Origin of the sequence: Halopseudomonas sabulinigri (assembly GCF_900105255.1) — a bacterium.
Classification (GTDB): domain Bacteria; phylum Pseudomonadota; class Gammaproteobacteria; order Pseudomonadales; family Pseudomonadaceae; genus Halopseudomonas; species Halopseudomonas sabulinigri.
On record NZ_LT629763.1, the window covers coordinates 1,836,187 to 2,297,559 of the forward strand.

At 60.9% G+C, this 461,373-nt stretch carries 409 protein-coding genes, 7 tRNA genes, 1 other RNA gene and 2 riboswitches (2 of these 419 cut by a window edge); of the genes, 188 read left to right on the forward strand and 229 right to left on the reverse strand.

Features of this window, described 5'->3' with window-relative positions; all coding sequences use genetic code 11:
- On the reverse strand, positions 1-163 hold the 5' end (the start) of the coding sequence (locus BLU26_RS08225; protein ID WP_092285601.1) for an AAA family ATPase. 2,585 nt of this gene lie to the left of the window's left edge; 163 of the gene's 2,748 nt are visible here — the first part of the coding sequence; it begins with the start codon at positions 161-163; its stop codon lies beyond the left edge, outside the window.
- Positions 164-410: 247 nt separating this feature from the next.
- Positions 411-836 (reverse strand): putative quinol monooxygenase, encoded by a 426-nt coding sequence (locus BLU26_RS08230; RefSeq protein ID WP_197674544.1) that lies wholly within the window; start codon positions 834-836, stop codon positions 411-413.
- A 138-nt stretch (positions 837-974) separates the two neighbouring features.
- On the opposite strand from BLU26_RS08230, the gene BLU26_RS08235 reads away from it, so the two are divergent.
- A complete protein-coding gene (locus tag BLU26_RS08235) occupies positions 975-1,850 on the forward strand; it encodes an AraC family transcriptional regulator (protein WP_092285603.1) in 876 nt (291 codons plus the stop codon).
- A gap of 58 nt (positions 1,851-1,908) precedes the next feature.
- Here the strand turns inward: BLU26_RS08235 and BLU26_RS08240 are convergent, their stop codons facing one another.
- Positions 1,909-3,942 carry a TonB-dependent siderophore receptor gene (locus BLU26_RS08240; RefSeq protein WP_231702056.1) on the reverse strand — a complete coding sequence of 678 codons (2,034 nt, stop codon included), beginning with the start codon at positions 3,940-3,942 and terminating at the stop codon, positions 1,909-1,911.
- A 519-nt stretch (positions 3,943-4,461) separates the two neighbouring features.
- On the opposite strand from BLU26_RS08240, the gene BLU26_RS08245 reads away from it, so the two are divergent.
- Positions 4,462-6,027, forward strand: a complete 1,566-nt coding sequence (locus tag BLU26_RS08245; RefSeq protein WP_197674558.1) for a glucan biosynthesis protein — start codon at positions 4,462-4,464, stop codon at positions 6,025-6,027.
- A 63-nt stretch (positions 6,028-6,090) separates the two neighbouring features.
- Here the strand turns inward: BLU26_RS08245 and guaA are convergent, their stop codons facing one another.
- Positions 6,091-7,671, reverse strand: coding sequence for a glutamine-hydrolyzing GMP synthase (gene guaA / locus BLU26_RS08250; protein WP_092285607.1), 1,581 nt, complete (start codon positions 7,669-7,671; stop codon positions 6,091-6,093).
- A 126-nt stretch (positions 7,672-7,797) separates the two neighbouring features.
- Complete coding sequence (gene guaB / locus BLU26_RS08255; protein WP_092285609.1) at positions 7,798-9,267, reverse strand: IMP dehydrogenase; 1,470 nt, start codon at positions 9,265-9,267, stop codon at positions 7,798-7,800.
- Positions 9,268-9,404: 137 nt separating this feature from the next.
- On the opposite strand from guaB, the gene xseA reads away from it, so the two are divergent.
- The 3 genes from xseA (at position 9,405) to leuA (ending at position 13,495) form a co-directional block, all read left to right on the forward strand.
- On the forward strand, positions 9,405-10,781 hold the full coding sequence (xseA, locus tag BLU26_RS08260; RefSeq protein WP_092285611.1) for an exodeoxyribonuclease VII large subunit: 1,377 nt from the start codon (positions 9,405-9,407) through the stop codon (positions 10,779-10,781).
- 2 nt (positions 10,782-10,783) lie between these two features.
- On the forward strand, positions 10,784-11,614 hold the full coding sequence (locus BLU26_RS08265) for a M23 family metallopeptidase (protein ID WP_092285613.1): 831 nt from the start codon (positions 10,784-10,786) through the stop codon (positions 11,612-11,614).
- Between the two features lie 210 nt (positions 11,615-11,824).
- The gene (gene leuA / locus BLU26_RS08270; protein ID WP_092285615.1) at positions 11,825-13,495 is read left to right on the forward strand and encodes a 2-isopropylmalate synthase; all 1,671 of its coding nucleotides are present in this window, start codon (positions 11,825-11,827) and stop codon (positions 13,493-13,495) included.
- Between the two features lie 9 nt (positions 13,496-13,504).
- Here leuA and BLU26_RS08275 read toward each other — a convergent pair whose 3' ends face one another.
- Positions 13,505-13,885 (reverse strand): winged helix-turn-helix transcriptional regulator, encoded by a 381-nt coding sequence (locus BLU26_RS08275; RefSeq protein ID WP_092285617.1) that lies wholly within the window; start codon positions 13,883-13,885, stop codon positions 13,505-13,507.
- A 139-nt stretch (positions 13,886-14,024) separates the two neighbouring features.
- On the opposite strand from BLU26_RS08275, the gene BLU26_RS08280 reads away from it, so the two are divergent.
- Complete coding sequence (locus BLU26_RS08280) at positions 14,025-15,131, forward strand: alkene reductase (RefSeq protein WP_092285619.1); 1,107 nt, start codon at positions 14,025-14,027, stop codon at positions 15,129-15,131.
- Between the two features lie 70 nt (positions 15,132-15,201).
- Here the strand turns inward: BLU26_RS08280 and der are convergent, their stop codons facing one another.
- The 12 genes from der to BLU26_RS08340 form a co-directional block, all read right to left on the reverse strand.
- Positions 15,202-16,635 (reverse strand): ribosome biogenesis GTPase Der, encoded by a 1,434-nt coding sequence (der, locus tag BLU26_RS08285; protein WP_092288416.1) that lies wholly within the window; start codon positions 16,633-16,635, stop codon positions 15,202-15,204.
- A 91-nt stretch (positions 16,636-16,726) separates the two neighbouring features.
- The gene (gene bamB / locus BLU26_RS08290; RefSeq protein ID WP_092285621.1) at positions 16,727-17,872 is read right to left on the reverse strand and encodes an outer membrane protein assembly factor BamB; all 1,146 of its coding nucleotides are present in this window, start codon (positions 17,870-17,872) and stop codon (positions 16,727-16,729) included.
- Complete coding sequence (locus BLU26_RS08295; protein WP_092285623.1) at positions 17,872-18,516, reverse strand: YfgM family protein; 645 nt, start codon at positions 18,514-18,516, stop codon at positions 17,872-17,874. Before BLU26_RS08295 ends, bamB begins: the two co-directional genes overlap by 1 nt.
- Positions 18,517-18,556: 40 nt before the next feature.
- Entirely contained in the window at positions 18,557-19,807 is a 1,251-nt protein-coding gene (gene hisS, locus BLU26_RS08300) for a histidine--tRNA ligase (RefSeq protein WP_092288417.1), read from the reverse strand.
- A gap of 44 nt (positions 19,808-19,851) precedes the next feature.
- Complete coding sequence (ispG, locus tag BLU26_RS08305; protein WP_092285625.1) at positions 19,852-20,964, reverse strand: flavodoxin-dependent (E)-4-hydroxy-3-methylbut-2-enyl-diphosphate synthase; 1,113 nt, start codon at positions 20,962-20,964, stop codon at positions 19,852-19,854.
- 14 nt (positions 20,965-20,978) lie between these two features.
- Positions 20,979-21,935 (reverse strand): RodZ domain-containing protein, encoded by a 957-nt coding sequence (locus tag BLU26_RS08310; RefSeq protein ID WP_172830651.1) that lies wholly within the window; start codon positions 21,933-21,935, stop codon positions 20,979-20,981.
- Positions 21,936-21,970: 35 nt separating this feature from the next.
- Entirely contained in the window at positions 21,971-22,720 is a 750-nt protein-coding gene (pilW, locus tag BLU26_RS08315) for a type IV pilus biogenesis/stability protein PilW (RefSeq protein WP_092285629.1), read from the reverse strand.
- A 27-nt stretch (positions 22,721-22,747) separates the two neighbouring features.
- Entirely contained in the window at positions 22,748-23,899 is a 1,152-nt protein-coding gene (rlmN, locus tag BLU26_RS08320; protein WP_092285631.1) for a 23S rRNA (adenine(2503)-C(2))-methyltransferase RlmN, read from the reverse strand.
- Positions 23,900-23,937: 38 nt separating this feature from the next.
- Positions 23,938-24,369 (reverse strand): nucleoside-diphosphate kinase, encoded by a 432-nt coding sequence (ndk, locus tag BLU26_RS08325; RefSeq protein WP_092285633.1) that lies wholly within the window; start codon positions 24,367-24,369, stop codon positions 23,938-23,940.
- 116 nt (positions 24,370-24,485) lie between these two features.
- A complete protein-coding gene (locus BLU26_RS08330; protein ID WP_092285635.1) occupies positions 24,486-25,640 on the reverse strand; it encodes an IscS subfamily cysteine desulfurase in 1,155 nt (384 codons plus the stop codon).
- A 9-nt stretch (positions 25,641-25,649) separates the two neighbouring features.
- Positions 25,650-26,468, reverse strand: coding sequence for a serine O-acetyltransferase (cysE, locus tag BLU26_RS08335; RefSeq protein WP_092285637.1), 819 nt, complete (start codon positions 26,466-26,468; stop codon positions 25,650-25,652).
- A gap of 2 nt (positions 26,469-26,470) precedes the next feature.
- Entirely contained in the window at positions 26,471-27,250 is a 780-nt protein-coding gene (locus BLU26_RS08340) for an RNA methyltransferase (RefSeq protein ID WP_092285639.1), read from the reverse strand.
- A gap of 135 nt (positions 27,251-27,385) precedes the next feature.
- On the opposite strand from BLU26_RS08340, the gene suhB reads away from it, so the two are divergent.
- Positions 27,386-28,201: a type III secretion system regulator SuhB gene (suhB, locus tag BLU26_RS08345; protein ID WP_092285640.1), complete on the forward strand. Its 816-nt coding sequence runs from the start codon at positions 27,386-27,388 to the stop codon at positions 28,199-28,201.
- 257 nt (positions 28,202-28,458) lie between these two features.
- Here the strand turns inward: suhB and secF are convergent, their stop codons facing one another.
- From secF to queA, 5 genes are all read right to left on the reverse strand, one after another.
- Complete coding sequence (gene secF, locus BLU26_RS08350) at positions 28,459-29,373, reverse strand: protein translocase subunit SecF (protein ID WP_092285642.1); 915 nt, start codon at positions 29,371-29,373, stop codon at positions 28,459-28,461.
- A 10-nt stretch (positions 29,374-29,383) separates the two neighbouring features.
- The gene (secD, locus tag BLU26_RS08355; protein ID WP_092285644.1) at positions 29,384-31,255 is read right to left on the reverse strand and encodes a protein translocase subunit SecD; all 1,872 of its coding nucleotides are present in this window, start codon (positions 31,253-31,255) and stop codon (positions 29,384-29,386) included.
- 63 nt (positions 31,256-31,318) lie between these two features.
- Positions 31,319-31,654 (reverse strand): preprotein translocase subunit YajC, encoded by a 336-nt coding sequence (gene yajC / locus BLU26_RS08360; protein WP_092285646.1) that lies wholly within the window; start codon positions 31,652-31,654, stop codon positions 31,319-31,321.
- Between the two features lie 59 nt (positions 31,655-31,713).
- A complete protein-coding gene (gene tgt, locus BLU26_RS08365) occupies positions 31,714-32,832 on the reverse strand; it encodes a tRNA guanosine(34) transglycosylase Tgt (RefSeq protein WP_092285648.1) in 1,119 nt (372 codons plus the stop codon).
- Positions 32,833-32,837: 5 nt separating this feature from the next.
- Entirely contained in the window at positions 32,838-33,887 is a 1,050-nt protein-coding gene (gene queA, locus BLU26_RS08370) for a tRNA preQ1(34) S-adenosylmethionine ribosyltransferase-isomerase QueA (protein WP_092285650.1), read from the reverse strand.
- A gap of 153 nt (positions 33,888-34,040) precedes the next feature.
- Here queA and BLU26_RS08375 point away from each other — a divergent pair.
- Positions 34,041-34,127: transfer RNA gene (locus BLU26_RS08375), tRNA-Leu, on the forward strand.
- A 70-nt stretch (positions 34,128-34,197) separates the two neighbouring features.
- Here the strand turns inward: BLU26_RS08375 and BLU26_RS08380 are convergent.
- From BLU26_RS08380 to BLU26_RS08400, 5 genes are all read right to left on the reverse strand, one after another.
- Positions 34,198-36,129, reverse strand: coding sequence for a DUF7844 domain-containing protein (locus tag BLU26_RS08380; protein WP_092288418.1), 1,932 nt, complete (start codon positions 36,127-36,129; stop codon positions 34,198-34,200).
- A 29-nt stretch (positions 36,130-36,158) separates the two neighbouring features.
- Complete coding sequence (locus tag BLU26_RS08385; protein ID WP_092285652.1) at positions 36,159-36,473, reverse strand: DUF2388 domain-containing protein; 315 nt, start codon at positions 36,471-36,473, stop codon at positions 36,159-36,161.
- Between the two features lie 143 nt (positions 36,474-36,616).
- A complete protein-coding gene (locus BLU26_RS08390) occupies positions 36,617-37,333 on the reverse strand; it encodes a ZIP family metal transporter (protein ID WP_092285654.1) in 717 nt (238 codons plus the stop codon).
- Between the two features lie 99 nt (positions 37,334-37,432).
- Entirely contained in the window at positions 37,433-38,380 is a 948-nt protein-coding gene (gene trxB / locus BLU26_RS08395) for a thioredoxin-disulfide reductase (RefSeq protein ID WP_092285656.1), read from the reverse strand.
- A gap of 105 nt (positions 38,381-38,485) precedes the next feature.
- Positions 38,486-39,085, reverse strand: coding sequence for a peroxiredoxin (locus BLU26_RS08400; protein ID WP_092285658.1), 600 nt, complete (start codon positions 39,083-39,085; stop codon positions 38,486-38,488).
- 136 nt (positions 39,086-39,221) lie between these two features.
- Here BLU26_RS08400 and cysZ point away from each other — a divergent pair, with 136 nt between their 5' ends.
- Both cysZ and BLU26_RS08410 read left to right on the forward strand, forming a co-directional pair.
- Entirely contained in the window at positions 39,222-39,965 is a 744-nt protein-coding gene (gene cysZ, locus BLU26_RS08405) for a sulfate transporter CysZ (protein ID WP_092285660.1), read from the forward strand.
- A gap of 29 nt (positions 39,966-39,994) precedes the next feature.
- Positions 39,995-41,221, forward strand: coding sequence for a glycosyltransferase family 4 protein (locus BLU26_RS08410; RefSeq protein ID WP_172830652.1), 1,227 nt, complete (start codon positions 39,995-39,997; stop codon positions 41,219-41,221).
- Between the two features lie 19 nt (positions 41,222-41,240).
- Here the strand turns inward: BLU26_RS08410 and BLU26_RS08415 are convergent, their stop codons facing one another.
- The 3 genes from BLU26_RS08415 to BLU26_RS08425 form a co-directional block, all read right to left on the reverse strand.
- Positions 41,241-42,350: an NADH:flavin oxidoreductase gene (locus BLU26_RS08415; protein WP_092285664.1), complete on the reverse strand. Its 1,110-nt coding sequence runs from the start codon at positions 42,348-42,350 to the stop codon at positions 41,241-41,243.
- 81 nt (positions 42,351-42,431) lie between these two features.
- Positions 42,432-43,019 (reverse strand): TetR/AcrR family transcriptional regulator, encoded by a 588-nt coding sequence (locus BLU26_RS08420; protein ID WP_092285666.1) that lies wholly within the window; start codon positions 43,017-43,019, stop codon positions 42,432-42,434.
- Positions 43,020-43,178: 159 nt separating this feature from the next.
- Entirely contained in the window at positions 43,179-43,664 is a 486-nt protein-coding gene (locus BLU26_RS08425) for an FKBP-type peptidyl-prolyl cis-trans isomerase (protein ID WP_092285668.1), read from the reverse strand.
- A 272-nt stretch (positions 43,665-43,936) separates the two neighbouring features.
- On the opposite strand from BLU26_RS08425, the gene BLU26_RS08430 reads away from it, so the two are divergent.
- From BLU26_RS08430 to BLU26_RS08440, 3 genes are read left to right on the forward strand one after another with little or no spacing between them, the layout of a single operon-like run.
- Positions 43,937-45,142 carry an acetate/propionate family kinase gene (locus tag BLU26_RS08430; protein WP_092285670.1) on the forward strand — a complete coding sequence of 402 codons (1,206 nt, stop codon included), beginning with the start codon at positions 43,937-43,939 and terminating at the stop codon, positions 45,140-45,142.
- Positions 45,139-47,280 carry a phosphate acetyltransferase gene (pta, locus tag BLU26_RS08435; RefSeq protein ID WP_092285672.1) on the forward strand — a complete coding sequence of 714 codons (2,142 nt, stop codon included), beginning with the start codon at positions 45,139-45,141 and terminating at the stop codon, positions 47,278-47,280. Before BLU26_RS08430 ends, pta begins: the two co-directional genes overlap by 4 nt.
- Positions 47,281-47,329: 49 nt before the next feature.
- Positions 47,330-48,259 (forward strand): acyltransferase, encoded by a 930-nt coding sequence (locus tag BLU26_RS08440; protein ID WP_092285674.1) that lies wholly within the window; start codon positions 47,330-47,332, stop codon positions 48,257-48,259.
- 67 nt (positions 48,260-48,326) lie between these two features.
- Here BLU26_RS08440 and BLU26_RS08445 read toward each other — a convergent pair whose 3' ends face one another.
- On the reverse strand, positions 48,327-48,980 hold the full coding sequence (locus tag BLU26_RS08445; protein WP_092285676.1) for an OmpA family protein: 654 nt from the start codon (positions 48,978-48,980) through the stop codon (positions 48,327-48,329).
- A 113-nt stretch (positions 48,981-49,093) separates the two neighbouring features.
- Positions 49,094-49,738, reverse strand: coding sequence for an MBL fold metallo-hydrolase (locus BLU26_RS08450; RefSeq protein WP_092285678.1), 645 nt, complete (start codon positions 49,736-49,738; stop codon positions 49,094-49,096).
- Positions 49,739-49,925: 187 nt separating this feature from the next.
- On the opposite strand from BLU26_RS08450, the gene BLU26_RS08455 reads away from it, so the two are divergent.
- The gene (locus tag BLU26_RS08455; RefSeq protein ID WP_092285680.1) at positions 49,926-51,227 is read left to right on the forward strand and encodes an OmpP1/FadL family transporter; all 1,302 of its coding nucleotides are present in this window, start codon (positions 49,926-49,928) and stop codon (positions 51,225-51,227) included.
- Between the two features lie 100 nt (positions 51,228-51,327).
- Complete coding sequence (locus BLU26_RS08460) at positions 51,328-52,263, forward strand: outer membrane beta-barrel protein (RefSeq protein ID WP_092285682.1); 936 nt, start codon at positions 51,328-51,330, stop codon at positions 52,261-52,263.
- A gap of 98 nt (positions 52,264-52,361) precedes the next feature.
- Here BLU26_RS08460 and BLU26_RS08465 read toward each other — a convergent pair whose 3' ends face one another.
- Both BLU26_RS08465 and BLU26_RS08470 read right to left on the reverse strand, forming a co-directional pair.
- Positions 52,362-53,723, reverse strand: a complete 1,362-nt coding sequence (locus BLU26_RS08465) for a DUF1329 domain-containing protein (protein WP_092285684.1) — start codon at positions 53,721-53,723, stop codon at positions 52,362-52,364.
- Positions 53,724-54,169: 446 nt separating this feature from the next.
- Positions 54,170-55,855 (reverse strand): fatty acid--CoA ligase, encoded by a 1,686-nt coding sequence (locus tag BLU26_RS08470; RefSeq protein WP_092285686.1) that lies wholly within the window; start codon positions 55,853-55,855, stop codon positions 54,170-54,172.
- A 219-nt stretch (positions 55,856-56,074) separates the two neighbouring features.
- Between BLU26_RS08470 and BLU26_RS08475 the strand changes: the two genes are divergently transcribed.
- Complete coding sequence (locus BLU26_RS08475; protein WP_092285688.1) at positions 56,075-57,256, forward strand: acetyl-CoA C-acyltransferase; 1,182 nt, start codon at positions 56,075-56,077, stop codon at positions 57,254-57,256.
- A gap of 138 nt (positions 57,257-57,394) precedes the next feature.
- Here the strand turns inward: BLU26_RS08475 and BLU26_RS08480 are convergent, their stop codons facing one another.
- From BLU26_RS08480 to BLU26_RS08505, 6 genes are all read right to left on the reverse strand, one after another.
- A complete protein-coding gene (locus tag BLU26_RS08480) occupies positions 57,395-58,168 on the reverse strand; it encodes an ABC transporter ATP-binding protein (protein WP_092285690.1) in 774 nt (257 codons plus the stop codon).
- Positions 58,165-59,220, reverse strand: coding sequence for a FecCD family ABC transporter permease (locus BLU26_RS08485; protein ID WP_092285692.1), 1,056 nt, complete (start codon positions 59,218-59,220; stop codon positions 58,165-58,167). The genes BLU26_RS08480 and BLU26_RS08485 overlap by 4 nt, the downstream gene beginning before the upstream one ends.
- A complete protein-coding gene (locus BLU26_RS08490) occupies positions 59,220-60,341 on the reverse strand; it encodes an ABC transporter substrate-binding protein (protein WP_092285694.1) in 1,122 nt (373 codons plus the stop codon). Before BLU26_RS08490 ends, BLU26_RS08485 begins: the two co-directional genes overlap by 1 nt.
- Positions 60,341-62,308 (reverse strand): TonB-dependent receptor domain-containing protein, encoded by a 1,968-nt coding sequence (locus BLU26_RS08495; protein ID WP_092285696.1) that lies wholly within the window; start codon positions 62,306-62,308, stop codon positions 60,341-60,343. Before BLU26_RS08495 ends, BLU26_RS08490 begins: the two co-directional genes overlap by 1 nt.
- Positions 62,309-62,401: 93 nt before the next feature.
- The gene (locus BLU26_RS08500) at positions 62,402-63,754 is read right to left on the reverse strand and encodes a sensor histidine kinase (protein WP_092285698.1); all 1,353 of its coding nucleotides are present in this window, start codon (positions 63,752-63,754) and stop codon (positions 62,402-62,404) included.
- Positions 63,751-64,446, reverse strand: coding sequence for a response regulator transcription factor (locus BLU26_RS08505; RefSeq protein WP_092285699.1), 696 nt, complete (start codon positions 64,444-64,446; stop codon positions 63,751-63,753). The genes BLU26_RS08500 and BLU26_RS08505 overlap by 4 nt, the downstream gene beginning before the upstream one ends.
- A gap of 544 nt (positions 64,447-64,990) precedes the next feature.
- Between BLU26_RS08505 and urtA the strand changes: the two genes are divergently transcribed.
- The 7 genes from urtA (at position 64,991) to BLU26_RS08540 (ending at position 72,243) form a co-directional block, all read left to right on the forward strand.
- Entirely contained in the window at positions 64,991-66,292 is a 1,302-nt protein-coding gene (gene urtA / locus BLU26_RS08510; protein ID WP_092285701.1) for an urea ABC transporter substrate-binding protein, read from the forward strand.
- Between the two features lie 105 nt (positions 66,293-66,397).
- The gene (gene urtB, locus BLU26_RS08515; protein WP_197674545.1) at positions 66,398-68,071 is read left to right on the forward strand and encodes an urea ABC transporter permease subunit UrtB; all 1,674 of its coding nucleotides are present in this window, start codon (positions 66,398-66,400) and stop codon (positions 68,069-68,071) included.
- An 89-nt stretch (positions 68,072-68,160) separates the two neighbouring features.
- Positions 68,161-69,219, forward strand: a complete 1,059-nt coding sequence (gene urtC, locus BLU26_RS08520) for an urea ABC transporter permease subunit UrtC (protein ID WP_231702057.1) — start codon at positions 68,161-68,163, stop codon at positions 69,217-69,219.
- Entirely contained in the window at positions 69,216-70,052 is an 837-nt protein-coding gene (gene urtD, locus BLU26_RS08525) for an urea ABC transporter ATP-binding protein UrtD (RefSeq protein ID WP_092285705.1), read from the forward strand. The genes urtC and urtD overlap by 4 nt, the downstream gene beginning before the upstream one ends.
- A 3-nt stretch (positions 70,053-70,055) precedes the next feature.
- A complete protein-coding gene (urtE, locus tag BLU26_RS08530) occupies positions 70,056-70,751 on the forward strand; it encodes an urea ABC transporter ATP-binding subunit UrtE (protein WP_092285707.1) in 696 nt (231 codons plus the stop codon).
- 147 nt (positions 70,752-70,898) lie between these two features.
- Positions 70,899-71,201, forward strand: coding sequence for a hypothetical protein (locus BLU26_RS08535; protein WP_092285709.1), 303 nt, complete (start codon positions 70,899-70,901; stop codon positions 71,199-71,201).
- A gap of 136 nt (positions 71,202-71,337) precedes the next feature.
- Positions 71,338-72,243 (forward strand): SDR family oxidoreductase, encoded by a 906-nt coding sequence (locus BLU26_RS08540; protein WP_092285711.1) that lies wholly within the window; start codon positions 71,338-71,340, stop codon positions 72,241-72,243.
- A gap of 283 nt (positions 72,244-72,526) precedes the next feature.
- Here BLU26_RS08540 and BLU26_RS08545 read toward each other — a convergent pair whose 3' ends face one another.
- Complete coding sequence (locus BLU26_RS08545) at positions 72,527-73,276, reverse strand: hypothetical protein (protein WP_092285713.1); 750 nt, start codon at positions 73,274-73,276, stop codon at positions 72,527-72,529.
- Positions 73,277-73,482: 206 nt separating this feature from the next.
- On the reverse strand, positions 73,483-74,646 hold the full coding sequence (locus BLU26_RS08550) for a type III PLP-dependent enzyme (RefSeq protein ID WP_092285715.1): 1,164 nt from the start codon (positions 74,644-74,646) through the stop codon (positions 73,483-73,485).
- Between the two features lie 473 nt (positions 74,647-75,119).
- Between BLU26_RS08550 and BLU26_RS08555 the strand changes: the two genes are divergently transcribed.
- The 7 genes from BLU26_RS08555 to BLU26_RS08585 all read left to right on the forward strand — a co-directional run bounded on the left by BLU26_RS08555 (position 75,120) and on the right by BLU26_RS08585 (position 81,777).
- Positions 75,120-75,947, forward strand: coding sequence for a MotA/TolQ/ExbB proton channel family protein (locus tag BLU26_RS08555; RefSeq protein ID WP_197674546.1), 828 nt, complete (start codon positions 75,120-75,122; stop codon positions 75,945-75,947).
- Complete coding sequence (locus BLU26_RS08560; RefSeq protein WP_157719335.1) at positions 75,937-76,332, forward strand: ExbD/TolR family protein; 396 nt, start codon at positions 75,937-75,939, stop codon at positions 76,330-76,332. Before BLU26_RS08555 ends, BLU26_RS08560 begins: the two co-directional genes overlap by 11 nt.
- A complete protein-coding gene (locus BLU26_RS08565; RefSeq protein ID WP_092285719.1) occupies positions 76,329-76,757 on the forward strand; it encodes an ExbD/TolR family protein in 429 nt (142 codons plus the stop codon). Before BLU26_RS08560 ends, BLU26_RS08565 begins: the two co-directional genes overlap by 4 nt.
- On the forward strand, positions 76,754-77,500 hold the full coding sequence (locus BLU26_RS08570) for an energy transducer TonB (protein WP_092285721.1): 747 nt from the start codon (positions 76,754-76,756) through the stop codon (positions 77,498-77,500). Before BLU26_RS08565 ends, BLU26_RS08570 begins: the two co-directional genes overlap by 4 nt.
- 152 nt (positions 77,501-77,652) lie before the next feature.
- On the forward strand, positions 77,653-79,905 hold the full coding sequence (locus BLU26_RS08575; RefSeq protein ID WP_092285723.1) for a TonB-dependent receptor: 2,253 nt from the start codon (positions 77,653-77,655) through the stop codon (positions 79,903-79,905).
- A gap of 70 nt (positions 79,906-79,975) precedes the next feature.
- Positions 79,976-80,662, forward strand: coding sequence for a Fe2+-dependent dioxygenase (locus tag BLU26_RS08580; protein WP_092288421.1), 687 nt, complete (start codon positions 79,976-79,978; stop codon positions 80,660-80,662).
- Positions 80,662-81,777 (forward strand): alpha-hydroxy acid oxidase, encoded by a 1,116-nt coding sequence (locus BLU26_RS08585; protein WP_092285725.1) that lies wholly within the window; start codon positions 80,662-80,664, stop codon positions 81,775-81,777. The genes BLU26_RS08580 and BLU26_RS08585 overlap by 1 nt, the downstream gene beginning before the upstream one ends.
- Before the next feature lie 10 nt (positions 81,778-81,787).
- Here the strand turns inward: BLU26_RS08585 and BLU26_RS08590 are convergent, their stop codons facing one another.
- From BLU26_RS08590 to BLU26_RS08610, 5 genes are all read right to left on the reverse strand, one after another.
- Complete coding sequence (locus BLU26_RS08590; RefSeq protein ID WP_092288422.1) at positions 81,788-82,618, reverse strand: ABC transporter ATP-binding protein; 831 nt, start codon at positions 82,616-82,618, stop codon at positions 81,788-81,790.
- Between the two features lie 127 nt (positions 82,619-82,745).
- A complete protein-coding gene (locus BLU26_RS08595) occupies positions 82,746-83,765 on the reverse strand; it encodes an ABC transporter permease (RefSeq protein WP_092285727.1) in 1,020 nt (339 codons plus the stop codon).
- A gap of 62 nt (positions 83,766-83,827) precedes the next feature.
- The gene (locus BLU26_RS08600; RefSeq protein WP_092285729.1) at positions 83,828-85,213 is read right to left on the reverse strand and encodes a CmpA/NrtA family ABC transporter substrate-binding protein; all 1,386 of its coding nucleotides are present in this window, start codon (positions 85,211-85,213) and stop codon (positions 83,828-83,830) included.
- 37 nt (positions 85,214-85,250) lie between these two features.
- Positions 85,251-86,486 (reverse strand): alginate export family protein, encoded by a 1,236-nt coding sequence (locus BLU26_RS08605; RefSeq protein ID WP_092285731.1) that lies wholly within the window; start codon positions 86,484-86,486, stop codon positions 85,251-85,253.
- Positions 86,487-86,822: 336 nt separating this feature from the next.
- A complete protein-coding gene (locus BLU26_RS08610) occupies positions 86,823-87,422 on the reverse strand; it encodes a hypothetical protein (protein WP_092285733.1) in 600 nt (199 codons plus the stop codon).
- 198 nt (positions 87,423-87,620) lie between these two features.
- Here BLU26_RS08610 and BLU26_RS08615 point away from each other — a divergent pair, with 198 nt between their 5' ends.
- The 12 genes from BLU26_RS08615 to BLU26_RS08670 all read left to right on the forward strand — a co-directional run bounded on the left by BLU26_RS08615 (position 87,621) and on the right by BLU26_RS08670 (position 106,021).
- On the forward strand, positions 87,621-88,034 hold the full coding sequence (locus BLU26_RS08615) for a winged helix-turn-helix transcriptional regulator (RefSeq protein ID WP_157719336.1): 414 nt from the start codon (positions 87,621-87,623) through the stop codon (positions 88,032-88,034).
- A 226-nt stretch (positions 88,035-88,260) separates the two neighbouring features.
- A riboswitch (guanidine-I (ykkC/yxkD leader) is annotated at positions 88,261-88,362 on the forward strand.
- Between the two features lie 53 nt (positions 88,363-88,415).
- Entirely contained in the window at positions 88,416-89,444 is a 1,029-nt protein-coding gene (locus BLU26_RS08620; RefSeq protein WP_092285737.1) for a putative urea ABC transporter substrate-binding protein, read from the forward strand.
- A gap of 52 nt (positions 89,445-89,496) precedes the next feature.
- Entirely contained in the window at positions 89,497-90,315 is an 819-nt protein-coding gene (locus tag BLU26_RS08625) for an ABC transporter permease (protein ID WP_092285739.1), read from the forward strand.
- Complete coding sequence (locus BLU26_RS08630; RefSeq protein ID WP_092285741.1) at positions 90,315-91,097, forward strand: ABC transporter ATP-binding protein; 783 nt, start codon at positions 90,315-90,317, stop codon at positions 91,095-91,097. Before BLU26_RS08625 ends, BLU26_RS08630 begins: the two co-directional genes overlap by 1 nt.
- A 28-nt stretch (positions 91,098-91,125) precedes the next feature.
- Positions 91,126-91,842: an urea amidolyase associated protein UAAP1 gene (locus BLU26_RS08635; protein WP_092285743.1), complete on the forward strand. Its 717-nt coding sequence runs from the start codon at positions 91,126-91,128 to the stop codon at positions 91,840-91,842.
- An 11-nt stretch (positions 91,843-91,853) separates the two neighbouring features.
- On the forward strand, positions 91,854-92,495 hold the full coding sequence (locus tag BLU26_RS08640) for an urea amidolyase associated protein UAAP2 (protein WP_092285745.1): 642 nt from the start codon (positions 91,854-91,856) through the stop codon (positions 92,493-92,495).
- Positions 92,496-92,580: 85 nt separating this feature from the next.
- Entirely contained in the window at positions 92,581-96,195 is a 3,615-nt protein-coding gene (gene uca, locus BLU26_RS08645) for an urea carboxylase (protein WP_092285747.1), read from the forward strand.
- Positions 96,192-97,994 carry an allophanate hydrolase gene (gene atzF / locus BLU26_RS08650; protein WP_092285749.1) on the forward strand — a complete coding sequence of 601 codons (1,803 nt, stop codon included), beginning with the start codon at positions 96,192-96,194 and terminating at the stop codon, positions 97,992-97,994. Before uca ends, atzF begins: the two co-directional genes overlap by 4 nt.
- A 99-nt stretch (positions 97,995-98,093) precedes the next feature.
- On the forward strand, positions 98,094-101,930 hold the full coding sequence (locus tag BLU26_RS08655; RefSeq protein ID WP_092285751.1) for a DUF1631 family protein: 3,837 nt from the start codon (positions 98,094-98,096) through the stop codon (positions 101,928-101,930).
- Between the two features lie 174 nt (positions 101,931-102,104).
- A complete protein-coding gene (locus tag BLU26_RS08660) occupies positions 102,105-103,538 on the forward strand; it encodes an alanine/glycine:cation symporter family protein (RefSeq protein ID WP_092285753.1) in 1,434 nt (477 codons plus the stop codon).
- A 54-nt stretch (positions 103,539-103,592) separates the two neighbouring features.
- Complete coding sequence (locus tag BLU26_RS08665; RefSeq protein WP_092285755.1) at positions 103,593-104,996, forward strand: aspartate ammonia-lyase; 1,404 nt, start codon at positions 103,593-103,595, stop codon at positions 104,994-104,996.
- The gene (locus BLU26_RS08670) at positions 104,993-106,021 is read left to right on the forward strand and encodes an asparaginase (RefSeq protein ID WP_092285757.1); all 1,029 of its coding nucleotides are present in this window, start codon (positions 104,993-104,995) and stop codon (positions 106,019-106,021) included. Before BLU26_RS08665 ends, BLU26_RS08670 begins: the two co-directional genes overlap by 4 nt.
- A gap of 4 nt (positions 106,022-106,025) precedes the next feature.
- Here the strand turns inward: BLU26_RS08670 and BLU26_RS08675 are convergent, their stop codons facing one another.
- The gene (locus BLU26_RS08675; RefSeq protein ID WP_092285759.1) at positions 106,026-106,838 is read right to left on the reverse strand and encodes a helix-turn-helix transcriptional regulator; all 813 of its coding nucleotides are present in this window, start codon (positions 106,836-106,838) and stop codon (positions 106,026-106,028) included.
- A 214-nt stretch (positions 106,839-107,052) separates the two neighbouring features.
- Here BLU26_RS08675 and BLU26_RS08680 point away from each other — a divergent pair, with 214 nt between their 5' ends.
- The 4 genes from BLU26_RS08680 (at position 107,053) to BLU26_RS08695 (ending at position 110,933) form a co-directional block, all read left to right on the forward strand.
- Positions 107,053-108,642, forward strand: a complete 1,590-nt coding sequence (locus BLU26_RS08680; RefSeq protein WP_092285761.1) for a peptide chain release factor 3 — start codon at positions 107,053-107,055, stop codon at positions 108,640-108,642.
- Between the two features lie 137 nt (positions 108,643-108,779).
- On the forward strand, positions 108,780-109,574 hold the full coding sequence (locus tag BLU26_RS08685; RefSeq protein WP_092285763.1) for a TatD family hydrolase: 795 nt from the start codon (positions 108,780-108,782) through the stop codon (positions 109,572-109,574).
- A 57-nt stretch (positions 109,575-109,631) separates the two neighbouring features.
- Complete coding sequence (locus BLU26_RS08690) at positions 109,632-110,096, forward strand: hypothetical protein (protein WP_092285765.1); 465 nt, start codon at positions 109,632-109,634, stop codon at positions 110,094-110,096.
- Between the two features lie 18 nt (positions 110,097-110,114).
- Complete coding sequence (locus tag BLU26_RS08695; protein WP_092285767.1) at positions 110,115-110,933, forward strand: SDR family oxidoreductase; 819 nt, start codon at positions 110,115-110,117, stop codon at positions 110,931-110,933.
- A 7-nt stretch (positions 110,934-110,940) separates the two neighbouring features.
- Here the strand turns inward: BLU26_RS08695 and BLU26_RS08700 are convergent, their stop codons facing one another.
- Positions 110,941-111,972: a Glu/Leu/Phe/Val dehydrogenase family protein gene (locus BLU26_RS08700; protein ID WP_092285769.1), complete on the reverse strand. Its 1,032-nt coding sequence runs from the start codon at positions 111,970-111,972 to the stop codon at positions 110,941-110,943.
- Positions 111,973-112,084: 112 nt separating this feature from the next.
- Here BLU26_RS08700 and BLU26_RS08705 point away from each other — a divergent pair, with 112 nt between their 5' ends.
- Positions 112,085-112,927 (forward strand): Tim44 domain-containing protein, encoded by an 843-nt coding sequence (locus BLU26_RS08705; protein WP_092285771.1) that lies wholly within the window; start codon positions 112,085-112,087, stop codon positions 112,925-112,927.
- An 81-nt stretch (positions 112,928-113,008) separates the two neighbouring features.
- On the opposite strand, the gene BLU26_RS08710 is transcribed toward BLU26_RS08705, so the two are convergent.
- Together BLU26_RS08710 and BLU26_RS08715 are read right to left on the reverse strand one after the other, a co-directional pair.
- Positions 113,009-113,563 (reverse strand): response regulator transcription factor, encoded by a 555-nt coding sequence (locus tag BLU26_RS08710; RefSeq protein ID WP_092285773.1) that lies wholly within the window; start codon positions 113,561-113,563, stop codon positions 113,009-113,011.
- Complete coding sequence (locus BLU26_RS08715) at positions 113,553-114,830, reverse strand: ATP-binding protein (RefSeq protein ID WP_231702028.1); 1,278 nt, start codon at positions 114,828-114,830, stop codon at positions 113,553-113,555. Before BLU26_RS08715 ends, BLU26_RS08710 begins: the two co-directional genes overlap by 11 nt.
- 151 nt (positions 114,831-114,981) lie before the next feature.
- Between BLU26_RS08715 and BLU26_RS08720 the strand changes: the two genes are divergently transcribed.
- A complete protein-coding gene (locus BLU26_RS08720) occupies positions 114,982-115,689 on the forward strand; it encodes an SIMPL domain-containing protein (RefSeq protein ID WP_092285777.1) in 708 nt (235 codons plus the stop codon).
- 23 nt (positions 115,690-115,712) lie between these two features.
- Here BLU26_RS08720 and BLU26_RS08725 read toward each other — a convergent pair whose 3' ends face one another.
- Entirely contained in the window at positions 115,713-115,928 is a 216-nt protein-coding gene (locus tag BLU26_RS08725; RefSeq protein ID WP_092285779.1) for a hypothetical protein, read from the reverse strand.
- Between the two features lie 63 nt (positions 115,929-115,991).
- Entirely contained in the window at positions 115,992-116,678 is a 687-nt protein-coding gene (locus tag BLU26_RS08730; protein WP_092285782.1) for an energy-coupling factor ABC transporter permease, read from the reverse strand.
- A gap of 165 nt (positions 116,679-116,843) precedes the next feature.
- Between BLU26_RS08730 and BLU26_RS08735 the strand changes: the two genes are divergently transcribed.
- A complete protein-coding gene (locus tag BLU26_RS08735) occupies positions 116,844-117,020 on the forward strand; it encodes a DUF3094 family protein (protein ID WP_092285784.1) in 177 nt (58 codons plus the stop codon).
- A 94-nt stretch (positions 117,021-117,114) separates the two neighbouring features.
- Positions 117,115-118,437 (forward strand): NAD(P)/FAD-dependent oxidoreductase, encoded by a 1,323-nt coding sequence (locus BLU26_RS08740; protein ID WP_092285786.1) that lies wholly within the window; start codon positions 117,115-117,117, stop codon positions 118,435-118,437.
- Positions 118,438-118,631: 194 nt separating this feature from the next.
- On the opposite strand, the gene BLU26_RS08745 is transcribed toward BLU26_RS08740, so the two are convergent.
- From BLU26_RS08745 to BLU26_RS08770, 6 genes are all read right to left on the reverse strand, one after another.
- Positions 118,632-118,707, reverse strand: a tRNA-Lys gene (locus BLU26_RS08745).
- A 16-nt stretch (positions 118,708-118,723) separates the two neighbouring features.
- Positions 118,724-118,800, reverse strand: a tRNA-Pro gene (locus BLU26_RS08750).
- A 13-nt stretch (positions 118,801-118,813) separates the two neighbouring features.
- Positions 118,814-118,889: transfer RNA gene (locus BLU26_RS08755), tRNA-Asn, on the reverse strand.
- A 199-nt stretch (positions 118,890-119,088) separates the two neighbouring features.
- A complete protein-coding gene (locus tag BLU26_RS08760) occupies positions 119,089-120,636 on the reverse strand; it encodes a phosphoenolpyruvate carboxykinase (protein ID WP_092285788.1) in 1,548 nt (515 codons plus the stop codon).
- Positions 120,637-120,812: 176 nt separating this feature from the next.
- A complete protein-coding gene (gene hslO, locus BLU26_RS08765; protein WP_092285790.1) occupies positions 120,813-121,694 on the reverse strand; it encodes an Hsp33 family molecular chaperone HslO in 882 nt (293 codons plus the stop codon).
- 35 nt (positions 121,695-121,729) lie between these two features.
- On the reverse strand, positions 121,730-122,137 hold the full coding sequence (locus tag BLU26_RS08770) for an RNA-binding S4 domain-containing protein (RefSeq protein WP_092285792.1): 408 nt from the start codon (positions 122,135-122,137) through the stop codon (positions 121,730-121,732).
- A gap of 101 nt (positions 122,138-122,238) precedes the next feature.
- On the opposite strand from BLU26_RS08770, the gene rimB reads away from it, so the two are divergent.
- Together rimB and rimK are read left to right on the forward strand one after the other, a co-directional pair.
- The gene (rimB, locus tag BLU26_RS08775; RefSeq protein WP_092285794.1) at positions 122,239-122,700 is read left to right on the forward strand and encodes a retropepsin-like aspartic endopeptidase RimB; all 462 of its coding nucleotides are present in this window, start codon (positions 122,239-122,241) and stop codon (positions 122,698-122,700) included.
- A gap of 45 nt (positions 122,701-122,745) precedes the next feature.
- On the forward strand, positions 122,746-123,651 hold the full coding sequence (gene rimK / locus BLU26_RS08780; protein WP_092285796.1) for a 30S ribosomal protein S6--L-glutamate ligase: 906 nt from the start codon (positions 122,746-122,748) through the stop codon (positions 123,649-123,651).
- Positions 123,652-123,740: 89 nt separating this feature from the next.
- Here the strand turns inward: rimK and yrfG are convergent, their stop codons facing one another.
- On the reverse strand, positions 123,741-124,397 hold the full coding sequence (yrfG, locus tag BLU26_RS08785) for a GMP/IMP nucleotidase (RefSeq protein WP_092285798.1): 657 nt from the start codon (positions 124,395-124,397) through the stop codon (positions 123,741-123,743).
- Positions 124,398-124,478: 81 nt separating this feature from the next.
- On the opposite strand from yrfG, the gene nudE reads away from it, so the two are divergent.
- Positions 124,479-125,045, forward strand: coding sequence for an ADP compounds hydrolase NudE (nudE, locus tag BLU26_RS08790; RefSeq protein ID WP_092285800.1), 567 nt, complete (start codon positions 124,479-124,481; stop codon positions 125,043-125,045).
- 84 nt (positions 125,046-125,129) lie between these two features.
- Positions 125,130-125,774: a peptide-methionine (S)-S-oxide reductase MsrA gene (gene msrA / locus BLU26_RS08795; RefSeq protein ID WP_092285802.1), complete on the forward strand. Its 645-nt coding sequence runs from the start codon at positions 125,130-125,132 to the stop codon at positions 125,772-125,774.
- Positions 125,775-125,789: 15 nt separating this feature from the next.
- Here the strand turns inward: msrA and BLU26_RS08800 are convergent, their stop codons facing one another.
- The gene (locus BLU26_RS08800) at positions 125,790-127,286 is read right to left on the reverse strand and encodes an HDOD domain-containing protein (protein WP_172830653.1); all 1,497 of its coding nucleotides are present in this window, start codon (positions 127,284-127,286) and stop codon (positions 125,790-125,792) included.
- A gap of 133 nt (positions 127,287-127,419) precedes the next feature.
- On the opposite strand from BLU26_RS08800, the gene BLU26_RS08805 reads away from it, so the two are divergent.
- Both BLU26_RS08805 and BLU26_RS08810 read left to right on the forward strand, forming a co-directional pair.
- Positions 127,420-128,178 (forward strand): AraC family transcriptional regulator, encoded by a 759-nt coding sequence (locus BLU26_RS08805; RefSeq protein WP_092285806.1) that lies wholly within the window; start codon positions 127,420-127,422, stop codon positions 128,176-128,178.
- Between the two features lie 85 nt (positions 128,179-128,263).
- The gene (locus BLU26_RS08810; RefSeq protein WP_092285808.1) at positions 128,264-129,130 is read left to right on the forward strand and encodes a DMT family transporter; all 867 of its coding nucleotides are present in this window, start codon (positions 128,264-128,266) and stop codon (positions 129,128-129,130) included.
- Between the two features lie 4 nt (positions 129,131-129,134).
- Here the strand turns inward: BLU26_RS08810 and BLU26_RS08815 are convergent, their stop codons facing one another.
- Genes BLU26_RS08815 through BLU26_RS08830 form a run of 4 tightly spaced genes read right to left on the reverse strand, consistent with a single transcriptional unit; the run spans position 129,135 to position 131,398 of the window.
- Positions 129,135-130,373 (reverse strand): AI-2E family transporter, encoded by a 1,239-nt coding sequence (locus BLU26_RS08815; protein ID WP_197674547.1) that lies wholly within the window; start codon positions 130,371-130,373, stop codon positions 129,135-129,137.
- Positions 130,370-130,642 carry a hypothetical protein gene (locus BLU26_RS08820; RefSeq protein WP_092285810.1) on the reverse strand — a complete coding sequence of 91 codons (273 nt, stop codon included), beginning with the start codon at positions 130,640-130,642 and terminating at the stop codon, positions 130,370-130,372. Before BLU26_RS08820 ends, BLU26_RS08815 begins: the two co-directional genes overlap by 4 nt.
- On the reverse strand, positions 130,620-131,081 hold the full coding sequence (locus tag BLU26_RS08825; RefSeq protein WP_092285812.1) for a hypothetical protein: 462 nt from the start codon (positions 131,079-131,081) through the stop codon (positions 130,620-130,622). The genes BLU26_RS08820 and BLU26_RS08825 overlap by 23 nt, the downstream gene beginning before the upstream one ends.
- A complete protein-coding gene (locus tag BLU26_RS08830) occupies positions 131,078-131,398 on the reverse strand; it encodes a hypothetical protein (RefSeq protein ID WP_092285814.1) in 321 nt (106 codons plus the stop codon). The genes BLU26_RS08825 and BLU26_RS08830 overlap by 4 nt, the downstream gene beginning before the upstream one ends.
- 353 nt (positions 131,399-131,751) lie before the next feature.
- On the opposite strand from BLU26_RS08830, the gene BLU26_RS08835 reads away from it, so the two are divergent.
- Positions 131,752-132,930, forward strand: coding sequence for a saccharopine dehydrogenase family protein (locus BLU26_RS08835; RefSeq protein WP_092285816.1), 1,179 nt, complete (start codon positions 131,752-131,754; stop codon positions 132,928-132,930).
- A gap of 42 nt (positions 132,931-132,972) precedes the next feature.
- Here BLU26_RS08835 and BLU26_RS08840 read toward each other — a convergent pair whose 3' ends face one another.
- From BLU26_RS08840 to BLU26_RS08860, 4 genes are all read right to left on the reverse strand, one after another.
- Positions 132,973-133,815, reverse strand: coding sequence for a 23S rRNA (adenine(2030)-N(6))-methyltransferase RlmJ (locus BLU26_RS08840; protein ID WP_092285818.1), 843 nt, complete (start codon positions 133,813-133,815; stop codon positions 132,973-132,975).
- Between the two features lie 225 nt (positions 133,816-134,040).
- Positions 134,041-135,123, reverse strand: coding sequence for a trypsin-like peptidase domain-containing protein (locus BLU26_RS08845; protein ID WP_092285820.1), 1,083 nt, complete (start codon positions 135,121-135,123; stop codon positions 134,041-134,043).
- 478 nt (positions 135,124-135,601) lie between these two features.
- The gene (locus BLU26_RS08855; protein ID WP_092285824.1) at positions 135,602-137,401 is read right to left on the reverse strand and encodes a GspE/PulE family protein; all 1,800 of its coding nucleotides are present in this window, start codon (positions 137,399-137,401) and stop codon (positions 135,602-135,604) included.
- A gap of 71 nt (positions 137,402-137,472) precedes the next feature.
- Positions 137,473-138,876 (reverse strand): CYTH domain-containing protein, encoded by a 1,404-nt coding sequence (locus BLU26_RS08860; protein ID WP_092285826.1) that lies wholly within the window; start codon positions 138,874-138,876, stop codon positions 137,473-137,475.
- Positions 138,877-139,002: 126 nt separating this feature from the next.
- Here BLU26_RS08860 and BLU26_RS08865 point away from each other — a divergent pair, with 126 nt between their 5' ends.
- The 4 genes from BLU26_RS08865 (at position 139,003) to argA (ending at position 143,546) form a co-directional block, all read left to right on the forward strand.
- On the forward strand, positions 139,003-139,680 hold the full coding sequence (locus tag BLU26_RS08865; RefSeq protein ID WP_092285828.1) for a TIGR00153 family protein: 678 nt from the start codon (positions 139,003-139,005) through the stop codon (positions 139,678-139,680).
- Between the two features lie 37 nt (positions 139,681-139,717).
- Complete coding sequence (locus BLU26_RS08870; RefSeq protein ID WP_092285830.1) at positions 139,718-140,977, forward strand: inorganic phosphate transporter; 1,260 nt, start codon at positions 139,718-139,720, stop codon at positions 140,975-140,977.
- Positions 140,978-141,038: 61 nt separating this feature from the next.
- Complete coding sequence (gene argE, locus BLU26_RS08875) at positions 141,039-142,187, forward strand: acetylornithine deacetylase (RefSeq protein ID WP_092285832.1); 1,149 nt, start codon at positions 141,039-141,041, stop codon at positions 142,185-142,187.
- A 75-nt stretch (positions 142,188-142,262) separates the two neighbouring features.
- Positions 142,263-143,546 (forward strand): amino-acid N-acetyltransferase, encoded by a 1,284-nt coding sequence (gene argA / locus BLU26_RS08880; protein ID WP_092285834.1) that lies wholly within the window; start codon positions 142,263-142,265, stop codon positions 143,544-143,546.
- A gap of 29 nt (positions 143,547-143,575) precedes the next feature.
- Here argA and BLU26_RS08885 read toward each other — a convergent pair whose 3' ends face one another.
- Both BLU26_RS08885 and BLU26_RS08890 read right to left on the reverse strand, forming a co-directional pair.
- Positions 143,576-144,667, reverse strand: a complete 1,092-nt coding sequence (locus tag BLU26_RS08885) for an AraC family transcriptional regulator ligand-binding domain-containing protein (protein ID WP_092285836.1) — start codon at positions 144,665-144,667, stop codon at positions 143,576-143,578.
- A 77-nt stretch (positions 144,668-144,744) separates the two neighbouring features.
- Positions 144,745-146,319, reverse strand: a complete 1,575-nt coding sequence (locus tag BLU26_RS08890; protein ID WP_092285838.1) for a carboxylesterase/lipase family protein — start codon at positions 146,317-146,319, stop codon at positions 144,745-144,747.
- 260 nt (positions 146,320-146,579) lie between these two features.
- Here BLU26_RS08890 and ilvD point away from each other — a divergent pair, with 260 nt between their 5' ends.
- Both ilvD and BLU26_RS08900 read left to right on the forward strand, forming a co-directional pair.
- Positions 146,580-148,418: a dihydroxy-acid dehydratase gene (gene ilvD / locus BLU26_RS08895; RefSeq protein WP_092288424.1), complete on the forward strand. Its 1,839-nt coding sequence runs from the start codon at positions 146,580-146,582 to the stop codon at positions 148,416-148,418.
- Positions 148,419-148,650: 232 nt separating this feature from the next.
- Entirely contained in the window at positions 148,651-150,315 is a 1,665-nt protein-coding gene (locus tag BLU26_RS08900) for a putative bifunctional diguanylate cyclase/phosphodiesterase (RefSeq protein WP_172830654.1), read from the forward strand.
- Here BLU26_RS08900 and BLU26_RS08905 read toward each other — a convergent pair.
- The 4 genes from BLU26_RS08905 to BLU26_RS08920 are packed head-to-tail and all read right to left on the reverse strand — an operon-like array spanning position 150,312 to position 153,216.
- Positions 150,312-150,842 carry a dihydrofolate reductase gene (locus tag BLU26_RS08905; protein WP_092285842.1) on the reverse strand — a complete coding sequence of 177 codons (531 nt, stop codon included), beginning with the start codon at positions 150,840-150,842 and terminating at the stop codon, positions 150,312-150,314. The two genes, BLU26_RS08900 and BLU26_RS08905, sit on opposite strands and share 4 nt — an antisense overlap.
- Positions 150,839-151,633 (reverse strand): thymidylate synthase, encoded by a 795-nt coding sequence (locus BLU26_RS08910; RefSeq protein ID WP_092285844.1) that lies wholly within the window; start codon positions 151,631-151,633, stop codon positions 150,839-150,841. The genes BLU26_RS08905 and BLU26_RS08910 overlap by 4 nt, the downstream gene beginning before the upstream one ends.
- On the reverse strand, positions 151,630-152,424 hold the full coding sequence (gene lgt, locus BLU26_RS08915) for a prolipoprotein diacylglyceryl transferase (protein WP_092285845.1): 795 nt from the start codon (positions 152,422-152,424) through the stop codon (positions 151,630-151,632). Before lgt ends, BLU26_RS08910 begins: the two co-directional genes overlap by 4 nt.
- Before the next feature lie 9 nt (positions 152,425-152,433).
- Positions 152,434-153,216: a sulfite exporter TauE/SafE family protein gene (locus BLU26_RS08920; RefSeq protein ID WP_092288425.1), complete on the reverse strand. Its 783-nt coding sequence runs from the start codon at positions 153,214-153,216 to the stop codon at positions 152,434-152,436.
- A 210-nt stretch (positions 153,217-153,426) separates the two neighbouring features.
- Here BLU26_RS08920 and BLU26_RS08925 point away from each other — a divergent pair, with 210 nt between their 5' ends.
- Positions 153,427-154,188, forward strand: a complete 762-nt coding sequence (locus tag BLU26_RS08925) for an NRDE family protein (RefSeq protein ID WP_092285847.1) — start codon at positions 153,427-153,429, stop codon at positions 154,186-154,188.
- Between the two features lie 21 nt (positions 154,189-154,209).
- Here the strand turns inward: BLU26_RS08925 and ptsP are convergent, their stop codons facing one another.
- Both ptsP and rppH read right to left on the reverse strand, forming a co-directional pair.
- A complete protein-coding gene (gene ptsP, locus BLU26_RS08930; protein ID WP_092285849.1) occupies positions 154,210-156,477 on the reverse strand; it encodes a phosphoenolpyruvate--protein phosphotransferase in 2,268 nt (755 codons plus the stop codon).
- Positions 156,478-156,479: 2 nt separating this feature from the next.
- The gene (gene rppH / locus BLU26_RS08935) at positions 156,480-156,968 is read right to left on the reverse strand and encodes an RNA pyrophosphohydrolase (protein ID WP_092285851.1); all 489 of its coding nucleotides are present in this window, start codon (positions 156,966-156,968) and stop codon (positions 156,480-156,482) included.
- A gap of 169 nt (positions 156,969-157,137) precedes the next feature.
- Here rppH and BLU26_RS08940 point away from each other — a divergent pair, with 169 nt between their 5' ends.
- The gene (locus tag BLU26_RS08940; protein WP_092285853.1) at positions 157,138-157,791 is read left to right on the forward strand and encodes a histidinol-phosphatase; all 654 of its coding nucleotides are present in this window, start codon (positions 157,138-157,140) and stop codon (positions 157,789-157,791) included.
- A 141-nt stretch (positions 157,792-157,932) separates the two neighbouring features.
- Here the strand turns inward: BLU26_RS08940 and BLU26_RS08945 are convergent, their stop codons facing one another.
- Positions 157,933-159,126, reverse strand: coding sequence for a class I SAM-dependent rRNA methyltransferase (locus BLU26_RS08945; RefSeq protein ID WP_092285855.1), 1,194 nt, complete (start codon positions 159,124-159,126; stop codon positions 157,933-157,935).
- A gap of 136 nt (positions 159,127-159,262) precedes the next feature.
- Here BLU26_RS08945 and BLU26_RS08950 point away from each other — a divergent pair, with 136 nt between their 5' ends.
- Positions 159,263-160,147, forward strand: coding sequence for an HDOD domain-containing protein (locus BLU26_RS08950; protein WP_092285857.1), 885 nt, complete (start codon positions 159,263-159,265; stop codon positions 160,145-160,147).
- A 65-nt stretch (positions 160,148-160,212) separates the two neighbouring features.
- Positions 160,213-160,737 carry a glycine cleavage system protein R gene (locus BLU26_RS08955; RefSeq protein ID WP_092285859.1) on the forward strand — a complete coding sequence of 175 codons (525 nt, stop codon included), beginning with the start codon at positions 160,213-160,215 and terminating at the stop codon, positions 160,735-160,737.
- Between the two features lie 45 nt (positions 160,738-160,782).
- Here BLU26_RS08955 and BLU26_RS08960 read toward each other — a convergent pair whose 3' ends face one another.
- From BLU26_RS08960 to BLU26_RS09000, 9 genes are all read right to left on the reverse strand, one after another.
- A complete protein-coding gene (locus BLU26_RS08960) occupies positions 160,783-161,070 on the reverse strand; it encodes an encapsulin-associated ferritin-like protein (protein ID WP_092285861.1) in 288 nt (95 codons plus the stop codon).
- Positions 161,071-161,208: 138 nt separating this feature from the next.
- The gene (trkA, locus tag BLU26_RS08965) at positions 161,209-162,588 is read right to left on the reverse strand and encodes a Trk system potassium transporter TrkA (protein ID WP_092285863.1); all 1,380 of its coding nucleotides are present in this window, start codon (positions 162,586-162,588) and stop codon (positions 161,209-161,211) included.
- A 39-nt stretch (positions 162,589-162,627) separates the two neighbouring features.
- Entirely contained in the window at positions 162,628-164,076 is a 1,449-nt protein-coding gene (locus BLU26_RS08970) for a TrkH family potassium uptake protein (protein WP_092285865.1), read from the reverse strand.
- Between the two features lie 166 nt (positions 164,077-164,242).
- A complete protein-coding gene (locus BLU26_RS08975) occupies positions 164,243-166,195 on the reverse strand; it encodes a response regulator (RefSeq protein ID WP_092285867.1) in 1,953 nt (650 codons plus the stop codon).
- Complete coding sequence (locus tag BLU26_RS08980; RefSeq protein ID WP_092285869.1) at positions 166,185-167,030, reverse strand: sensor histidine kinase; 846 nt, start codon at positions 167,028-167,030, stop codon at positions 166,185-166,187. Before BLU26_RS08980 ends, BLU26_RS08975 begins: the two co-directional genes overlap by 11 nt.
- Positions 167,023-168,027, reverse strand: a complete 1,005-nt coding sequence (locus BLU26_RS08985; protein ID WP_092288426.1) for a SpoIIE family protein phosphatase — start codon at positions 168,025-168,027, stop codon at positions 167,023-167,025. Before BLU26_RS08985 ends, BLU26_RS08980 begins: the two co-directional genes overlap by 8 nt.
- Complete coding sequence (locus BLU26_RS08990) at positions 168,024-168,428, reverse strand: anti-sigma regulatory factor (protein WP_092285871.1); 405 nt, start codon at positions 168,426-168,428, stop codon at positions 168,024-168,026. Before BLU26_RS08990 ends, BLU26_RS08985 begins: the two co-directional genes overlap by 4 nt.
- On the reverse strand, positions 168,425-168,787 hold the full coding sequence (locus BLU26_RS08995; protein ID WP_092285874.1) for an STAS domain-containing protein: 363 nt from the start codon (positions 168,785-168,787) through the stop codon (positions 168,425-168,427). The genes BLU26_RS08990 and BLU26_RS08995 overlap by 4 nt, the downstream gene beginning before the upstream one ends.
- A 2-nt stretch (positions 168,788-168,789) precedes the next feature.
- Complete coding sequence (locus tag BLU26_RS09000; RefSeq protein WP_092285876.1) at positions 168,790-169,638, reverse strand: STAS domain-containing protein; 849 nt, start codon at positions 169,636-169,638, stop codon at positions 168,790-168,792.
- Between the two features lie 353 nt (positions 169,639-169,991).
- Here BLU26_RS09000 and BLU26_RS09005 point away from each other — a divergent pair, with 353 nt between their 5' ends.
- The gene (locus BLU26_RS09005; protein ID WP_092285878.1) at positions 169,992-171,314 is read left to right on the forward strand and encodes a substrate-binding domain-containing protein; all 1,323 of its coding nucleotides are present in this window, start codon (positions 169,992-169,994) and stop codon (positions 171,312-171,314) included.
- Positions 171,315-171,321: 7 nt separating this feature from the next.
- Here the strand turns inward: BLU26_RS09005 and BLU26_RS09010 are convergent, their stop codons facing one another.
- From BLU26_RS09010 to BLU26_RS09045, 8 genes are all read right to left on the reverse strand, one after another.
- Positions 171,322-172,371 (reverse strand): DNA topoisomerase IB, encoded by a 1,050-nt coding sequence (locus tag BLU26_RS09010; protein WP_092285880.1) that lies wholly within the window; start codon positions 172,369-172,371, stop codon positions 171,322-171,324.
- A gap of 272 nt (positions 172,372-172,643) precedes the next feature.
- Positions 172,644-174,518: a S41 family peptidase gene (locus BLU26_RS09015; RefSeq protein WP_092285882.1), complete on the reverse strand. Its 1,875-nt coding sequence runs from the start codon at positions 174,516-174,518 to the stop codon at positions 172,644-172,646.
- A 385-nt stretch (positions 174,519-174,903) separates the two neighbouring features.
- Positions 174,904-175,296 (reverse strand): GFA family protein, encoded by a 393-nt coding sequence (locus tag BLU26_RS09020; protein WP_092285884.1) that lies wholly within the window; start codon positions 175,294-175,296, stop codon positions 174,904-174,906.
- On the reverse strand, positions 175,290-175,607 hold the full coding sequence (locus BLU26_RS09025; protein ID WP_092285886.1) for a DUF6482 family protein: 318 nt from the start codon (positions 175,605-175,607) through the stop codon (positions 175,290-175,292). The genes BLU26_RS09020 and BLU26_RS09025 overlap by 7 nt, the downstream gene beginning before the upstream one ends.
- A 27-nt stretch (positions 175,608-175,634) precedes the next feature.
- Positions 175,635-176,336 carry an SDR family oxidoreductase gene (locus tag BLU26_RS09030; RefSeq protein WP_092285888.1) on the reverse strand — a complete coding sequence of 234 codons (702 nt, stop codon included), beginning with the start codon at positions 176,334-176,336 and terminating at the stop codon, positions 175,635-175,637.
- A 203-nt stretch (positions 176,337-176,539) separates the two neighbouring features.
- A complete protein-coding gene (locus BLU26_RS09035) occupies positions 176,540-177,586 on the reverse strand; it encodes a DUF2955 domain-containing protein (protein ID WP_092285890.1) in 1,047 nt (348 codons plus the stop codon).
- Between the two features lie 9 nt (positions 177,587-177,595).
- Entirely contained in the window at positions 177,596-178,657 is a 1,062-nt protein-coding gene (locus tag BLU26_RS09040; RefSeq protein WP_092285892.1) for an HlyD family secretion protein, read from the reverse strand.
- Complete coding sequence (locus BLU26_RS09045; protein ID WP_092285894.1) at positions 178,654-179,142, reverse strand: MarR family winged helix-turn-helix transcriptional regulator; 489 nt, start codon at positions 179,140-179,142, stop codon at positions 178,654-178,656. The genes BLU26_RS09040 and BLU26_RS09045 overlap by 4 nt, the downstream gene beginning before the upstream one ends.
- Positions 179,143-179,375: 233 nt before the next feature.
- On the opposite strand from BLU26_RS09045, the gene BLU26_RS09050 reads away from it, so the two are divergent.
- Entirely contained in the window at positions 179,376-179,786 is a 411-nt protein-coding gene (locus BLU26_RS09050) for a PH domain-containing protein (RefSeq protein ID WP_157719337.1), read from the forward strand.
- A 12-nt stretch (positions 179,787-179,798) separates the two neighbouring features.
- Here the strand turns inward: BLU26_RS09050 and mgtE are convergent, their stop codons facing one another.
- Positions 179,799-181,427 (reverse strand): magnesium transporter, encoded by a 1,629-nt coding sequence (mgtE, locus tag BLU26_RS09055; RefSeq protein ID WP_092285898.1) that lies wholly within the window; start codon positions 181,425-181,427, stop codon positions 179,799-179,801.
- Positions 181,428-181,753: 326 nt separating this feature from the next.
- Here mgtE and BLU26_RS09060 point away from each other — a divergent pair, with 326 nt between their 5' ends.
- From BLU26_RS09060 to creC, 4 genes are read left to right on the forward strand one after another with little or no spacing between them, the layout of a single operon-like run.
- Positions 181,754-183,754, forward strand: a complete 2,001-nt coding sequence (locus BLU26_RS09060) for a marine proteobacterial sortase target protein (protein WP_092285900.1) — start codon at positions 181,754-181,756, stop codon at positions 183,752-183,754.
- On the forward strand, positions 183,747-184,310 hold the full coding sequence (locus BLU26_RS09065) for a class GN sortase (RefSeq protein ID WP_092285902.1): 564 nt from the start codon (positions 183,747-183,749) through the stop codon (positions 184,308-184,310). The genes BLU26_RS09060 and BLU26_RS09065 overlap by 8 nt, the downstream gene beginning before the upstream one ends.
- A gap of 59 nt (positions 184,311-184,369) precedes the next feature.
- Positions 184,370-185,083 carry a two-component system response regulator CreB gene (gene creB, locus BLU26_RS09070; protein ID WP_092288427.1) on the forward strand — a complete coding sequence of 238 codons (714 nt, stop codon included), beginning with the start codon at positions 184,370-184,372 and terminating at the stop codon, positions 185,081-185,083.
- Complete coding sequence (gene creC, locus BLU26_RS09075) at positions 185,080-186,567, forward strand: two-component system sensor histidine kinase CreC (RefSeq protein ID WP_157719338.1); 1,488 nt, start codon at positions 185,080-185,082, stop codon at positions 186,565-186,567. Before creB ends, creC begins: the two co-directional genes overlap by 4 nt.
- Here the strand turns inward: creC and gcvP are convergent.
- The 9 genes from gcvP to BLU26_RS09120 all read right to left on the reverse strand — a co-directional run bounded on the left by gcvP (position 186,555) and on the right by BLU26_RS09120 (position 198,349).
- Positions 186,555-189,440, reverse strand: coding sequence for an aminomethyl-transferring glycine dehydrogenase (gene gcvP / locus BLU26_RS09080; protein ID WP_092285906.1), 2,886 nt, complete (start codon positions 189,438-189,440; stop codon positions 186,555-186,557). The two genes, creC and gcvP, sit on opposite strands and share 13 nt — an antisense overlap.
- A 96-nt stretch (positions 189,441-189,536) precedes the next feature.
- On the reverse strand, positions 189,537-189,917 hold the full coding sequence (gene gcvH, locus BLU26_RS09085; RefSeq protein ID WP_092285908.1) for a glycine cleavage system protein GcvH: 381 nt from the start codon (positions 189,915-189,917) through the stop codon (positions 189,537-189,539).
- Between the two features lie 47 nt (positions 189,918-189,964).
- A complete protein-coding gene (gcvT, locus tag BLU26_RS09090) occupies positions 189,965-191,050 on the reverse strand; it encodes a glycine cleavage system aminomethyltransferase GcvT (RefSeq protein WP_092285910.1) in 1,086 nt (361 codons plus the stop codon).
- A gap of 109 nt (positions 191,051-191,159) precedes the next feature.
- A complete protein-coding gene (locus tag BLU26_RS09095; RefSeq protein ID WP_231701920.1) occupies positions 191,160-192,791 on the reverse strand; it encodes an ABC transporter permease in 1,632 nt (543 codons plus the stop codon).
- Between the two features lie 92 nt (positions 192,792-192,883).
- Positions 192,884-193,885 carry an extracellular solute-binding protein gene (locus tag BLU26_RS09100; RefSeq protein ID WP_092285912.1) on the reverse strand — a complete coding sequence of 334 codons (1,002 nt, stop codon included), beginning with the start codon at positions 193,883-193,885 and terminating at the stop codon, positions 192,884-192,886.
- Between the two features lie 102 nt (positions 193,886-193,987).
- Positions 193,988-195,241, reverse strand: a complete 1,254-nt coding sequence (locus tag BLU26_RS09105) for an FAD-dependent monooxygenase (protein WP_092285914.1) — start codon at positions 195,239-195,241, stop codon at positions 193,988-193,990.
- Positions 195,238-196,395 (reverse strand): 2-octaprenyl-6-methoxyphenyl hydroxylase, encoded by a 1,158-nt coding sequence (gene ubiH / locus BLU26_RS09110; RefSeq protein ID WP_407920349.1) that lies wholly within the window; start codon positions 196,393-196,395, stop codon positions 195,238-195,240. Before ubiH ends, BLU26_RS09105 begins: the two co-directional genes overlap by 4 nt.
- Before the next feature lie 29 nt (positions 196,396-196,424).
- Positions 196,425-197,765 (reverse strand): Xaa-Pro aminopeptidase, encoded by a 1,341-nt coding sequence (gene pepP / locus BLU26_RS09115; RefSeq protein ID WP_092288429.1) that lies wholly within the window; start codon positions 197,763-197,765, stop codon positions 196,425-196,427.
- A gap of 11 nt (positions 197,766-197,776) precedes the next feature.
- Positions 197,777-198,349: a UPF0149 family protein gene (locus BLU26_RS09120; protein WP_197674473.1), complete on the reverse strand. Its 573-nt coding sequence runs from the start codon at positions 198,347-198,349 to the stop codon at positions 197,777-197,779.
- A gap of 259 nt (positions 198,350-198,608) precedes the next feature.
- Here BLU26_RS09120 and BLU26_RS09125 point away from each other — a divergent pair, with 259 nt between their 5' ends.
- The 6 genes from BLU26_RS09125 (at position 198,609) to BLU26_RS09150 (ending at position 202,737) form a co-directional block, all read left to right on the forward strand.
- The gene (locus tag BLU26_RS09125) at positions 198,609-198,818 is read left to right on the forward strand and encodes a TIGR02449 family protein (protein ID WP_092288431.1); all 210 of its coding nucleotides are present in this window, start codon (positions 198,609-198,611) and stop codon (positions 198,816-198,818) included.
- The gene (locus BLU26_RS09130) at positions 198,815-199,117 is read left to right on the forward strand and encodes a cell division protein ZapA (RefSeq protein WP_092285918.1); all 303 of its coding nucleotides are present in this window, start codon (positions 198,815-198,817) and stop codon (positions 199,115-199,117) included. Before BLU26_RS09125 ends, BLU26_RS09130 begins: the two co-directional genes overlap by 4 nt.
- Before the next feature lie 118 nt (positions 199,118-199,235).
- Positions 199,236-199,414: non-coding RNA, 6S RNA (gene ssrS / locus BLU26_RS09135), on the forward strand.
- Between the two features lie 4 nt (positions 199,415-199,418).
- Complete coding sequence (locus BLU26_RS09140; protein ID WP_092285920.1) at positions 199,419-200,033, forward strand: 5-formyltetrahydrofolate cyclo-ligase; 615 nt, start codon at positions 199,419-199,421, stop codon at positions 200,031-200,033.
- Between the two features lie 295 nt (positions 200,034-200,328).
- On the forward strand, positions 200,329-200,784 hold the full coding sequence (locus BLU26_RS09145; RefSeq protein WP_092288432.1) for an EVE domain-containing protein: 456 nt from the start codon (positions 200,329-200,331) through the stop codon (positions 200,782-200,784).
- An 87-nt stretch (positions 200,785-200,871) separates the two neighbouring features.
- The gene (locus tag BLU26_RS09150) at positions 200,872-202,737 is read left to right on the forward strand and encodes a diguanylate cyclase domain-containing protein (protein ID WP_092285922.1); all 1,866 of its coding nucleotides are present in this window, start codon (positions 200,872-200,874) and stop codon (positions 202,735-202,737) included.
- On the opposite strand, the gene ilvA is transcribed toward BLU26_RS09150, so the two are convergent.
- A complete protein-coding gene (ilvA, locus tag BLU26_RS09155) occupies positions 202,734-204,263 on the reverse strand; it encodes a threonine ammonia-lyase, biosynthetic (RefSeq protein WP_092285924.1) in 1,530 nt (509 codons plus the stop codon). The genes BLU26_RS09150 and ilvA overlap by 4 nt on opposite strands.
- 135 nt (positions 204,264-204,398) lie before the next feature.
- Between ilvA and rpiA the strand changes: the two genes are divergently transcribed.
- A complete protein-coding gene (gene rpiA, locus BLU26_RS09160) occupies positions 204,399-205,073 on the forward strand; it encodes a ribose-5-phosphate isomerase RpiA (protein ID WP_092285926.1) in 675 nt (224 codons plus the stop codon).
- A gap of 6 nt (positions 205,074-205,079) precedes the next feature.
- Here rpiA and BLU26_RS09165 read toward each other — a convergent pair whose 3' ends face one another.
- From BLU26_RS09165 to BLU26_RS09175, 3 genes are read right to left on the reverse strand one after another with little or no spacing between them, the layout of a single operon-like run.
- The gene (locus tag BLU26_RS09165) at positions 205,080-205,973 is read right to left on the reverse strand and encodes an SdiA-regulated domain-containing protein (protein WP_092285928.1); all 894 of its coding nucleotides are present in this window, start codon (positions 205,971-205,973) and stop codon (positions 205,080-205,082) included.
- A 22-nt stretch (positions 205,974-205,995) separates the two neighbouring features.
- Positions 205,996-206,664 (reverse strand): fumarylacetoacetate hydrolase family protein, encoded by a 669-nt coding sequence (locus tag BLU26_RS09170; RefSeq protein ID WP_092285930.1) that lies wholly within the window; start codon positions 206,662-206,664, stop codon positions 205,996-205,998.
- Between the two features lie 54 nt (positions 206,665-206,718).
- A complete protein-coding gene (locus BLU26_RS09175) occupies positions 206,719-208,110 on the reverse strand; it encodes an FAD-binding oxidoreductase (RefSeq protein ID WP_092285932.1) in 1,392 nt (463 codons plus the stop codon).
- Positions 208,111-208,286: 176 nt separating this feature from the next.
- Here BLU26_RS09175 and serA point away from each other — a divergent pair, with 176 nt between their 5' ends.
- The 3 genes from serA (at position 208,287) to BLU26_RS09190 (ending at position 211,993) form a co-directional block, all read left to right on the forward strand.
- A complete protein-coding gene (gene serA / locus BLU26_RS09180) occupies positions 208,287-209,516 on the forward strand; it encodes a phosphoglycerate dehydrogenase (protein ID WP_092285934.1) in 1,230 nt (409 codons plus the stop codon).
- Positions 209,517-209,793: 277 nt separating this feature from the next.
- Positions 209,794-211,056: a sensor histidine kinase gene (locus tag BLU26_RS09185; RefSeq protein ID WP_231702058.1), complete on the forward strand. Its 1,263-nt coding sequence runs from the start codon at positions 209,794-209,796 to the stop codon at positions 211,054-211,056.
- A gap of 1 nt (position 211,057) precedes the next feature.
- The gene (locus BLU26_RS09190; RefSeq protein ID WP_092285939.1) at positions 211,058-211,993 is read left to right on the forward strand and encodes a response regulator; all 936 of its coding nucleotides are present in this window, start codon (positions 211,058-211,060) and stop codon (positions 211,991-211,993) included.
- 9 nt (positions 211,994-212,002) lie between these two features.
- Here the strand turns inward: BLU26_RS09190 and BLU26_RS09195 are convergent, their stop codons facing one another.
- Together BLU26_RS09195 and BLU26_RS09200 are read right to left on the reverse strand one after the other, a co-directional pair.
- Positions 212,003-212,482, reverse strand: a complete 480-nt coding sequence (locus BLU26_RS09195) for a DUF523 domain-containing protein (protein WP_092285941.1) — start codon at positions 212,480-212,482, stop codon at positions 212,003-212,005.
- A 52-nt stretch (positions 212,483-212,534) separates the two neighbouring features.
- Positions 212,535-213,170 carry a 2OG-Fe(II) oxygenase gene (locus tag BLU26_RS09200; RefSeq protein WP_092285943.1) on the reverse strand — a complete coding sequence of 212 codons (636 nt, stop codon included), beginning with the start codon at positions 213,168-213,170 and terminating at the stop codon, positions 212,535-212,537.
- Between the two features lie 229 nt (positions 213,171-213,399).
- Between BLU26_RS09200 and BLU26_RS09205 the strand changes: the two genes are divergently transcribed.
- A complete protein-coding gene (locus BLU26_RS09205) occupies positions 213,400-214,146 on the forward strand; it encodes a DUF2059 domain-containing protein (RefSeq protein ID WP_157719339.1) in 747 nt (248 codons plus the stop codon).
- A 51-nt stretch (positions 214,147-214,197) separates the two neighbouring features.
- On the opposite strand, the gene BLU26_RS09210 is transcribed toward BLU26_RS09205, so the two are convergent.
- Positions 214,198-215,130 carry a phospholipase BipL gene (locus BLU26_RS09210; RefSeq protein ID WP_092285947.1) on the reverse strand — a complete coding sequence of 311 codons (933 nt, stop codon included), beginning with the start codon at positions 215,128-215,130 and terminating at the stop codon, positions 214,198-214,200.
- A 183-nt stretch (positions 215,131-215,313) separates the two neighbouring features.
- Here BLU26_RS09210 and BLU26_RS09215 point away from each other — a divergent pair, with 183 nt between their 5' ends.
- Positions 215,314-217,491 (forward strand): malate synthase G, encoded by a 2,178-nt coding sequence (locus BLU26_RS09215; RefSeq protein ID WP_092285949.1) that lies wholly within the window; start codon positions 215,314-215,316, stop codon positions 217,489-217,491.
- Positions 217,492-217,687: 196 nt separating this feature from the next.
- Positions 217,688-218,002 (forward strand): antibiotic biosynthesis monooxygenase family protein, encoded by a 315-nt coding sequence (locus tag BLU26_RS09220; RefSeq protein WP_092285951.1) that lies wholly within the window; start codon positions 217,688-217,690, stop codon positions 218,000-218,002.
- A gap of 32 nt (positions 218,003-218,034) precedes the next feature.
- On the opposite strand, the gene BLU26_RS09225 is transcribed toward BLU26_RS09220, so the two are convergent.
- Positions 218,035-218,283, reverse strand: a complete 249-nt coding sequence (locus BLU26_RS09225) for a hypothetical protein (RefSeq protein ID WP_092288433.1) — start codon at positions 218,281-218,283, stop codon at positions 218,035-218,037.
- Between the two features lie 128 nt (positions 218,284-218,411).
- On the opposite strand from BLU26_RS09225, the gene BLU26_RS09230 reads away from it, so the two are divergent.
- On the forward strand, positions 218,412-219,368 hold the full coding sequence (locus BLU26_RS09230) for a quinone oxidoreductase family protein (protein WP_092285953.1): 957 nt from the start codon (positions 218,412-218,414) through the stop codon (positions 219,366-219,368).
- Here BLU26_RS09230 and BLU26_RS09235 read toward each other — a convergent pair.
- Positions 219,365-219,901, reverse strand: a complete 537-nt coding sequence (locus BLU26_RS09235; protein ID WP_092285955.1) for a DUF3087 family protein — start codon at positions 219,899-219,901, stop codon at positions 219,365-219,367. The two genes, BLU26_RS09230 and BLU26_RS09235, sit on opposite strands and share 4 nt — an antisense overlap.
- 169 nt (positions 219,902-220,070) lie before the next feature.
- Here BLU26_RS09235 and BLU26_RS09240 point away from each other — a divergent pair, with 169 nt between their 5' ends.
- The 6 genes from BLU26_RS09240 (at position 220,071) to BLU26_RS09265 (ending at position 227,211) form a co-directional block, all read left to right on the forward strand.
- Positions 220,071-220,754, forward strand: coding sequence for a hypothetical protein (locus BLU26_RS09240; protein ID WP_157719340.1), 684 nt, complete (start codon positions 220,071-220,073; stop codon positions 220,752-220,754).
- A 76-nt stretch (positions 220,755-220,830) separates the two neighbouring features.
- Positions 220,831-222,651 carry a DUF3592 domain-containing protein gene (locus tag BLU26_RS09245; protein ID WP_092285959.1) on the forward strand — a complete coding sequence of 607 codons (1,821 nt, stop codon included), beginning with the start codon at positions 220,831-220,833 and terminating at the stop codon, positions 222,649-222,651.
- Positions 222,652-222,830: 179 nt separating this feature from the next.
- Positions 222,831-223,658, forward strand: a complete 828-nt coding sequence (locus BLU26_RS09250) for a hypothetical protein (protein ID WP_197674474.1) — start codon at positions 222,831-222,833, stop codon at positions 223,656-223,658.
- A gap of 127 nt (positions 223,659-223,785) precedes the next feature.
- Positions 223,786-225,642: a diguanylate cyclase gene (locus BLU26_RS09255; RefSeq protein ID WP_092285961.1), complete on the forward strand. Its 1,857-nt coding sequence runs from the start codon at positions 223,786-223,788 to the stop codon at positions 225,640-225,642.
- Between the two features lie 94 nt (positions 225,643-225,736).
- Positions 225,737-226,402: an alpha/beta fold hydrolase gene (locus BLU26_RS09260; protein ID WP_197674475.1), complete on the forward strand. Its 666-nt coding sequence runs from the start codon at positions 225,737-225,739 to the stop codon at positions 226,400-226,402.
- Between the two features lie 62 nt (positions 226,403-226,464).
- Entirely contained in the window at positions 226,465-227,211 is a 747-nt protein-coding gene (locus tag BLU26_RS09265) for a phosphatase PAP2 family protein (protein WP_092285963.1), read from the forward strand.
- A gap of 68 nt (positions 227,212-227,279) precedes the next feature.
- On the opposite strand, the gene BLU26_RS09270 is transcribed toward BLU26_RS09265, so the two are convergent.
- A complete protein-coding gene (locus BLU26_RS09270) occupies positions 227,280-228,728 on the reverse strand; it encodes a GGDEF domain-containing protein (protein ID WP_092285965.1) in 1,449 nt (482 codons plus the stop codon).
- Positions 228,729-228,915: 187 nt separating this feature from the next.
- Here BLU26_RS09270 and BLU26_RS09275 point away from each other — a divergent pair, with 187 nt between their 5' ends.
- The 6 genes from BLU26_RS09275 to BLU26_RS09300 all read left to right on the forward strand — a co-directional run bounded on the left by BLU26_RS09275 (position 228,916) and on the right by BLU26_RS09300 (position 234,495).
- A complete protein-coding gene (locus BLU26_RS09275; protein ID WP_092285967.1) occupies positions 228,916-230,289 on the forward strand; it encodes a diguanylate cyclase domain-containing protein in 1,374 nt (457 codons plus the stop codon).
- A 141-nt stretch (positions 230,290-230,430) separates the two neighbouring features.
- On the forward strand, positions 230,431-231,417 hold the full coding sequence (locus tag BLU26_RS09280) for a diacylglycerol/lipid kinase family protein (RefSeq protein WP_092285969.1): 987 nt from the start codon (positions 230,431-230,433) through the stop codon (positions 231,415-231,417).
- Positions 231,414-232,223: a metallophosphoesterase family protein gene (locus tag BLU26_RS09285; protein WP_092285971.1), complete on the forward strand. Its 810-nt coding sequence runs from the start codon at positions 231,414-231,416 to the stop codon at positions 232,221-232,223. The genes BLU26_RS09280 and BLU26_RS09285 overlap by 4 nt, the downstream gene beginning before the upstream one ends.
- A 3-nt stretch (positions 232,224-232,226) precedes the next feature.
- Positions 232,227-232,946 (forward strand): extensin-like domain-containing protein, encoded by a 720-nt coding sequence (locus BLU26_RS09290; RefSeq protein WP_231701921.1) that lies wholly within the window; start codon positions 232,227-232,229, stop codon positions 232,944-232,946.
- 100 nt (positions 232,947-233,046) lie between these two features.
- Entirely contained in the window at positions 233,047-233,829 is a 783-nt protein-coding gene (locus BLU26_RS09295) for a sulfite exporter TauE/SafE family protein (RefSeq protein WP_092285973.1), read from the forward strand.
- 60 nt (positions 233,830-233,889) lie between these two features.
- Positions 233,890-234,495, forward strand: a complete 606-nt coding sequence (locus BLU26_RS09300) for a glutathione S-transferase family protein (RefSeq protein ID WP_092285975.1) — start codon at positions 233,890-233,892, stop codon at positions 234,493-234,495.
- Positions 234,496-234,509: 14 nt separating this feature from the next.
- Here BLU26_RS09300 and gtfA read toward each other — a convergent pair whose 3' ends face one another.
- Complete coding sequence (gtfA, locus tag BLU26_RS09305; RefSeq protein ID WP_092285977.1) at positions 234,510-235,952, reverse strand: sucrose phosphorylase; 1,443 nt, start codon at positions 235,950-235,952, stop codon at positions 234,510-234,512.
- A gap of 96 nt (positions 235,953-236,048) precedes the next feature.
- Positions 236,049-237,275, reverse strand: coding sequence for an MFS transporter (locus tag BLU26_RS09310; RefSeq protein ID WP_092285979.1), 1,227 nt, complete (start codon positions 237,273-237,275; stop codon positions 236,049-236,051).
- A 218-nt stretch (positions 237,276-237,493) separates the two neighbouring features.
- Here BLU26_RS09310 and BLU26_RS09315 point away from each other — a divergent pair, with 218 nt between their 5' ends.
- On the forward strand, positions 237,494-237,949 hold the full coding sequence (locus tag BLU26_RS09315) for a YqaA family protein (RefSeq protein WP_092285981.1): 456 nt from the start codon (positions 237,494-237,496) through the stop codon (positions 237,947-237,949).
- On the opposite strand, the gene BLU26_RS09320 is transcribed toward BLU26_RS09315, so the two are convergent.
- A complete protein-coding gene (locus BLU26_RS09320) occupies positions 237,946-238,185 on the reverse strand; it encodes a VF530 family protein (protein WP_092285983.1) in 240 nt (79 codons plus the stop codon). The genes BLU26_RS09315 and BLU26_RS09320 overlap by 4 nt on opposite strands.
- Positions 238,186-238,318: 133 nt before the next feature.
- Between BLU26_RS09320 and BLU26_RS09325 the strand changes: the two genes are divergently transcribed.
- The 3 genes from BLU26_RS09325 to BLU26_RS09335 all read left to right on the forward strand — a co-directional run bounded on the left by BLU26_RS09325 (position 238,319) and on the right by BLU26_RS09335 (position 242,006).
- Positions 238,319-238,846: an RNA methyltransferase gene (locus tag BLU26_RS09325; protein WP_092285985.1), complete on the forward strand. Its 528-nt coding sequence runs from the start codon at positions 238,319-238,321 to the stop codon at positions 238,844-238,846.
- A gap of 9 nt (positions 238,847-238,855) precedes the next feature.
- Complete coding sequence (locus BLU26_RS09330) at positions 238,856-240,079, forward strand: BaiN/RdsA family NAD(P)/FAD-dependent oxidoreductase (RefSeq protein WP_197674476.1); 1,224 nt, start codon at positions 238,856-238,858, stop codon at positions 240,077-240,079.
- Between the two features lie 181 nt (positions 240,080-240,260).
- Positions 240,261-242,006 carry an amidohydrolase gene (locus tag BLU26_RS09335; RefSeq protein ID WP_092285987.1) on the forward strand — a complete coding sequence of 582 codons (1,746 nt, stop codon included), beginning with the start codon at positions 240,261-240,263 and terminating at the stop codon, positions 242,004-242,006.
- An 82-nt stretch (positions 242,007-242,088) separates the two neighbouring features.
- Here the strand turns inward: BLU26_RS09335 and lnt are convergent, their stop codons facing one another.
- Positions 242,089-243,726, reverse strand: a complete 1,638-nt coding sequence (gene lnt, locus BLU26_RS09340) for an apolipoprotein N-acyltransferase (protein ID WP_092285989.1) — start codon at positions 243,724-243,726, stop codon at positions 242,089-242,091.
- 214 nt (positions 243,727-243,940) lie between these two features.
- On the opposite strand from lnt, the gene BLU26_RS09345 reads away from it, so the two are divergent.
- Positions 243,941-244,870, forward strand: a complete 930-nt coding sequence (locus BLU26_RS09345) for an acyltransferase (protein WP_092285991.1) — start codon at positions 243,941-243,943, stop codon at positions 244,868-244,870.
- Here the strand turns inward: BLU26_RS09345 and ald are convergent.
- Both ald and BLU26_RS09355 read right to left on the reverse strand, forming a co-directional pair.
- Complete coding sequence (ald, locus tag BLU26_RS09350) at positions 244,831-245,955, reverse strand: alanine dehydrogenase (RefSeq protein WP_092285993.1); 1,125 nt, start codon at positions 245,953-245,955, stop codon at positions 244,831-244,833. The two genes, BLU26_RS09345 and ald, sit on opposite strands and share 40 nt — an antisense overlap.
- Before the next feature lie 83 nt (positions 245,956-246,038).
- A complete protein-coding gene (locus BLU26_RS09355; protein ID WP_092285995.1) occupies positions 246,039-247,091 on the reverse strand; it encodes a GGDEF domain-containing protein in 1,053 nt (350 codons plus the stop codon).
- 255 nt (positions 247,092-247,346) lie between these two features.
- Here BLU26_RS09355 and BLU26_RS09360 point away from each other — a divergent pair, with 255 nt between their 5' ends.
- The 5 genes from BLU26_RS09360 (at position 247,347) to BLU26_RS09375 (ending at position 253,121) form a co-directional block, all read left to right on the forward strand.
- On the forward strand, positions 247,347-248,351 hold the full coding sequence (locus tag BLU26_RS09360) for a response regulator (protein ID WP_092288437.1): 1,005 nt from the start codon (positions 247,347-247,349) through the stop codon (positions 248,349-248,351).
- A gap of 31 nt (positions 248,352-248,382) precedes the next feature.
- Complete coding sequence (locus BLU26_RS09365) at positions 248,383-249,336, forward strand: sensor domain-containing diguanylate cyclase (RefSeq protein WP_092285997.1); 954 nt, start codon at positions 248,383-248,385, stop codon at positions 249,334-249,336.
- A gap of 178 nt (positions 249,337-249,514) precedes the next feature.
- Entirely contained in the window at positions 249,515-249,679 is a 165-nt protein-coding gene (locus tag BLU26_RS18665; RefSeq protein WP_172830656.1) for a hypothetical protein, read from the forward strand.
- A 66-nt stretch (positions 249,680-249,745) separates the two neighbouring features.
- Positions 249,746-251,128: an ATP-dependent RNA helicase DbpA gene (dbpA, locus tag BLU26_RS09370; RefSeq protein ID WP_092288438.1), complete on the forward strand. Its 1,383-nt coding sequence runs from the start codon at positions 249,746-249,748 to the stop codon at positions 251,126-251,128.
- A gap of 58 nt (positions 251,129-251,186) precedes the next feature.
- A complete protein-coding gene (locus BLU26_RS09375) occupies positions 251,187-253,121 on the forward strand; it encodes an SLC13 family permease (RefSeq protein WP_092285999.1) in 1,935 nt (644 codons plus the stop codon).
- Here BLU26_RS09375 and BLU26_RS09380 read toward each other — a convergent pair.
- On the reverse strand, positions 253,116-253,286 hold the full coding sequence (locus BLU26_RS09380) for a rubredoxin (RefSeq protein WP_092286001.1): 171 nt from the start codon (positions 253,284-253,286) through the stop codon (positions 253,116-253,118). The genes BLU26_RS09375 and BLU26_RS09380 overlap by 6 nt on opposite strands.
- Positions 253,283-254,482, reverse strand: a complete 1,200-nt coding sequence (locus tag BLU26_RS09385; RefSeq protein ID WP_092286003.1) for an alkane 1-monooxygenase — start codon at positions 254,480-254,482, stop codon at positions 253,283-253,285. Before BLU26_RS09385 ends, BLU26_RS09380 begins: the two co-directional genes overlap by 4 nt.
- A gap of 142 nt (positions 254,483-254,624) precedes the next feature.
- Between BLU26_RS09385 and BLU26_RS09390 the strand changes: the two genes are divergently transcribed.
- On the forward strand, positions 254,625-255,668 hold the full coding sequence (locus BLU26_RS09390; RefSeq protein ID WP_092286005.1) for a helix-turn-helix transcriptional regulator: 1,044 nt from the start codon (positions 254,625-254,627) through the stop codon (positions 255,666-255,668).
- A gap of 2 nt (positions 255,669-255,670) precedes the next feature.
- Here the strand turns inward: BLU26_RS09390 and BLU26_RS09395 are convergent, their stop codons facing one another.
- The 7 genes from BLU26_RS09395 to tkt form a co-directional block, all read right to left on the reverse strand.
- On the reverse strand, positions 255,671-256,768 hold the full coding sequence (locus tag BLU26_RS09395) for a PQQ-dependent sugar dehydrogenase (RefSeq protein WP_092286007.1): 1,098 nt from the start codon (positions 256,766-256,768) through the stop codon (positions 255,671-255,673).
- Positions 256,769-256,791: 23 nt separating this feature from the next.
- A complete protein-coding gene (locus tag BLU26_RS09400) occupies positions 256,792-257,265 on the reverse strand; it encodes a hypothetical protein (protein WP_092286009.1) in 474 nt (157 codons plus the stop codon).
- Positions 257,266-257,300: 35 nt separating this feature from the next.
- Entirely contained in the window at positions 257,301-257,585 is a 285-nt protein-coding gene (locus BLU26_RS09405; RefSeq protein WP_092286011.1) for a hypothetical protein, read from the reverse strand.
- A gap of 57 nt (positions 257,586-257,642) precedes the next feature.
- On the reverse strand, positions 257,643-258,707 hold the full coding sequence (fba, locus tag BLU26_RS09410) for a class II fructose-bisphosphate aldolase (RefSeq protein ID WP_092286013.1): 1,065 nt from the start codon (positions 258,705-258,707) through the stop codon (positions 257,643-257,645).
- A 181-nt stretch (positions 258,708-258,888) separates the two neighbouring features.
- Positions 258,889-260,049, reverse strand: a complete 1,161-nt coding sequence (locus tag BLU26_RS09415) for a phosphoglycerate kinase (RefSeq protein ID WP_092286015.1) — start codon at positions 260,047-260,049, stop codon at positions 258,889-258,891.
- A gap of 80 nt (positions 260,050-260,129) precedes the next feature.
- Positions 260,130-261,164: an erythrose-4-phosphate dehydrogenase gene (epd, locus tag BLU26_RS09420; protein WP_092286017.1), complete on the reverse strand. Its 1,035-nt coding sequence runs from the start codon at positions 261,162-261,164 to the stop codon at positions 260,130-260,132.
- A 96-nt stretch (positions 261,165-261,260) separates the two neighbouring features.
- Positions 261,261-263,261, reverse strand: a complete 2,001-nt coding sequence (tkt, locus tag BLU26_RS09425) for a transketolase (protein WP_092286019.1) — start codon at positions 263,259-263,261, stop codon at positions 261,261-261,263.
- A gap of 224 nt (positions 263,262-263,485) precedes the next feature.
- On the opposite strand from tkt, the gene BLU26_RS09430 reads away from it, so the two are divergent.
- Together BLU26_RS09430 and metK are read left to right on the forward strand one after the other, a co-directional pair.
- Positions 263,486-264,502, forward strand: coding sequence for an ArsR/SmtB family transcription factor (locus BLU26_RS09430; protein WP_092286021.1), 1,017 nt, complete (start codon positions 263,486-263,488; stop codon positions 264,500-264,502).
- Positions 264,499-265,683, forward strand: a complete 1,185-nt coding sequence (metK, locus tag BLU26_RS09435; protein WP_092286023.1) for a methionine adenosyltransferase — start codon at positions 264,499-264,501, stop codon at positions 265,681-265,683. Before BLU26_RS09430 ends, metK begins: the two co-directional genes overlap by 4 nt.
- Positions 265,684-265,767: 84 nt before the next feature.
- Here metK and BLU26_RS09440 read toward each other — a convergent pair whose 3' ends face one another.
- Positions 265,768-266,229 (reverse strand): c-type cytochrome, encoded by a 462-nt coding sequence (locus tag BLU26_RS09440; RefSeq protein WP_092286025.1) that lies wholly within the window; start codon positions 266,227-266,229, stop codon positions 265,768-265,770.
- Between the two features lie 101 nt (positions 266,230-266,330).
- Positions 266,331-266,413: riboswitch (S-adenosyl-L-homocysteine riboswitch) on the forward strand.
- Between the two features lie 20 nt (positions 266,414-266,433).
- On the opposite strand from BLU26_RS09440, the gene ahcY reads away from it, so the two are divergent.
- The 11 genes from ahcY to BLU26_RS09495 all read left to right on the forward strand — a co-directional run bounded on the left by ahcY (position 266,434) and on the right by BLU26_RS09495 (position 276,586).
- A complete protein-coding gene (gene ahcY / locus BLU26_RS09445) occupies positions 266,434-267,843 on the forward strand; it encodes an adenosylhomocysteinase (RefSeq protein WP_092286027.1) in 1,410 nt (469 codons plus the stop codon).
- 155 nt (positions 267,844-267,998) lie between these two features.
- Positions 267,999-268,847, forward strand: a complete 849-nt coding sequence (metF, locus tag BLU26_RS09450; RefSeq protein WP_092286029.1) for a methylenetetrahydrofolate reductase [NAD(P)H] — start codon at positions 267,999-268,001, stop codon at positions 268,845-268,847.
- Between the two features lie 20 nt (positions 268,848-268,867).
- Positions 268,868-269,611 carry a substrate-binding periplasmic protein gene (locus tag BLU26_RS09455; RefSeq protein ID WP_092286031.1) on the forward strand — a complete coding sequence of 248 codons (744 nt, stop codon included), beginning with the start codon at positions 268,868-268,870 and terminating at the stop codon, positions 269,609-269,611.
- A 58-nt stretch (positions 269,612-269,669) separates the two neighbouring features.
- Positions 269,670-270,410 carry a substrate-binding periplasmic protein gene (locus BLU26_RS09460; protein ID WP_092286033.1) on the forward strand — a complete coding sequence of 247 codons (741 nt, stop codon included), beginning with the start codon at positions 269,670-269,672 and terminating at the stop codon, positions 270,408-270,410.
- 210 nt (positions 270,411-270,620) lie between these two features.
- Entirely contained in the window at positions 270,621-272,132 is a 1,512-nt protein-coding gene (locus BLU26_RS09465; RefSeq protein WP_092286035.1) for a DEAD/DEAH box helicase, read from the forward strand.
- Positions 272,133-272,296: 164 nt separating this feature from the next.
- Positions 272,297-272,899: a DUF3617 domain-containing protein gene (locus tag BLU26_RS09470; protein WP_157719341.1), complete on the forward strand. Its 603-nt coding sequence runs from the start codon at positions 272,297-272,299 to the stop codon at positions 272,897-272,899.
- 131 nt (positions 272,900-273,030) lie between these two features.
- Positions 273,031-273,900 (forward strand): alpha/beta hydrolase, encoded by an 870-nt coding sequence (locus tag BLU26_RS09475; RefSeq protein ID WP_092286039.1) that lies wholly within the window; start codon positions 273,031-273,033, stop codon positions 273,898-273,900.
- Positions 273,897-274,292 carry a hypothetical protein gene (locus tag BLU26_RS09480; protein WP_092286041.1) on the forward strand — a complete coding sequence of 132 codons (396 nt, stop codon included), beginning with the start codon at positions 273,897-273,899 and terminating at the stop codon, positions 274,290-274,292. Before BLU26_RS09475 ends, BLU26_RS09480 begins: the two co-directional genes overlap by 4 nt.
- 3 nt (positions 274,293-274,295) lie before the next feature.
- Entirely contained in the window at positions 274,296-274,958 is a 663-nt protein-coding gene (locus BLU26_RS09485; RefSeq protein ID WP_092286043.1) for a CDP-alcohol phosphatidyltransferase family protein, read from the forward strand.
- Between the two features lies 1 nt (position 274,959).
- Entirely contained in the window at positions 274,960-275,916 is a 957-nt protein-coding gene (locus tag BLU26_RS09490) for a phosphatidate cytidylyltransferase (RefSeq protein ID WP_197674477.1), read from the forward strand.
- 7 nt (positions 275,917-275,923) lie between these two features.
- Complete coding sequence (locus BLU26_RS09495; protein ID WP_092286044.1) at positions 275,924-276,586, forward strand: lysophospholipid acyltransferase family protein; 663 nt, start codon at positions 275,924-275,926, stop codon at positions 276,584-276,586.
- A gap of 278 nt (positions 276,587-276,864) precedes the next feature.
- Here the strand turns inward: BLU26_RS09495 and BLU26_RS09500 are convergent, their stop codons facing one another.
- The 7 genes from BLU26_RS09500 to BLU26_RS09530 all read right to left on the reverse strand — a co-directional run bounded on the left by BLU26_RS09500 (position 276,865) and on the right by BLU26_RS09530 (position 285,259).
- A complete protein-coding gene (locus BLU26_RS09500) occupies positions 276,865-277,785 on the reverse strand; it encodes a restriction endonuclease (RefSeq protein ID WP_092286046.1) in 921 nt (306 codons plus the stop codon).
- A 36-nt stretch (positions 277,786-277,821) separates the two neighbouring features.
- On the reverse strand, positions 277,822-278,592 hold the full coding sequence (locus BLU26_RS09505; RefSeq protein WP_092286048.1) for a nuclease-related domain-containing protein: 771 nt from the start codon (positions 278,590-278,592) through the stop codon (positions 277,822-277,824).
- A gap of 250 nt (positions 278,593-278,842) precedes the next feature.
- Positions 278,843-280,177 (reverse strand): type II toxin-antitoxin system HipA family toxin, encoded by a 1,335-nt coding sequence (locus BLU26_RS09510; RefSeq protein ID WP_092286050.1) that lies wholly within the window; start codon positions 280,175-280,177, stop codon positions 278,843-278,845.
- A complete protein-coding gene (locus tag BLU26_RS09515) occupies positions 280,174-280,440 on the reverse strand; it encodes a helix-turn-helix domain-containing protein (protein WP_092288440.1) in 267 nt (88 codons plus the stop codon). Before BLU26_RS09515 ends, BLU26_RS09510 begins: the two co-directional genes overlap by 4 nt.
- Before the next feature lie 186 nt (positions 280,441-280,626).
- Entirely contained in the window at positions 280,627-282,360 is a 1,734-nt protein-coding gene (gene dld, locus BLU26_RS09520) for a D-lactate dehydrogenase (protein ID WP_092286052.1), read from the reverse strand.
- On the reverse strand, positions 282,357-283,496 hold the full coding sequence (lldD, locus tag BLU26_RS09525) for an FMN-dependent L-lactate dehydrogenase LldD (RefSeq protein WP_092286054.1): 1,140 nt from the start codon (positions 283,494-283,496) through the stop codon (positions 282,357-282,359). Before lldD ends, dld begins: the two co-directional genes overlap by 4 nt.
- A gap of 68 nt (positions 283,497-283,564) precedes the next feature.
- Complete coding sequence (locus BLU26_RS09530) at positions 283,565-285,259, reverse strand: L-lactate permease (protein ID WP_092286056.1); 1,695 nt, start codon at positions 285,257-285,259, stop codon at positions 283,565-283,567.
- Between the two features lie 210 nt (positions 285,260-285,469).
- Between BLU26_RS09530 and BLU26_RS09535 the strand changes: the two genes are divergently transcribed.
- Entirely contained in the window at positions 285,470-286,246 is a 777-nt protein-coding gene (locus BLU26_RS09535; protein WP_092286058.1) for a GntR family transcriptional regulator, read from the forward strand.
- A gap of 9 nt (positions 286,247-286,255) precedes the next feature.
- Here BLU26_RS09535 and BLU26_RS09540 read toward each other — a convergent pair whose 3' ends face one another.
- Both BLU26_RS09540 and BLU26_RS09545 read right to left on the reverse strand, forming a co-directional pair.
- On the reverse strand, positions 286,256-287,446 hold the full coding sequence (locus BLU26_RS09540; RefSeq protein WP_092286060.1) for a CaiB/BaiF CoA transferase family protein: 1,191 nt from the start codon (positions 287,444-287,446) through the stop codon (positions 286,256-286,258).
- A 186-nt stretch (positions 287,447-287,632) separates the two neighbouring features.
- A complete protein-coding gene (locus tag BLU26_RS09545; RefSeq protein WP_092286062.1) occupies positions 287,633-288,817 on the reverse strand; it encodes an acyl-CoA dehydrogenase in 1,185 nt (394 codons plus the stop codon).
- A gap of 239 nt (positions 288,818-289,056) precedes the next feature.
- Between BLU26_RS09545 and BLU26_RS09550 the strand changes: the two genes are divergently transcribed.
- Entirely contained in the window at positions 289,057-289,959 is a 903-nt protein-coding gene (locus BLU26_RS09550) for a LysR family transcriptional regulator (RefSeq protein ID WP_092286064.1), read from the forward strand.
- Positions 289,960-290,041: 82 nt separating this feature from the next.
- Here the strand turns inward: BLU26_RS09550 and BLU26_RS09555 are convergent, their stop codons facing one another.
- The 8 genes from BLU26_RS09555 to rpe all read right to left on the reverse strand — a co-directional run bounded on the left by BLU26_RS09555 (position 290,042) and on the right by rpe (position 296,826).
- Positions 290,042-290,617 carry a YceI family protein gene (locus BLU26_RS09555; RefSeq protein ID WP_092286066.1) on the reverse strand — a complete coding sequence of 192 codons (576 nt, stop codon included), beginning with the start codon at positions 290,615-290,617 and terminating at the stop codon, positions 290,042-290,044.
- A 1-nt stretch (position 290,618) separates the two neighbouring features.
- Complete coding sequence (locus BLU26_RS09560) at positions 290,619-291,188, reverse strand: cytochrome b (RefSeq protein ID WP_092286068.1); 570 nt, start codon at positions 291,186-291,188, stop codon at positions 290,619-290,621.
- 154 nt (positions 291,189-291,342) lie between these two features.
- Positions 291,343-292,137, reverse strand: a complete 795-nt coding sequence (gene trpC, locus BLU26_RS09565; RefSeq protein WP_092286070.1) for an indole-3-glycerol phosphate synthase TrpC — start codon at positions 292,135-292,137, stop codon at positions 291,343-291,345.
- Positions 292,134-293,180 (reverse strand): anthranilate phosphoribosyltransferase, encoded by a 1,047-nt coding sequence (gene trpD / locus BLU26_RS09570; RefSeq protein WP_092286072.1) that lies wholly within the window; start codon positions 293,178-293,180, stop codon positions 292,134-292,136. The genes trpC and trpD overlap by 4 nt, the downstream gene beginning before the upstream one ends.
- Positions 293,181-293,200: 20 nt before the next feature.
- Positions 293,201-293,797, reverse strand: a complete 597-nt coding sequence (locus BLU26_RS09575; protein ID WP_092286074.1) for an aminodeoxychorismate/anthranilate synthase component II — start codon at positions 293,795-293,797, stop codon at positions 293,201-293,203.
- Positions 293,798-293,809: 12 nt separating this feature from the next.
- A complete protein-coding gene (gene trpE, locus BLU26_RS09580) occupies positions 293,810-295,288 on the reverse strand; it encodes an anthranilate synthase component I (RefSeq protein ID WP_092286076.1) in 1,479 nt (492 codons plus the stop codon).
- 180 nt (positions 295,289-295,468) lie between these two features.
- The gene (locus BLU26_RS09585; RefSeq protein ID WP_092286078.1) at positions 295,469-296,149 is read right to left on the reverse strand and encodes a phosphoglycolate phosphatase; all 681 of its coding nucleotides are present in this window, start codon (positions 296,147-296,149) and stop codon (positions 295,469-295,471) included.
- Positions 296,150-296,151: 2 nt separating this feature from the next.
- Positions 296,152-296,826, reverse strand: coding sequence for a ribulose-phosphate 3-epimerase (rpe, locus tag BLU26_RS09590; protein WP_092286080.1), 675 nt, complete (start codon positions 296,824-296,826; stop codon positions 296,152-296,154).
- A gap of 107 nt (positions 296,827-296,933) precedes the next feature.
- On the opposite strand from rpe, the gene BLU26_RS09595 reads away from it, so the two are divergent.
- Complete coding sequence (locus tag BLU26_RS09595) at positions 296,934-297,938, forward strand: DUF3530 family protein (protein WP_092286082.1); 1,005 nt, start codon at positions 296,934-296,936, stop codon at positions 297,936-297,938.
- On the opposite strand, the gene BLU26_RS09600 is transcribed toward BLU26_RS09595, so the two are convergent.
- The 3 genes from BLU26_RS09600 to BLU26_RS09610 are packed head-to-tail and all read right to left on the reverse strand — an operon-like array spanning position 297,912 to position 300,385.
- Entirely contained in the window at positions 297,912-298,700 is a 789-nt protein-coding gene (locus BLU26_RS09600; protein ID WP_092286084.1) for a DnaJ domain-containing protein, read from the reverse strand. The two genes, BLU26_RS09595 and BLU26_RS09600, sit on opposite strands and share 27 nt — an antisense overlap.
- 3 nt (positions 298,701-298,703) lie before the next feature.
- Positions 298,704-299,369, reverse strand: a complete 666-nt coding sequence (gene murU, locus BLU26_RS09605) for an N-acetylmuramate alpha-1-phosphate uridylyltransferase MurU (RefSeq protein WP_092286086.1) — start codon at positions 299,367-299,369, stop codon at positions 298,704-298,706.
- A complete protein-coding gene (locus tag BLU26_RS09610) occupies positions 299,366-300,385 on the reverse strand; it encodes an aminoglycoside phosphotransferase family protein (protein WP_092286088.1) in 1,020 nt (339 codons plus the stop codon). Before BLU26_RS09610 ends, murU begins: the two co-directional genes overlap by 4 nt.
- A 253-nt stretch (positions 300,386-300,638) precedes the next feature.
- On the opposite strand from BLU26_RS09610, the gene BLU26_RS09615 reads away from it, so the two are divergent.
- The 11 genes from BLU26_RS09615 to BLU26_RS09665 all read left to right on the forward strand — a co-directional run bounded on the left by BLU26_RS09615 (position 300,639) and on the right by BLU26_RS09665 (position 314,513).
- On the forward strand, positions 300,639-303,317 hold the full coding sequence (locus BLU26_RS09615) for an LPS-assembly protein LptD (RefSeq protein WP_092286090.1): 2,679 nt from the start codon (positions 300,639-300,641) through the stop codon (positions 303,315-303,317).
- A complete protein-coding gene (locus tag BLU26_RS09620) occupies positions 303,307-304,596 on the forward strand; it encodes a peptidylprolyl isomerase (protein WP_092286092.1) in 1,290 nt (429 codons plus the stop codon). The genes BLU26_RS09615 and BLU26_RS09620 overlap by 11 nt, the downstream gene beginning before the upstream one ends.
- Positions 304,596-305,588, forward strand: a complete 993-nt coding sequence (pdxA, locus tag BLU26_RS09625; protein WP_092286094.1) for a 4-hydroxythreonine-4-phosphate dehydrogenase PdxA — start codon at positions 304,596-304,598, stop codon at positions 305,586-305,588. The genes BLU26_RS09620 and pdxA overlap by 1 nt, the downstream gene beginning before the upstream one ends.
- Positions 305,585-306,394 carry a 16S rRNA (adenine(1518)-N(6)/adenine(1519)-N(6))-dimethyltransferase RsmA gene (gene rsmA, locus BLU26_RS09630; RefSeq protein WP_092286096.1) on the forward strand — a complete coding sequence of 270 codons (810 nt, stop codon included), beginning with the start codon at positions 305,585-305,587 and terminating at the stop codon, positions 306,392-306,394. The genes pdxA and rsmA overlap by 4 nt, the downstream gene beginning before the upstream one ends.
- Positions 306,391-306,774, forward strand: a complete 384-nt coding sequence (gene apaG, locus BLU26_RS09635) for a Co2+/Mg2+ efflux protein ApaG (protein WP_092286098.1) — start codon at positions 306,391-306,393, stop codon at positions 306,772-306,774. The genes rsmA and apaG overlap by 4 nt, the downstream gene beginning before the upstream one ends.
- 12 nt (positions 306,775-306,786) lie before the next feature.
- Positions 306,787-307,599: a symmetrical bis(5'-nucleosyl)-tetraphosphatase gene (locus BLU26_RS09640; protein WP_092286100.1), complete on the forward strand. Its 813-nt coding sequence runs from the start codon at positions 306,787-306,789 to the stop codon at positions 307,597-307,599.
- 22 nt (positions 307,600-307,621) lie between these two features.
- A complete protein-coding gene (glpE, locus tag BLU26_RS09645) occupies positions 307,622-307,942 on the forward strand; it encodes a thiosulfate sulfurtransferase GlpE (protein WP_092286102.1) in 321 nt (106 codons plus the stop codon).
- Between the two features lie 305 nt (positions 307,943-308,247).
- Positions 308,248-310,170 (forward strand): PrkA family serine protein kinase, encoded by a 1,923-nt coding sequence (locus BLU26_RS09650; protein WP_092286104.1) that lies wholly within the window; start codon positions 308,248-308,250, stop codon positions 310,168-310,170.
- 137 nt (positions 310,171-310,307) lie between these two features.
- Entirely contained in the window at positions 310,308-311,579 is a 1,272-nt protein-coding gene (locus BLU26_RS09655) for a YeaH/YhbH family protein (protein WP_092286106.1), read from the forward strand.
- Positions 311,576-313,129, forward strand: a complete 1,554-nt coding sequence (locus BLU26_RS09660) for a SpoVR family protein (protein WP_092286108.1) — start codon at positions 311,576-311,578, stop codon at positions 313,127-313,129. The genes BLU26_RS09655 and BLU26_RS09660 overlap by 4 nt, the downstream gene beginning before the upstream one ends.
- Positions 313,130-313,274: 145 nt before the next feature.
- Complete coding sequence (locus BLU26_RS09665) at positions 313,275-314,513, forward strand: multifunctional CCA addition/repair protein (protein ID WP_092286110.1); 1,239 nt, start codon at positions 313,275-313,277, stop codon at positions 314,511-314,513.
- Here BLU26_RS09665 and folK read toward each other — a convergent pair.
- Both folK and folB read right to left on the reverse strand, forming a co-directional pair.
- Entirely contained in the window at positions 314,492-315,034 is a 543-nt protein-coding gene (gene folK / locus BLU26_RS09670) for a 2-amino-4-hydroxy-6-hydroxymethyldihydropteridine diphosphokinase (protein WP_092286112.1), read from the reverse strand. The two genes, BLU26_RS09665 and folK, sit on opposite strands and share 22 nt — an antisense overlap.
- The gene (gene folB / locus BLU26_RS09675; protein ID WP_092286114.1) at positions 315,031-315,393 is read right to left on the reverse strand and encodes a dihydroneopterin aldolase; all 363 of its coding nucleotides are present in this window, start codon (positions 315,391-315,393) and stop codon (positions 315,031-315,033) included. Before folB ends, folK begins: the two co-directional genes overlap by 4 nt.
- 50 nt (positions 315,394-315,443) lie before the next feature.
- Between folB and plsY the strand changes: the two genes are divergently transcribed.
- Complete coding sequence (gene plsY / locus BLU26_RS09680; protein WP_092286116.1) at positions 315,444-316,028, forward strand: glycerol-3-phosphate 1-O-acyltransferase PlsY; 585 nt, start codon at positions 315,444-315,446, stop codon at positions 316,026-316,028.
- Here plsY and tsaD read toward each other — a convergent pair.
- Positions 316,018-317,055 carry a tRNA (adenosine(37)-N6)-threonylcarbamoyltransferase complex transferase subunit TsaD gene (gene tsaD / locus BLU26_RS09685; RefSeq protein ID WP_092286118.1) on the reverse strand — a complete coding sequence of 346 codons (1,038 nt, stop codon included), beginning with the start codon at positions 317,053-317,055 and terminating at the stop codon, positions 316,018-316,020. The two genes, plsY and tsaD, sit on opposite strands and share 11 nt — an antisense overlap.
- 220 nt (positions 317,056-317,275) lie before the next feature.
- On the opposite strand from tsaD, the gene rpsU reads away from it, so the two are divergent.
- The 5 genes from rpsU to BLU26_RS09710 all read left to right on the forward strand — a co-directional run bounded on the left by rpsU (position 317,276) and on the right by BLU26_RS09710 (position 324,840).
- Positions 317,276-317,491, forward strand: a complete 216-nt coding sequence (gene rpsU, locus BLU26_RS09690) for a 30S ribosomal protein S21 (protein ID WP_092286121.1) — start codon at positions 317,276-317,278, stop codon at positions 317,489-317,491.
- A 234-nt stretch (positions 317,492-317,725) separates the two neighbouring features.
- Positions 317,726-319,648: a DNA primase gene (dnaG, locus tag BLU26_RS09695; RefSeq protein WP_092286123.1), complete on the forward strand. Its 1,923-nt coding sequence runs from the start codon at positions 317,726-317,728 to the stop codon at positions 319,646-319,648.
- An 87-nt stretch (positions 319,649-319,735) separates the two neighbouring features.
- Positions 319,736-321,595, forward strand: a complete 1,860-nt coding sequence (rpoD, locus tag BLU26_RS09700; RefSeq protein WP_092286125.1) for an RNA polymerase sigma factor RpoD — start codon at positions 319,736-319,738, stop codon at positions 321,593-321,595.
- 113 nt (positions 321,596-321,708) lie between these two features.
- The gene (locus tag BLU26_RS09705; RefSeq protein ID WP_092286127.1) at positions 321,709-324,741 is read left to right on the forward strand and encodes an EAL domain-containing protein; all 3,033 of its coding nucleotides are present in this window, start codon (positions 321,709-321,711) and stop codon (positions 324,739-324,741) included.
- A 22-nt stretch (positions 324,742-324,763) separates the two neighbouring features.
- Positions 324,764-324,840: transfer RNA gene (locus BLU26_RS09710), tRNA-Ile, on the forward strand.
- Here the strand turns inward: BLU26_RS09710 and BLU26_RS09715 are convergent.
- The 10 genes from BLU26_RS09715 to BLU26_RS09760 all read right to left on the reverse strand — a co-directional run bounded on the left by BLU26_RS09715 (position 324,819) and on the right by BLU26_RS09760 (position 335,518).
- Complete coding sequence (locus BLU26_RS09715; RefSeq protein WP_092286129.1) at positions 324,819-325,367, reverse strand: nucleoside 2-deoxyribosyltransferase; 549 nt, start codon at positions 325,365-325,367, stop codon at positions 324,819-324,821. The two genes, BLU26_RS09710 and BLU26_RS09715, sit on opposite strands and share 22 nt — an antisense overlap.
- 36 nt (positions 325,368-325,403) lie before the next feature.
- Entirely contained in the window at positions 325,404-326,000 is a 597-nt protein-coding gene (locus BLU26_RS09720) for a nucleotidyltransferase family protein (protein WP_231701922.1), read from the reverse strand.
- Positions 326,001-326,294 carry a putative quinol monooxygenase gene (locus BLU26_RS09725; protein WP_092286131.1) on the reverse strand — a complete coding sequence of 98 codons (294 nt, stop codon included), beginning with the start codon at positions 326,292-326,294 and terminating at the stop codon, positions 326,001-326,003. It abuts the gene before it with no gap.
- Positions 326,295-327,473: an XdhC family protein gene (locus BLU26_RS09730; protein ID WP_092286133.1), complete on the reverse strand. Its 1,179-nt coding sequence runs from the start codon at positions 327,471-327,473 to the stop codon at positions 326,295-326,297.
- Positions 327,474-327,513: 40 nt separating this feature from the next.
- Complete coding sequence (locus BLU26_RS09735; RefSeq protein WP_092286135.1) at positions 327,514-328,734, reverse strand: cytochrome c; 1,221 nt, start codon at positions 328,732-328,734, stop codon at positions 327,514-327,516.
- Positions 328,735-328,745: 11 nt separating this feature from the next.
- The gene (locus BLU26_RS09740; RefSeq protein WP_092286137.1) at positions 328,746-330,929 is read right to left on the reverse strand and encodes a xanthine dehydrogenase family protein molybdopterin-binding subunit; all 2,184 of its coding nucleotides are present in this window, start codon (positions 330,927-330,929) and stop codon (positions 328,746-328,748) included.
- Between the two features lie 12 nt (positions 330,930-330,941).
- Positions 330,942-331,394 carry a (2Fe-2S)-binding protein gene (locus BLU26_RS09745; RefSeq protein ID WP_092286139.1) on the reverse strand — a complete coding sequence of 151 codons (453 nt, stop codon included), beginning with the start codon at positions 331,392-331,394 and terminating at the stop codon, positions 330,942-330,944.
- A 313-nt stretch (positions 331,395-331,707) separates the two neighbouring features.
- Entirely contained in the window at positions 331,708-332,712 is a 1,005-nt protein-coding gene (locus tag BLU26_RS09750) for an HAD family hydrolase (RefSeq protein ID WP_092286141.1), read from the reverse strand.
- 218 nt (positions 332,713-332,930) lie between these two features.
- Complete coding sequence (gene amn / locus BLU26_RS09755; protein ID WP_092286143.1) at positions 332,931-334,403, reverse strand: AMP nucleosidase; 1,473 nt, start codon at positions 334,401-334,403, stop codon at positions 332,931-332,933.
- A 146-nt stretch (positions 334,404-334,549) separates the two neighbouring features.
- A complete protein-coding gene (locus tag BLU26_RS09760) occupies positions 334,550-335,518 on the reverse strand; it encodes a helix-turn-helix transcriptional regulator (protein WP_092286145.1) in 969 nt (322 codons plus the stop codon).
- A gap of 163 nt (positions 335,519-335,681) precedes the next feature.
- Here BLU26_RS09760 and BLU26_RS09765 point away from each other — a divergent pair, with 163 nt between their 5' ends.
- The 3 genes from BLU26_RS09765 to BLU26_RS09775 are packed head-to-tail and all read left to right on the forward strand — an operon-like array spanning position 335,682 to position 339,179.
- Positions 335,682-337,898 (forward strand): TonB-dependent siderophore receptor, encoded by a 2,217-nt coding sequence (locus BLU26_RS09765; RefSeq protein ID WP_092286147.1) that lies wholly within the window; start codon positions 335,682-335,684, stop codon positions 337,896-337,898.
- A gap of 25 nt (positions 337,899-337,923) precedes the next feature.
- Positions 337,924-338,256, forward strand: coding sequence for a DUF2218 domain-containing protein (locus tag BLU26_RS09770; RefSeq protein ID WP_092286149.1), 333 nt, complete (start codon positions 337,924-337,926; stop codon positions 338,254-338,256).
- Positions 338,253-339,179 carry an alpha/beta hydrolase gene (locus tag BLU26_RS09775; protein ID WP_092286151.1) on the forward strand — a complete coding sequence of 309 codons (927 nt, stop codon included), beginning with the start codon at positions 338,253-338,255 and terminating at the stop codon, positions 339,177-339,179. Before BLU26_RS09770 ends, BLU26_RS09775 begins: the two co-directional genes overlap by 4 nt.
- A 6-nt stretch (positions 339,180-339,185) precedes the next feature.
- On the opposite strand, the gene BLU26_RS09780 is transcribed toward BLU26_RS09775, so the two are convergent.
- Together BLU26_RS09780 and BLU26_RS09785 are read right to left on the reverse strand one after the other, a co-directional pair.
- Positions 339,186-339,524 (reverse strand): YegP family protein, encoded by a 339-nt coding sequence (locus BLU26_RS09780; RefSeq protein ID WP_092286153.1) that lies wholly within the window; start codon positions 339,522-339,524, stop codon positions 339,186-339,188.
- A 93-nt stretch (positions 339,525-339,617) separates the two neighbouring features.
- The gene (locus BLU26_RS09785) at positions 339,618-340,661 is read right to left on the reverse strand and encodes an AraC family transcriptional regulator (protein WP_092286155.1); all 1,044 of its coding nucleotides are present in this window, start codon (positions 340,659-340,661) and stop codon (positions 339,618-339,620) included.
- Positions 340,662-340,784: 123 nt separating this feature from the next.
- On the opposite strand from BLU26_RS09785, the gene BLU26_RS09790 reads away from it, so the two are divergent.
- Positions 340,785-341,693 carry a TauD/TfdA dioxygenase family protein gene (locus tag BLU26_RS09790; protein WP_092286157.1) on the forward strand — a complete coding sequence of 303 codons (909 nt, stop codon included), beginning with the start codon at positions 340,785-340,787 and terminating at the stop codon, positions 341,691-341,693.
- Positions 341,690-342,478, forward strand: coding sequence for a 2-keto-4-pentenoate hydratase (locus BLU26_RS09795; protein WP_092286159.1), 789 nt, complete (start codon positions 341,690-341,692; stop codon positions 342,476-342,478). The genes BLU26_RS09790 and BLU26_RS09795 overlap by 4 nt, the downstream gene beginning before the upstream one ends.
- Before the next feature lie 252 nt (positions 342,479-342,730).
- On the opposite strand, the gene BLU26_RS09800 is transcribed toward BLU26_RS09795, so the two are convergent.
- Positions 342,731-344,518: an acyl-CoA dehydrogenase C-terminal domain-containing protein gene (locus BLU26_RS09800; protein WP_092286161.1), complete on the reverse strand. Its 1,788-nt coding sequence runs from the start codon at positions 344,516-344,518 to the stop codon at positions 342,731-342,733.
- 250 nt (positions 344,519-344,768) lie between these two features.
- Positions 344,769-346,559: an acyl-CoA dehydrogenase C-terminal domain-containing protein gene (locus BLU26_RS09805; protein WP_092286163.1), complete on the reverse strand. Its 1,791-nt coding sequence runs from the start codon at positions 346,557-346,559 to the stop codon at positions 344,769-344,771.
- Positions 346,560-346,772: 213 nt separating this feature from the next.
- On the opposite strand from BLU26_RS09805, the gene selO reads away from it, so the two are divergent.
- Positions 346,773-348,203 carry a protein adenylyltransferase SelO gene (gene selO / locus BLU26_RS09810; RefSeq protein ID WP_092286166.1) on the forward strand — a complete coding sequence of 477 codons (1,431 nt, stop codon included), beginning with the start codon at positions 346,773-346,775 and terminating at the stop codon, positions 348,201-348,203.
- Positions 348,204-348,353: 150 nt separating this feature from the next.
- Entirely contained in the window at positions 348,354-350,147 is a 1,794-nt protein-coding gene (locus tag BLU26_RS09815; RefSeq protein WP_092286168.1) for an SLC13 family permease, read from the forward strand.
- Between the two features lie 72 nt (positions 350,148-350,219).
- On the opposite strand, the gene BLU26_RS09820 is transcribed toward BLU26_RS09815, so the two are convergent.
- The 12 genes from BLU26_RS09820 to BLU26_RS09875 all read right to left on the reverse strand — a co-directional run bounded on the left by BLU26_RS09820 (position 350,220) and on the right by BLU26_RS09875 (position 366,705).
- Positions 350,220-350,987: a ParA family protein gene (locus tag BLU26_RS09820; RefSeq protein ID WP_092286170.1), complete on the reverse strand. Its 768-nt coding sequence runs from the start codon at positions 350,985-350,987 to the stop codon at positions 350,220-350,222.
- 78 nt (positions 350,988-351,065) lie between these two features.
- On the reverse strand, positions 351,066-352,148 hold the full coding sequence (gene hemE / locus BLU26_RS09825) for a uroporphyrinogen decarboxylase (protein ID WP_092286172.1): 1,083 nt from the start codon (positions 352,146-352,148) through the stop codon (positions 351,066-351,068).
- 120 nt (positions 352,149-352,268) lie between these two features.
- On the reverse strand, positions 352,269-353,687 hold the full coding sequence (locus BLU26_RS09830) for an FAD-dependent oxidoreductase (RefSeq protein WP_092286174.1): 1,419 nt from the start codon (positions 353,685-353,687) through the stop codon (positions 352,269-352,271).
- A gap of 102 nt (positions 353,688-353,789) precedes the next feature.
- Positions 353,790-358,238 (reverse strand): glutamate synthase large subunit, encoded by a 4,449-nt coding sequence (gltB, locus tag BLU26_RS09835; RefSeq protein WP_092286176.1) that lies wholly within the window; start codon positions 358,236-358,238, stop codon positions 353,790-353,792.
- 267 nt (positions 358,239-358,505) lie between these two features.
- Positions 358,506-360,047 carry an AAA family ATPase gene (locus BLU26_RS09840; RefSeq protein ID WP_092286178.1) on the reverse strand — a complete coding sequence of 514 codons (1,542 nt, stop codon included), beginning with the start codon at positions 360,045-360,047 and terminating at the stop codon, positions 358,506-358,508.
- Positions 360,044-361,123 (reverse strand): 3-dehydroquinate synthase, encoded by a 1,080-nt coding sequence (gene aroB, locus BLU26_RS09845; protein WP_092286180.1) that lies wholly within the window; start codon positions 361,121-361,123, stop codon positions 360,044-360,046. The genes BLU26_RS09840 and aroB overlap by 4 nt, the downstream gene beginning before the upstream one ends.
- A gap of 156 nt (positions 361,124-361,279) precedes the next feature.
- Positions 361,280-361,762: a shikimate kinase AroK gene (aroK, locus tag BLU26_RS09850; RefSeq protein ID WP_231702061.1), complete on the reverse strand. Its 483-nt coding sequence runs from the start codon at positions 361,760-361,762 to the stop codon at positions 361,280-361,282.
- Positions 361,763-361,794: 32 nt separating this feature from the next.
- Positions 361,795-363,858, reverse strand: a complete 2,064-nt coding sequence (gene pilQ, locus BLU26_RS09855; RefSeq protein WP_092288442.1) for a type IV pilus secretin PilQ — start codon at positions 363,856-363,858, stop codon at positions 361,795-361,797.
- A gap of 57 nt (positions 363,859-363,915) precedes the next feature.
- Positions 363,916-364,443: a type 4a pilus biogenesis lipoprotein PilP gene (pilP, locus tag BLU26_RS09860; RefSeq protein WP_092288443.1), complete on the reverse strand. Its 528-nt coding sequence runs from the start codon at positions 364,441-364,443 to the stop codon at positions 363,916-363,918.
- A complete protein-coding gene (locus tag BLU26_RS09865; protein WP_092286184.1) occupies positions 364,443-365,066 on the reverse strand; it encodes a type IV pilus inner membrane component PilO in 624 nt (207 codons plus the stop codon). The genes pilP and BLU26_RS09865 overlap by 1 nt, the downstream gene beginning before the upstream one ends.
- Complete coding sequence (locus tag BLU26_RS09870; RefSeq protein WP_092286186.1) at positions 365,063-365,641, reverse strand: PilN domain-containing protein; 579 nt, start codon at positions 365,639-365,641, stop codon at positions 365,063-365,065. Before BLU26_RS09870 ends, BLU26_RS09865 begins: the two co-directional genes overlap by 4 nt.
- Positions 365,641-366,705 (reverse strand): pilus assembly protein PilM, encoded by a 1,065-nt coding sequence (locus BLU26_RS09875; protein ID WP_092286188.1) that lies wholly within the window; start codon positions 366,703-366,705, stop codon positions 365,641-365,643. The genes BLU26_RS09870 and BLU26_RS09875 overlap by 1 nt, the downstream gene beginning before the upstream one ends.
- A 184-nt stretch (positions 366,706-366,889) precedes the next feature.
- Here BLU26_RS09875 and BLU26_RS09880 point away from each other — a divergent pair, with 184 nt between their 5' ends.
- Positions 366,890-369,289 carry a penicillin-binding protein 1A gene (locus BLU26_RS09880; protein WP_092286190.1) on the forward strand — a complete coding sequence of 800 codons (2,400 nt, stop codon included), beginning with the start codon at positions 366,890-366,892 and terminating at the stop codon, positions 369,287-369,289.
- On the opposite strand, the gene BLU26_RS09885 is transcribed toward BLU26_RS09880, so the two are convergent.
- The gene (locus tag BLU26_RS09885; protein ID WP_092286192.1) at positions 369,247-370,194 is read right to left on the reverse strand and encodes a LysR family transcriptional regulator; all 948 of its coding nucleotides are present in this window, start codon (positions 370,192-370,194) and stop codon (positions 369,247-369,249) included. The two genes, BLU26_RS09880 and BLU26_RS09885, sit on opposite strands and share 43 nt — an antisense overlap.
- A 157-nt stretch (positions 370,195-370,351) precedes the next feature.
- Between BLU26_RS09885 and BLU26_RS09890 the strand changes: the two genes are divergently transcribed.
- Both BLU26_RS09890 and BLU26_RS09895 read left to right on the forward strand, forming a co-directional pair.
- Entirely contained in the window at positions 370,352-372,046 is a 1,695-nt protein-coding gene (locus BLU26_RS09890; protein ID WP_092286194.1) for an AMP-binding protein, read from the forward strand.
- 2 nt (positions 372,047-372,048) lie between these two features.
- Complete coding sequence (locus BLU26_RS09895) at positions 372,049-375,333, forward strand: carboxyl transferase domain-containing protein (RefSeq protein WP_092286196.1); 3,285 nt, start codon at positions 372,049-372,051, stop codon at positions 375,331-375,333.
- Between the two features lie 45 nt (positions 375,334-375,378).
- Here BLU26_RS09895 and cydC read toward each other — a convergent pair whose 3' ends face one another.
- The 9 genes from cydC to BLU26_RS09940 all read right to left on the reverse strand — a co-directional run bounded on the left by cydC (position 375,379) and on the right by BLU26_RS09940 (position 386,153).
- Positions 375,379-377,043: a thiol reductant ABC exporter subunit CydC gene (cydC, locus tag BLU26_RS09900; RefSeq protein WP_092286198.1), complete on the reverse strand. Its 1,665-nt coding sequence runs from the start codon at positions 377,041-377,043 to the stop codon at positions 375,379-375,381.
- Positions 377,036-378,721, reverse strand: coding sequence for a thiol reductant ABC exporter subunit CydD (gene cydD, locus BLU26_RS09905; protein WP_157719343.1), 1,686 nt, complete (start codon positions 378,719-378,721; stop codon positions 377,036-377,038). Before cydD ends, cydC begins: the two co-directional genes overlap by 8 nt.
- Complete coding sequence (cydB, locus tag BLU26_RS09910; protein WP_092286202.1) at positions 378,705-379,712, reverse strand: cytochrome d ubiquinol oxidase subunit II; 1,008 nt, start codon at positions 379,710-379,712, stop codon at positions 378,705-378,707. The genes cydD and cydB overlap by 17 nt, the downstream gene beginning before the upstream one ends.
- A gap of 2 nt (positions 379,713-379,714) precedes the next feature.
- The gene (locus BLU26_RS09915; RefSeq protein ID WP_092286204.1) at positions 379,715-381,118 is read right to left on the reverse strand and encodes a cytochrome ubiquinol oxidase subunit I; all 1,404 of its coding nucleotides are present in this window, start codon (positions 381,116-381,118) and stop codon (positions 379,715-379,717) included.
- 224 nt (positions 381,119-381,342) lie between these two features.
- The gene (locus tag BLU26_RS09920; RefSeq protein WP_092286206.1) at positions 381,343-382,062 is read right to left on the reverse strand and encodes an LrgB family protein; all 720 of its coding nucleotides are present in this window, start codon (positions 382,060-382,062) and stop codon (positions 381,343-381,345) included.
- The gene (locus tag BLU26_RS09925; protein WP_092286208.1) at positions 382,062-382,421 is read right to left on the reverse strand and encodes a CidA/LrgA family protein; all 360 of its coding nucleotides are present in this window, start codon (positions 382,419-382,421) and stop codon (positions 382,062-382,064) included. The genes BLU26_RS09920 and BLU26_RS09925 overlap by 1 nt, the downstream gene beginning before the upstream one ends.
- Positions 382,422-382,644: 223 nt before the next feature.
- On the reverse strand, positions 382,645-383,787 hold the full coding sequence (locus BLU26_RS09930) for an acyl-CoA dehydrogenase family protein (protein WP_092286210.1): 1,143 nt from the start codon (positions 383,785-383,787) through the stop codon (positions 382,645-382,647).
- Positions 383,788-383,806: 19 nt separating this feature from the next.
- Positions 383,807-384,985 carry an acyl-CoA dehydrogenase family protein gene (locus BLU26_RS09935; protein ID WP_092286212.1) on the reverse strand — a complete coding sequence of 393 codons (1,179 nt, stop codon included), beginning with the start codon at positions 384,983-384,985 and terminating at the stop codon, positions 383,807-383,809.
- 136 nt (positions 384,986-385,121) lie between these two features.
- A complete protein-coding gene (locus BLU26_RS09940) occupies positions 385,122-386,153 on the reverse strand; it encodes an AraC family transcriptional regulator (RefSeq protein WP_231701923.1) in 1,032 nt (343 codons plus the stop codon).
- A 100-nt stretch (positions 386,154-386,253) separates the two neighbouring features.
- Between BLU26_RS09940 and BLU26_RS09945 the strand changes: the two genes are divergently transcribed.
- Complete coding sequence (locus BLU26_RS09945) at positions 386,254-387,741, forward strand: flavin-containing monooxygenase (protein WP_092286214.1); 1,488 nt, start codon at positions 386,254-386,256, stop codon at positions 387,739-387,741.
- The gene (locus tag BLU26_RS09950) at positions 387,725-388,654 is read left to right on the forward strand and encodes an alpha/beta hydrolase (RefSeq protein ID WP_092286216.1); all 930 of its coding nucleotides are present in this window, start codon (positions 387,725-387,727) and stop codon (positions 388,652-388,654) included. Before BLU26_RS09945 ends, BLU26_RS09950 begins: the two co-directional genes overlap by 17 nt.
- Positions 388,655-388,723: 69 nt before the next feature.
- Here the strand turns inward: BLU26_RS09950 and BLU26_RS09955 are convergent, their stop codons facing one another.
- The 15 genes from BLU26_RS09955 to BLU26_RS10025 all read right to left on the reverse strand — a co-directional run bounded on the left by BLU26_RS09955 (position 388,724) and on the right by BLU26_RS10025 (position 403,525).
- Entirely contained in the window at positions 388,724-390,178 is a 1,455-nt protein-coding gene (locus BLU26_RS09955) for an esterase-like activity of phytase family protein (protein WP_092286218.1), read from the reverse strand.
- 194 nt (positions 390,179-390,372) lie between these two features.
- Entirely contained in the window at positions 390,373-390,909 is a 537-nt protein-coding gene (locus BLU26_RS09960) for a DUF2931 family protein (RefSeq protein ID WP_231702062.1), read from the reverse strand.
- A 152-nt stretch (positions 390,910-391,061) separates the two neighbouring features.
- Entirely contained in the window at positions 391,062-391,649 is a 588-nt protein-coding gene (locus BLU26_RS09965; protein WP_231701924.1) for a DUF2931 family protein, read from the reverse strand.
- Between the two features lie 104 nt (positions 391,650-391,753).
- On the reverse strand, positions 391,754-393,640 hold the full coding sequence (locus tag BLU26_RS09970) for a PAAR domain-containing protein (RefSeq protein ID WP_092286224.1): 1,887 nt from the start codon (positions 393,638-393,640) through the stop codon (positions 391,754-391,756).
- A 194-nt stretch (positions 393,641-393,834) separates the two neighbouring features.
- Positions 393,835-393,910: transfer RNA gene (locus BLU26_RS09975), tRNA-Thr, on the reverse strand.
- Positions 393,911-394,244: 334 nt separating this feature from the next.
- The gene (locus BLU26_RS09980) at positions 394,245-395,450 is read right to left on the reverse strand and encodes a methyltransferase (protein ID WP_231701925.1); all 1,206 of its coding nucleotides are present in this window, start codon (positions 395,448-395,450) and stop codon (positions 394,245-394,247) included.
- Between the two features lie 11 nt (positions 395,451-395,461).
- Positions 395,462-396,166 (reverse strand): ABC transporter permease, encoded by a 705-nt coding sequence (locus BLU26_RS09985; RefSeq protein WP_092286229.1) that lies wholly within the window; start codon positions 396,164-396,166, stop codon positions 395,462-395,464.
- Positions 396,163-396,855, reverse strand: coding sequence for an ABC transporter permease (locus BLU26_RS09990; RefSeq protein WP_092286231.1), 693 nt, complete (start codon positions 396,853-396,855; stop codon positions 396,163-396,165). The genes BLU26_RS09985 and BLU26_RS09990 overlap by 4 nt, the downstream gene beginning before the upstream one ends.
- Before the next feature lie 41 nt (positions 396,856-396,896).
- Positions 396,897-397,646: an ABC transporter substrate-binding protein gene (locus tag BLU26_RS09995; RefSeq protein WP_092286234.1), complete on the reverse strand. Its 750-nt coding sequence runs from the start codon at positions 397,644-397,646 to the stop codon at positions 396,897-396,899.
- Between the two features lie 14 nt (positions 397,647-397,660).
- Positions 397,661-398,428 carry an ABC transporter ATP-binding protein gene (locus BLU26_RS10000; RefSeq protein ID WP_092286236.1) on the reverse strand — a complete coding sequence of 256 codons (768 nt, stop codon included), beginning with the start codon at positions 398,426-398,428 and terminating at the stop codon, positions 397,661-397,663.
- Positions 398,429-398,691: 263 nt separating this feature from the next.
- Positions 398,692-398,767: transfer RNA gene (locus BLU26_RS10005), tRNA-Phe, on the reverse strand.
- A gap of 89 nt (positions 398,768-398,856) precedes the next feature.
- The gene (locus BLU26_RS10010) at positions 398,857-399,129 is read right to left on the reverse strand and encodes an oxidative damage protection protein (RefSeq protein ID WP_092286238.1); all 273 of its coding nucleotides are present in this window, start codon (positions 399,127-399,129) and stop codon (positions 398,857-398,859) included.
- Between the two features lie 12 nt (positions 399,130-399,141).
- The gene (mutY, locus tag BLU26_RS10015) at positions 399,142-400,200 is read right to left on the reverse strand and encodes an A/G-specific adenine glycosylase (protein WP_092286240.1); all 1,059 of its coding nucleotides are present in this window, start codon (positions 400,198-400,200) and stop codon (positions 399,142-399,144) included.
- Positions 400,197-402,359: an AsmA family protein gene (locus BLU26_RS10020; protein ID WP_157719344.1), complete on the reverse strand. Its 2,163-nt coding sequence runs from the start codon at positions 402,357-402,359 to the stop codon at positions 400,197-400,199. Before BLU26_RS10020 ends, mutY begins: the two co-directional genes overlap by 4 nt.
- A 50-nt stretch (positions 402,360-402,409) precedes the next feature.
- The gene (locus BLU26_RS10025; RefSeq protein WP_092286244.1) at positions 402,410-403,525 is read right to left on the reverse strand and encodes an NAD(P)/FAD-dependent oxidoreductase; all 1,116 of its coding nucleotides are present in this window, start codon (positions 403,523-403,525) and stop codon (positions 402,410-402,412) included.
- A gap of 179 nt (positions 403,526-403,704) precedes the next feature.
- Between BLU26_RS10025 and hisB the strand changes: the two genes are divergently transcribed.
- The 4 genes from hisB to hisF all read left to right on the forward strand — a co-directional run bounded on the left by hisB (position 403,705) and on the right by hisF (position 406,629).
- On the forward strand, positions 403,705-404,298 hold the full coding sequence (hisB, locus tag BLU26_RS10030; protein WP_092286246.1) for an imidazoleglycerol-phosphate dehydratase HisB: 594 nt from the start codon (positions 403,705-403,707) through the stop codon (positions 404,296-404,298).
- A 2-nt stretch (positions 404,299-404,300) separates the two neighbouring features.
- The gene (hisH, locus tag BLU26_RS10035) at positions 404,301-404,942 is read left to right on the forward strand and encodes an imidazole glycerol phosphate synthase subunit HisH (RefSeq protein ID WP_092286248.1); all 642 of its coding nucleotides are present in this window, start codon (positions 404,301-404,303) and stop codon (positions 404,940-404,942) included.
- Between the two features lie 96 nt (positions 404,943-405,038).
- Complete coding sequence (gene hisA, locus BLU26_RS10040) at positions 405,039-405,788, forward strand: 1-(5-phosphoribosyl)-5-[(5-phosphoribosylamino)methylideneamino]imidazole-4-carboxamide isomerase (protein WP_092286250.1); 750 nt, start codon at positions 405,039-405,041, stop codon at positions 405,786-405,788.
- 67 nt (positions 405,789-405,855) lie between these two features.
- Positions 405,856-406,629 carry an imidazole glycerol phosphate synthase subunit HisF gene (hisF, locus tag BLU26_RS10045; protein ID WP_092286252.1) on the forward strand — a complete coding sequence of 258 codons (774 nt, stop codon included), beginning with the start codon at positions 405,856-405,858 and terminating at the stop codon, positions 406,627-406,629.
- Positions 406,630-406,641: 12 nt separating this feature from the next.
- On the opposite strand, the gene BLU26_RS10050 is transcribed toward hisF, so the two are convergent.
- From BLU26_RS10050 to gpmI, 4 genes are all read right to left on the reverse strand, one after another.
- Positions 406,642-407,595, reverse strand: a complete 954-nt coding sequence (locus BLU26_RS10050) for a divergent polysaccharide deacetylase family protein (protein WP_092286255.1) — start codon at positions 407,593-407,595, stop codon at positions 406,642-406,644.
- Between the two features lie 54 nt (positions 407,596-407,649).
- Entirely contained in the window at positions 407,650-408,930 is a 1,281-nt protein-coding gene (locus BLU26_RS10055; protein WP_092286257.1) for a S41 family peptidase, read from the reverse strand.
- Positions 408,931-408,997: 67 nt separating this feature from the next.
- Positions 408,998-410,260, reverse strand: a complete 1,263-nt coding sequence (locus BLU26_RS10060) for a murein hydrolase activator EnvC family protein (RefSeq protein WP_092286259.1) — start codon at positions 410,258-410,260, stop codon at positions 408,998-409,000.
- Between the two features lie 32 nt (positions 410,261-410,292).
- Positions 410,293-411,828 (reverse strand): 2,3-bisphosphoglycerate-independent phosphoglycerate mutase, encoded by a 1,536-nt coding sequence (gpmI, locus tag BLU26_RS10065; protein WP_092286261.1) that lies wholly within the window; start codon positions 411,826-411,828, stop codon positions 410,293-410,295.
- 232 nt (positions 411,829-412,060) lie between these two features.
- On the opposite strand from gpmI, the gene BLU26_RS10070 reads away from it, so the two are divergent.
- The 7 genes from BLU26_RS10070 to BLU26_RS10100 all read left to right on the forward strand — a co-directional run bounded on the left by BLU26_RS10070 (position 412,061) and on the right by BLU26_RS10100 (position 415,626).
- Positions 412,061-412,483, forward strand: a complete 423-nt coding sequence (locus BLU26_RS10070; RefSeq protein ID WP_092286263.1) for a rhodanese-like domain-containing protein — start codon at positions 412,061-412,063, stop codon at positions 412,481-412,483.
- A 1-nt stretch (position 412,484) separates the two neighbouring features.
- On the forward strand, positions 412,485-412,742 hold the full coding sequence (grxC, locus tag BLU26_RS10075; protein WP_092286265.1) for a glutaredoxin 3: 258 nt from the start codon (positions 412,485-412,487) through the stop codon (positions 412,740-412,742).
- A 61-nt stretch (positions 412,743-412,803) separates the two neighbouring features.
- Positions 412,804-413,292, forward strand: a complete 489-nt coding sequence (gene secB / locus BLU26_RS10080) for a protein-export chaperone SecB (protein WP_092286267.1) — start codon at positions 412,804-412,806, stop codon at positions 413,290-413,292.
- A 165-nt stretch (positions 413,293-413,457) separates the two neighbouring features.
- Positions 413,458-413,967: a disulfide bond formation protein B gene (locus BLU26_RS10085; RefSeq protein ID WP_092286269.1), complete on the forward strand. Its 510-nt coding sequence runs from the start codon at positions 413,458-413,460 to the stop codon at positions 413,965-413,967.
- 18 nt (positions 413,968-413,985) lie between these two features.
- The gene (locus tag BLU26_RS10090) at positions 413,986-414,507 is read left to right on the forward strand and encodes a DUF3833 domain-containing protein (RefSeq protein ID WP_092286271.1); all 522 of its coding nucleotides are present in this window, start codon (positions 413,986-413,988) and stop codon (positions 414,505-414,507) included.
- A gap of 92 nt (positions 414,508-414,599) precedes the next feature.
- Positions 414,600-415,073, forward strand: coding sequence for a sigma D regulator (gene rsd / locus BLU26_RS10095; RefSeq protein ID WP_092286273.1), 474 nt, complete (start codon positions 414,600-414,602; stop codon positions 415,071-415,073).
- 16 nt (positions 415,074-415,089) lie between these two features.
- The gene (locus tag BLU26_RS10100) at positions 415,090-415,626 is read left to right on the forward strand and encodes a hypothetical protein (protein ID WP_092286275.1); all 537 of its coding nucleotides are present in this window, start codon (positions 415,090-415,092) and stop codon (positions 415,624-415,626) included.
- Positions 415,627-415,633: 7 nt separating this feature from the next.
- Here the strand turns inward: BLU26_RS10100 and BLU26_RS10105 are convergent, their stop codons facing one another.
- Entirely contained in the window at positions 415,634-416,113 is a 480-nt protein-coding gene (locus BLU26_RS10105; RefSeq protein ID WP_092286277.1) for a TIGR02444 family protein, read from the reverse strand.
- 51 nt (positions 416,114-416,164) lie between these two features.
- On the opposite strand from BLU26_RS10105, the gene BLU26_RS10110 reads away from it, so the two are divergent.
- Positions 416,165-418,075 (forward strand): ATP-binding cassette domain-containing protein, encoded by a 1,911-nt coding sequence (locus tag BLU26_RS10110; RefSeq protein WP_092286279.1) that lies wholly within the window; start codon positions 416,165-416,167, stop codon positions 418,073-418,075.
- Positions 418,072-418,521 carry a YaiI/YqxD family protein gene (locus BLU26_RS10115; RefSeq protein ID WP_092286281.1) on the forward strand — a complete coding sequence of 150 codons (450 nt, stop codon included), beginning with the start codon at positions 418,072-418,074 and terminating at the stop codon, positions 418,519-418,521. Before BLU26_RS10110 ends, BLU26_RS10115 begins: the two co-directional genes overlap by 4 nt.
- Before the next feature lie 3 nt (positions 418,522-418,524).
- On the opposite strand, the gene BLU26_RS10120 is transcribed toward BLU26_RS10115, so the two are convergent.
- Both BLU26_RS10120 and BLU26_RS10125 read right to left on the reverse strand, forming a co-directional pair.
- Positions 418,525-420,039 carry a methyl-accepting chemotaxis protein gene (locus BLU26_RS10120; RefSeq protein ID WP_092286283.1) on the reverse strand — a complete coding sequence of 505 codons (1,515 nt, stop codon included), beginning with the start codon at positions 420,037-420,039 and terminating at the stop codon, positions 418,525-418,527.
- Positions 420,005-420,604 (reverse strand): DUF6436 domain-containing protein, encoded by a 600-nt coding sequence (locus tag BLU26_RS10125; protein WP_092286285.1) that lies wholly within the window; start codon positions 420,602-420,604, stop codon positions 420,005-420,007. Before BLU26_RS10125 ends, BLU26_RS10120 begins: the two co-directional genes overlap by 35 nt.
- Before the next feature lie 370 nt (positions 420,605-420,974).
- Here BLU26_RS10125 and BLU26_RS10135 point away from each other — a divergent pair, with 370 nt between their 5' ends.
- The 3 genes from BLU26_RS10135 to ppk1 all read left to right on the forward strand — a co-directional run bounded on the left by BLU26_RS10135 (position 420,975) and on the right by ppk1 (position 425,514).
- Positions 420,975-422,207: a GGDEF domain-containing protein gene (locus BLU26_RS10135; RefSeq protein ID WP_092286289.1), complete on the forward strand. Its 1,233-nt coding sequence runs from the start codon at positions 420,975-420,977 to the stop codon at positions 422,205-422,207.
- A 107-nt stretch (positions 422,208-422,314) separates the two neighbouring features.
- Positions 422,315-423,283 carry a porphobilinogen synthase gene (gene hemB, locus BLU26_RS10140; RefSeq protein ID WP_231702063.1) on the forward strand — a complete coding sequence of 323 codons (969 nt, stop codon included), beginning with the start codon at positions 422,315-422,317 and terminating at the stop codon, positions 423,281-423,283.
- An 11-nt stretch (positions 423,284-423,294) separates the two neighbouring features.
- A complete protein-coding gene (gene ppk1 / locus BLU26_RS10145) occupies positions 423,295-425,514 on the forward strand; it encodes a polyphosphate kinase 1 (protein WP_092286293.1) in 2,220 nt (739 codons plus the stop codon).
- Here ppk1 and ppx read toward each other — a convergent pair.
- Positions 425,493-426,998 (reverse strand): exopolyphosphatase, encoded by a 1,506-nt coding sequence (ppx, locus tag BLU26_RS10150; RefSeq protein ID WP_092286295.1) that lies wholly within the window; start codon positions 426,996-426,998, stop codon positions 425,493-425,495. The two genes, ppk1 and ppx, sit on opposite strands and share 22 nt — an antisense overlap.
- 165 nt (positions 426,999-427,163) lie before the next feature.
- Between ppx and trxA the strand changes: the two genes are divergently transcribed.
- The 4 genes from trxA (at position 427,164) to BLU26_RS10170 (ending at position 431,590) form a co-directional block, all read left to right on the forward strand.
- On the forward strand, positions 427,164-427,490 hold the full coding sequence (trxA, locus tag BLU26_RS10155; protein ID WP_092286297.1) for a thioredoxin TrxA: 327 nt from the start codon (positions 427,164-427,166) through the stop codon (positions 427,488-427,490).
- 212 nt (positions 427,491-427,702) lie between these two features.
- Positions 427,703-428,968 (forward strand): transcription termination factor Rho, encoded by a 1,266-nt coding sequence (gene rho, locus BLU26_RS10160; RefSeq protein ID WP_092286299.1) that lies wholly within the window; start codon positions 427,703-427,705, stop codon positions 428,966-428,968.
- A gap of 172 nt (positions 428,969-429,140) precedes the next feature.
- Positions 429,141-430,607, forward strand: a complete 1,467-nt coding sequence (ubiD, locus tag BLU26_RS10165) for a 4-hydroxy-3-polyprenylbenzoate decarboxylase (protein ID WP_092286301.1) — start codon at positions 429,141-429,143, stop codon at positions 430,605-430,607.
- Positions 430,607-431,590, forward strand: coding sequence for a CDP-6-deoxy-delta-3,4-glucoseen reductase (locus BLU26_RS10170; RefSeq protein ID WP_092286303.1), 984 nt, complete (start codon positions 430,607-430,609; stop codon positions 431,588-431,590). Before ubiD ends, BLU26_RS10170 begins: the two co-directional genes overlap by 1 nt.
- Here BLU26_RS10170 and BLU26_RS10175 read toward each other — a convergent pair whose 3' ends face one another.
- The 6 genes from BLU26_RS10175 to BLU26_RS10200 form a co-directional block, all read right to left on the reverse strand.
- Positions 431,591-432,823, reverse strand: coding sequence for a heme biosynthesis protein HemY (locus tag BLU26_RS10175; protein ID WP_092286305.1), 1,233 nt, complete (start codon positions 432,821-432,823; stop codon positions 431,591-431,593).
- Positions 432,816-434,072 (reverse strand): uroporphyrinogen-III C-methyltransferase, encoded by a 1,257-nt coding sequence (locus tag BLU26_RS10180; RefSeq protein ID WP_157719345.1) that lies wholly within the window; start codon positions 434,070-434,072, stop codon positions 432,816-432,818. The genes BLU26_RS10175 and BLU26_RS10180 overlap by 8 nt, the downstream gene beginning before the upstream one ends.
- Before the next feature lie 11 nt (positions 434,073-434,083).
- Positions 434,084-434,842, reverse strand: coding sequence for a uroporphyrinogen-III synthase (locus tag BLU26_RS10185; protein ID WP_092286309.1), 759 nt, complete (start codon positions 434,840-434,842; stop codon positions 434,084-434,086).
- The gene (gene hemC, locus BLU26_RS10190; protein ID WP_092286311.1) at positions 434,839-435,777 is read right to left on the reverse strand and encodes a hydroxymethylbilane synthase; all 939 of its coding nucleotides are present in this window, start codon (positions 435,775-435,777) and stop codon (positions 434,839-434,841) included. The genes BLU26_RS10185 and hemC overlap by 4 nt, the downstream gene beginning before the upstream one ends.
- 78 nt (positions 435,778-435,855) lie before the next feature.
- Positions 435,856-436,605, reverse strand: a complete 750-nt coding sequence (locus tag BLU26_RS10195) for a LytR/AlgR family response regulator transcription factor (RefSeq protein WP_092286313.1) — start codon at positions 436,603-436,605, stop codon at positions 435,856-435,858.
- 3 nt (positions 436,606-436,608) lie between these two features.
- Complete coding sequence (locus tag BLU26_RS10200) at positions 436,609-437,691, reverse strand: sensor histidine kinase (protein ID WP_092286315.1); 1,083 nt, start codon at positions 437,689-437,691, stop codon at positions 436,609-436,611.
- 87 nt (positions 437,692-437,778) lie between these two features.
- Here BLU26_RS10200 and argH point away from each other — a divergent pair, with 87 nt between their 5' ends.
- A complete protein-coding gene (gene argH, locus BLU26_RS10205; protein WP_092286318.1) occupies positions 437,779-439,173 on the forward strand; it encodes an argininosuccinate lyase in 1,395 nt (464 codons plus the stop codon).
- 91 nt (positions 439,174-439,264) lie between these two features.
- On the opposite strand, the gene BLU26_RS10210 is transcribed toward argH, so the two are convergent.
- The 7 genes from BLU26_RS10210 to BLU26_RS10240 form a co-directional block, all read right to left on the reverse strand.
- Positions 439,265-440,626 (reverse strand): hypothetical protein, encoded by a 1,362-nt coding sequence (locus BLU26_RS10210; RefSeq protein WP_092286320.1) that lies wholly within the window; start codon positions 440,624-440,626, stop codon positions 439,265-439,267.
- A 137-nt stretch (positions 440,627-440,763) separates the two neighbouring features.
- A complete protein-coding gene (gene aguA, locus BLU26_RS10215; protein ID WP_092286322.1) occupies positions 440,764-441,864 on the reverse strand; it encodes an agmatine deiminase in 1,101 nt (366 codons plus the stop codon).
- Between the two features lie 5 nt (positions 441,865-441,869).
- The gene (gene aguB / locus BLU26_RS10220) at positions 441,870-442,748 is read right to left on the reverse strand and encodes an N-carbamoylputrescine amidase (RefSeq protein WP_092286324.1); all 879 of its coding nucleotides are present in this window, start codon (positions 442,746-442,748) and stop codon (positions 441,870-441,872) included.
- A 148-nt stretch (positions 442,749-442,896) separates the two neighbouring features.
- A complete protein-coding gene (locus BLU26_RS10225) occupies positions 442,897-443,670 on the reverse strand; it encodes a M90 family metallopeptidase (RefSeq protein ID WP_092286326.1) in 774 nt (257 codons plus the stop codon).
- Positions 443,667-444,299 carry a TetR/AcrR family transcriptional regulator gene (locus BLU26_RS10230; protein ID WP_092286328.1) on the reverse strand — a complete coding sequence of 211 codons (633 nt, stop codon included), beginning with the start codon at positions 444,297-444,299 and terminating at the stop codon, positions 443,667-443,669. The genes BLU26_RS10225 and BLU26_RS10230 overlap by 4 nt, the downstream gene beginning before the upstream one ends.
- Positions 444,300-444,311: 12 nt before the next feature.
- Positions 444,312-445,571 carry an NAD(P)/FAD-dependent oxidoreductase gene (locus BLU26_RS10235; RefSeq protein WP_157719346.1) on the reverse strand — a complete coding sequence of 420 codons (1,260 nt, stop codon included), beginning with the start codon at positions 445,569-445,571 and terminating at the stop codon, positions 444,312-444,314.
- 71 nt (positions 445,572-445,642) lie between these two features.
- On the reverse strand, positions 445,643-447,049 hold the full coding sequence (locus BLU26_RS10240) for a glutamine synthetase family protein (protein WP_092286332.1): 1,407 nt from the start codon (positions 447,047-447,049) through the stop codon (positions 445,643-445,645).
- Positions 447,050-447,330: 281 nt separating this feature from the next.
- On the opposite strand from BLU26_RS10240, the gene BLU26_RS10245 reads away from it, so the two are divergent.
- From BLU26_RS10245 to BLU26_RS10295, 11 genes are all read left to right on the forward strand, one after another.
- Positions 447,331-448,092 carry a gamma-glutamyl-gamma-aminobutyrate hydrolase family protein gene (locus BLU26_RS10245; protein WP_092286334.1) on the forward strand — a complete coding sequence of 254 codons (762 nt, stop codon included), beginning with the start codon at positions 447,331-447,333 and terminating at the stop codon, positions 448,090-448,092.
- Between the two features lie 7 nt (positions 448,093-448,099).
- Positions 448,100-449,446, forward strand: coding sequence for a glutamine synthetase family protein (locus BLU26_RS10250; RefSeq protein ID WP_092286336.1), 1,347 nt, complete (start codon positions 448,100-448,102; stop codon positions 449,444-449,446).
- Between the two features lie 66 nt (positions 449,447-449,512).
- Positions 449,513-450,886: an aspartate aminotransferase family protein gene (locus BLU26_RS10255; protein ID WP_092286338.1), complete on the forward strand. Its 1,374-nt coding sequence runs from the start codon at positions 449,513-449,515 to the stop codon at positions 450,884-450,886.
- A gap of 109 nt (positions 450,887-450,995) precedes the next feature.
- On the forward strand, positions 450,996-452,090 hold the full coding sequence (locus BLU26_RS10260) for an extracellular solute-binding protein (protein WP_092288444.1): 1,095 nt from the start codon (positions 450,996-450,998) through the stop codon (positions 452,088-452,090).
- A 95-nt stretch (positions 452,091-452,185) separates the two neighbouring features.
- Positions 452,186-453,289 (forward strand): polyamine ABC transporter substrate-binding protein, encoded by a 1,104-nt coding sequence (locus tag BLU26_RS10265; protein WP_092286340.1) that lies wholly within the window; start codon positions 452,186-452,188, stop codon positions 453,287-453,289.
- A 155-nt stretch (positions 453,290-453,444) separates the two neighbouring features.
- Complete coding sequence (locus BLU26_RS10270; RefSeq protein WP_092286342.1) at positions 453,445-454,581, forward strand: ABC transporter ATP-binding protein; 1,137 nt, start codon at positions 453,445-453,447, stop codon at positions 454,579-454,581.
- Positions 454,578-455,486, forward strand: a complete 909-nt coding sequence (locus BLU26_RS10275) for an ABC transporter permease subunit (RefSeq protein WP_092286344.1) — start codon at positions 454,578-454,580, stop codon at positions 455,484-455,486. The genes BLU26_RS10270 and BLU26_RS10275 overlap by 4 nt, the downstream gene beginning before the upstream one ends.
- Positions 455,483-456,349, forward strand: a complete 867-nt coding sequence (locus BLU26_RS10280) for an ABC transporter permease subunit (protein ID WP_092286346.1) — start codon at positions 455,483-455,485, stop codon at positions 456,347-456,349. The genes BLU26_RS10275 and BLU26_RS10280 overlap by 4 nt, the downstream gene beginning before the upstream one ends.
- A 252-nt stretch (positions 456,350-456,601) precedes the next feature.
- Positions 456,602-457,207 carry a TetR/AcrR family transcriptional regulator gene (locus BLU26_RS10285; protein WP_092286348.1) on the forward strand — a complete coding sequence of 202 codons (606 nt, stop codon included), beginning with the start codon at positions 456,602-456,604 and terminating at the stop codon, positions 457,205-457,207.
- Positions 457,208-457,246: 39 nt separating this feature from the next.
- On the forward strand, positions 457,247-457,750 hold the full coding sequence (locus tag BLU26_RS10290) for a DUF4334 domain-containing protein (RefSeq protein ID WP_197674479.1): 504 nt from the start codon (positions 457,247-457,249) through the stop codon (positions 457,748-457,750).
- Positions 457,751-457,863: 113 nt separating this feature from the next.
- Entirely contained in the window at positions 457,864-458,988 is a 1,125-nt protein-coding gene (locus BLU26_RS10295) for an aminotransferase class V-fold PLP-dependent enzyme (protein ID WP_092288446.1), read from the forward strand.
- 188 nt (positions 458,989-459,176) lie between these two features.
- Here BLU26_RS10295 and BLU26_RS10300 read toward each other — a convergent pair whose 3' ends face one another.
- Both BLU26_RS10300 and BLU26_RS10305 read right to left on the reverse strand, forming a co-directional pair.
- A complete protein-coding gene (locus BLU26_RS10300; protein ID WP_092288447.1) occupies positions 459,177-459,893 on the reverse strand; it encodes a VC0807 family protein in 717 nt (238 codons plus the stop codon).
- Between the two features lie 93 nt (positions 459,894-459,986).
- The gene (locus BLU26_RS10305; RefSeq protein ID WP_092286350.1) at positions 459,987-460,958 is read right to left on the reverse strand and encodes a calcium/sodium antiporter; all 972 of its coding nucleotides are present in this window, start codon (positions 460,956-460,958) and stop codon (positions 459,987-459,989) included.
- 228 nt (positions 460,959-461,186) lie between these two features.
- Between BLU26_RS10305 and BLU26_RS10310 the strand changes: the two genes are divergently transcribed.
- Positions 461,187-461,373: the start of a methyl-accepting chemotaxis protein gene (locus BLU26_RS10310; protein WP_092286352.1), read on the forward strand. Its footprint extends 1,436 nt past the window's final position; 187 of the gene's 1,623 nt are visible here — the first part of the coding sequence; its start codon is at positions 461,187-461,189; its stop codon lies beyond the right edge, outside the window.

The following is a 461,373-nucleotide window of genomic DNA, read 5'->3' on the forward strand; positions in this document are numbered from 1 at the left end:
TGGTCAGGTCAGCCGCAAACTGATCGGAATAAATGGAATCAAATACCCGCCGCTGCGCGTTGACCGCGGCCCGTTCACGCTCCAGCGAACGCAACAAGGCTGTCTCGTCCCGGCAGTCGGTGAACTCCGCAGTCGCTGCACGCGCCTCGACCAGTCCCAGCATAAGACAGGCCGTAAGCAGCCAGATGACTCGTTTCAAGACCCTATCGCCCCTGATATGTAGCAACCGCGCAGCTCCTTTAGCTGACCGTAACGGCCTGGTTGTCCATCCCTGATGCGCTATCCGGCCCGCCTTGAAGCGCTACCGGTCGCACGCTGGACACCTGCGCAATTATAGCTACCTTGGCGGCGTTTGCTGCGGTTTGTCATCGCCCTCCAGCGATAGCAGCTGACCGGTAGTCACGTACGTGCTACTGCGGCAAATGGGCGAAACTGTCCTTGCTCATCAGCACATCCGCCCTATGCACCTGCGCCGGAAAGGCCAGAATCGCATTCATGCGGGTCAGATCGCGGAAGATGTCCCCACCGCCGCCCTCGACATGCGCCTGGCGTCCAGCCAGGTCAGGGAAGGCTTCAAAAATAGCAAAGGTGGTAGGCGCCAATCGCACGGCGAACCAGGGCCCGGTGGCCGGTTCGTGCTCCACGCAATCACGGATATCGCGCAGCATCTGCATGACTTGCTGCTCTTTGCCCGGCAGCGCCTCAATATGAATGTAGAACGCCTTGCGCCCTTCGCTGCCCTGTTCACCGAGCACCTGCACCCCAGCATGGGGAGCGGCAGACGAAGCAGCTGTGGCTGCCTTTGCGGCCATACTCGACTTGGTTTTATCTTGCATAATAATCTCCGGATGGACGTTGATCACCATGCCACTTTAGGCCTTAATGCAGAATCCAGGCTGCCATAACGTCTCGCATATTTGCCCGATTGTCCAGATCGACTTTACTCTACGCGCGCTGCGAGATCACAATGCCGCATGTCAAATGACCTGTTACAGGCAGTAGAGCTTCATACCCGCAGCCAAGCCCACGCCGACGGGCTGACTCACACCGCGTTGCCTGGCCTTACCCTGGTGCGCAGCTCTGCACCGACCGAACTGGAGCATGCACTAGCCAGGCCATTGCTGTGCCTGGTGCTGCAGGGCTGTAAACAGGTGAGCATTGGCACAACCCAACACCGCTTTGGCGCTGGCGATAGCATGCTGGTGAGCAGCAATCTGCCAACCCTCAGCCGCATTGTGAGCGCCAGTACTGCAACGCCCTACCTGGCTGTAGCGCTGGATCTGGATGTACCCCTGATGAGCGAACTGACACTGCTCAACCAGGCGACACCCGCTACGCAGGCAGAGCGCTCGCAAGCCGAGCATGAGCTGAAGGATGCAGTGCGCCGGTTGGTGCAAGCACTGCATCGCCCGCAAACCTTTGCTGCACTGAAAGGCGCCCTGCTGCGCGAGATACACCACTGGTTGCTGATGGGGCCACACGGCGACAGCGTGCGACAGCTCGGCTTGCCGGATAGCCATGTACGACGCATCGCGCGCGCCGTTACGCTGATCAGATCGGACTACACCCAGACATTGTCGGTAACCCGACTCGCCGCTGCTGCCGGTATGAGCCGCTCGGCTTTTCATCAGCATTTTCGCACCGCAACCACACTGTCGCCGTTGCAGTTCCAGAAACAGCTGCGCCTGATCGAGGCGCGACGCCTGCTGCACGCCGGCGGCTTGACGGCGAGCCGAGCGGCGTTCGAGGTCGGTTACGAGAGCATTTCGCAATTCAGCCGCGAGTACGCGCGGCTGTTTGGCTTGCCGCCGGGTAAAGACCGTCGTAGTGCCGCTCAGCGGCTGTCGTAACAACCATAGAAAAGGCCGCACGGTTTCCCGCGCGGCCTTTGCGTCAACACCAATCGGCTTACCAGCTGTAACTGAGCTTCGCTGTCATCTCACGGCCCGGATTGTAGTAATCCGCGGTACCGGAGCCGACCACGTGCTGCTCATCCAGCAGGTTGCTGACGTTGAGGGCAAGGTCAACACCCTGGACGATCTGGTAGTTTACAGCCGCGTCAAACAGCGTAGTTGCGTCGCTTTCGGCGGTATTGGCGGCGTCAAAATAATAGGCATCGGTGTAACGCGCGCCCAGCCCGAAGCTCAAGTGCTCACCCGGCAGAGTGTAATAGCCCCACAGAGAGGCCGAGTTTTCCGGTGCCACGGTGAACGCATTGCCCTCAAGCGAAGTGCCGTTGCGCAGCGTGCCGCGAATGACCTCTGATTCCATATAGGAGTAACCGCCAACCAGGCTAAGGCGATCGGTCAGCTCTGCCTTGGCTTCAAGATCGAGCCCCCTTACCTGTGTTTCACCGACAGTTTCGCGCTCGATGGTGCCGTTATCCTGCACCACCGCGATGGTGACATCATCCTGTGTCAGTTCGTAGACCGCTGCCGAGTAAATCGCATTCATGCCGGATGGTGCGTACTTCAGACCAACCTCATACTGCTTGCCACGCTCAGGCGTCACGCCAATGGAGGGCGGCTTAACCGATTCAACCATACTGACATAGGTGGAGATCTCATCGTTGATCATATAGGTCAGCGAGCCACGGAAAGAGGTCTCCGAGAAGTCGTCCGACGCCTTGACCCCGGCGATGTCGGTGCTGGCCAGATCCATTGAATCGTTGCGCACGCCAGCGGTGACGATGAAGTGGCTGAACGACAGGTTTTGCTGCAGGAATATCGACTTGGTGGTGTAGTCCTGCTTGTTGCCACTGTATACGTTCAGCGTGGCGGGAGCACCGCTGTAGACCGGGTTGGCAAGGTCAATTGGATCGGCAGCGCCATAGAAGGAGCTGTCTTCGGTTGAGGCATCGCGGTACTCAACCCCCAATAAAGTGCTGCTATCAATGTATTCAAAGCGCGCATCGTACTGCAGCATCAGGTTGCCGATCAGCTCCTCGGCTTCGCTATCAGTACCGAAGTAGGCGCGATCAGTCTCTGGCGTGGCCGCGTTGTCAGCCAGATAGATGTAGCCAAAATCATCCGTCAGCTCGCTGTAACGCAGGTTACTGCGCAGCACAAAGCCATTGTCGAAATCGTGGGTGAGGTTACCGGTCATGCTGGTGCGCTCAACATCGTGATAGTTGAAGTCCGGCTCGCCGAAAAAGTCGCTGCGATCATATTCCTGGCCCAGCGGATAGCCACCACTGTTGGGCGTACTGTCCTGACTCAGATAATCCAGAATCACCGTGGCGGAGGTAAAGGCGGTTGGCTCCCAGGTCAGGCCGCCCATCACGAATTCGTTATCGTCACGCGAGTAGTCGTACTCACGCTCGCTGTCCTGGACCTTGCCGGTAAAGCGATAGGCCAAGGTTTCGCTCTCGTTCAGAGCGTCTCCCACGTCCACGCCCGCTTCCTTGTGATCAAAGGATCCGTAGGTGAGATAGCCCTGGCCAAAACGCTCGAAGCGCGGCCGCTTGCTGACGAAATTCACCGAACCACCCGGGTCGGCCGGGCCAAACAGCGTGGAGTTGGCGCCACGCAGTACTTCAATGCGCTCGTAGGCAAAGGGCTCTTCGCGCACACCGCGCATCGAACCCAGCGTCAGGCCATCGCGATAGGTCGTGGCCTGGAAACCGCGAATCTTGAAATAGTCGTTGCGGTCATCGGTTCCGTAGTAGTCGGTGATGATACCGGGCGTATATTGCAGCGCCTCTTCGGTCGTGTTTACGCTCCGTTGCTCCATCTCTTTTTCAGTAATGACGGAGACCGAAGCCGGTGTATCGAGAATGCTGGTCGCCACCTTACCGCCGACCCACAGCTCTTGGGCCACGACCGAGTTGGCGTCGTCGTCAGCAGCGACCTGCGCATTGACGATAACCGGCGCCAGACGGTACACCTCCGCCTCACTGTTCTCGTCGGCCGCCTGCGCGCTGGCGCCGAGCGGCAACGCCATCAAGGGAGCGCAGCACAGCAGGGCGGCTGCGGAGTGTTGCCAAGGGGCTCGCGGCGAACTAGCCGGCGCTTTAGTGTCAGTCATACCAAGGGTCCTTAGATGATGAGATGAGGTTGGCCATTCGCCTGCTGGCGTTATTGTGGGAGTGCGGCCACGTGTTGAGCGTCGCATTATAATGATAAATCTCTTGCTAATGATAACAATTATCACCAGTACGCATACTTCTCCTTACTCTGCGCCCACCCAATGCAGCCAACAGCAGGGTTATGCACCTGCATGGAAAGACGCAGCCGCTCGTTGCCTGAGCATCAACATGGAAACCAAACGCGTTAAGCGCGCACTAAAGGCTTAGCTGTGAGCACTTGAGGTACACCAGAGCGCCCGGTCACGCCGGACTGATGCAAGCATCCGCCCCATTCAGGACGTGATGACCAACGCCACCAACGCCCGATGGAATATGAGCTGCACACCATGAATCGACGACACCGTTTGAGCCGCGCCGCCGCCCTCGCCGGCGCCATGCTACTGCCAGCCTTCGCACTCGCCGCAACCGAGCCACAGTCGTTCAGTTACGATGCTCTGGTGGAGCGCGCGCGCAGCATGGCCGGCACGGCTTACCAGCCCCCCGCGCTGCCTGCACCCGAGGTCGTCCAGCAGATCGACTACGCGCGGCACGGCGAACTGGTGTTTGATACTCAGCGCGCGCCCTTCTCCGGACAGCCCGGCACCAGCGACAGCGCCGGCTACCCGCTGGTGTTCTTCCCACTGGGCAAATACGCGCCCAAGGGCGTACACCTGTTTATGGTTGATCAGGGCGCAGCCGTCGAGATTCCCTATTCAGCCGATTTCTTTGATATGCCAGCGGACAACCCGGCGCGCAAGCTGCCAGCCGACGCCGGCTTCGCCGGTTTTCGCCTGCAGGAATGGCACACGGCAGAAGACTGGGCGCGGCAGGATTGGGTGGCCTTTCAGGGCGCCTCCTACTTTCGCTCGATTGGCGCCGATGGCCAGTATGGCCAGTCCGCACGCGGCATCGCGATTGACGCCGCGGTCGCCGACAAGCCCGAGGAGTTTCCCGACTTCACCGAGTTTTATATCGAGCAGACCAGCGGCGCTTCGCCAGAGACCCCCGTCACTGTATACGCCTTGCTCGATGGCCCCAGCGTCACTGGCGCCTACCGCTTCCGCATGACCCGCGGCCTGGACCGCACCGCGCCCGTTAGCATGGAGGTTGAAGCGCGCGTGTTCCTGCGCGAGGACGTCGAGCGCCTGGGACTGATGCCCCTGACCTCCATGTTCTGGTTTGGCGAATACGGTGCCGAGCGCCTCAAGGACTGGCGGCCCGAGGTGCACGATTCTGACGGACTTGCACTCTGGACCGGCTCGGGCGAACGCATCTGGCGCCCGTTGAACAACCCTGAGGCCACGCGCGTCTCGGCTTTTGGCGATGAAAACCCCAAGGGCTTTGGTCTGCTGCAGCGCGACCGCAATTTCGATCACTATCAGGACGGCGTTTTCTATGACCGCCGCCCCAGTGTCTGGGTCGAACCGCTAAAGCCGCTGGGCAAAGGTAGTGTGCAGCTGCTGGAGATCCCTACCGACGACGAGATCCACGACAATATTGGCGCCTTCTGGGTACCCGAAGGCAAAGCCAGCAAAGGCAGCAGCTATGACCTGCATTACCGCCTGCACTGGCAGAACCTGAGCCCTGTTCCGGCCACCACCATTGCTCAGGCCATCGCCACCCGCATCGGCCGCGGCGGCCAGCCCGGCCATGAGCGCCCGGACAACGTCTACAACTTCACCGTGGAGTTTGATCGGCCCGAGGTCTTGCGGCAGATACCCTACGGCGTCTTTCCCGAGGTAAAGGTGAGCACCAGCGTCGGTGAAATCAGCCGCACCTTTGCCCGCCCGGTGCCCAACGGCAACGTCTGGCGCGCCAGCTTTGATCTGGAACTCGCGCCCGATCAGGTCGCCGATCTACGCATGTACATGGAGCTGGACGGCAAGCCGCTGACCGAAACCTGGCTTTACCAGTTCAAACCCGAGTGGGCGCTTGATGTCGCGCCGCAGAGTAATAACTAGCCGCCAAAACCAAAACGGCCCGCACAATGCGGGCCGTTTTGCCGAACTAGACGAACGTGAGGATCACTCCCACTCAATGGTCGCCGGCGGCTTGCTGGAAATGTCGTAGGTCACCCGCGACACACCGCTGATTTCATTGATGATGCGGTTGGAAACCAGCTCCAGAAACTCATAGGGCAGATGTGCCCAGCGCGCGGTCATGAAGTCGATGGTTTCTACCGCGCGCAGTGCGATGACCCACTCGTAGCGACGACCATCACCCACCACACCCACCGATTTGACCGGCAGGAAGACGGCGAAGGCCTGGCTGGTCTTCTGGTACAGGTCGGCACGGCGCAGCTCTTCGATAAAGATATGGTCGGCGCGGCGCAGGATCTCGGCGTACTCCTTGCGCACTTCGGCGAGAATACGCACACCCAGACCAGGGCCCGGGAAGGGATGACGGTAGACCATGTCGTAGGGCAGGCCCAACTCCAGTCCGATCTTGCGCACTTCATCCTTGAACAGTTCACGCAGCGGCTCAACCAGCTCGAACTGCATGTCGTCCGGCAGGCCACCCACGTTGTGGTGCGATTTGATCACATGCGCCTTGCCGGTCTTGGCGCCAGCGGATTCGATCACATCGGGGTAAATGGTGCCCTGCGCCAGAAACTTGATGCCCTGCAGCTTGGTGGCTTCTTCATCGAAAACTTCGATAAAGGTGCGGCCAATAATCTTGCGCTTCTCTTCCGGGTCAGTCACGCCCAACAGGCGCGACAGAAACTTGTCTTCAGCATCGGCGCGCACTACTTTCACGCCCATGTTCTCGGCGAACATGGCCATCACCTGCTCGCCTTCGTGCAGGCGCAACAGGCCGTTGTCGACGAACACGCAGGTCAGTTGATCGCCGATAGCCTCGTGCAACAGTGCCGCCACCACGGAGGAGTCAACCCCGCCGGACAGCCCCAGCAACACCTTGGCGTCCCCCACCTGCTCGCGCACGGTGGCAATGGCATCTTCCACGATGTTAGACGGCGTCCACAGCGCTTCACAGCCGCAGAGCTCAAGGATAAAGCGCGACAGGATGCGCAGGCCCTGCTTGGTATGAGTAACTTCCGGGTGGAATTGCACGCCGTAGAAGTGGCGGCTTTCGTCGCCCATGGCAGCGATCGGGCAGCTAGGCGTGCTGGCCAGAATATGGAAGCCATCGGGCAGGCTGATGACCTTGTCGCCATGGCTCATCCACACATCAAGACCGAATACGCCGGTGTCGCTGACCGCATCTTCAATGCCCTTGAGGAATTCACCCTGTGACACCAGGTCAACGCGGGCGTAGCCAAACTCATGCTTCTCGGAACCCTGCACCTTGCCGCCCAGCTGATCCGCCATGGTCTGCATGCCGTAGCAGATGCCCAGTACCGGCAAACCCAGCTCAAACACCACCTGCGGTGCGCGGGGCGAGCCGGCTTGTGGAACGGATTCCGGGCCACCAGCCAGGATGATGCCCTTGGGCGCAAACTCGCGGATTTCTGCCTCGGTCATATCCCAGGCGCGGATTTCGCAATACACGCCGATCTCGCGCACGCGGCGGGCGATCAGTTGAGTGTACTGTGAACCGAAATCAAGAATCAGAATGCGGTGCGCGTGAATGTCGTGCAGAGACATGGGCTTTCCTCAGGAAAATGACATAGGGCTGAAACTGCAAAGCTGAAGGTGAGATAGCCGGCCTGGTATCTACGATACCCTGCCCCACTACCCCACCTTCAGCTTCACCCGTTCAGCGGAAATAACTCAGCCAATACGGTAGTTCGGTGCTTCCTTGGTGATCTGCACATCATGCACGTGCGACTCACTCATGCCTGCGCCGGTAATACGCACAAACTCAGGCTTGGTGCGCATCTCTTCAACGTTGCTGGCACCGGTGTAACCCATGGAGGCACGCAGACCGCCCATCAACTGATGGATGATGGCCGACAGCGAGCCCTTGTAAGGTACGCGCCCTTCAATGCCCTCAGGCACCAGCTTCTCGGCACCGGCGCTGGAATCCTGGAAATAGCGATCCGAAGAACCCTGGCTCTGCGCCATGGCACCCATCGAGCCCATGCCACGATAAGCCTTGTAAGAGCGCCCCTGGAACAGCTCAACTTCGCCCGGCGCTTCTTCGGTACCGGCAAACATGGAGCCCATCATCACTACAGAGGCGCCAGCGGCAATCGCCTTGGACAGATCACCGGAGAAGCGGATACCACCGTCGGCGATCAGCGGTACGCCGGTATCTTTCAGCGCCGCAGCCACATCGGCAATCGCGGAAATCTGCGGCACACCCACGCCAGCGACGATCCGCGTGGTGCAGATAGAGCCGGGACCAATGCCTACCTTCACGGCATCGGCGCCCGCCTCGACCAGCGCAGTCGCCGCCGCGGCTGTGGCGATATTGCCGCCCACAACCTGAATGTCGGGGAAGTTCTGTTTGACCCAGGTGACGCGATCCAGCACGCCCTTGGAGTGGCCGTGGGCGGTGTCGACGATGATCACGTCAACGCCAGCGGCAGCCAGCGCCTCAACCCGCGCCGGCGTTTCCGGGCCGGTACCCACCGCAGCACCCACCAACAGACGACCCTGGTCATCCTTGGCAGCATAGGGATAGGCCTTGGCCTTTTCGATGTCCTTGACGGTCATCATGCCCGTGAGGCGGAAGGCATCATCCACAATCAGCACTTTCTCGATGCGGTGGCGATGCAACAGCTCGCGTACTTCCGCGGCGCTGACGCCCTCCTTGACGGTAACCAGCTTGTCCTTGGGGGTCATGACATCGCTGATCAGCGCATTCATGCGCGTTTCAAAGCGAATGTCGCGGGCGGTAACGATACCGACCAGATCACCGCCGGAGAGCACAGGCACACCGGAGATATTGTTCTGACGCGTCAGTTCGACCAGGTCGCCGACGGTGGCGCTGGCGTCTATGGTGATCGGATCCTTGACCACACCGGATTCGAACTTCTTGACCTTGCGTACTTCGAGAGCCTGCTGCTCGATGGTCATGTTCTTGTGAATGATCCCCATGCCACCTTCCTGCGCCATGGCGATTGCCAGACGGGCTTCGGTGACGGTGTCCATGGCGGCGGACAGCAGAGGGATATTCAATTCAATACGCCGGGTAAGCCGGGTCTTGAGGCTGACGTCTTTCGGCAGCACCTCGGAATATCCGGGCACCAGCAGAACATCGTCAAAGGTAAGGGCTTCTTGGCTAATACGCAGCATAGCAGGGCTCCCGAGCGGGAAAATGGAAGCGCGCCATTATACCTATCGAGCGCCTTGCACTCAATTACAATGATGCGTCAAAACGAATTTACTTTGCGCCTCCCCCTCAGCCGCAACGAATGCACTAGAATGCCCGCATGAACGATGACGCCCTATTCAAACAGCTCGGCGCCGAGCGCGACGTACTCAGTGTCAGCCAGCTCAATGCCCGCGCACGGCAATTGCTGGAGGATGTATTCCCGCGCATCTGGGTAGAAGGCGAGCTATCCAATCTGGCCCGCCCCTCCTCTGGCCACCTGTACTTTTCTCTGAAGGACGACCGCGCGCAGATCCGCTGTGCCTGCTTCCGCCAACATGCCGCTCGCCTGAAGCTGGCCTTGAAAGACGGCCTGCAGGTGCGTGCCCGCGGGCGCGTAAGCCTCTATGAGGGCCGCGGCGACTATCAGTTGATCGTCGATAGCATTGAGCCGGCCGGAGATGGCGCGCTGCGCCAGGCCTTTGATGCCCTGAAAGCCAAGCTGATGGCCGAGGGGTTGTTCGAGCAGACACTGAAGCGTCCGCTGCCCGCACACCCAACGCGCATCGGCGTGATCACCTCCGCCAGTGGCGCCGCGGTGCGCGACATCATCAGTGTGTTCCAGCGCCGCGCGCCTTTCATCGAGCTGGTGATAGTGCCTTCCGCCGTACAGGGTCGAGAGGCGGCACCGCAACTGGTGCGCGCGCTTGAGTTGGCCGACCGGGGCGGCTTTGATGCGCTGATCATCAGCCGCGGCGGCGGCTCGCTGGAGGACCTCTGGCCGTTCAACGAAGAAATAGTGGCGCGTGCCGTAGCCGGCTGCCAAACCCCCATTATCAGCGCCGTGGGACATGAAACCGACGTCTCCATCTGCGATTTCGTCGCCGATGTGCGGGCGCCTACCCCGTCGGCTGCCGCTGAGCTACTCAGCCCGGACACCCAGGCCCTGTTACGCCAGGTAGAGCAACTGGAGCGCCGCCTGGTACAACGCCTGCGCGAGCGCCTGGCCCGCGCACGGCTGCAACTGGATAGCCTGCGCCAGCGTCTGCGCCATCCAGGCGAGCGCCTGAGTCAGCAGGCGCAGCGGCTCGATGAGCTGGAACTGCGCCTGCAGCGTGCGCTGGCCCAGCAACTGACGCAACAGCAGCAGCGCCTGGGGCACCTGCGTACGCGGCTACAGACCCAACACCCCGGCCGTCGCCTCGGCCAGCTACGCGAACAGCTGCAGCAGCTCGACCTGCGTCTGCCACGCGCTATGCAGCAGCAGCTCAAGCAACAGCGCAAACAACTTGAGCAAGCGGCGCAGACGCTGCATCTGGTCAGCCCGCTGGCAACCCTGGGCCGCGGCTACAGCATCCTGCTCGATGACCAGGGCACGCCGGTACGCAGCGCAGCCACAACTCAACCCGGCCAACGCTTGAAGGCCCGCCTGCACGACGGCGAGCTGAATGTGCGCGTCGAGAACGACGCCCCTTACACCCTGTCACTGCTGGACTGATCATGCTGCGCAAATTGACGTTTACCCTGCTGCTCATCCTCTGCAGCCTGCCTGTCCAGGCTGAAGGTTTTATTACGCGGCTGCTCAATCACCCGGTGCCGGGCGGCGTGGCAGTGGTCGGCCTGCCGGAGCAGAGTGAGGCGCCACGGGCCAGCTACCAGGGCAAACCGGTGCTGACGATTCGCGAAGACGGTGAGCGCTGGATTGCGATTGTCGGCATCGATCTGAAAACCAAACCGGGCCAGCAACAGCTGGTACTGGCCAATGGCGGCCAGATCGGGTTTGAGGTGCGCAGCAAGCGCTATGAAGAGCAGCACATTACCCTGCGCAACAAGAGCCAGGTCAATCCTGCGCCCGCCCAACTGGCCCGCATCCAGCGCGAACTGGACGCCCAGCTCGCCGCCTACGCGGAATTCAGCCCGCGCCAACCCAGCAACCTGCTGCTGGACCGGCCGGTGCCAGGAGCGCTCTCAAGCGCGTTCGGCCTGCGGCGCTTCTTCAATGGCGAGGAGCGCAACCCGCATTCCGGGCTGGACTTTGCAGCAGCCACAGGCACCCCGATCAAGGCTCCCGCTGCCGGCAAGGTGATTCTGACCGGCAACTACTTCTTCAATGGCAATACGGTGTTCATCGATCACGGCCAGGGCCTGATCAGCATGTTCTGCCACCTCTCCCATATCGACGTCAGTCTAGGCGATGAGGTTGAGCGCGGCGGTCTTATCGGCAAGGTAGGCGCTACTGGTCGCGCCACCGGGCCACACCTGCATTGGAATATCAGCCTTAACGGCAACCGTGTAGATCCGGCGATCTTCATTGGCGCGTTCAAGCCATAAAAGCCACTGCGCGAATTTGCGCAAACCAAGCGCAGAAAAGCCGCGCAAAGCAAAATAAAATGCGCAAAAATCAGTTCAACTGATTAATTCTGCCAAATATTTATTCCCTGTTGAAATCAACGCGCACACTCATTACCTTTTACTGCAACAAACACCCACGTTCAGACGTTCGGCCTTCACGAGAGGCCCGTGCAGCAAGGAAACCCGATCATGAGTATGCTCAGCGACCCCTCCAGTAAATATCGCGCTTTTGCGCCGATTGATATTCCCGACCGCCAGTGGCCGTCCAGAACCATCACCGAGGTACCGCTGTGGTGCAGCTCGGATCTGCGTGACGGCAACCAGTCGCTGATCGAACCCATGGACCCGGTGCGTAAACTGCGCTTCTTCAAAACGCTGGTCGCCATCGGTCTCAAACAGATAGAAGTGGCCTTCCCGTCTGCCTCGCAAACCGATTTCGACTTCGTCCGCAGCCTGATCGACGATGGCCACATTCCTGATGACGTGACCATTCAGGTGCTCACCCAGGCGCGCGCCGACCTCATCGAGCGCACCTTTGAATCGGTGCGCGGCGCCAAGAAAGCGATCGTACACGTCTACAACGCCACGGCCCCGAGCTTTCGCCGCATCGTCTTTAAACAGGACAAGCAGGGTGTCACCGACATTGCCGTGAACGCTGCCAAGCTGATCAAGGAACTGGCCGCCAAGCAGCCCGACACGCAATGGACATTCCAGTACTCGCCGGAGATCTTCACCTCCACCGAGTTGCCCTTTGCGATTGAAGTCTGCGACGCCGTGCTCGATGTCTGGCAACCGACGCCCGACAACAAGGTAATTCTCAACCTGCCCGCTACGGTCGAGGTGTCGACGCCCAACATCTACGCCGATCAGATCGAGTGGTTCTGCCGCCACATCAGCCGCCGCGACAGCGTACTGGTTAGTCTGCATACCCATAACGACCGTGGCACCGGCGTGGCCGCCACCGAACTGGGTCTGCTGGCCGGTGCTGACCGCGTTGAGGGCTGCCTGTTCGGCAACGGCGAGCGCACTGGCAACGTTGATCTGGTGAACCTGGCGCTGAACCTCTACACCCAGGGCATCCATCCCGGCCTCGACTTCTCCGATATCGACTCGGTACGCAAGGTCGTTGAAGAGTGCAACCAGCTGCCTGTGCATCCGCGCCACCCGTATGTGGGCGATCTGGTGCACACCGCGTTTTCTGGCTCGCACCAGGATGCCATTCGCAAAGGCTTTGCGGTGCAGCAGGCCGACGGCATATGGGAAGTACCCTACCTGCCGATTGACCCGGCTGACATCGGGCGCAGTTACGAGGCCGTGATTCGCGTCAACAGCCAGTCCGGCAAGGGCGGCATCGCCTACCTGCTGGAGCAGGAGTACGGCATCAGCCTGCCGCGCCGCATGCAGATCGAGTTCAGCCAGGTAGTGCAGGGCGAAACCGACCGCCTGGGTCTGGAACTGACCGCAGCGCAGATCCACGACCTGCTGGAGCGCGAGTACGTGCAAGCCACCAGCCCTTACGCGCTGATTCGCCATCGCCTGCAGGAAGAGAACGGTACCAGCGCCGTCGACGTTGAGGTGCTTGACCAGGGTGAGACGCTGCACTGGCGTGGCCTCGGCAAGGGGCCGCTGGAAGCACTGGTCGCCGGTCTGCCGGTCGCGGTAGAAATCATGGACTACCACGAGCATGCGATCGGATCCGGCAGCAATGCCAAGGCAGCGGCCTATATCGAGATTCGCCTGGATAACGGCCGCCCGCTGCACGGCATCGGCATTGACGAGAACCTGACTACAGCTAGCTTCCGCGCCCTGTTCAGCGCACTGAACCGCGCGCTGCGCCAGGCTGACTCGAAAGCGGCTTAATCTTTACGGCTAGGGCTTGGCAGCCAACTGCTGCCAATGCCCCCTGCCCCACAAACACATGGCCTCAAGCACCGGCTGCAGGCTCGCGCCGTGCTCGGTAATGCGGTACTCCACACGCGGTGGCACCTCGGCAAACACCGTGCGCGTCACTACCCCGTTGCGCTCAAGCTCGCGCAGTTGCTGCGTCAGCATTTTTTCAGTGATACCCGGAATCAGTCGCCTCAGCTCAGAGAAGCGCTGCGGCCCCTGAATGATGTGATAAGCAATAACCGACTTCCACTTGCCACCAATCACCTCCAGCGTGACCTCGATGGGTGTGCTGTACACCTTATCGCCTTGCACCAGCCGCTTACTTTCGGCCAATGCGGCCTGCTGTTCATTGATCGCCATACGCTTGCCCTTGCCTTCTAAACTTACCCAATGGTAAGTGACTGCCAAAATCGTACGTACTTGTTAAAAGGAATGCCACCCCCATAATGGGCTGCACTCAGGTATCACAACGATGCCACGACCAGGAGTTGCCGCCACCATGACTACCCCCTTATTACTGCAACCTGCCCGCATTGGCAGTCTTGATGTTCCCAACCGCACAGTAATGGCGCCGCTGACTCGTCAGCGCAGCCAGCAGCCGGGCAATGTGCCTTATGCGCTCAACGCCGAGTACTACCGCCAGCGTGCCGGTGCCGGCCTGATCATCAGCGAGGGCACTCAAATCACCCCTGAAGGTCAGGGGTACGCGTGGACACCCGGCATTCATAGTGCACAGCAGATTGCCGGCTGGCAGCAGGTCACCGATGCAGTGCACGGCGCCGGCGGTCGCATATTCGCCCAGCTCTGGCACGTTGGCCGGATATCGCACACGCTGGTGCAACCCGAAGGCAAGGCACCACAGGCACCCTCCGCGCTGCAGGCCAAGGCCGATGTGTATGTGCAGGAGCCAGACGGCAGCCACCACAAGGCCGCTGCCTCGATGCCAAAAGCGCTAGAGACCGAGGAGATTGCCGACCTGGTGCAGGCTTATGCCCAGGCCACCCGCAATGCAATCAAGGCCGGGTTTGATGGTGTTGAGGTCCACTCGGCCAATGGCTACCTGCTGGATCAGTTTCTCTGCTCAGACAGCAATCAGCGCAGCGACGCCTATGGCGGCAGCCTGGAAAATCGCGCGCGACTGGTACTCGAAGTGGTGGATGCAACCATCGCCGCGATGGGTGACGCTGGCCGCGTTGGCGTACGTTTCTCGCCACTGGGTACCTTCAACGACGTGCACGACGCCAATCCGCTGGAAACCTTCAGCTACCTGCTGAACGAGCTGAATAGCCGCAAGCTCGCCTATGTGCATATCAACAAGCCAGACTGGGCCGGCGGCAGCTATGAGGGCTTTGATGAACTGCTGCAGGCGTTGCGCGAGGTGTACCAAGGCGACTTCATTCTCGCTGGCGGCCTGGACGCCGAGAGCGCCGAGCAGGCAATCCAGTCAGGGTTAGCCCAATTCGCCGCCTTCGGCCGCCCCTTTATCGCCAACCCGGACCTGGTTGAGCGCATTCGCCAAGGAGCGCAGTGGAACCAGATTAACCCCAGCACCCTGTATGGCGGCGCCGAAGTCGGCTACACCGATTACCCGGCTTTGGGCGACTGAGTAAAGAGAGCGCTGCACAGGCACAAAAAAGCCAGCTCGGATGCTGGCTTTTTTGTGCCTCTGGTTCGGGTTAACGCCGATCCTTGCTCTTCTTCTTAGACTTCTTGTTGTGACTCATCAGGCGGCGCTTCTTGTTGACCTGACGCTCGGTCAACTTGTTCTTCACCTCCGAGTAGGGGTTGTCACCACCCTTGTATTCCACTCGAATAGGCGTACCGGCCAACTTGAGCACCTTGCGATAGGTGTTTTCCAGGTAGCGGGTATAGGAGCGCGGCACCGAATCCACCTGATTACCATGCACGATGATGATCGGCGGATTGGAGCCACCAAGGTGCGCATAACGCAGCTTGATTCGGCGACCGTTGACCATGGGCGGCTGGTGCTCGGTGACCGCGTCTTCCAGAATCTCGGTCATGCGCCGCGTCGGGATCTTGGTCATGGCGCTTTCAAACGCCTTGTCTACCGACTTGTACAGCAAGCCCACACCACTGCCGTGCAGCGCGGAAATGAAGTGCAGATCGGCAAACTGGGCGAAGATCAACCGGCGTTGCAGCTCGGTCTTGACGAACTCCTTCTCCTCATTCTCCATGCCGTCCCATTTGTTCACCGCAATGACCAGAGCCCGACCGGCCTCCAGCACAAAGCCCAGCAGATGCAAATCCTGCTCGACGATACCTTCGCGTGCGTCGACCACAAAGATCACCACGTTGGCGTCCTGTATGGCCTGCAGGGTCTTGATCACCGAGAACTTCTCGATCGCCTCGAATACCTTGCCGCGGCGCCGCACACCGGCGGTATCAATCAGAGTATACGGCTTGTCGTGGCGCTCATAGGGAATATAAATGCTGTCGCGGGTCGTGCCGGCCTGGTCGAATACCACCACGCGGTCTTCACCGAGCATACGGTTGACCAGCGTTGACTTGCCCACGTTGGGGCGGCCGATCACCGCGATCTTGGTGCCGATGGCCTCAACCACCAGCGGCACGCCGTCTTCATCGGTGGCGACCTGGTCCCAGGCTTCGTCGTTCAGCACGGCATCCAGCATCGGATTGATGTTGCGACCGTGTGAAGCGGAGATACCGATAGGCGCGCCCAGGCCAAGCTTGGAAAACTCGCCCAGAATCGCATCCGGATCGGCGCCATCAATCTTGTTGGCGATCAGGTAGGTGTGCTTGTTGCGCTTGCGCAGATGCTCGGCAATCAGCTCGTCGCCAGCGGTACGACCGGCGCGCGAATCGACCAGAAAGAGCACCGCATCAGCCTCTTCAATGGCCTGCAGAGACTGCCCGGCCATGATCATATCCAGGCCTGCCTCTTCGCCGGTGATACCGCCGGTATCCACCACAATATAAGGCTTGCCCTGCCATGAGGCTTCGCCGTATTGGCGATCACGGGTCAGACCCGATACGTCGGCCACGATGGCATCGCGACTTTTGGTCAAGCGGTTGAATAACGTGGATTTGCCGACATTCGGCCGCCCCACGAGGGCGATAACAGGAACCATGATCACTCCGCGCACGCCTGGCGTGCCAAGAAAACAAAACGGCCGCTGCGCAAGCGAGCGCAGCGGCCGGGAAAGTATAACCTGTTTCGGTTTACTGCAGCTTGTAGGCCGCCAGATCGCCGCTGTTGCCGAACACGTACAGGGTGTCACCCAGAGCAATCGGCTGGGCACGCAGGCCATCGCCATCGACCTTGACACGACCCACCATGCGACCATCGGTTTGTGCCAGCAGGTGCAGATAGCCTTCAAAATCGCCTACCGCCACATAGCTGCTGATCGCCACAGGAGCGGTCAACTGGCGGCGCGCCAGGCTGTCGTTGCTCCACAGCTCGGAAGCACTGCCGTCGTCAAAAGCGTCGACGGTGCCATTTGCTTCGCTCACATATACGCTGCCAAAACCGACACCCGGTGCAACATAGGTCGACGCTGGGTGTTGCCACAGCGGTCGACCGGACTGGGTATCCAGCACGGCAAGATTGCCCTGGAAGGAGCCGACATAGAGCTTGTCGTCGACCAGCAGCAGTTGACCGTCGATATCGACCATGCGCTCAAGTTCGGAGCGTCCCTGGGGCTGCGCAATACGCTGCTCCCACATGGGTACGCCGCTATCAGCGGCCAGAGCGACGACCTTGCCACTGGCCAGACCGGCGAAGACCTGACGCAGGTTTACCACTGGTGTGCTGTGCCCACGCACAGTCAGTACCGGCAGACTGGCTTCGTAGATCCAGCGCTGCTCGCCGCTACTGATATCCAGGGCTACCAGCTTGTCGTCCTGGGTTTGCACCACAACTACGTCGCCGTTGGTCTGCGGCGGTGCCAGAACTTCACTGGTCACGCTCTTGCGCCACTCTTCACTGCCGTCGGCGTCGCTCAAAACGATGACTTGGCCATCCAGCGTGCCGACCATGACCCGACCACCGCCAGCACCCACCGCACCCGACAGCGGCTCATCCAGTTTGACCTGCCACTTCACCGAGCCGTCTTCACGGTCCAGCGCCATGACACGACCTTTGGCGTCGGCAGCATACAGCGTGAGGCCATCCATCGCGGGGGTCAGGTTGTTGAACAGGTCGCCCTGACCGTTACCGATATTGCGCTTCCACACGCGGTCGAGCTTCACTTCGGCATCAAACTTCTGCAGCTCTGCCGGCGGCAATTCTTTCTTGCTGTTGCTGCCACAACCCGCTGCAACCAGCGCGGCCAAGGCAACCACCAGATAACGAGACTTCAACTTCACTAGACTTCCTCCGCCAGATCATCCAGCTTCAATTGCAGCTGCGGTCGCGCTGAAGCGTCCGGCAGGGCTTCCTGTGCCGCCTTGTAGGCATCACGTGCCTCATCGCCACGACCCAGGCTCAGTAACAGATCACCACGAATTTCTTCGCGCGTGGCACGCAGCTCGGTACCTTCAACCGGTGCCGAAAAAAGCTCCAGCGCTTCCTCCGCACGCTGCTCCTGGCCCAGCACGCGAGCCAGGCGCTGGCGCGCAACTTCCTGCAGAGTGCTGTTCTTGCTGCTGTCGATGACATCACGCAGACTTTTTTCCGCTACCGGGAAGTCCTTGGCCTCGACGGCCAGGCGGGCCTGCATGAGCGCAGCGTAATCGGCGTAGCGGGTGCTGGCGTACTCCTCGCGCAATTGGGCGGCCAGCTCTGCGGCCCGCGCCCGCGAAGCTTCGGAGTCGCTTGAGAGCACTGACTCCAGCATCGACTGGTAGAGTGTTGATGCATTGCGCGCCTGTGCGTCCTGATGATTGTTCCAGGCCTGCCAGCCAAACACACCGGCCAACGCAATGGCAACGCCAGTCAGCAGAGGAGCACCGTGGCGACGCCACATATCCTTGAGTTTTTCTACCTGTTCTTCTTCTGTCTCGTAAGCCACCCTTAACTCCTTAGCCTTCAGCAAGCGATGCGATTGTCGCTCAGATAATCTGTGCAAGCCGAGCCGGCAAATCCTGCCAGCTCAGATTTTCCTGTTCTTCTTCAGTACGCAGTGGCTTCAGCCCGATCTGTTGCTCGGCCACTTCGTTTTCTCCCAGCACCAGAGCGTAAAGCGCGCCCGACTTGTCCGCTTTCTTGAACTGACTCTTGAAGCTGCCGCCCCCCGCGTGCACCACCAGGCGCAACCCTGGCAAGCGATCGCGCAGCTGCTCTGCCAGACGCAAGCCAGCCGTTACCGCAGCCTCGCCCAGCGTGACGAGATAGACATCAACCTGCCGGGCCAGTTCAGCGGGCACCTTGCCGAGGGTTTCGATCAACAGCAACAGCCGCTCGATGCCCATGGCAAAGCCAACCGCCGGTGCCGCCTTGCCTCCCAGCTGCTCGACCAGACCATCGTAACGACCACCGGCACAGACAGTGCCTTGCGCGCCCAATTGGTCAGTCACCCATTCGAACACCGTGAGGCCGTAGTAGTCCAGCCCGCGCACCAGACGCGGGTTGATTTGGTAAGGAATGCCAATAGCATCCAGCAGCACGCGCAACTCGGTAAAGTGCGCTCGGGCCTCGTCGTTCAGATAATCCGCCAGCTTGGGGGCAGCTACCAACAACGCCTGGGTAGTTTCATTCTTGCTATCGAGAATGCGCAGCGGGTTGCTCGCCAGCCGGCGCTGACTGTCTTCATCCAGTTGCTCAAAGCGCGCCTTGAGGTAGGTCACCAGGTCGTCGCGGTAGCGCGCGCGGTCAGCAGAGGTGCCCAGGCTATTGAGCTCCAGCTTGACCGCATCACTAATACCCAGGCGTTGCCACAGCCGCCACGACAGGGCGATGAGCTCGGCGTCGATGTCCGGACCGGTGAGATTGAAGGTTTCCACACCCACCTGATGAAACTGGCGGTAACGTCCTTTCTGCGGGCGTTCATGGCGGAACATCGGTCCGGTGTACCAGACCTTCTGACCGACACCACTACCCAACAGCCCGTGCTGCAGCATGGCGCGTACACAACCGGCCGTGCCTTCAGGGCGCAGGGTAAGCGAGTCGCCATTGCGATCATCGAAGGTGTACATCTCCTTCTCGACGATATCGGTGACTTCGCCGATGGAGCGCTTGAACAGCTCGGTAGGCTCAACAATCGGCAGGCGAATCTGCTGGTAGCCGTAGCCCGTCAGCAGGTCGGCTACGGTGCGCTCAAAGTACTGCCAGAGAGCGCTATCGGCGGGCAAAATGTCGTTCATGCCGCGCACGGCTTGCAGGGTTTTCAAAGCATCTTTCCTTTCGTTCAGCCGCGCACTATGGTGTTGGCGTCCAGCGCCTGCTTGGCAGCAATCTTGTCGCGAATCATTTTTTCCAGGCGATCGACCAGTTCGGCGTTGTCCACCTTCTGATCCGGCTTGCCATCCTGGTAAATAAGGTTGTTCGGCGTGCCGCCGGTGAGCCCGATATCAGCCTCTTTCGCCTCACCCGGGCCATTCACCACACAGCCGATGACCGCCACATCCAGCGGCGTGAGCACATCATCCAGGCGGCTTTCCAACTCATTCATGGTCTTGATCACATCAAAGTTCTGCCGCGAGCAGCTGGGGCAGGCAATGAAGTTAATGCCGCGCGAGCGCAGGTGCAGCGACTTGAGGATATCGAAACCGACCTTGATCTCTTCGACCGGGTCTGCCGCCAGGGAGATGCGGATGGTATCACCGATTCCCTCGGCCAGAAGCATGCCGAGACCAACCGCCGACTTCACTGTGCCGGAGCGCAAGCCACCGGCCTCGGTGATGCCCAGGTGCAGCGGTTGCTCAATCTGTTGCGCCAGCAGGCGGTAGGCGCCCACCGCCATGAACACATCAGAGGCCTTGACGCTGACCTTGTAATCCTGGAAATCAAGCCGATCCAGATGGTCAACGTGGCGCATGGCCGACTCCACCAGTGCCGCCGGGGTGGGTTCGCCGTATTTTTTTTGCAGGTCCTTTTCCAGCGAACCGGCGTTTACGCCGATGCGGATCGGAATACCATTGTGGCGCGCCGCATCTACCACGGCCTTCACGCGGTCCTCACGACCGATGTTGCCCGGATTGATACGCAGGCAATCAACGCCAAGATCCGCCACCCGCAGGGCGATCTTGTAATCGAAATGAATATCGGCAACCAGCGCCATGCGCGTTTGCTTGCGAATCTCTCCGAAAGCCTCGGCAGCTTCCATACTCGGAATGGAGATACGCACGATGTCTGCACCGGCGGCTTCAAGGCGCTGAATCTGCCCAAGCGTCGCGGCGACATCACAGGTTTCGGTGTTGGTCATGCTCTGCACTGAAATGGGCGCATCGCCCCCTACCAGTACCGAACCGACCTTGATCTGCCGGGAAACACGGCGCTTGATCGGCGATTGATGTTGCATAACGGAGTAACCTCTTACTGACCCAGGCGCAGACGAGCAACGCCCGACTGGCTCTGTTGCGGCAAGGTAACGGCCTCGCCACGATAGCGAATGGACTCAACAGCGCTGCGATCACCGATCACCAGATCCATTGCGCCCTCGTGGTCAAGATTGATCGACTGCCCCGCCTGCATCAACGCGCTGTGCAGCACCGCACCGTTGACCGCCTTGATCTGCACCCAGCAGTTGGCGGTAAAACTGATATTCAGTGTGGCGTTACCCGCTACGGCCTCGGTCGGCGCTGCAGCGGGCTCCGCGGTATTGTCGGCCGCAGGTGTCGGCTCAACAGTGCCACCCGAGGCTGCACTGGCAGCGGCGTCGGAAACCTCTTGCGTCTGCTCTGTCGCGGCTGTAGTGGGACCCTCAGTCGACCCAGCCTCGTCGGGCGCGGCGGCGGTACTCAGACCAAGTTGCTCATCGGTGAGGCTCTCGGCCTGTTCGGCAATCGAGGGTGGCAAGGTCAGCGCGTCCACTTCCACTTCATCCAGCAGCGCGTCATCGTCAAGCGCGTCTTCATCCAGCGCATCGACCACCTGACTGGAACGGTTGTCGTACCACCAAACCACAGAGGCAACCAGCGCCAGCACAATCAGCAGGCTGACCCAACGCATCGCACCGCCGCCACTGCGGCGCGGCTCCGCCACACGACTGATACCGCTGACCGGGCGCTCACGCGCCTCGATACCGCGGAAACGATCGAATTCTACCGCCAGCCGATTGGGATCAAGCCCCACCAGGCGCGCATAGCTGCGGATATAGCCACGCGCAAAGGTATCACCGGGAAGACGATCGTAAAGCCCGTTTTCGATGCCCTCTACCGCTGCCACCGAAATTTTCAGGTTCTGTGCAATCTCGACCTGCGTCATGCGACGCTCGGTCCGCGCGGCCCGCAGGGTATCGCCCGGGTTACTCAGACGCTGTTGTTCAGCCATGCCTGCACCTGCATCATGACGTTCGGAACTCATAATTATTCAGACTCCATAAGCGCTTTCGCTTCAGGGCTAGCGGGGTAGAGTCGCTTGAGCTGCAGGGCATAGCTGGCGGCCCGACTGTGATCTTCAAAGCGTTTTGCCAGCTGGATACCCAGCCCCAGACTGGCTGCATTCTGACCGGACATTTCGGCAAAGGCGCGATAATGCTGCCACGCAGGTACGTAGTCCTGCGCCTGGAATTCCAGCTGCGCCAACTCCAGCAGGGCCCGTGGCTGACGGCTATTCAAGCGCAGTGACCGCTCGAAGCTTTCGCGCGCCTCGCTGGTGGCGCCCATACGCTGATAGGTCAGGCCGAGGTTTTCGAACACGCGCGAGCGCTCACTGTAGAGCGTATCTTCCGAAGCCTTCTGGAAATAGCCCAGCGCTTCCGGGTAGCGCTCCCGATCCAGCAGGAAAGCGCCGTAGTTATTCAGAATACGGGCGTTTTGCGGGTCACTGCTCAAGGCCGCGCGAAAGTGCTTTTCGGCGGTTTCGTACTCCCCTTCATACTGGAACACCAGCGCCAGCGCGGTGTTGGCGGACGCCGACTTGGGATCCAGCGCCAAGGCTTCACTCAGCGGCTTTTTCGCCCGCTCGGTCTCACCCTTTTGCAAGTAACCGAGGCCCAGTTGTATGTAGGCATCGCGCGCCTGCTCCGGGTCGACCTTGCGGCTGGTGTCGCCGGTGGTCACGCAGCCGGTCAGCAGCAGGCTCAGCGTTAACATCAGGGCTGCAGACTTACTCATGCGATCATCCTTCCTGGCTGAAGAGTATTAGTGGTTGCTGCCGCGCGCCGGTTCCGCGCTCTCTGCTTCGGCGGCCAACTGGCGCACAGCGATATAGCGCTCGCTGCGGCGCGTGCGATCCATCACTTGACCGACCAACTGGCCACAGGCTGCGTCGATATCCTCCCCGCGCGTAGTCCGCACGGTGACGTTATAACCAGCCTGATGCAACATATCCTGGAAGCGGCGAATGGCATTATTGCTTGGCCGTTCGTAACCCGAATGCGGGAAGGGGTTGAAAGGTATCAGGTTGATCTTGCAAGGAATATCGCGCAGCAGCTCGATCATTTCCGCGGCGTGCTCCGGACGGTCGTTGACGTCCTTGAGCAGGGTGTACTCAATCGTCAACGAGCGCTTCTCGCCGAGACCGGCAATGTACTTCTTGCACGCCGGCAGCAACACCTCAAGCGGGTATTTCTTGTTCAGTGGCACCAACTGGCTGCGCAACTCGTTGTTCGGCGCGTGCAGCGACAGTGCCAGGGCAACATCGGTGATCTCGCCCAGTTTCTCGATCATCGGTACCACGCCCGAGGTAGACAACGTCACCTTGCGCTTGGAGATGCCGTAACCCATGTCGTCCATCATCAACTGCATGGCATCGACGACATTGTCAAAATTCAATAGCGGCTCGCCCATGCCCATCATCACTACGTTGGTCACCGAGCGATCCACGGTAGCGGGTACAGAGCCGAAGGACTTGTTGGCGATCCACACCTGGCCAATGATTTCAGCCACGGTCAGATCACTGTTGAAGCCCTGCTTGCCGGTCGAGCAGAAGCTGCAGTCCAGCGCACAACCCGCCTGGGACGAGACACACAGCGTGCCACGCCCATTTTGCGGGATATACACCGTCTCCACGCAACTGCCCGAGGCAACCCGCACGACCCACTTGCGTGTGCCGTCGCGGGAAATATCCTCACTGACCACCTCGGGACCCCGAATCTCGGCGCAGGCCTTGAGCTTTTCGCGCAGGGCCTTACCGACATTGGTCATGTCATCGAAGTTGTCGACACCATAGTGATGAATCCATTTCATAACCTGGCCGGCACGAAAACGCTTCTCTCCCAGTTCCTCGAAGAAAGCTTCCAGTTTCTGCTGTGTCAGACCCAGCAGATTGGTCTTGCTGGTTGCATTGGTCATGGTGATCACATCACTTGGTTGAACAGGTAAGGATAAGCTTAGCGGGTACGCGGGCAGAGCTCGGTTTCGGCGAAGAAATAACCGATTTCACGTGCAGCGGAAGTTGCAGAGTCGGAACCGTGTACCGCGTTGGCGTCGATAGACTCGGCGAAGTCGGCGCGAATGGTGCCGGCAGCGGCTTCTTTCGGGTTGGTTGCGCCCATCAGGTCACGGTTCTTGAGTACCGCGCCTTCGCCTTCCAGCACTTGAACGACAACCGGACCGGAAGTCATGAAGGCAACCAGATCCTTGAAGAAAGGACGCTCTTTGTGCTCGGCGTAGAAGCCTTCGGCGTCAGACTGAGACAGCTGAACCATTTTGGCAGCAACAACGCTCAGGTTAGCCTGCTCGAAACGGCTGATGATCTGACCAACAACGTTCTTGGCGACGGCATCGGGCTTGATGATGGACAGGGTGCGTTCAACGGCCATGTAACTCTCCAGACAGTTTTTTCGGATTGAAATGATAAAAGATGGTTAACCTGCGGATTATACGCAGGTTAAAGACAAATAGATAACAGCAGCGCGGTTCCCGACTGGCGGCGAATTCAGGCTGCCTGGCGCAGGCGCTGCACTACCTGACAGATGATCTCGGCAGCGCGCAGGACGTCCTCTTCGCGGGTATAACGACCGAGCGACAGCCGGATAGAGCTGTGCGCCAACTCGTCATCCAGACCGATGGCACGCAGCACGTAGGAGGGCTCAACCGCCGCCGAGGTACAGGCCGAACCACTCGACAGCGCCAGGTCTTTCAGCGCCAACAGCAGCAGCTCACCATCCACCCCGGCAAACGCGAGATTCAAATTGTGCGGCACCCGCGCCTGCGCGCTGCCGTTGAGGGTAACGTCCGGCAACGCCGCCAGGCCGGACAGCAAGCTGTCGCGCAGGCCGGCAATGCGCGCCGACTCGCTCGCCAGCAGCTTGCCGGCCAGCTCAAAGGCCGTGCCCATACCCACGATCTGGTGGGTGGCCAAGGTGCCAGAGCGCATGCCACGCTCGTGCCCACCGCCGTGAATCTGCGCTGGTAGCCGCAGCGCCAGGCCGCGGCGCACGAACAAGGCACCAATCCCTTTGGGGCCGTAGGTTTTGTGCGCGCTGAACGACATGAAGTCGACCGGCAGCGTGCGCAGGTCAATCGCCAGCTTGCCGGTCGACTGCGCGGCGTCCACGTGCATCAGCACGCCGCGGGCATGCGCCAGCGCACCCAATGCCGCAATGTCATTGATGGTGCCGATTTCGTTGTTGACGTGCATCAACGTCACCAGCACGGTGTCGTCACGCAGCGCCGCCTGCAATTGCTCCGGGGTAATCACACCCTCAGCGCCAGGCTGCAGATAGGTCACCTCAAAGCCTTCGCGCTCCAGCTGTTGGCAACTGTCGAGCACCGCCTTGTGTTCGATTTTAGAGGTGATGATATGGCGACCGCGCTCAGCCTGCGCATGCGCCACGCCCTTGATCGCCAGGTTATCCGACTCAGTGGCGCCCGAGGTCCAGACGATTTCGCGCGGATCAGCGCCCACCAGATCAGCCACCTGACGACGCGCCAGCTCGACTGCCTCCTCGGCTTTCCAGCCGTAGAGGTGCGAGCGCGACGCCGGGTTGGCAAAGTTGCCGTCCAGCGTCAGGCAGGCCATCATTTTTTCCGCCACCAGCGGGTCGACCGGTGTGGTGGCTGCGTAATCCAGGTAAATGGGTTGCTTCATGCGATTGCCTCAGCGTGCAGTGGTGTCGTTGCGTTCAGCGTCCACTGCAGCATCGGTATCGTCCTTCAACAGCTCGAAGTCCTCGCCGCCCAGTGCTGGCAGCTCTTTGGCGCAGTAATCACTGCCCAGCTCGCTGAGCGCCTTGCACATACCCTCCAGCCGGCTATCAACTGCCTGCATGTGATCCAGCATCTGCCCAATAGCGCGCGCGACCGGGTCCGGCATGTCACGGCTTACACCGTAGGCATCAAACCCGAGCTTCTCGGCCATCGCCTGACGCTTGGCTTCCTGCTGCTCGTCGGCCGATTGATCCGCCTCCTTGACGATAATCCGGCCGGGAATCCCGACTGCGGTGGCACCGGCCGGCACTGCCTTGGTGACCACGGCATTGGAGCCGATCTTGGCCCCCTTACCGACAGTGAAGGGCCCCAATACCTTGGCGCCAGCGCCCACCACCACGCCGTCTTCCAGCGTCGGATGGCGCTTGCCCTGATCCCAGCTGGTGCCGCCCAGCGTGACACCCTGATACAGGGTCACATCATCACCAATCTCGGCAGTTTCACCAATCACTACACCAAAGCCATGGTCAATGAAAAAACGACGCCCCAGCTTGGCGCCGGGGTGAATCTCGATACCGGTCAACCAGCGCGCCAGGTGCGATACCATGCGCGCCAGCAAAAAGGCGTTGCGCACCCAAAGTCCATGCGACAGCCGGTGCATCCAGACCGCATGCAGACCCGGATAGCAAGTCAGCACTTCCAACGTGTTGCGCGCAGCAGGGTCACGGTGGAAAACACTGGCTATGTCTTCTTTCATGCGTTCAAACATGCTTAACGTCTCCGCGCACCGGATGCTTTGACTCCGATGGCCTTCTGGGTTTCGGTCAGGATGCCGCGCAGGATGTTCATTTCCATCCGATTGACCTGAATGCGGCCGTACAGGCGACGCAAACGCGGCATCAACTGTCTCGGTTTTTGAGGGTCGTGGAAGCCGATTTCAACCAGCACCTGCTCAAGATGCTGAAAATACTGCTCCAGCTCGCCCGCCGTAGCAGGAATCTCATTCGGCAGAGCAGTGGTTTCAACCTTGTGCATCTTGGTCGGCGCGCCGGCGCGCTGCAGAGACTGCATGCGCAATTCGTAGGCCAGCACTTGTACGGCCGCGCCCAGATTGAGCGAGCTGAAATCCGGCATCGACGGAATATGCACGTGGTACTGACAGCGCTGCAGCTCTTCGCTGGTAAGACCGGAGTCCTCGCGCCCGAATACAATGGCGATGGGGCCTGTTTCGGCCGCCTCAAGTCGGTCCAGCACCTCATCTGCAGCCTCGCGCGGGTCCAGCACGGGCCAGGGAATGCGCCGATCGCGGGCACTGGTACCGAGCACCAGTACACAGTCCTCGATCGCTTCTTCCAGCGTGCCGACGATGCGTGCCTGCTGCAGCACATCATCGGCGCCCGATGCGCGTGAATTGGCCTCCGGGTCAGGGAAGCGTACCGGATCCACCAGCACCAGCTCGTGCAACCCCATGTTTTTCATCGCCCGCGCAGCCCCACCGATGTTGCCGGGATGACTGGTGTTGACCAACACCACACGCACATTATTCAACACAGCAGCACCTATACGAGCCAGAATGGACCCTGCATCTTACAAAAGCTGCACCCTGATAGCCATGATGCATTCATGTTGCCAGGGTTATCTGCTACAATTTCCGGCTTTTCATCTTCCTGACAGAGATACATCCCTATGCAGCCCATGCTGAACATCGCCCTGCGCGCCGCGCGCAGCGCCGGAGAACTGATTTACCGTTCCATGGAACGTCTTGATGTTCTCACCGTCGACGAGAAGGATGCTCGCGACTACGTCACGGAGATCGACCGCGCCGCCGAACAAACCATCATCACCCAGCTGCGCAAAGCCTACCCGGATCACAGCATCCAGGCCGAAGAATCCGGTTTCCAGCCCGGCCAGGGTGAAGGTGCCGATACCGTCTGGATTATCGACCCTCTGGACGGTACCACCAACTTCATTCGCGGCGTGCCGCACTTTGCCGTCAGCATCGCCTGTCGGGTAAAGGGCCGCATCGAGCACGCGGTCGTTTTCGATCCGATCCGTCAGGAAGAATTTACTGCCAGCCGTGGCCGTGGCGCCGCACTCAACGGTCGCCGCCTGCGGGTGAGTAATCGCAAGTCGCTTGACGGCGCGCTGCTGGGTACCGGCTTCCCCTTCCGCGACAACCAGATCGACGCGCTGGACAACTACCTGGGCATGTTCCGCAGCCTGGTTGGTCAGACCGCCGGCATTCGCCGTGCCGGTGCTGCCAGCCTCGATCTGGCTTATGTTGCCGCTGGCCGCTTTGATGCCTTCTGGGAGTTTGGTCTGGCGGAATGGGACATGGCCGCTGGCGCACTGCTGATCCAGGAAGCAGGCGGCCTGGTCAGCGATTTCACCGGTGGTCATCAGTTCCTCGACAAGGGCCACATCGTTGCCGGCAATCCCAAGTGCTTCAAGGCGGTACTCACCGCCATCCAGCCGCACCTGACCTCAGGCATGAAGCTCTAACCCGGCTGCAAGCTTCGCGCGGCGAGCTACAAGCTGGCCGTGCATTAGCTGATTAAGAGGCCCACACCCTGATTGGTGTGGGCCTTTTTTGTGGGCAGCGTTTGGGCTGGAAGCTGGAAGCGAAGTGTCGACTGAAAAAACATAGCATCAAGCCACGCCCATTAAAAAACCCACACCAAGTTGATGTGGGTTTTGCTTTTTTCTTCGAGCTTTTAGCTTAAAGCTTGCTGCTTGAAGCTGCGCCGGCAATCCGGAACTCAGGGCCGGTCGTCGATCGCCTCTTCGATCTGCGGCGGTATCAGATCATCACGGGTGAGCTTCATGGTCACCAGCAAACCGCCGGCAATGTAAATCGAGGAGTAGGTACCCACGCCCACACCGATCAACAACGCTGTGGCAAAGCCGTGAATATTCTCGCCGCCGAAATAGAACAGCGCCAGCAGCACCAGAATGGTCGAGAACGACGTCGCCAAGGTTCGACCCAGCGTCTGCGTGGTCGAAATGTTGATAATGTCGGTCAGTTCGGTCTTGCGCATTACCCGCATATTTTCACGCACGCGGTCAAACACCACGATGGTATCGTTGAGCGAGTAGCCGATAACTGCCAGCAGTGCTGCCAGTACCGTCAGATCGAAAGATAAGCCAAACAGCGAAAACACACCCAGGGTAAAGATCACGTCGTGGAACAGCGCGACAATGGCCGCCACGGCGAACTTCATCTGAAAGCGCAGCGAGACGTACAGCAGGATGCCGCCCAGCGCCAGCAGCATGCCGATACCGCCTTTGTCGCGCAGCTCCTCACCCACCTGCGGGCCGATGAACTCCACCCGTTTGACCGAGACATCGTTGCCATCCTGGCGCTTGACCAGTTCGGCGATCTCCGCACCCAGGTCCGGGTTGTCACTGGGCAAACGGATCAGTACATCGGTTGAAGCACCGAAGTTCTGCACCACCGCGTCGTTCCAGCCGTTACCTCGCAGCACTGTACGAATATCTTCCAGCTCAGGGGGCTGAGTGTAATTCAGCTCCACCAACGCACCGCCGGTGAAATCCAGGCCCAGATTCAACTGTTTGACCACCAGGCTGCCGATAGACGCAATCATGAGCACAATGGCAACAACGAAGAAAACTTTGCGCAGGCCGAGGAAATTAATGGTTTTGATATTTGTCATGGATTGATCCTCACAGCCACAGCTTCTTGATGTCGCGTCCACCGACGGACAGGTTGACCATGGCACGGGTGACCATGATGGCACTGAACATCGAGGTCAGAATCCCCAGCGACAGTGTTACGGCGAATCCCTTGACCGGACCGGAGCCCATGGCAAAGAGGATGACCCCCACCAGCAGCGTAGTCAGGTTACCGTCGATAATGGCGGAAAACGCCTTATCGAAGCCTTCGTGCACCGCACGCTGTGGTGACATGCCGTTGGCCACCTCCTCCTTGATGCGCGAGAAGATCAGCACGTTGGCATCAACCGCCATACCCAGGGTCAACACGATACCGGCAATACCCGGCAGGGTCAGGGTCGCACCCAGCATCGACATCAGCGCCAGCAACAGCACCAGGTTGAAGGTCAATGCAATGCCGGCAAACACGCCGAAAGCGCGGTAAACCAGCAACATGAAAACCAATACCAGAGCAAAGCCGACCTGTGTAGCCGTCACACCCTTGGCGATGTTTTCCGCACCCAGGCTTGGCCCGATGGTGCGTTCTTCAACAAAGTGCATGGGCGCCGCCAGACCGCCGGCACGCAGCAGCAGTGCCAGTTCCGAGGCTTCAGCCGGGGAATCCAGACCGGTAATGCGGAACTGGTTGCCCAGCGCGCTCTGAATTGTGGCCAGACTGATGATCGACTTTTCTTCAACGAAGGCCGGAATCTCGACTTGCTGCGCAACGCCATCGACTTCCTGCGTCACCGTACGGCTGATCTGGCGCTGCTCGATAAACAGCACCGCCATGCCGCGACCAATATTGTTGCGGGTGGCACGGTTCATCAGCTCGCCGCCGTGGCTGTCGAGCTTGATATTCACCTGCGGACGGCCGTTCTCGTCGTAGTTGGACTGCGCATCGGTCACCTGATCACCGGTGATGATGATGCTGCGCTCAACCTGCGCCGGTGGGCGGCCGTTATTGCCGTGGTATTCAAAGGTTTCGGTCGTGGCGGCGGCAGCATCGGGCTCCGCAGCCAGACGGAACTCCAGGTTGGCGGTCTTGCCCAGTACGCGCTTGGCCTCGGCGGTGTCCTGCACACCTGGCAATTCAACCACGATGCGGTTGGCGCCCTGACGCTGTACCAGAGGCTCAGCCACACCCAACTCGTTCACCCGGTTGCGCACGGTGGTCAGGTTCTGCTTGACCGCGTACTCGCGAATCGCAGCGACTTCGGTATCGGTCAACGCCAACTGCAGCACCTGCTGACCATCCTTCTCAACCGAGGTCAGGGCAAACTGGCTGTACTGCTTGCCAATCAGCCGGCGCGCGTCAGCCAGTTGCTCTTCGTCGGCAAAGCCAAACTGCAGCGTGGTGCCTTGTGTCGGCAGACTGCGATAGCGTAGCCCTTCGGTGCGCATCAGGCCACGCACTTCACTCTGGTAGACGTTAACCCGCGACTCCAGCGCCTTGTCCATGTCGACCTGCAACAGAAAGTGCACGCCGCCTGACAAATCCAGGCCCAGTGTCATCGGGCCAGCGCCGATATTGCTCAACCATTCGGGCGTGGTGGGTGCAAGGTTCTGCGCCACCACGTAATCGCGGCCCAGCGCGTCGCGCACCACATCCTGCGCCTGCAGCTGGTCGGAGCGATTGACCAGACGCACCAGACCGGAACGGTTGTTGCTGCCCAACTCGCTGCCCTTGGTCTGCAACCCGGCGGCGGCCAGCGCCTGCTCGATTCGGTTCAGATCGGACTGTTCGATGGATTGCGTAGAGCTGGCACCGGAAATCTGGATGGCAGGATCATCCGGGTACAGATTGGGCATGGCGTAGATCAGGCCAAGCGCGAGCACGGCCACAATCAGCAAATACTTCCAGAGGGGGTAACGGTTGAGCATATCAGGGCCTGATAGCAGTCCGGGCGCCTTATCGGCGCCCGGAACAGAGTTCTACATGAAGGATTAGATGGCTTTCAGTGTGCCCTTGGGCAGTACGGCGACGATGGCGCCTTTCTGAAACTTCAGCTCCTGGCTTTCGGTTACTTCCAGCACAACGAACTCATCGGTGACCTTCTTCACCTTGCCAAGAATACCGCCGCCGGTTACCACTTCATCACCATTGGACAGGTTGGCCAGCAGATTCTTGTGCTCTTTCGCACGCTTGGCCTGGGGACGCCAGATCATCAGATAGAAGATGACGACAAAACCGACCAGAAAAATCCATTCGAAACCGGCACCCACGGGTGCGGCTGCGCCGCCAGCTGATTGCGCCATAGCGGCGGGAATGAAAAAGCTCATGTGACACTCCTGTTATTGAACTGCAAGAAAATCGGTTATGGGGGCGATCCGGGCGCTAATCAAGCCTGCAGCGGAGGAACCGGCAGACCCAGCTTGGCGTAGAAGTCATCCACAAAGTCGGTCAATGTACCCTGTTGAATGGCACTGCGCAAACCTGCCATAAGCCGCTGATAATGCCGCAGGTTATGGATGGTATTGAGCATACTGCCGAGCATTTCGCCGCACTTGTCCAGGTGATGCAGATAGGCGCGCGAGAAGTTTTGGCAGGTGTAGCAGTCGCAGGCCGGATCAAGCGGACTTTGGTCGTGCCGGTGCACCGCGTTGCGGATCTTGATCACCCCCGCCTCGGTAAACAGATGGCCGTTACGCGCATTGCGCGTGGGCATCACGCAGTCGAACATGTCGACCCCGCGGCGCACACCTTCCACCAGATCCTCAGGTTTGCCAACGCCCATCAGGTAACGGGGTTTTTCCGGCGGCATATGGCCAGGCAGAAAATCCAGTACACGCATCATTTCGTCTTTCGGCTCACCGACCGACAAGCCACCAATGGCCAGACCATCGAAGCCGATCTCGCACAGGCCCTCGAGCGAACGCAACCGCAGATTTTCATGCATGCCGCCCTGTACGATCCCAAACAGCGCCGACGGATTGCCCTCATGCGCCGCCTTGGAACGCTTGGCCCAGCGCAGCGACAGCTCCATGGAGCGGCGCGCCGTGTCTTCATCCGCCGGATAGGGCGTGCACTCGTCAAAGATCATCACGATGTCGGAGCCCAGCTCGCGCTGCACCTGCATCGACTCCTCCGGCCCCATGAATACCTTGGCGCCGTCCACCGGCGAGGAGAAGTAGACGCCCTCCTCCTTGATCTTGCGCATGGCGCCCAGGCTGAACACCTGAAAGCCACCGGAATCGGTCAGGATCGGCCCCTTCCACTGCATGAAGTCGTGCAAATCGCCGTGCTGCTGAATCACCTTGGTGCCGGGGCGCAACCAGAGATGGAAGGTATTGCCGAGAATGATCTGCGCGCCGATGGCCTCGACATCGCGCGGCAACATGCCCTTGACCGTACCGTAGGTGCCCACCGGCATGAACGCGGGGGTTTCCACCACGCCACGCGGAAAGCTCAGCCGGCCGCGACGGGCCTTGCCGTCGGTGGCCAGCAGTTCAAAGGACATATGACTCATTGCGATACCTCTGGCCCACGCGGGGCAGGATTGCGGGTAATGAACATGGCATCACCGTAACTGAAAAATCGATACCGCTCGGCCACCGCAGCCGCGTAGGCCGCCATGGTTTCGGGGTAACCAGCGAAGGCCGAGACCAGCATCAGCAGGGTTGACTCCGGCAAGTGGAAGTTGGTCACCAGCGCATCAACCACATGAAAGGGTCTGCCCGGGTAGAGAAAAATATCGGTATCACCACTGAAGGGTTTGAGCACGCCATCGCGCGCGGCGGACTCCAGTGAGCGCACGCTGGTGGTGCCCACCGCTATCACCCGGCCGCCGCGCGCCTTGCACTGCTCCACCGCAGCCACAACCTCGGGGCCGACTTCCAGCCACTCCTGATGCATCACGTGCTCTTCGATGCGCTCGACGCGCACCGGCTGGAAGGTGCCGGCACCCACGTGCAGGGTCACCTCGGCAGTCTCTACGCCCTTATCGCGAATTGCCTGCAGCATGCCCGCATCAAAGTGCAGGCCGGCGGTGGGCGCGGCAACGGCGCCCTGGCGCTTGGCATACACGGTTTGATAGCGCTCACGATCGGCGCTGTCATCCGCACGGTCGATATAGGGCGGCAGCGGCATGTGACCGACGCGGTCGAGCAGTGGTAGTACCGGCTCGGCAAAGCGCAGCTCGAACAGCGCCGCGTGGCGCGCAACCATCTCGGCGCTGGCGTCCCCTTCCAGCAGAATTTTGCTACCCGGCTTGGGCGATTTGCTGGAGCGAATATGGGCCAGCACGCGGTGCTCATCCAGCACACGCTCAACCAGCACCTCCAGCTGGCCGCCGGTCTCCTTGCGACCAAACAGCCGCGCCGGAATAACCCGCGTGTTGTTGAACACCATCAGATCGCCCGGCTGCAGATACTCGAGCAGGTCAACAAACCGCCGGTGGCTCAGCTCACCGCTGGGGCCGTCCAGACACAGGAGGCGACTGCCGCGCCGCTCGGCCAAGGGGTGACGCGCGATAAGTTCATCGGGCAGATCGAAGGCAAAATCACTGAGACGCATGCGGGGAGCGGTTCCGGAGGCAATTCAAAGGGGGCTTATGGTAGCCGAAAACGCGCTTCGCCGCGATCCGCGCGCACAACGATTGCGACAGGAGGATTGACCTTGCCGGCTACAGCTTCGTATACTCCGCGCCGGCTTGTGAAAAGCATGCGAGCCTCGATGGCGGAATTGGTAGACGCGGCGGATTCAAAATCCGTTTCTGGTGACAGAGTGGGAGTTCGATTCTCCCTCGAGGCACCATCTGAACAATCCAGATGGTGACAGCAAGCCCCGAAACAACCAGCCCTGAGCTGGTTTTTTTGTGCCCGCATTATGGCAACTGCAGCCCACCCGCAGCCTGGTGCAGCGCTTTCAAGCGCTCAGCCAGCAGCCGTATATTGCGCGTACCGCCGTTCAACTCGGCCTGCCGTCCGGCATCCAACAGTGCCAACAACTGATCTTCCAGACGTGCCGTCATGGCCTGCAAGCTGGCCCGGCGCCCTTCGCTCTGCTGCTGCAACTGCTGCCACTCATCCGGCTGAGGCAGACCGTAACCCGCAGGAAGCAGCTCTGCCGGGCGACTGAGAAACCCACTTTGCGCCAGCAGCCCCTGCAGCAAACCTTCAGCCTCACCCAACTGCGTATCACCGCCGCCGCGCCCTGCCATATAGCGCTCCTTCAACTCCTGCCGCACCAGTAGCAGCTGGCGCCGCTGCGCGGCCTGCTCGAGCAGGAGTAGCGCCGCCGTGGTGCGCACATCGCCTTGCTCCAACCACTGAGCACGTGCCTCAGCACCCAGGGCAAACCACGCCTCAACATCCGGCGCCGGGAGATCCAGACCAGCTTGCACCTGGGTGAACATCAGTTGATAACGCTCTCGGAACGAGTCGAAAAAGTAGCCCAGGCGCAGCGCTTGCTGTCGATCCTGCAAAGGCTGCTGATCGGCTATCCCTCGCGCCGTCAACAAGCTCAGCAGGCCAGTCGGGGTAATACTCTGCAGGTCGCGCAGCGCAGGGTTTTGCGTGCCTACGCGCAACAACCTGCGGGTTTCTACCGCGCAGTTGTTGTTGATGAAATAGTAGTCGCCGTCATAACTCCAATGCAGCTGCACCGCTTGCTGCAGCAGGTCATGTAGCTCAGACCGACTGAACCGCAGCGGTACCGAACTGAGGCTGCGCAACTCCAGCTTGGTGTACTCATCCACCACCTGCGTCAGCGGCAGAATAAACAGGCGCGATGGGTAGTTGCCGACCAGCCCATCCCAACTGGAGAGCTGCACATCCTCAACAAAGGCGCGAAAAGACAGCACCAGATGCTCACTGACGTCGAGTAGGCAGTCCGGTCCGCGCGGTCGGCCCGGCGCGCAGACCACCAACCGCAGCATGCTGTGCCCCCACCGGCTGGCCCACGCTTCATTGGGCTCTGCCAATAGATAATGCACGGCATACACCCGCTCGGGGTCCAGCCGACCCAGCGCCTGCTGGTGCTCATCCAGACTGGCGTTTACGTAGGGTAGCGTCGAGGCGCAGTCATCTGCGCCCGGCGGTGCCCAACCAAAGTGCTGATGGAAGTAGTGCTGCAGCGCCGGGCGGCGGCAGGCGTAGTGCGGGTCGAGCAGGAAATATTCGAGATTGACCGCGACAAACTCGCTCGGACTGCTCAGCTCATAGCGGTCGGGGCTGCGGTCCCGCTGCGGATTGGTATCTGCGCGCACGCCGCGCTGTTCTGGCTGCTCTGGCCAGCCAGCCAAATCCAACAGGCGCGGATCATCACTCAGGCTGAAATGGCGCTCACCCTGCCCGCGGCAACGGGGCGGCAACCCCACCCGCCCCAGACTCTCTTGCTGCTGACGACAGGCCAGCAGCAAGGCGCGCTGATCCTCAGGCCAGTAAGCGACGCGATCATAGAAATGCGCCACCTCATGCAAGAGTGTGGCGAGCAATTCGGAATGCGCCTGCGGGCCGCTCTCTACCGCCAGCAAGCGCGGCAGCCAGCGGCGGTTAAGCAGCAATGCCCCGCTGCTACTGGCGCGCCCAATCACATTGGCATTGAGGCGCTCACTCCAACGCACTGCAATGCGCTTATCCAGGCGTTGGCGCAGACTGGGCGGCAGACTCGTCTGCGCCTCCGCCAGCACGGCTTCGGTGGCTTGACGCTGCTCAGGGCTCAACCCGCGCGGCTGCAGCACCAGCTGCAGCTCGGCTTGCACCTGCAGAGAAACCAGCAAGCCACAGCCCAACAGCCAGCGTAATACGACGGGCAGGCGTGAGAGACGGCCGGGCGACAACCCGATCAACGCGCGAGAATGGCCTCGGCAAGCTGCATGTCAGTGGCGCTCAGCGCAGGCTGCTGCTGACGAATATGCGCCAGCGCGGCCTCCAGGCGCACCCCGCGAATGGCGCCACCGCTGGCAACAAAACTGGCTGCATCGTCCTGCGCCTGCAATAGCACCTTGTCGTTACCGCCGGAGCTGACATCGCTGGTACCTTCAACGCTGTTGGCCAAGGAGGCACCAATGGTATCGGTGGTCGCAATAAAGCTACTGGCCGAGGCCAGACCTGAGAGTGCAAACACGCCAACAGCAGCCAGCAGGGAAAGTCGTTTCATGGGGCATTCCTCAACAAAGACAGCACACCAAAAGAGGGCAGCAGCCGAGGCTGGCAGTCATCAACCAACCGCAACACGCCGTTACCTGAAACATGATAGCCGCTTTAGCCCGGCGCTTCTCGCCTGGCCTGCAGGAAATCGACTCAGCCTAGCGTGAGCTGATGACCGACCATGCCCAGCACAAAGCCAAGCACCGCACCCATGGGCGGCGCCCAATGCTTTTCCAGACGGGCCTGGGGCGCGATGTCCTGAAACACCGAGTAGCAAATTCCGCCGGCAGCGAACAGCATGACCATCGCCACCACACCCGGATAAGCCGATAGCCAGGCGTACCCCAGCACGCCAAAGAGTGGCCCTAGCAGCGCTATCACGGCAAATATCAGCGCAACTCGAGGCGCGCGATAGTGCGTGGCTGCACTTAGCTCGCGGCAGGCATTGAATCCCTCCGGCAGGTTTTGCAGCGTCATCAGGCAGGCCAGCAGCAGGCCGCTGCTTTCACCCACGGCAAAGGCGGCGCCGAGCGCCAGCGACTCGGGCAAATAATCCGACAGCATAGCGGCCATTTGGCCGGCGGGGGTGTGAATCCGGTCCAGCAAGATATCCAGCGCCATGAATGCAGCGCCGCCACCAACGAAGCACAACGCCGCCAGCCAGGGTGACAGTGGCGCAATACCTTCGGGCACCAGCACCAGGGCAACCGCCGACAGCAGCGCACCACCACCAAAGGCGATGATGCCGTGACGGTATTCATCCTTCAGCCAATCCGGGCGCAGTTGCTCTATGCCCGCCAGCAGAGCGCCCAGCGGCATCGCCATGCCTGCCATCAGGGTCAGAATGATGACCAGATACAACTCCTGCATGCCGCCTCCTCAACCCGGGTGTGCGGCGCATGATTTCACAGCCACCGGAAACAGAAAAGCCCCGCGCAGGCGAGGCTTTTCCAAGGCACAACTTACTGCTTACAGCTCGTCGAGGAAGCGCTCGGCATCCAGTGCGGCCATGCAACCCGCGCCGGCTGAGGTGATCGCCTGACGGTATACATGGTCAGCTACATCGCCCGCGGCGAATACACCGGGGATGTTGGTCTGGGTAGCATTACCCTCAGTGCCGCTCTTGATCTTCAGATAGCCGTCATGCATATCCAGCTGATCTTCAAACAGACTGGTGTTCGGTGTATGGCCAATGGCGATAAACACACCCGCCAGGGCGATATCTTCGGTGCCGCCGCTGTTCAGCGCGATACGCATGCCGGTCACACCACTCTGATCGCCCAGCACCTCGTCCAGCTGTGCGTTCAGCTTGAGCTCGATCTTGCCTTCGGCAACCCGTGCCAGCAGCTTGTCGACCAGAATCTTCTCGGCGCGGAACACCTCACGACGGTGCACCACAGTCACCTTCTTGGCAATATTGGCCAGGTACAGCGCCTCTTCAACGGCGGTGTTGCCGCCCCCTACAACCGCCACATCCTGGTTGCGGTAGAAGAAGCCATCACAGGTGGCGCAGGCAGAAACGCCCTTGCCCATAAACGCCTCTTCAGACGGCAGGCCGAGGTAACGTGCCGAGGCACCGGTGGCAATGATCAGCGCGTCGCACTGATACTCGCCACTGTCGCCCCAGAGGGTGAACGGGCGCTTGCTGAGATCGACCTTGTTGATGTGGTCGAACTGGATTTCCGTCTCGAAGCGCTCGGCGTGCTTGCGCATACGCTCCATCAGTTCCGGCCCCTGCAGCCCCTCAACATCACCCGGCCAGTTGTCGACCTCGGTCGTGGTGGTGAGCTGACCGCCCATCTGCATGCCGGTGATCAGCAGCGGTTTCAGGTTGGCGCGCGCAGCATAAACTGCGGCGCTGTAGCCGGCCGGGCCGGAGCCCAGAATGATCAGACGGGAATGACGCACTTCAGACATAAAATCCTCCGATTCACCACCGCAGTGGCGCGATAAAAAAAGCAGAGCGATCCTGGGGTAAGGGGACCCCGCCACAGGGCTGATCACTCTGGGAAATCAATTCGTTCAAAGCTCCGAGGCGTGCTTGGCCAGGTAACTGGCTACACCTTCAGGACTTTCCTGCATGCCGGGCTGCCCCTTGCGCCAGCCGGCGGGGCACACGTCACCGTGCTCCTCGGTAAACTGCAGCGCGTCTATCAGGCGAATCATCTCGTCGACTTCACGTCCCAGCGACAGGTTATTCACCACCTGATGCTGCACGATGCCTGCGCGATCAATCAGAAACGAGGCGCGCAAGGCCACACCGTCCTCGTGCTCTACACCGTAGGCGCGGGTAATCTCGTGTTTGACATCAGCCACCATGGTGAAGCCGACCGGGCCAATACCGCCCTTTTCGACCGGCGTACTGCGCCAGGCGTAGTGGGTGTACTGCGAATCGACCGAAATGCCGACCACTTCAACGCCCAGCGCGCGAAACTTGTCCATGCGATTGTTGTGCGCGATGATTTCCGACGGGCAAACGAAGGTAAAGTCCAGCGGCCAGAAAAATACCACAACATATTTGCCGCGCAGCGAGGCGAAGTCAAAATCCTCTACAATGCTGCCATCGGCCAAGACCGCTGGCGCAACGAAACTGGGTGCCGTGCGGTTCACCAAAACACTCATCGCGACCCTCCCGAGTCATCTAGGGACGCAGCTTACGGCGTCCATCGGATTATGAAAATTGTAAAGACTGTATCAGCCAAATAGTTTACCCCTATAGGCTTTGCCAAGCCCGTTTTTCATTGAGGAACCCAGCACCATGAAGGATACGTTCGACGTTCTGCGCGGCCCCGATTACCTCAAGGAGGGGTGGCAGCGGATCAGGCAACCAGGCCTGCGCCGCTTCGTGCTGATTCCGCTGGCGCTCAACCTGGTAGTGTTTGCCGCATTGATCGGCTGGGGTATTCAGCAGTTCGACCTGCTGATGGCGCAACTCATGCCGCAGCTACCGGACTGGGCCGCGTTCATCGAGTGGCTGCTGTGGCCCTTGTTTGCCTTGGTGGTGTTGCTGGTGCTGTTTTTTGGCTTCAGCGTGGTGGCCAACATCATCGCATCACCTTTCTATGGCTTTCTGGCGGAAAAAATCGCCGAACAGGAGCGCAACGAAGTCAGCCCGCCCACCAGTTACCGCGACATACTGCTGGTGGTGCCGCAAAGCGTTGGCCGCGAATTGCGCAAACTGGTTTATTACCTGCCGCGCATGGGCGTTCTGTTGTTACTGACATTGGTGCCGGTGGTCAATCTGGTTGCCTCACCCTTGTTGCTGGCGTTCGGGGTGTGGATGATGGCGGTGCAGTACATTGATTATCAGGCCGACAACGAGAAGGTCAGCTTCATCGACATGCTGCGCTGGATGCGCGGGCGACGCGGCATCTCCCTTGGCTTTGGCCTGCCGGTTTACGTCGGCATGCTGATTCCGCTGGTGAACCTGCTGGTGATGCCCGCGGCCGTGGCTGGCTCCACCCTGCTGTGGGTACGCGAACGCCGCAGCCGGACATCATAAAAACGTAATAAATATGTCACGCCGGCATCATGACCCGACGCCATACTCGGATCATGAACATAGCCCAACCCTCCGGCCAGTGCTTCGCATTGGTGACAGAAACCTATCCGCCGCAAATCAATGGCGTTAGTAATACGCTGGGCAAGCTCTGCGAGGGACTGCTGGGCCGCAATCATCGCGTACAACTGATCCGCCCTGCCCAACCCGGTGAAAAGCCGGGCTCCACCCAGTCCGGCAACCTGCTGGAGCGCTGCGTGCGTGGCTTGCCGATCCCCGGTTATCCCGGGCTGCAGTGGGGTCTGCCAGCCGCTCGCAAGCTGAAAAGCCTGTGGAGCCGGCAGCGCCCGGATGCGGTCTATCTGGCCACTGAAGGTCCCTTGGGTTGGTCGGCGCTGCGCCTGGCGCGGCGCATGAAAATCCCGGTGATCAGCGGTTTTCATACCAATTTCCAGCAATACAGTAACCACTTTCACCTGGGGCTGTTTCACGAACCCGCCCTGCGCTATCTGCGTTGGTTCCATAACCAGACACGCCAGACACTGGTCGCCAGCTCGACCCAGCAGCGCGAACTGAATCGCCTGGGCGTGCAGAATCTGTCACTGCTCGGCCGCGGCGTGGATTGCACACACTTTCACCCCACCCATCGCAGCTCTAGCCTGCGCGAACAATGGGGCGCCAACAGCGACGACATAGTGCTGCTGCACGTAGGGCGATTGTCGCCGGAGAAAAACCCGGAGTTGTTGATAGACAGCTGGAACAAGCTGCGCGCAGCCCAGCAAGCAAAGGGTACGCGTCTGCACATGGTAATCGTGGGGGATGGCCCGTCTGCGCGCGAGCTGCGCAAACGTATGCCGGACGCGGTATTTACCGGCGCGCTGACCGGCAATGCGCTGGCCTGCGCCTACGCCAGCGCCGACATCTTCGTTTTTCCGAGCCTGACTGAAACCTTTGGCAATGTGGTGACCGAGGCCATGGCGTCGGGCCTGGCCGTCTGCGCATTCGACACCGCCGCTGCCCATCAACATATTCAGGATCGCTACAGTGGCTGCTTGGCACCGCCCAGCCATGATCAGTTGTTCACCGATAATCTCAGCTGGCTGGTACAGGATGCAGAAGGGCGTCGCAGCATCCGCCTGCACGCCAGACACCGCGCCTGCCAGCTGGACTGGCAGGCGATAGTGCAACGTTTCGAGCGCTGTCTGTTGCAGGCAGCGCTGGGTCAGAGCATTCCGGTACAGGCAGTCCCGAGCAAGTAGGCGCCGGTACCGGACCGCATCAGACCAGGGTTTTCAGCGCTTCGCGGCTGAAGGGTTCGATGTCGGCGAAACGACCTTCGCGCACCTTGGCGGCCCACTGCGGATCAACCAGCAAGGCACGACCCACACCCACCAGATCAAACTCGTTGGCCGCCAGACGGGTCAGCAGGTCATCAATGTTGGCGGTCTGGGCCACCTTGTCGGTATTCACCATGAACTCCAGGAACTCGCCGTCCAGGCCCACGCTGCCAACGGTGATCGCAGCCTTGCCGGTGATCTTGCGTGTCCAGCCTGCCAGATTGAGATCGGAACTCTCGAATTCCGGCTCCCAGAAACGACGCTGCGAGCAATGGAAAATATCTACGCCAGCGTCCGACAGGGGCGCCAGGAACTGTTCCAGCAACTCAGGGGTAGGCGCCAGACGTGCGGTGTAATCCTGCTGCTTCCACTGCGAAAAGCGGAAGATGATCGGGTAGTCAGGGCCAACCGCTGCACGGACCGCACGAATCACCTCAACAGCAAAGCGGCCACGGTTTTCCATGCTGCCGCCGTAGCCGTCGGTGCGTTGGTTGGTACCTTCCCAGAAGAACTGGTCGATCAGATAGCCGTGCGCGCCGTGCAGCTCAATGGCGTCAAAGCCAATTTCCTTGGCGTCCTTCGCGGCCTGGGCAAAGGCAGCAACCACGTCATCGATGTCAGCCTGAGTCATACCCTTGACCAGCACCTTGCCTTCTTTCTGCTTTTCCATCGGGCCATAACCTGGCACCTCTGGATCAGGCTCGGTACCCAGGCGGCGTACGTTACCCACGTGCCACAGCTGTGGGGCAATCTTGCCGCCAGCCGCGTGCACGGCCTCGACCACCTGCTTCCAGCCAGCCAGCGCCTCTTCACCATAAAAGTGCGGCACGTTGTGGTAGCCGTTGGCGCCCGCGTGGTTGACCACGGTGCCTTCGGTGACGATCAGGCCAACGCCGGATTCGGCACGGCGACGGTAGTAATCCACCACCCCCTGATTAGGCACGCCCTTGGGCGAGAAATTGCGGGTCATCGGCGCCATCACAATACGGTTGCTCAGGGTCAGCGGACCAAGGGTGATAGGCGCAAACAGGGGGGCTACATCGGCAGACATGATTTATTCCTCTTGGGTCGTGGTCAGCTACGCTGTAAGGCCGAAAGCTGACCGGTCGTCTTGGTTGATTGAAAGAGCTATTCAAGCGCTCAGCAGGCGCTCCAATTGATCGATAAATACCCGCAGCGGCGCTATCTGGCGATCGGTCTTCATGCGCAGCAAGGCGCCCTCCCAGGCCGCGCCAATGAAGCTCGCCAGCGCCGCAGGATCCTGATCCGGGGAAATCTCGCCAACCGTACGCGCCTGCTCCAGGCACTCAGCCAACACCTGGCTGGAGCGCTGCAGGATAGCCGCAGCGGCATAACCAATCGGCTGACTCTCATCCGCTTTCTCATGACAGAGACTGCCAATGAAGCATTGATGGGAGGGCTGCTCCTGATTGGCGAAGTAGCCGATCAGGTCGCGGTAACAACGCAGAATACGCTCGCGCGGTGACAGCTCGGGGGCGCTCAGCGCTGCGGCAAAACGCTCTATGCGCGGCGTGTAATAGTAGTGCAGGGCCTGAATGGCGAAATCTTCCTTGCTCTCGAAATAATGATAGAAGGAGCCCTTGGGCACACCGGCGCCCTGGGTGATTTCCTGCACGCCGGTGCCGTTGTAGCCTTTACGCAGCATGACGCTGGTACCGGCCGCCAAAATGCGCGCGCGTTTGTCCTGGATCGTATTCATGCCAGCACTATACGACCGGTCAACTTTATTTAATAGCGGCAAAGATAAATATTGATCTCAGTGATAGTGATAGATTGAGCGCCTGCGCCGCGGGTTTTCTCCAGGCGAAAAAAAACCAGCCGTAGAAGGCTGGTTTTTTAGTAGGCTAAAGCGCTGTTATCAGTGCTCTACACCACCTTCGCCATGAATGTGGCCGTGGGCCATTTCATCGTCGGTCGCTTCGCGTACTTCAACTACCTTGACGTCGAAGGTCAGCTGCTCGCCGGCCAGCGGGTGGTTACCGTCAACGGTAACCTCATCGCCTTCCAGTGCCTTGATGGTAACGATCTGCATGCTGCCATCCGGACCGGAAGCGTGGAACTGCATGCCGACTTCCAACTCATCAACGCCTTCAAACATGTTGCGACCCAGTACCGCGATCAGCTCGGCATTGAACTCGCCGTAGGCTTCTGCCGGCTCAACGGTTACGTTCACGGCATCGCCAGCCTGCTTGCCTTCCAGTGCCTTTTCCAGACCCGGAATGATATTGCCAGCACCATGCAGGTAGACGAGCGGCGCGCCACCATTGGAGGAATCCAGCACCTCACCATCTGCATTGGTCAGGGTGTAATCGATGGAAACAGCCTTGTTGGCAGCAATCTGCATAATCTCGTTCCTATCATTTGCTTAAAAATCGTGAGTGTACGCGGATTAACCCGCAAACGCACGGCTTGACCCGACTAGCGGGCCGACTGAAGATGAGGCCGGCGGCCAACACAAGACAAGGGTTCACAGTTCAGTTGCAAGCGGCCGGGCTGGCCAACGCCACAGTGAACCTTAAAGACCCGCTGGCATCAAACTGCTGGCACGCTGCGCAACACGCGCCAACATTACTGGCAGCCTGAAGCTGCCCTACGAAACGGGAACACTGACATACCATGAGAGATCGCCTGGTATTGGTCATCAACGGTGGCAGCTCATCGATCAAGCTGGCACTGCGCCAACAGGGAAGTTCCGAGCCCGTCTTTGAAGCACAGGCCGAACGTCTGAACACGCCCCAGGCCAGCTACAGTTACGCCGGCGGCGACAGCCACAGCCTGCCCGACGCTGACACCAAGGCGGCCCTGAACGCACTGCTGCCACTGGTAGAACAACATAGCAACGGGCCGATCAGCGTAGTGGGTCACCGCGTTGTGCATGGCGGTGAGCAGTTCACCGGAGCCCGCCTGATTGACGACGAGGTGCTGGCCGGCATCGAGGCCAACGCGCCGCTGGCGCCCCTGCACAACCCCGCCAATCTGAGCGGCATTCGCGCTGCCATGGCCCTGCTGCCAGACATCCCCCAGGTTGCCGTATTCGACACCGCCTTTCACCAGAGCATGCCGCCGCACGCGTTTCGTTATGCCCTGCCAGACGAGCTGTACGCGGTGCACGGCGTGCGTCGCTACGGCTTCCACGGTACCAGTCATCAGTACGTGGCCAACCAGGCCAGTCTGCTGACGGGGCGCAAGGACGGCAAGGGCGCCTGGCTGAGCGCACATCTGGGCAATGGCTGCTCCAGCTGCGCCATTCTGGATAGCAAGAGCATGGATACCAGCATGGGGCTCACCCCGCTGGAAGGTTTGGTCATGGGCACCCGCAGTGGCGACGTCGATCCCAACCTGCACGCCCATCTCGCGCGCACCCTGGGCTGGGATCTGCCGCGCATCGAGCAGCTGCTGAACCGGGAGAGCGGCCTGTTGGGGCTTTCGGGGCTGTCAAACGACATGCGCGAGCTGGAGCAGGCGCGGGCCAACGGCCACGGCGGAGCACAGCTGGCCATCGAGGTATTCTGCTACCGCCTGGCGCGCTCGCTGGCCGGACTGGCCATCGCGCTACCGCACATCGACGGGCTGATTTTCACCGGCGGCATCGGCGAGAATTCGGCGCTGACCCGCGCCCTGACGCTCAGCCACCTGGGCGTGATGGGCTTACGGGTTGACCCCGACCGTAACAGCGCCCTCGCCCGCGGCGAAGCCGGGCGCATTGAAGCTACGGGCTCACCCGCTATTCTGGTCATACCAACCGATGAAGAGCGGCAGATCGCAGAAGAGAGCCTGACGCTGCTGGACCGCGAACCCACCCGAACGGAATCGCCGGCATGAGCCAACACACCTTCTTTGTCGCACCCACAGGTTTTGGCGTGGGCCTCACCTCTACCAGTCTGGGCCTGATCCGCGCCTTGGAACGCACCGGCCTGCGCGTGCATTTTCTCAAGCCTATCGCCCAACCCCATCCAGGCGACGAGGGGCCCGAGCGCTCAACGGAGCTGATCAGCCGTACCCTGGGTCTGACACCGCCTGCCGCCATGCCGCTCGCTGAGGTCGAACACATGCTGGCCATCGGTGAGCTGGACGACCTGATGGAAGAAATGGTCAGCCGCTATCAACAGGCCGCGCAGGACGCCGACGTGGTGGTCGTGGAGGGCATGGTGCCGACGCGGCAGAGCAGCTACGCCGCGCAAATCAACCAGTCGCTGGCCAAAAGCCTGGATGCCGATGTCATTCTGGTCACCACGCCCGATGGCGATGACATGGCCAGCCTGGCCGATCGCATCGAGATTCACGCCCAGGCCTTCGGTGGCCCGTCGCACCCCAAGGTACTAGGCGTCATCGTCAACAAGGTGCATGACCTTGAGGACGAAGCGCTGGCCGATGTGCCCGATGGCCGCGCGCTGAAAAACACCCTGAAGAGTTTTGCCCAGGCGCTCAAGCAGGCATCGGTGCGGCTGGATACCGAGGATTTCCGCCTGATTGGCTGCGTACCCTGGCAGGATGAACTCAACGCGCCGCGCACCGCCGACATCGCCACCCTGCTGAAAACCACCATCTATCATCCGGGCGACATGCAACAGCGCCGGGTGATGGAAATTGCGTTGTGCGCACGCACCGTGCCGAACATCATTGATCGCCTGAAACCTGGCACCTTGATTGTTACCCCCGGCGACCGCGACGACATCATCATTGCCAGCAGCCTGGCCTCACTGGCCGGCACGCCACTGGCCGGTCTGCTTTTGACCGGCGACATGGCGCCAGACCCACGAGTGGTTCAGCTATGCCAACCCGCGCTGGATCAGGGCCTGACCATTCTGGGCGTCAGCACCAACAGTTTCGATACAGCCACTCAGCTGGATCGCATGAACCGCGAAATCCCGATCGACGACCGCGACCGCGCCGAACGCGTGACCAACTTCGTCGCCTCGCACATCGACCACGCCTGGCTGGCCAAGCGCTGCGATACGCCGCGCGAGAAGCGCATGTCACCGCCGGCCTTTCGTTATGAGCTGGTGCGCCAGGCGCAGCATGCCGCCAAGACCATTGTGTTGCCCGAAGGCGACGAACCACGCACTGTGCAGGCCGCCGCCATTTGCCAACGTCGCGGCATTGCCAACTGCATTCTACTGGCCAAGCGCGATTCGGTAGAAGCGGTTGCGCGTGCGCAGCACATCACCCTGCCCGACGGCCTGCAAATCATAGATCCGGACGCGGTACGCGAGCGTTACGTTGCGCCCATGGTCAAGCTGCGCGAGGGCAAGGGCCTGAACGAGCCTATGGCCCTGCAGCAGCTGGAAGACAACGTGGTACTGGGCACCATGATGCTGGCCCTGGACGAAGTCGACGGCCTGGTTTCCGGCGCCATCCATACCACAGCCAACACCATTCGCCCGGCCTTTCAGTTGATCAAGACCGCCCCCGGTTACAACCTGGTCTCTTCGATCTTCTTCATGCTGCTACCCGAGCAGGTACTGGTGTACGGCGACTGCGCAGTCAACCCCGACCCCACTGCGGTGGATCTCGCTGAAATCGCCATTCAAAGCGCGCGCTCGGCCGAAGCCTTCGGCATTCCGGCCAAGGTCGCGATGATCAGCTACTCGACCGGCAGCTCAGGCAGCGGTAGCGAGGTCGAGAAGGTACGCGAGGCCACGCGCCTGGCCAGAGAGCGCGAACCCGGACTGTTGCTCGACGGCCCGCTCCAGTATGATGCCGCCGCGATTGCCAGTGTCGGCCGCCAGAAGGCGCCAGACAGCCCGGTGGCCGGCCAGGCCACTGTGTTTGTGTTCCCCGACCTGAATACCGGCAACACCACTTACAAGGCGGTGCAACGCAGCGCCAACGTGGTCAGCGTCGGTCCGATGCTGCAAGGCTTGCGCAAACCGGTCAACGACCTGTCGCGCGGCGCGCTGGTAGACGATATTGTCTATACCATCGCGTTGACGGCCATACAGGCCTATAACAACCAATGACATAACGAGAACGATCGCCCTAGCGATCCTGCTGAAGAGCCCACCACCCATGCTGTCTTTTCTACCTGCCTTCGTGCGCGGGACCATCGCTACCCTGCTGCTGGCGCTGAATACGCTGTGCTGCGCCTCGCTGCTGTTCTGCGTGGCACTGTTCAAGCTGATCCCCATCTCCAGCTTGAAGAAACTCTGCACTCTGATCATGATCGAGATTGCCGAGTTCTGGATGTACTGCAACAGTGGCTGGATGAAGCTGGTCGGCAGCACCCACTGGGAAGTTGAAGGCCTCAACCAGCTGGATTACCGCGGCTGGTATCTGGTCACCAGCAACCATCAAAGCTGGGTCGACATTCTGGCGTTGCAACACGTACTCAACCGCCGCATGCCGATGCTCAAGTTCTTCTTGAAGCAGGAACTGATCTGGGTACCGGTAATTGGCCTGTGCTGGTGGGCGCTGGACTTCCCCTTCATGAAGCGCTACACCAAGGCCTACTTGGAGAAGTATCCCGAGAAGGCTGGCCAGGACCTGGAAACCACCCGCAAGGCCTGCGAAAAGTTCAAGACCACGCCGGTCGCGGTGTTCAACTTCCTGGAGGGCACCCGCCTGACACCCGCCAAGCATGCCCAACAGCAGTCGCCGTTCAAGTATCTGCTCAAGCCCAAGTCCGGCGGCATTGCCTTTGTACTGGATGCCATGGGCACGCAGCTGCGCTCGCTGCTCGACATCACCATTCACTACCCCAACGGCAATCCCAGTTTCTGGGATTTGCTAAGCGGTCAGGTGCCACACGTAGTCATGCACTGCGAGCTGAAACCCATCCCCAGCGAATTTCTTGGCAAGAACTACCAGCAGGATGCTGAATTCAGAGCAGAATTCCAGGCATGGGTAAGTCAGCTGTGGCTCGACAAGGATGCGCATCTGGCCAGGCTGCACGCGCAGTACCCAACGCCCACAGATCGCGCCCGCCAAAACAACGGCTAGGCACGACTGCCAGGCACAAAAAAACCGCGCTGGAGCAAGGCTCTCAGCGCGGTTTTTTTCGCGCGTATTACAGCTGGCTGAGGTTGATCTCAACCCGGCGGTTCTGCGCTCGACCCGCTTCGGTATCATTACTGGCAATTGGCTGGCTCGGCCCAACACCGGCGCTACTGATGCGTGCACCGGGCACACCCTGACCTGACAGGTAAGAGGCGACCGCACTGGCACGTTCCCGCGAGAGGCGCATGTTCAACTCGTTAGACCCGGTGCTATCGGTATGACCCACAATGTTGATGGCGTTCTTGTCGTATTCCTTGAACACCTTCACCAGCGAGTTCAATGTCGGATAGAAGCTGCTGGAGATATCGGAGGAGCCGGACGCGAAGGTGATATTACCCGGCATGACCAGTTGAATGCTGTCTCCATTGCGCACAACCTGTACCCCAGTACCGGTCAGCTCCTGACGCAGGCGCTGCTCCTGCTTGTCGACGTAGTAACCGTAACCACCACCGGCGGCGCCGCCGACAGCAGCGCCGATCAATGCACCCTTGCCACGGTCCTTGCTGCTGGAGGTGGCAGCGCCGATAGCGGCACCTGTCACGGCGCCAATACCGCCGTAAACAGCAGACTTACCAGCCTGCTCTTCGCCGGTGTAGGGGTTATTGGTACAACCGGTGAGTACCAGCGCGCACACGCCGGCAGCAATCAAACCTTGGCTTTTCATAATTTTTCCCTTTCAACTGTTATCAGTGTCATCTTTATCACACGGCGGGCTCTAGGCGGATTAGCATCCGGAGCCGCGCAATCGATGCCGTAACACACCGCACATAGTGCGGTTCAACCACGAATAAACGGGTTTTCGCGTTTCTCGTCGCCGATGCGGGTCTCCGGGCCATGGCCAGTTACCACTACGGCATCGTCATCCAAGCTATAGAGCCGCTGACGGATGGATCGTTCAATTTTCTGATAATCGCCGCCCCATAAGTCGGTACGTCCAATCCCCCGCCGAAACAGGGTATCGCCCGCGATCAGCAGCTTGTCATGCGGGAACCAGAAGCTCATCGAGCCCGGTGTATGTCCCGGCGTGTGAAGCGCCACACCGCAGCCGCAAGCCAAGGCCTCGTCATCTTGCAACCATTGGTCCGGCGCTGGCACGGGTGTGTAGGGCACACCAAATCGCTTGCATTGCATCTCCAGATTGTCCCACAGGAACTGATCATCCTGATGCAGGTGCAAGGAGGCGCCAGTGGCCTTCTTCATTTCACCCGAGGCCAGAAAGTGATCCAGGTGAGCATGGGTATGAATAATGCTGACGACCTGCAGACCCAGCACCTCAAGGCGATCGAGAATCAGTTGATGGTCTCCGCCCGGGTCAATTACCAGCGCCTTTTTCGTCAGCGGATCACCCACGATGGTGCAGTTGCAGCCCAGTGGGCCGACGGGAAAGGTTTCACGGATCAGGGCGGCAGGTGCAAGGCTCATGGTAATCCTCTTGGCGGTCAGGGAGGTCGACGCGCATCACGCGACCAGCCGCATGATAGCAGCCGGCAAGCCGGGCTTTCTCCTCAGGTGTGTTCAAGCGCCCTCGGCTGGCCAAGATGCCCAGCTTGGCTAAGCTGGTGTTTAGCCCAGCAGAGGCCGCCGCCGTACCATTTGAGGGAGTTTGCCCATGGATAGAAAACAACACTCGCGCCGCCTGTTCAAGAGCGGCGCTGCCGCGTTGCTGAGCCTGACCTGCTCGCACCAGGCCAGCGCTGGCGGCATCATGTTGTATGAGGTTGGCCAGGAGGGCGCCGGTCTGGCCAATGCCGGCGCGGCTGTGCTGGCGAGCGACCCCAGCGTGTTGATGAACAACCCGGCGGGCATTTCGCGACTGGAAGGGACTCAGGTAAATGCCAGCGGTCAACTGGTCATTGGGCACATCAAGTTTGCCGCGGACGCTTCCAGCGACTTCGACGGCAACAACGGCGGCAATGCGCTGAAATACCTGCCCGGCGCCAGTTTTTTCATCAGTCACCAGATTGACGACAGATCCAGTATCGGCTTCGGCATGTACGGTAACTTCGGGCTGGCGGTGAAGTACGACGATGACTGGGCCGGGCGCTACTTCACCCAGCAGGCTGCGGTGATTGGCCTGAGCTTTGAACCGGTCTATTCCTACAAGGTGGACGACAAGCTGTCACTGGGCATCGGGCCCCGCATCATGTACGGCTACTACCGCACCCAGGCAGCCGTCGACAACAACGTACTGGGCCTGGGTGGCGGGCGCAGCGACGGCCAGCTGGAATACCAGGACACCGACATCGGCATCGGCCTGAACATGGGCCTGCTCTACCAGTTGAATGAGCGCGTGGACCTGGGCCTTGCTTACACCAGCAAGGTCGAGCTTGAGTTTGAGGATCGCCCGAGCTTCGACAACATCAACAATCCGCTGCTGGATGCCGCGCTGCAGACCGCCAACATCCGCAGCCTGGAATTGGGCATGCAGGTGCCGCAAACGCTGCTGCTCAGCTCCAGCTACCGGCTCGACCCGCAGTGGACCCTGCTCGGCACCCTGGGCTGGCAGGACTGGAGTGAGTTTGGCGACATAGGAGTAGAGGTAGAAGCTGCCGGGGGCAGCGTGACCACCGGCGTAGACCGCCGCTACAAGGATACCTGGCACGCCTCCCTGGGCGCGCAGTATCAGGCCACCCGCCAGCTGCGCTGGAACATGGGCATTGCCTACGACAGCACCATGGTCGACGACGCTGATCGCACCGTCGACAACCCGGCCGCCGCCGCGTGGCGATTTGCCGGCGGCCTGAACTACGCACTGGACGATAATACCGACCTGCACCTGGCCTACACCCTGGTCTGGCTCGGCGATATGGACGTGTCGCAGAGCAAAAGCCGCTCCGGCGACAGCCTGAACGGCAGCTATGACCGCAGCGCGCTGCACATCCTGGGCGGCGGCGCCGTATGGCGCTTCTAGCCGCGCGCCGCCATCAGGGCCGAGCGCCATGGTGGCGGCAGGTATCTCTGACTATTCGTTGTATATTAGCGCCATTCAATAACGGAACCGCGCCCGAATCATGTCCCGAACGCCCTGCAACATCGCCCTGCTGGCCTTGCTAAGCGTCCCGCCCCTGGCCGCCGAGCCACTGCGGCTGACCACTGCCAATGTGGAAGACAAGGTCAATGGCATCCTCACCCTGATGTCTTATTCAATGACCCTGGACCTGGCTTCCAGCGCCCTGCAGATCAGCGACAACGACACCGGGGACCCGGCACTCACCATGACGCAGCTCGGCGGCGGCGCGACCATGAGCGATGAGGTCCCGCTGTACCTCGAGGGCTCTATTGCCTACAGTCGTTACGACCCCAAATTTGTCGCCTCCAATGGCGTGCAAACCCGCACCATTCCAGTGAAATGGACCTCGCTCACTGCCGCCGGTGGCATCGGTTGGGATTTTGCGCTGAATGATGAATGGGTGTTGCGCCCGATCGGCAATGTCGCGCTGGGCTACATCAGCAGCGATATCAACAGTGCGCGGCTCTACCTGAACTACGAACTGGACCGCGAGATCGAGTTTCTCGACGACGGACAAATGGGCGCGCTCGGTCTGGGCGGCGCCATGATGCTCGATTGGGAGCGTGTGCGCGAGGAGTACGAGGCCGATCTGGAGCTACGCTATAGCTACCTCGACCTGCAGAACATTGGCGGTGACAAGGCCATCGACGGCAACGTGACGGCACAGACCGCCAACCTGTGGACCCGGTACCGCGCGCCCACCGGCTGGACCGTCATGCATAACCCGCTGCGCTACGTGCTGGAATACTCCCACTCCGAGTATTTGGGTGAGCAACGCGGTGCGCTGGGGTTTGACCGGCTATCGACCATTGGCGCCGGCATCGAGTTCGACTCCAGCGCCTACCCGGTCTTTATTACCCGCACCCGGATACTGATTCGCCAGATGTTCGGTGATGGCGTCTCCGGCACCGCACTGAGCTTTGCAGTCAGCTTCTGAACAGCTGATCGGCGCGCACAAAAAAAGGCGTAGGGGCAACAACCCCTACGCCTTTTTCCTGTGCCGCCCTGCCGTCAGCGAGGCGACACGCTCAACGCTTAGCGAACACCTGCCTGACGCAGCGCCGTGGGCGTGAAGTCATTGCTTGACGCCTTGTAGCTGTAGTCGTAGTTGTTACGCTCTTCGTTGTTCATGCCCATGGCCAGATAACGACCAGCCATCAGGTCATATAGGGTTTCCATGGCATAGCTAGGCACCTTGTCGGGGAAGCGCTGCAGGCCTTCCGCCTCGGCCACACGCCACAGCTCACCGCGACCGTCGTAATGGTCGATGTGCGCAGCCTGCCAGGAGTCCTCATCAAGGAAGAAGTGACGCTTGGCGTAGATGTGACGCTCGCCCTGTTTCACATTGGCTTCAACATCCCAGACGCGGTGCAGCTCATAGCGCACCAGATCCTGGTTAATGTGGCCGGCCTGGAAGATCTGATCGTACTTGACGCTCGGTGAAGCCAACTCGTAGTTGTTGTACGAGATGAACATTTCACGCTTGCCGTTCAGCTTCCAGTCGTAACGATCTGGCGCGCCGTTGTACAAGTCCAGGTTGTCGGAAGTACGCATGCCGTCGGCAGCAGTACCCGGACCGTCGTAGGAAACCTGCGGAGCACGGCGAACGCGGCGCTGACCAGCGTTGTAGATCCACGCCATACGCGGGTTGGCGACCTGGTTGATGGTCTCGTGCACCAGCAATACGTTACCGGCCAGACGGCTCGGGTCGGTGACCTGCTGCTTGAAGTAGTAGAGCATCTCGTTGGGCGCGCTGGCGTCATAGTCGGTCAACGCACTGGGCAACACGTATTCTTCAACGAAACGCACCAGGTTGTAGTTGCCGTTCACCTGTGGGGTCGCCTGGGTCACGGTACGCTGCAGCGAAGCACCGCGATAACGGGTGATCTGGTTCCAGATCACTTCCAGGCCATCCTTGGGAATCGGGAAAGCATAGGCCATCTGGTAATTGGTCAAGCCGTTACCACCGGCAACCAGCTCGGTATTGGCGGCGTTGTGCTTGGCGGCGTCGTTGATTTCCTGTGGCAGCGCTACGCTACGGCGGCTATCAAACACGCGCATCTTGAAGGTGTCAGGGTAGCGCTTGAACATCGCGATCTGACCGGGGGCCAACTGATCGGCATATTCTTCGTAGTTCGCTGCGGTGATGACGAACAGCGGCTGATCGTCCGCGTAGGGGTTGGCAAAAAAGCCATTGGCATCCACAGCAGCTGCATCGGTAGCCAGACCGCCGGTCCAGGCCGGGATGCTGCCCGCCGCATTGCCGGCAACTTCGGCGCCAACGGGGGTCAGGCTGTTGCCCAGCTCGGCAACCTTGTCTGCATCGGCAGCGGCAAAGCTGATCTGCGCGGCCAGCGTAGAGGCCAGGAAAGTAGAAGCAAGAATTATGGGTTTCATCGATTCGCCCTGTTTTGCTTGATTATTGGCGGCTCAACGCTGCTGAAATACGACGCAGCAGCAAGGCCGGACGGGTGACATCAAGGAAGCGCGCCATCGCGCCTGCATAAAGTGTAGACGCACGAAAACGCCCGTGCCGTACAGTCCGATAGACCGACACAACACAGCGTTCAGGATTATTAGGCTTTTTATATTCCTTGAGGAGTTGCGCACTTTATAGACTGGCGTGATGGCAATCAAGCCCAACTGTCCCATTACAGCGGCTTTCCGGCTGCCATAGGCCTCGCGCCAGCCCCTGTTTCTCGTGACCTGTAGCGCTGATACCGAGCCTACGGCCACCTTCGCAATGAGACATTCAGTGACAATTGATCAACGGGCCAGTGAGTACGCAATAAAAAGCCCGCCAACCAGCTAACTGGCGGGCGGGCTCTGCCTGCGTCAAGGTGTTACTTCAGGGAAGAAATACAGCTATCGCCAGACTCCAGCCACTGCGCGATCTCACCGCGAATACGCTTCTTGTCGAGTTTGCCAACGCTGGTCTTGGGGATTTCCTTGACCACGGCAATCTGCGTGGGGATCGCCCACTTGTTGATCCGGCCTTCCTCGACAAACGGTTTGAGGTGTTCGCACAGCGAGGCAGCGGTAACCTCCTGCCCTGCTGCGGCAACTACCAGAGCAAAGGGCCGCTCGTCCCAGCGCGGGTCGGGAATCCCGACCACGGCGACTTCCTTGATGCTGGCATCGCGGCTGATCAGGTCTTCCAGCTCCAGCGAAGACAACCACTCGCCGCCGGTCTTGATCACATCCTTGATGCGGTCACGAATATCGATGAAGCCCATGGCGTCGATGGTCGCCACATCGCCGGTGTGCATCCAGCCACCTTCCCACAGCTCCTGGCTTTTCTCCGGCTCGCGGAAATAGGCTTGGGTCAGCCAGGGTGCGCGCAATACCAGCTCGCCTTGGGTCTTGCCGTCCTTGGGCAGTTTATTGCCGTCGGTATCGACAATCTGCGCCTCAACCAATGGTCCGGGCACGCCGGCCTTGATGCGGTGGGCGGCGCGTTGGTCTTCACTGCCGGCCTCGAGCTCCAGGTTGATATAACCGGCAGAAATCATCGGGCAGGTTTCCGACATGCCATAAGCCGCGCTGAGCTGCATGCCCTTGGCAAGCGCCGTTTCATACAGGGTACGGTTCAAGGCGCTGCCGCCGATGATCACGCGCATGCCGGCAAAGTCGTAATCCTTGGCGCCCTCAGCATTGAGCACCATTTGCAGAATGGTCGGCACACAATGCGAGAAGGTAACCCCGTGATCCTTGATCAGCTTGACCAGCAGTTCAGGCTCGTAACGACCTGGATACACCTGCTTGATACCCAGCAGCGTCGCGGTATAGGGAATGCCCCAGGCATGCACGTGGAACATCGGCGTAATCGGCATGTAAACATCGCGGTTGCCGAGCATGCGCACGGTGTCCAGCGCACCCAGCGAGGTGGCTTGCGCCAGCGTGTGCAAAACCAGTTGGCGATGGGTGAAATAAACGCCCTTGGGGTTGCCCGTAGTACCGGTGGTATAGAAAGTGGTAGCAACCGAGTTCTCGTCGAAGTCGGCAAACTCGTAGCTTGGCTCGGCAGCGGCCAGCAATTGCTCGTATTCGCCGGCGAAGCCCGGAAGATCGGCTTCCTTGTTGTCTTCGTCGGTCAGCAGGATAGTCGTGGTGACGGTAGTCAGGTCATTCTCTATCGCCTTGTAGATAGGCAGAAATTCGCTGTTGATCAGCACCACGTTGTCTTCGGCGTGATTCATCGTATAGAGAATCTGGTCTGGCGACAGGCGAACGTTGATGGTGTGCATGATGGCGCCGAGCATAGGTACGGCAAACATGCATTCCAGATAACGGTGGCTATCCCAGTCCATCATGGCGACTGTGTCGCCGGCCTTGACGCCCGCTTTGCTCAGCGCATTGGCCAGGCGGCAGATACGCTCATTGAAGGTGGTGTAATCGTACCGGCTGATATCCCGGTAGATGATTTCCTGGGTACGCTCGTAACGCTGTCCGGAGAGCAACAGGTTCTTGATCAACAACGGCGTGGAATGTGCCTCGTCGGTGGGCTTGAGGATACGAGTATTAAGCATGAAATGACCTAGTGTTTTTGGGATTGTCAGGGCATGGGAGCAGTGCGCGAGCCCAATCAGCCTATGGAAAACAGCCTAAAGAATAGCTCAGCCGGCACGACCACAAAACATCATACGGATTTTAATCAGGGCCATTAAGCGTATAATTGTAAATAAAAGTCGCTTTATGACTGAATACTGATTCATAGTTTCAAAATCACAACAATGGAGCCAAATAGCATGTCCGACAACAGCATTGTTATCGTCAGCGGTGCGCGCACGCCCATGGGCGGCTTTCAAGGCAGCCTGTCCAGCGTCAGCGCGGTTGATCTGGGCGCCCTGAGTATTCGCGAAGCCATCAGTCGTGCCGGCATCGAAGCCGACGCGGTCGAAGAGGTCATCATGGGGTGCGTGCTACCCGCTGGGCTCAAGCAGGGCCCCGCGCGCCAGGCCAGCCTGAACGCCGGTCTACCCGCCGCTACCGGCTGTACCACCATCAACAAGCTGTGCGGCTCGGGCATGAAAGCCGTGATGCTGGCCCATGATCTGATCAAGGCCGGTAGCAACAACATCATGGTCGCCGGCGGCATGGAGAGCATGTCCAACGCCCCCTACCTGATCGAAAAAGCCCGCACCGGCCTGCGCATGGGCCACGGCGAGATCAAGGACCACATGTTCTTCGACGGTCTGGAAGACGCCCGCACCGGCCGCCTGATGGGCTCCTTTGCGCAGGATACCGCTGATCAGAATGGCATTACCCGCGCCGAGATGGATGCCTACGCCATCGAATCACTGAAACGCGCCCAAGCGGCTATCGAGAACGGTTCACTCGACAAGGAAATCGTCCCGGTGACGGTGACAACCCGCAACGGCGAGGTCGTGGTGAAGGATGATGAGCAGCCGCACAACGCCAATCTAGACAAGATTCCAACCCTTAAACCCGCTTTCAAGAAAGACGGCTCAGTAACGGCGGCCAACGCCAGCTCCATCTCCGACGGTGCCAGCGCCTTGGTGATCATGAGCGGCGCCGAAGCCGTACGCCGCGACCTGAAGCCGCTGGCCCGCATCGTCGGCCATGCGACCCAAAGCCAGGACCCGAGCGAGTTCACCCTCGCCCCCATCGGCGCTATGAGCAACCTGTTCAACAAGACCGGCTGGAGCAAGGACGACGTGGATCTGTTCGAGATCAACGAAGCCTTCGCCATGGTAACCATGCTGGCCATGCGCGAACACGGTCTGGATCATGCCAAGGTCAACATCTACGGCGGCGCCTGCGCCCAGGGCCACCCGGTAGGCTCCACCGGCTCGCGCATCATCATCACCCTGATCAACGCCCTGCAGAACACCGGCGGCAAGCGCGGTGTTGCGTCGCTGTGTATTGGGGGTGGTGAGGCGACGGCGATTGCGATTGAGTTGGTGTAAGGCGAACTAGGCTGGTCTGCGGAACAAGCACATTTACGTACGGAGCACGGACCAAAACTCCCATCTGAGCGGGCGAGTAGCGCAGATGGGAATGGGGTCCGTGCACTGTTCGACGGCTTGCAAGTAACTGGGCCGCTTTTATAGATCCGCCACCCCATCCACCAGCACCACCGGATACCCCAACGAACAGGTCTCTACCCTACCCTGCACGCCGTAGCAGGTCTGCAGAGAGTCCGACGTCACCACCTGCAACGGCTCGCCCATGCGACAGTCGCCACCCGGCGCCAACATGATCACCTGATCAGCAAAGCGCAGCGCCAGATTCAGGTCGTGACTGGCTACCAGCGCGATGGCCTGCCGCTCGCGCACATAGCGGCGCACCACTTCAAGGACATTCAGCTGCCAGCGCAAATCCAGCGCGCTGGTGGGTTCATCCAGTAGCAACAACGGCGCCTGGCGCACCAGCACCTGAGCCAGGCCGACCATCTGCCGTTGTCCGCCCGACAACTCGGAAAGGCGCCGCAACATCAACTCGGTGATCCCCAGCGAATCCGCCACCCGGGCGATGGCAGCGGTGATCTGTGCTTGCATAGTCTCGCCACTCAGGTAGGCGGCCCCGAGCAGCATTTCGTAAACAACCAGCGAAGTCGCCTGCGGCAGGGTTTGCGGCAGGTAGGCCACGCGGCGCTGCCGCTCGCGGGGCGACAGCGTAGCCAGCGGTCCGTCCTGTAGCGTTACCTGTCCGCTGGCCGGCTGCAAGCCAGCCAGCGCGCGGACCAACGTCGACTTGCCTACGCCATTAGGCCCGATCAATGCCACCAGCGAACCCGCCGGTATGCTTGGCAGCGTGATCTGCTGCAATACGCTACGCGCCCGATAGCCACTGCTCAGATTGGATATGCTCAGCGTCATAGCCCGGCCCTCTTTCCCCGAGCCAGAATCAAGCCGACAAACAGCGGCACGCCCACCAGCGCCGTCACCAACCCGACCGGCAGCACCACACCGGGCAGGATGCCACGGCTGGCGATGGACGCCAGCGACAGCAGCAAAGCACCGGCCAACGCGCTGCCCGGTAAAAAGAAGCGGTGGTCCTCACCCAGCAGCAGGCGAGCGATATGCGGGCCAACCAGGCCGATAAAACCTACCTCGCCCACAAACGCAGTCGCCACGCCGGTCAACAGGCTGACCCGCAATAACACCGCTGCACGCAATCGACCAACCGGCACCCCAAGGCTGCGCGCCTGATCTTCGCCTGTGCGCAGCATGGTCATGGCCCACGCCTGACGCAACGCAAACAGCAGGCACACCGCTAGTACCACGGCCAGCAAGGCAGCGCGATCCAGACTCGCGCGGGCCAGACTGCCAAGCGTCCAGAACACGATTTGCTGCACCGCTTCGGCCTCGGCCATGAACTGCACCAACCCCACCAATGCGTTCAAACCAAACAGCAGGGCAATACCGAATAGCACCAGCGTATGCACCTCGGTGCCCAGCGTGCGGCCAACCACCAGGAGCAAGGCGCAGGAGGCCGCGGCAAATACAAACGCCGCCAGTGGCAGCATGATCAGTTGACTCAAACCAGCCAGATTCGGGGCAAACACGATCACCAGCGAGGCGCCCAGGGTAGCCGCTGCGCCAATCCCAAGCGTGAACGGACTCGCCAGCGGATTATTCAGCGCGGTTTGCATCTCGGCGCCAGCCAGCCCCAGACTCGCTCCCACCAGTACCGCCATCAGCGCGTAGGGCAAGCGCAATTCCAGCACGATGACCCGTTGCGCGGCGTCACCTTCAACCCAGCCAAAGGCCAGCTGCACGACATCCCACCAGCCCAGCCCCATCGGGCCAACCGAAAGGTCAAAGACAAAGGCGAACAACAGTGCAGCGCTCAGCACCAACAAAAGCGCAGCGCGGCGCCACCACAACCTCCGGTAACCCTCTGCCAGGGTGTCAGGCGGCAGCGGCATCACAGCGTAATCCAGTAGGTGCCAGGCAGGGCGACCGGCTGATAACGCGAATGCAGCCGCTGCAGCGTGTGCTCCGGCTGCAAGTCAGCGAACTGCTCAGGGTAGAGCCATTTGGCCATGACTTGGACCGCCACTACGTTGAACGGACTGTTGTAGAAGTCGTGCCAGAGCGCGTGTACCTGGCCATTGGCGATGGCATCTATGTGCTGCATTCCAGGTTCGCTTACCAGCCGCTGCAAAGAAGCGCGTGCATCCTGCGGCTCAACACCCGGCCCCAACGCCACGTAACGTGCGCCCTCACGCACTGTCGCCCTTGAGCCAACGGCACTGGCGATATAGTGCTGACTGGGCTCGGTGACCAGCAGTTCGATACTCAGCATGCCGGCCGCGCCCGGCAAGCGGTCACGGGCAAGATTGCGACCTCCGGCTGCCTCGAGCAGATTGGCCAGCATGCCGCGCGCCATAGTTTCACAACAGCTGTCAGCCAGCCCGGCACGACTGTGCAAAAAAACGCTGGGCTGGGTATCTGGAGTCGGCAGGCGCGTGGTAACCGCCTGCAGCGCCTCGCGATAATCTGCCGCAAAGGCCTGTGCACGTTCCTGCCGACCAAGCAGCTCGCCCAGCAGTTCAACACTACGCGGTGTATTGCGCAGCGGCTGTTCACGAAAATCGACAAACACCACGGTAACGCCGGCGCGCTCCAGCTGCTCGACCAGCCGCGGGTTGTCGGACCCCGGCCCGTGGCCATGCAGACTGAAAACCGCCAGGTCCGGTTGCAGCGCCAGCACTTGTTCCAGGCTGAAGGTATCTGCGGCGCCCTGACCGATGGGCGGAATATCCGCCAGCGCCGGGTAGCGCTCCTCGTAGGCCGCATAGGTGCCGGGGGCTACCAGCGGCAGATCGCGCGGCATACCCACCAGCCGGTCCAAGACACCGGGGCCTTCCAGCAGCGCCAGCACTGGCAGCAAGCGCCCCTCACCCAGCACAATGCGTTCGACCTTGGCCGGTGGCGTCAGCTCACGCCCGGCCAGGTCTTCCAACGCCAGCACGGGTAGTGCCAGCCCCCATAACGCAATCAACCCGGCCAGGTACTGGCCGGGTTGCAGGAGTCGCCTGAACATCAGAAACGCATGGCCACGCCGAGACGGATCTCGCGGCCCGGTTCGTAGGAGCCAATGATGCCGTCATAACCCGGAATGGACTGGAAGTCTTCGTTGCTGGCGTGATCCAGGTACTGCTTGTCGAGCAGATTCTTGACCGTCAGTGACAAGGTAAGGTCGTCGTTCTGCAGCGGCAGCCAGCTGGCGTAAACATCGTGCACGCCGTACCCGGCCTTGTCGATCTCTCCCACACCGGTATCGATGGAGTCCAAACGCTCAACAAAACGTGCCTGCCAGCCCAGCTCCATCGATTCGCTGAAGCGATAATCCGCATTCGCTACCCAGGTATCGCCAATGCTGGTACCCAGACCGTTGTGCTCGTAAACGTTGAGGTCTTCACCGTCGATAGTCGCGTCGTTGTGGTGATAGCTCAGACCAACACTGACTGCATCCCAGTGGTAAGCGGTCTGCACCAGGTAACCCTTGGACTCCAGATCGCCCGCGTTGACGAACATGGTCGGACGCGGCACCGGATCAGCAATAGCATCCTTGATATCGGTGCGGTAGAGCTTGCCCGATAGCAGCCAGCCGCCGTTGCTGTAATCGAAGCCAATCTCGTTGGTGCGCGCTTTTTCCGGCTTGAGGCCAGGGTCTATTGTCGCGACATCGGCCTTGAAGCCATCGCGTACCTGCGGACCACGGAAAGCCTGGGTGTGGGCAAACCGAAGATTCAGATTGCGCGTAGCCTGAAAGCCCAGGCTGGCATTTGGGCTAAAGCCGGTTTCGTCAAAACGCTGGCCATCGGCGCTGTTGAACTTGTAAGTGTCGTAGCGGCCACCGAAGCCGAGCAACCAACGATCGGCCAGTTGCCAGTAATCCTGTGCATAAACCCCGTACACCTTGCCATCCTGTTCCTTGTCAGTGGGGTTCGTGCCAGGCCCTGCGGTGATTTCATCGCGGCGATAATCCACCCCGTAAGTCAGCTCATGACCGCCCAACAGGCTGGTGTTACGCACATCGGCGCCCCAGGTCTGTGCCTCGGCTTCATACTCGCCCCAACGGCCAATGACGTTCTGCTCCAGCTGGTTGCTGGTTTGGTAGGTGGTTACTGACAGATCCAGCAATGGACTTTCCACAGGGTTGAACTCATAACCCAGGTTCCAGGTTTCGCGTTGACTGCTCAGCGGATAAGCCGGATTGAAACTGCTGGTAACCCATTGCGGTCGCTGGTTCCGTTCGCCATCATCTTCACGGCGTTCGTAGCTCAGGCGCAGCGTTTGCGCTTCAGTCAAATGGCCAACCAGCTTGGCGAAGCCCAGTTGCTGACGTGAGCCAGTACCCGTGACGGTATCGCCATTGCCATCTTCGTAATCGTTTTGATCCTGATAGGTGCCCATCAGCATGGCAGACCAGTCATCGGAGAAGCGGCCGAACAGGGTGCCGTTGGCCTTGTAGCCCTCGGCATTGCTGAAGTAACCACCTTTGACGAGCGCACCTACCTGCTCACCGGGCCGTAGCAGATCTTCCGGGTCCTTGGTGACAAACTTGATGGCGCCGCCCAGCGCGCCGGGGCCCGAAAGCGCGTCGGTGGTACCGGCGCGCACGTCCACTTCCTTGAGCAGCTCGGGCTCAACGTTAATTCGCCCAGTATGGTGAAAAGTCTGGCCGGCTTGTTGCGCGCCGTCGATGCTGATATTCAGCAGGGTGTCTTCCAGGCCTCGCATGTAGAGCTTCTGCGCGACGCTGTGGCCACCGCCCACGCTGACTTCCGGTTGTGAAGCGAATACGTCTTCCAGGTCGGCCGCCTGAAAATGCTCCAGTTCCTCAGCACTGACGCTGCTGCTTTGCTGCAGACGTTCGCCCTTGATTTCCATCGCCGGCAACTCAGCCGGCTCGGCGGCATGGGCATTGTGAATGGCAAGGGCCAGGGCAACGCTGGCCGTCAGACGAAAAGCCACCGCGGTGCGCGGCAAAGTGAACTCAGACATACTGCTTCCTTGAATGCGTCTTTATGTGATTGATTCTCAATTGGACGGCATTCTCATTTGTCTGGAGCGTAACGCAAACCACTTTTACATTTGTTACGTTTGCAACCCGCCGCGCGGCAGGCGCATCTCGATCACCAGCCCGCCCTGCGCGCCGTTGCTTGCCGAGAGGCTACCACCGGTCGCCTGCACCTGCCGCCGCGCCAGTGCCAAACCCAGGCCAAAGCCGCTGCGTCCCTCATTGCTGCCACCGGACAAGCGAAAAAACGGCTGAAAAATACGCTCCAGCATGTCACCCGGCACGCCCGCACCGCAGTCGGCGACGCTCAATAGCCAGACGCCTGAGCGCTCCACCAGGCTGACCTGTACACTGCCGCCGCGCGGTGTATGGTCCAGGGCGTTGCGCACCACGTTCTCGATCGCCTGACCCAACGCGCGATGACTGCTGTTGCTTAGCCGGGCGCTGGCCGGCAGCTGCACGTTCAGCTTGTGCTCTGGATATTCAAAACGCGCGTCATCCACAATACTGTCGACCAGCTCGGTCAGGTCCAGACTTTCGTCGCGCAGTACCGGGCTCTCGTTCTCCAGCCAACTGAGGGTCAGGGCATCTTCCACCAGTTGCCGCATGCCGTTGCATTCGCCGCGAATACGTTCAAGCAACAGCTGATCGCCCTGTTGCTGCTCCGCCAGGCTGACCGCCATTTCGATGCGTGTGAGCGGAGTGCGCAATTCGTGAGACATGTCCGAGAGACGCTGACGCTGGTTTTCGATCAGTTGCTGGGTGCGCTCGGCCATGCCATCAAAGGCGCGTGCCAGCCCCGCTAGTTCATCCTTGCGCGCGCCCAGATCGGCCCCTACGCGCGCACTGTAGTCGCCCTCACTAAACCGCCGGGTGGCCAGTTCCAGCCGGCGCAGCGGGTGCATCAGATGACGGTAAAGCAGCAGACACACCAGCAGCAGCACTGCGAACGGCAGCACCACCTGTAACAACAGGCGCGAGGGTGACCAGTAGTTGCCAGGGCGCATGCGTTCTGGCAGCTGGATGACGAAATGGGTACGGCCATCACTGAACGGCAGGTCCATGGTCGGGTTTTCCGCAAAGTACAGATGTATCTTCCACGACACGTCGCGACCCAGCCCAAAGCCCTCGGTGAAACGTTGCGAAAAAGTACTGCCGGCGATGGGCGTAAGGTCAGATTGAATTACCGCCGCCCAAGTGTTTTCCTGCTCCTGCACGCTGCGCAGCCACTCGCTCAGCGCTTGCTCGTTGCCCGCGTTGTATAGCGCTTCGGCTTGCGCGCCATAGCTGCGCAGGGTGCGTTGATGCGACTCGGCGATAAAACTCATTGCCTCTTCGGTTTCCCAGGTCAGATGCGAGATGAGCCAGAACAGCGCCAGCATCCCCAGCACCAGAGTGGCGCACAGCTTCCACCACAGGCGGCGATTCATGCGAACAGGTATCCACGGCCGTGCAGGGTTTGCACCGGATCGGCCAGACCGGCGTCGGTCAGCCTGCGCCGGATGCGGCTGATGTGCATATCCAGGCTGCGGTCATAGCGGCTGAATTCGCGATCCAGCACGGTGCGATACAGATAGGGTTTGGACAGCACCTCGCCGCGCTGGGCCACCAGCTGCCATAGCAGGCGGAACTGAATGGCAGTCAGGTCAATCAACGTCTCGTTCACCCGCGCCTGTTGACTATCGCGATCCAACCGCAGAACACCCGCACTCAGTTGATCCAGCTCGCCCTGCCGCGCACCCAGTGGCGGGCGGCTGCGGCGCAGCACTGCATCGATACGCAGCTGTAGCTCCTCCAGACTGAAGGGCTTGGCCAGGTAGTCATCCGCGCCGTGACGCAAACCACGGATACGCTCCTCTTCCGCACCGCAGGCGGTAAGCATGATCACCGGTGTCTGCTTTTGGGCACGCAACCGCTTGAGCAGACTAAAACCGTTGAGGCCCGGCAGCTTCACATCCAGCAACACCAGGTCGGGCTCACTAGCCAAAGCCCGCTCCAAGCCGGCTGGGCCGTCGTACTGACAGTCAATGGCATAACCACCATGGTGCAATAGCTGACTGAGCTGCCCGCTCAGGGTGAGGTCATCTTCGATAATCAAGATATTGGCCAGTTGCGCGCCCATGCGTAGCCTCCCTTAACTGAGAATGCTTATCATATACGCATATAGCTTTTTGTCATCCTCGCGGGCGAGATCGGCGACGCACCAAATCAGGGCAAAGCACCAAACTGGTGCTAAAGCAGAGTTCGTATCGCCACCAAAACCGTCTCCGACAACCTTAGCAACTCCAAAAAACTGAAGATAACAAGCTGATTTTTAAGTATAAAATTTGACAATGCGTGACATTGTCAAACTCTGGCACGGTCCCTGCTCTGCCCTTGGTGCCTACAAGGCAGCTACCCGCGACGGACAGGAAACCGATGACTCGCTCATATCAGGGGCACTACCCAGAATCACCGCAGCCACAGCGCCACGCTGTAGCGCTGCCGCGTCAAACTCGCCCCCGGTTCCCTCTTAGCGACCCATCCCGCAGCCGCCAACTCACCCGGTTGGCAGCCTGCGCGGGTGCTGTGCGTATGTTCTGCAGCGGCCAGCCGCACGGCGGCGACCGCCTGATGCTGTCTCAACACCAATCACTGGACACAATCACAACAATGGAGATGTACCCATGAAACTGAAGAATCTGGTCAAGAAAGCCGGCGCGCTGGGCGTTGCCTGCAGCATGGCGCTGGGCGCGCTGAGCGTGCAGGCCGAGGAAACCATCAAGGTCGGTGTATTGCACTCGCTGTCCGGCACCATGGCCATTTCGGAAACCACGCTGAAAGACACCATGCTGATGCTGATTGAAGAGCAGAACAAGAAAGGAGGCCTGCTCGGCAAGAAGCTTGAGCCCGTCGTGGTTGACCCCGCCTCCAACTGGCCGCTGTTTGCCGAGCGCACCCGCGAGCTGCTGGAACAGCACCATGTGGATGCCATCTTCGGCTGCTGGACCTCGGTCTCGCGCAAATCCGTACTGCCGGTCATTGAAGAGCTGAACGGCATGCTGTTCTATCCCGTGCAATACGAGGGTGAAGAATCCTCACGCAATGTGTTCTATACCGGCGCCGCGCCAAACCAGCAGGCGATCCCGGCCGTTGACTACCTGAAAGATGAACTTGGCGTTGAGCGCTGGGTACTAGCCGGTACCGACTACGTCTACCCGCGCACCACCAACCGCATTCTGGAGGCCTACCTCAAGGCCGCTGGCGTGGCGGAAGACGACATCATGATCAACTACACGCCCTTCGGTCACTCCGACTGGCAGAACATCGTGGCAGAAATCAAACGCTTCGGTAGCGCCGGCAAGAAGACCGCCGTGGTCTCCACCATCAACGGCGACGCCAACGTGCCTTTCTACCGCGAACTGGGTAACCAGGGCGTTTCTGCTGAAGACATCCCCGTAGTGGCCTTCTCGGTCGGCGAAGAAGAACTCTCCGGCATCGACACCACGCCGCTGGTTGGTCACATGGCAGCCTGGAACTACTTCATGAGCGAAGACACCCCCGAGAACGAAGCCTTCATCAAGACCTGGCACCAGTTCACTGGCGATGAAAAGCGCGTCACCAACGATCCGATGGAAGCGCATTACATCGGTTTCAACATGTGGGTGAAAGCGGTTGAGAAAGCCGGCACCACCGATACCGACAAGGTGATCGATGCCATGGTGGGCGTAGAAGTACCCAACCTGACCGGTGGCACCAGCAAGATGCTGCCAAACCACCACATCACCAAGCCGGTGCTGATCGGTGAGATCCAGGATGACGGCCAGTTCCTGACCGTGTCCAGCACCGACGAGCTGGTGCCTGGCGACGCTTGGTCCGACTTCCTCGAAGGCAGCAAGGACCTGAAGTCCGACTGGACTGCGCCTATCAGCTGCGGCAACTACAACACCAAGACCAAAACCTGCCTCGGCGCGCAAGCCGAACAATAAGCAGGACGCTCTCTGCTGGCGGCAGCACGCGCCAGCGGAACCAGAGGGAGTGGCGTGCCGCTCCCTCTTTGCTTGCTCCAGAATAAAACCTTCAGGACTGCAGTTATGAACCCACTTTGCCGCTTTACACCCCGGCATAACCTGCACGCCGCGCTGCTTTGGCTGATCTGCCTGATGCCTTTGCACGCCAGCGCGCAAACGCCCGATGCCACACCCGATACTCCGCCCGAAGCCCAGACCGACGCCGTGCCTGCGACGCCACCGAGCTTTGAGCAACTGGTACAACAACTGGCCGGCGGCAGCCTGCGCGACCGCGCTGCTACCGTGCAGCAGCTCTCCAGCCAGAGCGATGAGCGTCTGGCGGATATTTTCAACGCTCTGGTCAGCGGTGACCTGCTGGCCAACAAGGACAAACCACCGGTCGTTGCCATTCGCAATGGCGATCAACTGACCGATGCCCTGAGCGGTGCAGAGCTGGCCGACAGCAAGGGCTTGCGCCGCATTCCGGTGAACAACAGCCTGCGCACGCAACTGCGCGGCCAAGTGGCCCAACTCAATTTGAACCACCCCAACACGGATAAGCGCTACGCCGCCGTGCAGCGCTTTATTCGTGATGGCGTGGATGCCGAAACCGCAGCCCTGTTACAGGCGCATCAGCAGGTGGAAGAGTCCGGCCGCGTGCAGGATGCGATCAGCACCGCGCTGGCGGTCTATCAACTGCAATCGCCTGAGCGCGATGTGCGCCTGGCCGCCATCGATGAACTCAGCGGTTCGCTGGAACAGGAAGCGCGCAACGCCCTGCGCGGCATTGCCGAGAACGACGCCGACGCCGAGCTACGCAGCGCCGCCGCCGAGGCGATCGAGTCAATCCAGGGCCGCATCAGCTTCTACCGATTTGTCGAGAACCTGTTCTTCGGCCTGAGCCTGGGCTCGGTGCTGCTGCTGGCGGCTATCGGTCTGGCTATTACCTTTGGCGTGATGGGCGTGATCAACATGGCCCACGGCGAGCTGATCATGATTGGCGCCTACACCACTTGGGGCGTACAGGTGCTCTTCCCTGACCTGATCGAATGGAGCCTGCTGATCGCCATCCCGGCGGCCTTTCTGATTACCGCGCTGGTGGGTATTGCCATCGAACGCGGCGTCATTCGCTTCCTCTATGGCCGCCCGCTGGAAACCCTGCTGGCGACCTTCGGTCTGAGCCTGGTGTTGCAGCAAGCCGTGCGTACCCTGTTCAGCCCGCTTAACCGCTCGGTCAGCTCGCCGGAGTGGATCAGTGGCACCTTGAGCATCAATCCGGTGCTGTCGATCACCTACACCCGCCTGTACATCCTGATCTTCGGCCTGATGGTGTTCTTCGCACTGATGCTGGTGATGAAGCGCACCACGCTCGGCCTGAAGGTTCGCGCCGTGTCGCAGAACCGCGCTATGGCGCGCGCCGTGGGTGTGCGCTCCAGCTGGGTTGATGCCCTCACCTTTGGCCTCGGCTCCGGCGTGGCCGGGGTAGCTGGCGTGGCGCTGTCACAGCTGACCAACGTGGGCCCCAACCTGGGCCAGGCCTACATCATTGATTCCTTCATGGTGGTGGTGTTTGGCGGCGTGGGTAACCTCTGGGGCACCCTCGTCAGTGCCATGAGCCTGGGCCTGATCAACAACTTCCTGGAACCCTACGCGGGCGCCATGCTGGCCAAGGTACTGGTGCTGATCATGCTGATTCTGTTCATCCAGAAAAAGCCCAAGGGACTCTTCCCGCAGAAAGGACGGGCGGCGGCCGACTGATCGGCCTGCCAACCCATCCATAGCCAGACGAATTCAACGAGGGAAGAAGTATGCTTACCCAACGACTGTTACTCAGTGATCGGGGCGGAATGCTGGTGCTGGGCCTGGTGGTCCTCATGGCGATCGTCGTGCCGATTCTCAATCTGGCGGTGCCGAGTGATTCACCGCTGTACGTTTCCAACTTTACTGTCGCCCTGCTCGGCAAGTTTCTCTGCTTTGCCCTGCTGGCCCTGTCGGTCGATCTGATCTGGGGCTACGCCGGCATCCTGTCGCTCGGCCACGGCGCGTTCTTCACGCTCGGCGGCTACGGCATGGGCATGTACCTGATGCGCCAGATCGGTGACCGCGGAGTCTACGGCCACCCCGAGCTGATGGACTTCATGGTGGTGCTCAACTGGCAGGAGCTGCCCTGGTACTGGCAGGGCTTCGACATGTTCTGGTTCGCCATGCTGATGGTACTGCTGGTGCCTGGCCTGCTGGCGCTGGTGTTTGGCTGGCTGGCGTTCCGCTCGCGGGTGACCGGCGTGTACTTTGCGATCATCACCCAGGCGCTGACCTACGCGCTGATGCTGGCCTTCTTCCGCAACGAGATGGGCTTTGGCGGCAACAACGGGCTGAACGATTTCAAGGAGATCCTCGGCTTCGATCTGGCTGCCAAGGCGACCCGCGTGGGTCTGCTTATTGCTTCGGCCATCGCATTGGTGATCGGTTATCTGGCCTGCCGCTACATAGTGACCTCACGCGCCGGCCGGGTGATCGTGTCGATCCGCGACGCCGAGAGCCGCACGCGCTTTTGCGGCTATCAGGTCGAATCCTACAAGCTCTGGCTATTCGTGTTTTCGGCCATGCTGGCCGCGGTGGCCGGTGCGCTCTATGTGCCGCAGGTGGGCATCATCAACCCCGGCGAGTTCTCACCGCTCAACTCCATCGAAATGGTGGTGTGGGTGGCCACTGGCGGGCGCGGCACCCTGTTTGGCGCCATCGTCGGCGCCTTCAGCGTCAACTACGCAAAAACCTTCTTTACCACCTTCTCGCCGGAAACCTGGCTGTTCATTCTCGGAGGCCTGTTCGTCCTGGTCACGCTGCTGCTGCCCAAGGGTATTGTCGGCCTGTTTGATCGCCTGCGCCGCAAGGGAGACAAAGCATGAACCCGCTCAACAGTTTGCGCGAAACCTGGCGCAAGGATCAGGTATTCGACCTCGTTCAGCCCACGCCGACCTTCGACAAGTCGCTGGACACCAAGCACGGCCCCATCCTGTATGTCGAGGACGTCAGCGTCAGCTTTGACGGCTTCAAGGCGCTGAACAACCTCAACCTGTACATCGACGACGGTGAGCTGCGCTGCATCATCGGCCCCAACGGCGCCGGCAAGACCACCATGATGGATGTGATCACCGGCAAGACCAAACCCGGTAGCGGTAGCGTCTACTTTGGTCAGCGCATCAATTTGCTCAAGCTCTCCGAGCACGAAATCGCCCGCGGCGGCATCGGCCGCAAGTTCCAGAAGCCAACTATCTTCGAGGCACTCTCGGTGTTCGAGAATCTGGAGCTGGCGACCGCCTCGAACAAGCACGTGTGGTACACGCTGAACAAGCACCTCAGTGGCGAGCAGCGCGACCGCATTGATGAGGTACTCACCCAGATCGGCCTTACACAGCATTACCAACAAGAAGCTGGCGCCCTCTCCCACGGCCAGAAGCAGTGGCTGGAGATCGGCATGCTGCTGGTGCAAAACCCGCGCGTACTGCTGGTGGATGAACCGGTCGCTGGTATGACCGGTGAAGAGGTGGAACACACCGCTGCCCTGCTCACCTCGCTCAAGGGTCGTCATTCGGTGATCGTGGTCGAGCACGACATGGCCTTTGTGCGCTCCATCGCCAACAAGGTCACGGTGCTGCATCAGGGCTCGGTGCTGGCCGAGGGCAGCATGGATCAGGTGCAGAGCGATCCGCGTGTGGTCGAAGTTTATCTGGGGGAATAAGGCGTGCTGAACATTCAAGGCATCAACCAGTACTACAACCAGAGCCACATCCTTTGGGATCTGGATCTGGAACTGAAAGAAGGCAGCTGCAGTTGCCTGTTGGGGCGCAACGGCGTGGGTAAAACCACGCTACTCAAATGCATCACCGGGCTGCTACCGGTGCGCGACGGGCAGATGAGCCTCAAGGGCCAGGACATCACCCGCATGAGCACTGAAAACCGCGCCCGCGCCGGCATCGGCTACGTACCCCAGGGGCGGGAGATCTTTCCGCTACTGACAGTGGAGGAGAACCTGAAGATCTCACTGGGCGCGCGCCCCGACAAGGCGCGCCAGATACCGCCGCAAATCTACGAATTGTTCCCGGTACTGAAAGAGATGAAGCACCGCCGCGGCGGCGACCTGTCCGGTGGCCAGCAACAGCAACTGGCCATCGGCCGCGCGCTGGTACTGGACCCCAAGCTGCTTATTCTGGATGAACCCACCGAGGGTATTCAGCCCAACATCGTGCGCGACATCGGCGAGGTGATCCGCAAGCTGAACAGCGAGCTGGGCCTGACCGTGTTGCTGGTCGAGCAGAAACTGCCCTTCGCCCGCCGCGCCGCCGAGCACTTCTTCATCATGGAACGCGGCCGGGTGGTCGCCAACGGCGAGATGACCGCACTGGATGACGAACTGATTCAGCGTTATCTGACCGTCTGAGCAGCACTTTTTGGGGGCCCTGTGTGGCCCTCAAAAAGCCTTTCACGCATCAAGCGCTACCTGCATCACAAAGCCCCAACACTCAACTTGCCCCGCCGTGCTGGGCAGCCGACCATGCCGCCTCATCTACCCACCAAGGACCACCGCATGTCAGGCTACCCAGCACTGCTCGGCACATTGCCCTATACCGTGTTACCCACGCAGCGCACCACCACTTGCCAACGCCCTCGGACCTTTGCCTACCCTTATGCCAACACCGCCAAGGTGGTATGCGACGCAGAGGACCGAATCTTGCGCAGCCTGGTATTTTCGCCATTGACCTTTCCGTTCAGCGCGCCGGCCCTGTTACTCAAGGCCAGCCTGGAGATTTGCACCGCCGCCCTGCTGGATACCGCCCTGCTCCCCGCCGAGCTGCAAAATAGTCGACCCTCCGCGCGACTCAGACCCTGAGCAACATTTATAACGGGTTATTCACCCGCCGGCCGGCACTTGCCTTAATCAAACGACTGTTCGACACTGGCTGCCGCTTTTAATCTGTGCACATGCATCAGTAACCATTCACTCGTAAACCATCAGGGGACAACCCATGAGCGATATTCGTTTTGACGACAAAGTCGTCATCGTCACCGGCGCCGGCGGCGGCATCGGCCGCGCCCACGCCAAACTGTTCGCCAAGCACGGCGCCAAAGTCATCGTCAACGATCTGGGTGGCAGCGCCAACGGCGAAGGCGCCAACAGCGATGCCGCGCTCCAGGTGGTTGAAGAAATCAAAGCAGCCGGCGGCACCGCCGTTGCCAACCCCGACAACGTGATCGACGGCGACAAGATCGTCCAGTGCGCGATGGATAACTTCGGCCGCGTCGACGTTGTCGTCAACAACGCCGGCATCCTGCGCGACAAGAGCTTCGTCAAAATGAGCGACGCCGACTGGGATCTGGTCTACAAGGTCCACGTTGAAGGCGCCTACAAGGTGACCCACGCTGCCTGGCCGCACATGAAGGACAGCAACTTCGGTCGCGTCATCTTCACTGCCTCTACCTCCGGCATCTACGGCAACTTCGGTCAGGCCAACTACGGCATGGCCAAGCTGGGCCTGTACGGCCTGACCCGCACCCTGGCCATCGAAGGTCGCAAGAACAACATCTTCGTCAACGCCATCGCTCCCACCGGCGGCACGCGCATGACCGAAGGCCTGTTCCCCGAAGGTGCCTTTGAAAAGCTCAAGCCCGAACTGGTTAGCCCGCTGGTTGCCTTCCTCTGCTCTGAAGACTGCAAAGAAACCGGCAGCCTGTTCGAAGTCGGCGGTGGTTGGATGGGTAAAGTCCGTTGGGAGCGCTCACTGGGCATTGGCTTCAACCCCGATGAAGGCTTCACCCCGGAAGACGTCGCAGCCAACTTCGAGCAGCTGTGCAACTTCGAAGGCGCCGTGCATCCGAAGGACAACATCGAAGCACTGCGTGAGTTGATGGCAAATATCCAGAAATTTGCCTGACGGCGAACGACCAGCGCCCAGCCACGTGCTGCGCGCTAGCCAAATAAAGCCCGCCTCTGATTCAGAAGCGGGCTTTTTGTTTATATTGCGGTAAGGTGACGGAGGCTGAGAGAAACAGGAAAGTAGTATGGCAAAAGCGCCGACCTCAGGACGAGCTACTCACTATCTTGGTTCTGACTGTAAGTTACCATTCGATCAGTTTCATCGACGCCATCTGCTGATTACTTACCAGCAGAGGCGGTGCAGCGAACGTTAGATTCTGCTGCAATAGAGACTCAGCAACCTAGCCGCGCGCTAACCACCGTTTAGCCGCTCGCTTCTTGGCTGCCGCAACAATAAGTCTACCCGGCGAAACCGAGCGCCAAGTCATCACAAACGCCCCGAATAGGCTGAGTGACCGCTTGCCGTCCGCATCGATTTTGGGTTTGACCAGCCCCTTATTCAGCAGTGCATCAGACTCTTCGCACAGGAACGCGGCGATTTCGGCAAAGCCCTGCTCCGCTCGGTAATCGACTGGCTGCAAATCACCCTTCAGACGTTTCCGCAACTGGGCATGTAACGACAGCAGTTGGTCAACGACCAGCACCTCCGGAAACTGGAAACTCTGCTTGATGGGCAGCGAAGGATAGGCTTCAGGGCGGTTGCTGTTCGAGACGTTCAGCCACCGGCCGTCGGCGAATTTCTGCGAGAACTCGCAGTAGGTGAGATCCGGCTGATTGGTCGCGCTGATGCCAACGACCGTTCCTGCCAGCTTCAGGTGCTCGTGCCAGTAGACACGGAAGTAGGTGTCGGCGTGACTATCGTGCAATGACGAATTGCCCACGACCACAAACCCGGCATCCGTAATCTGCTCATCGAAATACGGAACATCCTCGGTACAGCGCTCAAAAAAGTCGTCGTCGGGGATAGGATCGAACTGGACGATGGTTGAGATCTTCTGCGTCCGCCAAATAATGAAGGGGCCGACCAAGTTCATAAACAGTGGCCCGAGCAGCACCAACCCAAGCAGCCCCCCAAAAGCGATTTCCAGCATACGAATCCCTATACGCAGTGTGTTTTTCCTGCCCGGACTGTAGCAAACCCAAGCGCTGCCAGTTACTCGCTAGCGGACAATCGTGTAACTCGCACATTGAAACTGCGACCCGTGCCCTATAAACAAAAAACCCCGCGCTGTTTCCAGTGCGGGGCTCGCTTCAACACACTGCGCTCAACTTACCGCAGTTCGCAGGCTGAATCGTTCTAGACGTAAAACGCCTCCAACGGCGGAAAGCCGTTGAATTCAATCGCGCTGTAACTGGTGGTGTAGGCACCGGTCGAGAGCCAGTACATGCGGTCGCCGATGGCGAGGTTCAGCGGTAGGCCGTATTTGTAGTTCTCGTACATGATGTCGGCACTGTCGCAGGTCGGGCCGGCGATCACGGCTTCTTCCAGTTCGCCCTGTTTTTCGGTCCAGATCGGGAACTTGATGGATTCGTCCATGGTTTCGATGAGGCCGGAAAACTTGCCCACGTCGGTGTACACCCAGCGCTCCAGCGCGGTATGCGACTTGCGCGACACCAGCACCACTTCACTGACCAGAATACCGGCGTTGGCGATCAGTGAACGGCCAGGTTCCAAGATGATTTCCGGCAGTTCATCGCCAAAGTCTTCCTGCAGGAAGCGGGTGATTTCTTCCGCGTAGGTCTGCAGGGTGTTGGTTTTGGTCAGGTAGTTGGCCGGGAAGCCGCCGCCCATGTTGATCATCTTCAGGGTGATGTTGTCCTCATCTTTCAGACGCTCGAAGATCACCTTGACCTTGGCAATCGCGGCATCCCAGGCGCCGATATCGCGCTGCTGCGAGCCCACGTGGAAGGAAATGCCATAGGGCTCCAGGCCCAGCTCCTTGGCCAATACCAGCAGGTCCATGGCCATGTCGGTCTGACAGCCGAACTTGCGTGACAGCGGCCAATCGGCGGTGGTGGAGCCTTCGGTCAGAATGCGCACGTAGATCTTCGAGCCGGGTGCGGCCTTGGCGATATTGCGCAGGTCGGCCTCGGAATCGGTGGCATAGAGGCGCACACCTTTCTCATAAAAGGCGCGGATATGGCGTGCTTTCTTGATGGTGTTGCCAAAGCTGATCTGCTCGGGCTTGACGCCCAGCGCCATGACCTTTTCCAGCTCATAGATAGAGGCGATATCGAAGTTGGAACCCTTGTTCTTCAACAGCTCAAGCACTTCATTGGAGGGGTTGGCTTTCACCGCGTAGTAAACCTTGCCGAACGGGAAGCCCTGGACCAGTTCGTCGTAGGCACGATCGATGGTTTTCAGGTCTACCACCAGGAAGGGGGTTTCGTGCTGTTCGGCGCAGGCCTTGATGCGGCTGAAGGTCTCGCGGTCAAAATAATCATCAAGCTTGATAGACATGGCGTCGGCTCCAAAGCGTAAGTTCTGGTTGCGGACCGCGTGGGGGCAGGAAGATCAGATGCAGGGCAGACACACGTACCAATGCCCCTGCGAAGTGCAGAAACCATACGGCACGCTTTCCGACGGAAGCGACTCTGAACGCTGTTAGCCAACACACAACCCGGGGGTGCGAACGTCTGATCAGTATCCCCACTTTGGTTCGCCTACTTCCCAAGGCGTGCGCCGAAAGCAATAAGCCCGCCTGAAAACCGCGGTCTTGCTGTCTCGTCGTCAGTACTTGAGCCGTATGGATCGTGCCAGCCTCAACGTTCGGTGCGAACCATAAAACCAAGTGACCTTAGGGTCAATAGTAGGCAAAAAAATAGGACCTGTTAGTACAGACCAGTGGCGGGCGGCGCTGGTTCAATATAGGCATTGCCAATACAAATACGAACATCTATCATTCGCGCCTCAAATTTTATTCGGAGCACACCGTGAGCACTGAAGCCAACAGCACCGCCTCAGACGAAGCCGTCACCGCCGCCTCCAACGCTGATCCAGCCGCAACCACCGATGCGCTTAGCTCAGCGGCTCCCGTTACCGATCCGACGCAGCTGCCCGCGGAGCCGATGGTAAACGCCTTGCATGACAGTGCCGTGGCACCAACCTCCATGCTTGATACGGTCACCGGTTGGTTGGTGGTAGGCGGCCCGGTGGTATGGATTCTGTTGGCCATGTCGGTCGTCGCGTTGAGCATTCTGTTGATCAAGCTGTGGCAGTTCAACCTGCCGCGTCCCGAGGGCGGCCGTGCGGTAAACCGCAGCCTGTCGTTGTGGCATAAGGGCGATGCCGAGGGTGCCATCGCGCAACTGAACACCCGCCAGACCGTACCGGCCGTGCTGCTGCTGGCCATGCGCGGCATGCGCAATGGCACCGACCAGACACTGCTGCGCGAAGAGCTGCAGCGCGTGGGCAGCTACCGCCTGAATCAGCTCAAGTTGCTGTTGCGGCCACTGGAGGTGATCGCCAATCTGGCGCCGCTGCTGGGCTTGCTGGGTACCGTACTGGGCATGATCGAGGCCTTCCAGCAGATGGAGTCGGCCGGCAGCCGGGTTGACCCCTCGATTCTGTCCGGGGGTATCTGGCAGGCACTGCTGACCACCGCCGTGGGTCTGGCCGTGGCCATTCCGGTGGTGGCAATTCACAGCTGGCTGGAGCGCCGTGTTGAGCGCATCGCCGCCAGCCTGAATGATGCCGTCACCCAGGTGTTTACCCATCAGCCCAAGCCGCAGCACAGCGCGAAGGTGGCCAATGCAGCTTGAGGCCTTTCCGGGCAAAAAGCGCCGCGGCATCAGCCTGACACCGCTGATCGATGTGGTGTTCATTCTGTTGCTGTTTTTCATGTTGTCCTCCGACTTCATGCACTGGCGGCAGATCAGCCTGTCGTCGGCCAACGAAACCGAGAGCAAACCCGACACCGTCATGCTGATTCGCATCGAGAGCGACGCCGGCGAGCTGAGCCATGACGGCAAGCGCTACGCCCTGCAGGATCTACCGGCACTGCGCGCACTGGTCGCCGAAGACCCTGCGGCCGTCTACGCGGTCGAGGCGGTCGCTGGCGTGCGTACGCAGACGTTGGTCACTGTGCTGGACCGGCTGCACCAGGCAGGTGCCGACAAGGTGTCGATGACCGGAGTGCTGCCATGAACTTCAGCGGCCAGGAAGCACCGCGCAAGGACAATAGCGACGATCAACTGATCCCGCTGATCAACATCGTGTTTTTGATGCTGATCTTTTTCATGGTCGCCGGCCAGATCAGCGAGCAGGACAAGCAGTTCATCGCACCGCCCGAGTCGATCAGCGAAACACCGACCGACGCCGAAGCACCCCGCGTGCTGATAGATGCAGATGAGGTGCTCTGGCTGAACGATCAGGAAATTACCCTGGAAGCGCTCGAGGCGCCGCTGGTAGCTGCCTTCGAGCAAGCGGCCGACCCGGAAAGCTTCAGCATTGCCGTCAAGGCCGACGGCCAGGTGCCGGTGGAAACCCTGCAAGCGGTGATGCGCAGCATCAAGGCAGCCGGCTTTCGGCGCATTACCCTGCTGACGCAGCCCAGCGGTGAGGCATCATGATTCGTCCGCATCATTGGTTGATCGCGCTATTGGTTGCCCTTGCCGCGCACCTCCTCACCTTTGCCGTACTGGCGTACACCAAACCGGTCGGCGATGCCGCCGATCAAGGCGCCCAAGGCATCGAGATTGATCTGGGGATGCTGGGTGACCTGGGCGCAGCCCAGGAAACTGAGCAGCCGAAGGAAATCGCTCCACCCAAGCCCCAAGTCGCGCCGCCACCGCCACCGGAGCCGCCGCCTGCGCCCCCGCGCCAGCAAGCGGTGGCACAGGTGAAAACACCACCCAAGCCCAAACCCGAGCCGGTACGCGAGGCCGTACCAGAAGAGGTCAAGCAGGATGTCAGCGCGCCGACAGCGGTCGAAACCGGGCAAAGTAACACCGACACCAACGAGCTGAAACAATCGACCGGTACCGGTAACGCCACGACAGCGGGGGGTACCAGCAGCGCGACCAAGTCGTACTACTCGATGCTGGCGGCCAAACTCGCCCGCTACAAGCGCTACCCATCGGCATCACGCCGGCGCAACGAGCAAGGCACACCGGTTCTGTACTTCGTGGTGGGCCGCGACGGCTCGGTGAGCCAGGCCAGCATTCGCACCAGCTCAGGGTTTGAGCGCCTGGATCAGGCGGTGCTCGACATGCTCAAGCGTGCCACGCCCCTGCCCGAGTTCACTGACGATATGACCGAGCAACAGTTACCGATCACTATTCCGGTGGAGTTCAAGCTGACCGACCGCCGTTGAGGCGGTCCTGCAAATAACAAAGCCTGATAAGAAGAAACCGTCAATCGCGGTCCCGCCCACAGGCAAACCCGGCCCCTGACAGCTCCACCAGAGAGCGTGCAGCGGGAGCAGTCTGGGTAAGCCAGGGAACACAACCAGCTAGGAAAGAGAGCATGATCCAGACAAAACGTACTGCAGCCGCTGGCACCGTCAGCGCGGACCTTACCCTACGCAAGCACAGTGGCCATCGCGTCATGGCGACGTCACTGGCACTGGCCATCTCCGGTGCCATGGTCAGCCACCTGCACGCGGCTGAAGAAGAAGTTAACCTCGACACCCTGGTGATCGAAGACACCGGCATTCAGGCCGAAGCCAACCCCTATGCTGAGGAAGCCGCGCCCTACAAGGCCCGCGTGTTGTCTGACAGCCGCCACACCCGCGAGATTGCCGATACGCCGCAGACCATGACGGTGATCACCAAGAGCGCCATCGAAGACTCCGGCAAGACCGAACTGAAAGACATTCTGGCAGCACAGCCAGGTATTACCCTGGGCACCGGTGAAGGCGGCAACTCCTTCGGCGACCGCTACATCATCCGTGGCTACGAAGCACGTAGTGACATCTACACCGATGGCCTGCGCGACCCCGGCCTGATCACCCGCGAAACCTTTGCACTGGAACAGATCGAAATCGCCAAGGGCCCCAGCTCCACCTTTGCCGGCCGCGGCTCCACTGGCGGCGCGGTCAACAGCGTGACCAAGAAAGCCAATATCTGGGACGACTTCACCACGGTAGAAGGCGGCTTGGGCACAGATGCTTTCCAGCGTTACACCCTGGACACCAACAACGTGCTCTCCGATGAGCTGGCGATTCGCTTCAACGGTCTGTACACCGAAGCCGAAGTGCCCGACCGCGCGCCTGCCGAGAAGCGCCGCGAAGGCGCCCTGCTGTCCGGTGTGTACCAGCCGCTGGATGAGTTCAAGGTGCTGGCGGATTACTACTACGCTCGCAGCGACGATCGTACCGATCCTGGCACCTTCATGAACAATGGCAAGCCGGATGACGACGCCAAGTACGTTGGTCAGAGTGGGCTGGACTTTCAGGAGACTGGTGCTGACATCTTCACCCTGGGCTTTGAGTGGGAACTGGGCGACGGCGTCAAGCTGGAAAACAAAAGCCGTGTGGGCTCAACTGATAACAGCTACATCGTCACCGCGTACAGCTCGCGCAGCGGCGGAACCCGCAGCTTTGGCGGCTGGCAGGAAAACGATTACATCGGCAATCAAACCAACCTGACCATCGACAAGATGTGGGGCGATGTACGCCATACGGTCATCGTTGGCGGCGAGTATGCCAACGAGCAAACCGATGCCGGTGGCTATTCTGCCACACCAAGCAGTGTTGTAGTCGATCCCTACAACCCGGACAACAACGCCTGGAACGGCACCAAAACCCGCAGCGACAAACAGAGCGCGCTGGAGCTGGAAACCGTCTCGGCCTACGTAATGGATACCATCACGCTCAACGAAGACTGGGAAGTTTTTGGTGGCGCCCGCTATGATCGCTTCGATTACGCTTTGAACACCGAAGAGCGTACTGGCCGCGGCGGCGTGATCATTCCGGCAGCCACGTACGAATACGACGACGGTTTCTGGAACGGCCATCTGGGTGTCGTCTATTCGCCCTGGGAACACGGCAACGTTTATGTTAGCTGGAGTACCTCGTCCAATATCAACGGCGGCGAAGCCGACGCGGTCACCAACTGCGGCTACGGCGGCCTCTGTGTCGACGACGCGGGCAACTACGCCCAGGCGGAGCCGGAGCAGTCGACCAACTGGGAGCTGGGTACCAAGTGGAACCTGCTGGATCATCGCCTGCTGCTGACCGCTGCTGTGTTTCAGACTACCAAGGATGACGTCATCGAAGGCGGCAACGACTCTTACCAGACCGGCGGCAGCCTGAACACTGGCAAGAACCGCGTACACGGCGTCGAGCTGGGTCTCTCCGGCAACATTACCGACAAGCTGAGCGGCCAGGTAGGCGCAGCCTTGATGGACTCCGAAACACTGGAGTCCTACAACGAGGAAAACGAAGGCCGGCCTAAAGCCAACTTCGCCGAGAAAAGTGCCAATGCCCAACTGCGCTACCAGCTGACTCCCGCCTTTGCGTTTGGCGGCACCATGACCTACTCCAGCGAAATGTTTGGCGGCCAGCCCGACGAAGGCGCCAGCGGTAACATCAAACTGGACGGTTACACCGTGTACGACCTGTTCGCCAGCTATCGCTTCAACGAGCAGTTCGATCTCCGTGCGAATGTGCAGAACATCTTCGATGAGGATTACTACACCGCGGTTTACCGTGGCGGCAGTATCGTCTACAAGGGTGATGCCCGTAACGCTCAGCTGACGGCACGCTACAAGTTCTAAGCGCACATCAGGCTGAAACCAGCGGCGGCGAGGACAACTTCGCCGCCGCTCTATTGTCAGGGGAATGAATGTGATTATTCCGATTGCAGGCGTATTCAGCGCCGAGGATGTCGGCAAGATCCGCAGCCATCTGGACAACTGCGCCGACTGGCAGGACGGCAACGCCACGGCCGGAGGCCAGGCCCGTCAGGTCAAGCAGAACCAGCAACTGCCGCTGGACAGCAAACTGGCGCAGCAGTTGGGCGACATCATTCTCAACACCCTCTCGCAACACCCCACTTTCATCTCGGCGGGCCTGCCGCTGAGACTCTTTCCGCCGATGTTCAATCGTTACCGCAGCGGCGAAACCTACGGGCTGCACGTGGACAACGCGATTCGCTATGTGCCCGGCAACCCCAACCCGATTCGCACTGACCTGTCGGCCACCCTGTTTCTCTGCGACCCGCAGGAGTACGAGGGCGGCGAACTGGTCATTGAAGACAACTACGGCGCCCAGCGCGTGAAGCTCAACGCCGGTGACCTGGTGCTCTACCCGTCTACCAGCCTGCACAGCGTCACCCCGGTGACCACTGGGGCAAGAACCTGTGCGGTGTTCTGGTTGCAGAGCATGGTGCGCAACAATCAGCAGCGCGAGACCCTGTTCGAGCTGGATCAAAGCGTACAGGCGCTGACCAGCGAACTGGGCGCCCACCACGACGAGGTGGTGCGGCTGTCCGGCATCTATCACAACCTGATTCGTCAATGGGCGGATACCTGATGTCTGCACCCGAGACCCCGCGTGCGCCGCTGAGCGCCATCCCCGCCGATCTGGTCAGCGTGGCCGATTATGCGCGCTACGCCCCGGCATTTATCCCACACCCGGTAATGGAATACATCGCCGGCGGCGGCGCTGATGAACTCAGCCTGAAGCGCAATCGGAACGCGCTGGATGCATTGCAGATACTGCCGCGCGCCCTGGTCGACTGCACCGCCGGCGGCACCCACACTCAGGTACTGGGTGAGCGGCTGCGCCACCCGGTGCTGCTGGCTCCGGTGGCTTTTCAGACTCTGGTCCATCCCGAAGGTGAGCTGGCCACGGCCGAGGCGGCCAGCGTGCTGGAAACCGGCATGGTCGCCAGCACCCTGTCGAGTGTCAGCCTGGAGGCCATCGCCGCGCGCTGTAGCGCGCCAAAGTGGTTCCAGCTGTACATGCAGCAAAGCCGCGACTTTACCCTGCAATTGGTACGCCGCGCCGAGGCGGCCGGTTATACCCAGCTGATGGTGACGGTAGACGCCCCCTTGCACGGCATCCGCAACCGCGCGCAGCGCGCGGGTTACGTGTTGCCGCCCGGCGTGGAAGCGGTCAATCTGAAGGACCGTCCGCCGCTGCCCAGCGCCAGCTTCGAGCCCAGTCAAAGCATCGTATTTCAGGGCATGATGAGTGAAGTACCCGCCTGGGATGACATCGCCTGGCTACTGCAGCAAACCCGCTTGCCGATTACCCTCAAGGGCCTGCTGCATCCGGCCGACGTGCAGCGCGCACAGGACATGGGGCTGGCCGGCGCGGTGATCTCCAACCACGGCGGCCGCACGCTCGACTGCGTGCCCAGTCCGATCGAGATGCTGCCGCAAATCCGCCAGCGTGTCGGTCAGGACTTTTGCCTGCTGCTGGACGGTGCCATCGAACGCGGCACCGATGTGTTCAAGGCCCTGGCCCTGGGGGCAGACGCCGTGCTGCTCGGCCGGCCCCAGCTTTATGCGCTGGCGGTGGCCGGCAAGCTGGGTGTGGCACACATGCTGCGTATCCTGCGCGAAGAGCTGGAAGTCACCATGGCGTTGGCCGGTACCCCGACCATCGCCGATATCACCCCAGAGGCACTGCTGCCTCGCTAGGTGGCTTGCCTCATACCCCTTCCGGACGACGCTGCCGCTCATAAAGAAAGGTCAACACCTCGGAGCGCAACTGGTTGTAGCGCGCGTCACTGGCCAGCGCCAGACGGTCACGCGGGCGCGGCAGATCCACTTCCAGCACTTCACCGACGGTAGCCGAGGGGCCGTTGGTCATCATCACGATCTTGTCGGACAGCAATACGGCTTCGTCCACATCGTGGGTCACCATGATCACGGTGTTGTTCAGATCACTCTGAATCTCCATGACCGAGTCCTGCAAGTGCGCGCGGGTCAAGGCGTCCAGGGCGCCGAAGGGCTCATCCATGAGCAGTACAGAGGGCTCCATTGCCAACGCCCGCGCGATCCCTACCCGTTGCTTCATCCCGCCGGAAATCTCGGCCGGATACTTGTGAATGGCGTGATCCATGTGCACCAGTTTGAGGTTGTGCTCAATCCATTCACGCATCTCTTGCTTGCTTTTCTTGCCCTTGAACACGGTTTTCACCGCCAGTTCAACGTTCTGATAGCAGGTCAGCCAAGGCAGCAAGGCGTGGTTCTGAAACACCACGGCGCGCTCAGGCCCCGGTTCGTTGACCTCGCGGCCATTGAGAATCGCGCCGCCTTCGGTGGCCTGCGCCAGCCCGGCTACGATGTTCATCACCGTGGATTTGCCGCACCCGGAGTGACCGATTATCGACACGAACTCGCCCTTGGCGATTTTCAGGTTGACGTTGTTGAGCGCCCGGAATGGCCCCTTGCGCGTGGGGAAGTCGATGGACACCCCGGACAACTCCAGAAAACAGCGGCCCTTGTTAACACCGGTGCTGTCCTGCTGCTCGCCCATTTCGGTCATGTTGTCTGCCACTTTCGGTTCACGTTTCAGCATCTGTACGACGGACATGGTTGTCACCTCGTTCTGGTTGGCGCAGCGGGTCGCTGCGCGCTGACTGAGAAATATGTGCAGGGCTGCTTCAGCTGCCTGCCGGTTTCTGGTGCGACAGCAACGCCTGCAGCGTGGTCATCAGCCAGTCGAGCAAAAAACCGATGATGCCGATGGTGATTACCGCGACCATGATGCGGCCCAGGGAGTCGGAGCTGCCGTTCTGGAACTCATCCCAGACAAACTTGCCCAGCCCCGGATTCTGCGCCAGCATCTCGGCGGCAATCAGCACCATCCAGCCCACCCCGAGCGACAGACGCAGGCCGGTGAAGATCATCGGCAGCGCTGCTGGAATGGCGATCTTGAACACTTGGGTGGCCCAGTTCAGGCGGATGACCCGGCCGACGTTGATCCAGTCCTTGTCGATGGACGCGACGGCCACGGCGGTATTGATCAAAGTCGGCCACAGCGAGCACAGGGTTACGGTCACGGCCGAGGTAATAAAGGATTTCTGAAACAACGGGTCGTCGCTGATGTAGACGGCACTGACCACCATGGTCACGATCGGCAGCCAGGCCAGCGGTGAGACCGGTTTGAATATCTGTACCAGCGGGCTGATGGCGCCGTACAGCTTGGGGCTCAGGCCGCAAGCTACGCCCAAGGGAATGGCGATAAAGCTCGCCAACAGAAACCCGGTAAACACGGTGACCAGGCTGGTGCCAATCTGATCAATGAAGGTCGGCTTGCCGGTATAGTCGCGCCACTTGATCTCGGCGTCCGCGTTAGCGGCCAGTTTTTTGGCGTTGCGCTCTTCCTGCCGCGCATAAAACGCATCGGCCTTCTCGCGTTGCTGCAGATGTTCGTCATACAGGTTGGTCGCCTGATGCCAGACGGCGACCGGGCCAGGCAGTACGCCCAGGCTGGTTTTCACCTGCGCCGCGCCGGCTGACCATAGGGCCAGAAACACCAGCAGCGCGATCAGCGGCAACCCTACCTTGTTGAACAGATCGGCAGCCTGCTCGCGCACATCTTCGCCTTTGCACAGTTTGACCATGGGCACCATCCAGGACAGCCCGGCCGTCTCCATGTAACCAATCAGTTTGTTGCTCATGCGGTCACCTCCATAGGTTGGGCGCGTGGGATGGCGGCGCTGTGCGCCGCCGGCTTCCCGGTTCAGATCTTGTCGTCACCTTTGAGGCCAATCTCGAACTGCTGCAGATAGGCGTTGGGTTTGCTGCCGTCGTAGGTCACCTTGTCGATGAACTCGGACTGCGGCGGCTTGAAGCCGGTCTCGTTGGCAAAGTCCGGGAAGGCCGAGGCCGGAATCTTGCCTTCGCTGATCAGCTCCTTGGCGGCCACTGCGTAGATATCCGGGCGATAAACCTTTTTCGCGATGTCCATGTACCAGCTGTCTGGCTGGGCTTCGCCAATCTGACCCCAGCGGCGCATCTGCGTCAGGTACCAGATGGCATCGGAGTAGTAGGGGTAGGTGGCGTTGTAACGGAAGAACACGTTGAAGTCGGGCACTGAACGCTTGTCGCCCTTTTCATACTCGAAGGTGCCGGTCATGGAGTTGGCAATCACCTCGGCATCAGCACCGACGTAAGCTGATTGCGAGAGGATTTTCACCGCTTCGCCGCGATTGGCGTTGTTGTCGGCATCCAGCCACTCCGCGGCACGAATCAGCGCCTTGACCACTGCAATGTGGGTATTGGGATTTTCGTCCGCCCACTGCTGGCTGACGCCGAAGACTTTCTCCGGGTTGTTCTTCCAGATTTCATAATCGGTGATGACCGGCACGCCAATGCCCTTGAATACCGCCTGCTGGTTCCAAGGCTCGCCCACGCAATAACCGGAAATGGTGCCGGCTTCCAGGGTCGCTGGCATCTGCGGCGGTGGCGTGACCGAGAGCAGTGCATCGGCATTGATCTGGCCCGAGGTATCACCCTTGGCCGGCGCGTAGTAACCGGGGTTGATGCCGCCCGCCGCCAACCAGTAACGCAACTCGTAGTTGTGCGTGGAGACCGGGAATACCATGCCCATGTTGAACGGCTTGCCGGCCGCCTTGTACTGCTCGATTACCGGCTTGAGCGCAGCGGCGCTGATCGGGTGTTGCGGCTTGCCGTCGGCGTCCAGCGGGATGTGCTTTTTCATTTCTTCCCAGACCGCATTGGACACGGTAATGCCGTTACCGTTGAGGTCCATCGAGAAGGCAGTGATCACGTCCGCCTGGGTACCAAAGCCGATGGTGGCACCCAGCGGCTGACCGGCCAGCATGTGCGCGCCATCCAGCTCACCGTCAATCACGCGGTCGAGCAGCACTTTCCAGTTGGCCTGAGCCTCGAGGGTCACATAGAGACCTTCGTCTTCAAAGAAGCCCTTTTCGTAGGCGATGGCCAGCGGCGCCATATCGGTCAGCTTGATAAAACCGAACTTGAGTTCTTCCTTCTCCAGATCCTCGACAGCCTGGGCACTGTGCAGTGGCAGCAGGCTACCAACCACGAGCGCGACCGCCAACGACAGGCCAGCACCAAAGGTCTTGCGGGTAAATTGCTTCATGGGACATCTCCGTTCGCAGTGTGAAAAGTCAGTCGGCTTAGAAGGCAACCTGTGCCATCAGCCAGAGTTTGTCGGTCTCGGCGAAGAGTTCGTCCTCTTCGTAGCGCGCATACTTGGCCAGTAGCGTCACGTCACCGAATTTTTTCGCCGCCAGCAGATCCAGCTCCTGCCCGTAATGGGCGCTGCCCTCGTCGGCGGAAAAGTCGTGGTAAACCGCCTGCAGCTTGACGCCGAACAGGCTGCCCGAGAGCTGCACATAAAGGTCTTCAAGGCCGTCAGCCGGGGTGGCGAGGAACTTGTCAGCCCAGCCATTGAAAGCGTGGCCGGTGGCGTAGGGCGTCTGAAACGCTGAGTCGTCAGCACCGAGCAATTCATAGCCGCCCAGCAACTGCACGCCGCTGACGTTGATGCCCAGCTCGGCCAATTGGTAATCGGCGCCGATATTTTCACCGTCGGCGTAATCACTCTGGCGGGCGTACTCCAGCGCGTAAACCAGGTTGCTGCTTTCGCCCAGCGCCGGCTCACCGGTCAGGCGCAGTCCCAGGGTTTTGTTGGAGCCGGCCGGGGTGTCGTTGAAATCGAGAAAGTAACCGTAGCCGGTAATCTTGACCCAATCGAAACCGGCGTAGGACAGGTTGACCAGATGGGTGTCGGTGTCGATATCGCCCTTGGGCGAGTCTTCACCAAAGATGCGGTTGACGTTGTAGATGTAGGCATAGTTGAGCGTGGTATCGCTCAGGCTGGTGTTGTTGACGGTAAAACCGTCAAAGGTCTGCTCGTTCTGGCGCCAGCCGACGTTGCCGATAAAACGCGCGTTGTCGTAGATGATGCGCTGGCGACCAAACTTGAGGCCGGTATCCGGGACGCCGGCATAGCTCAGGTAGGCCTGATTGACCTCGGTCCCCTCCGGGTCTGCCACTACGGCGTAGTCGGTATGAGCGCTGGGCAGCCCGGTGGCGTCGTTATACTTGCCGCCGCCGATCTCGGTCACATCATCAAATTCGACAAAGGCGCCAAAGCCTTTGTAAGGCGCGGTGGCAAAGTTGAGACGGGTGCGCAGCGTTGAAGCGTTGGCCTCCTTGCTCACATCATTCTGATCGACGTACTCGTAGCGGTAACGCAGATCCAGTCCGACCTTCCCCTCGGTCACGGCTTCTTTCAGCGATTGCGCTTGCGTTACGTCCTGCGCCAGCACAGCGGGACTGAAGGCCACCAAAGAGGCGGCCAATACGCTGGCGGTGTTGATAGTCCTGAATCCGTTTTGCTTGATCATGAGCACCCTTTCCTGAAAAACGCGCACAAAAAAAGGCGTCCACGAACATAGCTGTTGAGAACAGGTATGTTGGTGGACGCCTTTGCCCGAAAATTCTGTAGTTGATTCTGTCGTGTCTGGCGCCGCGCCCAGTCATTGAGCGCTGCGTCACAGAGGATTTAGCAAGGCGCGTGCCATAGATTTCAAACTATTGTTTTCAAAAGAAATAGGCATGGATCACGAATCCCGTGACCGAGGTTCACTGCAATAGTCCAGTGCAGACCGTGCGGTCATCGCACTGCAGCTGTGCAGTGGCAAGCCAAATCAACCAGCTGCTTGCCGAGTATCGGCAAGGCCTTATCGGGATGCCTTGCTACGCCAGGCGGCAATCGCCCAGGTGAAGATCAGGACACTGGCCAGGATCGCGAAGATCAGTAGCAGCGGACGCGGAAACTCGTTTCCGCTACTCACCACCCGCACATTCAGCTGCGTCGCAGCCTGGCGATCAGGCAGCGCTTGGCTATATGCCTGATCCAGCACCACCTCCATGAAATCCCGTCGGCTGCGATACCGCACAACACTGATGAACTCCCAGGGCTGCACTGCGCTGGGAGACGCAACCGGCATGGAAAATACCGGATAGCCGCCCTTTTTCAGCCAGAGAGGCAACATTGCCCTACTGAAGCGAGCCAGCGCCTGCTCGCCGCTGTCGGGGTTCAGCTGAAACAGATTAACCACGTGAACCGGCTTGCCGTCGTCAGCTCTCATAAATGTGGCCACATCCAGCCCCTGCAGAAAGTCGCGTGTTGTAGGGGGCAGCTCATCAACACGCTGCATATAACTATTGACCTCCGCTTCGGTTAACGGCGAACCGCCACTTCTATACCAGAGCGCTGTAATCAACATGAGCAATGCGGCTATCACGGCAACGATGAACACCGGGCGAGTGAACGGCATGGGTGCAGACTCCTGAGGGGGAAAACGCCAACTTGCGCTCACTAACTTGCATTTTGCAAGTACTTTTTATCGAGCTAATCTGCGGGCAGATGTAGGCGCTGCTGGCTCGCAAGCCAGCCAGCCAGCCAGCCAGCAATTTTGGTAGTGAATAGGCCGATGCTAGTATCTCTATTGCTGATAAATCGAGGTAACCTGCAGATGCCGGAAGAGTTTCCCTGTCGCACCCACTGCCCCATCAATTTCGCCCTGGAATCTTTCGGCGACAAATGGACGCTGCTGATTATTCGCGATCTGATGTTCAAGGCAAAGCAGTCGTTTGGGGACTTCCTCTCCTCCGATGAGAAAATCTCGACCAATATTCTTGCTGACCGCTTGCGGCGCCTTGAACAGCTGGGCATCGTCAGCAAGGCGACAAGTGAGAAGAATCGCTCTAAATCGATATATTCGTTGACCCAGAAAGGCCGCGACCTCCTGCCAATCATGCTGGAAATCACGCGCTGGAGCGGTAAGCACGACCCACAGACCCATGCGCCGGACGCACTGTTACAGCGTCTTGAAGCAGATACCCCTAGCGTGATCACACAGATTACGGCGGGCTGGGACGCAAGCTGATTTCAGTAGCTGCCAACGGCTCGCGAGCCACGCAACGAGATTGCACCAAAAACACCCAGCAAGCGCATGACGCACCAAAACATGGCATAACGTCATCTCGCCCCCGCCCCCATATTGCTGCACAGCCCCGTTAAAGCGGGCACCAGCGCCTAGCAGATTTTCTGGTCTGCTATTTGCTTTAGTAAATGCGTTCGCACTCCTCAAAGCAGTTGCAACACACAATTTGCAAATAGAGCGCTAGGGTTCCGGCTGATCTGCTCAGTGACTGGTCCGAGAGCACTCGACCTTTCAGTCAAAGGTTACACGGCGGGACAAAAGCCCGGGAGACGATTGGCATCACAGCCAGGAGTGCTCCGCGTGTCACTGAATGAGAGGTTCAAGATGAAAAAGATTTCCGCACTGGTTTTATCCCTTCTGCTTTCCTCCACCGCCCAGGCGCAAGACAGCTTCAAGGTCTGCTGGTCGATATATGTGGGCTGGATGCCCTGGGCCTACGGCGCCGAAAGCGGCATCGTGAAGAAGTGGGCCGACAAGTACGACATCGATATTGAGGTCGTGCAGATCAACGACTACATCGAATCCATCAATCAGTACACCGCCGGCCAGTTCGACGCCTGCACCATGACCAACATGGACGCCCTGACCATCCCCGCCGCCGGTGGCGTCGACAGCACCGCGCTGATCGTCGGCGACTTCTCCAACGGCAACGACGGCATCGTGCTCAAGGGCAAACAGCAGCTGGCTGACATCAAGGGGCAGAACGTCAATTTGGTGGAACTCAGCGTCTCCCACTATCTGCTGGCCCGCGCCCTGGAATCGGTCGATATGAAAGAAGCCGATGTGCAGGTGGTGAACACTTCCGATGCTGACCTGGTGGCCGCTTACGGCACCGCAGATGTGACAGCGGTAACCACCTGGAACCCGCTGCTGAACGAAATCGCCAGCCAGCCCGACAGCCACAAGGTGTTCGACTCCTCCCGGATTCCCGGTGAAATCATCGACCTGCTGGTGATCAATACCGATACCCTCAACGCCCATCCTGAGCTGGGTAAGGCGCTGACTGGAGCCTGGTACGAAATCATGGCGAAGATGCAGGCTGACGAAGCGGTGCGCACTTATCTGGCCGAAGCCTCAGGTACCGATCTGGTCGGATATCAGGCGCAGCTCGACAGCACCGAGATGTTCTATACCCCGCAACAGGCACTGGCGCTGACCCAGGACGCTGCACTGAAAACCACCATGCAATACGTCGCTGATTTCTCCTTCGATCACGGCCTGCTCGGTGAGGGCGCGCCGGACGCCGGGTTTGTCGGCATCAGCACGCCGGCCGGTGTGCTCGGCGACCCCAACAACATCAAGCTGCGCTTTGACCCCAGCTACATGCAGTTAGCAGCTGACGGTCAGTTGTAACCCGGACTCTTGAATCCACCGGGGGTCTTGGCCCCCGCCGCAAGGAAACACCATGAAGCGACTGATCAACCTGTCTCCCACGCCAGCCACCCGGCTGTTTATCGGGCTGCTGCCGTTCGTGCTGTTGCTGCTGGTGTATATAGTGGCGTCCGATGCGCGGTTGGAGGCCAACCCCAACGACAAGCTGCTGCCGGCCTTCAGCCAGATGGGCGATGCGATCGACCGTATGGCGCTGGAGCCCAGCAAGCGCACCGGCGAATACCTGTTCTGGGTAGACACCGCCAACAGCCTCAAGCGCCTGGCCATGGGTGTGGCCATCGCCGCCTCCATCGGCCTGGCGGTGGGCCTGCTGACCGGCGCGCTGCCGCTGATCAACGCCAGCATGAGCCCCTTGCTGACGGTGGTCTCGCTGATTCCGCCGCTGGCCATTCTGCCGGTGCTGTTTATCGTCTTCGGGCTGGGTGAGCTGTCCAAGGTGATGCTGATCGCGCTGGGTATCACGCCCTTTATTGCCCGCGACCTGCAACGCCGCACCCAGGAAATTCCCAGCGAACAACTGGTCAAGGCGCAGACTCTCGGCGCCAACACCAGCCAGATCATCGTCCGCGTACTGTTGCCGCAACTGATGCCCAAGCTGATCGACGCGGTGCGTCTTTCGCTCGGCGCTGGCTGGCTGTTTCTGATTGCCGCCGAGGCCATCGCCTCTACCGACGGCCTGGGTTACCGCATTTTTCTGGTGCGCCGCTATATGTCGATGGACGTGATTCTGCCTTACGTGGCCTGGATTACCTTGCTGGCGTTTCTGTTCGACTGGCTGCTGGCCACTCTGAGTCGTCGCCTGTTCCCCTGGAACGTGCAAGGAGGCCACTGATGATTGAAGTCAAGAACGTCGGCAAGCGCTACGACGACAACGTGGTGCTGGAACGCCTGAACATCAACGTAAAGGAAGGCGAGTTCGTCACCCTGGTGGGCGCCTCCGGTTGCGGCAAGAGTACCTTTCTGAAAATGCTGCTGGGCACCGAATCACCCAGCAGCGGCGAGCTGCTGCTCGACGGCAAGCCGATTGCCGACGAGCCCGGCCCGGATCGCGGCATCGTCTTTCAGCAGTATTCGGTCTTCCCGCACATGACTGTGCTGGAGAACGTGATGGCGGCGGTCGGCTTTGCCCAGCGCGGCTTGAGCGGCTACCTGTTCGGTAGCAAGCGCAAGCAGGCTCGCACGGAGGCCGAAGGCATCCTGCAGGAAGTCGGCCTTGGTCAGGCGCTGAAAAAGTACCCACACGAGCTGTCCGGCGGCATGAAGCAGCGGTTGGCGATTGCCCAGGCACTGCTCGGCAAGCCGCGCATTCTGCTACTCGACGAGCCCTTTGGTGCGCTCGACCCGGGCATTCGTGCCGACATGCACGAACTGGTACTGCGCCTGTGGCAAGAGCACAAGCTGACCATCTTCATGGTCACTCACGACATCAAGGAAGGCTTTCATCTGGGTACCCGCCTGTGGGTGTTCGACAAGCTGCGCCACGACCCGCACGCGCCGCAAGCCTTTGGCGCCACCATTACCTACGACCTGCCGATCGACAGCAGCGCCCGACAACCGGCGGCGCGCACCACCGCTGAAACCATTGAGCCACTGCTGGCCGACAACGCCAGCTGACCGCTACCCAGTTACGGAGATACCGGCAATGAGCATCACGCACTACAGCACTGAAATCCCCGGCGCCAGCCACTGGTCCCTGCGCGTACGCGCCGGCACCCTGATGCGCCTCACCGACCTCGGCGGCGGCGCCAACGTCGGCATGCTGTTCTACAACCCCGACAATCTGCTGGAACGCTACAACGCACCCGACACCCTGAAAGGCCAGCACACCTTCAAGCTGACCCAGGGCAACTGCCTGTACTCCGACATGGGCCGCGTGTTCGCCTCGATCGTCGAAGACCAGCTTGGCTGGCACGAAACCGTGTGCGGCAACAGCAACGCCGCGCAAGTGGCTGAGCGCTGGGGTGCACGCGACTACCAGGAGGCGCGCAACGACTGGCATCAGAACGGTTACGACGCCTTTCTGGTCGAGCTGGCCAAATACGGGCTGGGCCGCGCCGACATGGCCGCCAACTTGAACCTGTTCAGCAAGGTCGCTACCGACAAGGCCGGCAATCTGCAGCTGGTGGAGGGCCACAGCGCCGCCGGCAGCCAGGTCGCCCTGCGCTTCGAGATGGACACCCTGGTACTGCTGCACACCTGCCCGCATCCGCTCAATCAGGCCAAGGCCTACCCTTACACACCCGTGCAGATTGAACTGAGCCAGGCCGCAGCGGTGGACGATGACGATTATTGCCGCAACTTCCGCCCGGAAAACCAGCGCGGCTTCATGAACAACGCCCTGTACCACCTGGGCAAGTAAGCGAGGACACCATGATCAAGACCAGCTCACGCCAACCCGAGACGGCCTCGCAACGCACCACCATCGGCGCCGGCGATTACTACATCGGCATCGTCAAGGCAGGGCAGACCCTGCGCCTGCTGGACCTGGAAGGCAATCAGGCCGCCGACACCCTGTTCTTCAGCGCCGCCAACCCGGTCGAGCGCTACAGCGTGACCGACACCATCCGCGAGCAGGGCAATGTTTACCTGACCGCCGGTTCGGTGATTCGCTCGAATGAAAACAACCCCATGCTGGAGATCGTCGCCGATACCTGCGGCCGCCACGACACCCTCGGCGGTGCCTGCGCCAGCGAAAGCAATACCATCCGCTACGATCTGGAGAAGCGCTGCATGCATTCGTGCCGCGACAGCTGGATGCTCGCCGTGGCGGAAAACCCGGAGTACGGCATCAGCAAGCGCGACATTACCCACAACATCAATTTCTTCATGAACGTGCCGGTCACCGCAGACGGTGGCCTGACCTTTGAAGACGGCATCTCCGGCGCCGGCAAGTACGTTGAGCTGACCGCGCTGATGGACGTCGTGGTATTGATTTCCAACTGTCCGCAGCTGAACAACCCCTGCAACGGCTACAACCCGACACCAGTCGAGTTGCTGGTCTGGGACAACTGATCCGCTGAGCGCCACCCATTCACCCGCTTCAGTGGACGACCACTGTCGTATCCAGGCTTGGGACGACCCGGCAAAGGCTAGAGTGATGTTCAACAAAGTATTGATCGCCAACCGTGGCGCCATTGCCACCCGCATCATCCGCACCCTGCGCAAGCTCGGCGTCGGCTCCGTCGCCGTCTATGCCGAGTGCGACGCCGAAAGTCTGCACGTCAGACTGGCCGATGAGGCCTATAGCCTCGGCGAAGGCGCCGCTGCCGATACCTACCTGCAGGTCGACAAGCTGCTGGCCATTGCCGCCGAAACCGGCGCCCAGGCCATCCACCCCGGTTACGGCTTCCTCAGCGAGAACGCCAATTTTGTGCGCCGCTGCGAGGCCGCCGGGATCGCCTTTGTCGGCCCGACGCCCGAGCAGATGCTGGAATTTGGCCTCAAACACCGCGCCCGCGAACTGGCCGAACAGGCCGGCGTGCCGCTGCTGCCCGGCACCGATCTGCTGACCGACCTGGCCGCCGCACAAAGCGCGGCCGAGCGCATTGGTTATCCGGTGATGCTCAAGAGCACCGCCGGCGGTGGCGGTATCGGCATGCAGCTGTGCCACAGTCTGGAAGAACTCAACGGCGCCTTCGACAGCGTCAAGCGTCTGGGCGCCAGCAACTTTGCCGACGACGGCGTGTTTCTGGAAAAATTCATCGCCCGCGCCCGCCACATTGAGGTACAGATGTTCGGCGATGGCGCCGGCAAGGCACTTGCCCTGGGCGAACGGGACTGCTCCAGCCAGCGCCGCAACCAGAAGGTGGTCGAGGAATGCCCGGCGCCCAACCTGACCGATGCCGTGCGTGCCGAGCTGCACAGCACCGCCGAGAAGCTGCTGTGCTGCATCGGCTACCGCAACGCCGGCACGGTAGAGTTCATCTACGACGCCGACAGCCATGAGTTCTACTTTCTGGAGGTCAATACCCGCCTGCAGGTCGAACACGGCGTTACCGAAGAGGTCTACGGCGTGGACCTGGTCGAGTGGATGCTGCGCCTGGCCGCCGGCGATGCCCTGGACCTGGATGCACAGCGCACATCGCTCAAGCCCCAGGGCCACGCCATTCAGGTACGCCTGTACGCCGAAGACCCGTTCCGCGACTTTCAGCCCTGCGCAGGCCTGCTGAGCGAAGTGGCCTTCCCCTCCGGTGACGGCATCCGCATCGACCACTGGATCGAATCCGGGCTGGAAGTACCGCCCTATTTCGACCCCATGCTGGCCAAGGTCATCGTGCATGCGGCAGACCGCGACGCGGCGCTGAGCAAACTGCAGAACACCCTCGACGCCACCCGCCTGTACGGCAGCGAAACCAACCTCGACTACCTGTGCGCGTTGACCCGCGACCCGGCGCTGCTGGCTGGTGAAGTCACCACCCGCTACCTCAACAGCTTCCGCTTCCAGCCGGCGCGCATCGACGTACTGGCTGGCGGCACCCAGACCACCATTCAGGACTTTCCGGGCCGCACCGGCAGCTGGGATGTCGGCGTGCCGCCGTCCGGGCCGTTCGACAGCTACGCCTTCCGCCTTGGCAACCGCCTGCTGAACAACCCGGCGGATGCAGCGGGATTGGAAATCACCCTGCAAGGCCCGACCCTGCGTTTTGCCAGCGCCAGCCAGATCGTGCTGAGTGGCGCCGCGATTGACGCCAAACTGGATGAGCAACCGATTGCCGCTTGGCAGGTCATCGACGTCGCCGCTGGCCAAACCCTGACCCTTGGCCGCATCAAGGAAGCCGGTGCTCGTGCCTATCTGGCGGTGCTCGGCGGCCTGCAATGCCCGGACTATCTGGGCTCCAAATCGACCTTCACCCTCGGTCAGTTCGGCGGCCACAACGGCCGCGCGCTGCGCACCGGTGACGTGTTGCACCTGAGCGCCGCGGTCAGCATGGTCGCGGCGGCAGAGGTACCGAGCGAGCTGCGCCCGGCGATCAGCAACCAGTGGGAGCTGCGGGTAATCTACGGCCCGCACGGCGCGCCGGACTTCTTTACCGGCAAGGACATCGACAGCTTCTTCGCCACCGACTGGGAAATCCACTACAACTCCAGCCGTACCGGCGTGCGTCTCATAGGTCCGAAACCGGAATGGGCGCGTGAAGACGGCGGCGAAGCCGGTCTGCACCCGTCCAACATTCACGACAACGCCTACGCCTTCGGCACCGTCGACTTCACCGGAGACATGCCGGTGATCCTCGGCCCGGACGGCCCGTCGCTCGGTGGCTTCGTCTGCCCGGCCACCGTGATCACCGCCGACCTGTGGAAGCTCGGCCAGCTGCGTGCCGGCGACAAAGTGCGCTTTGTACCGGTCAGCATCGAGCAGGCGGTCGCGCTTGAGGCGGCGCAGATTCAGCAGATCGACGCACTGGCCGCCACTCCGGTCGAATGGCAGCCGGTGGCGGTCGACAGCCCGATCCTCAAGCGCCTGCCAGCCGAGCAGTTCGGTGACGAGATCGTCTACCGCGCCGCTGGCGACCACTTCCTGCTGGTCGAGTACGGCGAGCAGATGCTCGATATCCGCCTGCGCTTCCGCGCCCACGCGCTGATGCAGTGGCTGCAGCAAAACCCGGTGGCCGGTCTGCGTGAACTGACCCCGGGCATCCGCTCACTGCAGGTGCATTTCGACAGCCAGCAGCTGTCGCACAGCGCGCTGCTCGAGCATCTGCTCAAGGCCGAGCAGGCACTGTCTGAACGCCTCAATGAACTGGCGGTACCGTCGCGCATCGTGCACATCCCGCTGTCGTGGGACGACGAAGCCTGCCAGCTGGCGATCGAAAAATACACGCAGTCGGTGCGCAAGAATGCGCCCTGGTGCCCGAGCAACCTGGAGTTCATCCGCCGCATTAACGGGCTGGACAGCATCGATGACGTCAAGAAGGTGCTGTTCGAGGCATCCTATCTGGTCATGGGCCTCGGCGACGTCTACCTCGGCGCGCCGGTGGCCACGCCGACCGACCCGCGCCACCGCCTGGTGACCACCAAGTACAACCCGGCGCGCACCTGGACCGCCGAAAACTCCGTCGGTATCGGCGGCTCCTACCTGTGTGTGTACGGCATGGAAGGGCCCGGCGGTTATCAGTTCGTTGGCCGTACCCTGCAGATGTGGAACCGCTACCGCCAGACCCGCGAGTTCAGCAAGCCGTGGCTGCTGCGCTTCTTCGACCAGATCCGCTTTTATGAGGTCAGCCACGAGGAGCTGCAGCAGATTCGCCGCGACTTCCCGCAGGGCCGCTATCCGCTGCGCATCGAGGAAAGCCAGTTCAGCCTGGCCGAGCACGAAGCCTTCATCAGCGACAACGCCGACGACATCGACGCCTTCAAGCAACAGCGCAACGCCGCCTTCGCCGAAGAGCTGCGCCAGTGGCACGCCAACGGCCAGTTCAACTTCGAGAGCGAGGAGCTGGAAAGCGCCGCCGACGACATCAGCTGGCCAGAGGACAGCGTGGGCGTAGACAGTCCCGTGTCTGGCAGCCTGTGGCAGGCCGAGGTCAAGGTCGGCGATCAGGTCAAGGCGGGGCAAACCCTGTTAATCCTCGAATCCATGAAGATGGAAATCCCCTTACAGGCGCCATGCGATGGCGTCGTTACCCACGTATTGCAGCAGGCCGGTGGCCGCGTACAGGCCGGCCAACCGCTGGTGGTATTGCGAGACGCCGCGCAGGAGAACAACGCATGACCATCGATATGAGCATCAGCGGCCTGAAACAGGCCTACGCCAATGGCAGTCTGACCCCCGCCCAGCTGCTGACCAGTATCCGCGAACAGGCCGCCGCCCTGGCTGACCACTACATCTGGATTCATCTGCTCAGTGAAGCCGAGCAGCAGCCCTACCTCACCGCACTGGCAGGAAAAGACCCGGCCACCACGCCGCTGTGGGGCGTGCCCTTTGCCATCAAGGACAATATCGATCTGGCCGGCATCCCCACCACCAACGGCTGTGCGGCGTTTGCCTATACGCCGAGCGAGTCATCGCAGGTGGTGCAGCAGTTGATCGACGCCGGCGCCCTGCCGGTCGGCAAGACCAATCTCGATCAGTTTGCCACCGGGCTGAACGGCACCCGCTCGCCGCACGGCGCCTGCCACAACGCCTTCGACTTCGATTACATCAGCGGCGGCTCCAGTGCCGGTTCGGCGGTCTCGGTGGCCAAGGGGCTGGCCAGCTTCAGCCTGGGCACCGATACCGCCGGCTCCGGCCGGGTACCGGCGTGCTTCAACAACCTGGTTGGCTTGAAGCCCACGCGCGGTCTGCTGTCGGCCAGCGGCCTGGTGCCGGCCTGCCGCAGTCTGGACTGCATCAGCATCTTTGCCCTGAACAGCGACGATGCCAACAGCGTGCTGGCCTGTGCCGAGGGCTTTGATCCGCGCGACGGCTACAGCCGCGCCAATCCGTTCGACAACCAGCCCCGTCACTACGGCCTGCGCAGCGGTCCGCTGAAAATCGGCGTGTTGCCGGCCGAGCAGTTGCAGTTCTTTGGTGATGAGCAATACGCCGCCGCTTACGCCACCACCCTTGAACAGCTGCGCGGTGACGACATTGAGCTGATCAGCATAGATTACACCCCATTCAACGAAGCCGCGCTGCTGCTCTATGAAGGCCCCTGGGTAACCGAGCGCTATCTGGCTGCGCAGCCGCTGATCGACGACAATCCCGAGGCTATCTTCCCGGTGGTACGCGAGATCATCGCCCCCGGTGGCAAGCCACCGGCCACCGCGCTATTCAAGGCGCAGTACCGGCTGGAAGAGCTGAAACAGGCCTGTCACGAGCAACTGGCCGGACTCGATTGCCTGCTGACGCCCACCGCGGGGCGCCTGTTCACCATCGCCGAGATGCTCGACGAACCCGTGCTGCGCAACAGCCAGCTGGGCTATTACACCAACTATATGAACCTGGTCGACATGACCTCAATCGCGGTGCCTACCGCCTTCACCCAGGCCGGGCTGCCCTTTGGCGTCACCCTGGTTGGCCCGGCGTTCAGTGACCGCGCGCTGCTGTCGATTGCCAACCGTGTACAGCAGCGCCTGCCATTGCCAGCAGGCAGCAGCCAGCTGCCGCAACCGGCGCTGAACAACCAGGCAGTCGGCGCGCGCGACTGTATTGATGTGCTGGTCTGCGGCGCGCACTTGGATGGCCTGCCGCTGAATTGGCAGTTGCGCGAGCGCGGTGCGGTACTTAAACGCCACACGCAGACCGCACCGCACTACTTGATGTACGCGCTGGCCGGTGGCCCGCCGTTCCGCCCAGGGCTAATTCGCGACGAAGACGCCGGCGTCGCCATTGAGGTGGAGATCTGGTCCATCCCCAGCAGCGAGTTCGGTAGCTTTGTCGCCGGCATACCCGCACCGCTGGGTATCGGCAAGGTCCAGATCGCCGATGGCAGCTGGGTCTGCGGCTTCATCTGTGAGCCCTACGGACTCGCAGGCAGCAGCGATATTTCCGCGCTGGGCGGCTGGCGGGCCTATATGGCACAGCGCTGACCAAAAGCGCCGCAAGGCGGCGAAAAACGCAGGGCGAGACTTTTCCGCATACAGCACATAAGATAGCCAGTGACCATGTAGTCAATCTGGGTGCAGTTCATGGAAAAACGGAAATTCCCTCGCCAGATGTGTGCAGTCGATGCGGTGCTGTCGCTGGCCGAAGGAGATAGCCATCACTGCCTCATCAGCGAATACAGCCAGGGCGGTTTGCAGATCACCTTTGATGCCGCCATTGCCGGCGGCATTATCAACAATCTCCATCAGCTCGTAGCCCAGCAGGGCAAGGCCAGCGTCAGCTTTCGCCAGGCCAATCAGCACCTGCGTCTGCCGGTTTCCATAGTGCACATCACGCCGCAGGGCGTCGGTTTGCGGCTGCACAATCCCGACCCGTCCATCTACCGCGTACTGCAACACCTCTCAGCCGCGCAGGCCGACAGCAACAGTGGCAGTAGCTCGCTGACGCACCAGCAACCACTGCTCAGCAACCGACACCGCAAGACCCTGATGCAAGCCGCCTGCACCGTGCTGCACAATTACCTGCGTAGCCAGTATTCCGGCTTCTGCCAGCAGCTCGAACAAGCTCTTTTCACCGGCGCAGATCAGCAATCCAGTACCGCCGCACAGCAACAGTTCCTGATTGCCATCCGTCAGTTTCGCAAGGAGCGTCAGAGTATCTTTGCCGCCCTGAGCCGCAGCATGATTGCCGAGGCAATGGTGGTCAGCAAAGGCAACGCCAATGCCCAGCAACACAGCGCAGGTATAGAGCGCAAACGCGCCTCACCGCTGGAGCTGGTAACCAAAAATGATTTTGAAGACTGGCTGCTGGTGCGGGTCGCCATTTCCAAGGTCGAGTTGAAACTGCGCGAGGCGCTGATAGAGCTGCAGATCCGCGTCGATGCCGCCTTTGGGCAGCGTGACGGTAAGCGGACCTACAACCCCTTTTCCCCCGCGGCGCTGTGCAACAGTTTTTTTGATCAGATACGCCACCTGCAGCTGCCCTATGCCCAGCTCGAAGTGGTGTACTCGGTACTGCAGAAAACCCTGCTCACCGATCTGGACGGCTTTTATCAGCAACTGAACCAGGTGTTCATAGATGCCGACATTCTGCCCTCGATAGACGTTAATCAGTACCTTGCCGAGCAGGCGCTGCAGAAACGCCCGCCGGCGCCGCCGGCTCAGGTTGATCCGGCGCCGGGCGCTAGCGCCGCAGCCCCATCAGCGGCCGAGAAAGCGCCGTCAGAGGCTGGCAGCAGTAGCCAGCCCCTGCCACGTTCCAGCGCATCGAACACCGCCAACCCGAGCGCATCGGCCTACGGTACGGTCACCCAGCTGATGGGCCTGCGCCGCCAGGCACGGGGTGAGTCAAACCGCAGTGGCAGCGCTGTGTCCGGAGAACCCCAGGCTACCGCTCAGCAACTGGGTCATCTGCAGCAGAGCCTGCTGGACGGTAGCGTGCAGCTGCTGAAACCCGGCGCCCTGAAGGAGCTGATGCAGCAGGCCAAGGGCGCTACCACGGGTTTGTCCGACCAGGAGCACGACGCGGCCGATACCATCGAAGGCCTGTTCGACAGCATCCTGCAAAGCGACCGTATTTCCAACGAGCTGCGCGAGGAGTTCAGCAAGTTGCAGGTGCCGCTGCTGCGCGCCATGTTGCAGGACCCGGAGATATTTTCCGCAGAAGGCCATCCCGCTCGCCAGGCACTCAATTACATCGCCCTGCTATCGGATCGCAGCAGCACCAACCTGGCCGCCAATACCCCGGTGATCCTCGACGCCATTCGCAGCATTCTGGGTGACAAGTCGGAGGGCGGCGGCTTCAGCCAGAGCATCGACAAGCTGGATCAACTGGTCAGCCGCGAGAAGCGCCTGATTGAACGCAACCTGCAGCGGATTCGCCAAGGCTGTGAAGGCCAGCAGCGCCTGCGCCACGCCAACCGTCAGATTCAACATGAGCTGGGACGCATGCTGGCCGAGCCTGCTCCGCAGCCGGTGATAGCGCTGATCGAACATGGCTGGCGTGACCTGATGCGCCTCAGTTACCTGCGCGAAGGGGTCGCCAGCCGCTCCTGGGAAATCACCCTGCAGGTCGTTGAACAACTGGTGGCGCAGCACGATCCGGCCCGGCTGTCAGGCCTCGAGCGGACACTGAGCAATAGTGATCTGCTGCGGCTACTGGAAAAGGGGCTGTCCAAGGTCCCCGAGGGCCAGCACAGTCACCGTCTGTTATTGCAGCAGCTCGAAGGTATGCTGCAAGCCGCGCCTGAAGACCTCAGCCTGGTCAGCTACCGGCCGGGCGACACGGCAGAGTCTAACCTGCAGGAAAAACTCGACGCTCTGGCCGATCAGGATCAGACCCTGATGCGCTGGGTAAAGCGCGCGCGTGACCTGCGCACCGCGCAATGGTTTGAGCTCAGCCACGGCAAGCTGCAGGAAAAGCTCGTACAACTGGCCTGGATCGCGGATGACGACAGCCTTTATGTGTTCGCCAACCATCAGGGCACGCAAAAGCTGGAACTGCCGCTGGAACGGGTCGCAACCCTGCTGCGCGACGGCAATCTGGTATTGCTCAGCGATGCGGCGCTACCGGCGGTGGAGCAGGGGCTGGATGCACTGGTACAGAAGGTCTACGACAAACTGGCCTTCGACTCCTGCCACGACCCGCTCACCGGCTTTCTGACGCGCAAGGAGTTCTGCCGCTTATTGGCACAGAAAGTGGCTGCGACCGATGCTGCCGAGGCCCACTACAGCCTGATCTTCATCGACATCATGCAGTTCAAGATCATCAACAATACCTGCGGCTACGAGGCCGGTGACACCTTCCTGCGGGAGTTGGCCCAGCGCCTGAAGAACTTTGCCCCGGCAGACACGCTGGTGGGCCGCATGGGTGCGGACCAGTTTGCCATCGTGCTCAACGAAGAGGCCGAAACCCTGGGCTACAACAGCGCGCGCGAACTAAAGGCGATGATCGAGAGCAAGCGCTTCGCCTATGAAGAGCACAGCTTTGTGATCAATACCGCTCTTGCCCTGGCGGGGTTCAGCCACGGCAACCAGAAAATCATGGAGCTGCTGCGCTCGGTCGAGGCAGCTACCAGCCTGTCAAAAAACACCGGTTACAAGGATGTGCAGGTCGTGCGGCCCGGCGACCAACGTCTGGAAAAGCTGGATGAAATCATGGGCTGGGTGAACCGTATCAACAAGGCACTGGACAACGACAATCTCAGATTGCGCTGCCAGCAAATCACCCCGATCAACGGCAGCGCACGCACCCTGCCGCACTACGAGGTACTGCTCAGCGTGCTCGACGAGCACGGCGAGGCTTCGCCGCCGGCAGAGTTCATCCGCGTGGCCGAGGAATACAACCGCATGGCCGCGGTCGATCGCTGGGTGGTCGAGCATGTGCTGCAGTGGATGCATGAGAACCTGGACGACTTGCACCTGTTTGGCGGTTTTTCGGTCAACCTGTCGGGCCACAGCATGAATGATGAAACCTTTCTCGATTTCATCTTCGATGCCCTGGTGCGCTACCCGGTCCCGCGCGACAAACTGGTATTCGAGATTACCGAAACCGTGGCGGTGACCAACCTCGACGATGCCGCCGACTTCATCAAGGAGATGCGCAGTATCGGCTGTCGCTTCTCGCTGGACGACTTCGGTGTGGGGCAGTCGTCCTACTCCTACCTCAAGCGCCTGCCCGTCGACTTCATCAAGATCGACGGTAACTTCGTGCGCGACATCAACAACAACGACGTCGACTACGCGCTGGTCAAGTCCATCACCGAGATGGGCCACTACCTGAAGAAGAAGGTGATTGCCGAATACGTTGGCAGTGAAGATATTCTCAACACCGTGACCCACCTGGGCGTGGACTATGCGCAGGGCTACCACTTTGGCGCACCGCTGATGCTGGACCAGTTTGATCTGAGCAGGCAACCCTAACGCCTCGGCAGGCCACTGGCCTCGCACCAAAAACAACGCAGATTGGCGCTCAAGCAGCACCAACCAGCGCCAATACGTATCAAGTTACAAACTACTCAAGCGTGTTTCTCTCCGTTTCAATGAGCCTCCGCGTTAACCAATAAAAATCGGCTCAACCGAATTAAGGAGTACGTCATGCTGTCCCTTCTAAGTGATCTGTTGTGGAGCAAGGTTCTGATTGCGCTACTGATCGGCCTTGGCGTGTGGTTCACCATCGCCTCGCGCTTTGTGCAGTTTCGCTATTTCGGCAAGATGTTCGGCATCCTCACCGCCAATCACCATGAAGCAGACAAGCGTCACCTCAGCTCCTTTCAAGCCCTGATTCTCTCGGTCGCTGGCCGGGTCGGTGGCGGCAACATTGCCGGCGTGGCGGTGGCCATCACCCTGGGTGGGCCGGGCGCGATTTTCTGGATGTGGGTGGTGGGCCTGATGGGCATGGCCACCAGCTTCTTCGAATGTACCCTGGCCCAGGTATACAAGACCGCCGAGCCCGACGGCGCCTTCCGCGGCGGCCCGGCGCACTATATCGAGCGCGGCCTGGGCAAGAACTGGAAATGGCTGGCGGTGATCTATTCGATCCTACTGCTGGTGACCTTCGGTATCGGCTTTATCGCGCTGCAATCCTACGCCGTCGCCACCTCGCTGCAGGACGCATTCGACATTCCCCTGTACTACAGCGGCATTGGTCTGGCACTGGTGGTGGGGCTGATCATCTTTGGCGGCGTCAAACGCATCGCCCAGGTCGCGGAAGTGCTGGTACCCATCATGGCCGGCGGTTACCTGCTGATTGCCATCGTCGTACTGGGTCTCAACTTCAACAGTATTCCCGATACCCTGATGCTGATCGTCAACAGCGCCTTTGGTCTGGGACCGGTGGTCGGTGGCGGCATTGGTGCGGCCATCATGATGGGCGTCAAGCGCGGGCTGTTTTCCAACGAAGCCGGTCTGGGCAGCGCGCCGAACGTAGCGGCGGTGGCCTTTGTGCCACACCCCGCCAACCAGGGCGTGGTGCAGTCCTTCTCGGTGTTTATCGACACCATCCTGCTGTGTACCTGCACCGCGCTGATCATCCTCATGGGCACCGCCTATGACCCCAGCCTTGCCGACTCCAGCCAGGGCGTGGCCCTGACGCAGGCTTCGCTGGCTACCCATATTGGCGAATGGGGCCGGGTGTTCGTGAGCATCGCCATGTTGCTCTTCGGCTTCAGCACCGTGCTCTACAACTATTACCTGGGTGAGAACAGCGTCAGCTACCTGACCGGCGGCCGTGGTAACGAGTTCCTGATGAACGGCTTCCGCGTGGTAGTGATCTGCCTTTGCTGCCTGGGCGCGATCATGGACCTGGGTACCGTGTTCGGCTTTGCCGACCTGACCATGGGCTTGCTTGCCCTGGCCAACCTCATCGCTCTGGCCATGCTGTGGAAGAAAGGCCTGCGCGTGATGCAGGACTACGACCGCCAGCTCAAGGCCGGCAACCCGGCGCCAGTGTTCCGCGCCGAGGACTTCGCCGACCTGGATGTGGATCCCGAAGCTTGGCCGCGTCATCCGCAAACCAACCAGCAAGCCTGACCACCCGGCGCCCCAACCACGGGGCGCCCCTTCCCCATTCGGTAGAAAACCACCATGAACACCCGCTCAGAATACGATCTGCTCGGTTATCAGGATGTGCCCAGCGATGCCTGGTACGGCATCCAGACCCAGCGCGCCGCCGCCAACTTTGCCATCACCGGCGTGCCGATTTCACACTTTCCGGAACTGATTCGCGCCCTGGCGCTGGTCAAACAGGCCGCCGCGCTGACCAATCACGACTACCGCCTGCTCAGTACAGAAAAGACCGACGCCATTGTCTCTGCCTGCCAGGACATCACCCAGGATCAGTATCACGACCAGTTCATCGTCGATGTGATTCAGGGTGGCGCCGGCACCTCGACCAACATGAACGCCAATGAGGTGATCGCCAACGTAGCGCTGGTCAAGTTGGGCCATGCGCGCGGTGATTATCAGTTCCTGCACCCCAACGATGACGTCAACCGCTCGCAATCAACCAACGACGCCTACCCCACTGCCGCCTGCCTGGGCATCCAGTTTGCCGCCGATGCCTTCGTGCCGGCGCTGGCGTCGTTGAAAGCCGCGCTGGAAGACAAGGGCCGCGAATTTGCGCACATCCTGAAGATGGGCCGCACCCAATTGCAGGACGCGGTACCCATGACCCTGGGTCAGGAGTTCGACGCTTTTGCAGTAACCCTGGGTGAGGACATCGACCGCATCAGCGAGGCCTGTGCCTTACTCTGCGAGGTCAACCTGGGCGGTACCGCCATCGGTACCGGCATCAATACGCCCGATGGCTACTCGGCCAAGGTGGTGGCCTGCCTGGCCAACATCTCCGGCAAACCGCTGGTGCCAGCGACCAACCTGGTCGAGGCCACCTCGGACATGGGCGCCTTTGTGTTCTTCTCCGGCATTCTCAAGCGTCTGGCGATCAAGCTGAGCAAGATGAGCAATGACCTGCGCTTGCTGTCGAGCGGCCCGCGAACCGGCCTGGGTGAAATTCAGCTGCCCCCCATGCAGCCCGGCTCCTCGATCATGCCCGGCAAGGTCAACCCGGTAATTCCCGAGGCGATGAACCAGACCGCCTATCAAGTGATTGCCGCCGACCTGGCGGTGACCCTGGCCGCCGAGGCCGGCCAGCTGCAGCTCAACGCCATGGAACCCATGATCATCTACAATCTGCTGAATTCGCTGAAGATGCTCAAGGAAGCCTGCCAGATGCTCGAGCACCGCTGCATTCGCGGCATCATTGCCAACGAGCAGGCATGTGCGGCGCACGTGGATAACAGCATCGGTATTATCACCGCGCTGGTGCCGCACATTGGCTACAGCAACGCCTCGCGTATTGCGCACACCGCGTTGATGACCGGCGGTACGGTCAAGGCGCTGATTATTGCGGAGAACCTGATGTCGGAAGCACAGCTGAATTTGCTGCTCAGCCCACAGTCCATGCTGGCCCCGCACAAGGAGGCTTCATGAGCGCGGCGGTGCTGATCCTGTACACGGGCGGCACCATCGGCATGACCGCCACCGAGCAGGGCCTGACGCCCACGCCAGGGTTACGCGCAAGGATTGAACAGCAATTCGGCGCCAGCCTGGCGCAGCTGCCGAGCTTCGACCTGCTGGAACTGGAACCGCTGATCGACAGCGCCAACATCACTCCGGCGCACTGGCAACGGCTGGCCGCATTGCTGGCCGAGCACTGGGAGCATTATCAGGGCTTTGTGATTCTGCACGGTACCGACACCATGGCCTACAGCGCAGGTGCCCTGGCGTTCATGCTGGGCGCCTGCGCAAAGAATGTGCTGTTCACCGGCGCGCAGGTGCCCTTGGGGCTGCCGGGTAGCGACGCCGCCGACAACCTGCGCAACGCCCTGCTGCTGGCGGCCGGCCCGCGTATTGCCGATGTCAGCCTGGTGTTCAACGAGTGTCTGCTGCGCGGTAGCCGTATCCGCAAGGTCAGCAGCAAGCGCTTTGCCGCCTTCGACAGTCCCAACGAAGCGCCGCTGGGCACGCTGAGCAAAACGCCAACGCTACATCACCAGCGCATGCTGAGCGCGCAGACTGCATCACGCCCGCCGCACCTCGCCGCGCAGCTGAACTTTCAGCCCGGCGCCGTGGCGCTGCTCACGCTGCATCCCTGCATGCCCAGCGCGCTGTACGACGCCTTGCTGGCCGACCCGCAGTGCCGCGCGGTGGTGCTACAGAGCTACGGCGCGGGTAACATTCCCAGCCGCGATCAGGCGTTCAACGCCTTTCTCTGCCGTGCCAGGGCGCGGAACAAGATAGTCGTGAACATCAGTCAATGTCTGGACGGCGGCGTCAGCCCCGGCACCTACGCCGCCAGCGCAGCCCTGCAGGAGCAGGGCGTACTCAATGGCGCCGACATGACGCCCGAGGCCGCGTTCTGCAAGCTGCACTGGCTGATCGCCGGTGGCCGCGATCAACAGGCGGTGCGCGATGATTGGGAACACATCTACTGCGCCGAGCGCTCGGCCGGCTGAGCGCTCAGAAGCGCGCCCGAAAATGCCAGTCGCCGGCACCAATATCGTTGCGTACCGAGGCGCGAATATCCTCATCCAGCTCAGGATCATCCGCCGCATACAGACCGCACAGCGATAACACGCGCTGGCGGTCCACCTGGGTACCCAGATACTCGTAAAGCACGCGAGTGCAGCAGGGCACCCGCTCGCCGCTGCCGGAAACCCCCAGGCGCAGGCCGGTAATGCGATCCACCCGATTCTGGAACGACGGATAGAGAATCGTCTGAGTCATTTCAAAGTTGGTCAGGGTTTCATAATCGAGCAGAAAGATGCGGTCAGACAGAAACTGCACCAGCCCCTTGTAGACGCCATGGAACGGCTTGCCGCCGCGCTTGGATTTGATGCGTTCGGTTCGCTGATAACAGACATTGCCATCGCGCCGCTCAAGGCACACCAGGGTGCGTAAGATACTGCCGGGATAAGCCATGGAGAGGTAATACTCGAAGTAGTAACCCAGGTACTTCTCCAGCCCCGACTGCCCCACGCTGTTCAAATGTGCCAGATGCTCGATTTCTGCCGCCGGGGCTACCGGACGCGCCTGCTGCTGCGGCCGCACCTGCACCAGGCGCTGAAACTGCCCATGCGGCAACAGCATTTCGTGGACTTCCACACCGAAGAAATCGCAGAGCCGGCGCATGGTGCTATCCGACGGCTTGTTGCTGCCATTGAGGTAACGATTGAACTGCGGGCGATTGATGCCCAGGCGACGGCAGACTTCGGCGGTGGATTTGTAGTAGCTGCACAGCAGCCGCAGGTTGTCACCAAAGTCGTCGGGCATGGGGGCTCTCCATTTTTGCGCCATACTAGACAATGGCCACGCGCTTGGAAACACGAAGATAGCCGGCTGGCGCCAGCGCTGGCCCGGTCATTTGTCCGCTGTCGATTGTGTCTGTGTGCCGGATCAGGGAAAATGGCCGCCACTTTTCGTTCAAGCCAGGCGCCACGTCGTATCCCGGTCGCGCCGGCCGTCACATTCTGGAACACCTCAGCCGATGTCGAACTCCCCGATCGCCAAGGAAGTCGGTAAGCGCCGCACTTTCGCCATTATCTCCCACCCTGATGCCGGTAAGACGACCATCACCGAGCGTCTGCTGCTCATGGGCCAGGCAATCAGCGTGGCCGGCACGGTCAAATCGCGTAAATCCGACCGCCATGCCACCTCCGACTGGATGGCCATGGAGAAGGAGCGCGGCATCTCGGTGACCACCTCGGTGATGCAGTTCCCCTACCGCGACGGCATGATCAACCTGCTCGACACCCCCGGTCACGAAGACTTCTCGGAAGATACCTATCGCACCCTGACCGCAGTCGACTCGGCGCTCATGGTGCTGGACGGCGGTAAGGGCGTCGAGCCGCGCACCATCGCCCTGATGGACGTGTGCCGTCTGCGCGACACGCCCATTGTCAGCTTCGTCAACAAGCTCGACCGCGACATCCGCGACCCGATCGAGCTGCTGGATGAAATCGAGGAAGTGCTCAACATCAAGGCCGCGCCCATCACCTGGCCGATCGGCTGCTACCGCGATTTCAAGGGTGTATATCACCTGAGCCGCGACTGCATCATCGTCTATGAACCAGGCCACGGTCACGAGCGCACCGAGAGCAAGATCATCGAACGACTGGACTCGGCTGAAGCCCGCGCGCACCTGGGTGACCTGTACGACGATTTTGTCGACCAGCTGGAGCTGGTACAGGGTGCCTGCCACGAGTTTGATCAGGCCGCGTTTCTCAAGGGCGAAATGACCCCGGTGTTCTTTGGTACCGCCCTGGGTAACTTTGGCGTGGACCAGGTGCTCGACGCCGTGGTCGACTGGGCACCACCGCCGCAGTCCCGCGACAGCCATGAGCGCACCGTCGAGCCCGTCGAGGCGCCCTTTACCGGTTTTGTGTTCAAGATCCAGGCGAACATGGACCCCAAGCATCGTGACCGCATCGCCTTTGTGCGCATCTGTTCCGGCCGCTACGAAAAGGGCATGAAACTGCATCACGTGCGTACCGGCAAGGATGTGCGCATCGCCGACGCCCTGACTTTCTTTGCCGCGGAGCGTGAGCACTTGGAAGAAGCCTGGGCCGGCGACATCATTGGCTTGCACAACCACGGCACCATTCAGATCGGCGATACCTTCACCGAGGGCGAGAAAATCGGCTTTACCGGTATTCCGCACTTCGCCCCGGAGTTGTTCCGCCGTGTACGCCTCAAGGACCCGCTGAAATCCAAGCAGCTGCGTCAGGGCCTGCAGGAGCTGGCTGAAGAAGGTGCGACTCAGGTGTTCTTCCCCGAGCGCAACAACGACATCATCCTCGGCGCCGTCGGTGTGCTGCAGTTCGACGTGGTCGCCGCGCGGCTGAAGCAGGAGTACAAGGTGGAATGCCTGTACGAGCCGATCAACGTCTGGTCCGCGCGCTGGGTCGAATCCGGCGATCGCAAGAAGCTGGAGGAGTTCAGCAACAAGGCCACCGACAACCTGGCCGTGGACGGCGGCGGTCACCTGACCTATCTGGCCCCCACCCGGGTCAACCTCAGCCTGATGGAAGAGCGCTGGCCGGACATCAAGTTCCGCGCCACCCGCGAGCATCACTGAGCCGCCACGCGGCTCAGCTTCAAGCCGCAAGCCATAAGCTGCAAGCAACCCCAACCGCGCCCCCAGTGGGCGCATAGCCTGTGCTGGCTTGTAGCTAGAGGCTTGCAGCTCGCGACGCCCAGGCGTAGCGTTCCCCCATGCGCTACATAGACACCCACACCCACCTCGACTTTGCCGCCTTCGACCACGACCGCACGGCCGTACTGGACGATTGCGTGCGCCTGGGCGTTCAGCGCCTGGTGGTGCTGGGGGTGACCGCCAGCAACTGGGCAAGGGTTTGGCAGCTATGCCAGCAGCAGCCGATGCTGCACGCAGCCTTTGGTCTGCACCCGATGTTCTGCCAAGAGCATAAGCCGCAGCATCTGGACCAGTTGCGCCAGCAACTGCAGGATTGCGTGGGCAACCAACAGCTGTGTGCGGTAGGTGAATTCGGACTCGACTTCTATATCGACGGCGCCGACCGCGAGGCCCAGCAGGGGCTGTTTGAGCAACAATTGGCGCTGGCGGCAGACTTTGCCCTGCCCGCGCTGTTGCACGTGCGCCGTGCCCACGCGCAATGCATCGCCACGTTGAAACGCTTCAAGCTCAAGCGCGGCGGCATCATCCATGCCTTTACCGGCAGTCGCGAAGAGGCCGCTGAATACTGCAAGCTGGGCTTCAAGCTGGGCTTGGGCGGCGCGGCTACCTGGCCGCAAGCCCGGCGCCTGCAGCTCACCGTCGCCGAGCTGCCGGCAGCGAGTATAGTGCTGGAAACCGACTCACCCGACATGCCGCCGGGTTTTGCCGCTGGGCAGCGTAACAGCCCGCAGCACATCCCGCAGATTGCCGCCCACCTGGCCGCGCTGCGGGACGAACCCTTGCCGCAGTTTGCCGAACAGTGCTGGCATAACAGTTGTGAATTATTCGACTGGGCCGACACGCCGGTGTCTTGACCCGGCCCCTCTGTTACAGTCAAACCCTCGCACCCCACGCCGATAGAGGAGACGTCCGTGCCATTTCTTGGCGTTGCCATTTTTTTCATCTGGCTGATTCTGCTGTTGCGCTTCCCGCGCGTGATGCTGCCCGTCAGCGGCGTGCTGGCCGGGCTGGGGCTGCTGCTTGGGCTCGGGGTCGGCGTCATGCAGTGGCAGCAGATCAAGCGTATCGAGCAACTGGACTTCACGCTGGCCTATCAGCCGCAACAATGCGAGTTTGGCAAACCCTTGGCCGTGCGTATTCGCAACCAGAGCGAATACCCCGTACAGCAGATTCGCTGGCAGCTGGAAGCCAGCCAACCGGGTTATGACACCAACTTGCTGGATGCCGGCGTGGCACTGGATTTCTCCACCGCTGCGCGCTTGGCACCCGGCGAAGAGCGCCTGCTCTGCTATAGCGTGCCGCGCCTGCGCCGCGGGTACCGCGAGGCAGAACTGGAATACCGCGTCGAGGCGGTACACGCAGACTTCATCCGCTAACCAATAAGGACAATAACAATGAACCAAGAAGTGGCGTTGATTACAGGCTGTTCCACCGGCATTGGTCAGGCACTGGCCCATTGCTGTCTGGATGCCGGCTACCAGGTCTGGGCCACCGCGCGCGATCCGCAGACCCTGGCGCCGCTGGTGGAGCGCGGCGCGATAGCCGTGACCCTTGATGTGAACAACGCCGAGCAGCGCTTGGCCTGTGCCCAACGCCTGCGCAGCGAGGCAGGCCGCCTGGATCTGTTGATCAACAATGCCGGTTACGGCGCCATGGGCCCGATCATGGATGCCGACCGCGACACCCTGCTCAAGCAGTTCGACACCAACGTGTTCGCGCCCTTGCAACTGGTGCGCGATACCGCTGACCTGCTGCGCGACAGCAAGGGCTTGATCGTCAACATCGGCAGTGTATCCGGCGTGACCACCACCCCCTTCTCTGGCGTTTACTGCGCCTCAAAGGCCGCGCTGCACGCCATCTCTGATGCCCTGCGCATGGAACTGCATCCCTTTGGCGTTGGCGTGCTCACGGTGCTGCCCGGCGCCATCGCCTCAGACTTCGGCAATAACGCCAGCGCGGCCATCACGCTGTCCGAGACATCCTGGTTCAAACCCTGGGAGAAAGCGGTGCAGGCGCGCGCCAAGGCCTCGCAGAATGCCCAGTCCACCAGTGCCGCAGACTTTGCCAAGGAGCTGCTGGGTTACGTGAAAAACCCGGTGCGCCCAGAGCAGGCGTTGATTGGCCATAGTGCGCGCAGCATGGTCCGCCTGAAGCGCTGGCTGCCGCTGTCGCTCCTCGACAAGCGCATGCGCAAGCGCTTCAAGCTGGAATAAGCGGGTTTCAGAACGCCGAGTCGGGGTAGAGAATCCGCTCGGCCTGGCGGTCCGCCACTTCGGCGGGCGAGCGCCCTTCGGCCTTGCTCTGCGCGAACACGCTGTCGAGCCGTTCGCCAATCTGTTTCACCCGCGCGGCGATCTCGCCGTGCGCTACCCCGCGGTGCGTCAAGGCCACATGCAGCAAGCCGCCGGCGTTGATCACGTAATCCGGCGCATAGAGGATTCCGCGCGCATCCAACTGGTCGGCCATGTCGATGTCTACCAGCTGGTTGTTTGCCGCCCCGGCCACCGCCGCGCAGCGCAACAGGCCGATACTGCGCTGATTGATAGCACCGCCCAGCCCGCAGGGAGAGAAAATATCGCAGGGCGCCTCGTACACTGCCTCCAGTGCCAGCGGTTGCGCACCCAGTTCCTCTTCGGCCAGGCGCACCTTGCCGTGATCCAGGTCGCTGACCATCAGCTCGGCGCCTTCGGCGTGCAGCAGCTGCGCCAACGCATAACCCACATTGCCCAGCCCCTGCACGGTGATACGCACACCATTAAGGCTGTCCTGCCCAAGCCGCGCGCGCACGGCGGCCCGAATGCCGGCCAGCACACCCAGTGCGGTGTGCGGCGAGGGATCGCCGGCTTCCGTGGTACTGGTAACGTGGCCGGTCTGCTGGGCGATGCAGTCCATATCTGCGCTGCTGGTGCCGCTGTCCATGGCGGTGATGTAGCCACCGCGCAGAGATTCAATGCAGCGGCCGAAGGCCTCAAACAGCGCGGCGCGGTTGGCGACGTGCGGCGGGCGCAGAATCACCGCCTTGCCGCCACCCTGCTCCAGACCGGCCAGCGCGGCCTTGTAGCTCATGCCGCGCGCCAACCGAATGGCATCGGCAATGGCGTCCTCCACGCTGTTGTAGGCCAGGTAGCGACAGCCGCCCAACGCCGGACCCAGGCCGGTATGGTGAATGGCAACAACCGCTTCCAGACCGGTTTGCTGGTCGCTGAACAGATGCAGAGCTTCTAGCCGCTCTGACCGCATGGCTGCAAACATATACGCCCTCCTGCTTTTACACGGTGTCTGAAATAACCATACACACTAATTATGTCCATTGCCCGTGACGCTTTGGCAAACTTGCCGCCTGACTGAATCCGGAGACTGCACAATGCGTTGGATGTTGCCCTTTTTTACTGTGATGCTGATGGTGGTGGTCAGCGTTCCCGATGCCGAAGCCCGTCGCATGGGCGGTGGCAAGAGCTTTGGCAGTGCCCCTGCCCACCAGAGCCAGCCGGCGCAGCGCCAGCAAGCACCCCGTGATCAAGCCGCAGGACGCCAACAGCAACCGGGCGCGGCAGCAAGCTCCGGCGCCAGCCGCTGGCTTGGCCCCCTCGCCGGCATCGCCGCCGGCGGACTGCTGGCGGCCATGCTGTTCGGCGATGGTTTTGAGGGCATTCAACTGTTCGACATTCTGCTGCTGGGCCTGATCGCCTTTGTGCTGTTCAAGCTGTTCGCCCGCCGCCCGCAGGCCAATTTGCAACCGGCGGGTGGCGCGACCATGGAACGCCCGCAAGCGCCCATTTTCGGTCGCACCGCCGCACCCGGCGCGGCTACCGCCAGCGCCGATCTGTTGCAGGACGCACCAGCCTGGTTCGACGCACCGTTGTTTCTGCGCGGCGCCGAGGAGCACTTCCATACCCTGCAACGCCACTGGCGGGACGGTGATCGCGCGGCCATGGCCGAGTATCTCGATCCATCGTTGCTCCAGGTACTGATGCAACAGCGCGAAGAGCAACCGCCAGCCGTCAACGGTTTTGTCGAGCAGCTGAGCGCACGCCTGGACGGCATCAGCCAGAAGGACGGCCGCACCCTGGTGACGGTGAGCTTCAGTGGCCTGGATCGTGACCATCCGGAACACGAGGGTCAGTGGTTTGATGAAAGTTGGGCACTGGAGCGTGCCGACGGAGACAACCAGCCCTGGGTAATTGTCGGCATTCGCCAGAACGCTTAACGCGAACCGCGAAAAGCAAAAAGCAAAAAGCCCGTTCCGGTTACGGTTCGGGCTTTTCCTTTGCCTGCATGGCGGTGCCGTTCACCGACGCACCGGTCGCTTCTGCAGTTTGCGTTGCAAGGTGCGGCGGTGCATGCCGAGGGCGCGGGCGGTAGCCGAGATATTGCCGTCGTGTTCCGCCAGCACGCGCTGAATATGCTCCCACTGCAGCCGGTCGACCGACATCGGGTGCTCCGGCACCAGGGTGTCGGGGTCAGCCTGCTCGGATAGCAACGCGGTCAGTACGTCATCGGCGTCCGCCGGTTTGCACAGGTAGTTGCAGGCACCGCGTTTGATCGCCTCCACCGCAGTAGCAATGCTGGAATAGCCAGTCAGAATAACGATCTTCAGTTCAGGGTACAGCTCCAGCAGGCGGGGCATCAGCACCAGCCCCGAATCCCCCTCCATCTTCAAATCGAGTACGGCGTAGTCTGGCTGGCGCTCACGGGCGATCTGCATCGCCTCCTCGGCGCCACCGGCGGTGTCTACACGCAAACCTCGGCGGCTCAATGCGCGCGCCAGCACCCGGGTAAAGGTCGGATCGTCATCTACCAGCAACAGCAGGGGCTGCTCTTCCGGGCTCAATTCATCGCTCATGCCTGATCTCCTGTGCAATCGGCAATGTTACTTCGGTCAAGGTACCACCCTCACTCTGATTGAACAGCCTTACCGTGCCGCCAATGCGCTCGACCGCTGCCTGACTGAGAAACAGCCCCAGGCCGAAGCCCTTCTTGCCCTTGGTGGTCAGAAAGGCTGTGCCCAACTGTTCGGCAATGTGCAGCGGCACGCCTGGCCCGCGGTCGCGGATGTGCAGGGTAATACAGCGCTGATCCCAGGTCAGGCTGATGCGCAGCTGCTCGGGGCAGGCATCGGCGGCGTTGTTCAACAGGTTGAGCATGGCCTGGCCCAGCTCCGGGCTGGCCCGCAGGCTGGGAGCCGCGCCCTGCGGCAGGGCCGCCCACTGCCAGGACACCTCCGGCCGCATCAATTGCCAACGTGCCAGCAGCGCCCGCAGCCAGTCGTCCGCCGGCTCGACCCGCTCCGGCTGACGGCGGTTGTCTTCAGCGCTGCGCACCATATGCTGCAGACTTTCCTTGCACAACCGGACCTGCTCCTGCAGCACCGCCAGATCCTCCTGCAACTCGGGCTCGGAATAGTCCTTGCGGATGTCCTTGAGCAGCACGCTCATGGTCGACAGCGGTGTCGACAGCTCGTGGGCAGCACCGGCCGCCACGCTGGCGATTCCCAGCAACTGGGCGTCGCGAATGCTCTGCTCGCGGCGTTCAGCCAAGTGTTCTGCGTGCTGGCGCAGGGCATCGGCCATGCGCACCACGAACAGGCTGATCAGGCCGGCGCTCATGGCAAAGTTCAGCCACATGCCAATCACGTGCAGGCTGACCAGACCGCCACCCAGCGGCACGTCAAAGGCCGTCAGCGGCACATACCAGACCAGCAGCGCACTGTAGGAGGTCACTGCCACCACCGCCAGCACGGCAGTAAAGAACCAGGGCAGCGTGGCTGCCGCGATGGTTAAGGGCACCAGGTAATAGGACACGAAGGGGTTGGTCGGGCCGCCCGAGTAATACAACAGTACACTGTGGATAAACATATCGAACAACAGTTGCAGGCCATACTCCAGGCTGGTTACCGGCCAGTCGCGGCGTAGCCGCAGCAGGGTCAGAATGCTGACCAGCGCCGAACCACCCAATGCCAGCAGCAGCGGCGTCCAGGGCAGCGGAAACCAGCCACTGAGATAGGCCGCCAAGACCGAAACGCTTTGTGCCAGCAGCACCAGCAGGCGGATAAGAATCAACCGCCAGAGGTTTTGTCGGGATGGCGAAAGGGCCAGGGTATTGGGGCTCATGATTGATCGCATGGGTATGCCAGACTCCAGTATAGGCGCGCACTGCGGCTGCTTCGCGCGACACAGGGTCGCACAAAGCGGCGATTCAGGGGAGCGGGGAACCGTTGCAACGCCCATCTGTCTGATTCAGCAACATCAAGGAGACCCAATAATGCGTGCACTTCATCTTCCCTTGTCCGGCCTGTTTCTGGGCATGAGTCTGCTGGCCGCCACCGCGCAGGCCGAACCACTGCGTTACAACCAGGTATCCCTGCATGCGCAGGTGGAGACCTCGGTCAATCACGACAACATGAGCGTGACACTCTTCACCGAAGCGCAGAACGAAGACCCGGCGAAGCTGGCCGAACAGATCACCCGGACCCTCAATGACGCCCTGAGCACCGCGCGCAAACAGGAGAAGGTCAAGGTCAGCAGCGGTAACCGCAGCAGCCAGCCGGTGTACGACGAGAAGCGCGAAAACATCATTGCCTGGCGTGAACGCGGGGAAATCGTGCTGGAAGGCAGCGACTTTGCCGCCATCTCGAGCCTGACTGGCGAGCTGCTCGGCGACCTGAGTCTGGCCGACATGCAATTCAGTCTGTCACCGGCGAGCCGCAGCGACACCGAAGATACGCTGATTGCCGACGCCATTGAGGCATTCAAGTCACGCGCCAACATCGCTACCCGCAGCCTGGGCGGCGCCGGCTACAAGATCGTCAACCTGAACCTGAATACCCAGTTCATGCAACCCATGCGCTACCGTGGCCAGCAAAAAATGGCCATGGCCGCCGACATGGAAATGAGCGCCCCCGCTGTTGAGGGTGGCCAGTCTGACGTCACCGTCAGCGCCGACGGCACCATCGAGATTCAGGGGCTCTAACCTCCCCCTGCCTGCGTCCCGCCTTAGGGGCGCATGAAGGCGTACTCTTCATCCTCATCGAGGTTGTCAGCGAGAAATTTCAACTCGCTGGCAATATCATCCATGCTGCGCGCGCGGCGGTATACCGCAATCACCTCGGTCATCATCGCTCGGGCAAACGCCTGCTCGTCATAACCCTCGGCGCCGGCCTGCTCGATACCCTGTGCCATTACCGCTTTTGCCATCTTGTATGCCGACATGCCTGATCTCCTGGTAAAGACTGTATTGCACCACATCCTGAGCACTGTTGACGTTGATCTGGCTCAGGATTTGTCGTTGGAATCGAACGGTTCCTGCAGGTAACGGTCGGTGTTGAAGGTATCGACCCAATCCGGACAAAACACGATCAACGCCGCCACTGCGGTGCCATTGATGAAACCTTCGGGGAACATCACCAGCAACAGGTAACCCATTAGCTCAACCAGGCTGCTCGGCGCCTGTAGCGCACCCGACCAACTGAGCAAGCCCATGCCCACCAGCACGGTCGCCACCGCGGCCAAACCGGCGGCAAAAAAGCCACTGATGAAAATATAAAGGAACAGATTACGTGGCTGAAAGGACTCCAGCGTTCGACTGAGCAGCAGCGTGACGGCCACGGGCACCAGCACCCGCAATAGCCCGTTTACCCCCAGCGCCGCCAGATCATCCAGCCCCAGCAGGCATAAACCGATCTGCGCCAAGGTGCCGGCCACAATCGCCAACGGCCAGTCAAGCAACAGCATCACCGCGGTCATGCCGATAAAGTGCACGGTCAGGCCGTTATCAAATTCGCGGCGCACCAGCCACAACGCAAACAAGGCGAAAACACTACCGAAGAACAGGTGATGACGCCGTGTATCGGCAATCAGCTCCACCCAGCGCACCTGCGTCAATGCGCCCAGGAGCACGAATACATACAGCAGCGTACCCAGCAATAGCTGGCCGGGCGTCAACAAGGCGGCAGAGAGCATGCAGCACCTCCGAATCATCTGGCCCAGCATGATAGCAGCCGCGCGATGGAAACTCAGCCGTGCCCAGCGCGGATGCAATAAGTGCGGCGGCGTACTAGAATGACCCCATAGTCAGTCAAGCCTCCGCGCAGCACAGTACTGCGCCGTCCATAAAAAGGTCATGTCATGTCCAGCCGCCTGAATCCGCAGGACCAGCAACGGGTAGACAGCTATCTGGAGTCACCGATTCATCAAGTACCGCGCCGCCCGTTCAAGGTGTGGATTCTGCTTGCCCTGGTCGCCGGCTCGGTGCTGGTACTCGGCCTGCTCTCGCGCATGCTTGGCCAGCTGGTGGTCGCCTAGCGGACAACCTCTCGTCCCCACTGCCACCGATGACCCCTGCCCTGCCTTACAGCCTGACTGACGCCCGGCTCTTATACTTGCGTGAGTAAAACCTATGTCAGACGCAACATCCGTTAGTCAGCCCGCCCGCATCCTGATCGTCGGCGGCGGTGCTGGCGGTCTTGAACTTGCTACCAGCCTGGGTCGCAAACTGGGCAAAAAAGGCAAGGCCAAGGTCACCCTGGTCGATATCAACATGACCCATATCTGGAAACCGCTGCTGCACGAAGTTGCTGCCGGCTCGTTGAATTCCACCGACGACGAACTCAACTACGTTGCCCAGGCCAAGTGGAACCACTTCAACTTCCAGCTGGGCGCCATGATCGGCCTGGACCGCGAGCAGCGCAACATTACCCTGGCGCCGCTACTCGATGAAAAGGGCAATGAACTGGTCGCTAGCCGCACCCTGGACTACGACTATCTGGTCATTTCGGTCGGCAGCACGACCAACGACTTCAACACCCCGGGCGCCGCGGAGCACTGCCTGTTCTTGGATACCCGCGCCCAGGCCGAGCGCTTCCACCGCGCCCTGCTCAATCAGTACATGAAGACCCAGGCGACTGACCTGCAGGCCCCCGGGCAGCAGATCAACGTGGCTATCATCGGCGCCGGCGCGACTGGCGTCGAGTTGTCGGCAGAGCTGCACCACGCCGCGCAAATGCTGCAGGCCTATGGCTTTGATCGCATCAAACCGGAAGACCTCAACATCAACATCATCGAAGCCAGCGAACGACTCCTGCCGGCATTGCCCGAGCGTATCAGCGGCCCGGTTACCCAGGTGCTGAACGGCCTGGGGGTCAAGCTGCACACCGGCTCAGCGGTGAAGGAAGTGGCGGCTGATCGCCTGATCCTGGCCAACGGCGAAGAGGTTCCCGCCACGCTCAAGGTGTGGGCGGCGGGCATTCGCGCGCCGGTATTTCTTACCGGGCTGGGCTTGCCGACCAACCGCATCAATCAACTGGAAGTTGAACGTACGCTACAGGTGAAGGGTGAGGATCGCATCTTCGCCTTCGGCGACTGCGCTGCCTGCCCGATGGGCGACGAGGGCCGCTTCGTCCCCCCACGCGCGCAGGCAGCCCACCAGCAAGCCAGCCTGCTGGCCAAGAACCTGCGCAAGATTCTCGAGGGCAAACCGCAGGAAGAGTACCGCTATCGGGATTACGGCTCGCTGATCTCGCTGTCGAGCTTCAGCGCCGTGGGTAACCTGATGGGCAACCTGACCGGCAACGTCATGCTTGAGGGCCGTCTGGCACGGATGTTCTACGTGTCGCTGTATCGGCTCCACCAGATGGCGCTGTACGGCCTGCCAAGGACCATGATGTTGATGTTGAGCGACCAGTTCGGCCGCTCAACAGAACCCCGCCTGAAACTGCACTGAGGCGCTCAGGGCGCGCGGCCGCGCGCCCTTCCCTGGCATGCCTGACGAGTTGACCGAAAACCAAACCTGCCGCGATCCAGACAAAACGCAGACGCGCGAAAGCGACGCAGCAAAGGATGCTGAAGCGGCTTGAAATCAAATAAGTTTGGACTGTTGCAAGAATGTGTCGCGAGAGGACTGCAGAGAGGTTTGAGTGGTGGGTCGTGTAGGATTCGAACCTACGACCAATTGGTTAAAAGCCAACTGCTCTACCAACTGAGCTAACGACCCATCATGCTCAAAAAAGTGGTCGGGGTAGAGGGATTCGAACTCTCGACATCCTGCTCCCAAAGCAGGCGCGCTACCAGGCTGCGCTATACCCCGATCCTGCTTGAAGTGGCTCCGCGACCAGGACTCGAACCTGGGACCCAATGATTAACAGTCATTTGCTCTACCAACTGAGCTATCGCGGAATTACCTTCAAACTCTCAACCTGGGCCGTGGTTGGTAACACATAACCCCTGCTGAGGCGCGCCATTTTACCGACCAGCGCAAAGCTGTCAACCTTTTTTAAGCCTTTTATTTCAATACGCTATGCCCATCCCTGCACAGCAGCCCAGAAACACAAAACCCGCCGGATGGCGGGTTTTGTCAAGCACTGCAGAATGCCGCTCAGCCGAGCTGAGGACCTGCTGCCACTATGCTGTCAGCCACCTCGAACTTCTTGAAGTTCTCGACAAACAGCTTCGCCAGATCGGCCGCAGCCTTGTCATAGGCCGCCGGATCAGCCCAGGTGTTGCGTGGGTTCAGCAGCTTGGTCTCAACGCCCGGTACCGCCTTGGGCACGTCGAGATTGATGCCAGGCAGGTGCTCGGTCTCGGTACCGATCAACGCGCCGGACTGAATCGCGGAAATGATGCCGCGGGTAGTCGGAATGCTGAAGCGCGTACCTTCACCGTAAGAGCCGCCAGTCCAGCCGGTATTGACCAGATAAACCTTGCTGCCGAAGGCGTTGATGCGCTTGATCAGCAGTTCGGCGTACTCACCCGCCGGGCGCGGGAAGAAGGGTGCGCCGAAGCAGGTTGAGAAGGTCGACTTGATACCGCCGCCAGAGCCCATTTCAGTCGAGCCCACCAACGCGGTGTAACCAGACAGGAAATGATAAGCCGCCTGCTCGTTATTCAGGATCGACACCGGTGGCAACACGCCGGTCAGGTCGCAGGTCAGGAAGATGATCGCGTTGGGCTCACCGGCACGGTTGGCTACAACGCGCTTCTCGACGTGCTCCAGCGGGTAGGCTGCGCGGGTATTCTGGGTCAGGCTGACGTCGGCGTAGTCGGCGGTACGGGTAGCGGGATCGATCACCACGTTCTCGACAATGGAACCGAACTTGATGGCGTTCCAGATGACCGGCTCGTTTTTCTGCGACAGGTCAATGCACTTGGCGTAGCAACCGCCCTCAATGTTGAACACGCTGCCTTCGGCCCAGCCGTGCTCGTCATCACCAATTAGGTTGCGCGACTCGTCGGCAGACAATGTGGTCTTGCCGGTACCAGACAAACCAAAGAACAGGGTGGTGTCACCTTCGTCGCCGACGTTGGCGGCACAATGCATCGGCAGTACATCCTTGGCCGGCAGCAGGAAGTTCTGTACCGAGAACATCGCTTTCTTCATTTCACCGGCGTACTGCATACCGGCGATCAGAACCTTGCGCTGGGCAAAGTTGAGGATCACGCAGCCGTCGCTGTTGGTACCGTCGCGCTCGGGCTCGCAAGTAAAGTGCGGCGCGTTGAGAATCTGCCAATGGTCTTTCCCGGCCGGGTTGTACTGCTCGGGATTGATGAACAGCGTGCGGCCAAACACGTTGTGCCAGGCCGTCTCGGTTTCCATGACGACGGGTAGGTAATGCTCGGGGTCTGCACCCACGTGCACGTGTGACACAAAACTTTCACTGGCGCCGAGGTAGGCTGCAACACGGTCCCACAGGGCGTCGAACTTGTCGGCCGGGAACTTGCGGTTGATCGGGCCCCAGGCAACAGCATCCTGAGTGGAGGGCTCTTCGACGATGAAACGGTCCATCGGAGAGCGGCCGGTGCGTTCGCCAGTCTTGACTACCAGTGCGCCGTTATCAGCCAGCTGGCCTTCCTTGCGCTGAATAGCCAGCTCAATCAGCTGAGCAATGCTCAGATCGGTGTACACAGTGTTGGTAGCTTGCGTCATCAAACATAGTCCTCTTCGACTTAGACCGAATATTCCATAAAGACCGACAATCCGGCCTCAGCACGTGGGGGGTGTAAGGTTTAGTTATCATCCATTGATACAGCGCCGACACAGCGCGCAGGCGCGCCATTATGCCAAAAAAAATCACAACACGCTAAACGTCGTCTGCCCGGCGGTCAGTGCAATTGGCGGGCATGCTCATCAGCGGCATTGAACAGGGCCTCAACCGCCGGCTCATCATAGCGATAACGCGCGTTGCAGAACTGGCAGTCCACCTCTATCTCACCGCCCTGTTCGCGCAGCAATTCGAGCACATCCGGCTTGCCGAGACTCACCAGTGCATTGCCGGAGCGCTCGGCAGAACAGCTGCACTCAAAGCGCACCGGGCGTGCGTCAAAGAGCCGCAGCGGATCCTGATGAAACAGCCGATGCAGCAGGGTTTCGTTATCCAGTCCGATCAGTTCCTCTGCGCTCAGGGTGTCGGCCAGCACATTCAGGTGCTCCCAGGTGGCGGCGCGCTCCTCGCGGTCGGGTTGGCGGTCGACCGGCAGCGCCTGCAGCAGAAAACCCCGCGCCATGCGGCCGTCGGCCTGCAAGCGGAAGCGGGTGGGCAATTGTTCGGAGTTGGCAAAATAGCCATCCAGCGCGGCCGCCAGTGAGCCCCCTTCCAGTGACACTATGCCCTGGTAGCGTTGCCCGTTATCAGGGTCGATGGTGATGGCCAGCACGCCGCCGGGCATCAGCTCGTTGAGGCCGCAACCTTGCAGATCGTCGGCGTAACGGGCAATACCGCGCACCGCCTGATCACTGGAGCATTCGACCATGAGCGTGGAAACAGGGCCTTCAGACTTGGCTTGCAACACCAGCAGGCCGTCAAACTTGATTGTGGTAGACAGCAATACCGCTGCCGCCAGCATCTCGCCCAGCAGTGCCTTGACTGGTTCGGGATAGGCGTGTTTGGCAAGAATCTCGCGATAGCTCTGATCTGCCGAGACCATTTCGCCGCGTACATCGGCGTTCTCGAACAGAAAACGTTGGGTAATATCCTGCGACGCCATGCTGGACTCCTCGCAAAAGGCGGAATTATAACCAATCAGTCGTCGGCAGGTGCATTACGTTCATCGCGAAAACGATGGATCTGCCGCCGCTGCTTTTTGGTCGGCCGGTGTTCGCTGATCAGACCGCCTGCGCCCAGCGCCTTACGCTGCAGTGCTGCGGCCTCGCGGCGATTGCGACTGTCCGCGCTTTCGGCATACAGCGTCTGCGCCTCGGGGGCGCCGCGGCGCTGCTCGCTCAACACCAGCACCGCCACCTCGCGCACATCAAAACCCTGGCGTATCTGCAACTGATCGCCCACGCGGATTTCCTTGCTGGGCTTGCAGCGCTCGCCCTGACACTGCACTTTGCCACCCTCGATTGCGGCCTTGGCCAATGAGCGGGTTTTGAAGAATCGTGCGGCCCACAGCCATTTATCCAGGCGCAACTTGCCATCTTGCTGCATAAGGTCTGTACTCCCCTTTCGGCCTGCAGTTTAACAGGCTTGTCGAAACCCGTGCGTTACCGCATGATGCGCGCCATTGGCTGCGGGCTGGAGAATTCACCATGAAAACCTTTGACCACTTGACCGTCATTGGCCTGCGCGAGTGGGTCGGGTTGCCGGCGCTTGGCATCGATCAAATTCTCGCCAAAATCGACAGTGGCGCCAAGACGTCTTCGCTGCACGCCAGCAATATTGAAACATTTGAACGCGACGGTGAGACCTGGGTGCGCTTTGACGCCCACGTCGGTAGCCGCAGCAAGCAGCGTACCCGTCAGTGCGAAGCGCAACTGATAGAACTCAAAAGAGTCAAAAGCTCCAACGGCCACCTGCAGGAGCGCCACACCATTCGCACGCAAATGGTGCTGGGCGACAAATGCTGGCCAGTGGAGTTCACCCTGACCTGCCGCAAGGCCATGCGTTACCGCATGCTGATGGGCTGTACCGCCATGCTCGACGGCAACCTGGTCATCAACCCCGGGTTACGCTTCGTGCAGGACAAGCCGCAAACCCAAGAATTTGCCTGATTCCCAGGCACCCCAACACCGCACCAAGGCTTTAAAGGAAACACCATGAAAATCGCGGTCCTGTCACGCAACCCCAATCTGTACTCTACCCGCCGCCTGGTGCAGGCGGCGACCGAACGCGGCCATGAAATTCGCGTGATCGACACCCTGCGTGCCTATATGAACATCGCCAGCCACAAGCCGTCGATTCACTACAAGGGGCAGGAGCTCGAAGGCTTTGACGCCATCATTCCGCGCATCGGCGCCTCCATTACCTTTTATGGTTCCGCAGTGCTGCGCCAATTTGAAATGATGGGCGTCTACCCCCTCAACGAATCGGTAGCGATCAGCCGCTCGCGTGACAAACTGCGCTCCCTGCAATTGCTCGCGCGCAAGGGCGTCGGCCTGCCGGTGACCGGTTTTGCCCACTCACCGGACGATATTCCCGATCTGATCAACATGGTGGGCGGCGCCCCGCTGGTGATCAAGCTGCTCGAAGGCACCCAGGGCATCGGTGTGGTCATGTGCGAAACGGAAAAGGCCGCTGAATCGGTACTTGAGGCCTTCATGGGGCTCAAAGCCAACATCATGGTGCAGGAATACATCAAGGAAGCCGGCGGTGCCGACATTCGTTGCCTGGTGGTCGGCGACAAGGTAATTGCGGCGATGAAGCGCCAGGCCAAGCCGGGGGAGTTTCGCTCCAACCTGCACCGTGGCGGCAGTGCCAGCCTGATCAAGATCACCCCGGAAGAACGCATGACCGCCGTGCGCGCAGCCAAGGTCATGGGCCTCAACGTAGCTGGCGTCGACATCCTGCGCTCCAATCACGGCCCGGTGGTGATGGAGGTCAACTCCTCCCCCGGCCTGGAAGGCATCGAATCCACTACCGGCAAGGACGTCGCCGGTCTGATCATCCAGCACATCGAAAAGAACTGGCGGCCAAACAAGACCAGCACCAAGGGCACCGGCTAACGGCCGGAGCCCAGCGGCAAGCTTTAGGCTGTTGCAGCAAGCAGGGACGGAGTGGCTGGCGGTGTGTGGCTGGCGGCTGCTTGTCGGACTTAAAGGCCAACGAGCAAGTCGGCGTAGTCTCCAACCGCGTCGAACTCTTCCGTATCTCGCGCAGCGCCGCGGCTGTCGGGTTCGCGTACGGCCAGCAGGTGGCCGATGCCGTACTCCCTCGCCGAGCGCAATACGCCCAGGCTGTCGTCGATAAACAGCGCACGTTCCGGATCAAACGACATATCAACCTGCAGCGCTTGCCAGAAGCTCTGGGTTTCCTTGGGATAGCCGTAATCGTGTGAGCTGATCAGGCGCTGGAAGTAGGTTCGCAGTTCGATGCGCTCCATTTTCAGCGAAAGCGAATCACGGTGCGCATTGGTGATCAGCACCACCTGCTTACCACTGCGCTGCAGCGCCTGCAAAAACGCCTCGGCGCCCGGCCGCAGGCTGATCAGGTGGGCTATCTCGCGCTTCAGGTCGATGATTGGCATGCCCAGTTCGCGGGTCCAGTAATCCAGGCAATACCAATCAAGCTGGCCCTGGATGTTGCGCATCATCGGGTAGACTTCGGCCTTGGCCCACTCCAGCGACTGACCGTGGTGGCGAGCGTAACTGGCGGGCATGTGCTCCAGCCAGAAATGGTTATCAAAGTGCAGGTCCAGCAGCGTACCGTCCATATCCAGCAGCACGGTATCAATCTCGTTCCAATTCAGCATATAGGGTTGATCGGCAGTTGGGCTTGGGCTTCAGGTGCGGCTATGATACCCAAGCACCAGGCCAATCACCACGGAGTCCGCATGCCGCAAAAGCCAGAAACCCTCGAAGCTCGCATTGTTGCCAAGAGCCGCCTGTTCACCGTCGAGCAGGTGCAACTGCGCTTCAGCAATGGTGTAGAACGCACCTACGAGCGGCTGGTCAACAAGGGCCAGGGCTACGGCGCTGTAATGGTGGTGGCCCTGCAGGATGCACGTACCGCGTTGTTGATCGAAGAGTACTGCGGCGGCATGGACAGCTATCAGTTGTCATTGCCCAAGGGCTTGGTCGAACCCGGTGAAGACGTGCTTGAGGCCGCCAACCGTGAGCTGATGGAAGAGGCCGGCTTTGGTGCCGAACAGTTGGAGCTGCTGACCAAGCTGTCGCTATCGCCCGGCTACATGAGCCAGGAAATCAGCGTGGTGCTGGCGCGCAACCTCTATGTGAAGCGCCTGCCGGGCGATGAGCCCGAGCCCATCCGCGTCGACAGCATCGACCTCTACCAGCTCAGCGAACTGACCCAGCGCGAGAATTTTACCGAGGGCCGCGCCCTGGCCGCACTCTATCTGGTGCGCGACCTACTGGAGCAGCGCGGCGAACTGACGCGCTGAAACTGTAACAAACCGGTCCACCGCCGGTCAGATGGTTATCCGGCAGGTCTGTCCTGCCCCGTTTCTCTGTTGCGGGAGCCGCTGATGTTTTTTCAACGCACACCTGAGTACAAGCTGCGCATGCCGACCGCCGAAGAGGCGCTACCCGGCCGCGAGCAACCTATCGCGACCAGCACCACCCACACCGTGCTCGGCACGCCGATCCAGCCGCCATTCCCCGAGGGCTTGCAGCAAGTAATTGTTGGCATGGGCTGCTTCTGGGGCGCCGAGCGCCTCTTCTGGCAGGTACCGGGCGTTTACACTACCGCTGTCGGCTATACCGGCGGACTCACCGCCAACCCGACTTACGAAGAAGTCTGCTCCGGCCGCACCGGTCATAACGAGGTGGTGCTGGTGGTGTTTGACCCGGATCAGGTCAGTCTGGAACAGCTGTTGAAGGTATTCTGGGAATCCCACGACCCCACGCAGGGCATGCGCCAGGGGAACGACACCGGCACCCAATACCGCTCAGGGCTCTACCTGACGGACATGGCGCAGCGCGCCAAGGCGGAAGTCAGCAAGGCCCTGTTCTCCAACGCGCTGGAGGATGCCGGCAAAGGCAGCATTACTACCGAGATCATGCTGGCCCCCACCTTCTATTACGCCGAGGCCTACCACCAGCAATACCTCGACAAGAACCCCGGCGGCTACTGTGGGCTGGGCGGCACTGGCGTCTGCCTGCCAGGTTAAGCCACCTGCGGCGTGTCAGCCCTGACTGAGACGCCGCAACGCCAGACCAGCCAACTCGGCCACCTTGCCCAATACCGATAGCTGCGTATCGGACGCTTGCCGGCCAGACAGCTGCATGTCGACATAGAGCACGCCGACCGGATGCTCACCCGCCAGCACCGGCGCCACGGCGAAGGCACCCTCACCCAGCTGCGCCCGATGCGCATCGCTGAGCGGCTCCTCGGCCAGCTCGGCGGGGCCGATATAGCGCATCCTGCGTTGCTTGAGCGCCCGAGAAAACGCCGCCATCGAAGCCGGATCATGCGGCAGGCTAAAGCCCTCCAGCCAACCCTGACTGCCCTTGCCAGCCACTTTTCGCGCCTTGAAACAGCTTTGCCGATCCGCCAGCACCGCCAGCATTACCCGCTCAAATCCCGCCCCCCGGTGCAGCGCCTGCATCACGCTGGTCAGCGCCGAATCCACATCGACCGGCGTACGCGCCATCAGCCGCAGATTTTGTAACGACAGCTTGAGCAGTTCCAGGTCGGGCTGCAGCAGCGGTGCGCGATCAATCTGCTCGACTGGCACGACTGGCTCGGTCACCGCGGCCGGCGCTGCGTGCTCCATTTGCAGCAGGTCCGAGAGGTCCAGCGGCAAGTCGTCGGTACGCGGTATCCAGGCCTTGAGATCACTGTTGGCGCAGGTGCCGGCAATGCGCACGGCCTCCTCGCCGCTGCTGAGCATCTGCCGCCAGGCTTCCTCCGGCGGCAACCCGGTCAAGCTGCCCACCGGTTCGATCAACGCCTGCACGGCCGGGCTGGCCCAGCCATCCGCAGCCACCGCGTCTGCCAGCTCGGCGCCCAGGGCCACTGCCATGGCGGCCGGGCCGCGGGCGATCTGGCTAGCCTGCACCAACTGGCCTATTTCGCCCATGTTCCAGCTTTTCAACAGGCCCAGGGTCAACTGATCAAAACCGGTTCCCAGCATGCGCTTGACCAGCTTCTCGCGGTCAACCTGTGCATCAACCAGAGCGCCAGCCAACTCGTCGGCCGGCTTGCCGCCGTGGCTCCAGAAGGCGAGTTCGCCCAGATTCAGCAACAGCGTGGCGATAAATACCTCTTCCTTTTGCTGCTGACTGATGTGCTGCGCCAGATTGCGCGCCTGCACGGCGCCATGAAAGGAGCGTGCGAGCAATGATTGCAGCTGTTCACGCGGTGAGTCCTTGAGTAGCCCATCAAGCAGGCTGACCGACAGGCCGATCATGCGCACCTGATCAAACCCCACCACCACCACGGCGCGCGAGATGGTACGCACGACTTCACGGCCTGGATTGCAATACACGCTGTTGCTGACGCGCAACACCTTGGAAGTAAGCGAAGCGTCGCGCAATAAAACCTCGGCCAGTTGTCGCACTGACGCGGTCGTGGATTGCGACAACCGCAGCAGGTCGTGCACCACCACCGCCATGGCTGGCAACTCGGCTTCATTCAATTCGTCTATCCACGGTCTAAGGCCGTGGGTTTTATTATTCACGCTCGCCACCTGCATCTTTGCACTGCCTTGAATGATAGCAATATAACATCGAACAACCCCCAACTGCGCCAAGGTCCGGGCGACGATGCGCGCCACGGTTTCTCTGGCCCGCCGCTCCTTATAGAATAGCCGCATGTCCAGCCTTCGATTGAACATCCATCACTACGCCAGCGCCGCCGCCACGCATGCGCACGCCGACCACAGCCAGTTGGTGTTCGGCCTGCACGGCAGCCTTGATCTGGAGTTCGCCGGACGCGGAGCCTGCGTCGACAGCGGTGCGGTCGCGATCATTGCCCCCGGCGACGATCATACCTTTCTCAGCCGCGATAATGGTCGCTGCCTGGTGCTGGACATTGCACCACAACAATCCCTGGAGGGGCTGACCCTGGGCAGGGATCAACAGCAACGACTGCTCGAGCGCACCGCGTTGCGCGCGCTCAACCCGCAGCAAAGTAGCCTGGTGCAGAGCCTCGCCGCGGTCGTCAGCAGCCAGCCCGGACTGAGCGCTGCCGGGGCCAGCCTGCTCCTGGCGAGCTTACTGCACCAACCCGCGTACAATGCTCGCCTGCCCAGGGCCGCGCTGGATGCCTATATCGACGCCCATCTGGCTGAAGGCCTGGCAGTGAGCGAGCTGGCGCGAGTGGCTCATTGCTCCCCTTCGCGCCTGCGCCATTGGTTTGCCGTGGAGTTCGGTTGCAGCCCTACCGACTATGTGCGCCAGCGCCGTCTGCGTCTGGCTTACCAGTTACTCGAGCACAGCCGCGAGCCTATCGCCCTGATCGGCGAGCGTTGCGGGTATCTCAACCCCAGCGCCTTCGCCCAGGCGTTCAAACAGCATTGGGGTTTGTCGCCACGAGCAGCGCGGCAACGAGCAGCGGTAACAGGCGACTGACGACAATTTTCGCGCAGCGGACAACAGTGCAACGTGGCGCTCACCGTTACACTGGGCGCCCATCCATTGCCATTGGCAGAGTCAGATGCCCGAACTCACGCACCAGCGCGCCCTGATCTACATGCACATAGCCGCCCTGCTGTTTGGCCTGACCGGCATCTTCGGCAAGCTCGCCAGCGTCGCGCCCGACGTCATCGTGCTGGGGCGCGCGCTGTTTGCCGTTCTGGCGCTGCTGGTGTTTGCCCGCCTCTATAGGCATTCCATGCTGGCAGGGCTCAGCCCCGTCAGACTGGTGCAGCTGGCCGTTTGCGGGCTGCTGCTGGGCGTGCACTGGCTGACCTTTTTCCACGCCATCGACCTCTCCGGCGTTGGCATCGCCACCCTCGGCTTCGCCAGTTTCCCGGCCTTTGTGGTGCTGCTGGAATGGCTCATCTGGCGCGAGCAACCAAGCCGCATGGATCTGCTGAAAGTCGCTCTGGTGTGCGTGGGTCTGGTGCTGGTGCCACCGAGCTTCGACCTGCAGCAGAGCGGTGCAGCCGGTCTGTTATGGGCGCTACTGTCAGGCTTTTGTTTCGCGGCGGTATCGGTGGGCAACCGGCTGACCAGCGGCAAGCTGCATCCGGTGCAGATCGCCTGCTGGCAAAATGGGGTGATTGCGCTATGCCTGCTGCCAATCAGCAGCAAGGCGATGCTGCAGATGCCGGCATTGGACTGGCTATGGATAGCGCTGTTGGGGGTGCTCTGTACCGGGGTGGCGCACGGCCTGTTCGTTACCAGCCTGACTGTACTGAAGGCCCGGGTAGCATCACTGTTCTTTGCCCTGGAGCCCGTGTACGGCATCCTGCTGGCCTGGTACCTGTTCGGCGAGCAGCCCAGCCTGCGGATGTTGCTGGGCGGTGTGCTCATCATCAGCGCATTGCTGTTGGTTCAGCGCGCGCCAAAACCAGCCTGAGCCGCTAGCGCAGCGACTCAGGGATATCTTCGCTACCCGGCGTCTCGATCAGTTGAACCCAGTGTGGCAGGACCTTCAGGCGCGCCGCAGCCAGCTTCAGGCAAACCAGCAATGGAACCGCGATCAACACGCCAACCACGCCCCAGACCCAGCCCCAGGCGATCAGCCACAGGATCAGAATCAATGGATTCAGACGCATGTTTCGACCCAGCACCATAGGGGTGAGGAACTGCGCTTCCAGCAGATTGATACTGAAATAGATAAGCACTGGCAACAGCGCGGTCAGCACTGGCCCGTACTGCACGACCCCCGCCAGACAGAGGATCGCCATACCGATGATGGGCCCCACGTAGGGCGCAAAATTCAGCAACGCCACCATGACTCCCCACAGCAGCGCATCCTCGACCCCAAAGGCCCAAAGCGCGAAACCCGTCACCGCTCCCAGCGCGGTGTTGATCATGCTCACAGTGAGTATGTAACGAGACAGCTCGTGTTGCACTTCGGCAAGCAGATCATTGGCCGCCTGCTTGTCGCGAACCTGGGGAAACACATGGATAAAGTTGCTGTACAACAACGGGCCAAAAACCAGCATAAACAGCACCAGAATCACAAAGGTGGTGAACTGCGCCAATACCAGCGGCGTCGCGCCGAGCAACTGCACCATCAGTTCGACCCCGCCCTGCATCACGCGATCCGACACGGCGCTGTCGGACGATGGCGCAGGTGCCGGCGCAGGGTTTGGTGGTTTCTCCTCTTCTTCCGGTTCGTCATCACGAAACCAGCCAAAAAACCTGAAGCCTTCCTTTTCCTCGATTTCCAGTGGCTGGGGCGGCTGCACTGTCACTGGCTCTTTGGAAGGAGACAGCTTCTCGCTGAACTCATCCAGCTCTTCGGTCAGCTGCGCCGACAGCTCGGGAATACGCTTGACCCATTTCTGTGCGGGCTCAGCCAGCTGCATGCCCAGCAAAGAAAAAGGCACGCCGATCAGCGCCAGCAATAACAGGGCGGACAACACGCGTGGGATGTGAAAACGCTTGAACAGCCCTACCAATGGGCTCAACAGCAGTGCAAATAGTGCTGCAACCACCACCGGCAAGAACAGCGTCTTGGCAAAATACAGGGTATAAGCGATGGCCAGCGCAAGCAGCCAGTACAGCGCCATCTGCACTGGCGGAACCTTCTTGCGCGGCCCGGTGATTTCCTCGATTTCGTTGCTCGGAGCCTCCTGCTCCGGCAGGTTCATCCCTGCGCTCCGAAGTGGCGTCCAAGATTGAACGCGTTGCTAACCATCGGAAACAGCCTAATACCGGTGAAACCCAAGGTGTAGGCTCGATTGATACCAATTCGATTGACCAGCACGCCCGCCAACATCCCAGAGCCCACCAACCACCCAGGATGCACCTGACGAAATGCGAAGTGCGCATGCTGGGAGACGACACTGATAACCTCAGAACGCAAGGCCAGCTTGCGCTCCTGTGCCTCAATTTTTTTAATCAGAAGATGGCGTTTCACCTTTTGCTCCTTGCATAAGCTGATGTGCATGCGCCTTGGTACGACGGAATCCCATCTGCCGCTTGAACTTGACGGCTTGGCTAATCAGAAAACCCACTACGACCGTCTGCAGCAGGAAAAACACCGTCAGTGCCAATGTCACCGAGGCAGTAAAGCTGTAAGCCAGCCAGCTCACCAGCACGCCTAACGCAATCCAGCACAGGATCAACATTGGCAACAGTACAATACCGACCATCACCAGCCGTCGTGCATCTCCGAGCGTGAGCTGCAACTCCAGTCGAAACAGATTTGCCAGCTCACTTCCCGCTACTGTGACTTGCCTTAGCCATGCTCCCAACTGCTCAATCAGTTCCAGCGGCAGCGCATCCTCAATGCCGGGTTTCTCAGCAGCAGAGCCGGCAGGCTCCTGCTGCTGATCTTTGGCAGCTCCATCGCTCATTTGCGAGAGAACACCTGAGAAAGCACGAAGCCCGCAGCGAAGGCGATACCCAAGGTAGCCAAAGGCTTCTCTCTCATGTACGAGCTAGCTTGCATACCCAGGATTTCGGCTTTTTCACGGCCTTTAGCCATTTGTTCGGCAGCGTCGTGCTTCAAATCCACACCAGCCGCTTCAGCCGCCAGCTTGAAGTGACTTTTGGCCTCCATCAATTTCTCATAAGCATCAGATACGGCCGCCTTGCTGGCCGCCAGTTCCTTTTCCTTGCTGGTGGTGGTTGTGGTGGTGCTTGCGGTGTTTGCTGAACTTGCAGTCGCCATGGTGGTTCTCCTTGTCCTTTCAAACAGTATGGGGGCTCCGGGGAGCCCCGTGCTTATCAGACCCAGCCTAATACACGGACTACAGAGGCGCCATGCAACACGCCATAACGCGGCATGCGCAAGCTTTATCACCCGCCATTCGCGGTAACGAAACCCCGCCTTGGCGCCTTTACCTGCAGTCGATAAGAAATCAACCTGCGTCTGTCCAACGGTGCATCGGCGTCAGGCTGTGCCAGACTATCTGACGAACAACCCTGACGCCGTACTGTAGTTACGACCGGGTAGAGCGCGGCGAGTTCAGCACAACATCGCACAGCGTGATCCGGCACACCCCCCATCAGCAGGAAGAGCAGATGAAGACCACTACCGAATTCGACATCATCGTCTATGGCGCCACCGGTTATACCGGACGTCTGGTCGCCGAGTACCTGAGCCAGGAATACGCCAACGACAAGGCTCTGCGCTGGGCCATGGCTGGCCGCAGCCAGGCCAAGCTGGAAGCCGTGCGCGACGAGATAGGCGCCCCCGCCGATATACCGCTGGTGGTTGCCGATACCGAAGACGCCGCCAGCCTGAAGGCCATGGTTGAGCGCACCAAAGTCGTACTGACCACCGTCGGCCCGTATCAGCTGTACGGCTCCGAACTGGTTGCCGCGTGCGCCGCTGCCGGCACCGATTATGTAGATCTGTGCGGCGAGCCGGCCTGGATGCGCCAGATGATCGATGCCCACGGCGACGCTGCCAAACAGAGCGGCGCGCGCATCGTGTTCTCCTGCGGCTTCGACTCCATCCCCTTCGACCTGGGCGTGTACTTTCTGCAGCAGGCCGCACGCGAGCAACTGGGCAAAACCCTGCCCCGGGTCAAAGGCCGCGTGCGCAAGATGAAGGGCACTTTCTCCGGCGGCACCGCCGCCAGTCTCAAGGCCACGCTGATTGCCGCCAAGCAGAACCCGGAGATCTATCAACTGCTGGGCAACCCTTTCGCGCTGACCCCCGGTTTCACCGGCCCGGCGCAACCACCGGCAGCCAAGCCCGAGTTTGACGAGTCGCTCGGCAGCTGGGCCGCGCCCTTTATCATGGCCGCCATCAACACGCGCAACGTGCACCGCTCCAACGCGCTGCTGGGTCACGCCTATGGTGAGGACTTTGTCTATGACGAGATGCTGCTGACCGGTCCCGGCGAACAAGGCGAGAAGATCGCCAACGCGGTAGCGGGTGACAAGTCGCTGTCAGGCGATTCAGCGCCCAAGCCCGGCGAAGGCCCGAGCAAGGAGGAGCGCGAAACCGGCTTCTATGACGTGCTCTTTATCGGTGAAGATGAAGACGGCAAGAAGCTCATGGCCAGCGTCTCCGGCAAGCGTGATCCGGGCTACGGCTCAACCTCGCGGATGATTGCCGAAAGCGCCATTTGCCTGGTGCGCGATGCCACCGACACGGCAGGGGGCATCTGGACCACCGCGCCGGCCATGGGCGACAAGCTGATCAAGCGTCTGCAGGAACATGCCGGCCTGACCTTCAAACTGGAGGCCTGAGCCGGCGGACCAGGTGGGCACTGCGCGTGCCCGCCTGATACCTCAGGGTTCGCCCGCCAACCAGTCCAACCGGTAACTACCCTCCCCCGACTGCGCCAGGACGCTCGCCAACCACGGCAGCAGCTGCTCCAACTCCTCCCAGATCGGCCACGGCGGATTGATCAGAATCAGCCCGGAGCCATTGAGACCCAGCTGGTTGTCTACCGGCCGAATATTCAGTTCCACCCGTAATGCCTTGGGAACACCGGCATCGGCAATCTGCTGATAGAACTCACGCAACAGGCGCAGATCCTTGATCGGATACCAGAGTGCAATCACCGTCTGGCGCATACGCTGGATGGCGATCTGTACGGCACTAACGCAGCGCTGCAAGTCATCGGTTTTTTCGAAAGGCGGGTCAAGCAGCCAGAGGGCGCGCTTCTCCGCCACCGGCAGGAACGCCTTGGGTAACTGATAGCCATCACGCTGATGCACTGCCACCTGATCGCTATAAGCAAAGTGCTGCTTCAGCGTATCGGCATCCTCGGGATGCAGCTCGCTGAGAATCATGCGGTCCTGCGGACGCAGCAGGTCGGCGATAAATTGCGGCGAGCCGGGATAGAAGCGCAGGCTGTCACCCTGGTTATGCGCCGCTACCGCCGCGCGAAAGTCTCCGAGCCAGAGCGGCAGATCATCGCGCTGCCACAGTCGGCCGATGCCATCCTGAAACTCACCGGTCTTGCCCGCGCTTTCGCCCTGCAGGTCATAGAACGCGGTGCCGGCATGGCTATCGAGGTAACACAGCGGCGCTTCCTTGCGCTGCATCAGCTCGAACAGACGGCGGAGCAAGGCATGCTTGAGAACATCGGCGTGGTTGCCGGCGTGATAACTGTGGCGGTAATTCATTGGGGATCTGCGCTATGGCTGTGCGTGTGGCGGCATTCTAGCAGGCTGAGCAAGGGCCGCCGACTGTTGGCGACCCGCAGAGCCTAGCCCTGCTGACTCTGCGGCGTGACCCGCAGCACTTCTTCGATAGTCGTCAGGCCGGAACCCACCTTTTGCGCGCCGGATAGCCAGCTACTTGCAGGTAGCCACGAGCAGACTGGGGAACCAACCCCGTTAGCCAGCCATTCATGGCTCGCAGCTCACTGGAACAGTCCAACCGCGAGCACTCTGACTGATCTCGGTTACTGTCATATCCTCGCCGTCGAGTGGCGCGACATTGAAAGCGATGCCATTTTGCGCCATAAAATTTGTCAGGGTATCCAAGCTAAGTGCAAAGTTGACGTTCTGAGCAATATCACCCGTTCGTTGCGCCATACCCATGGCGTTCAACTTGGAGGTCACCACACCAATTACCAAACCTTTCTGGTCGATCAGTGGGCCACCACTATTACCAAGCTGCACGGGCGCGGTTATCTGAACAAAGCGTTTATCACCGCCCATACCGGCAACGGCACTGACGATTCCGGTGGTGATATTCAAATCATCGGCCACGATCCCACTTAGTGGAAATCCTGCAGCTACCACACTTTCTCCGTGCTGTATGCCCACATCGCGCCGAATGAGTGCCCGATTTCCGGAAACGCCGCTGACTCGCAACGCAGCAAGATCATTGGTCGCGTCCTTAAAAAGCAAATCTGCTTGCAAGTCATCGGCCACGGAGATACGACTGCACTTCTCCACCACGTGCGAATTGGTTATCACAACAGAAGAGTTGACCCAAAAACCGCTACCACTGCTTCCCTGCGTACCTGCCGAGCTCGTCGCCCCAGTCCTACACGCGAGAAAAACGCCATTAGAGCACGCTTTATAAGCTTCGCTACCCACCCGGACGGGGGACATATCGAGCCTGACACGGTCGGAAGCAAAGTTAGCGAGCTCAGTAAGTTCAGCTTGGCCTACGCCCTCGACATTAACCAAGGAATGGATCTCGATCAGCGGAAGACCGCGCGTCAAGTAGCCCGCCATGTCCTGCGCAACCAGCCTGGCTTCCTGGCAGCATTCCAGGTCAACCTCTCTTCGCTTTTCAAGCTGCTGACTCTCGAATTCGATTTCACTCGTTGCTGGCGGCGGTGTCTGGCTAAAGTGCGAAACACCCTTTTCGTCAACCCAGCGGTATAGTTTTTGCGCTGTCGCTGCGCCAGCCAACAGCGTGCAAGCGACCACCACGGCCGCTGTATTTTTTGTAATTCTAAAGAGGGTTTGTTCCACTCATTTATTCTCCGTTATTGCTTCAGAGGCAACCGACCAAAAGCCCTACCAACCAACAGGTAGAGGTGTGGCAAATGCTGCCCGGTCTGGTAGCTGTTCTGAAGTTGTAGACAGCTGCTTGAGCTTACTGCGCGCAAGGAGGGCACAGAGGGCACACATCAAGCAGACAAAGAAGGCTATGATCAAACTGGCCCACCGGGGCAATTTGACAAGAGTGGCGATTAACTCATCAACAAGGGGATTACTTCTATACGCCATCCTTGGGCTCCTGAAAGCGGCTTCAAGCCATAAACAGGAGATTAACCGTTCCGCATACAAAAAACACGGTTGTATCATGAATATCCATAGGCAAGGCATTCACAATGGGGCCGGGTCCATGCTCTTAACGCTAGCGTTTCGTACTGGTCGCATCACCCAGTTGAGCCGGCGCGCACACTCCTGACACGTTACAAGTCAAGCGGCCTAACGAGGCGCCATTTCAGCCCTGCTGACTCTGCGGCGTGACCCGCAGCACTTCTTCGATGGTGGTCAGGCCGGAGCCCACCTTTTGCGCGCCGGACAGCCGCAGGCTGTGCATGCCTTCCTTGTAGGCCTGGCGGCGCAGGGCATCCAGATCGGTATCGGCGTGAATCAGCGATTTGATGCCGTCGCTCAGCGGCATCAACTCGTACACCCCGGCGCGGCCACGGTAACCGGTCTCGCGGCACTCGATGCAGCCCACCGGCTGCATCGCCTTGCTTGGCAACGGCGCGTTCCACGGCCTGGTCAGATCGCTCCAGCCATCTTCGTCGATTTGCACCGGCGCCTTGCAGTGCGGGCACAGGGTGCGCACCAGGCGCTGCGCCATGACGCCCAGCACGGTGGCCTTGATCAGATAAGCCGGCACGCCCAGCTCGATCAGGCGGCTGACGGCGCTGGGCGCGTCGTTGGTGTGCAGGGTGGAGAGCACCAGGTGGCCAGTCAGCGCGGCTTGAATCGCCATTTCGGCGGTTTCCAGATCGCGTATTTCACCGATCATGATGATGTCGGGGTCCTGGCGCATCAACGCGCGAACGGCACTGGCAAAATTCAGCTCAATGTTGTGCTGCACCTGCATCTGATTGAAGCTGTCCTCGACCATCTCGATCGGGTCTTCGACGGTACAGACGTTGACCTCGGGCGTGGCCAGTTGCTTGAGCGTGGTATAGAGGGTGGTGGTCTTGCCGGAACCGGTTGGGCCGGTTACCAGCACAATGCCGTTGGGCTGCGCGACCATGTTTTGCCAGCGGCGTTGGTCTTCACTGGAAAAGCCCAGTTGGTCAAAGCTGCGCAGCAGCACGTCAGGATCAAAAATCCGCATGACCATTTTTTCGCCGAAGGCGGTCGGCAACGTCGACAGACGCAGCTCTACCTCATTGCCCTTGGGCGACTTGGTCTTCACGCGGCCGTCCTGCGGCTTGCGCTTCTCTGCCACGTTCATGCGCCCGAGGGTCTTCAGTCGGCTGACTACCGCCACCGTGACCTGCAGCGGGAACTGATAAACGGTGTGCAGCACGCCGTCGATGCGCAAGCGCACGCTGCCGGTCTCGCGGCGCGGCTCCACGTGAATATCGCTGGCACGTTGTTCAAAGGCGTATTGAAACAGCCAGTCGACAATATTCACCACGTGCGCATCGTTGGCGTCGGGCTCCTGGCTCATGCTGCCCAGGTTCAGCAGTTGTTCAAAATTGCCGACGCCGCTTTGTTTCTGATCTGTCGCGTTGGCGCCAGTGACCGAGCGGGCCAGGCGATAGAACTCTACTGTGTAGCGTTGCAGATCGGCGGGATTGGTCACCACACGCTTGATATCGCGGCGCAGCACGTGGCGCAGATTGTCCTCCCAACCGCTGACCAGCGGCTGGGCGCTGGCGATAGTGGCCTCCCGCTCATTGACATCAACCGCCAGAATTTTGTGCCGCTGGGCAAAGGCGAAGGACATCAGCGGGGTGACCGCGGTGACGTTGATCTTGAGTGGATCAACCCGAAAGTAAGGCTGCCCGGTCTCGGCTGCGAGCCAACGGCTCAGGGTATCCAGATCCAGCTTCTTGCCGGGGCGCGCCAGATCTTCGACATCCTGCGCAGCGATGAACTCCAGCGGGTGCAACTTGGCTGTGTCACCGACGCCTGAACGCCGCAGCGTGACCAGATGATCGAGCGTCTCGCTAGCTATACGGCCCTGCGCCAGCAGCACATTGAGAAAATCGCCCAGATCCAATGGCCGATCGCTGCCGGGAATCGCCAGGTCCGCCAGACTCTTCATACCGCCTCTCCCCTTGATTATTCAGCTATCCCTGCTCAGTCTGGCAGCCCAGCCGCCGCCAGGCCAGCCCACTACTGGTTCAGTTCGCGCCAGGCGTTGAGCTTGCGTACCCGCTGGCCCTGCTTGCGCAGCGCCGCCAACAGCAACTCGCGCTGTTCTTCGGCCACCTGGGGGTACTGTTCCAGCAGCGCTTGCAGCTTGTTCAACTCGCCGAACAAACGGTCGGGCTCGGGCACTTCCAGAAAGGAACGGAAGTTGCCGAGCAGCAGTTGCAAACGGCCAAGGCGCGGCAATTGATCCATCCATTCGCTAACGTGATGATCAGGGTCGTTATTGTGCGGCACCCGCAACTCCTGAATTTCCTTGGCGACTGCCGCCAGCAACCAGCGCTGCAGGGTCAACGCCGCCACGCGGTCGCCGCGCGGAGGACGATTGGCTTGCCAGCGCTTGTCCAGCAGCCAGAGCCCAAGCTCGACAAAGAGCGCGCCCCACGCCGGGACCGCCACTTGCTGATCGAACACGTCGCTGGCCTGCTGGCGCGCCGCCTCGCCATCACTGTCATCCGCCCAGCCGGCCAGCACCAGCGGCTGAAACACGGCCAGCAGTTGGTCAAATGGCACAATGAACGGCTGCGCGGCAGAGCGCGGCAACGCCAGATCGAACACGCCAAAACAGGCCCGCAGCGCTGCCAGGTTGCCGGTCAGCTCGCGGAACAACTTCCATTGACGGGCAAACCGATATTGCTCTGCCAAACGTTGCACGCGGCCCAGCAACTGCGTGATCAACCCCTCGATCACCCCATCAACGCTGGTATCCGCCTGCCAGCCGGGGTTGTCCAGACGCAGCGCATAGCTGCCGGCATCAAACAATCGATAACCGCGCTCGGCCTTACTGATGTCACAGGGCATCAGTACCTGATCACGGCACAGCTCCAGCGCCAATTCCAACAGCGCCACGGCAGGCCCCTTGCGCACCTCGAGTTCCAGCTCGCTGATGGCCTCGCGCGCGTCAGCGGCGGACACTTCGCCCAGATCTAGGGCGGCCTCAATCTCAACTTCTTCGCCTTCGCGCTCCCAGCGCAGCAGTGCGCGGGTGCGCTGAAAGTCGGTGGTAAATACCGGCTGCAGGGTGCTCTTGTCGAGTTCCGCCAGCGCCGCCGGCCAGCAGCTGTCGCCCAGCAAGCTGAAATCCAGCGTCTGCTGCTTGAGGTACCAATCCCACTCGTTGCGTTCAGACAGCCCGGCCACACTCTGGCCGCGGCTTTTCAAGGTCTGGATGATGGCGTCACCGTCGCGGCGCAGACGCAATGCCACCTTGGCATTGGCCAGATCCCGTGCCGCGGTGTCGTAATACTGGTTGTAGAGCGTAGTGGTCTGCCAGTCATCGACCAGGCGAGCAGTCAGCAGCGGATGAGTACGCAGCGCCGCAAGCACCTCGGCACTGGCACGCAGTTTGATTTCGGTTTCTTTGCCCATTGGAATTCTCTGCCATACCGCCAGCACAGGAGCAAGCGGTAAAAATATGTTCTTTTGATGTCAGGCGGATGACGATCAGGCATGCAACACCTATACTTTGCGGCCTCAACTCCCGCTGGAGGCGCTATGCCTAACAATCCTTTTCTCAGCCTGTTCGGCCGCTCTCCCATTGGCCCGATGCAGCAACACATCGCCAAGGCACATGAGTGCGCTGCGCAGTTGATGCCCTTCATCGAAGCGGTCATCGCCAACGACTGGACGGAGGCCGAGCGCGTACAAAAACAGATCGCTCAGCTCGAACGCGACGCCGACAAATTGAAGAAAGACGTCCGCGTCCATCTGCCCAAGAGTCTATTCCTGCCGGTACCGCGCTCGGACCTGCTGGAGCTGCTCAGTGTACAGGACAAAGTTGCCAACCGCGCCAAGGATATTGCCGGCCTGATGCTGGGTCGTCAGATGATGATTCCGGCGCCGCTGAGCGACGCCTTCAGAGCATTCGTACAACGCTCAATCGACGCTGCAGCACAGGCGTTGAAGGCCATGAACGAGCTCGACGAGCTGCTGGAAACCGGCTTCTCTGGCCGAGAAGTCACCCTGGTCGAGCGCATGATCGAAGAGCTCGACGCCATCGAACACGATACCGACAACATGCAGATCAAGTTGCGCTCCGATCTGTACAAACTGGAGAAGGACCTGCCGCCGGTAGACGTGATGTTCCTGTATCAGATCATCGAATGGATTGGTGATGTCGCAGACCGCGCCCAGCGCGTCGGCAACCGCCTGGAATTGCTGATGGCCCGCTAAGGGCCGGCTGAACCATGCACCCAATAGAGTACTGAATATGACGCTGATTGCAGAGTACGGCACCGTCCTGCTCATTCTGGCCTGCCTCTTTGGCTTTTTCATGGCTTGGGGGGTAGGCGCCAACGATGTTGCCAACGCCATGGGCACCTCGGTCGGCTCCCGCGCGCTGACCATCAAGCAGGCGATCCTGATCGCCATGGTTTTCGAATTCCTTGGTGCTTACCTGGCCGGCGGCTCGGTAACCCAGACCATCCGCAGTGGCATTATCGATTCCGACATGATCCCGCCGGACAAGATGGTTTTCGGCATGCTGGCAGCGCTGTTGGCCGCCGGCACCTGGCTGTTGATCGCTTCGATCAAGGGCTGGCCGGTCTCTACCACGCACTCCATCATTGGTGCAGTGATCGGCTTTGGTGCGGTGGGTGTGTCCTTCGATGCCGTGCACTGGAGTGGCGTAGTGCCCATCGTGTCCAGTTGGGTCATTTCCCCGGTACTGTCCGGCCTGGTCGCCTTCATGATTTTCATGAGCGTGCACAAGCTGATTCTCAATACCGAAGACCCCTTCGCCAACGCCAAGCGCTACGTGCCCTACTACATGTTCGCCGTCGGCTTCATCGTCACCATTGTCACCCTGACCAAGGGGCTCAAGCACGTTGGTCTGCACCTGAGCGGCTGGCAGAGCCTGGGCCTGGCGGTGCTGTTTGGCGCGGTCATCTGCGCAGTGGGTGTGCTGCTGCTCAGCCGCATCAAGGCTGACCCGGTGGCAGACAAGAGCTTTCACTTCGCCAGCGTGGAAAAGGTATTTGCCGTGCTGATGATCTTCACCGCCTGCGCCATGGCCTTTGCCCACGGCTCGAACGACGTGGCCAATGCGGTCGGCCCACTGGCGGCGATTGTCGGCGTGCTCAGCTCCGGCGGTGAAGTCGCCAGCCAGTCGACCGTACCGGGCTGGGTGTTGCTATTGGGCGGTGTGGGTATCGTAGTTGGCCTGGCCACCTACGGTTACCGAGTGATTGCCACCATCGGCCAACATATCACCGAGCTGACCCCAAGCCGCGGCTTTGCTGCCGAGCTGGCTACCGCCACGACCGTGGTCGGCGCCTCGGCCATAGGTCTGCCGATTTCCACCACGCACACCCTGGTGGGCGCCGTCCTGGGCGTAGGCATGGCGCGCGGTATTGGCGCACTGAACCTGCGCGTGATTGGCACCATCTTCAGTTCCTGGGTCGTCACCCTGCCCGCCGGCGCCATTCTGGCGATCGTCTACTTCTTTATCCTTTCCGGGATTTTCGGCTGACGAACGGCACTCGGCGGCGTAAGCTGAACTTCACTGTTCGCTTACGCCGCCGGGAGTTTTCATGGCTTTGCCCTCGCTTAAGGCGCAATTCGATGCGCTGCTCAAACTGCCGTCCATCAGCTGCACCCAGGACGACATGGACCAGTCCAATCTGCCGGTCGTGCACCTGCTCGCCAGTTGGCTTGGTGATCTGGGCTTTGCCTGCGAGATCCAGCCGATTCCGGGCGAGGCCGGCAAGGCCAATCTGATTGCAACCCTGGGCAGCGGCCCCGGTGGACTGGTGATGGCCGGGCATACCGATACCGTGCCCTGCAATCCCGAGCGCTGGCAGCATGACCCGTTCAAACTGACCGAGGCCGATGGCCGCTGGTACGGCCTGGGCAGCTGCGACATGAAGGGCTTTTTCCCGCTGATCATTGAAGCGGTGCGCGACTATGTCGATCAGCCGTTCAAACAACCCTTGATCGTGCTCGCCACCGCCGATGAAGAAAGCTCCATGAGCGGCGCCCGTGCCCTGGTCGCCAGCGGATTGCCAAAAGCGCGGCATGCGGTGATCGGCGAGCCCACCGGTCTCAAGCCGATCCGCGTGCACAAGGGCATCATGATGGAGCGTATCGACATCACCGGGCAGGCGGGTCACTCCTCCGATCCGGCGCTGGGCAACAACGCCATGGAAGCCATGCACGCCGTCATTAGCGACCTTATGACCCTGCGCAGCAGTTGGCAGAAACGCTGGAACAACCCGCTGTTCGGCGTTCCGACGCCCACGCTCAACCTTGGCTGCATCCATGGTGGCGACAACCCCAACCGTATCTGCGCCAAATGCGCGCTGGAATTCGATATTCGCCCCCTGCCCGGCATGGACCCTGACGCGCTGCGTGCCGACATTCAGGCCCGGCTGGATCTGATTGCCGCCGAACGCCAGGTCGAGATTGTCTACGCACCGCTGTTTCCGGGTGTGCCGCCGCTGGATACCGGCGCCGACGCGCCCTTGGTCAAGGCGTGCGAAGCACTGACCGGCCACTGCGCCGGTAGCGTCGCGTTTGCCACCGAGGGGCCTTACCTGAACCAGATTGGTATGCAGACGCTGATCCTTGGGCCCGGCGACATAGACCAGGCACATCAGCCCGACGAGTTTCTGGCGATGGATCGGCTAGATCCAACCGTCGATATCCTGCGCAACCTGATCAAGCAGTTTTGTCTGCAGTAGACATTTGCACCGCGGATGGCTTGAAGCCGGCCGCGCCACACTCTTTAATAGCTCTTTTGCATGGAAACGCCGCGAATGCTCGATTACGTCAATTGGTTCCGCCACTCGACGCCCTACATCAACCAGCACCGGGACTGTACCTTTGTACTGATGCTTCCCGGTGAGGGTTTGGCTCACCCCAACTTCAGCAACATCGTCCACGACATCATGCTGCTCAACAGCCTGGATGTACGCCTGGTACTGGTGCACGGTTCACGCCCACAGATTGAAGAACGGCTGAGCGCACGCGGCATCAACTCGCGCTACCACAACGACCTGCGCATCACCGACATGGATACCCTGGCCTGCGTGACCGACGCGGTCGGCGCGTTGCGCATCGCCATCGAGGCGCAACTCTGCACCCAACAACAGGGGGCGCGGCTGCGTGTAACCAGTGGCAACCTGGTCACCGCCAAGCCCATCGGCGTGGTCGACGGTGTCGATTTTCATCACACCGGCGAGGTGCGCCGCGTTGATCGCAAGGCTATCAGCCGGCATCTGGATGAACACGACATCGTGCTGCTTTCCAGCCTGGGCTACTCGCCCACCGGCGAGGTATTCAACCTGGCCAGTGAGGATGTAGCCACCAGTGTGGCCGCCGCTCTGGGCGCCGACAAACTGATTCTGTTCGGCGAAGACACCGGCATCCGCGACGAGCAGGGCGAACTGCTGCGCGAGCTCAAACCCACCCGCGCCGCGCCACTGCTCGGCAAGCTGGGCAACTCGCTGCCGGGCAACCTGCTGCGCGCGGCGTGCAAGGCCTGCAACGCCGGCGTGCGGCGCTCGCACATCGTCAGCTTTGCCGATGACGGCGCCATGCTCAACGAGCTGTTCACCCGGGACGGCAGCGGTACCCTGGTCGCCCAGGAGGCCTTTGAGCAGATTCGGAGCGCCACCATCGATGACGTCGGCGGTCTGCTGGACTTACTGCGCCCGCTGGAAGAGGCCGGCATTCTGGTACGCCGCTCACGTGAGGTACTGGAAACCGAAATCAGCCAGTTCACCCTGGTCGAACGCGACGGCACCATCATCGGCTGCGCCGCACTCTACCCGCTCGAGGGCTCTACCAGCGCCGAGCTCGCCTGCGTCGCCATCGACCCCAATTACCGTCAAGGTGGTCGCGGCGACCAGTTGCTGCAGCACATCGAGAGTCAAGCCCGCAGCCTGAAGATCGACACCCTGTTCGTGCTTACCACGCGCACTGCGCACTGGTTCCGCGAACGCGGCTTTGTGCCCAGCAGCGTAGAGCGCCTGCCCGCCAAGCGTGCCGAGCTGTATAACTACCAACGTAATTCCAAGGTGTTCGAGAAGGCGCTATAAGCAACGCAGGTTGCCTGTCAAACGGCAGGTCACCTGGTCACGTTCTGGGTCTTGAGGCCAGGCACTTTACCATTCGACTGCCGCACCGCCCTGCGCATGCTTGAAGCCGAGGAGAATCCCGACAACTCGGCAATGTCATCGACTCTCAGACTGGATGCCTGCAGATGATGCAGCGCAAAGGCTACACGTACTTCCTGCAGAATCTGTCGAAAGCTGGAATGCTCCTGTCCCAGCCTGCGTGCCAGGGCTCGCGGAGTCAGCCGCAGGGCCTGGGCACACGCCGCCAAAGTGAGGGGTTGTTCCTGATAGTCGCGCGAGCCCATCAACTGCAAACGCCGATTGAATCGCTGAGTCAGCTGGCTGCGCACGGCAGCCGTGGTGGTGGGCTCCAGACCAGCTGCCTGCAGGTCCAGCTCGCAGCGCGCAATCAGTTCGCGAAAGGCCGCCTGCCGAGTCAAGCGGAAGGGCTCGATGCGAAATCGCCGGTTGACCACCACGGCGTTGCGCTTGGCGGCAAAACGCACGCTGGCGCAGGGCAACTCGTTATACAGCTGCGCGTGCGGCGGTGACACACAGGTCAGCTCCACATGCACCTGGGTATCCGGCACCTGATGATTGCCGCACGCGACGCACAGACGCAGCGTGGTCGCCAGGCGAAAGTCCAGTTCAAACTGTTCAACGCTCCTTTCGTCCGCTTCGGGGGGCGGGAAGCAACGCAACGGAAAGACAAAGCGATCATCACGATCAATGAAACCGACGGGTCTGCCGGCTGTAACGGTATAGAAAGGTTGCGCAATCATCTGATAGCGCATGAAGGCTTCTGCCGCCTCACTCAGGCTTGGGCTGCAATGCACCACATAGCCGATCAGACCAAAATGACTCCAATCGACCTGCATACCTATGCTCAACCCGGGGGCGGGGTGATCAGTCAGACGTAAACCATTGCGCAGCAGACGGTATTGCTGCCCATAGGAAATACGCACCGCGGGATCGGCAAACATACCGGGGTCAATCCCGGTGCCGGCCAACAGCGCCGGCATGGACACACCCAGCTGCACGAATCCCTCGATAAAACCCAGGGGATTCAAATGCAACGGGATGACCTTACTGTTGAACTCCACCAAACAACCTCGAAGCAAAGCGGGTGGGGACTGCGCCGACACCCGCTGTCAGCCGGGCGCCGGCACCCGGACCGTTGCTAGGGAGCCCAGAATCCACACTTGTGGTTGGTGCGAAAGGTAGCACGAGCAAGAGGCTCTATCGCAGGCGTTTGAAAGGACAGCATACCGCCAGTGCTATCACCGTAGTCTACCCAGGTCAGACCGTTGCCGCTCGGATTACCCGTGGCAGCAAAGCTGGCCCAGGCACCGGTCATGGTATTGGCCAGGGCCACTTGCTCGGCCGAGGCGCCGCGCTCGGTAAAGCCCTCATCAGAACCAAAAATATACTGGATCTCCGAGGCATGTGTCGCGCCCAGGGTCAGCCAACTGGGCGCGACCGGGCCAGGTGACAATGCATCGCGGTCGGCAAACTCGTAGACATAAAGCGGTTGCGTGCCCTGAGCCGCAATACTGTCAACCTGCACATTGGCATTACAGGCAAACACCCCGTCCGTTCCCACCGCCGTGACCAACGCAGCGTAGTCATCGGCAAAGGACGTAGGCGGATACTGCGCCACAATAAAGGGGGTCAAGCCACCAAAGGTGCCGGCAATGACTGCCTGATAGTTGGCTGCAGTGATGGGATTCGCCTCACCACGGCTGGCCAGAAAGTAGCTCCACTCTTCGGTATTACTGCCCATCAGGACCGGAACATCGTTGAACTCACCGGTCGCCAGACTGGCGCCCACCGAGGTCGGCAGTATGTCGGGCCGCAGGGTCGGGGTAATACTGCCGGCCGGCACCGCCATGATTTCAGCGACGGAACGGCTGCGCATGCAGGCCACCTCCTCTGCCGACGTCGCGGCGGAGCACCCCAGGGCAGCGGCAAAACCCACACCTGTGGTTTCAGCGGTTGCCATGGCGGTTTGGGTTTGGCTGTAGGCACCACTTTGCACTATGGCTTTCTGGAACAGACCGGCAGAGGCCGGCGACACCAGGTGGCTGAGTACACTGAGACCGCCAGCAGATTCACCGAAAATAGTCACGTTTTCGGGGTTGCCACCGAACTCCTCAATATTGTCAGCGACCCAGCGCAGTGCCTGTTGCTGATCCATGATGCCGTAGCTGCCGGAAGCGCTCTGTTCTGCGGTCAGCCCCGGGTGGGCGGTAAAGCCAAGCTTGCCCAGACGGTAGTTGACCGTCACCACCACCACATCTTCGCCCACCAGGCGCGCCGGTACATAAGAGCCGGCACCGGAGCCGAAAATGAAGGCACCACCATGGAACCAGACCATCACCGGATGCGGCCCTGCAGTAGTGGGAGTAAAGACGTTCAGGTACAAACACTCCTCGGCCGCATCCGTGGTTACACCCGCTTGCGGGCAGTCACTGCCATAATTGTCGGCATCACGCACACCACTCCACCTTCCAGGCTCCTGCGGCGCGGCAAAACGCAGTTCGCCCACCGGGGCGGCCGCGTAGGGAATGCCGAGATACTGGCGATAACCATTCTGCTCGACCCCCCGCAACTCACCGGAAGCGGTGCTGCGCAGGAGCGGGTCAACGTCAGCGTCGGAAGAACTGCCGGAACCGGACAAACAACCGGTCAAGGTGGTCGTTAAACATAGTGCCGCGGTCAGCACGGAGGCTGAGCGCACAGTGGCAATAGACATGGGCACAGTGCGAGTCCTTTTATTGAACGTGTTATCGGGCGCCCCTGATGCTTGATGGGGCGGCACTCTCTTTTTGCAGCGTGGATCATGCTAGCCGCCCGGCTGGAATGGGCCCAAAACACGAGACACCTATTTACCGCCATTAAGGTATCTGGCGCTCTACATCACCCATATGGGTGACCAGAGGAATGCGCCACGGCTGCATGCAACCCGGCGAATTGGTATGCTTGCGTATTGCAATACACCACGAGAGTACCCTCATGCCTGATTACCGCTCAAAAACCTCCACCTTCGGCCGCAACATGGCCGGCGCTCGCGCGCTGTGGCGCGCCACCGGCATGAAGGACGAAGACTTCAAGAAGCCGATTATTGCGGTCGCCAACTCCTTTACCCAGTTCGTGCCCGGTCACGTGCACCTGAAAGACATGGGCCAATTGGTCGCCCGTGAAATCGAACGTGCCGGCGGCGTAGCCAAGGAATTCAATACCATCGCGGTCGATGATGGCATCGCCATGGGTCACGACGGCATGCTGTACTCGCTGCCCAGCCGCGAAATCATCGCCGACTCGGTCGAGTACATGGTCAACGCGCATTGCGCCGATGCCATCGTCTGCATTTCCAACTGCGACAAGATCACCCCCGGCATGCTGATGGCGGCACTGCGCCTGAACGTACCCGTGGTGTTCGTCTCCGGCGGCCCGATGGAAGCCGGCAAGACCAAGCTGGCCAGCCACGGCCTGGACCTGGTTGACGCCATGGTCATCGCCGCCGATGAAAGCAGCTCGGATGAGAAAGTTGCCGAGTACGAGCGCTCCGCCTGCCCGACGTGCGGCTCCTGCTCCGGCATGTTCACCGCCAACTCGATGAACTGCCTGACCGAAGCACTGGGCCTGGCGCTGCCGGGCAACGGCTCGACGCTGGCTACTCACAGCGACCGCGAGCAGCTGTTCCTGCGCGCCGGCCGCACCATTGTTGACCTGTGCAAGCGCTACTACGGCGACGGTGACGACAGCGTGCTGCCGCGCAGCATCGCCAACTTCAAGGCGTTCGAAAACGCCATGACGCTCGATATCGCCATGGGCGGCTCCACCAATACCATCCTGCATCTGCTCGCCGCGGCGCAGGAAGGCGAAGTCGAATTCGACCTGCGCGACATCGACCGCCTGTCACGCAAGGTGCCGCAGCTGTGCAAGGTGGCGCCGAACATCCAGAAGTACCACATGGAAGACGTGCACCGCGCTGGCGGCATCTTCAGCATTCTCGGCTCCCTGGCGCGCGGCGGCCTGCTGCACACCGACCTGCCGACCGTGCACAGCGCCAGCATGGAAGAGGCCATCGCTACCTGGGACATTACCCAGACTGACGACGAAGCAGTGCACACCTTCTTCAAAGCCGGTCCGGCAGGCATTCCCACGCAGACGGCGTTCAGCCAGTCGACCCGCTGGGACACCCTGGATGACGACCGTGAGCACGGCTGTATCCGCAGCGTTGAGCATGCCTATTCGCAAGAAGGCGGTCTGGCCGTGCTGTACGGCAACATTGCGCAGGATGGCTGCGTGGTAAAAACCGCCGGTGTAGACGAGTCGATTCACGTATTCGAAGGCCGCGCCAAAATCTTTGAAAGCCAGGACACTGCGGTAAAGGGCATTCTGGCCGACGAAGTCAAAGCGGGCGACATCGTCATCATTCGCTACGAAGGCCCCAAGGGTGGCCCCGGTATGCAGGAGATGCTCTACCCCACCAGCTACCTGAAATCCAAAGGCCTGGGCAAGGACTGCGCGCTGCTGACTGACGGTCGCTTCTCCGGCGGTACCTCTGGCCTGTCCATTGGTCACGCCTCGCCGGAGGCCGCTGCCGGCGGCGCCATTGGCCTGGTGCGCGACGGTGACAAAGTGCTCATCGACATTCCTAACCGCAGCATCAACCTGCTGGTCAGTGATGAAGAGCTGTCGCATCGCCGTATCGAACAGGACAAGCTGGGCTGGAAACCGGCAGAGCAGCGCCCACGCAAGGTAACCACAGCGCTGAAAGCCTACGCCCTGCTTGCTACCAGCGCCGACAAGGGCGCAGTACGCGACAAAAGCATGCTGGAAGACTGAAAAGCCCCCCCGGCGCGGACGCTCTGTCCGCGCCATTATTTTGCCATTGAACTAGTTGCCGAAAAGTTTAGTCAACTGCTTGGCAGGTGAGGCCATGTGCCATACCGCTGGTCGGAGATTCCGCCCTCTGACTACATCAAACAGCTGTAAGCATTCTGTGATGACGTTAACATTATGGCGTCATTGAATTGTGCATGGACGAACAAAACCAAAGATGCCTGGCACGGATCAGATGGAACATACGACCACCAAATTACTGCTGGTCGAACCCAATACCGAAAAGCGCGAGCAACTGCTCGAGCTGTGCCACGCCCAGCATTCCCCCCTGGAAGTCGAAGTTTGCACCCGCCCGCGCGAAGCTATTTCCCGCCTGGCCAAGGGCAATTTCACTTCCTGCCTGCTGCCAAATGATGTCGCCCTGCTGCAGGAAGCCCGCCGCGCCGCCAGCAGCACCCTGTATGTGCTGATCAGCGACGGCACCACACCCGAGCAGGACAGCGCCGCAATCGAGGATGGCGCCGACGATGTTCTCGCCTTTGCCACGCTGGATGCCGAGCAACTGCAACGCGCGTTGATCCATGCCGCGTTGCGCCGCAGCAGCGGTGAAAAGCTCGCTCAACTGGCCCGCCAGGACCCGCTCACTGGCCTGGGCAATCGCGCCCTGCTGGAAGACGAACTCGAGCGCATGATCCTCCGTGGCCAGCGCAGCCCTACCGGTTTCGCGCTGCTGTATATCGACCTCGACTACTTCAAGCAGATCAACGACAGCTTTGGCCATGGCCTCGGCGATCTGCTGCTGGCGGTCATTGCCAACCGCTTGCGTCGTACCATGCGCCAGGACGACCTGATCGCGCGCATCGGCGGTGACGAATTTGTCGCCCTGCTGAACGACCTGCATGATCCGAATGACGCGGCGCTGATTGCCAGCAAGATCATTCACACCCTGAGCGAACCCATCACGCTCAGCGGTCACCACCTGCTGATTTCAGCGAGCGTTGGCATCGCCACCTTCCCGAACCACGGCAGCACCGCCGCTGAGTTGCTGCAGCATGCTGACCAGGCGCTATATAGAGCCAAGGCCAATGGCCGCAACGCCTATGCGTTCTATAGCCCACAGGAAGAGACACAGACCCGGCACAACCTCGACGTCGAGCAAGGACTGCGCCACGGGCTGCTGGAAGGCCAGTTCCGTCTGCACTACCAGCCGATAGTCGACACTCGCCACGGCGACACCGTTGCCTGGGAAGCCCTGCTGCGCTGGCAACATCCAACGCTCGGGCTGCTCTCGCCCGACGCCTTTCTCAAACTGGCCGAACACAGCGGTTTGATCCTGCCCATGGGCCATTGGGTGATTGGCCAGGCACTGGACGCCGTGCGCCAGTGGCAGGATGCCGGCGTGGATTGCCGGCTATCGATCAATCTCAGCGACCGCGAGCTGAAGCAGCCGCGCTTTGCCGATCAGTTGAAGCAGTTGCTGGTGAAGAAACGCGTGCCGGCGCACCTGCTGCAACTGGAGCTGCGTGAGGACGCCCTACTCAAGCACGCCAGCCAGGCCACTCAGCTGTGCGAAACGCTGGCCGCGCTGGGCGTCGACATCTGGCTGGACCACTTTGGTTCGGAATACGGCGCCTTTGGTTATCTCAACCGCTTGCCAATCAAGGGCGTGAAGATCAATGCCCGTGACCTGGCACGTGACGGCGATCCCGACAAGGCGGCCTATGTGCAGAATTTGATTACCCTGACCCGCAGCATGAACAAGCAGGTTACGGCCAACTACGTGGAAAGTGCCCACAGCGCCGATCAGCTATCGAACTGGGGCGGCGACTTTCTGCAGGGCTACTGGATCGGCAAGCCACGCCCGCTGGACGCCATTATCGAAGGCGTTCCCAGCCTCTAAACAACCGCTTGCGCGCGCTCAAGTACCTGGTAGGTGTGGGCTGGATAGCCCTCGCCGGCGGCCACCGCACGTTCCTCACTGACGACCCAGTGCGCCTCGCTGAATGCCGGGAACCAGGCGTCGCCTGCAGGCTCAAGCTCCACGCGGGTCAGGTACAGACGGTCAGCCAGCGGCAGGCACTGCTCGTACAGATTGCCGCCACCGATGACCATGATCTCGTCTACGCCATCGAGTTCGGCTTGATGCCGCGCGCGCTCCAGGCCCTGTTCGATGCTGCTCACCACCTGGACGCCTGGAATCTCCAGCCCGCTCTGCCGGCTGACCACAATGTTACTGCGGCCCGGCAGCGGGCGCCCCAGCGAATCAAAGGTCTTGCGGCCCATGACAATCGGCTTGCCCCAGGTGGTCGCGCGGAAATACTTGAGATCTTCCGGCAGATGCCAGGGCATCTTGTTATCGCGGCCTATCACCCGGTTGCGGCCCATGGCAGCAATCATCGCGACCTTGATCGAAGTGTCACTGCTCATACGGCCACCGGCGCCTTGATGTGCGGGTGCGACTGGTAACCTTCCAGCGTGAAGTCGTCGAAGGTAAAGGCGAACAGGTCTTTCACCTCCGGGTTCAGGCGCATGGTTGGCAATGGCAACGGCTCACGCGTGAGCTGCAGGTCGGTCTGCTCAATGTGGTTGGAGTACAGGTGGCAATCGCCGCCGGTCCAGACAAAATCGCCGGGCTGCAGGCCACACACCTGGGCCACCATCAAGGTCAGCAGTGCATAGCTGGCAATATTGAAGGGCACACCCAGGAAGATATCGGCGGAACGCTGATACAGCTGGCAGCTGAGCTTGCCGTCGGCCACATAGAACTGGAACAGCGCATGACAGGGTGGCAGCGCCATCTGGTCGACCAGCGCCGGGTTCCAGGCAGACACAATCAGGCGCCGCGAGTCGGGATTGCTCTTGATCATCTCGATCAGCTTGCTGATCTGGTCGATCGACTCGCCATTGGGTGCCGGCCAGGAACGCCACTGATAACCGTAAACCGGGCCCAGATCGCCGTTTTCGTCGGCCCATTCGTCCCAGATGGAAACACCGTTTTCCTTCAGATAACGGATGTTGGTATCGCCCTGCAAAAACCACAGCAACTCATGCACGATCGACTTGAGGTGGCACTTCTTGGTAGTTACCAGCGGGAAGCCTGCGCTCAGGTCAAAGCGCATCTGGTGGCCAAAGACGCTATAAGTACCGGTGCCGGTGCGGTCGCTCTTGTAGGTGCCGGTGTCGCGCACCAGGCGCATCAGATCTAGATACTGTTTCATGCCAAGCGCCCCTCTCGACGGTAAGCCAGCGCCATCATCCAGGCGCCCAGAAGAATCATCGGAATACACAGCAGCTGGCCCATGGTCAGCCAGCCGAAGGCCAGATAACCGAGTTGCTCGTCCGGCACCCGGACAAACTCCACAGCAAAGCGGAAGATGCCGTAGCAGATGGCAAACAGACCACTGACCGACATGGTCGGGCGCGGCTTGCTGGAGTAGATCCAGAGAATGGTGAACAAGGCCACACCCTCCAGCGCGAACTGATACAGCTGCGAGGGGTGACGCGCCAATTGATCCGGATCGGTCGGGAACACCATCGCCCAAGGCAGGTCAGTGGCCTTACCCCAGAGTTCGGCATTGATAAAGTTGCCGATACGCCCGGCGCCCAGCCCAATAGGCACCAACGGGGCGATAAAGTCCATCAAGCGGAAAAACGCGACCTGCTGCTTGTGTGAGAACCAGAGCACTGCCAGCAACACACCCAACAAACCACCGTGGAACGACATGCCGCCCTTCCAGATTTCCAGTATCAGAATCGGGTTGTCGATGTAGGCCGCCAGATCGTAGAACAGCACATAGCCCAGGCGCCCGCCGGCAATCACCCCCAGCGCAACCCAGAACACCAGGTCTGACAGGGTTTCCTTGTTCCATTCGGGGAAGTAATCGGGCAAACGGCGTTTGGCCAGCCACCAGGCACCACCAATGCCGATCAGATACATCAGGCCATACCAGTGAATCTGCAGCGGTCCCAGTGATACCGCAACCGGGTCGATATTCGGGTAGGTCAGCATAACCACTCTCTAAACAAGGAAATTGATGCCCACGCACAGCAACAACAGGGCAAACAGGCGCTTCAATAGCACTTGCGACAGACGATGCGCCAGCCGCGCACCAAAACCGGCAAACAGCATACTGGTTGCCGCAATGCCGACCAACGCCGGCAGGTAAATATATCCCATACTCCAGGCTGGTAAGGGGGTTGCTGCCCAGCCAGTCCAGACAAAACTGGCGGCGCCGGCAATCGCTATAGGCAAGCCGCAGGCCGAGGACGTAGCGACCGCCTGCTGCATGGGCACGCTGCGCCAGACCAGGAAGGGCACGGTCAGCGAGCCGCCGCCGATACCGAAAATGGCTGAGGCCCAGCCAATCACCACGCCGGCAAGCGACAATGCAGGCTTGCCTGGCTCAGCCAAGGCTGCCTTGGGCTGCAGCTTGAAGGCCATCTGCACAGCCACGGCAATCGCAAACACGCCGATGATTTTCTGCAGCATGGGGCCGGATATATAGGCCGCCGTGAGCGCACCCAGCACGCAGCCGGCGACTATGCCCAGCGTCATCCAGGCAAACAACGGCCAACGTACCGCACCCAGGCGGTGATGCGCGCGAATGGCATTGATCGAGGTAAACACGATGGTTGCCAGCGAAGTACCTACCGCCATATGGGTCAGCACCTCAGGCGAAAAGCCCTGCAGAGCAAAGCTGTAAACCAGCACGGGCACGATGATCATGCCGCCGCCCACGCCAAAGAGCCCAGCTAGCGTACCGGCGAAGCAGCCCAGAACCAGATAGATCAGAAACTCCACAACGCCCCCGGCAAAACACACTCGAATACCCGGCACGGCACTCGACAAGGGCGCTAGTTTAGCGGAAAAACCGCACGCACCGTAACCGCTGTCCAGCCACTCGTCCGCTGCGACAGCCACCCAGCACCCAGCCTGAATTATAGGCTGCCATCAGCGCTCCCCCAGTGCCGCCGCCAGCAGGTAGACTGGGCACCTCAACAGGAGAGCTGCATGTGTCTGATCGCCCTGGCCTGGCAGATGGCCGAGCAATACCCGCTGACCCTGATCGGCAACCGTGACGAGTTTCACCAACGCCCCGCCCGTCCGGCGCAGCCGTGGGCCGCAGAAGGCATGCCGTATCTGCTCGCCGGCAAGGATCTGGAAGCTGGCGGCACCTGGCTTGGCGTTACCCGCAACGGTCGCTTCGCCGCGCTGACCAACATCCGCACGCCCGGCGCCATGCGTGGACCGCTGTCGCGCGGCAAACTGGTGCTCGACTACCTCGACAGCGCCCTCTCGCCCGAGCGGTACTTGGCACCCTTGAGCGCCGAAGCGAGCGATTACGCGGGCTTCAACCTGTTGGTCGGCGACCGTGAGCTGTTGTGGTACCTCAACAGCCTGGAAGGCCGGCCACGGCGCTTGCCCGCCGGCGTATACGGACTGTCCAATGCGGCGCTGGATACGCCCTGGCCGAAATTGAGCGCCCTGCGTGACCGTTTGGCTGCGCAGCACGAAGCCGGCGCCGACCGCCTGCTGTCGCTGCTGCACGACGACCAAATTTATGCCGATGCACTGCTACCCAACACCGGCGTTAACCGCGATCTGGAGCGCATGCTGTCGGCAGCCTTCATCCGGGGCAATCAGGATTACGGTACGCGCGCCTGCAGCCTGTTACGACTGCACACCGCGGGTGAAGTGGAGTTGATTGAGCAGCGTTTTGGCCCACTGGGAGAGCCCCAGGGGGAAAGTCGGTGGTTACAGCCAGGCCCATGAGGCCGCTAGTGCACACGCCGCTCAGCGCGCCTGACTAAGTACCTTGCCAAGCCCCATACGGCGCAATGCCAGGTGCAGGGTGCTGAGAATCAGATGCGGGTTATCAAGCTCTATCACCTCATCCAGCAGCGCCTTGGCGTCAGTCAGTTTGATCTGACGCAGCAACCACTTCACCTTGGGCAGGTTGGTCGCGTTCATCGACAGCACATCGCAGCCCATCGCCATCAGCAACACAGCCGCCGCCGGATCACCGGCCATCTCGCCGCACACACTCATCGGCTTGCCGGCCTCCCGGCAGGCTGCGGCGACCTTGAGCAAAGCCTGCAGCACCGCGGGATGCAACGAATGGTAAAGGTCCGCCACGCGTGGGTTGTTGCGATCCACTGCCAACAGATACTGCGTCAGGTCGTTGGTGCCAACCGATAGAAAATCGACCATCTGGATCAGCTCGCGCGCCTGATACACGGCGGCGGGCACCTCGATCATCACACCCACCGGCGGCATGGGCACATCCACGCCCTCATCCAGCACTTCACCGTAGGCGCGGTGAATCAGGTGCAGCGCTTCTTCCACCTCGAACAGACTACTGATCATCGGCAGCATGATGCGCAGATTGTTCAAGCCCTGACTGGCCTTGAGCATGGCGCGGGTCTGCACCAGGAAAATCTCGGGGTGATCCAGGGTAACCCGAATCCCCCGCCAACCGAGGAAGGGGTTATCCTCCTTGATCGGGAAATAGGTCAGCGCCTTGTCGCCGCCAATGTCGAGCGAGCGCATGGTCACCGGCAGTGGATGAAAGGCTTCGAGCTGCTCGCGATAGGTAGCCTGCTGCTCCTTCTCACTGGGAAAGCGATCCTGAATCATGAAGGGCACTTCGGTGCGATACAGCCCCACGCCCTCGGCGCCACGGTCCAGCGAGCGCGCCACATCGGCCAACAAGCCGGTGTTCACCAGCAGCGGCATGCGATGCCCGTCGGGGGTGACGCAGGGCACATCGCGCAGTTTCTCCAGCCCCTGCACCAGCTCACGCTCTTCGCGCACCAGCTCAAGATACTGACGTCTCAGCTCGTGCGACGGGTTGGTATAGACCTCGCCGCGGTTGCCATCGACGATCAGCTCCATACCGTCTACCCGGGTATAGGGCAGATCGACCGCCCCCATCACCGTGGGAATTCCCATGGCGCGGGCCAGAATGGCTACGTGCGAGCTACCCGAGCCCAGCACCGAAACCAGGCCGACCAGCTTCTCCTTGGGTACCTGGCCCAGCATCACCGGCGACAGCTCTTCACTGACCAGAATGGTATGTTCCGGAAACACCAGATCCTGCTGCCCCACCGCCTGCAGGTAGGCCAGAATACGGCGGCCCAGGTCTTTCACATCGGCCGCGCGCTCACGCAGATAGGGATCATCCATCAATTCAAAGCGACCGACGTGGGCGCTGACCACTTCGCGCAGCGCCCCCTGGGCCCACTGGCCGGCACGAATACCCTTGATCACCTCGTTACCCAGGGCAGCGTCGTCCAGCATCATCAGATAGACGTCGAACAGCGCCAGCTCCTCCGGCCGCAACTGGCTGGACAGCTTGCTGGACAGCGTTTGCATATCGGCGCGCACGCTGTCGAGTGCGCCGCGGAACAGCCGAATTTCGGCCTCGATATCCTTGGCCTGCTTGTCTGGCACGGCCTTGAGGTCGGCTGGCGGCAGTATTACCACGGCATGGCCTATGGCAACCCCGGGGGCACCAGCAACGCCGTCGAAGCGCGTGTCCTGTACCACTTCGCCGCCCCAGCCGAGCCCGCCGATGGCGCCGGTGGCTTCCGCGTGGGCAATAACGCCCGCCAGTTGCGCGCTCATGGTGACCAGAAAGGCTTCTTCGCCCTCATCGAACTGACGGCGCTCTTTCTGCTGAATAACCAGCACGCCCATGACGCGGCGGTGGTGAATGATGGGCACACCAAGGAAAGAGGCATAGCGTTCTTCGCCGGTTTCGGCAAAGTAGCGAAAGCGCGGGTGGGAAGCGGCGTCTTCGAGGTTGACCGGTTCTTCGCGGGTACCCACGTAACCGATCAAACCTTCGTTGGTGGCCAGGGTCACGGCGCGGACCGCATCCTTGTTGAGACCTTCGGTGGCCATCAGTACGTAACGGCCGATCTCGGGATTGAGCAGATAAACCGAGCACACCTCGGTGCCCATGGCCTCACGAACCCGCTGCACGATAATGTCCAGAGCGGCTGCCAGATCTCTGGCAGAGTTGACCTCCTGAACAATTCGACGCAGCGTGTTGAGCATATTCAACAACCCGGAAGACTGGTGAGCAGCCGGGGCGCCAGCTCTTTCATGGCCCGCCGGTAGACATCACGCTTGAATGGAACCACCTGCCCCAAAGGATACCAGTAACTGACCCAACGCCAGCCATCGAACTCCGGTTTTGCGGTCTTGGTCATGCAAACCCGGTGTTCCTCTGCGGTCAGGCGCAGCAAAAACCACTTCTGCTTCTGGCCCACGCAGATCGGTTGCGAATGATTGCGGATCAGCCGCTGCGGCAGGCGGTAACGCAACCAGCCTCGGGTACACGCCAGGATTTCCACATCTTCAGGCAACAGGCCTACTTCTTCGTGCAACTCACGGTACAGCGCCTGCTCGGGGCTCTCATTGCGCTGAATGCCGCCCTGCGGGAACTGCCAGGAGTCCTGCCCGATACGCCTGGCCCAAAGCACCTGCCCCAACTCATTGGTCAGGATGATGCCTACATTGGGTCTGAAACCATCGGGGTCAATCACAGCCAGTATCCTTCTTTTATATCTTCCGCATTGTTCCACAAAGACGCCTGAGGCAGCAATTGCAGAAACCGGCAATCCCGCCGCTGCAAAGCGGGAGCGCATTTATGCGATCAGTCGATTATCCTAGCGGCTGTTCTAATTCCGGAATCCGACCCTTCAGGAGCCTCTTTTGAGCCTTGCCATCTTTGATCTCGACAACACGCTGCTCGGCGGCGACAGTGACCACGCCTGGGGTGAATTCATCGTTGCCCAGCGCATCGTCGACCCGGAGGCCTATCAGGCCCAGAATGACCGCTTCTTCAATGACTATCTGGCCGGCAAGCTGGATATTCAGGTGTATCTGAACTTTTGCCTGCAACTGCTGGGCGAGCACGAACCCGAGCAGCTGGATGCCTGGCACCAGCAGTTCATGGCCGAGAAGATCATGCCGATCATGCTGCCCAAGGCGCGCGAGCTGATCGAGCAGCACCGGGCGGCCGGCGATACGCTGATGATCATCACCGCCACCAACCGCTTCATTACCGCCCCCATCGCCCGCGCACTGGACATTGACATCCTGCTGGCCACCGAATGCGAGCGCGATGGCCAGCGCTACACCGGCCGTACTACCGACGTTGCCTGCTTCCGTGAAGGCAAGGTAACGCGCCTGCAACGCTGGCTGCTGGAAAACAATCGCTCACTGGAGGGGAGTTACTTCTATAGCGACTCACACAACGACCTGCCGCTACTGAGCATGGTTGACCACCCGGTGGCCGTTGATCCGGACGACACGCTCAAGGCCCACGCTGAAGCGCAGGGCTGGCCGATCATCAGCTTGCGCTGACCCCAGCGGCAAGCTACAAGCGGCAAGCAGATCTGTGCTGGCTTATGGTTGCTAGCCGCAGGAAGTACCGAGCCAACCCAAGCAAACAACATCAAGCATCATTCGCCTTGCTTGTAGCTTGTAGCTTGCGGCTGCCCGTCCTCAGACGGGCGTCACCCGGCAGAACAACGACTTGATGTAACCGGTTTCAGGGATTGCCGGATGCAGCGGGTGGTCGGCGCCCTGAAAGCCGCGCTCGGTGATCGTCAAGTTGCGGTCCAGGTGGCGGCTGGCGCCGAGCAGGGCTTCTTTCAGCTTGTCTTCTTCCAGGTGCATCGAGCAGGACGCCGAGACCAGAATACCGTCCTTGTTGAGCAAACGCATGGCTTGCTCGTTCAAGCGCCGGTACGCCGCTTCGCCGTTGCGGATGTCCTTGCGCTTCTTGATGAAGGCCGGCGGATCAGCGATAACCACATCAAAGCGCTCACCGGCGTTTTTCAGCTCCTTCAGCGCAGCCATCACATCGCCTTCTACCACCACCATTTTTTCCGCCACGCCATTGAGCTCGGCGTTGGCCTCCACGCGGTCCAGCGCCGGAGCAGAGCTATCGACACACATCACTTCGCTGGCACCGAAAGCCGCGGCCTGAACGCCCCAGCCGCCGATATAGCTGTACAGGTCCAACACCCGCTTGCCCGCCACATAGGGCGCCAGCCGCGCGCGATTGGCGCGGTGATCGTAAAACCAGCCGGTTTTCTGACCGTCACGCACCGGCGCCTGAAAAGCCACGCCATTCTCTTCCAGCGCGACCAGCTCTGGCATCACGCCGAACGCATCTGCCACGTAGGACTCCAGGCCCTCCAGCTTGCGTGCGCCGCTGTCATTCTTGAACAGCACCGCTTGCGGCTTGAACACCTGCACCAGCGCCGCGACTACGTCGTCACGCACGCGCTCCATCCCGGGTGTACCAATCTGCACCACAAAATAATCGCCAAATCGATCAACTACTAGGCCCGGCAGCAGGTCAGATTCGCCGTACACCAAGCGGTAGAATGGCTTGTCGAACAGCCGCTCGCGCAGGCTCAGCGCCACCTTGAAGCGGTGCACCAGCAGTGACTTGTCCAGCACGTGGCTGCTGTCACGGCTGTGCAGACGGGCGCAGATCAGGTTGTTGGGGCTCACGCACACCAGGCCCAGCGGCTTGCCGGTCGAGGTTTCCAGCTGCACTTCCTGGCCGGCCTGCAGCTCGGTCAGCGGCGTCTGGGCGGTATCCACCTCGTTACTGAAGACCCACAAATGGCCTCCGCGAATGCGTCTGTCGGCATTGTGTTTAAGACGCAGGCTTGGCAGTGTCATGGGGGGGTACTCCAGTCGGACGGTCGGATTCAGCAGAAAAATGTCGCCAGCGGGCGATTATACAGGGTGCCAAGCGCGCTAGTCTCCGGCTAAACTCGACAGTCAGACACATGAGACAGGACTGGACTCTCAGACCATGACCACGGAGCTAACGGATCAGCAAATAACCAGCGCGCTGCAAGGCATCAGCGTGCCGCCCCAGCCGCAGATCATGGTTGACCTGCAGATGGAGCAGGTCATGCCCGACCCTGACCTCAAGGCCATCGCCCGGCTGATCAGCCAGGACCCGGGGCTATCCGGCAGCCTGCTGAAGATCGTCAACTCGCCGTTCTTTGGTCTGGCCAACCGCATCACCTCGATTCAGCAGGCGGTCAATCTGTTGGGCGTCAGCCGGGTCATCAATATCGTCAACGCGCAGTCCATTCGCGGCGAGCTGACCGATGAAAACATCGTCAACCTCAACCGCTTCTGGGATAGCGCGCAGGATATCGCCATGACCTGCATGACGCTGGCCAAGCGCATTGGCTGCGTCGAACCCGATGAAGCCTACGCATTGGGCCTGTTTCATAACTGCGGTATCCCGCTGATGCTCAGCCGCTTCCCTTACTACATCGAGGTAATGGAAGATTCCTACGCGCAGGATCAGGCACGTATCGTCGATATTGAAAACCAGCGTATGAACACCAACCACGCGGTGATCGGCTACTACACCGCCAAATCCTGGCTGCTGCCGCGCCATCTGTGCGAGGCCATCGCCAGCCACCACAACGCGCAACAGCTGTTCCTCGCGCCCGGCAGCGGCGACGCCACTCAGAAAAACCTGCTGGCCATTCTGAAAATGGCCGAGCACATCTGCCAGGCCTATCGCGTGCTCGGCAACCAGAAGGTCGATCACGAATGGAACGCCGTAGGTCACGCCATTCTCGAATACGTCGGCCTGTCCGAGTACGACTTTGAGAACCTCGAAGCCATCTGCCAGGAACTGACCGCTACCGGCGAAGGTCGCTACTACCAGGACTGACCCACGCTGCGCCCCCAGGGGCCACTTTCGCACACTGCCATCTGCCGCTTCACAGGAGAGACCGCATGACCACCCCGCTCGTGATCACCGTAATGTCCGCCGACAAACCTGGCCTGGTTGAAAGCCTGGCTCAGGCCATCAATCAGCACGGCGGCAACTGGCTGGAAAGCCGCATGGCCCGTATGGCCGGTCAATTTGCCGGGATTTTGCGTGTTGATATCGACAGCGACAAGGTTGAGGCGCTGCGCGTAGAGCTGGATGGGCTTACCCACCTGGGCATCAACGTACAAGTGGCCGTCAGCGGCCTGGCCGATGCGCCGGAGCAGCAAACACTGCTGCTCAACCTGGTCGGTAACGACCGCCCCGGTATTGTGCACGAAGTATCTCAGGTGCTGGCCAGCCACGGCGTTAACGTCGAATCGCTGGAAACCGAGTGCGTACCCGCGCCGATGAGCGCCGACCTGTTGTTCAAGGCCGAAGCGCAGCTGGGCGTGTACCCGCAGACCGACCTGGATGCGCTGCGCGATGCACTGGAGAATCTGGCGGATGACCTGATGGTCGAACTGCAGGACCTGCCCCATCCCCAGTAGTGAGCCTACGCTGGCCCGCGCAAAGCACGCGGGCCTCGGCGTCACTCAATGCTTGCCGAGTTTCTTCTCGGTAAACAGATAGTCGCGCAGCTGTTCATCGAACACCGGGTCGCGCCGACGAATCCACTCGATGGTCATCGCGGCGTGTTCCTTTTCTTCATCGCGGTTATGGATCAGCACCGCCTTGAGCTCTTCATCCTTGCACGCATCGACGCGCTGGTTGTACCAGTCCACCGCTTCCAGTTCTTCCATCAGTGATACCACGGCGCGGTGCATATCGCGGGTTTCATCGCTCAGCTCGGCAACGGGTTCATGATAACCTTCGTTCGACATAGCCTATCTCCTCAGGACGTTCACGGATTACACAGGCCCCTCTATGGCGGCCTTGATTAACCGGCAGCCAGGCTGCCGAATTGAAAGATGGGTGGGGCCAAAGCCACCGCGCCGCAAGAGTTTCACGCGGCCGCTCGGTCACAGCAAAAAGGTCAGCCCCACCTGGAACAGCCGTTCCACCGCGGGCACATCACGCTGGTCTGGCACAAACACAATCAGATGGTCGCCGTCTTCGATTACGGTGCTGTCGTGGGCGATGATGACGTTCTCGCCACGCACCACGGCGCCCACCACAGTACCCGAGGGCAAGGCCAGTTCATCCAGACGCCGCCCCACCACCTGTGAGCTCTGGGCGTCGCCATGGGCCACCGCTTCCATTGCCTCTGCGGCGCCACGGCGCAGCGAATGCACCGCCACCACATCACCCTTGCGCACATGGGTCAGCAGCGCGCCGATGGTTGCCTGTTGCGGCGAGATGGCAATGTCGATGGCGCCGCCCTGCACCAGCTCAGCGTAGGCCGGGTTGCTGATCAGGGTGATCACCGTACGCGCGCCCATTCGCTTGGCCAGCATAGACGCCATGATGTTGGCTTCATCGTCATTAGTGACCGCCAGAAACACATCGGTCGCCTCAATGCTTTCCTCGATCAGCAGTTCCCGGTCCGAGGCGCTACCGTGCAGCACCGTGGTGCGCTGCAACTGCTGCGACAGCCACTGGCAGCGCGGCAGATCGTGCTCGATGAGTTTGACCCGGTAATCGCTTTCCAGCGTCTGTGCCAGGCGCGCACCTATGCTGCCGCCACCGGCGATGATGATGCGCTTGTAGGGCTTTTCCTGGCGGCGCAATTCGGTCATGACCGCCCGAATGTCCGATTTGGCGGCCACGAAGAACACCTCGTCGCCTTCCTCGATCACGGTATCGCCGCGTGGCACTACCGAGCGGTCGCGACGGAAGATGGCCGCTACCCGAATTTCCACCGAGGGTAGCAGATCGCGCAGCGCCGAGATTTCGTGCCCCACCAGCGCGCCACCCGGCAGCGCACGCAGCGCCACCAGCTGCGCCCGGCCGCCGGCGAAATTGATCACCTGCAGTGCGCCGGGGTAACGAATCAGTTTTTTCAAATGCTGCGTGACCAGCGCCTCGGGGTTGATCAGCACGTCCACCGGCACCGCCACCTTGGCGAATAGCGCCTTGCCCTGCTCCATGTAGCCCGGCTCACGCACGCGGGCGATCTTGCGCGGCACATTGAACAGCGATTGCGCGACCTGACAGGCAATCATGTTGATTTCATCGCTGTTGGTCACGGCCACCAGCATATCGGCATCTTCCGCGCCCGCCCGTGACAGCGTGACCGGATGCGAGGCCGGCGCACACAGCACCTTTACGTCAAAGCGCTCCTGCACCATCTGCAGTCGCTGCTTGTCGATATCGACCACCGTAATGTCATTGGCTTCACCGGCCAGGTGTTCGACCAGACTACGGCCCACCTGCCCGGCACCCAAGACTATGATTCGCATCGACACTCCCCCAGTGTGTTACCCCAGCCGCGCGCCATCTCAGCCGCGCCAGAACATGGGAGTAAAGAGTACCATCAGCGTCAACAGTTCCAAGCGCCCCATCAGCATCGCCAGCGACAGCAACCACTTGGCGGCGTCCGGCAGGCTGGCAAAGTTGCCCGCCGGCCCAATAATTTCACCCAGCCCAGGGCCCACGTTGGTCAGCGCCGTGGCCGCAGCGGTAAGGCTGGTCAACAGATCCAGCCCCATCGTCGCCAACAGCAGCGTCACCACCGCCAGCGTGACGAAGAACAGAAACGAAAAGGCAATGGCCGACAGAATGATGTCGTCCTGCACCGGCTTGCCGTTGTACTGAGTCACGAACACGCCGTTGGGGTGAATCAGCTTGCGGATTTGTGTGCGCAGGAACAGGTAGCTGAGCTGGAAGCGAAACACCTTCATGCCGCCGCTGGTCGACCCCGAGCAGCCGCCAATAAAGGTCACCACAAAAAACAGCGCAATACTGAAGGTCCCCCACTGGGTGTAATCCCCCGCGGCAAACCCGGTAGTGGTGATGACCGACACCAGATTGAAAGCCGCCTCGGTAACCGCCTGGTAGGGCGTAAACAGGTTCAGGTCGATCAGGTCGATGGTCAACAACAGGGTCACGGCCAGCAAAATACCCAGAAACCCCAGCACCTGCTGGTTCTTGAACAGCATCAGCGATGGCCGCCGGGCAAAGGCAATCAACAGGGTAAAGGGCAACGCACTGAGGATCATGAACAGGGTAGAAACCCAGAGCACCGGTGCATCAAAGCGGCCCATGGAGCGGTCATCGGTAGCAAAGCCGCCGGTCGATACCGTTGCCATGGCATGGTTGATGGCATCAAACAGCGTCATGCCCACCAGCCAGTAGCTGGTAGTACAGGCGACAGTCAGCGTGAGATAGGTGACGACCAGCAGGCGCGCCAGGGACTGAATACGTGGGATCGACTTGTCCGACCAGTCGGACGATTCGGTATGAAACAGCCGCATGCCGCCAATACGCAGAAACGGCAGAATCGACACCGCCATGCCGATCACACCCAGGCCGCCCAGCCACTGCAGCAGCGAGCGCCACAGCAGCAGGCTGGGCGCGAGGTGTTCAATGCCGCTGAGCACCGTAGAGCCGGTGGTGGTAATCCCCGAGACCGCCTCAAACACGGCATCCACCGCGCTAAGCTGAAAGTGGCTGAAGAACAACGGCAAGGCGCCGACCAGCGACAACAGCACCCAGCTGAGGCTGGTCAGCAGGTACAGCTGGCGGGAAATAAGGTGAAAGCCGGGCGTACGGCAACTGAACACCAGGAACAGGCCGCAACTCAGCGTAATGCCGCAGGAGATCAGAAAAACCTCCATCTCCGGATCCTGCCGCCACCAGGCGAACGCCGCCACGCAGGCCATCAGGCCCGACATGATCAGAATCAGAATCCCGCAGACAAACAATACCGGACGTACAAACCGCAACATGTACTGGCCTACCTCGAAAACCGTCTGCTCATGATAGCCAAAGCCGTGGCACCACGCCGTTAATCTTTACTGCATCGACAAGGTTTTTGAGTTGCTCAAGAGGCCCTGCAACGGGGCTGGCCGTCGCAAACCACCCCGCCCAAACAGGGCCACGGCCTGGTCTGCCTCAGCCAGCCCCTTCGTCCCTGCCCAAGAGCATGGCGACCTTGCCCAGCAACTCGGCGGTACTGAAAGGCTTGAGCATGATGTCCATGCCGGGCTCGGTGAATTTCACCCGGTTCTTGGCGCTTTCGGCATAGCCCGTCATGAAAAGAACCGGCAGCTCGGGCCGTGCGGCGCGCGCGTGCTTGGCCAACTCCTTGCCGTTCATGCGCGGCAGGCCAATATCGGTCAGCAGCAAATCAATGGACGGATCGGCCTGGAGTACTTCCAGCGCGCTTTCAGCGCTCTCGGCAGTAGAGCATCGATAGCCGGCATCCAGCAGGGTCTCGCGCAGCACCACGCTGACGGCGGCTATATCGTCCACGATCAACACATGTGCTGCGGTAGCGGCCACAGCACGGGGCGTATCGGCCACTACCTCTTCCGACAGCGTCTCGCCCGCCGGTAACCACAGCGTCACTTCGGTAAAGCGTCCGAGCTCACTGCGCATGCGCGCAATACCGCCCGACTGCCCAGCAAAGCCATACAGCATGGACAGACCCAGCCCGGTCCCCTTGCCGGTTGGCTTGGTGGTAAAGAAAGGATCGAACACCTTATCCAACACCTCCGGCGCCACGCCGGTGCCGTTGTCTCGCACGCGCGCCGCGACGTAGCGTCCATCGGTCAGTTCAGCATCGCCGCTCACATCCAGCAACTGGGTGCTGATACGGATCTCGCCACCCTCGGGCAGGGCGTCCCGGGCGTTAATCACCAGGTTGATCAGCGCACTTTCCAGCTGACTGGCATCAACGTGGGCAATGGCTGGCACCGGCGAAAGATCCAGCACCAGGCTGACATTCTCGCCCACCGAGCGACGGATAAAATCCTCCAGCGAAACAACCAGCGCGTTAAGATCGACCGAACTGGCAGCAAGCGGCTGCTGCCGAGCAAAGGCAAGCAGGCGGTGTGTCAGCGCCGAGCCAGTCTTGGCCGACTGCAACGCGCCTTCGGCATAGCGTTGAATCTGCTCGTATTTACCGCTGTTTACGCGCTCGATGACCAGCTCGAGGCTCATCATCACACTGGTCAGAAGATTGTTGAAATCGTGGGCTATGCCGCCGGTCAGCTTGCCCAACGAATCCATCTTGCTGGCCTGCAGCAGCTGAGCCTCAGTGCGCTGACGCTCTTGGACTTCAGCTCGCAACTGCTGACTGACAGTGGCCAGCAACTCTTCCTGGCTGCGCTGTTTGTGCAGCCGCTCGGTGACATCCTCAATAAAAATGAACGACAGGTCGGGCGCCCGGTATGGCGCGACCTGCCACTGGGTAGTGCGATCCGATTCCTCACCCAGCATGGACAGCAAGCCACTCCAGCGACCACGGTTGCGAATCACTTCGCGCACAATATCCAGGGTAGCATCTTGATCTTTCACCATGCAGTCGTCCAACTCGTCGCCCGTGCAATCAAGGGCAAGTCGGGTGAAAGCCTGGTTTCGGTTATGAATATTGAGGGAGGAATCCACCACCACAATGGGCGCGGAGATGTTTTCGAATATCTCGCGGAAATGCTCTTCCCGCTCCTTCAGCGCGGTTTCGGTATCGCGTACCCGCAACAGGGTGCCCAAGGTGGCCAACAGCACATCGGGGTCTATCGGATGCACCAGATAGGCATCGGCGCCCGCATCCAGTCCGGAAATGATATCGCGGGTATCAATGGAGGCGGCTGAAACATGGATCACGGGCAGCAACGCCGTGCGCGGAGCGGCGCGCAAACGCCGGGCGATATCAAAGCCGCTCATATCAGGCAGATTGACATCCAGGATCACTGCATCCAGCCCGTTCGCCTCAATCAGTGCCAACCCATCCGCGCCATTACCCGCTTCGATCACACGGTAGCCGTGACTTTCCAGCCGTCTGCGCATGGCGTAACGCGTTGCTGCGTTATCGTCTACTATCAGCAGGTGTCGCTCACTCATCATCTTCCTCCCCGCTTGGCGACACCGGCATGACAAGGTAGAAGGTCGAGCCCACCGTCGGATTGCTCTCTACCCCCACACTGCCACCCAGCAACTCCGCATAACGCTTGCACAGTGACAAGCCAAGGCCCGTGCCGCGAAGGCGCTTCTGCAACGGTGAGTCGATTTGCACAAAGTCCTCGAACAACTGCCCGTGCAGTTCTTCGGGAATGCCGATGCCCGTGTCACTCACGGCAAAGCGCACCTCGTTTTCACCCACCAACTGCGCTGACACGCGCACTTCACCACGGAGAGTAAATTTAAGGGCGTTGGAAATAAAATTGCGCAGAATCTGCGCCAGCTTCTTGTCATCGGTAAACAGCCTAGTGATGCCAACCGGTTCTTCAAACACCAGGTCTACCGACTCACTGTCGACAATCGGTCTGAATGTACCGCGCAGGGCAGCAAACAGGTCGAACATGTCGAACCAGCCTGGCGATATGGTAATCCGCCCCGCCTCGATCTTGGCCAGGTCGAGCAAGTCATTGACCATTTCGGTCAACTCCTGCGCCGAGGTTCTGACAAACACCACTTGCTTCTGCTGCTCATCATTGAGCGGGCCATCCAACTGATCTCTGAGCAAGCCGGTAATGCTCAATATAGAACCCAATGGCGTGCGAAACTCGTGGCTCATATACGACAGGAAGCGGCTCTTCAGCTCGGACGCCTGCTTGAGCTGAAGCGCCTGGGTATCCAACTCGGCGTAGAGCGCCAGCACGCCCTGGTTGGTTTCTTCAAGTTCCTGCCGCAGTGAGGCATTTTCTGCCTGCAGACGCATAAGTTCGGTTGATTCAGCCATGGGCCAACTCCAGATCGATAGCCATGATGGTGACATCATCCCGGCCGCGGCAAAAGTCCCGGTGCAGCACCGCGGTAATGGTCGCAGGGTGCTGCAAAAGCAGGCCGGGGTAATCATTGATGTCCCAACGTGTCTGCAGACCGTCGCTGTACATCAGCAGCAATTGTCCACTTGCCTCCGGGTAGACAAAGGTATTCATCTTGCGGAACTGACCACCGACGATGCCGGGATAGGACACCAACCCACGCGAGTTAACCGGCGACAGCAACCGCGCACCTATGTTGCCAATACCTGAGAACTGCAAATTGCCACTATCGCCTTCATATTGTGCGATGGCCGCCGCGCCACCCCGCGTACCAGTCATGCCCCGGTGCAGGGCAGCCATCAGCGCATCAGGACTGTCGAATGGCCGCGCAGCGAAAATCTCGCGCCCCGCGCGCGCCGCCGCCTCTGCCTCTTCGCCATGGCCCAGCCCGTCAATCACCAGCGCGCTCAGCTTCTTGCCACTCACGCTGAACTGCCAGGTATCGCCGCAAGCGGTTTCGCCCTTCAACGCATGCTGATTGATGCCAAAGCGCACGTCTTTGACCCCGGCAGGGCATACACGTGCCAGCACAACGGCACCACGTTCATCAGCAAAGACGTCCAGCAACTGTGACTGCCTGGAAATAGACCCCAAACCCTCACCCTGAGTGCCACCGGTCGAATAGCCATCGCGCAGGCAACGGTGGAGATCAAAGCCGGGGCCCCGGTCGATGGCGACCAGTTCAACACAATTGCCGCCAGGCAAAACCAATACTCGGCAATGCAACTCGCCGCCGCCGGCGTGCTTGCGAATATTGCTGGTGAGCTCGGTTGCTACCAGCGCGGCGCGGCCGGCGTCGTTTTGGTCAAAACCGGCCATCTCGGCCAGTTGTTTGGCACAACGCCGCGCCTGGCCGATCTGACTTTCCTCCTCAATCACGATGACGTCAGTGAGGCTTCCGCCAATGTTCAGCTCCATTGGACGATCGAAATGCGCGTGCCTTCGCCCAATGCAGTCTCAATATCGAACTCATTGACCAGACGTTTGGAGCCGGTGAGCCCCAGGCCCAAACCGCTGCCCGAGGTCCAGCCGTCGGTCATCGCCAGGTCCATGTCGGCAATGCCTGGCCCTTGATCCGTAAACACCACGCGCAAGCCCTTGCGCATGCCTTCTTCCAGCACCTGCCAGGCCATATCGCCCCCGCCACCGTGTATAAGCGTATTACGTGCCAACTCACTGACGGCGGTAACCAGCTTGGTTTGTGCTACCAGCCGCAAGCCGCAATCCTGAGCCAGTTTGCGGCAAAGCTGACGCGCCATGACGATATCCTGCTCGGTACGGATGGGTTGGGTTCCTTCATCCAGTATGTTCATTGCTGCTGCACTTTTGCGCGCAGCAACTGCATTCCACGGTCTACATCCATTGCGGTAGCTACACCTGGTAAATTCAATCCAAGCTCAACCAGCGTGATAGCGACTGCCGGCTGCATGCCCACCAACACCGTTTGCGCATCCATGATCTTGGATAGTCCTGAAATGTTGGCGATCATTCGCCCGATAAAAGAGTCGACGATTTCCAGCGCGGAAATATCGATAAGCACCCCACGCGCCGCTGTCTCACTGATACGCGTGGCCAGGTCTTCCTGCAGGGTAAGCGCCAATTGGTCGTGCATCTCTACCTGAACGGTGACCAGCAGATACTCACCCATCCTCAGTATAGGAATACGCTCCATGATCAGCTCGCCTTGGTAACAGTCAGATTTGCGCGCTTCAACGCCAGCGCAAAGGCATCGGCCAGATTGGCCTTGGTCACAATACCTTCCAGATCCAGCCCCAAATGCACAATGGTCTGAGCAATCTGCGGACGCACGCCGCTGATAATGCAGTCAGCGCCCATCAGGCGAATAGCCGTGACGGTTTTCAGCAGGTGCTGAGCAACCAGAGTGTCGACCGTCGGCACGCCAGTGATGTCGATGATGGCGATTTCCGAACCGGTGTCCAGAATGCGCTGCAGCAGCGACTCCATCACCACCTGGGTACGCTGGGAGTCCAGGGTGCCAATCATGGGCAGCGCCAGGATGCCGTCCCACAGCTTGACCACCGGCGTGGAGAGCTCCAACAACTCTTCCTGTTGGCGCTTGATAACGGATTCACGGGCCTTCTGGAAAGTGCTTGCGGTAAACAGGCCCATGGAGTCCAGCAGCTCTGACAGGCTAGTGATATTGGTCGTCAGGGTCACCGGATCCAGTTCTGCCTTGCGTTGCAGCACATCGAATACTGGCCGCTTCAGCGAGAAAATAAAGCTGGCCGTCTGCTGGGCGTCAAAGCCCTGTAGCGCGCGGCTGTGCGATAGCTTCTCAAGAAACTCACGTGTTTCACTCCAGCCGCTGGCGTTCCACTGGGTGCCGGCGTTCGCAGCGCCGTCAGCAAACAGGGCCAGAAATCCAGAGGTCTGTTTGCGCAACTCTTCTGGCCGCACCCCTCTGGAAGAACCACTCTCCTCAAGCCCCTCGATCCAGGCCGATTGAACTTCGGCTTGTTGCTTGAGCAGCGCATCGATAGCACTTTTATCCAATTTTGACATTCGTCCATTCTCGTATGTGAGATTAATCCATTCTGCCTGCCGGGCTTTGTAGCATAGAGCGCCAGCCCAAAGCGATCCCGGCCATGGTACTGCCGAAGTCAGGCAAATTGCACCCGATTCCGAACCACCACAGCTCACTGAAAAGACCCGCCAGCGCCGGCTGGAACCGATCAGCTCAGCTGGGCGTCAGCCAGCCGCGCCGCCGCACGCGAGTTTCAGACAGTGACAACCCGCCTATTACTCCCGAGCTGACGCAGCAACACTTAAAAGTCATGGCACTGTAACGTTATCGCCACCTTTCTGTCGCATTCTATTGGCCTCCCAATCCGCCCGCCCTGCACACAAGGTAACCAATGCGCTCAGTTAACCGACGCTTTCTGTACTCTCTCTGGCTAGCCCTCGTCTGTCTGCCCGGCAACGTCACCGCGCATCAGCTGGAGATTCACGGTTCCAACACCATCGGTGCCACACTGGCCCCCACCCTGATGACTGCCTTTCTGCAGCAACTGAGCGGGACCGCGGTCACGACCAAAGGCACCGGCACCGCCAACGAGACCGTGCTCAGCACCCTGCGCGACGGCGAGCCGCTGTCGGTGCTGGTGGCCGCACACGGCACCAGCACCGGTTATGCCGCGCTGGCAGCCAACAAGGCTGATATCTGGGCCGCCTCACGCCGCGTCACCGATAAGGAAATCGCCGCCATGGCCAGCCGGGCCGACCTGGTCAGCGCCGCCAGCGAGCACGTTATAGTCATCGACGGTCTGGCGGTGCTGGTTCACCCGTCCAATCCGGTAAACCAGCTGAGCATCGACACCCTGGCGCGCATCTTTGCCGGCGAGATCAGCAACTGGAGCGCCCTTGGCGGGCCCGACCGCGCCATCCATCTCTACGCCCGCGACGACCAGTCAGGCACCTGGGATACCTTCAAGTCGCTGGTACTGGCCGGTAAGTACAGCCTGAGCGAGCAGGCAAAACGTTACGAGTCCAACGATCAACTGTCTGACGACGTCAGCGCCGATCCCGCGGGCATCGGCTTTGCCGGCTTTGCCTCGGTGCGCAACAGCAAACTGCTGGCGATAGCCGACGGCAATGCCCCGGCGCTCAAACCCAACAAGCTCTCGGTAGCCACGGAAGACTACCCCCTGTCACGCCGTCTTTATCTGTACACCGCCGGCGCCAATACGCCGCCATTGGCGCAGGCCTTTATCGACTTTGCCCAAAGCCAGGCCGGCCAGGAACTGGCCGGCACCACCGGCTTCTTCGCGCAAACCCCGTTCGCCGTAGACCCGGTGTACGACGCCAGCGTGCCTGACACCTTCAAGCGCCTGACCGAGCACTATCAACGCCTCTCGGTCAACATTCGCTTCGCCGAAGGCCGCACCCGCCTGGATAACAAGGCACAACGGGACCTGCTGCGCATTCAGGATTACCTGCAGCAAAGCGGCAAAAGCGGACGCGACCTGATGCTGATCGGCTTTGCCGATCAACAAAACGACGAACTGCGCGCGCAGATGATCTCAGAGTTGCGCGCCTTATCGGTCAGCAAAGCGCTACGTGAGCTCGGCACCCAGGTACAGGGCCACACCGGTTACGGCCACTACATGCAGGTAGCGTCGGGCGGCGGCGACAGCGGTGAACAGCGCAATGGCCGCGTAGAGATTTGGGTGCAGCGCTAGCCGCGGTTCAGCCAGTCTTGGCCTTCTTCGGCTCCGCTGCCGCCAGGCGCTCCAGAAACATCGCCAGTGCAACCTCTTCCGCCTTGAGCCCCTTGCGCACCCGCGGCTTCGGCATCTTGGACAGCTCGCCCAGACTGAAATGCTCCAGCACTTTGGGATGGATATAGCACTTGCGGCACACCGCGGGGGTGTTACCCAACTGGCGAGCCACCTCCTTGACCATGGCCACCACATGCCGTTTGGCCTCTGACTCCGGCTGCCATTCCAGCTCCCGCAGCACCGCCAACGCCATGGCTGTGCCCGCCCAGGTGCGGTAATCCTTGGCGGTAAAATCCGCTCCGGTCAGGCTGTGCAGGTAAGCATTCACGTCGGAGGAACTGACATTGTGCCGCTCGCCCTCCTCGTCCACATACTGGAACAGATTCTGCCCCGGCAGCTCCTGACAGCGCTTGACCACCCTGGCCATGCGCTTGTCCTTCACGCCGACCTCATGCTCCACCCCACTCTTGCCGCGAAAATGAAACCGTATCTCGCTGCCGTGCACCTCCACATGCCGCGTGCGCAGCGTGGTCAGCCCGTAGGATTTGTTCTCCCGCGCGTACTGCGTATTACCCACGCGAATCAGCGTCGCATCCAGCAGCATCACCACGGTGGCCAGCACCTTCTCGCGGCTGAATCCGCGCTCGGCAATTTGCGTCTCCAGCTGTTTACGCAGCTTGGGCAGCGCCTTGCCGAACTCCTGCAGCCGCGAGTATTTGTCCATATCACGCACCTCGCGCCAGCGCGGATGATAACGGTACTGCTTGCGCCCCTTGGCATCGCGCCCAGTAGCCTGCAGGTGCCCGCGCGGATCAGCACAAATCCACACATCGGTATAGGCCGGCGGCACCGCCAGCGCATTCAGCCGCTTCACCTCATCCGCATCGTTGATGCGCTCACCCTCGGGGTCATAGTACTGAAACTTGCCGCGCACCTTCTTGCGGCGGATGCCGGGCTGGGAGTCGTCGACATAGTGAAGGTCGCGAGGCAGATCGGCTTGCAACGCGGAATCGGGCATGGCGTGGTTTTCCTGCGGTTAATCAAATGGGAATATCTGATTGACCGCATGGGTGGGCGGTGGTGCCGGAGGGTTTTAGGGAAATTGATGCTGACCGGCAGGCAGCGGTCGATTTGGAGAAAAAGTAGCTGCAACCTCATGCCGTCGGCAAAATTGAGCCATGCCAGTGTGGGAGTGTGGTAAGTGAAGTCAAATGAGATTTTTTGACTCCACTTACCCGAATCACTTCTCACCGGGTTACCCGACCCTGTGACTATAAAATCAAAACTGGCCTATCGGCTCTCATCCTTGCCCAGCATTGCGAGATCAACTGCGACTTCTACCGCCTGCTCTAGCCAGAAGCTGTCGGTATCGTCACTGTCAGGCCCGGCTGCGGCTAATCGAGCTGCATGCAAGTCCTGCAGCGTCGCAAACGCAGAGGGTTTCAGGCCCATCGTCGGCGGCGGAGCAACCGCAATCGATTTCGCAGGAAGCGCCAACGGATCGGGCTTGCGCATCAGCGGTAAATCAGAGGGCAGTAGCAAATCAGGCTTGAGCCCGGTTAATTGAATCCCTTCGCCGTCAACCCGATAGAGTCGGGCGACAGTGATGTACAATTCTCCTGGCTGGGAGATCCCAGTATGCGGCCTGTTAGCCAGCTGATGCGGATAGCGAACCAGCCCTGAACCCCAAGTGCCCTCACCAACCAGAACGGCACGGCCTCGATCCCTAAGGGCCGCGGCGAAAAGCTCTGTACCCGATGCAGAGTTCCGATTGAGCAGAATCACCAGCGGCTGATTATAGACCACCGCCTGCGCGTCCGGCGTCATCGGCTGTGTCCGGTCGTCCCGGCCCTGCATGAATACCACTGTCTCGGGCGCCATGAACCAGGCCGTCAAGTCCACGGCCTCTTTGAGCGACCCACCTCCGTTTCCACGCATGTCCAGCACTATCGCTTCCGCGCCCTGCCCCTTCAAGTCCGCGAGTACTCGTCCGAGATCACGAGCGGAACTGGCAGGGTTGGCATCGCCTCGCCGGTGCGCTCGATAGTCGAAGTAGAACGACGGCACCCGCACCACGCCGACACGTCGGGACCGGCCATCGCGAATGCTCTCGATCAGCGACCCACTGACAGCCGCTTCTTGCAACGGCACCTCTTCGCGCCGAAGTGCAATGAGCGACACCTCGGCCGGCGCCTCCTTCTTAAGCCGTATTACCTTCAGAAAAACCGTGCTACCCGCTTTTCCGCGTATCAGCTCGACTGTTTTATCAAGCGACCAACCGAGAACCGTCTGCAACTGCGTGTCAGACTCGCCTACAGCCAAAATAATATCTCCCTGGCGCAGCCCCGTTTCGCGCGACGCCGGACCAGCGGGAGCAATGTTAACTATCTCGGTGCGATCACCAACTAGCCGCAACGTCAGACCGACACCTACCAGCCCAAGCTGGAAATTGACGCCATGCTGCGGATAATAGGTACTGGCGCTGTCGTAGGCGGCCACCAGCGCATGCATACAGTCCATACAGGAATCAACCGGATGTTCGGCGAGCATCTCCTGAGGCAATTTGCCGTAGCTCGATAACCACACATCGACAGTGGTTCGCCTGTCTAAGCCCAGCTCGGCAGAGCTTGCAACCTGCTGCTGCAACACCGCCTTCCAGCGAGACTCAAGCTCCGCCATAGAGGCTGCCCATGCTCGGTCAGCTGGCACCACTGGTACAGTCACACTCTCGAACAGGCTTTCCGTGGAGAGCATATCAATCGCCAGTGCCGCTCTGGCTTTAACGCGACGGTGCAAGCGACGAATCAACTCGCGCGGAGATTCCAAATCGTTTGCTCGATAACGCGACGGCCATTGAGATGCCGTCGAGGCCGCGGCCTGTAGATCGCTTTCCAGCAAATAGAGCCGATCTGGATCAAGGCGCGCTGCAAGCGCCTCAACAATACGTGTACCGAGGATCTGGTCCGAAGCGGGTGGCTCTAGATGCACTGCCTGCATTTCGAGGTAAATGAGCTCAGCCAACGAAGTCGCGGGCGCTTCGCGTGCAGCGCGCTGCTGTGCGCTGTAGCCGGAGGAGGGTTTAACCGGGGCACAGCCAGCGGCGACAGTTAAAATCACCCCGACCGCAACGGCACCCACGCGTCGTACCGAAAATAGCTTATACATCCGAATTCCTTATCTTGATCGCAATACAGCGCAACATCCTTGCCAACCGTTTTTTAGAGGCCTTAACCTAAACTCTCCAACGCTAGTACCGTAGCAAGTCTTGCCGCTCAGGCGCTGGAAAAAAGTGGATTTGCTGCCTACCTCATTTTTCTAACTAATACAGAACACACTGTACAAACCGCTCTTGCGCAGCACCAGGGAGCGATCAGTAAGCACTGCAGCCCCGCCTGCAGTGCATATCCCGTTGAGCTATCAATCCACAGAACCGCGTACCCTCCTGAATGACACTGTCGGGTGCGTAACCAGGTGCAGATGAACAGTAATTGTTGTTTATTCCGCGTGAAAGCCTTCCTGCCGCGAGACAGCAATTTACTGCAACACTCTACTACCTATCCAGCTCATACCGTTCAACACCCACAAAATCCGGCAGCCAAGCCTCACGCCGGCAGGCCCACACCTCGTAAGTAGGCTTTAGCTGCGCCGTGGAGTCCAGCGCCCCCAGATGCACTTCAACTTCCTCACCGCTGCTCGCAAACACGGAAGAGCCGCAGCGCGGGCAGAAGTGACGGCCTTGGTAGTGGTGGGTCTCCCCCGTGACGCTGACGGCGGTTTGCGGGAAGATGGCGGCGGCGTAGAAGAGCGCGCCGTGGTGTTTGCGGCAGTCGTGGCAATGGCACAAACCAACCCGGTTGGGTTGCCCGGTGGCCAGCAGGCGCACTGCGCCGCAGAGGCAGCCGCCGCTGAAGGTTGGCGCGCCGCTTTCCTGCGCCGCTACCATGCGGACGCCAGCGAAAACGGCATACGCAGGGGTGCGATCTCGCCCTGGCGGGCGCCGCACATTTCATCGTGTACTACGTGTTGCACCAATACGCAGGGTGGCGCCGGTGGGTCGGCTGGCAGATCGCGCAGCAGATCACGTACGTGCGTGGTGGAGCGCAGGTGCAAGGTATTGCCGCGCGCATCCTGCAGGGTATGGCAGCCGTTAAGCAGGTGGGCGCGCACGATATAAATGCCGCCTTCCAGCGAGAGCACTTCAAGCTCACGCACCTGACCCTCGCTGGCCAGTTTGATCAGTTGTTGCAGGTTCATTGGGCACCTCCTGTTTGCCAACGCCGATTACCAGGGCAATCGCTCTCCGTTATAGGCGAAGAAGCCGCCGCTGTCTGCTGCTGTGCTGTTATCCACTACCCTGAGCAGTTCTGCCGCGGCCTGGGCGGCCGGCCGCGCCTTGGCCGCGCCACGGAAGGGCTGCGACAGGGGCGATATCACCGTGCCGGGATGCAGGCTGAGTAAACGCGCTTGGGGATGCTGGCGGGCATGCTCTATCGCCGCCGTCTTGAGCAGCATATTGAGCGCGGCCTTGGAGGCGCGGTAGGCGTACCAGCCACCCAGGCGGTTGTCTTCGATGCTGCCCACCTTGGCCGAGAGTACGGCCAGGGCGCCACGTGCGTCCAGCAGCGGTAAAAAATGCCGCATCACCAGCGCCGGCCCCAGGCTGTTGACTTGAAATACCCGTTGCAGCGCATCTGCCTCGATGGCGGACATTGACTTTTCCGGCGCGAGACCAGGCGCGTGCAACAGCCCGGTGGCCAGCAGAATGAGCTGATAAGGTCCCTGCCCGGCCAGCGCTTGAGCTGCCGCCGCGATGCTGGGCGGATCGGCAAGATCGAGCGCCGGCGTGGACTGGCGGCTGAGTTCAGTCACCAGGGCGCAGCCGGGGTCTGCCCGCAACTGCGCACAGAACGCCCGCCCCAGCGCCCCAGTACTGCCAATCACCAAGGCGCGGTAATCTGTCCCGAACGACTGCAAAGCCGGCATGCCGCATTCTCCCATCCTGCCCTGCCCTCACCGAGCCACACCGCCCTCCCGGGCCAGTGCCATTCGCGATGGGGGTTCAAGGTTGTACACAGTCACGCGGTCGACGTGCAATCACCCGCGGCGCCCAGGCTATACACGCTAACGCCTTACGGCGCAACAATCTATACACAAGTTGTACACAACAGGAGCGACGCTGAATTGCGTTACGCCGGCGGCAGCTGAAAGCGCGTCGCGGCAAAGCGGTTTAGCAGCAGGTGCATCAGGTAGACCGCCCCCAGGGACAAGGTGACCGCGATGGCCAGGGACCAGAAGCGATACAGGTCGCTGTAGAAAAGATCCTGACGGGGTGACAGATACTGACCAAACAGAATGGCCATGGTGGTGAGTGCCGCCATACCGGCGCCGGTGCCGCCCTCCAGCAGGTGAATGCGCGCGAAGAGCATCAGGCATACCCACAGGCCCACGGCGACAAAGGGCAGCACGTCGAAGTGATCCATCAACACGAACTGCACCACCAGGCCCAGGTTACATCCCACCAGGGTACCCAGGGCGCGGTTCCAGCCTGCCGGGCCGGCGCCTTTCCAGTTCAGCGGGAACAGCACCAGTATGCTGGCGACCTGCGCCGACAGCCCGCTTTGCAGGTTGAACACCTGAAAGACAATGAACGACAGGGTGGCTACCGTGGTGGCCAGTATCACCTCGTGGCGCTGGTTGGTGAGCGGCTTGGGCGGCATCTGCCGGGGCTGGCGTGGCGCAACGTCGGCAAAAACCACGTGCATCAGCATGGCAATGAACAGGGTGGTAAAGACCGAGACGATGTTGGAGGCCACGATATCGCCGATATCCGCCGTGGGGTAGCTGGCAAAGTGCAGCTGCATCGACATGTTGACGATCGACATGGCGCCAAACAGGAAGTTACTGCCACGGCTCATCTGCCGGAACAGCAAGGCAAACATGGCCGCGACCAGCATGATCATGGGGATCGGCTTGTCGCCGAACAGCCCCTGAACCACCAGCACGGCAAAGCTCACCATCAGCATATTGGCAAGAAACTGGCGCATTACATGCGCATTGAGCGTGGGCACCATGGCCAGCAACAGAATCGGCTGCACGACAAAGAAGGCGCCGTAGTTCCAGCCCATCAGCTTGCACAGCACAAAACCGAGGGTGCCGCCAAAGGCGATGCGCAGGCACTGGCGTACATCGTTGGCTTCCAGCTGCCGTTTGCTCATCAACAGAATGGGTCGCATGGCCGCGCCTTAGTATATGTAGTGCATGAGGCTGACCAAGCGGATCTGCACACTGCCGAAGAACTGCGCCAACCCGCCGACCGGGTACAGCTGCACCGTGGCGCGCGCGCCCGAGGGCAGCTGTGATAGCACCTCCGGCTGCTCCAGCTGCAGGTGAATGCGCTGGCGCTGGGCGTCACGTACCCAGCGATCCGAGGTTTCCGGCGCGGCTAGGTTGCCATCAGGTAGCAATTGCCCCTGCTGGGTGCCGGCATCCACGGCGGTAACCTGCGCGGCAAATACCTGCCCGGGCAAGGCATCAAACACGATGGCAGCCGATTCGCCCCGCGCCAGATGCACCAGCGACTTCTCGCGGAAGTCGGCGATCACATCCGCCTCATCACTGACCAGCGCGGCCAGGGAGTTGCCAACGCTGGCGTAGGTGCCGGGTTTGATCTGCAGGTTGGATACCACGCCTGCGGTTTGCGCGCGTACCTCGGTGTAGCTCAGGTTCAGCTCAGCGCGTTCCAGGTCGTTACGCGCTTGCCGCAGACGCAGGTTGTCCTCATCGGTGAGGCCACGCTGCACGCGCAGTTGCTCGGCGCGGGCCTTGGCGCTGGCCAGGTTGGATTGCGCGGCCTGATAACTGGACTGGGCCTGGTCATACATTTGCTGAGACACGTTGCGGCTGGCCACCAGCGTACTCAACCGTTTGTGCTCACGTGCCAGTTCGTTGACTTGAACCTGCGCCGAACGCACTTCAGCCTCGGCCGCCGCCAGTGAGGCGTCGTAACCGGTGTTGTCGCGCTCGGCGGCTTCCAGCGTCAGCTGCGCCTGCTGCACGGCCAACTCATAGGGGCGCGGGTCAATGCTGAACAGCACCTCGCCGGCCTGCACATGCTGGTTGTCGCGCACCGGTACCGCCACCACCTGACCGCTCACCTGCGGGGCTACGCGAATCACCGGATGCATCACCCGCGCTTGCGGCGTCAGCGGCATCCACAGGTCAGCCGCCAGAAAATAACCAAACGCCAGGGCAAACAGAATCAGGGCCGCGCGCACCCAGCGCGCAAAGAGCTGATCGGGTGTCATTGCGCTACCTCCTTGGTTGCCAGCAGGCTTCGGACGTTGCTCTCCATGGTCAGCAGCACCTCGGCAAAGGCATCGAGCTGCTGATCGCTCAAGCCTTGATAGATATCTTCACGTACCTTGGCGATGTGCACGGCCAACAAGCGCACCTGCTCGCGGCCCTGCGTGGTAAACCACAGACAGTGCACCCGGCGATCGGCCGTATCGCGGCGACGCTCGATCAGCTGCTGGGCTTCCAGCTGGTTTAGGGTGCGGGTGAGTGACGGCATCTCTATGGCCAGTTCAGTGGCCAGCGCCTGCTGGGTGCAGCCCTCGCCTACCTTGTCCAGGTGCATCATCACCGCCCAGCGTGCCTCGGTCATGCCCAGCTCGCCGACCGCGTGGTTGATCGCACCGCGCCACAGTCGATGCACGCGGCCCAGCGCCGCGCCCATGGAGGGCTTGAGGGTTTCATGTAGAAAGGGGGGTGTGCCGGGCAGCTTGCTCATGCGGTCTCCGAGATCAGTCTGGCAATCAACTGAAAATTGATTAGCTTGCTAAGCACTTATTTTAAATCGCTCGACACATTTAGCAAGCTAAGTAAAAGCACTTTTCGGCAACACTGCGTGTCCAAGAAGAAACACCGCCGCTTGTCGGGCTGTTGCCGCGCAGCGGATTTGGTTAGAGTCTCATGCATCCCGGCACAGCGGTGCCGTCCTATTACAGTCTCAGCGAGTGCTTCATGTCCTATATCGAAGAATCCCTTTCCAGCGGCGAAGCCATTCACAAGATCTTTCAGCTGCACTGGTTTGCCAAGGTGCCCATGTATATCTGGATCCTGCTTGGTATTCCGACGCTGGGGATTACCTGGCTGATCGCAATCTACGAGTATTTCCGGTTGCGCTCGATCGAGCAGGGAGTGACCAACAAACGGGTGATTTTGAAGACCGGCATCATCAGCCGGCAGACTGAAGAAATGAAACTGACCTCCATCGAGACAGTAGAGATCGAGCAGAGCGTGTGGGGTCGTATGTTTGGTTACGGCACGGTCAAGCTGACCGGTCGCGGCATCAGCGATGTGACCTTCAAGAACATCGACGACCCCATGGCGGTCAAGCGTGAGATTGAAGGCATCAGCAATCCCGCGGCCTGACCCGCCAGTGGTTTAGAGCAGAAACAGCGTCGCCAGACCGAGAAAGGCGAGAAAGCCGATCACGTCGGTTACGGTGGTGAGAATCACGCTGCCGGCCAGCGCCGGGTCTATCCCCAGCTTGCGTAGCAACAGTGGGATCAACAGGCCAGAGAGCGCGGCGCAGAGCAGGTTGAGCAGAATGGCGGCAGCGATGATGGCGCCAATCTGCCAGCTCTTGAACCACAGAATCGCCAGTGCGGCGACCACCGCCGCCCACAGCAAGCCATTCAAAAAGCCGATCCCCAACTCCTTGCCCAGCAGCAGGCGCGCGTTACCCCCTTCTACCTGCCCCAGCGCCAGCCCGCGAATCACCAGAGTCAGCGTCTGGCTGCCGGCAATACCGCCCATGCTGGCGACAATCGGCATCAGCACCGCCAGGGCGACTATCTGCTCCAGCGTGCCCTGAAACAGGCCGATCACCCAGGCCGCGAGAAAGGCGGTGACCAGGTTGATGCCCAGCCACACCGCACGGCGCCGCGCGCTGGTGAGCACCGGGGCGAACATGTCGGCCTCATCGTTCAGACCGGCCATATTCATCATCGCGCGTTCGGAGTCTTCACGAATGATGTCCATCACGTCATCCACCGTGATGCGGCCCAGCAGCACGTCGTTGTCGTCCACCACGGCGGCGGAGAGAATGTCGAGGTCTTCAAAGCGGCGTGCCACTTCGCTGCTCGACAGCGATACGTCGATGGCCTTGAACTCGCCATCCATCACCTCGCCCACCTGGGCTTCCGGCGGGCTGGTAACCAGCCGGCTAAGCCGCAGCACGCCCTGATATCGGTTCTTGCGGTCCACCACCATAACCTTGTCGGTATGGTCCGGTAGGTCTTCCAGCAGGCGCAGATAACGCAGCACCGAACCCACCCGCACATCCGCGCGCACCGACAGGTGGTCGGTGTTCATCAGGCCGCCGGCGGAGTCTTCGGGGTAGGACAACATCGACAGCAGTTGCTGCCGCTTGCGCACATCCATGGCTTGCAACAGGTGACGACCGTTACCGGCAGGCAGATCCTGGATCAGGTCTACCAGATCATCCAAGTCGAGCTTCTGGGCGGCGGCGGCTAACTCCTCCTCATCCATCTCCAGCGCCAGACGAGCGCGTACTTCCTCATGCAGGTGAACCAGAATCTTGCCGGCGCGCTCGGCGTCGAGCATATCCCAGACGCTAGAGCGCTCATCCGGCGGCAGGGCTTCCAGCAGGCCGGCGGCCTTGGCCGGGTGCATCTGCTTGAATGCCTTGCCCACGCGCTTGAATTTACCGGCCTCCAGCGCGTCACGCACGCGGGCAATCTGCGTGGTAGCGCCGTGCTCGTCGTCTTCGTCAAGGTCGTCCGCGAGGTCATCATCCTGCGGATCACGCTGCAGCGCAGTCGCCATCAGGCCATCGAGGTGGCGCAATACCTGCTCTTCGGTATTGTCATCGACCTGCTGCCAGGCGGCTTGGCGCTGTTCGGGGTCGAGCGCTTCCAGCACGCTGGCGACCTTGCCCGGATGCATGGCACGCAGCAACTTGCGCACGCGCTTGCGCTTGCCCTTGGCGAGCGCTTCGGCAATGGCATCAAGCTCGGTATGAATGGCGTGGCTGTCGGCTTCGCTCATCGGCGCGCACTACTCCTGTGGCTGAATCGGACACGAACAGTCAAGGCCCCGCGCGCTATCGCCTCCCCTGTGGGCGAACGACGGGTAACGGCCGAAGCCGTCGGGTGGCAGGTGCTGTTTCAGATGCGTCCTAATGTACCCTTGGCAGACGCTGCGCACCAGAACAGGGTCACCACAAACCACCAGCCGGGTCGGGTTTTGCCAGGCAACAACCCTGCTGCCGGCAAATAAACCCTTGTTGCACACACAAACCACATCAAGGGCACAAACAGCGTCCCCACACTCGCCACATACCCAAACCAGGTGGCAACCCAGGGAGACGCAACATGAAGTACTTGAACAGATGGATAATGCTCATCAGCAGCCTGCTGGCGCAGGCAACGTGGGCCAACGAAGCCGGCGAGCCCGGTACCGGCCAGTTCCTGCTGCGCAATGACGCCAGCGCGAGCTGGCAGCCAGCGTTGCTGCTGAACACCGAAATGGATGTGCAGATCAGCGGGCCGATTGCCGAGGTGCGCATCCGCCAGACCTTCAGCAACCCCGGTGGTGCCTTCGCCGAAGGGCAGTACGTATTGCCGGTCAGCGAGCAGGCGGCGGTGCACGCCATGACCCTGGATATCGGCGAGCGGCGTATCGAGGGCGCCATTCACGAGCGCGAACAGGCGCGCAAGATCTATCAGCAGGCAAAGGAAAATGGCCAGCGCAGCGGCCTGGTGGAGCAAAGCCGGCCCAACCTGTTCCGCACCTCGGTTGCCAACATCGGCGCCGGTGAGGTGATCAGCGTCACGCTGAGCTATACCGAGTTGCTGGCGCCCGACGCCACCCGTTTCAGCCTGCGCCTGCCGCTGACCATGACGCCGCGCTATGTACCCGGCCCAGCACCGTCGGATAATCCGCAGCAGCCGGCTGCGCCACGACCCGCTGGTCCGGAAGGCCCGATCACAACAGGCCTTGGCAACAATACCGACTCGCATCAGGCGCAGATCAACCTGTATCTGGATTCGGGCATGGAACTGGCGCAGGTACGCAGCCCCAGCCACGCCATCGACACCCGCTACGACGGCCACGGCTACGCGATCGCACTGCGCCAGAACCCGGTTCCCATGGACCGTGACTTTGTGCTCGACTGGCAGTTGCCGGCCGAAGCTGGTAATCAGGCGGCGCTATTCAGCGAGGCCGTGGGCGAGGGTTACTACGCGCTGCTGATGCTGTCGCCGGCGGCAAGCTCCAATAACCAGCAACGTCAGCCGCGCGAGGTGTTTCTGATCCTCGACACCTCCGGCTCCATGCAGGGCGAGCGCATTCGTCAGGCGCGCAGCAGCGTGGTGTATGCGCTGAGCCGCCTGCAACCCGAAGACCGCTTCAACGTGCTGGAATTCAACAGCGAGTACAGCATGCTGTTCCGCGAGCCGCAGCAAGCCAATGCCGCAAACCTGCACGAGGCTCGGCGCTGGGTACAGGGCCTGCCGGCCAGTGGCGGCACCGAGATGCTGCCGGTATTGCGCGAGGCCCTGACCCAGCCGAACGAGCCCGGCTACCTGCGCCAGCTGATCTTTATCACCGATGGCTCGGTGAGCAATGAGCGCGACGTGCTGCAGATGATCCACCAGCGGCTGCGCCAGGCGCGGGTATTTACCGTGGGGATTGGCGCGGCGCCCAACAACTATCTGCTGCGCAAGGCGGCCGAGGTAGGCCGCGGCCAGTTCACTGCAATCAACGATGCCGATGGCGTCGGCGAGTCGATGAACCGGCTGTTCGAGAAACTGGAATCGCCGGTGCTCACCCAGCTGGCGCTGCAATTGCCACCCGGCATTGAAGCCGAAACCTGGCCACAGAAACTGCCGGACCTGTACGCCGGTCAGCCGCTGGTAGTCGCGATGAAACTCAACCGCCTGCCGGAAGAGATCACCCTCAGCGGCCAACAACCCGAGCCCTGGCAGCAACGCCTGGTGCTGCCGGACCAGCAGAACAGCAAGGGCGTGGCGCGGCTGTGGGCGCAACGCAAGATCGACGCCATGATGGACAAACTGAACGCCGGGGCCGGTGACGATGAAGTCCGCGATCTGGTGCTGCCGGTGGCGCTGGAGCATCAACTGATGAGCAAGTACACCAGTTTTGTGGCGCTGGAGCCGGTACCCGCACGCGTAGTCGAAGAGCCGCTGCACAGCCAGCAGATCCCCAATCTGAACCCGGTGGATCACCGTGCCTATCCACAAACCTCGCTGGGATTGGCCGGGCTCTGGTCGCTGGCACTGGCCCTGCTGCTGGCAGCCATGCTGGTCCTGTTCTGGCGCCAGCCGGCAAGCGGGAGCCGCCGCCATGCGTAAGCTGCTCGCCGCCGCCCTGCTGCTGGCTGCGCTGGGCACTGCTGGCCAGGGGCTCTGGCTGCAGGGCAAGGCGCTGCTCGCCCAGGTACTGATCGCCCAGGCCTGGGAGCAGCAGCTGGCCAGCGGTGAGCCAGCCAAACCCTGGGCCTGGGCCGATACCTGGCCGGTCGCCAAGCTGACCGCGCCCAACGGTGAGCAGAGCTACGTGCTCGCCGGCCTCAGCGGCCAGGCCCTGGCCTTCGGCCCCGGCCTGCTGGACAACGGCGTGCAACCGGGTGGCATCGGCAGCCTGGTGCTGGCCGGCCATCAGGACAGTCATTTTGCCTTCGTGCAGCACCTCAAGCCCGGCCAGGTACTGCAGTTGCAGGGCCGCGACGGCCAGACCTATCGCTACCGCATCGCCAGCCAACGGGTGGTCGACAGCCGCAAGGAGAACATCGAGCTGCAATACCAACGCGGCGAGCTGCGCCTGGTGACCTGCTACCCCTTTGCCGCGCTCACCAGCGGCGGCCCGCAGCGCTTTGTGGTTACTGCCTGGCTGGAGCCTGCCGCATGATTGCGCTGCCCCTGCAGAAACCGCCACAATCAGCGGGTCAGTCAAGCAAAGAGCAGCCCATGGGCGACAGGATATTGATCATCGAGGACGAACCGGCGATTGCCGATGCGCTGCTGTACGCGCTGGCAACCGAAGGCTTTGAAACCCACTGGTGTGCACTGGCACGCGACGGCATGAGCTGGCTGCGGGAGAATCCCGTCGATCTGCTGGTGCTGGACGTGGGCCTGCCGGATGAGAGCGGCTTTGAGCTGTGCCGCCGGATTCGCCAGTTTTCCGCTGTGCCCATCATGTTTCTTACCGCGCGCAAGGAGGAGGTCGACCGCATTGTCGGTCTGGAAATTGGCGCCGACGACTACGTGGTGAAACCCTTCAGCCCGCGCGAGATTTCCGCGCGGGTGCGGGCCATTTTGCGCCGCACCCGCAGCGACCCACCGCAACCCGGCAGCGCGCCTACCAGCGACGAAACCCCGCTGTTTCTGCATGACAGCGAACGGCGACGTATTCGCTATCAGCAGCAGTGGCTGGAGCTGACCCGCTACGAGTATCTGATTCTCAGCGCCCTGCTGCGCCACCCCGAGCACGTGCTGAGCCGCGACCAGTTGATGGACGCCGCCTGGGACGACCCCAGCGCCAGCCTGGACCGCGCGGTGGACACCCACATCAAGGGCATCCGCACCAAGCTCAAGCGCATCACTCCCACGCTGGACCCTATCATTACCCACCGCGGCCTCGGCTACAGCATTGATATGCGCGCGGCAGAGACGCAATCGTGACACTTAGCAATCGGCTGTTGATCGCCTGGTTTCTGATTGCCGGGCTGGCCACAGTGCTGTTTCTCAGCAGCATTCTCAATCAAGTGCCCTCCTCGGTGCGCCAGGCCAGCGAAGAAGTGCTGGTGGACAGCGCCAACCTGCTGGCCGAAGTGGCCGAGCTGCACTGGGACCAGGGCTTTGCCGCTGGCAGCCCGTTCAGCCAGGCCGTAGTGCGCTACCGCGCACGGCAGCTGGATGCGCAGATCTGGTCACGGCACAAGACCCGCAGCGAGCTGGTGATTTATCTGACCGATGAAACCGGCACCGTGCTTTATCACAGCGATCCAAGCGAAACCGGCGCGGATTATTCGCGCTGGCGCGACGTCTCCCTGACCCTGCAGGGCCAATACGGCGCGCGCACCACCCGGGTGGATCCGGAGGACGAGAGCAGCAGCTTCATGTACATCGCCGCGCCCGTGTATCAAGGCGAGCAACTGGCTGGCGTGCTGACGCTGGGCAAGCCCAACGCCAGCCTGCATCCGTTCATCACCCTGGCGCACGGCTATTTCTGGCAGCGTGGTGGCATCATTCTGCTTGGCGCCTTGCTGCTGGGGGCTGGCATGTCTTACTGGCTGACGCGCTCTGTGCGCCGCCTGGTGGATTATGTGGAACGTGCGCGCAACGGCGAACGTGTCAGCCCGCCAAAACTGGCCGACCGCGAACTGGCACGCCTGGCCCGCGCGACCGAAGCCATGCGCCGCGAGATCGACGGCAAGGCGTATGTGGAGCAGTACGTGCACACCCTGACCCACGAGATGAAATCTCCGCTCTCGGCGATTCGCGGCGCCGCCGAACTGCTACAGGAAGCCAACGTACCCGAACCCATGCGCAGCCGCTTTCTGGCCAATATCGACAGCGAATCGGAACGCCTGCAACGGCTGGTCGACCGCCTGCTCTCGTTGGCCAGCGTAGAAAAACTTCAACACCTGGAGCAGGCCGATGCTCTGGACCTGGCGGCGCTGCTGGCCCAGGAGCTGGAAGCCAAACGGCCACTGGCGCAGAAAAAGAATTTGCAGCTGAACCTCACGCACGCCGGCAGCACCCAGTTGCAGGGCGATGCCTTTTTGCTGGAGCAGGCCATCAGCAATCTGCTGGATAACGCCATTGAGTTCAGCTTGCCCGGCGGGCAGGTGACGGTGCAGTTGGAAGCAGAGCAGGACCCGCTGCGCTTGCGCATCGGCAATGACGGCCCGGCGGTGCCGGATTATGCGTTGCACCGGGTGTTCGAACGGTTTTACTCACTGCCGCGCCCGGATGGCCAGCGCAAGAGCACCGGCCTGGGCTTGAGTTTTGTCAGTGAAGTCGCCAAGTTGCACCACGGTCAGGTGCAGCTGCACAACCGCGAAGGTGGCGGCGTGGAAGCTATCCTGACCCTGGCCAGAAACAGCCGCCAGCCAGCCGAAGAAGGCTCCCCGGCCGGCGGGCGACGGTCTCAGTCCTCGTAGGACTCGATCGGCGGGCAGGCGCAGAACAGGTTGCGGTCGCCGTAGACGTTGTCGATGCGGTTCACGCTCGGCCAGAACTTGTTGGCTGCCACCCAGGCCTGCGGGAATACCGCCTCTTCACGGCTGTAGCCGCGCTGCCAGTCACCGGTGATGTCGGCCAGGGTGTGCGGCGCGTTGTGCAGCGGATTGTCTTCCGCCGTCCACTCGCCCTGCTCGACCTTGCGGATCTCGGCGCGGATGGTGAGCATGGCATCGATGAAACGATCCAGCTCGGCCTTTGATTCACTCTCGGTCGGCTCGATCATCAGCGTGCCCGCCACCGGGAACGACATGGTCGGCGCGTGAAAGCCAAAGTCCATCAGGCGCTTGGCGACGTCTTCCTCGGTAATGCCGGAAGCCGCCTTGAGCGGGCGGATGTCGATGATGCACTCGTGCGCCACCCGGCCGTTACGGCCGCTATACAGCACCGGATAAGCATCGCCCAGCCGCTTGGCCAGGTAGTTGGCATTCAGAATCGCCACCGCCGTGGCCTGCCGCAGACCAATGGCGCCCATCAGCGCGATATAGGTCCAGCTGATCGGCAGGATGCTGGCGCTACCCCAGGGCGCAGCGCTGACCGCGCCGTTTTCCGGGTTGGGGCCATCCAGCGGCACCACCGGGTGGTTGGCAACAAAGGGCGCCAGGTGCGCCTTGACGCCAATCGGGCCCATGCCGGGGCCGCCGCCGCCATGCGGAATACAGAAGGTCTTGTGCAGGTTCATGTGCGACACGTCGGCACCGATATCCGCCGGGCGCGTCAGCCCCACCTGCGCATTCAGGTTGGCACCGTCCATATACACCTGGCCGCCGTGCTGGTGAACGATCTCGCAGATCTCGCGAATGCCTTCCTCATACACACCGTGGGTCGACGGGTAGGTAATCATCAGGCAAGACAGCTTGTCGGCGTTGTCTGCCGCCTTCTGGCGCAGATCGGCCACGTCGACGTTGCCTTGGTCGTCACAGGCCACCAGTACCACACGCATGCTCGCCATCATCGCCGAGGCCGGGTTGGTGCCATGCGCCGAGGTGGGGATCAGGCACACATCGCGATGCGCATCGCCGTTGGCTTCGTGGAACTTGCGGATCGCCAGCAGACCGGCGTATTCGCCCTGGGCGCCGGAGTTGGGCTGCATGCAGATGGCGTCGAAGCCGGTAATGCTGCGCAGCATGGCTTCCAGCTCGTCAATCATCTGCTTGTAGCCTTCGGCCTGGGCCAGCGGAACGAAGGGATGCAACTGACCAAATTCCGGCCAGGTGATCGGGATCATTTCGGTGGTGGCATTCAGCTTCATGGTGCAGGAGCCGAGCGGAATCATCGCGTGGTTGAGCGCCAGATCCTTGTTTTCCAGCGACTTGATGTAGCGCAGCATCTCGGTTTCCGAGTGGTAGCTGTTGAACACCGGATGCGTGAGGAACTCGGAGGTACGGCGCAGCGCAGCGGGGATGCCCTGCTCGCTGGCGGCAACCTGGGCGTCCAGTGCGGCGATGTCTTGGCCATGGCTGGCGCCCGCGACCACTTGCAGCAGGGTCTCTACGGTGGCGCGCGTGCTGGTTTCATCCAGGCTGACACCTACCGCATCGCCGTCGATCATGCGCAGGTTGATGCGCGCGGCGCGGGCACGCTCGACGATCTCGCCCGCTTTGCCGGGTACGTTCAGCGTCAGGGTGTCGAAGAAGCTCTGATTGCGCAGCGTAACACCGGCGGCTTGCAGGCCGGCGGCCAGAATCGCGGTCAGACGGTTGACCCGGTCAGCGATCACTTTGAGCCCCTGCGGGCCGTGGTAGACCGCGTAGAAGCTGGCGATATTGGCCAGCAGCACCTGTGCGGTACAGATATTGGAGTTGGCCTTTTCGCGGCGGATGTGCTGTTCGCGGGTCTGCAACGCCATGCGCAGGGCGCGGTTGCCACGGGTATCCACCGACACGCCGATGATGCGGCCGGGCATGGCGCGCTTGTAGGCATCGCGGGTAGCAAAGAAGGCCGCGTGCGGCCCGCCATACCCCATCGGCACACCAAAGCGCTGAGCCGAACCAAACACCACATCGGCGCCCAGTTCCCCCGGCGCGGTCAGTTTTACCAGCGCCAGCAAATCGGCGGAGACACAGGCCAAACCCTTCTGCGCCTGTACCTGCTCGATCAGCGGCTTGAGGTCGCGAATCTCGCCCCACGTCGTCGGGTACTGGAACAGCGCACCAAACACCTCGTGCTCGCCCAGCTGGCTGACGTCATCCACCACCACCTCGAAGCCAAAGGCCTCGGCGCGGGTCAGCACCACGGAAATGGTCTGCGGATGGCAGTCTTCGTCAACAAAGAACAGATTGCTCTTGCTCTTGGCGACGCGCTTGGCCAAGGCCATGGCTTCGGCAGCGGCGGTAGCTTCATCCAGCAGCGAGGCGCTGGCCAACTCCATGCCGGTCAGGTCAATGGTCAGTTGCTGGAAGTTCAGCAGCGACTCCAGGCGGCCCTGCGCGATTTCTGGCTGGTAGGGCGTGTAGGCGGTGTACCAGCCCGGATTTTCCAGCACGTTGCGCAGGATCACCGTGGGCGTCAGGGTGCCGTGGTAGCCCATGCCGATGCAGGAGGTAAACACCTGATTACGCGAGGCCACCTGCTTCAGATAACCCAGTACCTCGGCTTCGCTGCGCGGTGCGCCCAGCTCCAGCAGCTCATTGCGCAGAATGCTCTGCGGCACGGTTTGACCGACCAGGTCTTCCAGCGTAGCGGCGCCCAGGGTGTCGAGCATGGCTTGCTGCTCGGCGGCGTCGGGGCCGATATGCCGGCGGATAAAGTCGTCGGTCTGTTCCAGATCAGTGAGGCTGAACGCGTTACTCATGAGTGGTTACCTGCAAAAGACAAGTGAAGCAAAAGAGGGAAAGCAAAAAGCCCCGACGCTAATCAGGGCTTTGACTGCAACAGGGAAAACCGCAGATCAGATGGACGCGCTGTAGGCGTCGGCATCCAGCAGCTTGTCCAGTTCGCTGGCGTCGCTGGGCTTGATCTTGAAGAACCAGGCATCGCCGTAGGGCGCGCTGTTGACCAGCTCGGGTGAGTCGGCCAGCGCTTCGTTCACCGCGATCACTTCCCCGCTGATGGGTGCGTAGATGTCGGAGGCGGCCTTGACCGACTCTACCACGGCGCACTCTTCACCGGCGCTGACCTGACGGCCCACGTCCGGGCATTCAACGAAGACCACATCGCCCAGCAGGTCCTGAGCATGATCGGTAATACCTACGGTAACGGTGCCGTCAGCTTCCAGGCGGGACCATTCGTGGCTGGAGGCGTAACGCAGATCGGCAGGAATGTTGCTCATTGGACTGTCCTCAAAATATAAACGTAAAGTTGTTCGGCTTACTCAGCTCACTCAACAACGGACTGGCCGTTGCGCACGAAGCAGGGTTTGACCACCCGCACATCCAGCTGCTTGCCACGGATTTCGACCTTGGCGCTGCTGCCGGTATTACGCGGCACGCGGGCCAGCGCAATCGAGTAGCCCAGGGTGGGCGAGAAGGTGCCGCTGGTGATTTCACCTTCGCCAACGCCCTCTACGATGACTTTCTGGTGGCCACGCAGCACGGCCCGCTCGGACAATACCAGGCCCACCAGCTTGGGCTGATCGCCCGCCTCTTTCTGCGCGGTCACCGCGGCGCGGCCGATAAAATCACGCTCGCTCGGCTCCCAGGCGATGGTCCAGGCCATGTTGGCGGCGAGTGGCGAGATACTTTCATCCATGTCGGAGCCATACAGGTTCATTCCGGCTTCCAGCCGCAGAGTGTCGCGCGCGCCCAGCCCGCAGGGTTTACAGCCGGCGGCCAGCAGCGCGTCCCAGAAGGCGGCGGCCTCTTCGCCGGGCAACATGACTTCAATCCCGTCTTCACCGGTATACCCGGTGCGGCCGATAAACCAGCTGCCCTCGGGCAGGCCCTGGAATGGTTTGAGATCACTGATCAGCGCAGCGCGAGCGTCAGACACCACGCTCTTGGCCACTTCAATGGCGCGCGGGCCCTGCACGGCAATCATTGCCAGATCGGGGCGCTCGGTGAGGGTGACGGCGAAGGACTCGGCCTGGCGGTTCATCCACGCCAGATCCTTTTCCCGCGTGGCCGCATTCACCACCACCCGGTAACCGTCTACGGTGAGGTAGACGATCAGGTCGTCGATCACCCCACCCTCTTCGTTCAGCATGCCGCTGTACAGCGCCTTGCCGGATGACTTGAGGCGAGCCACATCGTTGGCCAGCAGAAACTGAAGATAGTTTTGCGCTTCGGTGCCGGTGACATCCACCACCGTCATGTGGGATACGTCGAACATGCCCAGATCACGCCGCACCTGATGGTGCTCTTCCAGCTGTGAACCATAGTTGAGAGGCATGTCCCAGCCGCCAAAATCGACGATCTTGGCGCCGGCCGCGAGGTGCTGGTCGTACAGGGGAGTCCGCAAGGCCATGCAGCAGTCCTTCAGTCTGTAGGATTTCAAAGCCGGGATTGTAGCCGCAAACCGCCACGCTGTGCAGCCCTTCACCCAACGCCGCGATTAGCGGCGCGGCCAGTGGCGTCTAGCCCGGGCGCCGCGCCGAACGCCGGATCAGAATGATCACCGGTGCCAGGCCGGCCAGCACCAGACTCAGCGCCGGGAGTGCCGCGCGCGGCCAGTCGCCTTCGGCCGTCAGGCTGTGAATGCGCACCGCCAGCGTGTCCCAGCCAAAGGGTCGCATCAACAGCGTAGCAGGCATTTCCTTGAGCACATCGACAAACACCAGCAGCGCCGCACTGAGAATGCCCGGCAGCAGCAACGGCAGATAGACTCGCCAGAGTACGCTGAGGCCGCTGTGCCCCAGACTGTGCGCCGCCTCCGGCAAGGCCGGGCGAATGCGCGCCAGGGAGGTATCCAACGGCCCGCTGGCCACGGCCATGAAGCGAATCAGGTAAGCCAGCAACAGGGCAAACAGGCTGCCCAGCAGCCAGGGCGCCGGCTCTTGCGCACCCAGCCAGCCGCGCAGCGGAATCAGGATGCGGTTATCGGCGAAGCTGAAAGCGAACATGATACCCACTGCCAGCACCGAGCCCGGCAAGGCGTAGCCCAGATTGGCCAGTGCCACCGCCGAGCGCACGCGGCGCAACGGCTGCAGGCGCCGCGCCAATACCAGCAACAGTGCAACCGTAACGGTAACCAGCGCAGCAATGCCGCCCAGCAGCAGGGTGTTGCGAATCAGCGTCCAGTAACGGCTGTCGAAGTCGCTTTTGCCGCTATTGAGTAGCCAGTAAAGCAGCTGCAGCACCGGGATAATGAAGGCGACACAGAGCACCAGCAGGCAAAAACCGCAGGCCATCCAGGCGCGGACGCCACGCAAACGATAGAGCGCGCCCTGTCGCGGCCGCTCGGCGCCGGGGAAACGTTTGCTGCCCTGCGCACGGCGCTCGGCATAGAGCGCCACCAGTACAAACAACAGCAACAGGCTGGCCAGCTGGGTGGCGGTCTGCAAACTGAAAAAACCGTACCAGGTTTTATAGATGGCCGTGGTGAAGGTGTCGTAATTGAACACCGAGACGGCGCCAAAATCGGCCAGGGTTTCCATCACGGCCAGCGCGGCGCCCGCGCCAATTGCCGGCCGCGCCATCGGTAGAGCCACGCGCCAGAAGGCCTGTAACGGGGTATGACCGAGTACCCGCGCGGCTTCCAGCAAGCCGCGGCCTTGGGCCAGAAAGGCGCCGCGCGCCAGCATGTACACGTAGGGATAGAACACCAGCACCAGCACCAGTATCACGCCACCGGTGGAGCGAATCGACCACATGCGAAAGTCGTTGCCCAGCCAGCCACGCAGCAGCGTCTGCAAGGGGCCGGCAAAATCCAACAGGCCAATCATCACAAACGCCAGCACGTAGGCCGGAATCGCGAAGGGCAGCATGAGCGCCCAGTCGAACCAGCGCCGCCCCGGGAACTCGCAGAGGCTGGTCAACCAGGCCAGGCTGACGCCCAGCAACACCACGCCGGTGGCAACACCTATCGTCAGCACCAGGGTATTGCTCAGCAAGCGGGCCATCTGCGTCTGTAGCAGGTGGGTCCAGATCGGTACGTCCAGACTGCCCCAGCTCAATACCAGCACCAACAACGGCAACAGCACCAGGGCCGCGGCGACGTAGGCAACCCAGCGCCAGTGGCGTTTATCGGATGTGGATGGATACAGCACAGCAACTCCCGCGAGCACAGATACAAAAACGCCCGGTCGATTGACCGGGCGTGCAGTATATCGGCAAAAACCGATCCAGGCTTTGCCTGCGATCAGTGCCAGCCGGCGCGGTCCATCATCATGATGGCTTCGGCCTGACGGCGACCAGCCACTTCAACGTTGATGGTATCGGCCTTGAAATCACCCCAGGAGGCGACTTCGGCAGAGGGCGCGACTGATTCGTTGGCCGGGAACTCCTGGTTCACATCAGCAAACACCCGCTGTGCTTCTTCTGTGGTCAGCCACTCAAGGAAGGCAACCGCGCCCTTGCGGTGCTTGGCGTAATGGGTCACACCGGCGCCAGAGATGTTGACGTGCACACCACGGTCGGCCTGGTTTGGCCAGAACAGCTTGACCGGCAGGTCCGGGTTGGCGACTTCCAGTCGACCGAAGTAATAGCTGTTGACGATACCTACATCGCACTGGCCAGCAGCAATCGATTGCAACAGGGCGGTGTCATCGGGGAACACCGGGGTCGCCAAGTTATTCACCCAGCCTTCCAGCACTTGCGCGGTACGCTCGGCGCCCAAGGTTTCGATCATGGTGCCGGTGAGCGACTGGTTGTAGACCTTTTTCGCCGTGCGCAGACACAGACGGCCCTGCCACTCACTGTCGGCAAGGGCTTCGTAGGTGCTCAAGGTGGCGGGATCAACGCGCTCAGTGGAGTAGGCGATAGTCCGCGCACGCAGGGACAGGCCGGTCCAGTAGCCATCGGCGGAGCGGTACTGCGCCGGGATGTTGGCATCGATCACATCGGATTCCACTTTGCGCAGCACGCCCTGCTGCTCGGCCTGCCAAAGGTTACCGGCATCCACGGTGATCAGCAGATCAGCGGGGGTATTGGCGCCCTCGGCCTTCAGGCGTGCGAGCAGCGGCGCTTCGCTGTCGGTGATGAACTGAATGGTGGTGCCGGTCTTTTCGGTATACAGATCAAATACCGGCTTGATCAGATGATCCTGGCGTGCGGAGTAGACCACCAGTTCCTTGGCTTGGGCCAGGCTGCCCAGAGTGGTGAGGGCAAACCCGATCACCACTGCATTGCGAATCACTGACATGAGAACGCCTCTTGGTCGATAAAATGAAGCCAGATGATAATGATTAGGCTTTAGCTTATCAACGTACGAGTGTTGCCATGCGTTACACACAGGCGGTTTTGCCTAAGCGCGTGCGAGACTGGGCCGCTCCCCACTGAGCCCCATAGCCCGGCGGATGACCTCCGCCTTGAGCAGGGGCGCAGTGTCGAACAATTGCATACCGGCATTGCGCAACCAGCGCAGCGGCAAGGCCTGGGCGTGAAACAACCGCTCAAACCCTTCCATCGCCGCCATCACCGCCAGGTTGTGGCCCATGCGCGCGCGCTCGTAGCGTTGCAATACCGCCAACTCGGCCAGGCTCTCGCCGCGCTCCAGCGCCGCGTGCAGCACGTCGCTGAGTTCAGCCGCATCCAGCAGGCCCAGATTGACGCCCTGCCCGGCCAGCGGGTGAATGCTGTGCGCGGCGTCACCTATCAACGCCAGACCGGGCATTACGTATTCCTTGGCGTGGCACTGGCGCAGCGGAATACAGACGCGTCGATCGGTAGCGCGCACCGGGCCCAGGCGAGCTTCCAGCGCATCGGTCACCGCCTTACAGAAAGCGGCATCATCCAGCGCCATGATGCGCTGGGCTTCGTCGGGCACCAACGACCAGACGATGGAGCAATAGTGCTTACCGTTGCGCTCGGGCAACGGCAGATAGGCCAGCGGCCCGCTGGGCAAGAAACGCTGCCAGGCGGTGTGCTGGTGCGGCTGCGACAATTCCAGCGTGGTGACCACGGCGTGATGCAGATAATCCCATTGCCGCAATGCAAAACCCGCCAGCTCGCGCAGGCGGGAACGCGCGCCATCCGCCGCGACCACCAGCGGTGCCTGCAAACGTTGACCGCTCTCGCAATCCACTCGCCAACCGCTGTCTTCGCGCACCAGCCCCTGCACTCGCAGGCCTGGCAGCAGGGCTACGCTGCTGCTGGTCAGTTGCTGCAGCAGCGCGTTCTGTATCTGGTAGTTCTCGACTATATGACCCAGCCGCAGCTCGCCCAGGTCCTGCGCATCAAAGCTCACCTCGCCAGTGCCTTCCGCATCCCACACGCACATGTTGCGATAGGCCGACACGGCATCGCCGGGTAACCGGGGCCAGGCGCCCAGTGACTTGAGCACCTGCTCCGAGGCAGCGCTCAGCGCACTGACGCGCGGGTCATATCCGGAGGCTGTCGCGGGGGCGACCATCGGCTCCAGCGGCTGACTATCAAGCAGCCCGATGCTCAGCCGTGTGTCGGCCAACGCGCAGGCCATTGCACTGCCGACCATCCCGGCACCCACCACCAACACGTCGTATTGCTGCGCTGCCTGCTTCGGCTCAGCCGCTGTATTCATCCTTTCAACCCCATGGCCTGACGTGCGAAAACGCGCTTGAGCGGCGAGACAATGTCCATGCCCAGCAAGCCCAGATTGCGACCCGCTGCCAGCACTGGCCGCTGGTTGCTGAACAACCGGGTCAAGCCGTCGCTCAGGGCGATGGTCTGACGCTGGTCGCGCTGCTGCTGCTGCAGATAACGCTGCAATAGACGCAAATCACCCGGCGACTGCGCGGAGCTGGCCGCGAGCAGGCAATCGGCCAAAGCCATGGCGTCGCGCAGCGACAGATTGAAACCCTGACCGGCAATCGGATGCAGGCTATGGGCAGCGTTGCCCAACACCACCAGGCCGGAGCGCACCTGCTCTTCGGACTCGGTCAGACTGAGCGGGTAACTGTAACGGGTGCCCACCTTCTTCAACGCGCCCATGCGATAACCGAAGGCATCCTGCAAGCGCACCAGAAAGGCTGCATCGGGTAGCGCCGCGACCAGCTCTGCCTCGTCTTCCGGCAAGGTCCAGACCAGCGCACTGCGATTCTGCGACAGTGGCAGCAGCGCCAGCGGGCCGCTGGGCGTAAAGCGCTCGTAGGCCACGCCGTCGTGCCCGGCTGCCGTGGTGACGTTGGCGATGATCGCCGTTTGGCCGTAGGGTCGGGAGTCGCGGTGAATGCCCAGCTGCTCCAACAAGCCGGAGCGGCCACCGTCAGCGATTACCACCAGGTCGGCCTGTTGCTGCAGCTCACCCTGTTCGGTGCTGACGCTCAGTTGATGACCCTGCGCAGTGGCGGCAACCCGGGTTACCTGGGCCGGCGCCTGCCAACTGACTACCGCGTGATCCAGGGCGCCGAGCAGCGCCTCACCCAGCACCGCATTCTCGACCACGTAACCCAGCGCGGGCACGCCTTCACGCTGCGCCGAGATCCGCGTGACACCCGGATGTCCGCGGTCGGAGACATGAATATGCTGAATCGGCTCGACACGCGCCGCCAGTTCATCCCAGACCCCCAGACGTTCGAGCAACAGCCGACTGCCGTGGGATAACGCCGTGGAGCGCGCATCGTAGCTGGGTTGCACGCTACCGCTACGCGGCGGCTGCGCCTCGATCAGTTGCAGTTGCCAGCCGTGCTGGCGCGCGCCAGCCTGCAACGCCAGCGCCAGGCTGGCACCCACCATGCCACCGCCGACGATGCTGACCAGCTGGCTCACGCGGGCTCGGCCTCGGGCTGACGTGCTGCCGCCATCAGGGCCTCGATCTCGTCGGGATCCTTAACCACCTTGCCGGTGAGCACTTCACAGCCGGTCTTGGTGACCACCACATCATCCTCGATACGCACGCCGATACCGCGCCATTTGCGCGGCACAGTGTCGTCATCCGGGGCAATATAGATACCCGGCTCAACCGTCATCACCATTCCCGGCTCCAGGGCGCGCCAGACACCGCCGACCCGGTACTCGCCCACATCGTGCACATCCATACCCAGCCAATGGCCTACGCGGTGCATATAAAAGCGGCGGTAGGCTTCGGTTGCGATCAGCTCCTCGACATCGCCCTTGAGCAGACCCAGCTCAACCAGACCCGCGGTAATTACCCGCAGACTGGCATCGTGTGACTCGTTCCAGCTGCGATCCGGGCCAATCACCTCGAACGCGGCGTACTGCGCCGCCAGCACTATGTCGTAGATGGCTCGCTGTTCGGGGCTGAAACGCCCGTTCGCTGGGAACGTCCGCGTGATGTCACTGGCATAGCAGTCGAGTTCGCAGCCAGCATCGATCAGAATCAGATCGCCGTCGCGAATCTGCGCGGTATTTTCGGTGTAGTGCAAAATGCAGGCGTTGCGCCCCGCGGCGACAATCGAAGCGTAGGCCGGCGAGCGACTACCATGGCGCATGAAGGTGTGCTGCAGTTCGGCTTCGAGCTGGTATTCATACATGCCGGGGCGGCACACCTGCATGGCGCGGGTATGCGCCTCGCAGGAAATATCGGCGGCGCGCTGCATGACTTTCAATTCGCCTGCGCTCTTGTACAGGCGCATGTCGTGCAACAAATGATCAAGCGCGACAAATTCACTCGGCGGCTGCGCACCCAAACGCGCCTTGCTGCGGATCAGGTTGATCCAGTTGGTCAGGCGGCGATCAAATTCAGGGTTGGCGCCCATGGCGTAGTAGACGCGCGTGCGTCCCTCGATCAAGCCCGGCAGGATGTCGTCGATGTCGGCAATGGGGAAGGCATCACTCGCGCCGTACTCGCTGACGGCGCCATCCTGGCCCGCGCGATAGCCATCCCATAGCTCGCGTTCCTTATCCTTCTCACGGCAGAACAACACGTAATCGCCATGCTCACGACCAGGAATCAATACCGCGACAGCCTCGGGCTCGGGGAATCCGGTGAGGTACTGAAAGTCACTGTCCTGGCGATAATTGTGTTCCACATCACGGTTGCGCACGTAGACCGGCGCGGCCGGCAGAATCGCGATGCTGTTGGGTTCCATCTGGTTCATCAGCGCCTTGCGGCGGCGAGCGTAGTCCTGCTTGCTGATTTGCATGAAGACCTCGATCAATGCAGTGAGGCAGGGGGCGTATCCTGCTCGGTGGTCGCCGGCTGGCACTCACTGAATACCATGAGTACGGCCATGCGCACATATTCCATGACTTCCATGAAGTCGACCTCGTTGGCCTCCGACTCGTCCAGGTCGGTTTGCACCTGTGAGATGGCGACAAAATCCCGCAGCACGCTGTCAGCCTCTTCACTCAGCTCACCACTGCGCTCGACCAGACCAAAGCCGGCCAGGAAGCCCTCACACCACTGCCCTAGGGCTTCAGTACGGTGATCAATGGTGGCCGCGTCGTCGGGTAATACCAGGGTGAGATCAAAGCCACTGCCGGTCAGTTCCGCCAGGCTGGCATCATATAACTGGATCAGCGCGACCTTGCCAGCCTCAGCCAGACTACCACTGCCATCGAGTAGCTCCTGCGCCACGCTCAGCCAGGTAGTGTGATCAAGCCGCGCACCGGCAGACAGGCGACCGACCAAATGGCCATGCAGCTCGGCCGGTCGACCCACCGCCCCCACATCACTGCAGAGCTGGGCATAACGGTCGTAATCAAAAACGGCGGGCATCAAAGCCATAGTGGTTCCGGGCCTCCAGGAAGTGAGAAACAGACACTGCCTCGGCTCGGGAATACAGGTATGCTATTACCCGCACGCGGACGCTCGAAGCAGATGAACTAATGTGGGTCTATTGTGCCTGCCCGGCACGGGGTAAATCTACCGCCCTGCCACCGGCATGGCCAATCCGGACGCCGCCCAATAGCGCATTGCGCGAGGTTTGACCACCTTGCGGGCCGCCTCTATAGTGGCTCAACACCGGGAAGACAGAATGGCACCAATGGACGCACCCGATATCAACGCCCTCTCACAGCGTATTACCCAACTGATCGATCTCTGCGACCAGCTCAAACTGCAGAACCAGCACCTGCTTGCCCAGGAGCGTCTGTGGCGGGATGAGCGTGTGCAGCTAATTGAAAAGAACGATTTGGCCCGTCAGAAGGTCGAAGCCATGATACTGCGACTTAAATCCCTGGAGCACGACTCATGAGCCAACCCCTAACTGTCACCCTGCACATACTCGACAAGGAGTATCGCGTCAGCTGCCCGCCGGAAGAGCGAAGCAACCTCGAGCAGGCTGCCCGCCACCTTGACACCACCATGCGCGACATCCGCAACAGCGGCAAGGTCATTGGCGTTGAACGCATTGCGGTCATGGCGGCGCTGAATATCAGCCACGAGATGCTGACCGGCAATCACGATCAGAGCGGCGCTCTGGATGATCAGAAAGCGCAGATCAACGATCTGGTCAAACGCCTGGACCAGGCGCTGGAAAACCATCAGGGCTGATCCTGCACCCGCCGCCTGCGCACCTTTACACACCGTACCGCCTGACCAGAATGCCCCAACATAAAGCCAATTTGCCCGCTGACATCGAAGTCGGCGGCGGTTTTCTGTATAGTGGGCAACATCCCTGGGGTGTTGGCCAGTCGGAGATGTCCCTGAGCCGATACTCCTGTACCAGGAGGCCACGCGTTGTTGCCAGTGTGCATGTCCGCATGACGGAAAGCCTGAGGCAGCGCCGTGTCCCCCACCTTGAACTTTCGGGTTCAAGGGCTAACCCGGCAGCGGCACTCTGGGGACCTTTTTCATGACACCCGACTCCCGCAAGCAATTACGCAAACAACTGCGCACTGCTCGCCGTAGCCTGAGTCGGGCTGCGCAACAACGTGCCAGTCTTCAACTGGTGCGCCGCCTCAGCCAAAGCCGCCTGCTCCTGCGTAGCCAGCACCTTGCCTTCTACCTTGCCGCCGACGGTGAAATAGACCCTGCCCTGCTGCTCGCGCACTGTCGCCGCCTGCGCAAGACCTGCTATCTGCCGGTACTGCACCGCTGGCCAGCGACCGGCATGGGTTTTCAACGCCTGCTCCCGCAGCAGCGCTGGACGCGGAACCGCTACGGTATCCGTGAACCGCTGGCCAACCGCAAATTACAGGTAAAGCCCTGGCGTCTTGATCTGGTGCTGATGCCGCTGGTGGGATTTGATGACGCCGGCAACCGCCTGGGAATGGGGGGTGGCTTCTATGATCGCACTTTTGCCTACCGTCACCGGCGCCAAAATTGGCAGAAGCCGGTGCTACTGGGGCTGGCGCATGCTTGCCAAAAAACGGCGTCGCTGCCTGTCGCCAGCTGGGACGTACCAGTGGACGGGATTGTCAGCGATCGGGAGCAGCTACTGCTGCGCCCGGGCCTGCAGCGTTCTTAACGCTGCTCGGGGAGCGTGGGCACAACGTCCTGCGTCGAGGATTTATCCAGGTAACTCTGGGTGTACCCCGTTGTCACCACCCCCAAGCCGAAAACTATAACCAATACCCACAACATATCTGGTTTGCGTCGCACGCGTTGCCTCCTTCTGGATCTGGCAATCTATTATTAGCCTGCAGCGGCATGCAGCTGATCCACCCCAACGGATCTCGAGACACTTCATGCCAACGTATCAGTGCGTTTGATTTATACCCTTTTAAAAACCTTGTCAAGGCTTGAGACAATTGGAGCGCAGCATGGCCTATTGGCTGATGAAATCGGAACCGGACGCTTTTTCCATCGACGACCTTAGCGCTGCGAACAAGGCCCCCTGGGATGGTGTGCGCAATTACCAGGCTCGCAACTTCATGCGCGAGATGCGCCCTGGTGACCACTTTCTGTTCTACCATTCCAGCTGCCAGCCGCCAGGACTAGCTGGCATCGGCGAAATCGTCAGCGCGCCTTATCCCGACAGCACCGCAATCGACCCGCAAAATCCGTATTACGACCCCAAGGCCAGCGCCGAACGCCTACCCTGGGTGGCGGTGGACGTCAGCTTTGGGAGAAAGTTCCCAGCACTACTTGCATTGGCCGACATCCGCCAGCTCAACGGCCTGGAAGAGCTCCCTTTGCTGCACAAGGGCAACCGCCTGTCTGTCATGCCGATAACCACCGAACAATGGGCGATACTGACTACAGCTGCCCAAGCCTGACAGTGGCGAAAGTGTGCTTTTGTCTCGGTGACTGGCCTGAATGAAAGCATTGTGCTATCAGTAAATCATGACCCGTAGAGTGCCGACATGTCCTTTCGCTCAGCCAGCCGTAACTCTAAGCAAACATTTGCGCTGATCGCTTTGCTCTTCGCCCTGCTACTGGCCGCCATCTTCTATCTCTGGCAGGCACTGCTGGCGGCGGAACAGACGCAGGCTCAGGCACGTCTGCAACTTGAAGCCAACAGCCTGGCGGCACAAATCGAAGGGCGCTTTCAGCAGCAGACTGGCACCCTTATACGTCTTGCCGAACGCTGGGACTTTCAACGCGAATCCCCGCACCTATGGCAGGCCGACGCCGATCGACTGCTGCGCGACTTCCACAACTTTCAGGCCATCGAATGGCTCGACAGCAGCTACCGCATGCGCTGGATTCAGCCATTGGCCGGCAACGAGGCGGTGATCAACTTCGTTTACCATCCGGACCACCCCAATTACCCTGTCCTGGTAAGAGCGCAGACCACCGGCAAACCACATTTGAGCAGCCCCTTCAAACTGGTGCAGGGCGGCCAGGGCCTGGCCTACTATGTACCGCTGTACAAGGTTGAAGACGGCGAGCGCACCTTTGATGGCTTTCTGCTGGGTATCTTCCGCGTCGAAGTTCTTCTGTCAGACCTGCTACGCGACCTGCAGGCCAACCGTCTGAGTATCGAACTGGAAGAACGCGGCCAAACACTGATGAACCGCCCGACCAGCGACCAGCTAGCCGACAGCTGGCGCGTCAGCAGCCCCGTGGTGCTGGGCGAAAATCACAACTTTGTATTGGTAGTACATCCCACGCGGCACCTGCTGGACACCGCCACCACCCACCTGCCATTGATGATCATGCTCAGTGGATCACTGGCTGCTCTACTGCTGTGCTACTCACTCTGGCTCGCCATTCAGGGCGCGCGCCGCAATGCCATCCTGAAAAACACCAACCGCCAACTGCAAGCGGAGGTAGTGCGCCGCCAGAGCACTGAAGAAAGCCTGAAGAACAACCAGGCACGCCTGAAGCTGATCATCGACATGACCGACCACAGCCACGACGCCCTGTTCATTATCGGCCTGGAACCGCAGGAGCTGGTCTACATCAATCGGACCTGCTGGCAGAGCCTGGGCTACAGCGAAGCACAGCTGCGCCAACTGGCCACAATCGCCCCCAAGGACATCATGCCTGAGGTCGGCTCCTGGATGAAGGCAGTAAAGAGCCTGATCCACAACCAGGGCGATGCAATCTTTCAACAACACGTGGTACACGCGAATGGCCAGGTGACACCGCTGGAAATCAGCGCCAGACACCTGCGGCGCCTGGGCCGCGACTATCTGATCTGTGTCGGCCGTAATAATAGCGAGCAACTGGAGATCGCTGAGCGACTGCAGCGCCTGTCGAATCAGGACGGCCTGACCGGCCTGTACAACCGCCGCTACTTTGACAAGACACTACTCAGCGAGTGGCGCCGCCTGCGCCGTGAAAACATACCGCTGGGTTTATTGATGCTGGATGTCGATCACTTCAAGCGCTTCAATGATCTGCTCGGCCATCAAGCCGGCGATGACGCCCTGCAGCGTCTGGCGAATGCCATGAGCAGTTGCCTGATGCGCGAAGGGGATTGCGTTTGCCGCTACGGTGGTGAGGAGTTTGCCGTGATATTGCCGGGTGCGGACCTGCCCCAGTGCATGCAGGTGGCACGGCGAATCCATGAGGCGGTCGAGCTGATGGCGTTACCCCACCCTGACACCAGCATCGATAGCGGCCTGCTCAGCGTCAGCATCGGTGCGGCAAGCCTGCAGCCCATGCCGGAGTGGAGCCCGCACGACCTGATCAAGCAGGCCGACGCTGCACTGTATCGCGCCAAGGCCGAAGGCCGTAACCGCACCTGCGATGCAGAGACCGGCGAAGACGAGACCGATTAGCCGAGATAGAGGCGATACGCCGGGTTGTCGGTCTCATCCCAGTACTGATAGCCAATGCCATCCAGCGCTTCAGCCACCAGGTGCCGCTCATGCTCGGGCACCTGCAGGCCTGCCACCACCCGACCGTAGGCGGCACCGTGGTTACGATAATGGAACATCGAGATGTTCCAGCGCCCGCCCAGCTTATTCAAGAAGTTGAACAGCGCTCCCGGCCGCTCAGGGAACTCGAAACGGAACACCACTTCATCGGTGACATGATCAGCATGCCCTCCCACCATGTGCCGCACGTGCAGCTTGGCCAGCTCGTTGTCGGTCAGATCCAGCACTGGGAAGCCTTCGCTGCCAAGCTGGGCAACCAGCTGGTCGCGCGGATCCAGCTCCGGGTGGGTTTGTACCCCGACAAAGATGTGCGCCTCGCTGCCGCTGTGGTAGCGGTAATTGAATTCGGTAATCGCGCGTTTGCCGATGGCTTCGCAGAAGGTTTTGAAGCTGCCGGGCTTCTCCGGAATGGTCACCGCCAGTAACGCTTCGCGCTTCTCGCCGATCTCGGCTCGTTCGGCCACGTGGCGCAAACGGTCAAAGTTCACATTGGCGCCGGAGTCGATCGCTACCAGCACCTTGCCAGTGCACCCCTCGCGCGCCACGTACTTCTTGATCCCGGCCACACCAAGACAACCGGCCGGCTCGCAGATGGAGCGGGTGTCGTCGTAGATATCCTTGATCGCCGCGCACATTTCATCGGTGGTGACGGTGATTACTTCGTCCACGTAATGCCGGCAAACCTCAAAGGTATGTTCGCCAATCTGCGCGACCGCCACGCCGTCGGCAAACAACCCCACCTGGCTCAGCACCACACGCTCACCGGCCGCCAACGCGGCCTTGAGGCAAGCCGAATCTTCCGGCTCAACACCAATCACCTTGATCTCAGGCCGCAGGTACTTCACATAGGCCGCAATACCGGCGATCAGTCCGCCGCCACCGACCGGGACGAAAATGGCATCAACCCCGGCGTGCACCTGACGCAGGATCTCCATCGCCACCGTGCCCTGGCCGGCAATGGTGTCCGGATCATCGTAGGGGTGGATGTAAACGTAGCCCTTTTCCTTCACCAGTTTTTGCGAGTACGCCAAGGCCTCGTCAAAGGCATCACCGTGCAGTACCACCTTGCCGCCTCTGGCGCGCACTGCCTTGACCTTGATCTCGGGCGTGGTGCGCGGCATCACGATAGTCGCCTTGACCCCCATATGCCGGGCGGCAAAGGCCAGACCCTGCGCATGATTGCCAGCGGAGGCCGCCACGACACCGCAGGCGCGCTGCGCGTCGGTCAGCTGCGCCAACTTGTTGTAAGCACCCCGAATCTTGAAGGAAAACACCGGCTGCAGATCCTCGCGCTTGAGCAGCACGGTATTACCCAGCCGTTCGGACAAAAACGGCGCGGCGTGCACCGGAGTTTCGACGGCTACATCGTAGACGCGCGAGCAGAGGATTTTCTTGACGTAGGTTTCAAGGGTCGGAGCTTGCAGCATGGGCGAGGTCGGCTTGTTCAGGGTGAAAAAACCGCCAGTCTAGCGAATCCCGCACTGCACGACTACACGGGAGCCGCCGCATCCCCGTATAATCCGTCTTTTGCCGCCAGACTTATCCCGCCCGAGGAGCCGAACATGACCCAGGACGAACTCAAACAAGCCGTAGGCCAGGCCGCCGTAGACCGCCTGCTACCGCACCTGGACGACCAGAGCATCATCGGCGTGGGCACCGGTTCCACCGCCAATTGCTTCATCGATGCACTGGCCAAACACAAGCTCGCCTTCGACGGCGCGGTCGCCAGCTCCGAGGCAACCGCCGAACGCCTGAAAAGCCACGGTATCGCGGTGTATGAACTGAACAGCGTTGGCCACCTGGATTTCTACGTGGATGGCGCCGATGAGAGCAACGAGCGCCTCGAGCTGATCAAGGGTGGCGGCGCCGCCCTGACCCGGGAAAAGATCGTCGCCGCCGTCGCCAAAACCTTTATCTGCATCGCCGATGAAAGCAAATTGGTGCCGGTGCTGGGCGCCTTCCCATTGCCGGTGGAAGTGATCCCCATGGCGCGCAGCCACGTGGCCCGCGAGATCGTCAAGCTGGGCGGTGACCCGGTCTACCGTGAGGGCTGCGTGACCGACAACGGCAATGTGATTCTGGACATTTACAACCTGTCGATCGTTAACCCCCAGCAGCTGGAAAGCGATCTGAACGCGATTGTTGGCGTGGTGTGCAATGGCCTCTTCGCTGCCCGCCCGGCAGACGTGCTGCTACTGGGTACCAAGGACGGCGTGAAAGCCCTGGAGCGCAGCTGATCCGGGCTAGTTGCCCGGCACAAAGCGATAGAACAGATTGGGCTCACTGACCAGGTAGAGTCGGCGCTGCTCATCCATCGCCAGCCCTTCAGCCTGCGGTATGGTGCGCTGCAGGCCGCTCATACCGCGCCACAGGCCAAGCAGGCTGAGTGGCTCTCCCGCCTTGTCGTACTCCACGACCATATGCGACTCATCGCTGAGCAGCAGCAGGTGACCGGTCTCATCATGCATGCTCAGTGACGACAGATCATGCATGAACAGGCGCGGCGAACCTGGGGATTTCAGTTCCTGAATCTGCACCGCCAAGGGCTCGCCGACGCGGGCATCGACAAAGCCGGTCACCGAAAGCACGCGCAGCGGATCGCGCTCCTTGACCACCAACAAGCGCTGGGTGCGGCCATCCCAGGAAAGCCCTTCAAAGCCTTTGTTACCGTTCAGATCCAGTCCGATAGTCAGGCTGGGCGCGCCCGCCACGTCTATGACCGATACGTCCGGCGGCACATCCAGTACCAGCAGGCGCTGACTGCGCTCCTCAGCCACCACGTAGCGATTACCGACGACGTGGGTCAGGCCTTCCATATCCTGTACACCCTGTACGCGCACCTTGCGCAGCAACTCGCCCGACAGGCTGAGTTCTACCAGCAGCGGCTCGCCATTGAGGACTGCAAACAGCGTCTGACTCTCGCTGTTATAGGTCAACGCCGACACGTCGTCGTCCAGCCCTGCGATCTGCACACCTTCAAGGTCTACCTGGTAGTCATCCAGCTGCAGACCACTTGCCTGTGACGGCTGCGCGCCCAGACGCCAGGCGTGCCACAGCAAACTGTCGAGATGCAGAAAATGCAGCGCTCCCGCCGCCAGCACCAGCAATACCAAAAGCCCTGCCAACAGCTTTTTCATTTAAAACTCTGAATTCGGTAGCTTAGCCCGCAATACGGGTATTGACCTGCAGCTTGCCGGGGATGGTCAATTGCAAACGATCACCCGCGTTCAGGACGCCTACACCCGCAGGCGTACCGGTAATAACCACATCGCCCGGCAAAAGGGTGAACTGGGTAGCGATGTGCGTTATCAACGCCAGGATCGGCGTAATCATTTCCGCCGCAGTGCCCTGCTGCCGGGGCTCGCCATTGATATCCAGCCGCAGCGCCAACTCGCTCAGCTCACCCGCCTCGGCTGCTGGATAAAAGGGCGTCAACGGGCAGGCGCCGTCGAAGCACTTGGCCCGCTCCCAGGGGTGCGCCTTGGCCTTGAGCTGATCCTGCAGCTCGCGCAGGGTCAGGTCCAGCGCCAAACCCACGCCGATAACAGCCGTCTGCGCTTCGCCATCGCTGACCTCGCCAGACAGGCGCTGGCCAATCAACAGCGCAATCTCGGTCTCGTAATGCACCGGGCCGCGCCCCTGAATCAGCGACAACTCCTCAGCGATCGGCACTACCGAAGTGGCTGGCTTGATAAACAGCAGCGGCTCGGTCGGCACCGGATTGTTCAGCTCACGGGCATGTTCGGCGTAGTTGCGCCCAACACACACCACCTTGCCCATTGGCAGATCGATCACACCGCCATCAACATACTGATGCTGATACGTCATAGCCCACTCTCAATTTTGCTTATGCTTTTGCTTGCGGCTTGCGGCTGGAAGCTCTCAATTGAATATCTTGCCCGGGTTCATGATGCCGTTGGGGTCAAATACCGCCTTGATCGACTTCATCACCGCGATTTCAGCCGGGCTGCGGCTGTAGGTCAGGTAGTCGCGTTTGGTCATGCCCACACCGTGTTCGGCAGAAATCGAGCCGTTGTACTTCTCGACAATCTCGAATACCCACTTGTTGACCGTGGCGCACTTGTCGAAGAACTCATCCTTGGACAGGTTCTCCGGCTTGAGAATATTCAGGTGCAGGTTGCCGTCACCAATATGGCCAAACCAGACGATCTCGAAATCGGGGTAGTGCTCGCCGACGATCGCGTCGATATCGTGCAGGAATGCCGGCACTTTACCGACGGTGACCGAAATATCGTTCTTGTAGGGCGTCCAGTGCGAGATGGTCTCGGAGATGAACTCGCGCAGCTTCCACAGATTCTGCAACTGCTGCTCGCTTTGGCTCATCACGCCGTCCAGCACCCAGCCCTGCTCGACGCAGTGCTCGAAGGTTGCCAGCGCCTGATTGGCGATGTCTTCGCTGATGGCTTCAAATTCCAGCAGCGCGTAGAAAGGGCAATCGGTTTCAAACGGCGCCGGCACGTCGCCACGGCCCATGATCTTGGCCATCGCCTTGTCGGAGAAGAACTCAAAGGCGGTCAGGTCGAGCTTGTCCTGAAAGGCGTGCAAAACCGGCATGATGGAGTCAAAGTCCGGCGTACCCAACACCATCGCCGTCAGGTTCTTCGGCGCGCGCTCCAGGCGCATGGTGGCTTCAACCACAAAGCCCAGGGTGCCCTCGGCGCCGATGAACAGTTGGCGCAGATCATAGCCGGTGGCGTTCTTGATCAGATCCTTGTTCAGCTCCAGCAGCTCGCCGGTTCCGGTGACCACTTTCAGACCGGCCACCCAGTTGCGCGTCATACCGTAGCGAATCACCTTGATACCGCCGGCATTGGTGCCGATATTGCCGCCAATCTGGCTGGAACCCGCCGAGGCAAAGTCGACCGGGTAATACAGCCCCTGCTCCTCGGCAAAGCTCTGCAGCTGCGCCGTGACCACGCCCGGCTGACAGACCACGGTGCGGTCAAAGGCGTTGAAGTCGCTGATCTGATTCATGTAATCAAAGGAGACGACAATTTCACCATTGGCCGCGACTGCCGCGGCAGACAGCCCGGTACGCCCGCCCGAGGGCACCAGCTCCAGCTTTTGCTCATTGGCAAAACGCACAATCGCCTGCACCTGCTCTACGGTTTTCGGGAACACGATCGCCAACGGCGCAGGCTCGAAATGCTTGGTCCAGTCCTTGCCCCAAGCATTGAGCGACTCGGCATCGACGCGCACCTTGTCCGGCTCAACCAGGGTCTTGAGGGTATCGATCACGGCTTCTGGGGTCATGGCGGGCTCTCAAACAGAATTCATGCAGCGCCTGAGTACATTTCATGCAGCGACAGGCATCAAAAAAGGCAGATTATGCTAGCATACGCGGCTTCCGAAACAGGACACTTCTGTCGGACTAAATCGCAGAAGTCTTTGCTCGGCTCATCTTAATCAGCATTCGGGTAACTGACACCATGGCCAAAACCTCGCTGGACAAAAGCAAAATCAAGTTTCTGCTCCTCGAGGGCGTACACCAGACTGCCGTCGACACACTGAAGGCAGCGGGTTACACCAACATCGAGTATCACACTGGCTCCCTGCCGGAAGAGCAACTGAAAGAAGCCGTCGCCGACGCGCACTTCATTGGTCTGCGCTCGCGTACCCAGCTCACTGCCGAGGTGTTCAGCCACGCGCAGAAACTGGTTGCCGTCGGCTGCTTCTGCATCGGCACCAACCAGGTTGACCTGGATGCTGCCATGGAAATGGGCGTGGCCGTGTTCAACGCGCCCTACTCCAACACCCGCTCGGTCGCCGAACTGGTGTTGGCCGAAGCCATCCTGCTGCTGCGCGGCATTCCCGAGAAGAACGCCGCCTGCCACGAAGGCGGCTGGATGAAGAGCGCCACCGACTCCTACGAGATTCGCGGCAAGAAGCTCGGCATCATCGGTTACGGCTCCATCGGTACGCAGCTGTCGGTACTGGCCGAAGGCCTGGGCATGAAGGTGTACTTCTACGACGTGGTCACCAAACTGCCGCTGGGCAACGCCACCCAGGTGGGCTCGCTGACCGAGCTGCTGGGCATGGCTGACATCGTCACCCTGCACGTACCGGAGACCTCCGCCACCAAATGGATGATGGGCGAGAAAGAGATTCGCGCCATCAAGAAAGGCGGCATTCTGATCAACGCCGCGCGCGGCACCGTGGTCGACATCGACGCCCTGGCCGGCGCCCTGCGCGACAAGCACCTGAACGGCGCAGCAATCGACGTGTTCCCGGTAGAGCCACGCGCCAACGGCGACGAGTTTGTCAGCCCATTGCGCGAGTTCCAGAACTGCATTCTGACCCCGCACATCGGCGGCTCGACCATGGAAGCACAGGCCAACATCGGTCTGGAAGTAGCCGAGAAGCTGGTGCGCTACAGCGACAACGGCACCTCTATCACCTCGGTCAACTTCCCCGAAGTGGCGCTGCCCTCGCACCCGGGCAAGCACCGCCTGCTGCACATTCACGAGAACGTGCCGGGCGTCATGAGCGAGATCAACAGCGTGTTTGCCGCCAACGGCATCAACATCTGCGGTCAGTTCCTGCAGACCAACGAGAAGGTTGGTTACGTGGTGGTGGATGTAGACGCCGAGTATTCTGACCTGGCGCTGGAGAAGATCCAGCAGGTCAAAGGCACCATTCGCGTACGGGTATTGTTCTAAACCGGCTCGATGCCCGATACGTCGGGCGCAAGCAGCATGAGAGGGGTGCAACGTCGGTTGCGCCCCTTTTTTATGAGTTTTAGCGCCGGCCCGGCACGCCTAGCCCAGGCGCTCAAAAGCGACCCAGCCAAGTGGCAAGACAGAGCCCTTGGTTGTAATACGCTGGAAACCTGACGCTGGTTGAATGACGCTTCAACCCAAGCAGCGAACCCTCTCCATGGCCGCCATCCAGTCCCTCGCCGCCCTGCTCAAGCCCGTCGAGTCACTGAGCCCCCAGATGACCATCAGCGACGTGGCCGACCAACTATTGCTGCCCAGCCACAAGGCGTTTCTCTCTCTACCCGTGGTCGACGAGCAGCAACGTCCGCTGGGGCTAATCAGCCGCTATCGCCTGCAGGATATTTTCATGCAGCGCTTTGGTCGCGACCTCTGGGGCAAGCGTTCGGTCACTGAAGCGGCCAACCCCGACTCGCTGGTGATCGCGCTCGACACGCCACTCGATGAAGCGGCACGTATCGTGACAGCGCAGCTGCAATACCCGATTACCGAAGACTTCATTCTGATCGACGGCAAGGGCTGTTATCAGGGGCTGGGTACGGTGCTCGACCTGCTCAAGGCCATGGAAAGCCGCATCGATCAGCGTAACCGCGCACTCAACCGCGCCCTGCAGGAGCTGAAGAGCTCCCAGGCCCACCTGATCCAGTCAGAAAAGATGGCCTCGCTCGGGCAGATGGTGGCGGGGGTTGCCCACGAGCTGAATACCCCATTGGGCTATGTAAAGAACAACGTTCAGCTGCTGCGTGATCTGGTACAGCCGCTGTTGGAACTGGCCGAAGCCCAGGCGCAATTGAGCCAATGCCTGACCGACCCCGACAGCGCAAGCGAGTTGGTCGAAAGCGCCTTCGCCCGCGTGCAGGACGCCACCGAGCTGGCCTCCCCCGCCACCTTCGAGGAGGACTTCACGCCAATGGTGGACGATACCCTGTACGGCCTTGAGCAAATCGGCGAACTGGCCGTCAGCCTCAAGGACTTCGCCCGTCTCGACCGCGCCATGAGCGAAGACATCAACCTCAATGACTGCGTGCGCAGTGCCCTGGTCATTGCTCGCAATGCCTTGAAAGACAAGATCAAGGTGGTCACGCGGCTGGGCGAGCTGCCGGCCATCACCTGCACGCCGTCGCAGATCAACCAGGTGCTGCTGAACATGCTCACCAACGCCGCTCAGGCGATGCCGGACGGTGGCCAGATTCTGATCAAGAGTTGGGCCGATGGGCAGCGCGCCTATCTATCGATTCAGGACAACGGCCAAGGCATAGCGAAGGACATTCAGCAGCGCATTTTCGACCCCTTCTTCACCACCAAGGCGGTGGGCGAAGGCACCGGGCTGGGGCTGGCGATCAGTTACAAAATCGTGCAGCAGCACGGCGGCAATATCCGCCTAGCCTCCGAGCCCGGGCGCGGCACCCGCTTTGTCATCAGCTTGCCGCTAAACCAGCCCGGCTCGCTGCAACCTCAGCTAACGCTACAACGGAGCGCTTGATATGACCCCGTCCGATCCCGTGCGTATTCTGTTTGTTGATGATGAAGAGCGCATTCTGCGTAGCCTGTCGCTGCAATTCCGCCGCCAGTATCAGGTCATTACCGAGTCCGATCCGAGCAAGGTCATGGCGCGCCTGCAGGCAGAACCAGTGGCCATTATCGTCAGCGATCAGCGCATGCCGCAGATGAGCGGCAGCCAACTGCTCAGCCAGGTACAGCATGCCTTTCCCCACAGTCTGCGCATCCTGCTGACCGGTTACTCCGACCTCGACGCCGCAGTCGATGCGCTCAACAGTGGGGGTATCTTCCGTTACCTGACCAAGCCCTGGGAGCAGCAGGATATGGCCGACACGCTCGCGCAAGCCGCCGAGATCGTGCGCCACCGCCGCCGTTTTCTGGCCCAGCCACCCAGCCCTGCAGTGCCGCCAGAGGCGCACACGCGCAGGGTTCGTTTGCTGCTGGTCGATGATGATCAGGAAAGCCTGCAGCTGAGCCGCGACATCTGTGGTCGCTTGGGCGTCGAGTTGTTACCGGTGAGCACGCTGGCTGGTGCAGTGAGCAAACTCAATGAAGAAGAAGTGGATATCCTGCTCAGCGACATCCGCCTGGGCAACGACGACCTGCGACCGCTGCTGATGTCACTCGCCCAGGCGCATCCGAACCTGTTGAGCATCGTGGTGACGCCCTTCCAGGATACGCAACTGCTGCTGAAGCTGATCAATCAGGCGCAGATATTCCGCTATCTGCCCAAGCCGATTCGCCGCGGCATGTTGGAACGCGCGATCAAGACCGCGGTGGCACAGGTGGAAGAGACCCGCCGCCAACCTAGCGTGCCTGCGCTGCGACAGGCGGAACAGCCGCGCGCAGCAGAAGAGCAGCGCAGCGTCAGCAGCTTCATGGGGATGCTCGGAAGGTTGCGCCAACGGCTGACCGCCTGAGCGCGCAGATCACTCGCGCAGCTCGGCTATCAATAGCCGGATTTCGTCTTCGTTGAACACCTTCACGCCGATGCGCCGCAGCGCTGCCGCAGTTACACCTTCGCCGGCGACCCGCGTGCCATTGAAACGACCATCATAGTTTTCGTGATTGCCGCACGAAGGGCTGCGGGCCTTGAGCAGGGCATAACGGATGCCGTGTCGAGCGACCAATTGCAGCGCCTGCTCGGCGCCGCGCACAAAAGCCTCAGTGACGTCAGCGCCCTCATCGGTCAGCACCGGCAGCACGCCGTCGAGTACCAGCGCGCCTTGACCGCCGGCAATCTCGGCAGGCGGCCGCGGCGTGGACAAACCACCGGCCACCTCCGGACACACCGGCACCACCCAGCCCTGCGCCTGCCAGCGCAGCAGCTGTGCCTGCGGGTCAAATCCGCCGCCGTCGTAACGCACCGGATGGCCGAGCAAACAGCGACTGACCAGTATCTTTTCCACCCCGCCTCCCAGGCTTGTTCGCGACTTGATGGAGTGTACGCCGGCGTATTGGTTAACGCAGCAGCGGGTTATCCGGGCGACGCCGGAACCAGCCAGTCAGACTGGCCCGCTGCTTACCCGCGGCCAGCACCTCGTGCTCGATATCGGCGCTTGTGAAGACCACCACGGTACCGCCGCAGGGCGGCACGTCCACCTTTTCGTTAGCCAGATGCAGGCGCAATTCGCCGCCATCGCCGGGCTGCCAGTGCTCATTCAGATAAACCACCACGGAAACGGTGCGCAACGGGCTGTCCTGAAAGCGGTCGAGGTGTTTCTGGTAGCCGGCGCCCGGCGGGTAAAGCGCAAAGTGCGTTTCGTAGCTGTCCAGCCCAAGAAACAGGCAGCGGTTCAGGGTGTCACGCAGCTCATCCATCATGTGCAGATAAGCCTGATTCGCCACGCTGGGCGGGCAGTCATCCAACCACCGGGTGTAATCACCGCGAATGCGCGGCGCCACCATCTGTTCATCGCCGCGACCAATTGCCGCCGGAGTGAGTTCCGCCTGCTGCCACAGACTGCGGCACTCGACTGCCAACGCCTGCACTAAAGCAGCCGGCAGCAACTGCGGCTGCACAGACCAACCGCGCGCGGCCAGCTCGTCAGCCATCAGCTCATAACGGCCGACGGGCACCACAGGGAACTCGCACATGACAGTGACACTCGAACGGGGGGTAAGTCGGCCTGCTGCGGGCACCCGTGGGCCAGTGCGAAAGCACTCTGAACATAGCCACAGACAACACCACCAGGAATCCGCTGCACCCAGCCGGACGGCGGTGCAAGCCCAGAGAAAACGGGCGCGGGCATTGTATGACATCGCCACACTCTGGCAAGATTTTTCCGCGCGGGCAGCGGCCCGTTCGTCACCACAAGAGGCTTCTATGCGTCACACCCTGTTTTCTGCCGTTCGTACTACCCTGATCAGTGGCCTGCTGGCACTCAGTTTGCCGGCCCTGGCCAACACCAACGAGCTTTATGTCGCGTCCGGTCTGCAGACCCATCAGGCGCATTTTCAGCAGGCGTTGAAAAAAGCGCAGCAGCGCTACGCCGCCCAGTTACCCGCCGCCGTCGCCGACAACCTGATGCGCCAGACCAGCGAGCGCTTTGAGCCAGACCGCATGCATGCACGCGCCGCCGCCACCCTGCAGGTCAACCTCAACGACAGCGAGCTGGATCAAGCGCTGAGCTTCTATCGCAGCGATCTGGGCCAGCGCGTAGTGGCCGCCGAGACCCGCGCGACCTCCCCGGCCGAAGTCAGCGCCATGCAAAATGGCGTGCCGTTGATGCAGGCAAGCGCTGAACGCAAAGCAGTGATCGATCGACTGGCCAGCCAGTTGCCGGCACTGGATCTGGGTGAAGAGGTGTCGATGGCACTGGCCAGTATGGCCACCCAGAGCGCCAACCAGATGCTCGGTGGTTTATTCCAGATACCCGATGGCCTCGCCACCCAGCAGCGCGGCGCGTTGCGCGCGCAGATGGAGCCCAACCTGCCCCAAACCCTGCTCTACGTGTACCGCGACTTGGACGACAACCAGCTCAAGAGCTATGCCGAGTGGAGCGAGAGCGAAAGCGGGCGCGCCTTTTTCAAGGCGGCCAACGCCGCCGCACACGACGCGCTGAACCCCTGATTCCAGAGCGCAGCAAAAAGAACGGGACGCCTGGCGTCCCGTTTTTTGTTTTCAGCCGCCGAGGCGGGGTGTAAGCCACTCCAGATACTGTTTGCGCAGCTTCTGGTGCTCATTGGCCAGATGGTGTCGCGCCTTGGGCAGGTAGAGCATGTCCGGCGCCGCAAACTTGCTTTCCAGCACCTTGATGTTGTGCTGCCAGTCCACGGTGCCGTCGTCCTGCCCCTGGATAATCAGCGGCCGATGAGCGACGCTGCTGGCACTTTCGATTCGCGGAATCCACTGCTCCAGCGCCTGGACCCAGGCGACTGGCAACACTTGCGGCTGCAACGGATCGTGGGTGCGAATGAAATCGAGAAAAGCCTGATCACTGGAATTGTCGGTGAATTTGCGCCCCAGCTGCTGCACAAAACCGCCCAACAAGCGCAGCCCCATCTGCGAAAAGCCCCACTGCCGCGGACGCACCAAGGGCGCCATGAGAATGGTCTCACCCAACTCCTGCGGCAGCGGTCCGTGCAACAGGCGGTCGATCAGAATAGCGCCGCCGGTGCTCTGGCCCAGCATGTGCCAAGGCGCGGGCAACTCCCATAACATGGCCTGCTCCAGCACCCCATCCAGCACTTTCTGGTAGCGCAGAAAGCAATCGATGCTGGCGCGCTCGCCGCTCGACAGACCGTGCCCGGGCAAATCAAAGGCGAGCACCGCAAACTGCTGCTGCAACGCCCATTCGATCAGGTGCCGATACAGCCCCATGTGGTCGTAGTAGCCGTGCAGGATCAACAAGGTGCCGCGCGCCACCGGAGGCTTCCAGATCTGCACCGCGACGCTGAAGCCGTCCACCTCGATTCGCCCCAGGTGCTGCGCCGAGCGTTCGCTGAAGTCGATCCCGTAATAGCCCGCATAGCGACGGGCAGCCGCATCCACCGCTCGCCCCGGCTCAAGGCCCGGCAACTGATCGACAAATGAGGTGAGAAAGGCCTGGTCCATTCAGTGTCCAGTAAGAAAAGAGGTGTGCGGGCGGCAGCAAGCGCTCTGGCGCCCGCACGGCCACACAGAATTCCACGTTATGCGCATGATTTGCAACCGATCATCGTGTAACATGCTGCCTCTCCAAATTCCACGTCCTGATGCGCAAAGCGCGCAGGTTGTCAGCAGAGTGAGGGTTTCCCAATGACAGATCGCGTCCAAGTTGGCAGTTTGCAAGTTGCCAAGGTTCTCCACGACTTCATCAACCAACAAGCCATTCCGGGCACCGGCGTTGACGTCAATGCCTTCTGGACCGGCTTTGAAGCCCTGATCAACGACCTGGCACCAAAGAACAAGGCTCTGCTGGCCAAGCGTGACGACTTCCAGGCGCAAATCGATGCCTGGCACAAAGCGCATCAAGGTCAGCCCCATGACGCGGCCGCCTACAAAACCTTCCTGCAGCAAATCGGCTACCTGTTGCCCGAGCCGGAAGACTTCCAGGCCACCACCGAAAACGTTGACGAAGAAATCGCCGTCATGGCCGGCCCACAGCTGGTCGTACCAGTAATGAACGCGCGCTTTGCCCTGAACGCCGCCAATGCCCGTTGGGGCTCGCTGTACGACGCCCTGTACGGCACCGATGCGATTTCCGAAGACGGTGGCGCGAGCAAAGGCCCTGGCTACAACGAGATCCGTGGCAACAAGGTCATCGCCTTCGCCCGTGACTTCCTCAATCAGGCAGCCCCGCTGGCGAATGGTTCCCACGTTGATTCAACGGCTTACACCGTCAAGGACGGCCAGCTGAGCGTAGCCCTGAACGACGGCAGCAGCACCGGCCTGAAAGACCCTGCGCAGTTCATCGGTTTCACCGGTGCTGCCGATGCTCCCACTGGCGTGCTGCTCAAGCACAACGGGCTGCACTTTGAAATCCAGATCGATGCCACCAGCAATGTCGGCCAGACCGACGCCGCCGGGGTGAAAGACGTGCTGATGGAGTCCGCGCTGACCACCATCATGGACTGCGAAGATTCCATTGCCGCGGTGGATGCCGACGACAAGACCGTGGTCTACAGCAACTGGCTCGGCCTGATGAAGGGCGATCTGGCGGAAACCGTCAGCAAGGGCGGCAGCAGCTTCACCCGCACCATGAACCCGGACCGTGAGTACACCAAGGCCGACGGCTCCAGCCTGACCCTGCACGGTCGTTCACTGCTGTTCGTGCGCAACGTTGGCCACCTGATGACCAACAACGCCATTCTCGACAAGAACGGCAATGAAGTGCCTGAAGGCATCATGGACGGCGTGGTGACCAGCCTGATCGCCATGCACAACCTGAACGGCAACACCAGCCGCAAGAACACCCGCACCGGCTCGGTTTACATCGTTAAGCCAAAGATGCACGGCCCCGAAGAAGTGGCCTTCACCACCGAAATCTTCGGTCGCGTCGAAGACCTGCTTGGCTTGACCCGCAACACGTTGAAAGTCGGCATCATGGACGAAGAACGTCGCACTACCGTCAACCTGAAAGCCTGCATCAAGGCCGCCAGCGAGCGCGTGGTGTTCATCAACACCGGCTTCCTTGACCGTACCGGCGATGAGATCCACACCTCCATGGAAGCCGGCGCCTTCATTCGCAAGGGTGAAATCAAGGGTGCGGTCTGGATTGGTGCCTACGAGAACAACAACGTCGATATCGGTCTGGCGACCGGCCTCAAGGGCCGCGCGCAGATCGGTAAAGGCATGTGGGCCATGCCCGACCTGATGGCCGCCATGCTGGAGCAGAAGATCGGTCACCCGATGGCCGGTGCCAACACTGCCTGGGTTCCCTCGCCAACTGCCGCTACCCTGCACGCCCTGCACTACCACAAGGTCAACGTGGCAGATCGTCAGGACGAACTGGCCAAGCGTACCCCGGCCTCGGTCGACGATATCCTGACCATCCCGCTGGCCGCCAGCACCGACTGGTCCAAGGCAGATGTGCAGCAGGAACTGGACAACAACGCCCAGGGCATCCTCGGCTACGTTGTCCGCTGGATCGACCACGGCGTGGGCTGCTCCAAGGTACCGGACATCAACGATGTAGGCCTGATGGAAGACCGCGCTACCCTGCGAATTTCCAGCCAGCACATCGCCAACTGGCTGCGCCACGGCATCTGCAGCGAAGAGCAGGTGATGGAAACCATGAAGCGCATGGCCGCCGTAGTAGACCGTCAGAACGAGAACGACCCGGCGTACAAGCCGATGGCGCCCAACTTTGACGACAGCGTCGCCTTCCAGGCCGCGGTTGAGCTGTGCGTTGAGGGCACCAAGCAGCCCAACGGTTATACCGAGCCGGTTCTGCACCGCCGTCGCCGCGAGTTCAAGGCCAAGTTTGGTCTCTAAGCCTCGCTGCTGTACCAGAAACCCGGCCTAGTGCCGGGTTTTTTGTCTGCCCGGAAATGAGTCTGCGAAGGAATGGATTCGGCGCAGCGATGTCAACCTCTATGCAGCCAAACGCAGCGGCCGCAACCGGGTAGTTTGCTGAGAACCCGCGACGCTATCCGGCGCATTCGCACATCCAATTGAGGGAGCATCCGGCATGAAATACATCTTTGAGGTTCAGATCAACGAAGGGTATCGAGCAGAGGACTATGCCGACGCCTGGGTGCGCGCCAGCAAACTGATTCAACAGGCGCCAGGTGCGCAGGGTACCGAATTGCACCGCAAGATAGGCGACCCTCGCACCTTGATAGCCATTGCCCATTGGGATAGCAAGGCCAACCGCGACGCCATGGAAGGGCAGCCCAACCCGGAGATTGCAGAGATCATCAAGGGCGCCTCCCGCTACTGCAGTATCCGCCTGATCGGTGAATTCGACGAACCGGAATGGCGCGTAATGCCGCAGGCCAACTAGCCGCTGGGCACGCTCGCATCGCCTGCCAGGGTTCAGCCAGTGCGTGCGTCCGCCTCATTCTTGCGGTGGCCACGCAAATTGAGCATGAACAGCCCCAACTGCAGCGCAATCAGCGCATAAGCTTCCGCGTGCCAACCCCAGATAACCCAGAGCACGTTGCTGAGGATAAAAACGCAAAATCCCCAATTTCGCTTGCGCCGCGTTTGCGACCCTACCAGCCAGGCGGCAATCAGGGTAGTCAGCATGGCTGGCCATTGCAGTAGATCGATCAAGGTTTGCATATCCATACCCGATGGACACAGGCGCCACCCGCTTGTTCCGCACACCAGCGGCAGTGCGCCATAGTGGGCGTAGGCGCCGGCAGGGATTAGACTGGCTGCCCACTTCCACTTCACAGGGCGAGGCGCCGATGAAAGCCGCAGTCGTGAACGATACCAACCAGCCACCACAGTATCTTGAGTTTGCCGAGCCGCAGGCACAGCCGGGCGAGGTCATGGTCACTGTGCGCAGCGCTGCATTGAGTCAACTGGTGCGCGCCCAGGCCTCTGGCAAACACTATTCCAGCCCCAAGCCACCCTTTGTGCCTGGCGCTGACGGCGTGGGCGTACTCGACAATGGCGAGCGTGTGTACTTCGCCTTTCCGCGTAACCCGGTGGGGGCCATGGCCGAGCGAGTGGCGGTCAGCGCCGATTGTGTGGTGGCCATTCCGGAGGGCATTGATGACCTCACCGCGGCGGCCATCGCCAATCCTGGCATGTCGTCCTGGGCTGCACTGATTGAGCGCGCCAGCTTCGAGCCCGGTGAAGCGGTATTGATCAACGGCGCGACCGGTGCCTCCGGCCGGCTGGCAATACAGATCGCGCGTCACCTGGGCGCCGGGCGTATTGTGGTGACCGGCCGCAACCCGGCCACCGAATCCGAGCTGCTGGCACTCGGCGCCGACCGCTTCATCCCCCTGCAGCAGGATGAGCAGGCGCTGGCCGCACAGCTGCGCGCCGAAATCGACACGGGCATTGATATCGTGCTGGATTACCTCTGGGGGCCGTCAGCCGTCGCCATCATGCGCGCCGCTGACAGCCATGCGCCGGGGCAAGCAGCGCGACGCGTGCGCTTCGTGAACCTCGGCTCGCTCGGCGGCGCCAGTATGGATTTGCCGGCCGGCGCCCTGCGCAGCAGTGGGCTGGAGTTGCTGGGCAGTGGCCTGGGCAGCGTCTCCAACGCCGCGCTGGTGCGTTGCGTTGGTCAGCTGTTGCAGGCGGTTTCGACCGCTGGCCTGCAGGTGGCGACGGTGGCGCGATCGCTTGCCCAGGTCAGTAGCGCCTGGGTAGACGACAGCCCGCACGAGCGCATCGTGTTCATCCCCTAAACGCGGACTGCCTTGACCGCCTCCAGCCATTCGCTGTGCAGCGCGTAGCACTCTGTCTCCAGGCCCTGTTGCTGTAGTGCCTGGAGCAGTTGCTCGCGCTCTGCCACCAGATCTTCCAAGGCGCTGCTGTTGCCATCCAGACGGTGCATCTCCAGCAGACCAAGATGATAAAAGCGCAGCAGCTGCATGGCTGCGGGGTTATTGCTGGCAACACCGGCCTTGACCTGGTGCATGACGTTGGTGACTCGCATCAGACTGCGCTTGAGCCTCCAACCATATACTGCAGGCTCCATCACCGCGCGCTGCCACAGCCCAAAGCGCACGATCACCACCGTCAGCGCCAATCCCAGCAAAACGCCGGTCAGGTTCCAGCGAAAATTACTCCCGTCGGGCTGCCCCAGCAGCGCCACCAGCAGGCTGGACATCAGCATGGCCAGCACCGCGAACAACACCAGCACCAGTACGGTGCTCTTGCGCGTTTGCTGCCGGTAGATCACCGGGTCGCGCTGCTCAATCTTGAATAGTATCGCCATAGCTTGCTTACCCCTGTTTACCTTGCGACTGCTGCGCCGCAGTGTACGCAGTCTCTGCACAGAAAGGCAGACGTGCGCGGTGGCAGAGCGCCATGCAGGCTATACTGCAACCGGAGGCGCGACCTGCCAGACCCGCGCACTCACCCGGTTCCACAACAACGGTAAATACATGCCTGCACCTTCGACCTGCAATCCGATGCCACGCTTGCTCGCCCCTGCCCTGATCACCCTGCTGCTCAGCGCCTGCGCCAGCCAGCAAAACGCCAATGACGCCACCACTACCGGGATCGCCAACAGCCTGATCAGCGGTGAGCTGGAGCACGGCCACTACCGCGCCGCCGATGACAGCTTCGCAGTGGACACCCCGTTCCGCCCCGGCAGCGAAGCCTACGCCAGTATGCATATTGCCGAGTCCTTCGACATCAGCGAAAGCCAGGTGCTGTTCACCTCGTCCGCCGCCCCGGTCGAGGTCTACCGCGTACACCTGTTCAAGGGTAACCTGCCGGCCGAAGGCGAGCTGTACCGCCAGGCGACAGCGCAGTATTTCCAGCTGTTTGAGGAGCGCTACGGCACCACGCTGGAGCCTATCACCCTGCAGGACCATCAGATCAGCGGTGTCAGCGCCACCAGCGCCACCTTCGGCCAATACATCCCGGCGCGCAGCGCGCTAGGCATGAGCGCCGATGCCGTGGATATCTGGCACAGCTACTACTATCTGGAGCGCGGCGACAACGCTGCTTTCATCTGGATCAATCGCCCGCAACCCGATCAGCCGGGCGCGACAGCCGGCGCCGAAGAACGCATCGATGCCTTCATCAACTCCTTTGAACTGACCAGCAAGCCGCTGCGTTGAGTTTTTGCGAGGGGCGTCTCAGGGCTGCTTGACGTGAATCGATATACTGCCCGGCCATTCAGGAAAGGACTTCCCGATGCCGGTTTTCAGAGCGCTCCTCGCCCGCCTACCCAAACTCGATGTCAGCAGCGGATTGTTGCTGTTCGGTTTTATCTTTGTCGTCTTCGGCGCCGCTCTGGCCATCAGCCTTGGCGGCAGTATGCTCTGGCGTTATCAAGCCAGCGCCGATTGGCAGCCAGTACCCGCAGAACTCAGCCAGCTTGAATTCCTTCGAGCGCCTAACCAGGCCAAAAATTGGCAGGTAACCGGCCAATACAGCTATGCGTTTGGCGGCAGGAGCTACCGTAGCCAACAGCTGGGATTGAGCGAAGGCCCCGACAGCTTCGAGCACTACTGGCAGCAACTTTATACCGACCTGCAACGCCAGCAGGAAGCTGGCCGACTGCAAGCCTGGGTAAACCCGGCAGATCCCGAGCAGGCTCTGCTCACGCGCCAGCTGCACCTGCCGTTGCTGGGGTTTAGCGGCTACCTGGGCGGTATGATTCTGCTGCTGGGCGCGGGCATCATGTGGCTGGGGGTTCGCGCCCGAACCGATATCACCCTGGAGGTGATAGCTCGCCAGGGCATTTCCAGCGGCACGCGAGAAGGCGCCGATTATCTGAGCTGGTTTGGCGGCCTGTTCACCCTCGCCTGCCTGCCACTGGTGTTCTCCTTGCCGGCTGCGGTGGCCGAAGGCAAGCGTGTGCTACTGGTTCTGCTGGTGTTGCCCTTAATCGGCATTATCTCGCTCTGCGCAGGACTGCGCGCAAGGCAGCGCTACAACCAGATCGGCGCCACGCGACTGTTTCCTGATCCGCTGCCAGGCTATGCCGGCGGGCAGGTAGGTGGATACTTCCGCTTGACCCAAGGTGAATGGCTTGAGCCGCCGCGTTGCACACTGAGCTGCGTGCATGTCTACCACGTGTACAGCCTATCTTCCGATCACAACGGCGGGCGAGAAAGGGAAACTCGGCGCGTGCCGCTCTGGCAACAGCAAACGCAGGCCTACTGCCGCCCATCAGCGAAGGGCATCGACACACACTTTGTTTTCGACGTACCCGCGCACCTCCCAGCTACCGGCGATCATCCGCAAGCCGAGGGCACAATTGAATGGGAGGTTGTTTGCGAAGGACTGGTCATACAGGCAGATCGCAGTAACAGTCCAGCTACCCGCGCCACGCTAGCCGGTGCTCCAGAGCATGAGTTTCAGTTTGAGCGCCCCTGGCGGCTCCCGGTAGAAGCCGGTAGCGGGCGGGCACGACGCGCCGTCGTGCAACCGCAACGCGCGCAGCCAAACGCTGCCACCTCGCGGCAAGCCGCCAGCCCTGCGACCGCTCAGCCCGTCATTGAGCGAACCACCAAGGGGCTGCACATCAAAGGTAAACGCGAGATGGAAACCCTGATGGTCATCGGGTTATGGATCCTGGGGCTGACCTTCTCGGCCCTCGGCGCAGGCCTGTTGTATCTGGCGTTGAACGGCCAGGTTCTGTTGTGGCTACTTGGCCCGCCATTACTGCTGATCGGCCTCGCGGTGCTGCTGCTCGCGCTGATCTGGCCAGGCCTCAACGTCTCCAGCCTGGTCTCACCCGGACAGATATGCGCAACCCGCAAGTGGTACTTTCTACCGCTGCGGCGACGCTGCATTGCCGTGCATTCCCGCGATCAGCTGGAGCTGCAGCACAGCATGACCAGCGTTGATAATCAGACCACAACCCAGAGTTTCAAGCTGCTGCTGCGTTCAGGCAACCAGCCCATCGCGCTGACCGGTCACATCGCCGGCCGTGAAGCGGCCGACGCGCTGTGCAAACAGGTGCTGGATCAACTGTTTCCGGGACCACAGCCTACTCTCCCTTTGTAGCGCGCAGAGCAACAGGATAAGATTCGCCTACGCGAATTCGAGTCCCGCGGCCAGCCGCTGCCAAGTGCTCGAAGCCAGGCTCCGGTTCAGGCCGCCTGCACGCACCTTCATTCAGTTTCCCGCCAGGCACGCCCACCACTAGCGTGCCAAGGCCAGCACTAATTACCAGGATTGCCAGTATGACCCGTTCGTTACCTCCGCTTATTTTGACTCTCTGCCTTGCCGTGATTCAGGGTTGCGCCACTTACACCACCCCGGCCGGTGGCGTGAACATTCCGTCACTGGGCGATGGCGACATCGCCGAGCTGATGGCCGTGGAGCCTGCCGCCACCTTCCCCGCGCGTATCGCGGTCGCGCGAATCCAATCGTCAGGTTACAGCTCCAGAACCAACGACAGCTATGGCAGCGGCCGCTACAGCGTGGTCACCACCCGCGATATGGAAGACGAAAGCGACTTTGCCAAGCTCGCCGAGATGCAGCTGGTCGCCGGTGTGGCGCCGGTCGGTCGCCTGCTGCTGCCGGAACAACTCGACAGCATCAAGGATCTGCGCCTGTCCGCTGCGCGCCTCAAGGCCGACATGCTGTTGCTCTACTCGGTGGATACCGCGTTCCATGTCGAGGGCAAGGCGCTCGGTCCGCTGACCGCCATCACCCTGGGCTTTCTGCCCAGCAAACAGGCGTTTGTCTCCTCGACGACCTCGGGCGTGCTGGTGGATGTGCGCACTGGATACATTTATGGCGTAGCCGAGGCTACCGAGCGCAACGAACAACGCACCACTGTCTGGGACAGCGCCGATGCGGTCGACCGCGCGCGGGTGCAAGCCGAGGCGGCCAGCTTCAAGCGCTTTGTCGGCGAAGTCGGCACCCTGTGGGGCCAGACCGTAGAGCAGTACGCCGTCAGCGAGCCCGAGCCGCAGCCGGTTACGCCGCCGCAACCACCACAGCCCAAGCCCGCCATACCGGCCACTCTGGAGCCCTCCGGCAGCCAGGAGACCTATACGTTCTAAGGCAATCCGCCGCCGCGGCGGCGGATGCATTATTTCGCCACTACATTTCGCCACTGCGACTACAGTCCGTTACACTCAGGGAAAGCGCACTTTCCTGCCGCGCGGCAATCTGGAAGCTTGACTGCGGATGACCAACACCACGACGCTACGGATCTGGCTCGAAGCACGCTGCCAAGCTGGCTGGCGCTGGCTGCTCGGCTGCCTGCTGCTGCTGTTGAGTCTGAACGCCAGCGCCTTTGAAGTGCCCCCCGCCGAAAGAATCAACCTCTCCGCCCAACTGGCGACCTACCGGCAGCCGGGCCAACCAATCAACCTAGAGGCTGCCCAGCAGGCTTATCGGTCCGGCGCGTTCACCGCCCCCAGCCACCGGGCGACCGCCAGCAACTTTGGCCTCACCTCAGACCAGATCTGGCTGCGCGTCGAACTCGATACCCCGACGGCCCTGCCGCCGCGCTGGCTGCTCGAAGTCGCCCACGCCTCGCTGGACAAGATAGACCTCTACCTCGTGCGTGAGGGCGAGCCAACACGGCACCAACACTCGGGCGATCAGATCAGTTTTGATCAGAAGCCCATCAGGCACCGCCATCATATCTTCGAGCTACAGCTGGAGCCGAACGCGCACTATGTGCTGTATCTTGCTGTCAGCTCCGCTGGCACGCTGGCGGCGCCAGTCATCCTTTGGCAGCCTGACGCCCTGTGGCAGAACGACCAATTCAGCTACTCCATGCTCAGTGTCTACTACGGCATGCTGTTGGCGCTGCTGATCTACAACCTGTTTCTGTACCTGTCGCTGCGCGACCCGCTGTACCTAGTCTACGTCGCGTTTATAAGCTGTCTGGCTCTTGGGCAAGCTGGCCTGTCGGGGCTGGTGGGGCAGTTCATCTGGCCGCACAACGCCCTGTTGACGGATCTTGCGCCCACCGGCTCGGTCTCACTGGCCGGTTTCTTTGGCGCCCTTTTCGTACAGCGCTTTCTTGCCGACACACCTCGTCGCCTGCGTTTGCAGTGGCTGATGCCGCTGATCAGCGCTGCCTACGCGCTGACCTTCCTATGCACGGTGTTCTGGTCTTATCACCTGGGCGCCATCGCGGTGAACCTGATATCACTGTTGTTCGCCGCCAGCGCCTTCTTCCTCGGCGCGGTTAGCTTGTATCTGCGTGAACCGGGCGCACGCTTTTTCGTCCTCGCCTGGGTGTCCTTCCTGACCGGGGTCACCATCATTTCATTGCATAACCTGGGTTTGTTGCCCTCCAACCCGCTGACCGCCAACGCGCTGGCCATCGGCTCCGGGCTGGAAATGCTGCTGCTCTCGCTGGCGCTGGCCGACCGTATCAACGACATCCAGCGCGCGCGCGACCACGCCCAGGCGCAGGCGCTGCAGATTCGCCAGCAGATGCTGGAGACCGTCCGCGAGAGTGAGCGCCTGCTGGAAGCGCGCGTGGTTGACCGCACGCTGGAGCTGGAACAGGCCAATCAACAGCTGGTGCAGAGCCAGCAATTACTGGAGCAGCAGGCCAAACACGACCCACTCACCGGCCTGGCCAACCGCTCGCTGCTGAACGAGCGATTGATCGAAGCCCAGGCGCGCGCAGACCGGCAGCAGAAAAGCTTCGTGCTGATGGTCGCCGACCTCGACAGATTCAAGTGCATCAACGACCAGTTTGGCCACGCGGCGGGCGACGAGGTGCTGATCGAAATCGCCAACCGGCTGCGCGCGGTGGTGCGCAGCAGCGATGTGGTTGCCCGCATGGGCGGAGATGAATTTGTGCTGGTGCTGGAGTCACTGCACAACTCGCAGGATGTCACGACCCTGCGGCGCAAGATCCAGCAGGCCGTCTGTGCGCCCATACTGCTCAGCAGCGGCGATACCGTGCAGGTCGGCGTCAGTATCGGCGCGGCCTTCTACCCAGAGGAAGCCGCCAGTGCCAACCTGCTGCTAAATCAGGCAGACAAGGCCATGTATGCCGAAAAACCGCCCGCCTGAGCGACGCCGGGCAGGTCTTACGGCGCTCCCTGTCGCGGCGTTTCTGGCGCTGCTGTGGTGTTGTGCCGGCGCCGCTACAGTACCTCGCGACTGTGTGATCTTGCTGCATGGGCTGGCCCGCACCAGCGACTCCATGGCCAGCATGCAGGCAGCGCTTGAGCAGGCCGGTTATCAGGTGGTCAATCTCGACTATCCCTCCCGCCACTATACCGTCGATCAGCTCGGCGAGCTGGCCGTGCCTCCCGCCATCGAGGCCTGTCCCACCGATAGCCAACTGCACTTTGTCAGCCATTCACTGGGCGGCATCGTGCTGCGCCACTACCTGCAGCAACACCCGTTGCCGCGCCTGGGCAACGTGGTAATGCTGGGGCCGCCAAACCAGGGTAGCGAGATAGTCGACACCCTGCGTGAAGTGCCCGGCTTCGCCTGGCTCAACGGGCCGGCTGGCCTCGAGCTGGGCACCACAGAGCAGGATCTGCCCGGTCAACTGGAACAGCCGGATTTCAGCCTCGGCATCATTGCCGGCACCCAGAGTATCAACCTGCTGCTATCTACCCTGTTGCCCAACCCGGATGACGGCAAGGTTTCGGTAGAGAGCACCAAGGTGGCAGGCATGGCCGACCACATCAGCCTGCCGGTTACCCACCCACTGATGATGCGCGATGAGCAGGTCATAACGCAGACCCTGCACTTTCTGCGCTACGGGCACTTTGTGCATCCGCCGACGGCCTTGCATGGGGAGCAGAATCAGCACCGCTGATACACCGGCACCGGGGCCTGATAGCATGGCCTACCTCACTCCTGGAAGGCCGCACCCACTGCATGCTGATCGACACCCTGACCGACCTTGCCCTGATGCTGCTCAGCATCGTCCTGTTGTATTTGAGCCTGTTCAGCTATGCCCGGCGGCGTCAGCCACATTGGCACCGCTCGCTGCAGGAGCGCAGGGCCGTGATCGTGCTGTTGCTGACGCTCGTGGTGGTGGCGATCAGAGTGAGCAAGGCGGTGTTGGGTGGGCATACCAGCGAATTTGATATCGCCCTGCTGGAGTACATTCACCAGCACACTTCAGCCGCCGCCGTCAGCGCTTTCAGCTGGATTACGCTGACCGGGTCGTCGCGGTTTCTTACCCCGCTTGGTGTGCTGCTCTGCGCTGCCCTGCTGTTGGCACGTCAGTACCGCGAAGCCCTGCTGCTGCCGCTGTCGATGATCAGCGCCGCGCTACTGGTTTACGCCATCAAACTGGCCGTGGCGCGCGAGCGACCGGCGTTGTGGGCTACCGACTGGTACTGGGGTTACAGCTTCCCCAGCGGACACACCATGGGCACCGCCGCCTGTGCCACCGCGCTGGCGCTTTGCGCCGCCCAGCTCTGGCCGGCCAGCCGTCGCTATGCACTGTGCTTGGCGGGAGTGTGGATAGGCCTGGTCGCCGCTTCTCGCCTGGTGTTGGGCGTGCACTGGCCAACCGACGTGCTGGTGGCGGCGTGCCTAGGCATTGTGCTGCCCATACTGATTCGGTTGACCGCAGGTACCGTCAAACCAGCTGCCGCCCGGACGGAAAACTCCTGACAGCGGCGCACCGGATCTGAACACACGGCGAGGGCACCCACCGTCGTGTTATTTCAGGCCGCAGGTGGCTAAGCCAGTTCCGCCAGCTCAACCCGGTTGCGGCCACCCGCCTTGGCGCGATATAGCGCGCGATCGGCCTCCGCCAGCAGGCTATCCAGCTCGTTCAGCGGGGCCTGCGCATGCCACGCCAGACCAATGCTGACGGTCACACGCAGGGTCTGATTCTCTGCCACCGGGGTGTCCTGACGTGCGACCTCGCTGAGCATGCGCTCTGCCAGACCGAGGGCGCTGTCGCGGTTGATACCCTCAAGGATCACCGCAAACTCCTCGCCCCCGGTACGGCCAAAGACATCGTTCTTGCGCAGGGTTGCGTCTATGGTCTGGGCAAACCTGCGCAATACCTCGTCGCCCGCAGCATGCCCGTAACGGTCGTTGACCGATTTGAAATGGTCGATATCCAGCACCATCACGGCCACCGGCGCGCGGGCACTGTTGGCACTGCCCAGCAGATGCTGACCCCGAGCGAAAAAGCCGCCGCGGTCCAGCACCGCTGTCAGGTGGTCATGATTGGCGAGGTACTCAAACCGCTGCAGCAATTCGTTCCGGGCACTGTTGATACAGGCCACCGTCAGGGGGCCCAGGGCAACCAGCGCTATACCCAGGCGGGCGGAGATAATCACATCCAGGCTGGCTTCCGACTGTTCCAGTCCTTGCAGATCACCGCTGATGGTCGACATCAGCACCAGGCTGGTGGCGGCGGTGAAAAAGACCGTGGCCCGGGTCGAGTAGTGCAGCGCACACCAGAGCAGCGCCGGCACCGGGATGCCAATCGAGCCGGGGCCATTCAGTATCACGGCCATGAGCACTGACACCATAAGTGCCAAAGCAGGTAGTGCATGGCCAAGCCTATCCTGACCCACCGCCCTGCCTGGGCTGACACGGCGCTCGGCACGCGTCAGCATCATCGGCAGAATCACAATGCCGTTGACCAGTTCGGAGGTAAACCAGAACCCCGCCATATGCCACAGGCCACTGGCAAACCACTCCGGTGCGCACCAGCGCACCAACGTCATCCCCGACAGCATGCTGAAAAAAGCTGCGGCGATGCATACCAGCAGCAGTTGCAACACCGAGGCCGGGGTCGCCAGCGCAGGAGGCTCGGGTGCGAACAGGCGGTACAACAGCACGCCAGCCGCCACAAAGACCAGATTGGTCAGCGCCAATGCAAAAGCCAGCAGCGGCTCGCCACCGGTCAACAGATCCGGGGCCATGTACGCCAGCAGAGCCAGCAGCCACCCCGCCGGGTGTTGCAAGCGCGGTACCCGTAACATCAGCCCAAGCAATAATGCATTGGCAGGCCAGAGCGCCGCGAGAAATCCGTAGGGCCGGGTGAGGATACCGAACAGCGAGGCGCCAAATACCAGCAACATCATCAGCGTCAAACTGATCAGTAGCTGGTGACGTTTGCTCCGGCCCGCCAGAATCCGTGTCATTGCGCTTTTGCTATAGATCGTCATTACTACCCCTGCTCCACCCCCCTTGCTGCCTTTACATTCAAGCACACCCCCGTCAGCGAACCACAACGGCGGCAAAACAGGACGTGGCGCAAGAGAACAACTAAAATGCCATCATAAGCGCCGCATTCTACCGGACCCAGCGTCCCAGCGCTGCGCTAAGACTCTTGCCACCAGCGGACCTCAGGTTATGCATAACACGCCCCAGCCGGCACCACCGACCAATGCACTGGACTTGCTGCTGGACGCGGTTTGCATGGTCAATGCCGAGGGCACCTTCGTACACGTTAGCGCCGCCAGCGAGCGAGTGTTCGGCTATCCTGCCGCCGAACTGGTCGGCCGCAGAGTGCTCGACCTCGTTCACCCTGACGACGTAGCCATTACCAAAGCGACGGCAGATCGAGTATTGCGGGGCGAACAGGTAACCCACTTCACCAACCGCTACCGACGCAAGAACGGCCAGTTTGCCCACATCATGTGGTCAGCCCGTTGGTCGGAGCAGGATCAGCTGCGCATTGCCGTGGCCCGCGACATCACCGCACAAAAGCGCGCCGAAAGCATGCGCGAGGCGGTGTACGCCATTTCCGAGGCGGCCAGTTCCGGCGACGACCTGACGCTGCTCTTCCGGCAGATCCATCAGATCGTGCAGCGTTTATTGCCCGTGCGGCTGTTCAGTATTGCGCTGTACAACCACGAATCAGGGCAGCTGGATTTCCCCTATTGCCAGCCGGAAAACCAGGCCGACGAAGCCGCCCTCCCGTCACCGACCAGCTTGAGCCAGCGCATTCTGCATAGCGGCCAGCCACTGCTGCTGGTGCCGCCGCAGCCCGATCATAACAATGCCCCGGCCGCTGCCGAGAACTGGCTTGGCGTGCCCTTGCAGGTGCAAAACACGCTGTTTGGTGCCGTGCTGTTACGCGGGGATGCGGCAGGCCCGTACTACAACAGCGAGGACCTTGAGCTATTGCAGTACGTCTCCGCACAGATTGCCGCCGCCATTCAGCGGGCGCAGTTGCAGGCACGCCTGCAATTCCAGTCGCACTACGACCATCTGACCGGCCTGCCCAATCGCGCCCTATTGATGGACCGGTTGAATGTTGCCTTGGCCCGCGCCCAGCGCGAAGAGCAAGGTCTGGCATTGCTTTATCTCGACCTGGACAACTTCAAGCAGGTGAACGACAGCCTTGGCCACGACGTTGGCGACCTGCTGCTGCAGCAAGCCTCGAGGCGCCTGAGCGACTGTGTGCGCGACTGCGACACGGTTGCCCGCATGGGCGGCGATGAATTTGTCATATTACTGGAGAGTGTGCAGAGCGAAGCTGCTAGTGCCATAGTCGCAGGCAAGATCTGCACCGCGCTGCGCCAACCCTTCCAGGTCGGCCTACATCAGCTGCACAGCAACGTCAGCGTGGGCGTTGCACTCTTCCCTCAGCATGCCGACGACGCTCATCATTTGCTGCGCCAGGCAGATCAAGCCATGTATCGCGCCAAGCAGGAGGGCGGCAGCAGCACTCGTACCGCCCAGTGCAGCGCGCCCCAGGCCAGCCCCCAACCCAGCGCCTGATATACCACCCCGCGCCAACCGTCAGAACTCTGCAGGGAACCATCCGCCCGGCAGCCCACCTAACATGAGACAGCAGCCGGGCTTGTCCCCCGCATCGGCCCGCTGCCTCCAGCTAGCCCATACCACCATCAGGGTAACGGAATGCCGCAAACCACTACCGCCGCACCTGCAACCCCCTCCTTGCCCTTACTGCGCGGGAACGAGACCTTCTACATCGTGCTCAACACCGGCTCAGGCAAACATCAGGGCAACGAGGTGGAAGACAGCATCAGCAGTGTGCTGAGTGCAGCCGGGCGCGAGTTCAAACTGATCAAGGTGAATGGCGGCGAAGGCCTGATCGAAGCAGCCAGGCAGGCAGTGGCGCTGGCAAAAGCCAACCAGGGCGTGGTGGTTGCGGCTGGCGGCGATGGCACCCTGAACGCAGTGAGCAATGTGGTACTGGGCACCGGCTTGCCGTTCGCCATTCTGCCGCAGGGCACCTTCAACTATTTTGGCCGCACCTACGGTGTTTCCCAGGATACCGAGACCGCTACCCGCTGCCTGCTGGACGCGGTCATCGAGCCGGTGCAGGTCGGTATGCTCAACGACAAGGTATTTTTGGTTAACGCCAGCCTGGGGCTGTATCCAACCCTGCTGGAGGATCGCGAGGCTTACAAACAGCGCTACGGTCGCAGCCGTTGGGTGGCGCTCTGGTCTGCGATGGTGACCTTGTTTCGTGCCCATCGAAAACTGTCGGTTACGCTGGATTTTGAGGGCAACACACGCAAGCTGCGGACCCAGACCATTGTCGTCGGCAATAACGCCCTGCAGCTCGAACACATTGGCGTGCACAAGGAAGTCGAACTACAGCGCGACCACCTGGTCGCCATGACTGCCAAGCCGCTGAGTACCCTGGCCCTCTATGGGCTGGTCGCCAGAGGGTTGCTCAGCCGCATGGGTGAGGCAGACAACCTGATCAGCTTTGGCTTCAAGAAAATGACCGTACGCCTGGGCCCGGCCCGGCGCCGTATCAAGGTCGCCATGGACGGGGAGATTTTCTGGCTGCGCGCACCGCTGGAGTTTCGCGTACCCGAGACAGCCCTGCCCTTACTGGTGCCCCGCGACGACAGCCAACGGGAGCGCGCATGACGTGTTTACTGCATATCTCCGACCCGCATTTCGGTACCGAGCAATCCGGCGTTCCCGCCGCGCTACTGCGCCTGGCGCAGCAACATCGGCCGGAACATGTTCTGCTCAGCGGCGACATCACCCAACGCGCGCGGCCGAGCCAGTTTGCCGCCGCCCGCGCCTTTGTCGACCAGCTCCCGGCGCCGGTACTGACGGTGCCCGGCAACCATGACATACCGCTGATCATCCACCTGTTTACCCGCCTGTTTCACCCTTACCGCAACTATACCCGCGAGTTTGGCAGCGATCTGGAACCGGTGCTGGAGACCGAGCAACTGCTGGTGGTCGGCGTCAACTCCACCAAGCCGGCGCGCCACAAAAACGGCGAGGTTACCGAGCAGCAGATCGCCCGCGTCGCCGCGCGACTCAAGCAAGCCAAGCCGGGACAGCTGCGCATCGTGATGCAGCATCACCCGGTTCGCGCGATTGAGGAGTCCGACCAGTCGAACCTGCTGATTGGCCGGGCGCAGGCGATACCCGAATGGGTCGATGCCGGTATGGATCTGTTGCTGGCCGGGCATATTCACCTGCCTTACATTCGCCCGCTGAGCGGCAAGCACAGCCCACGCACCGGCTGGACAGCGCAGGCGGGCACCGCGGTGTCGCAGCGCGTACGCGGCAGCATTCCCAATTCGGTCAATCTGATTCGCCATGAATGCCACCAGGGCCTGCACGAGTGCAGCGTAGAACGCTGGGACTACGACGCCGAGCAGGATGCCTTTGCACTGTTCAGCGAGACCGATCTGGCGCTGCACCGGAGCGATTGACCCTTGCGCCTGTTCCGCTCCGGATTCTCCGCGTTTCTCTGCCTGCTGCTGTTGCTCGGCCTGTTTGCGCTGTTGCAGCCCTGGTGGCAGCTGCCGCCCGAATGGGACCCGCGCGAACCACTGCGCCTGGATGACCGCATGACGCCGATTACCCGCTGGAAGTTGCAACGCCTGCAGGACAATCCAGCGCAATGTCTGGCGCTACTGGAAACCGCTGGGGCGCAGGCGCTGCAGCACACGCCCTTGAAAGACTACACACCCGTCGCTGGCTGCCCGCTGAGCAACGTGGTACGCGTGCAACGCACCAGCATCGGCTTCAATGCGCCCTTCACCCTCACCTGTCCGGTCACGGCCAGTTGGCTGATGTTCGAGCGCCAGCGCCTGCAACCGCTCGCCGAACAGCATTTGGGCTCGCCGCTGGCGCGCATCGAGCACTTTGGCACCTTTGCCTGCCGCAACATCTACCACCGCGAAAACGCCCGGCGCAGCGAGCATGCCAGCGCCGCCGCCTTTGACGTCGCCGGCTTTACTACCCGTAGCGGCGTGCAGGTGAGCGTGCTGCGCGACTGGAACAACGAAAAAGCCGCCAATAAATCGCAGTTTCTGCACGAGGCGCACGCCGCCGCCTGCGACTACTTCGGCACCGTGCTGGGCCCGGATTACAACGCGCCGCACGCCAACCATTTTCATCTGGATAACCGTAACTTCGGTTTCTGCCGCTAGGGCAGCGCACCGCACTGTTGCAACATCCACCATTGTTGGCCTCCGCCGGCGGCAGCTAAACTGGGCGCCCGCCCTGTACTGCCATCCGTCACGGAGCCCCATGTCTGACCTCTCGTTGTACCAGCTCATTCTGATCGGTCTGATTTTCGTCTGGAGCGGCTTTGTACGTTCGGGGCTGGGCTTTGGTGGCGCGGTGCTGTCGCTGCCCTTCTTGCTACTGGTCGACAACGACCCGCTGGTGTTCTTGCCGCTGATTGCCGCGCATCTGCTGATCTTCTCGTCACTGACGATTTTCATGAACAACCGCCAGCGCTCACCGCAAGCCGATGGCGCGGCGCCTGAAAGCACGGTGGACTGGCGCTACCTGCGGCGCATGCTGGGCATCATGATCGTGCCCAAGCTGATCGGCGTACTCGGGCTGCTGACACTGCCGGCCAGCGTGATGAGCGTGATCATTTTCTGCATCGTCGGCGCCTACTCAATTTCCTACATCCTCAACCGGCCCTTTCGCAGCAACAGCAAGGTGGTCGATACGCTGTTTCTGATGCTCGGCGGTTATGTCAGCGGCACCTCGCTGATTGGCGCGCCGCTGATTATCGCGGTCGCGGCGCAGCACGTAGCCAAGGAAAAACTGCGCGATACGCTATTCGCACTCTGGTTCATTCTGGTCGCCATCAAGATGGCCGCATTTATCTACGCCGGGGTCGACCTGCAGCTCATCCATCATCTGTGGTTGCTGCCCTGTGTCACCGTCGGGCACTTCATCGGCCTGCGCTTTCATGACCATATGCTCAAGGGTGAGACCAGCCGGTTTTTCCGCATGCTGGGCATCACCCTGTTGCTGATCAGTTGCATTGGTCTGTGGCAGATAGTCGCTGAGTGAGGACTTTCCCGGCAGGGCGACTATGCTGATGTGACTCAACCATCTGCCAAGGAGCCCTGCATGACCACCCTCACCCTGTACACCAACACCCAGTCGCGTGGCCGCATCGCCCACTGGATGCTGGAAGAAACCGGCGCCAGCTACGATACCGTCTGGGTCGACTACGGCCCACCGATGAAAAGCCCCGAATATCTGGCCATCAACCCGATGGGCAAGGTGCCGGCCCTGGTGCATGGCGAGGCGGTAGTGACCGAATGCGCGGCTATCTGCGCCTACCTGGGCGACCGCTTCCCGGCGAACCACCTGGCGCCGGCGATCGACGACCCACGCCGCGCCACCTATTTGCGCTGGCTGTTCTTTGCCGCCGGGCCGCTGGAAGCTGCCGTTACCGCCCGCTCCTTTGGCTGGCAGATACCGGAAGGCCGCAACCAGACGGCCGGCTTTGGCAGCTATACCGATACGCTGAACGCGTTGGAAGGCGCGCTACAACAAGGCCCCTGGCTGTGCGGCGAGCAGTTCACCGCCGCGGACGTGTACATCGCCTCGCAGCTCGGCTGGGGCATGATGTTCGACACCATCGAGAAGCGCTCGGTATTCCAGCGCTACGTCGAGCGCGCTTATGCACGGCCCGCCAACATTGCCTCCGACCGACTGAACGGCGCCTAAGCGCCGCCAGCCCCTCAACACTCCATGCTCTGCTCGCTCAGATCGTGCTCATCCAGATAACGGATGCGCGCGGTCTTGAAGCGCAGGTCTACGGTGAGATGACAGTAGTGCTCGCCGTGGCGCCAAGCCATGGCGACGCTGCTGTCATTCGAGTAATTCAACTCGAAGCGGCCATCAAAGGCGGGGTAGTTGCTGCGAAAGCGCATCAGTTTCAACAGCCGCTGCACCACTGGCTGCTCGATCGCCTCGTCCACTTCCCACAGGCTGTAGTAGTGCCGATTGATGTCGCGCAGCTCGCCGGTCTGGTGCATCAGCTCCTCGTCGTTGCAACCGGCCAGCAGCCCCACGTAGTAGACCTGCGGAATGCCGGGGCAGAAAAACTGGATAGCCCTGGCGGCGATGTACGCATCGTCGTTCTGCATCAGGGCGTCGTAGAAGGTGCAAGTCAGTTGGTAGATAGCGCCAACGCTGTTCACCTTGGCCGCTGAGCGACGCAGGATCGGATCGGCGCTGCGCTCGTTGATGTTATCGATCAGCCCCTTGATCCTGTCCTCCGGTAATACGCCCTCGACATCCGGTATGCAGATACCGTCGTGGGTATCCAGCACGGTGACCATGTTGCGCGGACACATGCGCAGCCAGTTCTTCAGGTAGGTACTGTTGGCATCCAGCAGTGAATACAGCATCAGCGGCGGCAGGGCAAAACCGTAGGGGTGCATGTTGCGCCGCGCGATCGCGTATTGAAAACTGGTGTGATCGTGCACCTCGGGCAGGCACTCTGCACCATGGCGCAGCGCCACCTCGTTGATCCATTCAAGAATGCGGTAGACGTCCGGCTCAACCAGAAAGCAGCTGCTGCCGATGCGCTTGGTGGTATAGCCGAAGGCGTCCAACCGCAGCAGTTTTACCCCACGCTCGGTGAGAAAGCGGATGTAGTCTTCCATCAACTCGTAGGTCAGCGGCGACTCGTAATTCAGATCAATCTGCTGCTCGGTGAAGGTACACCACACACGGCCTTTGCTGCCGTCGGCAAAGGTGACCTCGCGAAAGGGCTCCTTCTCCTTGCGAATGTGGATTTTCGCCAGGTCGTCCGGGGTGATTTCACCGAAGCGATCCACATGCACAAACAGCTCTGCATGCTTTGATGCAAAGCCCTTGTCGATGAAATCGAGAAACTCGGTCGACTCGTCGGAAATATGATTGACGGTGAGGTCGCAGCACAGGTCGTAGCGTGCAGCCAGGCGCTCGATATCGCCCCAGTCACCGAACTCCGGATCGACCTCCTTGTGCGTCAGCGGAGAGAAACCGCCGTCGGCGTTAGAGGGGAAAAACGGCAGTATGTGCACGCCGCCAATGGCATCCCCCAAGTGCTTGTCGAGGGTAGCGTGCAGATCCTTGAGGTTGTTGCCAATCCGATTGGGATAACAGATCAGTTGAACGGCGTTGCGCAGCGACACAGGCGGTATCCTTTTGCAGAGAATCAAACCCGACTGCCGATCACCTTAGCCGGGTAACCCATCACCTGCAAAAAACGCGCCCTGCGCCGCCGTCAGCTAGCCCTCGTGCGGCAACGCCAGCGGGTTACGCCGTTCATGCCGCCACGCCAGCCAATACAGCAACAACCCGCCCACCGCGGTAGCGGCGCCCACGTAACCGGTCGACGTCCAGCCAAATCCTGCAATGATCGCCATACCACCCAGCCAGGGCCCAAGCGCGTTGGCGATATTGAAGGCCGCGTGGTGCGCCGAGGCCGCCAGCGTCTGCGCATCGGCGGCCACATCCATCAGGCGCGTTTGCAACGGCGGCGACAGCGCCACCATGGTGCCCACTGCCACTGAGGCCAGCAGAATGCTCCACAGTGCCTGCGCCGCCAGCGGGAATAGCAGCAGCACCAGGGCGCTCCAGACCAGTACCACGCCCACGGCCCTGAATTGCAGGCGCTCGAACAGCCAACCGCCGGCCAGGTTACCAATGATCGCCCCCAGACCGAACGCGGCCATGGCCAGCGGCACCATGCTGCGCTCCACCTTGGTTACGTCGAGCAGGGTCATCGCCAGATAGCTGAACACGCAGAACATGCCAGCAAAGCCAATGGCGCCGATGCCCAGGGCAAACCAGACCTGCGGACGACGAAACGCCTGCAGCTCAGTCAGCGGATTGCTTGGCTTGTGTTGCGCGTCCAGCGGTAGAAACAAGGCGATCATCAGCACCGTGAGCAGCGCGATCACCGCCACGGCCACAAAGGCATAGCGCCAGCTGACGCTTTGCCCCAGCGCGGTGGCCAGCGGGTTGCCGACCAGAATCGCCACGGTGAGTCCGAGCATCACCTGGCTCACCGCCGCCGCGCGCTTGTTCGGCGCCACGAGAGAGGCCGCCACCAGCGCGGCCACGCCGAAATAGGCGCCGTGCGGCAGGCCGGCTACGAAGCGCGCGAGCATCAGGCTGTGGTAATCCGGTGCCAGCGCACTGGCGATGTTGCCGGCGGCAAAAAACAGCATCAACAACAACAGTAAATGACGGCGACGTAACCGAGCGCCGAAAATCGCCAGCACCGGTGCACCGACCATCACTCCGATCGCATAGCTGCTGATCACGTGGCCCACCTGGGGCTCGGTCACCTGCAGGTCGCGGGCCATATCCGGCATCAGCCCCATGATCACGAATTCTCCGGTACCTATGGCGAAGCCGCCGACGGCCAGCGCCAGCAGGATCAGCCAGGAAACGGCCTTGACCGGGGCGTCGGCGAGCGGAGAGAGGGTTTCCAGCGAGGAGTCGGACATCGAGAGTTCCTGACGCAGAGGCGCAAAGCCGCCGATTATTCGCCCTTTGCCGGCGCAGGTGAACCCCATGCCGACAGATTCGGCAATAATTTGCGCAATTACCCGACAGACTGTCTATTTCAACTGTTTGCGGGCAACTATTCAGGGCAATTTGCGGCACTAGCAGCGAGCAACGGCACACTTGGGTATGCTGGGCACACTTAACAGGGAGCTGGTGCATGTGGGAGCTGACAAGTTACGCGGGACTCTTTCTGATCGCCTTGGGCGCCGCGACCGTGCTGCCGCTGCAATCGGAGTTCGCGCTGGTAGCCCTGCTGCTACAAGACCATTACCCGGTAGCGCTGCTGTTGTTGGTAGCCACCACCGGCAATGTGCTGGGCGCCATCCTCAACTGGGTGCTGGGGCGTTATCTGGAACGCCTGCAGCACAAGCGCTGGTTCCCGCTCAAACCCGGCCAGCTGCATCGCGCCCAGGCGGTTTATCATCGCTGGGGTTACTGGTCACTGCTGATGAGCTGGGCGCCCTTTATCGGCGACCCCTTGACCATTGTTGCCGGGCTCATGCGTGAACCACTCTGGCGCTTCACCCTGATCGTCACCCTGGCCAAGGGCGCCCGTTATCTGTTGCTTGCCGCGGCTACGCTGGGCTGGATGCCTGCCGAGACAGTCAGCTAGCCGCAGGAGGACCGTGTTTCGATATACAGCGCCTCCACCTTGCTGCGTGCCCAAGGCGTCTTGCGCAGAAACTTCAGGCTGGAGTTGATGCTCGGCTGGCTGAGAAAGCAGTTGATCGGAATGCGGCGGCCCAGTTCCTCCCAGCCGTACTGCGCTTGCAGCTCAGTCACTATCGCCTTGAGTGTCACCCCGTGCAAGGGGTCTGAGTGTCTGGTTTCGCTGGGTTCCTGCGACATGAAGGCGTCCTGATGGGTGGCGGCGGCCAGAGCACGCTGAGTCTGGCGGCGAAAGCCTGTATTCTACTCCGCACACGCCGCTTGCCCAGCCCCAACCCGATTGCTGCGGGCACCGCCCAGCAGGGAACACCCAATGAACGAATCCCAGGTAATTATTGGCCTGAGTAACCCCAAGAGCCCTACCAACATGGGCGCCGTGCTACGTGCGGCCGGTTGCTTCAACGCCACCGCCGTGCGCTATACCGGCACCCGCCACGACCGCGCGGCGCAGTACAGCACCGATACCCAGCAGGTGGCCCGGCGCATCCCGGCAAACCGGATGGAGTCCTTGCTGGACGACCTGCCGGAAGAACTGCCGGTGATTTGCATCGAACTGGTCGAAGGCGCCGTCGCGCTGCCGCAGTTTGTCCATCCAGCCCAGGCTATCTACCTGTTCGGGCCAGAAGACGGCACCCTGGAGCAGGCGCTGATCGACCGCGCCGATGCAGTGGTCTACATTCCAACCCAGGGCTGCCTGAATCTGGCTGCCACGGTGAATCTGGTGCTCTATGATCGCCTATGCAAGGACCCGCACCACGAACAGGGCGATGCCTTGATCCGGCGCAGCCGCGATACCAACAACAATGTTAGAATCCGCGCCAAACCAGCCACCCCTGCGTAGAGCCCCAGCGTGTCCAACTCCCCTGCCGACTTTGACGTGATTGTGCTTGGCGCCGGCGCCTCGGGGCTATTCTGCGCCTTCACCGCCGCGCAGCGCGGTCGCCGGGTGCTGGTGCTGGAGCGCGCCAACAAGATCGGCAAGAAGATCCTCATGTCCGGTGGCGGGCGCTGCAATTTCACCAACCAGGTGGTTGAGCCGGCCAACTTTCTCTCGCGCAATCCGCATTTCTGCAAGTCGGCACTGGCGCGCTACAACCAGTGGGAATTCATTGCCCTGGTGGAGCAGCACGGCATTGCCTACGAAGAGCGCAAGCACAGCCAGCTGTTCTGCAAGGACTCCGCCAAGCAGATCGTCGCCATGCTGGAAGACGAGTGCATCAGCGCTGGTGTGGAAATTCGCACCCAGTGTGAGCTGGATCGGCTGGAGGCGCTGGCGGGCGAGGACGTTCAGCGCTACCGCCTGCACCTGCAGCACAACGGCCGCGCCGGGCGCTTGACCTGCACTTCACTGGTGGTCGCCACGGGCGCCCTCTCGGTACCCACACTGGGCGGCTCCGGTCTCGGCTATGAACTGGCCGAGCAGTTTGGGCTCAAGCTGATCCCCCGCCAGGCCGGCCTGGTGCCTTTCATGTTCAGCGATGCCATGAAGCCGGTCTGCGAACGGCTGTCGGGCCTGGCGCTGGATATCGAGGTCAGTTGCAACGGCCAGTCGTTCAGCGAAGCCATGTTGTTTACCCATCGCGGCATCAGCGGCCCGGCGATTCTGCAAATCTCCAATTACTGGTCGCCGGGAGACCGCATCAGCATCGACCTGCTACCGGGCGTGGATGCCGCAGACTGGTTGCTGCACGGCAAGCGCGAGCAGCCGCGCAGCCGCCTGAAAACCCGCCTTGGCCAACTGCTGGCGAAAGGTCTTGTGGCTGAACTGCAGCAGCTCTGGTGGCCGCAGGATGACGACACCGCGCTGGCAGAATTCAGCGACCGACAGCTGGGCGACATTGGCCAGCAGCTCAATGCCTGGCGCCTCAAGCCTTCGGCAACCGAGGGCTACCGCACCGCCGAAGTCACCCTGGGCGGCGTGGATACCGACGACGTCAGCTCCAAGACCATGGAGGCCAAACGGCAGCCCGGCTTGTTTTTCATTGGTGAAGTGCTCGATGTCACCGGACACCTTGGCGGTTTCAATTTCCAATGGGCCTGGTCCTCAGGTTTTACTGCCGGACAGTTTGCCTAACCCGACAGTCCGTTCCAGACGCCTTGTACGGCACTTTTGCCCGCGTAATTTGCCGCCGAACCTGCCAGCCTTGTCTACACTGAGTCACAACCATCAATTGCTTGCGCGCAGCACTGCGCTGCGCCGTCCCCTGCAACCGGATTTGACGTTTCCAGACTTTGTTTCCAGACAAGGAGCACGCATGACTGTCATACCCCGCCTTGCCCGCCTGCCGCTGGCCACCCTGATCAGTACGCTTGGCCTGTGCAATGCCGCCCTGGCCGCCGCCGAGGATCCCGCCGACATCATTTTCTACGGTGGCCCCATTCTCACCATGGACGACACCTATCCCAATGTGGAGGCGGTGGCCGTGGATAACGGCATCATAGTCGGGGTTGGCAGCCGTGGTGAACTGGAGGCAGATTTTCGCGGTGCCGAAACACAGCTGCGCAACCTCAATGGGCATACGCTGATACCGGGCTTCGTCGACGCCCACAGCCACTTCTCCTTTGTTGGCGTACAAGCCATCGCCGCCAACCTGTTGCCACCACCCGACGGCCCCGGCAGCTCAATCGCCGCACTGCAAGCCGCGCTGCAGCAGTACCTGGCGACCAGCACTCGAGCGCAGGAGTACGGCGTACTGATCGGCTTCAATTACGACGACTCGCAATTGCTGGAACAGCGTCACCCGACCCGCCAGGAGCTGGACGCGGTCTCCAATAGCCTGCCGATCATGGCCATTCATCAATCAGGTCATTTGGGTGTGTACAACAGCAAGGCCCTCGAAGTACTGGGTATCAATGCCAGTACGCCCAACCCGGAAGGCGGCACCATCTACCGCGAGGAAGACGGCGTCACGCCCAATGGCCTGATGGCCGAGAACGCGCATATTGCCGCACTGTTGAAACTGTTGCCGAAGTTTACCCCGGAGCAGCGCATCGACATGCTCAACAAAGCGCAGCAGATTTATCTGGCCAACGGCTTTACCACCATACAGGACGGTCGCACCTCACCCGGCACCCTGCACGGACTGGCCCAGGCGGCCAAGGCCGGTTACTTCAAAGTGGATGTGGTGGCCTACCCCGATCTGGTTGCCAACCTGGAAGATCCCCTGCTCGACGGCCCGCTGATGTCGCGCACCTACGCCGATCACTTCCGTATCGGTGGCGTCAAACTGACCTTCGACGGCTCGCCGCAGGGCAAGACCGCCTGGTTTACCCATCCCTACTTTCAGCCCCCGGAGCACGAGCCTGACGACTACAGTGGTGCGCCGCTGTTCGCCGATGACGCCGAAGCCCGTCGCCTGATGGAAATGGCCTACACCAACGGCTGGCAAGTCATGGTGCACGCCAACGGCGACGCCGCCATCGACCAGCTGATCCGCCTGACCGATACCGTGCAGCGTGAAATACCGGAAGTAGACGACCGCCGTACCGTGCTGATCCACGGTCAGTATCTGCGCCCCGATCAGATTCCGCAGCTGGCCACCCTGGGCATCTTCCCTTCGCTGTACCCGATGCACACGTTTTACTGGGGTGACTGGCACCGCGATTCGGTGGCGGGACCCGAGCTGGCCAAATTCATATCACCGACCGGCGCGTTGTACCGCTCGGGCATGAAGTTCAGCATCCACTCTGACGCCCCGGTTACCTTTCCCGACTCCATGCGCATCCTGCACAGCGCGACCAACCGGGTGACCCGCAGCAACCTGATTCTTGGCCCGGAGGAGCGCCTGGACGCACTCACCGCACTGAAGGCCATGACCATCTGGCCGGCCTACCAGCACTTTGAAGAGCAGAGCAAGGGCTCGATCGAGAAAGGCAAGGTCGCCGACCTGGTGATTCTGTCGCACAACCCGGTCACCCTGGATCGCGAGCAACTGCTAGGCGTCAAGGTACTGGAGACCATCAAGGGCGGCGAAACCCTGTTCCAGACAACCTATCCGTAACCAGAGTGAGACCGCTACCGCGCCCTTGACCGCCCCGCTGGGCGATCTTGGGCGCAACCGGGGCTGGTGACGGCGCGGGCGATCAGCCGCTGCACTGACGGCGCTTGCCGCGCCCTGATAGCAAACCAGCCAACAGCAAAACCCCGAGCGCCGCATAAAGACCCCGCTGCACCTCAACCGCATGGCGGCTATAGAAACTGCCGCCCGCCTGGGCGTCAAACGGCATATCAACCAGCCGCTCGGCACGCGAGAAAGCCTGAGTGCTGGCCACCACCCTGCCGCTGGGCGCGGTGGCTACCGACGGACCGTTGTTGATCAGGTGCACCATGGGTACGCGATTCTCCACCCCACGCACGATCGACATATCGCGATGCTGGAATGGCTGCGAGGTCTCGCCAAACCAGTTGTCCTGCGACAGAAACAGCAGCAGCTTGCCGCCGGCATCCTGACCGATCGACTGCGCAACAAACTGCGGAAACGCGGTTTCGTAGCAGACCTTGGGGATCACCCGCATATCGCCCACGCTGAAGACCTGATGCTCACTGCCAGCCCCCACCGGACGCAAGTAATCGCCCATGAACAAGCGGGTGATCTGTCCCACCCCCGGCAATTGGAAGAACTCTGGCAGATACTCGCCGAACGGCATACGTTTTACCTTGCGGTACTGGCCAACCAGCTGGCCCTCGCCGTCAAGCCAGGCCACCGTGTTGAAGCTGACTTTCTCGGCACTGATCCAGCGATTTTCCACGTCATGGAAGAACAGCGGCACCCCCCAGTTACCCACCTCCTTGGCGTATCCCTGGCGCACCGTGAACATATCGTAATAACCCTTGTAACGCGCCTCTGGCCAGGCCACCCACTGGGCTCCCGCCTTGGCCAGCCGCCGACTGGCAACCATTTCCTCCGGAGACTCGCGGGTGAAGCCTTCGCGCGGCGCCGGGATACGACGGGTCGGCGCGTCGTTGGGCTGAACCAGCCCGATGCGCCTGGTTTCCCAGTTACGCACCTGCGAATCCCAGTAGGCCAGCGCATAAAACCCGTAGGCAAACCAGAGCAGAATCACCGCCGCCGCGGCCGACATGCCCAGTGCCGCAGCGCGGTCTTGGGCGTGTTGTGCCTGCAACAGCTGAAACAGCAGCACGCTGAACAGCAACATGATGAAATTCAGCCCCTGCGCGCCGATCAGATCAACACCCTGCAGGGCCACCAGAAAGCGTACCTGCCCCTCGGCGAAGTCGGTGACAAACAGCTGGGGAAAGACAGCCATGACCACCACTACTACCAACGGGAAGCTGAGCAGATCCCAGCGCGGCAGGCGCAGCGAACACCAACGGTAGAGCAGACAGGCGAAGCCGACGGCCAGCCCGGTGTAGAGCCAGAACAGCGAGGCCAAAAAGGCACTGACCAGCCAGGACAGCCCCTTGAGATGAATCATGAAGTCGATCATCCAGTGACTGGCGCCAGCAAAGCACAGCACCCCCGCCAACCAGCCGAGCAAAAAGGCCGTCGGCAACCGGCTATCACGCAACGCGTACAGCAAGGGCACACCGGCCAGCCAGCCGGTCCAGAACAGCATGGGATTGACCCAGGGCGCATACATCATCAACCCGCTGACTACCGCCAACAATGCCCGTGTACTCCAGGCCAGCGAGCGAGCGCGCTCAGCCGGCAGCAGAGATTGAGTCGTCAGCGTCGCGGACGGAGTATCAAACGGCGACATGAAACCTCTTGTTATTATTCAGCGGGTGATTCAGCGCGGTTGCCCAAGCCGGACGCGCCAAAGCTTGGGCGGGTTATAACCAGCCCTGACAATAGAATCGCCGCCCATGGCAAAACATCACCTGATAGGGTGAATTTTCCGCTCGGCCGCAGACTGGCACCGGCTGAATAAAACCCGCTATCCTTGGCCCCTCGCTAGACATCGGAGGCCTCCTATGCCCCACTGGTTGACAGGCGTGCTGACCTGCCTGCTGATACTGCTCAATACCCTGATCGGCATCGGCCCGATGCTGGTGCTTGGCGTGCTCAAGGCTGCTATCCCGCACACCGGGCTGCGCCGCCTGTGCTCCCGCGGCGTGATGTGGATTGCCGAAACCTGGGCGGAAATCAACAAGGCCATCTTCCATGCCCTGCTGCCAACAGTCTGGGAAGTGCACTGCGATACGCCGCTAGACAGGGACCACTCCTATCTGGTCATCAGTAACCATCAATCCTGGGTCGACATCCCCGCGCTGGTCAACGCGTTCAACCGCAAGACACCCTATTTCAAATTCTTTCTCAAGCGCGCGCTGATCTGGGTACCCTTTCTGGGCCTCGCGTTCTGGGCACTCGATTACCCCTTCATGAAGCGTTACAGCAAGGCGCACCTGGCCAAGCATCCGCAAGATCAGGGCAAGGATCTGGAGATCACCCGCCGCGCCTGTGAGAAGTTTCAGCAATTGCCCGTCACCGTGGTCAATTACCTTGAAGGCACCCGTTTCACTTTGGCCAAACAAAAAGCGCAACAGTCGCCCTATCGGCACCTGCTCAAACCCAAGGCGGGCGGCATTGCCTTTGTGGTTGCCGCACTCGGCGCGCAAATGCGCTCGGTTCTGGACGTGACCATTGTCTACCCGGGCGAGCGGCCACCCGGTTTCTGGCAACTGGTCAGCGGCCAAGTGGCGCGGATTACCGTGGACATTCGCGGTCGGGCGCTGCCGGCCGACCTGATCCACGGCGATTACAGCCTGGATGCAGACTACCGCGCACGCTTTCAAAGCTGGGTCAGCGAGTTATGGCAGGAAAAGGATCAGCGTATCAGCGCGCTGCGCCAGTCGATTGCGGCTCAGTCCGGTAAGGCGGCGATCACCGAAGACAACGGCTGAGCAGGTAATTGCAGCGCCTGCGCCACCTCGGCATTGCACAATATCCCGCCGCTCAGGTTGAGCCCCTGCGCCAGATGCGCGTCGTCTGCCAGCGCGCGCTTCACGCCCTTGTCAGCCAGCGCCAGCACAAAGGGCAAGGTAGCGTTGTTCAGCGCCTGCGTAGAGGTGCGGGCTACCGCCCCCGGCATGTTGGCCACGCAGTAGTGCACCACCTCATCGACCACATAGGTGGGCTCCGCATGGGTGGTCGGGCTTGACGTCTGCGCACAACCGCCTTGGTCAATCGCCACGTCCACCAGCACCGACCCCGGCTGCATCCGTTTGATCATCTCTGCGCTGATCAGCTTGGGCGCTGCCGCCCCCGGCACCAGCACGGCGCCGATGACCAGGTCGGCAGCCAGCAGCTGCTCTTCCAGCGTGGCGCCGGTGGAGTACAGGGTATGGATGCGGTTGCCGTACTGCGCATCCAACCGGCGCAGGGCGTCCGGGCTCTTGTCCAGCACAGTCACGTCCGCGCCCAAGCCCACCGCCATGGCCAGGGCGTTGCTGCCCACGACTCCGCCGCCGAGAATGACTACCTTGCCGCGCGGTACGCCAGGCACCCCACCGAGCAGCACACCGCGTCCCCCGCGCGCTTTTTCCAGGCAATTGGCACCGGCCTGAATCGCCATACGGCCCGCAACTTCGGACATAGGCGCCAGCAAGGGCAAGCGGCCTTGGGCGTCGGTTACGGTTTCATAGGCAATGCAGATGGCGTTACTGGCCAGCAGCGCCTCGGTCTGCGCCCGATCGGGCGCCAGGTGCAGATAGGTGAACAGGATCTGCCCAGGCCGAAGCCGCGCACATTCCTCGGGCTGTGGCTCCTTGACCTTGACCAGCATGTCGGCCTGCGCGAACACCTCCTCCACCGGCAGCAGCTCAGCCCCCGCCTGCTGGTACAGCGCATCGCTATAACCAATGGCGCTGCCGGCAGCATGCTCGACAAACACCCGGTGGCCACGCCGTACCAGCTCCCGCACCGAGTGCGGAATCAGCCCTACGCGGTATTCATGGTTCTTGATCTCTTTCGGAACGCCGATGTGCATGGCACTGCCTCCTCACCGATCAGTCAGTCATGACCTCAGTGTAGTTCGGCAACCGTCCTTTGCCGGCCGTATTACCGGGTGGCTCAGTTCGGGGCATCAACGGCCGGCGGCAATGCCGTCGCTGCGACAATGCGGTTGCGGCCCAGCGCTTTGGCCTCGTACATGCGACGATCAGCCACCTTCAACAGCGCGCTGAGATCATCGCCGTCCTGCGCCAGGGTCGCTACCCCACCGCTGAAGCTGATCTGCAGTGAGCGCCCGCTGGCCACCAGCAAGGGCGCGGAGTACAACTGCTGGCGCAGTTGATCGGCAAGCCTGGCCGCCTGCGCGTGATCGGCGCCGAGCAACAGCAGGGCAAACTCTTCACCGCCCAGCCGGCATGCCAGATCAGAGCCACGCAGCCGATTGGCCAACATGGTTGCTGCATGCTGCAAGGCCTTATCGCCAACGTCATGCCCGTACTGATCATTCACCCGCTTGAAGAAGTCGAGATCTAGCACCACCAGTGACAGCGCCATCGCGCTGCGCTCAGCCTGACTGCGCAGCCGTTGAAACTCTTCGTTCAGGCGCATGCGATTGGCGATGCCGGTCAGGCTGTCGGTACCTGCCAGTTCGATCAATCGCCGCTCGTTGCGGACGCGACTGCTTTCATAGATGTGAGAAAACAGCATGACCGCCAGACTGCTGAACGCCAGATTGGTCACGATCAGCCCATTCAGCGCATGCTCACCGGTGACATAGCGCACATTGAAGGCGACCACGGCGGCGGTAATGAAGCACAGCGACATCCACAACCCGCCACGCAGCCCCAGCAGCAGGTAGGAAATAATCGGGATGGTCTGGATCCAGGCAAACACGGTAAACGAGGTATTGGGCAACAGCAGGGCAAACACCATGATGCAGAAAAACGGCACCAGGTAGGCAACGGTCCAGGCGACCAGATGCCGGGTAGTGGCAACGACAGGGAGCAGGCAAAGGGCAAAGAGCGCGTAAAGCACCTCAAGCGAGGCGAGCAGATAAAGGCCACGCGCGACGTTCAGGCCGGCAAAGATAAGACCACATCCCAGAGTAAGCCAGAGCAACGCGCGCAACACCGAGCGGCGGTGACTCTGATCCTGTTCTAGTTGCTCGGGCATTGTTTTCCTCTTGTTGTATGGCGCCATCCCTCGCGCCGCAGCAACCTACTTCGGAACAAACCTCAGAGCCATAGTATCCACGCAATTGGGCAATATGCGAATGCCGTCCGAAAAAACTATGGCATTTTTGTTGAATGTCTTCTCAAGAGGTCAATAAGTTGTCATGCTTGCGAACTAGCCTATTTAATGGCCATGTGCCTTTACCAACAGAACAACGGCAGCGAAAACCAGACCAATAGCGCCAAGGATCATGAAGTGACCGCAATCCCCTTGCTGGTATGTGACGACTCCAATATGGCTCGCAAGCAGCTGATTCGAGCGCTGCCGGCAAACTGGCCGTTCCGCATCACTCAGGCCACCAACGGACTGGAAGGCCTGGAGGCCATTCGCGCCGGCGCAGGACAGATCGTCCTCCTTGACCTCACCATGCCCGAGCTTGACGGCTTTGGCGTGCTGGCGGCGCTGCGCGAGCAGGCCCTCACGCCAGAGGTCATCGTCGTCTCCGGCGACGTCCAGGAAGAAGCGGTCAGACGTGCCAAGGCACTCGGCGCACGCGCTTTCATCAAGAAACCCGCTGACCCTATCCAACTGGCCGAAGCGCTCAACTCCCTCGGCGTCGAAGTGCCACTGGCCGCGGTGCCGGACGATGACTATGGCAGCCAACTGCCGCTGCCTAACGTGTCCTTCCGGGACGCCTTCCGGGAAGTATCCAACGTCGCCATGGGCCGCGCCGCTGAGCTGCTCGGACGGGTGCTGGGCATCTTCATCAAGTTGCCGATTCCCAACGTCAACATTCTGGAGGTTGGCGAGTTGCATATGGCGCTGGCCGATGCCCAGCGCGGCCAGCGCTTGTCGGCCATCTGCCAGGGCTTTATCGGCGGCGGTGTCGCAGGGGAAGCGCTGCTGATCTTCCATGACTCTGAAATCGAAGACGTAGCACGCCTGTTGAACGCGCAGGAAGACGAAAGCGCCCAGCTCGAAATGCTGCTCGATCTGGCCAGCATCATTATCGGCGCCTGCCTCAACGGCCTGTCGGAACAGCTCAACATTACCCTCTCGCAGGGCCACCCGCTGGTGCTTGGGCAGCACTGCCCGATCGAAGATCTGATTCGCATCAACCAGCGGCGCTGGAAACGCACCCTGGCGGTGGAAATCAGCTATGGCCTCGAGAACCTGGAAATCCACTTTGACCTGTTGCTGCTGTTTACCGAGGATTCGGTACCCCGGCTGCGGGAGACCCTCGACTTCATGATCAACTGATCAGGTAATCAACCGAACATAGGCAAGGCGCATGGCTGCTCAGTTTGACATCGACGAACTCCATTGGCTGCTCGACATTGTGCAAAGCATTGATGTGGGCGTGGTAGTGATGGACCGCGACTACCGCATCGAGGTCTGGAACAGCTTTATGGAAAACCACTCCGGTCTCGGTTCGGCGCAGGCCAACGAAAGTTCGCTGTTCGAACTCTTTCCCGAGATTGATCAGAGCTGGTTCACCCAGAAGGTCGAGACCTCGGTGATGCTGGGCACCCGCGCTTTCACCATCTGGGAACAGCGCCCCAACCTGTTTCGCTTCAAGAGCTACCAACCCATCACCGGCCTGGCTGACGAGATGTATCAGAACGTCACCATACTGCCGCTACGCAGCAGCACCGGCAAAACCGACCACGTCTGCCTGATTATTTATGATGTGACCGGTGTCGCCGTAAACAAACGGCAACTCGAGTCTGCCAATACTAAGCTTCGCGAGCTGGCACTGCGGGACGGTTTGACCGGCCTGCTCAACCGTCGTTACTGGGAAAGCTGCCTGGAACATGAGTTTGCCCGGCATCAACGCTATGACAACGAGGTCAGCCTGGTGATGTTCGATATTGACCACTTCAAGAAGGTCAATGACACCTTCGGCCACCAGGCTGGCGACGAGGTGATCCGCACGACCGCCCGCCTGACCGAGCAGTTGGCCAGGGAAACGGATTTCTGCGGACGTTACGGCGGTGAAGAGTTTGTAGTACTGCTGCCCGACACCTCACTTGAAGGTGCCCAGCAGTTTGCCGAACGCCTGAGACAAAGCGTCGAACGGCAACAGCTGGATCATCAGGGCACCCCCCTGACATTTACCATCAGCCTGGGAGTCGCACGCCTGACCGATGCGATGGAAAACTATCAGGCCCTGATAGAGCGTGCTGACAAAGCGCTCTATCAATCCAAGGAAGGTGGGCGCAACCGCACCACCGTGGCCGAATAACAAACTTTAGCTCATTTTTGCGGACTGTTTCACATCTCGACCAATCGAGCGTATGATGCGGAAAAATGGAGGCAAGGCGTCAAGGAAGATACACTACAGAGCACCAACCTGCCTGATAGACGTTTTTTTGACAACAACCAAGCCAGAGCACGTCAACACAACATACGGCAGTCCTATCATGAGCGAACCCAAAAGAGGGTGGCGCTGGGCGTATCGCAAGACCCGGAGCTACCACACCTCGAAAGCACAGGCATTCTATCGCGCCACCCGTTACTGGGTGACCGGCGACACCGGCTCATTTATCAGCCACGGTGGCTTCCGCAAGACGCGCATTCGGCGCTGACACGCTGCCGGCTGGCGGCGGCGATCTGGTACACTGCAAGGCCTTTCTCTGCTGCAGGCCATGCTCGTGAACCCGACCGCCTTTGACTCGCTGAAACTGCCCACGGCCATGCTCGATACCCTGCAGCAAATGGGCTATGCGAGCATGACGCCCATCCAGGCCGAAGCCCTGCCGCTGATTCTGCAAGGCGACGATCTGCTGGCTCAATCACGCACCGGCAGCGGCAAGACCGCCGCCTTCGGCATTGGCCTGCTGGCACCGTTGAACCCCCAGTTCTTTGGCTGCCAGGCATTGGTGCTCAGCCCTACACGCGAGCTGGCCACGCAAACCGCCACCGCGCTGCGCAGCCTGGCGCGTGGCCTGCCCAACATCAAGATCATCACACTCTGTGGCGGCACACCTTTTGGCCCCCAGGCAGCCTCGCTGGAACAGGGCGCGCACGTCATCGTCGGCACCCCTGGTCGCATTCAGGATCACCTGACGCGCGGCACCCTGACACTTGATCGCCTCAACTGCCTGGTGCTGGACGAAGCTGACCGCATGCTCGACATGGGCTTTGTCGATCCGATTCGCGAGATCATCGGCCACACCCCCGCCCGACGCCAGACCCTGCTGTTCTCCGCCACCTATCCGGCCGGTCTGAAAGCACTTGCTGCGGAATTCATGCGTAACCCGAAGCAAGTAACCATAGAGGAAGGCAGCCCGAGCAACCCCATCGCCCAACGCTTCTACGAGATAGACGAGACGCAGCGCTTCGACGCCGTGCTGCGTTTGCTCGCGGCCAATCGTCCGCAACCCTGCATCGCCTTTTGCCACACCCGTCAGCAGTGTCAGGAATTGGCCGACTTCCTCAATGCCAACAGCATCAGCGCCCAGGCGCTGCACGGTGACATGGAGCAACGTGACCGTGATCAGGTGCTGGCTCTGTTCGCCAATCAGAGTTGTAGCGTGCTCACCGCTACCGACGTTGCCGCGCGCGGCATCGACATCGAAGGGGTCGCAGCGGTAATCAATGTGGAACTCTCTGCCGATCCCGCCGCCCATACCCACCGTATCGGCCGCAGTGGCCGCGCCGGCCAATCCGGTCTAGCACTCAGCCTAGTAGCTCCGCGTGAACTCAAGCGCCTGCGCGCAATCGAAGACAACAGCAGCGAGCCGCTCGACTGGCAGGAGATCGACAGCCTGCCAGCCAGACTGGAACAACCACTGACCGCACCAATGCGCACCCTTGTCGTGGCCGGTGGCCGCAAGGACAAAGTGCGCCCTGGCGACCTGCTGGGAGCCCTGACCGGTGAGGCGGGTTTGCCAGGCGATGCCATAGGCAAAATAAGCATCAGCGACTTTCAGGCGCTGGTTGCCATTCGCCGGGACCAGGCCAAGCTCGCGCTGACCAGACTGAGCGACGGCAAGATCAAGGGGCGTCGCTTCAAGGTACGTCTGCTGCCCTGACCTGTGGTACTACACAAGCGTTTCACCTGCATCGCTACACTGTTAACGAGGGCTGTTCATGGATGCCAGTCAGCAACTGATTCTGTTGATCCTCGGTTGTACCATTGCCCTGTTTCTTTGGGGCCGCTGGCGCCACGACGTCGTCGCCCTCGCTGCCCTCATGGCCTGTGTGCTGACAGGCCTGACGCCCGCCGCTGACGCCTTCGTCGGTTTTGGCCACCCTGCGGTGATCACCGTCGCGGCGGTACTGATCCTCAGCAAGGGCTTACAAACCACCGGCGCGGTGGAAGCCCTGGCACAGCGCGCATTACCCAAGCGCGGCGGCCTGCTCAGCCTGGCGGTACTCACGCTGCTGGGGGCCTGCCTGTCGGCCTTCATGAACAACGTCGGCGCCATGGCGCTGCTGATGCCGCTGGCTCTGCAACTATCTGCCCGCGAGGGCCTGCCGCCGGGGCGGGTGCTGATGCCACTGGCCTTCGGCACCATTCTGGGCGGCATGACGACGCTGATCGGCACACCGCCCAACCTTATCGTCGCCGGCTTCCGCGCCCGTCAAGACCTGGGCAGCTTTGGCATGTTCGACTTCACTCCGGTTGGCCTGAGCGTCGCCCTTGGCGGGGTAATCTTCGTTGTTTGCACTGCTCGCTGGCTGGTGCCCAAACGGGCACAGCCCGACGTTGGCAGCTTTGATACCGGCACCTACCTGACCGAAGTACACATCGACGCCGACAGCAAGGCTGATGGCAAGACCCTGGCAGAGGTCGAGCAGCTACTGGAGGACAACGATGCACAGATCGTCGGCATGGTTCGCAACGACTTCCGCGTCACCGCGCCGCAGCCCCGCCGAGTACTGCGCGCCGGCGACATTCTGGTCATCGAGGCAGAGCCCGAAGGGCTAGGCGCCTCATTGACCCGGCTAGGTCTGAAGCTCGAGGAAGCCGTGGCGCCCAGCAACCAGGACAAGGCAGACGAGGACTCTAACAATGCAGAGAAGGAGCCCAGCGCAGCCCAGGACAGCGCCGCAGCAGGAGCTGAACCCTCGCAACCGGTGACCGATCCCGCCGGCGAACAGAACAGTGAGGCTGACAAGGCCAAGGAGCAGCAGAAAGAGAAAGACAGTAAGCTCAGCGTCTCCGACGAGATCACCGTACAGGAGCTCGCTGTACAGCCAAGCGCCTCGATTCTTGGCCGCAGCGCGTCGGACATTCAGCTGCGCACCCGCTTCGGCATTAACCTGCTGGCCATCTCGCGCCAAGGCCATAGATCCATCCGCCGGCTGCGTTGGACCGACATCCAGGCTGGCGACGTACTGCTGATGCAAGGCTCTCCCGAGGCCATATCCGGCTTTGCCAGCGAGTACGGCTGCGTGCCCCTTGCGCCGCGCTCCATCCTGATTCCTGACCGGCGCAAGGCGCTCTACGCTGTCAGCATCATGCTTGGCGCCATCGCTCTGGCTGCATTCGGCATACTGCCGGCAGCCGTCGCCTTCATGGCCGGCGTGCTCGGTTACATGCTGACGCGGGTCATTCCGCTGCGGCGCATCTATGAAGCGGTGGACTGGCCTATCATCGTGCTCCTGGCCGCCTTGATGCCGATGGCCGCGGCCATGGCCGACACCGGCGCCGCCGACCTGCTGGCGCAGACCCTGCTGCAACACTTCGCCCAGGGCAACGCCATCATCGCGCTGACGCTGATGCTGGTCGTCACCATGACGCTCTCCGACTTCATGAACAACGCGGCGACTGCGGCGGTCATGTGCCCGATCGCCCTCAGCGTCGCCAGCCAGTTGGGCGTCAATCCCGACAGCTTCCTGATGGCGGTGGCCATAGGCGCCTCCTGCGCCTTCCTGACACCCATCGGCCATCAGAACAACACGCTGATCCTGGGGCCGGGTGGCTTCCGCTTTGGCGACTATTGGCGCCTCGGGCTGCCACTGGAGATACTGGTCGTGCTGATCAGCATACCTATGCTGCTGTGGGCCTGGCCGCTATGAAGCTGCCAGCGGTACAAAGTCTTCCTTGTAACGCACTGCGCAGTCCGGGCAGGTAAAACTGTCCGGCAACGCTTCCCAGCAAGTACCGGCGGCAAACCCCTGGTGCGGGTCACCCTCGGCCTCGTCGTACTCGTAATCACACTCCGGGCAGCGGTAGCGACTCATGCGGCGGCCTCCTCGACGGCAGCTTTTTCCTCAAGGCCATACTGCCGAATAAGCATGTCGCGCTTGGCCGGCAGAAAGTTGATGCGCGAGGGGTCGCGATCAACCGCATCCAGCAGACGTTTGTCCATCACCCGAAACCACAGGCGCGGGAAGTAAGCCAGCAGATACATGCCAAAGTAACCGTTCGGCAGCCGCGGCAAATCCGGAAAGTCGCGCAATGATTGATAGCGCCGCGTGGGATGGGCATGGTGGTCGGAATGACGCTGCAGGTGAAACAGCGCCCAGTTGGAAAACAGGTGATTGCTGTTCCAGGAGTGGTGCGGCTGGCAGCGCTCATAACGGCCGCTGGCCTGCTTCTGGCGCAGCAAGCCATAGTGCTCTAGGTAATTCGCTTGGGTCAGCTGGAAGGCACCCCAGAACGCGATCAGCAGCATCACCGGCAGCATTTCTATACCCAGCCAGGCGATCAGCCCGATATAGAGCACGGCGCTGATCAGCCCCGGTTGCAGGATTTCGTTATCCAGACTCCATACCGACTTGCCACACCGGTCCAGCCGCTGCGCCTCCAGATCCCAGGCGCGAAAGAAGGCGCCGGGCATCTCGCGGAAAACGAAGCGGTAGATACTTTCGCCCATACGCGCCGAGGCCGGGTCTTCCGGGGTAGCGACGTCGCGATGATGGCCGCGATTGTGCTCGACAAAAAAGTGTCCATAACACCCCAACGCCAAGGTTATCTTGGCCAGCCAGCGCTCCAGCGCGCTCTTTTTGTGGCCCATTTCATGCCCCAGATTGAGCCCAAAGCCGAGCGACCCGCCGGTCGCCAGGATCACCGCCAGGGTGCCGTACCAGGGCAACTCGTGGGTACCAAGAAAAATGATATTGACCAGAAAGCTGGCCCACAGAATGGGCACCAGCGCGTAGGTAACATAGCGGTAATAGGGGTCGGCTTCGAGCGCCGGCACCGCCTCTTCGGGGGGATTGCTGAGGTCCTCGCCAAGCACGCCGTCGAGCATTGGAATCACGACATAACCAAACAGCGTGGACAGCCACAGCCAGATGATCTGCGGCGATACAAACATATAAAGCAGCGGCCCTACCAGAGCGAGGCCCGGCACCATCAACGAAAACAACCAGAGCCGGCGTTTTCGATCCACGTAGCCCGACAGGCCATTATCCTGCGCAGCGAAAGCAGTCATGCGGTCATCCTCTTGTTGTTATGGCTATGACCGTTACATCTTCTGCCTCACCTGCCGCCACCACACCCGTTGCAAGCGGCAAGTTATCGTCATATTGTGACAACAGCGCACGCACAACCAACAACAATAAAGCAGGCCCAGCATGCCATCAGCCCCCTACTGGCTTGGCCCGGCGGTTCACCCGGTGTATGCCCGACTGGTCTACGCCGAGCTACTGCGCCAGGGGCTTACCGCCACCCAGTTGCAGACCGACAGCGCACTGGATTGGCAGCGACTGCTGCACGATAACCACTTCCTCAACCTGAACCAGCTGCAAACGCTGCTATTGCAGGCTGTTGCCCTGAGCGGGCAACCCTGGCTTGGCTTTGCCGTGGGTATGCACACCGATGTCAGTGCACACGGCCCAGCCGGCTACGCCGCGGTGACCGCCAGCACACTCAAAGAAGGTATTCTGCTCAGCGAGCGCTACGCCAGCCTGCGCCAGCATCTGGCACGCTTTCGTCTGGAATCGGTTGAGCCGCCAGTGCTGGTTTTGGATGAGTTGAAGGTGCCAGATACGCTACGCGAGTACCTGCTGGGGCACTTCGTGACCGGTATGCTGCGCTTGCTGGAAACCCTCGGCGGGCAGCCGCTACAACAGCTGATAGGGATTGACTGGCCGCTGGCACGACCTGATTGGTGGACCGAGGTTGAGGGATATGCCGCACGCTGGCGGTTTGGCAGCGATGCGCTGCGAATCCACTTACCGCAAGGCCTGCTGCAGCAACCTTGCCTGGGAGCGGATGCCGATGCCTGCGCACAGGCACTGCGCGACTGCGAACACCAGCTGGACCGTCAGCAACGTGGCGGCTCCATGAGTGAACGCATCAAACTGCGGCTACTGCGCTGTGAACCACCCTACCCCACGCTGGCCGAACTGGCCGCCCAGGAGAACCTGAGCGCACGCACGCTGATTCGCCACCTGCACAGCGAAGGCACCCGCTACCAGGTGTTACTCGACGACCTGCGCAGCGAGCAAGCCACCTGGCTGCTGTTGCACTCCGAGCTGAGCATGGAGCGTATCGCCGAACGTCTGGGTTACCAGGACACCAGTAACTTCAGTCGCACCTTCAGGCGCTGGCACGGCTGTGCGCCACGCGACTACCGCCTGCGGCACCAGTCCCAGCAAGTGCCGACAGCCGGCTAAGCTCAGTTGCTCGGGGTGACGCGCAGGACCCTACCCTTGGCACTGTCGGTCAGCAGGTAGAGCGCGCCATCAGGCCCGGTGCGAACATCGCGAAAACGCACGCCCAACTCCTTGAACAGACTCTCCTGCTCAACTACCTGAGTGCCATCCAGCACCACCCGGCGTACCTCTTTGCCGGCTAGCGCCGAGACCAGCAGATTACCCTGCCACTGCGGGAACAGCTCGCCGCGATAGAGCGTCATGCCGGACGGCGCAATGGACGGAGTCCAGTGCAACAAGGGTTGCTCCAGGCCCGGCAGCTCGGTGTAGGGCGAGACCTGCGCGCCGTCGTAATCGATGCCATAGGTAATTTTCGGCCAGCCGTAATTCTTGCCGGCCTCGATCAGGTTGATCTCATCGCCACCGCGCGGACCGTGCTCATGGCTGAATACCCGACCCGTGTCCGCGTCGACCACAATGCCCTGTACGTTGCGGTGACCGATGCTGTAGAGCTCCGGCTGCGCGCCCGACTCAGCAACAAAGGGGTTGTCCTGAGGCGCGGAACCATCGCGATTCAAACGCACGATACTACCCAGATGGTTGGTCGTATTCTGCGCTTGCTCGCGGTAGTCAAAGCCATCGCCCAGGGTCAGTAACAGGGTGTCATCGGCCAGAAAGGCGATGCGCCCGCCATAGTGTGCGCTGCCTTTCTTGGCCGGCTCCACGCGGAAGATCTCCTGCGTGTTTTCCAGGGCGCTACCGTTGAAGCGAGCTGAGGCCAAACAAGTATGGTTGGCCTCAGCGGTGCCGCAGGCGTAGCTGAGAAACAACTCGCCCGACTCGGCAAAGTCGGGCGCCAGCGCCAGCCCCATCAGACCGGCCTGACTATTGACGAAGGCTTGCGGCACGCCACTGATCGGCTCAGCCTGCAGCTCGCCGGCGGCATTGATCAGACGCAAGCGCCCGGCACGCTCGGTCACCAGCATGCCGCCATCGGGCAGAAACGCCAACGACCACGGGTACGCCAGGCCTTCCGCCACTGGCGTCACCTGATACTCAGCAGCGTGACTGGCACTGGCGGCCAGCAACAGACCAGCGGCAACAATGGATTTATTCAACATGGCAATTCTCCTTGTACCGGGCTTCAGCCCAGCACCCGCAGCCCGCGCCGCGCCTTGGGTTTGGTCAAGCGACCGAATAGCCAGCTGCCCAGACCGACCGCCAGCATCATGCACAGCAGACCCGAGGTAACCCGCGTCGCGGCAATAAAGGTAGGCATTGGCAGCAGATGATTGGCCAGCGTAATGGCGGCCCAAATGCCGCCGCCCCCCGCCAGCAGGTACAGCAGGCCGCGCCAGGGCTTGAAGATACGCCCCAGCGCTTCAGCCACCGGCAGTGCCAGCAGCAGGGTTGTGGCCACCATTACAGCGAAGATAGGGGTGAAATGCAGCAGGTCGTGCCAGCTGGTGGCAAGCCGCGTGGGCATGTCTACCGGCACGCTCATGTCTTGCAGAAACAGCAGGTTGAACTGGGTTTGCACCAGACTGCCCAAGACGGTGGCGAGCGCCACGGCGAGCAGATAGAAAAGGATGATCCGCAGTACGGATACGAGCTTCATTCTTGTTTTCCTGATCAGACAAAAGGGGTGTTGGTTCAGACGTCGGCAGGGCCTTCCGGCAATTCGGGCAGGTTGCGCAGCGCCTGTTCATAGGCCGGTGTATCAAAGGGCTGATCGCTGTCCAGCATCACACCAATGCTGTGGGCCAGCACCTGCGCCATCAATTCCAGGCTTTCTTCACGGGCGTAGCCCACCAGGGTCAGCTTGTTCAGCGTAGCCTGGGCAGCAGCCGGGTCGCCGGCGGCCAGTTGGTTCTCGATGGCCTCAATCAGTTTGCTTTGGGCGAAGGCCTCATCGACCTCGTCGTCATTCGGCTGCATGGAATTGCCTCGGTGTCAGATGGCAACAGGGCGGCCGAAGCCGCCCTGCGCCGTGCCTTAGTTGATCTTGGGGTCCAGTTCACCGCGCGCGTAGCGCTCGAACATGTCATCCAGGCAGATCGGCTTGATCTTGGAGGCGTTGCCCGCGGTGCCAAAGGCTTCGTACCGCGCGATACAGATGTCGCGCATGGCATCGACGGTCTTGGCGAGGAACTTGCGCGGGTCGAATTCGGCCGGGTTCTGCGCCATGAAGCGACGTACCGCACCGGTTGAAGCCAGACGCAGGTCGGTATCGATGTTGACCTTGCGCACGCCAAACTTGATGCCCTCAACGATTTCTTCCACCGGCACACCGTAGGTTTCCGGAATTTCGCCACCAAATTCGTTGATGATCTTCAGCCACTCCTGCGGCACGGAAGAGGAGCCGTGCATGACCAGGTGGGTATCGGGAATGCGCTGATGGATCGCCTTGATCTGCTCGATGGCGAGGATATCGCCGGTCGGCGGACGGGTGAACTTGTAAGCACCGTGGCTGGTGCCGATGGCAATTGCCAGGGCGTCAACGCCGGTCTGCTTGACGAAGTCGGCGGCTTCTTCCGGATCAGTCAGCATCTGGCTGTGATCCAGCACACCCTCGGCGCCAATGCCGTCTTCTTCACCGGCCATACCGGTTTCCAGACTACCCAGGCAGCCCAGCTCACCTTCTACGGACACACCGCAGGCGTGCGCCATTTCAACGGTACGACGGGTTACGTCGACGTTGTACTCGTAGCTGGTCGGCGTCTTGCCGTCTTCACCCAGCGAACCGTCCATCATTACCGAGGAGAAGCCCAGCTGGATGGAACGTTGGCAGACCGCCGGGCTGGTGCCGTGGTCCTGGTGCATACACACCGGAATGTGCGGAAACTCTTCGATCGCCGCCAGAATCAGGTGACGCAGAAACGGGGCGCCGGCATATTTGCGCGCGCCGGCCGAGGCTTGCACGATGACCGGGGAGTCGGTCTTGTCGGCCGCTTCCATGATGGCGCGCATCTGCTCCAGGTTGTTGACGTTGAACGCGGGCACGCCGTAGCCGTATTCGGCGGCGTGGTCGAGCATCTGGCGCAGGCTGATCAGGGCCATAATCTATTTCTCCGTAAAAAGTTGTCATGGCGACAAGCTGCTAGCCTCAAGTGGCAAGCTGCCCGGTACATTCGGACAGTTTACTCGTCTCGCTTGAGCTTGGTCACCCCTTGCGCCCTGCTTGGCCGCAAGGGGGCAGCTTATCGTTTGCTTCTTTGCAGCAATTCGCGTGAAGCTGAATTTATTGAGCGCACGACTCCAGCACTTCTACGGCAGGCAACACCTTGCCCTCGACAAACTCGAGGAAGGCACCACCACCGGTGGAAATATAGGAAATCTGCTCGGCCACGCCGTACTTGTCGATAGCAGCCAGAGTGTCGCCACCGCCGGCAATCGAGAAGGCCGGGCTCTCGGCAATCGCCAGCGCCAGCGCCTTGGTGCCTTCGCCGAACTGGTCGAACTCGAAGACACCGACCGGGCCGTTCCACAAAATGGTACCGGAGGCCTTCAGCAGCTCGGCAAACTGCGCAGCCGTCTGCGGGCCAATGTCGAGAATCATGTCATCTTCGGCGACATCCGCGACCAGCTTGACGGTGGCTTCGGCGTCTTCGGCAAAGGCCTTGGCGACCACCACGTCCACCGGCAGCGGCACGCTGACCTTGGCGGCAATCGCCTTGGCGGTGTCCAGCAGATCGGCCTCGTACAGCGATTTGCCGACCGGCAGACCGGCGGCAGCCAGGAAGGTGTTGGCGATACCGCCACCGACAATCAACTGGTCACACTTTTCCGAGAGCGCGTTGAGCACGTCCAGTTTGGTCGACACCTTGGAGCCCGCCACGATAGCCGCCATCGGGCGCGCCGGCTTGTCCAGCGCCTTGGCCAGCGCGTCCAGCTCGGCTGCCAGCAGCGGGCCGGCACAGGCCACCTTGGCAAACTTGGCGACACCGTGGGTGGAACCCTGCGCGCGGTGCGCGGTGCCGAAGGCGTCCATGACGAATACATCGCAGAGCGCGGCGTACTCCTGTGCCAGGGTATCGGTGTTCTTCTTCTCGCCCTGGTTGAAGCGCACGTTCTCCAACAGCACCAGCTCGCCCGGTTGCACGGTCACGCCGCCCAGATAGTCACGAACCAGCGGCACATCACGCCCCAGGGCCTTGCTCAGGTAAGCGGCGACCGGTGCCAGACTGTTCTCTTCGCTGAACACGCCTTCTTCCGGGCGACCCAGATGCGAGCACACCATCACCGCTGCGCCCTTCTCCAGCGCCAGTTTGATGGTCGGCAGCGCGGCAAGAATACGCGCATCGCTGCTCACCTGGCCGTTTTTGACCGGTACGTTGAGGTCTTCACGGATAAGTACACGCTGGCCTTTGAGGTTCAGCTCGTTCATCGTCAATACGGTCATAGCCCGCTCCTTGATAAGTTAACAGTCGATACTTGCAATATATTCGCCAAATCTTTGCAGTTCGTGTGCAGCGCCAGTGCTCACTGGTCCCGCTGCAGCCAATAGCCGGCGACATCCAGCATGCGATTGGCGAAGCCCCATTCGTTATCGAACCAGACCAGCAGGTTCACCAGTCGCGGGCCGGAGACCCGGGTCTGGCTACCATCGACAATCGCCGAATGCGGATCGTGGTTGAAGTCGCAACTGGCATGCGGCAGCTCGGTGTAATCCAGCAGGCCAGCCAGCGGCCCCTGGGCGGCCTCGCGCAACAGCTGATTGACCTCATCGGCACTGGTATCGCGCGCGCACAGCAAGGTGATGTCCAGCGCCGACACATTCACCGTGGGCACCCGCACCGCCTTGGCCTGGATACGCCCGGCCAGCTCCGGCAGCAGCCGCTCTATGCCGCGCGCCAGCCCGGTAGAGACCGGAATGATCGACTGAAAAGCCGAACGCGTGCGCCGCAGGTCACTGTGATGATAGGCATCAATCACCGGCTGATCGTTCATTGCCGAATGAAGGGTAGTGATCGAAACCTGCTCCAGACCCAACTGCTCATTCAGCAGTTTGAGCAGCGGCACACCGCAATTGGTGGTGCAGGACGCGTTGGATACCAGCCGCGCAGCGCTCGGCAGCTGTGCATGATTTACGCCGTAAACCAGCGTGGCGTCCACCGCCTGCTCACTGGCCATCGGCTGCGAAAACAGCACCCGTGGCACGCCGGCGTGCACAAAGCGCAGTCCCTGCTCGCGTGTGGTGTACTGCCCAGAGCATTCCAGCAGCAGATCAATGCCTAGCCCCTGCCAGTCAATACCTTCCGGCTCGGACTGACGCAGCACCTGAATCTCCTGGCCCGCCACCCGCAGGCAATCGCCATCAAGCCGCACTTCGCCCGGAAAGCGGCCATGGGTGGAGTCGAAGCGGGTAAGGTATTCAATGCTTTCTCGATCGGCCAAGTCATTCAGCGCGACTATCTGCAGCTCCGCGTCGCCCCGCTCGTGCAGGGCACGCAGCACGCAGCGTCCGATACGGCCGTAGCCGTTCAGGGCGATTCGAAAGGGCGCGCGATTTGGCATAGCAGCCGAGGCTCCGTTCAGCTGCAAGCTGCAGACGGCAAGCCGCAAGCGCTCGGTGAACGGCTTGCAGCTTGCGACTTGCGGCTTGCGGCCGGGTTAATCTTCCAACAACTCTTCAGCCGCCAGCAGCACGTTCTGCAGGGTAAAGCCGAACTCCTCGAACAGCGCATTGGCCGGTGCCGACTCACCGAAGGTCTGCATGCCGATGATGCGGCCGTCGAGGCCGACGTACTTGTACCAGAAGTCCGCGTGGGCCGCTTCGATGGCGATGCGCGCACCGACTTCCAGCGGCAATACGGCCTGCTTGTACTCGGCCTCCTGCTGGTCGAACACGCTGGTAGACGGCATGGACACCACGCGCACCTGCTTGCCCTGCTCGGTCAGCGCAGTCCAGGCATCTACCGCCAGACCCACTTCGGAACCGGTAGCAATCAGAATCAGTTCCGGCTCGCCAGCGCAATCCTTGAGTACGTAACCGCCGCGCGCCACATCGGCCAGCTGCGCCGCGTCACGCTCCTGGTGCGGCAGGTTCTGGCGCGAGAACACCAGCGCGCTGGGGCCATCTGCGCGCTCGAGCGCGTACTTCCAGGCAACCGCCGACTCGACCGCATCGGCCGGACGCCAGGTATCCAGATTCGGCGTGCCGCGCAGGCTCGCCAGTTGCTCGATCGGCTGGTGGGTCGGGCCGTCTTCGCCCAGACCAATGGAGTCGTGGGTATAGACGTGAATAACGCGCTGGCGCATCAGCGCCGACATGCGTACCGCGTTGCGCGCGTATTCCATGAAGATCAGGAAGGTCGCGCCGTAGGGGACAAAGCCGCCGTGCAGCGCGATACCGTTCATGATCGCGGTCATGCCGAACTCGCGCACGCCGTAGAATAGATAGTTGCCGGAAGCGTCTTCCGCACTCACGCCCTTGCAGCCCTTCCATAGGGTCAGGTTGGAGGCCGCCAGGTCGGCAGAACCTCCCATCAACTCGGGCAACAGCGGGCCAAAGGCGTTCAGCGTGTTCTGGCTGGCCTTGCGGCTGGCAATGGTTTCACCCTTGTTGGCAACGTCCGCGATATAGGCTGCGGCCTGCTCACTGAAGTTGGCCGGCAGCTCACCGCTCAGGCGGCGCAGCAGCTCGCTGGCCAGGTCGGGAAAGGCAGCCTGGTAGGCGGCAAACTTGTCGTTCCAGGCGGCTTCGGCGCGGGCACCGGCTTGATGGGCATCCCACTCCGCTTTGATCTCGGCGGGAATCTCGAAGGCCGCGTGCGGCCAGTTCAGCGCCTCACGAGTCGCAACGATTTCAGCCTCGCCCAACGCCGCGCCGTGCGACTCTTCCTTGCCCTGTTTGTTAGGCGAACCAAAGCCGATGATGGTCTTGCAGCAGATCAGGGTCGGCTGCTGGGTGTTCTTGCGGGCGGTCTCAATGGCGGTCTTGATCTCATCGGCGTCATGCCCATCCACATTGCGGATCACCTGCCAGCCATAGGCTTCGAAGCGCTTGGGCGTGTCGTCGCTGAACCAGCCTTCCACTTCGCCATCGATGGAAATGCCGTTGTCATCGTAGAAGCCAATCAGCTTGCCCAAGCCCAGTGTGCCTGCCAGCGAGCACACCTCGTGGGAGATACCTTCCATCAGGCAGCCATCGCCCATGAACACATAGGTGTTGTGGTCTACCACGGCGTGACCATCGCGGTTGAACTGGGCGGCCAGCGTCTTCTCGGCGATCGCCATGCCGACGGCGTTGGCGATCCCCTGCCCCAGCGGGCCGGTGGTGGTTTCAACGCCGGGGGTGTAACCGTACTCCGGGTGGCCCGGCGTTTTGCTGTGCAGCTGACGGAAGCTCTTGAGGTCATCAATACTGACGTCATAGCCGGTCAGGTGCAGCAGGGAGTAAACCAGCATGGAGCCGTGCCCGTTGGACATGACAAAGCGGTCACGGTCGGCAAAGTTGGGGTTGGCCGGGTTGTGCTTGAGGTAGTCGCGCCACAGGACTTCGGCGATATCCGCCATCCCCATGGGCGCGCCGGGGTGGCCGCTATTGGCTTTCTGCACAGCATCCATACTAAGGGCACGGATGGCATTGGCTCGGTCACGACGGCTGGGCATGGACAACTCCTGTGGCTAACAAGGCATGGGCAAGCAACCGCAGCAGGCGGCTGGCCGGAAAATAAGGCGGGCATTTTCGCGCAAACGGCGCCTACGGGCAATGAAAACCCCATGACGCCTTGCGTAAAGCCCCGGCCAGCCAGACGAATGGCCATTAAAATCTATATCAAAACTTTTTGATATAGACCTTGCGAGCACTCCCTATCGCCACTACACTGCCCCACATGAATCAGATTGCGCAGATCGACACCGCCCTATACAGCCCCACGGATGCCCTGGCCACCTTTTGCAAGGCAGCCGGCGACAGCCTGCGACTGGATATTCTGCGGGTGCTGCGCAACGACTCCTTTGGTGTACTGGAATTGGCGCAGATCTTCAGCATGCGGCAATCGGGCATGAGCCATCACCTCAAGGTGCTGGCCAACGCTGGTCTGGTCAGTGCGCGCCGCGAAGGCAACTCGATCTTCTATCGTCGCAGCCTGCCGGCCCCTGAGGTCAGCTGGCATCAGTTGCACGCGCAGCTGCTGACCGAGCTGGACGCATTACCCGCCGACCCGGCCCAGTTGGCCGCGATCAGCCAGATACACGGCCAACGCGCCGAGTTGTCGCGCCAGTTCTTCGCGCGCTTTGCCGATGGCACCCCCGCCCAACAGGACCTGATCGCCCACTTCGGCCTCTACCGCGAACCGCTGCTGGCGCTGATCGACACCCTGCCGCTGCCTGCCCGCGAGCTGGCGATTGAAGTCGGCCCGGGCGAAGGCGGCTTTCTGCCCAGCCTGGCCGCCCAGTTTCAACACGTGATTGCGCTGGACAACGCCGAGTCGATGCTCGACCGTGCCCGCCAGCAGTGCAGCGACGCCGGCCTGACCAACGTGCAGTGCCTGCTGGCCGATGCGCTGGCACCGCAGTTGCTGCCGCCGGCGGACTGCCTGGTGTGCAATATGGTGCTGCACCACATGCCCGCCCCCGCCGAAGCCTTGCGCCGCTTTGCCGACCTGTTGAAGCCGGGCGGCAGCCTGGTGCTGACCGAGCTGTGCAGCCACGACCAGAGCTGGGTGCGCGACACCTGCGGCGATCTGTGGCTAGGCTTTGATCAAGACGATATTGCCCGCTGGGCAACCGACGCCGGCCTCGAGGTCGGCCTCAGCCAATACATTGGCCTGCGCAACGGCTTTCAACTGCAGTTGCTGCAACTGGCCAAACCCGAACCATCTTCCTCCGAGGAAAGGACAACAGCATGAGCGATTACTCGATCTTCACCTCTGAATCGGTGTCCGAAGGCCACCCCGATAAACTGGCCGACCAGATTTCCGACGCCGTACTGGATGCCATCCTCGCCGAAGACAAATTTGCCCGCGTGGCCTGCGAAACCATGGTGAAAACCGGTGTCGCCATCGTCGGTGGCGAAATCACCACCACCGCCTGGGTTGATCTGGAAGACCTGGTGCGCAGCGTCATCAAGGACATTGGCTACACCTCATCGGACGTCGGCTACGACGCCGATACCTGCGGCGTGATCAACATCATCGGCAAGCAGTCGCCCGACATTGCCCAGGGCGTTGACCGGCAGAAGCCGGAAGACCAGGGCGCCGGCGACCAGGGCCTGATGTTCGGCTACGCCAGCAACGAGACCGACGTGCTGATGCCTGCCCCCATCACGTTCGCGCACCGCCTGGTCGAGCGTCAGGCGGAAGCGCGCAAGAACGGCACGCTGAACTGGTTGCGCCCGGATGCCAAATCGCAGGTCACCTGCCGCTACGAGAACGGCATCGTCACCGGCATCGACGCCATCGTACTGTCGACCCAGCACAACCCGGAGATCAGCCAGGCTGACCTGCGCGAAGCGGTAATGGAAGAAATCGTCAAGAAGGTGCTGCCGGCCGAGCTGCTGCACGCCGATACTCAGTACCACATCAACCCGACCGGCAAGTTCGTGATTGGCGGCCCGGTGGGCGACTGCGGCCTGACCGGCCGCAAGATTATCGTCGACACCTACGGCGGCATGGCCCGTCACGGCGGCGGCGCCTTCTCCGGCAAGGATCCGTCCAAGGTTGACCGTAGCGCCGCCTATGCCGGCCGTTACGTGGCCAAGAACATCGTGGCTGCCGGTCTGGCCGACAAGTGCGAAATCCAGGTGTCCTACGCCATCGGCGTGGCGCAGCCCACCTCGGTCTCGATCAACACCTTCGGCACCGGCAAGATCAGCGACGAGAAGATCATCCAGTTGGTGCGCCAGCACTTCGACCTGCGCCCTTACGCGATTACGCGCATGCTCGACCTGCTACACCCGATGTACCGCGCCACCGCCGCCTACGGCCACTTTGGTCGTACACCGGTAGAAATGACGGTCAAGGGCGATACCTTTACCGCGTTTCCATGGGAGAAGACGGACAAGGCGGCCGACCTTCGCGCTGACGCTTGAACGTAGCGGCAAGCGGCAAGCTGTCTGCGCGTGCTTGGAGGTTTTGTTTTTGCTTAACGCTTGCGGCTTGAAGCTTGCCGCTGCTTAGCGGCGATAAGCATCATGGCAGGCCTTACAGGCCTGCTGTACCGCTCTCAGTTGGTCACTGACCTGGCCCGGGCCGCGTACACCGCCTTCGGTGGCGGCAGCAAGATCGGCAACGCGGGCCTTGAAGGTGTCGATGGCCTGGGTGAAGCCGGCAGGATCCGACCAGACAGTGTCCTTGGCGCGATTGGGCTCAGGCTCGGCACCAGGCTCGGGGAAGTAGCCCCAGGGTTGGTCAGCCAGTTGGACCAGACCTGCGGCGTGCTCGGCAAACACCGCGCCGTCAAAGGGCAGACGATCAGACAGCATGCCGCCCATGGGCTCGCTATGCTTGATCATTTGCTTGAACAGCGCCTGGCGCTTGCCTTCGGGCGAATTGGGGTCGGCCTCGTTGTTGCAGCCGACCAACGCCAGGCCCAACAGGGCGATGGCCACGAATTTTTGGTATGAAGCAGAAAGCATGTTTCATCCACACAGAAAATGAGGGGCGACAGTATCGTCGCTCAACCCACTCCGGCCAAGGCCGCGCATATGCGCCATGCCTGGCCGGACTGATTGCAACCCCGTGCGAGGGGCGCTGCAGCAGCCGCATTCCCGGCTGCCAGGCTCGCAGGGGGCATGTGACAATTAACCGCGCCCATTCGCATCCACGAATGGAGAAACCACATGAGTGCCGTTATGAACACTGCCGATTTTACCGACTTCAAGGTCGCCGACATCTCCCTGGCCGATTGGGGCCGCCGCGAAATCATCATTGCCGAGTCGGAAATGCCGGCCTTGATGGCCATGCGTCGCAAGTACGCCGGCGAGCAGCCGCTCAAAGATGCCAAAATACTTGGCTGCATTCACATGACCATCCAGACCGCCGTATTGATCGAAACTCTGGTCGCGCTGGGCGCTGAAGTGCGCTGGTCATCTTGCAACATCTTCTCCACCCAGGATCAGGCCGCCGCTGCCATCGCCGCCGCCGGCGTACCGGTATTTGCCTGGAAAGGCGAAACCGAAGAAGAGTACGAGTGGTGCATCGAGCAGACCATCCTCAAGGATGGCCAGCCCTGGGACGCCAACATGGTGCTGGATGACGGCGGCGATCTGACCCAGATCCTGCACGACAAATACCCCGCCATGCTCGACAAGATTCACGGCGTGACCGAAGAGACCACCACCGGCGTGCATCGCCTGCTCGACATGCTGAAGAAAGGCACACTGAAAGTCCCGGCGATCAACGTCAACGACTCGGTCACCAAGAGCAAGAACGACAACAAGTACGGCTGCCGCCACAGCCTGAACGACGCCATCAAGCGCGCCACCGACCACCTGCTCTCCGGCAAGCAGGCGCTGGTGATCGGTTATGGCGACGTCGGCAAGGGCTCGGCCCAGTCGCTGCGTCAGGAAGGCATGATCGTCAAGGTGTCGGAAGTCGATCCGATTTGCGCCATGCAGGCCTGCATGGACGGCTTCGAGCTGGCCTCGCCCTACCTCAACGGCCGGAACGACGGCACTGAAGCGAGCATCGATCGCGCCTTGCTGGGCAAGATCGACCTGATCGTCACCACGACCGGTAACGTCAACGTCTGCGACGCCAACATGCTCAAGGCACTGAAAAAGCGCGCTGTGGTCTGCAACATCGGTCACTTCGACAACGAAATCGATACCGCCTACACCCGCGCCAATTGGCACTGGGAAGAGGTCAAGCCACAGGTACACAAGCTGCACCGCACCGGCAAGGACAACTTCGACCCGGCCAATGATGACTATCTGATCCTGCTGGCCGAAGGCCGTCTGGTGAACCTGGGTAACGCGACCGGCCACCCGAGCCGCATCATGGACGGCTCCTTCGCCAACCAGGTACTGGCGCAAATCCACCTGTTCAAACAGGGCTTCGCCAACTTCAGCGACGCAGAGAAGACCGCTCACCTGCGCGTAGAAGTACTGCCCAAGCAGCTGGACGAGGAAGTGGCACTGGAAATGGTCAAGGGCTTTGGTGGCGTGATCACCCAACTGACCCAAACCCAGGCCGATTACATTGGCGTCGCGGTCGAAGGTCCGTTCAAGCCGGATAGCTATCGCTACTGATTAGCTGCAAGCTGATTCAGCGTGCGTTTTACGTTCTGCCAGTCAAACTCTGTTTGGCGCAGCAACGTAGAACGCATCAGCACACGGCTTTTGCTTGAAGCTTGCGGCTTGAAGCTGGAAGCTCAACACCTCCCTGCAAGACAAGGGCAGTACCCATGAACCAAACGAACAACATCCCGGTCAGCTTCGAGTTCTTTCCGACCAAGACCGATGCCGGGCATGAGAAGCTGATCGCTGCCGGCCATGTACTGGCCGCTGAGAATCCCGAGTTTTTCTCGGTCACTTACGGCGCTGGCGGTTCTACCCGCGACCGTACCCGCAAGACCGTGTTGCAACTCGACAGTGAAGTGAAGGTACCTACTGCACCGCACCTCTCCTGTGTCGGTGATTCACTGGACGACCTGCGCAACCTGCTGGGTGAATACCGTGAAGCCGGCATCAAGCGCATTGTTGCGCTGCGCGGCGACCTGCCCTCCGGTATGGGCCAGGCCTCGGGAGAGCTGCGCTACGCCAACGAATTGGTCGAGTTCATTCGCCGTGAAACCGGCGACCACTTCACCATCGAAGTCGCCGCCTATCCCGAGGCACATCCGCAGGCCGCCCACTTCGAAAGCGACCTGAAGAACTTTGTGCGCAAGGCCCAGGCCGGCGCCGACAGCGCCATCACCCAGTACTTCTTCAATGCCGACTGCTACTTCCACTTTGTCGATCGGGTGCGCAAGGCCGGCGTCGAGATCCCCATAGTGCCGGGTATCATGCCCATCACCAATTACAGCAAACTGGCGCGCTTCTCAGACGCCTGCGGCGCCGAAATCCCACGCTGGATCCGCAAGCAGCTGGAAGCCTACGGTGACGACAGCGACAGCATCTGCGCCTTCGGCACCGAGGTCATCAGTCAGATGTGCGAACGGCTGGTAGAGGGCGGCGCACCCAGCCTGCACTTCTATACGCTGAACCAGGCCGAACCCAGTCTCGACATCCTGCGTAATCTGCAGGGTCGCTAGCGGCAGACTACACTGCAGCCATGCGCTTTCATCTCCTGCTCTGGCTCAGTCTGCTGGTGCCCGGGCTCGCAACGGCGACCACGCTAAAGGTCGTCAGTGAGCCCTGGGTACCCTACATCTTCGAGCAGGACGGTGAGCTGCACGGCATCGACTACGAAGTGACCCAGCAGGTATTGACGCAGCTTGGTTACCAGCTGGAATGGGAATTGGTGCCCTGGAAGCGCGCGCTGCTCAGCGTTGAAAGCGGCCGCGCCGATGCGATTCTCGACATTCTCGCCACGCCGGAACGCCGCCAGACGTTGATCTTCCCCACCGAGCACCTGTCGCTCAACGACTCGGTCCTGTTCTACGCTCGCCAGCACCCCCACCCCTACGCCAATCTGCAGAGTCTGCGCGGCCTCACTGTCGGTGTGGCACCGGGCTACAACTACGGCAATCCTGACTTCCTCGCGGCTGACTACTTCACCCGTGAGCCCGCACCCACCAACGAAGCCAACCTGCTCAAGCTGCTGAACCAGCGGATTGATCTGGCTCTGATTGATCGCCGGGCCGGCTTGCATGAGCGCCAGCGACTAGGCCTGCAGGAGCAGATCGGTTTCGACCCGCAACCACTTGCCAGCGGCAAGCTGTACCTGGCTTTCCACCGCGGTACCGGCAAGGTAGAACTCAGCCACGCCTTTACCACCGAGCTCAGACGCTTCAAGGCGAGCGAGGCCTATCAGCAGATACTCGCGCGTTACGGTCAGCGCGCGTCGCTCCACTAGCGACAACCCGCGAGCCAGAGGCTGTTACTCCTGGCGGCAAGCAAGCTAGACTGACCCCATGAGACTACCCGCCTGGCTGTTACTGCTCCCCCTGCTTGCGTGCCCCATGGCACGCGCGGAGCCGTTGAACATCGTCAGCGAGGCCTGGCCACCCTACATCTATGAAGAGGCGGGCACCCTGAAAGGCGTCGATTACGACGTCACCAACCGCGTGCTGGGGCAACTGGGCTACGAAGCCCGCTGGCAATTGCTGCCCTGGCGCCGCGCGCTGCACGACACCGCCAACGGCAGTGCCGATGCGATTCTCGATATATCACCCAACCCCGAGCGGGAGCAGCAGTACATTTTTCCGCATGAACCGCTGTCGCGCAGCGAGTCCGTGCTGTTTTACCGTATTGATCGGCCCCATCCATTCACCGGCCTGCAGGACCTGCGCGGCCTGAAGATCGGTGTATCCGCCGGCTACGTTTACGGCAACTCGGAATTCATGCACGCCGATTACTTCAGCCGCGAACCCGCCGCCAGCACCGAAGCCAGCCTGTTGATGCTGATGCATGAGCGCGTCGACATGGTGATCATGAACAAGCGCGCGGGCCAGTTCACCCTGCGCCAACTAGGGCTGGAGCGGCAGGTCACGCACCATCCGCTGGTGGTCAGCAGCGGCGCACTGTTTCTGGCGTTTCACCGTAGCCCCGATATGGCAGCACTGGCCAAACGCTTCAGCAGCGGCCTGAGCACCTTCAAGCGCAGCAGCGAATACCTGCAGATTCTGCAACACTACGGCCTGACCGAGCTGTAAGCCTGCCCGCACCACCAGGGCCGAATGACCGCCGAGCGGTCCGGGATGTGACCCGGCAGGCTTTCTGTTATACTCGCGCCCCTTCATTCCAGGCCGCACGGACAAGCGGCAGGTATGCAACCCCTTGGCGGGCAGTGTCACCCCGACACCAGCTCGCAGGAAACCGGTTGTTATCTGCCTGTTCGCAACGGCCATCACAGGGTTATCTGAATGTCCTTTGCTTCCTTGGGCCTGTCCGACGCACTCGTGCGCGCGGTGGCAGCCACCGGTTATACCAATCCCACGCCTGTTCAGGCGCAAGCTATTCCCGCTGTACTCGAAGGCCGCGACCTGATGGTTGCCGCCCAGACCGGCACCGGCAAGACTGCCGGCTTCGCCTTGCCGGTCATCGAACGGCTGTTTCCTGCCGGCCACCCTGACGCCAATCACCGCCGTGCACCCAAGCAGGTACGCGTACTGGTGTTGACGCCGACCCGCGAGCTGGCGGCCCAGGTGCACGACAGCATCCGTGCCTACGCCGCCGAGCTGCCCCTGAAATCTGCCTGCGTGTTTGGCGGCGTGGGCGCCAACCCACAGATGAAAGCCATCGCGCCTGGTCTGGATATCCTGGTCGCCTGCCCCGGCCGACTGCTGGATCTGGTTGGTCAGCGCGCCGTCGACCTGTCCAAGGTCGAAGTGCTGATTCTTGACGAAGCCGACCGCATGCTCGACATGGGCTTTGTACATGACGTGAAAAAGGTCATCGCCAAGCTGCCAGCCAAACGTCAGACACTGCTGTTCTCGGCGACCTTCTCGAAAGACATCACCGACCTGGCCAATAAGCTGCTGAACAACCCGGCGCGCATTGAAGTCACGCCGCCCAACTCGACCGTCGAGCGCATCAACCAGAAGGTCTACCGCGTAGCCGCTGGCCACAAGCGCGCGCTGGCTGCACATCTGATTACCCAGGGTGCCTGGGAGCAGGTGCTGATTTTCACCCGTACCAAGCACGGCGCCAATCGCCTGGCCGAGTATCTCGACAAGAACGGCCTGCCCGCTGCCGCGATTCATGGCAACAAGAGCCAGAGCGCGCGTACCAAGGCGCTGGCTGACTTCAAGGCCAACAAGCTGCGCATTCTGGTCGCAACCGACATCGCCGCCCGTGGTCTGGATATCGACCAGCTGCCCCACGTAATCAACTTCGAGCTGCCCAACGTTTCGGAAGACTACGTACACCGCATCGGCCGCACCGGCCGCGCCGGTCGTAGCGGCGAAGCCGTATCTCTGGTCAGCCCCGATGAAGACAAACTGCTGCGCTCCATCGAACGCATGACCAAACAGCGGATCGATGAAGGCTCGCTGGACGGCTTTGAGCCGCCAGCCCAGGCCGAGCTCAACAGCGACCGCCCGGAGCGCCCACGCGGCGGCGCCGGCAGTGGCCGCAATCAGCAGCGCAACAGCGGTGGCGGCGCAGGCAACAACGCGCGCGGTCAGGGCGCCGGCCAAGGCCGTGGCCAGGGCCGCAATGACAAGCCACGTACCGACCGTCCCCGGGGGCCAAAACGCGCCGCCCATGTCATCAGCGAGCCGGAAGACGCGGTGACCCTGGAGCGCCGTCGCCAGGCCAATGGCAACCGCGCCGATCCGCTGCCGCAGGACAAGCCACAGCGCAAGTCGCACAACCGTCGGCCGAACAACCGCGGCCCACAGCGCGAAAAGCCGGCTTTGCTCGGCCCGCGCTGATAGCCGTGGCAGCTGTTGTGATCTAAAGAAAGGGGCTTCGGCCCCTTTTTTTGCGTCTTTTATTCGCGTGTTGCAGCGTTCCCTGTGCCATCACATGACGCGCGCGCTCGTCGCTTCTATAGTGAAGGGTCAAGACCAACCACCACCCAGCAAGTATGACCCGGATGACACTGCACCCCTCGCACCTGATTACCAGCCTGCTGCTGATTGCCACCCCGCCCCTGTTCGCCGCCAGCATAGAACCCGCACCCGAGCCAGGCCTGTGGCATAGCGAAAGCACAACCCTGATCAACGGAGCGGATTTGCAGGCCAAGATGCGCGAAGCGCGTCAGGCGATGTTGGCCAACATGCCCGCCGAGCAACGCGCCATGGTCGAGGAAATGATGGGCAACGCCGAAGATGCCGGCCACCAGCGCTGCATCAGCGCCGAGCTGGCGGAAAAAATGACTGACCCCGAGGCGCTGCTCGCCGACGCCCGCGAGCAGATGCCCGGCTGCGAACTCAAGGTCAAGCAAAGCGATGATGACCGCCTTGAGTTCAGCGGCGATTGCGCCAATACCGACGGTTTTACCGGCACCATGCAAGGCGACATGCAAATGATCAGCAGCCGGGAGATCAAATCCAACTTCCGCGGTGACGGTACCTACCAGCTGCCGGAGCAAGCAGCGGGCGGGCTCGCCGACAAACTCAATGGCCCGGTCAAGGTCGATCACCAGGAGATCAGCAAGTGGGTCGCCAGCGACTGTGGTGATGTACCGGTCGAGTAGCGCTGCTGTTATCTGCCACAGGCAAGAGGTGCTGCCCAGCTCACAACCTGAGCAGCTACCTGTCGTCTCCTGCCGCCCTTGTGCATTATGCTGGCCGGTCTTCTCGACGCTATCGAACAGGATGTCCCGGCATGGCCTCGTTCCACCTTCGCCACCTCCCGGTGTTTTTGCTGATCGCCGGGTGGCTGCCCATCAGCGCGGCTCAGGCAGCAACCCCAACCCATGCCGACATCGCCTACGGCCCCGATCCGGCGACGCAGCTGGATATTTATCTGCCGGCCAGGGCAGCACAGCAGCCCTCAACGCCGGCGATCGTCATGGTGCACGGCGGCGGCTGGCGGCGCGGCAGCAAATCCGCCGCCAGCGTGGTAGACAACAAGGCAGACCACTGGCTGCCACGCGGTGTCGCCTTGATCTCGATCGATTACCGCCTGCTACCCACAGACCCACTGCAACAAACCGCTGACGTCGCTGCCGCCCTCGCTTTCATCCAGCACAACGCGGCGCAATGGAAAATAGACCCACAGCGACTGGTATTGATGGGCCATTCCGCCGGCGCGCATCTGGTCGCCTTGCTCAGTGCCAAGGTTGCAACGATGGGCGACAGCGAGTTGCAGCCCTGGCTTGGCACCTTAGCCCTCGACAGCGCCGCGTTCGACGTGCCCGCCATCATGCAGTCTCGTCACCTGCGCCTGTATGACAACGCCTTTGGCAAAGACCCGGCGTTCTGGCAGGCGGTTTCACCCTTGCATCAGTTGACGCAAGGCATGCCGCCGCTGCTGGCGGTCTGCTCGTCCAAACGCGATACGCCCTGCCCGCAAGCGCGCGCATTTGCCAGCAAGGCGCGCGAACTGGGCCGCCGCGTTGAGGTAATCCCGCTCGACATGACGCACCGCGAGATCAATTCCGCGCTGGGCTTCGATCCGGCCTACACCGCGCAGGTAGATAAATTTCTTGCCAGCCTGGACCCCGCATTCGCAGCGCCGCGAGGCACGCAATGAGCGCCCTCGCGCCCGGTCGGCTGGCGGCCGCCGCCATGGCTTTCCTGCTCTGGGGTGGCTGGGCGTTGCTGGCCAACTGGCCGGCGGGGCACCGGGATGCCGTGACCGCCGGCCTGCTGCAGGGCTGTGCCAGCGCCATCATTACGCTGATCATGGCAGTCTGTGTCGGGGCGCTCTTTGCGCGTTTGCCCGGCCCGCTGCCGCGCATCGTACTGCCGCCCCTGCTGATCGTTTCGGTCAGTTTCAGCACGCTCTGGCTGGCACATACCGCCAACGCCACGCCCACACTCTGGGCCACCATTGTGCCGCCTAGCGTACTGGCCTTCGTCTATTGCCTGTATCTCACCTTATCGCTGGCGCGTGATGCCGGCGCCCGTTCTTCGGAGCAGTAAACCATGACCGACCTGAGTAACCGCCGCCCCCTGAAAATCCGCGACCAGCGAATGATGCGCCGCTTCGCCGCCTGGCTTAGCCGCCGCAGCGTCACGCCCAACCAGATTTCCTTGCTCAGCGTGGTGTTTGCCCTGGGCGGGGGCGCAGCGCTGGTAATGGCCGGGCAGACGCTGGCGAGCGAACGCTCGCTGTGGTTTCTGGCCGCCGCGCTGCTGATTCAACTGCGCCTGCTGTGCAACCTGTTTGATGGCATGGTGGCAATGGAAGGCGGCAAGCAGACGCTGGCTGGCGAGCTGTTCAACGATGTGCCGGATCGTATCGCCGATCCGCTGCTGATCGTCGCCTGCGGCTTTGCGCTGCCGGACTACCCCAGCGCCATGTGGCTGGCCTGGCTCGGCGCGTTACTGGCAGTGATGACCGCCTACATTCGCGTGCTGGGGGTGTCGCTCGGCTTGCCCGCGGATTTTCGCGGCCCCATGGCCAAGCAGCAGCGCATGGCGCTGATCACCGCCGCTGCCGTTATTTCGGCATTGGAAATTTTCTGGGGCCACTACGGCATGGTGCTCTGGATCAGCCTGATCGTTCTGGTGGTGGGTAGCGCAATGACCGCGCTGCGCCGCCTGATTGGCGCCTACCTGCGCCTGCAACAACGTGGAGCCAACTGAAATGGATATCGGCCTGCCCTTCATGCTCGACCTCACCCCCAATGCCCTGGGCGCCATGCTGGTAGTACTGGTCATGCTGGTAGTCGCCTCAATCACCCAGTGGCGTCTGCGCTCGCGCTTAAGCCCGGAAGCACATCTGGAGCTCAAACAGCGCATCAACTCCTGGTGGGTGATGGTCGCGGTGGTGTTCACCGCACTGATGATTGGCCAGGTCGCATCGCTGATCTTCTTCGCCATATTGAGCTTCATCGCCCTGCGCGAGATTTTCTCCATCCTGCCAGTACGCATCAGCGACCGCCGACTGATCCTCGCGCTCTATTTCATGGTGCCGCTGCAGTACTACTGGATTGCCACCGACTGGTACGGCATGTTCATCGTCTTCATCCCGGTTTACCTGTTCCTGCTGATTCCCTTCGGCCTGCTGATGCTCGGCGAAACCAAGGGTTTTATTCGTGCTGTTGGCTCGTACCAGTGGGCGATCATGACCACGGTATTCGCCATCAGCCACGTGGCTTACCTGCTGATGCTGCCGGCGGATCAGAACGCCTCTGGTGGCGGCGTCGGCCTGGTGCTGTATCTGGTCTTCCTCACCCAATTCAACGACGTGGCGCAGTACATCTGGGGCAAGAAGTTTGGCGAGCGCAAGATTGTGCCGACCATCAGCCCGAACAAAACCTGGGCTGGTTTCCTTGGCGGTGTTGCCACCACCACACTGCTGGGCGGTCTGCTCGCGCCCTGGCTTACGCCGCTGAGTTTCTGGCAGGGGCTGGCAGCCGGCCTGCTGATCGGCATCGCCGGGTTTATTGGCGACCTGACCATCTCTGCGGTCAAGCGTGATCTGCGCATCAAGGACACCAGCCAACTGATTCCCGGTCACGGCGGCATTCTCGATCGCATCGACAGCCTGATGTACACCGCGCCACTATTCTTCCACTTCCTCGTTTACACCAGCTACTGAGGCCGCCATGCCGTTCTTTAAACGTCTGCCCAAACGGCTGTTCTTTCTGCTGGTGGTCAAACCGGTCGTGTATCTGCTGCTGGGCCTGAACATCTACTCAGTGCAGCGCCTGCCCACACGCGGCCCGTCAATCCTTGCCGCCAACCACAACAGCCACCTGGACACCCTGGTGCTGATGGCGCTCTACCCGCTCAGCCAACTGCACCGCGTGCGCCCGGTCGCTGCCGCCGACTACTTTTTGCGTAACCGCTTTACCGCTTGGCTATCGCTCAACGTCATCGGCATCATTCCGCTGGATCGGCAGGGGCAAGTCGACAAGGAAAAGGTCTTTGATCAGTGCCAGCAGGCCCTGGCCAACGAAGAAATCCTGCTGCTCTTCCCCGAAGGTAGCCGCGGCGAAGCCGAACAACTGCAACCACTACGCAAAGGCATCTACCACCTCGCCCGCAGCCACCCCGGCACCACCGTCACCCCTATCGCCATGCACGGCCTCGGCCGCGCCCTGCCCAAAGGCGAATCCATGCTGGTGCCGTTTAACTGCGACGTGGTGATTGGTGAGGCGCTGACACCGGGTGAGGACAGTAATGTGTTTATGCAGGAGTTGCAGGCGTCGCTGGAGGAATTGTTGGCGGCGTGTATTACGCGGCGGGATGAGCGGTGGGAGGATTAAGACCACCGGTGTAAGTAATTGCGTTCAGATAAACACATTCTTATGCCCTGATTTTCTTGTGGCAGAGATAACTTTATCGCTCTGAACAGAACGCTTCACCTAGCCCATTTCGAATAGGAGCTGGTCGAAACTGTTAATGGCGCAGCTGTCGTAGCTCAATACTTCCTGAACTGGATCGCACAGCAACTCCTGGGAACAGCCAAATCAAAGTACGATGACCGCTGACTACCAATCCGCCTAAGTAAAAACGTTAGAGGAACGGACTCTTCTCCGTATAGCTATTCTTCATCAAAATAATCGCTATCCAGCTTTGGCAACTTGAGCAAACGAGATGTCACACCGACTTCGTGATCCATCATCAGCTTGACCAGTCGATTGCCGTCTACCAGTACCATGCCTTCTACAGATCGGGAGAATTCGACCGCCTGCGCTGTGAAACCAGACGTGGTTATAAATACGCCACGCTTGGCTTTCTGGCCTGCCAGTGCGCCGAAGAAGGCTTGGAGCTCTGGACGGCCAACGGTGCTCTGCCAACGCTTTGCCTGAACATAGACTTTTTCCAACCCGAGCTTGTCGAGCGAGATAACGCCGTCAATGCCGCCATCACCGCTCCCCCCCACACGCTGCAAATCTGCACGGCTAGTGCCATAGCCAAGGCTATGCAGCACATCCAATACAATGACTTCAAAGCGGTTAGGGCTGACTTGCAAAAGACTATCCAAAAGATCAGCTGCAGTTGCTTCCCTCAGCTCACGCAGGGCCTGCTCCAAACGATCATCAGGGCTTACTGTTGCAGAGTTAGCCAGAAGTACGGATTGCTCTTGCCCATCGAGAGCAACCGCGTCAGGTGGCGACTTGAGTTTTACATTCATGAATCCGATGGCGAGCTGTTCGACTTTTTCGGCGCTAAGAGGAGCAGGGTTCTGTGCAGCGTAAACCGCCCCGGCATCCGTAAGCTTCCAATACCCACGCTTGGCGCTGCTAGACAAGCCTGCCCGCTTTAGGCGGTCATGCGCCCAGCCAGCACGGTTTTTGTAAGTGGCTTGGCCGCTGGCTATCAGTTCTTGGCGCTGTGCTTCAGACAAATTCAGCGCATTTGCAGCGGCGTCATGAGCCACACGCGCTGTCGAGCCACCGGGATTGGCTGCCAAGTAGCGAAGAATCGGTTCAATAAACTGGTCGTAGGTTGGAACTGACATTGCGTCTCCAAGTGCAGACTTGATGGGGCAACCGGCTTAAAGGCTCTGCCTGGTTTTGCACTTCGGAAAAGTGGAGCATCCCCAAAATTTTTGCCCAGCTTTCACCCCTGACTTCACGGTACGAATTACCAGCGCACTGCCACATTTCGGGCATTGCCGCTCAGCTGTCGGATCACTACGCCGCTTAAGGTTCTGCGCGTGCTCGCGGTGAGTAGCGAGGGTAGGTGCGCGGCGGCCGGTTTTCAGGGCTTTGAGCATGGCGTTGACTTCCGCCTCGCTGAACACGCGTTGCTGGAATGACTTGATATAGCGAATAAAGCCGATGCCTTGGGTCACGTTAGCGGGCAGCTCGGTTTTAAAGGTACTGCCGCCGACAAAGGTGATAACCGAGTGCAGGTGCTGGGGGTTAAGGCCCAGCGTGGCTTCTATCGCTTTGAGGTGTTTGTAGTTCTGCCGCAGCGGGTTCTGGAATTTGAAGCTGCGCTTGTAGAGCTTCTGCGTCCAATGGGCTTGTTTTTCGCTGCCGAAAACCCAGCCGCTCATGTTTTTCGTCTCTAGCACGAAGATGCCGTAGGACGAGAGGAAGACGTGGTCGATCTGTGTGGTGCCGTCTGAGGTATTCAAGGTGACGTTATGCAAGCGGCGGTAAATCTGGTTGTCCAACTGCCAATGGGCGAATAGCCGCACCAGCAGCTCGCCGATATAACCTTTGAACCAAGGCGACTTGAGTAGCCCGGCGAGCAACATCAGCGGGATAAGCCAGCTGAGCATGCCCCATGCCTGCGCGATGATGGGAGAGAAATCCATTTCCTGTCCTTGCGTTATTCTGAGTCCACTGGCCTGAGCTGCATGGCCTGATTTAACGAACCCGGTTTACCTGGATAGTACCTAAATTTAGTTTGATGGCACGATAATATTGCGGCCGCTCCGTACAGGCTCGCATCGTCGATGCCATTCAGGCTAGTACAAAGGGTTTCGCTTACCACTTATACGTGACCAAAGGGTTTGCTGCCAAATCCAGGAGGAGCGTTCCGCCGGCTGCTTCCCGCTATAAGCCTTAGCGTTTCTTTGCCAGCAATTCAGAGCGCCCCATCACTTCACTGCTAGGTTCCGGCTTGCGCGCCCCTGAGAAACCGGCCTCTTCAATAGCAGCATCCAACCCACGTAATTGCGGGGCGGCTTTGGCGCTGCGCAGGGTCTCCATCCCGTCGTTCCAGGCATGCACCATCTGCTTGGCCACATCGCGCCATGCCGGTTCGTTCCTGGATGCCTCAATGACCTCTTTACCCACTTCTACTGCTGACTCACAAAGCTGTTCAACCATGGCAGCGTACTGGCGCGGCGCAATACCCAACACTGATTTAAAGAAGGTTTCCAGCGAACGGCCGGGAGTCCAGGTTTGTCTCCCACCGACGGAAAGCGCTGGTGGGCCAGCTGCGAAACGCGGGTAGGCCTGCGTTGTCACCAGGTCATAGACTGGAGTGAAGGCCACATCCGCACGCGAGGTGTAACACAGTGCGATGTTCTTCGAATGGCAGTCCGCATTACGCACTACATAGTTTGCCAGCAGCTGCCAACCAAGGTGCTCGCTCTGAGCCCGGGTTAGGTCTCTCGGAATGTAGGTCCGTGTGGCCTTCCACACCCGCTCGGTGGAAGGCGAGTACTTTTCATGTGGCGGCAAACCCAGCAACCCGCACGCATCTTCTACTCCCCAGCGGGGCACGCCTTGTTCATCAACATCGAAACGGTCCACTACCAGCACCTTCCCGTCCTCAGACATTTGGCAGGAGGCGACCGGTACAACGTTTAAACGAGCAAGCACGCGCATAGTGTAGAACTCGTTGAAACCGAGAAATGGCGTGCTCTGATCAGAGCCTTTGATGATGTGAAATCCGGTGCGCAGGGTCGGCTTCCCCATGGCCTCCGGCTTCTGCACTGCGTCTGTGGCAATGAACTTCGGCACCACGCCAGAGACGGCGACCCGAGCATATTGACGCACCAACTGGGCGAAGTGTTCTGTGGTGTTTTCTGCCGTGAGCAGTTGGCTTATTTCCAATGGCTGCATTTCACTATCAGGCCGCACACCCTCAGGTGTGACCGACACTCTGCCGATACCTGCGCCTCCGACCAGAGCGAGCAGCGATAAGTCAGTGCCATCAAGCAACGCGCCAAATTCCTCGCGGATAACGCCCAGCAAATATCCTTCAGGAAGGTTCTGCCGGAAAAATGGAAATAGGTCTCGTGGCCAGCGCCATACTTCTTCACGCACGGGCATGGTCAGGCTGACAAAATCTTCCGGCAGTGCGCCTGGCAGGTATTTCAGTACGTATTCATCCCGCTCTCGATAAAGCTTGGCGACTAGCCTGGAGCTGATATGCACGTCGAGCATCATGGCTCGTCTCTCCCTGAGCGCTGCTCTGCGAGGATGTCTTCAACTGTCCTTTCGTGACCGGCCTTTACCAACTTCAAGTCGTAGCCTGCGGCTTCCAGTAAACGAACCAGTGCCGACACACTCATGTCGCCCTTTGCCAGAGTCTCCATGCGCGCCACTGTTGAACGTGACACGCCGGCACGGCTGGCTATTGCTTCCTGGCTTAGGTTCGCATCGCTTCGCGCCTGCTTGAGCATTTCAGACACATCGTACAAGGAGCTCATTTTGTAGCCCTCGGGCATCAAGAAAGAAGAAGATGCCAAGAAATGTAGCCCTTGAGCCACAAAGTTACAACCACTCGCAATCAATATTTGTAGCCCAAAAGCCACAAATAAGTATGTAACAAGGGATACTGTGGCTTGCAGGCTACATTTCTATGGGTGACGCAGTTCTCACGATTCAACGAACTTTTAACCCACATCCCCCTCGTGCCCACCACAACACTCGCCCCAGCCACGCTGCCGTGAGGTATGCCCAATACCCGGATTAAAGCTGTTGGTCGGGTCGAGTTCGCGGTAGAAGTCGGCGAGTGCGGGTTTGGCAACGTAGAGGTGGCCGACATTGTGCTCGGCGGGATATTCGGCGCGGCGCTCGTCCAGCAGCGCCCACATGCGATGCTCCATGGCGAGTGGATCGACGCCCTTGCGCACGATGTAGTCCTGGTGGAAGACGTGGCAGAAGAAGTGGCCGTAGTACAGTTTGTGCACCATGCCCTGCTCCAGCTCGGGCGGCAGGCTTTCTACCCAGTCGCGGTCGTTGCGGCGCAGGGCGATGTCGAGCGCGACTATGTCTTCAACCTCCTTGCGATGTACTTCGCGGTAGCGGATCGCGGCGCCGGCGACGGCGAAGCGATGCAGGAAGGCGCGGCGACCTTCGTCTTCATCGCACTCAAAATAACTGCCGCTGTCCCGTGAGACGAAAAAGCCCCGCAGATGCTCGCGGGTTTGTTCGGCGACGTCATTGGAGACGCGCAGCAGCAGGTGGTGCTCGTAGCGGTCGCGGTACTCGCGCATGCGCTCGGGTAAGTGGCTGGGCAGCAGATCCATGAGTTTCTGGATGATGCGATCGCTCACACCGCGCAACCCAACCCGCTCGAACAGTCCGTCGATGCGGCTCTTGAGCGCAAAGGCGGCGGGCACCTTGGCAGTGCCAAAGCGGTCGATGATCAGGTAGGTGTCCTTGCCGTAGCGCTCGCCAATATCGAAGGCAGTGCGGTGGATGTATTCACCGGCAATCGGCAGGCTGGGCAGACTGGTGAGCAGATAGCGGCGCAGATCGGTGAGGTCCTGCGGGTCGTTGCTGCCGATGTAGAACACGGTGCTGGGCTCCTTGACGAAGGTATCCAGCCGCACGGCAAACAGGCACAGCTTGCCGGCCGAACCCGAGGCTTCAAACAGGCGTGAGGGATCGGCGTTGAAGCGCGCGGGAGTGTCGGCATCCACGTCGCGCACGTGTTCGGAGTAACCTGCATCTGAGGCTTCGGCCGCTTCATTGCGCACGGCGGCTGGGCTGTAGTCGCCCTGCTGCAGACGCGTGAGAATTTCTTCCGGACTTTCGCCCAGCTCAATTCCCAAATGATTGATCAGCGTCAGGCTGCCGTCAGCCTGCACCTGCGCGTAGAGCGCCAGCTCGGTGTAGGCAGGGCCGCGGCGCACCAGGGCGCCGCCGGAGTTGTTGCACACACCGCCGAGTACCGAGGCACCGATGCACGAGGAGCCGATCACCGAATGCGGCTCGCGGCCCAGCGGGGCCAGCTCGCGCTCCAAGCGGTCCAGCGTGGCGCCGGGCAGGCAAACTACCTGCTCGCCCTGGTTGATCAATTGCACGCCGTCCAGACGGCGCGTGCTGATCAGCACAATGTCACGCTCGTAGTTATCGCCATCGGGTGTGGAACCGCCGGTCAGGCCGGTGTTGGCGGCCTGCATGATGACAATGCAATCCGCCGCGACCGCTGCCTGCAAAACCTGCCACTGCTCCAGCAGCGTACCCGGTTGCACTACGGCAAGTACCCGGCCTTCGCCGGTGCGGTGGCCCTTGCGAAAACGTCGGGTCTGCTGGTCGCCGGTCAGCACGTGGCGCGGGCCAACCACGGCGCGAAAACTGGCCAGCAGCGGCTCGCGCGCACTCGTTGCTGCGGCGCTCATAGCCCACGCACCAGCATGTCGGAGTTGATATCGGCGATGGTTTTGGCGCCGGTGAGCACCATGGCCACGCGCATTTCCTTGTCGATCAGCTCCAGCAGGTTGGCTACGCCGGCTTCGCCATCGGCGGCCAATGCGTAAACAAAGGCACGCCCCAGCATGGCGCAGTCAGCACCCAGCGCCAGCATGCGCACCACATCCAGCCCGGTACGCACGCCCGAGTCGGCAAAGATCTTGATTTGCCCTTTCACCGCATCGGCAATCGCTGGCAAAGCGCGTGCAGTCGACAGCACGCCATCCAACTGCCGGCCGCCGTGGTTGGACACCACAATGCCGTCGGCGCCAAAGCTCACGGCATCACGCGCGTCGTCGGCGTCGAGAATGCCTTTGATCACCATGGGGCCGTCCCAGTACTCACGAATCCACTCCAGATCCTGCCAGCAGATGGACGGATCAAAGTTGGCGCCCAGCCAGCCAATGTAATCCGCCAGCCCAGTCGGATTACCGCGATAGGTGGAGATATTGCCGAGATCATGCGGCTTGCCCAGCAGCCCCACATCCAATGCCCAACGCGGGTGCGTCATCGCCTGCAGCATACGGCGCAGTGGCGCGTTCGGGCCGCTCATGCCGGAGTGCGCATCGCGGTAGCGCGCGCCGGGCACCGGCATATCGACGGTAAACACCAGGGTAGTTACCCCGGCCGCCTTGGCGCGTTCCAGTGCGTTCTTCATAAAGCCACGGTCTTTCAGCACATAGAGCTGAAACCACATGGGCCGCTGAATCGCTGGCGCAACTTCTTCGATCGGGCAAACCGAGACGGTAGACAGGGTAAAGGGAATGCCTTTTGTCGCCGCCGCGCGCGCTGCCTGCACCTCGCCCCGACGGGCGTACATGCCGGTCAGGCCGACCGGCGCCAGCGCTACCGGCATAGCCAGGGTTTCGCTGAACAGCCGGGTTTCCAGGCTCAGCTCCGACATGTCGTTGAGTACTCGCTGGCGCAGCGCGATATCGGCCAGGTCCGCTACGTTGCGTTTGAGCGTGTGCTCGGCATAGGCGCCGCCATCGATGTAATGGAACAGGAACGGCGGCAGGCGGCGCTTGGCGGCCGCGCGGTAGTCGGTGGAGGCAGAGATGATCATGTGGGTGTCCCGTTTTCACTTGTACGGCAAACGCCCCGGCGGCAACCGGGGCGCGTTCAAAGCTGGTGTTAGCTGGCCAGCAGCGGATCACTGGCGTTGAGCACGTAGACCGCAAACAGCGCGATCAGGCCCGTTGCCAGCACATAGTAAAGCGTTGGCCAGACGGTGCGCCGCAGGGTGGTGCCTTCACGGCCCAGCAAGCCCACTGTGGCAGACGCCGCCACCACGTTGTGAATCGCAATCATGTTACCCGCTGCGGCGCCAATCGCCTGCGCGGCCACCACCAGCGCGGTGGACAGCCCGAGGTTACTGGCAACACCGAACTGAAACTGGCTGAACATCATATTGGACACCGTGTTGGAGCCGGCAAGGAAGGCACCCAGCGCCCCGATGGCCGGCGCAAACAGCGGGTAGATGCCGCCCACGCTGTCTGCCACGTATCGCGCCATCACGATCGGCATGCTCGGCAGGTCGGCGGCGTTAACGCCGGAGTTGATTAGAATCCGCACCATGGGCACGGTAAACAACAATACAAAACCGGCGCTCAATAACACCCCGCCGGACTCTTTCGCCGCCTTGCCCAGATCGCGCAGCTGCATGCGATGCAGGAAAAAGGTCATCAGTACCACCATCACCAGAATGCCGCCCGGCAGGTAGAGCGGCTGCACGCCGGCGCTGATGCCCGCCTCGCCCAGCAGGTCAGTCGCGCCGAACGAGATCGACTTGAACAGCGCGGTGACCTCAGGGAACACGCGGCTGATGACCAGAATCAGGCCTACCAGCAAATAGGGCAACCAAGCGCGGAAGCTGCTCATCGGCCGTGCGGTCAGATCCTCGAGTTTCATCTCGATGCTGCCCATCCACTGCGCCGGCCACTGCTCACGTGGGGCAAAGTCCCAGGTGGTTTTTGGCACCAGAAAGCCGAACCGTGCGGCGGTAGTAACCACCGCCAGGCCGACCAGGCTGCCCATCAGCGCGGGGAACTCCGGCCCCAGCAAGATGCCGGTCAGCATGTACGGGATGGTGACCGACACGCCAGCGAAGAGCGCAAAGGGCAACACTTCAAACACCGCACGCCAGCTTTTATCGCGGCCAAAAAAGCGTACCAGCATGATGACCATTACCAGCGGCATCACCGTGCCGACCAGGGCGTGAATGATCGCTACCTGACTGGTGATCAACTGCAGATAGGCTTCCCAGCTGGAACCGCTGGCGGCCAGCTGTTCGCCAATGGCCGCATGGTCCAGCCCGGTGCTGACGCCAACGATAATCGGCGTACCTACTGCGCCAAAAGAGACCGGCGTGCTCTGCACCAGCATGCCCATCAGCACCGCCGCCATGGACGGGAAGCCGATGGCAACCAGCAAGGGCGCGGCAATCGCCGCCGGCGTACCGAAGCCGGAGGCGCCTTCGATGAAGCAGCCGAACAGCCAGGCAATGATGATGGCCTGAATACGGCGGTCCGGGCTGATGGTGGTGAAACCGGCACGAATGGCGGTGATGCCGCCGGAATGCTTGAGTGTATTGAGCAGCAGAATGGCGCCGAAGATGATCCACAGCAGCCCCAGCGTGACGATCAACCCCTGCAGGGTAGATGCCAGTACACGGTTGACGCTCATGTCCCAGCCGAACAGTGCAATCGCGGCACTGACCAGATACACCAGTGGCATGGCGCGCCGCGCCGGCCAACGCAGGCCGATCAGCAGAACGCCGGCCAGCAATATGGGGGTAAAGGCCAGCAAGGCCAGAAATCCGGATGACATGAAGCACTCCTGCAAAGGGTTCTTTCTAGTTGTTGTTTAGGTTAATTGGTAATACCAATTTACAATTCAGGCCAGCCAGATTAAAAAAGCATCACCCCGCTGTCAAACTCTGGAAGGTAGACTTTGGTATAGGCGGTTTGGCGCAGCACTTGCCCCGCGCGCTCAAGCCCGCCAGAATTCACCGATTGGTAAGACCAAAAAGGACAACTAATGGAAGTGGGACAGGTTCGACAGCGCAGGCTGGCGGACAACATAGTCGAACAGCTGGAGACCATGATTCTGGAAGGCACGCTGCAGCCTGGCCAGCGGTTGCCGGCCGAGCGTGCGCTGGCTGAGCAATTTGGCGTGTCGCGTCCGTCGCTGCGCGAGGCGGTACAAAAACTCGCCGCCAAGGGGCTGCTGACCAGCCGTCAGGGTGGCGGCAATTACGTCAGTGAAAATCTTGGCTCCAGCTTCAGTGATCCGCTACTCGGGCTACTCGAAGGTCGCCCCGAAGCGCAGCGCGACCTGCTGGAGTTTCGGCACACGCTGGAGGCCGATTGCGCCTACTACGCCGCCAAGCGTGCCACCGAACTGGATCGTCAGAACCTGCAGGCCGCTTACGATAGTTTGCAGGCGTGCTACGCCAGCGGTAGCAAGGCCAGCCGCGCCGAAGAAGGCGCCGCCGATGCGCGCTTTCACCTGGCGATTGCCGAAGCCAGCCACAACATGGTGCTGCTGCATACCATCCGCGGCCTGTTCGACCTGCTGAAACGCAACGTAGTAACCAATATTGGTGGCATGTATGCGCTGCGCGAAGAAAGCCGTCGCATGCTGGTAGCCCAGCATGGCGCCTTGTTTGAAGCCATCATGCAGGGCCAGGCGGACGAGGCCCGCCGCCAGGCCAGCGAGCACATCAGTTACGTGCAGGAAGTGCTGGACCAAAGCCAGCAGGAAAGCCTGCGCCTGGCCCGCGCGCAGCGCCGTGATGGCACGCCAAAGCGCTAACACTCTCCCTTAGCGCGTGGTGGAGCTACCCAACCAGTCGCGCAGCACCTCGGCACTGTGCTCACCCAACAGCGGCGGCGCGCTGCGGTATTCCACCGGCGTACGGGACAGGCGTATGGGGTTGGCCACCAGCGCGACCTCACCCGAGAGCGCATGCGGCAGGCTGATTTGCACGCCACGCGCCTGGATCTGTGCATCAGCAAACACCTGCGCCAGATCGTTGATCGGCCCGCAAGGCACACCGGCCTGCTCCAGCGCGGCAATCCACTCGGCGGTGGTACGAAACACCGTCGCCTGACGGATCAACGGTATCAGCTCCGCGCGGTGGGCGACCCGCTGCGCATTGCTGGCAAAGCGCGCATCACTGGCCCATTCCGGATGCCCGGCGACGTCACAGAAGCGGCGGAACTGGCCATCATTTCCTACTGTGAGAATGAAATCGCCATCGGCCGTAGGAAAGTCCTGATAGGGGACAATATTGGGGTGCGCGTTGCCCAGGCGCTGCGGTGCGACACCGGTGGCCAGATAATTCAGTGCCTGATTGCCCAGACAAGCCACCTGTACGTCGAGCAACGCCAGATCAATATACTGACCCAGGCCGCTGCGCTCACGCTCGTTCAGTGCAGCCAGGACCGCATTACTGGCGTACAGCCCGGTCAGAATATCGGTCAGAGCAACGCCGACCTTGACCGGCCCTGCGCCCTCCTCATCGGCTGCCTTGCCAGTCACGCTCATCAGGCCGCCCATGGCCTGAATCATGAAATCGTAGCCTGCTCGCTTGGCGTAGGGGCCAGTCTGCCCAAAGCCGGTGATCGAGCAATAAATCAATCGCGGATTCAACTGCTGCAAGCTGGCGTAATCCAACCCGTAGGCCGCCAGACCGCCTACCTTGAAGTTCTCGATCAGCACATCGGCCTTGGCCACCAGCTCGCGGACCTGCTGCTGACCTTCCGGCTGGGTAAAGTCGATGGTGATCGAGCGCTTGTTGCGATTGGCCGACAGAAAATACGCCGCCTCGGAGGTATCGCGCCCCTCGGCATCACGCAGATAGGGCGGCCCCCAGGCGCGGGTGTCGTCACCCACCTCAGGCCGCTCGACCTTGACCACGTCTGCACCCAGATCGGCCAGCATCTGCCCGGCCCAGGGGCCAGCCAGTACGCGGGAGAGATCGAGGACTTTCAGGCCAGACAAAGCGCTCATTTCGTTAGCTCCAAGCGGCAAGCTTCAAGCGGCAAGCTAACCGAGCAAATTCGCGGTGAGTTCAAACGGGTCGCCCTGATGCGACCATGAAGGCAAGCAGATCTGCTTGCCGTACTACTGCGGCAGCCAGCCCAACGAGGGACTGCTTACCGCTTGTAGCTTGTAACTTGCTGCTACCTTCAAGCGTTAGAAGAACGCCTGAAGGCCCGTCTGCGCGCGGCCGAGAATGAGCGCGTGCACATCGTGGGTACCTTCGTAGGTGTTGACTACTTCCAGGTTGACCACGTGGCGGATTACGCCGTACTCGTCGGAGATGCCGTTGCCGCCGAGCATGTCGCGAGCAACGCGGGCGATGTCCAGCGATTTGCCGCAGGAGTTGCGCTTCATAATGGAGGTGATTTCCACCGCAGCGGTGCCTTCATCCTTCATACGACCCAGGCGCAGGCAGCCTTGCAGCGCCAGGGTGATCTCGGTCTGCATGTCCGCCAGTTTCTTTTGCACCAGCTGAGTCTGCGCCAGCGGGCGACCGAACTGCAGCCGGTCCATGGTGTACTGACGGGCGGTGTGCCAGCAGAACTCGGCGGCGCCCAGCGCGCCCCAGGAAATGCCATAACGCGCAGAGTTCAAGCAGGTGAACGGGCCTTTCAGACCAGTCACGTGCGGCAGCATGTTCTCTTCCGGCACGAACACGTCTTCCATCACGATTTCACCGGTGATCGAGGTACGCAGGCCAACCTTGCCCTTGATGGCTGGCGCGCTAAGGCCTTTCCAGCCCTTCTCCAGAATGAAGCCACGAATTACATCGTCGTCGGTCTTGGCCCAGACCACAAACACATCGGCGATGGGGCTGTTGGTGATCCACATTTTGGCGCCCTTGAGCAGGTAGCCGCCTTCGGTGCTGCGTGCGCGGGTAATCATCGAGCCCGGATCGGAGCCGTGGTTCGGCTCGGTCAAGCCGAAGCAGCCGATGTGCTCACCGGAGGCCAGCTTGGGCAGATACTTCTGCTTCTGCTCCTCAGAACCAAATTCGTTGATCGGTACCATCACCAGGGAGGACTGCACGCTCATCATCGAGCGGTAGCCGGAATCCACACGCTCGACTTCGCGGGCGATCAGACCGTAGCACACGTAGTTCAGGCCGCTGCCGCCGTACTGCTCGGGAATGGTTGCACCCAGCAGGCCCAGCTCGCCCATTTCACGGAAGATCTCAACATCGGTCTGCTCGTTGCGGAAGGAGTTGAGCACACGCGGCATCAACTTTTCCTGGCAGTACTGACGTGCGCTGTCACGCACCATGCGCTCTTCTTCGGTCAGTTGCTGGTCCAGCAACAACGGATCTTCCCAGTTGAAACTTGCTTTCGATGCGGCCATGAAAACTCCGATAGTCAGGATGTGGGTACAGAGCCCCGTGCGGGACCCTCAGTGGCAGTAACTGTACGCACAGAGATTTGGGCTAACAAGCGTCTTTTGCGCAGCAGCTTGTGCTAAATTGGAACTCCGAAAAAACATAGCGACAAGCCGCAAGCTTCAAGCGGCAGGCAGCACCGGCCCAGCGCACGGACAGCTTGGCGCTTTATACTTATAGCTTATCGCTGCTCCAAAGGAGCCCCATGCGCCGCAAAATCCCACCGACCCAGGCCCTCATTTGTTTCGAGTCTTCGGCCCGGCATGAAAGCTTTACCAAGGCTGCAGAAGAGCTGTCGCTGACCCAGAGCGCCGTCTGCCGGCAGATTGCCAACCTGGAGGAGTTTCTCGATATTCAGCTGTTCCGCCGCACACGGCGCGGTGTAAAGCTGACCGACGCAGGGCAAACCTATAGCCGGCGAATCGCCAGCCGGCTGGATGCGGTAGAGCGCGACACGCTCTCTGTGATGGGTAACCAGGGTACGGCGACGCTGGAGCTGGCGTTGGTGCCGACCTTTGGCACCCAATGGCTGCTGCCAAGGCTAGGCGACTTTCTGCGCCAGCATCCGCAGATCACCGTCAACCTGACCAACCGCACGCGGCCCTTTCTGTTTGCCGATACCGAGTTCGACGCCGCCATCTACTTCGGCGACGGCGAGTGGTCGGGTACACAAACACATTTTCTGATGAAGGAATCGCCCATTCCGGTGTGCAGCCCGGCACTGATAGCACCGCAACATCAGCTGACGCCAGAGCAGATTGCCGAGCTGCCATTGCTGCAGCAAACCACCCGGCCGTACGCCTGGCGGCAATGGTTTGCGGCGGTAGATATGCGCGTTGAGCACGACCTCAACGGCACGCGGCTGGAGCTGTTCTCCATGCTCGCGCAGGCCGCCATGCATGGCTTGGGCGTGGCACTGATCCCGCCGTTTCTGATTCGCAACGAGCTGGCCGAGGGGCGCTTGATCAGCCCCTGCGCGCGCAGTTTCGACAGCGCCAACAGTTACTTTCTGGTGATTCCAGAACGCAAGGCTGAATCCGCTGCGCTACTGGCATTTCGTGACTGGCTGACCGCTGAAGCAGAGCGCTATCGCTTGGAGAACAGCTGATTGCCGTCTGTCGTCACTTGATACAGACAAAAAAAGGGCCTCCGAAGAGACCCTGAGCACAACTTGGAATACTCTCAGGCGCTTACTGACGCACGCCTTCAACACTGATGATCAGCTCGACTTCCTGCGAGGCCGGGCCCAGATCCATGGAGATATCGAAGTCCTTCAGCGCCAGCGTGGTGGTGCCGGAGAAACCGGCGCGGTAGCCGCCCCATGGATCTTCGCCTTCACCGATGAACTTGGCATCCAGCACCACCGGCTTGGTCACGCCATTGAGCGTCAGGTTGCCGGTGATATGGGCGGTGTCATCACCGGTCATCTCTACCTTGCTTGACTCGAAGGTCGCGGTGGGGTGCTCGGCCACGTTGAGGAAGTCGTCGCTGCGCAGATGCTTGTCACGCTCGGCGTGGTTGGAGTCGACGCTGGTGGTGTTGATGCTGACCTTGACCGCACTGGCTTCGGGCTTGTCGGCATCCCAGCTGAAGTCGCCACTGAAGTCGTTGAAGCGCCCGTAGATCCAGCTATAACCCAGGTGGCTGATCTTGAAATTGATTGAGGCGTGCTGCCCCTGTTGATCGATGACGTAATCGGCAGCCTGCAGTGAGCCCGACAATGCCAGCAAACCACCCAGAGCCAATCCTGCGAATGTCTTTTTCATGCTAACTCTCCTTGGTATTGTTCAACCGCATGCCCAGCATGCGGCGCAATGTATCGTCACGATCCAGCCAGTGGTGCTTGAGTGCGCCCAGCGCATGCAAGGCCACCAGCCCGAGTACTCCCATCGCCACCCAGTAATGCACAGCACCGGCACGATCAGCCTGTTGCGGCAAACCGGTTACCAGCGCCGGCACCTCGAACCAGCCGAACAGGCTGATACCCTGCCCCTTGGCGGTTGAAATCAGGTAGCCGCTTATCACGATGATGGCCAGCAACAGGTACAACAGCAGGTGCACCGTCGCCGACAGGGTGATCTCCCATGGCTTGTGGCCGGGGACCGCCTCTGGTTTACGGTTGATCAACCGCCACCCTAACCGCCCCAGCAGCAACGCCGCCAGCAGCAGGCCGATGCTCTTGTGCCAGAACGGCGCACTGGTGTAATAGGGGCTGTAATAGGTCAGGCCGGTCATCCACAGACCCAGCGCAATCAGGCCGAACACGCCCAGCGCCATCAGCCAGTGCAGGCAGACGCTGATCGATCCATAGCGTTGAGCGGTGTTGCGCAAGGGCATGACTGGCTCCCGTTATTTCGGCACATGATCCCATCGAGAGATAGAGACAAAAAGCGCAATATTTGGTTCTAACCCATCAGGTTTCCATATATTTCAGGCAGAAAAAAACCTCCCGCCGCGGCTGCGTGGGAGGTTTTTCTGATACCCGGTCGACTTAGAAAAACAGTCGCTTGAGCTCATATCCCGGATCACTGGCGCGCATGAAGGCCTCGCCAACCAGGAAACTGTAAACGCCGTGCGCCAACATGAGTTCAACGTCGGTGCGGTGCAGAATGCCACTCTCGGTGACCAGCGTCTTGCCCTTGGGAATCTGTGGTAGCAACTCCAGCGTAGTATCGAGGGTAACCTCAAAGGTATGCAGGTTACGGTTGTTGATACCGATAAGCGGGGTCTCCAGCTTGAGCCCGCGCTCCAGCTCAGCGGCGTCATGCACCTCAACCAGTACGTCGAGCCCGTGCTGCTTCGCGGTGGCCGCCAGCTCGTGCATCTGCCCATCCTCCAGGCAGGCCGCGATCAGCAGAATGCAGTCGGCACCCAGCGCGCGCGCCTCGACCACTTGATAGGGATCCACCATGAAGTCCTTACGAATGACCGGCAGCGCACAGGCGCTGCGAGCCTGCTGCAGGTAATCGTCGTGGCCCTGAAAGAAGTCAACATCGGTCAGCACCGAAAGGCAGGCCGCCCCGCCCTCTTCATAGCTGTGCGCAATGGCAGCCGGATCGAAGTCCTCGCGCAGCACGCCCTTGCTGGGCGATGCCTTCTTGATCTCGGCGATCACCGCCGGCTTGCGCGCACTGGCGCGGCTTTGCAGCGCCGCCGCGAAGCCGCGGGTTCGCGAAGCCGCGCCAGCTTGGGTCTCCAGTTCCTGCAGCGATACGCGGGCACTACGCTCAGCGACTTCTTCGTATTTGCGCGCGACAATGTTCTGCAAAATCGTTGGTACCGTCATTGTGCGGCCTCCTCTCTGAACACCTCGGTGAACGCCACCAGCTCATTGAGCTTTTCCCGAGCCAGCCCTGAGTAGAGCGCATCGGAGGCCAATTTCACACCTTCCTGCAACGAGGTGGCGTGATCTGCGGCGTAGAGCGCAGCGCCCGCATTGAGAATGATGATATCCGCCGCCTTCTCGCCGGCCTCGGTGGTGCGCTTGCCCAGCGCATCGCGAATCAGCGTCAGCGACGCTTCAGGGCCCTCAACGGTCAGGCCAATCAGACTGCGGCTTTTGATACCCAACTCTTCAGGGCTTACGTCGTACTCGCGCACCTCGCCGTCCTTGAGTTCGGCAATGTGGCTGGTAGAAGCCAGGCTGAGCTCGTCCAGCCCGTCCTTGGAATGCACCACCAGCACATGCTCGCTACCCAGCCGCTTGAGTACTTCGGCGATGGGGCGGCACAGCGCTTCGGAAAACACACCAATAACCTGATGCTTGACGCCAGCAGGATTGGTCATTGGCCCCAGCATGTTGAAAATGGTACGCATGCCCAACTCGCGCCGCGGGCCAATGGCATGCTTCATAGCGCCGTGGTGGGCGGGGGCAAACATAAAGCCGACGCCCACGCTTTCGACGCAGCGCGCTACCTGTTCCGGCGTGAGATCCAGATTCACGCCCGCCGCTTCCAGCAGATCGGCGCTGCCGCTCTTGCCGGAAACGGCGCGGTTGCCGTGTTTGGCAACCTTGCCACCCGCAGCTGCCACCACCAAGGCCGCGGCGGTAGACACGTTGAAGATGTTGGCGCCATCACCGCCGGTGCCACAGGTATCGACCAGGCGCTCGGCAGCAATGCTGACACCTGAGGCCAGCTCACGCATGACCATGGCCGCACCGGTGATCTCGTCCAGCGTTTCACTCTTCATGCGCAGCGCGACCAGAAAGCCGCCGACCTGTGCGTCGGTGCATTGGCCGGTCATGATCTGGCGCATCACGTCCTGCATTTCTTCGGTACTCAGATCCAGCTGGTCAACCGCCTTGCCGAGGGCTGTCTTGATGTCCATAGACTCTCCTTTGCTCCGCATCAGCCGCGCAGGCCGCCTTGCTGCTTGAGAAAATTATCCAGTAGTTCGTGGCCCTGATCCGAGAGAATGGACTCGGGATGAAACTGTACGCCCTCGATCATGAACTCGCGGTGCCGCACGCCCATGATCTCGTCCACATTGCCCTGTTCGTCCTGGGTCCAGGCCGTCAGCTCCAGACAGTCCGGCAGCGTCTCGCGGCTGATCACCAGCGAGTGGTAGCGGGTCACGGTCAGCGGGTTGTTCAGCCCGGCAAACACGCCCAGCCCCTCATGGTAGACCGGGCTGGTCTTGCCGTGCATGACCTGACGCGCGCGCACCACGTCACCGCCAAAGGCCTGGCCAATGCTCTGGTGCCCCAGGCAGATACCCAGAATCGGCAGTTTGCCGGCAAAGTGCTTGAGCACCGGCACCGACACGCCCGCTTCATTCGGCGTGCAGGGACCGGGCGACACTACGATGCGTTCAGGCTTCAGCGCTTCGATCTCGGCGACGCTCAGTTCGTCGTTGCGAATAACCTTTACATCAGCGCCCAGCTCGCCCAGGTACTGCACGACGTTGTAGGTAAAGGAGTCGTAGTTATCAATCATTAACAGCATGGTATTGCTCCTTTACCGGGCGGCTTGTTCAGCCAGAGCGATGGCACGAAACATGGCACGACGCTTGTTGATGGTTTCTTCCCACTCCAGCGCGGGTACCGAATCGGCAACAATGCCGGCCCCGGCCTGCACGTGCAGTTCGCCGTCCTTGATCACCGCGGTGCGAATGGCGATCGCGGTGTCCATGTTGCCGTTCCACGCCCAGTAGCCTACCGCGCCGCCGTAAACACCGCGTTTGACCGGCTCCAGCTCGTCAATGATCTCGATAGCGCGGATCTTGGGCGCGCCCGACAGGGTGCCGGCCGGCAATATGGCGCGCAGGGCGTCCATCGCATTCAGCTCTGACTTCAGATGGCCCTGCACATTGGAAACGATGTGCATGACGTTGGAATAACGCTCGATCACCATCTTCTCCGTCAGTTGCACCTTGCCAATCTCGGCAACGCGCCCCACATCGTTGCGGCCCAGGTCGATCAGCATCAGGTGTTCGGCGATCTCCTTGGCATCTGAGAGCAGGTCCTGCTCCAACGCTAGATCCTCTTCCTCGGTGGCGCCGCGTGGCCGCGTGCCGGCAATCGGCCGCACCGTGACTTCGCCCTCTTCCACCCGCACCAGTACCTCGGGCGAACTGCCGACCACGTGAAAGTCGCCAAAGTTGAAGAAATACATATAAGGCGTTGGATTCTGGCTGCGCAACGCGCGATACAGATCGATCGGCTCGGCCTTGAATCGCACGCTCATGCGCTGCGAGGGCACCACCTGCATGCAGTCGCCGGCCAGAATGTATTCCTTGACGGTCTCGACCGCGCGCTCGAAGTGCTCGCGGGTAAAGCTGGCGCGGTAGTCCAGATCGATGTCGACCGGCGCGTTCAAGTCCAGCAGCTTGCGCGGCTGCATGGGCTGGCGCAATTGTTCCAGCAACTGATCCAGACGCACATTGGCCTGGGCGTAGGCGTCGCTCTGCGCCGGGTCGGCCAGCACGATGGCGTGCAGCTTGCCGGCCAGATTGTCGAACACCACCACTTCATCAGACACCATCAACAGAATGTCCGGCGTGCCGAGCACATCGGGGTTAACGCTCTTGGCCAGCCGCGGCTCCACATAACGTACGCAGTCGTAACCAAAGTAGCCTACGAGGCCGCCATTGAAACGCGGCAGGCCCGGAATCGACGGCACCCGATATCGCGCCTTGAACTCCTCAACGAAGGCCAGCGGGTCGGCGCACTCATGACGCTCTTGCTCGATGCCGTCGATCAATACGCTGGCGGTGTGACCGTCGACGCGCAGCACGGTGCGCGCCGGCAGGCCGATGATCGAATAACGGCCCCACTTCTCGCCACCCTGCACCGATTCAAGCAGATAGGAAAAGGCACCGTCGGCCAACTTCAGATAGGTAGATAGCGGAGTTTCAAGGTCGGCCAGTACTTCGCGCACTACGGGTACGCGGTTGCAGTCCTGAGCGGCCAGGCGAAGAAATTCGTCTTGGGTCATGATCAGCCTCGTGGGCAAAAATTGTTGTCACACACAAACCAGGGGTGCCCGCGTATCACGCAGGCGAGCGCACATCAGACACGCCAACGCCAGCGGGCGAGCGCCTTGATAACTCTCATCAGTTTGCGGTTGCTGACAAACACGGCTGATCCATCTTGCAGAAGGGATAACGCAGCAAGACTATATGAGCGCATCGAGTGAATCAACCAGCAAGTCCGGGTTTTCCGCCGCGATGGGCTCGCCGTGGTTGTAGCCATAGCTTACCGCCACCACCGGCACGCCGGCGGCTCTGGCGGCCCTGATGTCGTTGCGCGAATCGCCAACAAACAGCGCCTGCGCCGCACTGACCTCCGCTTGCTGCATCACCCACAGCAACGCACCGGGATCGGGCTTCTGCATTGGCAAGGTGTCGCCGCCCACCAGCCAGTCAAAACTGTCCGCCATGCCCTTTTCCGCCAACAGGTCGGGTAAAAAGCGCTCAGGCTTATTGGTCACCAGAGCCAGCTTTACCCCCTCAGCGCGCAGAGCAGACAGCAACTCGGCCACACCCGGATAAACAGTGGTGCGTGAGTGATCGCCGGCGTAACAACGCAGAAAGTCCGCGAGCGCCGCTTCGGCTTCAGCGTCATCAACATTGGCGTGGTGCAGGCTACCGGCCAAAGCCCTGCGCACCAATACCGCCGCACCGTTGCCGACCCAGTCACGCACCCGCTCAACGCCGGCGGCTGGTTTGCCACGTAACGCCAGCATCTGATCTACCGCAGCGGCCAGATCCGGCACCGAATCCATCAGGGTGCCGTCCAGATCAAACATCACCAGGCGCGGCAACTCGCCGCCAAACAGTGTTCGCAACGCCGACATATTCAGCGAGCGACCTGCGCCAGTTCGCTGCGCATGCGGTAGATCACGTCTTTATAGTCCGGCGCGTTAAAGATGGCAGAACCAGCAACGAAGGTATCGGCGCCGGCTTCAGCGATCTCGCGGATGTTCTCAACGTTCACGCCGCCGTCGATTTCCAGGCGAATATCGCGGCCACTGGCATCAATCAGCGCACGTGCTTCACGCAGCTTGTCGAGTGTACCGGGGATGAACTTCTGCCCGCCAAAGCCGGGGTTAACGCTCATCAACAGCACCATATCGACCTTGTCCATCACGTACTTGAGCACATCAAGCGGAGTAGCCGGGTTGAATACCAGGCCAGCCTTGGCGCCGCCCTGCTTGATCAGCTGCAACGAGCGGTCGATATGCTGGGATGCTTCCGGGTGGAAGGTGATGTAGGACGCACCAGCCTCCAGAAAGTCGCCAATGATGCGGTCCACCGGACTGACCATCAGATGCACATCAATCGGCGCGGTGACGCCATATTTACGCAGTGCCGAGCACACCATCGGCCCGATGGTCAGGTTCGGCACGTAGTGATTATCCATTACGTCGAAGTGCACGATATCTGCACCGTCCGCCAGGACCTGATCGACTTCAGCGCCGAGGCGCGCGAAATCGGCGGACAGAATGGAAGGGGCAATGGCATAGTCTTGCATGGCAAACCTCAGCGACAACAAGGGTAGGAAATGCCCGCCAGTTTACCGCAAGCGTGCCGTGGCTGCGCTGTTATACTCGAATCAACGCCACCAAAGGACCTAGCTGAATGCGAGCCTTGCTGTTGCTTATCGCACTCTCCCTGCCACTGTGCAGTCAGGCGCAGACACCCGAAACCGAGGAAGCGGCGGCAGACGCAACCCCCACTGCGCAGGATGGCAAACGCGCCGAATCCCCCTCGCGCAACGCACTGTATCAGCAGGCACTGGAGCGCCGACTGCCGACCGAAGAGCAGCGCCAACTGGACTTCCATGGAGAATCGCAACTGGGCTTGTATCTGCCAGCCGCGCGGCCAGAGGCGCTCGGCGGCGTGTTGCTGATCGCCGGCCCCGGCGAGCATGCTGACTGGCCCGAATTGATCGGCCCGGCACGCCGCCGGCTGAGCGACGCTGGCTGGAACACCCTGTCCATCAGCCTGCCGGATGCCCCTTTGCCAGCGTCCGTCGCCCCAGCGCCCGAGGCCGACGCGGATGCCGTGGATGCGGAAGCTAGCGATGAGCCGGAAGATCCGCTGCTCGCCGCCGACAACCAGCCCGATCAGCCGCCTGCCACGGCCGTCGCCAGCGCAGAGAGCTCCGCCGACTATGCCACCCGCTGCATGCAGCTGATCCAGGCGGCCTGGCAGGTACTGGCCGCTGAAAACAACGAGCACATCACGCTGATCACCCGCGCGGACGCCGGTTACTGGGCGCTACGCGCAGCCAGCCCACCCGCGAGCCAGCAACCACCGCACGCGGTGATCCTGTTCAAGCCGCGGGACCCCGCGATCGAGGGGCAACCGAGCCTGAACCTGTTACTGGAAGAATGGGACAAGCCGTTGCTTGAGCTGCTGGCCGCCGGCAGCCCGCAAGGGGCGATTCAGGCCCGCGAGCACCAGCGTATTGCACGCCGCGCGGGACACAACCTTTATCAGCAGTGGGATATCGATTACCTGCAAAACTCGGTGCTGGCCGACGACATGCTGCAAAAACGTCTGCAGGGCTGGCTGGAGCGCCGCCTGCTGAACCAGCCCAGCGAGATTGGCGCCTCAACGGAAGCCGCGGTGGCGCCTTAGTGTTTCGTAAGCGTCCTGAATGCGGCGAATCTGCTCACCGGCGCCAGACAGCCCCGGCTCACCCACGCCGCGCGCAATCATCTTGTCTGGATGGTGCTTGCTCAGCTGGCGACGATAGGCGCGCTTGATCTGTTCAGGGGTGGCATCCAGCTCCACCTTGAGCAGCGCCGCAGCCTGATGCAGACGATCCTGACTGGCTACCGGGGAGCGCGCCGCGGTGCGCTCACTGCGCTGATGTTTCTGGTGCATGCGCTGCTGTTCCGCGCGCCCCACTCCCGCCTTGTTTGACCAGGCATCCAGCAGGCTGCGCGCTTCCGCGCTCAATTGACCTGTCAGCAGCGCCATACGCCAACAGCAGTCCAGCAGCTCGGCGGAACGCCCGGGCTCGCGGCGGCAAAAGCGCTGCACCAGCCGGGTCAGCTCGGTGCCCGCGAGCTTGCCGGCATTGAAATCATGCATCGCCTTCAGGCGCGCGGGCTCATCCAGCCGGTATTGCTGCATCAGGTCGCGGGCCAGCTGCAAATGCCCCTGGGTCACCCGACCATTGGCGCGGGCCAGCCGCCCCATGCAGAGAAACAATACGCGCTCGAACCTTGAACTCCCACCGCGCAACTCGGCAAGTTTGCTTGAAAGATCGCGCCATCGCCGCAACCGCCAATGCCGATCCAGGGCATGCCCCAGTACGGCGCCCACCAGCGCACCCGGCACACCGCCACCCAAGCCGCCAAACACGGCGCCCAGCACCGTTACCGGCCACAGCATGGGTTAGCCCTCCACCAGCCGCTCGGCTTCCGCCAAGCGCTCGGGGGTGCCGACATCTATCCAGGCACCGGCAAAGTGCTCACCACTGACCCGCCCCTGATCCGCCGCCGCGCGCAGCAAGGGCGCCAGCTTGAATGCGCCTGGGGGCTGCTCTGCCAGCAGCGCCGGATGCAGCACCGCGATGCCGCTGTAAGTTAAGCCGGGGGCATCCGCGGACGGATTGCGGACCAGGCCGTCGCCCAAGGTAAAGTCACCGCCAGGATTGTGTGGTGGGTTGTCAATCAGCACCAGATGCGCCAGCTTGCCGGCCGGCAATGCCAGTCCGGCAAAATCAAAGCTCGTGCGGATATCACCATTTACCAGGATAAAGGGCGCCTCGCCGAGCAGGGGGAGCGCCTGGCGAATCCCCCCGCCAGTTTCCAGCGGCGCGCTTTCCCGTGACCATTGAATACGTACGCCAAGTTCGCTGCCATCTGCAAAATGACGTTCCAGCTGCTCACCCAGCCAGGCGTGATTGATTACCAGATCCTGCACACCCGCGCTGGCCAGTGCCTCAATGTGCCATTGGATAAGCGGTTTGCCCGCGACCGGCAGCAACGGCTTGGGGGTGCGCAGCGTTAGCGGTCGCATACGTTCGCCCTTGCCGGCAGCCAGAATCATGGCTTTCATACCGCCATCTCCAGACTGTCGAGCAGGCGCTGCAGCGGTTGCAGGCGTGCATCTTGTTCGCAGGCATCGCGCAGGTAGCGGATGAAGCGTGGCGCATCCTGCAGGTAATGCGGCTTGCCGTCCCGGTGACAAATGCGCGCAAAGATGCCCAGCACCTTGAGGTGACGCTGCACGCCCATCAGTCGGGCCTGCGCCATGAAGGTGCCAACGTCAGCGGGCACCGGCACACCGGCCGCGCGCGCGCGCTGCCGATAGCGCTCCAGCCAGGCACTGCGCTCGGCGGCAGGCCAGCTGAAGAAGGCATCGGCAAACAGCGAGGTAGCGTCATAACTGACCGGCCCATAAAGCGCGTCCTGAAAGTCCAGCACACCGGGCTCGCCGTCGGCAGTCATCAGATTCCTGGGCATGTAATCGCGATGCACATAGACCTGCGCTTCGCCCAGATTGCTGTCCAGCAGCAACGCCTGCAACGCTTGCCAGTCGGCTTGCTCCGCCGCGGTGAGCGCCCGGCCACGCTCGTGCGCTACGTACCAATCAGGGAACAAGTCGAGCTCACGGCGCAACACGGCTTCGTCATAGGCTGGCAGCACACCCGGCTGGCTGGCCAACTGCCAGCGAATCAGGCTATCGATTGCCGCACTGAACATCCGGTCCAACTGCTCGGCGCAGATACCACCGGCCTGAATGCTTTGCAGGTAGGTCTGGCTGCCCATGTCTTCGAGCAGCAGAAAGCCTTGCTCCAGGTCACAGGCCAGAATGCGCGGCACCCGCACCCCGGCATCCTGCAGCAGGCCGGCGATACGCACAAAGGGCTCGCTGTTTTCGTGTGCCGGCGGTGCATCCATGATGATCAGGCTGCGCGGCCCAGCCTGCCAGCGAAAATAGCGGCGAAAACTGGCATCGGCACTGGCCGGTGACAACTCCCCCTCGACCACCGGGCCCCAGCCCATCTGCGCAAACCCCTGCTGCAAGGCCGCGGGCAACCAATTGTGCAATTGCGTCGTTCTTGAATCCATTTAGGCTCTTTCTCGTTGTCGCCGGCCAGCCACTCGACACTTGGGCCGCGAATCGGTCACTGTTTTTCTATCGAGTCACCCTGGCTGCCTGTCGTTCCGCAGACCGGGGACTTTTTCCGCGCTTTCCTAGCTCTGGCAGCGCCCTATGCTTTATTATCCGGTATCTTGCTGGTTAGACACAGCATGCAGATTGCTATCTCCTCGCACAAGGCGTCGCGAGCACGCACCGACTGGAAGCCCGGATAATTACATAATGGCCTACCGAACTCCTCCGTTTCGTTCTTCGTTCCCCATGTTGCTGGCCAGCTCTCTGCTGCTGGCACAGCCGATCAGCGCCTTTGCTGCCAATCAGGTGCAATGTCGCGCCAGCGGCACCAGCTGGAGCTGCGAACCCGTGCAAGCCCGTGGCGAATTGCCGCCTAGGCCGCCACAACCCCGCCCGCTGCCGGCCCCGGTCAGCGACGCGCCTGTCGGCATCACTGCGCCTGCGGCCGCCGCTGGGGTCGCCGCAGCGGCTACCCAGGCCGCACCGCGCAACGATTTCAGTCGTCTCGACTGGGTGCCCCGTGAGCAGTTGACCGCCGAACAACAGGCAGCCATCGCGCCTTACTGCGGCGGCACTTACGTCGAGCCCGCGCGCAGCGGCCGGGACGATGAAACCCCGTTTGACGAGTTGCCGGTTTATGCTTCCGCCGACTCCAGCCGTTTTGAGCAAGGCAGTCAGACCGGCGTACTTGAGGGCGACGTACTGTTGCGCCAGGGTCGCCTGCAAGCGCGGTCCGACCAGGCCAGCTTTGACCAGGCCAACAGCAGCGCGCGCCTTGAAGGCAACGTTCAGCTGCGTGACCAGGGCGTTCTGGTCCTGGGCGACACGGCGAGCATGCGCATAGATAACGGCGAAACCCGCATCGACAACGTCGAATACGTGGTACATGCCGCCCGTGCCAGAGGCACCGCAGACAAGCTGATGCGCCGCGATGACGCCGTTATCGTCATGACTGACGGCAGCTACACCACCTGCGAGCCTGGCGAAAACACCTGGTCCCTGCACAGCAAAGACATCGAACTGGACCGCGAAAAAGGCTGGGGTGAAGCCAAGCACGTGACCCTCAAGGTCAAGGACGTGCCGGTTTTCTACTCACCCTATCTGTATTTCCCGCTGGATGACCGCCGCCAGACCGGCCTGCTGACCCCGTCGATCAGCCACTCCACGGACAACGGCACCGAGATCGAAACGCCCTATTACATCAATATCGCGCCCGATTACGACGCCACTCTGTATCCGCGCTACCTCTCCGAACGGGGCATGCAGCTCGAAGGTGAGTTCCGTTACCTCAAGCCGGACAACGAGGGCAAACTGTCCGCTGCCTATCTGAACGACACCAAGTACGATGAGAACCGTTGGTTGTACGGCTGGCAGCACAAGGGCGGCCTGAGCAGCCGCTGGAGCACCGAGGTCGACTACACCGACATCAGTGATCCCTTCTACTTCCAGGATCTGAACTCGGCCCTTGATGTGCGCAGCGATACCTATGTGGATCAGCGCGCCGCCGCAACCTATCGCGGCGACGGCTGGCGCTTCCAGGCCGCCGTCCACGACTACGAGCTGGCCACCATTACCTCGCTTACCCCCTACGAGCGACTGCCGCAATTGCGCCTCGACGGGGCAGACTGGCTGGGCGATAGCGGCCTGCGCTTTGGTTACAAGGCGGAATACACCTACTTCGACCGCGACCTGAGCAGCGGCTTCATCACCGGCCAAGACGGCGTTCAGTTCGACAGTCAGGGCAACCCCATTCTAACCCCGGATGAAAACCTGATCGGTCTGCAGCGCGCGACCGGTCACCGCGTCAGCGTCAGCCCCAGTCTGAGTTACCCGTGGCGTAACAACTGGGCCTTCGTAACGCCCAGCGTGCGCACCCAGACGACCTACTACGACCTGGACTTCGACGCTCGCGCCGACGGCTTTGACTACGGCGACGCCAACAACACACCGTCCAGCACCATTCCAGTGGCCAGCCTCGACGGCGGCTTGTATTTCGACCGCCAGACCAGCTGGTTCGGCAACAGTCTGCGTCAGACCCTGGAGCCGCGAGCGTTTTATCTGTATGCGCCCTATGAAAACCAGGACGATCAACCGCTGTTTGACACCAACGAGAACACCTTCAGCTATAACTCGCTGTTCCGTGATGACCGTTTCAGTGGCAACGACCGCGTGGGTGATGCCAACCAGCTGTCGCTGGGCGTAACCAGCCGCGCCCTGGAGAACGATGGCACCGAGCGCGCCCGCGGCAGCTTTGGCCAGGTGTTCTACTTCCGCGACCGCGAGGTACAGCTGCTGGAAGCTGATGGTACTGCGCCCGAGGCTGACACCTCCTCGTCTTCGGCTTACGCCGCCGAGGTCATGTACCAGGTCAGCGACGCCTGGCGCCTGAACGCAGACGTGCTTTGGGACCCGGATGACAGTGGCAGCGACGCCGGTAGCGTGATGGCCAATTACCAGCCCGAGCCGCGCAAGATACTCAACATGGGCTACCGCTATCGCAACAACATCAACACCTTCAATGCGCTGACCGGCACCTTTGACCGCGATGTCGATCAACGTATCGACCAGTCGGACCTGTCGTTCATGTGGCCACTAAACCCACAGTGGAGCCTAATCGGTCGCTGGCAGCACGACTTTGCCGAGGATCGAACCCTCGAAGCATTCGGTGGTCTTGAGTACGACAGCTGCTGCTGGAAATTGCGTGTCGTCAACCGGTATTGGGTTGACTACAACGAGTTTGAATCGGTCGCCCAGGACGAAACCAATCGCGGGATCTTCCTGCAGATTGTGCTCAAGGGCCTTGGCAGTGTGACCGGCAATGACGTCGACAGCCTGCTCGACGATGGAATCCCAGGTTATAGAGAGCGTGAAGATAATGCATTGTAAGTTTATACCGGCCATTTTCAGCCTGTGCGCAGCCATGCTGTTGGGCTCTGCCGCGCAGGCCGCCGTCGTGCCACTGGACCGGGTAGCCGCCATCGTCGACAACGACGTGGTGATGGTCAGCCAGGTCAACGAGCGTATGCAGGCCGTGCGTCAGCAGTTGCGCCAGAACGGCACCGAGCTGCCGCCGGAAGACCAGTTGCAGTCTCAGGTACTTGACCGCCTGGTGCTGGAAAGTATCCAGTTGCAGATGGGTGAACGGGCCGGCATCCGCATTGACGACGCCGCCCTGAACCAGGCCATGCAGCAAATCGCCGCCCGTAACAACGTTACTCTGGAGCAGTTTCGCGCCGCGCTGGAACGCGATGGCATCAGCTACAATCAGGCCCGCGAGCAGATTCGCCGCGAGATGATCATCAACCGGGTGCGTCAGCGCCGCGTGCGCGACACCATTCAGGTTACCGATCAGGAAGTGCGCAACTTCCTCAACTCCGAGGTTGGCCGCTATCAGACTTCCGCCGACTTTCGCTTGGCCATGATAGTGCTGCCGCTCTCGGAAAGTGCCAGCCAAAGCGAAGTTGAAAAGGTCGCCAAGGCCGCTGGCGACATCTACCAGCAGCTGCAGAACGGCGCGGACTTCAACACCCTGGCTGCCAGCCGCTCGGCCGGCGATACCGCCCTGGAAGGCGGCGAACTTGGCTGGCGCAAGGCTGCTCAGCTGCCTGGCCCCTTTGCCAATGCAGTAGGTCAACTGGAGATCGGCGGCGTGACCCAGCCAATGCGTTCACCAGCCGGCTTCCACATCCTCAAGCTGCTGGAGAAGCGCGGCGGCGAGGGCCAGCTGGTGACCGAATACCAGGTGCGCCACATCCTTATCAAGCCCAGCGAGATTCGCTCCGAGGGCGAGGCCGCACAACTCAGCCAGCGCCTGTATGACCGTATTGCCAAGGGCGAGTCCTTTGCCGAGCTGGCCAAGGCCTATTCGGAAGACCCGGGCAGCGCGCTCAATGGTGGCAGCCTCAACTGGGTGACCGCGGACAGCCTGGCGCCGGAGTTTGCCGAGGTCATGACCAGCATTCCAGAGAACCAGGTCTCGGTACCCTTCCAGAGCCAGTATGGCTGGCACATCCTGCAGGTCACCGACGAGCGTGAGGTCGACATGACCGACGAGATGCGCGAACAGCAGGCCATCAACCTGATCCAGAGCCGCAAGTACGAAGAAGAGCTACAGAGCTGGCTGTTGAAAATCCGCGACGAAGCCTACGTCGAGACCAAGATCTAGTGAGCGTACCCTGCCTTGCGATAACCGCCGGTGAGCCGGCGGGTATCGGTCCTGACCTGTGCATACAGATTGCCCAACACCCCAGCGCTGCCCAGCGCGTGGTCATTGCCGACCCCGAGCTACTGCACTGCCGGGCAAGGCAACTGGGCTTGCCGCTGGAGCTGCTGCCCTACGACCCTGACGCCATTGCTGCGCCGCAGGCCGCCGGCCAGTTGAGCATCCTCCCGGTACCCCTGGCTGCCGTGTGCCAAGCCGGCCAGCTGGATGCCCGCAACGCAGCCTATGTGCTGAAAACCCTGCGTCTGGCAGGCGAAGGCTGCCTGAGCGGGCGCTTTGCCGCGGTGGTCACGGCACCAGTGCACAAGGGCATCATCAATGATGCGGGCGTTCCCTTCTCCGGTCACACCGAGTTCTTTGCCGAGCAGACGGCTACCGAGCAGGTGGTCATGATGCTCGCCTGCCCAGGTCTGCGGGTTGCTCTGGCCACCACGCACCTACCGCTGCGGGCGGTTGCCGACAGCATTACCGCACCCTTACTCAAGCGGGTCATCCGCATCCTGCAGGCCGACCTGATCAGCAAGTTTGGCATTGCTCGCCCGCGCATCCTGGTCTGCGGCCTTAATCCGCACGCCGGCGAAGACGGCCATCTTGGCCGCGAAGAGCTGGACATCATCATCCCTGCCTTGGACGCACTGCGCGCCGAGGGCATCGAGCTGATCGGCCCGCTGCCAGCAGACACACTCTTTACCGCCAAACACCTCGACCAGGCTGATGCGGTGCTCGCCATGTACCACGACCAGGGTTTGCCCGTGCTCAAACACAAAGGGTTTGGCCAAGCGGTGAATATTACTCTGGGCATGCCGATCATCCGTACCTCGGTCGACCACGGTACCGCACTCGACCTGGCCGGCAGCGGCCTGGCCGATGCGGGCAGCCTGAGGGTGGCAATAGATACCGCAGAGCAGATGATCGCCGCTCGGAGAAACGCATGAATCAGTTTCCGCAACACAAGGCGCGCAAGCGCTTCGGCCAGAACTTCCTGCACGACGCCGGGGTCATTGATCGCATCATTCGCTCCGTCGCGCCGCACGAAGGCGATCGCATGGTCGAGATTGGCCCAGGCCAGGGCGCCATTACCTCGGGCCTGCTGGCCAGCGGTGCGCAGCTGGACGTGGTTGAGCTGGATCATGACCTGCATCCGATTCTGATGGGCCAGTTTGGCTTCAACGAGCGCTTCCGCCTGCACAAGGGGGACGCTCTGAAGTTCAACTTCAGTCAATTGGCCGAAGACGGCCGCAAGCTGCGCGTCGTCGGCAACCTGCCCTACAACATTTCCACGCCGCTGATGTTTCACTTGCTCGCGCAATCGCATTGCATTGCCGACATGCACTTCATGCTGCAGAAAGAGGTGGTCCAGCGCCTGGCTGCCACCGCCGGGATGAACCACTACGGCCGTCTTGGCATCATGGTGCAGTACCACTGCGCCGTCGAGCACCTGTTCGACGTGGGCTCCGGCGCGTTCAAGCCCGCCCCCAAGGTCGATTCGGCCATTGTCCGCCTGACTCCGCACAGCTCCCTGCCGCACCCGGCCGATGACGTGAAGATCCTCGAAAACATCGTGCGCGAAGCCTTCAACCAGCGCCGCAAGACCCTGCGCAATACGCTCAAGCCGCTGCTCAGCGCCGAGCAGATCGAAGCTGAAGGGCTGGACCCGAGCATCAGGCCAGAACAGGTAGACCTGGCCGGCTTCGTGCGCCTGGCCAACCACCTCGCGCGACAGGAGCACGCCGCCTCATGAGCAACGCAGCAACTTACGCCATCGCGGTCAGCGTGCAAACCCGCTACCTGCGCGAGCAGTCTGACCCAGCCGCCCAGCGCTTCGCCTTTGCCTACACCATCACCATCGCCAACCAGGGTAGTCTGCCAGCGCAACTGCTAAGCCGGCACTGGCTGATCACCGATGGCAACAACAAGGTGCAGGACGTTCAGGGCCCGGGCGTGGTCGGCGAGCAGCCGGTGATCGCTCCCGGCGCCAGCCACACCTATACCAGCGGTTGCCTGCTGGACACACCGGTTGGCACCATGGAAGGCAGTTACGATATGCGCGCCAGCGATGGGCACGCCTTCAGCGCCAGCATCGAGCGCTTCCGCCTGGCCAAACCCAACGCTCTGAACTGAATAGATACCGGTATGACGACTTACGCTGTTGGCGATATTCAAGGCTGTCTCAAGCCACTCAAATGCCTGCTGGCCGAGGTCGACTTCAACCCCTCGCGGGACGTGCTCTGGTCGGTCGGCGACATGGTCAACCGGGGCCCTGATTCGCTCGACACGCTGCGTTACCTGAACAGCCTCGACAACGCCTGCGTCGCTGTACTCGGCAACCACGACCTGCACCTGCTGGCGGCAGCACATGACAGCCGTCGCCTGCGCAAGTCCGACACGCTGAAAAGCCTGCTGAAGGCGGATGACCGCAAGAAACTATTGGAAAGCCTTCGCCAGCGGCCGCTGGCGCATTATGACGAGCAACTTGGCTACGTCATGAGTCATGCAGGAATTCCCCCGATCTGGAGCGTCAAACAGACGCTCGCACTGGCTGGCGAGGTGGAGACCGTGCTGCGTTCGGACAAACGCCTGCCGGGCTTTCTTGATGAGATGTACGGCAACGAACCAGCGCGCTGGAAAGACAGCCTCAAGGGGATGGCGCGGCTACGCGCCATTACCAACTATCTGACGCGCATGCGCTTCTGCAAACCCGATGGTACCCTGGACCTCAAGTCCAAGGAGGGCCTGGAAACTACGCCCAAGGGCTATGCCCCCTGGTTTCGCTATCCCCGCCAGGACGCCAAGACTCAGGTGGTGTTCGGGCACTGGGCTGCACTGGAAGGCCGCACCGGTACCCAGGGTGTGCATGCGCTGGACACCGGATGCGTCTGGGGTGGGCGCATGACACTGATGAACCTCGACAACCAGGAACTGCATTACTGCGACTGTTCCCACTAAGCCCTCCGCGGAGCCCACAGCCATGAGCGACTTTCAACGCATTGACCCCATTCAGGCCAGCGAGCTACTGCAGGGCGGTGCGCAGTTGGCTGACATCCGCGACCCGCAGAGTTATCAGCTGGGCCACATTCCCGGCGCCGTGCGACTGGATAACGACAACCTCGCACAGTTTGTGGCAACGGCAGACAAACAGACCCCTCTGCTGGTGTGCTGCTATCACGGCAACTCCAGCCAGCCCGCAGCAGCTTACCTGGCCAGCCTGGGCTTTGCCGCCGTATACAGTCTGGATGGCGGCTTCGAGCTATGGCGCCAGCAGTTTCCCGAACAGATCAGCCACGACTAAATCCGCAACAAAAAAAACTCCGTTTTATCTTTCCCTGCACCGCGGTATGCATCTATCCTGAATTCAGGAGTTTCACAAAGAGCAAGTCGGTCTGCCGGCTTCCGATAACGACGGGAGCCTGCCGGATCCGTCGTCCGGCCAGCCACACTGGTCGCCCGGTGCCTCCGACAGACTCCCCGACCATGCCCGTCTTTGCGTTTTGGGGGAATCACGCATCAGGATATGCCGTCGCCCGGTAAAGCGCGTCAGGCGGGCTGTTGCCCGGAAGTCCCAGACCTCATCCCTGGTAACAGCGAGGTCGCGTCATGAGCATATTCAGTCATTTCCAGAACCGCTTCGAAGCCACCCGACAAGAAGAATACAGCCTTCAGGAATACCTGGAGCTCTGCAAGACAGACCCCACTGCCTACGCCTCTGCCGCCGAACGCCTGTTGATGGCCATCGGCAAACCCGAGCTGATCGACACCTCACTTGACCCGCGTCACTCGCGCATCTTTTCCAACAAGATCATCAAGCGTTACCCGGCCTTTGCCGATTTCCACGGTATGGAAGACGCCATTGAGCACATCGTCTCCTTCTTCCGCCACGCCGCGCAGGGCCTGGAAGAACGCAAGCAGATTCTCTATCTGCTCGGCCCGGTGGGCGGCGGCAAGTCCTCGCTGGCGGAGAAACTCAAGTCGCTGATGCAGCAAGTGCCCTTCTACGCGATCAAGGGCTCGCCGGTATTCGAGTCTCCACTGGGGCTGTTCAACGCCGAGGAAGACGGCGACATTCTGGAGGAAGACTTCGGGATTCCCCGGCGCTACATCAACAGCATCATTTCCCCCTGGGCGGTCAAACGGCTGCACGAATTCAATGGCGACATTTCCCAGTTCCGGGTGGTCAAGCTCTACCCCTCGATACTGCAGCAAGTGGCCGTGGCCAAGACCGAACCGGGCGATGAGAACAACCAGGACATCTCATCACTGGTCGGCAAGGTGGATATTCGCAAGCTGGAAGAATTCCCGCAGAACGACCCCGACGCCTACAGCTACTCGGGCGGCCTGTGCCGCGCCAACCAAGGCCTGCTTGAGTTCGTCGAGATGTTCAAGGCACCAATCAAGGTCCTGCATCCGCTACTGACCGCTACCCAGGAGGGCAATTACAACAGCACCGAGGGCATGGGCGCGATCCCATTCAACGGCGTGATTCTGGCGCACTCCAACGAGTCTGAATGGCATAGTTTCCGCAACAACAAGAACAACGAAGCCTTCATCGACCGTATCTACATCGTCAAGGTGCCCTACTGCCTGCGCGTCAGCGACGAAATTCAGATTTACGGCAAGCTGCTCAGCAACAGTTCGCTGGCTAACGCGCACTGCGCGCCAGACACGCTGAAAATGCTGGCCCAGTTCACTACCCTGTCGCGCCTCAAGGAGCCGGAGAACTCCAACCTCTACTCCAAGATGCGCATCTACGATGGCGAAAATCTCAAAGATACCGACCCCAAGGCCAAGTCGATTCAGGAGTACCGCGACTCGGCCGGCGTAGACGAGGGTATGAATGGGCTGTCTACCCGCTTCGCCTTCAAGATTCTCTCCAAGGTGTTCAACTTCGATACCACCGAGGTCGCCGCCAACCCGGTGCACCTGCTGTACGTGCTGGAGCAGCAGATCGAGCAGGAACAGTTCCCCAGCGAGGTGAGCGATCGCTACCTGCGTTTCCTCAAGGAATATCTCGCCCCGCGCTACGTCGAGTTCATCGGCAAGGAAATCCAGACCGCTTACCTGGAGTCCTACAGCGAGTATGGGCAGAACATCTTCGACCGCTACGTGCTTTACGCCGACTTCTGGATTCAGGATCAGGAATACCGCGATCCGGAAACCGGCGAAATTCTCAACCGCGCCTCACTCAACGAGGAGTTGGAAAAGATCGAGAAGCCGGCCGGCATCAGCAATCCCAAGGATTTCCGCAACGAGATCGTCAACTTCGTGCTGCGCGCTCGTGCGCAGAACAACGGCAAGAACCCAAGCTGGCTGTCCTATGAAAAGCTGCGCGTGGTGATTGAGAAGAAGATGTTCTCCAACACCGAAGACCTGCTACCGGTCATCAGCTTCAACGCCAAAGCGTCCAACGAAGACCAGAAAAAACACAACGACTTTGTCACCAGGATGGTCGAGCGCGGCTATACCGAAAAACAGGTGCGCCTGCTCTCGGAATGGTACTTGCGCGTACGCAAAGCCCAGTAGCGGCTGAGCAGCACACGCCGCAAGCGTCACGCGGCGAGCAGCGCGGCGCCGCCCAAGACTGAGTGCGGCGCCGCAAAGCAGCACAGCCGGCCTCAAGTTTGCAGCTTATAGCTTGTGGCTGGCCCGGAGGGCCTTGAATGAGCTACGTGATTGACCGACGTTTGAATGGCAAGAACAAGAGCACCGTAAACCGGCAGCGGTTTCTGCGGCGCTACAAATCACACATTAAAAAGGCCGTTGAGGACGCTGTCGGCCGGCGCTCCATCACCGATATCGAGCATGGCGAAAACATCAGCATCCCCGGCCGCGACATCGACGAGCCGATTTTTCATCATGGCCAGGGCGGCCGTCAGACCCAGGTTCACCCCGGCAACCGGGAGTTCTCCACCGGTGACCGTTTTGCCCGCCCCCAGGGCGGCGGTGGTGGCGCCGGCGGCAGCCAGGCCGGTGACAGTGGCGAGGGTATGGATGAGTTCGTCTTCCAGATTACCCAGGACGAGTTCCTCGATTTCATGTTCGAAGACCTCGCCCTGCCCAACCTGATCAAGCGCCAGCTCACTGGCACCGACACCTTCAAGCCGGTGCGCGCCGGCGTCAGCCAGCAGGGCAACCCCTCACGTATCAACATAGTGCGCTCAATGCGCGCCGCCCATGCGCGGCGCATTGCCCTGAGTGGCAGCAGTCGCAAGCGCCTGCGCGCAGCGCGCGAAGAACTGGAAGCCTTGCGCCGCGATCAGCCGGACGACCTGATCGCCATCCAGCGCCTGCAGGAAGAAATTTCGGTGCTGCGCACCAAGGTGGAACGCATCCCCTTTCTCGATACCTTCGACCTGCGCTACAACCTGATCGTCAAGCAGCCCAACCCCTCGTCCAAGGCGGTAATGTTCTGCCTGATGGACGTCTCCGGCTCCATGACCCAGGCCACCAAGGACCTGGCCAAACGCTTCTATATCCTGCTGTACCTGTTTCTACGGCGAAACTACGAGCGCATCGAGGTGGTGTTTATCCGCCATCACACCAGCGCCAAGGAGGTCGAGGAGGAGGAATTTTTCTACTCGCGCGAGACCGGCGGCACCATCGTATCCAGCGCCCTACGCCTGATGCAGCAGATCATCGAAGAGCGCTACCCAGTCAACGAGTGGAATCTGTACTGCGCCCAGGCCTCTGACGGCGACAACTGGAATGACGATTCACCGATCTGCCGCGATCTGCTGGTCAACAAGATCATGCCGGCGATGCAGTACTACTGTTACGTAGAGATCACCCCGCGCGAGCACCAAACCCTGTGGCAGGAGTATGAGGCGGTGGCCGAGCAGTTTGCCGACAGCTTCGCCCAGCAACAGATCGTTGATGCCGGCGACATTTACCCGGTATTTCGCCAGCTGTTCCAGAAGAGGATGGCCACATGACCCGGAACCCTATATCCACCGGCTCGGAGTGGACCTTCGAGTTGATTCGCGAATACGACCAGGAGATCAGCCGCATCGCCCACGAGGTGTATGGGCTGGACACTTACCCTAACCAGATCGAAGTCATCACCGCTGAACAGATGATGGATGCCTACGCCTCCGTCGGCATGCCGCTGGGCTACCACCACTGGTCTTACGGCAAGCACTTTCTGGCCACCGAGAAAGGCTACAAGCGCGGGCAGATGGGGCTGGCCTACGAGATCGTGATCAACTCCGACCCCTGCATCGCCTACCTGATGGAAGAAAACACCATGACCATGCAGGCGTTGGTGATCGCGCACGCGTGCTATGGCCACAACTCCTTCTTCAAGGGCAATTACCTGTTCCGCAGCTGGACCGACGCCGGCGCCATCATCGATTATCTGGTGTTCGCCAAGCAGTACATCAACGAATGCGAAGAACGCTACGGCATCGACGCGGTGGAAGACCTGCTCGACTCCTGCCATGCACTGATGAACTACGGCGTCGACCGTTACAAGCGCCCCTACCCGATCTCCGCCGCCGAAGAGAGACAGCGGCAGCAGGAGCGCGAGGAGCATCTGCAGCGCCAGGTAAACGAGCTGTGGAAGACCATCCCGGTCAACCACGACCCTCACGACAGCGACGAGCCCAGCCATCGCTACCCCGGCGAGCCGCAGGAGAACCTGCTCTACTTTATCGAGAAGAACGCGCCCCTGCTCGAGCCCTGGCAGCGCGAGGTAGTGCGCATCGTGCGCAAGATCGCGCAGTACTTCTATCCGCAGCGCCAGACCCAGGTGATGAATGAAGGCTGGGCCACCTTTTGGCATTACACCCTGCTCAATCATCTGTACGACGAAGGCCGGGTAACCGACGGCTTCATCATGGAGTTTCTGCAGTCACACACCAGCGTGGTCCATCAGCCGCCGTTCGACAGCAACTGGTACAGCGGCATCAACCCCTATGCCCTAGGCTTTGCCATGATGCAGGATATTCGCCGCATTTGTGAGCACCCAACCGAGGAGGATCGCCGCTGGTTTCCCGACATTGCCGGCAGCGATTGGCTGGAAACCATCAAATTTGCCATGCGCACTTTCAAGGACGAGAGCTTTATCCTGCAGTACCTGTCACCCAAGGTAATCCGCGACTTCAAGCTTTTTGCCATCGTCGATGACGAGACCGATGACCACCTTGAGGTCTCTGCCATCCACGACGACAGCGGTTACCGCGCCGTGCGCGAACTGCTGGCGGCGCAATACAACCTCGGCAACCGCGAACCCAACATCCAGGTCTGGTCGGTGGATCGCCGTGGCGACCGTTCCATCATCCTCAGACACCAGCGCCACCAGGGCAAACCCTTGGGCAAGTCGACCGATGAAATGCTCAAGCACCTGCATCGGCTATGGGGCTTCGACGTACACCTGGAAAGCCGCGACGGTGAGCTGCTGATCAGCGAAGCGCACATACCGCCGCGCCCGCAACCGGAAGAAGAGCGGCTACCGCGGTTTGATTTGAATATACCGCCCATCTGAGAGCGGCAAGCTGGCCGTGCGCATACGACGCTATCTGATCAGGTAGGGTTCGGGGGTTTATAGCTTGTAGCTCGCGGCTTGCGGCTTGCGGCCAACACCGGCAAGCTTGCAGCTCCACAGATCACAGCTTGATGCCCGAGGTTTCATGTCCCCCACATACTCCACCTACCTGGTCGGCGGCGCCGTACGCGATCAGTTGCTCGGCCGCGAGGTAACCGAGCGCGACTGGGTGGTGGTGGGCGCCACACCGGAGATCCTGCTGCAGGAAGGTTTTCAGCCCGTCGGGCAGGACTTCCCCGTTTTCATCAACCCGCTAAACGGTGAGGAATACGCCCTCGCGCGCACCGAGCGCAAGAGCGGCCAGGGCTATGGCGGTTTCACCTTCCACACCAGCCCGGACGTTACGCTGGAACAGGACCTGATTCGCCGCGACCTTACAGTCAACGCCATGGCACTCGGCTCCGATGGCCGTGTGATAGATCCTTACGGCGGCCAGCAGGATCTGGCACAACGCGTGTTGCGCCATGTTTCGCCCGCCTTTGCCGAAGACCCGCTACGCGTACTGCGCGTCGCCCGGTTCGCCGCGCGCTACGCCGAGCTTGGCTTCCAGGTGGCGCCAGAAACCCTTGCACTGATGCGTCAGCTCGCGCATTCCGGGGAGTTGAAAACGCTCACGCCCGAGCGCAGCTGGAAGGAAATCAGTCGCGCACTGATGGAACCCAACCCCGAGGTATTCATTCAGGTCCTGCGTGACTGCGGTGCGCTGGCTGAACTGCTGCCGGAAGTAGACGCCCTGTTCGGCGTCCCCCAGCCGCCAGCGCACCATCCGGAAATCGACACCGGTGTACACGTGTTGCAAGTGCTGCAGATAGCGGCACGCGAGCAGCTACCGCTGCCGGCGCGCTGGGCCTGTCTGCTGCATGATCTGGGAAAGGGACTAACGCCTGAGCAGGATTGGCCAAAACACCACAGCCACGAGCATAAAGGCATCAAGGCCGTGAAGGCGGTCAATCAACGCTGCAAGGCACCCAGGGACTGCCAGGAGCTGGCGCTGCTGTGTTGCGAGTACCACACCCATTGCCACCGCGCCCTGGAGCTACGACCCCAGACGCTTATCAAGTTGTTCAAGGCGCTGGATATTTACCGCCGGAGCGAGCGTTTTGAACTCTTCCTCGCGGTGTGCCGTGCCGACGCCCAGGGCCGTACCGGGCGCGAGCACAGTGACTACCCCCAGGCGGAGTATCTTCGCGGCGCGGCGCAAGCCGCACGTGAGGTCGCTATCGGGCCACTACTGGAACGCGGGCTCAGTGGGGCAGAATTGGGCAAGGCGTTGGAGCAGCAGCGTCAGCAAGCATTGGCTGATTACAAGGCGGCGCGCGACTGAGCAGCCAGCAGCAGTGCATCCGGAGTCAACACGCGGTCATGCCAGACAAAGGCCACCGGCCAGAGCTGCTGCGCACCCTGCCAGGCAGCCCAGTGCTGTGCACAGGTCCGCTCGGTACCCGGCAGGATCACCTCTGGCGCCAGCAAGGCCAGCGGCCAGAGGACGAAGGCATTGCGCAGAATTTCCGCACGCGGCAACTGCAGCCCGGCGTGTACACCGGTCAGTTCACCGTAAGTGAGAATATCGATATCCAGCGTGATGCGTCCGGGCACTTTCGCCTCCCGCCGCCCGCACGCCGCTTCGATGGCCTTTAACGCGGCGTTGAGATCTGTCAGCGACAGCCGGGTATCCAGCACCGCCACCAGATTGTAAAAGCGCTTGCCGAGCATACCAACCGCGTCACTCTCGAATACTGGCGAGACCTGCAGGTTACTGCCCAGCTCGTTCAGCGCATCCAGACCGCGCTGCAGGTGGTAGTCCCGCGCCGCATTACTGCCAAGGCCCAGATAGACGCGATTCACGACGGCAGAACCCCACGTTCGATGACTACACCGACACCGCCGGCTGCCTGCTTGACCGCTGTCGGCTTGGTTACTCGCAGACGTAGCCAGGGAATATGGAACTCCTTGCGCAACTGGGCAGCCAGCTGCTCGGCCAGCGTCTCGACCAGCAAAAAGGCGCTAGCCTCAACAAAGTTGATGATGTATTCGCTGATGGCGGCATAGTTCAGGGTCGCGGCAAGATCCTCATCCGCGGCCGCAGGGCGTATATCCCAGGCCATGTCGAGATCAAAAATCAACGGTTGACGGAGGGTGCGCTCCCAGTCGTAAACACCGATCACCGCATCCGTGGTTAACCCTTTGATAAAAACCTGATCCACTCGAAGCTCCAGTGTCGACTACAATCGTCATTTTCGTTTAGGTCAGCGTCATGCCCGCCAACCTGCTGCTCTGGTCCTGCATCGCCTATCTGCTTGGCTCGGTCTCTTTCGCCGTGCTGATCAGCCGCTTGCGGCACCTGCCCGACCCACGCCAGCTCGGCTCGCGCAATCCAGGTGCCAGCAACATGCTACGCCTGGGCAATCGCTCCCTGGCGCTGGCGACCCTGCTGGGCGACCTGAGCAAAGGTGCCCTGGCCGTGGCGCTGGCCTGGCGCGCCGGCTTGCCGCTGGCAGAACAGGGCTGGGTTGGCCTGGCTGCGGTGTGCGGCCATGTGCTGCCGATCTTTCATCGCCTGCAGGGCGGCAAGGGTGTCGCTACCGCCGCCGGCGTCATGCTGGTACTGGCTTGGCCGGCGGCGCTGCTGGCTGCCCTCATCTGGCTGGCCACTTTCTACTGGCAACGTATGGCCTCGCTGGCCTCGTTGCTGGCGAGCCTGTCGTTGCTCCCGTGGCTCGCCTGGCAGGCACCCACGCTGTTATTACCGGTGAGCCTGATGGTGGGACTGATACTGCTGCGTCATCGCGTCAATATCGGCCGCCTGCTCAATGGTCAGGAAAACCGCTTCAAGCCTTGAGCTGCAGTGGTGGCAACTGATCCATCGGCCAGCGCGCACGCGCCTCGATACCCGATACATCTTGCTGCCCGGCCAGCAGTCGCTGACAGCCAGCGTAGGCAATCATGGCGCCATTGTCCGTACAGAACGCCGGACGCGCGTAAAACACCTCACCGTTCAGACCGGCGGTCATCTTTTCCAGACTCGATCGCAAACGCTGGTTGGCGCTCACCCCGCCGGCAATTACCAGCCGCTTGAGGCCAGTCTGTTTGAGTGCCCTGCGACACTTGATGGTCAACGTCTCAACCACCGCTGTTTCAAAACCCAGCGCCAGATCAGCCTGCACCTGCGCGCTCACCTCACCGGCGCTGCTGCACTGCTGCCAGGCATTGAGCACTGAGGTTTTCAAGCCACTGAAGCTGAACTCCAGCCCAGGGCGATCGGTCATCGGCCGGGGAAAAACAAAGGCACCCGGGATGCCGCTCTCCGCCAGCCGAGCGATTTCCGGGCCACCCGGATACGGCAGCCCCATGAGCTTGGCGGTCTTGTCGAAGGCTTCACCAGCCGCATCGTCCAGTGACTCGCCTAGCAACTGGTATTCGCCAATACCATCGACGCGTACCAGTTGCGTGTGACCGCCGGACACCAGCAAGGCGACAAAGGGAAATTGGGGAGGCGCTTCTTCTAGCATGGGCGCAAGCAAGTGGCCTTCCATATGATGCACGCCCAACGCCGGCACGTCCCAGGCAAAGGCCAGCGCGCGCGCGCAGGCGCCACCCACCAACAGCGCACCCACCAGCCCCGGACCCGCGGTATAGGCCACGCCATCGACCTCACCCGGTTGCAACCCGGCCCGCTCAAACACTTCGCGCATCAGCGGCACCAGGCGCTTGACGTGATCTCGTGAGGCAAGCTCCGGCACCACACCACCATATACCCGATGCAGGTCAATCTGGCTGAACAGCGCGTCCGCCAGCAGTCCCCGCTCGCTGTCGTACAGCGCGACGCCGGTTTCATCACAGGAGGTTTCAATACCCAAAACGCGCATGCTTTACCTTGAGTCGTCGGTTGCTAAAGAAAGTCGCATTACTGCAATAAGTCGCGCATCATAATCAGCCCCGCGCCCACAGGCCAGTTTTTTACCTTTATGGGCGTCATAGGCTTTGCTTTTTACTGAGGGAGGCGGTAACATCCGCGTCCCTTGAAATGCAATCGCCGCAGGCAATATCGCCTCCGGCTACGACTACAACGTTTGAGAAAGGTACGAAATGCCTAACGTCAAAGTTAAAGAGAACGAACCCTTCGACGTGGCCCTGCGTCGTTTCAAACGCTCCTGCGAAAAAGCAGGCGTTCTGGCTGAAGTGCGCCGTCGTGAGTTTTATGAAAAGCCCACCACCGAGCGCAAGCGCAAGGCTGCTGCCGCTGTTAAGCGTCACGCCAAGAAGATCCAACGCGAACAGCGTCGTCGCGAACGTCTGTACTGAGTTCCGACCCTCAGCTCTGTAGGGCCTGATCACAGGCCCAAGAAGCATTGCCTTCTCTGGCATCCTGCGGAGCTGAAGAACATCAGAAGCACGCACTTTTCCGGCCTTCCATTTACGGAACGGGCTGGATTTTTGCGTCTTCGCTTCTTTCGGATACTATAACGCGCTCAACCGACCTGCGTCCGGCTGCACGGCCTGCGCAGCGGCTTTCTCTCGCTGGTGCAAGGCAGAACCATGGCCGGGCTGATCCCTCAGGGCTTCATAGACGATCTACTTGGACGAACCGATATCGTCGAAGTCGTCGGCGCGCGCCTGAAACTGAAAAAAACCGGCAAAAATTACTCCGCCCTGTGTCCGTTTCACAACGAGAAGTCGCCGTCCTTCAGCGTCAGCCCAGATAAACAGTTCTACTACTGCTTCGGGTGTGGCGCCGGTGGCAACGCGCTGAGCTTCGTCATGGACTTCGAGCGCCTCGATTTCCCCGAGGCGGTCGAAGACCTGGCCAAGCAGGCCGGTGTGGCTGTACCCCGCGAGGAGCGCAGCGATCGTCGCCAGAGTAGCGCGCCACGCAAGGACAGCCCGCTCTACGCCCTGCTCGAGCAGGCCGCCGCCTACTATCGCCAGCAACTGCGCCAGCACCCGAAGAAAGCGCGCGCGGTCAGCTACCTTAAGCAGCGCGGCCTGACCGGACACATTGCCAAGACCTACGACATCGGTATGGCCCCGCCCGGCTGGGACAATCTGATGGCGCATCTGGCACGCGACAGTACTGAAGTAAAAGCACTGATTGAAGCCGGCCTGGTGGTCGAGAACGAAGACAGCGGCAAGCGCTACGACCGCTTCCGCGACCGCATCATGTTTCCGATCCGCGATAGCCGCGGCCGCGTTATTGGCTTTGGCGGCCGTGTACTGGGTGACGACAAACCCAAGTACCTGAACTCACCGGAAACGCCCGTCTTTCACAAGGGGCAAGAGCTGTACGGCCTTTACGAAGCCAAACAACAAAACCGCCAACTGCAGGACATACTGGTGGTCGAAGGCTATATGGACGTGATCGCTCTGGCCCAGCATGGCGTCACCAATGCGGTAGCCACGCTCGGCACCGCTACCAGCGAAGACCACCTCAAACGCCTGTTTCGTCTGGTGCACAGCGTGACCTTTTGTTTCGATGGCGACAAAGCCGGCCGGCAGGCCGCCTGGCGCGCACTGAACTCGGCCCTACCGGTGCTCGAAGATGGTCGCCATGTGCGCTTTCTGTTCCTGCCCGACGGCCAGGACCCCGACAGCATGGTGCGCGAGGAAGGCCAGCAAGCCTTTGAGCAACGCATCAATCAGCAGGCACAACCGCTCACCGAATATCTGTTTCGACACTTGAGCGAAGAGGCCAGGCCGGACAGCCTGGAGGGAAAAGCACATCTGGCCGCGCTGGCGCTGCCACTAATCGACCGAGTGCCGGGCAGCCTGTTGCGGCGCCTGCTGCGCCAGTCACTGGCACAGATTACTGGCATGGATTTGAACCAGGTGGCCAGCGAGGCAGCGCAGGCACCCGCAGCACAGCAGCCACCGGCGAGCATGGCGCAAGCCGCCTCAGGACAAGCACCGGCGGAGCATGGCGCGCCTTGGGATGACGACTGGCAGCCACCCATGGATGACTACCAGCCAGCCTACGAGCTTGCTGAACCCGATGAGCCCGCGGCCCCAGCCCGCAGAGGTCGCGCCGGCGGCCGCAAGGGCGTCGATAGCCCGCTACTGCAGGCTGCCCGTACGCTGCTGCACCACCCGCACCTCGCTGGACTGGCATTACAGGCCAATGAACTGGCCGACGAGGACGAAGACGAGGCGCGGCTATTGGTCGCACTGCTGGATGCAGCGCAGAAAAACCCGGGACTGAACACCATAGAAATGCTGGCCAGGTGGCATGGCACCGCACTTGGCGACCAACTCAGCATGCTCGCCGAACAGGAATGGCTGCTGAATAATCCCAACGCCAACCTTGAACAACAGTTTTTCGACACTATAAATAGGTTATCCGCCGAACAAACCGAGCGGCGCATCGACAAACTCCTCGCCAAACCGCTCCACGAGCTTTCCGCCGAGGAAAAGCAACAACTGCGAGACCTGTACCAGCGCCAACGTGCGCCAAAAACCGACAGGTAACGCGGCCTCAACTGGCACGGAGCCCTGAAATCAGGGTATAATCCGCAGCTTACTTTTTTGCACACCAATGCATCCACAAGGGTTGTTATGTCCGGAAAAGCGCAACAGCAATCCCGTCTCAAAGAGCTTATTGCCCGCGGTCGCGAGCAAGGCTATCTGACCTATGCGGAAGTGAATGACCACCTGCCCGAGGATATATCCGATCCGGAGCAGGTGGAAGACATCATCCGCATGATCAACGACATGGGTATCACCGTGTTCGAGGTTGCACCGGATGCTGACGCTCTGTTGCTGGCCGACAACGATGCCGATGAGTCCGCCGCTGAAGAAGCGGCTGCGGCGTTGGCTGCGGTTGAGACGGATATCGGTCGCACCACTGACCCAGTGCGCATGTACATGCGCGAGATGGGTACCGTCGAGCTGCTGACCCGTGAAGGCGAAATCGAAATTGCCAAACGCATCGAAGAAGGCATCCGCGAAGTCATGGCGGCCATCTCGATGTTCCCTGGCACCGTCGACGGCATTCTCGCCGATTACGCCCGGGTTACCGAGGAAGGCGGACGCCTCTCCGACATCTTCAGTGGTTACATCGACCCTGACGACGACGGCCTGTCCGGCACCGATAACGCGGAAATCCCCACCGCTGCCGCCAAGGACGAGAAAAAGTCCGATGACGACAGCGATGATGATGACGACAACGATGACGACGACAGCTCCGACGACGAAGGCGATGGCGGCCCTGACCCGGAAGTTGCGCGCATGCGCTTCACCGCGATCGGCGATCAGCTGGAGAAGGTCAAGAAGGTACTGAAAAAGAACCCCCGCAGCAGCAGCAAGGTGATTGCCGAGCTGGATGCGCTGGCGGTGCTGTTCATGCCGATCAAGCTGGTGCCCAAGCAGTATGAAGCCCTGGTGGTTCGCGTGCGCAGCGCGCAGGATCAGATCCGCAAGCAGGAACGCGCCATCATGCAGCTATGCGTGCGTGATGCTCGCATGCCACGCGCCGACTTCCTGCGCGGCTTCCCCGGCAATGAAGTCAACGAAGGTTGGGTCGACAGTCTGCTGGCCGACAAGCCGCGTTATGCCGAAGCACTTGAGGCTGCCAAGCCCGATATTATTCGCGCACAGAAGAAGTTGTCCGCTCTAGAGCAGGAAGCCCAGCTGACGATTTCCGAGGTCAAGGACATCAACCGTCGCATGTCGATCGGTGAAGCCCGCGCCCGCCGCGCCAAGAAGGAAATGGTCGAGGCCAACCTGCGTCTGGTTATCTCCATTGCCAAGAAGTACACCAACCGTGGCCTGCAGTTCCTTGATCTGATCCAGGAAGGCAACATCGGTCTGATGAAGGCGGTCGACAAGTTCGAATACCGTCGCGGCTACAAGTTCTCGACCTATGCCACCTGGTGGATTCGTCAGGCCATTACCCGCTCGATTGCCGACCAGGCGCGGACCATCCGTATTCCGGTCCACATGATCGAAACGATCAACAAGCTGAACCGGATTTCGCGTCAGATGCTACAGGAAATGGGTCGCGAACCCACGCCTGAAGAACTGGGCGAGCGCATGGAGATGCCGGAAGACAAGATTCGCAAAGTGCTGAAAATTGCCAAGGAGCCCATTTCGATGGAGACGCCTATTGGTGACGACGAAGACTCCCATCTGGGCGACTTCATCGAAGACGGCACCATGGAGTCACCCATCGACTCGGCTACCGTAGAGAACCTGAAAGAGGCGACCCGCGAAGTCCTGTCTGGCTTGACCGCCCGCGAAGCCAAGGTGCTACGCATGCGTTTTGGTATCGATATGAACACCGATCACACCCTGGAGGAAGTCGGCAAGCAGTTCGACGTCACCCGTGAGCGGATTCGTCAGATCGAAGCCAAGGCCCTGCGCAAGCTGCGGCATCCAACGCGCAGCGATCATCTGCGCAGCTTCCTCGACGAGTAAGCGACGCAGCAGCACCGCCTTACAAATGCCCAGCCATGCTGGGCATTTGTATGTCCAAGGCGCTACACTAGCAAAATAATATCGCGTAGCCATGGATGAAGGTTTCTAGCTGAATGAATGCAGCCGTCAGAGCAGGCTTGTTCAGTGCGCTGGCGTTGCTCGGCAGCGGCTGTAGCAGTGTCGGCACCCCAAGGATCGGTGACCTGCAGTTTACCCAGGTTGGCGTGCTGCTGCTCTCCTGCGGCCTTCTGCTGGCCGCGCATGGCCTCAATCAGCTACGTCGCCGTGCCAACTCCGAGCGCCAGCAGGCACTTACCCTGCTGAATCAGCAGGAACACCGTTACCGCACTCTGGTGGAAAACCTGCATGTAGTGACCTGGGAAATGTCGCTGCCCTCCCTGCGCTTTATCTACGTTTCACCACACGCCCGCGACCTCCTCGGCTTTGAGGCCCACCACTGGCTGGCTGCCGGCTTTCTGGAGGATCGCCTGCATCCGGCCGACCGCGGCCGCGTTACCGCCCTGTTGCACCAGCAGGCCAGCAGTAGCGGGAGCCAGAGCTTCGATTTTCGCCTGTTGAACAACAATGGCACCCCCTGCTGGGTACGCGCCATCATCAACAGCGTAAGCAACGAGGAGTACGAGGCGGTTGCACTGAATGGTCTGCTGGTCGACATTCAAGAGCAGAAAAGCAACGAAATGGCTTTGCGCACGTCGGAGCAAAAGTTTTCCTCGGTTTTTCACAACTGCCCCGACAGCATAGTGCTGGCCAATGCGCACGACGGCACCTTGCTGTCGGTGAACAGAACCTTTGAAGAACAGTTTGGTTTCAGTGCCGCCGAAGCGCTCGGCAAGACTTCCACCCAACTCGGCACCTGGGCGCAACAGGACGCCGGCCCCGCCTTACTTGAGCAGCTCAATCGCGAAACCCAGAGCAACCTCGAGGTTCGCTTCAAACGGCGGGACGGCAGCGAGTTTACCGGGCTGATCTCTTCGCGCAGCGTAGAGTTGAACCAGCAGCATATCCTGGTAGTGGTTATCCGCGATATTTCCGCACTCAAGGTCACCCAGCAACAACTTGAACTGTCGGAACAGAAGTTTTCCAGCGCGTTCCATGCTTCTCCGGATGGCCTGCTGATAACCCGACGCAGCGATGGCATGTTGCTCGATGTGAATGACGGCTTCACCCGCATCACCGGCTACAGCCGCCAGGCCGCACTCGGAAAATCCACCCTCGACCTGGGCCTGTGGAGCGACACCGCCGACCGCGAGCGGATGATTCAGCTGCTGCGCTCACAGGGCACAGTGCGCGATATGCTGTCTACCGTAACCGATATTCACGGCAACCAGCGTCAGGTGGAAATCAGCACCGAGGCCGTAGTCGTCAATGGCGAAGACTGCATGCTCAGCATTGCGCGCGATGTGACCGAGCGCCTGAAGATGGAAGGCTCTCTGCGCCAGGCCGCGACGGTATTCGAGAATACCAACGAAGGCGTCATCATCACCGACAGCGAAGGCATGATACTGGCCATCAACAAGGCGTTTGCGCGCATTACCGGCCACCCAGAGAGCCAGCTGCTGGGCCAGCCGCTGAGCATGCTCAGCGACTATACCGAAGACAAGCACCTGATCCGCGAAGTAGCCCATAGCCTGCGCGATGATGGCCAATGGCAGGGCGAAGCCTGGAATCGGCGCAGAAATGGCGAGCTCTACGCCGCCTGGATCAACATCAGTCAGGTATTGAACGTCGATGGCAGTCTCAATCACCTGGTGGCCGTTTTCAGCGACATCACACCACTCAAGCACACGCAGGCACGACTCGATCACCAGGCGCACCACGATCCACTGACCGACCTGCCCAATCGCACCCTGTTTGAGGCACGCCTACGCGAAGCGCTGAACGCACAGCAACAGGGCAAATATCAGGGCGTCGGCGCCCTGCTGTTTATCGACCTGGATCGCTTCAAGCAGATCAATGACAGCCTCGGCCACCCAGTCGGCGATATCCTGCTGAAATCAGCCAGCCAACGGCTGTGCGGTGTGCTGCGCGATATTGATACCGTCGCCCGCCACGGTGGCGACGAATTCATTGTCCTGCTCCCCAACCTGCATAGCGACGAGGATGCCGCCAGTGTGGCGGACAAATTGCTGGCAGTCTTTCGCAAACCCTTCCTCGCCGCCGGGCACGAGTTTTTTGTCAGTGCCAGCATAGGTATCAGTCTGTTTCCCACCGACGCCAGTGACGTCAACAGCCTGATCAAACATGCCGATGCCGCCATGTACCGCGCCAAGAATCAGGGCCGCAACCGCTACGCCTTCTATACGCGCGACCTCACCGCCAACGCCCATCAGCGCATGGAAATGGAAAATGACATGCGCCGCGGCCTGGAGCGCGGCGAATTCACCCTCTACTACCAACCCAAGTTCGATCTGCACGCGCAGCAACTCAATGGCATGGAAGCACTGGTGCGCTGGCAGCACCCGCAGCGGGGCATGGTAGAGCCGGATCAGTTCATCCCGCTGGCGGAAGAAACCGGGCTGATCGTTGAACTGGGCAAGCATATTCTCGAGCTGGCCTGCCTGCAGTTGGCCGAATGGCGAACCCAGCACTTGGCCCCACCGCGCATGGCTATCAACGTTTCGGGAATGCAGTTGATTGGTAACAAGCTGGTCAGCGATATTCGCCGCGCGCTGGAAACGCACGACATTCCTGCCTCACTGCTTGAGCTGGAGATCACCGAAGATTTCGTGATGAACCAGAACCGTGAGGCCATCCACTTGCTGGATATCTTCAGCAAGATGGGCATTCACCTGTCGATAGATGACTTCGGCACCGGCTACTCATCACTGGCCTACCTCAAGGAAATGCCGCTCGATACCCTGAAAATCGACCGCAGCTTCGTCTCCGGACTGCCCGAGAACCACCACGACGCGGCCATCAGCCAGACCATCATAGTGCTGGCCCACAATCTGGGTATGAGCGTCGTGGCCGAGGGCGTGGAGAACGCCGCGCAGCAGGCGCTGCTGACTGAACAGGGCTGCGATACGGTTCAGGGCTACCACATCAGCCCGCCCCTGCCGGCCGAGGAGTTTTCCCAACGCTTCCTGCAAAGAGCGCCTAGTCAGCGACCGTCACAGCCCGTATAATTCCGCCCTGCTACAAAAACGTGGGCCTATAGCTCAGTTGGTCAGAGCAGGCGACTCATAATCGCTTGGTCGTAGGTTCAAGTCCTACTGGGCCCACCATTTTCTGCCGCGCTGCTTTCCTCCGCCAGTTCTGGCATGTTCAGTTCCGAGCGCAGTAACCCCGCCAACGCCACAAGGCCTTCCTGCGCGCTTTTGCTTGCGCCCGCCCAGCTGCAGGCCAACATCAGATTTTTCGGCAAGGCGAAGTCTTCGACCTGATAGCCCTGCCGGCAATAGCCATCGCCATCGGTATCCAGTTGCTCGATCAGTGGGCGCTGATCACTGAAGTAGGCCCATACCGGCTTGCCCAACGCGGTGGCGTAGCCGATTTCGAATACCGTGCCGGAATCGGGCTCGCTGCCGCGAAAGCAGTCGAGATTGGCCAGTACCGCGTCGGCATTACGGATCTTCTGCAAGTTGCTCTGGCAGATCCAGCTGGCGAGATCACTGACGTCGCCCGGTGGCGCGTCATCGAGAGGATAGATGCCGCGCAGGCCCTGCGCGGCACAGAGGGACTTCAAACGCTCGCCGTGGGCGACGGCGTCGCGGCGAAAGACATCAAACCCGGCCAGATAAACTGACTGCACATTGCTCTCCCGGTCTGGATTGGTGGTGCAACGCAGTTACTCGGCCGGCAGCGCGGCAAGCATCTGAGCGTTATCTACATCCACCAGTATACCGGGGTCAGCCACGGGCACTTCAAGCAGGCGCTGCGCATGTCGCTGCAGCACCCCGCGCGCGCCCTGATCCCCCTGCAACGACAACAGTTCAGGCCAGAACGCGCGACCAAACAATACCGGATGACCGCGTTGCCCGGCGTACGACGGCACCACGATACGCTCGGCAGCGGCCTGCTGCTGCAGGGCGATAAGCGTTTGCGGGCGGATAAGCGGCATATCGCCCAACAGCACCGCAACCACCGCGGCGTCGCTGTCCTGCAACGCCGTGATGCCCGCCGCCAGGCTGTGGGCCATGCCCTCTTGGCAACGCGCGCTGCGGATCACCCGGCAATCCGCAGGCAATCCCAAAGCTGCGCTATCGTCCTGCGGGCGCAGTATGACGCGCACATCAGCGTAGGCACTGCGGGCGTTTTCCAGGCTGGCGCGCAACAGTGTTCTGCCGTCAGGCAAGCGTGCCACACGTTTATCGCTGCCGAAGCGACGAGCGCTGCCAGCAGCTAGCAACAGCGCAACCAGCGGTGCGGTCGGCCTGCTTACCACTCAGGCCTGCGCGTCCAGCAACATGACGTCGCGCTCAACAATCAGGCCTGCGAGCGCTTGCCCCATGGCCTGGTAATGCGGCGCCTGACGATGAAGCTCAATGGCCTCCATATCAGCCCACTGTTCGACAAATACAAAGCGCTGTGCATCACTGCGATCACGATGCAGCACATACCCGCGGCAGCCCGCCTCTGCACGCGATGGCGCCACCGCGCGCGACAGAATCTCACTCACCTGGTCTGCACTGCCTTCTGCGGCGCGGAGTACGGCGACAACGGTAATTTCATTCGACATTCAGGGTCTCTCGCTTGTGGATAACGGGACGGACGACGCGCTACTGCCGGCGTCCTGATGATGATAAATCGGCGACGCATCGTGGATGGCGGCGGTGCGCGCTTTCAACATACCGCCTTGACGACCGTTGAGCACGGCGGTCATTTCGGCAAGAATCGCCATAGCTACGGACTCGGGGGTGTCTCCTCCCAGGTCGAGGCCGACCGGGTAATGCAGTCGGGCCAGCGCCGACGCCGGCAGCGCTGGCATCTCGCTGAGTAGTCTTTCGGTGCGCTCGCGCGGGCCCAGTTGGCCAATATACCGCGCACCGGAAGCCAACGCGCACTGCAACCAGTGCGCGTCCTGCTGCAGACTGTGGGTCATGACCGCGACGGCCGCCCCCTGCAACAGAGGGCCGGGATTGAAGCTGTCATCCAGGGTGCCCAACAGCACGCTATCCGCCTCGGGAAAGCGGCTGGCGCGGGCAAAATGTGCGCGGCTGTCGATCACGGTCACCTGCCAGCCCAGTAGCCGCGCCATACGGACCAGGGGCTGAGCATCGTGACCGCCACCAAACACCACCAGTCGCCGCGCCGGCGGCAGGTACTCGACCAACACCTGCAACACCCGAGCGTCCTGCTCCAGATAGTGCAGGCTGCTGCGACGCTCCGCGATGGCCTGCTGCAACGGTGCGCTCAAGCCCGCCTGCAAGGAGTCGGGCAGTTGCCCGCTGCTGACGGCGCCCTCGGCAGACCACAACAACCGCTCACCCAAGCAGGCTGATGCCGTAATCACCGTGGCGACGGCGCGCGCCTGTCCATCGCGCTGCTGCGTGCGTAGGGCGCCCAGCAGCAAGCCGGCTGACTCGGCGTTCACCCGCTCGAACAGGATATGCACCTTGCCGTTGCATCCCAGGCCAAAGCTCACGGCGACTTCGCCGTCTTCGGTTTCATCGCTGGTGCTGTAACTGCGTAGCGCCGGGCCTTGCTCGGTCAGCCAGAATGCGGTGCGAGCTACCTCGCTCTCCAGACAGCCGCCGCTGAGCGTACCCTGCGTCTGGCCGAGCGCCGTGATCAGCATGCGCGCACCGGGGCGGCGGTAGGCTGAACCCTCCACCCGCACCACCGTCGCCAGCACCGCTGCGTCACCGGCCAGCACTACGTTATCCAGCGCGCCAAGCAGTTGTTCAACGCCGCTCATAGCCGCTTCGCCCGTGGTTTGCCGACGTTCATACGCCTACTCAATGCCCGGTATTGCCGCGCTTGGCCGCCACATCCTCGGCACTCACCTGCGCGCCGCTTTGGCCAAAATGCTGCAGGACAAAACTGCTGACCGCAGCCAACTCCGGGTCGCTGTAACCGTCGGCAAAACGCGGCATGCGCTGATCCACGGGTAGCTGCTCGCCGCCGTGGCCCGTCAGCAGAATACCCAGCAGGTTGGTGGCTGCCGGATCGTTGACGGTTTTCAGCCCCATCAGAGTAGCAACCGGGCTTTGATTGCCCTTGCCATCCCAGCGGTGACAGCTGGCACAGGCATCGGCAAAAACCTTGACGCCCAGATTGCGCTCGGCGGGCATACCCTCGGGCTGCTTGGTGGGGCGCGCCACGCCGGTTGGCTGCGGCTCAGTGCTCAGCAGGTAGGTAGCAATCGCGCTCAGGTCGCGCTGCTGCAAATGCTGCAGGCTCTTCTCTACCACCTCAGCCATCGGCCCCGCCGCGACCCCCTTGCCCGCTGCATGTCCTTGACTCATATAGCTGACCAGCTCGGCCTCGCTCCAGGCACCAATGCCATGCGCCTCGTCAGCGCTGATGTTGTAAGCCTGCCAGCCCTGCACCAGAGTGCCCGCCAGTGGCTGGCTGCTGTCGAGTGCCTGGAACATATTGCGCGGTGTATGGCATTCAGCGCAGTGGCCGGGGCCCTGCACCAGATAAGCACCACGGTTCCACTCTTCGCTCTGCTGCGGATCGGCCGCATAGCGCCCTTCATCCAGGAACAGGAAATTCCAGAAGAACATGCCCCAGCGTTGATTGAACGGAAAGCCCAGGGTGTTTTCCGGCGGTGTATTACTGACCGGCTCCAGGCTGGCCAGATAGGCCTTGATCGCCAGCACCTCGTCCTCCGGCATCAGCGTGTAGGAGGTGTAGGGGAAGGCCGGATAGTAATGCTTGCCATCCTTGCCAACGCCTGAATGCAGCGCACTGACAAAATCTTCATCGCTCCAACTGCCGATGCCGGTCTCGTCATCCGGAGTGATGTTGGGCGAATACAGCGAGCCAAACGGCAGCTTGAATTCCACGCCCCCGGCGAACGGCTTACCGCCCGGCGTGGTGTGGCAGGCAACGCAATCGGCTGCAGTTGCTAGGTACTTGCCGCGCTCGATCAGCTCGGCGTCTGCCGCCAGGACCGTGCTCGACAGCCCGGATAACCCCAGGCACAGCATGACTAAACGATTGAAACGCATGGCCAGTCTCCTTAAGCCGGGTAGTAGCCGGCACGGCTCAGTGGCAGACGACGCAAACGCGTCCCGGATGCAGCATGCAGCGCATTGACCAAAGCAGGGCCAATCAAGGCCGTACCCGTCTCACCGACACCGCCCGGCGCCTCCAGACTGGGCACTATGTGCACCTCAACACCGGGCGCATCGGTGATGCGCAGCTGACGGTAGTTGTGGAAGTTGGTCTGCTGCACCACGCCCTGCTCAATCAGAATCTCGTTGAACAGCGAGGCCGAGAGACCAAACAGCGTGCCGCCTTCCATCTGCGCCTGCACCGACGTTGGGTTGGTCACCAGGCCGCAGTCGATGGCACAGACCAGCCGCTTGATGCGGATTGCCTTGTCGCCACGCATTTCCATTTCCACCACGGTCGCGACATAGCTGCCGAATACCGCACTGACCGCGACGCCACGGCCCTGCCCATCCGGTAAGCTGTTGCCCCAGCCGGCCTTCTCTGCCGCCAGCCGCAGTACCGCTTGCGCGCGCGGATGCTCTGCCATCAGGCCAAGCCGATAGTCCACCGGGTCGGCGCCAGCATTCAGCGCCAGCTCGTCAATAAAGCACTCCAGCGCATAGGTGCTGCGCAGCGGCCCTACCCCACGCCACCAGGAAACCGGAACCACCTTGGGCTCCTCGCGCACGTAGTTCACCAGCAGATTCGGCAAGGCATAGATCGGGTCGATAGCCACCTCAACGGCGTCGCCATCAACGCCGTTCTCCGGCAGGCTACCCATGTAACGGCCCAGTACCGAAGCGCCAGCGATGCGGTGCTGCCAGCCGGTCGGCTTGCCGTCGGCATCCAGCGCTGCGGTCAGGCGATCGGCATATTGCGGGCGGTACATATCGTGGGTCATGTCTTCTTCACGGCTCCAGATCAGCTTGATCGGGTAACTCACATGCCGCGCCACATCGACCGCCTGAGTAATGAAGTCGTAGTCCAGCCGACGGCCAAAGGCACCGCCAATCAGCTGATTGTGAATAATGATCTTGTCCGCCGGCAGGCCGCTGATTTTCGCGGCAGTTTGCTGGGCAAAGACCGGCACCTGGGTGCCGACCCACAGCTCGCAGGCATCCGGGCGCACATGCGCCACGCAGGTCATCGGCTCCAACGGCGAATGCGACAGAAAAGCCTGCTCATAAACCGCTTCAAAGCGACTGGCAGCCTCTTCCAGCGCCTTGCCGATATCGCCCGCGTTGTGCGCCACTACACCATCGCGCGAGCTGGCCTGTTGCAGTGCGTCATCCAATTGCGCCGAGTTGATGCTGGCGTTCTCGCCCAGATCCCACTCGACCTTCAGCGCCTTGAGACCCTGCTGGCAAGCCCAGTAATTACTGGCTGTTACTGCCACGGCGTTGTCGAGCTTGATCACGTCCCGCACGCCCGGCACTTTATTGACCGCCGAGGCATCCACGCTGCGCAGCGTGCCACCGAAGACCGGGCAGGTCAGGGTGGAGGCAATCAGCATGTCCGGCACGCTAAGGTCGATAGTGAACTGCGCCTTGCCATTAACCTTGTTCGGCGTATCAATACGCTGTGCTGGTGTGCCAAGCAGGGTGAACTGCTCCGGCGTTTTCAGCGCTATGTCAGTTGGCAGCGGCAATTCGCTGGCGGCGTCAACCAGTTCGCCGTAACCCAGCTTCTGCTCAGCCGGGCCAAACACCTCACCATTCTTCGCATGGCATTGCGCGGCATCCACCCCCCAACGCGCCGCAGCGGCCTGAATCAGCAGCAGCCTTGCGGTGGCGCCCGCTTCGCGTAGCGGCTGCCAGCTATGCCGCGTCGAAGTCGAGCCGCCGGTGGCTTGAAACTGCATTAATGAGTCGGCATACAACTCGCTGTCTGGCGGTGCATCCTCAATGGTCACAGCAGACAGCGGCACTTCCAGCTCCTCGGCCACCATCATCGCAATGCCGGTATGCGCGCCCTGGCCCATCTCGATTTTTGGCGAAATCACCGTTACCAAACCGTCATGACCGACCCGCACGTAGGCTCCGTACGCCCGCGGCGACTTGTCGCCCAAACGGCCAGCAGCCGTGGCCTCCGCGGCCACGCCACGCGGTGCGAAACCCGGCAACCAGGTGCTGAGTACCAGCCCGCCCATGGCGAGGCTGGACCCCTTAAGAAAACCGCGCCGCGAGAGCGCACCTTTCGACTTGTCCATTAGCAACGCTCCTCAGGCCTGGCCGATGTCTTTGATCGCTGCACGAATGCGCGTGTAAGTACCGCAGCGGCAGATGTTGCCCGCCATGCCGGCATCAATTTCGGCGTCACTGGGGGAGGATTTGTGTTGCAGCAGCGCCGTAGCCGACATGATCTGCCCCGACTGGCAATAACCGCACTGCACCACCTCGTGCTCAAGCCAGGCCTGCTGCACCTTGGCGCCCACGGCGTTCTCGGCAATCGCCTCGATGGTGGTCACCGTCTTGCCGGCAGCCGCGCTGACCGGCAACACGCAAGAGCGCACCGCCTGGCCATCAAGGTGCACCGTGCAGGCACCGCATTGCGCGATGCCACAACCATATTTGGTTCCGGTCAGCTCCAGCACATCACGCAACACCCAGAGCAGGGGCATATCGTCCGGAACATCGAGTTGGTGTTGTTCACCATTAACAGACAGCAGGTTCATAGCGACCTCATCGCGGCACGGATTTCGTTATTTTTTATACACTCTAGCAGTTGGTTTCACCGCGAGACGCAGGCGAGCCAACACGAGGCAATCACAATCACCTCACTGTCGAGACAGTCAGCAGCCATTATTCGAATAAAGGCGAAGGATAGAAGATAAGGGTAGCGCTATTGGCGTGTGGGGCGGTAGAACAATACCCCAAGGGAGCGGAGCGAAGATTGTTTCAACACAAGCCAGTGCAGCCACAGCGAAAAAGATGAAGCGCAATAGGCGCTAACGACTGGAGCAGATTGCCTGCTCCAGTCTTCAACGGTTACTGCGGATAAACCGCATTCCAGTCCGCCTTCATATCTACCACGGTCCAGTTGCGCTCCTTGGCTTCTACCAACGCTTGATCCAGCTTGCCGATATGCGAGTCCTTGTCGTACGCCCACTCACGTTCAGCATCGGTGTGATGCACGATCAGGCCAAAACGTGGCGTGGTGTCCTCGGCATCGTGGGCAATGGTGGTGTACTGCAGCATCTGCAGATCGCCATCCGAATTACCGCCCGCGAAGATCGGGCGACGGCCGATGTGACGGTAGATGCCGACCGGCTTGCCGGCCTTGTCATCGTTCAGCATCAGATCACCCGTCTTGACGATTGTCGGTACGCCGTCACGCATCTCGAACTTGGCATCCAGGGTGGACCCTACCACCTGCTCGGGTGGAATACCGTAGGTTTCTTCGGCAAATACCCGCATGAAATCGATCCCGCCACCGGAAACGATAAAGGTCTTGAAATCGTTGGCGCGCAGGTAATCGAGCAGCTCCAGCATCGGCTGATACACCACTTCATTGTAGGGGCGCTCTACGGTGGGATGCTTGCTGCTGCTTAACCATTTGCGTACAGACGCGGCAAACTCGTCGGCCGTCATGCCGGCGTGCGAGGCGGCCATGATCTTCATCAAACCCTCCTTGCCCGAGGCCATGATTGCTTTGGTGTCACCGGCCAACACACTTTTGTAGGGCTCCTCGGTTTTCCACTCCGGGTGGTTCGGGGCTTGCTCGCGTATCTGATCAAGGGCAAAGATCAATTGGAAGTAGAGCGGCTGCTCTGCCCACAGGGTGCCGTCATTGTCGAAAGTAGCGATGCGCTCTGGCGGTGCGACATAGCCACTGCCTCCCTCCTTGGTGACTTTCTCTACAAAGCTGATGATGGCGGTTTTATTCGCGCCGTCATTCCAGGATGGCAATGGGTCTGCAGTCTGCGCCATGCCTGGCCCGGCCAAAGCACTCAGAGACAGGGCGGCAATAAAGCCCAGCTGTTTGAATCGCATGTAGATCTACCTCGTTCCATGTGTTGTAGAAAGCGTCCGGGGCACACCTGCTCGACCGCGCAGAACCGGCTACTTGGCAACTGCACTGGCAGTGATATCACGCCAGCAGTGCTGACATTCAACCCGGTCACATGCGGGAACAGCGCTCTGCCCCGCACGCTTCAGCTTAGTAGAGGATCGCTGCCGCGCAATAGCGGCGGCGGCATAACAGTCGACCGTTAGCGGAACGGCGGCTCATCAAAGCTGCGCAGCTTGCGCGAATGCAGCGAATCGAGCTGGCTACGCAGCAATTCCAGCGCGTGGATGCCGATGTGCAAATGCTGGGTGACGGCGCGCTCATAAAAGGCCCCGGCGGCCCCCGGCAGCTTGATTTCACTGTGCAGCGGCTTATCGGATACGCACAACAGGGTGCCGTAGGGTACCCGCAAGCGATAGCCCTGAGCCGCTATGGTGCCGCTCTCCATGTCCACGGCAATGGCGCGTGCCATGTTAATCAGCGGCCTCTCCTGCGCCCAGCGCAGCTCCCAGTTGCGGTCGTCGTAGGTCAGTACCGTACCGGTGCGCAGCCGTCGTTTGAGGTCATCACCCTGCTCACCGGTCACCTCGGCGGCGGCCTGCTGCAGCGCCAGCTGCACCTCAGCCAGAGCTGGCAGCGGGATATTCGGCGGCAGTACCCGGTCGAGAATCCCGTCACGGCGCATGTAGGCGTGCGCCAGCACATAGTCGCCAATGGTCTGCGACTGCCGCAGCCCGCCGCAGTGGCCGATCATCAGCCAGCAGTGCGGACGTAGCACAGCGAGATGATCAGTGATGTTCTTGGCGTTGGATGGGCCCACGCCGATATTCACCAGGGTAATACCCTCCGCCGGATTTTCCGCCTGCAGGTGATAGGCCGGCATCTGATAGCGGTGCCACACCACCGTTTCGATGATCGCCTGCATCTCGCCCTCGGCCATGCCGCGCTCGATCACCACGTTGCCCGGCAACACCATGCGCTGGAAGCGCGTGTCGCCGAGCAGCATATCCAGCCCGTGGCGGATAAATTGATCCACGTAGCGGTGGTAATTGGTCAGCAGAATCCACGGCTGCACGTGGCGCCAATCGCTGCCGGTGTAGTGCACCAGGCGGCGCAGCGAGAAGTCGGTACGCGCGGCGTCGAACAGCGCCAGCGGCAACGGGTCGATATTCTCCCAGTCGTACAGACCGTCGGCCGTGCCATCGTTGGCGGCAGACAAATCGGTGCTCGGGAACACCCGCGCCAGTTCAGCGGCGGTTACCCCTGAGGCGCCCAGCTCGTCACCCTGCTCAACCACGTAGGGATAGGGAATATTCGCCTGGCTTGAGCCCACCTCGACCGTCACCGTGAAGTCGCTCATCAAGGGCCGCAACTGATCCAGCAGATAGCGCCGAAAGGCCGCTGGCTGGGTGACGGTAACGCTGTAGGTGCCGGGCACCTGAACCTTGGCGTAGGCACGCACAGTGCTGGGTACTTCACCTTGACAGTGATACGTCAGCCTTAGTTCGGGATAGCGATAGGCACAGCGACTGGCCTCCGGATGCTGACGTGTTTGCAGGTATTCCTTGAGCGCATGACGCAAGGCACTGGTCGCTTGCTGATGCAACGCGGCGAGCCGGTCTACCGCGTCTTCGGGGCTGGTCACGACAACAAAGTCGTCAGGGCATGGGTTCATGGCGTACCTCCGGCTGTTCACATGCCCCTATCTTGCCTGCCGCCTGCCACCCACGCCAAGCTACAAAGCTGCGACGCCTTTGGCAGCCTGCCGAGAAAACACCTCTGCCGCTTGCATAGCACTAAAAAACCGCCGCCTCGACGAGCTCAAAAGTATTTCTGTACTGCCTGCGGACTGACCCCGAACTGACGGCGAAAGGCAGTGGCAAAATTGGCGGCACTCGAGTAGCCCGCGAGCCAGGCCGCCTCAACGATACTGACACCGCCACCCAGCAGCGCAGTACGTGCCAGTTGCAGTTTGTGCTGTCGCTGATAAGCAAACACCGATACCCCACGAGCCGCCTGAAACTGGCGTTGCAGGGTGCTGGCACTAGCGCCCGCCGCCGCCGCGATCTGCTCCAGCGACCAGCCATCAGCCTCGCCACTGTGCAATAACTCCAGCGCACGCTGAACCAGCTTCTGTTCGTGTGGACGCTGCGTTTTGGGCGGGCTGGCGGCCTGGCCGGTGAGTTGCGCGATCACCCCGTGGGCCAGCTCCAACGCCCGAGACTCCTGTTGCAGATGTTGCAGCAGGCTGTTTTCCGTCGCCTGGTTAAGCGTCAACTCGACCAGCGCGAGCAACCGCGCCGTAGGTACCCAACGGCGCATCGCCAGGTGCTGACTCTGCGGGTCGACCAGTGCGCGCAAGCTGTCATGCGAATCAAAGCCGCCACTTTCAAACCACTCCGGTGTCAGGCAAACCGACAGCTTGCGGATATGCGTGCCACGCTGGGCCTGGCGGGTGAAAGTTGCCGGCTCGGTCAATGCGACGGCAATACCCTCGGGACGCTTGGGACTGGCCGCGATGCTCAGTGAGCGATCGTCGTAGCACACAGCGCTATGGCCGGCCATGAAGAGCACAAAACTGAGCCGCGGAGCGACTTCCACCTGGGTGGAAAAGTCGTGCAGCTCAATACAGTCGGAGCAGTGTAGCGATAGCCCCGAGCGCAGCCGCTGCCAACTCAGCCGGCCCTTGAACAGGGAGTCGTGCGCAGCGCCGCTTTCGCTTACCCGCACCGGTGCACCGATGCGGCGCGACAAATCACCCGACCTGACCAGCTCTTGCTTCGCACCCATGCCCTGCTCCTGCTTTGCAGCCACTTTTGCCCACCGTGCAAACAAGATTGACGCTGGCGCAAAGCGAATTATTGAAACTCTGTGACAGACTACTCGCCGAAATTCGCACATGCAAATAGTTCGCATTACCACTATCATGTTGAACGCTCACAGAGGAACCCCCATGCAACCTTCAGCCAACCGCAGGCTCCTGCGCCCTAGCCGTCTTTCCCTCGCCATACTGCTCGCGCTGGGCAGCCATCAGGCGTCGGCAGCAGAAGACGTGATCGAGCTCGATAGCATCGAGGTGCTGGGTACCGCACAGGAAGAACTGAAGCAGGCGCCAGGCGTTTCCATCATTTCCGCCGAAGACATCAGCAAGAACCCGCCCGCGAACGATATTTCCGAGCTCATTCGCAAGCAGCCGGGCGTCAACCTGACCGGCAACAGTGGCTCCGGCGCCCGTGGCAACAACCGGCAAATCGACATTCGCGGCATGGGCCCGGAAAACACCCTGATCCTGATTGACGGCAAGCCGGTGTCCTCCCGCAATGCCGTGCGTTACGGCTGGCGCGGTGACCGCGATACGCGCGGCGACTCCAACTGGGTTCCGGCAGAGCAGATTGAGCGTATTGAAGTGCTGCGCGGCCCGGCCGCCGCACGGTACGGCAACGGCGCCGCTGGCGGCGTGCTCAACATCATCACCAAGGGGCCCGGCGTTGAACACCACGGCGACATGACGGTGTACATGAACTTCCCCGCGCACGAGGAAGAAGGTGCCAGCAAGCGGCTCAACTTTGGCCTCAACGGCCCCTTGACCGACAAACTGGCCTACCGCGTGTACGGGAACCTCAGCAAGACCGACATGGATGACGCCGACATCAACGAAGGCCACACCATACCCGGTTACGCCACCGCCGGGCGCGAAGGGGTGCGCAACAAGGATATCAACGGCCTGCTCAGTTGGTATCTCACCGATGAGCAGACGCTTGATCTGGAAGCGGGCTATAGTCGCCAGGGCAACATTTACGCCGGCGACAGCATGAACAACGTCGACTCTGCCGGCCTCAACGCGCTGCGTACGCCCTGGCTGGGCCGCGAAACCAACATCATGTACCGCGAGAACTACGCCGTTACCCATCGCGGCGATTGGAGCTTTGGCAGCACCATCAACTATCTGCAGTATGAAAAGACCCGCAACCGCCGTCTGCAGGAAGGCTTGGCTGGCGGCCCTGAGGGTAGCATCCTGAATGGCAACTTTGGCACCATCGAGCTGGATACTACCACCGCACACAGTGAACTCAGCCTGCCGCTATCCGGCCTGGTGGATCAGGTCGCTACGGTCGGCGCCGAGTGGGTCGAGCAACGCATGGATGACCCCTTCTCCAACAACCAGACCACCACGGAGGCGGGCGATGTGCCCGGCCTGACCAATGGCGCGCGCGACACCGAAAGCTCCGCGCGCATTGCCTCCGTGTTCGTTGAGAGCAACATGCAACTGCGCCCCGGCACCATCCTTACACCCGGCCTGCGCTTCGACCATCACAGTCTGACCGGCAGTAACTGGAGCCCCTCGCTCAACCTGTCACAGACATTGGGTGACGAGTTCACCCTGAAGGCCGGTATCGCGCGCGCCTACAAGGCGCCCAATCTGTACCAGACCAACCCCAACTACCTGCTGTACAGCCGCGGCAATGGCTGCTGGGGCGGCAGCGGCGCCTGCTATTTGATGGGCAACGAGAATCTGGACGCTGAGACCAGCATCAACAAGGAAATCGGCATCGAGTTTCGCCGCGACGAATGGGTCGCCGGTATTACCTGGTTCCGCAACGACTACAAGAACAAAATCGAATCCGGCCAGAGCGCCATCGGCAGCGCCAGCGGTGGCAGTAATCCGGCCTATGCCGATGCGGACATTTTCCAGTGGGAGAACGTACCCGAGGCCATCGTCGAAGGCTTCGAAGGAACCCTCAACGTGCCGCTCGCCAGCATGCTCGACTGGAATACCAACTTCACCTACATGCTGCGCTCGGAGAACCGCGAAACCGGCGAACCGCTGTCGATCATCCCTGAGTACACACTGAACTCCACGCTCGACTGGCAGATCAACCAGCCCTGGTCAGCCCAGGCCACCGTCACCTGGTATGGCAAGCAGGAGCCGGGCAAACTCGATTACCAGGGCAACGACCTGAGCGGTGACGCGCGCCGTTCTGTTTCCCCTTACGCGCTGGCCGGATTGAGCAGCCAGTACGCCTTCAATCAGCATCTGAGTGTAACGGCTGGCGTGAGCAACCTGTTTGACAAGCGCCTGTACCGTGAAGGCAACGCCAATGTGGCCGGTGCCTACACCTATAATGAGCCGGGCCGCACTTTCTACACCAGTGTCAGCACCTCGTTCTGAGGCGGCCACGCGACAGGAAACCAGCATGATGCGTTTTCAGGGACAGGCCGACACTGCGTCGGCCGCACTTTACATGAACAAGCTGTGCAAGCACTTTGCGCACAAGGTCGCGGTCAAGGTTGATCAGCAGCAGGCGCAGGCCGACTTTCCGTTCGGCCACTGCACCATGCTCGCCACCCACCAGCAATTACAATTCGACTGCACGGCAGCCGACCTCAAGGCCGCCATACAACTGCGCTTTGTGCTCGATGACCATCTGCAACGCTTTGCCCGCCGCGAAGCACTGCGCATTGAGTGGGACGCGCAGGCGCTGCCTCCCCTATCGGCAGCTGAGCCAACTGAGGAGCCATCCGCATGAAGCCACTGGCGCGCTGGCTCGGCCTGCTGCCCTTGCTGGGTCTGAGCAGCGCACTGGCCGGCAACAATGATCACGCCGGCTGGCAATCGGCACAGCTGGCCTACAGCCTGCAACGCGACGTCCACTCGGAGATCACTGGCCGCAGCTACCGCATCTTTGTTTCGGCGCCACAGGTGCCGGCCCCGGCTGAGGGCTTTCCGGTGGTGTATCTGCTCGATGGCAATGCCCTTTTTGCACCGCTGGCCATGCAGGCACGCGGCGAGGATCTGCGCGCCGCGCGCAGCGGCGACACGCCGGTGCTGATTGTTGGCATCGGCTACCCGGTTGATGAACTCTACGACCTGCCTGCGCGCGCCGATGACTACACGCCGCCCAACCGCCCAGGCACCGCCAACCCGCCTACCCGCCAAAGCAACGCGAGCCTGTTTCTGCGTTTTATCGAGGAGGAACTGAAACCGCTCATCAACGCCCGATACCCCGTGGATACCGCGCAGCAGACTTTATTCGGCCATTCCTATGGTGGGCTTTTCACGCTGTATACGCTGTTCAACGCGCCACAGAGCTTCCAGCATTACGTGGCCGCCAGCCCGTCGATCTGGTGGCAACAGCGCAGCGTACTGGATGCACTCACAGGGTTTGAGCAGCGACTAAAGACGCAGGGCGGACCGCGCACGTTATTGCTGACCGTGGGTGATCGCGAGCAGCCCAGCGGACCGGCGCAAGCGGATGACCAGCGCCAGCAACTGGTACGCCAGCGCCAGATGATCAGCAACGTCTCCGCACTGGACGCCAGGCTGCAGCCGCTGCAGCAGGCCGGCCTGAGCGTGCAGACCAGGCTACTGCCGGGTGCCGATCATGGCGACAGCGCCGTCTTGACCAGTCTTGAGGTGCTGGCTACCGCACGCGGCACGACCGCGCGCTGAGCCGGTTCAGTCGGCGGTCTTGTCCTTGATCACGGTGCTCACGCCATTGTTCTTGACCGACTCGATGCCAGTTTCACAGTTGCGCGCCGCCGCGTACATCTGGCTGGTGCCGATGATCTGGTGATTGGCCGCCTTGAGGTTGAAATAGTGCTTGCCGTTCTTGGCTTCCTTGCGTTCAAAACGTGCATCGTCACTGCAGTTTTTCTGCACCGAGGCAATGCCGTTGTCGGCGCTGGCGCGGGTCTTGTATAACTCGCTGGTGAGAATGGTTTCTGCATTGCCCGCCTTGAGAACAAAGCGGAACTGCCCGTCCGTACTTCTGCTCAACTCGTACCATCCAGCCATAACAGCACTCCTTTTTGACAACTGCCCGTCAAAGGCACCTCTGGGCAGTATAGTCAGGCAAAGCAGCTCGTCCCGAAAAAAGCCCTGTTGCGGCTAAGTCAGTAGGCTCGCACCGCCAGTCGCGAGCGAAAAACGCTGCTGCCTTCGCCAATGCGCGGGCGACGTGCCGCTCCAGCGCTTGAAGGCCCGCGAGAAACTGGCCGCTTCGGTGTAGCCCAATTGCTGGGCAATGGCATCAAGCCGCAGATCGGTATCACGCAGCAGCTGCTCGGCCAGATTGCAGCGCACGCGGGCGTCGAGCAGCCGAAAAGCATGCCCTTCCAACGCCAGGCGCCGGTGCAGGCTGCGCTCGGACAGCCCCAGCAATCCGGCGACCTCGACCGCGCCCAGACTACCGCCGGTATGACTCAGCAACGCCTGCATGACCTGGCGCGCCAGCGGCGTATGGACCTCCTCGGCGCTGGCACACAACTGCTGGCACAAGCTGGCGCAGGCGGCTTGGGTCATGCTGTTGGCCAGCGGCAGCGGCGCGTGCAGATCGGCTTCAGCGATCAACATGGCGTTGCGTCCGGCCTGCAGATCAACGCTGCACCCGAAGTACTCGCGATAGCGTGCCAGACTAGCCGGCTGGCTCAGGTTCAACTCGACTTTCAACGGCACAAAAGGGCGCTGCAGCAGCTCGCTGAACACCCGTAACCAGGCGCCCAGGCCACGCTCGATGACGGTAGCTCGCGCATCCGCTGGCAGCACACTCTGATCCAGCGTGAGGTACACGCCCTCGGGGTCTGGCTGCAGGCTGACCGGACAGATCGATAACGACAGCGCACGAAAACGACTGCTGACCTCCAGCGCGTCGGCCAACGAACGGCTGGCCAGCATGGTGTAACCCAGCAAGCCGAGGCTGGTGAGGTGATAGTGCTCGCCCAACAGCAGCCCCAGCCCCGGCTTCGGGCAAGCGGTCACCAGATTGCGAACCACCGCCAGTTCTTGCCACAGCTCTATGCTATCGCCCGCCTGCAACCCTGCCGGGCTGATACCGCTGGCCTGCAGGCAAGTCTCGTGAGCGATCCCCAGCTGATCGGAGGTCACCAGCAGGTAGTGCACGTTGGTGCTGTCACGGCGCTCGCGCCAGTTCATCGCCCTCCTCCCGAAAACTTTGGCAGAAATTATCACGTGTTGGCAGTTTTAATCATGGCTGAGCACAGACGCTTACTGCAAGCTTTGGTCATCGCCCCAACAACAATCACAGAGGTGAAAACCATGCCTGAATTCTTCTACACTCACGCCGGCAACAACCAAGCGCGCGCCAGCGCGTATTTTCGCGTCAGTCCGGTCGCCGGTTCCCTCGGTGCCGACATCCACGACATCGACCTGAACAACCTCAACGAACCCGGCCAGGCCGCGCTGCGCCAGGCGCTGATGGATCACGGCGTACTGTTCATTCGCGACCAGCAGCTCAGCGTTGAGCAACTGGAAGCGGTAACCCAGCGCTTTGGCGAGTTTGGTGTCGAGCCCTACGTCAAACCTATGCCCGATCACCCGCACGTGGTGCACGTGGTGAAGGAGGCCAGCGAGCAGACGCCCATCGTGTTTGGCGGCGCCTGGCACTCCGACTGGTCGTTTCAGGAGCGCCCACCCGCCTTCACCCTGCTCTATGGCAAGGATGTCCCGCCCAGCGGCGGCGACACCCTGTTCAACAATATGTATCTGGCCTGCGAGTGGCTGTCCGACACCCTGCGCGATACCTTGCGCGGGCTCGATGGCGTGCATAGCCCCGAGTTTGGTTATGGCCCCAACGCCAAGCACAATGCCGGCTTGGAGAGCATGAAAATTGTTTATGGCGAAAGCGTGGAGAAGGATGTGCGCCGCCATCCGCTGATTACCCGCCATCCGGAAACCGGCCGTGAAGTACTGTTCGCCAACCCGGTGTATACCCTGGGCATCGCTGGCATGAAGGCCGAAGAGTCCCGTCCACTGCTGGATTATCTGTTCAGCGTGGCCACCGCACCGGCCTTCACTTGCCGTATGCGCTGGACGCCCGGCACCCTGGCCATCTGGGACAACCGCTGCGTCTGGCATCAGCCGGTATCCGATTATTTTGGCGCGCGCCGCGAGATGTTTCGCACTACAGTAGTCGGCGAAAAACCGACCCGAGGGAGCGCCAAATGACCACCACCAGCCAAGCTGTTGAAGCCGCCCGACTGCTACTGCAAGCCCGTGCCGATAAAACCCCCTGCGCCTCTATCGTGGAACGCTGTCAGATTGACGATCTGACGCAAGCCTACGCCGCACAAAGACAGTGGCAGCAGCTCAGCCTGGCGCGTGGTGATCGCATCGCCGGCTACAAGCTGGGCGTCAGTAACCCCAAGGCACAAGCTGCGCTGGGGCTCAACGGGCCGCTGCAGGGTGTATTGCTGGCCAGCGCGCAGCGTCAGGCTGGCGCGACCCTGTCCTATGCCGACTTTCTCGCGCCGCGTGCGGAGATTGAAGTGGCGATGGTCTTTGCCGAAGCGCTGAGCGACCCCGAGCTGGACCGCAGCCAACTGGTCGCAGCACTGCACGCGATAGTACCGGCACTGGAGATCTGCGATTCCGCCATCGCCGGCTGGCCGAAAACGCTGTTCGACGCGGTGGCCGACAATTTGTCGTCCGGCGGTTACCTGCTGGGCGAGCCGCAACGCAATTCGACCGGTATCGATGTCAGCGCCCTGACCGCCACCCTGGAAATCAATGGTGAGCAGGTAGCCGAGGGCAATACTGGCAGCGCCATGGGTGATCCGATCGACGCCTGCTTATGGCTGGTGCGTGATCTGTTGCGCAAAGGCGGCGGCATCAAGGCCGGCGATATCATCCTGACCGGCGCGTTGACCGGGCTACACCCGATTGCAGCCGGTGATCAATTGACGTTGCGCATGGGCGAGCTGGGTGAGGTGAGCTGTCGCTTTGAGGCTTGAGGATTGGATTGCAGATAAGAAAAAACCCCGCCGAGGCGGGGTTTTGCAGAATAGATCCTGATCATCCGTAATGGCATTGCCTCTCCGAGGCACTGTCCCTATTCCCTGTTGTTTGGGTCGCTTCCTGCGGTGCTCCTAGCGAAGTTGATACTACGCAGGTTCTCAGGAAGTGCCCATAAGTCATTGTCATCACAGCGTGTAAGCATTTGCTTACATTTAAGCTGCCCGGCTCAGACTGAGCCGGGCGCTTGCTCAAAACTGCGACGCGTCCAGTTCGAACAGCGGCTCACTGCCGGCACGTACTGACTCGCTCAGCGAGTGGATACGCGGCAACAGACGCTTGACGAAGAAACGCGCGGTGCCCAGCTTGGCACTGTAGAAACCGGTCTCATCCGCACCAATCTTGGCCAGGGCTACCTTAGCCATCTTCGCCCACATATAGGCATACGCGGTGTAGCCAAATACATGCAGGTACTCGACAGAGGCAGCGCCCACTTCGTTCGGATTGCTCTGGCTGCGCTCGATCACTTCCGCGGTCAGTGCCTCCAGGTTGCTCAGCGCCTTGCCCAGCGGCTGCACAAACTCGGCCAGCTCGTCGCCGCCGTTGTCTGCCACAAACCCACGCACCTCCTCGGCAAATACCTTGAAGAACGCGCCACCGTTAGCAACGGTTTTGCGGCCCATCAGGTCCAGCGCCTGAATGCCGTTGGTGCCTTCATAGATCTGCGCGATACGGGCGTCGCGCACCAGTTGCTCCTGCCCCCACTCACGGATGTAACCGTGGCCACCGAAGACCTGCTGGCCGTGCACACAGTTCTCGAAGCCAACGTCGGTGAAGAACGCCTTGGCGACCGGCGTCAGCAGGGCAACCAGGTCTTCACCTTTTTTCTTGGCCTCCGGCTCGTCAGCGTACTTGCTGATATCCAGTTGCATGCCCACGTAGGTAGAAAACGCGCGGCTACCTTCGGTCATCGCCTTGATGGTCAGCAGCATGCGCCGCACATCGGGGTGCACGATGATGGGATCGGCGGCCTTTTCGGGCTGCACGGCGCCGGTTGGTGCACGGCTCTGAATACGCTCGCGGGCGTAATCCACCGCGCTCTGGTAGGAGGCTTCAGAGCAACCGATGCCTTGAATACCGATCGACAGGCGCTCGTAGTTCATCATGGTGAACATGGCGTTGAGGCCCTTGTTCACCTCACCCACCAAGTAGCCGCGCGCGGAATCAAAGTTCATCACACAGGTGGCCGAGCCCTTGATGCCCATTTTGTGCTCAATCGAGCCACAGGTAACCGGGTTACGCTCACCCAGCGAGCCATCGTCGTTGACCAAGAACTTGGGCACCAAAAACAGTGAAATCCCCTTGGGGCCAGCCGGCGCGTCGGGCAGTTTGGCCAGCACCAGGTGAATGATGTTCTCGGTCAGGTCGTGCTCACCGCCGGTGATGAAGATCTTGGTACCGCTGACCAGATAGCTACCGTCGGCCTCAGGTACGGCCTTGGTGCGGATAATACCCAGATCGGTGCCGCAATGCGGCTCGGTCAAACACATGGTGCCGGACCAGACGCCCGCGTACATGTTGGGCAGATAGGCCTGCTTGAGCTCTTCACTGCCGTGAGCGTCCAGCGCGAGACAGCAGCCGGCGGTCAGCGCGGGATAAAGGGCGAAACTGTTGTTGGCGCCGTAGACCATTTCTTCAACCTGCACGCCCAGCGTCTTGGGCATGCCCAATCCGCCGTACTCGGGGTTGCCGCCCAGTCCAACCCAGCCGCCCTCGGCGTAGGTCTTGAAGGCTTCCTTGAAGCCCGCGGGCGTGGTGACCACAGTGTCGTTCCACTGTGCGCCCTCTTCATCGCCACTGCGGTTCAGCGGTGCGATGGTATTGGAGGTGATCTTGCCGGCTTCTTCCAGCATCGCATCGGCGGTTTCCGCATCAATGGCGCCATCCAGACCCGGCAGGCTCTGCCAGAGTGTATCGGCGTCGAATACCTCATTGAGTACGAAGCGGATGTCGCGCAGGGGGGCTTTGTAATCGGCCATGAAAATCTCCTCATCAACAGGTGCGCCCGGACCATACCGGAACAGGATCGGGATTGTAGCGCGACAACGAAAAAACCTATAGCGTCTTTTTATGACTTTTTAATGCTTATCAGTCACGCAAATGACGCAACGCCGTTCTGATTGATTCAGCATGGCAGGAATTACCCAATCTGCTCGCCCAGCCCCTACGAGCAGCCACAAAAAAGCCCCGAACCAGTCGGGGCTTTTCAGCTACTGCGTGCAGCTGTGCTTAGAACTGCTCGGCCGTCATTTCCATCAGGCTGTCGGCACCCGCATCCAGCGCTTCTACGTGCGCCTGCGCACGCGGCAGCAGACGCTTGAAGTAGAAGTTCTGGGTAGCCAGTTTGGCCTTGTAGAAGTCTTCTTCCGAAGTGCCGGCATCCAGCTTCTGCTGAGCGACCATGGCCATCTTCAGCCACATAAAGGCATGGATGACGTAACCGGAGAACATCAGGAAGTCCATCGAGCTGGCGCCCACTTCTTCGCGGTTCTGCATGGCACGGCCAGCGATACGCTGTGTGATCTCGCCCCACTGCGCATTCAACTGGTTCAGCTTGGCCACTTCGGCGGAGAACTGGCTGTTGCCTTCGTTGGCCTGACAGAACTTGTGAACCTGTTTGGTGAAGGCGGTCAACAGCTTGCCCTGGCTACCCAGAACTTTACGGCCCAGCAGGTCAAGCGCCTGAATACCGTTGGTGCCTTCATAAATAGGGGCAATGCGGCAGTCACGCATCTGTTGTTCCTGGCCCCACTCGCGAATGTAACCGTGGCCGCCAAACACCTGCATGCCCAGGCTGGTGGCTTCAAGACCGGTTTCAGTCATAAAGGCCTTGCAAATGGGCGTGAGGAAGGCCAACTGAGCTTCAGCACTGGCCCGCTCGTCTGCATCCTTGGCGTAATGCGCCTTATCCAGCAACTGGGCGGTGTAGTAAGTCAGCGCCCGGTTGCCTTCGTTAAAGGCTTTCATGGTCAACAGCATGCGGCGTACATCCGGGTGCACGATGATCGGATCAGCAGCCTTTTCAGGCGCCGCCGGGCCACTCAACGCACGCATCTGCAGACGGTCCTTGGCGTAAGCCAGAGCCGACTGGTAAGAGGCTTCACCGTGACACAGACCCTGCATACCGGTACCCAGGCGCGCGTGGTTCATCATGGTGAACATGCAGTTCAAACCTTTGTTGGCCTCGCCGATCAGGTAACCGGTGGCATCGTCAAAGTTCATTACGCAGGTGGCCGAGGCCTTGATACCCATCTTGTGCTCCAGCGAGCCACAGATCAGGCTGTTGCGCTCGCCCTTTTCGCCGTTGGCGTCCAGCACGAACTTGGGCACGATGAACAGTGAGATACCCTTGGTGCCGGCAGGCGCGTCGGGCAGCTTGGCCAGCACCAGATGGACGATGTTCTCGGCCATGTCGTGCTCACCGCAGGAAATGAAGATCTTGGTGCCGGTAATCTTGTAACTGCCATCCGCTTCCGGCACGGCACGGGTCTTGATCAGGCCCAGGTCGGTACCGCAATGCGGCTCGGTCAGGCACATGGTGCCAGTCCATTCACCGGGGATCAGCTTGCTGAGGTACTGGTCTTTCTGCTCCTGAGTACCGTGGGCACTGATAGCCGCGGAGCAGCCGTGCGACAGGCCAGGATACATGCTGAAGGCATAGTTCGCAGAGGCAACCATTTCGCTGATAATCAAACCCAGCGAGAACGGCAAACCCTGACCGCCGTACTCTGCCGGCCCGGTCATAGAGCCCCAGCCGTTGTCCACATACTGGCGGTAGGCTTCCTTGAAACCCTGGGGCGTGGTCACCACACCGTTATCGATATGGCAGCCTTCTTCGTCGCCGGTGCGATTCAGGGGTGACAGCACATCGCGGGTGAACTTGGCGCCTTCTTCCAGAATGGCATTGACCAGATCCGGCGAGGCATCTTCCAGCCCATAAGCTTCATAGCCAGCGGCAAAGTCGAGCACTTCATCCATCACGAAGTGCATGTCACGCAAGGGGGCGTTGTATTCGGGCATGTTGGCTCTCCAAGGGGCAGCCGGACCATACCGGCGGCAGCTATTCATACAGGTGTTTGAACACTAGGGATCTGCTGGGGCAAGGTCAAGATGTCACAGGCACCATTACATCGCTTGATGCACGACCATAACACAGGGAACATGACCCAGCGGTCATGCGTTAGCATGGCACCCACACTTCAAGACCTGCGCCGCTGCGCAGAAGGATGTCCCTTGCCGCTGCTTTCAGACCTGCACTTCGACAATCGCTTTGCCCGTCTGGGCGACACCTTTTCGACGCGGGTCAGCCCCGAGCCCTTGAGCAACCCGCGGCTGGTGGTCAGTAGCGCGAGTGCCCTGGCCTTGCTTGACCTGGACGCGGACGAAGCACAGAGCGAACTCTTCACCGAGCTGTTTGCCGGCCACAAGATCTGGAGCACGGCCGAGCCGCGCGCCATGGTGTACTCCGGCCATCAGTTTGGCGCGTATAACCCCAAGCTGGGCGATGGCCGCGGCCTGCTGCTGGGCGAAGTGGTCAATCAGGCCGGCGAGCACTGGGACCTTCACCTGAAGGGTGCCGGCAGCACACCCTATTCGCGCATGGGCGATGGCCGAGCCGTATTGCGTTCCTCGATTCGCGAGTTTCTCGCCTCAGAAGCGCTGCACGCTCTGGGTATCCCGACCAGTCGAGCGCTCTGTGTCACCCTGGGAGACAACCCGGTCTATCGCGAGCGGGAAGAGCGCGCCGCCATGCTGCTGCGCCTGTCACCATCACACATCCGCTTCGGGCATTTCGAGTACTTCTATTACACCCGTCAGCACGGCGCCCTGCGCCAGCTGCTGGATTTCACCCTGAGCAGCTGCTATCCCGAGTGCCTCGGCGACCCACAACCCGAACTGGCCATGTATCGGCAGGTCTTGCAGCGCACGGCCGAGATGATCGCCTGGTGGCAGGCCTACGGTTTCTGTCATGGCGTGATGAACACCGACAACATGTCGATTATGGGCATCACCTTCGACTTTGGCCCCTATGCCTTCATGGATGCCTTTGACATCCATCACGTCTGTAACCATTCCGATCACGAAGGCCGCTACGCCTTCCATCGTCAGCCCGCCATCGCGCAGTGGAACCTGGCCTGCCTGGCGCAGGCGCTGACGCCCTTTATCGAGGTTGATGTATTAAAAGCTGAAATAGCCACCTTTATGCCAACATTCGAGCTGCACTATCTGCGCCTGATGCGCCGCCGTCTTGGCTGGGGAGGCAGTGAAGAAGGTGACAAGGCGCTGATCGAGCAGTTGCTGCAACTGATGCAGGACAGCGGCAGCGACTTCAACCTCAGCTTGCGGTTGCTGGCCGAGGGCAAGGCCCAGGTGCGCGATCACTTCGTTGACCGTGACGCCTTTGACCGCTGGCAACGGCAGCACCAGCAACGCCAGGGTAGCCCCAAGGTGCAACAGGACGCCCTCCTGGCCAACCCGGTCTACGTGCCGCGCAACTATTTAGCGCAAAACGCGATCGCCGCCGCCGAGCAGGGCGACTTCAGCGAAGTACGCAAACTGCATGACCTGCTGGCAACGCCGTACAGCGCGCGCCCGGACTGCGCCGACTATGCCGCCGCACCGCCGGACTGGGGCCGCCACCTGGAGATCAGCTGCTCGTCTTGAGGCAGGGCGAAGCGAGACTGATTTTTATGCTTTTTTAGAATATAAAAATCAGTTTTTGTACTTGGACAAACCTAAAAATCCCTCTTAATGTGGCGCCCAGACGGGGTCCGACAGTTGGAGCCCCATACCTCACACGAGATTCGGGTATCCATGAGCTGGGATTCACTGCCATTGATCGGCGTTGCGCTGCTGTTGTGCTGGGTCTTCTACGCCTTCGCGCGGGAAAAATTCAGCCCGGATGTGGTGGTCGGCATTGCTGTAGCCATCCTGCTGGTCAGCCAGCTGCTATCGCCCAGCGACGTGCTCGGCGTGCTCTCCAACAGCGCGCCCATCACCATCGCCTGCATGTTCATCCTGTCCGCCGCGCTGGAACGTACCGGGTGCGTTGAAACGCTCGGTAACTGGCTGTCACGCATGGGCGGCGGCAGCCCCTGGCGTACGTTGTTCAGCCTGATGATGACGGCGCTGCTGCTGTCGACCTTCATCAACAATACCCCGGTCGTCGCCATCCTCACGCCGGTAGCCATCGCCCTGGCCACCCAGGTCGGCAGCAAGCCGTCGAAGATGCTGATCCCGCTGTCCTACGCCACCATTCTGGGCGGCACCATGACCATGATCGGTACCTCGACCAACATTCTGGTCGATGGCGTGGCCCGGCAGATGGGTATGGAGCCCTTCGGCATGTTCGACATCACCTTGCCTGGCGCCATACTGGCACTGATCGGCATGGCGTTCATTCTCTTGATCGGCCATCGCCTGCTGCCGGAGCGCGAGAGCCTGTCGCGCCAGCTGCGCCCCGACCAGGCGCGCACCTTCATGACCGAGCTGCTGGTACCGCATGATTCACCGGTCATCAACCAGACCATCAGCCAGGCGAACCTCAACGGCAACAGTGGCCTCAGCGTGCTGAAGATCTTTCGTGGCGACGACGAGCTGTCCACGCCACTGAACGACACCCTGCTGCGCGCCGGGGACCGCCTGGTGCTGCACACTACCATGCGCGACTTTGTCGAGCTGCGGCAGAACGGCCTGCTGGCTTTCAACCGCGAAGACAGCGCCAGTTTCGAGACCATCTCGACCCGCGACGTGATGCTGGCCGAGGCGATCGTGGGTCGCAACTCGCGTTACAGTCACCGCCCCATGCGCGATCTCAACCTGACCGCACGCTACGGCATTCACGTACTGGCGATTCACCGCCAGAACGAGAACATTCAGGACAACCTGGATGAGTTTCAGCTGCAGTTTGGCGATGTGATGCTGGTGGAAGGCACCCCCGCACAGATCAAGAAATTCGCCGACAACGGCGAGCTGATCAGCCTCAACTCGGTGCAGGAGCGCGCCTACCGCCGCGACAAGGCGCCAATTGCTATCGCCGCCGTGGTCGCCGTGATGGTACTGGCGGCGCTCAAGGTGATGCCCATCGAAGGCCTGGCAATGATTGCCGCAGCCCTGGTGGTCGCCACCGGCTGTCTCGACACCGAGGATGCTTACAAAGCGATCGACTGGCGCATCCTTACGCTGATCTTCGGCATGTTGGCGATCAGCATCGCGATGAACAAGGTCGGCCTGGTAGACACTGTGGTCAGCCACGTGATGACGCTGTCGCCGCTGTTGGGGCCGCTGTTCATGCTGTCGTTCATCTATCTGATGACCTCGGTACTCACCGAGGTCATCAGTAACAATGCGGTCGCGGTGCTGGTGACGCCGATTGCCATTGGCGTGGCGCAGCAGCTCGGCGCCGATCCACGCCCCTTCGTAGTGGCAGTAATGTTTGCCGCCAGTGCCAGTTTCGCCACCCCGATCGGCTACCAGACCAACACCTTTGTTTACAGCGCCGGCGGCTACCGTTTCAGCGACTTTATGCGTATTGGGGTACCGCTCAACCTGCTCATGTGGGCCGCCGGAACCCTGATAATCCCGCTGATCTGGCCGCTGTTCCCCTGAAGCCAGGGATGGAGAAACGCAGCGCAACAAAAAAGGCACCCGCAGGTGCCTTTTTTGTTGGCCGTACGATTACTAAGCTTCGATATGGTCGTGCAACGCCATGAATTGCTGCGTCAGTTTGTGCCGACCATCAAGGAAGATCAGCGGCGTGGAAGCCTGGTGCGACTCACGCATGCGCACCGAACTATTGAGATAGACCGGCAGCACCGGCAAACCTTCCGCGATCAACTCATCGAGAATCTGCTGTGGCAAGGCGGCGCGCGGCTGAAACTGGTTAACCACAATGCCTTCTACCTGCAGATCCTCGTTGTGCTCTTCGCGCACATCCTCCAGCTCGGCCAGCAGACCGTAAAGTGCCTGGCGCGAGAAGGCATCGCAATCGAAGGGAATCAGTACGCGGTCGGCGGCTATCAGCGCGGACATGGTGTAAAAATTGAACGCCGGCGCGGTATCGATGTAGATACGCTCGTAACTGTCTTTCAGGTCCTTGAGCAGCTTGCGTAACTTCTGAATCTTGTAGCGCGACTCCAGCTTGTGCTGCAGGTCAGCCAGTTCCGGGCTACCCGGCATAAGCCAGAGGTTTTCAAACGGTGTTTCCACCACAAACTGCTCGGCCTTCTTGCCGAACAGGCTGCTGGACAACGTCTGCGAGAAAAACTCGGCGATCGTGGTATCGATATCGGCCATACCCTCGCCCAGCAGATAGTGGCTGGAGTTGGCCTGCGGATCCAGGTCGATCACCAGTGTCTTGTAGCCAGCTGCGGCACTGACTGCAGCCAGGTTACAGGCAATACTGGATTTGCCGACCCCGCCCTTCTGGTTGAAAACCACCCTGCGCATACGCCTCTCCTTGTACCTGTAGCTGTTGGTAAGCAACCGACTGAGTATCGGGCCCGGCGCGAGGCCGGGCAAGCCTTGTCAGCCGACGATAGCAGTTGAATCGTGATAAATCGCTGACATCTCGTGCACCGCTTCGATGAAAGCACCGGCGTGGGCAGGATCGACCTCGGGGGTGATACCGTGCCCCAGGTTGAAAACGTGACCACTGCCCTTGCCGTAACTGGCCAGGATACGCGCCACCTCGGCGCGAATGGCCGCCGGCTTGGCGTACAGCACTGTGGGGTCCATATTGCCCTGCAGCGCGACCTTGGCACCGACCCGCGAGCGCGCCACGCCGATATCCATGGTCCAGTCCAGGCCAAGGGCATCGGCACCGGCCTCGGCAATGCTTTCCAGCCACAGGCCACCGTTCTTGGTAAACAGAATGACCGGCACCTTGCGGCCATCGTGCTCACGGATCAGCCCGGCAACGATCTTGCGCATATAGGCCAGCGAGAACTTCTGATAAGCATCGGCAGAAAGGTTGCCACCCCAGGTATCAAAGATCTGCACCGCTTGAGCGCCGGCCATGATCTGGCCGTTCAGGTAGCTGATCACCGAGTCGGCCAGCTTGTCGAGCAGCAAATGCATGGCTTCGGGCTGATCGTAGAGCATCGCCTTGGTCTTGCGAAAATCCTTGGAAGAACCACCCTCAACCATGTAGGTCGCCAGCGTCCAGGGGCTACCGGAGAAGCCGATCAAGGGCACACGACCATTCAGCTCACGGCGAATGGTACGCACGGCGCCCATGACGTAACCCAGGTCCTGTTCCGGGTCGGGCACGCTTAGCGCCTCGATGTCTGCCGCGGTGTTGACTACCTTGCGAAAGCGCGGGCCTTCGCCGGTTTCGAAATACAGCCCCTGGCCCATCGCGTCGGGAATAGTCAGGATGTCGGAGAACAGAATAGCCGCATCCAGCGGGTAGCGTTCGAGCGGCTGCAAGGTCACCTCACAGGCCATCTCAGGGTTAGTGCACAGCCCCATGAAGTCGCCGGCGCGCGCGCGCGAAGCGCGGTACTCAGGCAAATAGCGTCCGGCCTGACGCATCATCCATACCGGGGTGACATCAACCGGCTGGCGCTGCAAGGCACGAAGAAAGCGATCATTCTTGAGTTCAGTCATGGGGAGGGGATTCCAGTTACCGGGTCAGCGGGCATTGTACCGGGAATGCCGACAAAGATCAGGCACGCAGAAACAACAAGGGCGCCCGCAGGCGCCCTTGTTTTACGTACCACAGAGCAATTACAGCTCTAGATAGTCGAGAATGCCCTCGGCAGCCTGACGGCCTTCCCATATGGCGGTAACCACCAGATCCGAGCCGCGCACCATGTCGCCGCCAGCAAAGATTTTCGGGTTACTGGTCTGGAACTTGTACTGGCCTGCTTCCGGTGCCACAACGCGCCCCTGACTGTCGGTATCCACCTGCTTGCCGGCGAACCAGTCTGCCGGGCTTGGGCGGAAACCGAAGGCAATAATCACCGCATCGGCCGGCAGTACTTCTTCGGAGCCGGGAATCGGCTCCGGGCTGCAACGGCCGCGCGCATCAGGCTCACCCAAGCGCGTTTCAACCACCTTGACGCCCTCGACCCGATCTTCACCGACAATCGCAATCGGCTGACGATTGAACAGAAACTTCACGCCCTCGTCCTTGGCGTTCTTCACTTCCTTGCGTGAACCCGGCATGTTGGCTTCATCGCGGCGATAGGCACAGGCCACCGAGGTCGCACCCTGTCGGATCGAGGTACGGTTGCAGTCCATAGCGGTGTCACCACCACCCAGCACTACTACCTTCTTGCCTTTCATGTCGACAAAGTCCTGCGGCGACTTTTCAAAGCCCAGGTTACGATTGACGTTGGCAATCAGGAAGTCCAGTGCGTCGTATACACCAGGCAGGTCTTCACCGGGGAAGCCGCCTTTCATGTAGGTGTAGGTACCCATGCCCATGAACACCGCGTCGTACTCGGCCAGCAGCTCGTCAATGCTGACGTCCTTGCCGATCTCGGTGTTCAGGCGGAATTCGATACCCATACCTTCGAAGATCTCGCGGCGACGCGAGAGTACCGATTTTTCCAGTTTGAACTCGGGGATACCGAAGGTCAGTAGGCCGCCGATTTCCGGATAGCGATCAAACACCACCGGGCTCACGCCCGCACGCGCCAGTACGTCGGCGCAGCCGAGGCCGGCCGGGCCGGCACCGATAATGGCGACACGCTTGCCGGTAGGTACCACGTTGGACAGGTCCGGACGCCAGCCCATGGCGAAGGCGGTATCGGTGATGTACTTCTCGACGTTGCCGATGGTGACAGCACCAAAGCCGTCATTCAGTGTACAAGCCCCTTCGCAGAGACGATCCTGCGGACACACGCGGCCGCAGACTTCCGGCAGGGTGTTGGTCTGGTGCGACAGCTCGGCGGCTTCCAGAATGTTGCCCTCGGAAACCAGCTTAAGCCAGTTGGGAATGAAGTTGTGCACTGGGCACTTCCATTCGCAATAGGGGTTGCCGCATTCCAGGCAGCGATGCGATTGCTCGGACGCTTCCTCTGGTTTGAACTGCTCGTGGATTTCCACGAACTGCGTCTTGCGCACGCGCAGCGGACGCTTCTTCGGGTCTTCACGACCTACGTCAATGAACTGGAAGTCGTTGCTCAAACGGTCTGCCATATCTAAACCTCATCAGTGCAATGCCACCCACAGGTGCGCGCTGCTGAATCTCTATCGCTGACCGGGCGGCAAAGCCTGCCCGGTCGCTGCTGTCCCGTCTTGTTATTGCGGGTTGGCTCGGGTACTTGTCAGAAGTGCACGCAGGCTTGCGGCCTTGGGCTTGACCAGCCAGAAGCGACGAATATAGTCGTCCAGATTCTCAAGCACCTCAGCGCCCCAGGCACTACCGGTTTCCGCAACGTACTCGGTCAGCACCTGGGTAAGGTGGCTACGGTAGACCTCCATGGCTTCACTGCTGATGCGGTGCAGCTCGACCAGCTCGTGGTTCAGCTTGTCAAAGAAGCTGTTGTCGCGATCCAGCACATAAGCGAAACCACCGGTCATACCGGCGCCGAAGTTGTGCCCGGTGCTGCCCAGTACGCACACCATACCGCCGGTCATGTACTCACAGCAGTGGTCACCCGCGCCTTCGATCACCGCATGGCAACCGGAGTTACGCACAGCAAAGCGCTCACCCGCGATACCCGCTGCAAACAGCTTGCCGCCGGTGGAACCGTAGAGGCAGGTATTGCCGATGATGGACGTTTGCTCGGAGCGGAACGGACTGCCCTTGGGCGGTACTATCACCAGCTTGCCGCCGGTCATGCCCTTGCCGACGTAATCGTTGGCGTCACCTTCCAGGTACATGTGCAGGCCGCCGGCGTTCCACACACCGAAGCTCTGACCCGCAGTGCCCTTGAAGCGGTAGGTGATGGGTGCGCCCACCATGCCCTGATTACCGTGTACCTTGGCGATCTCACCCGATACCCGCGCACCGATGGAACGGTCGCAGTTGGTCAGACGCATCTCAAACTCGGCACCGGTGCGGCCATCGATGGCGGCGCGCGCCATCTCGACCATCTTCTCGGCGGTTTCGCCCTTGTCGAACGGCGGATTGCGAGGCTGATCGCAGAACTGCGGCTTGTCGGCCGACACATCCTTGCTGAACAGCAGCGGCTCCAGGTCCAGATTCTGCTGTTTGCTGGTACTGCCCGGCAGAATTTCCAGCAGATCGGTGCGCCCGATCAGTTCCTGCAGGGTGCTGACACCCAGCTTGGCCAGCCATTCGCGCGTTTCGGTGGCGACGTAGGTGAAGTAATTCATCACCATTTCGACGGTACCGATGTAGTGGTTGTCGCGCAGATGCTCGTTCTGCGTTGCGACGCCGGTTGCGCAGTTGTTCAGGTGGCAAATACGCAGGTACTTACAACCCAACGCGATCATCGGGCCGGTGCCGAAGCCAAAGCTCTCGGCACCCAAAATCGCCGCCTTGATTACATCCAGACCGGTCTTCAGACCGCCGTCGGTCTGTACCCGCACCTTGCCGCGCAGATCGTTGCCGCGCAGCGTCTGGTGGGCTTCGGACAAGCCAAGCTCCCAAGGAGAGCCGGCGTAGCGGATCGAGGTGAGCGGCGAGGCGCCGGTACCACCGTCGTAACCGGAAATGGTGATCAGGTCGGCATACGCCTTGGCGACGCCGGCCGCGATGGTGCCAACGCCCGGTTCGGAAACCAGCTTGACCGAGACCAGCGCAGCCGGGTTGACCTGCTTGAGGTCAAAGATCAGCTGCGACAAATCTTCAATCGAATAGATATCGTGGTGCGGCGGCGGTGAAATCAGCGTCACACCGGGCACAGCATAGCGCAGACGAGCAATCAGCTCGTTGACCTTGCCACCCGGCAGCTGACCACCTTCACCCGGCTTGGCGCCCTGGGCAACTTTGATCTGCAGCACATCGGCATTGACCAGATACTCCGGCGTCACACCAAAGCGGCCAGAAGCGATCTGCTTGATGCGCGAAGTACGCTCGGTGCCGTAACGCGCGGGATCTTCGCCGCCCTCACCCGAGTTGGAGCGCGCGCCGAGACGGTTCATCGCCTCGGCGATAGCTTCGTGTGCCTCTGGCGAGAGCGCGCCCAGGGAGATGCCGGCAGAGTCGAAACGCTTGAAGATCTGCTCCAGCGGCTCAACCTGATCCAGTTCGATAGCGGCCTGATCGTCACGCACCTTGAGCAGGTCACGCAGGGAGGCCACCGGACGGTTATTCACCAAGGCTGCGTATTCCAGGTACTTGTCGTAACTGTCGCCCTGAACCGCATCCTGCAATGCACGCACAACGTCGGGGTTATAAGCGTGGTATTCGCCACCGAAGACGAACTTCAGCAAGCCACCCTGCTGAATCGACTTGCGGGGGTTCCAGGCTTCCTTGGCCAGCAGCAGCTGCTCGGCCTGCAGGTCCTGGTAGCGCGCGCCCTGAATGCGGCTGGCGACACCCTTGAAGCAAACATCCACAATCTCATCGGCCAGGCCCACGGCTTCAAACAACTGCGCGCCGCGATAGGAGGCGATGGTGGAGATACCCATCTTCGACAGAATCTTCAACAGGCCTTTGGAAATGCCCTTGCGGTAGCTCTTGAACACCTCATAGAGGTCGCCGATGACTTCGCCGGTGCGCAGCAGATCACCCAGCACTTCGTAGGCCAGGTACGGATAAACGGCGGTTGCACCGAAGCCGATTAGCACTGCGTAATGGTGCGGATCACGGGTAGTCGCTGTCTCAACCAGAATATTACACTCGGAGCGAATGCCCACGGTGGTCAGGTGGTGATGCACGGCGCCAACCGCCAGCGCGGCGTGCACCGGCAGCTTGCCGGCCTCGATAGCGCGGTCGCTCAACACAATCAGGGACTTGCCTTCGCGAACGGCGGCCTCGGCCTGCAGTGCGATGTTGTGAACAGCCTCGCCCAACGGCAACGCTTCATCCGCATTCAGATCGATGGTGTGCACGGCAAAGCCGGGACGTTCCAGATGCATGATGGTCCGCCACTTGGCGGGCGAAATTACCGGCGAGCTGAGAATTGCGCGGTTGGCGTGATCCGCGGTTTCTTCGAATACGTTGCGCTCGGCACCGAGGCAGGTTTCCAGCGACATCACGATGGCTTCGCGCAACGGATCGATCGGCGGGTTGGTGACCTGCGCGAACTGCTGACGGAAGTAGTCATAAACCGACCGCACCCGGCCGGACAACACCGCCATGGGCGTGTCGTCGCCCATGGAGCCGACCGCTTCCTGGCCATTCTCGGCCAGCGGGCGCAGCACCTGATCACGCTCTTCAAAGGTAACCTGAAACATCTTCATGTACTGCTTCAGACGCTCGGCAGACAGGAAGTCGGAGCCGTGGTCACGGTCATCCAGCTTGGCCTGAATGCGCAGGGCGTTTTCTTTCAGCCACTTGCGATAAGGATGGCGCGACTTGAGGCGATCGGCGACGTCGTCGGTATGCAGCACTTCACCGGTCTCGGTATCCACCGCCAGGATTTGCCCCGGCCCTACACGGCCCTTGCTGATCACGTCTTCCGGCTGGTAGTTCCAAACGCCGATTTCAGAGGCCAGGGTGATGTAACCGTTCTTGGTGACCACGTAGCGCGCTGGGCGCAGACCGTTACGGTCGAGCAGACAGACCGCGTAACGACCTTCGGTCAACACGATGCCAGCCGGGCCGTCCCAGGCTTCCATGTGCATGGAGTTGTACTCATAGAATGCGCGCAGGTCGGCATCCATGGTCTCCACGTTTTGCCAAGCCGGCGGCACTACCATGCGAATGGCGCGGAACAAATCCATGCCGCCGGTAATCAATAGCTCCAGCATGTTGTCCATGCTGGAAGAGTCAGACCCAGTGGTATTGACCAGTGGAGCCAGACTCTCAAGATCAGGCATCAGATCATTGGTGAATTTGTTACGACGCGCATGCGCCCAGTTGCGGTTGGCGGTGATGGTATTGATTTCACCGTTGTGCGCGACCAGCCGGAAAGGTTGCGCGAGCGGCCATTTTGGCAGCGTATTGGTAGAGAAGCGCTGGTGGAAAACGCTGATCGCGGTCTCCATGCGGTCATCCCCAAGATCTGGATAAAACTTATCCAGGTCGGCCGGCATCATCAGGCCTTTATAAGAGATGACCTTGTGCGAAAGGCTACAGACATAGAAGTTGCTGTCGGCTTGCATGGCAATCTCGGCCTTGCGACGCACATAGAACAGCTTGACGCCGAACTGCTGCTCATCAAAGCCTTCGCCAGAGACAAACAACTGCTCGATACGCGGCATGCTGCTCAGAGCCAGCGGCCCAAGCACGGTTTCATCGACCGGGACCTGACGCCAACCGAGACTGGTCAGTCCCTGATCAGCCAGTGCATCGGCAAAGGCTTGCCGAGCCGCATTAGAGGCGGCTTCATCAGCACCCATGAAAACCATGCCGACCGCGTACTGCGCCGGCAACTCGACAGACAGCTGCTCTTGGGCCACTGCACGCAAGAAGCGATCGGGTTTCTGGATCAACAGGCCACAACCGTCACCGGTCTTGCCGTCGGCGTTGATACCGCCGCGGTGGGTCATGCATGTCAGGGCTTCAATAGCCGTCTGGAGCAAGTGATGACTGGGCTGACCTTCCATGTGGGCAATCAAGCCAAAGCCACAGTTATCCTTGAACTGATCAGGCTGGTATAAACCTGCTTTCATAGGCACACTCTCAAAAAACTATTGAATTCAAGCGCTTACGAGAATCAAACAAGAATTGATCTGGCTCGGCGCCGGACAAAAGGGGAGTAATTGTACACAGCAGCCCACAGGGCCACAATTTTTTTTGGGGCCACAATGCCGCATGGGCGTATTCAAATGTCGTAAATAGGAAACTTTGCGTTTCACTATAGCCCTAATCAAGGGCGGCATCCACGCCTTTTATAGTGTGCAACCGCCGGCGGCCAGGTGCCCGCCGGCGAGCGCCACTTAGCGCAGTGACTTCTGGATATCGCCGAAGCTGCGTGGCCACGGCTTGCTGTTGCGCAGGCTCTCAGGCAACGCGGCTACGCCAGACTGGGCAGCCTGACGGCCGCCGTAACTACCCTGGGTGACCACAAACCAGGGCGCGCCCTGATGAACAGTCTCAAAGTAGCCTATGTCCTTTACCTCGGCATGCTTCGCCGCAAAGGTGATTGCCGCTTGCTCAGACCGCGTACCAAGTAACTGCACTGTATAACGGCCAGCCGACTGCTGACGATACCAGTCAGCATTGTGTGCCCCGGTGGTCGCGGCAGCCTTCGGGACTTCTGGCTCCGGCGGCGGGGTCGCCGCACGCTTCTCAGTCGGCGCCGGAGACTCCGCGTCGACGGGCGCAACAACCGGAGCGGGACGCGGCGGCGCTGGTGGTTTCTCCGGAGCAGTCGCCACAGCAGGCACAGCGGGCGTCGGCTCGCGCACCCCATCATCCGCAGTCGCGGCTATCTCGGGCGCCAAATCTTGCTCTGCAGCAGTCGAGCTTGCATCGACTACGGGGCCGGCAGGCAGCGGCGCCGCAGGCGCAGGTGCCTGCTCGACCACTTGGTCGCCGCTCAGACGCACTTCAGGAATAGGCTCGGGCAAAGCCAGAACGGTGGTTTCCGGCTCTTGAGGCTTATCCCCCATATACCAGGCGGCTGCCACACCGACAGCGACCAGCGCCAGCGCCGCCAATGTGCGCACCGGAAAGCCACCACGTCGTGCCCTTTCAGCGGCGGCCACCGGCGCGCGCTCCATTGCTTCGAGCATTACTTGCCTGGCAACGCTATTTATCTTCCCGGGCCACCCCTGCGAGCGCTGATGGATGAGCACAATCTGCTCATCCGCCAACAATTCTATGCCCTGCCCTGCACCTTCCAAGCGCTGGCCGAGGTACTCCCGCGTCTCAGGGATATCCAATGCTTGCAGGGCAACAGAGTGCACTACACCGCCTTCCCCGGCGTACTGTAGCGGCTCCAATAGCGGCTGCAGCTGCTGTTCGTCACCGAACAGAAATACCCGCGGTGCGTGGGCACCCGCTTCCGCGATTTCTGCCAACATGGTTAACGCGGACGACTCGAGCGCTTGCGCATCATCCACCACCAGATAAAGCTGGATGCCCACAGCTTCACTAGTTTGTGCCTTCTGCAGCAAACTGCCTACATCGCGCCCCTCGGCATTCACTGCCTGGCAAATATAGCCAAGCAATGCATCTTCAGCGGCAAATTCCCGCGCCGACAGCACCACACACTGCACCGCATCCTTGTTGCTGCTCGCTACCAGCGCCTGACGCAGCAGTGTCTTGCCACTACCCTCCGGCCCTGTAACCACCAACAGCTGGTTGCTATAACGCGCGAGATGATGCAACTCCGCCAAAACTGGCTTGCGCTTGGGCGTAAAGAACTTGAATCCTGGGGTTCTTGCCGCAAAGGGGTCGTGACTGAACTGGTAATAATCGAGCAGTCGATCAATGTCACTCATGGAGGTAAAAGCCTCTTCCTTGTATGACGTCATGATTGCGCCCCAGCCAGACAGGCCGACAACGCATCAGTATCAAAATCAGCCGTTACTATGGCCTCACCCAAAGCCCGCAAGAGCACTAGCCGCAACTGCCCATCCAGGACCTTTTTATCTACCGCCATCAAGCGCCGAAAATCGTCTACTGTCATGCTCTCGGGGGGCGCTACCGGCAACCCAGCAGCCGCGATAATACGACGGCCGCGCTCAAACTGCTGTACATCAATCCAACCCAAGCGGGCGGATAAATCTAGCGCCATAACCATCCCGGCTCCCACAGCTTCTCCGTGTAGCCAGCTGCCATAGCCCTGATGCGTTTCGATGGCGTGGCCAAAGGTGTGCCCCAGATTGAGTATGGCCCGGACGCCACCTTCTCGCTCATCCGCTGCAACCACCTCAGCCTTGATTGCGCATGAGCGCATGATCGCTTCCGTCACCAGATCGGAGTCCAACGCTCGCAGACTAGCCATGTTGCGCTCAAGCCAATCCAGGAAGTCCGCGTCCCGGATCAATCCGTACTTGACTATTTCCGCCAAGCCCGCGCTGATCTCACGCTCCGGCAGCGTTTGCAAACTGCTGGTGTCTATCAACACCGCTTGCGGCTGATAAAAAGCACCAATCATGTTTTTGCCCGCAGGGTGGTTGATGCCTGTCTTCCCCCCAACTGACGAGTCTACCTGCGACAGCAAGGTGGTCGGGATTTGGATGAAATTGACCCCGCGCTGATAGCAGGCCGCCGCAAACCCAGTCATATCGCCGATCACACCACCACCCAAGGCAATGAGCGTGGTCTTGCGATCATGCCGCTCACCCAGCAACGCATCAAAAATTTGCTGCAGCGTAGCCCAATTCTTGAACGCTTCACCGGTAGGCAACACAACACGAGTTATCTGATATGCCGCCAGCGCTGTCTCTAGCGCCGGGAGATACAAGGGAGCAACAGTGTCGTCAGTAACGATGCAAACGCGCTTCCCACTGATGTGCGGTGCAAGCAAACCAGGCCCTTCAAGTAGACGGGCACCAATGTAAATAGGGTAACTACGATCACCAAGATCGACATTCAGACACTGCATCCAGCTTCTCCCTGTAATATCAGCAAAGCATACAACATCCCGCCGGAACGCGGATATGGAGACCACTCAATAGCGCGGCGTACAAGACAGACCGTTACACGCAAAAGGAAGGAGAAAAGAGAATAGATCTGCGGCGATTGGCGGCCCAGGGAGAGTTCAGGCTTCCTGCAGCTTAGCCACAATGGTATTGACCACTGTCTTGGGGCCACGCTGGTCGGTTTCGATCACCAAATCGGCGATTTCGAGATACAAAGGGTCGCGCTTGGCCATCAGGTCTCGCAACACCCGTTCAGGATCACTGGTCTGTAGCAAAGGGCGCTGACGATCTTTCGCCGTCCGTTGCAGTTGTTGATCCACGCTGGTACGCAAATAAACCACCAAGCCGTTACCCGCCAGAGCAGTACGATTTGCAGCTCGCATAACCACACCGCCCCCCGTAGCCAGAACGATGCCCTGCTCCTGAACCAGCTCAGCGATCATTGCCTCTTCGCGCTGACGAAAGCCCTCTTCGCCTTCAACGTCGAAGATCCAGGGGATATCCGCGCCAGTACGCACCTCGATCTCTCGATCGGAGTCCTTGAAAGGGTATTTGAGCTCTTTGGCAAGCAGACGCCCGATGGTGCTCTTGCCAGCACCCATCGGGCCCACCAGAAAAACGTTATTCAAGCGAATTACCGAGCAAGGGTAATCGCACCGTTATTGATAATGCGCGGAGTCAGGAAGATCAGCAGTTCGCTCTTGCTCTCTGCGGTCACGTCTCGACGGAAGGCCTGGCCTAGCACCGGAAGGTCGCCCAAGAACGGAACCTTCTCTTGAGAGGTCTGAGTGTCGCTACTAAATACACCACCGATTACGATAGTCTCGCCGTCCGCGACCAGAATCTTGGCGTCCACCTCATTCTTGCGAATGGTTGGCACACCGTTTACCTGGTTGGTGAAGTCGGGCTCATCCTTGGTGACGATCACTTCCATGATGACCTGGTTGTCCGGTGTGATCTGCGGCGTTACCTCAAGAGACAACACAGCCTCAGCGAAGGACGTTGTAGTCGCGCCACTGGAGCTAGCCTCTTGATAAGGTATCTCGGAACCTTTCAGGATTTTTGCGGTTTCCTTGTCCGACGTAACCACTTTGGGCTGCGAAATGATTTCGCCATTACCGGTGTTCTCCATCGCAGACAGCTGCAGATCAAGGATGGTGTTGTCCGTCATGAAGCCGATGCCGATGCCGGAAGTAGCACCAATTACGCCCATGTCAACGAAGGGCGTGCTGACCGTTGAAGACAAGCCATCATCACCATAAGCGCGCCACTTCTCGCCCAGAGATAGATCGCCACTCCAGTTGACACCCAGCGCCTTATCAAAACCCACATTCGCCTCAACGATGCGCGCCTCAATCATCACCTGACGCACTGGGATATCCAGCTGGGTCACGATACGACGCAGCTCATCCAGCTTGTCCTGAGTTTCCAACGCAATGATGCTGTTGGTTCTCTCATCAACTGTGAGGGAACCGCGCTGACTGTCAGCATCAGCCGAGGTAACTGAAGCAAACAGCTGAGCGATATCGGCCGCATTCGCGTAGTTCACCTGAATCAACTCGCGGCGTAGTGGAGCCAGTTCAGAAATTTGCTTCTGCGACTCCAGCTCCTGACGCTCGCGTGCTGCAATCTCGTCTGCAGGCGCAACTAGCAAAACGTTACCAACCTGACGCTTGTCCAGACCTTTGGTCTTCAGAACCAGATCCAACGCTTGATCCCAAGGTACATTCTGCAAGCGCAGGGTGATGCTGCCCTGCACTGTGTCACTGGCAACAAGGTTCAAATCCGTGAAGTCGGCAATCAACTGCAGTACCGAACGTACTTCGATGTCCTGGAAATTGAGGGACAGTTTCTCTCCAGAGTAGGTGAAGGAGTCGGCCCGGCGTTGCTCGACCTCGGCACGGCTGAGCGGCTTGAAGCTGACGGTCAGACGATTGTCGGTCTGATATACCAGATGCTCGTACTGGCCGGTCGGCTCGATAACGATAGTAGCGTTATTGCCGTTACTGGACGCATTGACAAAATTAACCGGGGTGGCGAAATCCTTTACATCCAACTGCACCCTCAGTTCGTCAGGCAGACGAGTGTTTGGGAAATTCAGCTTGACTCGGCCGCCCTGCTCTTCCACGTCAACACGGATATTTGGATCCGTGAGATCAACAATAACGTTGCCCTCGCCTTCGCTGCCGCGCTGAAAATCAAGACTGCTGATAGCACGCCCACTGGACACTGCTGCCGAAACAGCAGGCTCCGACTCCGCACGCCAATTGCTGTTGGTGGCAACCGGAGATGCTACCGGCGCAGAGGATGCAACCGGTGCCGCCCCGCCAACCAAAACGTAGAGGTTATTGCCCTCTGCACGTGTCGTGTAAGGAGCAAGGTTAGAGAGATTAATGATCAACCGCGTGCGGTCGTTCGCTTCCACTACCGTTACACTGCGTGCATTGCCCAAGCCAAGTTCGCGGTTACGCTCGCCCAACTTGTTCTGCACGCCCGGCAGATCCAGCGCGATACGCGCCGGCTCATCAATGGTATAGCCTTTGGGTGAGCCGCTAACCGGCTCATCGAATGTTAGCTTTAGCTCAACGCGATCGCCTGGCAGAGACGCAACGTCCAGCTTCTGTAAATCGGCGGCCAAGGCCAACGGGCTCAGCAGCACCACTACGGCTGCCAGCGACATTTTTCTGGTTAGAGGCATTTGCTTGCGTTCCACGCGTGACTGTTTGCAGTTCATGTTTATCTCTCCCTGGTTGACCTATCCGCGCTCAGGCAAGCTGAGAGTCCGCGGTCGCTCCAACCACCCCCCTTCACCATCCGGCACAATCTCGACCACGTCGACTCGACTTTCCTGAATCGCGGTAATGCGGCCATAGTTACGCCCCAGATAGTCACCAACCTGCACTCGATGCACGCTTCCTGCGCCCTGAATAAGAGCCTGCATGCCGTTGTTGTTGCTGAGAGTACCGACCATCTCAAAACTTTCGATATTAAAACCTTCAAGGAACTGCTTGACGCGATTCTCGTCCGGTTTGATATCTTGCGATCCACGCTGACGCTGCGTCAGGTCAATACGAATCGGCGGCTGAAACGGACTTCTCAGTGAGGCTGCGCTATAGGTGAAAGCCTCATATGGCTCAAAACGAGGCAAGGGCTCAATCTTGCCAGCCGGCTTGGCGCGCGTCTCATCCATAAAACGCTGCAGGTCCGCGAACTCGTTACCGCCGCAGCCAGCCAAACCGAAAACTGCCAGAAGAGACAAACAGATCATACGTTTGTTAATCATCATTGCTGGCCTCCTGCATCGTTATAGCGATAGGTCTTGGCCACAATATTCATTGTCAGCAAGTCCGGGTTTGCCGAATTCACTGGCTGAATGACGAAGTCGTTCAACGTCACAATTCGGGGTAGGCCAGCCACACTGCTGACGAAGGTTGCCAGGTCGTGATAGCTACCACGCACAACAATATTGATCGGAAGCTCCACGTAGAACTGTTTCGCGACCTCAGGCTTCAAGGTGATGGATTCAAACTCAAGACCACTATTCAAGCCCATCTGGGTTATGTCTTCGAGCAAGCCGGGCACTTCGCTGTCTTTCGGAAGCTGCTTGAGCAAGCCACTGAAACGCTCCTCAATCTCGGCCAACTGCTCCTTGTAGGCTTCAAGATTCGCTGCACGGAAAGACTTATCCTCAAATTCCTTGCGCAGCGCTATCTCTTTCGCCTCCACCTTCTCGAGACCAACCTGCAGGTCTTTGAGATGAAAGTGATAACCCGCGAACAGCAATACTATAAAGACGAATATGCAAACGATAACTTTCAAAGCACCCGGCCAAGAGCCGATGTTGTTGAAGTCGAGATCGCTGAGTTCGACCTTCTTCAAACTATCCATAGATTGAGAAAAACTCATGGCTGCTGCTCTCCCTCAGCGGCGCCGGCACGCGGCTCGGTCTGCTTAACCGTCAATTCGAACACGTTAGCCTGGTCGAGCGCGCCTGACGTAACCGCACGCACGGCGGTTAAGTTGGGTGATACCAGCCAATCGGAGGCGTCCATTTGACGCATCAACTTGGAAACCCGGCTATTGGATTCAGCGCCACCCTTGATACTGACCGCGGAGCCTTTCATCGAGACCGACGTAAAATAAACGCCGTCTGGTAACGTTCTGGTCAGTTCGTCAAACACTCTGACGATGATCGGACGATTACCCTGCAGATCCTGAATAATCTTCATGCGATCTAACAGCTGGGTGCGCCGCGCTTGAAGCTGCTCAATTTCCTTGATACGCGCTTCCAGCAGGGTAATTTCTTTCTGCAGGAAAGCATTGCGGGCGTTTTGATGATCAATTTTGCCATTCAGATGACGATCGCCGAGAAACACCAGCGCACCGGCAAAAATTACAACCAGCGCCAGAATGGTCAAGAATTCCTTTTTCCGTTCTTCCCTTAGCTGCTCGCGCCAAGGCAACAGGTTAATGCGAGCCATTAGTCAAAACTCCTCATTGCCAGACCACACGCAATCATCAATGCTGGTGCGTCATTACTTAGCGCGACAGCATCAACCTTGTTCGACAGGGTCATGTTTGCGAAGGGGTTGGCAACCAGGGTCGTAGTGCCGATCTTCTGCTGCACCAGTTGGTCAAGGCCTGGAATAGATGCGGTACCGCCTGCCAGCAGGATGTAGTCAACGTCGTTGTACTGTCCACCGGCAAAGAAGAACTGCAGCGAACGCGAAACCTGCTGAACCACTGCATCCTTGAACGGCGCGAGCACCTCGCTTTCAAAGTCGTCTGGCAGACCGCCCTGCTTCTTGGCCAGGCCCGCTTCTTCCTGCGACAAACCGTAGCGACGTTGAATCTCGTCGGTCAGTTGCTTGCCACCGAAAAGCTGTTCGCGGGTATAGATAATGCGGCCCTGACTGAGCACGTTGAGGGTCATCATGGTGGCACCGACATCGATGACCGCGATGGTCAGCGCATCATTGCCGCCGTCAAGCTGATGAACCACAAGATCACATGCCCGCTCCATCGCATAGGCTTCGACCTCAACCACCTTGGCAGTGAGACCGGCCAGCGCAAGAGCCGCTTCGCGAATATCAACATTCTCGCGTCGGCATGCCGCGAGCAGCACTTCTTCGCGTTCGGCATTGCGGGGAGAGACACCCTGGACTTCGAAATCGATGGCGACTTCATCAAGTGGGTAAGGAATATACTGATCGGCTTCGAGCTTGATTTGCTCTTCCATCTCATCAGGATCCAGCCCGGCATCCATTTCGATGGTTTTGGTGATTACCGCCGATCCCGCTACCGCGACGGCAGCTTGCTTGAGAGGCGTTCGCGAGCGTGCCAGGACTTTCTCCAAAGCCTGACCAACACCCTCGAGCTCGACGATGTTTTTCTCGACCACCGCGCCGGGTGGCAAAGGTTCAACCGCATAGGCTTCGACCTTATAGCGGTTACCGGAGCGACTGAGCTCTAACAGCTTCACGGTGGTGGAGCTGATATCGATACCCAGCAGCGTATTCGCTTTTTTCTTGAGGAGCCCTAGCACAGCCAATTTCCTATCAGCATCCGACACTTACGGACGGTTTATGTTTTCCTACATTAAATAACAGTCCTTGTACAAGCGCAAATAGCTAAATCAAAAAAAATACGCTTATAATGCAGACTGCTACACCCTTCAAGAGCAGCAATACTGCTAACTTTCTAATTATTCAGGGAATTCCGCATCCCTTATGCGTTTATTAAAATTTCTCTTCTGGTCCCTTTTAGCGCTGGCTTGCACCCCTGTACTGGTGCTGAGTGGGGTCGCACTCTATCTTAGCCCCGCTTTACCAGATGTTGAAACCCTGCGTGATGTCGAATTGCAAACCCCATTGCGGATATATAGCACAGATAATAAATTGATTGCAGAGTTTGGTGAGATGCGGCGCTTCCCCATCACCTACGATCAAGTCCCTGCTGCATTCGTCAACGCCTTGCTGGCGGCCGAAGATGACAACTTCCTGCACCACCATGGCGTGGATCCTGCGGGTCTGGTGCGCGCCGCAGCCGAGCTGGTGCAAACCGGGCACATTCAAACCGGCGGCAGCACCATCACCATGCAGGTTGCCAAGAACTACTTCCTCTCCAGCAAGAGGGTCTTTTCCCGCAAGCTGAACGAGATACTGCTCGCGTTGCAGATAGAGCGCAACCTGAGCAAACAGGAAATCTTTGAGCTGTACGTGAACAAGATCTATCTCGGCAATCGCGCCTATGGCATTGAGGCTGCAGCTCAAGTGTATTACGGCAAGCCCATCAGTGAACTGCCGCTGGCCGATCTGGCCATGATCGCCGGCCTGCCGAAAGCGCCCTCACGCTACAACCCGATTGCCAACCCCGAACGCACCAAGCTACGCCGCGACTGGATTCTGCAACGCATGCTGAACCTGGGCTATATCGATGAGGCAAGCTACAAAGAAGCCGTCGCCACTCCGATCACCGCCCGCAATCACGGCGCCAACCCGGAGATGGAAGCACCATACATTGCCGAAATGGCGCGCCTGGAAATGGTCGAGCGCTTTGGCGACAAGGCTTATACCCAGGGCTTCAGCGTGTACACCACGGTCAGCAGCGACATGCAGCAAATGGCCAACCAGGCGCTGCGCAGTGGCTTGCAGGATTATGACCAGCGGCATGGCTATCGCGGCCCCGAGGCACGCAACCCGGACATCACACTGGAACAGGGCGCCAGCCTGCTGAAGAAGTACCAGAGCCTGGGTGGTCTTGAACCCGCACTGGTAACGGCGGTTAACCCGGACAGCGTTGAACTGCTGTTCCGCCGCGACCCTCCAGGCACCATCAGCTGGGAGGACATGAAGTGGGCACGCCCCTATCTCAGCGCCAACAGCATGGGCCCGCGCCCTAGTAAACCGGCAGATGTGCTCAAGCCGGGGGATATCATTCGTGTCAGTTCAGTCGAGGGCGACAACCAGTATCGTCTTGCACAGCTACCCAAGGCCCAGAGCGCACTGGTCGTTCTCGGCCCGCAAGATGGCAGCATCAAGGCACTAATTGGCGGCTTCTCCTTTGTCGAAAGCAACTACAATCGAGCAACCCAAGCCCGTCGCCAGCCAGGATCCAGCTTCAAACCCTTCCTCTACTGCGCCGCGCTCGACAATGGCTATACGCCGGCCAGCCTGGTCAACGATGCACCCTTGGTGTTTGTCGACGATTACCTCGACTCGATCTGGCGTCCGCAGAATTCTGGCGGTGACTTTCTGGGTCCGATTCGCCTGCGCGAAGCGCTGTACCGCTCACGCAACCTGGTTTCCATCCGCCTGCTGCAGGATTTGGGCGTCGACCACGCCATGACCTACATCGAACGCTTCGGCTTTGCGCGCTCCGATCTACCGCGTCACCTGTCTGCGGCCTTGGGCACCTCAGAGCTCACGCCACTGCAGATTGCACAGGGCTACACCACTTTTGCCAACGGCGGTTATGCGGTTAAACCCTACCTGATCGACCGCATCGAAAACCGCTACGCGCAACTGGTGGATTACTCACGCCCGGCGGTGACCCCGGCGCAGATGGAGCAGGAGCAGGCTCGACTGGATGCCTATTATCTGCGCCAGCCGGAAGGCCCTCTGCCACAGGTCCAGAAAGCCGAGCGCGTGGTTGACCCACGCACTGTCTACCAGCTCAACAGCATGCTGCAGGATGTTATTCGACGCGGCACAGCCGTGCGTGCGCGAGCCCTGCAGCGCAAGGACCTGGCTGGCAAGACCGGCACGACCAATGACCAGAAGGACGCCTGGTTTTCCGGCTTCAATCCCGAACTGGTCGCCACTGCCTGGGTAGGCTTTGACCAGCCCAGCACCCTGGGCCGACGTGAGTTTGGCGGCACCGCCGCATTGCCCATCTGGATGAACTTCATGGGGCCGGCGCTGGAAGGCGTGCCTGACGAAGAGCAGCGCATGCCCGAAGGTCTGCTGACCGCGCGCATCGACCCGGAAACAGGCCGCAGCGCCCCGCCCGGCAGCAGCAACGCCTTTATGGAAATATTCAAGCAGGAAGATGCGCCGCCACCCTATAGCGAGCTGGAACTGGGCGGTTACGACAGCGGCGGCGCGGTCACCCCGCTGGAACTGTTCTGAGCCAAGCTGAATAACTGCTGGCGCAGCCAGCGGTTGACCGGATCATGTTCGGCGGACTCATGCCAGTAAAGATTGAGCCCGATCGAGGGAAGCGGCACCGGCAGCTCCAGCAGCCGATTACCCAGCGCAGCGTTGACCAGCTCCGCATGTCGCCGCGACATGGTCAACAGCAGATCGCTCTGCGCCACCACCAAGCTGGCGGCCTGATAGTTCTGGCACTGCTGCACCACTCTACGCATCAAACCCATGTGGCCCAGCGCCAGATCTTCATAACACAAACCACGCCGCCAGGAAGCCACAGCGATGTGCTGTGCCTGCAGGTAGCACTCCGTGGTCAACTCACCGGTAAAGCCCGGCCCAGCAACCACGCACAAGGGTTCCGAGAGTAATTGCATCTGCCGCAGGTTGGCTTCCACCGGACGAGCAATCTGCACCGCCAGATCTATTCGTCCGGCAGCCATTTCCAACTTCAACTCCGACCAGCGCAGGCCTGCCGTGCGCACCTTGCAATGGGGTGCACGGTGGCGCAAATGTGCCAGCAAGGGCGGCAGCAGAACCAACTCCAGTTGCTCGGGCAGGCTTAGGGTAAAGGTGCGCTCATCCTGCAGCGGGTCAAAATCATGCAGCCCTTCCAGGCTGCGCTGCAGGCGCGCCAGACTGTCACTGATGACCGGTGCCAACCGCTGCGCCAGCGCCGAAGGTGTTACACCACGACCCTCGCGTACAAACAAGGGGTCAGCGAAGTGCTCGCGCAGGCGCGCCAGCGAGTGGCTGACCGCAGACTGGCTAACATGCAAAATAGCTGCAGCACGCGTCAGGTTGCGCTCCCGAAACACCACCTCGAAGACCCGGAACAGATTCAAGTCCATGCGGGTAGTGGATGGCAAACCATTCATTTCATTCATGTAAAGCAGCCTCTCAACGGCAATGCAGCACAATTCACGGAGGTTTCCAGTAAATCATGAGTAGCGCTCATGGTAATAGATGAATAACCTTCGCTTCTTCCTTGCGCCGCCGCAGCCTAAGCTGCTCACTACAAAACCAACAAGGGAGGACCGCGGTATGCAGGAGCCAGAATATCTGAGCAGGCTGGGCGACTTGCAGGCAGCTGCCTGGCCGAAGGGCGCGCCTACCCAGCCGGTCTATCCGCTGGGCGAACAACCGCTGAGCCGCTATCTGCAGCACTGGGCCCAGACCCAGCCTGAGAAAACCGCGATTCATTTCTATGGCCACCAAACCAGCTACGCCGAGCTGGACGACCTCAGCAACCGTTTCGCGGCCCTGCTCTATCAGCAAGGCATCCAGCCCGGCGACCGGGTGGCCGTATTCATGCCCAACTGCCCGCAACTGCATATCGCCTTCTACGGCATTCTCAAAGCTGGCGCCATACACGCACCGGTCAGTCCGATGGCCAAGGGCATGGAGCTGAGCTATCAGCTCAACGACTGTGGCGCCAGCGCCATCATCTGCTTCGATCAACTGCTGCCAGTGGTACGCGAGGTAAAAGCCGAAACCGGTCTGCAGCGAGTATTCAGTACCAGCCTGTCCGAGCTGTGCCCTGCCGCGCCGCCCATCCCGGTACCCGATTTGCTGCAAGCCCCAAAACTACCGATCACCGACAGCATCGACCTGCTGCCAGCGTTGCATGACCTCGCCCCCGCCGAAAACCTGCCAGCGCTGCAGCTCGACGACATCGCCGCGCTCAACTACACCGGTGGCACCACTGGCCTGCCCAAGGGCTGCATTCATACCCACGGCGACATGCTCTACACCTGCGCCAGCTTTCTGCCGGTAGCACTGGGGCTCGACCCGGAGCGCATTAGCCTCAACTTCATGCCCGAGTTCTGGATTGCCGGCGAAAACGCCGGCCTGCTCTACCCGGTGTTTGCTGGTACCACCCTGGTGTTGCTGGCGCGCTGGGATGCGTTGAGCTTCATGAGCGCGGTGCAGCATTACCGCGTAAAACAGACCGGGCTGCTGGTCGATAGCGCCTCCGAGGTGCTCGACCATCCGCAAGTGAACGACTATGACTTCAGCTCTTTGGAGACCACCAGCTGCGTATCCTTCATCAAGAAGCTGACCCCGGAGTACCGCCAACGCTGGCGCGCACTGACCGGCTGCACCCTGTTTGAAACCAGCTTCGGCATGACCGAAACCCACACCTGCGACACCTTCACCGCCGGCCTGCAGGACGACGATTTCGACCTCAAGTCCGCACCCACCTTTGTCGGCCTGCCGGTACCCGGCACCGAATTCAAGGTCTGCGATTTTGCCAGCGGCGAATTGCTACCGCTGGGCAGCGAAGGCGAGCTGTGCGTGCGCACCCCCTCGCTGCTCAAGGGATATTGGAACAAACCTGAGGCCAGCGCTGAGGCGCTGCGCGATGGCTGGTTGCATACCGGCGACAGCGGCGTGATTACCGAACAGGGCTTCATTCGCTACCTTGGCCGACGCAAGGAAATGCTCAAGGTCAACGGAATGAGTGTATTCCCCAGCGAGCTGGAAGCCATGCTCGGCCAGCACCCGGACATTCTCGCCTCGGCGGTCATCGGCCGCCCAGATGAGCAGCGCGGACAGGTGCCCGTCGCCTTCATCATCTGCAAACCCGGCAGCAACGCCACAGCTGACACGCTGCGCGACTGGTGCAAGTCCGCCATGGCTATTTTCAAGGTGCCGGAAATACGGCTGGTTGACACGCTGCCGATGACCGCCACCGGCAAGGTTAAAAAACAGGAACTACAGGACTGGATCAACTAAGCATGCCATTCAACAACGTACTGATTGCCAACCGCGGCGAAATCGCCATCCGCCTTTCCCGCGCCCTGGCGGAAATGGACATCACCAGCGTCGCGGTATACGCCGAAGACGATACCGAATCATTGCACGTGCGCCGCGCCGATCAGGCCGTCGCGCTGACCGGGCAAGGCGCCGCGGCTTATCTGGATAGCGAGCAGCTGATAGCCGTGGCAAAGGCGAAAGGCTGCGATGCGATTCACCCTGGATACGGCTTCCTCAGCGAAAACGCGGATTTTGCCCGTCGCTGCCAGGCCGCCGGCCTGACGTTTATCGGCCCCGCACCCGAGGTCCTGGATACCTTTGGCGACAAGGCCAGCGCGCGGCGTCTGGCGTTGCAGCAAGGCGTGCCATTGGTACAGGGCACCAACGAACCCACCTCGCTTGAGCAGGCCCGCGCCTTCATGCAATCACTCGGCGCAGGCACACCCGTCATGCTCAAGGCCCTGGCCGGTGGCGGCGGCCGCGGCATGCGTGCGGTACGCAGCCTGGACGAGCTGGACGAGGCCTTTGCCCGTTGCAGCTCAGAAGCCAAAAGCGCCTTCGGCAACGATGCGCTCTACATCGAGCGTCTGATCACCCGCGCCCGCCACATTGAAGTGCAGATCATCGGCGACGGCAATGAGGTCAGTCACCTGTGGGAGCGCGACTGCACATTACAACGGCGCAACCAGAAACTGCTGGAGATCGCCCCCGCGCCGTCACTGGACGCGGGCCTGCGCGGACAGTTGCTGACCGCCGCCAAGACCCTCACCCGCGCCGTCGGCTACCGCGGCCTGTGCACGGCAGAATTCTTGCTCGATGAGGAGGCGGGCGACTTCGTGTTCATGGAAGCCAACCCGCGCATCCAGGTCGAGCACACCGTGACCGAAGCGGTAACCGGTATCGACCTGGCGCAAACCCAGATTCGACTTGCCGCGGGCACTAGCCTGGCCGAGCTCGGCCTGCAGCAGGCACAGGTGCCCGCAGCGCGAGGCTTTGCCGTGCAGCTCAGGGTCAACCTGGAGAGCATGGACAACGACGGCAGCGCACGCCCGGCAGGGGGCACCCTGAGCGCGTACGAGCCGCCCAGCGGTCCCGGCGTGCGAGTCGACGGCTATGGTTACAGTGGTTACACCACCAGCCCCCGCTTTGATTCGCTGATCGCCAAACTGATCGTGCAGGCCGATGACGACTACGCTGGTGTGCTACGCCGCGCCTACCGCGCGCTGTGTGAGTTTCGTCTGGAAGGCGTCAGCAACAACCTCGCATTCCTGCAAAACCTGTTACAGCACTCAGCCGTTAAAGCCAACGACGTCAGCACCGGCTTTATCGAGGCGCAGGCTGCAGAACTCACCGCCAGCCAGCCCAGCGCGCACCCGCATCGCTTTTTCAGCGCAGACAAGAACGCCACCGCTGAGCAACAAACAAGCAAAGCAGCGCCCTCCGGTACCGAGCCACTGAACTCCCCCGTACAGGGCGTGCTGGTCAGCCTGGATGTGGCGGTCGGCGATGCCGTCGCCGCCGGGCAGCAGGTCGCGGTGCTAGAAGCGATGAAAATGGAATTCGTGGTCAAGGCAGAGCAGAGCGGCATTATCCGCGCCTTGGCAGTGGAGCCCGGCGCAGCCCTGTTTGAAGGCAGCGCCCTGCTCTATCTGGAGCCCGCCGAGGTCGCTGGCGATCAGCAGCTGAGCGAAGAAGCCATCGACCTTGAGCACATTCGCGCCGACCTACGAGAAGTGCTGGAACGCCAGGCCGACCTGACCGACGAGCGCCGCCCGACAGCCGTCGCCAAACGCCGCAAGACCGGCCAGCGCACCGCGCGGGAAAATCTTGCCGACCTGCTCGACGATGGCAGCTTCATGGAATACGGCGGCTTCGCCCTGGCGGCGCAGCGCACGCGCCGAACCCACGCTGAGCTGCTGGAAATGAGCCCGGCCGACGGCCTGATCACCGGCATTGGCACCATCAACGCCGCACAGTTTGGCGCCGAAGCCGCGCGCTGCATGGCGCTCTCCTACGACTACACCGTGTTTGCCGGTACCCAGGGCGTCACCAACCACAAGAAAACCGACCGCATGCTGGAGCTGGCCGAACAGTGGCAGCTGCCTCTGGTATTTTTCACCGAAGGCGGCGGCGGCCGGCCCGGCGATATCGACAAGGTCGGTGTGGCTGGGCTCGATTGCACCACCTTCATGCGCATGGCGCGCCTGTCCGGCATGGTGCCCACCGTGGGCGTGGTCTCCGGTCGCTGCTTTGCGGGTAACGCCGCGCTGTTGGGTTGCTGCGATGTGATCATCGCCACCGAAAACGCCACCATCGGCATGGCCGGGCCGGCGATGATCGAGGGCGGTGGTCTGGGCCGCTTTACGCCCGAGCAGGTCGGCCCGGTCAGCATGCAGGGGCCCAATGGCGTGATTGACGTGATAGTGCCGGACGAAGCCGCCGCCACGCGGGTCGCCAAACAGTACCTGTCGTACTTTCAGGGCGACTTACCCGACTGGGAATGCGCCGACCAGCGCGAACTGCGCCACCTGATTCCGGAAAACCGTCTGCGCGTGTATGACATCCGCCAGGTGATCGAGAAACTGGCCGACGCCGGCTCGGTGCTGGAACTGCGCAGCCAGTTTGCGCCCGGGCTGATTACCGCGCTGATTCGTATCGAAGGCAAAGCCTTTGGCCTGATCGCCAACAACCCCATGCACCTGGGCGGCGCCATTGATGCGGTGGCCGGCGACAAGGCCGCGCGCTTCATGCAGCTGTGCCAGGCGCATGGCTTACCCATGGTCTCGCTGTGCGACACCCCCGGTTTCATGGTTGGGCCGGACGCCGAGCAGCAGGCGACGGTGCGCCACGTCTCGCGCATGTTCGTCACCGCTGCCAGCCTCAGCATCCCCTTCTTCACCGTGGTATTGCGCAAGGGCTATGGTCTCGGCGCGCAGGCCATGGCCGCCGGCAGCTTCCATGCGCCGCTGTTTACCATCGGCTGGCCGAGCAGCGAGTTTGGCGCCATGGGCCTGGAGGGTGCGGTGCGTCTGGGTTACGCCAAGGAGCTGGCGGCGCTGGAAGACCCGGCCGAACAGCAGGCGTTTTTCGACAAGATGGTGGCCGAGCTGTATGCCCGTGGTAAGGGCATCAGCATGGCCAGCTTTCTGGAGATAGACGCGGTGATTGACCCTCTGGAGACGCGGGACTGGTTGCTGCGCGGCCTGAACGCCGCGCCAGCCGAGTCGCGCCGCAAGGGCACGCGCCCCTTCGTGGATACCTGGTAGTCGACACGGCACTAGCCGGGCCTGGCCAACAAGGCAGTGGCCCGGTTAGCTGCCGCTCAGCACCATCACCCTGTCTGCCACTGGCAGCGCATCGGCGTCATGCCCCAGCAGTAATGCCGTGCGCTCTGCCAGCCACGGCTCCAGGCGCCCTTTCACCCGCTCCCGGGTCTCTGCATCCAGACCACTGAAAGGCTCATCCAGTATCACCAGCGGCGCGCCCTTCAGCAGCACGCGCGCTAATGCCAACCGGCGCCCCTCACCGCCCGACAATTGCTTGCCAGACTCACCCACCCAGGTGTTCAGTCCGTTCGGCAACGCATCGACCAGATCGGCCAGATCCACCATCTCCAACACGGCCCAAAGCTGCGCGTTGGTCGCGGCGGGGTTAGCCAATAGCAAATTGGCGCGAATGCTGTCGTGCAATAGCTCGGTCTGCTGGGTCAGGTAACCCAGTTGGGCACGCCACTGCTCCAGCGACAACGCGCTCAGCGGCGTACCCTCAGCCGCGGTGCCACCCACCAAGATCTGGCCGGCGTCGGGATCAAGCAAGCGGGCCGCCAATGCCGCCAGCGTCGATTTACCCGAGCCAGACGCGCCAATGATGGCCAAGCGCTCACCGCGCTGCAGACTGAAGGTCATACCCCGTATACCTGCATGCCGCACGACTACCTCGTGCCAGTGCAGGCTAAGCTCGTCAGGCAAGGGCTCAGGCGCCGCCGGGTCGATCAAACGGCTGCTGAGATGCGTCTGCTGATTCAGGCGCGTTGCTGCCGCTACAGTGCCACCGACTTGGGCAAATGCTGCCGGCAATCCGGCGAAACCCTCACTCAAGGCCATCAGCGCCAGCGGGATCATCACCACGATCGGGCCTGATAACAGGCCGGCCACGTAGGCTTGCATAGCGCCAAACAGCCCTATCAGTACCGCGACCGACACGCCCAGTGTGGCCAGCGCCTGCCCCAGGGCAATACGGCCCTGCAGGAGCAACTGCTCATCGAGCATCTGCCGACTGCCGGCCAGCAGGCTTTGCCTATGCCGCGCCAGGGTGCCGGCGGCGGTCAACTCAGCCAGCCCCTGCAGTTGCTCGATGGCCTGGGTGCGCAGCTCGTCGAGCTGGGTAACGCGCCGGGCACTGTAATGCCGCCCCAGCAGCGCCATGCCCAGCGTCAGCAGCAGCAACAGCGCCAGCAACAACAAACCCAGCAACAAGGCCAGCGACAGGTGAAAAACCGCAATCAAGGCACAGACCAGCAGGATGCCCAGCAAAGCGACGGCCGGTGGCGCCAGCAGGCGCAGATACAGGGTATCCAGGGTGTCGATATCGGCCGTCAGGCGATTCAGCCACTGCGCCGCGCGCAGCCGACCCAGGGTCGCGCCGTCCAGCTGCGCCAGCGCGGCAAAGTGCCGACCGCGCAGGTCTGCCAGCAGACTGAGCACCGTGTTGTGATTGAACACGCGCTCGGCGTAGCGCGCCACCGTGCGCGTGAGGGCAAAAAAGCGGATGCCTCCACCGGGCATGTACACATCAAACATCACTTTCTGCCCTGCCGCCCAGAGCAGCGCAGTGACCCCGGTAGCGGTAATGAACCAGCCGGAGAGCGCCAGCAGTCCAATGGCACTGAACAGCGTCAGCGTCAGCAGCAGGGCGCCAATTAGCACGCGGGTACGACGCTGCAACACCAGCGCCAGCCAGGGCTTGAGTTCACCCATCGGCCAGCATCCCCCGATTCAGCACGTAGCGCTGATCAGCCAGCGCCATCACCGCCGGATGGTGGGTAGCGATAACCAGCGTCTTGCGACTGTCCGCGAGTGTTTTCAGCGCGGCGATCACCTCGGCCTCGCTGTGGGCATCCAGGCTGGCAGTGGGTTCATCAAGCAAGACCAACTGCGTCTCCGCCAGCCATACCCGGGCCAGCGCCAGTCGCTGCGCCTGACCACCGGACAAGCCACGCCCACCCTCGCCCAGCAGCGTGTCCAGCCCGTTTGGCTGAGCTTGCAACAGCGGGCTCAAACCGACGGCCTCGATTGCCTGCAGCATCTGCGCGGGCGTCGCGTGCGGCGCGGTAAGACGCAGATTGTCCGCCCAGCTACCCTGAATCAGAAACGGGCGCTGCCCCAGCCACGCCAGCGGCCGCTGACCCGGCAACTCGCCGAACACACTGATGTTGCCACTCTGCGGCCTGACAAAACCGGCCAGACAATGCAGCAGACTGGACTTGCCCGCACCGGAAGGCCCCGTGAGCGCCACGACCTGCCCACGCGCCACCTGCAGCGAGATATCGATCAACACCGTGCCGCGCCCGGGGTAGGACAGCCGCACGCGGTAAAGGCTGATGCTCGCCGCAGTGCCCGCCGCCGGCTCGCTGATCTCAGGCGGATGCACCAGCTGGATCGCCTCGACTTGCAGCGCAGCCATACTGTCCGCCGCCGCCAGCGCAGCGGCGCGGTCATGATAGGACTGCGCCAGACTGCGCAGTGGCTGGAAAAATTCAGGCGCCAGCAGCAGGATCAGCAGCCCGGAAAACAGGGTCAGCTGTGGGGCTGGCCCATACCGGATATACCCCAGCAAACCGAAGCCGATGTACATCGCCACGACCGCGATCGCCACCGAGGCAAAAAACTCCAACACCGCCGAGGACAGAAAGGCAATACGCAGCGTGCGCATGGTGACCGCACGATAATGCTCGGCAGCCTCCCGCACTGAGCCCGTCGCTGCCGCTACCTGACCAAACAGCTGCAGGCTGGTCAGACTGCGCACCCGATCCAGGAAATGGCCAGCCAACCGCCCCGCCTCCAGCACATGCTGCTGGCTGACCTTCTCAGCGCTCATGCCGATCAACGCCATGAACAGCGGAATCAGCGGCGCCGCCAGCAGCAGAAACAGCGCCGCCAGCCAGTCCAGCCAGAACACCAGCAGCACGATCAACAGCGGCGACAGCAGGGCCAACCACTGCTGCGGCAAATAGCGCGCGTAATAGCCATCCAGCGCCTCTACCTGCTCGACCCACTGGTTACTCAGCGCGGCGCTCGCGCGACCAGCCAGGCGAATCGGGCCAAGCGCTGCCCAGTCAGCCGCCAGTTGCTCACGCGCATGCTGACGCACCCGCGCGCTGGCCTGCTGGCCACAGCGCTCCTGCGCCGCCTGTGCCAGCGCGCGCACCAGCACTGCCGGCACCAGGCCGGCCCCGGGCCAAATCAACGAGGAAAGGGGAACTTGCTCAATCAACAGGCCATGCACCAGCCAGACAATCAAGCCCATTTGCGTGATAATCGCCAGGGTCTGCAGCAAGCCAGCCGCTACCGCCCCGTAAAGCCAGGGCCGGACTACCAGACCCTGCTGCCGCAGCCAGAGACGGCTGCGGCGTGCTGACTCAGTGATAGCCTTCACCCACGCGGACCTTGCCGCGGAAAATCCAGTAGGTCCAGGCGGTATAGGCGAGAATGATCGGGATCACGAACAGCATCCCGAGCAGCAGAAACAGCTGCGAGCCTGGCGCCGAGGCCGCATCCCACAAGGTGAAGTTCGGCGGAATCACATAGGGCCAGCGCGTCCACAATAGGGCGAAGTAAGTAGAGAAGAACATCGCCATGGTCGCAATGAAGGGCAGCACTTCTTTGCGCTTACGCAGACCGCTCCAGATCTGATACGCAAAGAACAACGCCAGCAGCGGGAAGATCCAGATCCAGCGCACCGTGGCGAACCAACGCTCGAAGGCGTTCGGATCCACCGAGGGGGTCCAGATGCTGATAATGCCGAACACCGCCAGCACCGCCGCCAACATCCAGGGCGCGATGCGATACGCCCACTGCTGGATATAGCCTTCGGATTTCATGATCAGCCAGGTGCTGCCAAGCAGCCCGTAACCCGCCATCAGGCCGATACCGGTCATCACCGTGAAGGGTGTCAGCCAGTCGAAGGGGCCGCCCGCGTAGGCCAGGCCCTCGGTCTCGTAGCCCTGCACGTAGGAGCCCACCACCACGCCCTGGGCAAAAGCCGCCAGGTAGGAGCCACCGGCAAAGGCCCAGTTCCACAGATAGCGCGAGGTCTTCGCCTTGAAGCGAAACTCGAACGCCACGCCGCGAAAGATGAGCCCCGCGAGCATCAGAAACACGCCTATGTACAGCGCCGGCAAGAGAATCGAATACACCAACGGGAAGGCGCCCAGCAAACCGGCGCCGCCCAGAACCAGCCAGGTTTCGTTGCCGTCCCACACCGGCGCGACCGAGTTCATCATCACGTCGCGCGCATCTTCGTCGGGGGCAAAGGGAAACAGCATACCCACACCCAGATCGAAGCCGTCCATCAGCACGTACATGATCACCGCGAAGGCAATGATCATCGCCCAGATCATCGACAGATCAAAGATTTCCGTTTCCATGCTCAGGCCCCCTTCTTTTCAAGTGATACATCACTGCCCGAGAGCGGACGAGCTGGCCGATGGACCTCATCATCTTCATCGATAGGCGCGCTATCGATCTCCAGGCCGTCCTGCAGTACGCGCATCAGGTAATACAGACCGGCGCTGAAAATCATCGCGTAAACCGTGATGTAACCCAGCAGGGTAAACAGCGCCATGCCGCCGGTCAGCGAGGGCGTCAGGCCTTCAGCGTGGGTCATCATTCCGTACACCAACCAGGGCGCGCGGCCGGTCTCGGTTACCACCCAGCCCGCCAACACCGCAATAAAGGGCGTTACGCTCATCAAGCGCAGCCCCTGCAGGAACCAGGGCGCCTGCCAGTAGCGCTGCTTGTAGCGCAGCAACAGGCCCATAAAGCCGGTCGCAATCATCAGCAGCCCCAAGCCAACCATTACGCGGAAACCCCAGAACACCCAAGGCACCTCGGGCTGCTCGGCTGCAGGTACCTCCTTGAGTCCCGGCACCACACCGTTAATCTCGTGGGTCAGAATCAAGCTCGCCAGCTTGGGAATGCCAATCTCGATCAAGTTGCTCTGGCTTTCCTTGTCCGGCCAGGCAAACAGCAGCAGCGGCACGCCGGAGGCCGTTTCCCAGTTAGCTTCCATCGCCGCCACCTTGGTCGGCTGGTGCTCCAGGGTATTCAGGCCGTGGAAGTCACCCACCACCGCTTGGGTCGGCGCGATGATCAGTATCAGCCACAGGCACATCGACAGCGCCTTGCGATTGACCTCAACCTCGCGGCCACGCAGCAGATACCAGGCGCTCACGCCCGAGACGACAAAGGAGCCGGTCAAGAAGGAGGCCAGCACCATGTGTGCCAAGCGGTAAGGGAAGGAAGGATTGAAAATGGCCTCGCTCCAGGAGGTCACGAAGAACACACCATCGCGCAGCTCAACGCCCGCTGGGGTATGCATCCAGCTATTGGCAGAGAGAATCCAGAAGGTGGAAATCATGGTACCCAGTGCCACCATGCAGGCCGCGAACAAATGCAGCCCCTGCGGCACGCGGTTGCGGCCAAACAGCAAAACACCGAGAAAGGCCGCCTCGAGGAAGAAGGCGGTGATTACCTCGTAGCTGAGCATCGGGCCGAGAAAGTTGGCCGCCGCGTAGGAATAGTTACTCCAGTTGGTACCGAACTGGAACGACATGACGATGCCCGAGACCACCCCCATGCCGAACACCACCGCAAACACCTGCACCCAGAATTTGGACAAGCGCTCCCACACCGGGTTACCGGTTTTAAAAGACAGCGCTTCCAGAAAGGCGATAAAGGAGGCCAGGCCGATACTGAAGACCGGAAAGATCGCGTGAAACGACACCACGAATGCAAATTGCAGGCGTGAGAGCAGGAGAGGATCCAATTCCATGCGCGCTATTCCTTCTTGGAAAAAGTTGATACCGGTTACCGGTAGGCAGCTTGCGATCAGCCATAGGGTCTGTGGCTGTGACCCTGCTACCGACTGAATCGTTCCACAACGCAGTGTGACTCAGCCGGGTGACAAGCGGCAGCTGACCAATTGCCGCAGGGCGGCAGTTTTCCAAAACGGCGCACCTGCAGGGCTGCGCAAGTGCTCAAGCAGTGCCTGCTCGACTAGAGCATGGCCCATAACGAAAAGGCCAGCGGCAGCAACAGCGCCGTTGCCATGCCCATCAGGCTCATCGACAACGCCGCAAAGGCGCCCGCCTCTTCGCCCTCTTCCAGCGCCCGCGAGGTACCCACCGCATGTGCTGTAAGACCCATTGCCATACCCCAGGCCGCCGGGTGATCGACCTTGCACAGGCGCAGCAGCCAAGGGCCAAAGATCGCGCCCAGCACGCCGGTAAACATCACAAACACCGCCGCCAGCGCAGCTACACCGCCAATCTGTTCAGCCACCAGCATGGCAATCGGCGAGGTAACCGACTTGGGCGCGAGGGTCATCATGATCATCGGCTCGGCGCCAAACAGCCATGCCAACAGCACAGTCAACAGCGTAGCAAAGCTGCCGCCGACCAACAGGCAGATCACCACCGGCCAGAAAAAATTGCGAATGCGCCGCAGGTTCAGATACAGCGGTATCGCCAGCGCCACGGTCGCCGGCCCGAGCAACACCAGCAAGGGCGAGACCGCATCGCGGTAGTGCGGGTAATCTTCGCCTGCCAACCAGATCAGCCCCGCCAGCACCGGCGTGGAAACCAGCACCGGATGGAACACCGCCATACGGGTCTTCTCGTACAGCGCCAGGCCAAACTGGTAGGCCGCCAGGGTCATGCCGACCCAGAACAACGGATGGTTGAGCACGGCGAACCAGGCCTGTTGCAGACTGCCCATCAGGATTTCTCTCCGCGTTGCTGACGCAGGATCATGCGCTGCATCAGCCAGCCACAGAAAGGCAGGCTGAGCGCCAGTGAAATTGCCAGGGTGAGCAAAATAGCGGTGGCATCAGCGGCGATCTCTGCGCCGTAGGCCATGATGCCCACGGCTGGTGGCACCAGAATCAACGGCAGATACTTGAGCAGACCACCGGCGGCCAGGTTGATCGACTCACTCACTTCGCCGCGCAGACACAGGTACACCACCATCAGCACCATGCCGATAATCGGCCCCGGCAGAATCGGCAACAGCACAACGTTCAGCCAGGTTCCCAGCAACTGAAAGAAGATCAGCCAGGTCATTCCGCGTAACAACATGTTCGTACCCTTCAAGCAAACAGTGCTAGCAAGGGTAAACAGTCAGACGCAAGGTGCCTAGCCCTGCCTTCGTAGTAATTGGTAAACAGCCAGATGCCCGGCTCGCAAGGCCGGCTATCAGCCAAGCAACTGGTCTTACCAATATGAAAAACCCCGCATCGCGTTACCAATGCGGGGTTGCGTAGCGCTAGCAATACCTCAGCGGATCGCCGGGTGCTGCCATTCAATACCCACGCAGCAGGGCAAAGCGGTTGGCGTGATAACGGTAATCACCAAACAACGTCTGCACACAGCGCGCCCGCTTCATGAACAGGCCGATGTCAAACTCGTCGGTCATGCCCATGCCGCCATGCAGCTGTACCGCTTCGTTGGTCGCCAGCTCAGCCACTTCCGCTGCCTTGGCCTTGGCCAGGCTGACCAGCTGCGCGGCGTCTTCGGCGCCGGCGTCCAGCGCCATCAGCGCCTTGAGCACCACCGATTTGACCAGCTCCAGCTCGCTGAACAGGTGCGCGCAGCGATGCTGCAGCGCCTGGAAGGACCCAATGGTCACGCCGAACTGCTTGCGCTCCTGCAAGTAAGCCACGGTGCGCTCGAAGGATTCCAGCGACAGCCCCAGCAACTCCGCCGCCAACTGGCCATTGACCACATCCAACGTCAACTCCAGTGCGGCAAAGGCCTCACCTGCCTCGCCCAGCAGATCGTCTGCGCTCACCTGCACCTGATCAAAGCTGACCAAGGCCGCGTTGCGGCTGTCAGCCATGCTGACGCGCTCAACGGTCACACCCGCGGCCGTGCGATCGACCAGCAACAGGCTGATACCCTCGCGCTCGCTGTCGGCGCCACTGCTGCGCGCCGAAACAATCAGCTTGTCGGCAACGTGACCATCAACCACAAACTGCTTGCGCCCACTGAGCAGGTAACCATCGCCCTTGGCTTCCAGGCGAGTGCTGACCTGCGCCGGGTTATGCCGTGGTGTTTCATCCACGGCCAGCGCCAGCAGTAACTCGCCAGCGGCCACCTTGGGCAGCAGCATTTGCTGCTGCGCGCTGGAGCCAGCCAGTAGCAACGCGGCCACACCGCCCACCGCAGTAGAGAGCAACGGAGAGGCGCTGAGATTGCGACCGGCCTGCTCCGACACCTGCCCCATACCCACGTAGCCGAACTGTGAGCCACCGAGCGCTTCGGGAATCAGGGTGCCGACAAAACCCATCTCGACCATGCTCTGCCACAACTCGCGGGAGAAGCCGGTTTCATCGTTGCTGTCGCGCAGCGCGCGCAGTTGGCTCACCGGTGCGCTTTCGGCCATGAAGCGCGTCGCCGCATCCTTGAGCATCTGTTGTTCTTCGTTCAATACCAATGCTGACATGAGGTGGTCCTCTAACCGGTTACTGGAGCCCGAGAATGTTGCGGGAAATGACGTTGAGCTGAACCTCGGTGGTGCCACCCTCGATGGAGTTGCCCTTGGAGCGCAGCCAGTTACGCGCAATTGCGCCACCGCGGTGCGCCTCGCCTTCCCACACCAGACCATCACTGCCGTGCAGCGCCACCAGCAGTTCCTGCCGGCGCTTGTTCAGTTCGGTACCGTAGTACTTGAGCATCGCCGAGGCGGCGCCCACACCCTGCCCGGCCTTGGCCTCGTCGAGCACCCGCTCGGCGGTCAGCGCAAAAGCTGCCGAATCCAGATCCCAGCGTGCGAGCTCACCGCGCAGCATGTCGTCGGCCAGCTTGCCCGCCTCCAGGCCAATACATTCCACCGCCACCTGCGACAGGGTTTTCTGCCCGGCAGCGGTGCGGCCCATGCCGCCGATCATCTCGCGCTCGTGGGTCAGCAGGTACTTGGCGATAGTCCAACCGGCGTTGATCTCGCCCACCACCTGATTCTTCTCGACGCGCACGTTGTCGAGGAAGGTTTCGCAAAATGGCGAATTGCCGGAGATCAGCTTGATCGGGCGAGTGCTCACGCCGGGGGTGGTCATATCGAACAGCACCAGACTGATACCCAGCTGCTTCTTGGCATCCGGGTTAGTGCGCACCAGGCAGAACATCCAGTCGGCCTTGTCGGCATAGGACGTCCAGATCTTCTGGCCGTTGACGATAAAATGATCGCCCTCATCCACCGCGCGGGTCTGCAGCCCGGCCAGATCAGAGCCGGCTCCCGGCTCGCTGTAGCCCTGACACCAGCGAATCTCGCCGCGTACGATGGGTGGCAGGTGCTGACGCTTGAGCTCTTCAGAACCAAACTTGAGAATCGCCGGGCCGATCATCCACACACCAAAGCTGGACAACGCGGGCCGCGCACTGATGCGCGCCAGCTCCTCGCGCAGCACCTTGTGCTCTTCCTGCGACAGGCCACCGCCACCGTATTCGGCGGGCCAGTCGGGCGCGGTCCAGCCCTTGGCGGCCATGCGCTCGAGCCAGAGTTTCTGGTCGTCGCTTTCGAAGGTGAAGTTACGCCCACCCCAGCATTGGTCGCTTTCCTTGGTGAGCGGTTTACGCATGCTTGGCGGGCAGTTTTCTTCCAGCCAGGCGCGGGTTTGCTGACGAAACGCAGTGAGATCGGCCACAGCAATTCTCCTTGTTATGAGTTCGGTAACAGAACACAGCTGCGACCAAGATACTCCGGCCAGCGCCCGGATGGCGCGCCTTTGGTCGGCGGAATAACCGCCTATCAGTGGGGTTGATGGCGCGCTGGGCAGGCGCTCAGAGCAAGCCCCGCTGCTGCCGATATTGGCGCGGCGGCACGCCCTTCCAGCGCTTGAAGGCATGGATGAAGTTGGACAGCTCACCGTACCCAAGGCGTTGCGCGATGGCTTCCAACGGCAGGCCTTCGACGGCCAGCAGCTCGTCAGCCAGCGCCTCGCGACTCTCTTCCAGCAACTGCCGGAAGCTGATTTGCTCGGCGGCCAACTTGCGCCGCAGGGTGCGCTCGCTCATGTGCAGGCGCGCCGCCAGCTGCGGCATATCAAGCAGCTGCCCCGGCTGGCTGAGCAGATGCTCGCGTACCTTGGCCGCCAGCCCGGCACGTTGCCGGTGGCGCTGCAGCAACTCGCGGCACTGCGCCTCGCACAGCTGCACGGTGACGGGATTGCCACCGCTGAGCGGACGCAACAACAGCTGCTGGTTCAGCTCTATACGGTTATGCGCTTGGGCAAAGCGCGGCGTGCAGCCGAGCGCCTGACGAAACACCGCCAGAGCGCCCTCGTCCGGGCGCTGCATGGCCAATTCCACCGCCGCAAACGGATGCGGCTCTCCGGTCAGCTCCTGCTGAATCAGGGCGATCGCGGCGCAGTCGCGTAACAGGGCAAAGTCCTGCAACGCTGCGGGCACCGCCTGCACGTCAAGCTCAAGGTATTCGCGCCCGCCCTGCCGAGTCAGCGCTATGCGGGTAAAGGCAAAGGTCAGGTCCAGATAACGCAACCCCAGCTCCAGCGCCTCACGCAAATTGCTGCTGCTGAGCAGCGCGTAGCCCCAGATGCCGTAATGCGCCAGTTGATAACGCCGGCCTGCCTGCAAACCGAGCGCCGGCTCCTGCGGCAACAGGCGCAGCAGGTTGCCGATTACCTGCAGCTCCTGCGCTCCTTGCACCTCCTGCTGCGGATTGGCCAGCGCCAGCACGGTGAGACCGGAGCCGTGTAGGCACTGGTCCAGCGAGAGCCCCTTATCGGTGCCCAGCTGCGCGAGCAGCTGTACGCTGGTAATTCGCCGCATCTGCGGCCACGGGGTGTTCTGCATGGGCACGCGCCTGTCCGAAAATCACAATTTATTGACCGACTATGCCATAAACCTGCTCGCGAGCAAGCGCTAACATGCAACCACAACAAGGAGCACAACAATGCCCAAGAACAACTCCAACAACGACTCCAAAAAACCAGTCCTGGGGGCCATCATCGTCGGCAGCGGGTTTGCCGGTATCGGCATGGCGATCCAGCTGGATCGCGCCGGTATCAGCGACTTCCTGATTGTCGAAAAAGCCGCCGAGGTAGGCGGCACCTGGCGCGACAACCACTATCCTGGCGCCGGGTGCGATGTACCTTCACACCTGTATTCTTATTCCTTTGAGCCCCGCACCAACTGGCCGCACAAGTACGCGCGCCAGCCCGAGATTCATGCCTATCTTCAGCACTGCGTCAGTAAATACCAGCTGCGCTCGCGGCTGCGCCTGAACTGCGAGCTGAGCAGCGCCGAGTTTGACGAGGCCGAGGGCCATTGGCGTGTTACCACGGCCACCGGCGATACCCTGCACTGCCGCGCGCTGATTACCGGCTGCGGCCAACTCAACCGCCCACTGATGCCCAAGCTGGACGGTATCGAGCAGTTCGCCGGGGCGGCCTTCCACTCCGCACGCTGGCAGCCGGATGTTGCTCTGAGCGGCAAGCGCGTAGCGGTGATCGGTACCGGCGCCTCGGCTATTCAGTTTGTGCCGCAGATAGTCCCGCAGGTCGCCAGTCTGGACCTGTTTCAACGCAGCGCGCCCTATGTGCTACCCAAGGACGATCGCGAGTACGACGCAAAGCACCGTGCACGCCTGCAGCGTTTCGCTTGGCTGCATCAATTGGACCGTGCCTGGCAGTACTGTACTCACGAGGTACGCGCGCTCGGGTTTGTCTACTTCCCGTCACTGGTAAAACACTCTGAAAAATCAGCGCTAAAGCACCTGCACAAACAGATCCGGGACCCGCAAAAGCGCGCCGCGTTGACGCCGGACTACCCCATGGGCTGCAAGCGCATCCTGATCAGCAACAACTATTACCCGGCACTGGCGCAGGACAAGGTCGCGCTGGTCACCGATCCTATTGATTGCGTGGTGCCCGACGGCATCAAAACCCGCGATGGCCAGATACATCCCGCCGACGTGATCATCTACGGCACCGGTTTTGCTGCCACCGAGTTTCTTGCCCCACTGCGCATTACCGGCCTGCAAGGCCGCGACCTGAGCAGTGAATGGCAGCGCGGAGCGGAGGCCTACAAGGGCATTTCGGCCAGCGGCTTCCCCAACCTGTTCATGCTCTATGGCCCCAACACCAATCTGGGGCACAACTCCATCGTCTACATGCTGGAAAGCCAGTTCCGCTACGTAGTGCAGTGCCTGCAGACGCTGCGGCGTCGCCGGCTGCGCTACCTTGATGTACGCTCCGACGTGCAGTTGAGCTACAACCAGCGCCTGCAGCACAACGCCAAGCGCACCGTCTGGGCGCAGGGTTGCAGCAGCTGGTACCTGACCGCCGAAGGCAAGCAAACCGTAAACTGGCCCGGCTTTACCTTTGCCTACCGCCACCAGACCCGCAAACCCAGGCTGAGCGACTATGACTGTGTACGTTGATCACGAGTACGAAAGCAGCGCGCAACCCCGCCTGCGGCGCTGCCTGCGCACCGCACTGCGCTGGTTTTTCCGCGGTCTGGTGCGACCACCTGTGCCTATTGCGCTACAGCGCCTGGTACTCTCGGCACTGAGCTGCAGCATGCCGCTGGCACGCGGCGTCAGCCGCAGCCGCGAGGTCATTGCCGAGCGCCCCTGCGAGTGGCATCGCCCGGCCGCCGGCGGCGATGGTCGGGTGCTGCTGTATTTCCACGGCGGCGCCTTCCTGATCGGCTCACCCGCCACCCACCGCAGCCTGTGCTCGGCACTCGCCAAGGTCGGACAATGGGACCTGTGCGCGATCGATTACCGCCTGGCACCAACCTACACCACGCCCGCCGCGCGCGACGACTGCGTCGCCGCGTACCAGGCCTTGCTGAGCCGCGGCTATGCTCCAGAGCAGGTCACCCTGGCGGGTGACTCGGCCGGCGGCAACCTGGTGCTGGTTACCGCACAGCGGCTTCAGGAGCTGGGTTTGCCGCTGCCGGGTTCATTGGTGTGCTTCTCGCCAGTCACCGATTTTACCGGGGAACAGCTGCATAACCCGCCGGCCGGCGACCCGCTGATTCATCCCGCCTGGATGGACCTGGCCCGCGATGCCTACTGCCGCCCCGGCCAGGACCGTACCGACCCCGAGGTGTCCCCGCTGTTCGGCCAACTGCAAGGGCTACCGCCGCTGTTGCTGCAGGTGGGTGAAGACGAGCTGTTGCTTAACGACAGCCTGCGCCTGGCCGAGGCCGCTCGCGCCAAGGGAGTGAAAGTCAGGCTGGAGCGCTACCAAGGGCTATGGCATGTATTTCAGGCGCACACCGGCTTGCTGACAGTCGCCGATGAAGCCCTGCAGCGAGTAGTGGATTTTGTCCGCACACCGCACTGAGTAGCGACGGCAAACCAGCAAACGCAAACAGGCGCCACCCGGGCGCCTGTAAGCAATGCTTTAACGGCTTCAGTCAACCGACAGGTCGACCTCCCGGATGAACAGGGTACCGGCGTCTATCGTGCCGGCATCCAGCATCTTTTGTTCCAGCGCGTTGCCCGTTGCCCAAGTGGCAAAATCATCGTCATTCAGCACCCCCAGGTGTTGGTCGTCGATACGCCAGAGCCCTTCCATCTTGTCATGCGGATAATCGGCGGAAACCACCATGTCCAGTGCCAGCGTTTTCTCCACCGGGACGATGCCCACGGCGGCCAACGCTGGCCAGCCTCCATCGAGCACAACCTCTTCCAGCGTCTTGCCGTTGAGGGTCAAACCCAGATCCGGATCCTGCGCCATGCCTGCCAGCAGCTCGGCGGTTTCCAGGTTGGTGCCGGTTGACAGATCAATCCGGTAAACCTGTTTCTGTGCGTCCGGCGTTACTCCGGCGGCGCCATCCGGCCCACCATATAAAAAGCTACCATCACGCTCTAGCACCAGAAACTCGGTGTTGCTCAGGCCCACCATCTCCGAGTTGGAGTTGGCCGGCTTTTCCTGCTGGTACAGGTACTGACCGATCTCTCCCGTCTCCAGATCCACGGTGACAATACGGGTGATCGTCAGCGCACGCACCGCTTTGGTCGGCAGATCCATGGTCGACTGCATCAGGCCCACCAAGGTGGTTTCATCCGGCGTAATCGCCAGACCTTCCATGCCCCGATTGGCACGGCGGTAGGCGAACTCCGCCGGCAGATTAATGCTAGTGCGCGCATCGGCGGCGAAGGGGTTGATCCGCTCAATCTCCTTGCCGTCGGCAGCAAAGTGCACCATGTGTGGACCGTATTCGTCGCTCACCCAGAAACTGCCATCGCGCAGCGCCACCAGACCTTCCCCATCTAGACCGTAATCATCCAGCTTGATCGGATTGGTCACAACATCGTAGGGCTGTGTCGGGTCAACAAGTACCGGGCTGCCGTCAGGGTTATAGGGTGTTTCGCCCGTACCGCCCAGGGCCGACGTGTTCGGCAGGCCGGTTATCAAAGTACCGTCTGGCCGTTTAAATATGATGGTGCCAAGCTGCTCCACGCCGCCCTCTTCCGTCAGCCGGAAGTGACCGATACGAGGCGTGTAATCCGCGACCGGAAAGGTCTTGCCACTGCCATAGGCGCCACCGGCGAAATCAGCGTTAGGGCCGCGATCGGTCATGGCGTAGAACTCGCCGGGCTTGCTCGGGTGGGCTGTCATCGCCGAGCCATACCCGCCGTTGCGCACCTCAAAGGGGACCATCGTCTTGCCGTCGATCAGGTCGTCACGCAGTACGCTAAAGGGCAACGCCGCTCCCGTCGCCGGAAACGCCGCCAGACGCTCGGCTAGTTCCTCTTCCGGCGTCACTACCGCCTCGTTATCGTCGCTATCACTGTCAGAGTTGCAGGCAGTGAGCAGTACGCTGCTGAACAGCAACGCAGAAAGCAGTTTCCAGTGGGTCATCAGGTCATCCTTGTCATCACAGGTTTAGCGCGCCCGGCAGCCGCCAGACACAGAAAACGCGAGATTAAGGAAGCAAGGTGACAGCACTGCGAAGAAATGATGAAGCTTTGTATGTGTTTGCTTCAGGAAACTCTAGCCGAAGGTGGGACATTGCCAACGCCCTTGGCGGTGGACCTGCGTGCCAGGCCACCTGATTACCAGCTATCAAAGGGGATGCTGTGAGTATCGAGGTAGTGCTGCGCATGCTCGCTGGGCGGGCGATAATACGCGCCGCCTGATTTGCCGCCATAGGGGCCTTTGGGCTCCACGGCGCCTTCGAAACGGCCAATCTCTATTGATTCAAGGCAGCCCCCATTTAACCAGGCTTTTGCAACCCCACCCGGTGCCAGACCGATTGAAATAATTTTTCGATATTGGGTGACATGTGCGTCTCTCCAAGCACAATAAACCTCCCGTGGCTCCAACATCTCCTGACGGACTCGCTCAGGAATATCAATTCTCACGTTATAGGTTTGCGGCTCAGCTAATGACTGCCAGCGTACGAAAATATACTGAGGCAAATCGATGCCTGTCATAGGCCGGGTGGCTCCTGCTCCGGGTCGAGTTGGCCAGCCAACGGGATTGCCCTTGCCACCCGGCGGGTTTTGTATAGATGACGTACCTCCATGCACACGTTCATAAGCAAAGCCGCGTTGATCTACTACATCAACACTTTCTACCCAGACCTCCATATAGTTTGGAGCCAAGAGACCAACCTCCCAGGTTCGGTAGGGCAGCTTAGAAGTAACCGGGCCTTGTGACTTGATTGCACCAGCGCACGCGGTCAGCGCCAACGTCACCAACAGCAAAATTACAGAGCGAACGGCCTTCAGGACCTCGCCCCCTACCAGCTATCAAAGGGGATATCGTGGGTTTCAAGGTATTTCTGAGCAGCGGGATCCAGAGGCAGTGCATAACGGCCACCCGTTCGGCCGCCACTCGGACCATCAGGATTGACTGTGCCCTCAAAGCGCCCGATTTCGATTGGCTCAAGACAGGCACCAGTCAACCAAGCCTTTACAACCCCGCCCGGTGCCAAGCCAAGCGTGACCGCGTACCGATAAGCTGTTATATGCTGCCCGTCGAAGCGGCAGAAAGCCGCGTGACCGGTTATCATCTCTTCGCGAGCCCATGCAGGAATATCAATACGCGCATCGTAGGTTTGCGGTTCCGCCAGTGATTGCCACCGGACATATATCGCCTTCGGCAAATCAATTCCCGTCATCGGACGAGTCGCACCGACACCAGGACGGGCAGGCCAGCCAATAGGATCGCCTGTATTATTCGGTGGGTTCTGTATCGACGACGTTCCCCCATGCGCTCGCTTGAAGCTAAAACCACGCATATCAACAACATCCACCGACTCGACCCAAACCTCCATATAATTGGGTGCTATAAGGCCTATCTCCCATGCGCGATAGGGTAGATCCATTGCTGAGGAACGTGGCCCGCCTCCAGCCCCACTGCAAGCTACAAGTGCTAGCGCAAGGGTGAACGCCAAAAAGACCCTAAACATATGGTTCTACCGCACCACTTTTAGCCTTCATATGATTCTCTCGTATTTTTGTCCCGCGGCTTGTTTGGAAAAAAGAGTTCCCACCGCGGATTCCAGTTAGCTGAAGCATGTATGTAGTGACCATGTAAAAACTGCTTTTCGTTATCGGACAAACCGACACTTTCCGATGAGCTAGCGGCTAACATCACTTTATCTGCAATGGGCTTAAGCGCGTCAGGCACCACGAACGCAGGCGTTTCGGGCAATCGTTTAAAAGGCGTGTTATGCGCAGTAGCCTTTGCATACATCACGTGCAAAGCCACCTTGGAAAGGTCACCTCGCACAAATCTGTCCATCCGAAGCAGGAGCAATACGTCATCGCCGCCCTGCGGCCCGGCGTTGGAACGAGCTAGCGGGCGAAGCCTAACGTCTTGTTTTATCAGCCGACCGCTTCCTGGCAACCCTTTAGCACGGAACGCCGCCTCCTCTGCTTCACGCAATCGCCACGCGCGCGAGCTTTCAACTTGCACTCCCTGCATACCAGTCGAAGCGTAGTAGTCGCCTCGCACCAGCCTAGGCTTACCTAGTATTACCCGCTCGCGCACTACCGCCGGATAACCACCACCCAGGTTGGAATGCACGCCAGGTAATATGAGCTCTTCATGATATCGGTACTCTCCGGGATTCACCTTGTTCAAACTGAAGTTGTGTCTGTGTTCATCGGCAGCGGTCAGATGCACTACCTTCTTGGCACAATCAGGTGCCAACTTGAGATTGACGCCAGGATTTCTATCGTCTCCCACGCTTAGATCGCCTCGAACTGGGTCGCCGATGGCAGCCACCGTATCGAACAGACCAATAAAGTTGATGCTGGCCGCGCTAGGCCATGCAAATTCCTGCGTTAAGAATGGCAGACTATTGTTAAAATGTTCTGCCATCACGCCACCATCGACCTTGCACACCTCATTGGCAAAATGTCTTGCTGCTGCAGCGCCACGACTAAACCCAAAAATATCGAATTCGATTTTCTCAATAACAAGCTGCGGGTTGTTATCCGCGATCGCTCGCAATTTCGTTATTAAAATCTCTGGGCTTTGCCTCACCCGCTCCACTACTCCGGTTTCACCCTGCCCAAAGGCATAACCCACCAGATCATCTTCTCCACCGCTGCGAGAGCCGATACCGTCAATGTAGATACGTATCGATGCTTCAGTCGCCGACTCGCTGATCCGCATATCCGACTGATCCAAATACAGGTCATATAACAGCGCAACATTGCTCATCTCGTTGCCGTAACTGTTATCGGGGGTGGTGTCGTAACGCCCCTCTGGCGAAAACTCGCCATAACCAGTTTCTTCGCAGAAAGCGCGAATGCGCTCCAACTCTTCGGGGTCGAACAGTGCCAGATCCTGCCGCCGACACTCGGCAGTGAAGGCCGCGTTGTTCATATTGTTCAGCGTGCCATCGAAAAACATACCTACCCGCAAAGTAATGCGCTGTTGCAGTGGCAGTTCTTGCTCGTCTTCTTCCTCTTCTTCTTCGATGGAAAACGGCAGAGTCTCACTAGCTGTGCCCTGGCGCAGCTGGCTAGTGGGGGCAGCGCTACCAGGTACGAATAGACCGCTGGCACCGCCGCCGCTCGCCGAAACCACGGCTCCACCAATTATCACCGTGCCTGAGCCGCCTATCACCACATCACCGTGGCTGCCGGTAGTTCCGAGCACCGCAGCCGGGCGGCCATTGATCAGAACGTTGGGGATTACCTGCCCGGCGAGCGCACTGCCACAGGCTGTGCTATCGCCCAGACGCGCAGCCGGCAAGCCGTCGAACAGCACATCAGCTGAGCCGGTAACGATGGCATTACTACCGTGGCCTTTCTTCGGGCATTGAGTTGGGTCGCCCTGGCGGGCTGCGGGTTTGCCTGACATGCCAAGCTCCTGTGGCGGCGATCACTCCTGTGAAGTCAGCAGCCTAGGAAAGGCGAAGCGTTGCGGCAACGAGTTTGCCGGTGAGATGTGAACTGGTGCGTGCACGACGGGCAACCTGGCTCAACAGTCAGGTTCAAACAGGCCACCAGAAACACAAAAGGCCCATCCGAAGATGAGCCTTTGCGTTAATTCTATGGTGCCGGCACCAAGAGTCGAACTCGGGACCTACTGATTACAAGTCAGTTGCTCTACCAACTGAGCTATACCGGCGCGGGGTGCATTATATATGGCTAGATTTTTGTGTAAAGCCATAGGGCCGAAGAGTTTGCATTTATGTGGCATTTTCCTGCTGCAAAGGACCGCTTGCCACTTGTGCATGACTTTTCGTTTAACACTTGACGTAGCGCCCGCAAGCTGTTGTTTTGCCGCACTTATCAACCTTGATCAAATCTCATACAGCGGCCGCAATGGCACGTCGTTTCTCGCTTGTAGCGGGTTACCACCGTGTCATCAACACAGTTATGCACAGCAGCCGTGGATAACCACAAGGGCGCACAATCTGTGGATAACTCTGTGCACTACCCGTTCACAGTCTGGTGATGACCTATGGGTTCTGCTTTTCTGCCAGCAACAGCACATTGCGCGGGGTCAGGCTGGCGGGGCAGAACTCGCCTAACTGCACCCGGTAACCCGACTTTTGCAGGTACAGGGCACGATCCAGCAACAGCCAGACTTCCAGTGGCCGGCGAAACAGGCCACGCAGCAACTCCAGATTGCGCACTTCAGCCAGACGCTGCCAACCGCGAGCCTCCAACTGCCGCCAATCAGACGGCGCCGGCAGGTGTAGCTGATGGTGCGTCGTCAGGCTGCGACAGAAACCAGCAAACCCCTGCGCAGTGCCGCCCGGCGGTTTGGAGGGGGTAGGCAGGTAGCTATCGATCCCCCGCGCCTCGCGCTGCCAAAGATCGAACGCCAGCCGCCAAGCCATGGAACGATCGCGTTGCTGCCGTTCACGCTGCCCCGCGGTGACCGTCTCTTGCATTGGCAACGCCAGATCATCCCTGCTGAGCTGCAGGTGCGCCGCCCGCGCTACGCTGGACAGTGGTTGATAGCACTCGGAGTCGATGCGGTTATAGCAGCACGGCGCCAATGCCAGCTGGCGACAGTGATTGGCGACCAGTTGCTGCAGCAGGGTCATGTGCAGCTGCCCGCAGGCGTGCAAGGCCACAATGGAATCGTTACCGGTCAGATGCTCGGCACAGCTCGGCGCCAGCACATCTGCCTGCCGATGCTGCGCAGCCACCGCGAGCGCCTGGCTCAGCGCTGCGCCCGCCTGATTCAACGCGGCATCGTGCTCCAGGCAGACCAGCGGCTGCCCACCTTGCCAGGCCAAAAGACGGCCCAGATGGCCCTTGCCGGCGCACCAGTCGACCCAGCGTGTTGCAGGCCTCTGCAAGCCTGCACGAGCGACATCGGCAAAGTGGGTTATCTGCTGCCATTTACGGCCGGGGATATGGCGATACAAGGGTTCCGGCAGGTGCTCTGCCAACTCGGCCTGCCAGCGGGGCAGCTGGCTCAGCCGCAGCGAGTCTGCAGCCAGCGCGGCAAAGGGCTCGGGCGCCTGTAATTGCTGTGGACTGTGGTGTGCAGCCTCCGCCTCGGCCAGTGTTCGCTGGCGCAGCCAGTGCGCCAGCTCGGGCCAATCCGCCTCCCAAGCCAGGCTCGGCTGGGTGAAAGGCTTGGCGCGCCACAGCGCCTGATGCTGCTGCAGCCACTGATCCAGCTCGGCAAAGTGCGCCGCTAAGCTCACCCCTGCGCTACTCAGCGCGCCTGCCGGCTGGCGTCCACCTTGAGCCAGCGCTCAACCAGGCGGAACAGCTGGGTAAACACCAGGGTGATGATCAGATACATCACACCCGCGACCATGAAGAACAGTTCGTACTCGTAGGTGCGCGAGTTGATGGTGCGGATTACACCCATGATGTCCATCATGGTCACGGTGTACACCACGGCACTGGCCTTGAGCATCAGAATCACTTCATTGCCGTAAGCTGGCAACCCAATACGGATTGCGCGCGGCAAAATGATGTGCTGCAACGCCTGGCGCCGCGACATGCCCAGCGCGCGGGCAGCCTCTACCTCACCCGGCGGCACCGCCTGAATCGCACCGCGCAGAATCTCGGCAATATAGGCCGCGGTGTGCATGGTCATGGTAATCAGCGCGCACCAGAACGGCTCGCGCAGATAGGGCCAAAGGAAGCTCTCGCGCACCGCCTGAAACTGCGAGATGCCGTAATAGACCAGAAACAGCTGCAACAGCAAGGGCGTGCCACGGAAGAAGAATATGTAGCTGTACGGCACGGCGCGGATATACCAATGCCGCGATGCACGCGCCAACCCCAGCGGGATCGCCAGAAACAGGCCGATGATCACGGCCAGACCAACCAGCTGCAGGGTCACCAGTGTGCCGTCCCACAACTGCGGCAGGAAGCGCTCGATCAGCGCCCAGGTTTCACCCAGGTTCATAGTTCGGTCCTCACGAAGCCGCGGTTAGCACGCCGTTCAAACCAGTGCAGTGCGCCCATGATGAAGACCGTGAGAAACAGGTAGATACCTGCCGCCAGCAAGTAGAAGGTAAAGGGTTCCTTGGTGGCATTGGCCGCGGCCTGTGCCTTGCGCATGATCTCATCCAGGGTGATCAGCGAAACCAGCGCGGTGTCCTTGAGCAGGATCAGATAAAGGTTGCCCAACCCAGGTAGCGCAACGCGCCAGAGCTGCGGCAGGGTAATACGGTAGAAGATGCGCCAGTTCGACAGGCCCAGCGCCAGACCGGCTTCCTTCTGCCCTGCCGGAATGGCAAGCAGCGCACCACGAAACACCTCGGTAGCGTAAGCGCCGAAGCACAGCGCCAGCGCCAGCGTACCGGCCACGAAGGGGCTGAGTGACAGCCGTGGGTTGCCGAAATAAGCGCCAAGCGCGTTGAATGCCGAGACGGTGCCGAAGTACATCATCAGCACCCAGACAGTCTCCGGAATCCCGCGCACCACGCCGGTATAAAAGCCGCCGAGCGCCCTTGCAACAGTATTGTTCGAGACCTTGGCGGTAGCGCCAAGCAGACCGAATACCAAGCCAACGGCAACCGCGGCGAGGGACAAACGAATAGTCATCCAGGTCCCTTCGAGCAGGGCTGGACCGAAACCTTGTAAATCAAGCATGGGCGTTTTCCAGGCCGGGCCCCGCAGGGCCCGGCTGGTGATCAGTAGATGCTGAAGGGAAAGTACTTGGCGTTGATGGTCTCGTAGGTACCATTATCGATGATGGCCTGCAGCGCCGTGTTCAGGCGCTCGCGCAGCGGATCATCCTTGCGCACGGCGATGCCGATCTGATCGTTGTCGAATACCGGTTCGCCTTTGAACTCAAAGTTGGCGCCCGCTTCGCTCTGCAGCCACTCGTACTGCACGAAGTTGTCGGCCAGCACGCCGTCGATACGGCCGGAGTTCATGTCCAGATAGGCGTTTTCCTGGGTGTCGTACAGACGCACATCCACCACGTCGGCCATGTTGTCTTCCAGCCACTGACCGGCGATGGTCGCGCGCTGTGCACCAATGGTCTTGCCTTTCAGGCTGGCCTCGTCAACCTTGAAATCGGCTGACTTGGGCGCCACGAACTGCAGCTTGTTGGTGTAGTAGGGGTTGGTGAAATCAACCGCCTGCTTGCGCTCATCGGTGATCGACATCGAAGCAACCAGGAAGTCGAACTTGTTGTTGTTCAGCGCTGGAATGATGCCGTCCCAATCGGAAGTCACCACGGTGCAGTCAACCTTCATTTCGGCGCACAGGGCGTTGGCGATGTCGATATCAAAACCGACGACTTCGCCGCTGCTGTCAACCAAGTTGAAGGGAGGGTAGGCGCCTTCGGTGCCGATGCGCAGGGTCTCGGCAAAGGCCGGAGCACTCATAAACAACGCTGTGGCAGTTGCCAGCAAAACCTTTTTGTATTGTTTCATGGATCTACTCCTATTTATTTATGGCTTGACATGAACTGTCGGCAGCGCTCGGAACCGGGGTTGTCGAACACTTTTTCCGGGGTACCGATCTCTTCGACCAGCCCCTGATGCAGAAACACCACCTGGCTTGATACCTGCCGGGCAAAGCCCATTTCATGGGTTACCAACAGCATAGTACGACCTTCGTCAGCCAGGGCTCGAATCACCGTGAGAACCTCATGGACCATCTCCGGATCCAGTGCCGAGGTTGGCTCATCGAACAGGATGACACGCGGCTGCATGGCCAGCGTGCGAGCGATGGCAGCGCGCTGCTGCTGACCACCGGAAAGTTGTGCAGGGAAGGAATGACGCTTGTCGGCAATGCCGACCTTTTCCAGAAAGGCCTCGGCCGCCTCAACCGCCTCGGCCTTGGACTGGCCCAGCACGCGACGTGGCGCCTCGATGATATTGTCGAGGATGCTCATGTGTGGCCACAGGTTGAAACTCTGAAATACAAAGCCAACCCGCGCGCGCAGGCGATTGATTTGCTTGTTGTCAGCGGCGACCAGCTCGCCATGACGGCCGGGCTTGAGCTTGAGCTCTTCACCAGCGACCAGAATCTGGCCTTCGTGCGGGTTTTCCAGCAGGTTGATACAACGCAGCAGCGTGCTCTTGCCGGACCCGGAGGAACCGAGGATGGAAATGACGTCGCCATCGTTGGCGACCAGATCAACGCCCTTGAGTACTTCAAGGTCGCCGTATCGTTTGTGCAGGTTGCGCACTTCTAGAGCGGGCGAAGTCACGTATCGTTATCCACTAGGCGTTTAGCCGTCAGGTGTATTACCGCCACATTTGTGATGCAGCAGCCGGGACACAGATCCTTCTGCAGACGTCCGGGCGTCATATTCTGGCAAAACTAGCACAGCTGATTCGCATGACCAAGAACCCTGTTTCGGTCACCGACCGGCTAATACAGGCAAAAGTCTTGCCAATACGCGCGCTAGACAGCTCTGCCTGCCAGAAACAAAAAAGCCCGCTGGGGTTGCCAGCGGGCTTTTGCAATAAGTGGTGCCCAGAGACGGAATCGAACCGCCGACACGAGGATTTTCAATCCTCTGCTCTACCGACTGAGCTATCTGGGCATCAAGGGCCGCTATTAAACGGTTTAAGCCTTTTTGTGTCAAGCGCCTGTTGAAAAATATTTTCTACTTTTCAGCCGCTTACCAAAACATCATGCGCTCGGAGGTACGTAACCCTCAGCCTGGGCATAATCTTCGCCAGCGAGAAACTTGTCCATTTCGGCCTGCAGAAAGCGCCGATCCTCGGGGTCCATCATGTTCAGCCGGCGCTCATTGATGAGCATCGTCTGGTGCGCCTGCCACTCGTCCCAAGCGCGCTTGGAAACGTCCTGGTAGATCGCCTCGCCCTTGGGGCCGGGATAAGGTGGTCGCTCCAGGCCGGGCAACTCTTCTTTGTATTTGCGGCACATCACCATGCGCGTCATTGATGAACTCCTTCAGGCAGGGGATGGAAGGTGCGCTTCAATCTGCTTCAGTAGTTTCTTCACTGGCGCAGCAAGACCGAGGCGACCGGGTTCGCGCAGGTTATACCAGACCTCGCCCGCTTCAGCCACGCCGCCGACGCCATGAACCCGTACCAGCACCGGCTGAATATCCAGATGAAAGTGACTGAAGGTATGCCGCAACGCTGGCAGCGCCTCAGTGTGTTCAATCGCCAGCGGACGGCTCTGCAACCAGGCCGTCAGCGCCTCCTGACTATCCAGCTGAACCGGACTCCAGAGTCCGCCCCAGAGACCGCTGGGCGGCCTGCGCTGCAGCCAGACCTCGCCTTCCTCGTTGAGCAGTAAGGGCATCACGCACTGGCGCACTGGCAGCACCTTGCGCGGCTTGGAGCCGGGGAAGCGAGTCGGCTCTCCCAGCAGGCGTGCCTCGCAACCTTCCTTTAGCGGGCACAGTAGGCACGAAGGCTTGCTGCGCGTGCACAGGGTGGCCCCCATGTCCATCATCGCCTGAGTGAAATGCTGCACCCTGTTTTGGGGCGTATAGCGCTCGGCCATGCGCCACAAACGATCATGCACCGCCTTTTCCCCTGGCCAGCCCTCCACCGCAGCAAAGCGCGCCAGCACTCGTTTGACATTGCCATCCAGAATCGGCGCCCAAAGGCCCATGCTGAGCGAAGCAATAGCGCCAGCGGTGGATCGCCCGATACCCGGTAACGCCATCAAGCCTTCAACGCTGCGGGGGAATTCGCCGCCGTGCTCGGCGACCACCTGCTTGGCCGCCTTGTGCAGGTTGCGCGCCCGGGTGTAATAGCCGAGCCCGGTCCACAAATGCAGCACTTCATCGTCACTGGCATTGGCCAGCGCCTGCACGTTGGGCAAGGCCTCCATGAAGCGCGCAAAATAGGGGATGACAGTCGCGACCTGGGTCTGCTGCAACATGATCTCCGAGACCCAGACGCGATAGGGTGATTTGTCCTGTTGCCAGGGCAGATCCTTGCGACCATGCGCGTCATACCAGCCCAGCACGCGCTGGGCAAACTCATCTGGCTTCAATTGGAAAACAGCCCCTTGATCGCGTCTCGCAGCTCGGGTGCCTTGTCGCCCAGTTTCTCGTCCAGGCGCTCTTCCAGCTTGCGCTTGGCTTCATTGCCGAGCAGTTGCCCGGCTACCTTGGTTACCCCTTCGGTATCCACGCCACAGCTACTCGCCGCATTATGCAGATAGCCCTGACAGCGCACCGGCCACTCGATGCCAACATAGCGCTCGTTGACCTGGCAGGCCTCGTCTGGCATGTCGCTCTTGTCGCCTTCCAACAGCAGCCCGATACGGTAGTCCAGGCGCTGTTCCGGCAGGTTGACGTCGCCTTTGCCCTTGGCCGTGATGCCCGGCAGCTTGACCACCAGATCGCGATTGCTGACCTGCCCGTCGCGTAGGTTGAAGCTGCCATTCAGTTGCTCGAACGGCGTGTTTTCACTGCCGTGTTCACCGCTCAGCGACTTACGATTGGCCAGGGCGATGGCGCGACACAACTGCTGCTCCAGGTTGACGCCCAGTAGAGCGCCGTCATCCAGCTGGAAGCGCGCGTTGCCCCCAAGTGTATTCATCCAGCGGCGCATGCTGTTGCCGCGCATGCTCAAATCCATATTCAGATCCAGCGCGCCGCGCACCTGCGCTGGCACATCGTAGGCCTGCTGCGCCGCCAGCGAATCTACACCCTTGAGCTGACCGCTAAGCGCCAGGCTGACCGGAGTCTTGCGGGTATCGATTTCGCCCTTGCTGGTAAAGGTACCCGAGAAAATACCGCCATCCAGCTGTTTCAGCTGCACGCGGCCGTCACGCGCGCTGGCGGCTAGGGTAAAGGGTTTGATGGTCTGACCGGTGAGCGTGACCTGCTGTAGCGCCAGGCTGCCGTCAACATCCAGCATCGCCAGGCGCTCCAGCGGCAACAGCGGCTCGTCGCTCCACTCCGGCGGCGCAGCGGTAGACTTGCTGCCGCCGGTTGCCTGCCCGGCGCTGCCATCTTTTTCTTCGGCCGGCGGGAGGTAGTTGTCCAGGTTGAAGCTGTCGCCAGCCAGCTTGAAGCGCAGGGCTTGCCGCTCGAAGTCAGCCAGACCCAGCTCGCCCTTGAGCGTTGCGCCATCGACCACCAACGTCAGATCCCTGAGCATCAGGCTTGAGGCAGAACCATCCAGCCGCGTAGCCAGCGAAACCTGCGACAACGCACCGGGATCGGCCATGTCCGGCAACGGCTGCCCCAGGTCGCGCAGCAGGTCGCGAGCGTCAAAGTCGGCAACGTTGAGCTGCCCGCTCAACTTGGGCTCCTGGTCCAGGGCGGTGGCTTTGAGCGCGCCGGTAGCACGCATGTCACCCAGCGTCATGCGCAGTTGATTCAGCTCCGCCACCTGCGCGCTCAGATCAAGCAGGCCATCGCCCTGCAGTTGCAGGTTGACCGCACGGCCAGAGAAGGGCTCGCCGCTGGCGTCGACTTTCATATCGAGCGCATCCAGCTGATAACGCTTGAGGCCCAGATCAAACTGCGCAACCGCCTTCATATCGAGCCGCACGCGCAGCGCTGGTTTGTCAGTGGTCAGCATGCCCAGAAAGCTGACATCAAAGGGCTCACCTTCGATCAGCGCGCCGGTAGTCAGGTTAGCCTGATCAAGGGTCAGTATCTGGCCGCTTTGCCGATCCTCGTAACGCACGCTGGCGTTGGTGATCTGCACGCTTTCCACGGCAAAATCCATTTCTTTATCTTTGGTACTGGGCGCTGGCTTGCTGTCGCTGCTCGCAGCGGCGGCGTCAGCAGACGCTTGCGGCCCGATATTGGCCCAGTTGCCCTCGCCTTCTGCCGACTTGACCAACTGCAGACGTACGTCGTCGAGAATCACATCGCTCATGCGCAGTTGCCGGCGCAGCAGCGGCAGCACCTTGACGCCGAGGCCAAGCGAGCCAACCTGTGCCAACGGCTGATCCGGCTGTTCGGTGGGGGCGACGCCGACATCCTTGAGCTCGATGCCCAGCCAGGGGAAGAGCGACCAGCCGATATCACCACCCAGCGTCAGCTCGATATTCGCCTGCTCACGGGCGGCCTGTTGAATGTCTTCTTTATAGTCATTGGGATCGAACATGCGGGTGAGAAAAAACAGCACACCGATGGCCAGTACCACAATACCGAACACCACCAGCCCCACGACCTTGGCAAAGGCTTTCATCATCTCTCCTTAGTTGGCCTGCCGGCGTAACTCCCACGGGGCAGCGCGTTTCAGTTTGTATCGGCGTTCAGCATCAGCCGGACCCTTTCGGCCAGCGCCAGACAGGCAGTCAGCCCCGGCGACTCGATACCGAACAGGCTGACCAGCCCACGCACACCATGACTTGTATGATCTTGGAGGACGAAATCCATGGCCGGTTCCCCCGCGCCGCTCAGCTTGGCCCGTACCCCGGCGTACGCCGGCTGCAAGCGCGCGACGTCACACTGCGGCCAGTAGCGGCGCACCGACGCGACGAAGGCATCCCGCAAACGCTCATCCACCTGATAATCCAATTCATCGGTATAGCGCACATCCGGGCCAAAGCGTAGCTGACCGGCGAGATCGAGAGTCGCATGTACACCCAGCCCAGCATTGTTTGATTCCGGCATAGGGTAAACCAGATGGCGGAAAGGCGACGACCCGGCGTAGCTGAAATAGCGCCCCTGGCACCAGTGGACCGCCGGCACTTGTATAGCGCCGGTCACGTCCCGCTGCAGCCTTTGGGCAAACAATCCCGCCGCGTTGACCACTTGGCGGGCGCTGATGCTGAACGCCTGGCCGGCACTGCGCCCGGACACACACAACCCCTGCGTGATCGGCGTAATGCTGTCTACCTTGGCGCGACAGCTCAACAGGCCGCCGGCGCGCTGCAAGGCCGCCTCAAACGACTGCATCAGGGCGTGGCTGTCGACGATCCCGGTCAGCGGTGAATACAATCCCGCCAGCGCACGCAGTTGTGGCTCCAGCTCGTGCACCTGCGCGGCGTCCAGCCAGTGCAGCTCTACGCCGTTGGCCGCGGCATTGCGCTGCAAGCGCGTCATCGCGGCGATTTCCTCCGGTTCAACCGCTACCAGCAATTTACCGACTCGCCGATGCGCCACGCCGTGCTCGGCGCACCAGGCATAGAGCAGGTCCCGGCCCTCAACACACAACTGCGCCTTCAATGAGCCCGGCGCATAGTAGATACCGGCGTGAATGACCTCGCTGTTGCGGCTGGAGGCATGCTGGCCAACCCAAGCCTCCTGTTCCAGCACCAGCACGCTGCGGCCGTCACGTGCCAGGCGCTGCGCCACCGCCAACCCCACCACACCCGCGCCCACCACCACCAGGTCAAAATCTGTCGCCATCGTCTGCGCCCATGCTCCGCGAATCACTACTGCCCTGCATTCTGCCGCGCCCACTTGCGCAATGACAGCTGACCCGCCTATCGGCGCGATCAACACTGGCAATCAGCCCGCTGTAGCCCACCACCCCGCAGCCACGTATAATGCCCGCCTTTGACCGACAACTTCAGCGGAGATTAACCATGGCGGAGCGCAAGGCCAGCGTCGCGCGCGACACTTTGGAAACCAAAATCAATGTCGCCATCAACCTCGATGGCACCGGCGAGGCCGACTTTGATATTGGCGTTCCTTTCCTTGAGCACATGCTTGACCAGATCGCTCGACACGGCCTGATCGACATGACCATCAAGGCCCGTGGCGACCTGCACATTGACGATCACCACACCGTTGAAGACGTGGGCATCACTCTGGGTCAGGCCTTTGCCAAGGCGATTGGCGACAAGAAAGGCATCCGCCGGTATGGTCACGCCTACGTGCCGCTCGACGAGGCCCTGTCACGCGTGGTGATCGACTTCTCCGGTCGCCCCGGCCTGCAGATGCACGTGCCTTACACCCGCGCCAGCGTGGGCGGCTTCGACGTGGACCTGTTCATGGAGTTCTTCCAGGGCTTTGTAAACCACGCCCAGGTCACCCTGCACATCGACAACCTGCGCGGCGTAAACACGCACCATCAGATCGAAACCGTGTTCAAGGCCTTTGGCCGCGCGTTGCGCATGGCCATCGAGCAGGATGAGCGCATGAGTGGCATCATGCCCTCCACCAAGGGCTGCCTGTAAGCATGTCGACTCATGTAGCCGTCATCGACTACGGCATGGGCAACCTGCATTCGGTCGCCAAGGCACTGGAGCACGTCGGCGCGCAGCAGGTTGAGGTGACCAGCGACCCACAGGCCATTCTCAACGCCGACCGCGTAGTCTTGCCGGGCGTTGGCGCGATCCGCGATTGCGTCAGCGAACTGCGCCAGCTCGGCCTTGACCAGGTGGTGCACCAGGTCGCCAAGGAAAAGCCACTGCTGGGCATTTGCGTCGGCATGCAAATGCTGCTGGAGCACAGCGAAGAGAACGGCGGCGTCGATAGCCTTGGCCTGTTCCCCGGCGAGGTGAAGTTCTTTGGTGAGGAGCTGTACGACGGCAACGTGCGCCTGAAAGTACCGCACATGGGCTGGAATCAGGTGCAGCAGAATCTGGACCACCCGCTCTGGCACCGCATCGAGCAGAACGCCCGCTTCTACTTCGTACACAGCTATTATGCCGCGCCGGGCAAAACCACCCAGCTGGCTGGGCGCTGCCATTACGGCGTCGACTTTGCCGCCGCGCTGGCCCAGGACAACGTATTCGCCACCCAATTCCACCCCGAGAAAAGCCACACCAACGGCCTGCAGCTGCTGCAGAACTTTCTCGCCTGGGATGGACGCTGGTAAAGAACAGAGCCGCAAGCTGCACGTTGCAAGCTACAAGCCGACCCGCTTGAAGCTTGCAGCCTGAAACTTGAAGCTCTTTTTCCAAAGGAAAAAGTTATGCTGATAATTCCCGCGATCGACCTTAAAGACGGCGCCTGCGTGCGCCTGCGCCAGGGCCTGATGGACGACGCCACCGTGTTCTCCGATGACCCGGTTGCCATGGCTGCCAGGTGGGTCGAAGCCGGTTGCCGACGCCTGCACTTAGTCGATCTGAACGGCGCCTTTGAAGGCAAGCCGGTCAACGGCGGGGCTGTCACCGCTATCGCCAAACGCTACCCCGACCTGCCGATCCAGATCGGCGGCGGCATCCGCTCGCTGGAAACCATCGAAGAGTACGTCAAGGCGGGCGTCAGCTACGTGATCATCGGCACCAAGGCGGTAAAAGAGCCCGAATTTGTTGCCGAAGCCTGTCGCGCCTTCCCCGGCAAGGTAATTGTGGGCCTGGATGCGAAAGACGGTTTTGTCGCTACCGATGGCTGGGCCGAGGTAAGCGACATTCAGGTTATCGACTTGGCCAAGCGCTTTGAAGCCGACGGCGTGTCTGCCATTGTCTACACCGACATCGCCAAAGACGGCATGATGCAGGGCTGTAACGTCGAAGCCACGGCCGCGCTGGCCAACGCCACTTCGATTCCGGTGATCGCCTCCGGCGGCATCCATAATCTGGGCGATATTCAAACCCTGCTCGACACCACCACCCCAGGCATTATCGGCGCCATTACCGGTCGCGCCATTTATGAAGGCACACTGGATGTGGCCGTGGCGCAGGCGCTCTGCGATGAGACTGCCGCAAGCCGTAAGCGATAAGCTGTCCGCGCTGGTTTATTGATTTTGCTTGCAGCTTGAAGCTTGCAGCTGCTTTCGGAGAAAGCCCATGCCCCTGGCCAAACGCATCATCCCCTGCCTCGACGTCGACAACGGTCGCGTGGTCAAGGGCGTCAAGTTCGAGAACATCCGCGACGCCGGCGATCCGGTGGAGATCGCTCGTCGCTACAACGAGCAGGGTGCCGACGAAATCACCTTTCTCGACATCACCGCCAGCCATCAGGAGCGTGACACTACGCTGCACACGGTCGAACGCATGGCCAGTCAGGTGTTCATTCCGCTGACCGTGGGCGGCGGCGTGCGCACCGTGGCCGACATCCGCAACCTGCTCAACGCCGGCGCCGACAAGGTCTCGATCAACACCGCTGCGGTATTCAACCCGGAGTTTGTCGGTGAGGCTGCCGACCGTTTCGGCTCGCAGTGCATCGTGGTCGCGATTGACGCCAAACGGGTTTCCGCTCCCGGCGAGCCCGGCCGCTGGGAGATCTTCACCCACGGCGGGCGCAAGCCCACCGGCCTGGATGCGGTAGAGTGGTCACGCAAGATGGAGCAGTTGGGCGCCGGCGAAATTCTGCTCACCAGCATGGATCAGGACGGGGTCAAAAGCGGCTACGATTTGGGCGTCACCCGCGCCATCAGTGATGCCCTGCACATTCCGGTGATTGCCTCGGGCGGTGTCGGCAATCTGCAGCACCTGGCCGACGGGGTAACCCAAGGGGGTGCCGATGCGGTGCTGGCTGCCAGCATCTTCCACTTTGGCGAGTTTACCGTCAGCGAAGCCAAGGCCTACATGGCCGAGCGCGGCATCGAGATGCGCCTGTAATCACCGGCCGGCTCAGTGCGGCCGGCTCAGCAGCCTCTGCACACTGACCAGCTGTACTCCCTCGCGCGACTCCAGCTCCGGCAACTGGCGCTCGAGAAAGGACAGGGTTTCCGGGTAGGGATGGCCAATCAACACCGCTGCCCCTTGCTTGCGCGCCCGCGCCAGCACTAGCCGAAACTCCCGCTCCAACTCCACCTGCGTGCGCTCGTTATCGAGGAAGACGTCGCGGGACACATTGGGCACCTCCGCCGCCTGCGCAGCAAAGGCCGCTTGGGTTTCCTTGTTGGTGCGACTGTCAACAAAGAACAGCTGCCGCGCGGCCAGCTGCGCCATCAGCCAGTCCATGCGCTCACGGTTGGCAGTCAGCTTACTGCCCATATGATTGTTAACGCCCTGAATCGGCGTGAAGGCGTTCAGACTCGCTTGCAACTGGGCGTCGAACTCGGCGCGCGACATGCCTGTGTCCAGACCGCCCTCACCTATCGCCAGCCCAGCCAGACTCTCCATTGGCAGGTGCAGCAGCACCGGCTTGCCGGCCTCCGCGGCCAGCGTGGCCAACACCTGAGCATTGCGGGTAAAAGGCATGATGGCCAGCGCAACGGGGGCCGGGAGTGCGATGATGCGCTCGCCAGCGGCGCGACTATTGCCAACGTCATCAATGATGATGCTGAGCATCGGCAAGGCCTCCGCTTCAGACTCAAGCGGCAACGGCGAGATTAGCGGCGCCGGCTCTTCCAGTGGCGGCACGGGTACTTGAGCCGGCGTGGGCCTGGCCGCCTGATCGGACGCTGACGGCACAGGCAATGCCGCTTCCGGCAACGCGGAGGCGGCTTCTGGTGCCAGGGGCTCGGCAGTGTCTGCTGCGGGCGCAGCGGCGGAGGGCCCGGCCGGCTCGCCAGCACTCCCGGCCGATTCATCGTCAGAACAGCCGAGCAACAGTGCCGCCAACAGGGCGGCAACCAGCATGCCTGCGCCACCAGTGCGGTGACGCCTTGCCTTAACCAGGAACACCCGCGCGGCTTACTGCACGCGGGTACGCGCGACGTTCAACCCCTTGAGCAGGCTGACCGCCTGACTCAATTGATAGTCATCCGCCAACGGGCTATCGCTGCGCGCCGCCGCAGAGGTAGGCCGCTCATTGCCACTGGCGTTATTCAGGTGGCCGGCCAGATCCGCTTCGCGGTAACTGATCTCAGCTTCGTCCAGGGTCAGGTGCGCGCGCTCGACCCGAATGTCGGGCACTATGCCCTGGGCCTGAATGGAACGACCCTTGGGCGTGTAATAGAGCGCGGTGGTGAGCTTGAGACCGCGATCATTATTCAGCGGCAGCACGGTTTGTACCGAACCCTTGCCAAAGCTGTCGGTGCCCATGATCACGCCGCGCCCCAGATCCTGCAGCGCACCAGCAACGATCTCGGAGGCCGAGGCCGAGCCGCCATTGATCAGCACTACCAGCGGAATATCGCCAGACGGATTGTTGCTGGTGGCACTGAAGCGCATTTCGGCATTGCTCAGGCGTCCCTTGGTGTAGACGATCAGCCCTTTGTCGACAAAGGTATCCACTACCTCCACGGCTGACTGCAGCACGCCGCCAGGATTGTTGCGCAGATCCAGGACCAGACCGTTCAGCTCGCCGTCGGCTTTCAGACGGTTGAGACTGGTGCGCAGCTCATCACCGGTGTTGATCTGGAACTGGGTCACGCGCAGATAGCCGTAGCCAGGCTCCAGCATCTCCGACTTGACGCTCTTGACCTTGATGATGGCGCGCTCAAGCTTGACCTCGAACGGCCGGCCATTGTTGCGCACCAGTGTCAGGCGAATGCTGGTGCCGGGCTCGCCGCGCATCTTGTCGACGGCGTCCATCAGGCTCATGCCCTTGACCGGCTGATCATCGATCTTGACGATCAGGTCACCCGCTTCGATACCGGCCTCGGCGGCTGGAGTATCGTCAATCGGTGAAACCACCTTGAGAAAGCCGTCTTCCTGACCGACTTCGATGCCCAGGCCGCCGAAGTGGCCCTGGGTGCTGTCTTGCAGGCCAGCAAACTCATCCGGCCCCATGTAGGCAGAGTGCGGGTCAAGCCCTTCGAGCATGCCGCGAATGGCATTTTCCAGCAGGGTGGCATCGTCGACCGGCTCGACATAGGCAGTGCGAATACGCTCAAAAACCTCGGCAAAGGTCCGCAGGTCATTCAACGGCAGGGGTGCAGCAGCCTCCTGTTGTGCTTGTTGCGCATGAACAGGAACCAGACTGAGACTCAGGCTCAAGCCGGCAACCAACAGACTACGCACTGCCATCATTTAACTCTCCCAACGCAAGAAAAGCGGACGATACCCCTGACGGGCCGGAGTACAGCGGCGCGAGGCATCACCCCGACAGCATACACCACGCCAACGGATCGAGGGCCTGACCCTTGTGACGAATAGCGAAATACAACGAGGGCTCGGACAGGCCACCGCTATTGCCCACGGTCGCAACCGGCTCACCCGGCTGCACCCAACTGCCCACCTCGCGCAGCAGGGTCTGGTTATGCCCATAGAGACTGAGATAACCATTGCCGTGGTCGAGAATCAGCAGCAGCCCGGAACCGCGCAACCAGTCGGCGAAGACCACGCGACCACCGTGGATAGCCCTGACCTGGGAGCCCACCGCGGCCGAGATCAACAAACCATCCCATTTCAGCCGGGCGTCCCCGCCGCGCTGGCTGCCGTAGCGCGACGCAATGCGACCCCGCACCGGCAACGGCATCTTGCCGCGCGCCTGGGCAAAGGCCAGACTGCCCGCCGGCCAGCTGGCAGGCGCCTGGATAGCAATCTGGTTTTGGCTGCGGCTTTGACTCTGCGCCCGCGGCGGCTCTGGTGTGGGCAGACTGGTGATGGCCTCATCCAGCTGTTTGATCAGCTTATTCAGCGCTGCTCGCTCGGATTCGCGCGCGGCGAGCTTCTGCGCCTCTGAGCGGCTCTGCCCCTGCAGCGAGGCCAGTAGCTGGGTACGTTTTTGCTGCTGCGCCTGTAGCGCACTTTCGCGCACCGCCAGATCTTCGCGTGCGCTCTGCAGAGCGGCTTGCTCGCGCACGATATCAGCACTGGCCAGTTGAATCTGGCTCAGGGTGTCATTGAAGCGATTGATTTCCTCGACGCGCGCCTGACCCACGTACTCGTAGTAGCGCATCATCCGCGCCATGCGGCCGGGATCATCCTGATTCAGCAGCACCTTGAGGTAGCCCTGCTGCCCGGCCATGTAGGCCGCCCGCACCTGCTGGGCAATCTGCTCCTGCTGGGCCGCCAAGGAAGCCTGCAACGCCTTGGCCTGCTCGCGCAGATCCAGCAAACGGGTTTCACCGTCCCGGATCTGCTGCTCCAGCTCATTGCTTTCGCGCTTGAGGCGGCCAATGTCCGTCTCGCTGTCCTTCAACTCGGACTCGAGCCCGGAGACCTCCTGCTTGAGGCCATCGAGCATTTCCTTGAGCCGCTTGATATCGGCCTGGGTTTTTTCCAGCTCGGCGCGGGCCTCGCGCGAATCGGTTTGCTGCGCGCTGACCGGCAGCGCCACGCCCAGCAACATGCCGCTAAGCGCCGCCACAGTCAGTGGCAGGCTGCATCGGCGTACCTGTTTCTTCAGCCACTCCATTGGCCCTGCCTCCCGTTTCAGGTGAATAGGACTCAGACCCGCGTCACTATCGAGCGACCGGTCATTTCTTCCGGCTGCGGCAGCCCGAGCAAGGTCAGCATGGTAGGTGCTACGTCAGACAGAATACCGCCATCACGCAGCTCGACATTGCGCGGCCCGACATAAACGAAGGGTACTGGCTCGCAGGTGTGAGCGGTGTGGGCCTGGCCGGTGTGGTCATCAGCCATCTGCTCGACATTGCCATGATCTGCGGTGATCAGCGCTTCGCCACCCACCTTATCCAGCGCCTCGGCAATCCGGCCAATGCACTTGTCCAGGCATTCAACCGCCGCGACTGCCGCATCGAATACGCCGGTATGGCCAACCATGTCGCCGTTCGCGTAGTTGACGATGATGACGTCATAACGCTGCTGCTCAATTGCCTCGACAATTCGGTCGGTGACCTCGGGCGCACTCATTTCCGGCTGCAGGTCGTAGGTGGCCACCTGTGGCGAAGGGATCAGGATGCGCTCCTCGCCCTCAAACGGCTCTTCGCGGCCGCCGGAAAAGAAGAAGGTCACGTGCGCGTACTTTTCGGTTTCCGCGATGCGCAACTGGGTTTTTCCCTGCTTGGCCAGGTACTCGCCCAGCACGTTGTCGAGCGAGGCCGGCGGATAGGCACAGGGCGCGGGAATACTGGCGGCATACTGGGTCAGCATGACGTATCCGGCCAACTGCAGCTCACGTGGCCGGGTAAAACCACTGAAGTCAGGCTCGACGAAGGCGCGGCTAAGCTCGCGAGCGCGGTCGGCGCGGAAATTCATGAACACCACCGCATCGCCATCTTCTACCCGCACCGGTTTGCCCACCGTAGTGGCCTTGACGAACTCATCGCTTTCATCGCGCTCATAGGCCGCGGCCAGCGCTTCGGCCGCCGTGGCTGCCGCAAACTCGCCCTGCCCTTCGCTGATCAATTTGTAGGCAGCTTCAACGCGATCCCAGCGGTTGTCGCGATCCATGGCGAAGTAGCGACCGATCAGGCTGGCGGTACGGCCCTTGCCCAGACGCGCGTAGGTGTCTTCCATCAGTTGCAGCGAGGGCGCAGCACTTCTCGGCGGCGTGTCACGGCCATCGAGAAAGCCGTGTACATAGATGTGCTCGGCACCGCGCTGGGCTGCCAGCTCGACCATGGCAGCGAGATGCTCCTCGTGGCTGTGCACACCGCCCGGCGACAGCAGGCCCATGATGTGCACCGCGCGGCCGGCGGCGACGGCCTTGTCGACCGCATTGCAGATGTTCTCATTGGTGAAGAAGTCGCCATCGGCGATGGCCTTGGTAACGCGGGTGAAGTCCTGGTACACCACCCGGCCAGCACCCAGGTTCATGTGACCCACTTCGGAGTTGCCCATCTGCCCGTCCGGCAGCCCGACATCCATGCCCGAGCCCGATACCAGGGTGTGCGGGGCGCTCGCCCACAGTTTGTCCCAAATCGGGGTGTTCGCCGCCATGATGGCGTTGGAGTCTGGGGTTTCGCTGTGACCGAAACCATCCAGAATCATGAGAACTACGGGCTTGGGGGCTGCTGTCATACTGAATTAACTCACAGGTTGAATTGGGCGAAGAGGGCCACAGCCAACCAGGGCTGCGCCAGGCGACAAAATCAGGCCCACAGTTTACTTGCCGCGCTGCGGCCTGTCATGCTCGACGCGGCAACGGCTGCGCTGGTAGCCTGCCGCGCTTGCCCACAGCTGACCAACGTGCGCTTTTCCGGCGCAGCCTTGGTGTATACTCGCCCACTTTATCGATTTCGGAAGCGTCCTAATGCAGTTTCTCCAACACCTGATTGAATTCATCAGCGCGCACTACCTGCTGACCACTGCCTTCCTCGTTGTGCTCGGCTTGCTGCTGTTCACCGAAGGGCGCAAATCCGGCTCTGCCGTCAGCACCCAGCAAGCTACCGCCATGATCAACCGCGAGAACGCTGTGGTGGTCGATGTACGGCCGAAGAAAGACTTTGCCGCCGGCCATATCGTTGATTCGATCAACATCCCCTTCGATAGCCTGACCACCCGCCTGAACGAGCTGGACAAGCACAAGGGCAAACCGTTGCTGCTGGTCTGCGCCGCAGGCCAGCATGCCGGCGGTTGCGCCAAGCAGCTGAAGGCAGCAGGCCATGACAAGGTTGCGCGACTGTCCGGCGGTATCGGCGGCTGGCGTGCAGACAACCTGCCACTGGTGAAATAACGTGGCCAAGGTCGTCATCTACAGCAGCAACTACTGCCCATTCTGCATTCGCGCCAAGCAGTTGCTGGATCGCAAGCAGGCCGACTACCAGGAAATCAACGTAGACGGGCGCCCCGCGGTGCGCGCCGAAATGACGCGCCTGGCCGGCGGTCGCACCTCGGTGCCGCAGATCTGGATCGGCGATACCTACGTTGGCGGTTGCGATGAACTCTTTGCCTGCGAGCGCGCTGGACAACTCAGCGGCCTGCTGGCAGGGTAACCAGCCAGATAATTACAACGCTTAAAACCACACTAACGAGCATATAGATTAAGGATCGAGCATGGCCGACGAAAACCAGAACAATCAAGCCGCCAACGGCGCAGCCAGCCAGCCGCAGTTCAGCCTGCAGCGCATCTACGCCAAGGACATCTCCTTCGAGTCGCCCAAGTCGCCCAGCGTCTTCCAGGCCCAGTGGAATCCGCAGGTCAACCTCGACCTGAACACCCGTCACACCCAGCTGCAGGAAGGCATGTACGAAGTCGTGCTCACCCTGAACGCCACTGTGACCAACGGCGAAGACGAAACCACTTTCATCGCCGAAGTGCAGCAAGCCGGCATCTTCGCCATCAATGGTCTGGAAGAAGCCGCACTGCGTCACACCCTGGGTGCTTTCTGCCCGAACATCCTGTTCCCCTATGCACGCGAGGCGATCGATAACCTGGTGCTGCGTGGCAGCTTCCCTCCCCTGATGCTGTCGCCGGTCAACTTCGACGCGCTCTATGCACAGGCAGAACAGCGCCGCACTCAGGAAGCCGCTGGCACCGCCTGATTGCGACCGATGTGGCGCGACCTGTCAAAGGCGCGCCACACCTTTTATCCCCCGCTTGCTACCGTCCGCAACCACAGCACCCCGTAAACCGACTTTTGCCTTGTGCGCCACGCAGCGCATGCTCTAAGGTAAGCAACCGCAATTTTGCAGAAGACGGAATATCGCATGACCCTGCCGGCCTCCCGCCCCCTTTACCTGCTCGCTTTCATCGTCTGTGTACTGTTGATGGGCACCGCCCTGTACCTGGAACACGTGGTTGGCCTGGAGCCATGCCCCCTGTGCATTCTGCAACGCATGGCAGTGATTGTGATCGGCCTGCTGTGTCTGGCTGCCGTACTGCACAACCCTACCCCGCGCAATGGCAAGCGCACCGGCGCCCGGGTTTACGCCGTGCTGCTGATCCTCGCCAGCCTGTTCGGTGGCGCCACGGCTGCGCGCCAGGTTTGGCTGCAGCACCTGCCGGCGGATCAGGTACCCACCTGCATGCTGCCGCTCGACTACATGCTCGAAGCCCTGCCCTTCTGGGAAGTGCTCAGCCAGGTATTCAGCGGCACCGCCCAATGCGCGGAAGTTACCTGGACCTTCCTCGGCCTGAGCATTGCCGAAGGCACCCTGATCGCCTTCGTCTGCTTTACCGTTTTTGGCCTGATGCAGCTACTGCGCAAGGTCGACTGAAACCACCGGGAGCCCGGCATGAAAACGTTGCTGATACTGCTGTTGTGTTGCACGCTGGCGGCCTGCGCCAGCTCCGACGTGGAACAGTACGCCGCCGAACAGCCCGCGCTCTCTCTGCCGGATTACCTCAACGGCGACCTGCAGGCCTGGGGCATGTTTCAGGATCGTAGCGGCAAGGTGGTCAAGCGCTTCCATGTGCAGATGACCGGCCAGTGGCAGGGCAATACCGGCACCCTGGATGAGCGCTTCACCTATTCCGACGGCTCGACCGAACGCCGCGTGTGGACGCTGACCCGGCAAAGCGACGGCAGCTGGCAGGGCACTGCGGATGACGTAGAAGGCGTAGCCACTGGCAAAGTGGCCGGCAACGCCTTCCACTGGGCCTACCGCTTACGCCTGCCGGTGGACGGTCGAACCTGGGTTGTTGACCTGGATGACCGCATGTATCTGATTGACGAAAAGGTCATGCTCAACCGCGCGATCATGAGCAAATGGGGCGTTACCCTGGGCAGCATCACACTCAACTTTTATAAACGTTGAAGCGCAGCCATTGACTGGCCTATTCTGTTGCGACAACGAGACGAGACACACCCATTGTGCCGGCACGCCGGCCCCCTTCGACGAGGTGGAAGATGCTGGACAGTTGCACAAACTCCCAGGAGCGCTGGGGCGGCGTTCACCAGCTGATCGATCGCTGGCTTGCCGAGCGCAAGCAGATGGTCATGAACTACACCCAACTGCGCAAACGTCAGGCGCCCAGCAGCGCACCCGATACCGAGCTCGCCGCGTTCTGCGACACTCTGGTCGATTATCTCTCCGCCGGCCACTTTGAAATCTACGAACAACTGATGCGCGAAGCGGAAGATTTCAAGGATCAGCGCGGCATCGAGCTGGCCCACCAGGTCTACCCGCGTATCGAAACCATCACCCGTGAAGCGGTCACCTTCAACGACACCTACGGCCAACCCGATTGCGGCGTTGACGAAGAGACCATGCAAGCGCGCCTGCATCACCTTGGCGGCCTACTGCATGAGCGCTTCGAGCTGGAAGACTGCCTGATCGAAGTACTGCATACCGCTCACAAGGACATGCTCAGCACCGTCTGAGCCACAGGAAACGCCAGTGACCAGCACCGACAACAGCAAAGCCGCGAAAGTCAGCGACCCGGTATCCAACCCCCTGCACCTGCTGCAGACCATGACCAGAACGCTTAACGAGCATCTGGCCGACGCCTGCGCCCGAGCAGAACAGGATGCCCGCAAGGCACTGGAGAAACTGCAGCGCCAGCAGGAAAAGCTCGACCTCAAGCTTAGCCAGACCCAGCAGAAACTCAGCAGCCGTGAAGCCGAGCAGCCGGGCAAACCGGCCAACAAGACGCGCAAGAAACTGGCCGAGCTGGAAGCCGCCAAGCTGGAGCTGCATGAAGCGCGGCAAAAAGCCGAGAGCTACATCAAACAACTCACCAGCGACGTACGCCAGACGCTGCGCCTGGCCAAGGGCCTTGAACGCATCGACAGCCAGGTTGCCCAGGCGCTCGACAAGCGCGACAACCCCAAGCCGCCCGCCAAGCCGCGCGCTCGTCGCCCGGCCGCCCAGCGCAACAGCAAGCCCGCCGCTGCGCGCAAGCCGAAAGCGGCTGCCACTCCGCCGGCGAACTGAAACCGATCTACGCCGCTGCTTCGGCAGCGGCCGCGTACGCCGCCAGCAAAACCTCCAAACGCTCAGCGCACGTCAGCTGCTGCACGCGGCTCAGCGCCAGCAAGTGGTCACGCAACTCACCTTCTGTCGCCTCAGCCACCGCTAGCGCCCAGTCCTGCAGCCGCACCAGCTGCAGCAATTCGGCCTCCTGCTCCAACCGCTTCGCCTGCTGATACAGCGCTGGCGCCGCCGGGTCCTGCTTCAAACGCCGCCGCACCAGGCGCAAGGGTTCGATGATTTGCTGCTGCCAGGGACTGTGCTGACGCAGCAACCAATTCAGCTTCTGGACAGGCACCGCCCGCCCCTGCAACCAGAGCCAGGTGACCGTCAGCAACAGCAGTACATCCTGCCCGCACTCATCCTGCAACGCCAGCAACGCTGGCGCTACGCCCGGCCAGGCATAACAGTCCAGCGCCCAACTGCGTAGATCCGGATTAACCTCGTTCATTGCTCACTCCACTGCTCACAGCGACACGGCGCGCTGATATACTCGTGCCCCATGATCACCATTGAATCCCTTACGTTGCAACGCGGCCCACTGCGGCTGCTCGACAACGCCAATCTTACCCTGCATGCCGGCCAGAAAGTGGGCCTGCTGGGCACCAATGGCGCCGGCAAGTCCAGCCTGTTTGCCCTGCTGCGCGGCGAACTCGAACCCGATGGCGGCGAATGCAGCCTGCCCGCGGACTGGCGTATCGCCCACATGCGCCAGGAAATCGAAGATCTCGACCGCCTCGCCGTCGACTACGTGCTCGACGGCGACCGGCGCTTGCGCGACATTCAACGCCGACTGCAGCAGGCCGAGCAGCAGCAGGCCGCCGAGCAGCTGGGCAGCCTGTACGGCGAACTGGAAAGCCATGACGGCTTCACTGCCGACAGTCGCGCACGCACGCTGCTGGCCGGTCTGGGCTTCACAACTGAGCAATGCGAGCAGTCGGTAGGGGATTTTTCCGGTGGCTGGCGCATGCGCCTCAATCTGGCACAGGCACTGATGCAGCCGTCCGATTTGCTGCTGCTCGATGAGCCGACCAACCACCTCGACCTCGACGCTATTCTCTGGCTCGAGGACTGGCTGCGCAGCTATCCCGGCACCCTGCTGCTGATCTCCCACGACCGCGATTTTCTCGACGCCGTGGTCGAGCATATCGTGCACGTGGAAGGTCAGAAACTGAACCTCTATCGCGGCGCCTACAGCCAGTTTGAGCGCACCCGCGCCGAGCGGCTGGCGCAGCAGCAGTCGGCCTTCGAGAAGCAGCAGGCGCAGCGCGAACACATGCAGAAGTACATCGCCCGCTTCCGCGCCCAGGCTACCAAGGCCCGTCAGGCGCAGAGCCGGCTGAAAGCCCTGGAGCGGATGGAAGAACTGAGCCCGGCGCACATCGACTCGCCGTTCTCGTTCAGCTTCCGCGAGGCGGCCAATCAGTCCACCCCGCTGCTCGATCTCGACAAGGCCCAGCTCGGCTACGAGGGCAAACCCATCCTTGCCGATGTCAAATTGCAGCTGGCGCCCGGCGCCCGCATTGGCCTGCTCGGCCCCAACGGCGCCGGCAAGTCGACGCTGATCAAATCGCTGGCCGGCACCTTGCCATTGATCAGCGGCGAACTGAAAACCGGCGAGCACCTGGCCATTGGTTACTTCGCCCAGCACCAGCTCGACAGCCTGGATCCCGCCGCCAGCCCGCTGCTGCACCTGGCCAGACTGGCGCCGGATGAGCGCGAGCAGACATTGCGCAACTTCCTCGGCGGCTTTGACTTCCAGGGTGATCGCATCGATCAGGCGGTAGAGCACTTTTCTGGTGGCGAGAAGGCCCGCCTGGCGCTGGCGCTGATTGCCTGGCAAAAACCCAATCTGCTGCTGCTTGATGAGCCGACCAACCACCTCGACATGGAAATGCGCCACGCGCTGACCATCGCACTGCAGGCGTTCGAAGGCGCCATGTTGCTGGTCTCGCATGACCGGGCGCTGATCCGCGACACCACGGACGAGCTCTGGCTGGTCGCCGACGGCAAGGTCGCCACCTATAACGAAGACCTGGATAGCTATACCCGCTGGTTGGCGCAGTTCCGCCAGCAGCAGGCCGCCGCCGCGCAGCCCGACGCCAGCAGCACACCCAAGGTTGATGCCAAGGCACAGCGCCGCGCCGCTGCCGAACAACGCCAACGCCTGGCGCCATTGAAAAAGGCGGCGGACAAGCTGGAGCAGCAACTGGCCAAGGCGAATGACGAACTCAGCGAAGTGGAAGCCCTGCTAGGTGACAGCACCTTGTACGAAGCCGTCAACAAGGATCAGCTGAAACAATTGCTTGGCCGCCAGGCCAGTGCCCAGCAGCGCGTTGCCGAGCTGGAAGAAGCCTGGCTGCAGGCCCACGAAGAACTCGACAGCCTGCAGGCTGCCTTGGCCGCCGAATGATTCTCTGGATTGATGCCGACGCCTGCCCACGCCCCGTGCGCGACGTGGCGGTCAAGGCCGCGCGGCGCAAGCAGATCGAACTGGTATTGGTGGCCAACAGCGCCCAGCAGTTGCCACCGGGCCCCGGCGTGCGTCAGGTGATAGTGTCGGCCGGCGCGGATGCCGCCGACCATCACATCATTGAGCAGGCACGTCCGGGAGACCTGGTGATTACCGCCGACATTCCGCTGGCCGCTGGTCTGGTCGACCGCCAGGTAACCGCCATCAACCCGCGTGGTCAGGTCTACGACAAGGCCAGCATCGGCGACCGTCTGGCCATGCGCAACCTCATGGACGAGCTACGCGGTGCCGGATTGGCTGGGCGCGGTGGTCCGGCGCCTTACAGCGACCGCGACAAGCAGGCCTTCGCCAACGCACTGGACCGGCTACTCGCCCGCGGCGCCTGAACCCTAGCCACGGCGACTGGTTATAAACTGGCTGACGTCGCCCTGCAGCTGACCGCGCACCCGCTCCAGTTCTGCAGCCTGCCGCGCCAGCTCGGCGGCCTGATCGGCATTGGCCACGGCAATATCGCCGATGCCCTGCAGGCGCTGGGCGACATCGTCACCCACCGCGGCCTGCTCCTGCGTGGCGGAGGCTATGCTGCTGTTGAGTTTGGCGATACCGGCCACCTCATCAACAATGCCGGCGAGGATCTGCACACTGTCGTCAGTCACTGTCATGCAGCGCGATACGGAGCCCTGACTCAACTGCATGGCGCCGCGGGCCTCTTCCGATGCCTGCTGTAGGCGCGCGATAAAGTCCTGAATTTCTGCCGTAGAGTGCGCCGTGCGCTGCGACAGATTGCGAACCTCGTCGGCGACCACCGCAAAGCCCCGCCCCTGCTCGCCAGCGCGCGCGGCCTCAATGGCGGCATTAAGCGCCAGCAGGTTGGTCTGTTCGGCTACGCCCTTGATCACATCCACCACCTGATCAATATCAACCGCCAGTTGAGCGGCGCCGTTGACTGCGTCACCGGTGCGCCGAATATTGGCTTGCAGCGAGCCTACTTCCTGCCGGATATCCTGCATCGCCTGGTGCCCCTGCTGTGCGTGGCGGTCGGCACCTTCCGATGCGCCGGCCGCTTCAGCGGCATTGCGCGCTACCTCGGCGGTAGCCTGACTGAGCTCCTGCATGGCCTGCACCATGTAGTGGGTTTCGTCCTGCTGGCGTTCCGCGCTCTGGCGCACCGCAGCCGACTTGCCGGTGACCGCATCGCCCACCTCGGCAAGCCGTTGCAGGTTGCCGCCGACGTCGGCCACCATGACATCCAGCCCCGCTACCAGATTATTGAAGGAGTCGATCATGGGTGTGCGCATCGGCACCCGGTAAGTCAGGTCAACCCCTTTGCCTGAGGCCAGCATCATGGCCGTCGCACGCCCCATCGCCTCACCTTCCAGCGCATCACGGTAACCCAGTCGGGCCAAGTAGATCAGCACCGCTGCCTCTACGACAACGTAGCCGGCGTGGACAAACACCAGCCCGAAGGTCACGCCCTTGGCCAGCCAAACGCCCAATTGCTGGCTTTGCAAGTAGAAGAACATGAAATGGTGAACCGCAATCACCAACGTCGCCACCGCGATCGGCAGCCAGTCACGGTAGTAGATCAGGAAGGCCAGCAGCACAAAAATGGAAAAGTGCATTTCCAGCGTGCCGTGGCTCTGGTTGATATGCAGCGCGGCCATAACCATGAAAGCGGCGCCCATGGCACAGCGAAAGACGCGGCTGCCTTTGGCCAGCGCATGCAAAGCGTGCATCACCAGCAGGGTGCCACCGGCAACTATCAGCGCCTGCGCCCAGGTCTCGTACCAACCGGCCAGCGCCAGCGACGCCAGCAGGCATAACCACAGCACGGCCAGCATGACCCGGTCGGCCTGCAGGTAATGGGCATCAAGGCTGAGGGATTGGGGAATGCTCGGGTTCATCGACAGACCTCTCATCAGGATCAAGATCACACAGGCAAGCCACCGCGTCCTGGCGTGTGATACTCACCTTGCGTCCGGCCAGCAAGGCCTGCACCACCGGCTCGACAAAACTGCTGTCAGTTGTACAGTGAGCTCCATCACTGTAGGGGCCTACATAGGCCAGATTTCCCTGCGCATCCCAGATGGCAATGGACGGCGCGCCGGGCCAGCCCGCCCATACCTCGGGTATCGGCCAGTACGGCAAGGCCTTGAGACCATCGGTCAGGCCCTCAGTGGTACGCTGGCCGGCGCGGGCAAACTGCACCCCTTGCGCGCTAAAGCGCTGCGTCATTTCATCTACGTAGCTTTCGTGCCCGGCACTGCAGGGGCAACCAGATTGCCACACGTGTAGTACCTGTACGTGCCCTGGCGCAAAGGGCGGCGCCACTGCCTCACCCGCAAAGTACGCTGGGCGCTCGAAGGATTTGATGTAACGCGCTTCGAACCACCAGTAGGCCCAGACCAGCCCCGCGAGCCAGACCAGCAACAGCAACAGAGTGAGAACACGGCGAATCCAGGGGCGCATTACAGGGGTCCGGGGCATATTGAGGGACACTTATTGTGCCACACCACCTCGCCGTACAGGCATGAGCGCGGCGCAACCTTAGCACATGGCCAGCACACCTGTACAAGCCTTGTACAGTATTACGGCGCCTGCCCTGCCTTCCACCGTGCATTTGCATCGATTTGTGCAAACCCCGCCACATCCTGGCCAATCAACCGAGGCTGACGCCTTTGCAGCCCGTCAAGCTTGGTTTACCGTTGCAGCAACCCGAGACATTACCCTGATTTTTTTCGTGGGTATGGCAGCCGCGACCGGCAAGCTGCCGCTCTAGCCCATGGAAGACTACGCACAGTGCCGGCAGCTCATCGCCGCGCGAGGATGATCTCTGCTGATGCTTGCCGCACTTGACCTGACTACCCTGACTGTCACCCTGACGCTGGTGACCCTGAGCATGACGCTACTGCTGGCGCTGGCAGCCTGGCACGCCGGCACCGAACAGGGGCTGCGGCATTGGGCGTTGGGTAACTGTGCGCTGATGCTCGGACTATTGCTCAACGTCAACCAGCAACACCTGCACCACAGCCTGTCGGTGGTGCTCGCCAACGGCCTGATGACGCTGGGCCTCGGTGTGGTCTGGCTCGGCGTGCGAGCGTTCAAGGGTCGCAGCCAGCCACAGTGGGGGCCTATCTGTGCAGCCGCGGTAATCATGCTGTTGCTGTGGTTTTTCCGCTTCCAGGTGGACCGCCTCGATATCCGCTACGCCGTCAGCTCGGTCACCCTCGGCGGCCTGTGCCTGATGTGTGCGCGCGAACTGCTTATCCGCGCCGCCCAGCCCCTACGCACCGCCTACTGGTTCAGTGGCAGCATCGCCCTGCTGTATGGCTTTTGTCTGGTGGCGCGCCCACTGGCGGTACTGTTTGGCTGGCAAAGCGACCTGCCGGTACTCGACAGCCCATTGCAGAATCTCACCCTGCTCGGCGCCATGCTTGCGCAGATCGGTATGGCCAGCGGCTTCATCCTGATGACCCACTACCGCACCGCCGAAGCGCTGCACCGACTGTCTGAGCGCGATGCCCTGACCAACACCCTGAACCGCCGCAGCCTGCAGGAGCAGGCACATGTGTTACTCAACCTGATGGCACAACGCGGTCAGCCAGTCACGCTGATCATGGTCGATGCCGACCATTTCAAGCGCATTAACGACGAGTTTGGCCATCAGACCGGCGATGCCGTGCTCTGTCACCTGGTCGCGCGAATCGGTCAGCATCTGCGCAGCGATGATCTGCTCGGCCGTTTTGGTGGCGAAGAGTTCACCCTGATCCTGCCGGGCCTGGATACCGAGCGGGCCGCCCAGGTGGCCGAGCGTATTCGTCAGGGCCTGTGCAGCAACCCCTGGGAGTCCGAGTCAAAACCGGTATGGTTGAGCGTCAGTCTGGGGGTCGCGTGCTCTGAACATCACGGCTACGATTTCAACACCCTGCTGAGCGCCGCAGACGCCGCGCTGTACCGCGCCAAGGCGCTCGGGCGCAATCGCGTAGAGCTGGCCCCGGCACCCGGCGCCGATCTCGAAGACCAAATGGCCTTACGCCTGTTGTCACAATTCCGTCATAATCTGGACGTATAAACGTCAACCAGATAGGTGCATAGTGGATCCCATTCCACCGCACCAACGGAGTTATTGTGAGCCAGTCTTTTGTCCAGCGTCCGTTCCCCCTGAGCCGTCCCCGCCGCATGCGTCGCGATGACTTTTCGCGCCGCCTGATGCGGGAAAACACCCTCACGGCAGACGACCTGATCTATCCGGTTTTTGTGCTGGAAGGTGAAGGCCAGCGCGAAGCCATTGCCTCGATGCCGGGGATCGAACGCCTGTCGATCGATCTGCTGTTGGAGGAGGCTGCCGAACTGGTCGAGCTGGGTATTCCGGCGATTGCGCTGTTCCCCGTCACGCCCTTGCAGAAAAAGTCGCTCGACGCCGCCGAAGCCTACAATCCCGAGGGCCTGGCGCAACGCGCAACCCGCGCCCTCAAGGCCCGTTTTCCCGAGCTTGGCGTGATCACCGATGTCGCCCTGGACCCCTTCACCACCCACGGCCAGGACGGCATCATCGACGAGCACGGCTACGTGATGAACGACATCACCGTCGAGACGCTGGTCAAGCAAACCCTGTCCCACGCTGAAGCCGGTGCCGACATAGTCGCCCCCTCCGACATGATGGACGGCCGGGTTGGCGCCATGCGTGCAGCACTGGAAGACGCCGGCCATGTGCACACCCGCATCATGGCCTACTCCGCCAAATACGCCAGCGCCTATTACGGCCCCTTCCGCGACGCGGTCGGCTCCGCCGGCAACCTCGGCAAGGGTAACAAGGCGACCTATCAGATGGACCCGGCCAACGGCAATGAAGCCCTGCAGGAAATTGCCGCAGACCTGGCCGAGGGTGCCGATATGGTCATGGTCAAACCCGGCATGCCCTATCTGGATATCGTCCACCGGGTAAAAGACACCTTCAAGGTACCTACCTTCGTCTATCAGGTCAGTGGCGAGTACGCCATGCACTGCGCCGCCATCAATAACGGCTGGCTCAGCGATGCGGTGATTCTCGAATCGCTGATTGCCTTCAAGCGCGCCGGCGCCGACGGCATCCTCACCTATTTCGCCAAAACCGCTGCGCGCCAATTGCGCGAACGACAACCAAACTGAACGAGGCCCCCATGGCAGAGCTCAACAGCAGCCGCGACAACAGTCAGCCCGACGCGGCAACCAGCACCGCCGAGACCGCCCCCAAGGTAGAACTGGTGCCACGCCCGGCAACGGTCACCGAAAAGCCGGCGGATGCCGCCCCCTTGGCCGATATCAATGCGCCCGAGCTCTACATTCACCGTGAACTGTCGCAGCTGCAGTTCAACATCCGGGTGCTGGAGCAGGCGCTGGATGAATCCTACCCGCTGCTGGAACGCCTCAAATTTCTGCTGATCTTTTCCAGCAACCTGGATGAGTTCTTTGAAATCCGCGTCGCCGGCCTGAAAAAGCAGATCACCTTCGCCCGCGAACAGACCGGCCCCGATGGTCTGCAGCCGCAACAGGTGCTGAGTAAAATCAGCGAAATTGCGCACCACCACGTGAGCCGCCAGTACAGCCTGTTGAACGACATTCTGCTGCCGGCCCTGAGCGAAAAGGGTATCCGCTTTGTTCGCCGTCATCAGTGGACGCACAAGCAGACCCTGTGGATTCGTCGTTTCTTCCGTCAGCAGGTCGCGCCGGTCATCAGCCCCATCGGCCTCGACCCGACGCACCCCTTCCCGTTGCTGGTAAACAAGAGCCTGAACTTCATCGTACAGCTCGAGGGCATCGACGCCTTTGGCCGTGATTCCGGCCTGGCGATCATCCCGGCGCCGCGCTCTTTGCCGCGACTGATTCGTCTGCCCGATGAACTGTGCGATGGCGGCGACAACTTCGTCTTCCTGTCGTCGATGATTCACGCGCATGCCGATGACCTGTTCCCCGGCATGAAAGTATTGGGCTGCTATCAATTCCGCCTGACCCGTAACGCCGACCTGATCGTCGACCCCGATGAAGTCGACGACCTGGCCCGCGCCCTGCGCGGCGAGCTACTGTCGCGTCGCTACGGCGATGCCGTGCGCCTCGAAGTAGCCGACAACTGCCCCAAGCCACTGACCGACTTTCTGCTGCGTCAGTTTGGCCTGAGCGAAGCCGAACTCTACGAGGTCAATGGCCCGGTCAACCTGACCCGGCTGTTCTCCATCACTGGCCTGGAAAACCACCCGGAGCTGCAGTTTCCGACCTTCAGCCCGGGGATTCCCAAGCTGCTGTCGAGCGCCGACAACCTGTTCCAGGCGATCAGCAAGCAGGACATCCTGCTGCTGCATCCCTACGAATCATTCAGCCCGGTGGTCGACCTGCTGCGCCAGGCCGCGCAGGACCCCAACGTGCTGGCGATCAAGCAGACGCTGTACCGCACCGGCGCCAACTCCGAGATCGTCAACGCCCTGGTCGAAGCGGCGCGCAACGGCAAGGAGGTCACGGTAGTGATCGAGCTGCGCGCGCGCTTTGATGAGGAGTCCAACCTGCAGCTGGCCAGCCGCCTGCAGCAGGCCGGCGCCGTGGTGATCTACGGCGTAGTCGGGTTCAAGACGCACGCCAAGATGATGCTGATCCTGCGCCGCGAGGAAAAGAGCCTCAAGCGCTACGTGCACATGGGTACCGGCAACTATCACGCCGGCAACGCGCGCCTGTACACCGACTACAGCATCCTGACCTCGGATCTGGCGCTCACCGAAGACGTGCACAAGCTGTTCAACCAGTTGATCGGCATGGGCAAGACACAGCGCATGAAAAAGCTGCTGCAAGCGCCCTTCACGCTGAAAAAGCGTCTGCTCGAGCTGATCAACCGCGAGACCCTGAACGCCCTGGCCGGCAAGCCGGCACACATCATCGCCAAGGCCAACTCCCTGACCGACGCCAAGATCATCAAGGCGCTGTACAAGGCGTCGCAGTCGGGGGTGAAGGTAGACCTGATCATTCGCGGCATGTGCTGCCTGCGTCCGGGCATTCCCGGTGTATCGCACAACATCACGGTGCGCTCGATCATCGGCCGCTTCCTGGAGCACAGCCGCGTGTACTACTTCCTCAATGAGGGACAGGATCAAGTGTGGATGTCGAGTGCCGACATGATGGAGCGCAATCTGGATAAGCGCGTGGAGACCTGCTTCCCGCTCGAAGGCAAGAAGCTGATCACCCGTGCCAAGCAGGAGCTGCAGGTGTTTCTGACTGACAACACCCGCAGCTGGATTCTGCAGAGCGATGGCTCCTACGTACTCAACTCACCCAGCGGCAACCAGAACCCGCGCAGCGCGCAGACCGCGCTGCTGGAGAAGCTGGCCAACTCGCCTCAGCGCGCGGTCAACCTGTAACCGACCTTGGCCCAATACAGGGCCTCCTGGTCGAAGTCAGCCTGCGTTAGCGGGTTGGCTTCGAGCCAGCCTTCCGGAAAGTTCAGCACCAGATAGTCCTGCCCCGCCTCTACCGCCAGTTCCGGCATATCCTGATTGCCGCGGATGTGATGGTAGAGAATCGCCAGGCGCAAGATCATGCACAGGCGCAGCAGGGTACCGGCATCGTCACCAAACTCACCCAGGCGCTCGGCATTCGGCAGATTCCGTCTGTGCCCGCGTACCAGCAAGGCCAGGGCCTGCTGATCCTGACGGGAAAACCCCGGTAGATCGGAGTGCTCAATCAGGTAAGCGCCGTGCTTGTGGAACTGGTGATGGGCGATATCCAGCCCCACCTCGTGCACCCGCGCCGCCCAAATCAACAGATCCGCCTGCTTGCTGGCCGAGAGGTGCCACTGGTCATCAACCTTGCGCATCAGTCGCAGCGCCTTGTCTTCGACCCGTGCCGCCTGCTCAAGGTCAACGTGATAACGCTCCATCAGCGCGCTCAGCGTACGCTCGCGTACATCCTCATGCTGCTGGCGCCCCAACAGGTCGTACAACACCCCTTCACGCAGCGCGCCTTCGGAATGCGCCATGTTTTCGATGCCGAGCGCATCAAACATCGCCTCAAGGATGGCCAAACCAGCTGGCAGGATCGGCTGGCGATCCGCCTTCAATCCCTGAATGTCGAGTTTGTCGACGTGCGCCGCCTTCAGCACTTTGCGTTTGAGCCACTGCAGGCCTTCGCGATTGACCTCACCCTGACCCTTGCCGGCAGCCTGAATGCATTGACCGATCGAGCGAATGGTACCCGAGGCGCCCACGGCTTCGGTCCAGCCGAGGCGATGAATCGCCTGCTCGATATTCATCAACTCCAGCCGCGCCGCCGTGTAAGCCTGACTGTAACGAGCGGCAGTGATCTTGCCATCGGCAAAGAACTGGCGGCTGAAGGATACGCAACCGACGCTTAGGCTCTCGCGTAGCAGCGATTCAAAACGCTCACCGACGATAAACTCGGTGCTGCCGCCACCGATGTCGGCCACCAGCCGCCGACCGCCATCGTCAGCCTGGGTGTGAGATACCCCCAGATAGATGAGACGCGCTTCTTCACGGCCGGACACCACCTCAGCGCGATGCCCCAGGATCTGCTGAACCTGGCGAATGAATTGGCCGCGGTTACGCGCCTCGCGCAGTGCGTTGGTGCCGACGATGCGCACCGCACCCGGCGGCAGGCCGTTGATCAACTGCGCGAAACGGCGCAAACAGTCGAGACCACGCTGCATGGCCTCGTCGCTGAGCATGCGCTCGTCATTCAGCCCGGCGGCCAGCTGCACTTTTTCGCCAAGGCGTTCCAGAATCCGTATCTCGCCCTGATCAACCCGCGCCAACACCATGTGAAAGCTGTTGGAACCAAGATCAATCGCTGCTACCAGCGAGTGGTCATTCTGTTGTGAGTCAGCCATGCAGTCGTCCCTTGAGTCAGTTATCTCCCGATTCTAGCACCCGATAGGTGACAGTTGTCGGTTGCGGCGGCCACGCCGTGCACTGTCTAGCCTCCAGCTTCCGCTTCGCCGACAGGTGGTGCTATGATGTTGCGATTCCGCATTTAGAAACCCTTGGAGAAACGCATGAGCGATTTGATTGTGCATGTCACTGACGGCAGCTTCGAAGAAGAAGTGCTCAAGTCCGACACCCCCGTTCTGGTGGATTACTGGGCAGAATGGTGTGGTCCCTGCAAGATGATTGCCCCGGTTCTGGACGAGATTTCCAAGGACTACAACGGCAAGCTGAAGATCTGCAAGCTGAACATCGACGAAAACACCGACACTCCGCCCAAGTACGGCGTGCGCGGCATACCGACCCTGATGCTGTTCAAGGACGGCAACGTCGAGGCCACCAAGGTCGGCGCCCTGTCAAAATCCCAGCTGGCCGCCTTCCTCGACAGCAACATCTGACACCCTGAGCCCCGGCCATTGTGCTCCGGGGCTCACTTTTTCCGGCAAAACCTAGACGCCACGTCTCAGCGGTGCTAGATTTGCTTTCCAACTCCTGGTCGCCCCCTGCGACAGTGGCTTATCTTTAGCACAGCCAAACCCATCGCCCCATTCCAATATGGCGGCCGAAACCCAACCCTTTCCTGCCGATACTACTATTGCTCACCGACCCTATGAACCTGACTGAACTCAAACAAAAACCCATTACCGAACTGCTTGAAATCGCCAACAACATGGCCCTTGAAAACATGGGTCGCTCGCGCAAACAGGATGTGATTTTTGCCATTCTGAAAAAGCATGCGAAAAGTGGCGAGGATATCCATGGCGATGGTGTACTGGAAATCCTGCAGGACGGTTTTGGTTTCCTTCGCTCCGCTGATTCGTCCTATCTGGCCGGCCCCGACGATATCTACGTCTCGCCCAGCCAGATCCGCCGCTTCAACCTGCGTACCGGCGACACCATCGCCGGCAAGATTCGCCCACCCAAAGATGGCGAGCGCTATTTTGCCCTCTTGAAGGTCGACTCGATCAACTTCGACCGCCCGGAAAACACCAAGAACAAGATCCTGTTCGAAAACCTTACCCCGCTGTTCCCCGATGAGCGGCTGGTCATGGAAGCCGGCAACGGCTCTACCGAAGACCTGATGGCCCGCATCATCGACCTGTGCGCGCCGATCGGCAAAGGCCAGCGTGGCCTGCTGGTGGCGCCGCCCAAGGCCGGTAAGACCCTGATGTTGCAGAACATCGCCTCGAACATTGCCCGTAACAACCCCGAGTGCCACCTGATCGTTCTGTTGATCGATGAGCGCCCGGAAGAAGTGACCGAAATGCAACGCACCGTGCGCGGCGAAGTGGTGGCCTCGACCTTCGACGAGCCGCCAAGCCGTCACGTGCAGGTGGCCGAGATGGTCATCGAGAAAGCCAAGCGTCTGGTCGAGCACAAGAAAGACGTCATCATCCTGCTCGACTCCATCACGCGTCTGGCGCGTGCTTACAACACCGTGATCCCAAGCTCCGGCAAGGTACTCACCGGCGGTGTTGACGCCCACGCCCTGGAAAAACCCAAACGCTTCTTCGGCGCCGCGCGCAACATTGAAGAAGGCGGCAGCCTGACCATCATCGCCACCGCACTGGTTGATACCGGCTCGAAGATGGACGAGGTGATCTACGAAGAATTCAAAGGTACCGGCAACATGGAGATCCACCTGGATCGCAAGATTGCCGAGCGGCGCACCTTCCCGGCGATCAACATCAACCGCTCCGGTACCCGCCGTGAAGAACTGCTGACCAGCGAAGACGAACTGCAACGCATGTGGATTCTGCGCAAGATTCTGCACTCGATGGACGAGGTCGCTGCGATCGAATTCCTGCTGGACCGTCTGAAAGATACCAAGACCAACGACGAGTTCTTCCAGTCGATGAAGCGCAGCAAAAATTAAGCTGCAAGCGCCAAGCAACAAGCTGCAAGCAGCCCGGTGCCGCTCGCAGCTTGTTGCACTTTGCACCACCCGACAGGCTGCTCTGTCGGCATAATGTGCTTCTGACCAGACACCCCAGGCTGCCGCATTCCCGATACTGCTCGCAGCTTGCCGCTTGAGGCTTGAAGCTGCCATGAAATACTCCGATCTACGTGACTTCATCAAGGGCCTGGAGCAGCGCGGCGAACTCAAGCGCATCCAGACACCCGTCTCCCCCGTTCTGGAAATGACCGAAATCTGTGACCGGACCCTGCGCAAGGGCGGTCCAGCGCTGCTGTTTGAAAACCCCACAGGCTTTGATATGCCGGTACTCGGCAACCTGTTCGGCACGCCGCAGCGCGTAGCCATGGGCATGGGCGCCGAAGAAATCAGCGAACTGCGCGAAATCGGCAAACTGCTGGCCTTTCTCAAGGAGCCCGATCCGCCGAAGGGGCTGAAAGACGCCTGGTCGAAGCTGCCGATTTTCAAGCAGGTGATCAACATGGCGCCCAAGGTGGTGCGCGACGCCCCTTGCCAGGCCACCGTGTTTGAAGGCGACGACGTCGACCTCAGCCGCATTCCGGTGCAAACCTGCTGGCCCGGCGACGCCGGCCCCCTGATCACCTGGGGCCTGGTGATCACCAAAGGTCCGCACAGGGAGCGCCAGAACCTGGGTATTTACCGCCAGCAGGTGATAGGCCGCAACAAAGTGATCATGCGCTGGCTCAGCCATCGCGGCGGCGCCCTGGACTTCAAGGAATGGCAGGAAAAACACCCCGGCCAGCCATTCCCGGTAGCGGTGGCGCTGGGCGCCGATCCGGCGACCATCCTGGGCGCGGTGACGCCAGTGCCCGACAGCCTCTCGGAATACGCCTTCGCCGGCCTCCTGCGCGGCCAGCGCACTGAACTGGTGAAGTGCCGCGGCAGTGACCTGCAGGTGCCCGCCAGCGCCGAGATCGTGCTGGAAGGCGTTATCCATCCCGGCGAAATGGCCGATGAAGGCCCCTTTGGCGACCATACCGGTTACTACAACGAAGTCGACCGTTTCCCGGTATTTACCATCGAACGCATTACCCAGCGCGAGAAGCCGATTTACCACAGCACCTATACCGGTCGCCCACCAGACGAGCCGGCGGTACTCGGCGTCGCACTCAATGAGGTGTTTGTGCCGCTGCTGCAAAAGCAGTTCAGCGAAATCACCGACTTCTACCTGCCGCCCGAGGGCTGCTCATACCGCATGGCGGTGGTGTCGATGAAGAAGCAGTACCCGGGCCACGCCAAGCGCGTGATGCTCGGCGTCTGGAGCTTCCTGCGGCAGTTCATGTACACCAAGTTTGTCATCGTGGTGGATGACGACATCAATATTCGCGACTGGAATGACATTATCTGGGCGATTACCACCCGCATGGATCCCAAGCGCGATACCGTGATGATCGACAACACGCCGATCGACTACCTCGACTTCGCCTCCCCGGTGTCCGGCCTCGGCAGCAAGATGGGGCTGGACGCTACCAACAAGTGGCCCGGCGAAACCAACCGCGAATGGGGCACCGCGATCCACCAGAACGAAGCCGTCAAGCAGCGCATTGACGCACTCTGGTCAGAATTGGGCATTGATTGATGATAGTGACGCTACAACCTTCCGGACTGACCCTACAGACCCAACCCGGCGAACGTATCCTGGATGCCGCCCGCCGACTCGGCTTCGACGCACCGCAGAGCTGCCGCAACGGTAACTGTCATGTCTGCGAAGCCGCTTTGCTGCGTGGCCGCGTACGCCTGGCCGATGGTTCGCAGGCCACTGGCGGCGAGATATACACCTGCATCGCCACGCCGGAAAGCGACTGTGAACTGCAGTGGGAAGGCATTCTGGCTCCAGGTGAGCTGCCGGCGCGTGAACTGGCCTGTCAGGTCAGTGAGTGTGTCGATATTGGCGCGGACGTGTGGCGCGTGCGCCTGCGCGTGCCCGCCGGCAAGCCCTTGCGCTATCACGCAGGACAGTATCTGCTGCTGGAGCGCGAAGGCGCAGAACCAGCGGCTTTTTCAATCGCCTCTGCGCCCCAGGAAGATCGTACCCTGGAGCTGCACATTCTTACCCGCGACCCGCTAACGCAGGCGGTGATCGACTACTTGCAAACCCACCGCATCGCGCGTATCCAGGCGCCTTTTGGTGATGCCTGCACGCGCGAGCTACCACAGCAGCCGCTGGTGCTGATTGCCGCCGGTACCGGTCTGGCGCAAATGCAGAGCCTGATCGAATCCTGCTTGGCGCAGGGTTTCAGTCAGCCGATCCATCTGTACTGGGGGGTGCGTCACAGTGACGACTTTTACCAGGCGCCACACTGGCAGCGCTGGCAGGCCGCACCCAATCTGTATTTGCACAAAGTGGTCAGTGACGAGGCACAGTGGTCAGGGCGCGATGGCCTGCTGCACCAGGCGGTGTGCGAAGATATTGCCGACTTGGCCGATTACCGCTTTTTTGTCAGCGGCTCACCGCCCATGGTCTATGCCACCCTGGATGCCCTGGTGGCCGCCGGCATGCCTGCCGAGCAGATGCATGCCGATGCCTTCGCCTACGCACCGCGCGAGCCGATCAGCGACTGATCAACGGCTCGGCAGCGGCAACGCTGGCAGGCTTTCTTCCATCAACGCGAAACCGTCATCGATAATATCGCGCGAGGCTTGTGTTTCGCCCATACGATCGAGCAGGCGCGCCAGCTCGGCGCAGGTCTGAATGTCGCGTTTGCTGGCGAAACTGGCTTCAAGGTAGTCCCGCGCCTTACCCCAAAGACTGTTGCGTTGTGCCAAGCGGCCCAGCGCCAGCAGCAGGGTGGCGTTGTTCGGATGCGCCTGCAACCACTGCTCGGCGGTACTCAACTGGCGCGCCGGATCACGCCCCTGCACCAGCCCGTAGAGATGCACCAGGCGGTCGTTGTAACTCGCCTGCAGGGCGACACGCAGGGCCTCCTCCGCCAGTTGCTCGCGGCCCTTGGCACGCAGCTGCAGGCAGTAGGCTTCCACTACCAGCGGGTCTTCGCGCATGCGCCGCGGCATCTGCTCCCAGGCCGCGATAACCAGACTGGTTGGATCTGCATCGACCGCCGCGGCGCGTTGCCCGGCCTGCTGCAACAGCGCGCTGTGCACCTGATACTCCAGCGCGTCCTGATCCTGCGGGCTCAGCACCTGGTGCTTGCGCAACTCGGGCAGCAGCTCCATTAGCCGCCCCCAGTCTTCCAGCCGCAGATAAACCTGGCTCATCAACTTGAGCGCGTAGAGATGCTTTGGGTGATCCTTGCGCAGGCGCGTCAAGGTGGCCAGTGCCTGCTCCAGCTGACCACGCCCCATCTGCAATTGCGCCTGAGTGACCGCAATGGCCACGTCGGCCTTGGGCGTACTTTCGTAGGCGTCGCGCAGCAGGTTGTCGCACTCGGTGTAATCGCCCATTTCCTGCGCGGCACGGGCGGCTGCCAGGTAGTTGATCAGGGGAAGTTCGGCGTGGGGGGCAGACTTTTTCAGCAAGCGCAGCGCCGACTTCCAATGGCCTTCGGCGAACTCCAGCAAGCCGCGGGTAGCGATCACGTTGGCGCGCTGCTGCAAATTGCGCCGCGACCATGGATTGATGCGCCGGCCCGAGGCATTCAGCACACGCACCAGCGCCCGCACCAGCAGCACCAGCAGCCAGAACGCCAACAGCAGGCCCAGCCCCACCCAGACACTGGTCTCGATGGAGAAATTACGCCAGGCGATCAGCAGGTAGCCCGGATCTTCTGCCACAGCCATACCCAGGAGTGCCGCCACCAGCACCACCGCCAGGATTGCGATATAGCTTTTACTCATCAGCGGCCTCCGGCTGCTTGGCAGCGCTAGAGGAGCGGCGATTCTGAATGTAGGTAGACAGGCTTTGCTGCAGCGGCGCCAACTCAGGCGGGTTCAGGCTGACCGCTTCGTCGTGCAATGCCTGCAGCTGCTTCTGCATGCCCTGAACCTTGGGATTCTTTAGCTCGAAGTACTGCTGCAGCATCTTCTCTGCCCGCTGCAGACTGGCCTGATAAACCTGCTCTTCACCGCGCAACGCTGCCCACTGGGCTTGCTCCAGCGTCAATTGCAGGGTGCGCTGCACCCGCTGCATCTCGGCCTCATCGAGCAATGGTGTGATTACCTTGCCACGCTGAAAATCAACCCGTACATAACGCTCCAGACGCATCAGCACGCGATCCCAGCGGTCGCGCCGCTGCAGGCGATCCTCGTACTCTTCTTCGGTGGTCACTTCGTCCGGATCAAATTCGGGCACTGGCAACAGCACCAGGCGCTCGACCTGATCGCGCAGCGCAGCCAAGCGCAGGAACACGCCGGGGCGGTCCAGCTCGGGCAGCGCTTCCAGCTCGGCCTGATATTGCGCCAGTTGCTCACGCACGCCGTACAGGCCGCTGTCAGGCATGGATTTGAGAATGCCGTCGACCGTGGTCAGCAGCTCACGCGCGGCGCTCACATCCTGAACTGCCAGCAACCGCAACGAGGCCAGACGCAATAGGTATTGCGCCTCGGCCAGTTTCCAGTCTTCGCGGCCATCGCCCTGCAGAATGTCCAGTCGCTCGCCAATGGCCTGCTGACTGCGTTGCATCTCTGCGACCAGACGCTGCATGGACTGCCAATCGGCGCCCTGGGGAACGCCTTCCAGACGGTCATTCAGCTGTTGCTGACGCTGCTCGCCGCCGGCCTGCAGTTGATCAACAAGCTGCTTCAGCTGCGCCTGCTGCTGCTCGGCCTGCGCCTGGCGCTGCTGCCATTGCCAACCGCTGAAGGCCAGTGCAACAACCGCGATCAGCAGCGCCAGCCAGACCAGGCCACGCCCACCACCGCCGGCCTTGGGCCCAACGGGCTGGCGTGGCGGAGGAGTCGGCTTGGTAGTTTTTGCAGAAGGGGTTGGCTTGGCGTCCGCGTTCGCTTTACCGTCGCCGGCTGGCGAGCTTGCCGCATTGGCAGAAGGGCTGGGCTTGTCTGTCGCCGAGGCGCTCGCCGGCGTGGTGGCCAGCGTCTCCTGCGGGCTGCTTTTGTCAGTGTTCTTGTTTGGTTCGATTGGTTCCACGCGTATCCCCTTTAATCCTTCAGCGGGTGTGCTCGCACCGCCGCAAATATGGCTGCGTCATCCGCACCCTCGCAGATTACTACATCGTGACAGCCAAGGTCTGCGGCTTGCGCCGCAACCCGTGCGCTTGGCACCCAGCAGCGCCAGCAACGCTGCTGCGACCAATCGGCCCCGGCATTCTCGTGCCAATGCTCAAGCGCCTGAGTGCTGAGTACAACTATGCCGCTAACGCCACGGGCAGCAACCGCCGTCAGTTGGAGCGCCAAATCCGCCGGCGGTTCACGGCGATACAGTTCAAGGTAGTCGACCTGCCCGCCAGCAGCACGCAGTTGTTCGGCCAGATGCTCGCGGCCACCTTCTCCACGCCAGATCATGACCTTGAGGTCGGGCCGGGAAAAGTGCGCCTGCCACAGTGGCAGGCGCAGTAGCGCTTCGCTGTCCTGACCGTCGTCCGGCAGTTGCACCGGCAGCGCATAATCAGTCAAAGGCGCGGCGCTGGCTGGCCCCACGGCCAACCAGTCAATGCCCACTGGCGTCTGCGGCCAGTAACGATCCAGCAGCTCCAGTCCCAGGGTCGCCGCCAGGCGGCTAACCACGATCACCACCTGATAGCGATCCAGCTCTAGCATCAGGCGCCGCTGCGGCCCCTCGTCGTCCAGTGGCCGCAACGCCAGCAGTGGCAGGCTTTCGCACTGCACTCCCAGTTCCGACAGGCGCTGCGCCAGGCGCTGGTTGTCATCCGGCTGCCGGGTCAGCAGAATGCGGCTCACCGTGGCGGCTCACCTGCATAGACTGCGTCCAGAATCGCCTGCGCACCTTGGCTCAGCAAATCTTCGGCAACGGCAATACCCAGGCTTTCGGGATCGGCTTCGCTACCCCGCGCCTCGGCGCGCAGCAGGGTGGTACCGTCCGGGTCGCCAACCAGGCCGCGCAGCCAGAGGCTGCCGTTCTCGCGCTCGGCGTAACAGGCGATCGGCACCTGACAGCCACCGTTCAAGCGGGTGTTCAGGGCACGTTCAGCGCGCACGCGCAGCGCGCTGTCTTCATCGTTCATCTGCGCCAGCAGCGCGTGCAACTGAGTATCACCCGTGCGGCATTCGATACCCACAGCGCCCTGCCCACCGGCCGGGAGGCTTTCCTCCGGCGGCATGGCGTAGCGGATTCGCGCATCAAAGCCGAGCCGCATCAAACCGGCGGCGGCCAAAATAATAGCGTCGTACTCGCCGGCATCCAGCTTGGCCAGACGGGTATTGACGTTGCCGCGCAGGAAGCGCACTTGCAGATCCGGACGGCGCGCCATCAACTGCGCCTGACGACGCAGGCTGGAGGTGCCAACAATGCTGCCGGAAGGCAGGCTGTCGACCCGGTCGTACTGATTGGAGACAAAGGCGTCGCGCGGATCTTCGCGCTCGCAGATGGCATACAGTCCCAGACCATCGGGAAACTGCATGGGCACATCCTTCATGGAATGTACTGCCAGATCGGCTTCGTCATTGAGGATGGCGGTTTCCAGTTCCTTGACGAATAGTCCCTTGCCGCCGATTTTCGCCAGCGGCGAGTCCAGCAATTGGTCGCCGCGACTGACCATGGGGACCAGGCTGACGTGTATGGAGGGATCGAGTTGTTCGAGGCGCGCCTTGACGTATTCGGCCTGCCACAGGGCCAAAGCGCTCTTGCGGGTGGCAATTCGCAGATGTCGAGTCATGGGATTCTCATTCAAAAACAGCCTGCATGATACGCCATGCCCTTGCCGGCATCCATGCGGGTGGCTGCCGCACTCGCCTCACAGGCGATCCATCAAGCGGCGCACCCCCGGTACGTGACGCCGACTGACCGTCAGGCTTTCGTCTTCCAGATCCTTGAGGCAGAGCTCGAAATGCCCCATGGAGGTTCGCTGCAAGCACTCGATGCGGCCGCGCGCCACCAGTGCGTTGCGGTGAATGCGCACAAACTCATCACCAAACTCTTCTTCCAGCGACTTCAGGGGTTCGTCCAGCAGCACCTCGCCGTGCAGGTGACGCAGGGTGACGTACTTATGATCGGCGATAAAGTAGAGCACATCTTCAATCGGGATCAGCTCGATGCCCTTGCGGGTGCGCGCGCTGATATGACTGCGCGCCTGACCGGTTTCGGCCTGATTGCCGGCCTTGCCGAGGCTCGCCAGCTGCATGCGATTGGGTCGCTGCGCCTTAGCCAGCGCGCTGGCCAGATCTTCGCTGCGCACCGGCTTGAGCAGATAGCCGACGGCACTTACGGCGAAGGCATCCAACGCGTATTCGCCATGCGCGGTGCAGAACACCACCGCCGGGGCGTCGCTGATCTCGCAAAGCTTGGCCGCCGTTTGCAGGCCATCCAGGCCGGGCATGCGAATATCCAGCAACAGGATATCCGGGCGTTGCTCCTCAACCAGGCGCAGCGCTTCATGACCGTTGCTGGCCATCTCCGGCAGTGCCTTGTAACCGGGCAAGGCTGCGACCAGTCGGGCCAGGCGCTCGCGCGCCAGGGGTTCATCGTCAGCGATCAGTACTTTCATGCCTCAATGACTTCTCTGCTGTAGTGAAGAGGTTTGCCTACAAGGATAGACCAGCCTGCTGAAGAAGCATGCGCCTTCACGCCACAGCTCCACGCGCGCCTGCTCACCAAACAGCGCCTGCAGGCGGGCGCGGATATTCTCCATGGCCATACGGGCGCCCTGATGGTTCTCCGTCTGCTCAGGACAGGTGTTGCTTACCAGAAGTTCAACCTGCTGCTCGCTATAGCGCGCGGAGATGGCAATCTCGCCGCCGTCCAGGCGCGGCTGCAGCCCGTGCAATATGGCATTCTCCAGCAATGGTTGCAGCGTCAGCAGAGGCATGGGTGTATTGTCGGGCAGCGACTCGACATCCCAGCTGACGCGCATGCGCTCGCCCAGACGGTACTGCTCGATACGCAGATAGCCTTCACACAGGCGCCGCTCCTCGCCCCAGGTCGCCACACTGTCAGCGCTGCCGAGATTGGCGCGAAACAGGTCAGACAAATCCAGTACCGATTGCTCCGCCTTGTGCGGGTCAGAGCCGATCAGGCTGACGATACTGTTCAGGCTGTTGAATAGAAAGTGCGGACGGATACGCGACTGCAGCGCCTGCAACCGCGAGCGCAACTCCGCCTGGTTCTGGCGCTGCCATTGCTGCTGCAGATAGAAGTAGCGTAGCAACAGGCTGGTCATGATCATGGCGATCACACCGTGCCGTAGTAGCTGTTCGCTTTGCCAGTGCAACGCGCCACTCATGCCGCGGTAAACAATCCAGTCACCCAGCACGGTGAAGGCCAGCGTGAGCCCCACCACCACCGCAAAACAGGCGGCGATCGCCAGTCCCAGCGGGCGGCGCTGCATCCAATTGCGCAAATGGCACAGGATGGCCGCAGAGAGCAGTACGATCCATTGCACAAACAGGGAGGCCATCGCCAGACCCAGCCAGTTGAAGCCGTCGGTCACCGGTTGTGCCAGCACCCAGACCAGCACCACCAGTTGCGCCAGCACCACCAGGGTAAAAACCGCAACTGACGAGCATAGGTCGGGGAGGAAAAAATCCTCTCCGGCGTAGGGCTGTTTGAGCAACGACCAGAATCCATTCTTCATTGCGCAAGTGTCCGCCAGCCGGGCGCCATCGCGCAAGCGTGAAATGGTATGCTATGGGCTTTTACACGCAGCGGAACAGTCCGACACATGAGCCAAGACCAGACAACCAATCAATCCTGGGGTGGCCGGTTCAGCGAACCGGTTGATGCCTTCGTCGCCCGCTTCACCGCCTCGGTGGATTTCGACAAGCGCCTCTACAAGCACGACATTCAGGGCTCCATTGCCCACGCCACCATGCTGGCCAAGGTTGGCGTACTGAGCGATGCCGAGCGCGATACCATCATCGACGGCCTGCGCGCCATCCAGACTGAAATCGAAGCTGGCGAGTTCGCCTGGAGCGTCGAGCTGGAAGACGTGCACATGAACATCGAAGCACGTTTGACCGACCGCATCGGCATCACCGGCAAAAAGCTGCACACCGGCCGCTCACGCAACGACCAGGTTGCTACCGACATCCGCCTTTGGCTGCGCGACGAAATCGACGTCATTCTTGCCGAGCTGGAACGCCTGCAAACCGGCCTGCTGAACCAGGCGGAACGCCACAACGCGGTAATCATGCCTGGCTTTACGCACCTGCAGACCGCGCAACCGGTCACCTTTGGCCACCACCTGCTGGCCTGGTTCGAAATGCTGCAACGCGACCGTGAACGGCTGCTCGACTGCCGCAAGCGGGTCAACCGCATGCCGCTGGGCAGCGCCGCACTGGCCGGGACCACCTATCCGATTGACCGCAGCATCACCTGCGAGCTGCTGGGCTTTGATGCTATCTCCGGCAATTCGCTGGACGGCGTTTCCGACCGCGACTTCGCCATCGAATTCTGCGCCGCTGCCGCCCTGGCGATGATGCACCTGTCGCGCTTCTCCGAAGAGCTGGTGCTGTGGACCAGTGCGCAGTTCAACTTCATCGAGCTGCCTGACCGTTTCTGCACCGGCTCCTCGATCATGCCGCAGAAGAAGAATCCTGATGTCCCCGAGCTGGTGCGTGGCAAATCCGGCCGCGTCTACGGCCACCTGATGGGTCTGCTGACGCTGATGAAGAGCCAACCACTGGCCTACAACAAGGACAATCAGGAAGACAAAGAACCCTTGTTCGACGCCGTCGACACGCTGCGCGACTGCCTGCGCGCCTTTGCCGACATGATTCCGGCGATTCAGCCACGCGAAGAGGTGATGCGCGAAGCGGCCCTGCGCGGCTTCTCCACCGCCACTGACCTGGCTGATTATCTGGTGCGCAAGGGTCTGCCCTTCCGCGACTGCCATGAAATCGTCGGCCACGCGGTCAAGTATGGCGTCGACAGCAAAAAGGATCTGGCCGAAATGAGCCTCGATGAACTGCGCCGCTTCAGCGATCAAATCGAGCAGGACGTATTCGAGGTGCTGACGCTGGAGGGTTCGGTGAATGCCCGCGATCACATTGGCGGTACTGCCCCAGCCCAGGTGCTGGCCGCGGTGCAGCGCGGACGCACATTGCTGGACGGCTAACGCCTCTGACCCAGTAACAACAAACCCGCCAATTGGCGGGTTTGTTGTTACTGGGTGCGTGCCCAGGCGCTAGCGGGCTAACGCAGCAAACTCAACCTTCGTCTGCCAGTTCCACCGACAGCACGTAGGTACCGGTGCTACTGTCGTCGTAGTCCTTGCTGGTCAACTGATAATTGCCGGCATCCAGGTAACGCCCAATGCGCGAATTGGTACCGCCGGCGCCATCATCATCTTCAAGGTCCAGACCGCCCCCTTGCAGGCGCAGCAGCGCATCAAAGTCTGCCGAGATCAGGTCGACGTGATAGAAGCCCGGCTCGCTGATTACCAGGGTGGTCTGCGTGCCCTGCTCACTGGTAAGACGACCGGCAATCAGCTCACCAGGGCGAATGCGATTGCCGTCGCCACTGATGGGTTGCAACGAACTGGTCAGCTCGAACAGTCCTGCCCCGCCATCGGCTGTCGTGGCTGCAACCCGGTAGGTGCCTGGCTGCACCAACGCCGTGATCTGGGCATCCAGGTCGCCGCCGCCATCGTCGTCCTCAACATTCACACCCGGCCCCTGCAAGGTAAGGTAGCTGTCGATCTCTGATGAATTCATGCGCACCCGCAACAGGGCCCGCTCCGGCACTGTCAGCTGATATTGCCTTGGGCTGCTGTCCGCCAAACCGGAGATGCTCTGGCCAATGCTCAATTCGCCGCCATTGGTCAGCTCGACACCTTGAGGCAGCGAACGCTGACTGACCTGCAAGTCGTAGGTACCTTCCGCCGGCTGGTCCAGCGCGGTCGCGGTGACCTGGTAAGTACCTGGCTGCAGCTGCGCGACCAACTGCGAGTCGGTGCTCTGTCCGTAGTCGTCGTTTTCCAAATCCAGGCCACCACCGCTGAGCTTGAGCACGGTGTCCAGTTCGTCGGACCCCATGCTGATCTGATACAAGCCCGCCTCACTCACACTGAGCTGATAATGGTTGGCGTCCTGACCACGGCTCAGCAGCCCATACACCGATTCATCCAGCAGCAACGCGCCGCTGTTCTGCGGAGTAATCTTCTCCAGTTCCAGGGCAAAGGGGCCGTAGCCGTTATCAGCGCTCCCGCTGACACCCAGACGGTAACGACCGCTGGTTTCAGGGGCCAGATGCAGGCCACCCTGGCGCGGGCCATTGACCAATTGGCCACGCTCATCCAGCAACGTCAGCACCGCGTCTTCCAACGCGCCGGTGATGCGCACGCGCACCAGGTCGCCCTGCTGTAACGTCAGATCAAATACCTGATAGTGCGACCCGTCATTGATATTCAGCGGGCTGGAGCTGGTAATTTCGCCCTGTAGGCGCGTGGCATTTTGTCCCGTCAGGTCAGTGGCCGACGGCAGGCCGGCACAACCGGTCAGCCCAATAGCCAGGGCGACCGCGAGAACAGAACGGGAAGAGGGGAATATCGAGGCAGTAGAAGACCGCATGCAAAATCCTTCTGGAAGTTGAATCATCCTGCGAAGGCCCGAAATAGAGGCCTTCGCTGCGCAACGCAGAGGGATTATGCCGTATCGCCAGGGCGCGGTGCCATGCCCACTTCCGGGTATGTGCACCACGCCCGTTTTTACCCCGCCAGCGGTTGCTGCTGGGTAATGCAGTGAATATTACCGCCGCCCAGCAGAATCTCGCGGCCTGGCACGGTAACCACGCGGCGCTCCGGGAACAGGCGCTGGAGTATCTCCAGCGCGGCGGCATCCTGCGGATCGTCGAAGGCGGGCGCGACGACACCGTCGTTGACGATCAGAAAGTTGACGTAGGAACCGGCCAGTTGAATGCTCGGGTCGCGCGGCTGACTCCCTTCTGCCGCGAACACGCCGGCACACTCTTCGGCACTGGCAAACAGTGGACCGGGAATGGGAATGCGGTGCACCACCAGCTCGCGCCCCTGCGCATCGCGCGCGTCTTGCAGCACCTGGGCTGCTGCCTGACACCGCGCAAAGTTGGGGCTATTTTCATCGTCTGTCCAGGCCAGCAGCACTTCGCCCGGCCGAACGAAGCAGCAGAAATTGTCGACATGGCCGTCGGTTTCATCGTTGTAGAGGCCATGTGGCAGCCAGATGACCTTGCTGATACCCAGATGGTCGGCCAGCATCAGCTCAATCTCTTCGCGCTGCAGATGCGGGTTGCGGTTGGCGTTAAGCAGGCACTCCTCGGTCGTCAGCAGGGTGCCTTCGCCATCCACGTGAAAAGAACCGCCTTCCAGCACGAAACCTTCGGTGCGGTAGCGCGGGCAGCGCTCCATACCCAGAATCTTGTCGGCCACCTGATCGTCCAGCGCCCAGTCGGCATACAAACCGCCGCTGTCGCCGCCCCAGGCGTTGAAGGTCCAGTCCACTCCCCGCAAGCCACCTTGGCCGTTAACGACGAAGCTGGGGCCGGTATCGCGTACCCAGGCATCGTTGCTGCTCATTTCCACCACCCGGATGCCCGGATGATCGAGCATCACCGAGGCATTGGCATACTGCGCGGCACTGGCGCACACGGTCACCGGTTCAAAGCCCGCAATCGCCTTGGCGACGTCGGCGAAGGCCTGCTGCGCCGGGGCTGCCTGGTCACGCCAGTTGTCTGGGCGCTCGGGCCAGACCATCCAGGTCTGACTGTGCGGAGCCCACTCGGCGGGCATGCCGTAACCATCCTGGCGCGGTGTGCTGTGCAGGGTATACATGGGCGTCAGTACTCCTGTGAACCGTCCAGGGTTTTGATCGGGCCATACAGGTTGGGGCGGCGGTCACGGAATACGCCCCAGGCGCTGCGAATATGTTCCAGCGCATCCAGGTCGAACTCCTGCACCAGCACGCCGGTTTCGGTCTCGTTCAACTCCTGTACCTTTTCGCCAAACTGGTTGGCGATGAACGAGGAGCCGTAGAAGGTGATGTCGTAATCACCCTGCTCTTCCTTGCCAATACGATTACTCGCCACCAGCGGCATCAGGTTAGCGCCAGCATGACCCTGCTGCACACGCTGCCAATGATCCCGCGAGCTGATGGTCGCGTCGTGCGGCTCGCTGCCGATGGCGGTTGGATAGAACAGTACTTCGGCGCCCATCAGCGCCATGCTGCGCGCGCACTCCGGAAACCACTGATCCCAGCAGATACCCACGCCGATCTTGGCGTAACGGGTCTGCCAGACCTTGAAGCCGGTGTCACCGGGATTGAAGTAATACTTCTCGTGGTAACCGGGGCCATCCGGAATGTGGCTTTTGCGGTAGATACCCAGGTTGCTGCCGTCGGCATCAATGATGGCGATGCTGTTGTAGCGCGCACGTCCGGCCAGCTCGAAGAAGCTGATCGGTAGTACCACGCTCAACTCCTTGGCCAGCGCCTTGAAGTGCGCAATCGCCGGGTTGTCGACTACCTTGGTCGCCAGCTGCAGGTAGTCGGCATTCGGCTTCTGGCAGAAGTACGGTGTTTCAAACAGTTCCTGAATCAGGATGATCTGCGCACCCTGCGCAGCGGCTTCACGCACCAACTTCTCGGCCTGCGCAATATTGGCTTCACGATCCCACGAACAGCTCATCTGGGTTGCAGCTACGGTGACGGTACGCGGCATGACTGACTCCTGACAGGTAAAAGGCTTTTGACTTTATAGTCGATAAATATCGGCAAATCAACGTAAAACCAGCCTAAAAAAACAAAAATCCAGACCCAAGATCGAATTAAATCTGGATAAAGTCGTTATACGGCAATCAACGCCCGGCTCACCCGTCGACCTTGAGGGGATTTTGCCGATAAAAATCGGCCAGATGCTGATAAACCTCAGGCCAGGTGTGCCGCAGCAGCGCCGGACGCTCAAAGAAGGTCTCGGACAACACCGCGAAGAACTCGGCCGGCGCCTCCAACGCATAGGCATCAATCGGCAACGTCTCACCGGCAGCAGCGCGCCGTCCCAGGTCATCCCAGGCGGCGGTCATGTCACGCTTCCAATCGGCCGGGCTCATGCCGTGGTGCAGTGGCGGCGCACCATTGGCGCCGTCGTGACGCATATCCAACGTATGCGCCAGCTCGTGAATCACCACATTGTAGCCATCGCGCTGGCCGGAGAGCCTGACATCCGCCAGCGAAAGCACCACCGGCCCACGCAGCCAGGCTTCACCACTGAGATTGCGGCCACCCTCGTGTACCACGCCGGCTTCGTCCTGCCAGCTGTGCTCGGCGTGGAATGGGCCGTCATAGAGGATCAGCGTACGCCAGCGGTCGTACCAGTCGAGCCCCAACTCCAATACCGGCACCACGGCCATGCCGGCAATGCGCAGGCAAAGCTCGTCACTGGCTTCGGCATCGCCAGCGGCGTGCAGGTTCTTGCGCAGCAATAATCGCAGCGCCATGTCTTGTAACTTGGCGCGACGGACCCCGTTAAGACTCTGATAGACCGGCCAGTCGCCCAAGGCTTGTTGCCAGAGTTCAGGGCTGATCTCCAGCTCTGCCAATTGGCGGTCTTCGCGCCACTCGGCGAAACGGGTGAACAAACTCATTGCGGCTCCTGCTCGGCGGGTGTCAGTAGGGGTGGAAGATACAGCCCCAGGTAGGCCGTCATCATGCGCGTGGCTTCCTGGCAGATGGCCGGAGTCAGCTGGCCATGCTGCTGGTAGTCCACTGCCAGCAGCTTGTCCGCCGCCTGCATCGCCAGGGTAAAGATATCCACTTCACTCGGCAGCCCCGGTAACTGAAAGAAGCGTTCAAGACAGGCGCGAAAGCGTTGCCCAAGCTGGCGATCATGCAGGCGGTCAGCCTGACGCACGGCACTCAGCTCGTGGGCGCCCAGCAGCAGTTCACGTGCTGCCGCGTCGCTTTGGTAGTACTCCTGAAAACGCTGCTCCAGCTGCGCTACCAGCGCCATCCAGCTCGCCGGGGCAGGGGCAATGGGTTGCTGCAAGACGGCATCCAGCTCAGCAAATACCTGCTGCGCCAGCGCGGCCAGCACGTCGCCCGTCTGCGGGAAGAAGTGGTATACCGAGGACGGCGGGATACCTGCCTGCTCGGCTATCGCATAGATCGAAAGATCAGCCAGCCCCTGGCGGTTGAGCAACTCGCGGGTCGCCTGCAGGATGCGGTCGATCCGATCCTGACTGCTGGCGCGGCGTTTCGGGGCGGGGCGGCTCATGGCAAATCTCGTTCAGCGGCTATCCTGCAGACGATACCACAGCAGCGCCAGCGCCCGGATGGCAGTCTGCAGCGGCGCACCCGGCGGCACCGGCCAGTGCCGGGCGCGCGCCAACAGGTCAAACCCAGCTGCCTCGCCGAGCACCGTCTGCGCCATCAGTTTGCCGGCCATACCGGCCAGCGCCACGCCCTGCCCCGAATAGCCCTGCGCGTACAAGGTGCGCTTACCCAGCCGCCCAAACACCGGCGCCTTGCTCAGGGTCATCGCCACCTGCCCGCCCCAGAGATACTCGAAGTCCTCCTCGGCCAGCGCCGGAAAGACCTGGCTCATACGCTGGCGCATGGTGGTACGCAAGGCATCGGGCTGCGCATCGCGCGCGCTGGCGCGGCCGCCAAACAGCAGCCGACCATCGGCGCTGAGCCGGTAATAGTCGATCAGCGTGTTCATGTCACAGACTGCTGCCCGAGAGGGGATCAACTGGGACGCCAGTTCGCCGAGCGGCCGGGTCGCACCGATATAACTGCCTATCGGCATGAAGCCCTTGCGATACCACGGCAGCAATTTGCCCAGGTAGGCATTGCCGGCCAATAGCAAATGCTCCGCCTGCACGCTGCCCTGCGCGGTGCGGACTCGCACGCCCGCCCCCGCGTCAACGTAATCTTGCACCGCGGAGTGCTCGAATATCTGCGCGCCAGCCGCTTCGGCGGCCCGCGCCAGGCCCTGGGCGTACTTGAGCGGGTGTAGGTCGCCGCCGCCCCAGTCCATCACGCCAGCCTGGTAGTCGGCTCGCAGCAAGTGGTGCAGCGAGTCGCGCGAATGGTATTCCAGCTGGTCGTAACCCAGGCCTTGCAATTGCTGCTGCCATTGCTGCAACTCGGGTACATGGCGCGGTTTGTTGGCCACCAGCAAGATACCGGCCTTGAGATCACAGTCGATGGCGTGTTGCGCCACCCGGTTACGCAACAACGCGACCCCGTCCAGGGTGAGCTGCCACACCTTGCGCGCATCCTCGGCGCCCAGCTCGGCTACCGTGCGGCCATGATCGCAGGCCAGTCCGGGGTTGATCTGCCCGCCGTTGCGCCCGGAGCAGCCCCACCCTACCTGTTCCGCTTCCAGCACCACCACGCGCAGGCCGGCCTCGGCCAGTTCCAATACCGCAGAGAGACCGGTAAACCCGGCCCCCACCACGCACACATCGGCGCGCAGCTCGCCTTGCACGCTGGCGCGTTCCGGGGCGTTTGCCACGCTGGCGCGATACCAGGAATCATTCATCGATATGTTGCTCCTGCGCATAAACAAATCCCGCCGGGCGGCGGGATTGTCGTGGGCTCGCAGCACCGCGGTCACACGGTGTGCAGATACCACATATATTCCAGATCGGAGATGGTCTTCTCGAACTCTTCCATCTCGCTCTCTTTACAGAGCACGAAGACGTCGAGGTACTCCTCGCCGATGTACTCCTTCATCACCTCCGAGGTTTCCAGCGCGCGCAGGGCATCGCGCAAGTTGGTCGGCAGTGACGCCTCGTGCTGATCGTAAGCGTTGCCTTCGGTCATTTCCGGCGGCTCGATCTTGTTGCTGATACCGTAATGAATCGCTGACAACAAGGCCGCCATCAACAGGTAGGGGTTGGCATCCGCGCCCGCCAGGCGATGTTCAATGCGCATGGCTTCCGGCTCACCACCCGGCACCCGAACCGCGACGGTACGGTTGTCGATACCCCAGGTCGGCGCGCAGGGCACGAAGAAACTCGGACTGAAACGGCGATAGGAGTTCACGTTCGGGCACAGGAAGGCCATGTACTCGGGCAGGGTCTGCAGCAGACCGCCCACGGCCCAGCGCAACTCGTCGCTCAGGCTGCCATCGGCCTTGGGTGCGAAGATGTTGTGGCCCTGCTCGTCGGTCAGGCTGACGTGCACATGCATGCCGTTGCCGGCCTGATCGTAATAGGGCTTGGCCATGAAGGTGGTATCCATCTCATGGTCATAGGCGACGTTCTTTATCACCCGCTTGAGCAACACGTTGTAATCACAGGCGACCACCGGGTCGTCGACGTGATGCAGGTTGACCTCGAATTGCCCCGGGGCAGATTCGGCCACGATGGCGTCAGCGGGGATGCCCTGCTCGTGGGCAGCTTCGATGACGTCCTCAAGAAACTCGGCATATTCATCCAGGTCATCCATCGAATAGACCTGAACCGAATTCGGGCGCTTGCCGGACATGGGTGAGCGCGGTGGCTGCGGTCGGCCGGTCAGGTTCTCCTGGTCAATCAGGTAGAACTCCAGCTCGAAGGCAGAAACCGGGGTCAGCTTGAGGTCCTTGAAGCGTTCGACAATGCGTTGCAGAACATAACGGGGATCAGCGAAGAAGGGCGTCTTGCGGTCAAACTCGTACATGGTCATCAGCAGCTGACCGGTTGGCCGTTTCTGCCAGGGCTCTATATTGAGCGTGCCCGGAATCGGCAGACAGATCCGGTCGGCATCGCCGATCTCCAGACCCAGACCGGTTTCTTCTACTGTAGTGCCTTGAATATTCAGGGCGAAGACCGAGGCTGGCAGTGCGATGCCTTTTTCAAAGGCCTTGGGCAGTGCGGATCGGTCGATTCGCTTGCCGCGCACAATGCCGTTCATGTCGGCAATCAGCAGGTCAATAAAGTGTATTTCCGGATGCTCGGCCAGAAAGGCCTCCGCTTCCTGGACACTGGCGGGCTCTTTGGCTGTCGCAGCATCCGCTCCGGCTTGGGCTTGCATGGGTTGTCACCTGTCGTTTGTAAAATATATCAATCACGAAAGTCGCAAGGAGAGAGTTAATCCGAAAGGCTGCATGGAGTCAATAGAGCAGCAGCCGCACACTATAGGTGCATACTGCACCATTTAAGGCCGCCAGAGGCATTTTCGGCGCCCATCTCGGCGTGATTCGTTCTGTCGATCTGGCCTTTTGTGTTAAATATTTTTTATTGCTATTGTATGAAAAATCGAACAACAATGGCTTCGCGTAAGTTATTCACCACAGACCTTGGACCCCTCCGGCTATGTCCGTCGCACGCAAACCCGTAATTGGCATTTCCTGCTGCACCGATCAGATCGGCTTGCATCCTTTTAATATTGTTGGCGAAAAATACATCATGGGCGTGGTCGACGGGGCCGACGGGCTGCCGCTACTGATCCCTGCGCTCGGCGACCGCCTGGATACCGAGCAATTACTCGACCTGCTCGACGGCATTATGTTTACCGGATCGCCTTCCAACGTAGAGCCGCACCACTACCAGGGGCCGGCCAGCGCCGAGGGCACCAAACACGATCCCAAGCGCGATGCCACCACCCTGCCGCTGATTCGCGCCGCCATTGAGCGCGGCGTACCCGTGCTGGGCATCTGTCGGGGCTTCCAGGAAATGAACGTGGCTTTTGGCGGCAGCCTGCATCAGCGTCTGCATGAAGTGGGCGGTTTTATCGAACACCGCGAACAAAAAGACCAGCCCGTTGCCATTCAGTATGGCCTATCCCACGAGGTTCAGGTGGAACCGGGAGGATTGCTCTACGATATAGCAGGCTGCAGCGCGGCCCAGGTCAATTCCCTGCACACCCAGGGTGTTGACCGCTTGGCGCCGACGCTGCAGCCTGAAGCCAGAGCATCTGATGGGCTGATCGAGGCATTCTCGGTCCGCCAGGCACCCAATTTCGCCCTTGGCGTACAGTGGCATCCCGAATGGCAGGTCAAGGACAACACCTTTTACCTGTCGATTTTCCAGGCGTTTGGTGACGCCTGTAGAGCCCGTGCGTCGCGGCACTCCTGAGGCATTTATGAACAAGATTGAAGCGTGGCTGAAAGAACACAAGATTACCGAAGTGGAATGCATGGTCAGCGACCTGACCGGCATCGCCCGCGGCAAGATCGCGCCGACGATGAAATTCATCTCGGAGAAAGGCATGCGCCTGCCTGAAAGCATCCTGTTGCAATCGGTCACGGGCGACTATGTAGAAGACGACATCTATTACGACCTGCTCGACCCGGCCGATATCGACATGATCTGCAAGCCGGACGAGAACGCCATCTATCTGGTGCCATGGGCGCTGGAGCCCACCGCCCAGATCATCCACGAGTGCTTCGACAAGAAGGGCAACCCCATCGAGATGTCGCCACGCAACGTGCTCAGAACCGTGCTCAGGCTTTATGAAGCCAAGGGCTGGCAGCCGATAGTTGCGCCAGAGATGGAGTTTTATCTGACCAAGCGCAACGAAGACCCGGATTTGCCGCTGCAAGCCCCGGTAGGCCGCTCCGGGCGTCAGGAGACCGGCCGCCAGTCGTTCTCGATTGATGCCGCCAACGAATTTGACCCACTGTTCGAGGATATGTACGACTGGTGCGAGGCTCAGGGCCTAGATCTGGATACCCTGATTCACGAAGAGGGCACCGCGCAGATGGAAATCAACTTCCGTCACGGCGACCCGTTGCACCTGGCTGACCAGATTCTGGTGTTCAAGCGCACCATGCGCGAGGCCGCGCTCAAGCACGACATTACCGCCACCTTTATGGCCAAGCCGATCACCAATGAGCCAGGCAGCGCCATGCACCTGCACCAGAGCATCGTTGATCGCAAGACCGGCAATAACATCTTCTCCAATGAAGACGGCAGCATGAGCGAGCTGTTCCTTCATCACATCGGCGGCCTGCAGCGCTACATTCCAGAGGTGCTGCCGCTGTTTGCCCCCAACGTGAACTCCTTCCGCCGCTTCCTGCCCGATACCTCGGCACCGGTGAACGTGGAATGGGGCGAAGAGAACCGCACCGCCGGTCTGCGGGTACCAGACTCCACGCCGCAGAACCGCCGGGTAGAAAACCGCCTGCCGGGTGCCGACGCCAACCCTTACATCGCCATCGCCGCCAGCCTGCTGTGCGGCTACCTGGGCATGGTCGGCAAGATGTCGCCCTCGGCGCCGGTCAAGGGCCGCGCCTACGAGCGCCGCAACCTGCGCCTGCCCTTTACCCTGGAGGCCGCACTGGAGCGCATGGAGCAGTGCAAGGATGTGGAAGAGGTGCTCGGCAGCAAGTTCTGCCGCGGCTACGTGGCCGTCAAACGCGCCGAACACGAGAACTACAAACGGGTAATCAGCTCCTGGGAACGTGAGTTCCTGCTGCTGAGCGTATAACCCACACCAAGGTATAGCGCCCGACCAGCGCACACTGGCCGGGCGCGCGGAGATCAGGAGTACCGTATGACCAGTCACAGCAAACTCAACACCGCCGAACTTCAGGCCATGGATGCAGCGCACTACCTGCATCCGTTCACCGACCACAAGGAGCTGGGTGCGCGTGGCACGCGCATCATCGAACGCGCCGAGGGCGTGTACCTGTGGGACAGCGAAGGCAACAAGGTGCTCGACGGCATGGCTGGCCTGTGGTGCGTCAACGTTGGCTATGGTCGCAAGGAACTGGCCGAGGCCGCCTACCAGCAAATGCTGCAGCTGCCGTACTACAACAGTTTCTTCCAGTGCGCCAACCCGCCAGCGGTACAGTTGGCCAAAGCCATTGCCGATGTTGCCCCCGCGCACATGAACCATGTGTTCTTTACCGGCTCCGGCTCCGAGTCCAACGATACGGTGCTGCGCATGGTGCGCCGGTACTGGGACCTCAAGGGCAAAAGCGGTAAGAAAACCATCATCAGCCGCATCAACGGCTACCACGGCTCTACCGTGGCCGGCGCCAGCCTTGGCGGCATGTCGGTGATGCACGAGCAGGGCGATCTGCCGATCCCTGGCATAGTGCATATTCCGCAGCCCTACTGGTATGGCGAGGGCGGCGACATGACGCCTGACGAGTTCGGCGTCTGGGCGGCGCAACAGCTGGAAGCCAAGATTCAGGAGCTGGGCGAAGATCAGGTGGCCGCCTTTATTGCCGAGCCGATTCAGGGCGCCGGCGGCGTCATCATCCCACCAGACACCTATTGGCCCGAGATCAAGCGCATTCTGGCCAAGTACGACATTCTGCTGGTGATCGATGAGGTGATCTGCGGTTTTGGCCGTACCGGCGAATGGTTCGGCAGCCAGCATTACGATCTAAAGCCCGACTTCATGCCGATTGCCAAGGGCATGACCTCAGGTTACCTGCCCATGGGCGGCGTGATCGTCAGCGACCGCGTGGCCGCAACGCTGATCGAGCACGGCGGCGAGTTCTTCCACGGCTACACCTATTCCGGCCACCCGGCGGCAGCGGCTGTGGGCCTGGAAAACCTGCGCATCATGCGCGACGAAAAGCTCATCGAGTACGTCAAGCAGGAAGCGGCACCGTATTTGCAAGAGAAGATTGCCGAGCTGGCGGAACATCGCCTGGTCGGCGAAGTACGCGGTGTCGGATTGCTCGGCGCAATCGAACTGGTAAAAGACAAGGCAACCCGCGAACGTTTTCCCGACAAGGGCGCTGCGGGCACCCTGTGCCGCGATCTCTGCGTCAGCAATGGCCTGGTCATGCGCGCGGTGGGCGATACCATGATCATGTCGCCGCCACTGGTGATCAGCAAGACCGAGATCGACGAAATGGTCGGCAAGATCTGGACAGTACTGGATCAGGCCGCAGAGCAACTGGGCGTATAACCGCCCAGTCCTGCAACCGACTATGCTTGCCAAGGGACGTTTTACCCCACGGGGCGCCCAGGCACCCCGACACTGCATTTCCAATAATGGATGGAGAGCTGAAAAGATGATGAAGCATCTGGGCAAGACACTGCTTGCAACTGCTACCGCTGTATCCATAAGCGCAGCGGCTCAGGCAGAGGGCGTGGTAAACGTATATAACTGGTCTGACTACATCGCCGAAGACACGCTGGATAACTTCCAGAAGGAAACCGGTATTCGCGTGGTCTACGACGTGTTCGACAGCAACGAAGTTCTGGAGGCCAAGCTGCTGTCCGGCAGCTCCGGATTCGACATAGTGGTGCCGTCCAACCAGTTCCTCGGCAAACAGATCAAAGCCGGCGCCTTCATGCCGCTGGATCGCAGCAAGTTGTCCAACTGGGATAACCTCGACCCGACGCTGCTCAAGGCACTGCAGACCAACGACCCCGGCAACCAGTACGCCTTCCCTTACCTGTGGGGCACTACCGGTATCGGGTACAACGAGGCCAAGGTAAAAGCCGTATTGGGTGAAGATGCTCCGGTCAACTCCTGGGATCTGGTGTTCAAACCGGAGAACATGGAGAAGCTGGCCTCCTGCGGCGTCGCCTTCCTCGACGCGCCGGCTGAGATTATTCCCTCAGCGCTCTTCTACCAGGGCCTGGACCCGAACAGCACCAACGCCGATGACTACGCCAAGGCGCAGGAACTGATGATGTCGGTGCGCCCGCACATCGCCTACTTCCACTCCTCCAAGTTCATTACTGACCTGGCCAACGGCGACATTTGTGTGGCCGTCGGCTGGTCCGGCGACATTCTGCAGGCAGCCGCCCGCGCCGAAGAAGCCGGCAATGGCGAAGTCGTGAAGTACGTCATTCCGAAGGAAGGCGCGGCCATGTGGTTCGATATGATGGCCATGCCCAAGGACGCGAAAAATGTAGATAACGCCTACGCGTTTTTGAATTATATTCTGCGCCCCGAAGTGATCGCTGAAATCTCCAACTATGTGGCCTACGCCAACGGCAACAAGGCGTCCAAGCCGATGGTCGATGACAGCGTACTGAGCGATCCGGGCGTCTACCCAAGCGACGAAACGCTGGACAAACTCTTTACCCTGGCCGAACTGCCGCAGAATATTGAACGCGTCCGCACCCGTGCCTGGACCCGGATCAAATCTGGCCAGTAATCGCCCGGCTCACTGAACCCGGCCGGTGGCATAAGCCCCGGCCAAACCCAAAAAATCAGACCAGGCACTGTGCTGGAGTCTGAATAGGAGAGACCATGAAGCGTCCCATGCAAAAAACCCTGCTGGCCATGACCACAGCCGCGCTGCTCGGCGGTGTTGGCGTTGCTCAGGCAGACAGCAAGCTGAACATCTACAACTGGTCGGACTACATTGCCGAGGACACCATTGCCAACTTCGAGAAAGAAACCGGCATCCAGGTGACCTATGACGTCTACGACTCCAACGACGTACTCGACGCCAAACTGCTGACCGGACGCTCGGGCTTCGACATTGTCGTGCCCTCGAACAACTTCCTGACCAAGCAGATCAAGGCTGGCGTGTATCTTGAGCTGGATCACAGCAAGTTGCCCAACATGAGCAACCTGAATCCCGAACTGATGAAGCAGATGGAAAGCATCGACCCGGGTAGCGCGCACTCGATCCCCTACCTGTGGGGTACCAACGGTATCGGCTACAACGTAGAAAAAGTCGAGGCTGCGCTCGGCGGCGAAGCGCCACCCAATTCCTGGGCCCTGATCTTCGACCCCAAGTACACCAGCAAGCTGTCCAGCTGCGGCATCAGCATGCTCGACTCGGCGGATGAAATGCTGCCCAACGCCCTCGCCTACCTGGGCCTGGACCCGAACAGCAACAACGCCGACGACATCAAGAAAGCCGAAGAGCTCCTGCTCGGTGTGCGCAAGGACATTACCTACTTCCATTCCTCGCGTTATATCTCCGACCTGGCCAATGGTGACATCTGCGTCGCTGCCGGCTTCTCCGGGGATATCTTCCAGGCCGCCGCACGCGCCGAAGAAGCCGAGAACGGTATCGATATCAAGTACATCATCCCCAAGGAAGGCGCGACCCTTTGGTTCGACATGTTGGCAATCCCCAAGGATTCCTCCAACCCGGACAACGCGCACGCCTTCATCAACTACATTCTGCGTCCTGACGTAATCGCCCCGATTACCGATTACGTGGCCTATGCCAACCCGAACAAGGCATCCAACGAGATGGTGGATGAAGAGATCTTCAACGATCCGGCCATTTACCCCACCGATGAGGTCATGAGCCGCCTGTACGTCAACGTGCCACGCTCCATGGCCGGCCAGCGTCTGATGACGCGCGCCTGGAGCCGCATCAAGTCTGGCCGCTAAGAGCCAACAACAATAAGGGCTGCCCATGGGCAGCCCTTATTGGATACACCCCAAATTAAAAGCTCGCTGCGGCGCACATGCCGTGGCGGTAACAACAAGTGCATTCTGTGCGGCGAACCGCGCAGAAGCAGGTGGGAAGATACGCGGAGAACACTATGGTTGGTGCAGCAGGGGCCATGAAACAGGCCATGGCCAAGGCCGAACCCGATGAGTACGTAAAGATCGAGCGCATCAGCAAGCGCTTTGACGAAGCCCTGGCCGTCGATGACGTCAGCCTGACCATCAACCGCGGCGAAATTTTTGCGCTGCTGGGTGGTTCAGGGTCGGGCAAGTCGACGCTGCTACGGATTCTCGCCGGCTTCGAGCGCCCAACCGAGGGCCGCGTACTGCTCGACGGTCAGGACATCACCGATCTGCCGCCGTACGAGCGCCCCATCAATATGATGTTCCAGTCCTACGCACTCTTCCCGCACATGACGGTGGCACAGAACATCGCCTTTGGCCTCAAGCAGGACAAGATGAGCAAGGCGGAAATCGACGACCGCGTAACCGAAATGCTCAAGCTGGTGCACATGACCGAGTACGCTCGCCGCAAGCCGGATCAGCTATCCGGTGGTCAACGCCAGCGCGTGGCACTGGCCCGCTCCCTGGCCAAGCGGCCCAAGGTGCTGCTGCTGGATGAGCCAATGGGTGCGCTGGACAAGAAGCTGCGCTCACAGATGCAGCTGGAGCTGGTGGAGATCATCGAACGTGTCGGCGTAACCTGCATCATGGTGACCCACGATCAGGAAGAGGCCATGACCATGGCCCAGCGCATCGCCATCATGCATCAGGGCTGGATCGCCCAGGTCGGCACGCCGATGGACATCTACGAAAGCCCGTTGAGTCGCCATGTGGCCGAATTCATCGGCAGCGTGAACATCTTCGAAGGCGAGATCACCGCCGACATGGAAGACCACGCCATCATCCACTGCGACTGTCTGGATCATCCAATCTACGTGGGCCACGGTATTTCCACCCGCGCGCAGGACAAGAACATCATCTACGCGCTGCGCCCGGAAAAGGTCTGGGTCTCGACCGAAAAACCCGAAAACGAGCACAACTGGTCGCACGGTGAAGTACACGACATCGCCTATCTGGGCGGGCACTCGGTGTATTACATCAAGCTCGACAGCGGCAAGATCGTGCAGGCCTTCATGGCCAACTCCGAGCGCCGCCTGCCCCGTCCCACCTGGGAGGACGAGGTCTACATCAGCTGGGAAGACGATAGCGGGGTCATTCTGCACTCATGAAAACGCCATCGCTCTCACGACTACTGCCGAGCGGGCGCCTGTGGGTCATCAGCGTGCCCTACCTGTGGCTGCTGCTGTTTTTCCTGCTGCCCTTCGCCATCGTACTGAAGATCAGCTTTTCACAGGCGGCGATCGCCATCCCGCCCTACGACCCGATCTTTCAGTACGTCGAGCAAACGCTCAACGTGGTGCTCAATTTCGGCAACTACATCTTCCTCTCGCAGGATGGCCTGTATCTCGCCGCATACCTGGGCTCGCTGCAAATAGCCTTCTTCTCGACGCTCATCTGCCTGCTGGTGGGCTACCCGATGGCTTACGCCATCGCCCGCGCGCCCAAGGACAAACAGCTGGTTTACCTGCTGCTGGTGATGATGCCGACCTGGACCGCCATTCTGATTCGGGTATACGCCTGGATGGGCATTCTCAGCAACAACGGCCTGCTCAACAGCGCGCTGCTGTATATCGGCCTGATCGACCAGCCACTGCAAATCCTCAACACCAACATCGCGGTGTATATCGGTGTGGTCTACGCCTACCTGCCGTTCATGATTCTGCCGCTGTACGCTAACCTGGTGAAGCATGACAACAGCCTGCTGGAAGCGGCAATGGATCTGGGCGCCGGCAAGGTCAAGGCGTTCTGGAGCATCACCGTGCCCCTGTCCAAGAGCGGCATCATCGCCGGCTCCATGCTGGTGTTCATTCCGGTGGTCGGTGAGTTCGTGATCCCCGAGCTGCTGGGCGGCCCGGAAACCCTGATGATCGGTAAGGTGCTGTGGCAGGAATTCTTCAACAACCGTGACTGGCCGGTAGCCTCCGCCCTGGCGATCGTGATGCTGCTGATCCTGATCGTGCCGCTGATCCTGTTCCACTATAACCAGGCCAAGGAAATGGAGAAGAAGTCATGAGCAAGCGCCCCGGTTTCTCCACCCTCATGCTCTGGCTCGGCCTGGCCTTCATCTACATTCCGATGATCATTCTGGTGATCTACTCGTTCAACGCCTCACGTCTGGTCACCGTGTGGGGCGGTTGGTCGGTGCACTGGTACGTCGGCCTGCTGGACAACACCCAGCTGATGAACGCGGTCAAGCGCAGCCTGCAGATCGCCTTCTTCACCGCCTGCGCCGCGGTCTGTCTGGGCACGCTGGCAGCCTTTGTCATGACCCGTATCAAGCGCTTCCGTGGTCGCACCATGTTCTCGGGGCTGGTCACCGCACCACTGGTAATGCCCGAGGTAATCACCGGTCTGTCGTTGCTGCTGCTGTTTGTCGCCATGGCACAGATGATCGGCTGGCCCGCTGAGCGCGGCATGGTGACCATCTGGATCGCCCACGTCACCTTCTGTACCTCCTACGTAGCCGTGGTGGTCAGCGGTCGCCTGAGCGAGCTGGATCAGTCGATCGAGGAAGCCGCCATGGACCTGGGCGCGCGCCCGTGGAAAACCTTTCTGCTGATCACCGTCCCCATGATTGCACCCTCGATTGCGGCCGGCTGGTTACTGTCCTTCACCCTGTCGCTGGATGATCTGGTGCTCGCCAGCTTCGTTTCCGGCCCTGGCTCAACCACTCTGCCAATGGAAGTGTTCTCGTCGGTGCGCCTGGGCGTGAAGCCCGAGATCAATGCCATTGCCAGCGTGATCCTGCTCGCCGTGTCGCTGTTCACTCTGCTCGCCTGGTTCATCGCGCGCAGCGCCGACAAGCGCCGCGCACAGCCGCCAGAAGAAGACGAAAGCGTCAGCTGGCAGTCGGTAATCGAAAGCCGCCGCAACTAGGCGCCAGCAGCCTGCTGACGGGCGGCGTCGCAACGGACCCGCCCGTCAGCTTTACCCCGCCCCCAAGGCCAGCTTCGCCCGCCCCGTACGCCTACCTCCCCCGGTTGAAAAAACAGTTGGCATTTGCTGCGTTGGCGTTTACTCTACGCGTGTGAATGAACATTCATTCACACGCGTTGCAGTTTCGCATGTTTGCGCCGAGGCGTCGCTGTGCGTGCTGTACAAACCAGCGATAGTGGTTAGAATGCGCGAATGAATACTCATTCAAACTCCGAAAAAGTCTCCCGTCCGCGTATCAAGGACAAGCGTCAGGCGATTCTCGACGCGGCCTTGAAAGTGTTCGCCGAGGGCGGCGTAAACGGCGTGCCCATGCCCGCCCTGGCCGAACAGGCACAGGTGGGTACCGGTACCATCTATCGCTATTTCAGCAGCAAGGAAGCCCTGGTCAACGAGCTGTTTCGTGAACAGAAGCGCGCTACCAGCAAGCGGTTGTATAGCGGGCTTGATCAGACGCTGCCGGCAAAAAGCCTGTTTGCCATCGTTTGGCAACGCATGGCCGACTTCAGCCGCAGCGATCCGGACGCCTACATGTTCATGGAGCTGCAGGATCACCGGCCCTATCTCGATGATGAAAGCCGCGCGCTGGAAAAAAAGGTGCTGCAGCCAATCGTCGAACGCTACCGGCAATTGCAGCACGAGGGGTTGTTTCGCAGCGATGTGCGCGCCGAAGTGTTGATGAGCATGGTATGGGGCGCTTTCGTGAACTTGATCAGAGCCGAACGTGACGGTCATCTGCACCTGCAGCAAAGCGACATAGACGCCGCTTTCAATGCCTGCTGGGGCCTGTGTACCGGCTGACAGATCCTTGCTGCTTCACCAACAACAATAGGCAGGCAAATGAACAAGGCAGCAAAATCCATCAGCGCGCTGGGCCTCGCCGCAGCGCTTAACGGAGGCGTCATGGCCGGAGAAGTTGAAGACGAGTTCATGCAGATGATCGAGAGCGGTGATGCCTATTCGGCAGAGACCCTGATGCCGCTGTTCGAGCAACTGGAAGCGGTCGATACCGACTTCATGGTTGGCACCTGGCACGGCGGCAAATTCGATGGCGGCAAAGAACCTGACCCGCTGAACTGGTATGGCAAACGCTTTACCTCGCGCAGTGATGTCGAGCCACTGCTGTTTACTGCGCCGGACGGCTCGGTGCAGACCTACACCAAGATGGGCGGCGCACAGATGCGCGAGATCCAGTTTGGCGACAAGGTTTCCGCCGCGCTGATCTATGATCAGCACCCGATCATGGACTACTTCCGCAAGGTCAACGACGACGTGGTGATCGGCCTCGGCGACATCAAGGGTAAGCCTCTGGACTTCTTCTTCCATCTGACCCGCGACAAATAACCTGCAGGCGGTACTCCGACGCTGCGTCACAGCGCAAATCGGGGTAGCATGTGGCATCGCCAACGCCGGCTTACGCCGGCGTTTTTCTGCCACCCGTCTGGAGAATGCACCCCGTGTCCAAACTGGTCCCCGCCATCGATCCCGATGGCCTGCTCGAATACTCCGTGGTTTTCACCGACCGCTCCCTGAACCACATGTCCCAGACCTTTCAGCAGGTCATGCTCGACATATCCAGTACCCTAAAAGGTGTATATAACGCCAACGCGGTGGCCGTAGTGCCCGGCGGCGGCACCTTTGGCATGGAAGCGGTCGCTCGCCAGTTTGCCCAGGACAAAAAGTGTCTGGTCATTCGCAACGGCTGGTTCAGCTATCGCTGGAGCCAGATTTTCGAGATGGGCCGCATTCCGGCCAGCGAAACCGTGCTCAAGGCGAGCAAATCAGACGCCAGTAGCCAGCCCGAGTTTGCCCCCGCCGCGATTGCAGACGTGGTGGCGGAAATTCGCGCCAACAAGCCCGAGGTGGTGTTTGCCCCGCACGTGGAAACCGCGGCCGGGATTATCCTGCCGGATGACTACCTGCGCGCCGTCGCCGACGCGGTACACGAGGTAGGCGGCCTGTTTGTGCTCGACTGCGTCGCTTCCGGTACTGTTTGGGTGGATATGCAGGCCTGCGGCATTGACGTGCTGATCAGCGCACCGCAGAAAGGCTGGAGCGCGTCGCCTTGCAGCGCCCTGGTGATGTTCAGCGAACGCGCCGAAAAAGCACTGGAAACCACGACCAGCAGCAGTTTTGCCGCCGACCTGAAAAAGTGGCGACAGATCATGCAGGCCTACGAAAACGGCGGCCACGCCTACCACGCCACCATGCCAACCGATGCCCTGAAGGCGTTTCGCGACACCATGCTGGAAACCCGTGACTATGGCTTCGAGAAGGTAAAACAGGAGCAATTGGAGCTGGGCCGCACGGTGCGCGAGCTGATGCGCGACAAGGGCTTCAAGAGCGTCGCCGCCGACGGCTTCGGCGCGCCCGGTGTAGTGGTCAGCTACACCAGCGAAGATGGCCTGCAAAGTGGCAAGGCGTTTGGCGCACTTGGCCTGCAAACGGCTGCCGGCGTACCGCTGATGTGCGACGAGCCGGAAAGCTTCAAGACCTTCCGTATCGGCCTGTTTGGACTCGACAAGCTGCACAACATCGACCGCACTGTGCTGACACTCAAGCACGCGCTGGAAGCGCTCTAGAGGTGCGCTAGCGCGTCCGCAGCTACAAGCTACAAGCAGACCCGGCCTTGGTGCCGGGTTTTGTTTTGGTGCTGGAAGCTGGAAGCGATCAGGCTGGTGGCTGCTTCAAGCTTGACCCTACTTCACAAAAAACCCACCCGAGCGGGTTTGCTTGTAGCTTGAGGCTCGTAGCTTGCGGCTGGCTGCGTTTAGCCCTTGGGCTGCTGCGCCATGATCTCTTCCATCTTCAGCCCGGTCAGGCCGTGGATGGTGCGCCAAATGTAGAAGAGGATGCCCATCATCATGATCATCGAGGGAATGGCGATCATCGGGTAGCTGACCAGGGTCATTTGCCCCAGCTCTTCGTTGAAGGCTTCGGTGCCAGCCGGACTGACAACGATCCACTTGGCAACGATGTAGTTCATGACCGACGAGAAGAAGAAAGTACCCGCCAGAAAGTAGGTGGCGCGGGACAGGCGCTGGTTGAAGATATCCACCAGGCCGCGTTCCTGCAGGCGCTCCTGCACGCGCGCGACGTTGATCACCTTCTCGTTGTACAGCAGCGTACGAATCAGCGGGTAGCGGGTGCGGGTAGAGACCAGCACGGCAATACCGATGACGCCCGGCACGGCAGCTTCCTTGACCGCCAGCCACTGCGGATCGAGCTTGAGCAGGCCGATACCGCCCGTCAGCAGCACGCTGACTACCCCCAGCAGGGCAATGAAGTTGAATTTGCGGTACTGGATCAGCTCGAACAAGCCCCAGCAGACCGGGAAGGCGAGCGCCAGAATCAGCGCATTCGTAGCGCCCAGATTGGCCTCACCGCTGAACTTCATGAGAATGATGGAGGGCAACAATATGCTGACCAGCAGGTCGACCATCGGGCGGGGTTTGTGTTGCGGTGTGACGGTGTTCGCTTCAGTCATGGGGAAAGCGGCAATCTCGGCGGCGAATAAAAAAACATCATACACCTGCCATCTGGTCGCTCACAGCCCGCCGCGACCAGATAAACAGCCTGTTCAACCGAGAATCGAGTAAACCAGATAGCCGGTATAGCCCACGTAAGCGCACATCAACAGCGCCCCTTCCGGTCGACTGACCTGCCCTTCACGCCCGCGCCGGGCAAAGCCCATGGCAAACAGCGCCAGGGTCAACGCAAACATCACCACCCAGTCACGCTGCAACACCTCCGGCTCCACCGCCAGCGGTGAGATGCCAGCGGCGATACCGACCACCGCCAGGGTATTGAACAGGCCAGAGCCGATCACGTTACCCAGCGCCAGATCGTGCTCGTTACGTCGAATCGCCGCCAGCGAGGAGGCCAACTCCGGTAGCGAGGTACCCACGGCAACCACGGTCAGGCCGATGATCAGGTCGCTGACGCCCATGCTTTCCGCGATGTAAACCGCGCCCCAGACCAGTACCCGCGAGCTGACAATCAACAGCACCAGCCCCAAGACCAACCAGAAAATCGCCTTGCCCAGCGGCATCGCGTGGCTGGCCACTTCGCCTTCATAGTCTTCTGCGAGACTGTCACCGCGCCCACGCAGCCCCTGCACGATAGACCAGCCCATGATCAGGAAGAACACGCCGAGCAGCACCCAGGCGTCCAGGCGCGACAAATGACCGTCGATCAGTTGATAGCCCACCAGCAGGGTGATCGCCAGCAGGATCGGCAGTTCCTTGCGAATAACCTGGGAGTGCACCTTGATCGGACTGATCACCGCCACCAGACCAATGATCAACGCGATATTGGTGATGTTGGAGCCAAACGCATTACCCAGCGCCAGGCCGGGATTGCCCTGCCCTGCCGCCAGGGCAGAAACCACCATTTCGGGGGCCGAGGTACCAAAGCCGATAATCAGCATGCCGATCAGCAGCGGCGGCATGCCGGCATGGTTGGCGGTCGCCGAGGCGCCATCCACAAAGCGATCGGCACTCCAGACCAACAATGCCAAACCTGCTATTACCGCCGCAATTGCCAACAACATTGTCAATACCCGCTATTAATTAAGAAGGCGCCATTATCAGGTAAAGCACGGCGGGGTAACAGGGGCGCTGAAAACAGCTTTGTAGCAAATCATTCAATACTGAGCAGTCCCGCCGATAACCTGTAGAATCGCCCGCCGCGCGCAGCATGCCCACTCGGCTTGCCTGTGAGCGACAGTCCGCCCAGGCTCAAGGAATGGCCGGCCACCCACACGTCTAGAGGTTCTACCATGGCTCTGAACAGCTCGCTCCGCCACCAGACTCTGTTGCTTATGGGCGGCAGTTTGGCCCTCATGCTGGTGGTGGCACTTGCCATCGTCAGCTCACTTGCCGGCAGCGTCGGCAGCTACCGCGACCTGCTGCAAAACCCGGTCTCCGCCGCCACCCTGATCAACCAGTCCAACGTACATTTCAAGG

Coding starts and splice junctions, on each gene's coding strand:
- aroK (WP_231702061.1), bottom strand. CDS start 361,762: ATGGGTGCTGGCAAGAGCACCATCGGGCGTCTGCTTGCCAAAGAGCTC.
- aroB (WP_092286180.1), bottom strand. CDS start 361,123: ATGCAGTGTCTGAATGTCGATCTTGGTGATCGTAGTTACCCTATTTAC.
- BLU26_RS08680 (WP_092285761.1), top strand. CDS start 107,053: ATGTCGAACTCCCCGATCGCCAAGGAAGTCGGTAAGCGCCGCACTTTC.
- trkA (WP_092285863.1), bottom strand. CDS start 162,588: ATGCGAATCATAGTCTTGGGTGCCGGGCAGGTGGGCCGTAGTCTGGTC.
- rpiA (WP_092285926.1), top strand. CDS start 204,399: ATGACCCAGGACGAACTCAAACAAGCCGTAGGCCAGGCCGCCGTAGAC.
- rlmN (WP_092285631.1), bottom strand. CDS start 23,899: ATGACCAATGCAACCAGCAAGACCAATCTGCTGGGTCTGACACAGCAG.
- BLU26_RS09125 (WP_092288431.1), top strand. CDS start 198,609: ATGGACGCACCCGATATCAACGCCCTCTCACAGCGTATTACCCAACTG.
- gcvT (WP_092285910.1), bottom strand. CDS start 191,050: ATGGCCTTGCGGACTCCCCTGTACGACCAGCACCTCGCGGCCGGCGCC.
- BLU26_RS09865 (WP_092286184.1), bottom strand. CDS start 365,066: ATGAGTTTTTCTCAATCTATGGATAGTTTGAAGAAGGTCGAACTCAGC.
- BLU26_RS10235 (WP_157719346.1), bottom strand. CDS start 445,571: ATGAATGATTCCTGGTATCGCGCCAGCGTGGCAAACGCCCCGGAACGC.
- glpE (WP_092286102.1), top strand. CDS start 307,622: ATGAGCGACTTTCAACGCATTGACCCCATTCAGGCCAGCGAGCTACTG.
- BLU26_RS10305 (WP_092286350.1), bottom strand. CDS start 460,958: ATGTTGTTGGCAATTGCGGCGGTAATAGCAGGTTTGGCATTGTTGGTC.
- ilvD (WP_092288424.1), top strand. CDS start 146,580: ATGCCTGATTACCGCTCAAAAACCTCCACCTTCGGCCGCAACATGGCC.
- BLU26_RS09405 (WP_092286011.1), bottom strand. CDS start 257,585: ATGCAGCCGAATGACGACGAGGTCGATGAGGCCTTCGCCCAAAGCAAA.
- BLU26_RS09595 (WP_092286082.1), top strand. CDS start 296,934: ATGCGAGCCTTGCTGTTGCTTATCGCACTCTCCCTGCCACTGTGCAGT.
- BLU26_RS09265 (WP_092285963.1), top strand. CDS start 226,465: ATGCTGATCGACACCCTGACCGACCTTGCCCTGATGCTGCTCAGCATC.
- BLU26_RS08900 (WP_172830654.1), top strand. CDS start 148,651: ATGGAACATACGACCACCAAATTACTGCTGGTCGAACCCAATACCGAA.
- BLU26_RS09820 (WP_092286170.1), bottom strand. CDS start 350,987: ATGCGCAGGGTGGTTTTCAACCAGAAGGGCGGGGTCGGCAAATCCAGT.
- BLU26_RS09660 (WP_092286108.1), top strand. CDS start 311,576: ATGACCCGGAACCCTATATCCACCGGCTCGGAGTGGACCTTCGAGTTG.
- lgt (WP_092285845.1), bottom strand. CDS start 152,424: ATGCTGACCTACCCGAATATCGACCCGGTTGCGGTATCACTGGGACCG.
- BLU26_RS09950 (WP_092286216.1), top strand. CDS start 387,725: ATGACTGTGTACGTTGATCACGAGTACGAAAGCAGCGCGCAACCCCGC.
- BLU26_RS10290 (WP_197674479.1), top strand. CDS start 457,247: ATGAACAAGGCAGCAAAATCCATCAGCGCGCTGGGCCTCGCCGCAGCG.
- argH (WP_092286318.1), top strand. CDS start 437,779: ATGAGCCAAGACCAGACAACCAATCAATCCTGGGGTGGCCGGTTCAGC.
- trxB (WP_092285656.1), bottom strand. CDS start 38,380: ATGTCTGAAGTGCGTCATTCCCGTCTGATCATTCTGGGCTCCGGCCCG.
- apaG (WP_092286098.1), top strand. CDS start 306,391: ATGAGCAACGCAGCAACTTACGCCATCGCGGTCAGCGTGCAAACCCGC.
- BLU26_RS10090 (WP_092286271.1), top strand. CDS start 413,986: ATGAAAACGTTGCTGATACTGCTGTTGTGTTGCACGCTGGCGGCCTGC.
- BLU26_RS09430 (WP_092286021.1), top strand. CDS start 263,486: ATGAATCAGATTGCGCAGATCGACACCGCCCTATACAGCCCCACGGAT.
- BLU26_RS08280 (WP_092285619.1), top strand. CDS start 14,025: ATGACTACCCCCTTATTACTGCAACCTGCCCGCATTGGCAGTCTTGAT.
- BLU26_RS08810 (WP_092285808.1), top strand. CDS start 128,264: ATGCCCGAACTCACGCACCAGCGCGCCCTGATCTACATGCACATAGCC.
- hemB (WP_231702063.1), top strand. CDS start 422,315: ATGCGTCGCGATGACTTTTCGCGCCGCCTGATGCGGGAAAACACCCTC.
- BLU26_RS09735 (WP_092286135.1), bottom strand. CDS start 328,734: ATGCGTTTCAATCGTTTAGTCATGCTGTGCCTGGGGTTATCCGGGCTG.
- rho (WP_092286299.1), top strand. CDS start 427,703: ATGAACCTGACTGAACTCAAACAAAAACCCATTACCGAACTGCTTGAA.
- BLU26_RS08805 (WP_092285806.1), top strand. CDS start 127,420: ATGTCCAGCCTTCGATTGAACATCCATCACTACGCCAGCGCCGCCGCC.
- BLU26_RS08640 (WP_092285745.1), top strand. CDS start 91,854: ATGATCAAGACCAGCTCACGCCAACCCGAGACGGCCTCGCAACGCACC.
- BLU26_RS09205 (WP_157719339.1), top strand. CDS start 213,400: ATGCGTCACACCCTGTTTTCTGCCGTTCGTACTACCCTGATCAGTGGC.
- trpD (WP_092286072.1), bottom strand. CDS start 293,180: ATGGACATCAAGACAGCCCTCGGCAAGGCGGTTGACCAGCTGGATCTG.
- BLU26_RS08925 (WP_092285847.1), top strand. CDS start 153,427: ATGTGTCTGATCGCCCTGGCCTGGCAGATGGCCGAGCAATACCCGCTG.
- BLU26_RS09225 (WP_092288433.1), bottom strand. CDS start 218,283: ATGCAAACCTTGATCGATCTACTGCAATGGCCAGCCATGCTGACTACC.
- rimB (WP_092285794.1), top strand. CDS start 122,239: ATGAAAACCTTTGACCACTTGACCGTCATTGGCCTGCGCGAGTGGGTC.
- BLU26_RS08470 (WP_092285686.1), bottom strand. CDS start 55,855: ATGCTTAATACTCGTATCCTCAAGCCCACCGACGAGGCACATTCCACG.
- BLU26_RS09415 (WP_092286015.1), bottom strand. CDS start 260,049: ATGACCGTATTGACGATGAACGAGCTGAACCTCAAAGGCCAGCGTGTA.
- suhB (WP_092285640.1), top strand. CDS start 27,386: ATGCAGCCCATGCTGAACATCGCCCTGCGCGCCGCGCGCAGCGCCGGA.
- BLU26_RS09510 (WP_092286050.1), bottom strand. CDS start 280,177: ATGATGCTCGACGTGCATATCAGCTCCAGGCTAGTCGCCAAGCTTTAT.
- BLU26_RS10085 (WP_092286269.1), top strand. CDS start 413,458: ATGACCCTGCCGGCCTCCCGCCCCCTTTACCTGCTCGCTTTCATCGTC.
- gcvH (WP_092285908.1), bottom strand. CDS start 189,917: ATGAGCAACATTCCTGCCGATCTGCGTTACGCCTCCAGCCACGAATGG.
- BLU26_RS08990 (WP_092285871.1), bottom strand. CDS start 168,428: ATGAACATACTGGATGAAGGAACCCAACCCATCCGTACCGAGCAGGAT.
- secF (WP_092285642.1), bottom strand. CDS start 29,373: ATGACAAATATCAAAACCATTAATTTCCTCGGCCTGCGCAAAGTTTTC.
- BLU26_RS10055 (WP_092286257.1), bottom strand. CDS start 408,930: ATGATGGCAGTGCGTAGTCTGTTGGTTGCCGGCTTGAGCCTGAGTCTC.
- BLU26_RS10200 (WP_092286315.1), bottom strand. CDS start 437,691: ATGAAGAATGGATTCTGGTCGTTGCTCAAACAGCCCTACGCCGGAGAG.
- BLU26_RS09920 (WP_092286206.1), bottom strand. CDS start 382,062: ATGGGCAGTCTGCAACAGGCCTGGTTCGCCGTGCTCAACCATCCGTTG.
- BLU26_RS09100 (WP_092285912.1), bottom strand. CDS start 193,885: ATGTCAGTGATTCGCAATGCAGTGGTGATCGGGTTTGCCCTCACCACT.
- trpE (WP_092286076.1), bottom strand. CDS start 295,288: ATGACCCAAGACGAATTTCTTCGCCTGGCCGCTCAGGACTGCAACCGC.
- gpmI (WP_092286261.1), bottom strand. CDS start 411,828: ATGACAGCAGCCCCCAAGCCCGTAGTTCTCATGATTCTGGATGGTTTC.
- BLU26_RS08590 (WP_092288422.1), bottom strand. CDS start 82,618: ATGGGCGAGCAGCAGGACAGCACCGGTGTTAACAAGGGCCGCTGTTTT.
- BLU26_RS09325 (WP_092285985.1), top strand. CDS start 238,319: ATGAACGAATCCCAGGTAATTATTGGCCTGAGTAACCCCAAGAGCCCT.
- BLU26_RS09805 (WP_092286163.1), bottom strand. CDS start 346,559: ATGCCCGAATACAACGCCCCCTTGCGTGACATGCACTTCGTGATGGAT.
- BLU26_RS09220 (WP_092285951.1), top strand. CDS start 217,688: ATGAAATACATCTTTGAGGTTCAGATCAACGAAGGGTATCGAGCAGAG.
- BLU26_RS09870 (WP_092286186.1), bottom strand. CDS start 365,641: ATGGCTCGCATTAACCTGTTGCCTTGGCGCGAGCAGCTAAGGGAAGAA.
- BLU26_RS09345 (WP_092285991.1), top strand. CDS start 243,941: ATGCCCCACTGGTTGACAGGCGTGCTGACCTGCCTGCTGATACTGCTC.
- BLU26_RS09640 (WP_092286100.1), top strand. CDS start 306,787: ATGACGACTTACGCTGTTGGCGATATTCAAGGCTGTCTCAAGCCACTC.
- BLU26_RS08600 (WP_092285729.1), bottom strand. CDS start 85,213: ATGAAGCAATTTACCCGCAAGACCTTTGGTGCTGGCCTGTCGTTGGCG.
- BLU26_RS09280 (WP_092285969.1), top strand. CDS start 230,431: ATGCCGCAAACCACTACCGCCGCACCTGCAACCCCCTCCTTGCCCTTA.
- BLU26_RS09985 (WP_092286229.1), bottom strand. CDS start 396,166: ATGAACCTGGGTGAAACCTGGGCGCTGATCGAGCGCTTCCTGCCGCAG.
- BLU26_RS09385 (WP_092286003.1), bottom strand. CDS start 254,482: ATGACTGCTTTCGCTGCGCAGGATAATGGCCTGTCGGGCTACGTGGAT.
- urtD (WP_092285705.1), top strand. CDS start 69,216: ATGAACCCGCTCAACAGTTTGCGCGAAACCTGGCGCAAGGATCAGGTA.
- BLU26_RS10265 (WP_092286340.1), top strand. CDS start 452,186: ATGAAGCGTCCCATGCAAAAAACCCTGCTGGCCATGACCACAGCCGCG.
- BLU26_RS08855 (WP_092285824.1), bottom strand. CDS start 137,401: ATGAAGAGTCTGGCGGACCTGGCGATTCCCGGCAGCGATCGGCCATTG.
- BLU26_RS09355 (WP_092285995.1), bottom strand. CDS start 247,091: ATGCCCGAGCAACTAGAACAGGATCAGAGTCACCGCCGCTCGGTGTTG.
- BLU26_RS09575 (WP_092286074.1), bottom strand. CDS start 293,797: ATGCTGTTAATGATTGATAACTACGACTCCTTTACCTACAACGTCGTG.
- BLU26_RS10245 (WP_092286334.1), top strand. CDS start 447,331: ATGTCCGTCGCACGCAAACCCGTAATTGGCATTTCCTGCTGCACCGAT.
- BLU26_RS09150 (WP_092285922.1), top strand. CDS start 200,872: ATGTCCTTTCGCTCAGCCAGCCGTAACTCTAAGCAAACATTTGCGCTG.
- BLU26_RS09530 (WP_092286056.1), bottom strand. CDS start 285,259: ATGTCATCCGGATTTCTGGCCTTGCTGGCCTTTACCCCCATATTGCTG.
- BLU26_RS09375 (WP_092285999.1), top strand. CDS start 251,187: ATGGATGCCAGTCAGCAACTGATTCTGTTGATCCTCGGTTGTACCATT.
- BLU26_RS09040 (WP_092285892.1), bottom strand. CDS start 178,657: ATGACACCCGATCAGCTCTTTGCGCGCTGGGTGCGCGCGGCCCTGATT.
- BLU26_RS10225 (WP_092286326.1), bottom strand. CDS start 443,670: ATGAGTTTGTTCACCCGTTTCGCCGAGTGGCGCGAAGACCGCCAATTG.
- BLU26_RS09060 (WP_092285900.1), top strand. CDS start 181,754: ATGAAGTACTTGAACAGATGGATAATGCTCATCAGCAGCCTGCTGGCG.
- BLU26_RS09270 (WP_092285965.1), bottom strand. CDS start 228,728: ATGACGATCTATAGCAAAAGCGCAATGACACGGATTCTGGCGGGCCGG.
- ilvA (WP_092285924.1), bottom strand. CDS start 204,263: ATGCTGCAAGCTCCGACCCTTGAAACCTACGTCAAGAAAATCCTCTGC.
- BLU26_RS09190 (WP_092285939.1), top strand. CDS start 211,058: ATGACCCCGTCCGATCCCGTGCGTATTCTGTTTGTTGATGATGAAGAG.
- dld (WP_092286052.1), bottom strand. CDS start 282,360: ATGAGCGCCGCAGCAACGAGTGCGCGCGAGCCGCTGCTGGCCAGTTTT.
- BLU26_RS08865 (WP_092285828.1), top strand. CDS start 139,003: ATGCCTAACAATCCTTTTCTCAGCCTGTTCGGCCGCTCTCCCATTGGC.
- BLU26_RS10175 (WP_092286305.1), bottom strand. CDS start 432,823: ATGAGTAAAAGCTATATCGCAATCCTGGCGGTGGTGCTGGTGGCGGCA.
- BLU26_RS09815 (WP_092286168.1), top strand. CDS start 348,354: ATGAGCTGGGATTCACTGCCATTGATCGGCGTTGCGCTGCTGTTGTGC.
- BLU26_RS08635 (WP_092285743.1), top strand. CDS start 91,126: ATGAGCATCACGCACTACAGCACTGAAATCCCCGGCGCCAGCCACTGG.
- BLU26_RS10020 (WP_157719344.1), bottom strand. CDS start 402,359: ATGAAAGCCTTTGCCAAGGTCGTGGGGCTGGTGGTGTTCGGTATTGTG.
- BLU26_RS09030 (WP_092285888.1), bottom strand. CDS start 176,336: ATGCCGGCTTTGCAGTCGTTCGGGACAGATTACCGCGCCTTGGTGATT.
- BLU26_RS08415 (WP_092285664.1), bottom strand. CDS start 42,350: ATGTCTGCCGATGTAGCCCCCCTGTTTGCGCCTATCACCCTTGGTCCG.
- BLU26_RS08860 (WP_092285826.1), bottom strand. CDS start 138,876: ATGGGCAAAGAAACCGAAATCAAACTGCGTGCCAGTGCCGAGGTGCTT.
- BLU26_RS08830 (WP_092285814.1), bottom strand. CDS start 131,398: ATGGCGACTGCAAGTTCAGCAAACACCGCAAGCACCACCACAACCACC.
- BLU26_RS08720 (WP_092285777.1), top strand. CDS start 114,982: ATGCGTGCACTTCATCTTCCCTTGTCCGGCCTGTTTCTGGGCATGAGT.
- BLU26_RS10300 (WP_092288447.1), bottom strand. CDS start 459,893: ATGACTGAAGCGAACACCGTCACACCGCAACACAAACCCCGCCCGATG.
- BLU26_RS09015 (WP_092285882.1), bottom strand. CDS start 174,518: ATGTATAAGCTATTTTCGGTACGACGCGTGGGTGCCGTTGCGGTCGGG.
- BLU26_RS09215 (WP_092285949.1), top strand. CDS start 215,314: ATGACAGATCGCGTCCAAGTTGGCAGTTTGCAAGTTGCCAAGGTTCTC.
- BLU26_RS08615 (WP_157719336.1), top strand. CDS start 87,621: ATGCCGGAAGAGTTTCCCTGTCGCACCCACTGCCCCATCAATTTCGCC.
- BLU26_RS08310 (WP_172830651.1), bottom strand. CDS start 21,935: ATGGCTGAACAACAGCGTCTGAGTAACCCGGGCGATACCCTGCGGGCC.
- BLU26_RS09665 (WP_092286110.1), top strand. CDS start 313,275: ATGTCCCCCACATACTCCACCTACCTGGTCGGCGGCGCCGTACGCGAT.
- BLU26_RS09285 (WP_092285971.1), top strand. CDS start 231,414: ATGACGTGTTTACTGCATATCTCCGACCCGCATTTCGGTACCGAGCAA.
- BLU26_RS08545 (WP_092285713.1), bottom strand. CDS start 73,276: ATGCTGGAAATCGCTTTTGGGGGGCTGCTTGGGTTGGTGCTGCTCGGG.
- BLU26_RS09200 (WP_092285943.1), bottom strand. CDS start 213,170: ATGTGCGAGTTCCCTGTGGTGCCCGTCGGCCGTTATGAGCTGATGGCT.
- BLU26_RS09600 (WP_092286084.1), bottom strand. CDS start 298,700: ATGCTGTGGCCGGTAACGGTGCTGGGCGCCGTGTTTGGCGGCTTGGGT.
- BLU26_RS08825 (WP_092285812.1), bottom strand. CDS start 131,081: ATGAGCGATGGAGCTGCCAAAGATCAGCAGCAGGAGCCTGCCGGCTCT.
- BLU26_RS10135 (WP_092286289.1), top strand. CDS start 420,975: ATGCTTGCCGCACTTGACCTGACTACCCTGACTGTCACCCTGACGCTG.
- BLU26_RS08490 (WP_092285694.1), bottom strand. CDS start 60,341: ATGTTCAGGCGACTCCTGCAACCCGGCCAGTACCTGGCCGGGTTGATT.
- BLU26_RS10255 (WP_092286338.1), top strand. CDS start 449,513: ATGACCAGTCACAGCAAACTCAACACCGCCGAACTTCAGGCCATGGAT.
- BLU26_RS09165 (WP_092285928.1), bottom strand. CDS start 205,973: ATGAAAAAGCTGTTGGCAGGGCTTTTGGTATTGCTGGTGCTGGCGGCG.
- rsd (WP_092286273.1), top strand. CDS start 414,600: ATGCTGGACAGTTGCACAAACTCCCAGGAGCGCTGGGGCGGCGTTCAC.
- BLU26_RS08575 (WP_092285723.1), top strand. CDS start 77,653: ATGATCCAGACAAAACGTACTGCAGCCGCTGGCACCGTCAGCGCGGAC.
- tgt (WP_092285648.1), bottom strand. CDS start 32,832: ATGTCCTTTGAACTGCTGGCCACCGACGGCAAGGCCCGTCGCGGCCGG.
- BLU26_RS09800 (WP_092286161.1), bottom strand. CDS start 344,518: ATGGCCGATTACAAAGCCCCCCTGCGCGACATCCGCTTCGTACTCAAT.
- BLU26_RS09965 (WP_231701924.1), bottom strand. CDS start 391,649: ATGGATCTACCCTATCGCGCATGGGAGATAGGCCTTATAGCACCCAAT.
- BLU26_RS10280 (WP_092286346.1), top strand. CDS start 455,483: ATGAGCAAGCGCCCCGGTTTCTCCACCCTCATGCTCTGGCTCGGCCTG.
- BLU26_RS09470 (WP_157719341.1), top strand. CDS start 272,297: ATGACACTGCACCCCTCGCACCTGATTACCAGCCTGCTGCTGATTGCC.
- pepP (WP_092288429.1), bottom strand. CDS start 197,765: ATGCAAATCAGCAAGCAGGACTACGCTCGCCGCCGCAAGGCGCTGATG.
- guaA (WP_092285607.1), bottom strand. CDS start 7,671: ATGTCTCTGCACGACATTCACGCGCACCGCATTCTGATTCTTGATTTC.
- BLU26_RS09465 (WP_092286035.1), top strand. CDS start 270,621: ATGTCCTTTGCTTCCTTGGGCCTGTCCGACGCACTCGTGCGCGCGGTG.
- BLU26_RS08815 (WP_197674547.1), bottom strand. CDS start 130,373: ATGAACCTGCCGGAGCAGGAGGCTCCGAGCAACGAAATCGAGGAAATC.
- rsmA (WP_092286096.1), top strand. CDS start 305,585: ATGAATCAGTTTCCGCAACACAAGGCGCGCAAGCGCTTCGGCCAGAAC.
- BLU26_RS10070 (WP_092286263.1), top strand. CDS start 412,061: ATGCAGTTTCTCCAACACCTGATTGAATTCATCAGCGCGCACTACCTG.
- BLU26_RS09930 (WP_092286210.1), bottom strand. CDS start 383,787: ATGTCAGCATTGGTATTGAACGAAGAACAACAGATGCTCAAGGATGCG.
- lldD (WP_092286054.1), bottom strand. CDS start 283,496: ATGATCATCTCTGCCTCCACCGACTACCGCGCGGCCGCCAAGCGCCGC.
- BLU26_RS09170 (WP_092285930.1), bottom strand. CDS start 206,664: ATGACGTATCAGCATCAGTATGTTGATGGCGGTGTGATCGATCTGCCA.
- gltB (WP_092286176.1), bottom strand. CDS start 358,238: ATGAAAGCAGGTTTATACCAGCCTGATCAGTTCAAGGATAACTGTGGC.
- BLU26_RS09315 (WP_092285981.1), top strand. CDS start 237,494: ATGTGGGAGCTGACAAGTTACGCGGGACTCTTTCTGATCGCCTTGGGC.
- BLU26_RS09775 (WP_092286151.1), top strand. CDS start 338,253: ATGAAGCCACTGGCGCGCTGGCTCGGCCTGCTGCCCTTGCTGGGTCTG.
- BLU26_RS08905 (WP_092285842.1), bottom strand. CDS start 150,842: ATGAGCAGTGACACTTCGATCAAGGTCGCGATGATTGCTGCCATGGGC.
- trxA (WP_092286297.1), top strand. CDS start 427,164: ATGAGCGATTTGATTGTGCATGTCACTGACGGCAGCTTCGAAGAAGAA.
- BLU26_RS08475 (WP_092285688.1), top strand. CDS start 56,075: ATGTCCGACAACAGCATTGTTATCGTCAGCGGTGCGCGCACGCCCATG.
- BLU26_RS08670 (WP_092285757.1), top strand. CDS start 104,993: ATGAGCGCGGCGGTGCTGATCCTGTACACGGGCGGCACCATCGGCATG.
- BLU26_RS08585 (WP_092285725.1), top strand. CDS start 80,662: ATGTCTGCACCCGAGACCCCGCGTGCGCCGCTGAGCGCCATCCCCGCC.
- urtC (WP_231702057.1), top strand. CDS start 68,161: ATGCTGGTGCTGGGCCTGGTGGTCCTCATGGCGATCGTCGTGCCGATT.
- BLU26_RS08540 (WP_092285711.1), top strand. CDS start 71,338: ATGAGCGATATTCGTTTTGACGACAAAGTCGTCATCGTCACCGGCGCC.
- BLU26_RS08725 (WP_092285779.1), bottom strand. CDS start 115,928: ATGTCGGCATACAAGATGGCAAAAGCGGTAATGGCACAGGGTATCGAG.
- BLU26_RS09880 (WP_092286190.1), top strand. CDS start 366,890: ATGCGTTTATTAAAATTTCTCTTCTGGTCCCTTTTAGCGCTGGCTTGC.
- BLU26_RS10060 (WP_092286259.1), bottom strand. CDS start 410,260: ATGGAGTGGCTGAAGAAACAGGTACGCCGATGCAGCCTGCCACTGACT.
- hisF (WP_092286252.1), top strand. CDS start 405,856: ATGCCCCTGGCCAAACGCATCATCCCCTGCCTCGACGTCGACAACGGT.
- hemC (WP_092286311.1), bottom strand. CDS start 435,777: ATGACTCGACATCTGCGAATTGCCACCCGCAAGAGCGCTTTGGCCCTG.
- BLU26_RS08760 (WP_092285788.1), bottom strand. CDS start 120,636: ATGACGCAAGCTACCAACACTGTGTACACCGATCTGAGCATTGCTCAG.
- BLU26_RS08700 (WP_092285769.1), bottom strand. CDS start 111,972: ATGTTTGCAGCCATGCGGTCAGAGCGGCTAGAAGCTCTGCATCTGTTC.
- BLU26_RS09955 (WP_092286218.1), bottom strand. CDS start 390,178: ATGACCCACTGGAAACTGCTTTCTGCGTTGCTGTTCAGCAGCGTACTG.
- BLU26_RS10110 (WP_092286279.1), top strand. CDS start 416,165: ATGATCACCATTGAATCCCTTACGTTGCAACGCGGCCCACTGCGGCTG.
- BLU26_RS09025 (WP_092285886.1), bottom strand. CDS start 175,607: ATGAACCTGCAACAACTGATCAAACTGGCCAGCGAGGGTCAGGTGCGT.
- BLU26_RS09035 (WP_092285890.1), bottom strand. CDS start 177,586: ATGCGACCCATTCTGTTGATGAGCAAACGGCAGCTGGAAGCCAACGAT.
- BLU26_RS08710 (WP_092285773.1), bottom strand. CDS start 113,563: ATGAGCGATGAATTGAGCCCGGAAGAGCAGCCCCTGCTGTTGCTGGTA.
- BLU26_RS09255 (WP_092285961.1), top strand. CDS start 223,786: ATGACCAACACCACGACGCTACGGATCTGGCTCGAAGCACGCTGCCAA.
- hisS (WP_092288417.1), bottom strand. CDS start 19,807: ATGAACGACATTTTGCCCGCCGATAGCGCTCTCTGGCAGTACTTTGAG.
- yrfG (WP_092285798.1), bottom strand. CDS start 124,397: ATGCTGAATTGGAACGAGATTGATACCGTGCTGCTGGATATGGACGGT.
- BLU26_RS08625 (WP_092285739.1), top strand. CDS start 89,497: ATGAAGCGACTGATCAACCTGTCTCCCACGCCAGCCACCCGGCTGTTT.
- metF (WP_092286029.1), top strand. CDS start 267,999: ATGAACCAAACGAACAACATCCCGGTCAGCTTCGAGTTCTTTCCGACC.
- BLU26_RS08890 (WP_092285838.1), bottom strand. CDS start 146,319: ATGTCTATTGCCACTGTGCGCTCAGCCTCCGTGCTGACCGCGGCACTA.
- BLU26_RS08245 (WP_197674558.1), top strand. CDS start 4,462: ATGCTACTGCCAGCCTTCGCACTCGCCGCAACCGAGCCACAGTCGTTC.
- BLU26_RS09840 (WP_092286178.1), bottom strand. CDS start 360,047: ATGACGTCATACAAGGAAGAGGCTTTTACCTCCATGAGTGACATTGAT.
- plsY (WP_092286116.1), top strand. CDS start 315,444: ATGCCCGCCAACCTGCTGCTCTGGTCCTGCATCGCCTATCTGCTTGGC.
- BLU26_RS09245 (WP_092285959.1), top strand. CDS start 220,831: ATGCCGGTTTTCAGAGCGCTCCTCGCCCGCCTACCCAAACTCGATGTC.
- BLU26_RS08730 (WP_092285782.1), bottom strand. CDS start 116,678: ATGCTCTCTGCCGCCTTGTTGACGCCCGGCCAGCTATTGCTGGGTACG.
- BLU26_RS09045 (WP_092285894.1), bottom strand. CDS start 179,142: ATGAGCAAGCTGCCCGGCACACCCCCCTTTCTACATGAAACCCTCAAG.
- BLU26_RS09120 (WP_197674473.1), bottom strand. CDS start 198,349: ATGGCTTTGATGCCCGCCGTTTTTGATTACGACCGTTATGCCCAGCTC.
- BLU26_RS08460 (WP_092285682.1), top strand. CDS start 51,328: ATGTCCCGAACGCCCTGCAACATCGCCCTGCTGGCCTTGCTAAGCGTC.
- BLU26_RS08235 (WP_092285603.1), top strand. CDS start 975: ATGTCAAATGACCTGTTACAGGCAGTAGAGCTTCATACCCGCAGCCAA.
- cysZ (WP_092285660.1), top strand. CDS start 39,222: ATGAAGGATACGTTCGACGTTCTGCGCGGCCCCGATTACCTCAAGGAG.
- BLU26_RS08620 (WP_092285737.1), top strand. CDS start 88,416: ATGAAAAAGATTTCCGCACTGGTTTTATCCCTTCTGCTTTCCTCCACC.
- leuA (WP_092285615.1), top strand. CDS start 11,825: ATGAGTATGCTCAGCGACCCCTCCAGTAAATATCGCGCTTTTGCGCCG.
- BLU26_RS09065 (WP_092285902.1), top strand. CDS start 183,747: ATGCGTAAGCTGCTCGCCGCCGCCCTGCTGCTGGCTGCGCTGGGCACT.
- BLU26_RS09785 (WP_092286155.1), bottom strand. CDS start 340,661: ATGAACTGGCGCGAGCGCCGTGACAGCACCAACGTGCACTACCTGCTG.
- serA (WP_092285934.1), top strand. CDS start 208,287: ATGGCCAAAACCTCGCTGGACAAAAGCAAAATCAAGTTTCTGCTCCTC.
- guaB (WP_092285609.1), bottom strand. CDS start 9,267: ATGCTGCGTATTAGCCAAGAAGCCCTTACCTTTGACGATGTTCTGCTG.
- BLU26_RS09185 (WP_231702058.1), top strand. CDS start 209,794: ATGACCATCAGCGACGTGGCCGACCAACTATTGCTGCCCAGCCACAAG.
- BLU26_RS08685 (WP_092285763.1), top strand. CDS start 108,780: ATGCGCTACATAGACACCCACACCCACCTCGACTTTGCCGCCTTCGAC.
- hemE (WP_092286172.1), bottom strand. CDS start 352,148: ATGACTGAACTCAAGAATGATCGCTTTCTTCGTGCCTTGCAGCGCCAG.
- tkt (WP_092286019.1), bottom strand. CDS start 263,261: ATGCCCAGCCGTCGTGACCGAGCCAATGCCATCCGTGCCCTTAGTATG.
- BLU26_RS09500 (WP_092286046.1), bottom strand. CDS start 277,785: ATGTCAGTTCCAACCTACGACCAGTTTATTGAACCGATTCTTCGCTAC.
- BLU26_RS08910 (WP_092285844.1), bottom strand. CDS start 151,633: ATGAAACAGTATCTAGATCTGATGCGCCTGGTGCGCGACACCGGCACC.
- ptsP (WP_092285849.1), bottom strand. CDS start 156,477: ATGCTCAACACGCTGCGTCGAATTGTTCAGGAGGTCAACTCTGCCAGA.
- BLU26_RS09925 (WP_092286208.1), bottom strand. CDS start 382,421: ATGTTGTTACGCGGAATGACCTGGCTGATCTTCTTTCAGTTGCTGGGA.
- BLU26_RS08735 (WP_092285784.1), top strand. CDS start 116,844: ATGTCCAGCCGCCTGAATCCGCAGGACCAGCAACGGGTAGACAGCTAT.
- BLU26_RS08385 (WP_092285652.1), bottom strand. CDS start 36,473: ATGAAACGACTTTCCCTGCTGGCTGCTGTTGGCGTGTTTGCACTCTCA.
- ald (WP_092285993.1), bottom strand. CDS start 245,955: ATGCACATCGGCGTTCCGAAAGAGATCAAGAACCATGAATACCGCGTA.
- BLU26_RS09540 (WP_092286060.1), bottom strand. CDS start 287,446: ATGAGCGCTTTGTCTGGCCTGAAAGTCCTCGATCTCTCCCGCGTACTG.
- creB (WP_092288427.1), top strand. CDS start 184,370: ATGGGCGACAGGATATTGATCATCGAGGACGAACCGGCGATTGCCGAT.
- BLU26_RS08955 (WP_092285859.1), top strand. CDS start 160,213: ATGACCACCCCGCTCGTGATCACCGTAATGTCCGCCGACAAACCTGGC.
- BLU26_RS08265 (WP_092285613.1), top strand. CDS start 10,784: ATGCTGCGCAAATTGACGTTTACCCTGCTGCTCATCCTCTGCAGCCTG.
- BLU26_RS08655 (WP_092285751.1), top strand. CDS start 98,094: ATGGAAAAACGGAAATTCCCTCGCCAGATGTGTGCAGTCGATGCGGTG.
- der (WP_092288416.1), bottom strand. CDS start 16,635: ATGGTTCCTGTTATCGCCCTCGTGGGGCGGCCGAATGTCGGCAAATCC.
- BLU26_RS10195 (WP_092286313.1), bottom strand. CDS start 436,605: ATGAAAGTACTGATCGCTGACGATGAACCCCTGGCGCGCGAGCGCCTG.
- fba (WP_092286013.1), bottom strand. CDS start 258,707: ATGGCCCTGATCAGCCTGCGCCAGATGCTCGACCACGCCGCCGAATAC.
- BLU26_RS09365 (WP_092285997.1), top strand. CDS start 248,383: ATGGCTGCTCAGTTTGACATCGACGAACTCCATTGGCTGCTCGACATT.
- BLU26_RS09390 (WP_092286005.1), top strand. CDS start 254,625: ATGCCATCAGCCCCCTACTGGCTTGGCCCGGCGGTTCACCCGGTGTAT.
- argE (WP_092285832.1), top strand. CDS start 141,039: ATGGCTTTGCCCTCGCTTAAGGCGCAATTCGATGCGCTGCTCAAACTG.
- ndk (WP_092285633.1), bottom strand. CDS start 24,369: ATGGCCGTTGAACGCACCCTGTCCATCATCAAGCCCGATGCCGTCGCC.
- BLU26_RS09585 (WP_092286078.1), bottom strand. CDS start 296,149: ATGTCGGCGTTGCGAACACTGTTTGGCGGCGAGTTGCCGCGCCTGGTG.
- pilQ (WP_092288442.1), bottom strand. CDS start 363,858: ATGCCTCTAACCAGAAAAATGTCGCTGGCAGCCGTAGTGGTGCTGCTG.
- BLU26_RS09915 (WP_092286204.1), bottom strand. CDS start 381,118: ATGGAATTGGATCCTCTCCTGCTCTCACGCCTGCAATTTGCATTCGTG.
- pilW (WP_092285629.1), bottom strand. CDS start 22,720: ATGAGTAAGTCTGCAGCCCTGATGTTAACGCTGAGCCTGCTGCTGACC.
- BLU26_RS08500 (WP_092285698.1), bottom strand. CDS start 63,754: ATGAATCGCCGCCTGTGGTGGAAGCTGTGCGCCACTCTGGTGCTGGGG.
- BLU26_RS18665 (WP_172830656.1), top strand. CDS start 249,515: ATGAGCGAACCCAAAAGAGGGTGGCGCTGGGCGTATCGCAAGACCCGG.
- cysE (WP_092285637.1), bottom strand. CDS start 26,468: ATGTTTGAACGCATGAAAGAAGACATAGCCAGTGTTTTCCACCGTGAC.
- BLU26_RS08970 (WP_092285865.1), bottom strand. CDS start 164,076: ATGTTGCGGTTTGTACGTCCGGTATTGTTTGTCTGCGGGATTCTGATT.
- BLU26_RS09655 (WP_092286106.1), top strand. CDS start 310,308: ATGAGCTACGTGATTGACCGACGTTTGAATGGCAAGAACAAGAGCACC.
- BLU26_RS10230 (WP_092286328.1), bottom strand. CDS start 444,299: ATGAGCCGCCCCGCCCCGAAACGCCGCGCCAGCAGTCAGGATCGGATC.
- urtB (WP_197674545.1), top strand. CDS start 66,398: ATGAACCCACTTTGCCGCTTTACACCCCGGCATAACCTGCACGCCGCG.
- hisH (WP_092286248.1), top strand. CDS start 404,301: ATGTCGACTCATGTAGCCGTCATCGACTACGGCATGGGCAACCTGCAT.
- BLU26_RS09240 (WP_157719340.1), top strand. CDS start 220,071: ATGCCTGCACCTTCGACCTGCAATCCGATGCCACGCTTGCTCGCCCCT.
- BLU26_RS08480 (WP_092285690.1), bottom strand. CDS start 58,168: ATGACGCTGAGCATATCCAATCTGAGCAGTGGCTATCGGGCGCGTAGC.
- BLU26_RS09440 (WP_092286025.1), bottom strand. CDS start 266,229: ATGCTTTCTGCTTCATACCAAAAATTCGTGGCCATCGCCCTGTTGGGC.
- BLU26_RS08420 (WP_092285666.1), bottom strand. CDS start 43,019: ATGAATACGATCCAGGACAAACGCGCGCGCATTTTGGCGGCCGGTACC.
- BLU26_RS09945 (WP_092286214.1), top strand. CDS start 386,254: ATGCCCAAGAACAACTCCAACAACGACTCCAAAAAACCAGTCCTGGGG.
- BLU26_RS09020 (WP_092285884.1), bottom strand. CDS start 175,296: ATGGTAGCGGCGCAGGAAAGCGGCGCGCCAACCTTCAGCGGCGGCTGC.
- BLU26_RS09790 (WP_092286157.1), top strand. CDS start 340,785: ATGCCTGAATTCTTCTACACTCACGCCGGCAACAACCAAGCGCGCGCC.
- BLU26_RS08630 (WP_092285741.1), top strand. CDS start 90,315: ATGATTGAAGTCAAGAACGTCGGCAAGCGCTACGACGACAACGTGGTG.
- BLU26_RS08840 (WP_092285818.1), bottom strand. CDS start 133,815: ATGAATTACCGCCACAGTTATCACGCCGGCAACCACGCCGATGTTCTC.
- BLU26_RS09395 (WP_092286007.1), bottom strand. CDS start 256,768: ATGTTGAATAAATCCATTGTTGCCGCTGGTCTGTTGCTGGCCGCCAGT.
- BLU26_RS09105 (WP_092285914.1), bottom strand. CDS start 195,241: ATGAATACAGCGGCTGAGCCGAAGCAGGCAGCGCAGCAATACGACGTG.
- ubiD (WP_092286301.1), top strand. CDS start 429,141: ATGAAATACTCCGATCTACGTGACTTCATCAAGGGCCTGGAGCAGCGC.
- BLU26_RS09765 (WP_092286147.1), top strand. CDS start 335,682: ATGCAACCTTCAGCCAACCGCAGGCTCCTGCGCCCTAGCCGTCTTTCC.
- atzF (WP_092285749.1), top strand. CDS start 96,192: ATGACCATCGATATGAGCATCAGCGGCCTGAAACAGGCCTACGCCAAT.
- BLU26_RS09495 (WP_092286044.1), top strand. CDS start 275,924: ATGCCGTTCTTTAAACGTCTGCCCAAACGGCTGTTCTTTCTGCTGGTG.
- BLU26_RS08430 (WP_092285670.1), top strand. CDS start 43,937: ATGAGAGATCGCCTGGTATTGGTCATCAACGGTGGCAGCTCATCGATC.
- BLU26_RS08960 (WP_092285861.1), bottom strand. CDS start 161,070: ATGTCGAACGAAGGTTATCATGAACCCGTTGCCGAGCTGAGCGATGAA.
- BLU26_RS09310 (WP_092285979.1), bottom strand. CDS start 237,275: ATGTCCGACTCCTCGCTGGAAACCCTCTCTCCGCTCGCCGACGCCCCG.
- BLU26_RS10105 (WP_092286277.1), bottom strand. CDS start 416,113: ATGAACGAGGTTAATCCGGATCTACGCAGTTGGGCGCTGGACTGTTAT.
- BLU26_RS09895 (WP_092286196.1), top strand. CDS start 372,049: ATGCCATTCAACAACGTACTGATTGCCAACCGCGGCGAAATCGCCATC.
- BLU26_RS08465 (WP_092285684.1), bottom strand. CDS start 53,723: ATGAAACCCATAATTCTTGCTTCTACTTTCCTGGCCTCTACGCTGGCC.
- BLU26_RS08740 (WP_092285786.1), top strand. CDS start 117,115: ATGTCAGACGCAACATCCGTTAGTCAGCCCGCCCGCATCCTGATCGTC.
- BLU26_RS09485 (WP_092286043.1), top strand. CDS start 274,296: ATGACCGACCTGAGTAACCGCCGCCCCCTGAAAATCCGCGACCAGCGA.
- BLU26_RS09780 (WP_092286153.1), bottom strand. CDS start 339,524: ATGGCTGGATGGTACGAGTTGAGCAGAAGTACGGACGGGCAGTTCCGC.
- BLU26_RS08610 (WP_092285733.1), bottom strand. CDS start 87,422: ATGCCGTTCACTCGCCCGGTGTTCATCGTTGCCGTGATAGCCGCATTG.
- BLU26_RS08440 (WP_092285674.1), top strand. CDS start 47,330: ATGCTGTCTTTTCTACCTGCCTTCGTGCGCGGGACCATCGCTACCCTG.
- BLU26_RS08400 (WP_092285658.1), bottom strand. CDS start 39,085: ATGAGTGTTTTGGTGAACCGCACGGCACCCAGTTTCGTTGCGCCAGCG.
- hisB (WP_092286246.1), top strand. CDS start 403,705: ATGGCGGAGCGCAAGGCCAGCGTCGCGCGCGACACTTTGGAAACCAAA.
- BLU26_RS09400 (WP_092286009.1), bottom strand. CDS start 257,265: ATGAAGCTCGTATCCGTACTGCGGATCATCCTTTTCTATCTGCTCGCC.
- BLU26_RS09295 (WP_092285973.1), top strand. CDS start 233,047: ATGTCTGACCTCTCGTTGTACCAGCTCATTCTGATCGGTCTGATTTTC.
- BLU26_RS08455 (WP_092285680.1), top strand. CDS start 49,926: ATGGATAGAAAACAACACTCGCGCCGCCTGTTCAAGAGCGGCGCTGCC.
- rpe (WP_092286080.1), bottom strand. CDS start 296,826: ATGCAAGACTATGCCATTGCCCCTTCCATTCTGTCCGCCGATTTCGCG.
- BLU26_RS08945 (WP_092285855.1), bottom strand. CDS start 159,126: ATGACACTGCCAAGCCTGCGTCTTAAACACAATGCCGACAGACGCATT.
- metK (WP_092286023.1), top strand. CDS start 264,499: ATGAGCGATTACTCGATCTTCACCTCTGAATCGGTGTCCGAAGGCCAC.
- lnt (WP_092285989.1), bottom strand. CDS start 243,726: ATGTCGCCGTTTGATACTCCGTCCGCGACGCTGACGACTCAATCTCTG.
- BLU26_RS09760 (WP_092286145.1), bottom strand. CDS start 335,518: ATGGGTGCGAAGCAAGAGCTGGTCAGGTCGGGTGATTTGTCGCGCCGC.
- uca (WP_092285747.1), top strand. CDS start 92,581: ATGTTCAACAAAGTATTGATCGCCAACCGTGGCGCCATTGCCACCCGC.
- queA (WP_092285650.1), bottom strand. CDS start 33,887: ATGCGTCTCAGTGATTTTGCCTTCGATCTGCCCGATGAACTTATCGCG.
- urtA (WP_092285701.1), top strand. CDS start 64,991: ATGAAACTGAAGAATCTGGTCAAGAAAGCCGGCGCGCTGGGCGTTGCC.
- BLU26_RS09745 (WP_092286139.1), bottom strand. CDS start 331,394: ATGAACCTGCTGTCTGTTAATGGTGAACAACACCAACTCGATGTTCCG.
- ppx (WP_092286295.1), bottom strand. CDS start 426,998: ATGGCTGACTCACAACAGAATGACCACTCGCTGGTAGCAGCGATTGAT.
- BLU26_RS08425 (WP_092285668.1), bottom strand. CDS start 43,664: ATGCAGATTGCTGCCAACAAGGCTGTTTCCATCGATTACACCCTGACC.
- BLU26_RS09550 (WP_092286064.1), top strand. CDS start 289,057: ATGCGCCGCAAAATCCCACCGACCCAGGCCCTCATTTGTTTCGAGTCT.
- BLU26_RS09475 (WP_092286039.1), top strand. CDS start 273,031: ATGGCCTCGTTCCACCTTCGCCACCTCCCGGTGTTTTTGCTGATCGCC.
- BLU26_RS08605 (WP_092285731.1), bottom strand. CDS start 86,486: ATGATCAAGCAAAACGGATTCAGGACTATCAACACCGCCAGCGTATTG.
- BLU26_RS08550 (WP_092285715.1), bottom strand. CDS start 74,646: ATGTCTATCAAGCTTGATGATTATTTTGACCGCGAGACCTTCAGCCGC.
- BLU26_RS08715 (WP_231702028.1), bottom strand. CDS start 114,830: ATGAGCCCCAATACCCTGGCCCTTTCGCCATCCCGACAAAACCTCTGG.
- BLU26_RS09380 (WP_092286001.1), bottom strand. CDS start 253,286: ATGAGTCGCTACCGCTGCCCGGAGTGTGATTACGAGTACGACGAGGCC.
- tsaD (WP_092286118.1), bottom strand. CDS start 317,055: ATGCGCGTTTTGGGTATTGAAACCTCCTGTGATGAAACCGGCGTCGCG.
- hisA (WP_092286250.1), top strand. CDS start 405,039: ATGCTGATAATTCCCGCGATCGACCTTAAAGACGGCGCCTGCGTGCGC.
- BLU26_RS08275 (WP_092285617.1), bottom strand. CDS start 13,885: ATGGCGATCAATGAACAGCAGGCCGCATTGGCCGAAAGTAAGCGGCTG.
- BLU26_RS09175 (WP_092285932.1), bottom strand. CDS start 208,110: ATGACCCCAGAAGCCGTGATCGATACCCTCAAGACCCTGGTTGAGCCG.
- secD (WP_092285644.1), bottom strand. CDS start 31,255: ATGCTCAACCGTTACCCCCTCTGGAAGTATTTGCTGATTGTGGCCGTG.
- BLU26_RS09995 (WP_092286234.1), bottom strand. CDS start 397,646: ATGAAACAATACAAAAAGGTTTTGCTGGCAACTGCCACAGCGTTGTTT.
- BLU26_RS08950 (WP_092285857.1), top strand. CDS start 159,263: ATGACCACGGAGCTAACGGATCAGCAAATAACCAGCGCGCTGCAAGGC.
- BLU26_RS08450 (WP_092285678.1), bottom strand. CDS start 49,738: ATGAGCCTTGCACCTGCCGCCCTGATCCGTGAAACCTTTCCCGTCGGC.
- BLU26_RS08560 (WP_157719335.1), top strand. CDS start 75,937: ATGCAGCTTGAGGCCTTTCCGGGCAAAAAGCGCCGCGGCATCAGCCTG.
- BLU26_RS09505 (WP_092286048.1), bottom strand. CDS start 278,592: ATGGATTTCTCTCCCATCATCGCGCAGGCATGGGGCATGCTCAGCTGG.
- BLU26_RS08505 (WP_092285699.1), bottom strand. CDS start 64,446: ATGGGCGCGCAACTGGCCAATATCTTGATTATCGAAGATGACCTCACC.
- BLU26_RS08410 (WP_172830652.1), top strand. CDS start 39,995: ATGACCCGACGCCATACTCGGATCATGAACATAGCCCAACCCTCCGGC.
- BLU26_RS10210 (WP_092286320.1), bottom strand. CDS start 440,626: ATGCGGTCTTCTACTGCCTCGATATTCCCCTCTTCCCGTTCTGTTCTC.
- secB (WP_092286267.1), top strand. CDS start 412,804: ATGGCCGACGAAAACCAGAACAATCAAGCCGCCAACGGCGCAGCCAGC.
- cydB (WP_092286202.1), bottom strand. CDS start 379,712: ATGGAAACGGAAATCTTTGATCTGTCGATGATCTGGGCGATGATCATT.
- BLU26_RS08240 (WP_231702056.1), bottom strand. CDS start 3,942: ATGGCGTTGCCGCTCGGCGCCAGCGCGCAGGCGGCCGACGAGAACAGT.
- hslO (WP_092285790.1), bottom strand. CDS start 121,694: ATGGCGTCGCAGGATATTACCCAACGTTTTCTGTTCGAGAACGCCGAT.
- amn (WP_092286143.1), bottom strand. CDS start 334,403: ATGAACCCATGCCCTGACGACTTTGTTGTCGTGACCAGCCCCGAAGAC.
- BLU26_RS09275 (WP_092285967.1), top strand. CDS start 228,916: ATGCATAACACGCCCCAGCCGGCACCACCGACCAATGCACTGGACTTG.
- BLU26_RS09145 (WP_092288432.1), top strand. CDS start 200,329: ATGGCCTATTGGCTGATGAAATCGGAACCGGACGCTTTTTCCATCGAC.
- dnaG (WP_092286123.1), top strand. CDS start 317,726: ATGGCCGGGCTGATCCCTCAGGGCTTCATAGACGATCTACTTGGACGA.
- rpoD (WP_092286125.1), top strand. CDS start 319,736: ATGTCCGGAAAAGCGCAACAGCAATCCCGTCTCAAAGAGCTTATTGCC.
- BLU26_RS08495 (WP_092285696.1), bottom strand. CDS start 62,308: ATGTCTGAGTTCACTTTGCCGCGCACCGCGGTGGCTTTTCGTCTGACG.
- rpsU (WP_092286121.1), top strand. CDS start 317,276: ATGCCTAACGTCAAAGTTAAAGAGAACGAACCCTTCGACGTGGCCCTG.
- BLU26_RS10260 (WP_092288444.1), top strand. CDS start 450,996: ATGAAGCATCTGGGCAAGACACTGCTTGCAACTGCTACCGCTGTATCC.
- BLU26_RS09725 (WP_092286131.1), bottom strand. CDS start 326,294: ATGTCGAATGAAATTACCGTTGTCGCCGTACTCCGCGCCGCAGAAGGC.
- epd (WP_092286017.1), bottom strand. CDS start 261,164: ATGCCAAATCGCGCGCCCTTTCGAATCGCCCTGAACGGCTACGGCCGT.
- BLU26_RS08665 (WP_092285755.1), top strand. CDS start 103,593: ATGAACACCCGCTCAGAATACGATCTGCTCGGTTATCAGGATGTGCCC.
- BLU26_RS08485 (WP_092285692.1), bottom strand. CDS start 59,220: ATGCCGCTGCCGCCTGACACCCTGGCAGAGGGTTACCGGAGGTTGTGG.
- BLU26_RS09455 (WP_092286031.1), top strand. CDS start 268,868: ATGCGCTTTCATCTCCTGCTCTGGCTCAGTCTGCTGGTGCCCGGGCTC.
- BLU26_RS09535 (WP_092286058.1), top strand. CDS start 285,470: ATGGAAGTGGGACAGGTTCGACAGCGCAGGCTGGCGGACAACATAGTC.
- BLU26_RS08980 (WP_092285869.1), bottom strand. CDS start 167,030: ATGGCTGAATCAACCGAACTTATGCGTCTGCAGGCAGAAAATGCCTCA.
- BLU26_RS09460 (WP_092286033.1), top strand. CDS start 269,670: ATGAGACTACCCGCCTGGCTGTTACTGCTCCCCCTGCTTGCGTGCCCC.
- BLU26_RS10125 (WP_092286285.1), bottom strand. CDS start 420,604: ATGCGCCCCTGGATTCGCCGTGTTCTCACTCTGTTGCTGTTGCTGGTC.
- BLU26_RS09970 (WP_092286224.1), bottom strand. CDS start 393,640: ATGTCAGGCAAACCCGCAGCCCGCCAGGGCGACCCAACTCAATGCCCG.
- BLU26_RS09885 (WP_092286192.1), bottom strand. CDS start 370,194: ATGAATGAAATGAATGGTTTGCCATCCACTACCCGCATGGACTTGAAT.
- BLU26_RS08390 (WP_092285654.1), bottom strand. CDS start 37,333: ATGCAGGAGTTGTATCTGGTCATCATTCTGACCCTGATGGCAGGCATG.
- BLU26_RS08445 (WP_092285676.1), bottom strand. CDS start 48,980: ATGAAAAGCCAAGGTTTGATTGCTGCCGGCGTGTGCGCGCTGGTACTC.
- BLU26_RS09560 (WP_092286068.1), bottom strand. CDS start 291,188: ATGCCCTTGCGCAACACCGCTCAACGCTATGGATCGATCAGCGTCTGC.
- BLU26_RS08535 (WP_092285709.1), top strand. CDS start 70,899: ATGTCAGGCTACCCAGCACTGCTCGGCACATTGCCCTATACCGTGTTA.
- BLU26_RS09005 (WP_092285878.1), top strand. CDS start 169,992: ATGCGCTCAGTTAACCGACGCTTTCTGTACTCTCTCTGGCTAGCCCTC.
- trpC (WP_092286070.1), bottom strand. CDS start 292,137: ATGACGGTACCAACGATTTTGCAGAACATTGTCGCGCGCAAATACGAA.
- BLU26_RS10120 (WP_092286283.1), bottom strand. CDS start 420,039: ATGAACCCGAGCATTCCCCAATCCCTCAGCCTTGATGCCCATTACCTG.
- rimK (WP_092285796.1), top strand. CDS start 122,746: ATGAAAATCGCGGTCCTGTCACGCAACCCCAATCTGTACTCTACCCGC.
- BLU26_RS10025 (WP_092286244.1), bottom strand. CDS start 403,525: ATGGCGACAGATTTTGACCTGGTGGTGGTGGGCGCGGGTGTGGTGGGG.
- BLU26_RS08595 (WP_092285727.1), bottom strand. CDS start 83,765: ATGAGCAACAAACTGATTGGTTACATGGAGACGGCCGGGCTGTCCTGG.
- BLU26_RS09000 (WP_092285876.1), bottom strand. CDS start 169,638: ATGTCAAAATTGGATAAAAGTGCTATCGATGCGCTGCTCAAGCAACAA.
- BLU26_RS09515 (WP_092288440.1), bottom strand. CDS start 280,440: ATGAGCTCCTTGTACGATGTGTCTGAAATGCTCAAGCAGGCGCGAAGC.
- BLU26_RS09610 (WP_092286088.1), bottom strand. CDS start 300,385: ATGGATTCAAGAACGACGCAATTGCACAATTGGTTGCCCGCGGCCTTG.
- BLU26_RS08230 (WP_197674544.1), bottom strand. CDS start 836: ATGCAAGATAAAACCAAGTCGAGTATGGCCGCAAAGGCAGCCACAGCT.
- BLU26_RS08995 (WP_092285874.1), bottom strand. CDS start 168,787: ATGGAGCGTATTCCTATACTGAGGATGGGTGAGTATCTGCTGGTCACC.
- BLU26_RS09705 (WP_092286127.1), top strand. CDS start 321,709: ATGAATGCAGCCGTCAGAGCAGGCTTGTTCAGTGCGCTGGCGTTGCTC.
- BLU26_RS08570 (WP_092285721.1), top strand. CDS start 76,754: ATGATTCGTCCGCATCATTGGTTGATCGCGCTATTGGTTGCCCTTGCC.
- BLU26_RS09230 (WP_092285953.1), top strand. CDS start 218,412: ATGAAAGCCGCAGTCGTGAACGATACCAACCAGCCACCACAGTATCTT.
- BLU26_RS08770 (WP_092285792.1), bottom strand. CDS start 122,137: ATGCAGCAAGATGGCAAGTTGCGCCTGGATAAATGGCTGTGGGCCGCA.
- BLU26_RS08330 (WP_092285635.1), bottom strand. CDS start 25,640: ATGAAGCAACCCATTTACCTGGATTACGCAGCCACCACACCGGTCGAC.
- BLU26_RS09300 (WP_092285975.1), top strand. CDS start 233,890: ATGACCACCCTCACCCTGTACACCAACACCCAGTCGCGTGGCCGCATC.
- BLU26_RS09730 (WP_092286133.1), bottom strand. CDS start 327,473: ATGAGCGGCGTTGAACAACTGCTTGGCGCGCTGGATAACGTAGTGCTG.
- BLU26_RS10270 (WP_092286342.1), top strand. CDS start 453,445: ATGGTTGGTGCAGCAGGGGCCATGAAACAGGCCATGGCCAAGGCCGAA.
- BLU26_RS10285 (WP_092286348.1), top strand. CDS start 456,602: ATGAATACTCATTCAAACTCCGAAAAAGTCTCCCGTCCGCGTATCAAG.
- mgtE (WP_092285898.1), bottom strand. CDS start 181,427: ATGAGCGAAGCCGACAGCCACGCCATTCATACCGAGCTTGATGCCATT.
- BLU26_RS09830 (WP_092286174.1), bottom strand. CDS start 353,687: ATGGCAGACCGTTTGAGCAACGACTTCCAGTTCATTGACGTAGGTCGT.
- BLU26_RS09545 (WP_092286062.1), bottom strand. CDS start 288,817: ATGGCCGCATCGAAAGCAAGTTTCAACTGGGAAGATCCGTTGTTGCTG.
- BLU26_RS10050 (WP_092286255.1), bottom strand. CDS start 407,595: ATGCTGGTTGCCGCCCTGTTGGCGGCACTGTTGCTCGGCTGTTCTGAC.
- BLU26_RS09490 (WP_197674477.1), top strand. CDS start 274,960: ATGGATATCGGCCTGCCCTTCATGCTCGACCTCACCCCCAATGCCCTG.
- ahcY (WP_092286027.1), top strand. CDS start 266,434: ATGAGTGCCGTTATGAACACTGCCGATTTTACCGACTTCAAGGTCGCC.
- BLU26_RS09770 (WP_092286149.1), top strand. CDS start 337,924: ATGATGCGTTTTCAGGGACAGGCCGACACTGCGTCGGCCGCACTTTAC.
- ppk1 (WP_092286293.1), top strand. CDS start 423,295: ATGGCAGAGCTCAACAGCAGCCGCGACAACAGTCAGCCCGACGCGGCA.
- BLU26_RS09050 (WP_157719337.1), top strand. CDS start 179,376: ATGTCCTATATCGAAGAATCCCTTTCCAGCGGCGAAGCCATTCACAAG.
- xseA (WP_092285611.1), top strand. CDS start 9,405: ATGAACGATGACGCCCTATTCAAACAGCTCGGCGCCGAGCGCGACGTA.
- BLU26_RS09750 (WP_092286141.1), bottom strand. CDS start 332,712: ATGCGATTCAAACAGCTGGGCTTTATTGCCGCCCTGTCTCTGAGTGCT.
- BLU26_RS08695 (WP_092285767.1), top strand. CDS start 110,115: ATGAACCAAGAAGTGGCGTTGATTACAGGCTGTTCCACCGGCATTGGT.
- BLU26_RS08660 (WP_092285753.1), top strand. CDS start 102,105: ATGCTGTCCCTTCTAAGTGATCTGTTGTGGAGCAAGGTTCTGATTGCG.
- BLU26_RS09940 (WP_231701923.1), bottom strand. CDS start 386,153: ATGCAGAACACCCCGTGGCCGCAGATGCGGCGAATTACCAGCGTACAG.
- BLU26_RS09010 (WP_092285880.1), bottom strand. CDS start 172,371: ATGCCCGATTCCGCGTTGCAAGCCGATCTGCCTCGCGACCTTCACTAT.
- BLU26_RS09620 (WP_092286092.1), top strand. CDS start 303,307: ATGCATTGTAAGTTTATACCGGCCATTTTCAGCCTGTGCGCAGCCATG.
- aguA (WP_092286322.1), bottom strand. CDS start 441,864: ATGTATACCCTGCACAGCACACCGCGCCAGGATGGTTACGGCATGCCC.
- BLU26_RS08835 (WP_092285816.1), top strand. CDS start 131,752: ATGAAGACCACTACCGAATTCGACATCATCGTCTATGGCGCCACCGGT.
- BLU26_RS10275 (WP_092286344.1), top strand. CDS start 454,578: ATGAAAACGCCATCGCTCTCACGACTACTGCCGAGCGGGCGCCTGTGG.
- BLU26_RS09990 (WP_092286231.1), bottom strand. CDS start 396,855: ATGCTTGATTTACAAGGTTTCGGTCCAGCCCTGCTCGAAGGGACCTGG.
- BLU26_RS08870 (WP_092285830.1), top strand. CDS start 139,718: ATGACGCTGATTGCAGAGTACGGCACCGTCCTGCTCATTCTGGCCTGC.
- BLU26_RS08975 (WP_092285867.1), bottom strand. CDS start 166,195: ATGATGAGTGAGCGACACCTGCTGATAGTAGACGATAACGCAGCAACG.
- BLU26_RS10115 (WP_092286281.1), top strand. CDS start 418,072: ATGATTCTCTGGATTGATGCCGACGCCTGCCCACGCCCCGTGCGCGAC.
- BLU26_RS08705 (WP_092285771.1), top strand. CDS start 112,085: ATGCGTTGGATGTTGCCCTTTTTTACTGTGATGCTGATGGTGGTGGTC.
- BLU26_RS09140 (WP_092285920.1), top strand. CDS start 199,419: ATGACACCCGACTCCCGCAAGCAATTACGCAAACAACTGCGCACTGCT.
- pilP (WP_092288443.1), bottom strand. CDS start 364,443: ATGATTAACAAACGTATGATCTGTTTGTCTCTTCTGGCAGTTTTCGGT.
- BLU26_RS09890 (WP_092286194.1), top strand. CDS start 370,352: ATGCAGGAGCCAGAATATCTGAGCAGGCTGGGCGACTTGCAGGCAGCT.
- BLU26_RS08565 (WP_092285719.1), top strand. CDS start 76,329: ATGAACTTCAGCGGCCAGGAAGCACCGCGCAAGGACAATAGCGACGAT.
- cydC (WP_092286198.1), bottom strand. CDS start 377,043: ATGGGTGAACTCAAGCCCTGGCTGGCGCTGGTGTTGCAGCGTCGTACC.
- BLU26_RS09320 (WP_092285983.1), bottom strand. CDS start 238,185: ATGTCGCAGGAACCCAGCGAAACCAGACACTCAGACCCCTTGCACGGG.
- BLU26_RS09615 (WP_092286090.1), top strand. CDS start 300,639: ATGGCCTACCGAACTCCTCCGTTTCGTTCTTCGTTCCCCATGTTGCTG.
- BLU26_RS09650 (WP_092286104.1), top strand. CDS start 308,248: ATGAGCATATTCAGTCATTTCCAGAACCGCTTCGAAGCCACCCGACAA.
- nudE (WP_092285800.1), top strand. CDS start 124,479: ATGCCGCAAAAGCCAGAAACCCTCGAAGCTCGCATTGTTGCCAAGAGC.
- yajC (WP_092285646.1), bottom strand. CDS start 31,654: ATGAGCTTTTTCATTCCCGCCGCTATGGCGCAATCAGCTGGCGGCGCA.
- BLU26_RS10250 (WP_092286336.1), top strand. CDS start 448,100: ATGAACAAGATTGAAGCGTGGCTGAAAGAACACAAGATTACCGAAGTG.
- ispG (WP_092285625.1), bottom strand. CDS start 20,964: ATGCAACATCAATCGCCGATCAAGCGCCGTGTTTCCCGGCAGATCAAG.
- BLU26_RS09250 (WP_197674474.1), top strand. CDS start 222,831: ATGACCCGTTCGTTACCTCCGCTTATTTTGACTCTCTGCCTTGCCGTG.
- BLU26_RS09210 (WP_092285947.1), bottom strand. CDS start 215,130: ATGGACCAGGCCTTTCTCACCTCATTTGTCGATCAGTTGCCGGGCCTT.
- pta (WP_092285672.1), top strand. CDS start 45,139: ATGAGCCAACACACCTTCTTTGTCGCACCCACAGGTTTTGGCGTGGGC.
- BLU26_RS09335 (WP_092285987.1), top strand. CDS start 240,261: ATGACTGTCATACCCCGCCTTGCCCGCCTGCCGCTGGCCACCCTGATC.
- msrA (WP_092285802.1), top strand. CDS start 125,130: ATGTTTTTTCAACGCACACCTGAGTACAAGCTGCGCATGCCGACCGCC.
- aguB (WP_092286324.1), bottom strand. CDS start 442,748: ATGCCGCGTACCGTCACCGTAGCTGCAACCCAGATGAGCTGTTCGTGG.
- ubiH (WP_407920349.1), bottom strand. CDS start 196,395: ATGGTGGGTGCCAGCCTGGCGCTGGCGTTGCAGGCTGGCGCGCGCCAG.
- gcvP (WP_092285906.1), bottom strand. CDS start 189,440: ATGAGTAACGCGTTCAGCCTCACTGATCTGGAACAGACCGACGACTTT.
- BLU26_RS08675 (WP_092285759.1), bottom strand. CDS start 106,838: ATGCCCGACGACTTTGGTGACAACCTGCGGCTGCTGTGCAGCTACTAC.
- BLU26_RS09235 (WP_092285955.1), bottom strand. CDS start 219,901: ATGGCGATACTATTCAAGATTGAGCAGCGCGACCCGGTGATCTACCGG.
- BLU26_RS09480 (WP_092286041.1), top strand. CDS start 273,897: ATGAGCGCCCTCGCGCCCGGTCGGCTGGCGGCCGCCGCCATGGCTTTC.
- BLU26_RS09555 (WP_092286066.1), bottom strand. CDS start 290,617: ATGAAAAAGACATTCGCAGGATTGGCTCTGGGTGGTTTGCTGGCATTG.
- BLU26_RS09740 (WP_092286137.1), bottom strand. CDS start 330,929: ATGGACAAGTCGAAAGGTGCGCTCTCGCGGCGCGGTTTTCTTAAGGGG.
- murU (WP_092286086.1), bottom strand. CDS start 299,369: ATGAAAGCCATGATTCTGGCTGCCGGCAAGGGCGAACGTATGCGACCG.
- BLU26_RS10240 (WP_092286332.1), bottom strand. CDS start 447,049: ATGCAAGCCCAAGCCGGAGCGGATGCTGCGACAGCCAAAGAGCCCGCC.
- BLU26_RS09795 (WP_092286159.1), top strand. CDS start 341,690: ATGACCACCACCAGCCAAGCTGTTGAAGCCGCCCGACTGCTACTGCAA.
- BLU26_RS09960 (WP_231702062.1), bottom strand. CDS start 390,909: ATGGAGGTCTGGGTAGAAAGTGTTGATGTAGTAGATCAACGCGGCTTT.
- BLU26_RS09130 (WP_092285918.1), top strand. CDS start 198,815: ATGAGCCAACCCCTAACTGTCACCCTGCACATACTCGACAAGGAGTAT.
- argA (WP_092285834.1), top strand. CDS start 142,263: ATGCTCGATTACGTCAATTGGTTCCGCCACTCGACGCCCTACATCAAC.
- BLU26_RS10010 (WP_092286238.1), bottom strand. CDS start 399,129: ATGACGCGCATGGTGATGTGCCGCAAATACAAAGAAGAGTTGCCCGGC.
- BLU26_RS10170 (WP_092286303.1), top strand. CDS start 430,607: ATGATAGTGACGCTACAACCTTCCGGACTGACCCTACAGACCCAACCC.